Source organism: Pseudoalteromonas sp. PS1M3, from assembly GCF_016865405.1.
Taxonomy (GTDB): Bacteria; Pseudomonadota; Gammaproteobacteria; order Enterobacterales; family Alteromonadaceae; genus Pseudoalteromonas; species Pseudoalteromonas marina.
In genome coordinates this window covers 2,018,499-2,479,871 of record NZ_AP022624.1, presented here as the reverse complement: position 1 = coordinate 2,479,871, position 461,373 = coordinate 2,018,499, and the positions used below count along the sequence as shown (strand labels likewise).

The window sequence follows — 461,373 nt, the reverse complement described above, 5'->3', positions numbered from 1 at the left end:
TGGCAGTGGTAATCGCACTAACCCTATAAACTCAACCACAGCCGATGAGCTTTTTATGATAAGAGATGAAAATACGCTCACAAAATCATTTAAAAGTAACGCTCCTGAAACTATTTTATTTACAGATTTAATGTCGATGAATGAAGATAAGTTTGGTAATGCATTAAGTAATGTTAGTGAGTTTATAAATCTAGAAGTTGAACTGACAAATACATTTAAAGGCTGGCATTATACGTTATCGCCCGGCGAAAAATCGCTTGCTGCGGCAACCGTGGTAGGAGGCGTTGCGTATTTTACTTCATTTAGTCCTGCATCGGATACTGGACTAAACCAATGTTCGTTAACCGGTGGCGGTGGCTCTTTATATGCATTTCATTTGCATTACGGCACTAAAGTATATGATGAGTTAAAATTTGCCACCAGTTATGAAGTCCCTGATACGCCGCAACTTTATTTTGGTGCCTCCTGTGTTGACGGTAATTCAGACGGTAAATGCGACGATGACACAACGGTTGACGTACAAAGCCAATTTTATTTAATTGGCCCAGGCATAAAAGGGGAAAATGCTCAAAACCCAATGAAGCCGGTGGAGATCACAGGTCCTGGTTTAAATGTGGTTGATGGTAAAGTACAGCTTGTGAACCCTGATAACGCATTAGGCTTTGGATTTAGAACGCAACAGACGTATATCTATAAGCGTGAAGAAAACGATGAAGTTGGAAACTAAGGACTAAAAATGAATAAGCAACGTGGATTTACCTTGATTGAGCTGATGATAGCGGTGGCTATTGTTGGCATTATAGCGGCTGTGGCAGTGCCCAATTACACTGAATATGTAAAGCGGGCATCAAGAGCAGAAGCCGCTTCTGCGCTTTTAGATGCCGCAAACAAGCAAGAGCAATACTTTGTGGATAACCGAGCATATTCAACTTCGTTTAGCGACTTAGGTATTCAAAGTAAAACTGAAAACGGTCATTTTGAGCTAACAATTAACGTGGTTAATAGCAATGAATTTACAATCACTGCGAAACCCATTGCTGGTGCTGTGAAAGGGGATGCTGACTGCACGTCATTAACTATTAATGACGTTGGCTTAAAAGGAGCAACGGGTAGTAAAGGCGATACCGACATCAACTATTGCTGGGGCCGTTGAGTTTAATTTTTTTGACACTTATCGGTTGATTTAATTCTTATTCTGCCAGTTTGACTCACTGATAAAGCCAACCCTTCGAGGTTGGCTTTTTCATTTGGGCAGTAAATAAACGTCCCATTTTGAAAACCGTTTAATGAGCCATCAGGGCGAAACGTAATTGCAGTGCGAGGGTATTCAAGCGCATCAGCCTCATTTATTCTTTCAAAGGTACTAAGTAACAATTCATCGTCATCTAATGTTGTTGATTTATCTAGATCGATAAACAAAGACATTTGACCATCCCATTCATCTTTTGAGCATTCGCCTTCGTTTAACGAGCAAAGAGTAACGTAAGTACTATTTTCAATTGCGTAAAGTCGACCATAATTGATAGTTCGATGCAGAAGATTAACGTGGTTCTCTAGCCGGTTTTTTGCTAGAAAATCTGGGTAGTACCACATAGAGATTTGACTGATAATGCTTACAACAGCGAGTGTAAGCATTAGTTCAAGAAGCGTGATCCCTTTACATTTCGATATTGATAACCTCATCCCTGAAGTCCTAAATTAATTATCTTTTAATTTAGTTTAGTAAATGAATAAAATATGACAAGCTAAATTGGTTGTTTTTTAACCGCAAGTTTTTGCACTATCACCTAAATAAAACGCCGTACCAGATTGTGATACGCTGAGTGCTTTATTGTTATCTGTGCCGTTATTAGGACAAAAAATAAACTCTCCTGGGTTTGTTGTAATTCGGCCACTGGTATTAAACCGTAGCCGCCTTGAGTTACCTGTAAATTTAACTTTATCTTCCAGGCTAATTTTTTCCATAACGCGTAATAATGAGTCGGTGGATTTGTTGTAGTGGCCACTGTTATCAGAGTCGATAAAAACAATAATAATTTTATTTATATCCCATTGGTCTTGGCATTGCATATTGTCGTTTTGATTTTTTACTTCACCATGCTCCGCTGCACATATTACAACTATTTCATCGGTACTTGCAGCTTGAGAACGCGCGTAGCTAATGTTTCTTTTCAGCTCAAGTAAAAAGTTTTCAGCACGGTTTTCTTCTAACATGTCGCTACTATTCCAAAAAGCGATAGACGCTATAATGCCAACAATTGCGACGGTTACCATTAATTCTAAAAGTGTGAATCCTGATTGTTTAATTTTCATAACGATCTCATTTACAGCTAATTTTTGTATTGCGATTCTTATATGGCCAAAATTATATCATGGCTGATTAATTTATCACCGTAATTCAATTGCTTTGTTTGCTATGAACCTTATGATTGTCTAAAATCGTGGCATCTAAGGCTTTAAAAAGTAATTAATATGAAAAAAATAGAAGCAATTATAAAACCGTTTAAACTTGATGATGTACGCGAGGCGCTGTCAGAGGTGGGCATTAACGGCATGACCGTGAGTGAAGTAAAAGGTTTTGGTCGTCAAAAAGGGCACACTGAGCTTTATCGTGGTGCTGAATATATGGTTGATTTTCTACCAAAAGTGAAGCTTGATATAGTACTTGCTGACGAAAGTGTTGATCGCGCGATTGAAGTTATTGTTAAAACTGCACAAACCGGAAAAATTGGTGATGGTAAAATATTTGTCACTGAGGTTGAGCGTGTAGTTCGTATTCGTACTGCTGAGGAAGATGAAGACGCAATCTAATTTAAGCTTAAATAGCTTAGTCAGTAAAAAGGCGCTTTAAAGCGCCTTTTTTGTATTTACTGTGTTCTTTTATTCAGCGCTTGTGCTTTTTTAGCGTTTTGACTTAATTCGGTTAAACCTAATTTTTCATAGCTTTTTTGCATCATATCAAGGGCTGCATTTAAATAACTACTTTGAGAGTAGTGTTCAACTACAAATTTACCACGGTTAGCAGCTGCTAAGTACGCTTCGCGCTCATAGTAGTATGTAGCTACTTTTAGCTCGTATCGTGCCATACGGTTTAATAACCATACTAAACGACGTTTTGCTTCTGGTGCGTAACCGCTTTGTGGAAATCGTTTTACAAGTGTTGATAAATCAGTAAAAGCAACGCGGGTTCTGTTCGCATCCCTGTCTGCTCTATCAATACCAAAGTATTCTTGGAACGCGTTTTTGTCTGCTTTAATATTTACCAAACCACGCATGTAATACATGTAATCTAGATCTTTATGATTTGGATTCAAACGAATAAAACGGTCAATGGTTGCTAATGCTTGTTCAGTGTTACCCGACTGGTAATGAGCATACACTAAATCCATTTGCACTTGTTTTGAAAATGGCCCAAATGGGTAGCGCGAATCAATCGCTGATAAAAGCTCAATTGCACGGGCATATAAACCTGAATCTAGTGTTTCTTTTGCATCTTCGTATAAAGCTTGTGCTGATCTATTTGGTACACGTTGAATGTCTTCTTGGTCAGGTGCTGACGAACAGGCACCTAAACTAAGTACCGAAACTGAAAAAACGATGGCAAATGCACGTTTCCCTATTTTATTTATCATTTTATTTGTTACCTTCGATGTCTTCGGCTAGGCCAAGTCGGTAAAACCGAGTAAACTATACGTATTATATTATGCTTTTATTAAAAGCGATTCTAACCCAGTCGAGCAAAGCTTGCACTGGTAAATTGGGTAAAGTTACGAATGACAGAGCAAATTTCTCTTCAAGCCGAGGTTCCAACCGACTTAGGTGGTAAACGTCTAGACCAAGTATTAGCGCAATTGTTCCCTGATTATTCACGTTCACGTATAAAAACTTGGATTTTGGATGATAAAATCACCGTTGATGGCGAAATATTAAACACACCGCGTACAAAACTGTTAGGCGGTGAAGTGTTAAATGTTGAGACAATCATTGAAGCACCGCGTGAATACCTTGCACAAAATATCGACTTAAACATTGTTTATGAAGATGACCATATTTTAGTTATTAATAAACCTATGGGATTAGTGGTTCATCCTGGTGCTGGTAACCCAGATGGCACAGTGCTTAATGCATTATTACACCATTACCCTGACATTATTAATGTGCCACGAGCAGGTATTGTGCACCGCTTAGATAAAGATACAACAGGTTTAATGGTTGTTGCTAAAACAATTCAAGCGCAAACACATCTTGTTAAGGCACTACAAAAGCGTGAAAACTTCACTCGTGAATACGAAGCGCTTTGTAACGGCACTATGACAGCGGGTGGTATGGTCGAAAAACCAATTGGTCGCCATGCAACACAGCGTACTCATATGGCTGTGCATGAAATGGGTAAGCCTGCTATTACTCATTACCGCGTTGCTGAAAAATTTCGTGCGCATACGCGTTTGCGCTTGCGTTTAGAAACAGGCCGTACTCACCAAATTCGTGTACACATGGCTTATTTGAACCACCCATTAATTGGTGACCAGTCATACAACGGTCGTCCGCGTCCACCAAAGGGTGCAACACCGCAATTGTTTGAACTGCTTAGAAGTTTTAAACGTCAAGCGTTACATGCGGTAAAACTAAGTATTGCGCATCCAATTACGGGTGAAATGATGACGTGGCAAGCACCTATCCCAGATGATATGGTAGAAATGACGTTAGCACTTCGTGAAGATACTCAGGCTAACCCAGATATCGATAGATAATGCAGTTGCTATCAGCAACATGGCAAAGCCTTCACAATGTGAGTACCCTCAGCACCACACGTGAAGGCGGCGTATCAAAGGCACCCTATAACAGTTTAAATTTGGGGCTTCATGTTAATGATAGCCAAGCTAACGTTTTAAAAAATCGCTCAGTATTAAATAACTTCCTTCCAAATCCAGCTATCTGGCTAAATCAAATTCACAGCGCAGATGTAATTACAGTTGATCAGCAGTTTGATTTTAATAAATTACATAATGCCGATGCACTCTATACGCGCCTAGTTGATCAACCTTTGGCTATAATGACTGCCGATTGCCTACCTATATTGCTTGCAAGTAATGATGGGACTGAGGTAGCAGCTATTCACGGCGGCTGGCGAGGGCTAAAGCAAGGTATTATTCAAAATGCACTTAAATGCTTTAACGCTAAACCAGAAAATATATATGCTTGGCTTGGTCCGGCAATAGGGCCGGATCAATTTGAGGTTGGTGTAGAGGTTTTTGAAGCATTTAATAATCAATCGCCTTTATTCTCAGATGCATTCAAGCCGCACCTTAATAACAAGTATTATGCTGATATATACGGTATAGCGCGTACTTTATTATCGCAGTTAGGGGTAATAACTATTGCTGGTGGTGAGTACTGTACAGTTTCTCAATCACATTTATTTTTCTCTTATAGAAGAGATGGGCAAACAGGGCGAATGGCTAGTTTGATCTGGCGCAAGTAATTAATCATTTAGCGAATATATTTTCTTTCGTACCTTGAACAAATCGTGCAACATACCCATTTATTAATCAATTAGATTTTTTAATAGGTAACCCCTCATGCGTTTAGATAGATTTACAAGTAAATTTCAATCTGCGCTTTCTGATGCGCAATCACTTGCCCTTGGCCGCGATCATCAATTTATTGAACCCGTTCACCTAATGTATGCACTCCTTCAACAGAGTGGTTCAAGCGTTCGTGCCTTGTTTGCTCAAACAGGTGTAAGTGCAGACGAGCTTAATACAAAGTTATCCCAAGAAATAGAAAAGCTATTCAAAGTTGAAGGCGTTGGGGGCGATGTACAGTTATCTAATAATATGGCTACGCTTATAAATTTATGTGATAAGTACGCTCAAAAGCGCAAAGATAAATTTATTTCTAGTGAGTTATTTGTTCTTGCTGCGTGCGATGACAAAGGCCCGCTTGGGGATATTTTGAGATCGCTTAATATCACTGCAACAAAAATAGAAAGCGCCATAAAAGCAATCCGTGGGGGTCAAAAAGTTGATGATCCGAATGCGGAAGAAACGCGCCAAGCTTTAGAAAAATATACGATTGATTTAACCGAGCGTGCAGAGCAAGGCAAGCTTGACCCCGTTATAGGTCGAGACGACGAAATACGCCGTACTATCCAGGTATTACAGCGCAGAACTAAAAACAACCCGGTACTTATTGGCGAGCCTGGGGTGGGTAAAACCGCCATAGCAGAAGGCTTAGCGCAGCGTATTATTAATGGTGAAGTACCAGAGGGATTAAAAAATAAACGTGTATTGTCACTTGATTTAGGAGCCTTGGTTGCTGGTGCTAAATTTAGAGGTGAATTTGAAGAGCGTTTAAAATCGGTTTTAAACGAGTTGGCTAAAGAAGAAGGCCAAGTCATCTTATTTATTGATGAAATTCATACCATTGTAGGTGCAGGTAAAAGCGATGGCGCAATGGATGCAGGCAATATGCTTAAGCCAGCGCTCGCACGTGGCGAGCTGCATTGTGTAGGGGCAACCACACTAGACGAATACCGTAAATACATAGAAAAAGATGCAGCCCTTGAGCGCCGTTTTCAAAAAGTATTAATCGAAGAGCCTTCAGTTGAAGACACTATTGCAATATTGCGTGGTTTAAAAGAACGTTATGAACTGCACCACTCAGTTGAAATCACCGACCCTGCAATTGTTGCTGCCGCGCAGTTATCGCATCGCTATATTAGCGACCGCCAGCTTCCCGATAAAGCAATAGATTTAATTGATGAAGCAGGTTCTTCTATTCGTTTGCAAATCGATTCGAAGCCTGAATCATTGGACAAGCTTGAGCGCCGCATTATTCAGTTAAAACTTGAAGATAATGCTCTCGCTAAAGAAAAAGATGAGGCGAGTCAAAAACGCCGCAGTGAAATGCAAGAACTTATAACCGATCTTGACGGCCAATACCGCGAACTCGATGAAATTTGGAATGCAGAAAAAGCATCACTGCAAGGTACGCAAGTAATTAAAGCTGAGCTTGAGCAAGCTCGGCTCGACTTAGACGTTGCTCGCAGAGCAAGTGATTTACAGCGCATGTCTGAGTTGCAATATGGTCGTATACCCGAACTTGAACGCAAATTAGACTTAGCGTCACAAGCCGAAATGCAAGACATGACGCTGCTTAAAAACCAAGTAGGCGAAGATGAAATTGCAGAGATACTCTCTCGTTGGACAGGTATTCCAGTGTCACGCATGTTGCAAGGTGAACGTGAAAAACTACTGCAAATGGAAGATAGATTGCACAGTAAAGTAATAGGGCAAGACGAGGCAGTTGTTGCGGTGTCTAACGCTATTCGTCGCTCCCGAGCTGGGCTTGCTGATCCAAACCGACCGATTGGCTCATTTTTGTTTTTAGGGCCAACAGGCGTAGGTAAAACAGAGCTTACTAAAGCCCTTGCTGGGTTTATGTTTGACACAGAAGATGCCATGGTGCGCATTGATATGTCTGAGTTTATGGAAAAACATTCTGTTGCCCGTTTAGTAGGTGCGCCTCCTGGGTACGTAGGGTATGAAGAAGGGGGCTACTTAACAGAAGCTGTTCGCCGTAAGCCATATTCGGTCATATTGCTTGATGAAATAGAAAAAGCACACCCTGACGTGTTTAATATTTTATTACAAGTACTTGATGATGGTAGGTTAACCGACGGACAAGGGCGTACTGTTGATTTTAAAAATACCGTAATCATCATGACCTCAAATTTAGGTTCAGATATTATTCAAGAGCAGGCGGGTAATAATGATTACGCAACACTAAAATCAAAAGTAATGGATGTATTGATCAGTGAATTCAGACCTGAGTTTATAAACCGCATTGACGAAACCGTGGTATTTCATCCGCTAGCGAATCAGCACATTAAAGAGATTGCTGATATTCAGTTAATGAAGTTACGTGAACGTTTAACTGAGATGGGGTACTTACTAGAAATTAGCGATGCGGCGCTCGATACTATTGCTGCAAGTGGGTTTGATCCTGTATACGGCGCACGTCCATTAAAGCGGGCCATTCAACAAACAATTGAAAATCCGTTGGCGCAAAAGTTACTTAATGGTGATTATATTCCGGGATGTGTCATTGTTATTGATGCTGGCAGTGATGGGTTAGTATTTACTAGCCGGTAAATAATTATAAAAACCGCTTAGTTGCCTTTCTCCTAAAACTAAGCGGTTTTTTAACCTATAATGTTTATACTTTAAAAGTTAATAGCAAGTCATTTACTTTTCGTGAGCCTTCAACCAGTTCTGCTGCACCTTTAGCTACTTCAAAGCTTAAACTCAAATTGTTATCGCCAAAGGCTTTAATATCAGTCACATTGTTGCTGATATCGTTACTCACCATTTGTTGCTCTTCTGCTGCAGACGATATTTGAATGGCTAAATGCGATATTTCACTAATTTGAGAAAAGATACCTTCTAGCTCCACTTGCGTTTTTTCTGTGGTACTAACGCAATTATCGGCTTGTTCTTTTGTGTCTTGCATCACTTTTGACCAGCTAAATAAAGTATCTTGTATTTCTTTTATTGAGCTGTGAATTTGTGTTGTAGCACTTTGTGTACGAGACGATAAAGTTCTTACTTCATCGGCAACGACAGCAAACCCTCTGCCATGCTCACCCGCTCTAGCTGCTTCTATTGCTGCGTTAAGTGCAAGTAGGTTTGTTTGATCTGCAATGCCTTCTATTTCACTCATTACCTGACCAATCTTATCAGCTTCTGAGGCCAAGCTACTTGCGGTGGTTGCTGCATGTTCAACTTGCACTGCTAGTTCAGAAATCATATTACTATTATCAGCAATGTGTATTTTGATTTCAGAGCAACTGCTATGCGTTGCGTTTACTTTATCTGCCGTTTCAGCAGTGTTTACTGAAATTTCGCCAATGGTCGATCCCATTTGAGTCATCGCAGATGCAATCTGTTCCAAGCGCTCACCCTGAGAAGCAATTCCTTGCTCTGTAAGTGTTGATTGTTTGTCTAAATTAGTCGCAATACTATTAAAATTAAGAGTTGAATCTTTCATTCGCCCAAGTACAGTACGCAACTTGGCATTTAGCAGTTGTTCTTTGAAGTCACTAACGCTGTGGGCTGTGGTACCGCTGTATATATAGCGAGAAACAGAGTCCGATTTAGCTTTATGCTCGCGCAATATTTTAGGGGTTGCAACAAGCTCATCGTAATTTAGGGCGATTACTAATATACAAACAATAACATTAAGTAAAGCAATGGCTATTGGAGCAAATACTAAAGAGCTTACTAACCAAAGTAACACACACGCTATGGTGATACTCTGCCTAACTCCAGTTTGTTCGCGAATACTGAACAATGATTTATTAGCATTAAGGGTGTTGTATAAGCTTTGCGCTTTATTTTTGAGTGCTTGACTCGGTTTTGTTCTTACTGATTGGTAGCCAACCAGCTGGCCATGTTCAAAAATTGGCGTAACAAAAGCGTCAACCCAATAGTAACGGCCATCTTTACAGCGATTTTTTACCATGCCGCGCCAAGAGTGACCTTGTTTTAATGTTTCCCACATTTCTTTGAACGCTGCTTTAGGCATATCTGGGTGGCGAACTATATTATGGTTTTTGCCAACAAGCTCTTGTATTGAGTAACCAGCAACTGTACAAAATTCTGTATTAGCGTAGGTAATAACACCGCGTAAATCGGTTGTTGAAACAAGCTCTTGTGACTCATCAAAATGAACTTCTTCATTAATTAATGTTTTATTACTGTGCATTGCATTCACTATCATCCTTTTTAATTAACTGAAGTATATTCAGTTATTTACACAAAGCAAAATTAAAGCTCGATTATGTTTATATTGACGATGAATTGAATGCTTTATTGATCTATATCAAGATTTCTGTGGTTAATAACGTCAGCGAAATAAAATTGAATTCTTTAATCGAAATAACAGGTCCCCTATCCGCATTGGTTTAATGCTTCATTGCATACCGTGTTATTAGTAAATACCTTCGTAAAGCAATTGTATAAAGTAAATAGCAATGGCAAGATTACAACATAATTTTACGAAGATAGTTAAATCAAGCGTATGCTCAAATTAGGGATTTTAAGACTAATTGAAAAAACTAAATGGTTCTTAACAATTTAATCTTGAGTAATCGGTAATTAGCCCCCATAACCGTATGATTAAGCCACGTGGCCCGAGGAAATATTTTTGACAACACAAGATCTAACAAATGCGCTTAACGCGTTATCGACTGGTGAACACCAAAACGCAATTAAAGGCATTAAACGTGGCATTGAACGAGAGTCGCTAAGAATACAAAGCAACGGTGCTATATCTCCTACAGGTCATCCTAAAGGGGTAGGGAGTGCACTAACCAATGGCCATATAACGACTGACTTTTCTGAATCTTTACTTGAATTTATTACACCGGTTAGCGAGTCATCAACGCAAACATTAAAGCAACTGCGCGATCTTCAAAAGTTCACGCTTGAAAATATGGGTGACGAACTGCTTTGGCCTATCAGTATGCCGTGCTTCATCAACCACCAAGACGATATCGTACTTGCTCAGTTTGGTAGCTCGAATATAGGCAAAATGAAGACGCTTTACCGTGAAGGGCTAAAAAATCGATACGGCAGTATGATGCAGGCTATTGCTGGCGTGCATTTTAATATCTCTTTTCCAGAGTCACTTTGGAAGTCTCTGCATTCGTTAAAGCAAAGTAATACGAGCTTGCAGGATTTTATATCTGATGGTTATTTATCGCTGATAAGAAACTTCAAACGCGAGCTGTGGCTTATTAGTTATATGTTTGGCGCATCGCCTGCCCTGTGTAACTCATTTTTGCAAGGTCGTAAAACAGATTTACCGTTTAAAAAGTTAGGTAAAGGTACCTTGTACTTAGAGGTCGGCACTGCACTGCGTTTAGGTAACTTAGGTTACACAAACAGCGCACAATCGTCCTTGCGTGTCATGTATAACTCGCTTGATGAATATGTTGCTGGTTTGAAAAAGGCCATCAATACGCCATCAGATATATACAGCGACATTGACGACTACACTAGCGAACAGCCAAAACAGTTAAATAAAAATATTCTGCAAATAGAAAATGAATTTTATTCGCCAATTCGCCCTAAACGTAATGCGAACAGTGGTGAGACGCCAACAGATGCACTATTGAGAGCGGGTATAGAATATGTTGAAATTCGTGCATTAGACGTAAACCCATTTAGTGAAGTGGGTATCGATATAGAGCAAATTCACTTTTTAGATGTATTTTTAACGTATTGCTTATTAAAAGATTCACCAAACATGGATTGGAAAGAACAGGCTCGCAGTACAGAAAATTTAGATGCGGTTGTAAATCAGGGGAGAGAGCAAGGGTTGATGCTCAACGATAATAATACTCCGCGTAGCCTGCAATCTTGGGGGAATCAAATATTTGCTCAATTGACTGATGTTGCAAAGTGGATGGATAAAGCTTACGGCGTAAGTTATTACTCTGAAACAATTGAGCGAATGAGCACGTGGGTTAATGATCCTTCGCTTACTTACTCTGGGCGATATGTAGCAAAACTAAAAGAGTCAGGTTTAGACAATGGTCACTTTGCCTTAGACTTAGCAAACCAGTATAAGCAAAGCCACATAGAAACAGATTACAGTGAGTTTTTAAAGCCGTGGCTCGAGCAGCAAGTTGAGCAGTCAAATGAAGCGCAGCGTAATATAGAAAATGCAGATGCGCAGTCGTTTACAGCGTTTTTAGATGAGTATTTTCATAAAAACTGATAGCCAACATACACGCAAAAAAAACGCAGCCTAATATGGCTGCGTAAATAATATTCAGGGATGAAACAATGCTATACAGCTGCATTAATTATCACGACCAACACTTTTTATAAAAGTTCAGTGAGAACACAAAAAATGAACAAAAAAGCACTTATTTTATCTCTCACTCTCGCTTTTACCCTTGCCGGGTGTGCTACAGCACCACCTAAACAGCCAAATGATCTTTGTAAAATTTTTGAAGAAAAGCCTGACTGGTATTTTGATGCAAAAGACGCGCAAGACAAGTGGGGCTCTCCTAAACATGTACTCATGAGCATGATGTATCAAGAAAGTTCGTTTAAGCACGATGCAGCTCCGCCTATGGAATATTTTTTATGGATTATACCAACAGGTAGAGCAAGCTCAGCCTACGGTTATTCACAAGCTAAAACGCCTACTTGGGCTGATTACGTTCGTGAAACAGGTAACAGCGGGGCAGATAGGGATGACTTTGATGATGCAATCGACTTTATGGCGTGGTTTGTTTATAAAACGCATAAAGTAAACGGCATTTCAAAATGGGATGCTTACGCTCAATATCTTAATTATCATGAAGGCTGGGGCGGGTATAAACGTGGCACATATAAGAAGAAAAAATGGTTAATGAGCGTAGCCAACAAAGTAAAAAATAGAGCAAGTCGTTATGGCACGCAATTAAAGCGATGTGAAGATGAGCTTGATAAAGGTTGGTTGGAGCGGTTATTTACTTAATCGGACAACAGCGTAAATAAGGAGCCTTATGGCTCCTTATTTGTTATTGACGAGTACGTTTTTTAGGTTGTATTTTAACCTGTTTAATCATGTTTTCTTTTACTTCGAGTACTTCTAATGGGTATCCCGCAATACGTAAACTGATATTTGCGTCAGGAATATCTTCTAAATATTCAACAATTAAGCCGCTTAATGTTTTAGGGCCATCAAGAGGAAAGTCCCATTCCATTTCTTTATTTAAGTCACGGACGTTTGCGCCACCATCTACAATAAACGAACCATCAGGTTGTGTTGTCACTTCTTCACTTGGCGTACGTGTTTGAGTGGTCGTGAAATCGCCCACCACCTCTTCTAAAATGTCTTCAAGGGTTACTAGGCCTTGAATATCGCCGTATTCATCAACAACTATACCAATTCGCTCTTTTGATTGTTGAAACTTAAATAGTTGTGTATTTAACGATGTGCCTTCGGGGATAAAGTAAATTTCGCGAACTGCACGCAATAGTGAAGGTTTATCAAATTGCTCTTTTGTTAAAAGTCGCAGCGCATCACGTGAGTGAATAAAACCGACTGCATCATCAATATTATCGCGATACAACAAAACACGTGTATGTTGAGCATGTGTTAGCTGGCGGCTAATTACTTTCCAATCGTCGTTTATATCAATCGCCACAATTTCGTTACGTGGAATCATAATATCTTCAACAGTAACTTGTTCTAGATCTAAGATAGAAGTCAGCATGCTTTGGTGACGAGCAGGTAATAAAGCACCTGATTCGTTCACGACTGTTTTTAATTCTTCTTTGCTCATGCTGTGCTCATCGATTTGAGCTGCACTAATACCAAATAAACGTAATATGCCGTTAGTTAGCCAGTTAACAACTACAACAAACGGAAACATGATTTTCAGCAAGCCTTTAAGTATCACTGAGCTTGGAAAGGCTACTTTTTCAGGGTAAAGGGCTGCGAGTGTTTTAGGCGTAACTTCAGCAAATATAAGCACAACCAAGGTAAGTACACCAGTTGCTATTGCGATACCTAAATCACCGTATAGGCGGATACCTATAATAGTGGCAACTTGAGCTGCGGCTATATTTACTAGGTTGTTACCAATTAAAATGAGGCCAATAAGCCTATCGGGACGGCTAAGTAATTTACTGACTCGTTTAGCTGCACGGTGATCTTGCTTTGCAAGATGTCGCAGGCGTATACGATTGATTGACATAATCCCAGTTTCAGAACCAGAAAAATAAGCAGAAAAAAGTACCAATAATCCTAACGTGATAAACAGGGTACTTGTCGATATGTCGTCCAACGATGGATCCTTTTTTTATAAATCAATGCGTATTAAGCTAGAGTGAGCAACTAGAGTCAAGTTAAAACTTGTTTAGTACGACTTCTTGTACAAAACGGCTGCCAAAATAAGCTAATGTGAGGACAAATGCTGCAACCATGATGGTAATTACCACAGGTTTACCACGCCAGCCTTGTTTAATATGGCCAAGGGCGACTACAACAAAAATAGCCCATGCCACCAACGAAAGTATGGTTTTATGAATAAACTCTTTGGCAAACATGCCATCGAGGAATACAAACCCGCACACGAGTGCAATTGTAAGCAGCGCAGTACCAAGATTAAGCAGTTGATAAAGCTGGCGCTCAACAACCATCAACGGAGGTAAATGGCTATGCACAATGGCGAGATCTTTGCGCTTAAGGCGTTTATCTATAAAGTAAAATTGCACGCCGTATAAGGTTGCAATAATTAAGATGCAGTAAGCGAGTAGGGAAAGTGATATATGGGCAACCAAACCAAGCTCAACATCTATACTTTGCAGCAATATATGATGGGGTATAAATAAGCTTGCAACAGATAAAAGCGCTGCAAAGCCATACACTACGGGCAATAATAAAGTGGCTGGAAATTTTAAGGAGACAGCTGTTACAGACACAACAATAACCCAACAGGTTAGCAGTGCGACATTTACAATGCTCAGATCTTGACCGTCAGAACGAAACACCGAGTTCACCAATAACAACATATGCGCCAATATAGCGACGGTACTCAAGATAACAGTTACTTTTTGGTTTGGGCCTTGTTTATGAAAAAGCCGTGAAAGCACGTGTGACGTTGCTAGCACATAAAATAAACTGGTGATAATAGTTAAACTGATGATCAGCATTTTGCTTGGGCCACTTAATTTGAGTCAAAAAATCCTTGCAAGTACAAACGTATTGTATTTTATAGCAACGCAAATGAATAGACCTTAAAAAAGAAACTTAATTCACTGCACTTGAACACTGTATTGTCCACCACTATTTACGGTATACTGTTTTTAATTCAAATTTAATAATATCAATGTCATTAGTCGAGCTGGTAGCTAAATCGGCTGAGTAATTAAATTGGTATAACGTTTTATCGGAACCGATACATGTTTGAGAATCTCCAAGAACGATTAGGTAAAACCTTAAAAAATATCAGTGGCCGTGGCCGCCTAACAGAAGACAACATTAAAGATACTCTTCGCGAAGTGCGCATGGCCTTTTTGGAAGCCGATGTGGCTTTGCCTGTTGTTCGCGATTTTGTAAAGCAAGTTAAAGAACGTGCAGTGGGTGTTGAGGTAACTAAAAGCTTAACGCCTGGACAAGTGTTTGTAAAAATTGTGCGTGAAGAGCTTGAAAAAGCGATGGGCGAAGCAAACGAAGAGCTGAGCTTAAACGCACAACCGCCAGCAGTTGTTATGATGGCTGGTTTGCAAGGTGCCGGTAAAACGACCAGTGTTGGTAAACTTGCTAAGTTTTTAAAAGAGCGCAAGAAAAAATCAGTGCTTGTTGTTAGTGCCGATGTTTATCGTCCTGCAGCAATAAAACAGCTTGAAACGTTAGCCACAGAAGTTGATGTAGATTTCTTTCCAAGTGATATTTCACAAAAGCCAGTTGATATTGCTACTGCGGCTATTACACACGCTAAAAAGAAATTTATTGATGTTGTATTAGTTGATACAGCGGGTCGCTTACATGTGGATAGCGACATGATGGATGAAATTAAAGATCTTCATTCAGCTATCAACCCGATTGAAACATTATTTGTTGTTGATGCTATGACGGGTCAAGATGCGGCAAATACTGCAAAAGCATTTGATGAAGCTCTGCCACTTACTGGTGTGATATTAACTAAAACAGATGGTGACGCCCGAGGCGGTGCTGCTTTATCTATTCGTCATATTACAGATAAACCCATTAAGTTTATGGGTGTGGGTGAACGTACAGACGCACTTGAACCTTTCCACCCTGACCGAATTGCATCGCGAATTTTAGGCATGGGTGATGTACTTTCATTAATCGAAGAAGTCGAAATGAAAGTCGATAAAGAGCAAGCTGCCAAAGTTGCCGAAAAAGTATTTAAAGGCGCAGGCTTTACGCTAGATGACTTTGCTGACCAGTTAAAGCAAATGAAAAATATGGGCGGCATGATGTCGATGCTTGATAAACTTCCTGGTATGTCTAATTTACCTGACGCGGTAAAAGGTCAGATGGGTGATAAAACCTTCATTCAAATGGAGGCTATCATCAGCTCTATGACAAAACAGGAGCGAGCTCGTCCAGAAATCATTAAAGGGTCGCGTAAAAAACGTATTGCAGCAGGTTCTGGTACACAGGTACAAGACATCAATAAGTTGCTTAAACAATTTACGCAGATGCAAAAAATGATGAAAAAAATGAAAGGCAAAGGCGGGATGCAAAAAATGATGCGCGGTATGAAAGGCATGTTGCCACCGGGCATGATGGGCGGCGGCGGTCCAAAATTTTAGATTTTTAGTAAGCGTTGCACTTTAATTAATCACAACGTATACAAAAAAGGAGCAAATTGCTCCTTTTTTGTTGAATAATTTATGCACTCTGTACTGCATTAACTCTAATTTTTAGCCTAGATCACGGTTTAACCTACTAAACTGGCTTTTTGCTTCACTTCTTACTTGCGTTATTGCTAAAAACTCGTACAATTCACCGGCTCCCCATACTGGGGAGTAAATCTTATTAATGAAAACAGTCAATCTATTTAGAGGACGGTATGGTAACTATTCGTTTGCAACGTGGTGGCGCTAAAAAACGCCCTTTCTATCAAATTGTGGTTGCGGATAGCCGTTTCTCGCGTGACGGTCGCTTCATCGAGAAAGTTGGTTTCTTTAACCCAATCGCTTCGGGTCAGGAAGAAAAACTTCGCTTAGATTTATCTCGTGTAGATCACTGGGTAGGTCAAGGCGCAGGTCTTTCAGATCGTGTAGCTAAATTAGTTAAAGACGCTCGTAAAGCGGCTTAATAGGCGTAAGTGTAACCATGAGTCAAGAGAACACCTCATCAATAATTGTCGTAGGAAAGCTCGGCGCCCCTTATGGTATAAAGGGCTGGCTTAAGGTACATTCATTTACTGATGATCCCGCAGGGATCTTCGATTTCAGCCCGTGGTTGATAGGGCAACAAGGTAAATGGCAGTCCTTAGAAGTGGTCGACTGGCGTCGCCACAACAAAGGCTTTATCGCTAAATTTGCGCAAGTAAACGATCGAGACGAAGCAATGGCTTATACCCATGCAGAAATCTCAATGGATGCAACGCAATTACCAGAACTACCGCAAGGTGAGTTCTATTGGCGAGATCTCATTGGCATGTCGGTTGTAACTGATAAAGGTTATAACTTAGGCACTGTTGATGACTTGATGGAGACAGGGTCAAATGATGTACTGGTTGTGAAAGCAAACAGTAAAGATGCATTTGGTCAATCGGAGCGTTTAATACCTTTTTTAACTGATTCAGTTATCAAAGATGTTAAATACGACGTAAAAGAAATTACAGTAGACTGGGATCCTGGGTTTTAATGACTCAAACTAGTTCATTGTGGGTTGGGGTGATAAGCCTTTTCCCGGACATGTTTGACGCAATTACCCAACAAGGGGTTACTGGTCGCGCAGTAAAAAATGGATTAATTGATTTTAACTGCTGGAATCCACGTGACTATGCTTTAGATAAGCACAGAACTGTAGATGATCGTCCTTACGGGGGCGGACCCGGTATGTTAATGATGGTTAAACCATTGGAAAAAGCTATTCTTGACGCTAAAAAAGCGGCAGGTGATGGTGCTAAAGTAATTTATATGTCCCCACAAGGGCGCAAACTTGATCAGCAAGGGGCTAGCGAACTCGCTAACTCTGATAAACTGATTTTGATTGCCGGTCGATATGAAGGTATAGATGAGAGAATAATAGAGTCATACGTTGACGAAGAATGGTCAATTGGTGATTTTATTTTGAGTGGTGGTGAACTACCTGCCATGACATTAATTGACGCAGTAGCGCGATTGGTGCCAGGCGTGTTAGGTCATAACCAATCAGCAGAGCAAGATTCATTTTCGGATGGCTTGCTAGATTGCCCTCACTACACACGACCAGAAACATTGGACGACAAACAAGTTCCTGCTGTATTACTCAGTGGTAATCACCAAGCAATAGCAAGGTGGCGGCTTAAGCAGTCATTAGGCAGAACTTGGATACGACGTCCTGACTTGTTGCATAACCTAGCTCTGACTGAGGAGCAAGCGGTATTACTCGCAGAATTTCAGCAAGAGTACCAAAAAGCTTGTGGCTAGAAGACAGTTACACCTAGGAAAGTGAGAAACATAATGGCAAAAGTAAACCAAAATATTATTAAAGCGCTTGAAGAAGAGCAGCTTAAAACAGACGTACCTGCATTTGGCCCTGGTGATACAGTGGTTGTACAGGTAAAAGTAAAAGAAGGTGCTAAAGAGCGTCTACAGGCCTTTGAAGGTGTTGTAATCGCTAAGCGTAATCGTGGTCTTCACTCAGCATTCACAGTTCGTAAAATCTCGAACGGTGAAGGTGTTGAGCGTGTATTCCAAACGCACAGCCCTCTTATCGATAGCGTAACAGTTAAGCGTCGCGGTGCAGTTCGCCGTGCTAAGCTTTACTACTTACGTGAGCGTTCTGGTAAATCTGCACGTATTAGAGAAAAACTTAACTAATACGCGCTGTTTATCAACGCAAAAAACGGGTTGCAGTCTTCGGATTGCAACCCGTTTTCGTTTTTAAGCGGTCTAGGTTTTTTATTGTAATGTTGAGTGGCGCAGGCAATATTACATATTTGAAATAAATTGACTTAAAACACGTTTCTCTTTTTATTTACTGCAGCTTAGGTTTAAAACTTTTTTATTGTTTTTACGCAATGGGTTTATCGATATTTAGCTCACTACAAAAAAACTAAAGACTCATTGATCATTCCCTTCAAAAGCTTTTGAAATGTTGCCCATAATCTGACTGATAACATAAATTCACCGTTGGTTTTAACCTTGCTATATGCGATCAGCCCTTTTAACGTCTAACGTATCCTGTTAGTATTTATCGTATTGATTAGTTTACTTTTATGTAAATATAAATTTACGAAATATGATTTTTTCAAGGTGGGATTGGACGTGGCAAATATAAGTGATTTGGCCCAACTAAGACAAGGCATAGATGAATGCGATACGCAGCTTGTTGCCTTATTAGCTAAACGCAATGGTATTACCCAAAAAATTGGTGAAATCAAACAGCAAACAGGTGCGCCTTTACATGCACCAGAGCGTGAAGCTGAATTACTAGCGGCTAGGCGCCAAGAAGCAATTAATCAAAATGTAAGTCCTGATCTAGTTGAAGATATTCTCAGACGGATGATGCGTGAAGCATATCAAAACCAACAGGCTAAGTTAGCGTGTGCAGCGCCATCACTTTCACCTATTGTTATTGTGGGCGGTCAAGGGGCGATGGGGCAGTTATTTGCCCAACAATTTATTCGCTCAGGTTATGACGTCAAAATATTGGACAAAGAGCAGCAAGATGATGCCCAAAGCATTTTAACCGGTGCAAAACTGGTAATGATCAGTGTACCTATTAATGCTTTAGAGTCTGTAGTTGCTAAACTACCAAAACTAGATGATGACTGTTTACTCGTTGATATAACCTCGGTAAAGCAATCGCCAATTAAAGCATTAAAAGCAGCTCATAGTGGTCCAGTTGTTGGTTTACACCCTATGTTTGGGCCTGATATTTCACATTGGGTAAAACAAACGGTAGTTGTATGTGAGGGCAGAGAGCATAAGGCGGCAAAAGGGCTATTAGAGCAGTTACAAGTGTGGGGGTGTCAGCTTGTAGAGCTAGATGCTAAAAAACACGATGAAGCCATGCAAATAATTCAGGTAATGCGACATTTAACAACGTTTGTTTATGGGCAGTTTTTAGCAAAGCAAAGCCATACTTTAGCAGAGTTACGAAGTTGCTCGTCGCCGATATATCAATTAGAGCTAATGATGGTAGGGCGTTTGTTTGCGCAATCGCCTGAGCTTTATTCCGATATAATGTTGGCTCAGTTTGATGACGTTGAAAGTTTGTTAGCTCAATACCAAGATACCTTTGCACAAACGCTTGAAAAGCTTAGGGTAGGTGATAAAGCAGCCTTAATGGAGGCATTTGCAGATGCTAAATCATATTTTTCAGACTCAACTGCGCATTTTTTAACACAAAGCCGCAGTTTACTTAATAAAGCGAATGACGCTAAGGTGCTCGACTAGTTTTACATCAAATAAATGTAAAGGGGGCACATTTTGTGCCCCCTTTTGAATAGCCTATATTTAAGTATTCACACTAACAGCTTGTAATGTTTCACTTTGATAGCAACCTAATATACGCACATATTGGGTATGTTCTTTAAGTTCCTCTAGCGCTTCTTTTACTTGGGTATCAGCCAAGTTTGCCTCTAAATCAACATAAAACACTTCTTCCCATGGGTTGCCTGGGGTAGGGCGTGATTCCAGTTTTACCAAGTTTATTTTGTGTTGCTTGAAAATCATCAGTGCATCAGCAAGTGAGCCGGCTTGTTGTTTGGTCGACATGATCAAGCTAGTCTTCGTAGGTATTTGATTCGACACATGCAAAGGCTTACGCGCTACGACTATAAAGCGGCTGTGGTTTTCGCTTTGATTAGCTAAGTTTGATTTAATAACTTCAAGGCCTACATTTTTACCAGCTTGAGCTGAGCCAATTGCAGCACTATTTGGTGTACTAAGCGCAGATTGAAGCGCTGAAGATGTTGAGTCACATGTTTCATGTTGCAAATCCCCTAACCCTTGTAAAAAGCGGCTACATTGCGCGAAGGGTTGTGGATGAGCAAATACTTTTGTGAGCTGTTCAAGTTGTGTATCAGGTTTAGCTAATAAGCAATGCTCAACACTGTGTGTCACTTCACCAACAATAGATACTTGTGCGTGTTGTAGTAAATCAAATACTTCGTTAATACTGCCTGAGCTGGTATTTTCAATAGGAAGTAATCCAAAGTCTGCTTGCCCGCTTTCTACCTTGGAGGTGATTTCTTCAAACGATGAACACCCAATTTCAACGAGTTTGCCTGGGCGACGGCTAAAGTACTTATGGCAAGCAAGTTGGCTATATGAGCCTTGCCCACCTAAATAAGTAACACGGTGTGTTTCGCTTAATGCATCAGGGTTTAGGTTTTTTTGCAGCATTGCTTGCTGGTGTAATACGGAGTCTTCTAGGATTGTTTGAAAAACATTGTTTACATAATACGCATCTAAGCCAAGTGACTTGCCATAACCAATTAATTTTTCTAGTAGTGCTAGTTCACGGGCTTCATCACGAATAGGCTTGTTATTTGCAATTTTATATTCAACAACACCATGACTAATACGGCGCCGTTTGGCAAGGAGTACAAGCAAGTCAGAGTCTATTTCGTTTATATCATGTCTTAATGTGTTTAATACATCGTTGGTCATTTTGGGGTTCCTCATTCCAAAAGTCATCTGCGTAAATGCAGCATATACAAAAAAGCCTCCCGGTTGGGAGGCTTTACTATTCGATTGATTTATCTCACAAACAGGCCAGCCTCTTTTATATAAAGAAGCTAAAAAAAGAAAAAATAATGCGAGAATAAAATATGTTCATGCAGTTAATGTATGGAGAGTTAGGGGTAATGTCAATAACATACTTTACTAATATAGTGCTTAAGTATTGATTATTTCAACTTTTGTAATTTTTTTATAAAGTTTACAAAAAATTTATAATAATGAATTTGAATCTGGTATATTTCATTAACAGCTAAATAATAACAACTATTAATAATTAAGGTTGGCTTGTGCTATATAGACGCCCTCCATCGCGTTTTGGAATAAACTCTTTAAGTGTGAAATTGTCGTTACTCATATCCTCAATTTGTTTAATTGCGGGTGTTTGTGCTGCCTTTTTTATGCTTAAATCTGAGGAAAAGCAGCTGGTTTTTGAAGAGCACGAAGTACTAAAAAGCTCGACCGATTTATTAGTAAGGCAATTTAAAGAACGAATAGAAACAAAAGTTAACATTGCTAAGCAAGCTAACAACATAGTTAATGAGCAGTTATTTCAAAAAAACTCCCCAATTGATCTAACCAGTAAAGCACAATTACAGTTTAATAGTGATGGTACTATTCGAAGTGCTTCATCGGATGGTTTATCTGCCGCGTTTTTACCACAAGAAAAGTTCACACCTTTTTACAAACAGTTATTTAATAACTCTGAAGCACTATGGGATGTTATCTCACCAACATTAGTTTATGACTTCTACAATTTTTACCTTATAACCAATGATGACTTTATAAGAATATCGCCACCTAATTGGGCGTTAAATGCTCCTGCTGATTTTCGAGTAAGCGGTGGTTCAACTTATAAGTATGTTCGCGAAAGTTTAGGCAACTCTGTAGAACCTGAATGGTCAAAGGTTTACTACGATAGAGTATGGCATGATTGGGTGATCAGTTTACTGGTCCCTATTTATTCGAATAATGAATTTATAGGGGTTACAGGCAGTGATATTACGCTTAATAAACTCGTGTCTTTTCTACCTATAGGAGACAAAGAAAAAAACTTACTTGTTTTTGATAGTAAAGGCCAATTATTAGCCCACCCAGATTTGAGTACTTCATTACTTGCTGAATACGGAAAAAATAATAAAAAAGTGGCTATGGACGAGTTTGTAAACCCTCAGCTCAAGTCAATTATTAGTGAGGCAATTGCGACAAAGCTTCCAGAATATGCAAGTTCTTTTTTACAAAATGACGAGGCTCACTTAATCAATATTCAAAAAATTGATCAGCTAGATTGGTACATAGGGGTTTATAAAAAGCGTTCCTCTACATTGTCTGCTCTGCAAGATTTGAAACTTAAGTTTTTTGGTCTTTTTATTCTTTACGCTATTTTAGTTGCCTTGTTATTGCATCAAGCCTTGCAGCATCTTGTGTTACGCCGATTGCATTCACTTGTTTATGCGGTATCGAGCTTTGGTCAGGGTAAACTAGATACTCAATTCCCAGAAGAGAATAAAGACGAAATTGGTACGCTTAACGGTTCGTTTAAAGATATGTCGGTTGAAATTCGTAAATTAATTGATGGACTTAACCAGCGAATAACTGAAAAAGAAATAGCCGAAAAAGCAGCTAATCGATTATCAAAAGCAGTCGCTTTCTCTGGCACAGGTGTTGTTATAACTGACGAGAACTTTGTTATCGAATACGTTAATCCCAAAATGTTAGAGATGACAGGTTATCCAGAGAGTCATTTCACTCGAGCACCACTTTTAAACATTATTGCGTCTGATATGGCTATTTTGGTTGAAGATATTGATATAGACCTACGTAGTCGTAACTATTGGCGCGGTGATACGTTAATTGAAAGCAAAGATAAACAGCCTATTTGGGTTTCATTGAGCGTTTCACCGATACGAGAGGAAGGCGGTAATATCACAAGTTATGTTGCTTCCGCACAAGATATCTCGTTTGTTAAAGAAAGCCAGCGCAAAATGGAACAGCTCGCTTATTTTGACACGCTAACAGGTTTAGCAAACAGAACCTTCTTCAGAATGCAGTTGCGCAAATCTCTTGCGCTTGCAGAACGTGGTCATTATGCCTTTTCACTTTTTTACTTTGATTTAGATGAATTTAAGCGAATTAATGACACCCTTGGACATGACGCAGGCGATCAATTATTAATACAGGTCGCGAATAGATTGAAGAAGCGCCTAAGATCAGAAGATACGATTGCACGTTTAGGCGGCGATGAGTTTGCAGTATTACTCAGTGGAATCGAAAGCCAAGAGCACGCAACCGATGTAGCAAATACAATACAGCAAACGCTTAATATGCCAATTATGCTAGGAAATAACGAAGTAATTATAAGCGCGAGTATTGGTATTACTATGGCGCCATATGACAGCCTTGAAGAAGATCAGCTTCTGAAACACGCGGATTTAGCAATGTATGAGGCCAAAGAGAAAGGGCGTAATACGTTCCACTTTTATAGCCAAGAGCTAAATGCAGCCGCAAATGAGCGATTATTTATTGAAAACGAGCTGCGTATTGCGTTAAAAGAAGATCAGTTTGTGGTTTATTATCAGCCGCAGATAGATAGCCGTACTCAAAAGGTTGTAGGATACGAGTCATTATTGAGATGGTTCCACCCAACAGAAGGTCTAATACCGCCAGATAAGTTTATTCCTATAGCTGAGGCGACAGGGCTTATTGTTGAATTAGGTGAGTGGGTATTACAGGAGTCATGTAATTTCGTTGTGAGATTAACAGAGCAAAACCGTGAAAATAACGTATCGATTAACTTATCTGCTCGCCAATTTAAAGATTCGAATCTTGTGCCGACCCTAAGTAAGATGATTATTACATCGGGCGTATCGGCTAAACGATTACATTTAGAGTTAACTGAAAGCATGTTGATGGGGAACGTAGAGGCTGCTATTGCTCAACTTCATGAGCTAAAAGCACTAGGTATTTCTATCTCAATTGATGATTTTGGAACGGGGTATTCTTCGCTTAGTTATTTAAAACGCTTCCCGGTAGATATACTCAAAATAGATCGTTCATTTGTGCAAGATATCCCAGAAGATAGCAATGACATGGAGATTACTGCCGCTATTATAGCAATGGCTCAAAAGCTTAATTTAGATGTGGTTGCTGAAGGGGTAGAAACCATAGAGCAAGTTGAGTTTTTACAAAATAACAACTGTTTTATAGTGCAAGGGTACTATTACAGCCGCCCAATTCCTGAGTCTGATTTACCAGATTTATATCTAAAGCTGGGTGAAGTACCATTTAAAAAAGTAATGTAGTTTTATAATTGCGGGTTAACCACCCGCAATTTTCACTTTAAACTTCAAGCTCCCTAAAATTGCTTTTAACTTATCTCGGTCATCGCCTTGGACTTCTATAACGCCTTCTTTTACAGCGCCACCTTGGCCCATTTTACTTTTTATTGTTTTAGCTAACTTTTTTAAGTCATGTTCTTTTGGGTCTATGCCAACAACAAGCATTACGCCTTTACCTTTACGGCCTTTTGTTTGACGCTCAATACGAACAAACCCATCTTTGAAAAGCTTAATATCAAGCTCTTTTTCTGGTTTTGGCTGGTCAATGCGTCCAGTGCTTGTTGAATATACTAAGTGACTATCTGTCATGGTTTACCTTATTCAGTCAAAATGTATTAAGTAATGGCGTAAATGATAGCAAATTTGCTGTTGTGTGTTTTTCTTTTTGCTAAATACTTTTAACAGGTTATATTTAATCAAAGATACATTTAACGGAGAAATCGATGAATTTAACTACCCGTACATCAGCCGATGGAAAAGCGCTAACAATACAAATAAAGGGAAAGTTTGACTTTAATTTAGTGCAGTCTTTTCGCCAAGCCTATGCTCAGATAGACAGTAGCACTAACAAAGTGATTGTAGACTTAAGAGAAACTGACTATATGGATAGTTCTGCACTAGGCATGCTTTTAAATATGAAAAAAACATTAGAAGATAAAGTGACTGTGTTTGAAATCACTAATTGCCAGCCACAGCTGAAAAAAATATTACAAATATCGCGCTTCGATAAGAAATTTGATATTAGCTAATGGCAGCACACGTTCTTATTGTCGATGATCAGGCATTAAACCGTATTTTATTAAGTCAAATGCTCAAAGATGAAGGTTATCAAGTATCGATGGCCTTCAACGGCCAAGAAGCAATTAAAGTCCTTGAGCATGAAGCCATAGACATTGTGTTACTCGATGTAATAATGCCGGTTATGGATGGTTTTGAGACAGCCAAAATAATAAAAAATAAATACAGTGAAGTTTATTTACCTATTATTTTTATTACTTCGTTAGACGACAAAGCAAGTTTTGAAAAATGTTTAGAAGTTGGCGGAGATGACTTTATCCACAAGCCATTTGATAAAGTTATTCTTCACGCAAAAATTAAAGCTCATAGAAGAACTCGTGAGCTAAGCAAAAAAGCCAACCAACAAAAGCAACTGCTCGAGTATCACCACAATCAAATTGAACGTGAACACGAAATAGTTGAGCACATATTTAATAATTCGCTCGAGAATCAAGATGATTTTAAGCAGCATCTCGACTTTAATTTGTCGCCAGCGTCCATGTTTAATGGAGACATGTTTTTAGTTGCGCAAAGTCCAATAGGTAACTTGTATTGTATGCTGGGTGACTTTACCGGGCACGGCCTAGCGGCTGCTATTGGTGCACTCCCTGTATCTCGCGCATTTTATACAATGGTAAATAAAGGTAAAGCCGTTAATGATATTGCCTTTGAACTAAATACACTTCTTTACAACCTGTTACCGGGGCATATGTTTTGCGCAGCTACCATTGTTGAGCTCAGTGCGTCAGGAAAAAGTATATCAGCGTGGCTTGGTGGCTTACCCGATGCATATTTGATCAATACTAAAGGTAATATAGAAAAGACATTAGAGTCTCAACATATGGCATTGGGTATATTAGACAAACATGAATTTGAGTACGATTTAATACATTTTGAAGTAAATAGTGATACACGTTTAGTTTTTGCTACCGACGGCATAACAGAAACCACTAATAAGCAGGACGAGTTTTTTGCTGAAGAACGCTTTATAGCATCATTAAAAAGTAAGCCCATGATCTCTTGTGAAGATATAATTGCTGATGTGAGTGATTTTGCGCAGGGCTTACAACAGCAAGATGATGTAAGCATTGTCTTGCTTAACTGTTTGCCTTTGCAGGTGGAAGAAAAGCCGAGAGAGCCTTTTTCAACGCTTGCCTTCAATTTGTCATTAAGCCTTAATTCAAAGCAAATTAAGCAAACCGATCCTGTCTACGATATTGTCAATATTCTTAGCCGAATTGAGGGATTAAATGATCATCGCTCAAACATTTTTTTACTCCTTTCTGAAGCTTATAACAATTCACTTGATCATGGTGTTTTAGGATTAGACTCCGCAATAAAGCTGCAAGAAGACGGTTTTTTTAAGTTTTATGAAATGCGTGAGAAAGCCATAAATGAGTTAAAAGATGCCATGATCATTATTGATATACGCTACTGCCCAGAAACACTCAGTTTGTATTTTATCATTTGTGATTCGGGAAGGGGATTCAGTAGCCAATCAAATGATGAAATGAGTGGCAATAATGAATTTGGGCGAGGTCTTTCACTGCTTGAAGAAATTGCAGAAAAAGTCACATATAACGCCAGTGGTAACCAAGTTGAAATGTCCTATAAGTTGATCTAGCTCTGTGAAAATATCCATGCTATCATTTCTGGCAACTTAGATGTATGGATGGCCAAATGATTTCTTCTTATTTAACGCAAGCGCAGTTGCGCGTTAATGCAAACTTAATTACAGCTGAGCTTGAAAAGCTTGAGCACTATTTAGCGCATACATCTTTACCAGAAACGCGTTGGCAGTATCAAATACCTGAATTAGGTGAAGGCGGGGCGTGTAGCTTATTTGGTTACTTGCAAGATGAGCCTTTTAACCTTGCTGATTTTATAAATAACAATAGTAATACCAATAGCAAGCTTGCACAGCTGCAAAGTATTGTTAACTATGTTCACACGCAAACGGGTGTTGACTGGTATGGTATTTATCAATCAACAGACACTGACGAAGGTAAACAACTTTTAAAGCTTGCTTATCATGGTGTACCTAGCCGCCCTCTATTTCCGCTTACAGAGGCCTTTGCTGCAGGAAGCAATAATGTTCAAGTGGCGTTATCACAAAAAGGTCGCATTATTAATAATGTAGAGAAGTATTTAGCACAAGGTGGAGAGTATTATACCTGTGACCCTAAAGTTAAATCTGAAGTATGTTTGCCTTTATTTAATGCCCAAAATGAGTGTGTAGGTATTATTGATGCTGAAGCATTTGATAATGACTTTTTTGATGACAAAGTTTTGGCCATTTTAATTGCGTGTTGTATTAAAATTCCTCACTCACTCGTGTAAATAACACTAGTCAACGTGATGTGCTTTTATGTTAAGCTAAGCTTAATTGCTAACCCATAAATATAGATAAGAGATAGCCCATGTTCTCAGTATTAAAACCATTACCAACCGATCCTATTCTTGGCCTTATGGCGGCCTATAAAAAAGATACAAACCCTAATAAAATTGATTTAGGTGTGGGTGTTTATAAAGATGAGCACGGTAATACACCTGTATTAAACGCAGTGAAGAAAGCAGAAGCATTTCGCTTAGAAAATGAAACAAGCAAATCTTATATTGGCTTAGCAGGTAACTTAGACTACTGTCAAAAAATGGAACAGCTATTACTTGGTGAGCACCAAGCATTATTAGCAAATCGCGTGCGTACAGCACAAGCACCAGGTGGTACAGGTGCACTTCGTGTTGCTGCTGAGTTTATTAAGCGTTGTAATACAGATGCAACTGTATGGGTTACTACACCTACTTGGGCAAACCACATTAGTTTATTTGAAGCTGCGGGTTTAACCGTAAAAGAATACCCGTACTACGACTACGAGAATAAAGACCTGCTATTTGATGAGATGATCAATACCCTTAAGCAAGTACCAAAGGGTGATGTAGTGCTATTACACGCATGCTGTCATAACCCAAGTGGCACGGATTTAAACGAAGCTCAGTGGAACACAGTAGCAGAGCTTGCTAAAGAAGTTGGCTTTACGCCATTAGTAGATATAGCTTACCAAGGCTTTGGCTCTTCACTAGAAGAAGATGCACGCGGACTTCGTATTTTAGCTGATGCCGTTGAAGAGTTAATTATTTGCTCATCGTGCTCTAAAAACTTTGGTTTATATCGTGAGCGTATCGGTGCATGTTCATTAATTGCAAAAGACAGTGCGACAGCTGATGTATCAAACTCAGTAATGTTAAGTGTGGTACGTAGCATTTATTCAATGCCTCCGGCACATGGTGCTGATATTGTTAACACTATTTTAAGCAGTACAGAGCTTACGCAAATGTGGCATGCTGAACTTGATGAAATGCGTACGCGTATTAATGGCCTTCGTAGTTTAATTAAAGAAAGCCTAGCATCAAAAGACATAGCGCAAGACTTTTCATTTATTGAACGTCAACACGGTATGTTTTCGTTCTTGGGTATTAATAAAGAGCAAATTGAGCGATTACAAAAAGAGTACGGCATATACATTGTTGGCTCAAGTCGTGTCAACGTAGCCGGTGTTAGCAAAGCAAACCTTGATTACTTTGCAAATGCAGTTGCTGACGTTTGTAAATAAACGTAGCTAATATAAAAAAACCGCACTCCATTAATCATGGTGTGCGGTTTTTTATTAACTAAATTTTGGTGTTACAAAAGCAAGCTTTAACCAATTGCAGGTATAAATCCACTCATTTGCATAAATTGCGCAGTAATTATTAGCACACCACATAACGCTGCAATCAATAGCCCTATACGACCACTGCGCACTTTATAACCAGTGTCGGAACTAGTTGAGGCACGTTGTTTATAAACCATAGCAACAGGTAAAAATACAGCCAGTACAACTAAAGCAATGGCGGCATAGCCAAGGGCCATTATGAAGCCTTGCGGGTAAAAAAGAGCAAATCCCAAAGGCGGAATAAATGTAATAAGCGCTGTCATAACACGGCCTTGGTTGTTATCTCCTTGTTTAAATGCATCAGCAAAAAAATCAAATAAACCTAGGCTTACACCTAAAAATGAAGTCGCTAACGCTAAATCAGCAAATAATTTCACCGCTATAGATACATTTGAATTATGTGCAATACCTGCAACACTGGCTACAAAACCACTTAAGCCCTCACTATTGAGTAAATCGCTTTGGCTCATAATACCTTGGCTTAATAGTTGCCAAAATATGTAAATGACCAAGGGTAATGCTGCGCCTGCAATCATCACTTTACGCAGAACTTTTACGTCAAGACCTACGTATTTAACAATTGATGGGATAGAGCCGTGAAAACCAAAAGATGTAAATACCACAGGAATTGCCGATAATATTAGCCCCTTCTCAACGGGCATTTCGAGCAAGTGCTTTGATTGTACATAGGGTGTAAGCATATAAAATAGGCTAGCTAAAACAATCACCTTGATTGAAAAGAGTATTCTATTAAATTTATCTACCTTGCTAGTCCCTAGTGTAACCACGCTTGCAATAATGACCGCCAAAATAACGGAGCCAAATTGGGGGGCAATTTCTAAGTCAAATCCAAGGTTGATCCGCTCTTGAAGCTGAGCACCACCGCCTGCGATATAAGCTGCACATAAAGCATAAAATAAAAACACCATTGAAAAATTGGCAATGTATTGACCGCGCTTCCCAAGCCAGCGTTTAGCAAGTGTATTTAACGTTGCATCACGAGGGGCAAACTGATGTAGCTCTAGCATCAGCAAGGCGGTGTAAGTCATTAATATCCAGCTTGCAACAATGAGTGCAAGTGCAGTCATAAAACCTAAACCAGCAGAAGCGATAGGTAAAGCAAGCATACCTGCACCAATAGTGGTACCAGCTACAATTAACATGCTGCCTGTTGTTTTATTTTTGAGCACTTAATTACCTTAATTATTATTAATTTACACGCACCATATAACTAGATCAGTAAAACTCAAATAGTTTTGTTATAAATGGCATTAAATAAAATGTAACTTACATTTTACAGCTGTATATTTAAGCATTTTATAATCTTTAATATGATTAAATATCTATCCATAAACCTTTTACAGCGTATAATTCTATTACTAGTTATTGAGCGTTTATATCTTAAGATTAAACTGACCGTTAAGTACGTGTACTGTAACTAGTGCATTAATACGCTTGGCTGGCTTTTTCCCTCAAAACCCACTCGCCTTATTTTTAACTTACAAAGGAATGGTACGTGCCTGTTAAAGTTTCATATTTTTTAATGGTTCTTATATGGTCCACCACACCGCTGGGTATTGTGTGGAGTAGTGAGAGTGTTTCGCCATCACTAGCGGTGTTAATGCGTATGCTCGTTGGGCTATTCATTGGTGCGCTTGTTGTTGCAGTCACTAATGTAAGAGTGCCATGGAGTAAGCAAGCTTGCCTACTCTATGCTTACTCAAGCATTGGTATTTTTGGTGGCATGTTATTGAGTTATATGGCGGCTAGAACAGTGCCTTCTGGCATTATTTCACTTATGTTTGGATTAGCTCCTATTTTATCGGGATTGCTTGCTCAACAGCTATTAAATGAGCCTAAATTTAGTTTAATAAAACTCATTGCTTTAGCAAGTGCGTTAGTCGGACTTTATTTTGTAAGCTATAACCAAGTACAAAACTCACAAACTCAGGGACTTGGGCTTGTATATGTATTTATGGCTGTGTGCTTTTTTAGCTTAAGCGGTGTGATGATAAAGCGGGTGAAAATTGCAATTCACCCTATGGCCACAACATTTGGTGCACTAGTATTTGTAACGCCATTATTTTTTATTGCGTGGTGGGTGCTTGATGGTGAGCTTAATATACAAAACTGGAATTTAAGGTCGCTTTGGGCAATTGGTTATTTAGGACTCTTTGGGTCGTTAATAGGTGCGTTGGCATATTTTCATGTTTTACAAAATTTAAACGCGAGCACCGTTGCATTAACAACACTTATTACACCTAGCTTTGCAATAGGGTTAGGTGCGTGGCTTAATAACGAGCCACTAAGTAAAGAGCTAATAATTGGCGCTGCTATTATTGTAATTAGTTTAGGCTTTTTTCAATTTGGTGATAAATACTTAAAAACTAAAAGTAAGCGCTAGGGCGTGTTTAATTTTGTGACATAAAATGTCTTCAATCGATGGGCGATTAATTAAATCACGGCGCAAAGTCTGTAACCTCGTCAATTAAGTAAACCCCCTACATTTTAGCTATTTGAATGACCAAACGGCGGTTTTTATCGCGGCCTAAAATATTATCGTTGGTGTCTACAAAACGTTTTTCACCAAACCCCGTTGTTTTTACTTTATTTTCATCCACACCTAAGCTCACCATATAATCTTTTATCGCTTTTGCACGCTTACGAGATAGGTCTAAGTTGTTCCAACGACCGCCATAACTGTCGGTATAAGAATCAATACTAATGGACTCAATGGTTGAATCGTTTTTTAGATACTCAGCAATTTTATCAAGGCGCTGCTGAGATGACTTAGTTAACTTACTGCTATTAGATTGATAGTTCATCACTGTAAACGAAATATCCTCAAAGCTGTAAGGTAATAGTTCGTCACGGCATTGCAAAAAGGCCCAATAGGCTTGCTTAAAGTTTACACTTGAAATACCAACGGCAATTTTATCGGCACTATTTTGCCAGTCTTGGTAATAAAAAGTGGGGTAAAACCCTTTTTCAAGTTCTGTAAGCATTTCCCAAGCAGTTTGATTACCGAGTTCACCATCAAACTTTTTTAGTAGCTTCATATTTGCTATGTCGCGTGCTGGCAGCCCAGAGCGCCAAGAAGGAGGAACTGCTTTAAGCCCTGCAATGGCGTAATTTTCAGGGCGAACAACCATATCTAAATTGAAAGTTAGGTTTTTATTTTTACTCGCCGATGCTTTAAAAATAGCCTCGCCATAGTAAGGTACCTCATGGTTCAACTGGCATTGCAAACGTGTTGTTTTAACCACTTCCCAATTTGAACTGTCTTGATTTGCAGAGTAATTACGCATGGCCGCATGTGCACTGACGCTCAATAGCGCAGAGCTAATACTAACGCTCATTAATAATAACTTTAATTTCATCAAAGACTCCCCGTAAACCCGACACGCCAAAAATTTGGCTTTGTTCAGTACTGCCATATTATATAGCAGTTAACACTTAGCTAGTATCACTTAAAGCAAATTGTATGCCTATAATTATAGGCATAAATAATAGGTAAAAGTCCCTAGCCGAACGGCACCTACTTTTGACATAATAGAAGGCTTATACCTACAAACCAAGAATACTATGGCAAATACTGAGCAAACCCTTTTCGCAAAACGCTTTCGTGGCTTTTTTCCTGTTGTTATTGATGTTGAAACTGCTGGTTTTAACAAAGAGACAGATGCATTACTTGAAATTGCAGTCTCTGTTTTAAAAATGGATGATGACGGGTTGCTTAGCATAGATCAAACAGTGCATTTTCACGTTGAGCCGTTTGAAGGCGCAAATATTGAGCAAGCAGCAATTGAGTTTAACGGCATTGACCCATTTTCGCCATTACGAGGTGCAGTCGCAGAAGAAGACGCTATCAAAGAGATTTGTAAGGTCGTGCGTAAAGCGCAAAAGGCAGCAGGGTGCCAGCGTTCTGTTATTGTGGCGCATAACGCCGCGTTTGATCATGGCTTTTTAAATGCGGCTATTGAGCGCAATAATATAAAGCGCACACCGTTTCATCCATTTGTGAGCTTTGATACAACAACGTTAGCAGGGCTTGCTTTAGGCCAAACAGTATTAGCTAAAGCTTGTCGTGCAGCTGGAATTGAATTTGATAACAGTCAAGCACACTCGGCACTTTACGACACAGAACGCACCGCTGAATTATACTGTTTAATTGTAAACCGCTGGCAAGAGTTAGGCGGTTGGCCGCTTGCGCCACTCGATGAAAGTGACGATGATGAAGCCGCCAACGAAGCTAAAACGACTGAGTAATTTTACCCTCAGATAATCTTACGAAGTGGGGGGGATAAATACGCGAAAACTGTTTAGTTTCTTTTGCTATTTTAAGCTCCACACCAGGGTGCATTAACTCGTTCACTTTTAAGCGGCTAGAGGCTAGTAGCTGGGCTATTTTTCTTTTTACGATTGCTTTTTGTTGCTTAACATGACGAGAGCGGACATTCACTTGCTTTTCGTTAGCCGTAATTTTATCAGTAAATTGCTTGCGCTGAGCAGGGTTAGTTATTTTCTCTGCTTTAGTTCGCGCATTTTTTAATTCCAGTAATTTAGTACTTAATACCTTTTCAAAGTCGTTAATTTGGCTTTGCTTATCACGCAGTTCAAACCAATTTTGTGCTAAAAATACACGCGTTTTAGTACCAGCAGGCGCACCTAATTCACCTGTTTCAATACGCATTGCATCAAATATATTACCACCAATAATTTTGCCACGAGGGTTATCGGCTTTGCCAACACGTATTAAACGCTTAGCTGTTAGGTCACAATGTAATACTTGGCGCTCTATGAATAAACTTTGTTCAGTCTTAATGTCACAATATTGAGCATAGCCTATAGAAATTGTACGCTTGGCTGAAATACGGCAAGTAAATGCTTCTTCGTTTTCACGGTTTCGGCCTATGGCACCTAATACAATAGTTACAGCACTTTCGCTCTGCACAATTCCTGATTCAACAAAGCCTAAAACAGTAATGTCACCTTTCGCTTTTACTCGCATTCCGTCTTTTATATCGCCACTAATAATTACACTGCCGTCAAAATCAATGTGGCCTGTACTTACATCTACATTATCGAAACATAAAACGTCGTCAACGCGCATTCCACGTGGCAGCGCAACAGGAACGCCTTTGCAATCTGCAATCAGTAAATTAGGGTTTGTTGGGTCTATTTTTGTCCCTTCAAAGGGTTGTAGTTCAAGTTCTTTTCCTGGCGAAGCAGGGATAATATCGCCAAACACCGTGTATCCGTCTTCACCCTGGGTGGCGGCTATACGTTGCATAAGAGGAGTGCCCGGTTTAACAGTAATGATAGCCCCAAGATCTTTCATATCAACTTTACCGCCAGCGGTTGCTTGCGGGCTTAAAACGCGATCTTGTGCTGTTGAACAAAGGCGAACAAATTTAGCATCGCTACCTTCTTTTGGATTGCGGCCATGGGCTACAATAGCGCTATATGCTACACCTGAAGCTTTTTCAAACTGTTGGCCTAAAAAACTATCAAGCGCACGCGGACTAATCCCTTTTTTTACACCTGCTTGGCTAAGCGCCTCTTGCGCATCTTCCATTGTTAGCAGTGATCCACCTTTAGCTGTAGTAATAGTGGCCTCTGCGACCATATTCTTTTCATCAATATTAATAGCAATAGTGGCATCCACTGCTTTAGCAATCACTAAAGATACTTCTTTGTGGTTTTTAGAAGGCGCAAAAAGTTTCCCGATATTAGCTGTAATAGTTTCATACTCGCCAAATTCAGATTGTTCAAACATTTCAATTAATTGAGTGCTTGTGACCGGAAAACCGCTATCAATAGGATGTTTAATTAAAGAAACACACCCTGTATTTTTATCTAATGAAAAAACCGACATTTTAAATCCCTACTTCTTATGCCTGTTATTATTCTTAACCTTTACAGTTACAACTAAACCTTTAGCACTAGCTGGCTAATCCCGTATTTGAACACAGGTTTACCATATTGTTAAGTAAATGTTTACTGTGGCTAATACATTATTGCTAATTTGGTTGCTAAATATGCAGTTAGCCTGTGTAAATCAAATAAAGCGTTATTAAGCCTTGAGTATCATCACTTTACTCAGTTATACTGCTTGCACGCTCTGAATGAGTTTACTAATTCAGGGGCTGATTAGGATTCGACGGAATTCAAGAAGCCCAAGGTGCATGTCGAGGTGCGGTTTGCCTCGTAAAAAAGCCGCAATCTAAAGTAATCGCAAACGACGATAACTACTCTCTAGCAGCTTAGGCTGGCTAGCGCTCCTTCCATGTATTCTTGTGGACTGGATTTTGGAGTGTCACCCTAACACCTGATCGCGATGGAAACCCTGGCCGGGGTTGAAGCGTTAAAACTAAGCGGCCTCGCCTTTACTTACCGTGTTTGTCCGGGATTTAAAGGTTAATTAAATGACAATACTAAACATGTAGTACCGACGGTCGAGGCTTTTCGGACGGGGGTTCAAATCCCCCCAGCTCCACCAATTCAAAGAACTAAGACGCCAATAGGCGTCTTTTTTTTGCCTTAAATTCCCGATATAGCTCACTTTCCGCCAGGTTGCGATTCCAAGTAGGATTTTTAATGAACAGTGACATCCAGATTTTAAAGTAGTACATTTGGTAGTACTACTTCAGTTTAAGTAAATCGGGTACTACTTTATGGCAAAAACAAAACCACTAACCAATACGGAAGTTAAGCAAGCCAAAGGAAAAGAGAAAGTATATAAACTATCTGATGGCGACGGCTTACAACTTAGAGTTAAACCTAACGGCAATAAATCTTGGTTGCTGGATTATTACAAACCTTACACAAAAAAGCGGACCAGTATTGGTTTAGGAGGTTACCCTGCAATATCTTTAGCGGATGCCCGTAAACTAAAATCAAAGTTTAGAGAGTTACTGGCTAAAGACATCGACCCTAAAGAATACAAAGAAGATCATAACCGCATACAGTTAGAGGCTGTATCAAATACCTTCAAGCATGTTGCTACTAACTGGTTTGAAATAAAGAAGACGCAAGTTAGCGAAAATTACGGAATTGATTTATGGCGCTCGCTAGAAAATCATTTATTTCCAGAGTTAGGAAAGTTACCTATAAGCAAAATAACTGCACCAAAAGTTATTGATGTAATTAAGCCTATAGCCGCTAAAGGGGTTTTGGAAACGGTCAAGCGATTATGCCAGAGGTTAAATGAAATTATGACCTATGCGGTCAATACAGGGCTAATACATGCCAACCCGTTATCTGGCTTAAGAGCGGCTTTTCAAAAGCCGGTTAAAGAAAACATGCCTACTATCCCACCTGAAGAACTCCCTGAGTTAATGAAAGACCTTAGTTATGCGAGTATTAAGCTTGTTACTCGTCTTTTAATCGAGTGGCAGCTTCACACGATGGTTAGACCAAGCGAAGCCGCTGGTGCAACATGGCGAGAAATCAATTTTGACAATAAGTTGTGGGAGATTCCAGCAGACCGAATGAAGATGAAAAGCGGGCATAATGTTCCACTAACCGATCAAACAATAGAGTTACTAAATAGGTTAAAACCAATAAGTGGTCATCGAGAGCATATATTTCCGGGTGATAGAAACCCTCGAACTCATCTTCATGAACAAACTGCTAACATGGCTTTAAAGCGCATGGGGTATGAAAATCGATTAGTTGCTCACGGCATGCGGTCTATTGCCAGTACCGCATTAAATCAACATGGCTTTGAAGGTGATGTAGTTGAGGCGGCACTAGCTCATGTTGATAAAAATGAAGTAAGGCGAGCATACAACCGCGCAGATTATTTAGAACGTAGACGAGTAATGATGATCTGGTGGTCTGAATATATAGAGTTAGCTAAACACGGACAGGTAGGCGGTTCTAACACTACTTTAAAAATAGTGGGTTGAGGTTATTATGGATAATAAAAAAATGAATAAGGAAAATGATTTTAAAAATGACTTTTTTACCAAAGAGCAGTTGCAAGAGTGCATCGATATAAATATAAGATCTATTATTACTAAACTAGATAACTACATTTATTACGATGGGATTTTAACAGATTCAGCGCGTAATGAAGATTTATATGTGACTGGCTTTATTAAAATAAAGCCATTCGTTCTTGATACCTATATTGATGATAGAGGTGAAGAACAGCTTGTTTACTCCTATGTATATAAATGTGGTACTTATTGTTCTAGACCTGAGTTAAGTAACAATGAAGATCTGACTCCCGATTGTTTTTTCAATATAAACTACGCAACTATTTATTATTACTATCAAGACTTTGTCGATTATTGTGCTCAGCTAAGATTACCAATTAAAGATATAGCTGAAAAAGGTGATTTTTGGGATAACACATTAAATGGAACTTTTGATGAGGACATAGGAAATGAAAATCTTGATGGGGAAAACGGTGATATGGATTTTAAAGCGCCTTACCAGCAAGAACCTCAATATCCATTAGAGCTTCAATTAGCAATAGATGCTTATGATAAATTCTGTAAAGATGAAAAGACTTTGCCTAAAAATAAAGTAATTGAAGATTGGTTAATAGGAGAGGCCTTGCATCGAACTATTGTTCAACTGGATGGTTCGGAATATATTCCAGGTTTAAGTCGAAAAAAGGCTGAAGTTATAGCTTCCATAGTAAAATCGAAATAAAAGGTCATATTTTTAGCGGGGGACCTCCATTACCCCTCCATCCCCCCTAAAATTTAGTTGCCGGACCGTATTGCCTTACCCCCATGTTAATGGTTTTTAATATGCCTGAACCATTTCATAACGTACTAAGGCAATTAAAAATGAACATTAAAAGTTTTTCTAAAATTATCCGCAGACCTGAAGTTTTAAATAAAACTGGCTGGTCAAAATCGACACTCTATAACCGCATTAATGATGGCCTATTTCCTACACCCATAAGCTTGGGAGTAAGAGCTGTTGGCTTTGTTGAAAGTGAATGTGACAAAGTAGTCCAAGCAATGATTGCAGGCTACACAGAGCAACAATTAAAAGCATTAGTGCAAAGCATTATTAGTAATCGTGGCATAAAGGAGTTGCAGTTATGATCCGCAGAAATAAATGCTTAGAGCTAGGTTTGCCAGACCCAAACGACTGCCAAAAAGAGTCGAATTATGTGTTGAGTGTGATAAGCCAAGGGCTAACAATAAATGCTAATATGGCTCGCTATATTGGAATTGATGACCTGCAAGATGTGGTATGTGCAATTAAACGAAAAGGCTATTTATTTACAGTAGAAGATAAAGAGGCCGAATGCCCATCAACGGGTCGATTAACACCATTTCCGATAATGGTTTTGTCGATGACGGATGAGCAGCAAGCATTGTATAAAAACGAGGAAAGCCGCAAAGAAAGTTAATTTCAATGCGACTTATCAATGGTGTGCTGGTGGCGCAATGTGGAAGTTAAACCACCAGCACGTTTAAGCATAACGTTAATTACCTAGCTAAACAATGTTAGTACTCGCTTACGCTGAATGCATTGTATGGATTTAAAAAACGCTTATTGGTCGCTATTTATAGGTTTTTGACCCTATAAATTATTAGTAAGGCCATGACGCTTTAAATTCATACTTATTGAATGGCGATAGTAGTGACTAACACGCCACTAGGTAATTAATAATATCTCTTGAGTGTTGTATGTCTTATAAGGTTAAGGTTAGGGCTATTGAGGTAAATGATCAGGTGTTCTGGGTGAACGGTCAGCATAGTGGTATTTACTTAACTATGGCCAAGAAGATGATAAACCAAGTTGATATGATATTAAAGCATCATAGCAAAGTACACCTAATTCGTTTCGATCTCCGCCTTTACGAGTACTCGTCGGATAATCAAATAATTACAAAATTTAATCGAATCCTATTTAGGTGGCTTAAGCGAGCATATAACTTAAAACGGGTAGGTTTTATTTGGTGTCGTGAGATTGAAACCGCTAAGCAACAACATTACCACTACGTTTTGATGCTCGATGGTCATAAAGTACGTCATCCGTATGATATTTTAATTAAGGTAAAAGCTATCTGGGAGTACCAGCTACAAGGTTCACAATATACCCCAAAGCACTGCTACTACAACATTATGCGAGGTGATTACGATTCACTTCAAGAGGCTATATGGCGTATTTCTTATTTGGCTAAAGTGAGAAGTAAGGGAAAGAAACCGCCACAAACAAAACATTATGGAACAAGTCGAATCAATTGAAATGTGTATTATTGTTAACTTTTCACGCGTGCTAAATGTTTGTGAAAGCCTTCAAAGTGTTAAGGTGTGTCTCGGTTTACTATGTATAGCAACCGGAACAATGCGGAACAAACCGGAACAATCTAAAATAACTAAGACTATGATAATAATGGTTTTATATTTTATTTTGGAACATATTAAAGCACATTCAAACGGTTTGTTCCTGTTTTACGATAAGCCCTCTCGTTGCCACAACCCTAATAAAACATTCAGCAATTACCACTCAATAAGGTGCTTATTAGGCTTTGAGCATTGCTCACAAAACGATAAGTTTTCATAACGGGTTAATGTAACGCTATAGCTTTCATGACAGTGGTTACAGCACGTACTAACTTTTAGCGTACTTACAAAACCTGTAAGAATTATTTTCTCTGGTTCTACTGCTTCACTATCATTAAGTTGTTCAAACTCTTTATCTTCACAATCCACATCAGCGTTTTCAATGCCTGTTAACTCATACAAAAAATGTACTGCTTTTTTTGCATCATCTACGGCTTTAAATAAGTAACGAAAATCATCTTTTAAATGCTTTATCCAAGACTTCAAGTAAGCAGCATGGTCCGTTCTTGGCGTTATTGTATTTTCAAGCCGAGTACATATTATTGCAGCACCAAGTTCAGCAACTAGCTCTTCATAAGCATACTGTTCGGTACTATTATTAGCCAAGTCACGTTTCATTCTAGAGTCATGCCCACTCCAATGAATTAACTCATGAATAGCAGTAGCATAATAATTATGCTTTTTACCCCCATGAGAACTATCTACAAAGTTAGTGGGGAATGGCAGGTATATTTTATCTTCGTGTACTCTGTAAAATGCACCGGTATTACCATGAGTAATATTGGCTTTGCATCGGGCTATAAATTTATCAGCACTCGGATCTATCGGCATATCATCTGCAAATAAGTCAGGGTGCGCTGGGTTGTAATTATTTACTTGGTCAGCGTTGAATACCGTATAGGGTTTAAAATAAATAATATAATCTTCATCACTGGGGTTATTTTTTTTAGCGTAAATAGGGCGAAATAAACGTGTCCCTTTTGAGCGAATTTTTACCTTCGCTTTTTTTATATTCCATTGTTTAAGTGTAGCCCACTCATCCGATTGAAAAGTATTCTCAAGGGTAGACGCCCAAAGTAATGTTGCATTCATGCCACTAAAAAGGTGGTGTGTAATGGCATTCTTAGGTTCTAAAAAGCCATTATGCCAAGGTGCAACCCATTCCCCCAAGTTCTCCTGCATTTGCTCAATTAGCTTATCTACAACACTTCTAACATGCGCGTCTACTTCTTCCTTTTTCATAATTTAATTCCGTTTTAAAGCTATGAGTTATTTATAGATTACTATTTTGTTAATTATGAATATTACCTTAATTTGATAAAGCTTCTCTACCATACAACATAATAAAGGTTACAATACCCTTAATAAAAAGTACTGCCTTCAGTGCTGGTAAATAATCCTTAAATCTTGCTTAAAAAATAACATATCTAATGATATGGTAAGTTAAGTTACGGAAAACAAAATAATAAAGGGTCAAAATGACAGATAACAACTTCTCTTCAACCGCTGCTTTTTTATGGTCAGTCGCTGACTTACTTCGCGGTGATTTTAAACAATCTCAGTATGGCCGTATAATCCTACCTTTTACACTGTTAAGGCGTTTAGAGTGTGTGCTTGAAGCCACCAAACCTGCTGTGCTTGAAAAGTACGAAACCGTAAAAGCCATGCCGATTGAAGCGCAAGACAAGCTCCTTACTCATGCAGCGCAGTTAAGTTTTTACAATACCTCAAAAATGGATTTAAACCGCCTTGGCGAAACCGATGTAGCCAGTAATCTTGAGAGTTACATTCAATCGTTTAGCCCCAATGCGCGTGAAATATTTGAACACTTTGATTTTTTTAACACCCTAGATAAGCTGGCAGAAGCCGACCTACTTTATAAAGTAGCTAAACGCTTTGCTACAACCGACCTACACCCAAATGTTATTAATAACTATGGCATGGGTTTAGTGTTTGAAGAGCTAATTAGGCGCTTTGCTGAAAGCTCTAACGAAACCGCGGGTGAGCACTTTACCCCGCGCGACATTGTACGTTTAACCACCTCTTTAGTGTTTACCAATGACGACGACGCGCTTACGCAATCGGGCTTAGTTCGCTCAATTTACGACCCAACAGCGGGTACGGGCGGGTTTTTATCATCAGGTATGGAATACGTATTAGAACTTAACAATAAAGCATCGCTTTCAGCATTTGGCCAAGAGCTAAACCCAGAGTCATACGCTATATGTAAAGCCGATATGCTTATTAAAGGCCAAAAGGTCGATAACATAAAACTCGGTAATACCTTATCAAACGACCAGCTACGCACCGAAAAGTTTGACTACATGTTATCTAATCCGCCATTTGGTGTGGACTGGAAAAAAATACAAAAACAAATTAACGACGAACACACCGAAAAAGGCTTTGAAGGCCGTTTTGGTGCGGGTTTACCGCGTGTATCTGACGGCTCGTTACTATTTTTAATGCACCTAGTCAGCAAAATGCGCCCACAACACGAAGGTGGTTCGCGCATTGGTATTATTTTAAATGGCTCTCCGTTGTTTACCGGTGGTGCCGGTAGTGGTGAGAGTGAAATTCGCCGTTATATTCTTGAAAACGACCTGCTAGAGGCCATTGTTGCCCTACCTACGGATATGTTTTATAACACTGGCATATCAACTTATGTGTGGGTGCTTTCAAGCCATAAACCTGCTAACCGTAAAGGCAAGGTACAACTTATCAATGCGGCAAAAGAGCGCGCTAAAACAGGCGGCAGAGGCCGTAGTGGTGGCGGTGAAGTTGAAGGAAATGATGAGAATGTATTCTATGCAGCTATGCGTAAGTCACTCGGTAGCAAACGTAAAGAACTAACAGAAGATGCAATAGAAACCATTGTAAAAACATACGGCCAATTTGTAGAGAACGACTTTAGTAAAATATTTGATTACCAAGCGTTTGGTTATCGCCGTATTACAGTAGAGCGCCCATTACAACTGGCTGTTTATCCAAAAGATGAGCTACGCATTAGTGCTTTAACAACCGATAAAGCATGGGATAAGCTAAACGAGCATACACAACACACTACACTTGCAGCGCTTGCCTCACTTAACAACGATAAATATTTGTCTCGCGATGTATTTTTAAACGCATTAGCTACTGAGCTTGCAATCGCAACACCAAGCGTTAAGCTAAGCGCTGCCCAGCTTAAACTGATAGTTAAACATTTAAGTGAACACGATGATGAAGCTGCTATCTGTTATCAAGAATCAGGCAAAACCAAAGGTAAAATAGAAGCCAACCCAGACTTGCGTGATAATGAAAACGTACCACTCACAGAATCCATTGATGATTATTTTGCCCGTGAAGTATTACCCCATGTACCAAACGCGTGGATAGATACTAAAAAAACCGACGAGCAAGACGGCGAAGTAGGCGTAGTTGGCTACGAAATACCATTTAATCGCCATTTTTACGAATACGTACCACCAAGATCACTAACCGAAATTGATGCGGATTTAGATAAAGTATCTAGTGAGATTATGCAGCTACTTAACGAGGTGCATTCATAATGACAGGTACAGCCTTGAGCGGTAAAAAGTATAAAGCATACCCTGAATATAAAGAGTCTGGAGTTGAGTGGGTTGGAGAAATACCCTCTGATTGGTGTATGTGGAAATTGGCTCATGCCTTCAATGAAATAGGCTCAGGTACAACACCTCCAACAAATAATGAAAAATGGTTTAAAGGTGATGTACCTTGGATTACTACTGGTGAACTTCGTGAAAAGATAATCACAGACACCAAGAAAAAATTATCTCCCAGCACCTTAAAAGCATTCCCTACATTGAAAAAATACCCCGTGGGGTCTATAGCTATTGCAATGTATGGCGCTACCATTGGTAGGTTAGGTATTTTTGGCGTAGAAGCGGCAACAAACCAAGCTTGTTGTGTAATGACTACTTCGACACAACTTAATAATAAATACCTATTTTATTGGTTATGGGCTTTTAAAGAAGACATCATTCGATTATCTTCAGGAGGAGGTCAACCAAATATTAACCAAGAAAAAGTTGCTTCATTAAGAGTTTCTGCACCAAAATCAAAAGAACAACAAAAAATTGCTAGTTTCCTCGATCACGAAACCGCTAAAATCGACACCTTAATCGCTAAGCAAGAAAAGCTGATTGAGCTGTTAAAAGAAAAGCGCCAAGCGGTGATTTCTCACGCAGTGACTAAAGGGCTAAATCCCAATGCTCCAATGCGCGACTCAGGCGTAGAATGGCTAGGTGAAGTCCCAGAGTATTGGGAGTTAAAAAAGTTCAAATACTTATTTAAAATCAGAAAACGAATTGCGGGTAAAACAGGCTTGGATATTCTTTCAATTACTAAAAAAGGCATTAAGGTTAAAGATATTTCTAGTGGCGAAGGTCAGTTATCTATGGATTATTCTAAGTATCAATTAGTTAATGCAGGTGACTTCGCGATGAATCATATGGATTTATTAACAGGATTTGTAGATATATCAAAATATAATGGAGTCACAAGTCCAGATTACCGTGTATTCACTCTTGAGCACAAATATTCTGACTCAGATTACTACCTTAGAGTTCTACAAATGGGTTATCTTGATAAAGTTTTCTATCCTCTAGGTCAAGGCGCCGCAAATATTGGACGATGGAGGTTGCCTACAGAAGCCTTTAATGAATTTTTAGCTCCTTGCCCTCCATATAAAGAACAGGAACAGATTTCAAGCTTTATAAATAAAACTCACGATAAAATTGACGCTTTATTGGAAAAGGCTGAAAGTGCTATCAACCTTATGAAAGAACGTAAAATTGGCCTTATCTCAGCAGCAGTAACCGGCAAGATTGATGTGCGTGATTGGGAGTCACAAGGAGTTTAAGGATGAGTAACCTAACAAGCCTAGCTCCCTTGAGCCAAGAGCTGAGCGTACTGATCCACAGTGCCAAGCAGCGCGCTGCGGTCGCAGTGAATAGCGAAATTACTTTGTTGTATTGGCAAGTGGGTAATCGCATTAATCAAGAAGTGCTGGGCGGCGAGCGTGCCGATTACGGCAAACGAGTAATTGCCACGCTTTCTAATGAGCTAACAGTGCAATTTGGCAAAGGGTGGAGTAAGCGCAACCTTGCACAAATGGTTAAGTTTGCAGAGGTTTTTTGGGATATAGAGATTGTGCACGCACTGCGTACACAATTGAGCTGGACCCATATTCGCCAGTTAATTGCCATTGATGAGCCCATAAAGCGAGACTTTTACACCACAATGGCCATTCAGGAACGCTGGTCAACCCGCACCTTGGATGAACGTATTGGTGCCTTGCTGTTTGAGCGCACGGCTATCTCTAAAAAGCCAGACGATACCATTGTGGCTGAACTCTCTGAGCTGCGAAATTCAGGCCAGTATAATCAGGAACTGCTGCTTAAAGACCCCTATATTCTCGATTTTTTAGAGCTGAATGACCGCTACTTAGAGAAAGATTTAGAAGATGCCATTCTAAGAGACATTGAGCAGTTTTTATTAGAGCTGGGTGCCGGTTTTAGTTTTGTGGCACGTCAAAAGCGTATCCAAATTGACAACGATGATTTTTATATCGACTTGCTATTTTACAACCGCAAGTTAAAGCGTTTGGTGGCAATCGATTTAAAGCTCGAAAAGTTTAAACACAGCCACAAAAGCCAGATGGAGCTATACCTCAACTGGCTAAAAAAATATGAAACCGAAGAGGGTGAAAACCCACCACTTGGGATCATTTTGTGCTCCAGTAAAAAACAAGAACAAATTGAGTTACTTGAAATGGAAGGCAGCGATATTCATGTTGCAGAATACCTAACGCATTTGATGGATGTTGAACTACTCGAACAAAAATTACAGCACTCTATTGCCAAGGCAAAGCAACGATTAAATCAAAAGGATGAGTAAATGAGCCAAGCAAAAACAGTAAGAGAGTTGCAATTTCAAAATGACATTATTGACCAAATGCTTGCACAGGGCTGGTTACTGGGTGAGTCGAACAAGTACAACAAAGAGCTGGCACTTTACCCTGAAGATGTGATTGCTTTTGTAAAAGGCTCGCAACCTGAGCAATGGGATAAGCTGCAAAAGCATTACCCAGAGACTGACCGAAGCCCTACAGCAACCGCTGATGCTTTACTTAAAAACCTAGAACGTAACTTAAAAAATAAAGGCACGCTTTGGGTGTTACGTAATGTAATTAAAGACCGCGGTGCTAAATTTAGCTTATGTAGTTTTAAGCCTGATCACGATTTAAACCCTGATGCGAGTAAACGCTATAACAAAAATATTTTACGCGTGGTGCCTGAGCTTAAATACTCACCGAACGGTTATGATGGCCGATTAGATTTAACTTTATTTGTAAATGGCTTACCGGTTGCAACTTGTGAGTTAAAGTCTGAATTTAAGCAGTCGCTCAATAATGCCAAAGTGCAGTACATGAAAGACCGCCAGCCAAAAGATCCAATCACTAAAAAGGCAGAGCCATTATTGACCTTTAAACGCGGTGCGTTAGTTCATTTTGCAGTAAGCCAATACAACCTGGCAATGACGACCCGTTTAGCGGGGAATAAAACCTTCTTTTTACCGTTTGACCAAGGTACAGCCGAAGGCGCTGCGGGAAATGATATTCCGGCTGATGGCAGCTATGCGACCTCGTACCTTTGGAACGAGATTTTTCAAAAAGATAACTTGTTACTTATTTTAAGCCGCTATATTCACTTAGAAGTAAAAGACGAAGAACAACTTGATGGCTCAATAAAAGTAAAAGAAACCATGATATTCCCGCGTTATCATCAATGGGCTGTGGTTTCTAAGCTTATAAATACAGTTGATTTTGAAGGTACGGGTAAAAAGTACCTTATTCAACATAGTGCGGGATCGGGTAAGTCGAACTCTATTGCGTGGCTATCGCACCAGCTGGCCTCTAAACATTACTTAACTGAGCACCCAGAATTACAAAAACAAGCGGGCGACAAAGTATTTGACTCAGTAATAGTGATTACTGACAGAACCGTTTTAGACAGCCAACTACAAGATACTATTTATCAGTTTGATCATAACGAAGGGATGATAGCGCGCGTTAACCGCGAAGAGGCACAAGGCAGTAAATCGAGCCAGTTAGCCGGTGAGCTAAAAGCCAGTACCTCAATTATTATTGTGACCATTCAAACCTTTCCCCATGTTTTAGAGGCAATACGTAAAGATTCTACCTTAGCTGGGCGAAGTTTTGCGGTAATAGCCGATGAAGCGCACTCTAGCCAAACGGGAACAACAGCACGTAAGTTGCGTGAAGTGCTAATGGCTGAGCAACTTGAAGGCGATGACGAGCTAGACAGTGAAGATATGCTGCGTTTATCTTTAGAAGCCCGTAAAGGCTCTAACAATATTAGTTATTTTGCCTTTACAGCAACACCTAAAGCGAAAACCTTAGAGCTATTTGGTCGCCCTGAAGATTTAGACGCACCGCTAAGCGATACTAATAAGCCATTACCCTTTCATGTGTATTCAATGCGCCAAGCCATTGAAGAAGGCTTTATTTTAGATGTGCTGCAAAACTACACCAGTTATCGCGTGGCTTATCAATTAGCTCACGATAACCCGCAGTCTGATCAAGAAGTAGATAGCAAAAAAGCGGCGTCTAAAATGGCTAAATGGGTAAGGCTACACCCTTATAATATTGCCCAAAAAGTTGAAACAATTGTTGAGCACTTTAATGCCAAAATTAAACACTTATTAGGCGGAGAAGCCAAAGCAATGGTGGTGACGAGTAGCCGTTTAGAAGCTGTACGTTACAAGCTTGCCTTTGAAAAGTATGTAATGGATAAAGGCTATGAAAACGTCAATGCGATGGTGGCGTTTTCTGGTGAAGTGAACGACCCAGATATTCCTGATCATGCCTTTACTGAAAAAGCGATGAACCCTAATTTACGTGGGCGTGATATGCGCAAAGCCTTTGACACTAACGACTACCAAGTAATGTTAGTAGCGAATAAGTTTCAAACAGGGTTTGACCAACCTAAATTAGTGGCTATGTATGTTGATAAGCCATTAAAGGGTGTTGAATGTATTCAAACGCTCTCTAGGCTAAACCGTACTTGCAAAGGTAAAGATAAAACCTTTGTGCTTGATTTTGTAAACGATCCTGAAGAAATTTTAGAAGAGTTTAAAGTTTACTTTCAAACTGCTGAGCTTTCAGACGTATCTGATCCTAATATTGTTTACGACATAATGGAGAAGCTAGCTGAGGTGGGGATTTACCAATGGTTTGAAGTAGAAACCTTTGTAACCGCTTATAACAGTAAAAATGCCAAGCAAGACAAGCTCACCAATATTATGAAAGCGCCTGTAGAGCGATTTAAGTTGCGCTACAAAGAAGCCACCACGGTACTGCAATCAGCCCAAAAGGAGCTGGCTAAAGCGAAAGATGACAACAACGACAAAGCGATTAAGTACAGTGAAAACAGTGTTAAGCACGCTAAAGAAGCCAGAGATATTTTAGATGTGTTTAGAAAAGATTTAATCTCGTTTTATCGTTACTACGAGTTTAGCTCTCAAATTGTTGACTTTAACGACACTGACTTAGAAAAGCTCAGCGTGTTTGCTAAAAACTTACACCCACTTTTACGCATGGATGTAATAGAAGACGACGTTGACCTAACCGATGTAGTAATGACACATTATCGGCTGCATGAACAACGCGAAGCTGATTTACAGCTAGGCCACAAAGTAGGCGAAGAGCCTAAAAGCTACTTACCACCAAGCAAAGAAGGCTCGGGCGCAGTACCAAAGGATCCTAAAACTGAGCTTTTAAACGAAATCATTGAGCGCATGAACGACCTGTTTGCTGAAGATGGCCTATCTGAAAACGATATGGTTAATTATGCTAATGCAATTATGGGTAAAGTAGCCGAAAACGAAACCGCAATGGATCAGGTTAAGCACAATACAAAAGAGCAAGCCATGCTTGGGCAATTCCCTGAAGCAATCCAAAACGCGATTATAGAAAGCATGGATACCCACAACGTAATGGCTATGAAAGCTCTATCAAGCGATTTAGTTTCTAAAGGTATAGCGAGTTTAGTGTTCGACATGCTAATGAAAGGTGTTGCGGGTAAAGGCGATGAGCAACGCAGTTAAAGTTTATTTTTATAGGTAAGCCGTAATAGCTTACCTTTTTAATTAAATGAAAAGACTCATTGGCAGGCGAGCAATATGGAAGTTAAGCTCAATTCATTACGTGATTTAGTAAAGCTAATTATTGAAGGTACAGTCACATTTAATGATGACAGTAATGCATATAGTTTAGTAGAGACTATGTGCGACACATATTTTGAGGATGAGCAGGTAGCGGATTATAGAGGGCATTGCTCTGCTGATGATGTAGAGCAAGAGCTGGAATGTGATCTTGGTGATTATGAATGGGCAGAAGTAATCTTTTATAATTTTGATATGCACGAAATAAAAAACCAATTAGCGATATCAGACCGTTGCTGTAGGCTTTATACCGACGATGAACTTGAGCATTTTATAAATGAGTATTTAAGCAGTTGGCGTAAAAATGCAATTAATGCTCTTTTAGATAAACTCAAAAATTGATAAAAATATAAAATTAATATTTTAGCCACAAATTTTTAAATCCTAAGTGTTAGGAGTAAAAAGTAACCGTCGGCTAAACCACACCTAAACATTTATTTTATATTCGCTAAGCTCATTTCTTTTTAATAACAGGAGTGAGTTATGCAAACCAATCGAACACAACAATGGCTAGATTTAATTCACCGACAACCAGGCTCTGGTTTAAACATACAAGATTTTTGCCAGCAAAATAACTTAGCAACGTCCACTTTTTATAAGTACCGCAAACAATTAACCGCCCAATCTAGTTTCAGCAAAGTGACCATTCAAACTGAACAAACCCGTTTGCAAGAAATCGTTGAGCCTGCCCATATCACACTGACTTTGCAGGTTGGAGAATTAAAATTGCCAGGTTCAACCTCTGCACAGTATTTGTCTGATTTGATTAGAGGTTTAGTTAAATGAAAATGTTTGTTGAGCCAAGTGACATTTACCTGCACCGCCCAGTGGTGGACTTTCGAAAATCGATTAATGGTTTAGCTAATATTGTTGTCGCTGAAATGAATTTAAATGTGATGTCCGGTGCTTTATTTATCTTCTGCAACAAAAGCAAAGATAAACTCAAAATCCTTTACTGGGATAAAACGGGGTTTGCTTTGTGGCATAAGCGATTAGAAAACAATAAGTTTAAATGGCCGAATGCCGAGCATGAAAACCAGCTTGTTTTATCTGAGCAACAACTGCACTGGCTGCTCGATGGCTTTGATATTGTTGGTCATAAACCGCTGATTTTATCAAACTTGAGCTTATAACTTTAGCTCATACCTGATCAGCTTTTAATCTGAATAACATGCAGATAATCAGCGAGTTACAGGGTAAAATACCCCCTATGACTGAACTAGAGCAGCAACTTCTCAAACGCATTGCCGAACTTGAAAAACAAGTAACGGATAAAGATTCCAGAATCGCGTATTTAGAAGAACAATTCAAATTAGCCCAACAAAAACAATTCGGTAAATCAACCGAAGGCCACCCTGCACAAGGTGATTTATTTAACGAAGCGGAAGACATCGCTGAGTTAGAACGTGAAGTTGAAGCTGAAAACGAAACCGTTACTTACACCCGTAAAAAAGCTAAACGCACTGCGTTACCGGCTGATTTACCACGCGAAGTGATTGTGCACGACATCGAAAATAAAAGCTGTGACTGCTGCGGTGGTGAAATGCATAAAATGGGTGAAGATAAATCTGAAAAACTTGAATTTATTCCAGCTCAAATCAAAGTGATTGAACATGTTAGACCTAAATACAGCTGCCGAGCCTGTGAGCAAAACGAAACACAAGTTCAAATCAAACAAGCCCCGATGCCAGCGAGTCCAATTCCTAAAGGCATTGCAACACCAAGCTTACTCAGCCAAATCATCACCAGTAAATATCAATACGCTCTGCCGCTTTATCGGCAAGAAACCATGTTTAAACAACACGGCATTGAAATCAGTCGACAAACCATGAGTGACTGGATAATCAAATGTGCCAGTTTATTTAAACCACTGTATGACAAATTGCATCAAATCTTATTAGAGCAACATGTCATTCAAGCGGACGAGACCACAGTCAATGTGGTGAGTGATGACAAAACAAAATCCTATATGTGGTTATATTGCACAGGTACTGACACGCCTGTAGCAAATAACCCATTTAAAAATATCGTACTGTATGAATATCAGCCGGGTCGTTCAGGTTGTTATCCTGCGAATTTTTTACTTAATTATACAGGTTACCTTCAAGTGGATGGTTACCAAGGGTATGACCAAACTAAAGCTAAGCTTGCTGGCTGCTGGGCACATGCACGGCGTAAGTTTGATGAAGCTGAAAAAGCGCAACCCAAAGGAAAAACGGGCAAAGCAAATTGGGCGTTGAATCATATTCAAAAACTGTATCGAATTGAAACCAGAATCAAAGATAAAACAGCGCCTGAAAAACAAGCCATCCGGAAAAAAGAGTCGGAGCCATTACTTAACCAATATAAAGCTTGGTTGGAAAAATCTTTGCTCAATACCTTACCTAAATCCAAATTAGGGGAAGCGCTCAACTACAGCCTGAATCAATGGGATAAGTTGGTTCAATATGTTGAAGATGGTCATTTGTCTATCGACAATAATCGCGCTGAGCGGGCGATTAAACCCTTTGTCATTGGCCGCAAAAATTGGCTGTTTAGCCAAACAGCTAATGGGGCCAACGCCAGTGCAATGCTCTACAGCATAGTGGAAACGGCAAAGGCCAACGGACTAATACCTTACGATTATATTAGCTATTATTTAACCCAAATCTGCAAACCGGGTTGCCAAATCGATGATTTACTGCCTTGGAATATCAAAAGCTAGGTGTAGATTGCCGGACGCTTACGAAGTATGGAAGCATGAAGCTTTAGACTTTACTAACTGGTTGGCTAAAGAAGAAAACCTTGAGCTATTAAGCGATGAAGTGGGTATTGATATTAGTCTGCTTCAAACTGAGGCTAGCGTGGGTAAGTTTAATGTTGATATTCTTGCTGAAGAAACAAACACGGATAGAAAAATAGTGATAGAAAACCAGCTAGAAGCCACAGATCATGATCATCTTGGTAAGATAATTACTTACGCTTCTGGCTTTGATGCTGAATTCATAATATGGATTGTAAAAAGTGTTAGAGATGAACATAAACAAGCAATTGATTGGCTTAATGAACATACAGATCAAAAGATAAATATTTTCGCTATTCAAATGGAAGTGTGGCAAATCGGTGATTCATCATGCGCACCGAAATTCAATATTATTGCTCAACCTAATGATTGGGCTAAAGCGGTTAAAAAATCTACATCTACATCGCCTGAGCTATCGGCCACAAAAATGCTTCAATTAGAATTTTGGACGAAATTCAGAGAATATGTTCAAGATAATAAGCACCAGATTAAGCTTAGGAAAGCGAATCCTCAACATTGGTATGATATAAGTTTTGGTTCTTCTAATGCTCATATTGGCTTAACTGTTAATAGCCAAACTATCTAGCGTCAATTAACTTGGCCGGTTCCGCGTCAATTATCTTGGCCGGTTGATACCGAATTTTATTTACTCTTATTGAGCGCTGTTTTGCGTCGGTAGCTGTCACCTTCACAATGAATAATCGTGGCATGATGAACCAAACGATCGATTGCCGCGACTGTCATCGTTGAATCTTCAAATAGTTCATCCCATTGCTCAAATGATTTGTTTGATGTGATGATCATGCTGTGTCGCTCATAGCGATGGGCTATCAATTCAAACAGCACGCTCGTTTCCTGTTCAGTTTTTCGAACGTAACCAACGTCATCAACGATTAATAAGCTGTATTTATCGAGCTTTACAAGTTCGTCTTGCAAGCGTAAATGTCGCTTTGCTTGCTGGAGTTGTTGAACAATCGCTGACGCGGCAACGAACTTAACTTTATGGCCCTGCTCGATAAGGCCATAACCGATGCTACTGGCGATATGCGTTTTACCAAGACCACTGGCGCCAAATAACAATATATTGCCACCGTGCTTCAACCAATCCGGCTGATTTATTAAATCAGCAACAAGGGGCTTACTAACCCCATCAACAAGGGTAAAGTCGAAGCTGCTAAGGTGTTTACCCATTGGCAATTTTGCATCTTTTAAAAGCCGCTGAAGGCGTTTGTCATCGCGTGTCGCAAGTTCAACATGGCACAGCTCAGACAAGTATTGCTGCGGGCTCCATTGTTCTTCCATCGCTTTTTTTCCCAGGGTATTCCACTGTTGAAGCATGGTGCTAAGCTTTAATTGTTTCAGCATTAAAGGTAACGAGGCCGTGAAGTTATCCATGTAGACCTCCCGGTATCATGCTGCTATAAGCGCTCAAGCTGTGTTGCTTTATTTTTATTGTGGGTATGTTTGATGCAATCACTAAAAATTGCGCTTCACATTCTCGGATGGCCGGTAATTGTCGCTGAGTAATTGACACTGCTACAAATCGTCCTAATTGACGTTCACACCCACTTTGTTTTGCTAAATGGAGCAGTTTTACCATGTAATAGCTCGCTTCATCCGCTAAAAGATGAGTATTAACGTATTCCCAAATAGCTTTGTAATTGTCGCTTGGGAGTAAGTCGTCACGTAGTTGTGAGTAGCGAAATGCCAATGGTTTTTTAACCAATGCGTCAATAACATGCAAGTAACTAATATTGCGTGCACGGCACCCTTTAGAAGCATAGACACGCGCTAACGTTTGAACTAAATCGCTGCCATAGCGCAGCTCTAAGCGGTTGTCATATAAACGAACAAGTAATCGGCTACCAATAAGGCGTGACGGGACGCTATAGGTAACACGTTTCAATGAAATAGTACTCGTACGTGACACCGTTAGATAATGCTCGGTGTAATTGACGCTCATCGTCCGTGGTAAAGCGTGTAATTGTCGCTGCTCTACTGCGTACTTATCACTTACACGGCGATTACGGCGAGCAACAATGTCTGCAACAAACGATTCATAGACTTCTCTTGTCTGAAAGTCATAACTACCACGGATTTTTAATGCTTGCTCCAGTTGCGATTTAAGATGCCCATGAGGGCTCTCAATAGCCCCATTTTCATGCGCAATACCGCGGTTATTACGGGTCGCTTTAAAGCCATAATGGATAACTAGCTCATTAAAGCGCTCTGTAAAATCATTATCATTAGTATGATTACGATAGGCGGCACTGAGACTGTCTGTACGCACTTCTTTAGGCACACCGCCGGCTGCTTTAAATGCGTTTTGCACACCATCAGAAAAAGCAGCAAAGCTTTCACCGCCGTAAATCACTTGGGCGTAAGCCCAGCCACTGGCGGGCATACGATAATGAAACAACATATGCTTAAGGGGTTCACTAGCAATGGTAACGGGTGACTTCACATGTGTGAAATCACATATACCTAATAGGCCATACTCGTGTGTTTGCAGGAATACGACCTCTTTGCTTGAGCCATACAGTGCCCGCCATTTATGAATTCGACGCTCTAATGTACGCCGTGAGCTCGGGTTAAATTTGTCGGTGTGAAACTCGCAAAGATGATCAAAAATTCCCACTGGAGTTAACGTAGCATCACCTTGAAGTAGAGGGACAACAATACTGTCCCAGATAGATTCAAGTGGATCTATACGTGTTCGCCATTGGCGTTTATTAGACAATGGCTGCTCATCCAGTTTATCAATGCGCCTTGCTGAACGTTCAGAAATACCTGCTTTCGCAGCCGCGATAACTTGGCTATTACGCTTTCTATGTTTCATATAAATAGTGACCTGCTGATCAGTGATTCGTGTTCCCGGCACAGTGAACTCCTCCGTTCTGCTGTACCGAACCTTATCAGATCAACCGGCCAAGATAATTGTCGCTAGACCGGCCACCGTAATTGTCGCTTAATAGCCAAACTAACCAACTTGGCTGTGAGATATATATTTCTGACTCAAAAGATATTTACTACGGATTAGAAACGAATAAAGATGAAATAGAAAGTAAGTTAAATGAAAAATTAGAGTGGGAAGCGTTACCTGACAAAAAAGCTAGTCGAATTAAGTTATACACTAATGGTGAATTGAAGAAGCAAGATAACTGGGAAGAATATCATCACTGGTTGTGCGAAAAAGCACTAGATTTTCAGAATGTCTTTGGTAAAGCGGTTAAAAATATCAATTAAGATTTAGTATAAATATAAGGATGTAGTGTGAAATTCCAAGAATTAAAAAATAAACAAAGACAAATTCGAAGTGGGTTTTCTGAAAACTTAGCCTTAAGAGTTCATAGGGCGCTAAGCTGGCTTGATAAATCAGAGCAGTGTGCTGATGACAAAGATAGTCAGTTTGTCTTTTTATGGATTGCTTTCAATGCTGCATATGCACAAGATACTGAATGCTTACAGCATACAGAAACTAAAGCATTTTCGTTATTTGTTTCAAAGCTAGTCGAGCTAGATAAAGATAATAAACTGTATAACTTGTTATGGTCTGAATTTACTTCCAGCGTTAGAGTTTTGTTAGATAATAAGTTTGTTTACCAGCCGTTCTGGGATTTCCATAATGGAAAAATATCAGAAACTGAATGGAAAGAGCGATTTTCAAAAGCTAAGGCTTCAGCTAATTATGCTTTAGCGAATAAACATACAGAGCAATTGATAACAATTGTTTTACAGCGAATGTACACCCTCAGAAATCAGATAGTTCATGGTGGTGCAACATGGAATAGTAGTGCTAACCGTACACAAATTCGCGATTCAGTTACATTCTTATCGCAATTAGTACCTTTTATTATTGACATTATTATGGATAGTTCAGACCAAATATGGGGCAGTGCAAACTACCCCGTGGTAATTGGCTGATTATTGAGCACTTGTACTACTTGATTTAATTTATGTCTTGCTATATCAGTTTTAATGTTGTAAAAAAATATTATAGCGGATGTGACTGTGTACATTGGATGTTTAAAGCTCTTCTCCAACCTTTATTATATTCCTAAAGTTTCTCACTATATTTTGCTCACTTTAAACGTAGGTAGATAACCTAGGAGGTATTACGTGGATATAATCCATGAGAACCCATTTCGTATACTTGGATTAAATGCTAATTCGACAGAAAGAGAACTTCAAAAACAAATAGCGAAAGTTAAGCGTTATCTTGATGTCGGAAAAACCGTACATTTCCCTACAGACTATCCCTTCTTAAGAACAATTGAACGCCCCATAGATGCAATTCATCAAGCATCTGGACAAATCGAGCAAAGTTATAAAAAATTTTACTACGCATTGTTTTGGTTTGTAAGTGAAACCTCTTTTGATGAAATAGCTCATAAAAAGCTTGAAGATAATGAAGTATCATCCGCTATTGAAATATGGAATAAAAAATTAAAAGAGGAAGTGAATGATAAGAATTTTTCAGCATATTTAAATCTATCTTCATTGTATTCAGCGCTATCATTTGATGGAACTAGAATTAACCATAAAATGTTAAGTAAAGGACTCTACTTAAAAGGGAAGCTTTTAAGAAGCCAGTCTTTGTCTAAATTAACGGAATTGCTTCATATTAAGTCGGATTGTATAAACTCAGGTGAACTTACTGAGCAATTTGTAGATGAAACATTGCAATGGCTTAGCCCTTATATAGGTAAGTCACATGGAATTAAGGCGAATGATGTTATAGGGTTGTTTAGTTCATTTCCTTCCAATATTCAAAAGTATTTAGCTGATAAATTTACAGAAGAGCCTGTCAGAGAAATAAAAAACAGAATTGATAAGTGCACTCAACGTAGAAAAGAGTTTCCTTTAAAAGCTAACCAGTTTGGGATAGACCTATACAGTAGCTCTAAGGGCTGGCTAGACTCTCTTCGGACTACTTTAGGGAATGATAATGTAAAATATCAATTGTTAGCAAACAACCTTGCAAATGAAATTCTCCAATGCAGCATAGATTTTTATAATGCTCAGGTAGATGATGAAAACTATGATATCCATAGGGATGCATTATTAGTATTAAGCTTTTCCGAAAAAATTGATGTATCTGGTCAAGTAGCTGAACGATTAATGGAGAATAGAGAGACCCTAGAAGGTTTATTAGAAGAAAGGGAAGAAGAAAAAGAAGCAGAAAGATTAATTGAAGGAGTTAAAACGCATGTTTCTAACATTACTCAAGCAATTGAAACTTTTCAAAGCTCTAGTGATTCAATAAGTACAGTAAATAACTTGGTAAATAGATGTAAAGATGATTTAGAGTCTATAGGCAATAAATTAGGTAGAAGTGATGAAACATATATTATGTTTTGTGATGCAGTAGCAAATAATGCGCTCAATATGCTAATAGCTGTTGTAAATAAATTACAGGAAAATCCTAAACAGTATGGCCTTGATAATATGCTTAGTTCGTTTGCTCAGGCCAAGAATATTACTCAAAAATTACTAAACATAAGTGGCTCATATGAAGTCAAAGCAAGAGTTAGGGAAAACTTGCAAACAATATCTGACTTAACAACGACTCTTGAGCAAATTAATAAACAAGTCAGTAGACAAGTTCAAAAGCAAAATAGTGGTGCTTGCTATGTTGCGACAATGGCCTATGGCAGTTATGACCATCCTCAAGTATTAGTACTTAGACAATTTAGAGATAATGTTCTTAGTCAGAGTTGGTACGGAAGGTTATTCATAAAAATCTACTACAAAACATCCCCACATTTGGTTTCTTTGCTTCAGGGATATGAAAAACCAAACTTACTCATAAGAAAACAATTAGACAAATTCATTAGGAAGTTACATAAATGAAAAGAATATCATTTTTAATATTACTAGCTTTTATAGGAAGTGGCCAGGCGGTAGGAAAAGAGTGTGCTGGTGAAGATGAATTTTACCAAAATATAGCACAAAAAGTTAATGAAAACTCATTGTTTGGAAATGATGCATCTATAGAGCAGTTGATTCAAGCTGGCACTATCAGTCGTAACAAAGTAGCCTGCGTAGAAAATAAACTCAAAACTTTAACTGAAAACCTAAATGACCTAAAAGTTATTGAGGAACAAAATAGCTCAAATATTCATATCCATGAAAGCAAAATTGCCAAACTAAACACAATAATTAGCGATATTGATAAAGCTCTCAATCAAAAGTTTGATAAAGTAAATCAACAAACCAAACAATTAAACCGTTTGGTTACTAATAATCAATCAATGATTAAAAGTGACTTGACCTCACTTAAAATAGAATACAAAAAATCGGATGAAGAATTAATTGCAGAGGTTAATAGACTTAATCAGTTGCTTGGTGATGCAACATCTAAATTGAACAATGCCATCAAACAGCTACAAGCATACGCTGATGAAACAGATGGTAACCTTGAGAAGATTTCTACTGATACATCAAACAGTGTGTTAAGGCTTGATGATTATATCTTGTATTTAGTTGCTGCAATCGGCATAACAGCTTTTCTTCTTCTTGTATCATTTTTTGCTTCTAGGTTATTCACTGTTAATAAAGAAAAATCTATTTTAGATACTCTTAACATATTTAAACAAGATGTTGAGTCAAATATTCTAAATGCTGATAAAAAGCTTGCTGAATTATTAGAATTACTTTCAAACAATATTAGTTCTCAAAAGTCTTCAGAAGAAGATCACTCTTTAGCGTTAAAAGTAGCAGATGAAATTGTAAGAATTGAAAAAAACACATCAAGAATGGATGCCAAAACTAAAGGATTAAAGCAATTAATCGCTTCGGTTAAGCGAATACAAGACAACTTTGCTGCTAACGGGTATGAAATATTGAAAATGTTAAATCAACCTTATGATGACAGAATGAAAGCATCTGTTTCTTTCGTTCCTAGTGATGAATTAGAAACAGATGAACAGATCATAACAAAGATAATTAAACCACAAGTAAATTTTAAAGGCACAATGATACAAGCGGCTCAAATTGAAGTCAGTGTAGGGGAATAATAATGGCAAGAAATAAAATTGATTATGGTATCGATCTTGGGACAACAAACTCAGCGATATCAAGAATAGAACAAGGCGAACCCACTATTCTTAAAACGGATACCCTAAAAGATACCATGCCTTCTTGTATTTTCTTTAATAAAAAGAAAGCGATTCAAGTCGGTGATTCAGCCTATAGCGCCTTAAAAAGAGATAAGTTAAAAGCATTAAAGAGTCCAGAGAAAGCTATTAGTAATGCTTTTATTGAGTTTAAACGTACCATGGGTACAGATAAAACTTATTTTTCTCAAATCATGGACCATCAATATAACTCTGAAGAGTTATCCTCAGAAGTTTTGAAAACGATGAGATCTTTTGTGTCAGATGAAAGTGTTAACTCTGTTGTTGTCACTGTTCCGGCAAAATTCACTAGTAACCAGAAAGATGCCACCCTCAGGGCAGCAGAACTTGCAGGTTTTTCTCAATGCGAATTACTTCAAGAGCCTATTGCCGCAGCAATGGCTTATGGAACTACCTCATCGATAAAAGATGGACATATTTTAGTGTTTGATTTCGGTGGAGGAACTTTTGATGCTGCTCTAGTAGAAGTACACGAAGGGATCATGAAAGTTATTGATACCGAGGGAGATAACTATTTAGGAGGTAAGAATTTAGACCTTGCCATTGTAGATAAAATTATTTTTCCTTATTTACAAGAGGAGTATGAATTAGATGATTTACTATCCGATGAGCAAAATAAAATAGCATTGCAAGCCGGAATGAAGTTTTATGCTGAAGAGACAAAGATTCAAATGTCTTTTAACGATACACATAATATTTTATCCGATTTAGGTGATATTCCTTGTGAAGATGATGATGGTGAAGAGTTAGAATTAGATATCACTGTTACCCAACAAATGATGGAGGATGCTGTAGGACCTGTATTTCAAAAATCTATTGATACGTGTAAAGAGTTGTTAGGAAGAATGAATATTCCTGCAACTTCCCTTAAATCATTATTGCTTGTTGGCGGACCAACCTATTCACCTATACTTCGGAGAATGGTTGAAGAACAATTAATAAAGCCAGACCTCAGTGTAGATCCGATGACAGTTGTATCAAAAGGGGCTGCTTTATTTGCGGCAACGGTTGATATTTCAGAAGACGTTCAAGAAGAACAACGAGATAGAGCTAAAATACAATTACAGTTAAGTTATGAATCGACTACGGTTGAAGAAGAAGAGTTCGTTGCTGTAAAAATACTTGAAGAAAAAACAGATGGCGATGTCCCTGAGAAGGTTTTTGTAGAGTTTACTAATAGTGATAAATCATGGTCTACGGGTAAGACGCTGGTAGAAAAAAGTGGTGAAGTGATTGATGTTATTTTAAAGCAAGACACATCAAACTTATTCAGTGTCACTGTGAGTGATGAAAAAGGAAATCTTCTCGATTGCGAGCCTGAATCATTTACAATTTTCCAAGGCTCAAAAATCGGTAGTGCAACCCTGCCATACCATTATGGCGTAGAAATTAAGAGTCGAGAATCAGGTAAAATAATATTTGAACCAATAAAAGGATTGGAAAAAAATCAACCGACCCCTGCTGTGGGAACCAAAAATGGCTTAAAAACACAAAAGGCTATTAGACCTGGGCTTAAAGAGGACTCTTTAAAAATTGCTTTGTACCAAGGTGAACACGGTGCTAAAGGAACAAGAGCAATACATAATGAACATGTTTATGATGTACTTATAACAGGTGAACATTTACCAAAACTTCTTCCTGAAGGCAGTGATGTTGAACTGACTGTAAAAATAGATAAATCGGAAAGAATGACTGTATCTGCATACTTTCCTACTCTAGATTTCACTCATGAAATTGAAGTTCCTAAAGATACAACTCAAAAGGAAATACCAGAAGAGTATTTAGCAACAGAAATAAATAAAAGCATTCAATCTCATCAATTGATCTGTGAAGAAGGTGTTTACCAAGATAAAGCTGAACTTGATTCATTAGAGTCAGAACTAAGTAGTATTAAAGAAGAGTTTGATTTAGGTAAGACTGATTATGATAGAAAAATGGGTATTCTTCATCGATTACGTTCAGCTATTAAGAAGATAGAAACAATTCAAGGTGATAGTGAGTGGCCAAAAGTTGAAGAAGAATTAAAATCAGTTTTTTATCAATTAGAAGAAACAAATGATGAATTTGAAAATGAAAGAGCTAAAACACTGATAAACCAATTTAAAGCTCAAATACCGGAAGTTATCAAGCATAAAGATGTGATAGTAGCGCAAGAGTTAATTGATAATATGCGCCAACTGAATTTTTCTATAGCTGATGAAGGACTTGGCGCTCAAATGGAAATAGCACTGCTTTATAACTTAAATGAAGAATTTGACATGCTGCAATGGTCAGATCGTTATAGTGCAAGATCTTTATTAGATAGAGGCTTGCAAATTGCCGCAGACGCTCCTTCGAAAGAGAGACTTCGCCCTATTGTATCAGAGCTATACAGCATGTTGCCTCAAGCTGACAAAGCTATGCTTAGCGAAGGCGATGGTACAGAGCTTATTGGTTAAGGGAGATTCACTTGGAAAGTACTTTTGATAAACAAGAATATATTGACTCTAAATATAAAATATTATTTTGTTTAGAAAATAATGCTAACTTTGAGCTTTACAGAGCAAAAGACAAATTGGAAAAAACTTGTCTTATTGCTCTGTATAATAGTTCGAAAATTCATAGGCATAGCTTTGCAACTGAAAGCTTACTTGAAGCAGAAATATTAAAACAAGTACACCACGAAAATATTATTACTTATGTTGATAGTGGTGAAATTTTTAAAAATAATTGTAAATATCACTATTTAGTGTCTGAATTTGTTAGTGGAGAAAGCTTAAAGGAAAAGATCGCAAGGGATGGTCCTTTTTCACAATTTTCTGCGGTATCTTTAATACTAAAAATAGCCAAAGCTATTGAAGTATTACATAACCATAATCCTACGATCGTGCACAATAACCTGAATATGCAAAATATTGTGCTTGATTACACAAAAGAAACTGTTCACCCAATAATCACTAACTTCCAGTGTTCGAGATACCTACAGGATGTTAACCAATCAATAAATATTAAGTTATTAAACCCTTTTTATATTGCCCCAGAATTGTATAACGGTGTTTATACAGTTCAGAGCGATATATTCTCTCTAGGGGCAATGCTCTACCATATGATTTTTGGTATTCCTCCTTGGCATTTGGATAATCCGACTAACGAATACTTTCAACCTGAATTTGTTGATGCTTTATTTGAAAAAAGAGAAGAAAGGTTAAGATTTTTACTTCCTTCTGGGGACAAACTTGAGGATGAAAGTTTAAAAGATACTTTAAGTAAAGCCTTGCATCAGGATGTAGACCAACGCTTCAATACTCTAAGTTCATTTTTAGATGCGTTACATAATCCTGTTCGTATCGAAGAAGGAAATGCTAAAGGCTCAATAAGTAACTCTGCTGGTGTAAGGAAAAAACCTAAAAAAGGCGAAGGTTTTTCTGCAATTGCAGGTATGACTGACTTAAAAGACTTATTTGATACTGATGTAATTAGGGCATTAAATGAACCTGAGCTATACAAGAGCTATGGATTAACCATACCTAATGGCATGCTACTGTACGGACCGCCAGGGTGTGGAAAAACATTCATTTCACAACAGTTTGCAGAAGAAGTAGGCTTTAATTTTGTAGAATTGAAGCCTTCAGATATCAAAAGTCAATTTATTAATGCAACTGAAGATAATATTGGAAAAATTTTTAAAGATGCTTCAGATAATGCCCCTTCAATTGTTTTTATAGATGAAATTGATGCTGTTGTTCCTAGCAGGGAAGATAGTAACTTACATCAGATGCATGCAGCGCCAGTAAATGAATTCTTGGCACAAATGTCAAACTGTTCAGAACGAGGCATCTTTGTTATAGCAGCTACAAACAGACCAGAGAGAATAGATCCTGCCATTTTAAGAACGGGACGTTTAGATAAAATAATATACCTACCACCCCCTGATTTTGATGCCAGACTTGAAATGTTCAAGCTTTATTTGAAGGATAGGCCAGTGGAGTTGGATTTTGATTACGAATTAATAGCAACTAAAACTGAAAACTATGTATCAAGTGATCTTAAGTTCTTGATTGATGAATCTTCTAGAGTAGCTTTGGGTGAAAAAGCCAGAATATCTACTGAACATGTTTTAAATACCATAAAAACAAACAAACCTTCAGTTTCTCATTCTGAGTTGAAAAAATATGAAGAATTAAAAAAGAAAATTGAAGATGATAAGGCTGAGCCAGCCAAAAAACCTATGGGTTTTATTCAGTAAACATTTAGGATTAACAATAATGGAAAAAATAGAATTTAAAAAATTATTATTTAAAATTGCTTTTTGCACCATGGGGTGTGATGGAGATATTGATACTCTTGAAATAGAGGAAATGAAAAATATAGATAAATCAACATCATTCTTTAATGATGTTGATTTATCTCTTGAGCTAGAGCAGTTAATAATAGAGTTTAAAGATAAAGGTGTTCTCCTCGTTTCTGAAATGTTTGAAGAGTTAGAGCGTTCTGAATTAAACCCTATTAAGGAATTAATTGTATTGGAAGTTGCATTAAGGCTTATCAATGCTGATGGCAGGCATGATGAGAATGAAAAAAGGTTTATTCAGCATTTACGAGCACATTTAAAGGTACGTGACGAAGAAATTTTCGAAAGATTTGGAGACGTAGATGTTTTACATGTTAATCCATACGTTGGACGAATCAGAGGACCTAGTTCAGAAAAGGTTAAGTTAGATATAAAAATGCCAGATGAAAACAGCCTAAAAAAAATCGATTTTAAATTTGATTAATTTTAATAGACAAGTAATAGAGTTTTAATATGAAAAAAATTGGTATTTGTCTTTTGTGTATCCCCCTTGCATATATTTCTTTTGTAAATGCTCAATCAACTTACAAAATACCTCCAACTTCATCCACTAGCACCAATGTTCCGGTAATATCAGATGAAAAAATGGAAGAGTGTGTTGAGTTATACAATCAAGGAGAATGGCTTGGCAAAAAACTAGCCAATCAAGTGGTTGATAGTTACAGCCAAGAATCTGTTGATACTTATAATAAAGAAGTAAAAAAACATTCTTCTTTAGTCGATAAATTTAATCGTGAGTGTGCTGGAAAACAGTCTCGTTCAGCATGCAAAGCTGCTCAAAAATTAAATAGAGAAAAAGGATTACCAGAGTCTTCTTGCTAGAAACTTTGTTGGTTGTTTGATTTTAATTGATAGGTTTTAAGAGGGAATGTTATGTTGTTCTATGCTTTTATTTTTGTTGGTTTAGGGGCTGTTTTGGGACTGTTTATTAAAAACAAACAAAATGCACTTGTTGCAATAGTTGCTATTTCAGTTGTATGGGGAATTATTTGGGGTCCTTGGGCAATCGCAACGTTGATTGAGTTACTAATTGGCTATGCCCTCGTAGGTGGATTTAAAGAGAAAGCATAGCTTTTTGAGTTTAAAGAATAAAGAAAACCAATTTAGTATTAGGAGGATTTAATGGGATTATTTGATATTTTTAGAAAAAAGAAGCAGAAATCGGCATATGACGAACTCATGGATATACCTGGCATGAAGGAGCAGAAGGAGCTTTTTGAACTTATGTCTGAAATGAACAAAGCCGGATGTACTGAAGATGAAATGCCTAATGGCATCGGTGAATTTGGTTTAGTTCCCAGTAATCCAATTCCAACCAACACAGTTCAAGGAAGCATATTATACTTAGGTGGATTAAGAACGACAGACGGAAAAAGTGTTAACAATACTAGAATAGGGTCGTTTGGGGCTGAAAATATCGATAAACCTATAGACGCATATAAAATCACTCATCAAAATGGTAGTGAAATTGCTACAATCTATATATCTCCATACCAAGCGATAAACTCCAAGAAAGCACCTAAAGGCTTTGAACAGGTATCCCCTTTACTTTAAATTTAAATACTTTCTGTTTTTAAATCAATAGAGGTTTGAATGGTTTAATTTACATATTCAAATGTACCTTTAAACCATTTCAATACTAAAGTTAAAAGGCATGCTTGATTGAAATAGTATTGCTATTTTAATCATTGCTAAAAAAATAATCAGTCACACCCAAAGTACCTCTAACCTCATGCATATTCCGAAAATAATTCGTTGCATAAGCATGCCTGAAACTATTAGAACATCTGATGATTGTTGAAGCATGTAATTATAGTCACCTTCATCTTTATTTACGTTATAAATTACTTCGACTCTGCAATGCGGGTAAGAATCTTCATTTTAAGCTTGTCGATAGTGAAAGTTCACTTTCATAAACCTTTTGCCATTATTCAAATTTTGCAACCAATTATTAAGACAGTCTTCGTTTTTATGGTTAGGGCTACTTCCTTTGTCTGGATCCCTCGAGACTTCTGTTACATGAATTTTATCAGCTAGAATAACAATAAAAATACCTTCAATATGGTGCATTATGTGAAGTGCATACTTAACTGTTTCACTATCAATAATAACTTTTATCAACCTCACCTTGTTATATCGTGCAGTCCTAGGAAGTGACGCTTCTTGATGAAATTGATAACTTACTTGGCTTTTATTTAATACTTTTTTTTCCTCTAATACTTTGCATAATACCTCCAGTAAAAACTGATGGTATTTTCAATTAATTAAATCCACTCTGCTAGGTGTCGTTGCTCGGACGCTTACAGTAAAAATGGCATGAGTTTTAACTTAAGTAGTACTGAAGGTGGTACCTTGCTTTCTGTTTGTTTGGTTTGTGCTTATAATTCAGTGATTTACAATCATGGTTAAGATGACCCCAGCCCACCAATAACGGTTTTTAAATTCGTTTGTTTAAAAACCCAAAAAAACCCGCAACTTGAGCAATCAAGTTGCGGGTTTTTTTATGTGGTTAATAAAAGCTATTATGATTCTCTTATTGTGCGTAGCTTCATTTTTATCACAATGATCATTAATATAAGTAGTGATAAAACACTAATTGATAGCGTTAAGTTAATTACGGCGTTGTTGGGCTGATTAACTTTAGGGTGTGCGTTGCCATTTTGCTGCTGCCTAATATAACGCTGGCTTATCCAGTCTACGGCGTTGATCCATTGTACTTTATTTGGATCTGTATTATTGAGTGTACTCATTGTATGTGCGTCATTATTTAAACTTTTTGCTAAATTAATGAGTTGCAACCAAAACGCATTTTTCTCACCTAAGTCGTCTATTTCTTGCAGGCGAAGGTTTAATTTTTCTCCTCCCATTTTTTCAATATTAGGCTGCTTTACACTGTCGGCATAGCTGTTAATTAATAGAGAAAAACGATTGAACTGCTCGTTATCGTGGCTTTGCTGTGCGTTATTATTGGCACTCAAATTCGTTTTTTGTTGATTACTAACTGCCTTTTGCTCAGTTATGTACTGTTTGTAATCTTGGTAGGTTAAGCCAATTATCGTGTTACTTTGCGATTCACTTATTGTATTTGAAAGCAAATTATAGCTAATAGTAAGGCCCGTAATTGTCATAACTAACAGAGCTATATAGCAAAGATAGAGTAGGCTTTTTAGTGAAGATCGCTGTAGCTTTACTTTGTCGTTTTTGTAACGCGTAATTATAGTTTGTATAGAATTAGTTTTTTTCTGCAGTAGTGTACGTTTTGAATTAGACGTTTTATGTTCTTCTGCATCATCATGTTTTGTTAATTTTTTTAACGCTAAAGGATACTGCTTAGCTGTAAGAGCGGTAGATTGATGCAGTTCAACTCGTGTTATTAAGCCCATTTCTTTTAGTGACGATTCTGCTTTAACGGCTTCAATACTCGTTAGATCTTTTTTAACGGCTTCAATACTCGTTAGATCTTTTTTTAATGCGTAAGATTTACCATCAAACAACTTTATAGCAATAGTGTGGGGAATATTTAAAAATTGGCTAAGTTGTTTTTGTACCAATGAAATATTGGCATGTTGGTGTAGTTGGCCATTAAAAATAATTTTAAATGTAGCGCTCACTTTAATTCCTTTGTTTTCATTTCCCTTAAGGAGCTTTTTTATCTATATACATAACATAAACTTAACAGATTAAGACTCTGTTTTCTATATTCCTCACTAATGATTTTTTATTAATAATTTAATGTGCTTAAACTTAATACAGTAAATGACTTTACGAGAGGAAAATTTGAAAGAAAGAGGGATAGTAGGTTACGTTTAGGTCACAGAACGCTGCTCACTTGAGGCTTATCGTCAAGGGATTCTATTGCTAATTTATTAACTCTCACAGGCACTACTTTGGTTTGCAGTTGTTGGTAGCTAGAGGGTAAATTGTTTGTGGTAGCCATATAGCTGTTGTGGCGCATCTAAATGATTTGTTTTTTTTAGATTTAAATATTAACAGCTTGTTTTGAGTGTTAGCTGTTCAGTTTACTTGCTAATAGTTGAGAGTGTTGCCCCATTAACGCTTTTGTTAATGGAGCACTTTGGCTATTTAACCGCAGATTTAATGGCAGTATCACCGTCAAAAAGTTCAAAAATACGGTTCTTTTCAAACGAATTGGTTGCGATATGCAGCAGTGCATTGGCTACATTTTCACGACTAATTTTAGCCTTATCTTGGTCATCAGGGCGCTGTGTTGTCACTTTCATTGATGCGCTTTCATCAGTGAGCGTGCCCGGACGAACAATGGTGTAATTTAAATTACTAGTGGCAAGGTGTTCATCGGCCATGTGCTTAGCAACTAAGTATGGTTTTAAATCACTTTCTATTGCGTCAGGGTTATCTGCACCTATTGAGCTGACCATAATAAAGTGCTTAACGTTATTGTTTTTTGCGTAATTAGCCGCTTTTGCTGCAGCCCATAGATCAATTAATAGTGTTTTGTCGTCGCCGGTGCTTCCACCAGAACCAGCCGCAAAAATTACTTGATCACAACCTTTAATAGCTTCACTAAAATCACCTTCTAAATCTTGCTCTACAATATTTAAAAACGGGCTTTCTAAATCACTTAGCTTAGTTTTATCACGAACAAGGGCGGTAACATTTTGTTCGTTCTTAAGTAATAACTCCGTTGTCATTTTACCAATTTGACCACTAGCGCCAATAACTAAGGTCTTACTCATAATTAACTCCTTTCACTTGTTAGTAAATGTATTTGCTTACAAGTAGACCTTGGGCTTAAAAATTGTTTTTAAAGGGCAAAAAGAGACATTAACGTATTAATTTTAAAAAACATTTAATATAAAAAGAGTACCTTAACTGAGTATGAAAATGAGTGGTTATATTTGTGTTTTTATAACGTTTTCTCAATCATTATACTCACTTCGGTCACATAGTTACGGTGGTATAAGCTAATACGTACTTTACGATTTTGGTAATTGTAATAAAGGGTGCGGTAGTTTTCACTGCCGGTTATCTTCAATGGGTCACCTAATTGTTGCTGATAAAAGTCTGTAATGGAGGAAATAGACTGCGTTAAATACCCAGTTTTAACAAGTGGGTATTCATCTGTTACTTCCATAGTTGTTACAAACTCATCTGGCACTGCAATATCAATAACATTTATGGCAAGTGTTTTAAACGAGGTAAACAATAACAGCGATAGTATAATTAATTTTTTCATTGTGACTCTTTAAGTTCCTTTTATTGAGAACAGTTTACCCAAATAGTGGGCTTTGTCATTTATATTTTATTACGAATTAAATCTCTTACAATAAAGCGAGCGGGGTGTATAGCTTGGCTTACTCGCTCGCTGAGTGGGCGCGGCTCGTTTGCTAAGCAGCTAATAAAATGTTCAGCACACAGTGGTGCGCTGCACAAGGCACGAGCTCCAAAGCCCGTAAAAATATGTAGCCCTTGTTGAGGATGATTGAGAGGCAAATATTGATAACGCTTACCCAACCTCAGGTTTGCAAATGCATTTGTATAATCGCTTTGTTCACACCATTGCCCAGCCATTGGCAAGTGGTCGATGAATGTGCATCTTACTGCTGCTTTTGCAGAGCTTACTTTTCCTAACGTTGTAGCAAAGTCGCTATGATCGTAAAAGTTTATGAGTTGAGCACGGTTAGTGTGGTTATCCTCATCTGAAACATGGCGGCTTTTAATGTTTTTATCAAATGTAGCGCCCATGCAATGATGGTCTAAATAAGCTGGTGTAAAGTAGCCTTTATGGCAAAGTACCGTTTTAAGCTTTCGAGATTCAGGACTTGCTTGAACATGCGATACTTGCCCGCGCACGCCTACAATAGGAAGTGATTTTGTTTGCTCAAATGTGTCGCTGTGCTCACCAGCGCAAATAATAACATCGCTAAATGGGCCAAACTGTTGATTATTGCTTGTTAAAACCCAGCCGTTTGCTGTTTTTTCTATGTTTACTATATTGCAATTAAAGTGGCTGTTGTGGGGCATTAGCTTATTGGCTGCGCCTAGCATTGCATTAACGAGTTGTGGTGGATTAACCCAACCACCTTGTTCAAAATAAACACCGGGGTACCCAGTTTGAACGCCGGCTATTTCATCGCCTTGCTCTGCGGTTACGTTTTGCATAAGTTGCTTTGGCCAAAGTTGCTTTTGAGCAAGGTTTTTGTGTTTATCAGCAAGGGGCTTTTTTACAGCATGCTGCAAAACACCACACCATTGGTGATCAAAGCTAAATCCATCATTTAATAATTGCTGGTAAACGCGCTTTGCGTATAAAAAACTATGTGCAAAAAGTTCACTATGCGGTGAATCTTTAGCTTGTAAATGAGGGTACACCGCGCCTTGCACATTATGTGACGCGCCCATGGCAGGCTGCGGGTCTTTGCAGAATAATTCAGCGTTTATACCGCGTTTAGCAAGGCTGTATAAAATACAACTACTGGCTATACCGCCGCCAATAATAGCGACGTTATTAAGTTTACTATCGTCTTGATTAAAGTAAGGGGGGGCTGATTGAGCCGTGTTTGCATGTGGTATTTGGCCAATTAGCATGTCTCTTTTTTTGCCAAAGCCTTTGGTTTTAATTGTATCAAACCCGGCTTCTATTAAACCACGGCGAACAAAACCTGCTGCTGTAAACGTAGCTAGAGTTGCCTTTGCTTTTGAAATGTCAGCCATGCTATTAAATAAGCTTTGCTGCCACATTTCAGGGTTTTTGCTTGGGGCAAACCCGTCTAAATACCAGGCATCTACAATCCCTGTTTGTGGGTAGCTCATTGTATTAATAGACGCGAGTGCATCGCCAAAATGTAAGTCGAGGACAACACGTCCGTTGTCAAACTCAAGTCGGTGACACCCTTGTAAATTAATAGGGTAATTGTTGACGAGTTTTTCACTTAATTTTTGTAATGTAGGCCACGCTTGAAGCGCTTTACTTAAATCGTTAACTTTTAATGGGTATTTTTCAAACGAAATGAAGTGAAGGCGCTTTACACCTTTATCTAATTGATTTTGTGATTGTTGACGTGCAATATGATCGTTAAAGTGTTGCCATGTATTTAAAAAATTTAACCCAGTACCAAACCCTGTCTCTGCTATTACAAAATGGGGTTGGTCATGAGTTTGTAATCGAGTTTCTATATTATTTTGCTCATAAAACACATAATGCGATTCGGCAAGACCGTCGTCATTCGAAAAATAAATATCACCAAAGTCATCAGCAAACGGTGTACCTAAATCGTTAAAGTGTATATGTGCGTTTTTAATCATAATTTTTAAATTTACAAAATATATTTTTCATTATTTTACGGGTTTTCTTTGTAATAGTCTGGCGTTATTTATAAGCTAGCAGTTCAGAGTACAAGTGTACGCTAGAAAGCTGACCACTTAAGTGATTAAATTCGCGTAAAATAAAACGCAATTAAGTATTAAGCTAAGGGAATCACCCATGAGAAGAGCCGTAATTACCGGTATCGGTGTTGTATCAAGCATTGGTAACAACAAAGAAGAAGTTTTAGAGTCATTAAAAACAGGTAAAAGTGGTATCGCTTTCAACCAAGAGTTTGCTGACTACAACTTGCGTAGCAACGTATCAGGTAAAATTGATATAAACGTTAAAGACCATGTTGACCGCAAAGCAATGCGCTTTATGGGTGATGCTGCTGCGTACTCTTACATTTCGATGACTCAAGCAATTGAAGACTCAGGGTTATCAGAAGAGCAAGTGTCAAACGAGCGCACGGGTATTATAGTTGGCTCTGGTGGTGGTTCATCTAAATGGCAAGTAGAAGCCGCCGATATTTTGCGTGAAAAAGGCGTAAAGCGTGTAGGCCCTTACATGGTGCCTCGCACTATGGCCAGTACAACTTCAGCATGTTTAGCGACTCCTTTTAAAATAAAAGGTGTTAATTATTCAATTAGTTCTGCATGTGCTACGTCGGCGCATTGTATTGGTAATGCGGTTGAACAAATTCAACTTGGCAAGCAAGACGTTGTGTTTGCTGGTGGCGGTGAAGAACTTCACTGGACGCTTGCTATGGAATTTGACGCAATGGGTGCACTCTCTACTAAATACAACGAAACACCAGAAAAAGCATCGCGTACTTATGATGCTAATCGTGATGGTTTTGTTATTTCTGGCGGTGGTGGCATTGTAGTCGTAGAAGAGCTAGAGCATGCATTAGCACGCGGCGCACATATTTACGCTGAAATAGTCGGGTATGGTGCTACATCTGATGGATACGATATGGTTGCTCCATCGGGCGAGGGTGCTGCACGTTGTATGCGTCAAGCAATGCAAAATGTAGACAGCATTGATTATCTTAACACGCACGGCACATCAACACCTGTGGGTGATGTTAAAGAGCTTGGTGCAATTCAGGACGTATTTGGTGGTAACTCGCCAATGATCAGTGCGACTAAGGCAATGACGGGTCATGCTTTAGGGGCTGCCGGTGTGCATGAAGCTATTTTCTCTTTGTTAATGCTTGAGCATGGTTTTGTAGCACCGTCTATTAATGTTGATGAATTAGACGAGCAAGCTGAAGGTTTAGATATTGTTACTGAACGCAAAGATGTAGAGCTAAATACAGTGATGTCTAACAGCTTTGGCTTTGGTGGTACAAACGCCACTTTGGTAATGAGCAAATACAAAGCTTAATTACCTACATTTGTTTTTTTCGGTTAAAAAAGGTAAGCCACAATGGCTTACCTTTTTATTATAAAGGGAGTTATTCCCCCTTACTTTGTTCTTCGCGAGCTTGCTCAATTTCGTCAGCAATTTCTTGGGCTTTTTGCTTGGTTTTTTCTGTTAATTCACCTGCGGCTTCTTTACTTTTTATCCATGTATCGATAGCAATTTCCTTACCATCGTCGTACATATCTAAGCCCATGGCTTTGCTTTGTTGAAGTAACTCGTTTAACGACTCATCATTTTTAAGATCGTGTGTTGTTTCTTTTACTTCATTCCAGGCATCACCTAGTTTTTCTTGCATTTGAGCGCTTTTTTCTTTTGTTTCTTCTTTTACTTCTTTAGCGTCTTCACAACCGGTTAAAGTAATTAAAGTGCCTAATAATGCTAAACCTGCTAATTTGTTCATATGCTATCTCCTCAAGAGATTAATAGTTAATTCCAGATAATTATAGAGTAATGAAAATGAACGTTCCCGTAACAGAGCGGTTAAAGTTTAAATTAATGAACGAGCATGATTGGCAACAACTATATGAGCTTGATCAAGACCCTGCAGTAATGCAATTTTTAACGCGTGGTGTGCCTACAACTAAAAAACAAATTAGAGAAGAGGGGATACCGCGTATGCTTGCATACCGCAATGCTAAAAAGGGTTGGGGGCTTTGGTCTGTGACAACTAAAGACACCAATACATTTATTGGTTGGGTCCTTTTAAGACCTATGGATTTTTTTAGTGAACAACCAAACTTTAGTGATATTGAAATTGGTTGGCGCTTTAAACAAATAAGCTGGGGGCTGGGGTATGCAACTGAAGCTGCGAGAGCATTATGCGCAGAGCTCACCAAACAGCCCGATGTTAATTATATTAGTGCCAGTGCGTTAGCAGATAATATAAGTTCTATAAAAGTAATGAAAAAGCTTGGACTAACGTTTGTCAAATCTTACACGCATACTGATGAGCAGGGTGACTTACCTGCTGTTTTATATTCTAAGCGCCTAAAGTAAGACTAAAATCTGCACCCACAAGGATTGACCTAGCCATAAATGCTGTGCATAAATATGGGAAGGTTATACTGCTTATTATTTTTAACTTAACTTTTAAGTGAAACTTCCAACAACTAAAACAATAATTTAAGGACGTTATATGGGCTTATTTTTTTCGCCAACCAAGCTAGTGATAACGAGTGTACTTGTGTTTCAATTCAGTGCATTTCATGTAGCAGCCAAGCAAGTTGCGCAAAGTGCTGTTGCTATGCCTGACTCGTACAGTGCTGATACGGCTAAAAATATATTAGAGCTGGGCGGAAATGCCGTAGACGCAGCTATAGCAGCACAGTTTGTATTGGCTGTAACCCTGCCTGAAGCGGGTAACATTGGTGGCGGCGGATTTATGCTGATCCAAAAAGATGGTAAAAGTGATTTTATAGATTACCGAGAAACGGCTCCAAGCGATGCACACCGAGACATGTACTTAGACGAACAAGGCAATGTAATACCTAATAGATCTATTTATGGCATACACGCAAGTGGTGTACCTGGCAGTGTTGCGGGTATGTGGTTAGCTCATAAAAAACACGGTACGGTAGAATGGAAAAAATTAGTACAACCTGCAGTTACTTTAGCTGAGCAAGGTTTTATTGTGCCACCAAAACTGGCGCAAGGGGTTAGTAATTACATAAGCTATTTAAACGAGCAACAAATAGATGTTAACTTCGAAAAATATTTTGCTGGTTTAAAAGCCAATGAAAAATTTGCACAACCTGAGCTGGCAAAAACATTAAAGCGAATTCGCGATGATGGGCAAGCTGGGTTTTATGAAGGCGAAACAGCCAATATTATCGAAAAATTTATGCGTAAGCATGGCGGTATTATTACCAAAGCTGATTTAAAAAACTATACGGCTAAGTCGCGCACACCATTAAAAGCAAGTTGGAACGGGTATGAAGTGCTTACTTCGCCGCCACCCAGTTCAGGCGGTATTGCAATTTTACAATGGCTAAAAATGTATGAACTGCAAAAACTACATAACGAAGTGGCTCATAATTCGTCGTCTTACGTGCATTTGCTTTCTGAAATAGGTAAACGCGTGTTTGCAGACCGAGCAGAGTACTTAGGTGATCCTGACTTTTTTGATGTGCCAGTAAACGCATTAATCAATGAATTATATTTAAAAAAGCGTATGGCTGATATCTCATTAACAGCGATTTCAACAACCGAAAAAATAAAGCCCGGACTGAAAGAAAGCGAACAAACCACACATTTTTCTATTGTTGATAAAATGGGGAATGCCGTAGCAAATACCACAACTATAAACTTAGGGTTTGGTAGTGGGGTTGTAGTTGAAGGCGCCGGGTTTATTTTAAATGATGAAATGGACGACTTTAGCGCAAAACCGGGTGTTATGAATGCGTTTGGTGCGTTAGGTGGTAAAGCTAATGAAATACAGCCACATAAACGTATGCTTAGCTCCATGACACCGACCATTTTATTAAAGGATAACACAGTAAAAATGGTAACCGGCTCACCGGGTGGTACAACGATTATTAGCTCGGTTTACCAGTCAATTTTAAATGCAATAGAGTTTAATATGAGTGCAGAGCAGGTGGTTAACGTGCCTCGCTTTCATCATCAGCTGTGGCCTAAAAACGTTATACGTGTTCACGAAGGGTTAAATGATGCGGTAAAAGTAGAGCTTCAAAAAATGGGTTACACAATTGACGAGCGCCACTTTGGTGACATGCATGTGATTATTAATAGAGATGGTAAATTAGATGCTGCGTCTGAAAATTCAGGAAGAGGTAAATCAATCGTTTTTTAACTAATTAAAATTAGATTTATAAAACCGCTCAGTATGTACTAAGCGGTTTTTTATTTACTATGGCTTAGAGCCAGCGAATTGCGTTGGTTACTCGCTCGTTATAGGTATCTAGTGGTGCACCCACACTGGCAACCAAAATGGTATCAGCCTGCGCCCCGCGATTGATTTGGCCTTCAAAGCGCTCATCTTGGAAATGATCATTTCCCAAACCAAACGATTTATTTTCTGAAGGTACAATAAATACCGTCATTGGACCAAAGTCCGATTCAAAAATTAAATGTAAGCCTCTTTCCCCTTTAAAATCACAAAACATAGCGTAAGTTATATCGCCAGGAAGCTCATCTATGTGACCTCCAAGTACGGCCAGTTTGTCATTAACACTTTGAAGGCTGATAGGGGATTTTTTATCAAGGGCATTTATTTCGTAGTACACATGCGCAAGTGCATGCTCGCCCGCTTCGTGGCCAATATGCTGCTCTGAGCTGAAAAAGAACGCACTCACTGCGACCATGAATGATGCCGCTAAGGCAAGGTGCACACGGTCAAACTTAAAACGCGATTTAGCGTCAACAACGTTGGTGCCAGCAGCTTGCTCTTCTTGTAAGGCTTTTTCTTTTAACGATGTATTTAAAATAATACGATCAGCTAAGTTATCAGGCACAGGTATGTCGAGTGCATCTTGAAGGTGTTTATCAAATTCTTTCATTTCGGTAATAAAACTTTGTCGCTCAGGGTTGCTCTGGGCAAACTCCATAAGTTCATTATCTATATCGTTTGGTTGCGCAATAGTGCGGCGACGAAACTCAAGTTCATCCATTATTTTGATGCCCCTTTAAGTTGTTCATCATCACGGCTTAAAGCCTCTTTAAGTTGGTTTCTAGCACGGTATAAACGTGTCATCACCGTGTTTTTATTTAAATCGAGTATGTCGGCAATTTCCTCGCCAGTGCACCCCATTACGACCTGTAATAATAGTGGCTCTCTGTATTCGTCAGATAGCAATCCAATTTGTCGTTGAATAACGGTTTGCTCCATTTCATCATCAAGCGAATGGCTGGTTTCATCAACTAGCGTATCGTTTTCTACATCACTGTAATCAAACTGTTTACGTTCAAATCGTCGTGCGTTTTCTCTGCGTAAAATAGTCAGTAACCACGGCTTTGCTGCTTTTTGATCGAGTAAAGAATCAAGTGAGCGCCAAGCGCGCAAAAATGTCTCTTGTACTAAATCATCAGCTATGTGCGGATCACGGCACAACCAGTATGCAAAGCGGTAAAGCTCTTTATTATAAACGTGAACTAAGGCCTCATAACGTTTTTGTTTCTCTGCCATATCGATTAAGACCTGATTATTTGATTTTTTATTTCCCAGCATAAGCACTTTTTTACTACTATATTTTTATTTAATGAAAAAAGACTCATACGTAACTTTATTTTAGCTATAAAGGTCTTTTAATACAGTTTGTTGCGAATTTGATGCTTGAGCTTGCTCACTCTCAAGTATTTTTATAATAGCACCAAGGTCACTGTTTTTAGCTTTATTTCCATACAATTGCGCTTGTAATTGAATTACCTCAGTACTCAACTGTGAGTTATTAATCCGTCGGCATAACTCATCAATAGCGCCGGTATCCTGTTTGGTTATTTGTACTGCGTAATTATTTAGCTCATTGTAAAAGGCCTTAACATCACCTGCTTTTTGTATGTTTAACAGCTTTTTTAAACTTGGCTGGCTGAGTGGAGTAGGTAATGGCTTCACTTTTTCAATGGTATTTATATTAGAACGGGTAAACCAATAATAAATTGCAGTGCCAATCCATAAAATATAACCCAGTAAAGCAACAGCAATAAGCCATAGTGGCGTGTAGCTGCGAGCAGTTTGCATTTGGGCTGATGTATTAGCGTCAACTTTAGTTTCATCAACGGGTGTGTTCTCAATACTTTGCTCTGTATTTACAGGGGTATTAACAACGGTGCTGCTTGGCGTTACAGTAATTTTACGCGCTGGGAGCGTGGCAAAACTAATACGGTTAATTTTAGTATTAAACCAAGGTAATTTAATTTCAGGTAAGGTGTAAGTGCCCGGTGTTTGTGGCAATAATGCATACGATGCGGTTTGTTGCGAAACAACACGCCCATTTCTTACTGCGTTGTTGTTATCTTTTTGATCAGGGTAGCTACGGATCCCATTTATTGTTGGCATTTCTATATCTGGGAGTTGCTCTTTGGTGACGCCAAGCGCTGTAAGTGTAATTGTACGAGTTATAGGTGTACCGACTTCAATGGTGTCATCACTTGGTTGCCATTCTTCACCAAGGTTTACCAGCTCACTGGGCAACCATGCTCCTTTGTAATCACTGGGAATGGGTTTAATTTCTATTTGTTGGTCTTCGCCAATTGCAGACACTTCTAACTGGCGATAATTTTGTTGCACTCGGCCCTGAAATACGGGGGCAGCAATAGTATAAGGACCACTTTTTTGGGGTTGAATCAAATACTCTCGAGTAATAACTAGGTAGCGTTTACCATCAACTAATTCGTAACTTTCTGTCTGTTTACCTAGTTGTGTTAGCTGTGCATCTTCCATGCTCGGTGTGCTTAAACTACCATCAAGTAACTCTTTAGCTAAGTATAGTTTTAGTGTGTAAACGCCTGCTTCTTGCACATAGAGTGAATTGCTAGAAAGTGATGTTTTTACAAAAATGTCGTTATTATTGTCAGCATTTGCAGCACGTTTTGTCACGGTTAAATCAATTGGCTGCGAGCTTAATCCACTTACCGTAAATGAGGGGATAGTGTACTGCCCCTCGGTGCGGGTCATTAATTTAACGCTCCACGTAGTTTGTTTATTAATGCTACCGTTTATGATGTTAGTTCGCGTACTTAAACTTGTTGGGCCGACTACAAAATCTTTCAGCAGTACAGACGTATCGGGTTGTTCACCTTTCACGTTATCGTCTACTGATATATTGAGCATAAAAAACTCACCCGCCAAAACAGGGTTTTTATCTACGCTCGCTTGAAGTTTTGTCGCTGCGAACGAGGGGATCGCGCATAGTAGCAATAAACAGCAAAATAATCGCATTACCATGATTTTTCTACTCCTGTAGGGCGGCGTTGATATTGTCTTTTTTGGGCTTCGAGTTGCATTTTATTCCGTAGTAAAATTGCCGGGTCGTCCGGTACTTTTCTGAGTAACTGATTAAGCTGCTGGGCTTTTTCTTTTTCTTCATTTGTAAGCTCACTGGCTTGTGCTTGCATTGCCTGTTGTTGCGCTTTTTGTTTTTGCTCGTCGCTAACGGGTTGCTCACTCATTGCTTGCGATTGGGGCTGTTGCTGGTCAGACTGTTCAGCGTTTTTATTTTCGCTTTGTTCGCTTTGTGGTTGTGCTTGCATATCAGGTTTATTTTGCTCCTCTGATTGCTCACCGGTTTGCCCTTGCTGATCTTCAGAGGGTTCAGACTCTTGCTCTGATTTTTCGCTCGCATCGCTCTGCCTTTGGTTTTCACCTTTTGCCGAGTCGTTTTGCTCATTATTTTGTTGCTCTTGCCCAGATTGTTCGTTATTGGGTTGTTGGTTTTGATCGCCTTGTTGCTGGTTTTCTTGATTTTGAGATTCATCACCACTTTGTTCTTGCTGGTTCTGCTGTTCTTGTTGATTCAACAGCTGCTCAACTAAGGCTTGGTTATCTGCGGCTTGACTAAAATCACTTTGCAGCGTTTGAGCTTGCTTATAAGCGTTTATGGCCTCTTCAAGTTTGCCCGCTTTGGCAAGTGCATTGCCATAGTTATAGTAACCTGTGGCCGACTTATCTTGACCAAATGCATCTAAAGCGGCGTTATAATTGCCTTGTTTGTAAAGCGCTGCGCCTTTTAATTGGTTTGACTTCGCGTTAGCGGCTTTGTCGTATTCTTCATTTTTATAGGCGGTGAGAGCCCGTTGGTCTGTATTTTTTAATAGTGTAGGGAGCTCCAATGCATACGCGTTTTGCTGAGGTAAAAAGGTAAGCAACAAAACCGCGCCTAAGAAGGCAGAGCGCCTGAATAAATACAAACCAAATGGTAACAAGAGCAAAAGCCCGTAAATACCGGCGTCGATACGCCACAGTGCTTGGCTTTGTGTTTCATCTTTTAATAACTCACTATTAGCCATTGGCGAAAACGTATTTATGTCGCTATTACTTGGTTGATAGCGCGCAAATTTCCCGCCACTGCGCGTTGCTAAGCTTTTTAGTTGTGAAATATTTATAGTAGGGATGACAATTTGACCGTACCGGTCTTTTAAAAAACCACCTTCAGGTAACTTTATAGGCGCACCTTGCTCTGACCCTACACCATAAATGTTGAGTCTAAATGTTGTGTTATTTATAAAGCTTGTTACATCGCTTTGTTCTTCTTGTTCTATACCATCGGTTATTAAAATAATATCGCCATCAATATAACCTGCCTGATTTAATAACTCTTTTGCCATATCTAGGCCAGCTAAAACATTAGAGCCTTTGTCGGGCATTATGTCGGGGCTTAAGCTTGGAATTAAATTGCTGAGTGTTGTGGCATCATTGGTTAGTGGCGATATGGTATACGCAGTGCCAGCATAAGCAACTAGCGCGGTGTCACCTTCTTTAAAAAGCTCAATCATATCAAGGGATTTAAAACGAGCTTGCGTTAACCTGTTTGGTAAAATGTCGGTGCTGTACATTGAATAAGACATATCCATAACGATGACACGAGCACTTTTGCTTTGAAAAACGGGTACCTGTTTTTTTTCAAAGCTTGGGCCTGCACTGAATAAAACCCCTAAACTGCAAAATACAGCTATCAGCCAAACTGGTTGGCTGGCTTTTGTGTTGGTATCACTGATGACAAATTGGGCTAAGTGAGGTGCAATTAATTGCACGTCTGTGGTTTTTTTGTGCTTAATTAACGCTACAAAAAATAGGCCAATTGCAGGTATAAGTAGCCATAAAATGGCAGGGCGAATAAATTCAAAATCCATTAGTTTAGCTCCTTTAATGCGCGCAATGTACTTAGCATCACGTTTAAGCTAATTAGTAAAATGGCAATAAGTAGCGGGTAATAAAATAATGAGCTTTGTGGGCGAAAGGTTTTTTCGTCCGCACTAATGGGCTCTAGCTTATCAAGCTCTGCGTAAATCTGTTTGAGGCCCGCTACATCCTTGGCTCTAAAGTAAAGGCCACCGGTATCGTCAGCTATATTTTTTAGTAGGCGCTCATCTAAATTACTTCCGCCTGAGCCACCCATATTAAATAGGCTAAAGCCACGTGGGTTATCAGAGCCGACACCTATGGTATAGACTTTAATGCCCTCTTCCCGGGCTAGTAATAATGCGTCGTCAGGGTTTAAGTTACCCGCGGTATTTTGACCGTCGGTTAATAGCACAACGATTCGGTTACTGTCGTCTTTACTAGCAAAACGTTTCACTGATAAGCCAAGTGCGTCGCCAATAGCTGTCGCGCGTCCAACTAAACCTATTTGTGCTTCGTTAAGCATTTTAGTTACCGTTTTTAAATCGCGCGTTAAAGGTGTTTGTAAAAACGCCGTATCGCCAAACAAAATAAGTCCAAGTCTGTCGCCAGTGCGTTGTTCTATAAAGTCGCTAAGTACTGCTTTTACCATTGTTAAGCGGTCAACATATTGACCATTGTAGGCCATATCCTGTTCGGTCATCGAGCCAGATAAATCCACCGCAAGCATGATATCTCGGCCTTCATTTGGCAACAAAATAGGCTCGTCTAACCACGTGGGGTTAGCAGCTGCGCTGACAAGTAATAACCAAAGTAGCCATTCAAATAACGATAAACGACGTGATCGAGGTTCAATACTTTGATTACTCAAGTTGTGCTGGGCAAACCCCGGAATTCGTAAGCGAGTATTGTTACTGCTTGCTGCTGGCTTTAGTAATAAAAGCAGTAAAGGTAACGGAAGGAGCAAAAAAAGCCATGGCCAACTAAATTCAAACATATAGCGGCTCCTTTACTTTAAAGTTTTTGATTGCTTGTCGAAATTTTTCACTTAAATCGACATTGTTATTTTCGCTACTGTATAAGCTTAAAATTTCTTTCTCAGTAAACGTGAGTCCACTGAGTGTATTAAGCGTTTCACACCACTGCTTTGTAGGTTGTGTGGCAAGGTGCTTACCGTAATATTCAACAACCAGGCGTTTTAAAATAATATGTAAATGCTGAGGGTATTGCTCTTGTTGACTTAATGATACGGCATAACGTTTTGCTTTTTTAAATTGGTACGCTTTATAAATTGCATACACACCGGTTAAAAGTGCAATGCAAAGTAGAGCAATAATAACCCACCAAGCAGGGGCGAGTGGCCACCAATCAACTTGGTTAGGTGCTATTACATCGTGCAGGCCATCGAGTGGATTGGTTTGCATGGTTTATTTTCTCACAAGCTGCAGTTCAAGTGGTTCGGCTGCATTGAACGATATTAAATTAAGACCCGATTTAGTTAAGCGAGTAAGGCGCTTTTTGAATGTATCTTCTGCATTTTTAGCAAAGCGCGCTCTAAAGGTATTATCCATTAGTGGCAAAGCAATATCTTGGCCATTTGTACTAACGCTTACAGTATTTTTATAAGCCGGTAATTGATGTTCAAATGGGTCGCTAATATGACAGCCAATAAGCTCACAATGGCGGCTAAGTATTTCAAGCTGTTTGAAGCTTGCATCGTCAAGAGAACTAAAATCTGATACCAAATACACCAAGCTACCCGGCTTTGCCAAATGATTAAGGCGCTTTAGGTTATCACTAAAGTTATTGTGGGCTTTTGCATCTATTCCCCCAAGGGCTTGCTGGTGGTTAGCACATAAATTGTGACAAAGCTTTAATACGGATTTTTCTCGCGCGCTGGGTTTGAGCTCTAAATGAGCGTGCTGATTAAATACAATGCCGCCAATTCTGTCGCCACGCTGGCAGGCAGACCATGCAACTAAAGCACTAATGTGCGCAGCTTGCACTGACTTAAGCAGGAGCTTTGAGCCAAATAACATCGAGTTTGAAAAATCGGTAAATACAAATACAGGACGTTCTTTTTCTTCTTGAAAAAGTTTTGTATGGGTTTCGCCTGTACGCGCTGTAACTCGCCAGTCAATTGAACGAATGTCGTCACCTTGCTGGTAATGGCGAACTTCGGCAAATTCCATACCACGGCCTTTATGCGGTGCAAGATATTGCCCTGCTAAAGTATTTTTAATTTTAACCTTAGGAGCAAGCTCAAGCAGTTGCGCTTTGGCTTTGTAATACATCAGCTCTTTTAGTGCTAAATTAACACCGTGGCTATGGCTTTGTTTCAGCCATGCCTGAGGGTCTAATTGTTTATGCATAAATTAAGGTACAGCTACCAGTTCTACAATTCGGCTAATTACTTGGTCTTTTGTAATACCATCGGCTTGGGCTTCGTAGCTCAAAATAATGCGATGGCGTAGTACATTATGAACAACCGCTTGTATGTCGTCAGGGGCTACAAAGTCGCGGCCCTGTATCCATGCATGAGCACGTGCACATTTATCGAGCGCGATAGTGGCACGAGGGCTGGCGCCAAATTCAATCCAGCGGCCTAGTTGTTCATCTAATTGCGCGCCTTCTCGCGTAGCAATAATAAGTTGAACCAAATAATGCTCAAGAGGCTCGGCTAAGTACAAACCTAAAATTGCTTGGCGGGCAGCAAATAAATCGCTTTGGCTAATTTTTTGTAAAACAGCTTGTTGCTCTTTTAATGCTTCACCGCGCGTTAGGCGTAAAATGTCTAGCTCGTGCTCGGCGCCCGGATAACCAATACTTAAATGCAGTAAAAAGCGGTCAAGCTGTGCTTCTGGCAGCGGGTAAGTACCTTCTTGCTCTAGCGGATTTTGAGTGGCCATTACTAAAAATAAGTCGCTAAGTGGGTAGGTGTTTTTTCCTACCGTTACTTGGCGCTCAGCCATGGCCTCTAGTAATGCTGATTGTACTTTTGCAGGGGCACGGTTAATTTCATCAGCCAAAATAAGGTTATGAAATAAAGGGCCTTTCTCAAACACAAACTCGCTTGTTTGTTGGCGGTAAATATCGGTGCCAGTTACATCGGCCGGTAATAAATCGGGTGTAAACTGGACACGTTGAAACGAACCTTCAATCCCTTTTGCAAGCGCATTTACAGCGCGTGTTTTTGCAAGCCCTGGTGGGCCTTCAACTAATAAGTGGCCGTCAGCTAAAATAGCAATAAGTAGTGCTTGAGTAAGCTCTGGCTGGCCAATGATTTGTGTATCTAAGTACGTTTTTAATTGTGAAAATGCGTTAGCTGCCATAATAAGTGGACTGTCCTCGTCAGCTGGGTTAGTACCTAAATGGGTTAGGTTGCAAATACTGACCTATTTATAAGGTTTATAATAGGGTAACTCAAGAGTTAGACTGTATTTTTTAAAATAGTTCGTTATTTTTTAACGGTTTTTAGCGTACCACAAATCTTTGTAAATGCGTTTAAAAAAGCCTATTGTGTGATATGTAAACATGACTACTTTGTATAAATTTCAGTTTATCTATTGGCTTTAGCACACGGGTTGTTTAGAATCGAGGAAAACAAACAGGTCAGACCTGTCAGCGGGAGAGCATAAATGTCTGAGCAAAACATACTAAAAACACCAAAGGGTGATCGTATTGCCATTGTAAGTGGCCTTCGTACACCGTTTGCAAAACAAGCAACAGCATTCCACCACGTACCAGCACTTGATATGGGTAAGTTAGTCGTTAACGAAATGCTTGAGCGATTAAATTTCGACAAGTCAGAAATCGATCAACTTGTATTTGGTCAAGTAGTACAAATGCCAGAAGCGCCAAATATTGCGCGTGAAATTGTACTTGGTACAGGCATGCCAGTTGGTGTTGATGCTTATTCTGTGTCACGTGCATGTGCTACCAGCTTTCAGGCAATTGCTAACGTAGCTGAGTCTATTATGGCGGGCTCTGTGAGTGTAGGTATTGCCGGTGGTGCCGATTCGTCGTCTGTATTACCTATTGGCGTAAGTAAAAAATTGGCCGGTAGCTTAGTTGATTTAAACAAAGCGCGTACTTTAGGGCAACGCTTACAAATTTTTTCAAAGCTGCGCTTAAAAGACTTAATGCCAGTACCGCCCGCAGTTGCAGAGTACTCAACAGGCCTTTCAATGGGTCAAACTGCTGAGCAAATGGCTAAAACACATAATATTAGCCGTGAAGACCAAGATGCATTAGCGCATCGTTCACATTCACTTGCTACCCAAGCATGGGCAGATGGCAAGTTAAAAGATGAAGTAATGACGGCACATTTACCGCCATACAAAAGCTTTATTGAAGAAGATAATAATATTCGTAAAAATTCGACAGTTGAAGGTTACGCAAAACTTAAGCCTGTGTTTGACCGTCAACATGGTTCGGTTACAGCCGCAAATGCAACACCACTTACAGATGGTGCCGCTGCGGTATTAATGATGAACGAAAGTAAAGCACGCGCGCTTGGTTACGAAATTTTGGGTTACGTACGTAGCTTTGCGTTTTCTGCCATTGGTGTGGAGCAAGACATGTTAATGGGTCCTGCGCATTCAACACCTATCGCACTAGACAGAGCGGGTATTACCCTTGCTGATTTAGATTTAATTGAAATGCATGAGGCATTTGCATCGCAAGCCCTTGCGAACATGAAGATGTTTGCTTCAGACAAGTTTGCGCAAGAAAAGCTAGGTCGAAGCAAAGCAATTGGCGAAATTAACATGGATAAGTTTAACGTGAATGGCGGCTCGCTTGCATATGGTCACCCATTTGCAGCAACAGGTGCTCGCTTAATTACACAAAGCTTAAACGAGCTTAAACGTCGTGGTGGCGGTTTAGCATTAACAACAGCATGTGCTGCTGGTGGTTTAGGTGCAGCCTTTGTATTGGAGAGCGCGTAATGACAGATTCAGTATTTAATTTAGCGGTAGACGAAAATAAAATTGCCGTTGTAACGATTGACGTGCCGGGTGAAAAAATGAATACCCTGCGTGACTCGTTTGCAGACGATTTAAAAGCCTTACTTACGCAAGCACAAGAACATGCTGTTAAAGGCATGGTTTTTATCAGCGGTAAAAGCGATAACTTTATTGCAGGCGCTGACGTAAAGATGCTTGATAGCGTAGAAAAACGTGAAGATGCACTTGCTATTAGCGAGCTGTGTCATCACGCTTTTTTTGATATGGAAAAACTACCATACACTACAGTAAGTGCCATTCATGGCGCTGCGCTTGGTGGTGGTTTAGAGTTTGCTTTAGCGTGTGATTACCGTGTTGGTACAGATAGTGATTTAACTAAAATTGGCTTACCTGAGGTTCAACTAGGTTTATTACCTGGTGGCGGTGGTACGCAGCGTTTAACTAAAATAGTGGGTATTCAAAAAGCACTTGAATGGATGCTAACTGGTAAGCAAATTCGTCCTAAGCAGGCAAAAAAAGCCGGTGTTTTAGATGATTGCGTACCGCAAAGCGTACTTTTAAAAGTAGCAAAAGAGTTTGCTGCCAAGAAAAAGCCTCAAGCTAAAGAGCCAAAGCTCGATAAAGTAAGCAAGCTACTAGAGTCAAACCCATTTGGTCGTAACTTTATCTTTAAAAAAGCAAAAGAAAACGTACTGAAAAAAACGGGCGGCCATTACCCAGCGCCATTGGCTATTATAAAAGCAGTACGAGCGAGCGTTGAGCTTGATGAGCTTAAAGCATATAAAACCGAAGCAGAAGGGTTTGCAACGCTTGTTATGAGTGAGCAATCTAAAGCGCTTCGTGGTTTATTTTTTGCAACCACCGAAATGAAAAAAGAGTGGCGCAACGATGACGCGCCAGCAGTGACTAAAACTGCCGTGTTAGGTGGCGGGCTTATGGGCGCTGGTATTGCCCATGTAAGTGCTGTAAAAGCGAAAGTGCCTGTTCGTATTAAAGATGTCGCAGAGCAAGGCATTAGCAATGCGATGAACTACACCTACAAAATTCTTGATAAGCGCCTTAAGCGCCGCATTATGTCTAAAGCAGATATGCAGTTAACAATGAACCGTATAACCGGTACAACTGACTACAGTGGCTTTAAACATATTGATTTAGTTATTGAAGCGGTATTTGAAGACTTAGCACTTAAGCAAGGTATGGTTGCAGACGTAGAACAGCAATGCCAAGAGAATACAATTTTTGCGAGTAATACGTCATCGTTGCCTATTTCTCAGATTGCGGCAAATGCTACACGTCCTGAAAACGTAATTGGCTTGCATTATTTCTCTCCAGTAGAAAAAATGCCACTGGTTGAAATTATTCCGCACGAAGGCACGTCTCAAGAGACAATTGCACGTGTTGTTAATTTTGCGCGTAAGCAGGGTAAAACGCCAATTGTTGTTAAAGACATGGCAGGTTTTTACGTAAACCGCATACTTGCACCTTACTTAAATGAAGCGGCTAACTTAATGCTTGCTGGTGAGCCAATTGAAAAAATTGATGCAGCACTTGTAGAGTTTGGTTTCCCAGTAGGTCCGCTTGCATTACTTGACGAAGTAGGTATTGATATTGGCTCTAAGATCGCACCTATTCTTGAAAAAGAATTGGGAGAGCGCTTTAAAGGACCTGATGCCTTTTCACGCATGATTGATTCAAAACGCCTTGGTCGTAAAACGGGTCGTGGTTTTTATGATTACGAGAAAAAAGGCAAAAAAGTTGACGAGTCAGTTTACGAGTTGCTGGGTGTAACGCCTAATTCACGTTTAAACAAAAATGAAATTGCTCAGCGTTGTGTAGCGCAAATGCTTAATGAAGCTGCGCGTTGTTTAGATGAGGGCATTATTGCAAGCCCACGTGATGGTGATATTGGCGCTATTTTTGGTATTGGCTTCCCGCCATTCCTAGGTGGTCCATTTAGCTACATGGATAAACTCGGTACGAGCAAAGTAAGTTCGGATATGTCTACGCTTGCTAATAGCAACGCTATATTTGCACCCTGTGAGTCGTTAGTATCAATGGCTGAGTCAGGTGAAACGTTTTATGGCGAAAAGCCAACACAAAACGAAACTGTTGCTGAAGTAGTAAAGCTAGAAACATCAGAGCAAGAAGCAGACGTTGTGCCTGAAGAGCAATCAGACGTTGCTAAAGATGACACTAAATAACGTTTAGCACGTATTAAAAAACCGCATTTTATGAAGTGACCCCCAATAGTTGGACAATCCAATTACTGGGGGTCTTTTTATGTCCAAGCACAAAAGAATATTTAAGTTAAAGCTCGCACAACTTGCTGAGCAGGAAAACTCTGAAGCATTAAGTAGAAAGTACAATATTAGCGCTCGGCTTATTCGTTATTGGTTTCAGGTCTACCTGCTTAATGGGTCAAAGAGTTTTATCCATAAACAGTTACCTTATTCAGGCGGGTTCAAAATTCATGTGCTCGAGACGATGGAAATTAATGATTGGTCTTTGGGTTATACTAGCGCCTATTTCGACTTATCATCCCCAGGTATTTTATTTCAATGGCAAAAGCTTTATGCTCACGAGGGTATAACCCGACTAAAACCACAGAAAAAAGGTAGGCCTCGCGTGACGAATCATTCTTCATCTCCTAAACCATCAGCAGACATGTCTGAAAAAGAGCTCAGGGAAGAATTGGATTATCTACGTGCAGAGAACGCAGTCTTAAAAAAGTTAGAAGCCTTGGCTCAGGCCAGAAAGAAAAAAGCAAAGACAAAACGATAGTTGTCGAAGAGCTCAAGGCAAAATACAGCTTACAACACTTATTAAAGGTCACAGGGCTTCCCAAGAGTGTGTATTATTACCATCGTAATACACTGTTTCAGCCCTGTTCCAACACTGACTTATGCGAAAGAATACGTGATATCTATCACAAGCACAAAGGACGATACGGCTACCGTAGGGTAACTTGCACGCTAAGAGCAATGGGTTTGATGGTTAATCATAAGCGCGTGCAACGCTTGATGGGCGAACTTGGCTTGAAATCAAAAGTCAGACCTAAACGCTACACCTCTTACAAAGGTGAAGTCGGTAGAATCGCTGAAAATATTCTCAAACGTGAATTTACGGCAAAGAAGCCCAATCAAAAATGGGTGACCGATGTCACTGAATTTAAAGTCAATGGAGAAAAGGTATACCTGTCACCGGTAATAGACCTATTTAACCAAGAAGTGGTCAGCTATGAGGTAAGGACATCTGTCACGCTACCACTAGTGACTGACATGCTTAAAGCCGCAACAGCAAAGCTGTTGAAGCATGAGAGACCACTCATCCACTCAGACCAAGGTTGGCAATATCAAAATAAACGATATCAACAACACCTGAAAAAGCATGGGCTAATTCAAAGTATGTCTCGAAAAGGAAACTGCTTAGACAATGCCGTTGCAGAAAACTTCTTCGGCATATTAAAAACTGAGATGTATCACAATGAGACGTTCAAGGACGCAAATGAACTCATTGAAAACATCAAAGAATACATCGATTATTACAACAACGAACGCATTAAGCTAAAACTAAAAGGCCTGAGTCCGATACAATATCGAAATCAGGCCTTGGTTGCCGCTTAGAAATGAGTCCAACTTATTGGGGTCACTTCATTAGATGCGGTTTTTTTGTGTTCTAACTAGGCCAAGTAACAGGCTTATAAGTAGCTTAATCAGCATTTAAATGTTGCGCTATCATGTTACGGTCTTTTTCAGGCATGTTTTCCACGACTAAATTAAACGAATTATCAATCATGCGTTCAATTTCACCTTGGGGGATTGAGCCGTCTAAAATAACCGTATTCCATAAACGCTTATTCATGTGATAGCCGGGGATAACCGCGGGGAAAATATCGCGTAACGAAAGTGCCTCATCGGGATCACACTTTAAATTAAGCCACCAAATTACTTCACCGTTTTCGTTTGTTTCACCATCGTTACCAACAGCAAGCGTGGCGAACATTTTATGATTCACTTTATAGACATCAACCTCTTGAGCAAATGGTTTTGTAACCAACACAAGCGGCTTTTTGATTAAATACTCATGTACTTTTATTTGATCCATGATCCATTCCTTGAAGTCATACTAGGTAGATACACCATAGCAGTTTTTTAATGAATTGATTATATGTATTTTAGTATAAATATAGATTTTACAAGTCAATACAAGGTATAAGCCGTTTTAGCTCACTTTATTGTTGAACAAAGTTCAGTTCGTGGTATGTTTCTGGCAATTAAAAAAATAATAGGATTTACACATGCCAAAGGCGAGTGAAGTAAAAAAAGGCACAGCTATTGAGTTTAATGGTCGTGTATTAGTAGTAAAAGATATTGTGCGCTCGGTTCCTCAAGGCCGTGCTGGTGGAAGCTTATACCGTATGCGTTTATACGATGTAGTAACCGGTGGAAAGGTTGATGAAACGTTTAAAGACAGCGATATGCTAACGCTTGCTGACTTAATTCGTCGTGAGGCTATGCTGTCGTACATAGATGGCGACGAATACGTGTTTATGGATAGCGAAGACTACACGCCGTATAACTTGAATAAAGATGCCATTAGCGAAGAAATTTTGTTTATCAATGAAGAAACCCAAGGGGTGCACGTTATTGTCATTGATGGAGCGCCAGTAGGGCTTGATTTACCTTCAAGCGTTGAGCTTGTTGTAGAAGAAACTGATCCATCTATTAAGGGCGCTTCAGCCAGTGCTCGTTCAAAACCAGCACGCATGTCTACTGGTTTGAATATATCTGTTCCTGAGCATATTTCAACGGGCGATCGCATTCGTATCAATACGGTTGAAAACAAATTTATGGGGCGTGCTGAAAAGTAGCGCTCATCAAATTATTAATTAAATTAAAAAGCTGCGGTTTAGCTAGGGTCTGTTAATCCTTCAAGGTTAAATTTGCAGCTGTCTGTTTGGTATGTAGGTAAGGCAGAGCCTATGTAGTGTGGTTATTCCCCATAAGCTGGCGATAACGTCGTATTAATACTAAACAGCTGCAGCCCAAAGGGTTCTTCCTAAGGGCTATAGACTCTTTATTACTCAGTTTTTACTTAATCTACTAGGTTACAAACCTCGCGCCGTGATTAAATAGCTGCTGATTTGAACAAAATTTAATCCCAAAGATCAACAGGCCTAAATACGCTGCTTTTTTGTTAAAGGTGTATTGCTTTAAATTTAATCGAAGAAACGCAAAACTGCGCGCCAATTTATTTAGATAAGGTATGTGGTTTTGTGGTTTGTTTTACTTAGCAGTTTGTTTATCCCGCTTATGTACTTAGACACAATACAAAAAGGAATGCCCGTAAAGCGCTGGCTTTTACTCAGTGCGTTGCTTGGCCCATTGGCTTGGTTTTTATTTAACGTTCATTACAGGCGAGCCTGGTTGAGATATGTCGGTGTTAATACCTGCACGTGGCGCGCTTAGCTTATAGACGCCACATTACTTTTTTTAGAGCTAATTAAGCTTGGCGTTGCTTTACTTTGTTGTTGTTTTAAAAACTCAGTAAATTCGTCTTTAGATAACGGCTTTGAGTAATAATAACCTTGTACCGTTTCGCAATTAAGCGTTTTTAAAATGTCTATTTGATGTGCTTGTTCTACGCCTTCGGCAACCACATGTAAGTCAAGGTTGTGAGCAATCGTGACGATTGAATCGACCATATTTCGGCCGCGCTCGTTTTTCATATCATCAATAAATGCCTTGTCTACTTTTAGTGTATTTAGCGGAAACTGTTTTAAATAAGCCAAAGATGAATACCCAGTACCAAAGTCGTCCATGGCTAAATGAATACCTCGGGCGCTTAACGAGCGCATAATATTAATGGCTTCGTTTGGATCATCCATTACTGTGCCTTCAGTGATCTCTAATTCTAAAAAGTACGATGGCAAAGCATTTTTTTGCAAAATAATATCAATACGCGACGTTAAATCAGGAAGGCTAAATTGTTTAGCAGATAAGTTAACAGCAACGCGCCCATTAAACAGTCCATCGTCCAGCCATTTTTTTACATCGCGACAGGCTTTGTTTAGAACAACTTCTCCAATATCTATTATTTGACCTGTTTCTTCAGCAATAGGGATAAATACGCCCGGACTTATTATTCCTTTTTTAGGAGTAATAAAACGGACTAACGCTTCCATGCCTGTTAACTTGCCCGTGCGTATATTCATTTTTGGCTGATAGTAGACTTCAAAGTGATCTTCTTTCAAACCAAAACGCATTAGGTTTTCAATTTGTAAGCGTTTAACTGCTTGGCGGTTCATGGTGTCGTTAAAAAACAGGTAGCTGTTACCTTTCTTTTTAGCATGATACATTGCGGTATCGGCATTTTTAAGTAGTACCTCGGGTGTGTTTCCATCTTCAGGAAACAACACAATACCAACGCTCGAGGTAATAGCCAGCTCGTGCCCTGCCATTTTAAATGGGGTGGAAATAGCCGCTAAAAACTGTTTTGCAGTGCGAGTGATTACATGAAGGTCGTTCGTATTTGACATTACAAGTGCAAATTCATCGCCTCCTAAACGATAAAATACATCGTTTTCGCGGGTGAGTTTATTTAATCGCATAGCAAGCTTTGCCAGTAAACTATCACCTAGTTGATGACCTAATGAGTCGTTTATCTTTTTAAAGTTATCTAAATCAAAAACAAGTAATGCATGGTGAGCGTCTTGTTGAACCAGTTTATGTAAGTTAGTAAAAAATAAATTACGGTTAGGCAGGCTTGTGGTGCGATCTCGATTTGATAAATTATGCAGCTGCGACTCTGCTTTTTTTCGCTCTGTTAAGTCGGAATAAACAACCACGTAGTTAGTGATTTGGTTTTGCTCGTTTTTAATTTCATCAATTGATATTTCTATTGGCAGCAATACACGCTCATTATTGCGCAGTTTAATTTCTTGCTGAATATGCTCAGTTTGGCGCACTACATCGATAATGTTTTCAACGTAACTTGTATCGTATCCAGGCAAATTAAAATCTTTATTTAGGTATTGTTCGCGCATACCACCAAATAACGTTAAAAAACTGGGATTTATGTCGACTAATTTAAAGTTCTTATCGTAAATTGCCAGCGCATCAGTAAACGACTCAACACATTTAGCAAACAGATTTAATCGTTCTTCGGTTGATTTTAACTGTGAAATATCGCGAACAGTGCCTGTCATTCTGAGCGGGGCTAGATTTGCATCTTTTTCGATAACCTTGCCGCGGTCAAGCACCCAATGCCACTTGCCAAATGTATCTTTGACCCGGTATGTGGCCTCAAAAAAAACGCTTTGCTCTGCAAAATGTTTTTTTAGTAGATGCTCAACATGAGGAATATCTTGTGGGTGTATAAGTCCTTTATTTGGTGGGAAACCCATAATAGTGGGGGAGTTCATCATGTATTTATCGTTAATACGAATAACTTCGCCTGTTTTTATATTCCAATCCCACAAGGTGTCACCACTGCCTTCAACGGTACTTTTTAAACGTTTTTCAGAGAGGCGAAGTTGGCGACGAGAGCGCCTAAGCTTGTATATAACAAATAATAGGTATGGCAAAGCGAGCGCAATAATAGCGCTCGACAATAACAGCAGAGTGTCTGAATTGTATTTAAATGAAGACTCAAAGGCGTAAGTATCAAACGAGTAAGCAAGTAATACAGCGAATAGGTTTAGTTTTATTGTTTTTATTATCATTTTTTATTACTACTAATTTACTAATGACAATTTAAAACAAGGACATTCAAGAGTCAAATAGAATGCGAGTAAACCGGTGTTTTTTGAGATTTATTAACTTTAGCGTTACTTAAAAGCTCGTATCTTGGCCTATCTTCATCAAAAAGTACCAGAGCATAATCTTTAATTTCTTGTAGAGTCAGCATGTTAAGTGCACAAAGCAATCGTTTTTGCATATCAAAATTATGATCTCTGTTACCTATGGCAAGCCATAAGCGTTGTGATCGCAAACGTAAGTTTTTATCTTTTTCTGCAATATGCGTTTTTAAACCATGCTTTTGTTGCTGCCAGCTATGCTCGTCTAGCTCATTTATATTACTTAAATATTGATTCACAAAGTGAGTATGGCGATGTAGCAAGGTTTTTGAGTCAAATTTAGGGGACTGTATATAAAAAGCAATGCCTGCCCGGGTGTTAAAAGGCGCGTAACCCGCACCAACCAAATAACCTAATTGTTGTGTTGTGCGCAACTCGTTAAAGTAGTCTTGGTTCATTAAATGATTTAACGCCATCATTTTAACTTTTTCGTTCACGTCATTGGTTTGTGCCTGGTAATACACAACCATGGCATGATCGTTACACGGTAACTCAATTTCATAACGTGTTGCTTTTTTTATTTCAAATAAAGGGCGTCTTAAATCGTCGATAGTTGTGGCATTCTGCAAATGTGCAGCCACCTTTTTTTGAAATTCTAAAGCATGATTTTCTTGCCAGTTACCATGTAAAAAAGACTCCACATGTAACGCCTTAAAAAAGTCTTGTCTAAATTCATTAAATTGCTGAAAACTTGTTGCTTTTAACGCTTCTGCTAAATCGTTAGGTTGTGGATTCCAAGGCATTAGTTTTGCACCTAAAATACTAAACAACTCACTAACAGGTTTGTTTTGGTTGCTGTTACGCCAATGCCTAACAAGTTGTTTTTTATACTCGGCAAAGCGCTTTGCACATATATCTACATTAAATAACGCATCTAAAAGTTCATCGACGAGTTCTAATTGGCTCGATGATAACCCTGCAGTATGTAGTGTAAGTCCCCCTTGGTGGGAGGTTAAATGATAACTTAAACCAGCCAGTTCTGCTGGGTAAAACTGCTCGCCAACACTATCCATAAATAAATCGGTAAATAAGCGTGTTAGCGCCATGTGCTTTACGTCTTTTACCGCAAAGTCAGAGTCCATAGCTAAATAAAAATGACCTTTCGCTACTCTAAATGTGCTGTCTTGTTTAAACCAAAAATCAAACCCCGGTTCTTTTACTAAAAGTGTGGGTTGCTCTTGGGGCTTTTCTATTTCGAAAAGCTCAACCTCTTTAGTGAGATATGGGTTTGCAGTGGGTAGGTACATATCTTTAAGTGGTTTATTGATATCACTAAGGGCATCAAGCCAACTAGGTGATACTTTTTCTACTTTATAGGGTGTGTTGTACCACGCAGTTTTATGCTCGGGTTCTACGTCGGGGTGAATGAGTACAATACGCATATTGTTAGGTTTTAACCATTGCATCGCGATTTCGTGCGTTGCTTTATTAAAGCCTTCCATTAGGTAGTCACCTTGCACATAGTTGCATTCGTCATAATGCTGCATATTGATGCTCAAACTACTTACCCAATCAATAAGTCGTGATTTTTCTTGGTTATCAAACGCAATTTGTAAAAGATTTTTTTTGTCTTGATATAAGCGGGGCAGCTTTTCTGTGTTGGCATTAATTAAACATATGTACTCAAAAAGCATTTCGATAATATCTTCAAAATATTCTATACCCTCATCGGTAAGCGCCATGCTGACATTAAAATCTTTAAAGTTACTGCCGTTAATGCCCCCTCCCGCCGAAAGGGCATTTATCCAACCTTGCTCTTTTAAAATAGAATACAGTGAGCCTTGTCCTTCATAACCGAGTAAATGTGCAATAAAACTTACGGTTTTATGTCGGTAAAAGTCATCAATATTAGGCATTGCAAAACTAACGATTAGTTTTTGCATGTGTTTGTGTGGCTCTATGTGTAAAATTTTCCCTAGGTCTTGTTTTCGATAAAGTGGCTCGCTGATCTCAGGTTTTACAGATGCTTTATTTCCTAAAATTTGGCTAAAGTGAGCTTTTACCCAGGTTTGAAGAGTGTCTAGCTTTTCGTTTGCACATACAACTAATGTCATCCATTGTGCTTGGTAATGCTCATTAAAAAAGTCACAAAGTTCGTCGCTAATACAGCGTTTTCTGTCTGCGAGTGTTTGCAGGTTACCAACAGAAAACTTAGCGAAAGGATGTGCAGGGTTAACCGTTTCTTTATGGGCCTGATAAATGCGACGGGCATCGTCTTTAATTTTTAATTTAAATTCTGCATCAATGGCATTACGTTCTTTTTCTGTTTCATTAGCACTTAACAGAGGGGCAATAAAAAAGCGGCTAAATTGTAATAATGCGTGCTCAAACTCTTGATTGTTTATATCAAAAAAGTAGCAGCTGTGTTCTGTACCGGTCCATGCATTTGTGTTCCCGCCTGCTTGCGAAACAAAATTATTAAAACTTCCAGAGTCTGGAAATTGGTCTGTGCCTAAAAAAAGCATGTGCTCTAAAAAGTGAGCAAGACCTTGTCTATCAGCAGGATCGTCAAAGTGGCCCGCATTTACAGCCATTGATGCTGCAGCCTTTGTTGAATCTTTATCTTGCACAAGCAATACTTTTAGACCATTGTCCAGTGTAAGGGCGCGGTATGCTCTATTATCATTGCGGCTGATATTCAAATGGTGCTCCTGAAACTAAACGTTTACTTGATAACAACAGAGGATAACTTCAGGGCAGCAAGGGTGTGCTAAAAGATTTACCTGAATGTCGTGAAAGAACTATTTTAGAAAAAATAAGTTTATGTTGTTAATATAGCTGACAAGTGAGCAAACTGGCTACTGTTTATATTCTTTAATCGGTTGATTTTTTATGAAAACAATCTTAATAATGCGCCACGGCGAAGCTGCACCTATGCAGGCCGATGATGCGGCAAGAAATTTAACCCAAGTGGGTCATTTAGAAGCAAAAAAAATGGGGCAGTGGCTTGCCAATACGCAAAAACCGGATGCATTGTTAGTTAGCCCTTACGTACGAGCTCAACAAACAGCAAACGGGGTCGCTGAAAGCATCACGTTTAAACATAGCGAAACGTGTGCCGATATTACCCCGGAAGGCAAACCGCATGTTGCAGCTGATTACCTTGAAACACTCATCCAAATGCACCCCGAGTGTAATAGCTGGTTAATTGTAGCGCATATGCCAATAGTGAGCTATTTGGTTGATCAGCTTTGCCCAGGAAACATGCCTATATTTAATACAGGCGCTGTGGCTGTCATTCATTACAACGAAAATACGAATCGTAGCGAATATATAAATATAAACGCTCCTGCCGATTTATAAATTAAGAGACTAATATGACCATTGAACGTCTTCAAACCGGTGCGCGAATGAGCCGCATTGTAAAGCACAACGGCACTGTGTATTTGTGTGGACAAGTATGCGCTGATGCTGAAAAGGGAATTAAAGAGCAAACGCAAACCATGCTCGATAAAGTAGAAGCATTGCTAGATGAGGCAGGTAGCTCAAAAAAGCATATGTTAAGCGCAACAATTTATGTAAAAAGCATGGAATATTTTGCCGATATGAATGCTGTGTGGGATGCATGGGTACCAGAAGGTTATGCACCGGCACGCGCTTGTGTAGAAGCTAAAATGGCGCGCGATGCGCTATTGGTCGAAATTTCGGTAGTGGCAGCGCTAAAGGACTAATTTTGTATGAACAAAGCGCGGGTGGTACTCATAACCGGCTCTAGCCGAGGTATAGGGGCAGCCACCGCTGTTTATTTTGCGCGCCACGGATATGATGTATGTATTAACTATAAGACCCATTTAACTCAAGCAGAATACGTTGCCGATAGAGTAAGAAGTTATGGTGTACGAGCCGAACTAGTTAGGGCCGATGTATCTCAAGAGATCGATGTTAACGATTTATTTTCACGTATAGATAAAGTATTTGGTCGGCTCGACGTGCTTGTAAATAATGCCGGTGTGCTTAAACCTCAAATGCCCCTGCTAAACATGGACGCAAAGCGAATTAACGAATTACTCACTACAAACATTACCAGTACATTTATATGTAGCCGAGAAGCCATTAAGCGTATGTTACCCGGTAGCAGTATTGTTAATGTGTCATCGGTAGCGGCTAAAACAGGTTCACCTAATGAATACATTGATTATGCAGCGACAAAGGGCGCTATTGATACATTAACCATGGGTCTCGCTAAAGAGGTTGCTTGTAAAGGCGTGCGCGTTAATTGTGTTAGGCCTGGCCTTATTTACACTGATATGCACACAGATGGTGGTGAAGAGGGGCGGGTAGAACGGCTTAAAAGTAATCTTCCTCTACGTAGGGGGGGGCAACCTGAAGAAGTGGCTGCTGCAATATACTTTTTAGCCTCACATTCTGCTTCATTTACTACAGGCACTTTTATTGATGTAGCTGGTGGCTTATAAATTAAAGTAAAACCGCTAACCAAAACGTTAAACTCACTACACTTAAAATAGTAGATAGCACCACCGCTCCTGCAAGCGTTGCTTCATGTTGTTTAATTTGACTCGCTATTAAATAGGCGTTTACGCCAACAGGTGAGGCACTTAATAAAACTAGTACGGTTAGTATTTGCGGGTCGAGCTTAAATATATACGACCCAATAAATAGTACGCCTACCGGCAATATAATAATTTTTAAAATCGAGGCAATTAAAGCAGGTTGCCAGTTTGCTGCTATTTTATAAAACGCTAGGTTTGCGCCCAATACAAATAGCGCACAGGCTATTGCAGGGGTTGCTAATAATGCCAAACTGTCCGTTAAGTTTTTAAATAATACAATGCCCGAGACGTTAATGATTAAGCCACAACCAATACTTAAAACAATAGGGTTAAGCACCATGCTTTTGCCAAACTGTGACCACGAGAACGAACTGCTATTGCCCTTTGCCCCAATTAAATAGGTCAGTGCAAATAATAAAGTGCTGTGGAAGGTGATGATCATAAAAGCAATGGCTATTTTCTCTTTGCCCAGCGATGCAATAATGATAGGAATACCTACCAACACCATGTTTGAGTAACTAGCCGCAAGACCAAATACGCCGTGTTTTTGGTAATTTTTACTATTATTTTTATTCAAATAAAATCGGTCGACTAAAATACCTAATCCAAAAATACACAACACCGGGATATAAAAACTTAAAAATGCAGAAAGACTAATGCTTTGCTTTAAGTCTATTTGCGACATATTCAATAATAAAAAAGCCGGCAAACTTATGTAAAAAGTAAATTTACTCAGCCCTGTAATGTGCTGTTTGTTAAAAAAAGAAAGCCGGCAACAGCCATAACCCAATGCGACAATGAATATAAGTGGAAAAATAATAGAAACAATATGCACGTAATTACTTCCTAGTAATATGTTGGGTTAGCGTCTAAATTCATCGCTTTGTGGTAAGTTTATCAAAATAAGTACCGCGCCTTTACCACCGTATTCAAGTGGCGCTTGATGCATTGCAATTACGTCTGGGTGCTGAACTAGGTACTGAGGAATTTTATGTTTAAGTATGCCACCACCAATTCCGTGCACAACACACGCACAATAATAATGTTGTTTTTTACATTCGTGAATGAGTCCTGCTAATTCATCTTTAGCAATTTCTTTGTTTAAGCCATGCAAATCAAGGGTTAAATCAGGTGCAAAGTCGCCTCGTCGTAATTGCTTGGGTAAATAAGTGTCGTGCCCTTCTTTTACATAATGGACAGTGCCGTGGGTGTCTATATCGGGAATATATTCATCTGAGAAATAAAATTCAGATTGAGCCTGCTTTTTTTGCTGGGCAAATTGCTTTGCTTGTGACACCTTAGGCTTTGTATCAAAACGATGAGTATCTTGTTTAAATACTTTAGCGCCTGTGATCGTTTGGCGAAATAAGTCTATGTCGTCATTGCTTAGGGACGATGGTGATGGAGAGTCTTTTTTCATAACAATTACCTAAACAAAAAAACGTAAAAACGCAGCGCAAAAGGCGGTACAATACTTAAATGAGAGGCAATTGTAATTTGCTAAGCCAATATAGGCAATGCAATCGTCTTAAAGACTCAAAACAGTCAGTAAGCTAATACAGGTAAAAATATATGAGCGATTTACAAATTGAAGAAGCAACACTCGAAGAAGCTGTTGCAGAACTGTCAACTTTACATGACTGGTTACGTTGGACTACAAGCCAATTTGCAAGTAGTAGTATATTTTTTGGACACGGAACAGATAACGCGTGGGATGAAGCTGTGAGCCTGCTTTTACCAGCGCTTAGCTTACCCGTTGATGCACCAAAAGAATTAATGCATGCGCGTTTAACAAGTACAGAAAAAAACCGACTAGCGAGTCTTATTGCTGAGCGTATAAACGACTGCACTCCAGTTCCTTATTTAACTAACATTGCATGGTTTGCAGGTATGCCGTTTTACGTAGATGAACGTGTACTAATTCCTCGTTCACCATTTGCAGAACTTATTAGCAATCGTTTTACGCCTTGGCTTGTTGAGCCAAACTCGGTAAATCGTATTTTAGATTTATGTACAGGGTCAGGTTGTATAGCCATCGCACTTGCACAAGCATTTGAGCAAGCGCAAGTAGATGCTGTTGATATTTCGTATGAAGCGCTTGAAGTAACTGATATTAACATTAATGACTACATGTTAAGTGATCGAGTACTGCCTATCCAATCAGATGTATTTAGTGGCGTAGAAGGCCAAAAGTACGACTTAATTGTGGCTAATCCACCGTATGTGGATGCTGAAGACATGGCAGACTTACCGCGCGAATTTCACCATGAGCCAGAGCTAGGCCTTGCATCAGGGCACGATGGTCTTGATGTAACGCGTACTATTTTAAGCGAAGCCAGCAATCATCTAACCGATAACGGTTTGTTATTTGTAGAAGTGGGGAACTCTATGGTACATATGGATGCTTTATATCCAAATGCGCCATTTGAATGGATTGAGTTTGAGCAAGGTGGGTTAGGCGTATTTGTTATTAGCAAAAAACAGCTAGATGAGTATTTTTCAAAATAACACGACTTGCTTTAGGTTAATATGAACTAACTTAAACGCGAGTGAATACATGGCTGGGCATATTAGCCCAGCTAATGGTCGTCATTAGGAATGAGGAAAGTTAATGGCAGGTAATAGCATTGGACAGTTATTTAAAGTGTCCACTTTTGGAGAGAGCCATGGCGTTGCTTTAGGCGGCGTTGTTGACGGCACTCCCGCAGGTCTTGAATTAACAGAGGCCGACTTACAAATAGATTTAGATCGCCGCAAACCAGGCCAAAGCCGATACACTACGCAGCGCCGCGAGAGCGATCAAATAAAAATTTTAGCAGGCGTTTTTGAAGGTAAAACAACGGGTACAAGTATTGGTTTATTAATCGAAAATACCGATCAACGTTCACAAGATTACGGCAAAATTAAAGACGTGTTTCGCCCAGGCCATGGTGATTACAGCTATTGGCACAAATATGGCCTTCGTGATTATCGCGGAGGTGGCCGCTCGTCTGCACGTGAAACCGCTATTCGGGTTGCAGCTGGCGCTATTGCTAAAAAATATCTAAAGCAATTTCATGGTATTGAAGTAAAAGCATGTTTAAGCCAACTAGGTCCTATTAAAGCAGAAAGTTACGATTGGGATGAAGTTGAAAACAACTTGTTCTTTTTTCCTGATGTAAGCAAGCTAGAAGCGCTCGATGAATACATGCGTGACCTAAAAAAACAAGGTGACTCAGTTGGCGCTAAAGTAAAAGTGGTGGCTAGCAACGTACCGGTAGGATTAGGCGAGCCTGTATTTGATAGGTTAGATGCTGAAATTGCGCATTCACTAATGAGTATTAATGCCGTTAAAGGTGTCGAAATTGGTGATGGCTTTGACGTTGTTGAACAAAAAGGCTCAGAGCATCGTGATGAACTAACACCTGAGGGTTTTACATCTAACCATGCTGGTGGTGTGCTTGCAGGTATCTCTACAGGGCAAGACATAGTAGCGTCTATTGCGTTAAAACCGACGTCAAGTATTACTATCCCTGGTAAGAGCATTAATACAAGCAACGAAGCGGTTGAGATGATCACCAAAGGTCGTCACGATCCGTGTGTGGGCATTCGAGCAATACCTATTGCTGAGGCTATGATGGCTATTACATTAATGGACCATTTACTGCGCCAGCGCGGGCAAAACCCGCATGTAAACCACGAACACGGGCCTATTAACGGCTCTGTATAATGGTTTAAATTTAGTCACTATAAAAGCGCGTTTTTCGCGCTTTTTGTTTATGTAAAATAGTTAATGTAGTTTAAGGCGCAGTTCAACTTTACCGTTATATAATTTTCCACAGAGGTAAATTATGCAGAATTCAATTCAAACACACAGTAAATATGCTAAACAAAAAGCAACCCTTGCGCGCCTTGCGCGTTTTAGCCAATTAACCGACAGTAGTATTCGTTTTCCTTTCACAAACTTTAGGTTTGGTATTGAGGCGGTGATTGGTTTTGTGCCCGTTGTAGGGGATGTGATAGGGCTTATTTTATCTAGTTACGTATTATTTGAGGCTCAAAAGTTAGGTATTAGCTGGCATGTTAAACTGCGGATAATTATTAATATGCTGATAGATTTTTTTGTCGGATCTATTCCTATTTTTGGCGATATATTTGATGCGTTTTTTAAAGCTAACACCCGAAATACACACATACTGAAAAAGTATATTACTAAGCAACTAAATAAAAACAGTAACGGGTAATTTTTAGTATTTATTTTGCGATTAATTAATGTACAGTTGGGAAGTTCGTTTTTAACAAGGAATAGGTAATGGAATTATTTATCGGCAATAAAAACTACTCAAGCTGGTCATTGCGCGCATGGTATTTAATGAGTAAATTTGAATTGGAGTTTGATGAAATTCAGCTTGTACTCGATACCCCAGACTTTTACAGCGAGTTAAAAAAACATTTTACAGTTCAAAAGGTACCCGCATTAATTGATGGTGATTTACACGTTTGGGACTCACTTGCTATTTGTGAATACATTAACGATGCGTACCTTTCGCAAGTTGCCTGGCCTAAATACGTAACGCAGCGTGCAACTGCACGAGCTTTAAGCGCTGAAATGCACTCAGGCTTTATGGCGCTTAGAAGTGAAATGCCAATGAATATAAGGGCAAAGCGAAAAATTACACTTTCAGATGATGCTAAAAAAGACATCGCCCGCATCGACGACATATTTGCTAAACAGCAAGAAATTTACCCAAACCAGTGGATGTTTGGCGATTTTAGTATTGTTGATGCTATGTATGCCCCCATTGTACTGCGATTGAAAACTTATCAGGTAACCCTGTCTAAAGCCGCTAATAGTTATTGCCAACATGTATTAGCATGCCCTGTATTACAAAGCTGGATAACTCAAGCACTGCAAGAAACCGATATTGTTAATGCAGATGAAGCCGGGGTTGATGTAAAAATATAGGTCAGTAAGCGACTTTTACTTTAGCTATAAAAGCCCGTACAATTCGTCTCGTTTTTAGTGCGCCAAAAGGCGCTTTAACCGAGACGAATTAGTCGTATTATATGCATCAAATCGCTGATCTTATTTCTATTTTCGAAAACACATTTTACCAAAGCCATAATACAAGGCTGATTAAAGGTGATTGTGAGCCCGTGTACCTTCCCGCAACACAAGACACCCCTTATCATCAAATTGTGTTTGCACATGGTTTTTATGCCAGTGCCTTACATGAAATAGCCCATTGGCTGGTCGCGGGCATTGATCGTCGACAACAAGAAGATTACGGCTATTGGTATTGCCCCGATGGCCGCGATAAACACCAGCAGGCTGAGTTCGAAAGTGTAGAAGTCAAGCCACAAGCCATTGAATGGCTATTAAGCACTGCAGCGGGTTTTCCCTTTAATGTATCGGTAGATAATTTAAATGGTGAGCAAACGTGTCGTTTTGATTTTCAAAAGCGGGTTCACCAGCGCGTGCTTACGTTGATTGAAAGTGGTTTTAATGCACGAACTCAATCATTATTAATCGCGCTTACTCGTTTTTATCACACACCATGGCCAATGACTGCAAATCAGTTTGATTGGCAACACCCTCAGGAGTTTTGTGATGCAGTTTAAATTAGGTTTAATTATAAACCCTGTAGCAGGATTAGGCGGAAGTGTCGCCCTCAAGGGAAGTGATGGGGCGCAAACCGCAGCAAAAGCGATTGAGTTAGGTGCACAACCTAAAGCGAATAGCCGTACTAAAGCCGCACTAGAAATACTGTTACCGTATAAAGAGCAGCTTGTTATTTATACCGTAAATGGCGAAATGGGCGAACAAACAGCAAAAGCTTTAGGTTTTAATGTTGAAGTTGTATACAACACAGACGCAGTAACAACGCCGGATGATACCGAGAGTGCCGCACAGGTGTTAAAAAATGCCGATGTAGATTTAGTTCTATTTGCAGGTGGCGATGGCACCGCACGTAATATTTGCCATGCCATTGAAGATACTGCCCCAGTGCTTGGCATTCCTGCCGGATGTAAAATCCACTCTGGCGTATATGCCATTACACCAAAAGCTGCAGGGCGAGTCGTTGAAATGCTCGTAAAAGGCGAGTTAGTGACGTTAGCTGATGCCGATGTAATGGATATTGACGAAGACGCATTTAGGAAGGGTACAGTAAAAGCTAAACGCTTTGGCGAAATGCAAATACCCAGTGAAGTACGTTATGTGCAAGCTGTAAAAAATGGCGGTAAAGAAACAGACGAATTAGTACTTTCAGATATAGCCGCTTACGTTGTGAGCGAAATGGACGAAGACACACTTTACATTATGGGTAGTGGTTCAACAGTCGAAGCTATAATGGAAGAAATGGGCCTTGAAAATACTTTGTTGGGTGTTGATTTAATAAAAGATCAAACACTTGTAGGCCAAGACCTAACAGCCGCCGACTTACTTGAACTTACCCATAAGAAAAATACCAAACTTGTAATCACTTTAATTGGTGGGCAGGGTCATATTTTTGGTCGCGGAAATCAGCAGCTAAGCCCTGCGCTTATCCGCGCTATTGGCAAAGAGAATATTATTGTTGTTGCAACAAAAACCAAGCTACAGGCATTGAATAACCGCCCGTTAATTTGCGATACAGGCGACAACGAACTAGACGACGAATTAACAGGTTACATAAAAGTAACCACCGGATTTAACGACCATATTATGTATGCAGTAGGGCACCAATACCAAGATGAAACGGGTGCTATACAAAATCAGGAGATAAACAAGTGACCTTAGTAAACTATATTGACGCGGCTCAACAGTATTATGATGATTTAGTTATCAAAGCAACGGATGACGAATTATTTGCAGGCGGCTACTTACGTGGTCATTTTGATCTTGCTGTAGGCTATGCTGAAGTTGAGCAACTTACTATCAGTATTGAGCAGTTAAACGAAACAGTAGAGCAAAGTCTTGTAAAAGCGTACCGTAACGGAGAACTTAACGAAGAAGACAAGGCACTAGTTGTTCGCTTATGGGAAGAAGTTAAAGCGCTAGCTTAGTAACCAAATGAACAAAAAAAGCACGATTATCTTTGGTAATCGTGCTTTTTTTGTTTAACGTTCCTAAAATAGCTTTTTACGTTAATTTACTGTTGCGTATTAATGAGATATTGTTACTTAAATAAATTTTAATGAGCGAAATACAATGAGTAATAATCAAGATGCTTTACCTTCAGGAGTTGTTGCGCGCTTCTTGAATGTAGTTGAGCGGGTTGGTAATAAGCTACCTGATCCAGCAATTATATTTTTATTTGCTATGTTATTAATATGGGGTTTGTCGTGGTGGTTTTCTGGCGTAAGTTTTGATGCGATTGATCCGCGTACAGGCGAAGCAATTATTATAAACAACATGCTTGCAAGCGATTCGTTGGCCACTTTTTTATCTTCAATGGTAAAAACATTTACCGGCTTTGCTCCTTTAGGCGTAGTACTTGTTGCTATGTTAGGTGTTGGTGTAGCTGAGCACTCAGGCTTTATTAATACTGGCCTTAAGCTGATGTTAAAAGTAACGCCTAAAAAGCTGTTAACACCGTCAATTATTTTAGTTGCTATTGTAAGCCATACAGCCACGGACGCAGGTTACGTGCTTGTGATACCTTTAGCTGGCGTAATCTTTTATGCAGCAGGAAGGCACCCATTAGCGGGTATTGCAGCGGCATTTGCCGGTGTAAGTGGTGGCTTTGGCGCCAACTTTATTCCATCTGGAATAGACCCACTACTACAAAGCTTTACACAAAGTGCTGCTCATATTATTAATCCTGATATGTCGATAAATCCATTAAATAATTGGGCGTTTGCATCAGCATCAAGCATGTTTATTGTATTACTGGGTTGGTATATTACCGATAAGATTATTGAACCTCGTTTACAAAATACGCCACTTGATGGAAACAGTGAAGATTTACCTGTTTTTGAAGATGCGCGTAGCGATGAAAAGCGCGCATTCTTCATAGCAAGCAGCGTAATGATTGCAGGCATTGCTTTACTTGCGTATGTCTCTGCACCGGCAGATTCAGCCATGCGCAGTAGCGATGGCTCCTTAACTAACTTCCGTTCACCTTTAATGCAATCTATAGTGCCGTTGATCTTTTTGTTATTTTGGATCCCAGGCGCAGTATATGGCTTTACAGTAGGTACATTTAAAAGCTCTAAAGATATGATAGATGCCATGAGCAAGGCAATGGGCGGTATGGCTTACTACATTGTTATGGCATTCTTTTGTGCGTTATTTATTGCTGCCTTTAGCAAATCTAACTTAGGGGCATTACTTGCAATCGAAGGGGCGCAGTTATTAAAAGCCATGGCCCTTCCAAGTTCGGTAACGGTGGTAGGTATTATATTTTTAACCGCATTTGTTAATTTATTTGTAGGCTCTAGCTCGGCCAAGTGGGCATTACTAGGGCCGGTATTTGTGCCTATGTTAATGCAACTGGGTATTTCACCTGATTTAACGCAAGCGGCTTATCGTGTTGGTGATTCTAGCTCTAATATTATTACACCGCTTATGCCTTACTTCCCATTAGTTGTGGTCTATTGTCAAAAGTACGTTAAAAGTACGGGAATTGGGACGCTAATAGCGATGATGCTGCCATACTCGGTTGCATTTTTAATAGGTTGGAGCTTGTTTCTACTCGGTTATTGGGCATTGGGTATTCCGCTAGGGTTAGATGCAAGTTACGTGTATCCAGCAGTAGCGCCTTAACATAGAGCATTCGGTACAATACAGTAAAAGCCTCACTATTAATAAAATGGTGAGGCTTTTTAGTTTTAATTGAATGATTTACACAGAAGTTTATAGTCGCCGTGCTTAGAAGATAATCATGGCTTGAGGTTGTGAGGTACGCAGAACAGCTTGAACCATTACTTAAATTTCAGACACAAAAAAACCTTGGCACTTTCGTACCAAGGTTTTTTTATTAAAGAACTGTTGCTTACTTAGCGGTAAAGCTAACTGGGCGACGTTCTTTACGAGGTCCGCTACGCTTATCACCGCGTGGGCCATCGTTACGTTTTCTATCACCAGATGGGCGTTCGCCACGTGGTTCAGCTGGGCCTTGATCTTGTGTAATTGTCATACCCATTGGGCGTTTACAAATAAACACTTTTTGGAAATGATCCAGTACATCTTTAGGCATGTTTTGTGGTAACTGAACAGTGCTGTGTTGATCGTGTAAACGAATGTCACCAATAAACTTGCTTGAGATATCAGCTTCGTTAGCAATTGCGCCAACAATGTTCTTAACCTGAACACCATGCTCACGACCTACTTCGATACGGTAAGTATCCATAGGGCCTGCATCACGGCTGTTACGCTCGCGCGGTTTACGTTCAGAACGTTCACCACCACGTTCGTTACGACGTCCGCGATCACCACGGTCATTGCGTGAATTGCGTTCATTACGCTCACGTGGTTGAATCTTAACTTCTTCAACTTTAATTGGCGACTGTTGCTGTGCCAAACACAGTAAAGCACCCGCTAAGTTTTCAAGAGGAAGGTCAAGCTTTTCAGCCATGTTAGTAGCCACTTCGTTAAAGAACGTAATGTCTTTGTTTTCAAGCGCAATACTTAATTTTGCTTGTAACGCAGCGATACGTTTTTCTTCAACAACTTTAGCTGTTGGTAATTCAACCTGAGCAATTTCAGACTTGGTATGACGAATGATATTTTTAAGTAAGTAACGTTCGTTATGCTTAACAAATAAAATTGCTTTACCAGTACGACCTGCACGACCTGTACGACCAATACGGTGAACGTAGGCTTCAGAATCTTGTGGAATGTCGTAGTTGATAACTAAGCTTAAACGGTCTACATCAAGACCACGAGCTGCTACGTCTGTTGCAATAACAACGTTCAGCATGCCACTTTTTAAGCGGTCAACAGTGCGTTCACGTGCTTGCTGGTTCATGTCACCATTAAGCGGAGCTGCCGAGAAACCTTCGCGCTCTAATAATTCAGCAAGTTGAACGGTATCGTTACGTGTACGTACGAAAACAATAGCACCTTCGTATTGCTCAGCTTCTAAAAAGCGAACAATCGCTTTGTTTTTATGTACGCTTGCGTTCCAAAACACTTGCTCAACAGAAGATACTGTCGAGTTACGCGCAGAAATATGAACCTGTTCAGGGTTATTCATATATTTGCTGCTGATGTTTTGAATTTGCTTAGGCATGGTCGCAGAGAAAAGACATGTTTGCTTTTCGCGCGGTGTTTTTTCCATGATGTTTTCAACATCATCGATAAAGCCCATACGTAACATTTCATCGGCTTCATCAAGTACAAGTGCTTGAAGAGCATCAAACTTGATAGTGCCACGATTAATATGATCGATTAATCGACCCGGAGTAGCAACAATGATTTGAGCGCCACGACGAAGTGCGCTTAATTGAATGCTGTAGCTTTGGCCACCGTATAGTGCTAATACTTCAACACCACGAGTACCTTTTGCATATTGTTCAAATGCCTCAGCAACTTGGATCGCAAGCTCACGTGTAGGTGTGAGTACAAGGATCTGTGGCTGTTTCACAGACGGGTCAATATTGTTTAGTAACGGCAGTGCAAATGCTGCGGTTTTACCTGTACCCGTTTGTGCTAGTCCCAGTACGTCCTTTCTTTCTAGCAATAACGGTATACATTGAGCTTGGATTTCAGATGGTGTCTTGTAACCCAACTCTTCAACTGCCTTCAAAATTGCAGGAGAAAGATTTAGAGATTCAAACGTGACTGGTTCTGACATTAATACGCCTCAACGAATTTAAAGAGGCGCGCATTATATAGGATTAGCGAGGCAAATGCTTGTATAAATTAAAACTAATTTGTATGTGCTTGATGTTGGTTGAAATTTAACCAGCCCAGTTGTGGGATTATTGAACTGGTTAACAAATTTAATACACGACTACTTGTACAAGCCTAGGTTTTCTTTTGCATAAGCTTCAAATTCGGTAAAACCGCCAATGTGGTTTTGATCAACAAAAATTTGCGGGACAGTAGGGCAAGGTTTACCTGCTGACTTTTCTAAATCGGCTTTGCTTATGCCTTCTTTTATGATGTCGATGTAACGAAATTTAAAATCATCGCGCTCGTTGGCAAGTTGCTCTGCAACATCTTTGGCACGAACACAAAATGGGCAGCCTTCACGGCCAAAAATTACTGTAAGCATAGTGCTCTCCTTTATTTGATTGAATTTAGTTTAAATGATTAAAAAATATAATAAAGCGCAAAAAAGTGATTGTGCCATTCTATTATTGCGATGAACATTAATTTGACCGAGTCATGGACGGCATAATTCACCACGTCCTTGCCGCTATTCCTAATTGGGTTGAATAGCCCATTGCGTGTGCTGTTATCTGTAAATTTGCATTTATTACGTAGTAAGTTGGAAAAGCGCTTACTTTATAATTTGATTGGGTATATTGATTACCAAGAAGTATGGGCATACTGAGGTTTAAGTCATCAATAAATTGAGTAACTTGTTGCTCATTTTTATAATCAAGGGCAATACCGATTACATTAATGTCTGAGTTTATTAAGGTGCTTTGTAAGTTGGGCATGCTGTAGCGGCATATTGTGCACCAAGGAGCAAAGAAATACACAATGGTTGTTCTCCCTTCAAGCTCTGCAATACTAAATCTTTCGTTATTTTTATTTAAAATAGGCAAGTTAAAATAAGGGGCAGGAGTGTGGCTTGTTTCAAGTAAATTACGCGTTTGGTAGGCACTTGCTAAGTAAAACACGAGTATTGCTAAACTTAAATTTATTAACGTGCTACGTATTAATGCCATTGATTTTATCTGACCTATTTATAATTAAAAGCCAACCCTAACATAAATGGCTAAGCAGCCACTGTTATTTGATAGGCAGAGCTTTAGCGTTTGCTTGTGTATCAAGCCCAGTTGCTAATAAAGCCTATGTTAAAGTTTCACTGCTTTACACAAATCAGGCCTTTAGCTAATAAGGTTTGCTGATTACGTTAGAAATTTCCTGATTACATTTTAATGGTTGAATTTATAACTTTAACCCTAAGCTCTATATTTGAGACGAACATATAGAATATGTTTTTTAACTGCAAAGGAGATCAAGATCATGAGCAATTATTTACAACCAGCAATGAAAATGCCTTCACTTAAAGTTAAAGATAATGAGAACAACCTTGCTGACGTGTCGGCTCGACAGACAGATTTACCCTGGAAAATGATAGTAATCTATCGCGGAAAGCATTGTCCATTATGTACTAAACAACTTAATGCACTTGCTAAAATGAATGATAAATTTAAAGATGCAGGGGTAGAGATTGCCGCTGTTAGTGGTGACAGTCACGCACAATTTACAGAGCATCTAAACGATTTACACGTTAATTTTCCTCTTTATAGTGGGTTATCATTAGCTCAAATGACTGATTTAGGCCTGTATATTAGTGAACCACGCAGTGAAAAAGAAACCGCTCACCCATTTGCTGAACCTGCTATTTTTGTAATTAACGAGCATGATCAAATTCAGATACTAGATAAATCAAATGCACCTTTTTCACGCCCTGATTTAAATGATTTGTTGGCTGGCATTGAATTTATTCGCGAAAACGATTATCCAATTCGTGGCACATTAACACACTAATTAGCGATGAATACTTAGCGCTAATCTACAATACTGGACAACCATTTTGAGGAATTAAAAGCATTTGACTTTTTAATGCCTCAAAATGGGTTACTAATTTCACTAGTTTATAAAATGAGGAATTTTTTTAAATATTTTAATTTATTTACTTGAAAACATTTTTACCGTCCATATATAGTTTAGTAGGACGCCTGATGGGTCCTAAACTAAACTTAAACAATTGAAATTTATATTATTAATTTATATTTGTTAGCGCTTGTTCAAATGAAAAGTGCAGACAAAATATCGCTTAAATATGAGGATATTACTATGCGTACAGTAGACTTATCACCACTTTATCGTTCATTCATTGGATTTGATCATTTAGCGTCTTTAATGGATGCTGCGGCGAATACAGACAAACAGCCGAGCTTTCCTCCTTACAACATTGAAGCACTCGATCAAGACAGATACCAAATCACTATGGCTGTTGCCGGATTTAGCGACAACGAGCTAAGCATTGAGTCAGAAAATAACACATTAAAAGTAGCGGGTATAAAAGCTAATAAAGATGAAAACAAAGAACGTAAGTTTATTCATCAAGGAATTGCAGAACGCAATTTCGAGCGAAAGTTCCAGCTAGGTGACCATGTTAAAGTCCTTGGCGCCGACTTAGCAAACGGCTTACTTACTATAGAGCTTAAGCGCGAAATACCTGAAGCATTAAAACCACGCAAAATTGAGATTGGCCAAGGACGCTTACTAGAAGATAGCTAATCTGGTTATTAACAACATTTTTTTCCCTGATTATTTAGCCGCCTCTTTTGAGGCGGCTTTTTTGTGTCATAAAGACTCAATGTTATTTATGTAGTGTGTAGCTTGATTAAGTGTGTCTTCGCGTAAATCATCGCTTTGCTTATCCCAATTTCTATAAACCATGCCTATTCGTGGGTTTTTCTCTAGTTTTTCGCGGTGTGTTTGCATAAAACGCCAATATAAACTGTTCAGTGGGCAAGCTTTATCCCCCACTTTTTGTTTCACGTCGTATTGACAATTTTTGCAATAGTCGCTCATTTTATTGACGTAATTACCACTTGCAGTATAGGGTTTAGTGGCAATAATTCCATCGTCTGCAAATTGGCTCATTCCACGTGTGTTAGGCATTTCAACCCACTCAATGGCATCTATATAGACACCTAAGTACCAGTTATCAACTTCGTCAGGGTTTATTCCGCTGAGTAAACAAAAGTTACCAATGATCATCAAGCGCTGTATATGATGAGCGTAGGCAGTATCTAAGCTTTGCTTTAATGAGTGGCTCAAACAGTTCATTTTTGTATTACCATCCCAAAAATATTGAGGGAGCTTATTATTGGCTTTTAGTTGATTTTTAGTCGCGTAGTCGGGCATGTTTACCCAATAAACAGCACGAACGTATTCTCGCCAACCGAGTATTTGTCTGGTAAACCCTTCAACTTGTGAAAGAGATATTTCGTCAGGCCGTTGCTCGAATTCAGATATTACACGTTTGATTACATACAAGGGGTGAAGAAGTTTAGTGTTTAGGGCAAAAGAGAGCCTGCTATGGTAAAGACTAGTATTGTCTTTACTTTGGTCTGTCATTGCATCCTGAAACTTACCAAAATTGACAAGTAAATGCTCACAAAAGTATTCAAGAGATTCTTTGGCTTGCTTACGTGACGTAGACCATTCAAGTTTTCCTTCTTTAATTTCTCCAAAGTAAGCGATGTTGTGTTTTTTTAAACGAGCGAGGATATGACTTACATCGTTTTTAAATAATTTAGGCTCTGGGATAGATTTTAAGTCTTGCTTAGAGAATTTATTGCGGTTATTACTGTCGTAGTTCCATTTACCGCCAGCTGGTTTATCGTCCTCCATTAATAAATCATATCGTTTACGCATAGCACGATAAAAGTGCTCCATGGTCACATGCTTATCTTTCTTGAATCGATCTTTAATATCGTTAAAGGGCAGTAAAAAATGCTCTGAGTCATATGCTGATACATTTATTTCGGATGATTGTTCAAAATCAGCTAATTGCGATTTTAACCTAAATTCGTCTGGGTATAAGTATTCTATGCAGGAGCAGTTATATTCCTTAGCAACACGATTTAGTAGTGCGGGTAGGTGTTTATCTTCGTGTGTGTCGTCTAGGGTTAAGTGCAATACATTGAAACCTGCAGATTTTAACGCAGTTGCAAAGTTTTCCATCGCATTAAAAAAAGCACAAAGCTTTTGCACATGGTGTTTAACGTAATTGGTTTCTTGTTTTAATTCTGCGATAAGGTAGAGAACACCGTCCTCTTTACTTTTAAACCAAGAATGAGAAGGATTGAGTTGATCGCCTAAAATGAGTCTTAGGGTTTTGTAAGTCGCCATGATTAAACCAAAATTGAAATTTGTACGAGGGTGTCTGCTTAATCGATCGCTGTAATTTTAATAACAAATTGTATAATTTGAGCTTTATTTAAATATTCGCTAATGAGTGTATAAACACTCATCAAGCATCAAATTTGATATGAGTAGGCTCAATTAAAAGCGCCTTAATTATTATTGCTTTGCTTTTGTTTAGAAAGTTGGGTTAAGCAAACTACGTTAGAAACGTTAAACAGCGTATCATTCGTATAGCGTTCAAAGTAAGTAAGCACTTTGCGCCATGCTAAATGACTTTCTTCATTAAAAAACCGACCTAAATGTTCAACTAATGTTACATAAAATATATCAGTCAGAGGTTTAATATCACTCTGCTGAATATTTAATTTTTTTAAAAACTGTAAGTGATGGCTCAGAAATGGCGCAACAGATGATGGCTTATCAATATTTTTGATTATGCGCTCTAAGGTACAATATAAAATATAACTTTTTTCGTTAAACTGTTCAGCTGTTAGCGTGTTCATCGAAATATCTGACTCTACAAGCTTTCTATGAAAACGCGCGGTAAATGCATGAAAGTTTGGTTTTATGATGCCAATACTTTTTAATAAAACAGATTTATGTGAATTCATCAGAGCCTCACAGAAGATTAAAAACTTATTTTTATTATTTTTATTATTATAGCTCGCGTAACAAAAATTACACGTTTTTTGATATAAAAGTATTAATTCATTGATAACTTTTTGAGTTCTATTGTTTTTTAAATAAAAGTGAGAGTAGTTATTAATTCTATTATTGTGATTTCACTAGGCTTAACTAGCAAATGGTTAGCCGTTTAAAATAGGTTTATACCCATAATAGGTATAATGTTTTATTTCCTTATATCTGATTTGAACTGTATTTCCAAAGTTATTGGTTATTATGGTTGCTAATTATCCCCAACATCCCTATAATAGCGGCCATTGTTTAGTCTGTTTTAAAACAGCTAACAGCGATGTTAAATCAAGGTTTGATATCTATTGGCGCGGGATGGAGCAGCCTGGTAGCTCGTCGGGCTCATAACCCGAAGGTCGTCGGTTCAAATCCGGCTCCCGCAACCAATTCTACTAATAAGTGAAAACTTATTAATTTATATCGCGCATTCTATGTAATGCGCGTTTTGCGTTTAAGCTAATGTAGTTTAATTTGGTCAGTTACTGACTCGCAACCAAGCTCGGCCCTAGGCCACACAGTTTTGTGCTTTATTGGTGTGACGCCCCGCTTGGTTCGGGGCGTTGTTGTATCTGCACCTTTCTTAATTTATGGCTGTTGTCATTAAATTAAAATTTAAACTCAGTATTTTAGGGCTATAAGCCCTTTTTTTGTTTGTATGGAGGATTTTCGTGACAAAACTTGAACAAGATTTAGTAACCATGTTAACGCCTGCGGTAGAAATGTTAGGCTTTGAGTTACATGGTCTTGAATTTGTACAAGCGGGTCGCCATTCTACCTTAAGAGTATATATTGCTCATGAGGATGGGATCTCAGTTGATAACTGTGCGGACGCTAGTCGCCAAATTAGTGCGATTTTAGATGTCGAAGACCCAATTACAAATGAATATGATTTGGAAGTGTCGTCTCCTGGTGTTGATCGTCCATTATTCAAACAAGATCACTACGAGCAGGCGCAAGGAGAGGAAGTACGCGTGCGTACTAAACTTCCACAAGACGGTCGTCGAAATTTTAAAGGCGACTTAATAGCAGTTAGCAGCGATATGATCACACTATCTAGTGATGGTGTAGAGCATTTGATCATGCTTAGTAATATAGAACGTGCGAATTTAATCGCAAAGTTTTAAATTCGAGTGCGAAGGAATAGGGCAAGCGAGGCATTACCCATGGCAAAAGAGATATTATTGGTTGCTGAAGCCGTTTCCAATGAGAAAGCGGTTCCAAAAGAAAAGATTTTTGAAGCATTAGAGTTCGCATTAGCGACTGCGACAAAGAAAAAACACGATGGTGAAATTGAAGTACGTGTATCAATTGACCGTAAAACAGGTGATTACGATACGTTCCGCCGCTGGCAGATTGCTGAAGTATTAGAGGATGGTTCATTAGAAAATCCTTACAGCGAAATAACATTAGAAGCTGCGCAGGTTGAAGAGCCTGACTTACAGCTAGGTGATTTTGTTGAAGAGCAAATTGATTCAATCAAATTTGACCGCATCACAACACAAATGGCTAAACAAGTAATCGTACAAAAAGTACGTGAAGCTGAGCGCGCTTTAGTTGTTGACGCATATAAAGACCAAGTGGGTGAGTTAGTAACAGGTGTTGTTAAAAAAGCAACGCGTGATTCAATTGTACTTGATTTAGGCAACAACGCTGAAGCAGTTATTTACCGTGATGACATGCTACCACGCGAAAACTTCCGTCCAGGCGACCGTATTCGTGGTCTTTTATACGAAGTTAAGCCAGAAGCACGCGGCGCACAGTTATTTGTAACGCGTTCTAAGCCAGAAATGCTGATGGAATTATTCCGCATTGAGGTGCCAGAAATTGGCGAAGAAATGATTGAACTTCGCGCTGCTGCACGTGATCCTGGTTCGCGCGCTAAAATTGCTGTTAAGTCAAACGACAAGCGCATTGATCCAATTGGGGCATGTGTTGGTATGCGTGGAGCTCGTGTTCAAGCTGTTTCGTCTGAACTTGGTGGTGAGCGTGTTGATATTGTTCTTTACGATGACAACCCTGCACAATTTGTTATCAATGCAATGTCGCCAGCTGAGGTTGCTTCAATAGTAGTAGATGAAGACACTCATTCGATGGATATTGCTGTAGAAGCCGATAATCTAGCACAAGCGATTGGTCGTAATGGTCAAAATGTTCGTTTAGCAAGCCAGTTAACTGGTTGGGAACTAAACGTTATGACTGTTGACGAAATGCGTACTAAAAATGAAGCAGAATCAGATAAGTTACTTAACTTATTTACTGAAAATTTAGATATCGATGATGAGTTTGCAACCTTACTTATCAACGAAGGTTTCTCAACACTTGAAGAAGTGGCGTACGTGCCAGCCTCTGAGTTTTTAGAAATTGACGGTCTTGACGAAGAAACGGTGGATGTTTTACGTTCACGCGCTAAAGATGCATTAACAACTAAAGCACTTAAAACGGAAGAAAGCTTAGAAGGCGCAGAGCCAGCTGAAGACTTACTTGCGCTTGAAGGCTTAGAGCGTCATCTAGCATTTGTAATGGCAAGTAAAGGTGTTGTAACACTTGAAGACTTGGCTGAGCAAGGTATTGACGAGCTAGTCGATATCACAGAGCTTTCATCTGAACAAGCAGGTGAGCTGATTATGGCTGCACGAAACATTTGTTGGTTTGCAGACGAGTAATTTATTAACGGAGGTATTACACACTATGGCAGAAGTAAATGTTGAAAAACTAGCCGGCGATATAGGTACAACTGTTGATAAATTGCTACAGCAATTTTCGCAAGCGGGTATCACTAAGCAGGCAACTGATAATGTAACTGAAGCTGAAAAAGCAACGTTACTTGATCATTTAAGCAAATCACATGGCGGCACGGGCTCTGAAGGCCCTGCACGCATGACTTTACAGCGTAAGAGCAAAAGCACATTAAATGTGACTGGCTCTACAGGTAAAGCGAAGGCGGTTCAGGTTGAAGTTCGCAAAACACGTACATACGTGAAGAAAAGCGCGATGGAACAAGAGCAAGAGCAACAACGCTTAGCCGCTGAAGAAAAAGCCCGTCTTGAAGAGCAGCAAAAAGCTGAACAAGCTGCAGCTGAGTTAAAGGCAAAACAAGAGGCAGAACGTAAAGCGAAAGAAGACGCTGATCGTAAAGCCAAAGAAGAAGCTAAACGTAAAGCAGACGCTGAACGTAAAGCGAAACAAAAGCAGATGACCCCAGAGCAAAGTGCTAAGTCTGAGAAAGATCGCATCGAAGCTGAGCGTCTGCAAAAAGAAGCAGAAGAGGCCGCATTGAAGAAAGCTGAAGAAGAAGCGAAACGTCAGGCAGAAGAAGCAAGAAAACTAGCTGAAGAAAACTCGGCTCGTTGGAAGAAAGAAGAGGAAGAGCGTAAGAAGCGTGAAGAAACAGCAGATCACCACCTTACGACTTCAACTTACGCACGTGAAGCAGAAGATGTAGCTGATGCTCGTGAAGAGCAAGGCTCTCGCCGTGCAAAGAAAAAGAAAAAAGCGCCAGCAAAAGATAAGTTTGCAGCGTCTAAGGGTAAAAAAGGTAAGCTAAAAGCACCTGCATCATTGCAACATGGTTTCCAAAAACCAACAGCTGATGTAAAAAATGAAGTACGTATTAGCGAAACAATTACAGTTGCTGAGCTTGCATCACGCATGGCTGTTAAAGGCGCTGAAGTTGTAAAAACAATGATGAAAATGGGTGACATGGTTACAATTAACCAAGTTATTGACCAAGAAACTGCGCAACTTGTAGCAGAAGAAATGGGCCATAAAGTTATCATCGTTAAAGAAAACGAATTAGAGCAAACAGTACTTAACGACCGCCATGAAGATGGTAAGTCAGAGCCTCGTGCGCCAGTTGTTACTGTAATGGGTCACGTTGACCATGGTAAAACATCAACGCTTGATTACATTCGTTCAGCAAAAGTTGCTTCAGGCGAAGCCGGTGGTATTACGCAGCATATTGGTGCATACCATGTTGAAACAAATGGCAACATGATCACATTTTTAGATACTCCGGGTCACGCCGCGTTTACATCAATGCGTGCTCGTGGTGCTAAAGCAACTGATATTGTAATCCTAGTAGTTGCAGCCGATGATGGTGTAATGCCACAGACTAAAGAAGCGGTACAGCATGCTCGCGCAGCGGGTGTTCCTTTAATCATTGCTGTGAACAAAATGGATAAAGAAGGCGCAGATCCAGATCGCGTTAAGAACGAGCTAGCACAGCTTGACGTTATCCCAGAAGAATGGGGCGGCGACACGCAGTACGTTCATATCTCAGCTAAAACAGGCTTGGGTATTGATGAACTACTTGAAGCAGTACTTATGCAATCTGAGCTATTAGAACTAACTGCACCAAGTCAAGGTATGGCTGCAGGTGTTGTAATTGAATCACGTCTTGATAAAGGCCGTGGTCCAGTAGCGTCTATCCTTGTTCAGTCAGGTACACTTAACCAAGGTGACATTGTATTATGTGGTCTTGAGTACGGCCGTGTTCGTGCTATGCGCGATGAAAACGGTAAAGATATCAAGTCTGCAGGTCCTTCTATTCCAGTAGAGATTTTAGGCCTATCTGGTATCCCTGCAGCCGGTGATGAAGCAACGGTAGTTAAAGACGAGCGTAAAGCGCGTGAAGTTGCATTATACCGTCAAGGTAAATTCCGTGATGTTAAATTAGCACGCCAGCAAAAAGCGAAACTTGAAAACATGTTTACTAACATGGCTGAAGGTGACGTTTCTGAAGTTAACGTGGTACTTAAAGCAGACGTTCAAGGTTCTATCGAAGCGATTTCTGATTCACTAACTAAGCTTTCTACTGACGAAGTAAAAGTGAAGATTGTGGGTTCTGGCGTTGGCGGAATCACAGAAACAGATGCAACGCTTGCTGCGGCGTCTAACGCGATTGTTGTTGGCTTTAACGTTCGTGCTGATGCATCTGCACGTAAAGTGATTGATTCTGAGAACCTAGACTTACGCTACTACAGCGTTATTTACGCCTTAATCGAAGAAGTTAAGCAAGCGATGTCAGGTATGCTTGCACCAGAATTTAAGCAAGAAATTATTGGTCTTGCTCAGGTTCGTGACGTATTCAAATCACCAAAAATTGGCGCAATTGCAGGTTGTATGGTGACTGAAGGTGTTATTAAGCGCAGCGCGCCTATCCGTGTACTACGTGATAACGTGGTTATATACGAAGGCGAACTTGAATCGCTTCGTCGCTTTAAAGACGATGTGCAAGAAGTGCGTAATGGTATGGAATGTGGTATCGGTGTTAAGAACTACAATGACGTACGTGTTGGTGACCAAATCGAAGTATTTGAAACAGTTGAAGTACAACGTACTTTATAACTGTTAGCTCACTAAACAAATAAATGGGGGCTTAGCCCCCATTTGTGTATCTATCACTTAATTAGCTTATTATTAAATTTCAATAAGTTACATTTTTAGGACAAGTTTCATGAGAGAATTTTCTCGCACTGATCGTGTTGGCCAGCAAATCCAAAAAGAAATTGCTGTGATTTTACAACGCGAAATTAAAGATCCGCGCTTAGGCATGGTGACAGTGTCTGCGGTAGAAGTATCGCGCGATTTATCTTATGCAAAAATTTTCATCACTGTGTTTAACACAAAAGATGAAGATGCAGCAAAGCAAAGCGCAAAAGTACTTAACGAAGCTACGGGCTATATTCGTTCGCTTTTAGGCAAGCGTATTCGTGCTCGTATTATGCCAGAGCTAAAGTTTGTGGTTGATAATTCATTAATGGAAGGGATGCGTATCTCTAACTTAGTGGACACAATCATCAGAGAAGATAACGCAAAACACGTCAATGAAGACGATAGTAGTGTTGATGATGCGTCGAACTCAGATGACAACATTAAACAAGCAGATGATAAAGATAGCTAAGAAGGCATATAGCGATGGCAAGACGCAGTAAAGGCCGTGCAATAGACGGGATTTTGTTGTTAGATAAACCCAAAGGTATTTCGTCAAACAAGGCATTACAGCAAGCAAAAGGTATCTATTTTGCCCAAAAGGCGGGGCACACAGGTGCACTCGACCCGCTTGCTACCGGTATGCTGCCAATCTGTTTTGGTGAAGCGACTAAGTTTACTCAGTTTTTACTTGATACCGATAAAACCTATGTTGTGCGTGCTAAGTTAGGTGAAAGAACAACAACATCTGACTCTGATGGTGAAATAGTTCAGACACGAGATGTAAACGTAACTGTTGATCAATTAAAGCAAGAAATTTCAGCGTTTTTAGGTGAATCTGATCAGTATCCATCGATGTATTCTGCGCTTAAGTACGAAGGGAAACCTTTGTATAAATATGCGCGTGAAGGGATTGAAGTTCCTCGAAAATGCAGAAAAATAAATGTATTTAGCTTAACGCTTGATGAGTTTGATGAAGCGAATAATGAAGTACAAATGACAGCTCACGTTTCTAAAGGGACTTACATTCGTACTATTGTTGATGACTTAGGTGAAAACTTAGGCTGTGGTGCCCATGTGATCATGCTTCACCGCTCGGCTGTTGGCCATTACCCCGCAGATAAAATGGTATCGATAGAGCAGTTAGAATCGTTATTAGCTAAAGCAAAAGACGAAGAAACCGTTCCGTCAACCTACCTTGACGAACTGCTTTTGCCAATGGACACCGCTCTAGTTGATTTACCGGTTGTGGAAATCACTAAAGAGCAGGGTGTTTCATTTAGCCACGGGCAAGCTGTAGTTCTTGGTAAAGAATTACCTGATGGTGCAATAAAGGTATTAGCCGATGGTGTGTTTATAGGCACAGGCGAGAAAAACCCTGATGGCCATTTAAAATCAAAACGCGGTCTATCAAACCAGCAGGCGGAGTAAAGTTTAACTTGTAGTTATTATTATACTTGGTAGAATACGCCCGCTTAATCGTTTTGGCTGAATTAGTGATCGGCTAAGACACCTTTTAAATTTAATTTTTGGAGTTACTATGTCACTAAGCAATCAAGAAAAAATCGATATCATTGCTAAATTCGCACGTGCTGAAGGCGACACTGGTTCACCTGAAGTACAAGTAGCACTACTTACTTTTGATATCAACAAGCTTCAAGGTCACTTTGCTGATCACAAGCATGACTTCCACTCACGTCGTGGTCTGCTTCGTAAAGTAAGCACTCGCCGTAAATTGCTTGATTACCTTAAAGGTAAAGATATCTCGCGTTATACTGCACTAATCAAAGAACTTGGCCTACGTCGCTAAGAACTTGATTACGAGAAAAGGAGCTTTTTAGCTCCTTTTTTTGTGCCTGAAATTTAACAAATTACATCGCAAAGTCACCTTTAAAGCTATCTGTAGTCGCTCTCATTAATTCGAGCCAGTCAGATGCCAAACACACAAACTAAAACTGTTTGCTGGACTCGCATTTTTACGTGGCTTTGGTATATACTGTGCGCGTAGATAAAAAGGTTTATCTACGGTTATTAACATCATTGCCAATTGTAGTACTTAATTGATTTCCAACTGAATACAATTATGTACTGTAATTGGTACTTTGATGGAACACTTATTTAGATTTAAAGGATATTTTAAGTGCAAGCAATTATAAAAGAATTTCAACTAGGTCAACACACTGTAACCCTAGAAACAGGTGCAATCGCACGTCAAGCAGACGGCGCAGTACTAGCAAGCATTGGCGATACGTCAGTACTAGTAACGGTTGTTGGTAAGCGTGAAGCACAGCCAGGTCAAGACTTCTTCCCACTAACAGTTAACTACCAAGAGCGTATGTACGCTGCAGGTCGTATCCCAGGTGGTTTCCTTAAGCGTGAAGGTCGTCCTAACGATGGCGAAACACTAATTGCACGTCTTATTGACCGTCCAATTCGTCCACTTTTTCCAAATGGTTTCGTAAACGAAGTACAAGTTATTGCAACTGTTGTATCTGTAAACCCTGAAATCCAACCTGATATGGTTGCGATGATTGGTACATCAGCAGCACTTGCTATCTCTGGCATCCCGTTCAGTGGTCCAATTGGTGCAGCTCGTGTTGGTTACATTGGTGGTGAATACGTTCTTAACCCAACGTTAAAAGAACTTGAAGAGAGCCAACTTGATTTAGTTGTTGCTGGTACTGATAACGCAGTACTTATGGTTGAATCAGAAGCAGACGTACTTGCTGAAGACGTAATGCTAGGCGCGGTTGTATACGGTCATGAGCAATCACAGTCTATCATCAATGCTATTAACGAATTTAAAGCAGAAGCAGGCAAGCCTACTTGGGATTGGACTGCACCTGAGAAAAACGTATCGCTTGAAGAGAAAGTAGCTGAACTTGCTGCTGATAAAGTAGGCGAAGCTTACCGTATTACTGATAAAGTAGCGCGTAAAGAAGCACTTGGCGTAGCTAAAGATGCAGTTATCGAAGCACTTTCAAGTGAGCTTGCTGAAGGCGAAACGCTTGATAAGCAAGAAGTGGGTAAAGTATTCGGTTCACTTGAGAAGAAAATTGTTCGTGGCCGTATCGCTGCAGGCGAAAAACGTATCGATGGTCGTGAACCAGATATGATCCGTGCACTAGACGTAATGACTGGCGTATTACCGCGTACTCACGGTTCTGCTATCTTCACACGTGGTGAAACACAAGCATTAGTAACAGCAACGCTTGGTACAGAACGTGATTCACAGTTAATCGACGATTTAACGGGCACGCACAAAAACCACTTTATGCTTAACTACAACTTCCCTCCATTCTGTGTAGGTGAAACTGGTTTTGTTGGTTCTCCTAAGCGTCGTGAAATTGGCCACGGTAACCTAGCTAAGCGTGGTATCCAAGCAGTAATGCCAACATTGACTGACTTCCCATATTCAATCCGTGTTGTATCAGAAATCACTGAATCAAACGGTTCATCTTCAATGGCATCTGTGTGTGGTACATCACTAGCACTTATGAACGCGGGTGTTCCAATTAAAGCTTCTGTTGCAGGTATTGCGATGGGTCTAGTTAAAGAAGACGAGAAATTCGTTGTTCTTTCTGACATCTTAGGTGACGAAGATCACTTAGGTGACATGGACTTTAAAGTAGCAGGTACTACTAACGGTATTACTGCATTGCAAATGGATATCAAGATTGAAGGTATCACACAAGAAATCATGCAAATTGCGCTTAAACAAGCAAAAGCAGCACGTTTACACATATTAAAAGTGATGGACGAAGCGATTTCTGCTCCTTCTGAAGAGCTTTCAATGTTTGCTCCGCGCATTTACACAATGAAAATTCCACAGAAGAAAATTGCTGAAGTTATTGGTAAAGGTGGCGCTACTATTCGTCAACTTACTGAAGAAACAGGCACAACAATTGAAATCGGTGATGACGGTACAATTAAAATTGCCGCTACTGACGGTGAAAGCGCTGCAAATGCAATCAGCCGTATTGAGCAATTAACAGCAGAACTTGAAGTAGGTACTATCTACGAAGGTAAAGTTGTACGTATTGTAGATTTCGGTGCGTTTGTAAATATTCTTCCTGGTAAAGATGGTTTAGTGCATATTTCTCAAATTAGCACAGAGCGCGTTAATAACGTTGCAGATCACCTTAGCGAAGGTCAAGAAGTTAAAGTTAAAGTACTAGAAGTAGACCGTCAAGGTCGTGTACGTCTTAGTATTAAAGAAGCAATGGAATCAGCTGCACCAGCGGCAGATGCGTCAACTGATGCTTAATTGCTAATACTTAATCCAGATATTTTCTGGATAATATAAAAGGGGGCTGTTTAGCCCCTTTTTTTATGCTTTAATGAGGGACTTGAATTTAAACAAAGATTATTCAAGGAAGCTAAATTACTTACGATGATACACAACAGTGTATGTGCAACTATGAACCAAATCATTCGTCGTCAGTCATAAGGCTACCAACCTTGGTATTAAGGATTTTAATGATTTTCAAACACATTGCTTTGGCGTCTTTTGCTATTTTGTCTTTAAGCGCTTGCCAAACAACAACCCAATCAGAATCAGCACCTGTAGTAAACGTGCCTTTCACTGCGCCCTTAGCGTCTGATTTTCGCAGTGAAATAGCTATTGCACGTTATTCAGAATTACTTAATAGAGCTGATTTAACGCCAGAGCAACAAGCAAAGTTATATTACGATCGCGGAGTGCTGTTTGATAGTTTAGGCATGACCACTTTATCGCGCATTGACTTTAACCGTGCGGTAAAACTTAAGCCTGACTTAGCTGAGGTGTATAATTTTTTAGGTATTCAACACACATTAATGCAGCAATATGAAAAAGCATATGAGCTTTTTGATTCTGCGTTAGAGCTAGATGAAGAACACGAATACGCTTACTTGAACCGCGGTATTGCGCTTTATTATGGCGATAGGCCCAGTATTGCAAAAACAGACTTCAGTCAATTTTTAGCGCGTTCTCCTAACGACCCGTATCGCGTTTTGTGGGTGTATTTAGCACAAGCTAAATTAGACAAAGATTCAGCAGTTGCTGAGCTAAAAACTAACTCTAAAGCGCTTGATGACTCGCAATGGGCATATCAGTTAATCTCACTTTTTGCGGGTGATATGAGTGAGCATACATTTTTATCTGGTGTAAGCGATGGCGTTAAGTCAGAGCAAGAATATGCCCAGCGTTTGTGCGAAGCTTATTTTTACTTAGCAAAGCTACACCAAGCAGCGGGTGATACCTATGTTGCCGCTGATTATTTTAGATTGGCACTATCTACTAATGTACATGAGTTCATAGAATACAAATATGCTCGCTTAGAGCTTGAACTTTTAATGGAAGCAGACGCAAGTTAGTGTGTTAAAAACAACATTAGCATTACTTTTTAGCTTGTTGGTTGCAGGGTCGAGCAACAGCTATGGTGGTATTGGCTTTTGGCAGGTATTAAATGCCAAAGCCGAACCGCTACAATTATATTGGCAGTTTCCTCGCTACTTTTTAGCAAATATAAATAAACTGCCTAAAAATACTCTTGGCCTACTTGCTAGGCATCACATACCTTCTGCTCAATACGAGTATTCTTTACACCTGATCAAAAAAGACCAAGCTGAAGCAGCGAAGTTATTTTGGCGACTGAGTTTACCAAAAATAAGTAATTTTCAGCTGGCCAAGTTAGCCCAGCAATTACTTGTTACTAAGCAATGGGACGATCTTAAACTATTAAACACGTTAGGCTACCTAGAGCCTGGTTTTGTATTAAATCACCTTAACTTACACAATGGTGTTATTCACACACAGATCCCCGAACCATTTTTGCACTCATTGGACTTTTTATCGTTAAATTCTACTATTGCCGTAAATAAAAAATGCCAGTTTAATGTTTTAACGATGAGCGATCATCGAAGTGGACTTTATAAGTTATCGGCATTAATCAAAACTTATAATAAAAATCCGGAGCCAAGACAGGACGCTTTTTGCTTTAGTAAGCCAGTGTATGTGGGTGGTGCTTTAAAGTGCAACAATAGCATGAGCAAAGCGGCTAATTGTGATTGGCAATCTTCTTTAATAAATAAACAATTTTTAAGAAAATTCGATTTTGTTGTAATGATGCCCAAATATGGAAGTGCTAATGTTAGCCGCGGCATTATGCAATTAAATTCAGACGCCAATTATGGGATTTTTTTGCATGAGCTAATGCACTTTAATGGCTTTGAAGATGAGTATGTTTTACCCAAAGCTAAGCAGGCTTGGTTGTGTAAAATGAGAGGCTTAGTTGCTCCTAACTTGTATATTGCACAAAAAGATGAAAAATCACCAAAAGGTTGGCATAGAAGTAAAAGCTGCCAGAGTGGCGGTGTAGCCTACAAACCAAGTAAAGACTGGTCAATTCTAGAATATCAACAGATAAAGCTCTCTGATCAATACAGGGCCCTTTGGTTAGCACATATAGATAAAATTAAGCGTTAATATGTCTATAACCATTGGTTTTTAAGTCCCTATTTTCTCACTTAAAATTAACTCAACATGCTTCGCTTTTTATAGACAAAATATCTGTTATTGAGTATAACTATTACCATTAATGTCGTTTAAAAACAGGCAGTAAAAGCATCACTTAATGTATAAAAGTGGCGCCCTGATAAACTTATGATTATAAAAGGCCCTACATTATGACTTTGCTCTGGATACCCTTGTTATCCTTGATTGGCAGTGTTATTTCTGCATTCACAGGCAAACTTTCTCGCAATCAAAGTACATTTGCTACTGTGCTTGCACCGTTAACCGCTTTGGGGATTACTTTATACCATGCACCAGCGGTTCTTGCCGGTGAAACTATCCGCTATTCCTTAGCGTGGATCCCCTCTATTGGTCTAGATTTATCGCTTCGTATAGACGGTTTAAGCCTCTTGTTTATGTTTATGATATTAGGCATTGGTTTGCTTGTTATTGTATATACACGTTATTATCTCAGCGCCAATGACTCAATGGCTAAGCTTTATAGCTACTTAATGTTATTTATGACTGCAATGCTAGGCATTGTTATGTCTAATAACGTTATACAGCTATGGCTATTTTGGGAATTGACCAGTATCAGTTCTTTTTTATTGATAAGTTATTGGTGGCATAAATCTGAAGCGCGTAAGGGCGCGCGAATGGCTTTAGCCGTAACGGGTGCGGGTGGTTTAGCACTACTTGGCGGGTTAATGTTACTAGGTGATATTGTTGGCAGTTATGACTTAGATGTTATTTTGGCAAGTAAAGCCATTATTCAATCCCATGATTTATACGAGTTAGCACTTGTTTTAGTATTGCTGGGTGCATTTACTAAATCGGCTCAGTTTCCGTTTCATTTTTGGTTACCTCATGCAATGGCGGCCCCTACGCCCGTTAGCGCTTACTTGCACTCAGCAACGATGGTTAAAGCCGGTATCTTTTTACTTGCGCGCTTTTATCCAGCTTTAGCTGGAACCGAAATGTGGTTTTTATTAGTTGGTTTAACTGGTTTAGCTACATTGTTATTTGGTGCTTACATAGCGTTATTTAAGCACGATTTAAAGGGGTTACTTGCGTATTCGACAATTAGCCATTTAGGTTTGATCACGCTATTGCTTGGCCTTGATACCGAGCTTGCAACGGTTGCAGCCATATTCCATATAATTAACCACGCAACATTTAAAGCGTCGTTATTTATGGCTACTGGTATTATTGACCATGAAACAGGCACGCGTGATATGCGTAAACTTAATGGTATGTGGCGGTTTATGCCTTATACCGCAACTCTTGCAATGGTTGCTGCTGCAGCTATGGCGGGCGTACCTCTACTCAATGGTTTCTTATCTAAAGAAATGTTTTTTGCCGAAACACTACATCAGCAAGTACTTGGATCTATGTCATGGTTAATACCTGTACTTGCAACGGTGGCAGGTGCATTTGCAGTCGCCTATTCAGCACGCTTTATTCACGATGTATTTTTTAACGGCGACCCAATAGACTTACCTAGAACACCGCATGAACCGCCACGTTATATGCGTGTGCCAATAGAAATACTGGTTGTGCTATGTATTTTGGTGGGTATTTTCCCAAGCTTTACTGTTGATAGTATTTTATCTGCGGCGTCATTAGCGGTGTTAGGGGAGGCGATGCCAGAGTACAAGTTAACAATTTGGCATGGTTTTAATCTACCGTTACTGATGAGTGCAATGGCCGTTGTAGGTGGTTTGTTTATTTACGTGAATCGCAAATATTTATTTCAATTTCAGGCTTCACTGCCCACATTAAATGCTAAAAAAACCTTTGAACGTGCAGTGCTGAGTGTAGTTGCATGGTGTCAGAGTAAGATTAACAGCACTGAAAATGGTTCTTTACAGCGCTATTTGGTTATTATGCTGGGTGTCGTATTACTTTGTGCCGGTTGGCCATTATTTGAAATGCAACAATTAGCTGGCAGTATGCCGCGCACACCTGTTGATGTGCATAATGCGATTGGTGCTGGTTTATTAATAATTGGCGCAATAGCCACCGTTATTTGGCACAGATCGAGAATGGTCGCACTGTTGATGCTGTCTATAGTAGGCTTGATGGTGTCGGTTTTATTCACTCGTTTTTCTGCGCCAGATTTAGCGTTAACTCAGCTTACTGTTGAGGTGGCCACTATTATATTGCTTATGCTTGCGTTGTTCTTTTTACCTCAGCATACGCCTAAAGAGTCTAGCTCGTTGCGAGTACTGCGCGACTTAGGAATCGCCTCTACTATTGGTGTAGTGGTTGCGAGTATTTGTTATGCGATATTAACGCGTCCGTTAAATTCTATTTCTGATTACTTTGTCGCTAATGCCAAAACAGGTGGTGGCGGTACAAACGTGGTTAACGTTATTTTGGTCGACTTTAGGGGATTTGACACCCTAGGTGAAATAACGGTACTGGGTATAGCTGCATTAGGTATATTTAAAGTGCTTTCACGTATCCCATTATTTATGCCTGCCAGTGATAGCGAAGGACGTCCATGGGCGCGTGAGCGTTACCCAATATTACTTGCAAGTATTTCACAAAGCTTATTGCCGTTGGCGTTGTTAGTATCAGCGTATATATTCTTGCGTGGTCACAACTTACCAGGTGGTGGTTTTATTGCTGGTTTGGTTACGTCAATTGCTTTCATATTGCAGTACATGGCACATGGCTCTAACTGGATCACCGAGCGTTTTGACATCAACTACCGTAAAATTATTGCCTCGGGGATTGGTATCGCTATGTTTACCGGTGTAGGTAGCTGGTTCTTCGGTCGGCCATTTTTAACCACGTGGTTTGATTACTTTGATATTCCGTTTGTAGGTAAAACAGAGCTTGCTAGTGCAATTGTGTTTGACCTTGGCGTGTACCTCACCGTAGTAGGTGCAACATTAATGATTTTAGCTAGTTTGGGTAATATGACTTCCGATGCCCCTAAAAAAGAGGTGAATATTTAATGGAGCTATTATACGCATCGTGCGTTGGTGTATTAGTTAGCTGCGGTATATTTTTACTGTTGAGAGCACGGACGTTTCCTGTAGTGCTGGGTCTTACCATGATTTCGTATGCAGTAAACTTATTTTTATTTTCATCGGGGCGTTTAACTATAAATAAAGCAGTGGTACTTGGTACCGGAGCAGATTACGCCGATCCACTTCCTCAAGCCTTGGTTTTAACCGCAATTGTAATTGGTTTTGCAATGACAGCATTTGTGGTTATTTTGGCTATTCGTGGACGTGCTGATTTAGGGAGCGATCATGTTGATGGAAGCCCAGTTAAATCAGCTGCTGTAGTTAAGGAGCAAAAATGATTCAACATTTAGCATCCTTACCTATTTTATTACCTATGCTTGCAGCGGTTATTTTGTTACTTCCACCGTGTGGTAAAAGTGTAAAAATTCGCCGTTACGCATCAAATGCTATGGCGCTTATTACGTTTGCCGTTAGTGTGTTTTTATTAATGCATATTTACAATACGGGTATCAGTGTTTATGCAATTGGTGATTGGTCGGCCCCTTTTGGGATAGTACTTGTGGCCGACAATTTATCAACATTACTCGTAGCGCTAACCTCGTTTTTAGGACTTGGGGCCATTTTATATGGCAGTGCGGGCGATGATGAAAAAGGGAGCTTTTATCACCCCCTAGTTCATTTTTTAGTATTGGGTGTTAACGGTGCTTTTTTAACGGGTGATTTGTTTAACCTGTTTGTATTTTTTGAAGTTTTACTTATTGCATCGTATGCATTACTTATGCACGGTGGCGACAAACAAAACACACGTGCAGCGCTACAGTATGTCATTTTAAATTTAGTGGGCTCAAGTGTATTTTTAATAGGTTTAGGTATTTTATATGGCGTATTAGGTACATTGAATATAGCTGATATGGCGCAAAAGGTATCACAGCTTAATGGTGACGATGTATTTATTGCTAAAGCCGGTGGTTTATTACTACTTATTGTATTTGCTTTAAAAGGCGCATTATTGCCCCTACATTTATGGCTTCCAAATACCTATGCAAGCGCTAAACCTGTTGTTGCAGCCTTATTTGCTATTATGACTAAGGTGGGCGTATATGCCATGCTGCGTGTTTACACCGTTATATTTGGTGAACAGGCGGGTGCACTTGAGCACATGGTACAACCTTGGCTTTGGGGATTAGCAATTGCCACTATTATCGTCGGAGCTATGGGCGCAATAGCCGCGCAAGACTTGCGTAAGTTAACTGCTAATTTAGTGTTAGTGTCGGTAGGTACATTAGTTGCGCTAGTGGCTTTACAAAATGTAAATGCAACGGCTGCATTATTATATTACTTAGTGCATTCAACATTAGTGAGTGCCGCGTTATTTTTATTAGCCGACTTAATTGCTAAGCAACGTGGAAAAGTTGCCGACAGGCTTGTTGGTGGGCGTGCAGTTAAACAGCCGCTTTTACTTGGGGCATGTTTTGTTGTTGCCGCTTTAACAGTAGTAGGTATGCCGCCGTTATCTGGCTTTGTTGGTAAAATATGGATACTAAAATCAACTTTAAATAGTGAGCAGGCCTTAGTATTTTGGCCCGTTTATTTAATAACAAGCTTTGCATTGCTAGTTGCACTTTCTCGTGCGGGTACAAGCTTGTTTTGGGAAAGAAAAGATAAACGCAGCGAAAGCCCAGACTGCGCTGATGCAAACCCATTACAAGTTACGGTAATTATAGGGTTACTCGCATGTTCGCCATTATTAGTTATTTTTGGCGGGCCGATTAGCGAATACATGATAGGTGCTGCTACGCAATTACATGATATTAGCGGTGGCATAAATGCTGTACTAAAAGGAGGCATGTAATGAGACTGCAAGCCCGTTTTCGTTGGTTACCAACACCATTTCGTAGCTTATTTTTGTTTATAGTATGGTTGTTGCTCAATAATAGTGTGTCGGTTGGTCATATTGTACTGGCAACATTTTTTGCTATTTTTATTCCTATTTTAAGCTTCTCGTTTAGAGATCCTCAGCCGCTTATATTAAAGCCAGGGCTAGCTCTAAAACAATTTTTAATTGTACTTTACGATATTATTGTAGCTAACTTACAGGTTGCGTTATTAATTGTTGGGCCTTCCAAAAAATTACGCCCCGCATTTATTAAAGTCCCCTTAGACTTAACACATGATATGCCGATTACAATTTTAGCAAGCAGTGTGTCGTTAACACCCGGTACTGTAAGTGCGGAGGTGTACCCTATTCCTGAATCGTTAGCACAGGGCGAGAAAATGACACAGCGTTATTTGCTCATACATGTACTTGACCTTGATAACGAAGCCGAGCTTATCAAGCATATTAAAAAGCGTTACGAAGCTCCACTAAAGGAGATATTTCAATGTTAGATACCGTATTACTTATCGTTTTTGCCATGATAGGGCTCTCTTTATTACTTAATTTGTGGCGCCTTATTATAGGGCCTTCGATTCCTGATAGAGTTTTAGCCCTTGATACTATGTATATTAATGTTATTGCACTTATTGTTTTATACAGCATAAGTATGGGAACAGGCTTGTATTTTGAGGCTGCATTGTTGATAGCCATGTTAGGGTTTGTAAGCACTGTTGCGGTGTGTAAGTATTTACTACGTGGCGATATAATTGAATAGGGTGGCAAGATGATTAGTGAGTGGGTTGTATCAATTTTATTGTTATTTGGCGGCACGTTTATTTTAATTGGTTCGTTAGGCTTATTAAAACTGCCCGATTTTTTTATGCGTTTACATGGCCCAACAAAGGCCACCACTTTAGGTATGGCAAGTATATTAATTGCCGCCATGGTATTTTTTGCAAACTCTGAAACGGGTTTAAGCGTTAAGGAAATATTGATCACTATATTTCTATTAATTACTGCCCCAATAAGTGGCTATATGTTAATTAAGTCGGCTATTCATCACAAACTCAAGCCAAAAGAGGGAACCAAAGGCCTAGACAATATTGAAGATGATTAAGCTTTATTAATTATTACACTATCTAGGTAGTGCCATAGCAATGATGGTTCTTAAACCGAATAAAGAAATTTATTCGGTTTTTTGTTACTAGAGAAGTCGTTAACGCTTTTATTTAAGAGTGATTAATTGAGCTTGAGAACATGATTGTGCGTATTAAGCCTTACAAATTGACAAGAAACTTTAAATTTTATGAATAACATAAACCCAAAAAAATTACTCAATAGCAAATGGACTGCAACGCCTGCCATTAATAAAGAAAAGCATTTTGTAATTGTGGAGGTAGAGTACGATGAAGATGCTAACGTGATAGCGTGTGTTACTGAGTCTGTGTTTTCTAAAAACCAATACCCCATTAGTTGGCGCGATCTCAAAAACACAGAAAAATGGCGTCAAGGTTGGAAGTAGCTTTAATAAATTTATATAAATTAATGGATTGAAATTTAAACATATAGTTAAAGTAGTTTAAAGCCATCAATTTTAGGGAAGATCAGATTGATAAAAAATAACACCAACAATAAAAAACCAGCATTTAGCTGGTTTAAAAAAGTGTTTAGCTAACAGCTATTTTTCATCTGCGTATTTTACGCGAATCTTACTTTTATCAACGGTTAATTGATTAAGTGCTTTAATAGCGCTTTTGCTTTCAATATCGTTTGGCATTTCTACAAAGGCAAATCCTTTAGATTGGCCAGTTTCTTTATCGAGTACTAAGTTACAGGTAGTCACTTTGCCGTGCGCTGAAAACAATGTACGAAGATCTTGCTCTGATGTAGTGCGAGATAAGTTACGAACTAATAATTTCATATTTAACCTAAATAATGGTATCGGGTAGATTATCTCAAGTAACTTGGTTTTAACCTAATTATATTTTTAGCATTGTTATTGCTGTTAGTTTAAAACACTTAACTAGCCCTGAAAGCGAATAATGAGTTATTGGTAATAAATAACTAGTTATTAAAATTAATAATTGGTAAGTTATATTTTTAAAAGTTTACTTACCATTAATGTGTTGGGCTGGTTTGTTATGTCGATATTTCGTTTGAGTGTATTAAATATCTATACAGTGTGCTTTTTAAGTTTTTCATTATTGGGCTGTGGGAGTTCGAGTTCGAAAAATGAGTTAGTCAGCACTGAGCTGTCGGTACAATCTGCCGCAATTATCAGAAGGGAAATATCAGCAAATATAGAAAGCAATCGTCAAAGTGCAGTCGTGGGTGAGCTTTCTATAACAGATGAGCAAGCTGGTGAGGCGGTGTTTATTACTCAGACGAGCAGTCAAACACGTTATGGTATATTTAATCTTTCAAGCAATGGTAGTTGGTCTTACACCCTGGACCTCGCTGACACAAACGTGACCGCATTAGATATAGGTGACACATTACTTGATGAAATAGTAATTAGCTCTGCGGATGGCACTAAAGCGACAATAAGCATTACCGTTGTTGGCGTAGTACAGCCAGATAATTTTGTAGTAAGCGATGAAACAACCCTAAATGCTGATGGCGTTAATTTAGGCCTCAGCGCTTATACGTTAATAGAAAATGTATTTAGTGAAGGCTCAATTGAATCGCCTGATATGTATAGCGGTAATCATGAAGGTGTTATACATATAGTGGAAGATACAGACGATATTGTAGGTAATCACTTTGTATTTTTAGCTCATCGCGATGAAGACCAAGATAAAGACAAAGGCCCGAGTGATCGTCAGCGTAACGAAATTAAGTCCTATGATAAATCACCCCCGGCAACGCTTGCTTTTGAAAATGAAACCGTACAATACAACTGGAAGTTTAAAGTAAGTAGTGAGCTTGAGTTAACGAGTAAATTCAGTCACTTTTTCCAAATAAAAGCCCGTAACGATACCAACGACAATACCAATGGCAACGACGATCAACCTATCATTACGCTCTCTGGTGCTCAAAAAAACAGTACAGGGAACCAGTTACAATTAAGGTATAGCGCAGGTTTTGATGAAAACGGTAACAGTACAGGGCTTGATAAAAACCTTTTAGAAACAGATTGGTCACTTATAACCGATGAGTGGATACAGGTTTTTGTTCAAGCCACATTTAGCGAGGAGGGGCAATTTGAGATGACCCTTACCCGCTTAAGCGACAATGAAGAGCTATTGAATATAAACGAGCAAAATATAGATATGTGGCGAGGCGTAAGAGATGATGACTTTGCACGCCCTAAATGGGGAATTTACCGCTCAATAGTAGAGACCGATAGCCTTCGCGCTGAAGAAGAGCAGGTACGATTTGCTGATTTTGTGATTAAGAAAGGTTCTTTAATAAAGTAATCGACATAATACAATTATAAAATCCACAAAAAAGCCCTTAGTAATTTAATTACCAAGGGCTTTTTTAATGCATTTTAAAAGTAATTATTTTACTTCTTTACCCGCAGCTTGTTGGTCAGCGTGGTAGCTTGAACGAACGAATGGGCCAGAGGCTGCATGTGTAAAGCCAATTTCATCAGCGTATTCTTTCAACGCGTCAAACTCTGCAGGCGGCACGTAACGTTTAACTGGCAAGTGATGCTTAGAAGGTTGTAAATATTGCCCAACGGTTAGCATGTCAACGTTATGAGCACGTAGATCACGAAGTACTTCTTCTATTTCGCTAATCTCTTCACCCAGACCAACCATTAAGCCAGATTTAGTTTTTACTTCTGGGTGTGCTTCTTTAAAGCGACGAAGTAATTCTAACGACCATTTGTAATCGGCACCTGGGCGCGCAAGCTTGTACAAACGCGGTGCTGTTTCTAGGTTGTGGTTAAACACATCAGGCGGTGTCTCAATTAAAATTTCAAGAGCACGGTCCATACGGCCACGGAAATCGGGTACTAAAATTTCGATGGTAATGGTTGGGTTGTGCTTACGAATTTCACGGATACAATCGGCAAAGTGCTGTGCGCCGCCATCACGAAGATCATCACGGTCAACCGAAGTAATTACAACGTAGCTAAGCTTCATGTCTTTAATTGTTAGTGCAAGCTTTTCAGGCTCTGCTGCATCAGGTTTTAATGGGCGACCATGAGCAACATCACAAAATGGGCAACGACGCGTACAAATAGCACCTAAAATCATAAAGGTTGCTGTACCGTGGTTAAAACACTCTGATAGGTTTGGGCACGATGCCTCTTCACATACTGAGTGTAAGCCGTGCTTACGCATTGCTTGTTTAATACCGTCAATACGCTCTGTTGACTTTGGTAAGCGAATTTTAAGCCACTCTGGCTTACGCAACATTTCAGTTTTTTCTGTTGGCAAAACTTTAACGGGGATCAACGCCATTTTTTCTGCGTCGCGTAGTTTTACACCTGGTTCCATTTTGACTGGTTTATTCATTCGTTTTCAAACCCTTCAGTATGCTTAACCTGTGCTGCATTAAGCTTTTTAATCATGTGTTTTACGAGTCCTTCACCTGCGCTTTGTAGGTTTTGAGGACCCTCTAATTCTTTTGTTTGCACCATATTCATACCGGCATAACCACACGGGTTGATGCGTAAAAATGGACTTAGGTCCATGTTAACATTTAATGCTAAGCCATGAAATGAGCAGCCGCGGCGAACTCTTAAACCTAATGATGCAATTTTGCTGTCGTTAACGTAAACACCAGGGGCGTCGGCTTTAGCGTATGCTTCAATATTGTATTCAGCAAGCGACTCTATAATGCACTCTTCGAGCCAAGTAACAAGTTCACGCACACCTATCTTTAAACGACGTAGGTTAAATAATACGTACATCATTTGTTGGCCAGGGCCGTGGTAGGTAACTTGGCCACCGCGATCAACTTTAATTACTTCAATGTCGCCAGTGGCAAGTAAATGCTCGTCTTTTCCTGCTTGGCCTTGAGTAAATACACTTTCGTGCTCTACAAGCCAAATTTCATCAGGGGTGTTTTCATCACGTGTATCGGTAAAATCTTGCATTTTTTGCCAAATAGGCATGTAACGCTGGCGACCTAATTGGCGTACGATTAAAGTGTTTTCGCTCACATCAAATCTCAACTATGGCTTAAAGCATATGGCGTACGTCATCGATATTACTGATCACGTTGTAAATTTCTTCAATGTGTTTACCACTTGTAACCGTAGCTACTAGCGTAACAGACTCATAATTACCTTTACTGCTTGGTTTTACTTTTGGTGCGTAGTCGCCCGGAGCAATAGGTTGTAATTTTGCTAATATTTGATCTGTTAAATTAACGTTGGCTAAACCCATAATTTTAAATGTAAATGGGCAAGGGTACTCTAAGTACTCATCAAATTTAGTATTTTTAACTGGTTGAACCACGTTAGTGACTCCTCATACAAAAGTGTGAACTCTATGTAAAGCACGAAGCTTAATACAGATAGGCGTTTAGCAGTGATGCATATATGGGGCGCATTCTAGCATTTTTCAAGCAAAAAAAAACGCCCCACAATGGAGGCGCTTAAATTATATATACTTAGTCATTTACAATTTATTGCATGATCTGTAAACGTAAGTAGTCATAAATTTTACTAAAGAAGCTGCCTTCTTCCACTTCTTCAAGTGTCACTAGCGGGTATTGCGCAATGTCTTCCCCTTCTAGTTGCAAGAATAAAGTGCCTACTTTAGTGCCTTTAGCTAATGGCGCTTCAAGGGTGTTGTCTAGCTCAAAGTTAGCTTTTAGGTTTTTATGCTGACCACGTGGAATAGTGATAGGTGTGTCTTCTAAAATACCTAACGATACATTTTCTTTGTTACCCATCCAAATGCGCTGCTCTGCAAAGCTGTCGCCCGCTTTATAAGGTGTAATTGTTTCAAAAAAGCGAAAGCCGTAGTTAAGTAGTTTTTTGCTTTCTACTTTACGTGCACGCTCGCTTGAGGTGCCCATAACAACAGCAATTAAACGCATACCATTTTTAGTGGCTGATGTAACTAAGCTGTAGCCAGCTTCAGATGTGTGGCCTGTTTTTATACCATCTACGTCTAGGCTCTCATCCCATAATAGTGAGTTACGGTTGTATTGCTTAATACCATTGTAGGTGTATGATTTTTCTTTATAAATAGCATACTCTTCAGGTACATCTCTGATAAGTGCGGCGCTTAGCGTGGCCATATCACGTGGTGTAGTATAGTGCTCATCAGTATCAAGGCCATGGCTATTAATAAAGTGGCTGTTAGTCATACCTAATTTAGCAGCGTGAGCATTCATTAAGTCGGCAAAAGCACTTTCACTGCCTGCTATGTGCTCAGACATAGCAACACAGGCGTCATTCCCTGATTGAATAATAATGCCATGATTGAGCTCATCAACACTAATTTGCTTACCCACTTCGATAAACATTTTTGAAGACTCTGGGAAGTTTTTTGCCCATGCTTTTTCGCTAATTGTAACCATGTCGGTAGGGGCTATGTTACCAACTTTAATTTCTGTACCAATTACATAACTGGTCATCATTTTAGTTAAGCTTGCTGGCGCAAGTTTAGTATCGGCTTCGCCTTCAGCAATAACCTTACCTGTTGTAAAGTCTACTAAAAAATAACCCTTTGCATTAACTTGAGGTGGTGCCGGAATAATTTGGGCGCTGGCTGAAAATACGGCGGCTGAACAAACTAAGCCACATACACCTTTGAGGATTTTATGTTTAATTGATTTCATCATACTCATTAATGGTTAAAGTTAAAAATTCGCGTTACGCCATTCTATACCCAAACACCCCCGAGATGCGAGTGTGGTTAGGCTGGTTTGGGTATTTGTCTTACTGAGTGTAAAGCAAGAACGCGTTTTGAAATTGATTTTGTTTTAATTTTTTTAATACTTTTTCTGCATGTTGGGCGTTTTGTATTGGCCCCAAATGCAATCTGTAAATAGTGTCTTTTTTTACAATGTTTGTTGGTAATTTATATTGTTGGCGTAAGCGTTGTGCAAGGGCTTCAATATTTGCCAATGTACTGCCTGCAGCTACTTGAATATAGGTTTTATTAGCAGCAGAATTCGAAAGCGTAACCGCTTCAAGCTTAACCTTTGCTGTACCGTGTGTGTAGTAGCCTAGCTTGTATGCAGCCGCATATGACAGGTCGATAATTCTGTCATCATGAAAAGGCCCACGGTCGTTTACGCGTACAATTACTGACTTGCCATTTTGCGTGTTTGTAACGCGAACAAAACTAGGTAAAGGTAATGTTTTATGCGCCGCGGTCATGGCAAACATATCGTATATTTCACCATTTGAAGTGTGGTAACCGTGAAACTTTCTGCCGTACCACGATGCAATGCCTTCTTCTTTGTAACCCGTTTCGTCAAGCATTGGGGTGTAACGTTTACCTAGCACCTCGTAGGGGCGAGAAGCACTAGCACTTTTTTGCACCTCAGTAACAATAGCATCCTGCATTTCAAGCGCTGTGGGTGCTCTAAGAGGGGCTGAATCATGGCGCATATGGTAACGCCCACTCGAACCACTACTACAGGCACTGACAGTGATAGCGATTAAGATGATTATTAGAGTCTGAGCGTAACGTTGCATTATTTTAAAAGCATCCTTTTGTCTGTCGCAATCGACATAATAATACCAAAGCCGGCCATTAGCGTAATCATCGATGTGCCACCATAACTTATCAGGGGTAAGGGCACACCAACAACAGGTAGTAGTCCCGATACCATGCCAATATTTACAAATATATAAACAAAAAAAGTTAAAGTCAGTGCGCCAGCTAACAGCTTTCCAAATGCGTCTTGTGCATTTACTGCAATATATAAGCTGCGGCCAATTATAAACAAGTACAAACTAAGTAAAACGCAGACACCAAATAAGCCAAACTCCTCACTTAATACCGAAAAAATAAAATCGGTATGCCGTTCAGGTAAAAACTCAAGTTGTGATTGTGTACCTTGCAACCAGCCTTTACCTTCGACACCGCCAGAACCAATGGCTATTTTAGACTGAATAATATGATAACCCGAGCCAAGAGGGTCGCTCTCAGGATCTAAAAATGTTAATACGCGTTGTCGTTGATAAGCATGCATACCGTACTGCCAAAAAGGCCATGCTGCTAAGGCAACCGCTGCACTTAAAAAGCTAATTAATCGCCAGCTCAACCCTGATAAAAAAAGTACAAATATGCCAGAGCTTGCAATCAGTATTGATGTTCCTAAGTCTGGTTGCTCTTTAATTAATAATGTAGGCAGCATCACTATCGCAAAGCCAAAAATTAAGTGTAGTGGTCGTGGTGGTAAATGTTTACGGCCAATATACCAAGCTACCATCATAGGTACTGCTAGCTTCATTAATTCTGAGGGTTGAAAGCGAGTTAACCCTAAATCAAGCCAACGTTGCGCGCCTTTAGAGCTCACACCAAATAACAACACACCAACCAGCATTAATAACCCAACGCAGTACATCGGTATAGTGAGTCTTTTCAGTGTCGCGGGAGGAATTTGTGCAAGTACTACCATGGCAATGATGGCCACACCCATCCGCGTCATGTGTCTTATCATCATCGCTGACTCTTGGCCACTTGCGCTGTACACAACCGTGATGCTTCCAGCCATCATAAGTAAAATGGCAATAAGTAAAGGCAAGTCTAAATGCATGCGCATCCAAATAGAGCGCTTGTCATGCAGGGCGGTCATAGGGTGTTATTCCTTGCCAGTTCAACAGGGTTAGCTGCAAAGTAGTAATCCATTAACTGCCTGGCAATAGGTGCGCCAACCGTGCTGCCACCACCATTATTTTCAACAACAATAGACACAACTATTTGAGGATTATTGTAAGGGGCAAACCCCACATAAATGGCATTATCGCGTTGTCGCTCTTTAAGTGATTCTGCATCGTACTTTTCACCTTGTGCAATGCTCACAACTTGTGCCGTGCCTGTTTTACCTGCAGGGTCGTAGTTTACGCCCTTAAACGCTTTGTGGGCGGTACCTGTGACTTTAGTTACGGTATTGTGCATAGCATCAATGGCTATACGCCAATTGTCAGGATTGTTCAGTACTACAGGTGGTTTTTCTTCATTATTTATTTGCGTCACATCGTCCTCTTTTTTAGCCACTTGCGCTAAGTGAGGAGGGTGGTTAACCCCTTTGTTAACAAGTATGTTAGTTGCATTAGCAATTTGAATCGGTGTTGCGGTCCAATATCCTTGGCCAATGCCTACAGAAATTGTATCGCCACGCCACCATGACTCTTTAAATCTGTTTTCTTTCCATTCTTTTGAAGGCAATATAGCGGTAGTTTCTTCGTGTATATCTATACCCGATAGGTCGCCAAAACCAAAGCGCGCCATAAAATTACTAATTTTTGTAATGCCTAATCGGTACGCGGTATCGTAAAAGTACGTATCGCACGACTCTTCAATGGCTTTGTATACATCCACATGGCCATGCCCCCAACGTTTCCAGTCGCGCCATTTGTGCTCTACGTTTTGAATTTGGAAAAAGCCCGGGTCCCACATGGTTGTCCCTTCCGTCACCATGTTTTCTTCAAGTGCTAAAATAGCCATATGCGGTTTAATGGTGGATGCTGGTGCGTATCGGCCTTGGGTAGCTCTATTAATGAGTGGGCGATCTGGGTTAAGAAGTGCCTTATAATTTTTACTGCTAATACCGTGTACAAATAAATTGGGGTCGTAGCTTGGGTTCGAATATAGCGCAAGTATACCACCATCTTTTGCATCCATTACGACAACCGCACCGCGCATGTTTTTGAGTGCATGTTGGGCTATTTGTTGCAGGCCAATATCGAGCGTTAACACTAAATCACTTCCTGGCTGTGGGGGAAGCATACTCAGGGTGCGGATAACACGACCACGGTTATTAACTTCTACACGTTGCGAACCGACTTGACCATGCAAGAGTTGCTCGTAGTATTTTTCAATACCGAGTTTGCCAATATCGTGGGTTGCACGATAATTTGTTGCTTGGCCTTCTTGGTCGAGCTTGTTTAGCTCTTTTCGGTTTAGCTTTGCAACATAACCTAGGGCATGAGTAAGCGTGTCGCCGAATGGGTAATAACGTGCTAAACGGGCTTCGATACTAAAACCGGGAAATTTATGCTGGTTAACCGAAAAGGTAGCAACATCGGCTTCATCAAGGCGCGCTTTAAGTACTTGTGATTTAAAACGGCGCGTGTTTTTTATATCTTTTAAAAAATCTTGTTTTTCTTGTTCTGTAATCGTGATTAGTTGGCTTACTTGCTCAAGTGATTTTTCAAGGTTATCAACCTCCTCGGGGATCACCTCAAGATTATAAACGGGTTTGTTCTCAGCAAGCAGTACACCGTTTCGGTCGTAAATTAAACCGCGATTAGGTGCAATAGGAATAACTTTAATACGGTTGTCGTTGGAGCGGGTTTGATAATCTTGGTGGTCTTTTACCTGAATGTTGTAAAGATTAGTAATTAAAACAGCTACTAACCCTAATACAAAAACAAAACCCACAAATGCACGCCGTGCAAACAAATTAGCTTCTGCGGAGTGATCGCGAATAGTGGGTCTTTGTTTTAACATAGCAAGGCGTTACTCGCGATGATAGGGATGATTATTATTTAAGCTCCAGCCTCTATATAGGCTTTCTGCAACAATAATTCGCACCAAAGGGTGTGGTAGTGTTAGGTTCGATAACGACCACTTTTGCTCCGATGCAGCAATGCATTCTGGAGCAAGTCCTTCAGGGCCGCCAATAAGTAAACTTACATCGCGGCCATCGAGTTGCCATTTTTCCATGTTTTTAGCAAGTTGGTGAGTATCTAGCGCTTTGCCAGTGACTTCTAGCGTAACGATACGATTGCCTTTAGGAATAGCGGCTAATGTTTTTTCGCCTTCAATATGTAAAATACGCTTTATATCGGCATTTTTGCCACGTTTACCGGCGGGTATTTCAATTAGCTCTAAAGCCATATCCTTGGGAAAACGGCGCTGGTATTCAGCAAATCCCGTTTCTACCCATGCTGGCATTTTTGTACCAACAGCAATCATTTGTATTTTCACGAATAACTTCCAAGCGTTGCTTTTAACAAGTGGGTGGTTAGCCCCACAGTTTTTCTAGATCGTAATAGCTACGTGCTTCAGTTTGCATCACGTGTACAACCACATCGCCTAAATCAACCAGTGCCCATTCGCCGTCATTTTCGCCTTCATAGCCTAATGGCTCTGAATCTGCATGACGTGCTTCTTTTGCTAAGTGGTCGGCGATTGATTGAACGTGGCGTTTAGACGTGCCAGTACAAATTACCATGTAATCGGTAATGTCTGATTTATCAGTTACGTCTATGTCAACGATGTCACGCGCTTTCATATCGTCAATTTTATCCATTGCAAAGGCGAGTAGTTGTTTTGAATCCAAGGTTTTGTCTCAATTTAAAAATTTAATGGCGCGTATTTTAACACGCTAGGAATTTTTAAGCATCAATTTGATATAGCTGATGCATTTGTATGTAATGACTCACGGCATCGGGTAATAGTTCATTCTTTTTGTTACTTTTTTTAAGATCATCACGAATAGAACTAGAAGCTGCATCAAGCATTTTACCCGGTAAAAAGTAAAGTTTACCACCTAAATGCTCTGTAATAAGAGCGGGGTCATCCACGAGGGCATGCTGCATGTAGTGTTTAAGCTCACCTGTTACCTGACAACTCTGCGCTGGTCGTTGATATACCACAATATGGCAAAGCTCAGTAATTGTTTGCCATTCAAACCACTTATCAAGAGAATTAAACGAATCCATTCCAATCAAAAATACTATAGGTGTACTTGGGTACTCTTTACGTAGTTCTTGCAGGCTAAGTAATGAGTATGATGGGCCTGAACGATCTAGCTCTCTTAAATCGAGTGCAAAATGAGGGTACGGTTTAATCGCCGCATTGAGCATATTAACACGATGTTCTGTGCTTATACCTGGTGCCGCTTTGTGGGCAGGTAGTGCGCAGGGCATAAAATACAATGTGCTTAAATTAAATGCGCTTACACATTGCTGAGCCATATTAATATGGCCTAGATGAACGGGGTCGAAGGTGCCACCAAAAATAGCAATCATTTTTTTGTCCAACAGGTTAAGCAACTAATTAAGGCTGTGACACGGCATAGGAATATCGAGCGGTTGACAAAACTTAATACAAATATGTGCAAGTGCCTGATAAGGGGCAATTAAGTTGCCTTGTTTATAGCTTGCATCAAATAAAGCAATGTCACTATTAATTTGCTCAAGTACAGTAATATTTAGGCGATTAACGGCATTTTGCACCGGCCCTTGCTGATTTTTCCAAATGGCATTTTGTTTAAATAAGCTGGCGATTGGCTCACCATTTAACAATCCCAATTGCACATTCATCAAGGTGTTGAGCTCTTTTGTAATCGCCCACAATATACTCACAACTTCAGTGTTGTCACTGGCTAATTTGTTTAAAACTTTAATAGCTTGCTTGGCATGACCATTTAATAAGGCATCGCTTAAATCAAAAATATCAAATTTGGCTTGATTTAATAGCCCTTGCATAACCAATTGCTGGGTAATAAGTGCGTTGCCATGCAGTAAAGAGAGCTTTTCAAGTTCCTGAAAACACGCTAATAAATTACCTTCTGTTGCATTGATAAGGCTTAATTTGGCATCATTTTGCATGTTAAGAGCCAAGCGTTGACATTGCTCATCAAGCCATCGTTTTACGTGCGAGCCAGTCAGTGGATAACAAGCTACAAATACACCTTGTTTGTCGAGTGCTTTAAACCAGGCACCGCGTTGTACTTCTTGGCTCGCTTTTGCACCTTTAATAATTAGTATCGTGTCGGGGTTAACAAGCTCAACGACACGCTTAAAGGTATTACTACCAATTACACCGGGCTTTTGCTGGTTTAGGTCAAACTCAATAATAGTGCGTGCACTAAATAACGACATGCTTTGATATTGCGCTATTATTTCTTGCCAATCAAATCCTTGCATTAAAGTAAATTTAATTACTTCATCAAAGCCTTGTGCTTTGGCGGTATCGCGTATTAGCTGAACACACTGTGCTTCTTGAAAAGGCTCTTCACCAAAAACTAGGTAAAAAGGTTTTAAGCCTTTGTTTAACTCGTTAGGTAATTGATTAGCGTAACAGCGCATTACAGTTGCGACAGCTCTCTAACGATACGGCGACTTGCTTGCTTACGAATTTCGTTAATTAGCAGCTCTAGCTCTTTGGCTTTAGCAAGTGCGTTATCGGGGTCGTCTTGATAATTTCTATAAAGCTCAAAGCGCTTTTCGATAGCATCTTTATTAGGGTGTTTTAGAACATATGAAACGCCATAGGCAAGTTCGTATTCAGCAACCTGGCCATTTTTAGATAACGACAACGTTTGGCGTTCTATGGTTTCTTTACGTAAATACAGCTGCGCTACGTTTTTAGATGAAGAGGTAAGTTCAACTTCACTTGCTAACAGCTCTTTTTGTAGCTGTTCAAATAAAGCTGATTTTTCGTCATCACCAATAAGCGTAATGAGTTTTAGATTATCAGGCAGGCTTGACGCTTGCTTTAAGTGAAACCCACAACTAGATAACAAAAAACAGACTAGCGCTAAGGCTAGTCCGTTTTTAATGGCCTTAAAAACAGCCATATTAGTTAGCAACCACGTTAAGTAGTTTACCTGGCACGTAAATGATCTTACGAATGGTTTTACCATCAGTAAACTTAGTTACGTTTGCTTCTGCAAAAGCAAGTGTTTCTACTTGTTCTTGTGTTGCATCTGCTGCCACAGTTAGCTTAGCGCGAAGTTTACCGTTTACTTGAACGATAATGAGCTTTTCATCTTCAACCAAGGCTGACTCGTCAACTGTTGGCCATGCTGCATCTAAAATATCACCGTCTTTACCAAGCTCTTTCCAAAGCTCATGAGATAAATGCGGCGTAATAGGGGCAAGCATAATAATTAATGCTTCAAGCGCTTCGTTTGCAATGGCAATGTCTTGTGCATCATTAAGCGGCGCTTTAATTAACTTATTAGACAGCTCCATGATGGCAGCAATTGCCGTGTTAAACGTTTGACGGCGTTCAACATCATCACTTACTTTTGCAATGGCTTTGTGTAATTCGCGACGAAGTACTTTTTGTGGGTTAGTAAGCGCAGACTTTTCAAGTGCTTGGTAACCTGCCGCTTTCACGTCTACTGCGTATTTCCATACACGTTTTAAGAATCGGTGTGCGCCTTCAACGCCAGAATCTGACCATTCAAGTGTTTGTTCTGGTGGTGCAGTAAACATCATGAATAAACGCACTGTATCAGCACCGTATTGTGCAATTACTTGTTGTGGGTCTATACCGTTATTTTTAGACTTAGACATTTTGCTCATGCCTGAAGAAAATACTGGTTCGCCATCTTCCTTGTGCCATGCTTTAGTAACTCGACCTTTTTCGTCAGTTTCTGTTTCTACATCGCTTGGTGAAATCCAAATATCACCACCTTTCTCATCTTTACGATAGAACGTTTCAGCCAATACCATGCCTTGACATAGTAAGCGGTCAAATGGCTCGTCTGAATTTACTAAACCAAAGTCACGCAATAGTTTATGGAAAAAACGTGAGTACAATAAGTGTAAAATTGCGTGTTCAATACCACCTATGTATTGGTTTACAGGTAACCAATAGTTAGCGGCTGCTGGGTCTAACATGCCTTCGTCGTAACGTGGGCTACAGTAACGTGCGTAATACCAAGACGATTCCATAAAAGTATCGAAGGTGTCAGTTTCGTGAGAAGCAGGTACGCCGTTTACTGTGGTTTTAGCCCAATCAGGGTCTGCTTTTATTGGTGATGTTACACCATTCATTACCACGTCTTCTGGTAAGCGAACTGGTAACATATCTTCTGTTGCAGCAAGCTCGTTGCCGTTTTCGTCGCTCAGCATTGGAATTGGAGAGCCCCAATAACGTTGGCGGCTAACACCCCAGTCACGTAAACGGAAGTTTACTTTACGCTCACCCACGCCTAGTGCTTCTAGTTTGTCGGCAATCGCATTAAACGCTGCTGAAAAGTCTAATCCGTCAAATTCGCCAGAGTTTACTAATACACCTTTTTCGGTGAATGCTTCTTGCTCTAGGTTTACTTCAAGGTCTGAGCCTTCAACTGGCGCAATAACTTGTTTAATATCTAGGCCGTATGCATTTGCAAACTCAAAGTCACGTTGGTCGTGTGCAGGTACTGCCATTACCGCGCCTGAGCCGTAATGCATAAGTACAAAGTTAGCCACCCAAATAGGCACTTGCTCGCCTGTTAATGGGTGTGTTGCGTAAAAGCCAGTTGCAATGCCTTTTTTCTCCATTGTTGCCATATCTGCTTCGGCTACTTTGGTGTTTTTGCATTCTTCAACAAACATTGCAATCGCATCGCTGTTTTTAGCGGCTTCTTGTGCAATAGGGTGGCCACCGGCAACAGCAAGGTAAGTTACACCCATAAATGTATCTGGACGTGTAGTGTATACGCTAAACTTTTCATTGTTATCGGTACGCGTAAACTCAATGTCTAAACCTTCAGAGCGGCCAATCCAATTGCGCTGCATGGTTTTAACTTGCTCAGGCCAGTCGTCTAATTTGTCTAAATCGTCTAAAAGCTCTTGTGCGTAGTCGGTAATCTTAATAAACCACTGTGGAATTTCTTTTTGCTCAACCACAGCGCCAGAGCGCCATCCGCGGCCATCTATAACTTGCTCGTTAGCAAGTACAGTTTGATCAACTGGATCCCAGTTAACCGTTGACATTTTTTTGTACACTAAGCCTTTTTCGTACAGCTTAGTGAAAAACCATTGTTCCCATTTGTAGTATTCTGGGTGACACGTGGCTATTTCACGATCCCAGTCGTAACCAAAGCCTAATTGCTTAAGTTGGTTACGCATGTAATCAATGTTTTCGTACGTCCACTTAGCTGGCGCTGTTTTGTTTTTGATAGCGGCGTTTTCTGCAGGTAAGCCAAACGCATCCCAACCCATTGGTTGCATAACGTTTTTGCCTTGCAGACGCTGGAAACGAGAAACAACATCACCAATGGTGTAATTACGCACATGACCCATATGCAGTCGGCCACTTGGGTATGGGAACATAGAAAGACAGTAATACTTTTCTTTGCTCTCATCTTCGGTGACTTTAAATACCTGGTTTTCTTCCCAGTAGCTTTGTACTTTTGACTCTATATCTTGCGGGTTATATTGCTCTTGCATCTACGATTCCAGACTTCTTGCAAACTAATAAAAAATTGCCGATAGGATAACCCAAATAAAGCACTATTCACAGCGTCAAAAACACCGTTTTGCTAAATTGTAACCTTCATGTCAGGTTAACCTATACTTATCTATGTTAAACGTCAGGCGTGTTGACCTGTGTAGATTGAAATTTGCTCAGTTTAGGGGTCACTAATCACACTATAAAATGTCACTTAGTGGCCTGAGTAAAGATTCATAAATATTGCGTCAACCCAACTCGTTTATTAGCAATTTTGAAGGAGTACATAATGGCAGATTATAAAGTATGGCTTAGTGATTTAAGCGCGTGGCTAAAAGACATCAAAGATCACGAGGTAAAAGATGCGGTAACTCGTTTTGTTGAATCAGAGCAAGCACTTAAAAATTTAGGTGAGGAAAAGTATCAGCTCTACCGCAACTACTTAAAACGTGATATGCAGCACCTTAGCGAGAACGATTCCCACTATAATTCGCTTGCATGGCAAGAGCTTAAAGAGTCTTTATGGTTTGAACTTTCACATATAGAAGACAAAACTCAGCTGGAATGGCAATCCTTAAACCAAGATTTTAAACATAATGGGGTGTATCACGCAGGTGAATGGATAGCCATGGGCACATTAGTATGTAAGAATTGCACTCATAGTTACGATGTTTATCACGCCACACAAATTTTACCGTGTATTGAGTGTGATGGAATCTATTTTAGTCGTAAGGCATTGCACCCTTAAGCATATGTATTAAGTGGCTGCTGGCCACTTAATACGCCCAAAAGCCAGCGATTATGCTGGTATATAAAGAAGTTAGAATGACGAAAAAACTGCTGCCACTACCTGTATCAACGCTTGCACCTAGTATTTCTACTAATCACGTACTGACGTGCATGAATAATCCCTACCCAGAGCAACTCAATTTTATAGGGCAACAACGTGCACAAAGTGCGCTCGATTTTTCGCTGGGGATGGAATTACCTGGTTATAACGTTTACGTTATGGGCGAAGCCGCACATGGGCGTTACACACTCGTAAAGGACAAACTAAAACAGCATGCCAAAGGCCGAGTAACCCCAAACGAATGGTTGTATGTTAATAACTACGACGACCATCGCGAGCCAATAGCATTGTTTATGCAGGCAGGGCAAAGCAAACAATTGAGTGACGATATAGACTCGTTTTTAGACGAAGTGCTCGACACATTTCCAGCCGCATTTGATAACCCTGCTTATCAGCGTAAGAAAAAATCAATTGATCGTGAATTCAATGATGCTTACGACAGCGCAATTACCGCCGTTGAAGTGGCTGCGCTTGAGCAAAGCGTTGCACTGGTTGAAGAAAAAAGCTCAGTGGGCTTTGCGCCGCTTATAGATGGCAAGCAATTGAGTGATAGCGAGTTTGCAGAACTTGAAGATGATCTTCGCGAAGCGTTTTTTGAGAAAATAGAAAAACTAGAAGATGCGTTAATTGAAGCTCTGATAGAGTTGCCGCGTTGGAAACGTGAATCTAAAGAAAAACTCCGCAACCTTAAAAAGTCGACCGCTGAGCAAGCAACTAAACCACTGTTAAAAGATTTAGAACATAAATACGCCACACATATTGGCGTGCTTCGCTATTTAAAAGACATACGTGTAGAAATTATAGATGCTGTACTGGAATGGCTAGACGATGAAGACGAAAACGAAGAAAATAAGGAAGACTTTGATCGTAAAGGCATGCTCACTGACTTTTTTGCCCCCAATATTTTAGTCGAGTTTAAAGAAGACGATGCAGCCCCCGTGGTGTACGAGCCTAACCCTACCTTTGGTAATTTATTTGGCAAAATAGAGTATGCCACTTCACAAGGTACACTAATCACCAGCTACCGCTCAATTCAGCCCGGTGCATTACACCGTGCAAATGGCGGTTATTTGATAATGGATGCTGAAAAAGTAATGGCTAACCCACAGGTGTGGGATGGGCTAAAGTTATCGCTGAAAATGCACCAAATTAAAAATGACTTACCATATCAAGATAGTACAGTAGGCACGAGCTTTACGCTTCGCCCGCAATTGATCCCACTTGATGTAAAAATTATTTTATTGGGCTCGCGCGATTTGTATTACACCATAGGTGAATACGATGAAGAATTCGCAGAGCTATTCAGAGTACTAGCTGATTTTGATTACTACTTACCAAGCAGTGATAAGTTACAGTATCAGTTTATTACTAAAGTGACAGAGTACTGCGAAAAAACGCTTAAGTGCACTACAACGCAAGCCGCTATGGTGAGATTGCTTAAATTTAGTTATCGCCAAGCTGAGCATCATAATAAGCTGTCAGCGCGTTTTGCTGATGTGTTAGAGCTGGTGGCTGAGGCAAGTTACTACGCAAAACAAGATAAGCTAACGGTTATTGATGCGCATCATATTGATGAAGCCATTGAGGGTAAGCAATACCGCACCGGTCAAATTAGTGAAAATATGCTCAGTGATATCAAAGAAGGTCATACGTTAATTGCTACAACCGGACAAGCCATTGGTAAGGTAAATGGCTTAACGGTACTGCACATTGGTGATACGTCGTTTGGTACACCGGCGCGAATTACTGCCACTGTATACGCCGGCGCTGATGGCGTAATAGACGTGGAACGTGAAGCAGAACTGGGTAAAGCCATTCACTCTAAAGGCGTGATGTTACTTACCGGTTATTTAGGTAATAAATATGCCCAGCAGTTTAGCCTTACGCTCAGCGCAAACATTGCAATAGAACAAAGCTATGGCTACATAGACGGCGATAGTGCCTCGTTGGCTGAGCTTTGCGCGTTAATTTCGGCTATTACAAGCTTACCAATAAGCCAATCAATTGCGCTTACCGGCTCTATAAACCAACATGGTGATGTACAAGCTATTGGTGGTGTAAACGAGAAGATAGAAGGCTTTTTTAAGTTGTGTAAAATGCGCGGCTTAACGGGTGAGCAAGGCGTTATTATTCCTAAGTCAAACCAAGTTAATTTGGTTTTAGACGACGAAATACTCAATGCGGTAGAGCAAGGCAAATTTAATATTTACGCAGTAGAGACGGTCGATCAGGCGCTAAACTTACTGATGGATATTGAAGCGGGCGAACTCATCGACGATGTATACCCTGAAAGTTCAGTAAACGGCATCGCACTTGCGCGTTTAAAAGAGATAGCCGATATTGTTAATGGCGATAACGAAGACGATGCGGATGACGAGCTAGAAAACGATAAACTAGAAGACGAGAAAAACTAATTATGATCAATATTATTTTGGCGGTTGTGATCGCTATTTTGTGCGTTTTAATATTTAAAAATAGTAAAAAAGCCAAACAACAGGCGATTGCTAATGCGCAAATTGAAAGCGACTATTTAGTGGCAAACGCTAAAGTAGATGGTGTATTGGAAACTGCATCTGGCCTGCAATATAAAGTATTGCACAAAGGAGAAAACACCAATACACCTAGCCCAACAAGTATGGTCAATGTGCATTACCACGGTACACTCATCGACGGCACTGTGTTTGATAGCTCAGTAGAGCGCAAGTCACCTATTAGCTTTGGTTTACACCAAGTTATTAAAGGGTGGACCGAGGGGTTACAGTTAATGAGCCCGGGAGACAAATTTCAGTTTTATATACCGCACCAATTGGCTTATGGCGAAAAGCGGGTAGGGAGCATTCCACCAGCATCACTGCTTATTTTTGAAGTAGAATTGCTTGCAATAGAGTCGTAAAGTTACTGTGTTTGCTCACTTTTAACCGATTAAAAGTGAGCATGACGTACTAACCTGAAAATTCAATGTGTGCTATTTCAAGCTTAAATTTTCCCGCCTGTTTTCCTGCAATCATAAAACCAAGTTGTCTAATATCACTAAAATCAATCACTGGTTGCTGGGTTAGCGTACGACCACGAAAAGTAAGCGTAAAATCGCTTGGGGTAAAATTAATGTTAGTCCATTCATTTTCTATTGTTTTAAATGAGTGTGTATACGCAGGTCCATCAAGGTAGTTGGATGTACGCAGCCTTAGTTGATACGTTTGACCGTCACCTTTAACACGTAAATTAATAGTATTTGCGTTTTGGCCCTGTGTGTTGAGCTCAGTGCGGATAGAAGCAAACCCTCCGTTATTTTTAAGCGATACATTACCTTCAAATACCAATGCCTCTTTTGTATGGCTTACTTGGCTATTAGACACGCCCCCCATGACCGAATCGTTTACAATGTACCACCGCTGATTGGCGTTAACCTGTGCACTTAGCAGCAAAGTATTAAATATAAAAAGAGAGGATAATTTTTTAGTAGTCATTGGGGTTGCTCCAAAAGGCTTTGATTAACTAATACGATCACACATATAAATTGTTCACTTAACCTAAAACTAATTTATTAATAACGCGCAGGGCTTGCTGGCTTTTAAGGATAAAAAATTTGTTAAATCGAGGGTTTTTAGTCACTGCGCAAAGTTTGTAACCTAGTGGACTAAATAAAAGTTGAGTAAAGCTTCTGCGTCCCGCTCACCCTTTTACCTTCACCTTGAAGGCAACAAACAGTAAATAGCGCTTGTTTGAATTAGCTTGAGCAAAAAATAAAAAGCGCGTAAGTTAAACGCGTTACCTATTTTAATAACAAGAATTAAAATGAAAGCAAAAGAAATAGAACAATTAGAATTATCTAAAACCGAAACTAGAGAAGTCATTACCCCTTATGCATTTAAGGTTGATAACGCTCTGTTAGGCATACCTCTAGCAACACCTCTTAAACGAGCTTTAGCAATAGTAATAGATGTTGCCCTAATATTTGTAGCTGCAAAGCTTAGCGCCACCTTAATTGCGTTTGTTGCTGCTATGGCTTTTTATAAAGGCACCGCGCAGCAATACCTTCCTAAAATGTCGAGTGTATGGAGAAGAATATTAAAAATAATGGCAGCGAGTATTTTATTTGTAAGCGCTCTTGCTGTGCTTTCAATTGGCATAGACTACTTAGAAGACGATAACAGTGAAATCGCCTCAGTTATTCAAGGTGTAAAAATAGAAGACGAAATACAGCTTACTGAGTCAGAAAAACACCGTGTAAATGCCTATTTAATTGAAGTAGTAGACGAGAGCTGTGAGCAGTCTTGCCAACAAAATGCGCTTGATAATTTGATAGGACAAGTACCCAAGTTAGCAGAAATGGACGACCTTCAAAGCCCACAACTTGCTAGAGCACTTTTACAATTATTAGTGCTCAGTGAAAATAACGAAATAAAGCCTGCACAGTTAATAGAAGAAAAACCTGCGCAAACAACTACAAACAGTATTTTGCAGTGGGGTAAAGGTATTATTCAAGACTTAGGCTTAGGTTTTGGGTGGGCTGCTGTTTATTTTACGCTATTTTCATTACTTTGGCGTGGTCAAACTCCCGGTAAGAAGGTGTGCAATATACGTGTTGTTGCCTTAAATGGCGAACCACTTGGTTTGCTTGATTGCTTTGGCCGCTACGGTGGTTATGGCGCGGGTTTTGCCACTGGGTTGCTAGGCTTTTTACAAGTATATTGGGACCCAAACAGGCAAGCCATTCAAGATAAAATATCAGCGACTGTGGTTATTCAAGGTAGCGTAAAGCAAATTGTGAATATAGAAACAGTAGAAGAAACCGTAAAAGCTAAATAATTAATAGTTATAGGTAATAGGTACGCTAGTGAAGTTTTTAATGTTGACGATTATTACTTTATTTTTTGCAATCAGTGCAAGTGCTTCCGAGTCGGTTGTGTTAGCAAAGAATAACCATATTGAGTCTCGAATTTTAAAAGAGAGGCGATTTTATAGCGTTTACTTACCACCTAGTTATAGCCAAAATACTGATAAAACATACCCTGTAGTTTACTTACTTGATGGTGATAGCACACATTTAAAAGCAGTTGCAGGGCTGGTGGAAGCGTTAAGTACAGAGCGTTTAGAGCAGCAAATACAGCAAGCAATTATTGTAGCTATTCCTAACAGCCAAAACGCAATAAGAGAGCGCGACTTTACTCCAACCAATGTTGACTGGACGTTTAACGGAAAATTATTAGAAAGGTTTGAAAATATCGGCAATGCCGCAAACTACAGTGCATTTTTTGAAAAAGAACTTATTCCACATATTAATAAAAACTACCGAACATCAAATAAGCGGGTATTAATTGGTGAGTCTTTTGGTGGCTTATTTGCAAGTTACGTACTGTTGACTAATCACACATTATTTACAGATTACTTAATAATTGATGCTACCTACATTTGGGATAATAATTATTTAAACCGTTACTTTAAAAATAACCAACTTGAAAACAAAGAGATGGCAGGGGGTGTGTATTTTACGTTTGCGAATAACGCCACAGCATTTGGTGAAATAGGTAAAACAAATTATCAGTGGGGATTAGCGTTTGCAGATAAATTAAGGAATCACCCAAGTAAAAAATTAACAGTAAAACAGCGTTACTTTGAAAACGAAACACACGGTACCGTTGCTGCACTTAGCTGGTATTATGGATTGAGAAAATTACTTCAACAATCAGTTGTAATTGAAAATCGATAAATAACTATAAATTAAAGTCCAATAACTAGCTAAAGTTTTAGTTAATTATTGGGCGATCGAAGACTATTTTACTTTTGTATTTAACAAGACAATAGGAGTTAAAATATGCTTAAGTATTTGCTCATATTTATCGTTATCAGTTAAGTCAGGGGCATGTAGATCTAGGCCAACCTCATGAAAATTATTTTTTTCAACGTCATTATAATATTGTAAGGCGATACTAATTGCAGGCCTGAATTCGACTGAGTCTCTTGACCTTGTCAATACGTGCTGCTCAACACCATCCCAAGTTGCAGTGCCATCTACTATTTTAATTGAATTTTCTTTTGGGTGGATAACCAGCAAATTGCCAATATTTGGATACGTTTGCTTAATGCTGTTAAACGTAAATTGTATAGCTGCTTGCACTCGTTCTGATTCGAGTTTACCTGTTTTTGTGTTAAAAGCACCGCCTTGTTCAATAATAAAGTTATCAAACATGGGTTGAACTTTAGGGTTTAGGTTAGTTAAGTTATATTTTTTTGAAAAATTAATTACGTTATTATCAAATGCTTCTCTATAGAGTGCTTTGTTACCGGTATTGGCTGTTGGTAACCATATATAGGCTAGGTTACTATGTGTTGCCGGTTTAGCGATTGTAATTCCATTCGCTATCACTTTAGGGTCGCTATTGTATTGAAATAGTTTGCAACCGACTAAATTGAGTAAAACGATGATGACAACCATGTGTTTAATCATTTTTTCGTCTTCCAAGTGTCGATTGTTTTTAATGCGAACTGTAATGCACTATCCAATTTTGCAGGGTCTTTAAATAATTTATCGGCATCTTTCACAATAATTTCTTCATCACTGTTAAATTGTGCCACTAACTCAATACCTCCAGAGCCCATAGTTAAGAGTGTGTCTTTCTCATCTCTAATTCTGATATACACTCTGCTTCCTGGCACATAACCTTGTTCGTTTTGAAATAACGATACGAATATATCACCCCCATCGGCACCACCTTCAAGGTAAGACTCTTCTTGGCCATACCACTTGGCTACGTGGCCTAATAAAATACTGTTTGTAAAATGTGCGCGTACAGTATCAACACCTGCAAACACAAAAGCATTTACACCGAGGTTTGTTTTTGTAGTGGCAAGCGCTTCTTTCCAGAGTTCATTACGTAGGTTTTCATTTGCTTGTCCTGTAAGCGGGTCGTATAAGTTCTCAGCGTTATCTAATAATTGATTAAATACCGTATAAACTTCGCTGGCGTCTACTACTTTAAAACCACGCGCTTCAAGTGCTTTTTTTATTGGCGCTTTATAATGGTTTTTTAATTGTTTTTCAAAATAAGTGAGATCTTCTTCAACATAAAAACCGCCAAATCCAAGTACCTGATAATTTGCTTTTAGTTGTCCCGTATTCATGTAGTTTGGTGAGGATTTACATCCACTTAATATGACAAGGATAATAATGGTAAAAATATATCTCATAAAAACTCCTGAAAATTAAAGTAATTTGATACCAATTTTAGCGAACGATGTAAGGGTAAGTTGCCTATATTCACTTCCACCAACTTGTGAGCGCCAATTGATTGTTGTTTTTTTATTATTCAAACTGCTATCAGTATAAAAAATTAAGTATTTGGCTTCCTCTGGTAGAGTAAATTGAGTTTTGTAATATAGGTTACCAGCTAAATCTAATGTTGTTGGTAAGCCATTTTCCCAAGCCTCATAAGGTTTAAGGTGTTTTATAACCTGCTTTGATTTATCTAACAGTATTAACTCAGGGTAAACAAGCGTTGCTGTTTGAACAAATGCGCCATTGGCGTAACTAAAAACTTGAGCGAAGCGACTATTATTTGGTTTTTCAATTGCAATGAATGGGCTTTTGGCTTTATTAAAAATTCTAATAGGCTGCTTCTTTAAATCAAAAGAGGTCAGCTTGTTTATTTGTTGTGATGCAAATGAAATATCGCTTAAGTTGGCACAGCAGACGGGTTTACTTTTTAGTCTTGATAGGTCACTTTTAGCTGAATTAGCGCAGCCAAACAATAATATGACTAAGGTTGCTATGCTTATTACTTTTTTCATAACTATTTTAATTATTATTAGTACATTGATAATAACTAATATGAAATAAGACTAAAACACATAAATTTATAATATGTAACTCAATGTAAATAAAGTTAAATATGAATTGTTCACACAGGTTTATTCTCTAATTTGACTTATAAATATTGAGTACCTTTTAGTTTTTAAATCGCATTAGAGCCCCACCAATCCCCAATAACGCCACAATTCCCCATACAAACACATTGCCATATTGGCTATACACACTATTACCTTGTATCAGTTTTACATCGGCTTTTAATACAGCGGCTTCAAACTGTGGCATGGTTTGTTGTGTGTGGCTTATGGGGTCGTATACGGCGCTTACCCCATTGTTGGTAACACGTACCAGCGGGCGTTGAAGTTCTAGGGCGCGCATGCGGGCAATTTGCATGTGTTGCAAGGGCCCAATTGATTGACCAAACCATGCATCGTTACTTACGGTAAAAAGTAGATCTGAGTCGCTTTTATAGTTACCGCGTACTAAATCGGCAAACACTATTTCGTAGCAAATAGCGGGTAGTAAGTTAAAACCATTAGCGCGTAAGTTGTTTTGTTCTCTATCGCCTCGGGTAAACGACGACATAGGTAAATCAAACAAAGGCGCGATAGGGCGCAGAAAATCTTGAAACGGTACAAACTCACCGATCGGTAGTAACTGGTGTTTTTGATAGCGATTTTTACCCAAGTATTGATAGTGGCCGTGTTCGTCGCCGCGCTCTTTGTTACCCAGCACTATCAGTGTATTAAATATGGTTTTAGTATCGATTTGGTAGTCAACAATGCCCGTAATAAGGGCGGTTTCATTAAATGAGGCTGCGCTATCTAGCCCAGCTAAGTAGCTGTCGGCAAGGGCTTCTATTTCAGGAACTGCGGCTTCAGGCCAAACAATTAAATCAGCATCCCAATGTGGGCGAGTCATATCTTGGTATTTGCTCATGGTGGTCCAAAACTCGCTCGGCTCAAAGCGAAGGTGCTGCTTTATATTGCCTTGTACTAGTAAAGTCGACATTGATTTACCTGAGTACTCAATGGTGTTTGTTGCACGCGAACCAATACACAAAACAGTAAATACAGTGAGCGTAACCAGCGGGGTCTTTATGTCTTTTTGTGTTAATCGGTACAGTGCAAAGCCAGTGGCAATACAAACTAAAGTCAATCCAAATTCACCAATGTATGGGGCCAGTATATTTAATGGTCCATCGGTTTGGGTATACCCAAAACTTAACCACGGAAATCCGGTAAGGACCACACCCCGTAAATATTCACTAAGAGCAAAAAAGCTAATAAGCAGCAACCCAAAGCTATTTTGGCTGGTGGCAAAACGAGTTGTTAAGTAGAACGCTAAGGCGGGATAAAGCGCTAAGTAGCCGCACAATAGTGCCATTAACGAAAAAGAGGCTACAAGCGGCATACCGCCAAAGGTAGCTATAGACACATGTACCCAACTAATACCTGCACCAAACCAGCCTAAACCAAATATAAAACCATATTTAGCGGCACTCTTCGCATGGGTTTTTCCGGTATTGTTTGGATTAATACAAAAAATGACAGCTGCAATACTAATAAATGCAATTGGCCAAATTTCAAAAGGGGAGTAGCTAAAAGTTAAAATAAGGCCCGCAATAAATGCGAGCCATGATTTTATATCTTTTGCTAATAGGGTCAGTCTAGTTAGCAGTTTCTTCACTGTCGGTGTCATCAGCCTTAGGAACGGTGACTTGCAGTTGCAAGATACGACGATTGTCGGCATTGGTTACTTTAAATTGGTAACCATCTATGTCTATTGTTTCACCACGGCTAGGCATATGGCCAAATGCATGTAAAACGGTGCCACCAATAGTGTCGGCTTCTTCTGTGCTATATCCTGTGCTGAAGTGCTCGTTAAAGTCATCTACTGGCGTTAAGGCCTGAACAACATGAACGTGTTTTGCAAGTTGACGAATGTCTTGTTGTTCTTCTTCTTCGTCGTGCTCGTCTTCTATTTCCCCAACAATGGTTTCAAGAATATCTTCAATTGTAACGAGTCCCGATACGCCGCCGTATTCATCAATAACGACAGCCATATGATAGCGTTGCTGACGAAATTCATTAAGCAGAGTGTCAACACGTTTGCTCTCAGGTACGACCATGGCAGGGCGTAAGTAATCGCGTATTGAAGGTAAATGCTCGTCTTTATTTAAGATAAGCGGCAGCAAATCTTTAGCAAGTAAAAAACCTTCCACGTGATCTTTGTCTTCAATCACCACAGGGAAGCGTGAGTGAGTTGAGTCAACCATCATGGGTATTAGCTCTTCAAGCGGGCTGTCGATCTCAAGAGTGACCATTTGTGAGCGCGGGATCATTATGTCTCGCACTTTAAGCTCAGATACACTAAGCACACCTTCAATCATTTCTTTTGTTTCTGGATCGATTACGTCTCGTTCTTGCGCATCGGCAATCACTTCGACCAGCTCTTCTCTATTCTGGGGTTCCCCTTGCAGCATTTGGGTTATTCTACCCAACCACGTTTTGCCAGAAGAACCCTGGCTAGATTGCGAGTTACCGTCGCTCATTGCGTCTAATTGCTCCGTTAATTTAAATTTCGTCCCGGTATGGGTCTGCTATATTTAGCTCTGCAAGTAATTGCTTTTCTATGCTTTCCATTTGCAAAGCGTCTTCACTCTTTATATGGTCAAATCCAAGTAAATGCAAGCACCCATGAATGACCATGTGGGCAAAGTGGTCATGAAATGACTTCTCTTGCTCCACTGCTTCAGCCAATACAATGGCTGGGCAAATAACTAAGTCACCAACAAGGGGAAGCTCTATTCCTGGTGGCGCTTCAAATTCAAACGACAATACGTTAGTAGGTTTGTTTTTACCCCGGTAGTCGTTATTAAGCTGTTGTGATTGCGCTTCGTCGCTAATTACTATGGTGAGTTCTGACTCATCACGATATTGGCTTAACGCTTTATCAGCCCATAATGCAAATTGGGCTTCACTAGGGAGGTTGTCAAACTCACAGGCTATTTGTAAATCAAGTTCGGTTGTCAAAGTATTACTCTTTAGTAGTAGAGTTAAGTTGAGCAGCTAGCTCGTCTTTTGCTTTTTGCTTTTCAATTCGCTTCAAGCGCTCGCTTTCATCGTTACGCTCGTATGCTTCAACAATGCGCGCAACAACAGGGTGGCGCACTACATCGTGTGCTTTGAAGTAGTTAAAACTAATTTCATCTACACTGTCGAGCACTTCAATAGCATGGCGCAGGCCAGAGCGTGTACCGCGCGGTAAATCAACTTGGGTTATATCACCAGTGATCACCGCTTTTGAATTAAACCCTATACGGGTTAAAAACATTTTCATCTGTTCTGCTGTGGTATTTTGACTTTCATCTAAAATAATAAACGCATCGTTTAATGTACGACCACGCATATAGGCAAGGGGTGCAACTTCAATGATGTTTTTTTCTATTAGCTTTTCGACTTTTTCAAAACCGAGCATTTCGAATAGCGCATCGTAAAGCGGGCGCAGGTATGGGTCAATTTTTTGGCTTAAATCACCAGGTAAAAAACCAAGCTTTTCACCAGCTTCTACAGCGGGACGCGTTAACAAAATACGACGAATTTCTTGTCGTTCAAGGGCATCAACTGCGGCAGCTACTGCTAGATAGGTTTTACCTGTACCAGCAGGGCCTATACCAAAAGTAATGTCGTGGTTTAATATATTGGCAACGTAAAGGCCTTGGTTGTCATTTCGGGGCTTAATAACACCACGGCGCGTTTTTATAACCATTTCTTTGCCGTATGCACTGCTTGAAGCATCTTGCTCTAGGGCTTTAGATTCTGTAATTGCCAAGTGAACATTATCGGGTTCTATTTCACCAATAACACCGCGCACAGGTTGAGTATCAACATATAGATTTTTTAAGATTTCGACCGCAGAGGCACTATTGAGTAGCTTTCCCGTTACTTTAAAAAAGTTGTCGCGGTGAATAATTTCAACAGCTAGGCGGCGTTCAATTTGTTTGATGTTTTCGTCAAACGGGCCACATAAAGAAGAAAGGCGTTTGTTATCGGCAGGTTCTAAATAAATCTCTAATGTTTTTAACTGATTACTCAAAATTGCTTCCTATAGAACGGCGCCAGTATTTACTGGCGCTAGGTGTATTGACTAAGGAACGAAAGTAGCTACGCCAATTTCGTTAACAGTCTCTGGTTTTGGCTCACTGCTTGCTGCTTTGGTTAAAATAGCTGATGGAGCGATATCGCGTCGTAAGTTCATTTCTGATTCTGTACGAATTAAGTCACCACGTAAAGAGTTAGGCAGCGCTTCAGTAATACGTACATCAACGAACTGGCCGATCACCGAATGTGGACCAACAAAGTTAACAACACGGTTATTTTCGGTTCGACCGCGTAATTCCATTGGATTCTTTTTCGATGGACCTTCAACCAAAATACGCTGTTCTGTATCGAACATTTGGCGGCTAATATGCTGTGCCATTTGTGTAATACGGTTCTGTAACAGGTATAAGCGTTCTTTTTTCTCTTGCTCAGTTACGTCGTCTGGTAAATCCGCCGCAGGCGTACCAGGGCGTGCGCTATAAATAAAGCTAAAGCTCATATCAAACCCAATATCGTTGATAAGGTTCATAGTGGCTTCAAAATCAGCTTTACTCTCACCTGGGAAACCGATGATGAAATCTGACGACATGCTTAAGTTAGGGCGAATTTTACGCAGCTTTCTAATTGTTGATTTGTATTCAAGTGCTGTATGGCCGCGTTTCATTAGGTTTAGTATACGGTCAGAGCCACTTTGTACCGGTAAGTGTAAGTGATCTACAAGCTCTGGTACGTCAGCATATGCATCGATAATATCTGGTGTAAATTCTACTGGGTGCGATGTTGTATAACGAATACGGTCAATACCATCAATTGCAGCAATTAATCGAATTAAATCTGAGAAGTAGCAAATGTCGCCATCGTGAGTATCACCACGGTATGCGTTTACATTTTGCCCCAATAGATTTACTTCACGCACACCTTGCTCTGCAAGTTGTGCCACTTCAAGGAGCACGTCATCAACTGGGCGGCTAACTTCTTCGCCACGAGTATAAGGTACAACACAAAAGGTACAATACTTAGAACACCCTTCCATTATTGATACAAACGCAGAAGGGCCCTCAGCTTTTGGCTCAGGTAGGCGGTCAAACTTTTCAATTTCTGGGAACGAAATATCAACAACAGACGAACCTTTATTACCTTGCACTTGTTTAATCATTTCAGGTAAACGGTGCAGTGTTTGTGGGCCAAAAATAACATCTACAAATGGAGCTCGCTGGCGAATAGAATCACCTTCTTGAGAGGCAACACAGCCACCTACACCAATAATTAGCTCTGGCTTGTCGTCTTTTAACAACTTCCAACGGCCTAATTGGTGAAATACTTTTTCTTGTGCTTTTTCACGAATTGAACAGGTGTTAAGTAAGATTACGTCGGCATCTGTTGCATCTTCAGTTAGCTGGTAGCCATTGGTGGCATCTAAAAGTTCAGCCATTTTCTGAGAGTCGTATTCGTTCATCTGACAACCCCAGGTTTTGATATGCAGCTTTTTGCTCATTGAAATTTAGCCTCGTGTTCAATTCGATAATGGCACAAATATGTGCTTGAAACAGAATTAAGGAGCAAGCTTGCTCACTTAAAGGACGCGTATTTTAGCTGGATACCCGCCCAGATCCAAGTATAGTTTTCATGTTTGTGATCTCAAATCAAACTCAGACGAGTTTAATAGCTTGATAGTTATATACTCTCGCACTATGGCGGCGAGTTACGGTACAATTAAAATAGATTAACGTATTAACAAAATGATGAAAAACATGACTCAAAATAATGTGATAGTGGTTGGCGGCGGCATGGTTGGTGCGGCAATGGCAATAAAGTTAGCACAACAGGGAAAGTCAGTGCGCATTATCGAAAAACACCTAATTGATCCGCCTCATGTTTTGAGTAATGACAACGTTGATATAAGAGTATCGGCTATTAATCGTTTTTCTGAAAAGTTACTCGATGGTTTAGGGGCTATGCCCATTTTAAGAAATGGCCGGATTGCACCATACCAACAGTTAGAAGCTTTTGAGCGCGGCGACGATAAATTGTTATTTGATTGCGCCGACATTAATACCACGCATTTGGGCCACTTAATCGAAAACAGTTTAATACAAGCTAGTTTATGGATGCAGTTTGAGCAATACGATATTGAAGTCATCGAGCAAAAACAGATTGTTAGTAAAATTGAACAAAATGCCGATTCGATTACCTTGGTATATGGCGAGCAACGCTATACCGCCGGCTTAGTGGTTGCAGCCGATGGCGGACAATCGCAATTACGAACTAAAGCAAATATTGGTGTAACCGGTTGGCAGTACCAGCAGCAATGTATGGGCGTACTTATTAAGTTGGACGCACCTCAACAAATAAAGACATGGCAGCAATTCACGCCATCAGGCCCTTTGGCTTTTTTACCTATGCAAGCACCTTACGCTAATTTAATTTGGTACGACGATGCCAACACATTAAACACATTTAAAGGATTAAATGGAACACAATTAAAAAGTCATATTTTGGCTAAGTTCCCAGGCCTTGCAGGCGATTTTGAAGTGCAAAGTCATGCAGTGTTTCCAATTACTCGTCAACATGCTAATAATTATTCTTATGGTCGTTTGGTGTTAGTAGGCGATGCTGCGCACACTATTAATCCACTGGCTGGGCAGGGCGTTAACTTGGGCTTCCAGGACGTGGTCGCTTTAGCCACTCTATTAAATGATGCAACCGACGTAGGATGTGCGTTAAAGCTGCAAGAGTACGAACGCGCCCGCCGAAAAGCTAACTTATTAATGATGAGTATGATGGATGCCTGCTATTTTGGTTTTTCAAACCAAATAGCGCCACTAAAATGGGCGCGTAGCCAATTTTTAAAAATGGCTAACAATACTGGGGTGGTAAAAAACTGGGTATTAAAGTACGCAATTAGCGGTGAATTTAGCTAAGAATATGCGTTTACATTTAAGATATGCATTTTACTCATTAAACCAATTTGTAATCCTTTGACTATTCAGCCCTTAAAATGAGAGCTTAAAAGTTATTTTAAAGCTCTTAATCCTAATTTTATTTCCCTTTTACGTATATTTGCCATACTCAAGCAATAAGAAGTCTTTAGTTTGAGGGCCTATGGAAAGTTTATTAATTGTAATCTTATTAGGTATTTTGCTTTTAGGTTTTAGCATTCAGCCAATAATAACAATATGCAAAAAGACTAAAAATATGGCATGGAGTTTACTTCTTGCTTTAGTTGTCTTATTTATTTTTGGGTATTGTTGGATATTACATTATTTTGCAAATAACACTTTAGATAACTTGGTCTTAATCAGTATCTCATTCATTTTATTAGGAGGGGGTATTTTTGTATTTCTAATAATGCGCCTTAGCTTAAAAAGTATTTTAGAAATAGAAAAGTCTGAAAATCATCAACGATTCCTAGCAGAGCATGACAGCTTAACAAGCCTCCCTAATCGCAAGTGTTTTTTTAATCTATTGATTCAGCATATTAATAATGAGCAACCATTTAGTTTATTTTTATTTGATTTAAGTAATTTTAAACGTGTAAATGAGCTCTACGGTAATAGCTTAGGAGATGAATTGTTGTGCATATTCTCCAAAACGTTAAATCTAAATTTATTAAACATAGGTGAACTGCACCGAATTGGCGGTGATGAATTTGCGTTAATTTTAGATTCAGCAAATGAGCAAGATATTTATGATTGTATTGAAGTTATAAAGGGCTCTGTTGAAGAGCCTTTTTTCATTAGTGCGCAAAAAGTATGGTTAAAGCTAAAAGTCGGCGTTAGCTCATATCCTCAAGATGCGTTTTATGCCAATGAGTTATTTAAAAATGCAGATTTAGCTTTACTTGAAGCTAAAAGCACACAGCAATTATTTGTTAATTATTTTGAAGGATTGAGTGAAAGGGCTGATAACTTTCTTGATATGACTACAAAAATAAAAAACGCACTTATAAACCATGAGTTTGAGCTTTATTTTCAGCCAATATTTTGCACTCGTTTTGACGAAATACATGGTGCAGAAGTATTAATTAGGTGGCCGCAGAAGGACGGTTCGTTTATTACTCCTGATCAATTTATCAAAGTGGCAGAGCGTACGGGGATGATTCTTAATATCACTCAATGGGTTGTAATTGAAACAATAAAAAATTTACAGCGTCTAAAATCGTTAGGTTTTACTGGCACCATGCACGTAAATTTATCAACACGAGACCTTGAAAGTGAGAGTTTTGTGGAGTTTATAGAAGAGCTCCTTAAAGAAGACCCTACGTTAAGTAACTACATTGTTTTTGAAATTACAGAAGGTGCAATGATGACTGATTTGGAGGCTGCTCGAGCAATGATGTATAAACTTAATAGTCGTGGATTTGAATTTAGTGTAGATGACTTTGGTACTGGGTTTTCTTCCTTATCTTTACTGCGAGAGCTACCTATAAATCAAATTAAAATAGATCGGTCTTTCATTAATAATATGCTTACTAAAATAGCTGATTATGCAATTGTAGAATCGACGTTATTTTTAGCACATAGGCTCAATTGTAATGTGGTTGCAGAAGGAATCGAAACGAAAGAGTTACAAGAAGCACTTAAATCAATGAATTGTGAATTTCTTCAAGGCTATTATTTTAGCAAGCCACTACCTTTAGAGCGCTTTATAGAGAAATACTTAAACAAAGACGCTAAAGCGTAATGTAGTTACAGCAATGCGCCATAAAATTTAAGAGACTAAACTTGATGTTAGTAGTATTGAGATTTTTAATAAAACGACTAAGTAACTCAATTTTCACTATGAATCAGCAGTGTTTTTATTTACAGAATTAAATTATTAAACGTATTATTTTTTCAATCAGCTTCAGTACATTTATATCACGAGGTGTTTAGCGACTGATCTTAAAATATTGAATTAGTTGGATAGATTTTATAGAAGATGATCTATTGAATGATAGAATTTATTTTAGATAGTACAAAGGAGAACGGTTAGAAAATTGGCTGGGATACCAGGATTTGAACCTGGGAATGCCAGGATCAAAACCTGGTGCCTTACCGCTTGGCGATATCCCAACTTTAAATTTGGATGAGTTTTAGTTCTAATTAAGAACGTGGTGCGGAAGGAGAGACTTGAACTCTCACATCCTAAGATACTGGAACCTAAATCCAGCGCGTCTACCAATTCCGCCACTCCCGCAGTTCTATTCTTTAGCAACATTCTTTGGTAGAAGAAGTTGGCTGGGATACCAGGATTTGAACCTGGGAATGCCAGGATCAAAACCTGGTGCCTTACCGCTTGGCGATATCCCAACAAAGAAATATTTGATTGTTTTAGTTCTAATCAAGAACGTGGTGCGGAAGGAGAGACTTGAACTCTCACATCCTAAGATACTGGAACCTAAATCCAGCGCGTCTACCAATTCCGCCACTCCCGCATATAGTTTTATGTTTATACTCATAACAGAGTTATTCTTTAACAACACTCTTTGGTAGAAGAAGTTGGCTGGGATACCAGGATTTGAACCTGGGAATGCCAGGATCAAAACCTGGTGCCTTACCGCTTGGCGATATCCCAACAAAGAATTAGCTGATAATTTTAGTTCTAATCAAGAACATGGTGCGGAAGGAGAGACTTGAACTCTCACATCCTAAGATACTGGAACCTAAATCCAGCGCGTCTACCAATTCCGCCACTCCCGCATTTTTAACTTTGAATAATCAAAGAAAGGTAGTTATTTTAAACTCTTCATTGAGTTGCAATTTAACTCTTGCAGAGCCAATTCTTAAAAAGAAATGGTGGCTAAGACGGGATTTGAACCTGTGACCCCATCATTATGAGTGATGTGCTCTAACCAGCTGAGCTACTTAGCCATTGTTGGCTGGGATACCAGGATTTGAACCTGGGAATGCCAGGATCAAAACCTGGTGCCTTACCGCTTGGCGATATCCCAACAATAAACAATTGATAGTTTTAATTCTTATCAAGAATAATGGTGCGGAAGGAGAGACTTGAACTCTCACATCCTAAGATACTGGAACCTAAATCCAGCGCGTCTACCAATTCCGCCACTCCCGCATCGAGCATACAGGTAATACTGTTTTGGAACCTAAGTACAGGTCTAATTCAAGACAACTGCCAATTCCGCAACTACCGCACACAAGGTAGTTATTTTAAACTCTTCATTGAGCAACAAAAAATAAATGGTGGCTAAGACGGGATTTGAACCTGTGACCCCATCATTATGAGTGATGTGCTCTAACCAGCTGAGCTACTTAGCCATCTTTTTTGTTAGCACTTCATCGCTGAGTGCGGGGCGTATTATGCTGACATGACCCAAATTCGTCAACACCTTTTTTGCAAAAAAACGCTTAACTGTGTTTGTTTGCAGGAAAATTAAGCTAACAGGCTAAATTTTAATAAAAACGCCGTTTTTTTAACACCGATTAAAGAGGAAGTATAACAGGTTACGCTTTTTTAAAATTAACTTAGTGTTATTTATCCTCTAAAAGCTGACAGCGTATATACGTTTAAAAACAAAAAAGGCTCGTAAAAACGAGCCTTTAAAATTTATTTCCCTAAATAGAGGGAATAAATACTTATACGTTAAACAGGAAGTTCATTACATCGCCATCTTTAACAATGTACTCTTTACCTTCTTGGCGCATTTTACCCGCTTCTTTTGCACCACTTTCACCTTTACAGTTAATGTAGTCGTCATAAGCAATGGTTTGTGCACGGATAAATCCACGTTCAAAATCGGTATGAATTTTACCAGCAGCTTGTGGCGCTGTTGCACCTACAGGAATTGTCCAAGCTCGCACTTCTTTTACGCCTGCGGTAAAGTAAGTTTGTAGCTTGAGTAATTCGTAGCCGCCTCGAATTACAAGGTTAAGGCCTGGCTCTTCTAAGCCAAGGTCAGCCATAAATTCGAGTTTGTCTTCATCATCAAGTTCAGATAACTCAGATTCGATTGCTGCGCACACAGGGACAACCACAGCGCCTTCTGATTCAGCTATAGCGCGAACGCGATCAAGTAGAGGGTTATTCTCAAAACCATCCTCTGCTACGTTTGCAATATACATAGTTGGTTTGATAGTTAAGAAGTTGACAGAGCTAATAGCTGCTTTTTCTTCTTTAGTTAATTCTAACGATCGAAGTGTAAGGCCTTCATCAAGGTGTACTTTTACTTTTTCAAGCGCCGCATTTTGTTCTTTTGCGTCTTTATCGCCGCCTTTCGCTTTTTTAGCATTACGGAACATAGCTTTCTCAGCGCTGTCCATATCAGCAAGTACTAACTCAGTATTGATCACGTCAATATCGTCAGCAGGGTCAATCGTACCCGCTACATGTATTACATTTTCGTCCTCAAAACAACGTACTACATGACCAATTGCATCAGTTTCACGAATATTCGCTAAGAACTGATTACCAAGGCCTTCACCTTTTGATGCGCCTTTTACAAGGCCTGCAATATCAACAAACTCCATACTTGTAGTAAGAATACGTTGTGGGTTTACAATTTTAGCAAGCTCGTCCAAGCGAGGATCTGGAACAGGTACCACACCTGTATTAGGCTCAATGGTACAAAAAGGAAAATTAGCGGCTTCAATACCCGCTTTAGTTAATGCATTGAAAAGCGTTGATTTACCTACGTTAGGCAAGCCAACGATGCCACATTTAAAACCCATAGTAAGATACCTTGTTTAGAATTCGTTTAACCGAGCACTTGGACTCAAGTTTATTCGGGTTTAAACGAATGAAGTCTGTTTTGTGCTTTTAGCACGCCGTCTTTTGCAAGTATTTCCATACAACGAACTGCTTCATCTACAGCAGCATCCATTTTTTCTTGGTCAACCTTTGGCGCTTTTCCAAGCACCCAGCCGGTAACCATTTCACGATGTCCTGGATGACCTATGCCAACACGTAAACGCATAAAATCTTTTTGATTTGCCATTTTTGCCATAATGTCTTTTAAGCCATTATGACCACCGTGTCCGCCCCCTTTTTTTAATTTGGCGACACCGGGCTCTAAATCCATCTCGTCATGTGCAACTAAGATATTTTCAACAGGGATTTTGAAAAAGTTGGCTAAACTACTGACCGCTTTACCACTTAAATTCATGTAAGTAGTGGGGATCAATAATTTGAATTCTTGGCCTTGGATTATCACTTTGCCAGTAAGGCCGTGATATTTAGGATCGTGTTTTAGCGTACAGTTGTAGCGTGCTGCGAGTTGCTCGATGAACCAAGCACCTGCATTGTGGCGTGTATTTGCGTATTCGGGGCCTGGATTAGCCAGGCCCACAAGCATTTGAATAGAATTCAAGGTGCGAGACCTTAAATATTATTCTGCAGCGTCTGAAGCTTCTTCGTCTTCAGCTGGAGCTGCTTTGTTTGCTTTGATTGTAACTACTGAAAGGTCATGGCCTTCGCCTTTACCTAATTCAACAGACGCAACGCCTGCAGGTAGTTGTAAATCAGAGATATGGATTGAATCACCAGCTACTAACTCAGAAACATTTACTTCAATGAATTCTGGTAATGCTTTTGGAAGACAAGAAATTTCAACATCAGTTAACTGGTGAACAACAGTTGCGCCAGCTTTAGTTACGATTTCTTCACCGATGAAGTGAAGAGGAACTTTAGTTGTTAATTTATGAGTTGCGTCTACACGTTGGAAATCAAGGTGAGTAAGCTTAGGCTTGAATGGGTGACGTTGAATATCTTTTAAGATAGCTTCAACTTTCTCGCCGCCTACATTAAGTGTAAGAATATGAGTGTAAAAACCTTCGTCTTCTTGTGCTTTGATCATATCTTTATGAGCAAAAGTAAGAGATAAAGCTTCTTTGTCAGCTCCGTAAAGGATTGCAGGAACTTTGTCTTCGCGACGTAGGCGGCGGCTCGCACCAGTACCAGTTTCTACGCGAAGTTCAGCGTCATATGTATAAGTTGTGTTAGACATGATGTCTCCAATTATTTAAAAGTTTAGGGCCTTTGCGACCAAGGTCCCTAGCCAAAAGGCGCGCTATCATACCACTGTGATTCAGTAAAATATACATAGCATACAAAAAAAGCGCCAAAAGGCGCTTTGTTTTCAGCAAATACCTGAGATTAATGCTCAAACATTGCTGAAATAGATTCTTCGTTGCTAATACGACGAATAGTTTCTGCTAACATATCAGCAAGCGTTAGCACTTTTACTTTATCAAGCGCTTTAAGTTCATCAGATAATGGAATTGAGTCGGTTACAATAACTTCGTCAATAACAGAATCACGTAAATTTTCAGCTGCTTTACCTGATAAAATAGGGTGAGTTGCATAAGCAAATACGCGTTTAGCACCATGTTCTTTAAGTGCTTCAGCGGCTTTACATAACGTACCACCAGTATCAATCATGTCATCAACAATGATACAGTCACGGCCTTCTACATCACCAATAATATGCATTACCTGAGAAACATTTGCCTGTGGGCGGCGTTTATCAATAATAGCCAAATCAGTATCGTCTAATAGTTTTGCAATTGCACGTGCGCGCACTACACCACCAATATCTGGAGAAACAATAACAACATCATCAAAATGACGCTCTTTCATATCTTCAAGTAATACAGGGCTACCAAATACATTATCTACTGGTACATCAAAGAAGCCTTGAATTTGCTCTGCATGTAAATCAACCGTAAGTACACGGTCTACACCTACACTCGATAAGAAATCGGCAACAACTTTAGCAGTGATTGGTACGCGGGCAGAACGTACGCGACGGTCTTGGCGGGCATAACCAAAATAAGGAATGACGGCAGTAATACGACCCGCAGATGCGCGACGAAGAGCATCAACCATAACGATAAGTTCCATAAGGTTATCGTTTGTAGGGGCACAGGTTGATTGCAAGATAAAAACATCCGAGCCACGAACATTTTCATTAATTTGAACACTGATCTCACCGTCGCTAAAACGGCCAACAACAGCATCGCCTAATTCAATATATAAACGTTTTGCAACTTTTTGAGCTAACTCAGGTGTTGCGTTACCAGCGAAGAGCTTCATGTCAGGCACGGTAGGGTTCCTCAGGCACTGAAATTTTGGACTAACGAGTAATGATAAAAATCATTACGAGTTAACTTATGATTACTTTTACGTTACTTCATTGATCGAAAATGGCGGTTAACTCCGTATGAGCAGGAGAGATATTAGCATTTGACGCTACAAATCCCTGCCAAGTATGGGGGAGGTTAGCAAGTACATGGTTAGCTTGAGCTTGTGTATCAAACTCTACAAAACAACATGAACCTGTTCCGGTCATCTTCGACGGAGCGTATTTTAGCAACCACTGGAGGGTTTTTTCAACCTCGGGGCATAGCTTTTTAACTAAAGGCTCACAATCGTTGTGCAAAGTTTGCTGTTTCCAATCACCTGAGATTTTTGGTGTATCGCGTTTTAAGTCGGGGTGAGTGAATATTTTAGCGGTGCTTACATGCTGGTTTGGGTGCACAACACAGTACCATTTTTGCGCAAGTTCAATACGGTGTAGTTTTTCCCCAATGCCTTGCGCAATGGCGCTTTCACCACGTATAAAGACAGGCACATCAGCCCCTAATTGTAACCCTAAATTAGCAAGTTTATTAATGTCATAATTAATATTCCACAATTTATTGAGCGCTAATAGTGTTGTTGCCGCATCAGACGACCCCCCTCCAACACCTCCTCCCATAGGCAGTCGTTTTATCAAATTTATTTTTACACCGTGCTTTGTTTTAGTATCAGTTTGTAACATTAAAGCAGCTTTATAGATGAGATTATCTTCAAGTGGTATGTCTTTAGTATCACCAGTGATTGAAATTGATGGTTCATCTGTTAACTCAAAAGAGAGCTCATCGCCGAAGTTTAAGAAAGTAAATAAGGTTTCTAATTCGTGATACCCGTCATCTCGGCGCGCATTGATATGTAAAAATAAATTGAGTTTTGCAGGTGCAATAAGTGAAAAAAAGGTTTTGCTATTCATAGTTAATTAAATTGCCAGTCATATAGTTGAATTTTAATTTTAATTTTTTGGTGTTTGAGCGTCAGTTTTGTAGGCAACCAATAACCAGCGGTTTGTATATAATCTGCATAGTTTATTTGCCATTGTTTACTTTCATTATCCAACCAAAGTACTTGCTTCGAACGGCCAAGTTCATCAACTTGCAACGTTTGTGAATCAATAGTGCCTTTAAGCCAGTTATCAGCATTATTAACAGGTAAAGCAAAGCCAGTTAAGCGCTTAAGCAGCGCAGATGCATTGGTATCTACATAAACTTTATCGTCAAATTCAAGCTCAGCAACATTGCGCGACTGTTTTAGTTGTAAAATGCGTGTGCCAATAAATGAAGTCAGTACTAAATTATTGTTATTTTCTTGTTGCTGCCAATTTAAGTTTGCAGATTGGCGCTCATCGGGACTAATAAAAGCAAGTTTCCCCTCTACATGCCAAGTTTTTTGATTGGCGAGTTTACCTTTCCAGTTGTCGTAAGCTACTGTTTTATGGGTTAATTGTTGCGCACAACCACTTAAAAACATAAAAGTTATAGCTAATATTAAATAATGTCTAATCAAATGTTGTTCCTTACTTTCCATATTCCGCTGATTTTTGGTAAAATTGCCGCCTTTAAAGTAGGGCTCAGCAATATTTGGCAAACATGACCATAATAGCACTAGGTATAAATCACAAAACTGCTTCCGTAGAACTGCGTGAAAAAGTGGCTTTTTCGCCTGAGCAAATGTCAGAGGCGTTGCAGCAATTAAGTGGCCATGCCGACTTTAATGAAGCTGTGATCGTGTCTACCTGTAACCGAACAGAAATCTATTGTAGCCTTGCTCAGCAAAATTCCCAAACACTGTTAGCATGGCTTGCCAGTTTCCATGGTTTAGATGAACAGGAACTGAGTAATAACATTTATTGCCATGAGGGCAATCAAGCAATTAACCATTTAATGCGCGTTGCCTGCGGTTTAGATTCGCTTGTGTTAGGTGAACCGCAAATTTTAGGGCAAATTAAACAAGCCTATAATAGTGCTAAAACTCATGATGCAGTGGGTGTTACGTTTGACCGTTTGTTTCAAAAGACATTTTCGGTTGCTAAAGAGGTCCGAACTGAAACTAACATAGGCGCCAGTGCGGTTTCGGTAGCGTTTGCGGCTGTTAATTTAGCTAAGCATATTTATGGCAAGCTCGATAAAACCAATGTGTTATTAATAGGTGCAGGCGAAACAATAGAACTTGTTGCTAAGCATTTGTATCAAAATGAGCCACAAAATATTACCGTAGCCAATAGAACGATTGAACGAGCCCGCAATTTAGCCGATGAAGTGTCTGCAGATGTCATTGCATTAGCGCAGTTGCCAGAGCGTTTGCATAATGCAGATATTATAATAAGCTCAACGGCCAGTACACTGCCTATTATTGGTAAAGGTGTTGTGGAGCAAGCACTAAAGCAGCGCCGTAACAAACCGATGTTGTTTATTGATATTGCGGTACCGCGCGACATTGAAAGCCAAGTTGGTGAGCTAGATGCGGCTTATTTATACTCGGTTGACGACTTACAAACAATTGTAAGTGAAAATATGGCAGCGCGAGAACAAGCTGCACAGCAGGCACAAATAATTATTACTGAGCGCACTAAAGAGTTTTGTATGTGGATGCGTTCACTCGATTCTGTGGGGTTAATTCGTCACTATCGAAACGATGTTCAAACAATTAAGTCGGAATTAGTAGAAAGAGCAGTTAGCCAGCTTTCTAGTGGTAAAGACGCAGAAAAAGTAATTTTAGAATTGGCCAATAAGTTAACCAACCGCTTAATGCACGCGCCTACCCGTGCCATTCAAGATGCGGCTAAAAAAGGTGAAGTGGCTCAATTAAATCAGTTGAAAAAAATGTTAGGTATTGATCAGGAATAACCGTTAAATGAAAGAGTCTGTTTATAATAAATTAGAAACGCTAGTAGAGCGCTACGAAGAAGTACAAGCACTGTTGAGCGACCCGTCGGTTATTAGCGATCAAAATCGCTTTCGTGGCCTTTCAAAAGAATACTCTGAGCTTGAAGAAATAGTTAAAACTTTTTTAGCATATCAACAAACAAAAGAAGATTTAGCAAGCGCTGAAGAGATGCTTAAAGACTCAGACCCTGATATGCGAGAAATGGCACAGGAAGAGTATAAAGAAGCCAAAGCACAAATATTAAGTCTTGAAGATGAAATTCAGGTATTAATGCTTCCTAAAGATCCAAAAGATAATAACAATGTATTTTTAGAAGTCCGCGCAGGCACAGGGGGTGATGAAGCCGCTATTTTTGCCGGTGATTTATTTAGAATGTACAGCCGTTTTGCTGAAACGCAAAAGTGGAAATTAGAAGTAGTAACTACCAATGAAGGTGAACACGGTGGTTACAAAGAAGTCATTGCTAACATTAGCGGTGAAGGCGTATACGGTAAGCTTAAATTTGAGTCTGGCGTACACCGTGTACAACGTGTACCAGAGACTGAATCGCAAGGTCGTGTTCATACATCGGCGTGCACCGTAGCGGTAATGGCAGAAATTCCAGAAGCTGAAGCAATTGAAATTAACACCGCCGATATAAAAGTAGATACTTTTAGAGCATCGGGTGCAGGTGGCCAGCACGTAAATAAAACTGACTCAGCAATTCGTATTACGCATTTACCTACGGGTGTGGTTGTTGAATGTCAAGATGAGCGTTCGCAGCATAAAAACCGTGCTAAAGCGATGTCAGTACTTGCAGCGCGTTTACAGCAAGCTGAAGATGAGAAGCGTCATGCAGCAGAAGCCTCTGAGCGTCGTAATTTAGTCGGTAGTGGTGACCGTTCTGAACGTATTCGTACTTATAACTATCCGCAGGGACGTATAACCGATCACCGTATTAACTTAACGCTGTACCGCTTAAATGAAGTCGTAGCGGGTGATTTAGGTGCCATTGTAGACCCATTAATGCAAGAGCATCAGGCTGATTTACTTGCCGCAATGGGCGATGAGTAATAGTGAATCAAACTCTCGAGCAAGCTGTTGCTGCTGGCGCTAATTTATTAGCGCAAAGCAGCGAAAGTGCGAAATTAGACGCACAGGTATTACTTCTTCATGTTCTTGATAAACCACGTAGCTATCTTTTTACTTGGCCCGAAAGGTTGCTCAGTACAGAGCAACAACATACCTTTGACACTCTTTGCGCTCGGCGATTAAGCGGCGAACCTGTAGCGCATATTACAGGGCAACGTGAGTTTTGGAGCTTAACCTTAGAAGTCAATGCAACAACGTTAATTCCGCGGCCAGATACTGAAACATTAGTTGAGGCTGCACTTGGTTTAGGAATTTCGGAAAATGCAAAAGTTCTGGACCTGGGAACAGGTACTGGCGCCATTGCATTGGCATTGGGTAGTGAAATGCCTTTGTGGAATATTACAGCGGTAGATAAAGTGACTGACGCTGTAGCGCTTGCAACTCGGAATCAACAGCGTCTAGGACTTGGTAATGTGCGTGTTAAACAAAGCAATTGGTTTAGCTCACTTGATAATGAATATTTTGATCTTATAGTTACCAACCCACCGTACATAGAAAGTAGTGACGAACATTTGGCTCAAGGCGATGTGCGATTTGAACCTTTATCTGCCTTAGTTGCTGAAGATTCAGGAATGTCTGATATTAAACAAATAATTACACAATCACGTGACTATTTGCTATCTAGTGGCTATCTTCTAATAGAGCACGGTTATGACCAAGGTTTTGCTGTTCGTGAATTTTTTAAAACGATGGCCTTTGTTAATATTAAAACGATAAAAGATCTTGGTGAAAATGACCGTGTAACGCTCGCACAGTGGCCATAATAAGCTTAATTATTACTGCATCCGTGTGTTAAATGTGTCATGTAGGAATTCTAATTATGATGGGTGACTTTTTATTTTCAGATGAGCCAGATACACCGGTAGATAACACCGATTTGGGCACCTGGAAAGTACTAATCGTTGATGACGAACCTGAAGTTCATGCAGTTACTAAATTGGCATTGAGTGATTTTGAGTTTCAAAATAAACGTTTAGAATTTATCAGCGCGTATTCTGGCGCTGAGGCTAAAACTTTAATTGATGAGCATAAAGACGCAGCAATTGTTCTACTTGATGTTGTAATGGAAACAGACGATGCAGGCCTGCAAGTTGTAAAATATATTCGTGAAACCGCAAAAAATAACCACATTCGTATTATTTTACGTACCGGCCAACCTGGTCAGGCACCAGAACGCCAAGTAATAGTTAATTTTGATATTAACGACTACAAATCAAAAACAGAACTCACCGCACAAAAATTGTTTACAGTTATCATGTCGAGCCTTCGTTCTTACCGCGACATTATTTCAATAGAGCAGTCGCGAATTGGTCTTGAAAAAATAATAACCGCTTCGCGTAATATATTTTCTGCGCATTCAATTGAGCAATTTATTGAAGGTGTAATGCAACAACTTACATCTTTACTCGGCATTTCAGATCAAGCTATGTATGCCACAACGCTTGTGGCACAAAACCCGGCATCTCAAAATAATAAAATGATTATTTGCTCAGGTACCGGTGAGTTTGAAAAAAGCGAAGGTAAGAACTTAGAAGAGGTTCTTCACGCAGAACAACTAAGTGCATGCCAAGAAGCTTTAGCTAATCAGACTATTATCTACAAAGACAATTATTTATTTGCTTATTGCAGCAGTGAATATAACCATAGTTCGATGTTGTTCATTACTGGCATTCCAAATGCTTTGACAGATACACAACGAAACTTAGTTGAAATTTTTGCCCAAAATGTGCAATTAGCGTTTGAAAATGTTCAGCTACAATGCGAAATAGAAGCCACCCAGCAAGAACTTGTTTACAGATTAAGTGAGGCGGTTGAGCAACGCTCTACTGAAACAGGTAATCATGTAAAACGTGTTGCACATATTTGCCACGCACTTGCTATTGGCTATGGATTATCAAAACAACAAGCCGACTTAATTAGATTGGCTGCGCCCTTGCATGATGTAGGTAAAGTAGGTATACCCGATTCGGTTTTAAATAAACCTGCAAAGCTTGATGCCCCCGAATGGGAAGTAATGAAAACTCACACAGACAAAGGGTACGGGATTTTAAAAGGGTCTGCTCACGAAATTGTGAGTGCAGGGGCTACCATAGCTAAAGAGCATCATGAAAAGTGGGATGGCACAGGCTACCCTCAAGGCTTACAGGGAAGCCGAATTAACATATTTGGTCGTATTGTAGCATTGGCTGATGTGTACGACGCATTAAGGCATAAGCGTTGTTACAAAGACTCATGGACACTTGAACGCGTAGTAGAAGAAATAAACTCGCAAAAAGGCTCGCACTTTGAGCCAAAATTAGTTGACGTTTTTAACGAAAATCTCAATGAACTTGAAACAATTATTAAACGTTACCCAGATTAATTTTATATAAATAGAAGAACAGAGGCATATGGATTATTTAGCAGTAAAGCACTCACACATGGCAATAGCAGCATTGAGTGTAGTTTTATTTTATATTCGATCTTTTTCACGAATGGGCAGTGGCAAAATTGCTCGTAATAAAGTTGTATTTATTGGTAGTCATAGCATTGATACATTACTTTTAATTTCTGCATTTACACTCATGTATATGGGGAAGATAAACCCGTTTGAACAACATTGGTTATTAGAAAAAATTATATTAGTGGTTGCTTATATTGCTATTGGAATTATAAGCGCTAAGCAAACTAATTTTTTGGCTAAAATATCTTACCTTATTGTAAATACGTTTGTTATTTTAGCTATTGGTTATTTGGCAACAGCCAAGTCAGCATTACTACTTTAAGCCTTAAATAAATTTACCGAGCTTTAGTATCTCTAAAGCTCGAATATTCCCTCCATGCATTTGATCAAGTACATTTCGTTATTGGAATATATGGGTAGAATTAGGTAAACTACGCGTTCGTTTTCTAGAAATGTTGCAGTATTGATGACCACTTTTGGGTTTGATGAACACGATGACTCTTATATTGATGATGCTTACGATGACTTTACCCCTGCGGCAATTTATCGTTGTATTAAGGCTGAATCGAAATGGGATCCACAACTAGACTTAACAGCCGCTTTTGATGTTCTTGCTGATTTTGAAAAACAAATTAATGCATTATGTATTGTTGTACCCGACTATCATGAACGCTTAGATAAGTTGCTAGACACCTTTTACAGTACATGGCTATTTAGCGCTTCGAGTTTAAAAGTACCTGAGCATAAATTAAATAGCCTAAGCTACACCCTAACTATGCGTAGCGGCTCGCCAACTACTCTGGCAATTTTACTTTGTCATTTTTTACAACAGGCTAACCTCGATGCCAGTATGAGCCTAAATCAAGGCGATATAGGTGTTCATATTGCTATGAGCGATGAAGAAGGCTATTTGGTTGAGCCAAGTAGCGGTCAGCAAAGTTGGTATATTATTCCTGAAAATGCTGATGAAGCTGAAGGGCAAGAACAAGAGCCCTTAGAACTTATTTTTGACGATGAAGTTTATAAGCTTTTCTTAGCGCAGCAAAAGTGGTCTTTCATTAGTGAAAATAAATTTGGCCACGCATTAACATGCGTTGAAATGTTAATGGAATTAATTGGCGACGACCCATACGAAAGGCGTGACAGAGGGTATTTATTAAATCAGCTCGATTGCCCTAAAATGGCCCGCGATGATCTACAATTTTTTGTAGATGAATGCCCAGATGATCCAGCAATAGAAATCATCCAACACCAAATTGAAGAATTAGAAGATAATAATAAAACTCACCATTAATATTAGGGAATACCATGGTTGAAACACAAAGCGCATTAATCACCAATGATGCAGTTGTGCTTGGTTTACTCGCAGTTATTTTGGGGTTTATATTTAAAACCTCAAACAGCGAGCGCCCAGCATTAAAAACGTTCTATAAATATGTACCGGCTCTATTACTTTGCTACTTTTTACCTTCTTTGCTTAATACGTTTGGTATTGTCGATGGTAATAAATCGAATGTTTATTACGTTGCTTCACGTTATTTATTACCTGCCTGTTTGATACTTTTAACTATTAGCATTGATTTAAAAGCGATTTTAAACTTAGGCCCTAAAGCACTAATTATGTTTTTAGTCGGAACGCTCGGTATTGTTATCGGCGGACCCCTGGCTATATTAGTTGTGAGCGCGGTAGACCCTACAATTGTAGGCGGGCATGGGCCAGATGCTGTATGGCGCGGCATGACCACCGTAGCTGGAAGCTGGATTGGCGGTGGTGCAAACCAAGCCTCAATGAAAGAAATGTTTGAGGTGGGCGGCGATATTTTTTCAGTGATGGTCACCGTTGATGTCATAGTGGCTAATATTTGGATGGCAGTTTTGTTACTAATGGCAGCTAACCATAAGAAAATTGATGCTGCTACAGGAGCAGACACCAGCGCCATTGAAGATTTAAAGCAGCGTGTTGAAAAATACCATGCAGAGCATGCGCGCATGCCAACGCTGAATGACTACATGACATTGCTTGCTATTGCATTTGGTATTACTGGTTTAGCCCATTTTTGCGCAGACTTTTTAGGGCCGTTTTTCGCTAATAATTATGCGTGGGCAAAAGAGTACAGTTTAACCAGTAAGTTTTTCTGGTTAATTGTCATTTCAACTACCATTGGTATTAGTTTGTCTTTTACTAAAGTAAGACAGATTGAAGCATTTGGTGCATCTAAAGTAGCCTCAAGCTTTTTATACATTTTAGTTGCCTCAATTGGCTTACATATGAATGTAACCGCTATTTTTGATAACCCGGGCTTGTTTTTAGTGGGGGCTATTTGGATGCTAGTACATGCTGGTTTAATGTTGCTTGTTGCAAAATTAATTAAAGCACCGCTTTTTTATATGGCAGTAGGCTCGCAAGCTAATGTCGGAGGCGCAGCGTCTGCGCCTGTTGTTGCGTCAGCATTTCACCCTTCGCTTGCGCCTGTCGGTGTTTTACTGGCTGTATTAGGTTACGGAGTGGGTACATACATGGCTTATATTTGTGGATTAATGTTGCAAGCAGTTGCACCTTAAGGAATTAAAATGAAAGATCAAATTATCAAAATTAATGATATTGAATTAGCAAACAACAAACCGTTTGTTTTATTTGGTGGTATGAACGTTTTAGAATCGCGCGACTTAGCCATGCGCATTGCAGAGCATTATGTAGAAGTGACAACTAAACTAAACATACCATATGTGTTTAAAGCATCATTTGATAAAGCTAATCGTTCTTCAATCAACTCGTACCGTGGCCCAGGTATGGAAGAAGGGTTAAAAATATTTGAAGAAATTAAAAACACCTTCAATATTCCTCTTATCACTGACGTTCACGAACCGCATCAAGCGGCGCCGCTTGCTGAAGTGGTTGATGTTATTCAGTTGCCTGCTTTTTTAGCCCGCCAAACAGACTTAGTTGTTGCTATGGCAAAAACAGGTGCGATTATCAATGTTAAAAAGCCGCAATTTTTAGCACCACATGAAATGCGTCATATCATTACTAAATTTAATGAGGCTGGTAATAATAATATTGCACTTTGTGAGCGTGGCTCTAGCTTTGGGTATAATAACCTGGTTGTTGATATGTTAGGTATGGATGACATGAAATCAATGGCACCAGTTATTTTTGATGCAACGCATGCGCTGCAACGCCCAGGTGGTCGTGCAGATTCAGCTGATGGGCGTCGAGCTCAAGCGGCAGAGCTAGCCAGAAGTGGAATGGCTTTGGGGATCGCTGGTTTATTTATAGAAGCACATCCAAACCCTAATGAAGCAAAGTGTGATGGACCATGTGCATTAGCCCTAAGTAAATTAGAAGGCTACCTATCGCAAATGAAAGCAGTAGATGATTTGGTTAAGAGTTTTGCGCCGTTAGATACCAGCGCTAGCGACTTATAAAAAGTGACCACATAATAAAAAGCGACATTAGTCGCTTTTTTTACACCTTAAATATACTCTTTCTCGTCATGGGTATATAATTCATGCATAAGAAAAACTAATTCAAAGCTTGGTTATTATGTCAAGACGAGTCCCCCCATTAAACGCACTCAAAGCATTTGAAGCTGCAGCACGGCATTTGAGTTTTACAAAAGCCGCAGAAGAGCTTTATGTAACGCAAGCAGCTGTCAGTCATCAAATAAAAACACTCGAAGAACATTTAGGTTTAAAGCTATTTTTACGAAAAAATCGCTCTTTATTATTAACGGAAGAAGGCCAAGGTTATTTTTTAGATATTAAAGAAATTTTTACGCAACTGATTGATGCCACAGAAAAGTTACTTGCGCGGGGGGCCAAAGGCTCATTAACGGTAAGTTTAACCCCTAGTTTTGCAATTCAATGGTTAGTGCCTCGTTTAAGTTTATTTAATGAGTTACACCCTGAAATTGACGTAAGAATAAAAGCACAAGACCAAGACGAAAATTCGTTAAGTGACGATGTCGACATTGCCATTTACTACGGGCGTGGCCACTGGAATGGAGTGCAAGCTTATAAGTTACATACAGAGTATTTAGTGCCATTGTGCAGCCCTATGTTATTGAGTGGCCCCAAACCACTTGATCAACCCAGTGATTTAGCACAGCACACCTTATTGCATGACACTACACGTAAAAATTGGAAAACGTGGATGAAAACTGCGGGTGTACGTAACGTACAAGTAAATCAAGGGCCTATATTTAGCCACTCTTCTATGGTGCTGCAAGCTGCCGTTCATGGCCAAGGCGTTGCAATTGGGAATAGTGTGTTAGCCAAACCAGATATTGATGCAGGGCGACTAGTTATTCCGTTTAGCCACAGTCTAGAAAGTAAAAACGCTTATTATTTGGTGCTTCGTGAGTCACAAACTGAACTGGGAAAAATAGTGTCATTTAAAGAATGGATGCTAAGTTTGGTTGAACAAGAGCAAGAGTATTAATCATGATTGAATGGTTCAAAAGTCAAAGTCAACCCGCAATTGCGCAGTTTATTTTTGCCCATGGTGCTGGTGCTGGCAGTGATTCTGATTTTATGCAGCACGTGGCTGCACTGATCAGTGAGCAGGGTGTTGATGTTGGTTTATTTGATTTTGAATATATGCAAATTGCAAAGCAAACCGGCAAGCGACGCCCACCAGAGCGTGCTCCCAAGTTGCTTGCATACTATGAGCAAGTATTAACGCATGCCCAACCTAAATTACCCTTGTTTATTGGCGGTAAATCAATGGGCGGGCGAATGGCGTCAATGCTTGCATGCACAACTAAGCAGCCAATTAAAGGCGTTATTGCATTTGGTTACCCATTTCATCCACCAGGTAAACCAGACAAGCTGCGTACAGAACACTTTGCTGATATTCCTTGTCCATTTTTAGTGTTGCAAGGTGAGCGAGATACATTTGGTACGCGTGAAGAACTAAAAACGCTGGCAATGCCAAAACAGCCCGACTATGTATGGCTGGCTGATGGCGACCATTCGTTAAAACCACGTAAAAAAAGTGGCATTACTGAATTAGAAAACCGCCAAATAGCAGCTTCTAGTGCAGTACAATTTATAAACAAAATGTTGGATGAATAATGACAAAACTATTTTTAATGGCAGGCAGTTTATTTTGTATGCTTTCGGTTATGTTGGGGGCTTTTGCCGCTCACGGACTAAAAAGTCGTCTATCAGAGTATTCGATAGGTGTGTTTAAAACAGCCGCTGAGTATCAAATGGTGCACGGTTTAGCATTAATTGCAGTAGCATTACTCTTAAAATGGGGTATTAACCTAAATTGGGCTGGCCACTTTTTTATAATAGGTACACTGCTTTTTAGTGGCAGCCTATATTTATTAGCACTGACAGGAATGAAGTGGTTAGGGCCAATTACTCCTCTTGGTGGGGTGTGCTTTATTATTGGTTGGATTGTTATTTTAGTGCAAGTTGCACGATTTAAGTTTTAAAAAGTTTAAGGGTTATTATGTCTAGTGTTGTGATTTATTGTCGCAGTGGGTTTGAAAACGATGCAGCTGCTGAAATAACATTTCATGCTGCTGAGCAAGGTTTTGCAGGGTATGTAAAGGCAAAACCTAATACAGGTTACGTTATATATGAATGTTTTGAAGCGCAGCATAGCGACGAGATAATCAAAAAAATCGACTTCAAAAATATGGTGTTTGCTCGCCAGTGGTTTGCCGGCACATTATTAGAAGATATGCCTTTAGAAGACCGTGTAGGCGCAGTTGTGCAAGCAGCTAAAGATTTTCCTTTATGCGCTGAATTACGAGTAGAGACGCCTGATACAAACGAAGGGAAAGAACTGCTTACTTTTTGTAAAAAAATATCCACGCCGCTTAAAAAAGCACTAGAGAAACAAAACACCGTGTTGCGTGAGTCAAAGGCAAATCGGCCTGTGATGCATGTGTTATTTTTGGAAAATAATACCGCATATGTTGGCTATTCATACAGCTATAACAATTCACCCAACTTTATGGGGATTTTACGTTTGCGTATGCCAAGCGATGGTCCTAGCCGTTCTACACTTAAACTTGATGAAGCGTTCAATGTGTTTATACCAGAGCAACAAAGAGAAACACGTGTTGCTGCAGGTATGCGATGTGTTGACCTAGGCGCATGCCCAGGTGGTTGGACATATCAGTTGGTGCGCAGAGGCATGTTTGTTAATGCAATAGATAATGGACCAATGAATGATAACCTAATGGAAACAGGGCAGGTTAAGCATTTTAGAGAGGATGGCTTTAAATATCGTCCAGAGAAAAGAAACATTACTTGGCTTGTATGTGACATGGTAGAAAAACCAACCAAAGTAACCAGCCTAATGATTGACTGGGCAGTCAATGCCTATGCAAAAGAGCTTATTTTTAATCTTAAATTACCAATGAAAAAGCGCTTTGACAGTGTATATGAGTGCTTAGCAATGATAAAAGAAGAGCTCGTTAAGTACGGTATTAGCTACGAATTACAAGCTAAGCATTTATACCATGATAGAGAAGAGATCACGGTACATTTAAATGTGACTAAAGTTCCTCAAAGCTTATACAGCTGATTGAAGACAAAAAATGGGCCGCTAGGCCCATTTTTATATACACACTGTTACTAAAGTAATAACTTCATTTTAGAGTTAGCTTCGGTATTTTGGTCGGTAATTATCTACCCACAGCCTTGTAGCACCGCATACCGCGACAGGCATAACAATTAGGTTAACAAATGGAATGGCTGTTAATAGCATAACAGCAAAGCCAAACCCATAAGAAAGCCCCTGTTTAGACTTTAAGTCGTTTTTCATTTCTTTAAAACTAATTTTATGGTTATCAAACGCATAATCTTTATACTGCACAGCGTACATCCAACAAGTAAATAAAACCCACAGAATTTGCCCTATTACCGGTAATACCCACAGTAATATAAAAAAGCCAATAGCACGTGGTAAGTAATAGCATAGCTTGGTCCACTCACGGGCAAGCATACGTGGTATATCTTTTATTAAGTCAGCAAAGCCATCATCGTTAATTTTTTGACCCGTTAGGTACAATTCTACTTTTTCGCTTAAAAGTGCATTAAATGGGGCTGCAATAAAGTTTGTAATCACGGTAAACACCATACTATAACTAAATAGCACGACTAATACCGCAATTGGCCACATTAACCATTCTAACCAGCTTAGCCATTCGGGAAGCATATTGTTGATATAATTAAAACTGTCACTCAGCCACCCAAATAAGAAAAATAATGAACTACCGAATAATAAAATATTAATCAAAAGCGGAATGAGCACAAAGCGCTTTAATCCTTTTTGGCTTATTAATTTAAACCCTGAAAAAAAATATTCCATACCTTGTATGATCTGCACAACAACCTCAATCAATGTTTACAACTTAAGTTAGTATAAATAGCTTAATAATTTTGAACAGCTATTTTGCGTAACAAAGTGTTTAAAGCAAGGTATACGCATTTTTTATCAGTTCCTTATTTGAAAGTACTGAGTCTGAATCATTTAAAGCGGTAATTGTGTTAAAACACAATGCAGAGGTTGTTCATTTGTTACAATTCGGTATAGTTTCACAACATATAATTAATATAAATTTGAGATACTCAATGCAGTTAGTTGATTTAAAACCGAATGACCAGGATGTGATTAATGTTTTTGCTGATATCGACCGACTTATAAACTCTTTATACCCTGTAGCTACCGCGCAATCACTTACCTTAAGCGAACTAGATAAACCTAACGTTTATGCCATTGGGTTAAAAAATGATGACGGGATTGTTGCTTGTGGGGCAATTGTAATGCAATCAGGGGAACCATCTTACGCAGAAGTAAGACGCCTTTATGTAAACCCTAGTTACCGTGGGAAAGGGTTATCTCGCAGAGTTATGCAAATTCTTTTGCACTACGCAGGCGAAGAAGAAATACCATTAATTAGATTGGAAACCGGCCCTAAACAAATTGAATCGATTAAACTATATGAAAATTTAGGATTTAAACGTTGTGGTTGTTTTGGTTCTTACAAAGATAACCCGCAAAGTGTGTTTATGGAGCTTGGCTTAAGTCAATAACAAGCAGATTTTAAAACACCTATATTTATAGACTAACGCTATGCTGTTTATTATTGTATAAAAAACAGCAATTAACAGTAAAAGTCGTATATTTAAAGCTATACTTTACGTTTACCTAAGCGAATAATTTTATTCGGTACTGAATACGTACTGTTTTTAAAAAACATCTGTAAGCTAAAAACAATTATGAAAGTGTGTGGTGTCAAATGGAAACAGTTAGATTAAATAAGTTGTTATCCCATCAGCAAGATATTTTATCTAAAATAGCGCTTGGACTCCCGTTTGAGGATGTTCTTGACGAAATTTGCTTATCGATAGAAGAACTTATTGATGAAAAATCCGCTAAATGTTCTATTTTGTCACTAAACAAAGGGCAATTGCTGCACTGTGCCGCGCCTAACATTGAGGATGGTTATTGTCAGGCAATCAATGGGGTTCACATAGGTCCAAATGTTGGCTCGTGCGGTACTGCTGCTTATTTAGGCGAGCGCGTTATTGTTGAAGACATTGCTAATTCATCGTTGTGGGCTGATTTTAAAGACGTCGCTTTACAGTTTGGATTGCAGTCGTGTTGGTCTACCCCTGTTATTTCAACTAAATCTAGTATTTTAGGCACGTTTGCCATTTACCACGATAAGCCCAAAAAGCCTTCACTTTTCGAACTTGAATTAATCGACTATTTTGTAAATTTCACAAGTATTGCACTTGAAAAAAATGCAGAGTACATAAAAGCTAACCAGCTCATTACTGATTTAGAAAAAAGTAATGAAAAATTTGCAGCTTTTACAAAGGTTATGCCCGATTTAACACTTATTATTAGTGAAGAGGGTGAGTATATGGATATTTATGGCACCACCGACGCGCTTTTATACAAATCACAATCTGACTTAATAAATAAAAAAATTAATGACGTAATGCCTGCTGAAGATGCCACATCAATAATGGCGGTAATAAATAAAACATTGCTCACAAACGATGTTCAAGTATTTGAATACGAATTAGATATCGACGGCAAAATAATGGTTTTTGAAGGTCGTACATCACCCATTAAAGATTACCAGTCAGATAACCCATCTCAGCGTTATATTGTTTGGGTTGCACGCGATATAACAACAAGAAAAAAAGCAGAGCTAGAAGTAGAAAGGCTTGCCTTTTATGACCCATTAACAGGTTTGCCAAATAGACGAATGCTGAATGACAAATTATCAGCCTATGTTGAGAATATAAAGCAAAGCGATGTGACCGGTGCGTTATTATTTCTAGACTTAGATAACTTTAAACGAATAAACGACTCAGTAGGCCATAGCGCGGGTGATGAAGTTCTTGTAGAGCTTTCAAAACGATTTAATGGTGTTGTTAGTGAAAAAGATACATTAGCGCGTGTTGGTGGCGATGAGTTTATTATATTGCTTGAATATGTTGGTGATAATACAGAAAGTGCAATTTTAGAGTCTGAAAAAATAGCAAAAATAATACAAAGTGTTTTTTATGATAAATTTGAAGTGGGCCGCTTAGCCTTTCAGGTCAGTTGTAGCATTGGTATTTGTTTAATAGATAAAAGCAATCATTTAACCGATAATATTCTTAAATTTGCTGATACGGCTATGTACCGTTCTAAAATGAAAAACGGCAATAGCTGCAGCTTTTATGATCCCGAGTTACAAGCATTGCTTGAAAATCAGGCCGAACTTGAAACCGACATTGTAAGAGCCATTGCACACGATGAGTTTAGTGCGTATTTTCAGCCGCAAATAAATGCAAATGGTAAAATTACTGGGGCTGAGGCTTTAATTAGATGGCATCACCCAAGTAAGGGGCTGATTGCGCCTAATGACTTTATTCCAATCGCTGAGCAAAATGGGGTTATTCAAAAGCTCCAAAACACCGTTCTGCGTGATATTTGTATTTTAATAAATGAGCTTAATAGCAAGCAGCTGATTGATGATTCATTTAAAGTGTCTATCAACATCAGTCAAGTCCAGTTCAATTCAACGACGTTAAAAACTGAATTATTAAATGTTGTTAATGATTATAATGTTAATCCATCGAATATTAAGTTAGAGATCACAGAGTCTATGCTTAGCGGCGATATAGCCAGCGTAATATCGCAAATTGATGAGTTAAAGCAGCAAGGTTTTATTTTCTCAATAGATGACTTTGGTACAGGCTATTCGTGTTTAACGCATTTGAGCTCGTTTTCAGTGAATGAATTAAAAGTAGATAAAAGCTTTATAGATAAAATATTAGATAAAGGCACAGGGTTTAGTATTGTGCAAACCATTATTAATTTAGGTAAAAGCCTTAACTTAACAGTTGTTGCTGAAGGTGTTGAAACCGAAGAACAATTTACCGTACTTAAAACAATGAGCGTTGACATGATTCAAGGCTATTTAATTGCTAAGCCTATGAACTTCGATGATTATTTATGCTGGCATCAGTCTTATTAAAATGTAGACACCCTCAATTTTAAATTAACATGCTTTGGTAATTTGGCTGGAGTCTGTCGTAGTATCAAAACGACTAACAAGAATCCTGTTCTTGTTAATCACATTCGTATAAAATTCACCACCTAACGTCCTATAGTTTTCACAATTAACGCAATACAGAGCGAGACTTCCTTATCTTTTCTAATAAAGACACCAGTTCAGTGACCGATTTAACAGTAGTTACTCATAACGGTAATTTTCATGCCGATGATGTATTTAGCATCGCGGTGCTTAAACATGTCTACCCTTCGTTTAATTTAGTACGTACACGTGATAAAGCGCTTATGGACAGTGCTGATATAGTGATTGATGTAGGTGGGCAATACGATCCAGATGCTGGGCGTTTTGATCACCACCAACGTGGTGGCGCAGGGGAACGTGAAAATGGAATACCGTACTCGTCATTTGGATTGGTGTGGCAAAAGTATGGTTTAGCACTGTGTGACAATAATCAAGCAGTTGCAGACAGAGTTGATGCAGGATTAGTTTCAACCATTGATGCAATTGATTGTGGTCATGTTGAGGGTGTTCAGCAGGGTATAAGTTTAAGTCAAACAATTTCAATGTATAACCCAACATGGGAAGAGAGCCCTGAGTTTGATAAGTGCTTTGATGAAGCTGTCGAATTTGCTTCTCGTATGCTGACTCGATTTATAGCGTCAGCAAGTGGCAGTGTCAATGCAAAAGCAATTGTCGCTAAAGCGATAGAAAGTGCTGAAGATCCTCGCGTTATTGTGCTTGAAAAGTACACGCCATGGAAAAAAACAGTCCATATTTTATCAAGCGAAGCGTTGTACATGGTTTACCCTTCACATTCAGGTCAATGGATACTTCAAACAGTCCCTGTCGAGCCCGGCTCGTTTGAAGATAGAAAGTCGCTTCCTAAAGCATGGGCTGGTTTGTCTGATGAAGATTTCCAAGCAAAAACGGGGTTAGACGACGCTGTTTTTTGTCACAATGGGCTATTTATTGCTGGCACTAAATCATTTGAGAGCACAATGAAGCTTGCCGAAGTGGCGTTAGCTGAATAAATGATTTAGCTTCAATAGTTAATTAGCCTGATTCTGAAATCAAATCTCTAAAGCAGACTTCAGGCTAAGTAATTAATTTGCTCCTACGCAGTTGTTTAAACCACACCTAAAATTCCCCCTCAATATATGAGTGTGTTACCAATCTGAGTTTTTCTTAAAGCTAGGCCATATAAAATAAAGGCTTGTTGGTCATGCTGTTTACTATTTACTGATAATATTAAAAACCACTCGTTACGAGTAAAAATACTTGTTGGACTTAAAGGTCTATTTTTCTTTTAATGCGCGCAATTAGCCGAACCGGCATTCATTAAATAAAAGAGAAAGATAAATGAAAGAGACAACATCACTAGAACAAGCTCGCACGAGTTACAATGTTCGTCATTGGAGCCAAGGTTTTTTTGGTATTAATGATCAAGGTGATGTGTATGTTGCGCCAAAGGCTCACGCCCCAGAGCAAACTATTGCACTAACAGATATCGCAAAACAACTTCAAGAAAATGGCTTAAGCTTACCGGCTTTAGTGCGCTTTCCACAAATTTTACATCATCGTGTGCACAGTTTATGTGGCGCGTTTAATACCGCGATTGAAAACTATGGTTACCCAAAAGACTACTTATTAGTTTACCCAATTAAAGTAAACCAACAACGTGAAGTGGTTGAAGAAATAGTAGCAAGCCAAGCAGAATTAGAAAAAAAACAATTAGGCCTTGAGGCGGGCAGCAAACCAGAGCTTTTAACTGTTTTGGCAATGGCAGAAAAAACCAGTGCAGTGATTGTATGTAATGGCTACAAAGACAAAGAATATGTGCGCTTAGCACTGATTGGCGAAAAGCTAGGCCACAAAGTATACATAGTGCTTGAAAAGCTCTCTGAGCTTGACATGGTACTTAGCCAAGCAAAAGCGCTAAATGTTAAACCGCGTATTGGTATTCGCGTACGTTTAGCATCGCAAGGCAAAGGTAAGTGGCAAGCAAGTGGCGGTGAAAAATCTAAATTTGGTTTATCAGCGTCGCAAGTACTGCATGTAGTAAACCGCTTAAAAGACGCAGGCCAACTTGATTTAATGCAACTTGTGCATTTTCACTTAGGCTCGCAAATGGCAAACATTCGTGATGTGCGTTTGGGTGTGAGCGAAGCCGCGCGTTTTTACTGTGAGCTACGCAAATTAGGTGCAAGCATTGAGTGCTTAGATGTAGGGGGGGGGTTAGCTATTGATTACGATGGTACCCGCAGCCAATCGCATAACTCAATGAATTACAGCTTAGCTGAGTATGCAAATAACATTGTGTACACCATAGGTGATACGTGTAAGCAGTACGCGCAGCCCATGCCGACGATTATTTCTGAGTCGGGGCGTGCACTAACGGCGCATCATGCGGTGCTTATATCAAATGTTATAGGCACAGAAAGCTACGTACCAGAGGAGCTAAAAGCGCCTGCTGGCGATGCACCGCTTTTATTAAATAATATGTGGGCCTCGTTTGTGCAATTAACCGATTTAACGGATGACCGCGCACTGATTGAAATTTATCACGACAGCCAAGGGGATTTAGCAGAGGCGCATAACCAGTTTGCTCTTGGGCTTTTAGATTTAACGCAGCGTGCGTGGGCAGAGCAAGTTAACTTACGTATTTGTTATGAGCTTAACAAACACATGGATAACAAAAACCGTTTTCATCGCCCGATTATTGACGAGTTGAACGCACGTTTAGCCGATAAGTTTTTTGTAAACTTTTCGCTTTTTCAATCATTGCCTGATGCGTGGGGGATTGATCAAGTGTTTCCGGTATTGCCATTAAGTGGCTTAACCGAAGCACCAAAAAAACGTGCTGTATTACTTGATATAACCTGTGATTCAGACGGTGCACTTGAGCACTATGTTGATGGCCAAGGCATTGAAAGCACTTTACCGGTGCCTGAGTACAGTGCAGATAAGCCTTACTTAATGGGCTTTTTCTTAGTGGGTGCGTACCAAGAAATTTTAGGTGATATGCACAATTTATTTGGCGATACGCACAGCGCTATTATCAATATGGATGAGCAAGGCATTGCCAGTATCAGCGAAATAAACCAGGGCGATACCGTAGCCGATATGATGCGATATGTGCATTTAGATGTTGAGAGCTTTCAGCAGTCGTATGCGCAGTTAGTGTCTGCAAAAATAGATAAAAATGAACAGCAAAGCGTTTTAGACGAGTTGCAAAACGGCCTTAATGGCTACACTTATTTAGAAGAGTTATAAGCAATGTCTAGCTTGTTTGGCCATGTTGACCACTCATTGTATTCAAACGGTATGACGTTTTTACGTCGTCCTATGGTGCAAAATATTAATGCCATTGATGCAGATGTCGTTGTACTAGGCTTACCGTTTGACTTAGCAACATCGGGCCGTCCCGGTGCTCGCTTAGGGCCCGATGCCATTCGCAGAGCGTCGGTACATTTAGCCTGGGAGGACACTAAATACCCGTGGACATTTCCTTTGTTTGAGCGTTTAACGGTTGCAGATGCGGGGGACTTTACTTATCCGGTAGGCGATCCTGAATATTTTACGGCACAGCTAGAAATGGCCGCAGAGCAAATACTTCGCCAAGGGGCAACGCTGTTAGGCCTTGGTGGCGATCACTTTGTAACGCTTCCGCTATTGCGCGCACATGCAAAGATACATGGCAAAATGGCGCTGGTTCATTTTGATGCGCACACTGATACATACAGCAATGGCTCGCGTTTTGATCACGGCACTATGTTTTATCATGCACCCATGGAAGGGCTGATTGATGTAGAGCACAGCATACAAATAGGTATTCGTACCGACTTTGACCAATCAAAGCATGAGTTTGCAGTGATTGATGCAATGCAAGCTAACGATTTGCACGCCAATGAAATAGCAGCGCAAATACGCGAGCGGGTAGGCGACTTACCCGTTTACCTAACGTTTGATATAGACTGCCTTGACCCGGCATTTGCACCAGGTACAGGCACACCGGTTTGTGGTGGTTTAACATCAGATAAAGTGCTTAAAATACTGCGCGCGCTTAAAGGTATAAATATGGTGGGAATGGATGTGGTAGAGGTATCACCGTCGTATGACCAAAGTGAGCTTACCGCTATTGCCGCAGCAACAATTGCGAGCGAGTTATTGCATTTGTGGACACATAAAAATAAGTACTCACTCTAAAGTGCCCCAATAATAAAAGAGGATGTAAATCCTCTTTTATTATTTAGAGGTATCGATTACTCAAGAGTTTTATTTCTTTCAGCCATATAAAGCTCAAGGCAATAAGCGCTAAGTTGGTAGTAACTGGATTAAATGCTTCTATTAACAAATTTGGCTGCATGAGCGCAACGGCCCCTAACAGGCCGCATAATAAGAAAATATTTAACCAAACTAGCTGTTTATTTTTATAAAATATAATTAGTAACAGCCCAAAAATAACCTCAGCAATACCGGCACCACGCGTAATCAAATCAGACACTTGTGCAGAATAGCCAGCACTGCCAGTCATTAACTTTTCAAGAGGGGCAACGTGATAAATCTTTGGAAAAAAGCCATGATACATCCAACTCAACCCCACAATATAGCGTGCAATTTGTATATAACCGCGGTTATTTCCTAGCATTATCTATTCGCTCCTGTGAGCTGGGGTGGCTTGATAAGTATTCGAGTAAGTTATTTACCTTTTTAAGGTGTTCGTTTTCAGTGGTATGCGCACTTTGCAAAGCTTCAATTGCATCGGCAAAATCGCTGCTTGAATAGCCTAAGTTTTCTAGTTGAGTTAATGCATAACTGTCGGCTTCTCGTTCCATATCTCGCGAAAAGCCTTGTTGGGAAAACGAGGCACCAGTCCCCAAGGCAACCTCAGCTATTCCCTCTAAATCACCGAATATAACGGCAAGTACAATCGTACTTGCTGCCGATTGTGCTGTTATGCGAACACTATGCTGGTGGACGACATGGCCAATTTCGTGAAGTAATACGGCTTTTAGTGCATTGGGCTTATCGGCCAGTAAATTAGCTAATTCATCTGTGACCACAATTCTGCCATGAGGGAGTGCAAACGCATTAGCACCAAAGCTTTGGGATTTATAAAACGAAAGCCTATACACCGACTTTTCAAGTGCAAGCTCATCAAGTATGGTCTTAAAGTGTCGCTGAACTCTGGCTTGTTGTTCGTCAGGTAACTCTGTTGGGTCGAGTGCTAATTTTTTAATTACAGCAAAACTTTGCTCACCCATTTGTTCAACAACGCTATGCGGTAGAGTATCAACACTGTAAACAGCAATTGCGGGCACAACTTTGTATAGCATTAACCACATAAAAAGAGGTGTGACTACAATTGCTGTAATAATAGCCCACTTATTTTTTTCAAGCCGCTCTAGTGAGTGATGATTTTTAGCGTTAAATGGCCACCTAAAATCTACATCAAGCGGAATAAACCGACCACCATCGTCAAAGCTTAGTTCGTCGGCAAGACCTGCAATCGCCGAACTTAAATTAAGTTCGTTAATTGCATAGCGGACAGGTTCTTCGTTACCGTGATTAATTTCAACGTGTGAGCCGCTAATTTTAGCGACACACAGCTGATAGTTACTCGAAGCGTTTGGAAAATAATGTCCCTGAACGTTCATAATAAACTCTTATGTTAACGACAAATCAATATCAAATACGTTAGCCGCTTCCTCAGCAAAGGATGACTGCTGCTCTTGCGTTGTATCTATTAAGTTTAATGCGCCAGGGTATATATCAACGGTTGTAGCCTCGGCAAGCATTTTTGATGTGCGAATTTGTGTCCAGGGGTAAGCAAGCCCTAATGAAAACACAATAGCTAACATGTTGGTTAAAAGTAAAATGGCGTAAGGAATAGGTTTAAGCTCAGATTTAAACGATGCTACATCTTCAAATTGGCTATTATTAAAAATATGATTTCTAATTGCCGCTTTCCATACCGCGGTTACTATGGCAATCATCACGACGTAGGCAATCATCAATCCACCAAACATAACCCCCATTTTTGCAGGGTCTTGAGCTGCTTGTTGGTTTTCTACATTGAGTAAATCAAGTCCAAATAGTCCTAAAATAGCCATAAATATTACCATGGTGATAGAGCTCACCACAAAGCAAATAAGGGCTGTTAGATAATAAGTTTCACCTTTAAGCTTTACGCTTAATGGCTTATTGCCATAGCTAATATTACTATGAATGTAAGTATCTATGCGCTTTAAAACATAAGGCATTAATAAATAAAGCGTAAAAACACTGGCAATCGGCAATAGAATAAAGTTAATGAAGGCTTCGCCGTAATCCCCTTTAAACGCAAAACGCACATTACGATGACGGGTCATACGCATATTAAAACGTAAGCCTTGGTTAATAATCCACGGCATTAAAAAAATAAAAGCGATGGCAAATAAAAAGCCTATCAGTGGAAAAAAGCTGACAGCAAAGGTGTAAATTAAAAATACAATGACCGCTAAAATACGGCCTTTTAAAATTTGCATTGGAGTAGCTAAGTAGTCAAAGCTGTGGCCATCTATACGAGTATGCCCATAAAAATAGCGCATTGTACGCACTTTTGCCCAGGCAGAATAAATGCCCAATGTTAGTACGCTTAGTAAGATATTAACTATCCAAATACCAAAAAACTCACCGCCTTTGCCACTAAATTGCACTTTAGAGCTAGATAACGGGGTGAGTGGATTCGCGCTCGATTCGTTTGATTGTGAAGGGGTTGAGTGTATTGATTCCATTAAAAGCCATTCCATGTTGTTTTTTTGTTAATTTACCGATTTTAAGTGCAAAACTCAATATTTATCCCTGCAATCGGACTTTTAATTTCTAAGGTGAGTTCAAACTAGGTGATACATTTTTTATAATGAACTCTGTTATACTGGGCGGATAATTTTATGGGGCTGTTATGATTTCAAAAAACCAACTCAAACTTATTCGCCAACTTGGCCAAAAAAAGTACCGAAAGCAATATAATCAATACCTTGTACAAGGCGAAAAAAACGTACTTGAGTTGCTTAATAGCACACTAAACGCAGTTGATGTATTTGCAACTTCGGCGTTTATAAATGCTCATCAAAGCTGTTTTCCAAGCACCCATATCATTGAAGCCGACGAGGACGTTCTTACTAAAGCGAGCACGCTAGTAAGTAATAATGCCGCAATTGCAATTGTTGATATGCCAAAAGCCGACTTACCCAAAATAAAAGGGTTAATATTGGCTCTTGATGGCGTGTCTGATCCTGGCAATTTAGGCACAATAATTAGAGTAGCCGACTGGTATGGTATTAAACACATTGTTACCAGCACAGACAGTGCAGATGCCTATAACCCAAAAACAATTAGCGCCACAATGGGGTCATTTGTAAGAGTTTCAGTTAGTCAGGTCGATTTACCTGCTTATCTACAGACACTCAAGTTACCAATTTACGGTGCGTTTTTAGATGGCCAAAGCGTACACAAAACACAGTTTAATGGCGAGGGTGTATTGTTAATGGGTAGCGAATCTCATGGGATTCGCCAAGCCTGTGCGGGTTTAGTAACCGATAAAATAACAATTCCTGCATTTGGTGAGGCCGAGTCACTTAATGTGGCTATGGCAACAGGGATTATTTTAGATAATTTTAAACGTCAAGCTTAACAAACGTGTGTTCTTTGAGTTAAATTGCCCATGAATAACAACAATAATAAATTGGTAAAACAACCAGATGCGCTTAAGCACTATTAAATTAGCGGGCTTTAAATCGTTTGTAGAGCCCACTAAAATACCGTTTCCAGATCAAATGACCTGCGTTGTTGGGCCAAACGGCTGTGGCAAATCTAATGTGATTGATGCGGTAAGATGGGTGCTTGGAGAAAGCTCAGCTAAAAACCTGCGTGGCGATGCCATGACAGATGTTATTTTTAACGGCTCAACTAATCGAAAAGCCATTTCGCAAGCCTCTGTAGAGCTGATTTTTAATAACTCGTTGGGCGAGCAAGAATTAAAAAATACCTTTGCCGATAGAAACCAAATAGCGATTAAGCGTTTAGTAACACGCGATGGCCAATCGTTATACTTTTTAAATGGCAGCAAATGCCGCAAGCGTGACATAACTGATATATTTTTGGGCACTGGGCTTGGCCCTCGCAGTTATGCGATTATTGAGCAAGGGATGATATCGCGCTTAATTGAAAGTAAACCTCAAGAACTTCGCGTGTTTTTAGAAGAAGCTGCTGGCGTATCTAAATACAAAGAGCGTCGCCGCGAAACGCAAACGCGGATTAAAAGTACCCGAGAAAATTTAGAACGTTTATTAGATGTTCGTAAAGAGTTGCAAAGCCAGCTCGATAAATTGGCTGTTCAGTCACTTGATGCTAAAAAATACCGTGAACTTAAAGCAACAGAGCGCACATTAAAAGGTCAAGTAGCTGTTTTAAAATGGCAAAAGCTGCATCAACAACAATTAGACAAAAGCGAGCAAATCAAAAAGCTTAATGAGCAAATAAGCTTTTTTAAAACGGCTCACTCAGGGCACGATGATGTGCTTGCAACACTTGAAGGAGAGGTACAAGCTCAGCAAGATAAATTAAATGATGCGCAGCACCAGCAACATATTACTCATACCGAGTTAACTCGAGCCGAACAGCAAAAAATTAGTGTTAAACAACAAATACAGTCACTTAAACAAAGCTTAATAAAATTACAACAACGCCAAACAGATAGCCTTGAGCAAAAAGCGCAACAGCAGCACATATGCGAAGAACTTGATGAAGCACTGCAAGAGGCAATAGAAAGCAGTTTAATGTGCGAAGAGCAAGTGAGTGAATTGTCATTTGAGCTTGAGGGGTTGCAGGGTACTAAGCAGCGAAGTTATTCGAATTGGCAAACACTCAACGAACAACAGCAACAACTTACCACTCAGGTGCAGTCGCAAAGTAGTGAAATAAAGCACACGAAACAGCAAATAAATCATGTTAATGAGCAACTTAGCCAATTAAATTCACAGCTTGATGAACTAAAAAATAATAATGTAGAACATCAGCTGGCCGAGCAAAAACAGCAGCGCCAAGCACTCACTGAGGCGCTTGCAAAAAAACAAAGCGCGCTTGCGCAATGTGAAGTTAAATTGACTCAGCAAAATAGGCTGGTTGATGAAACTCAAGACAATCATAAAACACTGACACAGAAAGAAAATGAACTAAACGCCCGTATTGCTGGGCTTAAAAGTGCATTGGGGTTAGATGAAGAGGTCAGTGACTCAACTGGGGTTCTAAGCCAGCTCATAGTGCAAGATGGTTTTGAGCCATTAATAGAGCAAGCACTTAAGTCGCTCACGCATTTAAGTGTAACAGAGCAGCAATCAACTAATAGTATATGGCCAAGCAGTCAGCCTTTACTTAAGGCAAGCTTGGCAGATTATATTACCGCTGGCGTGTACCCTGACTTACTCACGCGAATTGGCTATAGCGAACACGCCGATTTAACTATGCTAAATGATGACTATTACATTGCCATAATGGATAAAAAAGGCGAATTGCATGGTCGTAATTGGCACGTAAACGCAGACAGTAACACCGACAACTCATTGCTAATAAAGCATAAGCAACTTCACGCGCACACCGATGAGGTCATACAGGTTAAAAGTCAGCTTGAACAGGTCAAAAGTGAGCTTGAACAATGCACTGTAATACAAGCAGAGCTTAATACTGAACAAAAAGCACTCAAAGACGTTATTCATCAGCTTGCTCAACAAATTGCTATTTCAAGTACCCGAAGCGATATGCTCACAGAGCAAGTTACTCAATATCAACATCAGCTATCAAAAATAAAAACACAAGAGCAAACAATAAGTGCGTCACTGGTGCAACTCAATAAGCAGCTTGATGAACAAACCGAGCAATATGAACTATTTGTTGAGCAGCAATTAAATTTAACAGATGAAACTGAGACTGCGAATGATGAGCGCATGCTCAGCGATAAAAATTATAGCCAAGCACTCAGCGCATTGGAGCAATACAAAACGCAGGCTCATCAGTTAAGCTTAAGTCAGCAAAAAGCACGTAGTGAATGGCAGTTAAGTCAAACAAAACTGAGCCACGCAGCACAAGCCTATGAAGAGGCAAAACAAGGGGCTGAAGAATTAGTTTTGGAAATAGAGGCGTTACTTATTCCAGAAGAAACACTTAGTGAATCAATTTCAACCTTACTAGAAAAGCATCAGTATGGCGAACAACGATTAGCGCAATTGCAAAACGATTTATCACAAGCTAAAGACGCCTTACATACAAAGCAAGCTAGCCTTAAAAATTCGCAAGGTGAGCTGCAAGGGCTTCAAGAACAACATCAAAAATTAACACTTGAAGAGCAGAGCTTACTAATAAAGGCACAAGCTGCACTTGAGCCATTAGAAGAGCTTAAACAAAGCTTAAAAGCCGTACTTGAAACATTACCTGACGACTTAACCCTAAATGCAGCGCAAAACCAATTAACAGGTATTACAAATCAGCTAAACAAGCTGGGTGCGGTTAACTTAGCAGCTATAGAAGAGTTTGATGTTGCAAAACAGCGCAGTGAGTATTTAGATAATCAGTTAGAGGATTTAACTAAAGCGTTAAATACCCTTGAAGGGGCTATTCGGAAAATAGATACCGAAACAAAAACGCGCTTTAAAGCCACGTTTGATCAAGTTAATGAAGACTTTGCACAGCTGTTTCCTAAAGTTTTTGGTGGAGGGAGTGCGTATTTGGAATTAACCAGTGACGATTTACTTGAAAGTGGTGTTAGTATAATGGCACGGCCGCCAGGTAAGAAAAATTCAACTATTCACTTGTTAAGTGGTGGAGAAAAAGCGCTGACGGCATTATCATTAGTGTTTTCTATATTCAGGCTAAATCCAGCCCCGTTTTGTATGCTGGATGAAGTTGACGCACCATTAGATGACGCAAACGTTGTTCGCTTTTGCCGTTTGGTGGAAGAAATGTCACAATCAGTGCAATTTATTTATATAAGCCATAACAAAATTGCAATGGAGATGGCGGGGCGTTTAACCGGTGTGACTATGGCAGAGCCGGGTGTATCTCGAATGGTTGCAGTAGATATTGAACAAGCGGTGCAACTTGCACACGCATAAATTTTTATAACACGTGTATTAGTTTTTAATTACTATACAGGTTTTAGGCATAACAAATAATAAAAGGTGAGGGGATGGCCGAACAATTAAGATGGGTTTTAATCATTATCAGTGTGATTGTCATTGGTGGCTTATTAGTCCATGGTTTATGGTCTGTAAGAAAAAAAGAGAGCCCAGATACGTCCGTTAATGAACGGGTTGAACCACTCCAAGAAAGCCAAACAGCTTCCTCTCATTCATATAGTCAAAAAGCTGAGCCAAAAGAGCCGGTAATTAGTGAGCGTGACGAACCACAGCTAGGTGAACTTAACTTTGACGCTAATGAGCCTCAAATTGATTCCAGCGCGCCAGAGGTTCCTATTGAAGATGACCTAAGTGTTGTTGACGATATAGAGTCGGTTGAGCAAACTAATGAACAACCAAAAGAGCCAGTACCCGATTTTGTTATTGTACATATACAAATGCCAGAAGGGTTAACTATGCAAGGCAGCAAGTTATTACCTGCTGTGAATACGCTTGGTTTTAAATATTCTGAAGAGGGCTTTTTTAATCGTCATTTAGACCCTGCAGGCCAAGGGCCTGTGTTGTTTAGATTAGTTAATATGTACAACCCAGGTACGTTCGATATAGACAATATGGAACAGTTTAGCACCGCAGGTGTTAGCTTATTTATGACCTTGCCGTGTGACGGTGACGGACTAGCAGCCTTTAATATGTTGCACAGTGCGGCTAAAAAAATAGCCGACGAATTTGGTGCGCACATATTAGACGCAGAACGCGAAGAAATGAGTGTTGAGCGTGTAAGGCAATATGTTGATCAGGTTCGTGCTTTTTCAGCGTAACAATTTGTAATATATAATTTTTACAAGCCACTGGGCGATATCGTCAAAGTGGCTTTTTTATGTTTTTTGAGGTTTAAATGTCTAGCAGCATTAGTGAGCAAATTAATCATCTTCGTACCCTATTAGAGCAGCACAATTATAATTATTATGTGCTTGATACCCCAAGCATTCCCGATGCTGAATACGATAGGCTATTACGCGAACTCAGTGCGCTTGAAACACAAAACCCTGAATTTTTATCTGCTGACTCACCGACTCAAAAAGTAGGTGGCGCAGCGCTTAGCAAGTTTGAGCAAGTTGCTCATCAAGTGCCAATGCTATCGCTTGATAATGCGTTTAGCGAAGATGAATTTACGGGCTTTAATCGCCGAATTAAAGAGCGTTTAATGAGCACCGATGAGCTTACTTTTTGCTGTGAGCCAAAACTTGATGGGTTAGCAGTGTCTATTATTTATCGTGATGGAGTGTTGGTACAAGCTGCAACACGGGGTGATGGCTTTACAGGCGAGAATATTACTCAAAATGTAAAAACAATTCGTAACGTCCCCCTTAAGTTGCGTGGCGACTACCCCAAAGAGCTTGAAGTGCGTGGTGAAGTATTTATGGACAGCGCTGGGTTTGAAAAGCTAAACAATGAAGCGCAAAAGCGTGGCGAAAAAGTATTTGTAAATCCACGTAATGCGGCGGCAGGTAGCCTACGCCAGCTAGACTCTAAAATTACCGCAAAACGCCCACTGATGTTTTATGCATACAGTACTGGTTTGGTTGCTGATGGCTCAATTCCAGAGGATCACTTTCAGCAATTAGAAAAGTTAACTGATTGGGGCTTACCCCTTTGTCCAGAAACAAAGCTGGTGGAAGGGCCACAAGCTGCACTAGATTATTATGATGATATTTTAACGCGTCGCAGTGAGCTTAAATATGAAATTGACGGCGTAGTAATAAAAGTTAATAAAAAAGCCCTACAAGAGCGTTTAGGCTTTGTAGCGCGGGCACCTCGTTGGGCTATTGCCTATAAATTTCCGGCGCAAGAGGAAGTCACTCAACTCCTTGATGTAGAGTTTCAAGTTGGTCGTACAGGTGCAATTACGCCTGTTGCTCGTTTAGAACCTGTGTTTGTAGGCGGTGTAACGGTGTCTAATGCGACGCTTCACAATGGTGATGAAATTGCTCGGTTAGGCGTGAAAGTCGGCGATACGGTGATTATACGCCGTGCTGGTGATGTGATTCCGCAGATAACACAAGTTGTGCTTGAACGCAGGCCCACAGATGCAAGAGACATTGTGTTTCCATCAGCTTGCCCTATTTGTGACTCCCATGTAGAAAAAGTAGAAGGGGAAGCTGTAGCCCGTTGTACTGGTGGCCTAGTATGCCCCGCGCAGCGCAAGCAAGCTATAAAGCACTTTGCCTCGCGTAAGGCACTAGATATAGATGGTCTTGGCGATAAAATTGTTGATCAATTAGTGGACCGTGAGCTTATAAAAACTCCGGCTGATTTATTTATATTAAAGCAAGGTCACTTTGAATCACTTGAGCGCATGGGGCCTAAATCGGCTAAAAACTTAGTTACTGCTTTAAATGAAGCAAAAGCCACTACGCTTGCTAAATTTTTATATTCACTCGGTATTCGAGAAGCCGGTGAGGCTACGGCACAAAATTTAGCGAATCACTTTTTAACGCTAGAGAGTATTATTAGTGCTAGTGTTGAAAGCCTCACACAAGTAAGCGATGTAGGTGATATTGTAGCATCGCATGTACGAGGTTTTTTTGATGAAGAGCACAATTTAGCGGTGGTCAATGCGCTTATCGAGCAAGGTGTTCATTGGCCTGCGCTAAGCGCACCGTCAGAGGATGAACAACCGTTAGCGGGGCTTACTTATGTACTTACAGGTACGCTAAATACGCTTAACCGCAATGATGCTAAAGCGCGCTTACAACAGCTAGGTGCAAAGGTGTCAGGTAGTGTATCTGCTAAAACTGATGCTTTAGTAGCGGGTGAAAAAGCCGGTTCTAAACTCACAAAGGCTCAAGATTTGGGGATAGACGTGCTTACAGAGGATGATTTAATCGAGCTCCTTAAAAAGCATAACGGCTAGGAAAATAGTAATGAGCCAATACGGACCTCAATACTGGGATAAATACGGGAGTTATCGCACGCCTGTTGCGTTTCACTTAAGTGTAGTGGTGTTGCTGCGTGCTTATTTTATTTGGGTTATTGCGGCACTGAGCCGACGACCAGAGCTTGACTTAATGTCGTTATTTTTTAGATCTAAAAGCGACTTTTTTATTGCTATTGCCATTGGCAGTATTGCGATATTACCTACGTTGTTATTTTGCTTGCGCCGCCCTCGCGATTCACATAAAGCCACTGACAGATTAGCGAGTATTTGGCGGCATATGCGCTGGCCATTAATTGTATGCGCGCTAATAGATTTAACGTGGCTAATAGTACAAGCGGCACATAGCCATTACCGGTTTTCACTTTTTTTAGCGGTGCAAATGGTTATTGTTTTTTGGGTGCTTTGGTATTTAGTTAAAAGTCGTTATTTAACCGTGTTTTTTAAAGATTGGCCTGAGCCAACAGAAAAAGCATCAGATGACAAAAAAGATCTTAAAAAGGATTCATAGTGGACTCAGTAAACAAAAAAATAGCATTAATCATTGCACTCATCGGTTTTGTGCTTATTGGTTTAATGTTTGCTTTTGAGTTATTTGAAGTTATGTGGTTTAAAGTGTTGATAGGGGTTTGGGTGTTTGTATTTTGTTCAAGCATGTATAGGCTTACACCATTATTTAAAGCGCGAAACCGTTTAGAGCACTTTGTTCAACGCGATGCGCAGCACTTACTAGTGTTTAGCCTAATGGGCTTTTTTGATAAAAAACATGGTCCAAATTGGTTGGTTATACAAAGTATTGAGCGCGTAGTGAGTAAAGATGACGAGCTAATTATTTGTAGCAATAATGACCGGCAACTAAGTGTTAGCTTACCCGTTAAAAAAGCGGAATTAGAGGCGTTTATGCAGCGTATTTTTACTACTGCAGAAAAGCAAACTATTACCTTTGAACAAGCTTGATCGCGGCGTCATTCATCCACGTAACAATAAAAAGATTTAGCCATATAACCTGATCTTTGTTTTATATAAATTAATTATCTAGAGGCCAGATTATACACCCTATTCGTAATACAGGTTTTCATGAGGTTACTATGTTGAAATGGAAAGATGTGATTAACTTTGCCAATAATGGCAACCCTGCACCCAGTAAAAAAGTCATTAAAATCGATGAACAATGGCGTGAACAATTATCAGAAAACGAATACTACGTAACTCGTATGAAGGGGACAGAGCGTCCTGATATGTCTGGCAGTTGTACATTACTAGAGCCCGGTAAATATGTGTGTGTTTGTTGCGATAATTTATTGTTTGATGCTGACGAAAAATTTGAAAGCGGAACAGGCTGGCCTTCATTCACTCAGCCAGCAACGATAGAAGCAATTGGCTATGTACGCGACGTCAGCCATGGCATGGAGCGTGTAGAGGTTGTATGCAACGTGTGTGATGCGCATTTAGGGCATATATTTCCAGATGGCCCACTACCAACGGGCCTTCGATACTGCGTAAATGGTGCAGCAATGAAAAAGCTTTAGTCTTTGAGGTTTAGCTTCATCTCTTTTGCTTGATTCATAATTTTATCTAAGCGCTGCGCTTGATCTGCTGGCAGGTCAGATTTGTCCAATAAGGCGTAGCATTTTTTAGCAAGTCCTATATTCAATGAGCTGCCACTTTGCTTGGTCGAATCAAACAAGCATTGTAATAAATTAAGTGCAATGCTTTGATTGCGTGGCATAACTCTAAACGCATGCGTAAATGCTTCAAGTGCTGTGTTTAATTGCCCTTTGTTAAATTGGGTTACCGCATGGTTATTAAGTTCTTTTGGCCCCATTTTAATGTCACGTCGTTCGCTTTGTTGTTGCTGTATATAACGTAAGTAGGTGGGTTCGCTGGTATTTGGGTGTCTTTCACAATGATTAATTATTTGCGAAAATAACATTTGCGCCTTTTGATGAAACCCTAGCTCATGAAAGGCTTTTGCTTTATCAAGTGCGCCATCTACTGAGCGTATTATAGAGTCGTCATCTTCTAATTGTTCAATGAGCTTTTTAGCTTTTTGATGCTCATCTTTTAAATAATGAAGCCGCGCATTAAGCACATCAATTTGCGATTGATTCGTACTGTTAGGAAATTGGGTTTTTAAATCGTTTATATACTTATTTGTCTGCCTTGAAATTCGCTGCACTTGATCGGTTTGATCCGTTGTTAACGCAAAATCGATTCCTGCTCGAGCCGCATTTAAGTAAATGTCGGGATGATCGTAAATAGAGTGCTTAGCAAAGTTTGCTATATCTTTTTGTGTGAGGTAGTTTTTTTCGTAGTCGTGATTAATTAACGAGACTGTACTTAACGATTTTTGACGCGATATATTACGTGGCGCAATTGTGGCAGCTTGGCTCAAAAAATCTTGTGCCAATTCAAATTGATTGAGTTTTATTTCTAACCGGCCTAGTAAGTCTAATGCAACAAGGCGGGTTTCTTGACGTTCTAGCATGGTTTTTAACATGCGCTGCGCCAAAATGTGCTCGTTGTTAGCTATAAGCGCTTCAACTAGCCCTACCTTTGCCCAAGCAAACTTTTGAATGTCGAGCACGGATTTAAAAAAATCTTTGGCCTCTTGAGCCCGCTTTAACCGAAGAAGAGCGTCACCTTTCAGGCGAAGTAAGATAGGGCTGTAATTATTGTCTTTTCTTTCAAGTGCGGCATCAATATATTTTACTGCTTTTGAATCATTGCCATCATCAATAAGCGTGTATACGGTTTGAAGATCGTGTTTGCGCTTTAAAATACGTTCAATTCGGGTCTTGAGTTCTTGCCCTGTAAAAGGTTTGACTAAAAAATCATCCGGTTGAAGCTCAAGTACACTGTGTACTAATGAGCCACTTGTTTCAGCTGAAATAAAGATAAAGCCAGTGGAGTTTTTTATAAGTTTTTTTACTCTTAGCTCTTCGTACAATTGGTAACCGTCTTGGTGTTTGTTTAAATTAAACGAACAAACAATTAAATCAAACGATTCACTTAAACATTGCTCTTTGGCTGAATTTGCATGATCGGCAAAACTCAACTGCCGAAAGCCGAGCCTTTCTAACGATTGTTTCATATAGCTTTGAGCAAGCGGTTGCTCTTCGACTATTAGTATTTTGGCTTTTGAAAATATCTTAGTTGGCATTGGCTTAAGCGTTATCACTTTTAACACAGACTATAATCAACAGTTTAGCTGCTTACAAGAGAATTTAAATGCTAGCTGTATTTATTAGGTAATTAGGTTTAACTAATACGTTTATATGGTCATAAAGTGTCATTTTTATCCAGTGCTGTAATAACGGGTTATGTACGTATTTAAATAGGTACTAAATAATAGGGCGTGGTTAATCTGTTATTACTAGTAAAGAAAGGCGATGCTCTTTTTTATAATAAATCTAAATATTCAAATAGGAATTTAATAAAAATAGGAAAGGAATTAAAAATAGATATCGAGGAAGTATTTATATGTGGTGGGTGATACTGGACTTGAACCAGTGACCCTCGCCTTGTAAGGGCGATGCTCTCCCAACTGAGCTAATCACCCACATATAATAGGTATTACTTTTTTAAAATTATCAATTAATCGGTTAGTATAATTTGGTGGGTGATACTGGACTTGAACCAGTGACCCTCGCCTTGTAAGGGCGATGCTCTCCCAACTGAGCTAATCACCCAAATTATATATTTAATATGCACCATTCTAAGAATGGTGGGTCGTACTGGACTTGAACCAGTGACCCTCGCCTTGTAAGGGCGATGCTCTCCCAACTGAGCTAACGACCCATATTAAATTTTAAAACGCGACTATCAATATAATAGATTTATATGTGGTGGGTGATACTGGACTTGAACCAGTGACCCTCGCCTTGTAAGGGCGATGCTCTCCCAACTGAGCTAATCACCCACATATAAATTAAAACGCTACTATTAAAATAAATAGTACTGGACTTTAACCAGTGAACCTCAACGCTACCTTTGAGTAGTGAAGATGCTCTCTTTTTTCTAAACTGAGTAATGACCCATTTAGATTTTTGTAATATGCACCATTCTGAGAATGGTGGGTCGTACTGGACTTGAACCAGTGACCCTCGCCTTGTAAGGGCGATGCTCTCCCAACTGAGCTAACGACCCATATTACATGCTACTACCTGTAGTAAGTAGTACTGGACTTTAACCAGTGAACCTCGCCATCTTTTATAAAAAGCGGTGATGCTCTCATTTCTTGTAACTGAGCTAACGACCCATATTACAATTTAAACTACTATTTTTATAATCGATTTTATATGTGGTGGGTGATACTGGACTTGAACCAGTGACCCTCGCCTTGTAAGGGCGATGCTCTCCCAACTGAGCTAATCACCCACATATCAATTAAAACACGACTATCAAAATAAATAGTACTGGACTTTAACCAGTGAACTTCTCTGTTACATGTAAATAGCAGTGATGCTCGCTTTTTCTAAATGAACATAGAGTCCGAATAGAATTTAGATGCGAACACTTTTAAAAGTGGTGGGTGATACTGGACTTGAACCAGTGACCCTCGCCTTGTAAGGGCGATGCTCTCCCAACTGAGCTAATCACCCGCATCTAAACAACATCACATTGCTGCGTTGTTGTGGGGCGCTATTATAGATAGAGTTGAAAATGTGTCAACACTTGAATGACAAAAATGTACTGAATGAAGGTTTTATAAACAACAAGATATGAAGGGCGTCTATTTTATAGTCAAAACATGTTCGGTAGCGTAATTGCGTGGTGTATTTGTAGTGTTTATAAATCACATTAGTGGCTAATCTAGTTTTTAGAGGGAATATACAAGCGATTACTTTTCATTGTTGAACATTTAAACCTTCTTTAATAAGAATATATTTTGTTACCTCTCTAAAAAGTCATAACAAATAAATTAAACAAAATAGAAAAAGTATTTTAAAGTGTAACTATAAAAAGCATGTGTGTTTTACTACATTTACCCAACTGGCCTGTTTTTATGAAAGTGCGATGTTAGGTCGGTAATTTATAAATTATATTTGCAATGTTTGAATTGCATATAAATGTATACCTTTTGAGGGTAGGGTAGTGAACTACAATTCACTGACTAGCAACGCTACATAAAATAAAAGTGTAGGGGAGTCGCATTAGGGCAATGATTTTAATCAAATTGTGTTTTTTAGCATGCTTGATAGCCAGTTTGTTGAAAATTAAACCATTTAAATAAAGCTGGATAAAAAACTGTTGACTTTATTTTGGGTGGTGCATAGAATGCGCCCCGCACTAAGCAATACACGACGTAGTTATTACGGTGAGTGTTGATTAAGTTGGGGCTATAGCTCAGCTGGGAGAGCGCTTCGCTGGCAGTGAAGAGGTCTGCGGTTCGATCCCGCATAGCTCCACCAATTACTAGTGTTTGTCCTAGGGTAGCAGTTTTCTGCGTCCCCATCGTCTAGAGGCCTAGGACACCGCCCTTTCACGGCGGTAACAGGGGTTCGAATCCCCTTGGGGACGCCATCTAGCTTTAAGCTAGAGGTGGTTTTACCAAGAGAATAGCATAACAATTAAAGCTCGAGTCTTTACTTGTATTACATATGCATTACCTTAGCAACTCATGATGTGAGTCAAACTCATCAAATGTCCTAGTGACACATTTATGTGTCCCCATCGTCTAGAGGCCTAGGACACCGCCCTTTCACGGCGGTAACAGGGGTTCGAATCCCCTTGGGGACGCCACTTACTATTTTAATAGTTAGTGTAGTGTTATTAAGAAAGCTCGCCTGAATCGAGTTAAATTATTCAGTTGTCCTAGTGACACATTTATGTGTCCCCATCGTCTAGAGGCCTAGGACACCGCCCTTTCACGGCGGTAACAGGGGTTCGAATCCCCTTGGGGACGCCACTTACTATTTAATAGTCAGTGTAGTGTTGTTAAGAAAGCTCGCCTGAAACGAGTCAAACCATTCAGTTGTCCTAGTGACACATTTATGTGTCCCCATCGTCTAGAGGCCTAGGACACCGCCCTTTCACGGCGGTAACAGGGGTTCGAATCCCCTTGGGGACGCCACTTACTTATTCAATAGGGAAGTGAAGTGTTGTTAAGATATCCACAGATTTTCTTCTAAAATTAGTTATCATTTTCTCTTAAAGATTAAGTGTTTACACTTAGTTACAAAACCATAGTAATTTCACTTCAATACAACTTGTTGTAACTCTACTTAGTCCTTAAACTCATTGAGTTAATTAAAAATGGACTAAAAAATGAAACTCTCAAAAATAGCACTTGCAGTATTATTAGCATCAGGGTTAGCTGCTTGTAATAGCTCAACCCAAGCAATTGATAAAAATACCGCGGCAGAAGTATCAATTCCAGGCGTTACACTCATAGAATCTGTTCAAGCTAATCCTAACGATATCAACATACCTTATAAAAAATATAAACTTGATAATGGTCTAACAGTTATCGTTCATGAAGATCATTCAGATCCACTAGTGCACGTTGATGTTACCTACCATGTTGGATCTGCTCGCGAAGAACTTGGTAAGTCAGGTTTTGCTCATTTTTTGAGCATATGATGTTTCAAGGATCTGAAAATGTTGCTGACGAAGAGCATTTTAAAATAATCTCAGAGGCAGGTGGTACTTTAAATGGAACTACTAATTCAGATAGAACAAATTATTTTGAAACAGTCCCTGTAAATCAGTTAGAAAAGATGCTGTGGTTAGAGTCTGACAGAATGGGCTTTTTATTAGATGCTGTGACTCAGGAAAAATTTGAAGTACAACGCGAAACTGTAAAAAATGAACGAGGTCAACGAGTCGATAATCGTCCTTATGGTCGTTTAGGTGAGCGCATGGCACAAGCAATGTATCCCGATGGACATCCGTATTCGTGGCCTGTTATTGGATTTATGGACGATCTAAATCGTGTTAATGTTAATGATCTAAAAGCATTCTTTTTGAAATGGTATGGTCCTAATAACGCAACGCTTACCATTGGTGGAGACATCAACGCTAATGAAATATTGCCATTAGTTACTAAATACTTTGCGCCAATCCCAAAAGGCCCTGAAATACCTAAAGTTGAAAAAAAAGCGGTAACACTAAATGCTGATAGATATATATCGATGGAAGATAAAGTTCATTTACCTTTACTGGCAATGAGTTTTCCAACGACTTATGCTCGCTCTGAGGATGAAGCACCACTAGATATACTTGCCGAAATTTTAGGTGGTGGCAATAACTCATTACTTTATAAAAACCTAGTAAAAACTCAACTTGCAGTTCAAGCTAGTGCCAATCACCCATGCCAAGAGTTATCTTGCTCAATTAGTATTTATGCTTTACCAGACCCCACATCAGGTAAAACGTTAGCTGATATGGAAAAAATTGTACGTGATTCATTTACTGAATTTGAAAAGCGCGGTGTTACACAAGACGATTTAGATAAAGTAAAAGCAAAAATAGAATCGGGTGCAATATTTGGCTTACAAAGCGTATCCGGAAAGGTATCTCAACTTGCTGCATCAGAAACATTTACGGGCAATCCAAACTCAACGAAAGCTGAAATTGCACGCTATAACAGTGTGACAAAAGCAGATGTTATGCGTGTATTTAATCAATACATTAAAGGTAAACCTTCAGTTATTATGAGTGTAGTTCCAGAGGGACAAACTCAACTTATAGCCGCTCCAGATAATTTTACTCCTAAAAAGCATGATTTTGGGGGCCCCTCGACAACCTCTGCTGATGATTTAGTCGCCCGAAGAGCTGTTGATACATTTGATCGAAGTGTTCAGCCTGTAGCGGGTGCAAACCCTGCTGTAGACGTACCTGCGCTTTGGCAAACTAAGACCGACAACGGTATTAAAATATTGGGCACTCAAAGCAGTGAAACACCCACTACAGCTGTATTCATTAAAATACCGGGTGGCTTTTATAACGAGCAGACCAGTAAAGTGGGTTTATCGTCGATGACTGCATCGTTAATGAGCGAGTCAACGCAAAACTATACTACAGAGGAAATGAGTAACGCGCTTGAAAAACTGGGTAGCCAAGTAAGCATATACGCTGATAAAACACACACAAATGTATATGTTTCTACCTTGACTAAAAACCTAGACGCAACATTAAAGCTTGTTGAAGAAAAGTTATTTAGACCAGCATTTAATGCCGATGATTTTGAGCGTAATAAAAAGCAAATCATTCAAAATATTCAACATTCAATGAAGGATGCTGGGTATTTAGCATCTAATACATATAGCAAATTACTATATGGCGACAATATAGCTGCACTTCCAAGTTCTGGAACGCTTAATAGTATTGAGGCTATTACATTAGATGACGTTCAAGCTTTTTATAAAGCCAACTTTAAACCACAAGGTGCTCAAGTCATTATAGTGTCAGATTTAAGTGAAGCTGATGTTGAACCAAAAGTTAAATCAGCACTTGCTAATTGGCAAGGGAAAGGCCAAAGTTTTGATGTAGACTTTACCGAGCCTAACGTTCAAACAAACGTAATTTATCTTGTGGATAAACCTGGTGCGCCGCAATCACAAATTCGTATCGGTAAACGCGATATGGTTGAAGATATTACAGGTGAATTTTTTAAAGCTAATTTAATGAACTTTGCGCTTGGTGGTACTTTTAACAGCCGTATCAATCTAAATTTACGAGAGGATAAAGGCTATACATATGGTGCTCGTTCACGTTTTTGGGGTGATAAAACATCAGGTGGTTTTACAGCCTCTGCAGCAGTAAGAGCTGATTCGACTGCTGCGTCTATTACAGAGTTTACTAATGAGCTTAATAACTACGCTCAAAACGGTGTAACAGACGAAGAGCTGATGTTTATGCGTAAGGCAATTAACCAAAAAGATGCGCTTAAATACGAAACCCCTAATGCAAAACTTAGCTTTTTGGCACAAATTTTAGAGTTTGATTTAGAACCTAATTTTGTAAAAGAAAGAAATAAGATTGTTAGCACTATTAGTAAAGAAGAAATTAATGCTTTAGCTAAAAAGCACTTAAATGCTAAAGATATGATTTACCTAGTGGTTGGAGATGCAAAGACATTGCGTCCAGAGCTTGAGAAATTAGGTATGAAGGTTGTTGATTGTAGTCTTTAATATTTAATTGAATAATCGGTATGATAAAGCAGCTTTTTAGCTGCTTTAATTTTATCTCTTCTCTATTCAGGGCTTATAAATATTTTACTTGTTAACCTATATAAAACTTCCAGAAAAAGAGGAGGATTTATGGCAAGTGGATGGGCGCGAGATGGCGCAATTCAAGAGCAAATAGATGCAAGTGTTAACGATGCAGTGCAATACGCAAGAAGTAACCTAATTTCAGGAGCGAGCGCTGAGCTTTGTGATGAGTGTGACGAGAAAATACCACAAGCAAGAAGGCTAGCATTACCAGGTGTGCGCTACTGCATTTCATGCCAAGCGGAATTAGAAGGGCTACCAAGTAATTCTAAGGCGTTTAATCGCCGTGGTAGTAAAGATAGTCAACTACGATAAAGGTGCCAAAGGCACCTTTTTTTATGGGTAAAATACCACACATTATTATTTATGATTTTTTCTGAATAAGCTCAATTGCATACCCATCAGGGTCTTTAACGAATGCAATTTGGGTTGTCCCACCTTTAACTGGGCCGGGTTCTCTACTTATATTTCCACCTGCCGCTTTTATGTCATCGCACGCTTTATATATGTCTTCAAATTCAATGGCGATGTGCCCGTAGGCGTCTCCTAAGCTGTAACTACTTTGATCCCAGTTGTATGTTAGCTCAAGGACGGTTGTATCTTTTTCGTCGCCATAGCCTATAAAGGCCAATGTATATCGGTACTCTTCATTTTCAGAGCGACGTAGCTCTTTCATACCAAGAACATGCGTGTAAAACGCAATGGATTTTTCTAAATCTGTAACGCGAAGCATAGTGTGTAATAAGCGCATTTAAGTAACCCTAAACTTTATTTGAATGTCGTCGGCCTTTCATTCAGACGTTTTGAAACACGTTTTTTAGAAAAGGCGAATTGCTTTGTTAGTTTGAGATTATATGAGGGCAGCACATGTTTATTACAACCAATAAAACGTCCATTTAGTATTTAAGTATGAATAAATAAAACATTTATTATTTATATGTAAGTTAACAAATTAACTTAATAACCAATTTTTAATAAAAATACGACTGGTCAGCCAATTTTTACGCTTATTGGTCAACCTGTTACTAAAAGTTTATTTTAATATTATTTAACAATGCTTTTACACGAAGAGTTAGGTTGTCGGTTTTATCTTGTTGTAATTGTTGGGTGTTTTTATTTCCATTAGCATTTGGTTGTAACTGGCTAATTTACAAAAAGTAACTTATTGGTTGACAATAAACGCATTTGGTCATAATTTTTTAGCGTTTTAACCAGTTGCAAGTAAATAAATTCGTCTTTTCTGCTATACCTGCGGCGCCAAGTTAGGAAATTGGTATATCACTCAGAGTATGTATACTGAGTTTTGGACAAGCACCAATGAATAACATTAAATCCACTTAATAAAGCCTCTTCAGCAATATTTACCATCGACTAAAAATAGAGAGTTAACAACGCGTTTAACGCTTGAATTGAAAAATTTTATTTGAACTTGTGATTTTTTCGCAGTTGCTGCGAATAACTAGGTAATAAATTAAGTAGATATTATTTTAGGCTCGATATGTTTTAAATAGTATTTAAAACATATCGAAGGCATACCCGTAAATAGGGCTAGAGTGCTTTATGCTATTAAATAAACAAACTTTAAAGTCTTAATATTATGAAATTAAGAAAAAGTGATGGATTAACCAGTAAATGACCACAACTAAAAAAACACAATTTGCTCAAGCAATGGAGCAACATAAAGGCATTATTTATAAAATTGTGAATTCTTACTGCCAAAACAAAGATGACCGACAAGACTTAGCCCAAGAAATATTAACAACAATGTGGCTAGCTTATGATAATTACAATAATGCTTATAAATTTTCAACGTGGATGTACCGAATTGCGCTGAATGTAGCTATATCTTATTACCGAAAAGACAGTCGGCGAGAAGATAAAGCAAATGAAGAGTGCATAGTGAAGATTGCTGACTTATCGCAAGAAGATGAGAGCAACGAGGTGGTAAAGCAGTTATATGAGTTTATTGGTCAACTCGATAAATTAAATAAGGCGATTATGCTCCTTTATTTAGAGAGTGAATCTTACGAAAGCATAGCGAATAGCTTAGGGATCAGTAAAACCAATGTTGCTACGCGAATTAGTCGAATTAAACACACATTAAAACTTCAATTTGAAACACGGGATTCTTAACATGAATTTAGATAACTTTAAAAGCGCTTGGCAACAACAAAGCACTGATACACATAGTGCTATTGAAATTAATCAAGCAAAGCTTGCTGAAATAAAAATAAATAAACAAATAAAAGCTCTTAATAAAATGAAATGGGCACGAATAATTGAAAGCTGTGTGTTTCTTATTATTATTGTACTGTTGTGGAAGTATATTGCTGCAGGCTTTACTTTTTCAGCGCCAATAATTTCAGGCTTTGTCCTCAACCTGTTTGCCATCATTGGGCTTGCAGGAAATATTGGCCAAATTGTTTTAATTTCAAACATTGACTATTCAAAACCAGTTAACCAACTACAAAAAGATTTTTACCGTGTTTGTTCTCATAAATTAGAATTGACCAAGTTGCTACTTATGTCAGTTCCCTTTTATCTTGCTTATGTTTTTATTGGGTTTGATCTACTTTTTGGAATTGATTTATATCAGTATTTAGAGCTGCACATGATTTGGTTTTACTCTTTGTCGTCAGTACTGCTTTTTATAGCTACAGCATGGGTATTTGCTAAATTAAATTATAAGAACATTTCTGAGAAATGGGTTAATGCGAGTGTTCAATTTATTGTTGGTAAACGTTTGGTCACTATGGCTGAGTTTTTAAATAGCTCTGAGTTAATAGAAAGTTAGTTATCAAATGCTGTGTTTGTGTAGAAAATAGTTAATGATTTTTTTGCATAAACTCTTTAGATAATTGATTTTTCTGTAATTAAGCTGCCAAGTTTTTTCATCGCTTCTATACTACGTAAAACGCGTAGTTTATGAGTTAGAAGTAGTGCCTGCCAGTAAAAATAATCTAGAGCAAGAAAACACAAAACTAAAGCGAGCGATTGCTGAGCTTACTTATGAACGAGATAAGTACAAAAAAATCTTTGACGCTTCGGCCGACGCGTATTCAGTTATCGATTTAAGCTCAGGTAAGTTTATAGAATGCAACCAAGCAGCTATTGATATGCACGGTGTTAATAGCATGGGCAACTTTTTAAACCTTAGTCCTGCTGACTTGTCACCCGAGTTACAACCCTGTGGTAATCGTTCAGATGTTTTAGCTAAAGCGCATATAAATTGCGCCATAGAACAGGGCTTTCATAGTTTTAAATGGATACATTCACGTTTAGATGGCACAACGTTTAACTGTTTAGTTAACTTGACTGGATTATTCATAGAGGGCACTCAATTAATATTGGCGGTTGGTCGAGACATATCCGATATAGAAATAGCCCAAAAACAAATCAGTACCGAAGCTTCAGAAAAGCAGCGATTTAAACAAGCATTTTTGGGAGAAAAAGAAAAGTTTGAAAAGTTTGTTGATTTGGCACCCGTTGGTATTGCAATTAATTCAATATCTGACGGCAGCTTTGAGTTTGTGAATGAGGAGTTTGGCAGAATCACAGGCTATAGCGTTGATGAGTTAAATCAAATGGACTATTGGCAGCTCACCCCTGAAAAGTATGAGAAGCGAGAACATGAACAGCTAGAATTACTTGCTAAATATGGCCAGTATGGGCCGTATCAAAAAGAATACATACATAAAAATGGGCATGTATATCCCGTATTATTATCGGGTATAAAAATTACAGATAGCAAAGGTGAAACATTTATTTGGTCTGTCGTTCAAGATATATCTCATCAAAAGCAGAGTGAGCAACAAATTAAAACGGCGAAAGAAAAAGTGGATTCCTTTGCTTTACGAATGCAATTAGCCAATGACTCTGCGGGTATTGGTGTTTGGGAGTTAGATTTAAAAACAGAAAAATTAGTATGGGATTCTTGGATGTATAAATTATACGGCATCTCAGAGTTAGAGTTTTCCTGCACATACCAAGCATGGCTTGATAGAGTTCATGTTGATGACGTTGAACATAATGAACGTATGTTGGATGAAGCAATCAACGGGGTAGGCATTTACGACCCAGAGTTTCGCGTTGTACACCCTGATGGAAATATCCGGACAATTAAAGCAAGTGCAGAGATATTGAGAGATTCGCATGGTGCAGCCATAAAAGTAGTTGGTGTAAATTACGATGTAACCGAAAAAGTAGATGCAATAAGAAAATTGTTTGATGCAAAGTTAGCTGCTGAAAATGCTGCACAATCAAAAAGTGACTTTTTGGCTAATATGAGTCATGAAATTCGCACTCCTATGAATGCAATTCTAGGTGGTTTGCAACTGTTAAAAAATATTAATTTACCTGAGGAATTAAGGGCAGTACTTAAAAATGCCTCTTATTCGGGACAAAGCCTTTTAACTATTATTAACGATATTTTAGATTACTCTAAGATAGAGTCCAACCAACTACAGTTAGAAAAAGCATCATTCTCATTAACTGAGGTATTAAATTCTATAACCTATGACTTAGACTCCTTAGTTAGTGAAAAACGTATCGGCTTTACCGTAAATAAAGATGAAAGTTATTACGAATATTGGGTAGGTGATTTAGTTCGAGTTAAGCAAATACTATTAAATTTAAGCTCTAATGCGGTTAAATTTACAGATAAGGGAAGTGTTAAAATAAACGCGAGCAGTAAAGTTTTTGAAGGTAAAGAGGCTATATACCTAGAGGTTGTAGACTCAGGAATAGGTATGAGCAAGGAAGTTACTGAGCACATTTTTGAGCGGTTTACTCAAGCAGACTCATCTACAATCAGAAAATATGGTGGAACAGGACTTGGCATGTCTATCACTATTAGTTTAGTTAAAATGATGGGCGGCGAAATTGATATCCAAAGTAAGCAAGGGCTTGGTACAACTGTCACGATTAAATTACCATTACCTAAAGCAAATAACATAGCAGATAAAGCCCCTAAAAAATCGTTTAAAGCGCCTAATTTACAGGGGAAAAAAATTCTTGTTGCCGAAGATAACAGTATTAATCAAGTGTTGATTAAAGCCATGATGGCTAAAACAAATGCCGATATTACAATTGTCGAAAATGGTTTACTTGCGTTTGAGGCAGTTCAACTAGAGTTGTTTGATTTGGTATTTATGGATATTCATATGCCGGTTATGGATGGGATTGAGGCTAATCAACAGATAAAAACAATACTGCCAAATTTGCCTATTATTGCGTTAACAGCCAATGTAATGGATAAAGACGTAAAACATTACTACCAGCAAGGTTTCATCTTTCATGTACCTAAACCAATCGATATCAACGAGTTATATGGCACACTCAGGCGTTGTTTGTATTTAATCGGTTAATTAATGTTGGCTATATAAAATAAGGCCTGTCCAATAGAAAAGTATTTGGTTTTGAAAATAACATCAGCAGGGTTTAAAAACTGCTGACAAATTTCTCGTAGAATATTGTATGTAATACTAATCCGCAATAATACTTAATCATTTTTCGAGGCTAAACATGTCGCTACCTGCGTTACAAAATGTTCATTTAGAGCAACTAAATAGTGATATTTTTGCCTAGCTATCAACACGTTTTTCCAGCCTCAAAATAGCTCACTTAATTAAGTGAATGGGTAAAATACTGGTTATTTTTCTATTTTACCTTTTAGAACATAAATTTCACCATCAAAGCTACCTTGAATAGTTAACCCTTGACCGGCAAGCTCTTTTAAGTATTCGATATGTTCTTCAGTGATGTGTTGCCCTGGAACTAATAACGGTATACCTGGAGGATAGGGGGTAACTAAACCAGCACAAATACGATTATTGCTTTTAGCAATAGGCACCGACTCGCGTTCGCCATAAAAAGCATCGCCTGGAATACACGCTAAATCGATGGCTGGTAAGCTTTCTGGCAAGCGAGAGCGCCTTGTTGATTTGGCTAGTTTTACTCTCCCACTATCAAGTTTTTTTAATGCATTGTATAAACGAATAATCTTCGAACGAGTACCACCAAGCGTTAATAATACCAAAATTGTACTGTGAGTGTATTTTTCTATTTCTAGGCCAATTTCATCTAATAAAAACTTATGAATGTCTTTTAATGAGTAGGGTAATTCACTAATATCGATAAGGATTTTTAGTGGATCGTGACCCATATTATCTTCACTAAAGTGTGGAAATATTTCCATAAAATCGTCTTTACCCAGCACTTTAATGTATTTTAACGATGCCATTTGTTGTTTAAATTCGTCGACATGGTTTAACAAGGCATTAAGTAATTTATAGCCTTCCATTTCCAATTGTTTTTGGCATACGTCAAGCGAGGCAATAAGCTGATACTTGGGCGATGTACTGGCGTAAATACTGTAAATTTCTCTAAAAAAATCTGCATCGAAGTCTGGATCATTCACATGAATATAAGACGCCTGTGAAAACGCCGATACCACTTTATGTGCTGAATGAGTGACATAATCGGCTCCAGCATGAATGGCTGAGTAGTAACGCAGGCTCGGGTGAAACAAAGAGTAAGCAAACCAGGCTTCGTCAATGAATACTTTAATGCCGTGTTGATGGGCAAAATCCACAACTTGTTTTAAATCGCTTAATAAACCATCGTAAGTACAACCGGTAAGCACCAGTAGTTTTGCATCGGTATTTTGCTCTATTGTTTGTTTTATATCGGCTAACGAAGGTGGCGCAAAAATACCATATTTAGGGTTTAATATACTCGATAAATAAATGGGTAAACTGGCTGATTGCAAAATGCCATAATGAACAGATTTATGACAATTACGGTCAATAATGACCTTATCCCCCTTACGTAACAGGGTTTGTAAAATAATTTTATTTGAAGTAGAAGACCCGTTAGTAACAAAGTAGGTATGCTTTACCTCAAACGTTGCAGCTGCAGATTCTTGAGCACGCCCAATGGTATTGGTGCTATCAGATAAAGAGCCTAACGAATCGACAGATACCGACAGATCGCCAACAAACACATTGCGGCCATAAAACTGATAGAAGTCTTTAATATAAGGCGAGTTTCTAAAGCTAGAGCCACCACTATGGCCCGGTGTGTGCCATGAATCGTTCGACTCGCCAACATAACGGCGATACGCAGTCCAAAACGGGGTTTCTGAACGGTCGTCAAAGTCGTTGATCATATAGCCTAAAATAGCTTCGGGGTCAGAAATAACCTCGTCTTTAAAGAAAAACGATTCAATTTCTTCTGACTCGTTGACTATTTCCAGTCCTTTAGTATCATCGCCAATTACATAAACTGGAAGCTCTAATCGAATGGCTTTTAACTGCTCAATAAAGCGGCTATACGTTCTCTCGCCAACCTTGTTTTGTAAATCCCAACTAAGTACAACAGCCTGAATATCACCATCTTCTTCAACACTTGTTATCGCATCTTTAAGCGTAAAACGCTCAAGAATATCGATATGGATATCGTCTCGCTCAAAATTTGGTATCGCTTTAGAGAGATTTGTAGACAACTCTTTTAAAGTGGCTTGGTCTTGCTCAATTAATAATATACGCAGTAAAGGCAACATAGGGGTTTTCGTAATAAAATCTTATAATACTCAGTAGCATAACCAATGCATTGGCACTTGTGAAATTAATACTTTGTAAATGTGCATTAATTATATTTTATGCACGTCCATGTTTAATGTTTCATTCTCAATAAAAGTTCACGCAAGCGAATGTCCTACAACTGTTTTAAAGTAAAAAGTTGATCACTATGCGTAAACTTATCTTTTACTCTGTTTTATCTTTAAACTCACACAAATCTTCAATAACACAGCTGCCGCATTTAGGGTTACGGGCGGTACGCACATAACGACCATGTAGAATCAACCAATGGTGCAGATCAGCTTTAGCCGAAACTTTAAATCCGCAAATGGTATCAGTTTTAACACTTGGCTAATCAACGCGCGTCTTAACCAGAGTTTGGAATTATTAGAATCAACAAATTTGGCTGTCACTGAGGTATCTGAAAAAGCAGGCTTTAGTTCGGAGCAAATTTATCGTAAACACTTTGTACAAAAGTATGGGATCGCCCCGAAAGCGTGGAAAAAAATGTTTAAGAGCAAAAGTACTAGATAAATGCCATGGGATATTGATGCAAATAAGCCGTTTAATTATCTTTAATTATTCGGTTTTGTCTTTAAACTCACACAAGTCTTCAATAATACAACTACCACACTTAGGCTTACGGGCTGTGCACACGTAGCGGCCATGAAGAATTAACCAATGGTGCACATCAACTTTGAACTCTTTTGGCACTACTTTTTCGAGCTTTTTTTCCACTTCAACAACGTTTTTACCCATAGCGAACTTGGTACGATTCGATACACGATCGATGTGTGTGTCGACAGCGATTGTCGGCCAGCCAAAGGATAATTATACTAGACGATTTTTGATTTTTGAACTACAGTTATTAATAAGTTCAATATGCATATGAAAATGGAGTTCTATATATGCCACTTCCAATGAAGCCGCTGTTATACAGCTATATTCGCTTTTCAACAGCAGAGCAAGCACAGGGTCATTCTCTGAGTCGTCAAATGAGTTATGCAAAAGAAATAGCTCAAGATAAAGGTCTTGAACTAGATGAATCTTTGACTATGAAAGATATGGGCTTAAGCGCCTACCATAAAACAAATATTACCCGCGGTACTTTAGGTGTATTTTTAGAAGCGATTAAACATGACAAGGTGCCAGCAGGCTCAATTCTTGTTATTGAAAGTTTGGATCGAATCTCTCGAGCTGCACCAATGGAAAGCCAAGGTATCATCGCGCAAATTATCAATGCTGATATTACCGTGATTACGGCAGCTGATCGCAAAGAGTACAACAAAGAATCGATTAAAAAAAATCCGATGGACTTGGTTTATATTATTATTACTCTAATAAGGGCTAATGAAGAAAGTGAAATAAAATCACTTCGTGTGCGTGCTGCTTTAACTAAGCAGTGCCAAGATTGGATAGCTGGTAAACGAGGCTTTAGGGTGAAATGTGGTAAACCCCCTAGCTGGGTGACTTGGAATGATGATAAAAAAATATTTGAGTTCGAGCCGCGCAATAAGGCAATTATGTTACGTAAAATTGAGCTGTTTAAAAAAAGCTATGGTGGCATTAAAATAGCTGAGATTATTAATGATGAATTTGGTGCGAGGACTGTTCACCATACTGGAGCTAATGTTTATAAAGAGGTAAAGCGCCGCTCACTTGTTGGTGAACTCAATGTAAAGGTTGGAGACGTTGATTATGTACTTGACGGTTATTATCCACCATTAATGAGCGAAGCTGAGTTTGACTTTTTAATTGCAGATTCAGCTAAACGCGGCGCAACCAAGTACTCACAAGAGTTTGTTGGAATTATTTCTGGCATTGACGTGTTTAAATGTTGTAATTGTGGTAGTTCGGTAGGCGCAAATGTGGGCTACCGTAATAAAAAACTGGCAAATGTGAGTAGTGGTAACAAAAGATATGGTTGCGTGGAGGCAAAGCGAAATAACGGTTGTGACATGAAGGCAACTATTCAAATTGAAGTAATTGAAAACGCAATAGCAAAGTATTGCCAAGATAAAATTAATTTGCAGCGTATTCTACTGAGTGGTTCAGAGGTTGATTCTATTCTCAGAGATAAAGCAGTTTTAAAAGCTAAGTTATCTGAGGTAGATGCAAAGATTGATAAGCTAACAGAAACCATTATGCTGTTGGGTGACGAATCTCCGGTAACTTTTGCAAAAAAGATACGTGAGTTGGAAGTTGAAGCTAGTGACTTAAACGTTAAGCTACAAGCTAACAAAAATATGCAGGCAAAGATCGAAAACTCGTCGCGAGATGATGTCAGTGAACGATGGTTGTCACTTACTTGTAACCTAGCAAATTTAAATGGCGACAAGCGTCTTGAGATTCGTCAATTGGTTAAAGATACATTTAAGTCTATTAGTTTGAATTCGGTTACAGATAGACGACAGGCTGATGGATTGGGAGATCTAATTGAGGCTGAGTTGTTAGGTGGTGTAGTCGATAATTGTTTTGAGTTGACGTTTGAATTCCATAATGGCAAAAAGAGACTGTTAAGACTGGATAAACATTCTGGTGAGCTTGTGGCTGGGGTTGATCTTCTTTAAGATAAATTGCTCTGGCATTTAAAACGCCAGAGATTAATTCTAGGTTCTATAGTCTCGGAACAAAGCGCGTCGCCACTTCGAAAACCCGTTTAATTCATGTTTAGTAAAACCTGTTTTCTGAGCTAGCATTGAGCGTCCTTCACTGTCAAGGAAGCGCGCAAGCGCCAGAGCTTCAAAGTTTGTTTTCACGCCTTCAAAACCATGCATCTTTTGATTAATATAATGATCATCTAAACCTTTTTGCTCTAGGATATCTCGAATGTCTGCAATTATTGATGGTGTCATTTGATCTAGTTCCTTCTAGTCGTTTTATATGAGTAAAAAAGGGAGCCCGCATAGCACCCCCCTTTTCTTTTTGCTTACTTAATATGCTTGAAATCAGCTTCAGTGAAACCTGTAAAATTTTCGCAGAAACGACGCACAACTATATTTGTCATTGCTTCAAAAACGTTTAAGGTAACGTCAGAACCTTCCTGAATCACTTTCCCATTCGTATCAAGAATCGCTAAAGTAAATCCATTAGATAGTACTAATGAATCATCGTTAGCACTAATAAAGCAAGTGTTTGTACTTTCTGCTCCCTTTTCCAAATTTATCTTATCTTTTGAATTTGTCTTCCGTGACATGATTCCTCCTATTTTACTGAACTACCGAAGATAAGAATTATGATAGCAGGTAATAGCTATGTCGTTACTTTAAATATAAAAAATAAATTTACTTTAAAAACAGTGATATACAATTTATTTTCTCAAACATTGGTTATATTAAGTGACATTATCATTGATCGAAAAAACGAGTTACTAAAATGATGCTATATTACTTTTGAAACACCGACATGGAGTCAGTGTATTTGTATAAAAAGGATGTACCTAATGGCACATATCAATACAGTTACTATCACGAAGACTACTCTAGATACAACCACTGGAGAAGTACATGAAATCACAACAGAAGAAAAGAAGCTTGAATCTAAGCGAAAATCGTTTGATTACACAATGTTGCTCGGAAATTTACATTTACTTAATGATCTTACAGCGAGAGAGTTGAGGTTTCTGCTTGCTGTTTCATTAAGAATGGTGATTAATTCAGCAGAGTTAGACTTATCAACAGCGTTAAGAAAGGAACTTGCTAAGGAGCTTAATTTATCTCTTCAATCCGTGCGAACTATTATTTGTAAGCTGGTTAAGAAACAGTTGTTAAAACCTTCAGCGAATGGCAAGCATATGGTTTCTCCATACCTTTTCCATAGAGGGTCACTTACCAAGATTGAGGGTTTTCGCGAACAATTTAAAAAGTGTGCTTGATTTTAAGCTGGGAAGCGGCTTACCGCTTCCCCCTCCTTCCTAATAATACAATAAGGCATGTTTTTTTAAGTATCTAATAAATTTAGATTTTTATAATAATCGCGTATGCATGAAAGATACGATTTATATCTAAAATTATATACGGGGTGTATTAAATCGAATTATTTAAAGGAGTTTTTAATGAGCTATAAAATATCATTCTCAAATAAAATTAACCCTAAAAGCGTCGAGATGCTGAAAAAGTGATAACATCATTTATATCAATGGATTTGATTAAATAGGATGGATTATGACTAATAGCACAATTGATTTTGAAATTACTCCACTTGCTATAGAGAGCGAGCACCAAACCCAGTTCACTTTTTTAGCAAACGCCCCCCTTAGTTTTAAAAGCACTGAGCTAGAGCTTTCAGTTCAACTTATGGCAACGCATACTGCTGTTGCGAACTTTGATCGTGACACTAAAAAGTTAGCTACTTCTTTTACATTTCATGCTAGAGCGACTATTCCATCTGAAGCTGGTATTACACTTGCGGGTTGGGAAGAAGTTACAGGAAGGTTGACTCCTTATCGGGGTGATCTCGGTGACGTATTTATTAAAGCAACACTTAAAGTTATCCGTAGAAAAGGGGTTAGTAATCAATGCGAGCTTGGTAGCGATTGGGTTAGTAAAGCTGTTGAAAGCGCAAATGAAGAGCTTGCATTAGTCAGGAGGCCCAAGTTATGAGTGATCAGCCTCCGCTTACAGTTTTAAATTCTATGAAGTATAAAAGTTGGTCGACTTTAGGAGGGTTAGAAAGGCATTTGTCTAGATCTAATAACCCTCCAAATATAGATCCTTCAAAAACACATCTAAATCGGGTTTTGGTTGGAAGTTACAATATATGTGATGACGCGAAACACTTGCTTAAAGATAAAGGAGTTGTAAAACTTCGCAAAAATGGTGTGTTAGCAATTGAATTTGTGCTGTCTTTTTCACAGTCGTATATTCGTAACTCTGATGGTAGTTATAAAAAGGATGCAAACCAAAGATACAAGGACTGGGTGAAGTCGACTAAAGATTGGCTTTTAAATGAATTTGGAAAGAATTGTATATTTATAGGTACAAATCTTGACGAAATTTGCCCACACATTCATACAGTGATAATTCCTGTGTCACAGAGAACTAATAAATCAGGTAAAAAAACTGTCGGGCTTAACGCTAGAGGTATTACTGGGGGGAAGGAAAAACTCGCTGGCCTTCAAGATCGGTATGCTGCCGCAGTTGAACACTTAGGGATACAGCGCGGCCGCAAAGGAAGCAAAGCCAAAAGAACCACATTGAAGCAATACTACCAAGCTCTTAATGAATCTAAAGCGCTGTGCGACAGGGCAGGGCTGATACCACCAAACACTCACCCAGAATCTTTTAACAGTTGGCAAGCAGTTGTTGGTAAGCTCGCTGACTCTATAGAGTCTCGACGAGAATCCGAAATTAGCAAGCTGAAAGGTATTATTCAAGAGCTTGTTGAAACTAACACACGGCTACGTCAAGAGTTAATGGATAGACGTCAACGAGTGCGTTACACGAGGTAATATGTGTACACGACACCGAGCGGAACAATTTAGCGCAGCGTTAAAAATTGTGTAGTGAGTTACACAAACTAAAATTAATTTTGATAAGTTAACTTGACTATCTGTAATCAAAATATTTTGATGTTTATGAACCCAAATTTATTTACTTAAGTTTGTCGAAAAATTTAATTATGAAGCGCTCTTAATTTAGGCGAGTTATTGAATAATTTAGGCGAGTTATTGAACGCTATTTTTGTATTTTTTAAAGTAACTTATCATATAAAGGTTATGATTATAAAAAACTAGTGTTCAATTAAGGCTCCACAATAAAATTGAATATGAAGTCTAATAACAAGAAGTATTTTTAACTAATACAAGCACGATATTAAATATAAATAGGGTCTGCCTAGTTTCTATTTTAATTAGAGCTATTTAAAGCAATAGCTCCAATTAAAGTAAAAAGATAAATTATAATATTATAACGATAGGGCGTAACCTTTTTTTCTGTAATTAGTAATATTAATGCTGGTATCTTTGAATAAAATGCGTAGATCAGAGATTGCAACATTTAAATTATTGCTTACCACTTTGGAATCTGGCCAAGCATATTTTATTAAATATTCTTTAGACAAAATACTATTGTGATGACGCACTAATGCGCAAGTTAGTCGATACCCATGTGAGCTAACTTTATATTGCTGGCCAAAGATTTGAAGTGTGCGAAGTCCGGTCGTTTTAATTATTCCTTTACTACTAAGTTTGTCGTAGGGGAATAAATCGCATTTATTGCATCTTTTACTGCATAACTCTTCGTTATTATCTAATAAAGAGTCGTTTGAAGAGGTAGCATTGATGACAAAATTTAAACTATTCATTTATAACCTCTATCGATGAATTACTTTTTAAAATGTAAGCGTCCTCAGTATTACTTTTGCAAGGTCTAACAAAATAATGATTTTCGTGAGTTCGCTTTAAAACTTCAACTTTTTCACCATTGATAATCTGAAGTTTAGTGCCGACTGGGTATATACCCATCATCTCAATAAATCGAGCAACAAGGCGAGGATCAAACATAATTCCTGATGATTTCAGAATCTCACTTAGAGCATCAATAGGTTTTAATTGAGGTCTATACCCTCTTAAACGCGTCATTGCTTCGTAAGCACAAGTTAACGAAAGCATTCTGGAATAAAGATTTATTTGTCGCCCTTTGAGACCGTTAGGGTAACCACTACCATTGTAGTTTTCATGATGAGACTCTATTATCTTGCATACAAAGTCAGAAAATTTTGTGTTACTTTTTATGTGCTGTACTGCAAGAACTGTATGAGATTTTATTGCTTCCTTCTCACTAGTATTCAGTCCTTTCTGATTATTGATATCAATTGGTAGATACAACATCCCAATATCATGTAATAAAGCTGCATAGCCTATAATTTTTAATTTATCTTTATTTATTCCGAGGTACTTACAAAATGTCAAATAAATAATCAAAACTCGTAAAGACTTTTTAGCAATTCCTGAGGAATTAAAATGTATATTGTCTAGGTAGACATGTGTTTTATCATCTTTTAAGACTTGAATAACAAGTGAGTTCACGACTAATTTAATTTTATACGAGTTGAGATAGGAGCTAGCCCGATTTTCATTAAGCACAATACCCAACAGTTTAAAAGAACGCTCAATTAACTTAGTACCACTTTGTTCAGGTGAGTGTTTTTTCAAGCCTAGTATGTTTACATCTTTTTTTTCATCAGCAATATAAAGGTTCAAGGAGGCTCTTTTAAGCTCACTTAGCTGTTTATCAGTACTTATCACAAAACGATGTCTAATGAAAGGAGTGCTTAACCAACTTTTATCGATCTTAACAATTTTCATTCCTAGTTTAACTTGGGATGAGTGTATTTTTTTCATTTGAATTTATCTTGGTAGATGCCACAGAGGGGCTTAACAATTTTTTTGTGAGGTACCATCCCATTGGTATCTTAAATCCTCCACAAATTTTGACAGGTATTTAATTTAAGGTCAATTCTTTGGCCGGTGTTTTTTATTTAATAGCCTTTCGAGTAAATAAATTTAAGGATGAAAATTTAGGTAGCTACTATAAGAATAGTTAATAAAAAACTCGTAACTAACCTTGTAGTGGCAAAGTTAATTTGTCCACCCATTAAGAAAGGAATGTTATGCTATTTGCATACAAATTTGAATGGAAAAAATGACGAAATTAAAACGTGCAACGTATTCTGCGGCAATCAAATTAGAAACAGCTCAGCTTATAGTTGATCAAGGCAACACGCAAGAAGATGCAGCTAAGGTTATGGGGGGGGAAATCAACTGTAAGTACGTGGGTAACTCAATTAAAGCAAGAACTGGATGGCCAGACCCCCACAGCATTACCAATGACACCCGAACAACTTGAGATTCATATGCTTAAAAGCAAATCCAACACAGCGAATTAGAGGAGGATATATAAAAAGGCTACCGCTCTCTTGATGTCCGCCCCCCTGAACAATTTTCGTTAATTGAGAGGTTAAATCAACGAGAGCGTTACCCAATTAGCGTGTTGTGTAGCGTATTCAATGCGCATCGCAGCAGCTATAAATATTGGGCCATACAGGATACAACGCCGACACCAGAGCAAATAAGGCTAGAAGCTGATGTCAAGCCATACATGCAATGAGCGGTGATTCAGCTGGGGCGTGAACGATCGCGGCAATTGTAACGAATAACGATTTTGAATTGCGCCGCCAAGCTAATGGTTAAACTAAAACTAGAGGGCTGCCAAGTATCACAGCATCAATATAATTGAGTTGGTATTGAGCATCTTGAAATCCCAACCTGCTTGATAGACAGTTTTATGTTGTTGAGTCTGATACCGTTTGGTGCGGTGATGTGACGTATATTTGGACAGGCAATCGCTGGGCTTATTTAGCCGTCGTTATTGATTTTTTTGCACGCAAAGTGGTTGGACGATGTCGTTGTCACCAGATACTAATTGAACGTTAAAAGCGCTTGAACTCGCGTATAAAAGCGGAAGAAAACCGTCAGGTCTCATTTTCTATTCAGACCAGGATAGTCAATATACAAGTTTGAAATATCGCCAACGTTTATGGCGCTATAAAATCAAACAAGGTATGAGTAGGCGCAGAAATTGTTGGGATAATGCGCCAATGGAAAGATCTTTTAGAAGCTTTAAGACGGAATGGATGCCAAAAGTTGGATATGAAAACTTTAAAGACGCTAAATATAGTGTGAGTGATTATATCAACGGATATTACAATAATGTTAGACCACATGACTATAATGCTGGTTTAGCGCCGAATGAATCTGAGATTAGATACAAGGATTCTAAAGCTGTGGCCAAAATTAGTTGACCACTACACCTTCCACTTTAAAAAAGTAAAATTTGGTACGATAAATCTCAAGTTCATAGTCCAGCAAATTTTATTACTTCTAATATTTAAGCTGATTAGTAAAATAAAATTACTTAGATAAAAACTTACTAGTTTTCAATTGATTAAAAAATGTGTTCTTTTAGCTATTTATTCAACGCTCCCGCTCATACATTTTATGTATTACTTTTGGCCTCCATAGCTAGGGCAAGAGCATGAAAAAAGTCTATGATTTCAATACCTTTTCAAGGTAATCTGTACTGAGCATAGCTTTTTTCTGTTTTGCGGGCATGCCTTTATTAAAGCTTGTTTCTGCTTTTAGCTGATTAAATGCGATGTGTCTCAGCCCCGCAAATACAGGTGCTGCACCTTCACGCCTAATTCGGCAATCATCTTCTTTAAATCCGACATCTAAACGCCAATGTAATCCATTCTCTATTTGCCAATGTTGCCGTGCGGATCTTGCGAGTTCTTCCGCCGATAGATATGCTGAACTGATGTAGTATCTATATCATAACTCATTGCTTACTTTGTTTTTTTCTTTCCTTTCCTATAAGAAACAATAACTCCCACTGTTTTGGCATCTTTCCAATTGCTCGTTTCTGATAAATCACTTACGTTATGACTAACAGCACAACACCTGAATTCTTCTCTGTTTTTATGATAATCGGCTTCATTAAACAAAACTCCTTCGGACGCTTGTCGTGTGACCTCAGGTAATAAAGCATTCTCTACTTGTGACAGCAGTCCTTTATGGTTCGCTTTTACTGCCAGTAGGTAATCGGCTTGTTTATCCACTATTGTCTCTGCAATTGATTTTTGACACCCCATCGCGTCAATCGTGACTAAGCAGCCTTTTATCTCCAGTAATTCAAGAAGCTCTGGTAACGCTGTTATTTCATTCGACTTTTTATCAACAGGGCATCGCGCCTATCTGACTGATTAAATGAACCTTTCAATCGCTTACCATCAATCGCAACTACATCGCCCTGAGTTAATTTAGAACAGTCTTTCATCCAAGAAGAAAAAGAATCTTGAAACTGCGTCATATCAATGCGACTCATCACACGAGCGATTGTGTCATGGCGAGGGATACCTTGCTCAAGAGGAACGTACTTCCTGAGCCAATCTAATCTATCATGGCCAAAATCTTCAATATCTTCCCAGCCTTGGCACCCAGATATGACAGCGCTGACAGCTAAGAATATGATATCAACAAGTTTATGGACAACTTTACCCTGCTGGCGAGGGTCGGCAATTGATTCAAAATATTTAAATAGTTGAATATCAGGCATGGGGGCTCCTTAAAAAGGAGTATAAGATCATACTTTTAAGTCAAGGTAAAGTTCGTGATCTTGCCCTGCCTCCATAGCCACGTTATCTGGATTAATGGTGTATTCCTTAATTATTGAATCTGACTTTAAGATTAATTATAAATTTTATAATTCTTATTGTCGTGAATATTTATGCCAAAATGTAACCAAGATTTGAACCTTATATTCAACAAAGTTTAAAGCTGAGGGAAAAAGCAATGAATTGTATACTTAACACAAGTTGTAGTATTGAAAAAAAGTTCTTTCTGGATTTGGCATTTGATTTATCTGAACAATGCTTAAAACTTTTAGAAAATGATGATCGGATATTCTTTCCAATTTACTTAAATCTTTTAAGGGATATATGCAGCAATTTATCAATTGGATTTTACTTTCCTATTACCTCTAAGTTAGATAAAGAAATGAAGTCTTTATTAATAACACTAAATGGAAGGATATATAATGAAACCATTTATGAATACCATAGTTTACCTTCAAATTTTAAGAGCAATCAGCTAATTTCCAAGTTTGCCATTTGAGAGTCAGTAAATTTTTATAAATAGGTTATAAGTTATCATGCACGCTTCTATAGATTTAATCAAAATTTCAAGTACACAAAGCTGCATCAATTTTTGTAAAAGGTGCCCGTTAAATAATGAGATTAACTATGAAAAAAAAATCCAATTAATCCCAAATAGCCAGAATATATTTATCGATGGTATTAAGGCTGTTTTATCAAATCGGGGGTTTAGGTTGCTTTGCGCATTAATAAATAATATTAACAAGCCTCTTAGTTTCTCATATTTAATTGAATACGGTTGGCCAGATTGTAGCGTCGTTAAGAACAACCTTACAGTAACCATATCAGAAATTAGAACAGCCTTGCGCTTTTCTAGTTTTGAGTTAGTAAATATTAGAGGTGTGGGCTATATGCTTACTGACCATCAAACAGTTTCTTAATATTTGGATAATATTATGCATTACCTAGAAAGTTTTAGTTTTCATTCAGATATTTGGGGGAGTGTAGACCTTCAACCTCGTCTCGAAAAAATATCAGCTTCTTATAGCAGTTATGACAGTGCTGAAATAGTTTGCTCTGTAACTTCACAAAAGGGAAAAATTAATGCTGAAATCTTTTTTTCTAGTATAAGCAATTGCGAACATGTTGAAATTTTTAGGTTGCTATTAAACATTATATTAGCTGACATAAGAAATCTTAAGTACACAATCAGCTTAAATACACCTGATTCGGTAGTTAAGAATCTTAGTCAATTTTTTAAAATTTTTGAATGCAACCCACAGCAAAAGATAGCACTTGAGCTAAATGAAAGAAACATTGACCACCTGACAGAGACTGACTTTAACACATTAAATTCAATTAACAATTTTTCCAATATTTTTTTATGGCTTGATGATTTTGGTACTGGTCAATCAAATTTCGAGATTGTGATTTCTAAAAAAATATCTTTCAGCGCTATTAAAGTATCAAAAGAGTTGTTTTGGGAGTTATTTAGTAGTGATAAGAAGTTTTTGCAAAGTTTATTAATTTATTTAGGGAAGAGGCATAAAGTAGTTGTTGAGGGGGTTTGTTCTACTAAACACTTTGACTTCTTGTCTCAAATTAATAATGTCTTTATGCAAGGATTCATATTCATGCATAAAGATGAGTTTGTGCTTAATGATTAGAATTTATTGACTCTATCAGGTTTATTATGAATAAAAATATCAGAAAAAAAATTATTGCAGAGATTCAGCATCTCATATATGAGATAAATGAACAAGATACTCGTATTAATTTGGAGCAACTGAAAAATTTATTTAATAAAGAAAATGATATCGATTTATGCTATTTAACTGTATGTTTGAATTTATTGAAAGTATTAGTAAATGAGTTAGGTAAAAAAAAGGAACATACTAATTGTAGTGAGATCCTTACTGATGAGGAGAAGTCTTTCTTAAATACGATTTTGCATTGAGCAATACAAAAACTTGTAGCAAATATATTGCAGTAACTTAAAATTAATTGAAGCATAGTAAAGTTAAAAAAGTTTTTAGTGTTATAGTTTTGGTCTTTATTGTTATTTTTAAAATTTTTATACTCTTGTTACAAAGTTGGTATATTCAACCATCTTAATTTTCTATACGGTTTTAAACAATCATAATTTACGGGTGCTAGCTCTGTAATTTAAAAAACATATATGATACCTGATTAATATTCAATCCCACACTAAGCTTACTTTTTTGTTTTTTCTTTAAATTCGCATAAATCTTCGATGATACATGAACCACACTTAGGTTTGCGTGCAGTACAGACGTATCTACCATGAAGGATAAACCAGTGATGCAAGTTAAACATGAACTCTGTCTTATTCGGCGTTTTTTTTATGATGTCTTGTTCTGTTTGATCCACTGTCTTACCTTTAGCATAACCAGTACGATTAGCAAGGCGTTGGATGTGGGTGTCAACTGCTAAGAAGTATCTACCTTCATTATCTTTTAGCCAGCCGAAGGCGGTGTTGAGTACCACATTTGCTGTTTTTCGACCTACGCCGGGTAGGGCTTCTAGGGCTTCGCGGTTTTCAGGTACGATGCTGTCATGTTTATCTACCAATATTTGGCACATTTTATAAACGTTGGCAGCTTTAGAATTAAATAAGCCTATGGTTTTTATATAATCACGGAGTTTATCGTGGCCTATATCTAAAATAGCCTGTGGTGTATTTGCAACAGGGAATAGTTTTCTGGTTGCTTTATTAACACCAACATCAGTGGCTTGCGCTGACAGTGTAACAGCAACAAGTAACTCGAACGGGCTTGAATATTCAAGCTCCGTTTCTGGGTTTGGGTTGTTATCGCGCAAGCGTGTAAGTATTTGGTAGCGTTTTTCTTTATTCATATAACTTAAACGTACTTACATAAAAAGCAGTACGTTTCCCCTTAAGTTAAACTGGTAACACGTGCACGAGGGCCTTTTTCGGCTTCTGGCGGTGCAATTTGTTTTGATTTTATTTGTGCATCAATCACATTTTTAGCGGCTATGAGCAACCCAAGCCCTAAAAATGCGCCAGGTGGTAAAATAGCAAGCAAAAACTGATTGTCAAAGCTAAACACTTCAATGCGTAAACTTTGTGCCCACGGACCCAGTAATAAATCGGCACTGTCGAATAACGTACCTTGGCCAATGAGTTCTCGCATTGCACCCAGTACAACGAGTACAAGCATAAATCCAAGTCCCATCATTAATCCGTCAAAGGCAGATAAATGAATTGGATTTTTTGAGGCGTACGCTTCGGCGCGGCCTATAATTGCGCAGTTAGTTACAATTAGTGGAATAAATATGCCCAGCGATTGATAAAGTCCAAATGTGTAGGCGTTCATCAGTAATTGAACGATGGTTACAAACCCAGCAATGATCATTACAAAAACGGGAATACGTATATCTTTTGGTACCCAGTTTCGTACAATAGATACGCTTACATTTGATCCGATTAATACCAAAAGTGTTGCAAGGCCCAAGCCCAGTGCGTTTGTAACAGTCGATGTCACAGCAAGCAACGGACAAAGCCCTAAAAGTTGAACAAGAGCAGGGTTGTTTACCCACATCCCCTCTTTGTAAAGTGTTTTTAATTCACTCATTGGGTTACCTCTTCACACTGGCTATTTGGGGCTGTAAAAATAGTATCAAACTCATTTTGCGCAAATAATACGGCGTTTTTAACCGAATTTACAACTGCACGAGGCGTAATTGTTGCCCCAGTGAACTGATCAAATTGGCCGCCATCCTTTTTCACAGCCCAGCGGTTATCGTCTTCACTGTGCACCGTTAAGCCTTTAAATGTGGTGATCCATGATGACTTTTTAATTTCTATTTTGTCGCCTAACCCTGGTGTTTCTTCGTGTTTAGTGGTTCGCACACCCGCTACAGTTCCATCGCGTAATATGGCGGTTAAAAGCTTTATATCGCCACTGTAACCGTTTGGTGTTACGTGCCTAACAACAAGGGCGACTGGTTGGTTATTTTTTCGTGCACGGTAGATAACTTGCGAATTATATGGTCCTAGTCGTTCATCTTTAATAACGATACAGTCTTTCGACAAGTCATTGTCGTAGGTGTTAGGGTCAAGTACTTCGTGCAATTGTGATGTTAAGTATAGTTGCTCTTGCTCTGCAATTTTATCAGCCGTTAGTGCATCAATAGTTGCCACTAGCCCAGTAGTTACAAGGGCGAACGCAGTTAAAATAGCGCCGTTTTTTGCCATAGATGAAACAATCATTTTACTGCTCCATGGCCATAAGTTCGTGGCTGTGTGTAGTAGTCAATAAGTGGTACTGCAATATTTAGCAACAGTACTGCAAAGGCAACCGCATCAGGAAAACCACCAAAGGTACGAATTAAATAAACAAATAACCCAATTAGTGCGCCGTAAATTAAGCGACCTTTATTTGTGGTTGAGGCCGACACTGGGTCGGTTGCAATAAAAAATGCGCCCATCATAGTTGCGCCACTTAGCAAGTGGAATACAGTACCCGGCGCTGTGCCCGGTGCCGCTATGTAACCAATAGCACTGCATAATGCTAAGCTACCAATAAAACTAACAGGAATATGCCAGTTAATTACTTTTTCTTTTAGTAAATACAACCCGCCAGCTAAAAAACCAAGGTTAACCCACATCCAACCTTGGCCTGCCCATTCGTTAAAAATAGGCTTTTGCATGCTTTCGCTCACTGTTAAACCATGAGCTACATCTGTTTTAATAGTGTCTAGTGGCGTTGCCATTGTAGTGCCATCAATACCTGCACGTACTTGATCTAAGCTATAACCAGTAGAGGTAAAGTCCGTAAAAATAAGGCGTAATTGTTCTGTAAAGCCAATAGGGTTACTAGCTAGATCTGTAATAGGTAACCACGCAGTCATTTGCACAGGGAACGATACCAGTAGCAAAACATAGGCTGCCATAGCGGGGTTGAATAGGTTAAAACCTAAGCCACCATAAAGCTGCTTTACAATAACTATGGAAAATAAACAACCAATAATAACAATCCACCACGGTGCAAATGGTGGGATGCTCAAGGCAAGTAACACCGCGGTTAACCATGCACTGCCATCACTTAATGCAGGCCAAACAGGGCGCTTACGTATTAGCATTACTGCTGCTTCAAAAGCTGTGACAGCCACAAAAGCAAGGGCGAGTTGAATAAGTACGCCTGTACCAAAAAAGAAAACTTGAGCAATGAGCCCAGGAATACACGCAGCAATAACGGTTAGCATTAATCGTGTTAGCGATTTATGGCTATGATTATGCGGCGAACTGGCCATGGTTAATTTCATGACTGATCATTTCCTTCTTTTTGTAACTTTTTAGCTTTGGCGCGAGCAATAGCGGCGGCCACTGCGGCTTTTTTCTTTTCGGCGGCGGTTTGTTCTGGTGTAGCCTCACTTGGCGTTTCAGGCTCAGTTATCGCCACTTGGTCAGTATCTTCATCGCTTTGTGTTTGCTGCGCCTCTTTGGCCGCTTTTTTAGCTTTAGCGCGGGCAATTGCGGCCGCTACAGCCGCTTTTTTGTTATCTGCTACAGAGTCTGTTTGTGGCTCTTGAGGTTTAACATTATCGGTTTGCGGCTCGTCAATACTTGGCTCAGTCGATTGCTCAGTGTGTTGTGCCTCTTTTGCTGCTTTTTTTGCTTTAGCGCGGGCAATTGCGGCAGCTACAGCCGCCTTTTTGTCATCTGCTGGAGAGTCTGTTTGTGACTCTTCAGATTTAACATTACTGGTTGATTTGTCGATGAGACTTGGCTCATCTGGTTGCTCAGCAGTTTTAGCTGCTTTTTTAGCTTTAGCACGAGCAATCGCGGCGGCTACAGCCGCTTTTTTATTATCAGTAGGCGCTGCTGTATCGGCATCATCTGTATTAGCTTGAGCACCTTGTGCTGCCTTTTTAGCTTTAGCACGAGCAATTGCAGCGGCTACGGCTGATTTTTTATCATCAGCTGGTGCAGTATTGGCATCATCAGGATTAGTTTGAGCACCTTGTGCTTGCGCTGCCTTTTTAGCTTTAGCGCGAGCAATTGCGGCAGCGACTGCGGATTTTTTGTCGTCAGGGGTTGTAGCGTCTTCAGAAAGCTCTTTTTGCTCTTTATATTTGCGAGCTTGCTCTTTGCGCAGTGCACGCTCTTTAGCGACTTCACTATTATCTGGCTCAATCTCTGTATTTTGGCCTTCAAGTTTTTTGGCTTTTGCGCGAGCTATTGCAGCAGCAACGGCTGACTTTTCATTCCCATCGTTCGATTTGTTTTTAACACGGGCAAGGGCATCCGCTACTTTTTGCTTTTCATCATCAGACTTAGCTGGTGCCTTGCGCTTATGACGATTTTTACGCTCTTCTTGTTCACGCTCTAAACGCTCCTTGCGCGCATCAAAGCGTTCTTTTGCTCTATCTGCTTTTATTTTTTCAGCTTGTTGTTCTTTTATTTCAACTTTAGCCACTCGGTAATATTGCACAAGTGGGATTTCGCTTGGGCACACATACGCACAGGCACCACATTCAATACAATCAAACAGGTTATGTTCTTGAAGTTTGTCGTACTCTTTAGATTTTGCAAACCACTGTAATTGTTGCGGTAGTAACGAAGCCGGGCACGCGTCTGCACACGCACTACAGCGTATACAGGCTTTTTCAGGTCCTGGCTCTGCAAGCTCTTTATGATCAGGGGCTAAAATACAGTTAGTTGTTTTAATTACACCAATCCGTACGGTGGGCAATGTAAAGCCCATCATTGGGCCACCCATTACAACACGTTGTTGTGGTACTGGCGAAAACCCTTGGCAGTCGAGCAGGTGTTTGATTTCTGTACCTAATAAAGCCCATACATTACCTGGTTTGTGTATAGTGTTACCCGTTACTGTAACCACTCGCTCTATAAGAGGTTTCCCTTCATAAACAGCTTGTTGTACGGCATAAAGGGTACCTGTATTGTGCATGAGTACACCAATATCAGCAGGAATTCCCATGCTGGGTACTTCACGATTAGTCAGCAATTTTATTAGTTGTTTTTCGCCACCTGAGGGGTAAACTGTTGGCACGGTTTGAACAATAATTTTGTTGTTATGTTCAGCCGCTTTAGTCATTGCAGCAATAGCTTCTGGCTTATTGTCTTCTATGCCCACAATACAAATTGTTGGGTCTAAAAGTTGCTGCATTAATTCGATGCCTTGGATAATTTCAGCAGCGTGCTCACGCATTAGTGTGTCGTCAGCGGTTATATAGGGTTCACATTCCACAGCATTGACAATAAAGAAGTCTATTTTTTGCTTTGTATCGGCCTTGATATAAGTTGGAAAACCAGCGCCACCCATGCCACTGATACCCGCTTGATGAATTATATCAACTAACTGCGTATGGCTTAGTGTTTTTGGCTCACTTATTGGGTTAAGTGTGCACCACTCGTCTTTTCCATCAGGCTCAATAACAACACTTAGCTCTGGCAGTGCAGACGGGTGAGCCGAGGGCTTTGGCGCTATTTCTGTAATAACACCCGAACTAGGAGCATGTACTGGTACAGACCAGTTAGCAACGGGTTTTGTTAAAGCTTGACCTTTAAGTACGCGTTGGCCTTTTTCTACAAGTAATTTACCATTAGCGCCAATGTGTTGTTTTAGCGCAACTACAAGTTTGTCAGGTAGTGGAAGGCGAGCAATATTTGCACCGTTAGAAAGTGATTTTTGCTGTGGAGGATGCACGCCGCCAGGAAATTGCCAAACAGTACCTTTTTGTATTTGTTCAAGTAACTTTTCCACTCAAACCTCTAATCTATTTGTGTTACAGGAATAGCATCTAACTGCCATTTCCAGTTTTGTTTTGTTTCAGCAACCGGTAGCATATCAATACAATCTACAGGGCAGGGCTCAACGCATAAATCACAACCTGTGCATTCGTCTATTAAAACAGTATGCATTTGGCGAGTAGCACCTACAATGGCATCTACAGGGCAGGCTTGAATACATTTGGTACAGCCAATACATTCGTCTTCGCGTATGTATGCAACGGTTTTAATTGGCTCGGCTTGCTCTCCACCGGCAAGGGGTTTCTCATCAACGCCCATCAGGCCAGCAAGCTTTTTCATGGTGGCTTCACCACCAGGCGGGCACTTATTAATTTCATCCCCATTGGCAATTGCTTCTGCATAGGGGCGACAGCCTGGGTAACCACATTGACCACATTGCGTTTGCGGTAAAATGGTATCGATTTGTTCAACAATGGGGTTACTTTCTACGCGAAAGCGTATTGCAGCAAAGCCTAAAATTAACCCAAAAACCAGCGCGAGTGAGCCAAGCGCAATTAAGGCATAAAACAAGGTCATATTAAAATTTCACTAATCCGGTAAAACCCATAAACGCCATAGACATAAGGCCGGCGGTTATCATAGCAATAGAGGCGCCTTTAAAAGGTGTTGGAACATCAGCAGCAGCAAGGCGTTCGCGCAGCGCTGCAAATAGTACGAGCACTAATGAAAAGCCAACCGCAGCACCAAAACCATACACTGCTGATTGTAAAAACGAATGGTCTTCTTTTATATTAAGTAAAGCAACACCCAGTACCGCACAGTTTGTAGTAATAAGTGGTAAAAATATACCCAATAAACGGTAGAGTGTAGGGCTTGTTTTACGTACCACCATTTCTGTAAATTGCACTACAACGGCAATAACTAAAATAAAGCTCATGGTGCGTAAAAATTCTATATCCAAAGGGATTAAAATATACTGATTAACCAGGTAACTAGTTACTGAAGCAAGCGTAAGTACAAAGGTGGTAGCTAATGACATGCCGATTGCTGTATCAAGTTTTCCTGATACACCCATAAACGGACATAAGCCTAAAAATTGTACTAACACAAAGTTATTAACTAGAACGGTTCCAATCAATAACAATACATATTCAGTCATGCGAGCCTCGCGCTTTTAAAGTCCCGTGTATTATCCTTTTTTCTGCTCTGATTAACAACATGTGCAGTGATTATCATTTAAATAAACATTATTAAATTAACTAACAGTAATAATGATGTAATTGACCTATGAGTTAGACATACTTTTTTCTTTAACATGATGACTTTAATCATACTAATTTAAGGGGAGCAGTGATCACCGTAGCGCTAAATAAAGGGGAAGGGCACAAACAAAAAAAGAGCAACGAGTGCTCTTTTTTAAAATAGGGGGTTAAATATCTTTCGGCTTTTCGATGTAGTAGCCTTGAACGCCATCTAAGCACAAGGTTTCTATTATGTGCTTTTCTTCTTGGCTTTCTACACCTTCGGCAAATACACTCACGCCAATTCTGTGTGCTAGGTCTACCATTAGACGCATAAAGTATTGATTATTTTTATCGTCTTCTAAACCGCGAGTGTAACTGGCATCCATTTTTATGAAATCGGGTTTTAAATCACGGAAAAACTTGAATGATGTTAAACCGACGCCAAATCGCTCAACGGTAATACGTGCACCTACTCGGTGAACCATATCAATAAAGCGTTTACTGGCTTTAATATTTTGTTGTAAACCAAATTCACTTACTTCGAAAACGAGTTTAGATGCGATATGGGTATCTTTTAATAGGCGACGCTCTAGCCAAATTACAAACTGATCGTTATGTGCACTTGAGGCCGTTACATTTAAGCCAAAGAATTTCTCGGATAAGTTACGGCTTTTCACTTTTTCAAGCGATGAGTCAATAATAAGGCGGTCAATTTCTATTGCCATATCGAGTTTTTCAGCCATGGCTAAAAACGATGCAGTAGGGAGCATTTGGTTATCTTCGGTTTTAAACCTAACCTGTATCTCGGCGTATGCCTTAATGCTTTTACCCAAAGGCATAATATTTTGCATTACTAAATGCACGCGCTTTGATTCAATAACTTCGTTTATTACTTTACGCCAGTTTTGGTTACCAAAGCCTGCGCTTACATTGTTAACTAAATCGGTTTCGCGTTGTACGTGCCATGCATTAGTTTGCTTAGACTGAGCCATACTCATCGCGTTATCAACCACCGAAAGCAGCTCGCCTAATGGTTTACCTTTTTCGTAACCCACAATGCCGGTATTAGCCACAGAGCTTAATTCTTGGTTTTGTTGATATTGAGTAAAGCGGGACTGTAAGTTTTCACCAAAGCGCTCAGCTTCTTTAAGCGGTGTATGCGGTAAAATAACAGCAAAGTCAGAGCTGTTTAGTCTAAACAATTGGCTGCCAGTATAAGTGCCGCTCAAGTGTTTAATTATATCAGCAACACCCCTTACGTACTCGTCACCTTTTTGGTAGCCACGGCTTTGATTAATTGCTTGTAATTCACTACAGCGCACCATAGCTAACGAGCCAAACGTACTTTGCTCGCAGTTCTCGATATGCTTTTCATAATACTCAACAAACATATTTCGGTTACCTAAAGAAGTGATAACGTCTTTATAGGCTTCTTGTTTAATGCTCATTGCTGCATTTTGTATATCTTGACTTTTAGACTTTAAAAAGTGCGATAACCGGTTAAAGCTTGGAACTAAATCTTTCCCCAGCTTTTTGAGACTAGAACCATCGAGTGCAGTTTGTAGATCGTCATCAACTTGGTTTTGGTTAATATAAATATCAATGATGTCAGATACTGTAGTGCTGATATTTTTGTTCAGCTGGTAAAAAATTGACTTAAGTAAGATGATAGGAATGATCACCAACACCGCAGATATAAGTATTACTATGAAGAGGGCCGTTTGTAGCTGCGAAGCTAGTTGTTGAATGTTGAGCGTAAATTCTACTTTTACATCTGCTGCATCGTTGACAGCAAATTGGGGGCGTATAGAGTTAAATTGAGACTGAATAAACTCGGCGAATGCTGGCAACTCTTCAGACGAATTAACACTGAAAACTTCCGCGCCTTGATAATCTCTAAGCGTGAAGTTTGAAAAGGTATTGCCGTTTGCAATTGATTTTTTTAAATTTTCTGCAGAAATATCGTCTATAGACAGCTCATTTATATACTTACTAACGGTTACTTGAGCACTTTTTTGTGCTTCACTCACCGCGTTATCAAAGCCCACTGAAATGAAGTAGCTTCCTGCTGCAACACACAATAACCAAGATATTATTTGTATTAAAATAAGTTTTTTAAATCCAGCCATTTTTTCAATCTTTTTGATATTACAGAGGAAAGGAATCAAGTCCTTGATTATTTAACTAAATGCAACATTTATTAGTTTTTTTTCAATGTTTTAGTTCTAGAGTAGAAGGGTAGTGGAAATAGTAGTAAATGTCTATGGAATTGTTGAGAATTGGCTCCCCCTCCCCGACTCGAACGGGGGACCTGCGGATTAACAGTCCGTCGCTCTAACCAACTGAGCTAAGGGGGAACTAAATTTTGACTTGTATGATATTGGCTCCCCCTCCCCGACTCGAACGGGGGACCTGCGGATTAACAGTCCGTCGCTCTAACCAACTGAGCTAAGGGGGAACTACATCATATACATAAACTTGGCTCCCCCTCCCCGACTCGAACGGGGGACCTGCGGATTAACAGTCCGTCGCTCTAACCAACTGAGCTAAGGGGGAATCGTTTATGGTTAAAAAGCTTGGCTCCCCCTCCCCGACTCGAACGGGGGACCTGCGGATTAACAGTCCGTCGCTCTAACCAACTGAGCTAAGGGGGAAGCGTCTTGCCTTTCAACGGGGCGAAATATTAATGACCGCGCTGCAAAGTGTCAACATATAAAAGTCATAAATTAAAAAAAGAGGTTTATTCGTTGTTTTTATGTGCAATCTGCGTGTTTTATAGCTTTATTTGAAACCATTTATTGAACTTTCAATAAAACCATTGGTAGTTAATTAGCGCTGAGTGATCGTTTGCTATAGCCAATTGAGTAAATAAAATACGACTTTGAAATGATTTAGTCTGTTTAAAACACAAATTTAAAAAGTACTGACTCTTGGTTTTAGCTATTTATACTCAAAAATCTGACGTTAGGGTATTTTTTAATCCGAAATAATAAAATCTAAAGCGTATGCTTTATAACGTTTGTAATTTTAGCACCTAACCATATACGCAAGTAAAAGCAAAGGTGCTCATAAATAATACAATCAATAACTTGCAATTATAAATGCTGAAAACAGGTTAGCTTAATAACCACATTGCAAATAAAATTTACTAACCTGATGAAATAGGTTTGCAAAGGTTATAAAACAATATAAAAGCAAATCTCATCACTTTTTAAGTTAGTAGTAAAAATGTATCTCTCTTAAACCCTTTATAAATGCGGGGTCCAATGAGTTATCCACGGTTTCTGTGGATAACTCTGTTTATTAAACTTTAAGAACATCAGCAGCACCAGTAATTTAGAGTGCTACAACGATTTCAAGCTTTTAAATTATTATTTTTATTTCATTTAAAAACAATGGCTTAAGGTTTTTGTTTTATTGTGTGTGATACGATGAGTGGAATTTTTCGTTACGATAAATCAAAAAGGAGATTTGTGCAAAAAAGCATCAGGTGGCGCGTGTGTTTTGTAATAAAAGTAACAATTATGTGTCTTAATTGTTTTTTGGCGCGTTAACCCGCTGTTTTAACAAAACCGTTTAAAAAGCAACGTTTACTTCGAGGGCGCATTTTAAGCGGTTTTCTTGCATTAAATCTATTGATAAATCCGTGGCTTGAATTGCCCTGATGCTTTAAAATGATCAACTCAGTAAAAGAGGCTATTTATTTCATGCGCGCAACACAAAATCCCAAGACTCGCCCAGATTTACTAAATGCTCCTATCTTGCCCACGTTGAAAACCATGACTGTTCCAATGATTTTGGGCATGATCATGTTAATGATGTTTAATATTGTTGATACCTTTTTTATTAGCTTGTTAGGTACTGAGCCCCTTGCCGCAGTGAGTTTTACATTCCCTGTTACATTTACTGTAATTAGTTTGGCTATAGGATTAGGAATAGGTACCTCAGCTGTAATTGCAAAAGCATTAGGCAGTAACAAAATAGATGAAGCCCGGTTTGATGCCAGCATCTCTATATTGGTGGCTGTTGCACTGGTGCTTACGTTATCGCTTTTTGGTTATCTACTTATTGACCCTGTATTTACATTATTAGGGGCAGGGCAGCAGGTGCTGCCGTTAATTCATGACTACATGAATATTTGGTTTATTGGCAGTGTATTTTTAATCACACCAATGATTGGTAACTCCGTATTACGTGCCAGTGGCGATACTAAAACGCCCAGTATCGTAATGGGAGGTGCAGGGCTTATAAATGCAATACTCGACCCCATGTTTATATTTGGTTTTGGTCCTATACCCGCTATGGGTATACAAGGGGCTGCAATTGCAAGTGTAATAGCCTGGGCTGTGGCTGTTGTTATTATCTTATATATTTTAATAGCAAAACGGTTACTTAGTTTAAAAGCTGGGTCACAAACAGTTATGGGGTCAATCCGCAAAATATTAAAAATAGGTGTACCTGCCGCAAGTGCTAATATGCTTACACCAATTGCAATGGCAGTAATGACGGCACTTGTTGCTAATCATGGTCCTGAGGCTGTTGCCGCGTTTGGTGTTGGTAGCAGAATAGAGTCTATTGCAAGTATTTTAGTTCTTGCCTTATCAATGACACTCCCTCCATTTGTTAGTCAAAATTTTGGGGCTGGAAAGTTATGTAGAGTGAAGGATGCATACATAGGGACTTTGAAGTTTGTCATGGTTTGGCAGTTCATAATTTATATTTTGCTGATTATTTTTTCTGGCGTTATAAGTCAGTTATTTGGTAAAGAGCAAGCGGTAATAGATGTTATTAAACTTTTTATTTATATCATTCCACTTAGTTATGGTCTGCAAGGTGTGATCATATTATCAAACTCATCGTTTAATGCTTTGCATAAACCAATGAACGCGCTGTTTTTAAGTGTTATTCGGTTGTTTATTTTTTATGTTCCGTTTGCTTATTTAGGTAGTCATTTTGCAGGGTTAACGGGATTATTTATAGGCGCTGCTGTCGGTAATTTATTTACCGCATTGGTAGCGTATAAATGGTTTATAAAAGAGCTTGAATCTTTGAGCAGTCAGTCGTTACAGGAGTGCAATAGTTGAGTGATCATTTTCAGTTAAAATCACAGTTTAAACCAGCAGGGGATCAACCCACCGCAATAAAGCAATTATGTGAAGGTTTAGAAGCCGGGCTTGCTCATCAAACATTGTTAGGGGCTACAGGTACGGGTAAAACCTTCACCATGGCTAATATTATTAGCGACTTAAATCGCCCAACAATTATTATGGCCCACAATAAAACGTTGGCTGCGCAGCTTTATGGTGAAATGAAAGAGTTTTTTCCTAAAAATGCCGTTGAATATTTTGTTTCTTATTACGACTATTACCAACCAGAGGCCTATGTTGTATCGAGTGATACGTTTATCGAAAAAGATGCTTCAATAAATGAGCACATAGAACAAATGCGTTTAAGTGCTACTAAAGCACTTCTTGAACGCCGCGATACCATTATTGTTGCATCGGTTTCGGCTATTTATGGTTTGGGTGACCCCCAGTCATACATGAAAATGATGTTGCTTTTAAAAGTAGGCGAAAAAGTTGACCAGCGTGACATGCTTCGCCGCTTAGCCGAAATACAATATACCCGTAACGACATAGAGTTTAGCCGAGGTACTTACCGAGTTCGCGGCGAAGTGGTCGACATATTCCCGGCAGAGTCAGAAACATACGCAGTGCGGGTAGAAATGTTTGACGACGAAATAGAGCGCTTGAGTATTTTTGATCCGCTGACAGGTGCTGTTGAAAAACATATTGTGCGTGCCACTATTTATCCTAAAACGCACTATGTAACTCCGCGAGAAAAAATTCTTGGCGCAATCGAAAATATTAAAATAGAACTAAAAGATAGAAGAGCTCAATTACTCAGTGCCAATAAATTGGTAGAAGAGCAGCGTATTGCGCAGCGCACTCAGTACGACATAGAAATGATGACCGAGTTGGGTTATTGCTCGGGAATAGAAAACTACAGTCGATATTTATCAGGGCGAACCCCTGGCGATCCGCCACCAACATTACTTGATTACCTGCCTGATGACGCATTAATGATTATTGATGAATCCCATGTAACGGTGTCGCAAATTGGCGCTATGTATAAAGGCGACAGAAGCCGTAAAGAAAACCTTGTAGAATATGGTTTTAGAATGCCCTCAGCCATGGATAATCGCCCACTTAGGTTTGAAGAGTTTGAAGCCATTGCTCCGCAAACCATTTATGTATCGGCAACGCCTGGCGACTTTGAAATGGAGCGCAGTGGCGGGGAAGTTGCAGAGCAAATTATTCGCCCAACAGGGCTTTTAGACCCGCTTATAGAAGTAAGGCCTGTTGGCGACCAAGTTGATGATTTATTGTCAGAAATATACCAATGTGTTGAAAAAGGTGAGCGCGTATTAGTGACTACGCTTACTAAACGTATGTCTGAAGATTTAACCGACTACCTAAGTGAACACGGCGTAAAAGTACGTTATTTGCATTCAGACATAGATACTGTAGAGCGCGTAGAGATAATTCGTGATTTACGCGCAGGGGTGTTTGACGTGCTAGTAGGCATTAACTTACTAAGAGAAGGTTTGGATATGCCTGAAGTGGCGCTGGTTGCGATACTGGATGCCGACAAAGAAGGCTTTTTACGTTCAACGCGCTCGCTTATTCAAACTATTGGTCGTGCCGCGCGTCACCTAGATGGCCGTGCTATTTTATATGGCGATAAAGTGACTAAATCTATGGCAAAAGCGATAGATGAAACAAGCCGCAGGCGCGAAATTCAACATCAATACAATATAGATAACGGCATAGAGCCACGTGCTTTAGCCAAAAAGATTCTTGATGTGATGGATGTAGGCGAAGAAGCTGGACCTAAAGATAACCTACAACTTATTCGTAAAGAGTCTAAAAAGGTGCTTAGCGCGAAAGAAATTGCAACGCAAATCAAGCAGCTTGAAACTAAAATGCACGCGTATGCGAGTAATTTAGAATTTGAAAAGGCGGGCTCTGTGCGCGACGAAATACACGAACTACAACAACAGTTGATTAATTAAAAAATGACTATAAATTTTACGCCTCTTATCACGGCACTTGAGAGTGCCCCTATTTTAAATAACGAACTGTGTCGTGTTTTTCACGGGCGAGGCCATAGTATTGAGGCATTAAGCCACTTAAATTTAGATTTTTATCCGCCAAGCTTATTTTTAGTCTCTTACGATGAAATAGACGACAACACGCTTAATCAGCTAACCGAAACACTTTGGCAATGGGCGCAAGCGCATTACCCAGAGTTAATTACCTCGCTTGTTTATCAGCAGCGCGCAGGTGTACAAAGCCAAAATACCGTTATGTTTGGATCGCTTCCTAATCCGCATACAGTAACCGAAAACGGAATTCGCTTTTTAGTTGATTTGCAAAGCCGCCAAAACACGGGGATTTTTCCAGATATGCGAAGCGGCCGTGAGTTTGTAATGGCGAATAGTAAGCATGGCAAAGTACTTAATTTATTTTCGTACACGTGCGGCTTTTCGTTAGCAGCAATGCAGGGCGGCGCTGATCACGTAATGAATATGGATATGAGCAAAGGAGTACTCAAAGTAGGTAAGCAAAACCATCAGTTAAATGGCTTTGACAAAGGCGTGAGTTACTTACCTCACGATATTTTAAAGTCGTTTGGTAAATTAAAAAAAGCGGCTCCGTTTGATCTGATTATTGTTGACCCACCAAGTTTTCAAAAAGGCAGCTTTATTTTAACTAAAGATTACCAAAAAGTGCTTCGTAGGCTCCCTGAGTTACTTAATCAAACAACTAAATTGCTCTTATGCGCCAATAGCCCCGAGCTAACTGAGGATGCATTTAAAGCACTTATTGCTGAGCACACACAAGGTGCGATTGAATTTGTAGCGCGCCTTGCACCTACCGCACGCTTTATTGAAATAGACAGTGATAAAAGTTTAAAAGCGCTTGTCTATAAAATGTCACATTCGCCTGATTAAATGAAGCTCAGTAAACGACTGGCTGCGATTGATGCGCTGATCACTCGCCAGCAAAACACTATTTGGGATTGCTGCTGCGATCATGGCTATTTGGGAATGGCTTTGTTAAAGCGCTCAGCTGCGGATAAGGTCATGTTTGTTGATATTTTATCCAATGTCATGTCTGACCTTGAGGCAACGCTTACACGTAACAAAAAATTAAGGACGCCTGGTGATAAAAAGCCTGAATGGCAGGTCTTGTGTCAGGACGTTGGAAGTATAAAGCTTGATGATGTAACAAATCAGGTAGTGGTTATAGCGGGTATAGGTGGTGAATTAGCGCTGCGTTTAGTGCAGCAAATAATAGCTAACAACTCGCCAGAGTCTGTAAAGCATGTGCGATTTATTTTATGCCCAATTCACCACACCTATTTACTGCGCAGTGGTTTACACAAGCTTAATTTGGGTTTGCATAGTGAGCACATCATAAGCGATAAAAACCGTATATACGAACTCATAGAGGTTAGCTTTAAAAGCAACCAAACGGTAAGTAAAACAGGTGATGCCATGTGGGACTTAAATAATAAACAGCATACGGCTTACATTCAACGACTGTTAAATCATTATAATAAAATGCTCAATAAAGATGAGCTTTATTATCAAAAAGTTATAAGCGACTATCAAAGTCTATACGATAGTTAAAAAAGCCCAATTTTGTCGGGCGGCTGTGATCTAATTACATAACAAAACACGTAATGTAAGCACAGTTAATATCTTGCCCAGTGCGAGTTTATTTGGTTTATTTATGTCAGATAAAAATAGTCACCTAAATACGTTACTCAGTAACGACAAAAAATGGCAACATAGCTACGAGCAGCCAATTCCCTATGCGCCGCTTGTGCAATTAGCTAATAATAATTGGGTCGTTCCACAGCATTTTTTACGTTACAAGCATACACTTGAAAGTGTAAATGAAGTACTCGAAAGCATAGAATTTTCGGCCCACTTTAGGGTCCTAGCTGCACAAAAAGGCGATGAAATATACCTACAAGTTGCAGTACTAAGCCCTGACAACTACAAAAAAAGTGGCCATCAAAATGCCGATAAAGCAAAAAAATTGCTATTTGGTAGACGCTGGATAGTAGAAGAAAACTTACCCACTTCAGAACTTATTCAAACTGCTTTTTTAGCTTTAAAAGTAGCGCGTGAGCACGAAGTTAGAGAGTTATTTCAATTAAAACAAAATGGTGCAATTAGCACACCATTTAATAACCATCACGATTTACCTGTCATGTCGCAAAACCCAGAGTTAGTTTTACAAACGCACCATAGCGATAATATTAGCGATTTGGTTAGTCGCATTGTGTTTGCTGATTCGATTGTTGAACTGACCGACTATCAAGCCATTACTGACGAGCAGCATTTGTATACAGTAAAGCTGCATTGCGATGGCGCTCAGTTAAGCGAGTTCAACAATAAATCAATTGCGTTTTTGACTACGGGGTCGTCAAGTAATCACTTTTTACATGGTTTTATCACAGCCTTGGTTAACACTAGCAACGACTACGTAAATGAGCAGTTTAAGTATCAAGGTTTTGCCCGCTTTAGTAAAAGTGTGGCGGTAGAAAGTATTGGTAAGTTAAGCATTGCAATGCGCTCACCAAATACAGTTGATTTGTGCTCAATGGGTAAGCAAGAAGCTAATCAATTAAACTTCGAAATAGACAGCGGGCGAGCACCTCAGGGGTGTGGACAAGCTATAGGTGGGTTTCTAGCAGCCCATGGAATAGAGCAACCAGAAAATGCCCATTTATACCCAAACTACCTTTAAGGGCCTTAGTGAACAAGTAAGCGTTTAACAACGCTTACAGTTTGTTTATTTCTTGCTTAACGTTAAAGCTTGAGTCGGTCACAATAGCTTCGAGTGTTTGTACACGTTCTTTTAGTGCAACCACTTCTGCTTTTGTTTCAGCAAGTTGTTTATGAGCATCGCTATTGTTATTTTGCATTTTATGTTTAAACTCTAAATGCTTTTTATACATATCGTAAACCACACCCGAACCCACAGATATAAGCACGATAAGTACAATCATCGTAGTACCAGACATAACTATATTCCTTTTATATTTTTATTTTTAAAGTATACGCTTTCTTCAATTTAGATAAAGCTGACAATTGTAACTTTATTTGTAAAGGGCGATGATTTGAAATCAATCAATTAACACTGTGGCTATATACATGTAAATCAGTGCTTTTTGTCTGGTGTTCATACTTTATACAGTAACAGGGTTGTTTAATGTCAAATCAATCGCCATATAGTTACTAACACACTATTTTATAAACTAATTTTATCAGAGAGTTATTATGCTAAATAATAAAATACCTCCCGTTATAGTTGTTCTATTTTTTGCAGGCATTATGGCGCTTATAGCGCATTACAGTGTTATTGACTTTACTGTATTTGTTGCCTACTTGGCGGCAAGTTTAGTTATTATTGGTTGTGCAAGCTGTGTTGCGGGGGTTGTGAGCTTTAAGCTAGCCAAAACCACAGTAAACCCCAATAAACCAGAACAGGCATCAAAATTAGTTACCAGCGGTATTTACCGAATTTCACGTAATCCCATGTATTTAGGATTTGCATTTATTTTAGCTGGGTGGGGTGTGTGGTTAAGCTCTGTTTGGGCAATGTTAGGTGTTATTGGGTTTATTGGCTATTTAACGTTGTTTCAAATAATGCCAGAAGAACGTGCGCTTACTAAATTATTTGGTGATGAATTTACTATCTATAAAGCTCGCGTAAGGCGCTGGCTATAGAGTCTGAAATGCCGTGTAATTAATTTACTATGCAATAAAAAAGGCTATGTAACATAGCCTTTCTCTTTTATTTATGTGTTGCTTATTCGTATTCTAACGGATCTGTAATATTGTTTAGTGCAAATGCTTCTAAACGTTCTTGGCACGCACCACACTTACCACAGGCCTTTTCACGGCCGTTGTAACATGTCCATGTTTGGCTGTAATCTAAACCCATTTTAATACCGTCAGTTAAAATATCAATTTTGGTGTTATTAAGATATGGGCTAAAAATTTCTACTGCATCGTAGTTTGCAATACGACATACATCATCCATTTTTTGCACAAATTCAGGACGGCAATCGGGGTAAATAGCATGATCCCCAGAATGAGCACCGTAATAAACTTGGCTTGCTTTAAGTGATACTGCGTAACCAACTGCAAGCGAGAGCAAAATCATATTACGATTTGGCACTATTGTGCTTTTCATGCTTTCTTCTTCGTAATGGCCTTCTGGTACATCAATGTTATCGGTTAATGATGAGCCACCAATAAGCTGATTAATAGCTGAAATATCAACTATTTTGTGTGGAACATTAAGCTTTTCACATACTTGCGCAGCAACTTTAAGCTCTTTTACATGACGCTGACCATAGTCAAATGAGAGGGCATATACATCATGGCCTTGTTGCAGGGCTTTATTTAATACGGTAAATGAGTCCATACCGCCGGAATAAATAACAACTACTTTTTGCGTCATATCTGTTTTGCTCTTAGTTTTAATAGAGGTTTATATCAGGGCGCGATATACTACACGGCCGCAGCTTAAATAACAATTTTTGCACAGCGCTTTTTCGTCTTTAATAGTAGCAATTTGGCTACTAGGTAGTAAGTGAGATCTCTTTTGTACAAAATTAATGAAGTGTTTGAAACCATTCAAGGTGAAGCAAGCTTTACTGGCACACCCTCAATATTTTTACGCCTGCAAGGTTGCCCTGTAGGGTGTTCGTGGTGCGACACAAAACAAACATGGGATGTAGACAACGTATACAAAGTGTCTCTTGACGAAACCGTAGAGAAAAAAGCCGACTCAGATCATTGGGCCGATGCCAGCGCCGAGCAAGTACTTGAGCTGTTTAAATCACGTGGCTATACCGCAAAGCATGTTGTAATTACCGGCGGCGAGCCATGCATGTTCGATTTAAACCCAGTATGTAACTTATTACATGCACAAGGCTTTACTACACAAATAGAAACCAGCGGCACGTTTGAAATACTCGCCCCTGAGCAAACATGGGTTACTGTATCGCCTAAAATAAACATGCGCGGCGGTTATGAAGTACTTACCAGCGCCATGAAACGCGCCAACGAGATAAAGCACCCAGTAGCGATGCAAAAGCACGTAGAAGAGCTTGAAGAATTATTTGCTAAAACAGGTGTTAACCCAAAGCTTGTTTACTTACAGCCAATTAGCCAAAAAGTATCAGCAACCAAATTAGCAATCGACACCTGTATTGCCAAAAACTGGCGCCTATCAATACAAGTACACAAGTATTTAGGAATTAGTTAAAACGCAAAGGCGGCTTTAAGTGGTTAGCTGTAAGCGATAAGCTGCTCTGCGTTAAGTTATATTCTGTAGATAAAAGGTTGGGTTGAGTGAAACGAAACCCAACACAGCAACTTCAATGCTCACTCTTTCCAAGCACTCTTTATATCAAACTCTAACAAGTTTATTTAAACACGTAGGTCGGATAAGCAAAGCGCCATCCGACAATGTTAGTTAATTTCTTCCCTGCAGTGATAGCAATTATTTGTTGGCAGGCGATAGCTAGTAGCTGATTGCATTACCTGGTTTTTCTTACACTTTGGGCAGAAGTAATTAATAACATTCACAATTAGTACGATTGCAAAAATAATACCGCCAACATAAAACGGGTTTGCATAAAACTGATTACTTGCCGGCGAAAACTGAAACCCAATAATACATGTGATTAAAGCCACTAAATACGCTTTAAACCTAACTGCCTTTTTCAAATTTAAATCCTTATATTTAGTTTTTTATGCTCAATATATCAATAGACTATACCGTGAAAGATGGTGAGTACTAGATTAAAGTGCACTTTAAGGGGAGTTTTTGACTAAGTATTTTTTATCCAGCCAATACTTAGTATATATCGGTTACCTTTTTCTACCTTTGATACTTGGTGCCTGCTGATATCAGGGCGAAATAACTTGATCCTTTCTGTTTCAAATATGAGGCTAGAGCAGATAAACTCTCCGCCTATATCCGCTTTTTTTAACACAATATTTAGTCTGTAATGCTGACCATCCTTAACAAGATCAGTGTGCGGTGGTATTTCACTTCCTTTTGGGAACTTTAATAAATACACATCAAACTTTATGGGCCAAAATGCACCACAAATCAGCATTTTATCATAGCCTGATTTTTGCCTGCCTCGTGACCATCGAAATAGCTTTTTTACAAAATACATACACTCCTTGATTTAGAGACTTTAAATCGCGCTTTTAATTGTTGCTTAAAGCATTATGCACATCGAATATGAGCACTTGGGGGCTTATAAATTATTCAGCACCATTTGTTTTATTTTATGAGCTTTTACAAAGTGATCTAATTGATGGGTTTGAATCCACCAAGTAGCAGCTTCCATTAAAAGTTCTGGGTTGTTGTTTTTATTAGCAAAAAAAGCATAGAAAGACAGGCCTACATTATCACCTTTACTGGCAATTTTTTTATCACACACTTCAATGATTTTAGTTCTTAATTCTTGTCTCATATATGAGTAACCTAATAAAGCTTATTGTTGAAAACAAAAAGGAACAAACTTTAACTTTAAATTCAAAACGAGCAGTTGTTTATTTATTTTTCGAAGATGCTTTATTTAACCACGTTATTTAGTAAATAACATAAAAAAGCGCTGCTCTAGGGCAACGCTTTATGTATTTTTTTTGGTCGTAGTTAGCGAGCTTATTCTGCCGCCAAATAATCAAGCACCACTTGGTGATGATCTTTGGTTTTGAATTTATCAAATAAGTGTTTAATTTTACCGTCTTGGCCTACTAAAAATGTAAGGCGGTGAATACCGTCATATTCTTTACCCATGAACTTTTTGTAGCCCCATACACCAAATGCTTCTGCAATGGCGTGATCTTCATCGGCGAGTAAATCAAAGTTAAGCTCTTTTTTAGTTTCAAAGTTTTTAAGGCGCTTAATTGGATCTGGGCTGATGCCTACAACACGGGTGTTAAGCTTAGCAAGCTCGGCTTGTTGGTCGCGCAGGTTTTCTGCTTGAACGGTACAGCCTGGTGTAGACGCTTTAGGGTAAAAGTACACAAGTACTTGTTGCTCTTTTAACAATTCACTTAATGTGATTGTTTCGTCGTTTTGGTTTTGTAAGCTAAAAGCGGGTGCTGTATCACCAGCTTGTAATGGACTAATTGTGTTCATGCTATTTCCTTAACGAATGCGTTTAAAAATATAATCTACGTTTAGGGTATGAGAAAGGCTCTCAAAACTAATTTTAAATTTATCTATGTCTACATCTATGGGGATATTAAATTCTACTTCACAGCGCATTTTAGTGTCAGTTTCTTCATTAAACGTATCTGACTTTAAAGAACAAATGCTGATGTGGTTATCGGCAAAAAAGCGTGTCACTTTGCTTAGTGTGCCCGGGGTATCTATACCTGTGTATTCGAGCGTGTAGCCGGCACAAAACTCGCCAGGGGTATGGCTTGTAGTGCGTTTCATCATGGTTAGCAGGCCAAGTTCCATTGCTTTGGTTGGTAACACATGTTCAATTCTGCTTATGGCCGACATGTCACCATGCAATAACATTATAAAGGTAAACTCACAGCCTAAAATGGCAATGCGGCTGTCTATAATATTACAGTGGCAGTCGCTAACCAATTGCGTAAGCTCACTGACAATACCCGGCCTGTCTTCGCCGATAGCGGTTAACACAATTTGATGATTTGAAAATGCAGTCATGGGTTAAAATACCTAAGTTACAAGGGTTATAACAACGCAATGGATAACACTACTAAATACACTCGAGGACGTGCTCGGCGGCGAAGTTTAACACAAAACGGTGTCTAAACTATAATGCGGGCTAATTAAGCGCGTTTAAAGTACGGTGTTTCTTGTTTTTACTGGCACAGGAAAGTACCATAGCTAAAATTTGCTTATTTGCCCTTAGTTTTTTTCTAAGTTGAGGTGCTGAACTTTATTGCAATTAAGTAGCCAAATAAAAATGTAAAGTTAATATTGATTTTACACTGAACCAAATCGGCATAACCCACTCATATATTTGTTAAAACAATTAAAGGGTATGCTAAGGAGAATTATCTGTGCAGTATTGGATCCCAAAAGCACTTGCAGTAAGTGCATTGGTAAGTTTATCAGGGTGTAGTGTATTTGTTAACGATGCGCATAATGAACGTAATTACCGCGCGCATGAGCCAGTAAAAGCACCAGCGTCTTTATCTCAGCCGGCTCAAGATCCAGTTTATAAAATGGAAGTAGGTCAATATAACAATAATCCAGACGCAACCAATTATCGCCCACCCGCTCAAGTACTCACTGTAGCAAAAGGCAGTTGGGTCGAAGAGGCTGATAATTTAGCACGCGTATATTTTGATAAAAACGATGGCATTGTTGATTTAGATGACTTTATTTGGGATTCAATTAAAGCTGTTTTAGCTGAAAATAACACCGCTACAACCAAAGAAGACAAGTTACTTGGTCTTATTGAAACCGATTGGTACACAATTATTAAAACCGAAGAAAGCTGGTTGTGGGGCGATGAAAAGAACGATGACCTGCAACGTTTTAGATTTTCTATTGAAAAAAAATCGCATGAACGTACAGCTTCTTTACGTGCTGAATTGATAGATTTTAAAGGTGATACAACACTTACAGACTTGCTTAAACAGCAATTAGAAGTGCGTGCACTTAACCAAGTTATTACGGAATTTGATTACCGCTATCGCCAACTTGAAGTTGATATGCGCAAGCGCCAAGGTATTATTTCTTTAGAAATGGGCTTTGACAATAAAGGCAATGCAGCGTTGGTTACTGAGCAATCTTACGATGCGGTATTTGATCGTTTTTCAGGCTTTTTAGAGCGTTTGTCGTTTACTATTGTTGAAATAAACCAAGATACAGGTTTAATTACAGCTGACTATAAAGCTCCTGAGAGCAGTATGTGGGATTCGATTTGGGGCGACGATGTTGCGCAATTACCAATTGATGAAGGCCAATACCAAATTTTAGTGAGTAAGACCAAGCAAGGTGGCACAAGCTTAACCTGGATGGACGATAAGGGCGAAACGCTTGAGCCAGGTACCATGAATGGTTTACAGCAAGCACTAGAAGCAGCACTTATTAAGCGCGGCATTAAAATATAAATAATAATACGTCTTACCACAAAAAGAGCGCTTAGCTCTTTTTGTGGTTTTTATAGGTTAAAAATATGTCTCAATTATCAACTTCACCTCAGTACGATTGGCGTACTTGGTTTGCGTTCCTTGTGCCTTCGCTAATTGGTGTGTTTTTGTTTATGACGCCGGTGTCGAGCGGTGAAGCAATGACGATTCCTATTGCAATGATGGCCAAAGCCATGCAAGTATTTTTTGCAGATACAGCACAAGCCATTATTACTGCCATAATTTGTATAACGGGTGCGTTTTCACTCATTGTAAGTGTTTTTAAGCCTCAAGTGATTTGTAAAATACCGCTTTTAAATCATTTGTTTAACGTTAGTTGGATTTGGTTAGTTACGCGTTTATTTGGTACAGCATTTGTATTAATGACCTTCTTAGGCGTGGGGCCGCATGCGATCACGTCTGAAAATACAGGGGCACTCGTGTTAAACGACTTACTTCCTGTGTTGTTTTCGGTATTTATACTAGCAGGGCTTTTGCTCCCTTTGTTACTTAATTTTGGGTTGCTTGAGTTGGTAGGTACATTATTAACTAAAGTGATGCGCCCGTTATTTGGCGTTCCAGGGCGAAGTGCCGTTAACTGTGTGGCATCTTGGTTAGGTGATGGCAGTGTGGGAATATTAATGACTGCGCGCCAGTACGAAGATAAATACTACACACAACGCGAAGCCGCTATTATTGGTACTACATTTTCTGCTGTTTCCATTACGTTTTGTTTAGTGGTTATTGGCCAAGTAAAGCTTGAGTATTTATTTGCTCCGTTTTATTTAACGGTGTGCTTGGCAGGTATTACTGCTGCTATTATTGTGCCGCGCTTGCCACCGCTTAGGTTTAAAAAAGATTTACTTATTGATGGCTCAGAGCCTGATGCAAACGCAGAGCTGGTGCCCGAAGGTAAATCATTAGTGGGTCATTCTTTAGATATAGCGCTGGCCAAGGCAGATAAATCGCCGGGTGTAGTGGGCACATTAAAAGAAGGCGTACACAACGCACTTGATATGGTATTTGCTGTATTACCTGTTGTTATGGCCGTAGGTACATTTGCATTAATCATTGCAGAATATACGCCGCTATTTCAATATTTAGGTATGCCGTTTATTCCATTCTTAGAATTGTTGCAAGTGCCTGAAGCTGAGGCTGCAGCACAAACAATCATGGTTGGTTTTGCCGATATGTTTATCCCTTCAATCCTTGCAGCTGGGACTATTGAGAGCGATGTAACACGCTTTATCATTGCTGCGATGAGTGTGACTCAGCTTATTTATATGTCTGAAGTGGGGGCGCTGCTGTTAGGAAGCAAAATTCCAGTTAACATTGTTGAGCTGTTCGTAATATTTATTCTCAGAACACTTATAACATTGCCGATTATTTCGTTAATGGCACATTGGCTTGTTGGTTAATCTTATTTTTAAATTGAAAGCCCTGATTTATCAGGGCTTTTTTGTGTCTTGTTTGTTTTTTAAGTGCAAGTCTGACTTTTTAAATTCCATATTAGCACTGTGTTTTATTAAGGCAATATTTCCTATTACAACACCAAATACTATCACTACAATGAGGACTACTTGCCATGTTTGCATTTTAATTTCTCAGTTTTTGTTTGCTGATTATTTTACGTTTTTAAATAGTAATTACCAGCAAACAAATCAATAGGGTATTAAAATCGCTTGGCAACCGATAAGGTCATAAAATCAAGGCCTGGATTGGGCTTTTGAAACCCCGCATTAGAATAATGAATAATTCGCAAAGCAATGTTTGTATCGCCTAAGTCGGCAACGAGTCCAATACGATCTTCAAATTGATAATGGCTACTTAAATTTTTACCACCAAACTGTGTTTCGTCAACAAGTGAAACACCAATGCCTGCTTCAACATAAAACGGGGTGTTATTAAAACTAAACGCTGGAAACTGCAATACAGGCGATACCGCTAATACCAAGTTGGATTGTGAGTGGTGGTTATGCGCAAATTCCCACAGATTTACACTGGTTTCGATATAAAAGCGAGTATCTCCAACTAAGTTTTGCATTTTTGGCATATGGTATTGATAAGCTAATTTTATTCCATTTATATTACCCGTGCCTTTAAGTACGTCGACAGCGTAGCCATGGTTTGATTGCGCTAATGCTGTGGTATTAATAAAAAGTGAGGCGATTAATAAAATAAGTATTTTAAAAAAGGATTTCATAGCTGCTCGCTGATAGTTGATTTATCGAAAAAACAAATGATGAGGGTGGGGAGGTTATAAATTCAAGGCGAGAGAAAATGGGGATGTATACGGTGTGTTAATAGGTTTTATTAACTTATTGAAATTTAATTACTTAATCTATTGGTGCTTATTGGGCATTAATAAGTTGCTTATTTGTGCCTTTTTTATTGCGTATTAATAACGTAAATTAGCCTTAACTTAATCACACAAACAAAAAATATTATGAAACTTATTAAACTATTTTTAATTGCTACCGCATTTTTAAGTACATCGCTTTATGCACAAGCTCAGCAATCACCAGATATACTTTTAGAGTCTGTTGCAGACACCCTTTTTGCTGATATAGGTAAAGTGAACAGTAAAGGTAATGCCAGTAAAATTGAAATGTCGGGAATTGTTGAAAAACGTTTAATGCCACACATTGATATTAAGTTTGTGTCTTTTAAACTATTAGGTAAACACATTAAAGGTATTGAGCGCCAACAAGCTGTTGATTTTATTGACGCGGTTGAGCATTACTTAACTGGTACATATGCCGGTGCATTAATGAAATACACAGGCCAAAAAGTGGTTTTTGAGCACAATAATGCACAAAGCGATTCAGAATATGCCACGGTTAATACGCAAATTATAGAGCCTAACGCCCCCACAATTGATTTAAGCTTTAAGTTACGCCTAGGTAAAGATAACCAATGGAAGGTGTATGATATTGTAGCCGAGGGTATTTCGCTTTTAAGTGCTAAGCAAAAAGAGATAATTCAGCGCATTTCAGATGTAGGCATTGACCAAGTAATTAGCGAGTTAAAGAATAAATAATTAATCTTTTTGTGTGGAAGAGATTAAGCCCAACTCCAACCAAAAAAGCAGCCATGTAATTACTTACTTGGCTGCTTTTATATTTTTCATTATTCATCTACTTTGTTCTAGCGTGGCGATCTGGGTGTGCTAGAATATCGCCTCTTTGATTAAGCGTGGTGTCAGCTGAAAGCTGTTATAACCTGACCACTTACCCAAGCTACACTGGAGTTGTGTTGTTTTAATGGAAAATGTACTGATTTGGCCAAAGGAATATCCGTTACTCATTAAAGGCCTTGTAGAGCAAAACGGTGCCTTTATTTTAGATGCTTTAGAAGCTTGGCCAGCTTGTCGTTCTACCAATGAAGACGATGGTGTGTGCACCACTGTTTTGCCCCCGATTTATTATTTGGCGTGGTTAACACCGCTTGAACCTTTTGAAGAATGCTATTTTCAACATATTTGTGAATACGACGAAGATGCACAGGCATACGTAGGCGCAATGAAAACCCACTTTTACGATAACGAATATACTCCAGAGAGCTTAGTGCTATTGTTGTGTCAGCGTTTAGAGAAATACGCAAGTGTTGCCGCACAAAATGCAGTTGAAACACCGCTTTCATTATTTAATTTATTTTTTAGCAAACGCTATTTTACACTCATTGAACATGCTTTAAATAATGGCAGTAAGCTTAGTGCTGTTGATGCGTTATCGCTATGGAAAGAAGTTGATTTTAGAGATCGCTTAAGTCACTTTATACCTGAGTCAATTGCTGACTTAGAAGTGTTAAGTGGGCTTGCAAGTGACAAAGTAGCAATGGGTAAAGACTATTTTACTTTATTGAAACAAGTATCGCCTGATGTTGATTCTGTGGTTTTACTTGAGCAAGCGCTCCTAACACATTTACGTAAAAAAACGGCCAAGCAAACAATGGCTATGCGCTTTATTGAGCAAGGTGCAACAGGCACATTAGCTGATGATAACGGTAAAACGGCATTTATGTGGGCGGCAGAGCGTGGTTTTGTAAACGTTGTGCAAACCTTACTACCTAAGCAAGATAAAAAAGCCCTTGATAGCCTTGGTAATACTGCATTGCATTATGCTGTGCTCTCAAAAAATGAATCGTTAATGGTGATGCTAATAAAAGCAGGCTTTGATTTTAGAGCGCGTAATAACGAGGGCCTAAGTTGCTACCGATTGGCTGTGAGCATTAAAGCGCAAAACCTAGTTAAATGCCTAGAGCGTGATTTTGGAATTAAAGAGCTATCCCCAGAAGGGCAATTTGATCGTATTAAAAAAGTGCATGTTTTACATGCTATTGTGACTTTATTATTGCCATTACAGTTATTTTTCTTTTTTGATGAAGCGCTGACCATAAAAAGTGAACTGACGCTTGGTTTAACTATAGTTACGGTGATTTGTTTTTTCTTTGCTATGAGCTTAAAGCGCTGCGCTTTGTATCCACATATAAAACATCCTTGGGGGTTATTTGTATTGAGGGGCTTTTCGTTATTGAGCTTATTAGCTCAGCTATGTTTAGCGGGTATAGTGACGTTGGCTGCACTAAGTGAATTGGTTTAAATAGTTAATACGTACTTAAAATGTATAAAAGCGCGTTTGCCCAATAGTAAACGCGCTTTTTTTATTTTACTTGTGAAGCTCGTTAGCGGCTTTTTCGTCAGCTAAATCTTCTTTTAGTTTGCGAATTTTTAAGCCTAACTCTTGCCCGCGGTGTCTTGCATAATAAGTACACCCAATAAACATGAAAGATGCAAATAACAACTCAAGTAACACCCAAATCAGCTCGTCAGGTGCAACCCAAAGCATAGTTAAGCCATGAATAAAATAAAGCATAACAACAAAGTTTGCCCAAGCGTAGGTATAAGTACTGTCTTTTATAATACCTCTAAGCGGTAGTAATAGAGGAATTATAGGTACAAATAGCGACATAACATCGAGCGGGCCTTCTTGAGGCGGCACAAAGTACATCCATAATGGCATTAAAACGAGCAGGCCAATATAGCCAATTAATGCAATGCGTTGAAATTTTACGGTTATTGGCTTTTTAGCAGGGGGTTGCGCTGTGTTCATTGAAGTTTACTCGCAATTTTTGTCAGGCGTATACCTACGCTTTGGCATATTTTAATTTCGTCTTTACTTAACTGGGCACTATTGTTGCTACCGGCAACGTGCGTAGCGCCATAGGGGGTCCCGCCAGTTTGAGTGCCTAATAATTCGGGCACATCGTAAGGTACACCAAGTAGCATCATTCCGTGGTGTAGTAAGGGCAATGATAAATTAAGCAGTGTGGCCTCATTACCGCCGTGCATACTGCTTGACGATGAAAACACACATGCGGGCTTATCAATTAGTTGGCCTTTAAGCCATAGCTCGCTGGTGGTTTCCCAAAATGCTTTGGCTTGAGAAGCCATCATACCAAATCGGGTAGGTGTACCAAAAGCCAAGCCATCACACTCTATAAGGTCATCTTTACTAATAACAATGTCGTGCGGGTTTTTAGCTACAAACGTTCTCAGTAGGGCTGTTGCGCCTTGTTGCTCTATTGACTCAGCTATTTCATGGGCCATTGCTTCAACGGAGCCATGGCTCGAGTGGTAAAGTACCACGATGGTTGTACTCATTATAAAACGCTTAAAACGTTTTCTGGTGGGCGACCAATTGCGGCTTTACCATTGTGTTCAACAATAGGGCGTTCAATTAATTTTGGATGCTGAACCATGGCGTTTATAAGCGTGGTTTCGTTTGTTTCGTCTTTTAAATTTAGCGTTTTGTACTCGGTTTCTTTTGTACGCATTAAATCACGAGCAGAGCTAAAACCAAGTTGTTCTATAAGTGTAGTAATTTGATCAGATGTTAAAGGCGTTTTTAAATACTCAACAACGGTGGGCTCAATTGATTTACTTTGTAAAAGGGCAAGTGTTTCACGCGATTTAGAACAACGCGGATTATGATAAATAGTAACAGACATAAAAGTTTCCATAGTGTTAATTGCCTCTATTTTAGGGCAACAGCTTGCAGACTTAAAGCCTTGCAAGCTCTTTTTGTAAACGGCGGTACTGAGTAAGTAATGCTTTTAATCGCTGCTGTTTTATTAACTCTGTTGATTCTACGAAGTTAAGCGCTTTTTGGATTTCATCAGCGGCTTTCATGTAAGCACCGTATTGAGATAGCACGTCAGCGTTTGCCTCGTGATAGGCCGCCAATTTGTCTTGTTTTTTGTACGCGTCAGCCAGTAGCTCTTTACCTAAACTATGCTCTGGTTTTTCTAATAAAAAACCTTTAAGCACGTTTTCAGCAAGTTCGTATTGCTTAGCTTCTAATGCTGCATTTGCATAATTGAGCGTAATTACTTGATTGTTAGGGCGGTAATTATGTAGTTCAGCTAAAAATGAAACGGCTTCGTCGGCTTTTTCTTGCGCTATGAGTAAATCAGTTTGCGTATCAATATAAAATAAATTCTTAGGGTCACTTTTTAATAGCTTGCTTAAAATAGTGTCTGCTTCATCCAGTTTTTCTTGATCAAGTAAACTTAACGCTAAACCGTAATTAAGTGCTGTATTGCTGTAGCTGTTTTCACGAAGGAGTTTTCTAAATAAGGCTTCAGCATTTTCTGGTTTGTTGTCGTAACGTGCAAGTACTCGGCTTTTAGCAAGGTTAAATTCGAGGCTTGCAGGTAAGCGACGCTTTGGGTACTGCTCAGCACGAAGACGTACATCAGACACTCGGCTTTCAGGCAGTGGGTGAGTAAGCAAAAATGCAGGTGGTTTATACTTATAACGAATTTGTGCAGCCAGTTTAGTTAAAAAGTCGCTAGATGCACGCGCATCAAACCCTGCATTATTAAGTGTTTGCATGCCTATTCGATCAGCTTCTTGTTCAGCAGAGCGACTGTGCGTTAATTGGCTAAAAGCAGATTGTGTTTGGCTTGCTGATATTATGGCAATACCAGCGTCAGGGGCAACAATAGTTGCTAAAATACCGGCAATCATCCCCGCTATGGTCATTGCGCTGTTATCTTGTTGTTGCTGGATTCTGCGTGCTAAATGGCGCTGAGTGACGTGAGCGATTTCGTGACCGAGTACAGATGCAAACTGACTTTCGCTATCGGCTTGCGCAATGAGGCCTGTGTGCACACCGACATGTCCGCCGTAAAAAGCAAAAGCGTTAATGTCAGAGTTATTGATCCAAAAAAATGAAAACGGGAAACGTACATCGTTTGCGTTTGCAACAAGCTTTCTACCAATGGTAGTTAGGTATTCATCTAATACGGGGTCGTTAATAATCGGTGAACCACCACGTATTTGCATCATCATTACTTCCCCAATCGCTTGTTCTTTTTCGAGGGGGAGTACTTGTAATGCAGAAGTTCCCAAATCAGGAAGATTAAAGTTAGTTTGCGCCTTTAATGGCTCACTTACTAGAAGGCTAAATGTAAGTACGGCACTGCATAAAGAGATAAAGGCTGATTTTAGCTGCATCTTATTCCTTGTTTATTGGCTCGCCAATGGCAATTTTGGCTATGTCTATTTCGTCACTGCTTGCACGGCTGTCTTTTTCGCACAACTGGTAGAGTTCTTTTATTGAGACTCCATCTATCTTTATTACGTTCAACTCTCGCTGCAAAAAAGTAATAATTTTATGAACCACTTTGTGTGAGTGCAAAATGAGGGCTTTATCGGCTTTATCACCGCGCTCAAAGTAAAAACCAATAAACTTATGTAATTGATTTAACCTTAATAGTACTTTCATTGAATGCGGATCCCACACTCTAAATTCCATAAAGCGGTTATCTTTTATGTATTGGTCAATAACAATATCTTTTGCATAAGGCAGTGCCCACAGCTCAAAGCCTCGGTCTGTAAATACCTGATGTAACGCAATTCGCGGTTTATGTTTGGTATGGATTTCACCTAAATCGTCCTCAAAGCCGTCGAGTATGTCTAGATTCCAGTTACGTCTGTCGATAAGTTGCTTTACGGCGTTATCAAATCCATGCTCTAAAACACCCTCAGACTCGCTAACCGAAGAGGCAACTAAATGATAAAAAGGAGGAAGCTCCCCCCAATTTATTTGTTTTTTAAACCAATTAATCTCTTTGAGTGTTGGATTACTTGGTAGATGCGCTTTATTATGCGTGCGAGACATTAACCTGTCCTTACTGCTAACTATGTATTACAGAATAAACCATTGCAGGCGTTGTTTTAAGAAAAAGTTACATTTGTTGATGTTTTATAGACTATTAACACACAGCAATGCGACTTATTATTCATTTTAATAAATCGGTAAAGCGAGTATGTTACACCAAGATTTACGAAGTTATAGATGTCCTCAACAGTTTATTCAGTTTAAATTAGGGCTACGTGAAGCATTATCTACACGGCAAGCCATCACTTTTAGTGTAAATAGTGATGAGAGCATGGATGATATTGAGCGATATTTAAAAAAATATGCTTACAGTTACAACTTAGATAAACAACAAGGTTTATTATTAGTGGAGCCATTACGTGTTTGAATATATAAAAACATGGTACGAAAGAAAATTTTCTGATCCTCATTCGGTCACCTTATTATTTTTACTACTTGTTTCTGTTGCCTTACTGTACTTTTTTGGCTCGTTAATTGTGCCGGTTTTAGTGGCATTAGTTATTGCTTATTTACTTGATTGGCCAGTTGTTCACTTAGAGCGTCTTGGTTTACGCCGTTTTACAGCAACCGTGTTCGTAATGCTTATATTTACAGGCATTATGCTTACTTTAATTTTAGTGATTGGTCCTGTTCTTTGGAAACAAACCAGTAACTTAGTGCAAGAAACCCCTCATATGTTAGAGCAAGGTAAGTCGTATTTAGTTGCCTTACCCGAGCAATACCCAAGTTTAATAAATGCCGACCAAGTACAAGGCATTGTTGCTACTGTCGAGGCTAAAGTCATTGAGTTTGGGCAAGTGGTTTTATCGTTTTCATTAACGTCGTTAAAAGATTTAGTGGCGTGGTTAATTTACTTAGTGCTTGTGCCGTTGCTCGTGTTTTTTATGCTTAAGGATAAGCTAGAGTTAACGGGTAGTGTGGCTAAATTAATTCCGCAACAGCGTCGTTTAATTTTGCAAGTATGGAACGAAATGAACCAACAAATTATGAATTACATTCGCGGGAAAGTGTTTGAAATTTTAATTGTAGGTGGCGTTTCGTTTATTGCGTTTACATTTTTAGATTTACGCTACGCAGCCTTATTAGGTGTGTTAGTTGGTTTTTCTGTGTTAATTCCGTTTGTGGGTGCTGCGCTGGTGACTATTCCGGTCGCTGCTGTGGCGTTATTTCAATTTGGATTAGAAACTCAGTTTTGGACTATTTTGATTATTTACGGAATTATTCAGGCCCTTGATGGCAACGTACTCGTGCCATTGTTATTTTCAGAAGCGGTTGACTTAAATCCTGTATTTATAATTGTCGCAGTTTTGTTTTTTGGTGGTCTTTGGGGCTTTTGGGGGGTGTTTTTTGCCATTCCTTTGGCTTCGCTTGTTAAGGCATTGATTACTGCTTGGTCTTCAACGCAAGAAGAGCTGAATAATAAACTGACAGAGGGTTAGTTCAAAAAGGCATAGAAAACGCACCGTCAGTACTAATTGATTATTACTCAATACGTCTAAAGTTATGTAATATTAGTAATAAGATATATCTTTTAGTAATAAGGTGCGTTTTTAGATGTCTGACTCTTTATTAAGCTCTGAGCAAATTTACCTCGATGCAAATGCAACAACGCCGGTGTTGCCATGCATTGCTCAGGTGGTCTCTCATACAATGCAAATTTGTTTTGGTAATCCATCAAGCCCACACATTACAGGTATTCAAGCTAAGCATTTGTTAGAGCAAACCCGTGAAAACGCACGAACAGTGATAGGCGCAAAAGAGGGAAATATTTTGTTTACCTCAGGCGCGACTGAAGGCATTCAAACCGCTGTCGTATCCACACTCATTAATGCTAAAACTCATAAAATAGATAATCCAGTATTATTGTATGGTGCAACTGAACACAAAGCGGTACCTAATACCTTAAAGCATTGGAATGATGTATTGGGCATTAATGCCAAAATATTGGCAATTCCGGTAGATAGTAAGGGTATTCTAGACCTTACTTTTATTGCAAAACACATTCCTAATGCGCTTATGATATGCACTATGGCGGTTAACAATGAAACCGGCGTGTATCAAGATTTAGATGCTATAGAACAAACGGTCCGTTTTTTAAACCCTGACGTGTCGTGGATGGTCGATTGTGTTCAAGCATTGGGCAAAAAGCAACTTAATCTGAGCGCGACCACAATAGATTACGCTCCCTTTTCAGGCCATAAACTTTACGCACCCAAAGGCATCGGTTTTTTATATATACGTGCTGGCAGCGCCTATACACCGTTTATAGCAGGGGGCGGGCAAGAGAGCGGTATGCGTTCGGGTACCGAGAACTTACCCGGTATTGCCGGGTTAAATAAACTATTTAGCTTACTGCTAGACAGGTCAGGTACCACGTTTAAACCAATCGATGTGCTTAATAGCTACCGCGCGCAAATTAAATGCGCGATTGAAGATACTTTTGGTGAGGTTACGTTTAATCATAGTTTTGAGCATTCGGTACCAACAACGCTCAACTTTGCGGTAAATGAACTAACAAGCAAAGAAGTGATTGATTTATTTGATGCTGCTGGTATTCGTGTCAGTGGAGGGTCTGCATGTAGCACGGGTTCTTCAACGAGCTTTGTGCTTGATGCTATGGGCGTTAAGCAATGGCAGAGTGAAAATGCAATTAGGCTATCGTTTGGTCCCGCAGCTACAGCCGAAGAAATAGCAAATGCGTGTGAATCTATACGTGCATTAAAAGTCATTTTGCAGGCTAACTGTTTAATAGTATCTGATAGCGCAACCCCTCACCAAGATGTGTGCGCGCTTGGTTTAACGCAGTTTAGGCACCAAGGAGCCTGTTGCTGGTTATATGTAAGTGAGAATAAACAGGCAATTATTATAGATCCTATTGTAGAGCTCATACCGCGTTTAGAAAAAATAGCTAATACACAAAACCTCACTATTAAGGCAGTGCTTAATACACACACTCACCAAGAGCGCCATTGCGGCGTTACTTTATTACGCAGTGTATTAGGGAGTCGATGCGATGACATTGAAATAGATAAACTGGGGTGGCCAATACATGCAGCGTATATTGACCTTAATAACCAACGATTAGAAAAAATAGCCACACCAGGGCACAGTGAAGATAGCGTAAGTTATGTTCTAAAAAATGGGGATAATCACATTAATTATTGCTTTTGTGGTGACCTAATATTACCCGCAGGCTTGGGGAACACGTCTCTAGCTGGTGGCAATACAAAGGCCATGGCTCATTCTATTTTAGCGCTTGCTGAGCAGCTAGATGAAACAAGTGTGATTTGTTCAGGACATGATTATTTACAATGTTTTGCGATGAACTGGGAGGCCGAGCAACAACAAACACCTTTATTAAAGGGATTAATAAACGGCCAAATGAGTATTGATGAATTTGTTATTAAAAAACAGCTTGATGATCAGGCTAAAGAAAAATCGAGGTCACAATTGTGTGGTTATGTCACCGCGTTACCCGAATCATCTATTCAGCAATTAAATTTTGATAGTGCAAAGGCAATGCTTACTAAAAACGATGCGTATTTGATTGATACCAGAGAGCCATACGAGCATGGTGCCAATAATGTATCGCAATTGTTTCGCACCAAAGAAATAAAAACACTTAATATACCGCTTAGTAGAATGGCTAATGCGTTGATGGAAGGTCAGCTTAGTAAGAGCGGTAAATATATATTGTTGTGTCGTAGCGGTAACCGATCAAAGCTTGCGGCTGCTAACCTAACACAACTAGGGTATCAAACAGTGTATAACTTAGAGGGTGGTTTGGCATTGAGCCTCTAATTATACGACACTAATAGGATTCAAATTAAATCGGCTCTGGTAGCCGATTTTTATTTATTCACATAAATGTCATAACTATTAAAAAAGTACTGAACGTTTAGTAAAATTCACGAACATAACAACTTAATCGATTAAGCTTTGTGGGTGCCTTTGAAATTGCGGGTAAAATAATTTGCAAAATATTTATGATACCGGTGTCAAATGACAAAAATTGCGTTATCATCTGCGTATAAAATAGTAAAAGCAGCGCTTTTTTTACGTTTTTAACTATACTATCAGCGTTTTATTTTAGTGTGTTTAGCGCGGATTAAAGACTTTTACATTATAAAAAGAAACTATAAATCAACCGGTTAAAATTTTTAGAGGATATTTAAATGTCGAACCGAACGCAATTAGCAAGTTGGCAAGCCCTTGAACAAAGTGCTGCTAAGATGAAACAAACACATCTTGAAACGTTATTTGCACAAGACGGTACCCGCTTTTCTAAGTTTTCAACTCAGATCCCAGGTGTATTATTCGACTACTCTAAACAATTAATTGATAACGATGTTTTTGCTAATTTAGTGTCGCTTGCTAAAGAGTGCGATATTGTCTCTTGGCGAGATAAAATGTTTAGCGGTGAAAAAATCAACATCACCGAAGAACGCTCTGTACTACATACTGCATTACGTAATCGTGCACATACTCCATTAATTGTTGATGGAGAAAATGTAACGCAAGCGGTTGATAATGAGCTTGCCAAAATTAAAGTATTTGTTGAAAAAGTGCGAAGCGGCCAATGGCTTGGTTATACGGGCAAAGCGGTGAAAGACGTTGTTAGCATTGGGGTAGGCGGGTCGAATCTAGGTCCTCAAATGGCAACTGAGGCGTTAAAAGCACTCGCAGACAACACGTTAAATGTGCACTACGTGTCAAATGCTGATGGTGTACAAATTGCTTCTGTACTTAAAAATATTGATCCCGAAACAACATTATTTGTTATTTCGTCAAAAACATTTACTACATCAGAAACCATGACGAACGCTAAAACAGCGGTAGATTGGTTTTTAGAAACAACAAAAGATGAAAGCACAATTGCTAAACATTTTGTTGCAGTAAGTACAAATTTAGAAAAAACAGCTGCCTTTGGTATTGCTGATGAAAACGTATTCACTATGTGGGATTGGGTAGGTGGTCGCTTTTCATTATGGAGTGCGATAGGCTTACCGATTGCGCTGTATTTAGGTTATGACGCATTTGAAGAAATACTAACAGGTGCTTTTGAAGTTGATGAACACTTTAAAAATGCGCCGCTTGAGCAGAATATTCCTTTAATAATGGCTTTGTTAAGTGTTTGGAATACCAGCTTTTTAGGGTATACGTCGCAAGCAATTTTACCTTACGACCAATCTCTTCACATGTTACCTGCGTATTTACAACAAGGTGAGATGGAAAGTAACGGTAAGCATGTTAACTTTGCAGGCAAAGTAGTACCGTACACCACGGTACCAATCATTTGGGGTATGACTGGTATTAACGGTCAGCACGCGTTTTATCAATGCCTGCACCAAGGCAACGTGATTGTGCCAGCAGATTTTATTGCATCTGTTAAACCACAAATTAATGTTGATAAGCATCATGACATTTTATTATCAAACTTTTTTGCTCAAACAGAAGCAATGATGAGTGGCGTTGATGCAGAACAAGTTACAGCCGACTTAACAGCTAAAGGTAAATCGCAGGCGCAGATTGATGAACTATTAAATCACAAAATTCATCAAGGAAATCGTCCAACAACATCAATGCTGCTAGACACTGTTGATGCTAAAACGGTAGGGCGTTTAATTGCGTTATACGAACACAAAATCTTTTGCCAAGGCATAATTTTAGACATTTGTTCATTTGATCAATGGGGTGTTGAACTGGGTAAAGGCTTGGCATCTAAAATTGAAAGTGAGCTGACAGATGATAGTGTAAATCACGATCACGATAGCTCTACAAGTGGACTGATGGCGTACTATAAGCAACACCGTACGCAGTAACAATTTAACCTGCTTAAAAGTAGGTAAACCGAGTACCTTTGAACGGGTAGCGCTGGAGTGCTTAGGGTCTGTATTTTTGTGAGAGGAGATACAGAATCCTAAGGCTCATTTAATAAAGCGTAGATGATAAAAAAATAATAATACATCATCAATTAAGAACAATTCAGCAGGCTTTTAACACATTATAAAAGCTACCATCATCCAAGTTATAAACAGGCATACCCGCGAACTTATTTTAGGACGGGGTATCACAACGTAGAGAGTAACTATGCTTAATCCTTTTGATATCATAATTTTTGGGGGCGGTGGTGATCTTGCGTTACGCAAATTACTACCTGCAATGTACAGAGCATATCAAGAAGGTAACTTACCTGAAGGCTCACGCATCCTGCCAACAGTTCGTGAAGAAAGCAAACGTGCCGAATACATTGAAACAGCGCACAAAGCACTGCAAGAGTTTTTAAGTAAAGGTGAATTTAACGCCAAAGATTGGAAAGCATTTTCTACTTATTTAGTGCCAGTGGTGAGTAATGTTACTGAAGCTGACGATAACTGGGATGTGCTTAAAGAGATCTTAGATGAGCACGATAGCACTAAATCTCGCGTGTTTTACTTATCTTTACCACCAGCCGTTTATGGCAAGTGTTGTGAAATTCTTTCTACAAAAGATTTGATTACGCCAACATCGCGTGTAGTCGTAGAAAAACCAATCGGTTACTGTGGTGAATCTGCAGAAGCAATAAACGCTAAAATTGCTGAATTTTTTGAAGAAGACCAAATTTTCCGTATAGACCATTACTTAGGTAAAGAAACAGTACAAAACCTAATGGCACTGCGTTTTTCAAATTCATTATTTGAAAACATGTGGGATGCTAAATCGATTGATAATATTCAAATTAGTCTTTCTGAAACCGTAGGCCTTGAGAGCAGAGCTGGGTTTTACGACAAAGCCGGTGCACTTCGTGATATGGTTCAAAATCACTTATTACAGCTTTTGTGCCTTGTTGCAATGGAAGCTCCTAATAAGCTTAATGCTAATAGTATTCGTAACGAAAAACTAAAAGTACTTGAAGCGCTTCGCCCACTTTTTGATTCAGATGTTGATAGCAACATAGTACGCGGCCAATATGTACCGGGCGATTTAAACGGAAAAATAGTTCCTGGCTACCTAGAAGAGCTAAACGAAGGCGCTAGTAAAACAGAAACCTTTGTTGCTATTCGTGCACACATTGATAATTGGCGCTGGGCTGGCGTACCATTTTACCTTCGTACAGGTAAACGCATGGCAAAACGTTGTGCTGAAATAGTGGTTGAGTACAAAAAAGTATCGCACAATATTTATGAAGAAAATGTTGGCAACATTGAACCAAACCGCTTAGTTATTCGCCTTCAGCCTGAAGAAACGATTCAGCTAACGCTTATGTCAAAGCGTTTGGATAACCTTGAAATGCAATTAGAGCCGGTAACGATGAACATTGAGTTATCACAAGCTTACAGTAACGGTTTCCATTCTGATGCATATAAACGTTTAATGCTTGATGCGGCTGCAAATAATCCATCATTGTTTATTCATCGTGATGAAGTTCGTCAAGCATGGAAATGGATTGACCCGATTGTTGAGCGTTGGCAAGAAAAAGGTAAGCCTGCACTTTACCGCGCCGGTACGTGGGGGCCTGATGATGCCGATGAACTATTAGCAGAAAACAACCATGTGTGGTTTAACACAGGTGATAAGGCATAATTATGGCGACTTTAGTTGAAAAATTTTTTGATGACAAAGATGCACTAACAAAAGAGTTATCGGCAACCTTAGAGCAATCATTAATAGATGGTATTAAAGATGATGGGCGCGCGGTACTAATGGTATCAGGCGGGTCATCACCCGCTGCAGCATATAAGCATTTATCAACCCTTGATTTAGATTGGCAGAACGTTGACGTAGCCATGGTTGATGAACGCTGGGTTGAGCCAAATCACGAGAAAAGTAATGAAGCATTTATTAAAAGTACGTTGTTGCAAAATTTTGGTAATGCAGCCAACTTTATAACAATGAAAAACGATGCTTCTACTGCACAACAAGGTGCTGAAAAATGTGAAGCCGCGTATGGTGCACTTAAAACGCCTTATGATGTAACTATTTTAGGTATGGGGCCTGATGGTCACACTGCGTCTTTATTCCCACATGCAGATGGGTTAGAGCATGGTTTAACCACCACTCAAACGGTTTGTGCGATTAACGCAATACAAAGCGACGTGACGGGGAGTATTACCGAGCGTATGACGCTTACCTTGCATGCAATAGCAAATTCTAAAGTGGTAAAACTACTTATTAGCGGTGAAGAAAAGCTCGCTGTTTATAAGCAAGCTAAGGCAGGGGGCGATGTTAACGATATGCCTCTGCGTGCTGTGCTAAACCATCCTGATATAAATATTGAAGTTTATTGGGCTCCATAATTTAATCAAATTTGCAGTACTCACTCAATTTTATAAAGGCAGCTAAATTAGCTGCCTTTTTGTTTGTTTAAATATTCTTCAATATGAGTAAGTTTATAGGTGAAAATCTGTTAACTATTGTAAATGGGTTGCTTAGTCTTGTATGCTAAATAGCCGCGTAACGCTTTATTTTTAAGCGTATTTTAAAATTATTACGTGTATGTTTTTTGGCAACGTGCAGATTTATTTAAATTTTATTTTTAGATGGCTTATGTCATAAAACTTTCCCTTCCTTTTTCGCCTCAAAAGCATTAGCCTTAGTGCATTAACAATGAAACTTATAAAATTAAAAACGGAGCAGTAACATGGCGGAGCAACAAGTACAGCCTTTACACAATGAAAAACATGCCAACATTAAAATTCAAAACGGCATCAATGTAGAATTTATGAAAACTCAACATTTAGTGCCTGTAGTAGCACATGAGTTTGCGCGTGTAGCAAATGAGTTTCCTATGTCGTTTGTTAAAAATAACGAAGCAGGTACTTTCCAAGCAGTTGCAATGTTTGGCCTAGAGCCAGGCGAAAACTTATTTGTTGAAGGCGACAAATGGACAGCTTCTTTTGCACCAATGGCGTCTACACGTTACCCACTAGGTTTAGTTAAACACCCAGAGCAAGACCAATTTGGTATCGTTATTGATGAAGCAAGCCCACTTGTAAGCGAAACAGACGGTAATGCGTTATTTGAAAACGGTGAAGAAACAGATTACCTAAAACGTCGCAAAGAGTCGCTAGTGTCTTTTATTGAGTTTTCTCAAGTAACAGATGCGTTCACTAAATTCCTTGCTGATAAAGAGCTACTAATAGCACAAACGTTAACAGTAGACATCAAAGGCGAGAAAAAAGACATTAACGGTATTTACCTTATCGACGAGAAAAAACTAAATGAGCTAAGCGATGCAGACTTCTTAGAGCTTCGTAAGCGCGGCTATTTAGCACCAATTTACTCTTTCTTAACGTCTACTCACCAAGTAGCACGTTTAGCGCGTTTAAAAGCCAAACAAGCTTAATTTAAACACGTTAACTATAAAAAGCGCCTCAAGGCGCTTTTTTTATGCCTTTAAACTTACTTTAGTTGAAATTTACGTTTTAACCGTTCACATTGGTTTTAATACTTTTTTGATAAGGGCCAGTCATGAAAAAAATAATCTTATTATCTATTTTAGCCAGTGCGAGCATAGGGTTTAGTCACAGTGTACTAAGTGAAGAATCTCCGCTTGCCATTGCCATTCATGGTGGCGCAGGAACAATAGATAAAGCAAAATTTTCCCCTGAGCAAGAAAAAGCCTACCGTGCTAAATTATCCGAAGCTGTTGAAGCAGGTTACAGCGTACTTGAAAAAGGCGGGGAAAGCTTAGATGCGGTGACTGCTGCAATTACAGTATTAGAACAGTCTGAGTTTTTTAATGCAGGGCGGGGTGCAGTATATACATACGACGGTGGGCATGAACTCGACGCATCAATTATGGACGGGCGTAACCGCCAAGCTGGGGCTGTTGCAGGTGTAAAACATGTAGAGAGCCCAATTAAACTTGCTCGTTTAGTTATGGATAACTCAGTGCACGTTATGCTCAGTGGACAAGGTGCTGAGGAATTTGCAAAAGAGCAAGGTATTGAACTTATCGAAAATAACATATTTGATACTAAACATCGTTACGATGCTCTGCTTAAAGCAAAAGATAAGCTTGATAAAGCCAAAGCAACAACTAAGTCATATCAGGCTGCACACAATGCACTACCAGATAACTTTAAAATGGGCACTGTTGGCGCTGTTGCCCTTGATAAAAATGGTAATTTAGCTGCAGGCACATCAACCGGTGGAATGACGGCAAAGCGCTACGGCCGTGTTGGAGATGCTCCTGTTATAGGTGCTGGTACGTTTGCTGAGAATGAGTCATGTGCGGTATCAGCAACCGGCCATGGTGAATATTTTATTCGCTACAACGTGGCAAGTGATATTTGCGCTCGTGTTAAATACCAAGGCAGTACAATCGCCCAAGCCGGTGATGAAGTAATAAACAAGGTATTAAAGCCAATAGGTGGTACAGGCGGTGTTATTATTATCGACACGCAGGGCAATATTAGTTTACCGTTTAACACGTCGGGGATGTATCGCGCGAGTAAATCGAATACGCAAGCAACTTATGTAGGCATTTTTAAAGGCGAATAGGAATACAGGCTGATACATGTGTTTAAATGTCAAACAACTGAGTGTTTAATGATTTGTAGGATTAACCCGAGCCGTTAACTTTGATACAATTATGGCTCTTTTACATATTTTATAAGGTATGCGGGTGGTTAACCTAGGTCAGTTGTTTGGCGAGCTAAAAACGTGCTTAAAAAAAGATCAATTCATATTCAAAAAACGCCTTCATGGTGTTAAAAAAATAGCCGACGAAACTAAACAAGCCAATGCGCTTGAAAAAATAGCCGCAGATATAACCCGCAGCCAACAATCAAAAGAAAAACGATTAGCTAACTTGCCACAGGTAACATACCCTGAGCAGCTGCCTGTAAGTCAAAAAAAACAAGCCATTAAAGACGCAATAGCAAATAACCAAGTTGTTATTATTGCCGGTGAAACGGGCTCGGGGAAAACGACGCAAATACCTAAAATGTGTCTAGAGCTTGGCCGTGGAGTTGATGGGTTTATTGGCCATACACAACCACGTAGGTTAGCCGCACGCACCGTTGCAAACCGTATTGCTGATGAGATGAAGTGTGAACTTGGCCAACAAGTGGGATTTAAAATCCGCTTTAGTGATCAGGTTTCTAACAGCACATACATCAAACTGATGACAGACGGTATTTTACTGGCCGAAATTCAGCAAGATCGCTTTTTAAATCAATACGACACCATAATTATTGATGAAGCCCACGAGCGTAGCCTAAACATTGACTTTATTTTAGGGTACTTAAAAAACTTACTGCCTAAGCGTCCAGATTTAAAAGTTATAATTACCTCAGCAACGATTGACCCTGAGCGTTTTTCTAAGCATTTTAACGATGCGCCAATTATTGAGGTATCAGGTCGTACTTTCCCTGTTGATGTTCGTTACAACCCAATTAGCGATATTAAAAAAGAGGGTATGGAAGCAGAAGGTGACCAGTTACAAGGTATTTTTGATGCCGTTGACGAGCTGTGCGCAGAAGGCCCTGGCGACATACTTATATTTTTAAATGGTGAGCGTGAAATTCGTGACACTGCCGACGCGTTGAGTAAGCGAAATTTAAAACACACTGATGTACTCCCATTGTATTCGCGTTTATCAAATGCAGAGCAAAATCGAATATTTGCGCCGCATTCGCGCCGTCACATTATTTTATCGACTAACGTGGCTGAAACGTCATTGACCGTGCCAGGTATTCGCTATGTTATAGATCCAGGTACTGCGCGCATAAGTCGCTACAGCTACCGTACAAAAGTACAGCGTTTACCAATCGAGCCTATTTCACAAGCAAGTGCTAATCAGCGTATGGGCCGTTGTGGGCGTGTTGAAGCGGGTATTTGTATTCGCTTGTATTCTGAGGATGACTTTTTATCTCGCCCCGAGTTTACTGACCCGGAAATTCTACGTACAAACTTAGCCTCTGTTATTTTACAAATGCTAGCTTTGGGCTTGGGTGACATGGCGCAATTTCCATTTGTGCAAGCGCCAGATAGCAGAAATATCAATGATGGTTTGACTCTGCTTGAGGAGTTACAAGCAGTAAAGTCGTCTAAACGAGATAATAAAACTGCTTTAACGCAATCTGGTAGGGAGCTGAGCCGATTACCCGTTGATCCGCGTTTGGCTAAAATGGTGTTAACAGCGCATAAGTTAGGTGCACTTCGTGAAGTTATTATCATTGTGGCTGCTTTATCTATTCAAGACCCACGTGAACGACCTCAGGAAAAACGCGCAGCAGCGAATGAAAAACACGGCCGCTTTGATGATCCTGATTCAGACTTTATTGCCTTTTTAAATTTGTGGAATTACTTAGAAGAGCAACAAAGCGAACTGACAAACAGTCAGTTTAGAAAATTATGCCAAAAAGACTTCCTAGCCTATATGCGCCTGCGTGAATGGCAAGATATTGTATATCAAATAAGTACTGTGTGTAACGAAATGGGCATGAAGGCAACAAGTGATGTTGCTGATAGTGAAGCCGTACACAAAGCCTTACTAAGCGGTATGCTTAGCCATATTGGTTTTAAGGACGAAAAACAAGCTTACAAAGGTGCGCGTAATAGTCAGTTTCATATTTTTCCGGGGTCAGGTTTATTTAAAAAAGCGCCTAAATGGATTATGTCAGCAGAGCTTGTTGAAACGAGTAAATTGTATGCGCGCACTAATGCAAAAATCGATATCAGTTGGGTTGAACCTTTAGCCCAACATTTGGTAAAACGCAGCTACTCTGAGCCCCACTGGGAGAAAAAACCTGGGGCTGTTATTGCCTTTGAGCAACAAACTTTATATGGGTTGTTAGTTGTTAATAAGCGCCGCTGTGTGTATAGCAATATAGACTCTAAAGTTAGTCGTGAGCTGTTTGTACGCACCGCACTGGTTGAACAAGAGCTAGGTTTAAACGAGCGTTTTTTACAGTTTAACCGTGAGCTAATCGAAGATATACAAGTTCTTGAAAATAAGTCGCGCCGACGTGATATTTTAGTTGATGAACAAACCTTATTTGAGTTTTACGATAAAAAAATACCAAAAGAAATTAATAATCGAGCCGCTTTTTTTAAGTGGTATAAAACTCAAAAACAACAAAATAAACACTATCTACATATGACTCGCGATGAGTTAATGCGCCATGGCGCAAACAGTATTACAGAGTTTGATTACCCAGATACATGGCAGCAAGATAATTTAATATTACCGCTTACGTATCACTTTGATCCAGGTCAAGCGGTTGATGGTGTTGCGGTGCAAATACCCGTTGCCTTATTAAATCAATTGCAAGAAACCGGCTTTGATTGGCATATCCCTGCGTTTAGGCACGAACTTGTTAGTGGCTTGATTAAATCGCTACCAAAATCACTTCGACGTAACTTTGTGCCCGCTCCTAATTATGCCGATGCTGTTATTGCGGCGGTAGAGCCGATGCAAGGCACGTTGCTTGACGCACTTACCACACGTTTGTTGAGAATGACCGGTGTACGCGTTGATCCTGAAGCGTGGGATTTAACATCACTTGCTTCTCATTTACGCTTACATTTTGAAGTACGCGATGAGCACAATAAATTACTGGCTCGCGGTCTAGACCTTGCGAAGCTCAAAGCAGAGCTTCAAGGAGAGGTAACCGAAACACTTTCTAAAGTTGCGGATGACGGTATAGAAAAAGCAGACTTAACACAATGGAACTTTGGTGAACTACCTAAGTCTTACGTTAAAAAGCAAGGCCAGTACGAAATAAAAGCGTATCCAGCGCTGGTGGATAAAAAATCAAGTGCTGCGGTTGAGCTATTTGATAACGAAATAAAGGCACAGATTGCACACCAGCAAGGCCTTCGCCGATTGGTATTATTAAATGTGCCTTCACCTATTAAATATTTACAGCAAAATCTGCCTAATAAGGCTAAGTTGGGATTGTACTTTAATCCTTTTGGAAAAATAGCCGATTTAATTAATGATTGTATTGCCGCGGGTGTTGATAGCTTATTACTCAAATATGGCGATATTAGAACGAGCAGTGAGTTTGAAAGTGTAAAAGAAGAAATACGTGGCGAGCTAGGTGACGCTGTAGTCGATATAGCTATTCACGTTGAACAAGTTCTTAGCATTGCGCATGCGCTACATAAAAAAATGAAAGGGCGGGTTGATTTGACCATGATCACTGCGCATGGCGATATTAAGTCTCAGCTTGAGTCGTTAATTTTTAAAGGGTTTGTTAGTCAACATGGTGCGACTAAGCTGACTGATTTAATTCGTTATTTGAAAGCGATTCAAAAGCGATTAGAAAAGCTCCCTGTTGACCCAAACAGAGACAGAGTGTGTGTACTTGAGCTTGATAAAGTGGCAGCTGAGTATAAAAAGCTGACTAATAAAATACCCAAAGGTATGCCAATACCCAGCGAGATAGAAGCTATATTTTGGATGCAACAAGAGCTAAGAGTTTCATTATTTGCACAAACGCTAGGAACGCCTTACCCTATTTCGTCTAAACGAATTTTAAATGCTATAAAAGAAGTTGAATAATGCTTGCATTTATCAAGAAGGTTAGTACCTTAAAGGTAGGATTTATTTTTGTTTTGAGAAGGAAACGACATAAGCATGTCCTCGGTGATTGAACCTAAAACAAAACGACTATTAGTTGTAGATGATGAGTATTTTAATTACGAAATGCTTAAACCTGCACTAGAGTCTAAATTTGACGTTAGTTATGCTGACTCTGGTCAGAATTGTCTTGCGTCTGCAATTGCCAATCCTCCTGACATTATTTTACTCGATGTATGTATGCCAGGCCTTGATGGCTATGATACATGCAGAATGCTAAAACATACGCCAGAAACTAAAAACATTCCTGTGGTTATGGTGTCAGGCCTTGAGTCTGAGCTTGAGAAGAAAACAGGTTTTGACGCCGGTTGTGATGCTTATGTAGTCAAACCGTTTGCCATAAGTGCACTGTTAGAGCAAATAAACACAATAGTTTAGAGGGAATTATGTTCACAGAAGATAAACGAAACTATAGACGCATGCAGGTGAACGCTACTGCAATGCTTACAACTATCGAGCCGGTTGCCGGCTTAACTTACACTGCTGAATGCGTAGACTTAAGTGCAACGGGATTGTCGCTGCATTTAGATGATTTATTAGAACCAAATACACTTTTGTCTGTTGATATTGCATCAACTCATCCAAGTATTGCCCCTTTAAAAGCGACTGCTAAGGTAATACGTGCCAGCAAAGAAGATGATGGCACGATTACGGCAGGGCTTGAGATAATAGAGTTTAATTAATAAACTTTACAGATAAGCCCTTTTAAGTAAAAGCCTTCAGGGTAGCTGCCCGCAATTGGGTGGTCAGCTGCTTGGTTTAAACGTTCCATTATTAACAAGTCTTTACCCGCGTCTAGTGCTGCGTCTGCAACTACTTTCTGAAATAAGTTTTGTTCCATTAAGCCCGAGCAAGAGAATGTTAATAGTGTGCCGCCTGGCTTTAATATTTGCATAGCTATCATATTGATATCTTTATAGCCCCTGCATGCACCTGTTAGCTGTGCCTTGTTGTCGGCAAATTTAGGCGGGTCCATAACAATGGTGTCGAACTGTTTACCTTCGTCTCTGTACTGGCGTAAAAGTTTAAAAACATCTTGCTTAACAAAATCGACTTTATTTAAATCTAAATTATTATGCTCAACATTACGTTTTGCGGTATCGAGTGCCGGTTGTGATACGTCAACGTTGGTTACATGTGTACAGCCACCACGAAGCGCATAAAGTGAGAATGTCCCTGTGTAGCTAAAGCAGTTAAGAACAGTTTTATCTTTTGAAAAACGCTCAAGTGCTGCACGGCTATCGCGTTGATCTAGGTAAAACCCGGTTTTATGACCTTCTAAAATATCTACCTCAAGCTTTAAACCATTTTCTTCAATAAGCACTGGCTGCGTTGGTTCAGAGCCCCAAAGTACCCCTTTAATTGGCTCTAACCCTTCTTTTGTTCGTACGTCTACGTCTGAACGTTCGTAAATGCTGCTGCCTGGAAATATAGCCATCAGTGCGCCTACAATTTCACCTTTGTGGCGCTCTGCACCTGCGCTTAGTAGTTGGCATACAAGTACATTATCAAACTTATCGATTGTAACACCCGGTAAGTAATCAGACTCAGCGGCACATAATCGGTAACCAGTTAATCCGCCTTCTTCAATTACTTGGCTACGAGCTTCAAGTGCTCGGCGTAAGCGTCTCTCAAAAAAGTGTTTATCTATAATTTCTTTTTCGTCAAAGCTCCAAACACGCGCTCGAATCTGAGAATGCGGGCTATAGGCTGCTGTTGCTAAATATTTACCTTCACTGTCGTGAATAGTTACCGTGTCGCCCAGTCCCGGTTTACCTTTGATCTTTTTAATGGCTTTTGAAAATAACCATGGGTGTTTTCTTTTTAATGATTTATCGCGACCAGCTTGGAGATAAACGGCAGATGACATAAGGCTTCTCGGTTGTATTAAATAAGCGCTGTATTTTAGTCAAGGCAGGGGCAACATACAATGAATGTTTTGCATGAAGCCTATAAAGCGCGGTAAAGTATGACTAATTCAATATGTTAATAAATTTTTGGAAACTACCTTGGCAGAAACCACGTTATCTCCCGCATTACAAATACTCTCTGGGCAATGTCGTGACTTTATTACATCGCTTAAACATGCTGATGTTGCTCATGATATTACCCATATAGAACGTGTGGTTAGAGTGGCAATACAACTTTGTGAAGCTGAAAATGCCAATATGGCGATTGTTTTGCCTGCAGCATGGTTACACGACTGTGTCGCAGTGGCTAAAAATCACCCTGACAGAGCCAAAGCATCGACTATGGCAGCCGATAAAGCGATTGGGTTTTTAAAAGGCTTAGGTTATGACGCAAACTTGTTTGAAGAAATTCATCATGCAATAGCGGCACATAGCTTTAGTGCTAACATTAAAATTAAAACGCTTGAGGCGCAAATAGTACAAGATGCAGATAGAATGGATGCTCTTGGTGCCATTGGTGTTAGCCGTTGCATGAAAGTAGGGGGTTCTATAGGGCGCTTACTTTACAGCCCTGACGACCCTTTTTGTACAACTAGAGAGCCTGACGATAAAAAATTTACTTTAGATCATTTTTTTATAAAACTTTTAAATATTGCTAAGAGTATGAACACGCCATCAGCTAAAGCTGAAGCGCAAAGACGCACTCACTATATGGATGCGTTTTTAGAGCAGTTAAAGTCAGAGATTGGTGAGTAATATGAGCAACAAAACAATGCCTTTATTATCGGGGGTTGATCACTGCCACATAAACGTAAATAATCTTTCGAATGCAGTGACTTGGTATGAAAAAGTACTTGGTTTTAAAGTAGTTGAGGAGCTTGCGTTTTGGGACGAGACAGGCAAAGGTCCTTTAACACTCCAAGACCAAAATACCACAACACGCTTAGCATTGTTTGAAGGTGAAGTTCGCAGCAAAGGAATTGCGTTTGGTGCTACTGGAGAACAATTTATAGCGTGGCTTGCGCACTTCAAATCAATGGACATAAAAACAGTATTAGCCGACCACGGTGTTACGTTCTCAATATATTTTAAAGATGAAAGCGGTAATAGCCATGAAATAACATCTCATGATTATGAACATATCAAGATGTTTTACCCATCTGTTGAGCAGGGCTCGCACAGTGCTAAAAAGAGTTAACGTTCTTGATTGCTTTGCTTGATATTGAGTATTTCGTCTAGTTTATTAACTAATAAATCAATAATAGCTGGGTCAAAGTGGCTACCTGCTTGGTCTTTCATATGAGCAACTGCTTTTTCTACACTCCACGCGTCTTTATATGGTCGCTTAGATGTGAGTGCATCAAATACATCTGCAACAGCAACAATTCTACCTTCGATTGAAATTTCATCGCCTTTTAAACCGTAAGGGTAACCTGTTCCATCCCATTTTTCGTGATGCTCTATTGCCAATGTGTGCGCGAGTTGAAGCAATGGAGAAGATGAATTAGCTAAGATTTTTGCGCCAATTAAGGCATGCTCTTTCATGTGTTCAAATTCTTGCTCTGATAACTTTCCGGGCTTTAATAAAATTGCATCGGGAATACCTATTTTTCCAACATCATGCATAGGCGCTGCCTGATGCAGAAGCTCTGCTTGATTTTCTGACATGCCAATACCTAGCGCAAGAACTTTACTGTACTGGCTCATACGAACTATGTGCTCACCCGTATCGGTATCTTTATACTCTGCGGCACGCCCCAAGCGCTGAACTAAATCTATATGTGCTTGCTTTAATTGCTCTGCTTGTACCAAAGAAAGGTGTGTTTTAACACGCGCTCTTACAATAGCAGGGCTTATTGGCTTGGTTATGTAGTCGACCGCACCTAATTCAAACCCTTTATACTCATCGCTCTCGTCACCAAGGGCTGTGACAAAAATAATGGGGATGTGTGCGGTTTTTGGATTACGTTTAACGTGTTCACATACTTCAAACCCATTCATATGTGGCATCATTATGTCGAGTAAAATGAGTTTGGGTAATTCTTTTTCAAGTAATGTTAAGGCTGCTTCTCCCGATTTTGCAAAGGACAATCGGTACTGATTGCCCAGTATTTCCCGCATAACCTTAAGGTTCGCAGGCTCATCATCAACAATTAAAACCCGAGGCCTGTGTGTAGCAAAAATCATCTATATACTCATATATCGTTTAGTTTGTTTATCAATGTGTCTAATTTGAGAATCGCATTTTCAAAATCAAATTCATCAAATGCATCAGCTATTGCGGCAATGTCATCTGAAAAGGGTTCACCTGAAAACGTTTGCAGGTTCGTCAATGCATTATCGTTTAATTCAGCGTTTTGTGCTGAGTCATAAAGTGCTTCACACAGCTGTGTTAATTCATCAATTGACACTACATTGTTTTTACTTTCAGGTTTATCAGTTTGATCACATTCTTTTGTCGTTAACAATTGTGAAATAACAGACAGTTCAGCTTTTATTGATTGTAAAATATTATCAACGTCCTCGCCTTGTTTAATAGCTTGCTCTAGATTGGATAAAAGTCTCATTAGTGCAATAAGACCAAGGTTTCCAGCAATCCCTTTTAAAGTGTGTATTAAACTATAGCTATTTTGAGTGTTTAGCTGAGGCTCGTTTATAAGTGTGTCGAAGCGTTTGTCATTGTCTTTAATAAATTTAGTGATTTCAGTCAGCTGTTTACACTTCGATCCCCATAACGCTAATCCTTTTTTAAAATCGATGTGTTTTGCATTTGGATCTGTTTGTGCTATTTCGATTTCTTTCGAAACACCTAAACCAAGTACTTGTGCAATTTCTTGATTTAATTGATTAATGTCAATTGGCTTGTTTGCAAACCCATTCATGCCTGCTTTTTTAGCTAATAGTTTATCTTGCTGTAAAACGCTGGCGGTTAAAGCAATAATAGGAATATTTTTTAACTGTTGTTGTTTTTCTATCTCGCGTATTTTTATCGAAGCTTCAATACCGTCACATTCTGGCATGTGAATATCCATTAAAATGACATCAAAATCGTGTTGTTTGAAGGTGTCAATTGCCTCAAGACCATTACTCGCTTTTGTAACCGCATGGTGATCCCTGGAAAGTAATAACGAGAGAAGCTCAGTATTTTGTTCTATGTCGTCAACGACCAAAATTCTTAGGGCAGGTAACTGTGTATGAAGGCCATCAAAATAGTCAATTTTTTCTTCATCACCCACTTTAAGAGGAAGCGAAAAATAAAAGCAGGTGCCTTTATTTATTTCACTGACTAAATTTATAGTTCCCCCCATCAGCTCAACAAGTTGTTTGCTGATAGTTGTTCCAAGCCCTGTACCACCAAAGCGGCGGGTAGTCGTTCCGTCAGCTTGGACAAAAGGTTGAAAAATAGCGCTCACTCTATCCTTTTCAATCCCAATGCCGGTGTCTTGTACTTCAAAAAATAAATGCCCATTTTGTGTGGTGCTTACGGTAATGGTCACAGAGCCATGCTCTGTAAACTTAATCGCATTGCCAATAAGGTTAGTTAAAATCTGTCTTAACCTGTCTGGATCACCGTAATAGGTATTTTGCACTGATTCTTTAATAATAAGATGAAGTAAAAGATCTTTCTTTTTTGCTTCTAACCAAAACGTTGAAATGATGCTGTCTATAACGGGTTTAAGGCTAAAGTGAACTGCCTCAATGGTCAACTTACCACGTTCTAATTTAGCTGAATCGAGTACCTCGTTAAGCAAGCGAAGAAGCGAACGGGCTGCGTTATTAACGGTAACAAGGTGCTTTTGCTGCTCATTATTGAGTGGTGTATCCATGAGCAGGTCGCTAAAGCCGATAATAGAGTTCATAGGGGTGCGTATTTCGTGGCTCATATTAGCCATAAACGACTGTTTTGCTTGTGCGGCTTCTTCAGCGATGAGTTTCGCTTTTTCGAGCTTCTCTTCGTACTCTTTACGCTCGGTGATATCAACAAACACGCCATCTATCCACTGAGCTTCGTCTTTATTATTAAAGTAAAAACTACCTTGGTCTAATAACCATAAAACTTTACCATTTCTATGACGAATTCTATATTCGATAGAATATTGGCGCTTTTCTTTAACTGCTGAAGTTACTGCATCTATTACTGCCTGTTGGTCAGTTTTTAAAATAAGGTCGTTAAATTCTAAGCAATGCTCAGTAAATTCATCTGATTGATAACCTGTTAACTCTAAAATACTTGGGCTTATGAATAACATACTCCAATTATCATCTAGCCTACATCTAAATACAGCACCCGGCATATTGTTTATTAAAGAACGGTATTTTTGCTCTTTTTCAACAAGGCTGCGTTGTAATTCACGTTGTTCGGTTAAATCAGTGATATAACCAACATAAAGTGGGGTTTGTCCTGGCTGGTTAACTTCACCAATGCCTATTCTAATAGGAAAAAGATGGCCTTCTTTGTGTTTTGCAAAAATTTCACGGTTTACACCGAGCACCTTGTTTGAGTTAACATCTTTTGCATTAGAGAGGTATTCATCGTGATGCTTAGCGAGCTTTTCATCCATTAACATTTTTATATTTTTGTTTTTTACTTCATGTTCTTGCCAGCCAAAAATATGTGTGGCTGAGGCATTAAAACTTAAAATATGCCCTCTGTGATCAATCGTTACTATGGCATCGATGGCTGTTTCGAGTATGGCATTCAGGCGAGACTCATCGGCAGACTTTTCTTCTAGCAACATTTTATAACGAACCATTCCGTTAATAACCGCCACGACGCTTGTAATAGCAACCGTTGCTGTAGCAACAGCAATTGCGACAAATGTAAGACCGGCGGATGCGTTAATATCATCGAATAGCAGTGGCGAAGTTGCAACAAAACGGGTTGCTGCCATGCCCATATAGTGCATTCCTGCAACAGCAAGGCCCAAAATAATTGCGCTTATGGTGCGGCTTTGTAGAGGCGTTAATGTAGGGAAAAATTTATCTAAGTTAAATCGACTATAAAGAGCAATAAAAGAAAGTGCTATTGCAACAAATATTGATAAAACAAACATAAGTGGGTCGTAGCGTAATAAAGGAGCCAACTCCATAGCGGCCATGCCGCTATAATGCATTGTGCCAATGCCTGCGCCTAATAATACAGAACATAAACCAAGTATTTTGAAGCTCGCTTTATTGTTAATTAAAATAGAAATTGCAAATAGGCAAGCAAAAAAAGCAGGAAGAAAAGACAATATAGTTATTGTTGGGTCGTATTTAATATTTGTGCAGAGCGAGAAGGCCAGCATACCGATAAAGTGCATACTCCAAATACCGGCTGAAAATATAGCAGCGGCAGTAAATTTTGCTAGGCGTTCATAATTATGAAATTTTGTTTCTTTGGCTAAATCAATCAATCGGGTTGTAAAAAAAGAAGCGAATATTGCTATTAAAACAGATATAGATACTAAAAGAGGGTCGTAAACGCCGTTAACTACTAGGCTAGGGTCGTGGTCTGTAATAAAAAATGCAGATAGCATATTGGCTCAAAAATTAGTCTTTAGGTAGCCAGTTTAATATATTCATCATATAAATAAATACTTAATTAACTAGAGCGGTATAAAAAATGAGTTTGTTTCAATTTTTTAACGTATAGTTTTCAAGTTATTATTTTTTATATTTATTTTATGCAAACTGATAGAAAAATATTTTGCTATTATATGAATGACACAGATGATAACCAACATGGGGTTACATCAAATTAGCATATAAATATTTGTAGTGAATACTTAAAATTAGGTTAATGAGAAAAAGTAGTGTTTGATTACCAGCTAAAAAAAAGTAAACGAAGAAAAACAGTCGCTATAAAGGTACATGATCAAGCTGTTACTGTATATGCTCCCCATTATGTTGCCCAAAAACAAATCGATAGTTGGTTACTTGAAAAGCAGCCCTGGATTGAAGCACAATTAAAAAAGCAGCTTAATGCAGTCGATATTAAGCAGTATCCCCTTATCCATAATAAAATTAAGATATTTTCTGACTGGGTTAAATTAAGTTTTTTAGAAAGCTCATTATCTGATATTCAAGAACACAATAATGTTTTGTTAGTAACACACTCTACTAGAGTAAAAAATTACAATGGTAAATACGAAAGTTTGATTAAACAGTATTTAGAAGAGAAGTTGGCGGCGTATATTGAAATGCGTATTAACTATTATTGCAAAATAATGAAAGAAGAATTGCCTCAAAAATTAAGTATTGCCATATATAAGCGCCGTTGGGGGAGTTGCAACAGCAGGCGAGAACTAACTTTTAATTTACACCTAATAGGGGCTCCTCATGCCGTGATTGATTATGTAATTGTGCATGAACTTGCTCATTTGCAGTATTTAAACCACAGTAAGGACTTTTGGGCTAGAGTAGAGGCATTTTTTCCTGATCATAAAATTGCATCAGATTGGCTAAAAGCAAACGGAACAAGTTTACAGTGGGTGTTTTAAGCTAATTTGAATATAGGAATATAGGAATATAGGAATATAGGAATATAGGAATATAGAAATATAGAAATATAGAAATATAGAAGAAGTGGTGGAGGGAGCTGGATTCGAACCAGCGAAGGCTGAGCCGTCAGATTTACAGTCTGATCCCTTTGGCCGCTCGGGAACCCCTCCACACTATTTTTGTTACATTTGGCCCCACTTAACTTAGCGGTAAGAAAAGTGGTGGAGGGAGCTGGATTCGAACCAGCGAAGGCTGAGCCGTCAGATTTACAGTCTGATCCCTTTGGCCGCTCGGGAACCCCTCCAATGCAACGGCGCTGATAATAGCAAAATGTGCCTTTAAGTAAAGAAAAAAGCTAAAGAAAATTTAAATAAAGCCGATAAATATTCATTACTCATTCCAATCGGCTAAAGTCTATGCAAATCGATGATTTGTTAATCACAGAGCAGCAATTAAGTACTCGGTTAAACCAAAGTGTACATGCAGACCGCCGTGGTGAATTTTCATTGCTGTTAGCAATGCTTTCACAAGATGCTTTAGATTTTAGTCAATTTCATTTACCTAAAAGTGAAATTGAAGATAACACAACTCAAGAAGCGCAGTTAAGAGAGCAATTAGGAGCAGGACCAAAGCAGCCATTAGCACCCAGTGAATTTAATATGCTAATTGGGCAGTTTAATGCACAGCGTTTGTCTTTGGTTGGTGAAAATAAAGGCATGGCCGATATAAAGTTAAATCAGTGTTTAAACCCTGAGCCCTTTTCGATTAGAGATGATGTAAACCACATACCCCTACCCATTATAGATAATTGTGAACTTGCTGTGCGAAGACGTTTACAAAAAGACGAAATAGAAATAGATAATCCAAAAATGGATGTCGCAGGCTTTTATGACGTTCTAACAGACGTAAATCAGCGTGAACCATTACATTTGACGATGGCATAATTTATGATTTCATCAAATAGTGTCTAGTTACACTACCCATCACTGATTAAATTTTACGACTGCACCAAACCCCAATTGACTAAAAATTGATTTAATGTAAAAAAAGCATCCAAAAATTAAATGCAATTGCTATAATGGCTACAAATGGTATGACATGAATGCCGTTATCATTAAACCAAGGTAATTAGGAACGTAATGAAGAAAACATTCACGCTAAATCACGAGAAAATCAAATACCCTCGTATGGTTGATGCTGCAAAGCATGAAGTGAAAAAATATTTGAAAAGAGAGCGCAACAAAACTCTACCAGAAGATGCAGATTATTGGGCATTTGACTGTAAGTTTGGTAAAACGGTTGAAGATGCGCAAGTGGTTCATGTAGCTGAAATCAGCAACTGTATTAGCGATATTGAAAAGCAAGAATTGATGTCTTTTTACTTAGAAATATTGGCAAAACCTGCACAGCGTCAACAGCTAGACCTTGATAACGACGAGTAATAATTAGCGTTTGTGCATATCAAATTATTTAAATGGGCCATTGGCCCATTTTTTATGCCTATAGATTACCTTCAAGCTTTTTTCTTTTGAGCTAGCTCAAAGTATTTTACATCGTTTTAGGGCTTCAACTGTTGAATTGTTATTAACACTACTTTTTCCTTCAATATTAACCACTTAATTAATAGTGGTAGTACTAAACCTAAAAGGTTATAAAGGGAGTTGTGTTTAATAAATTTACGAAGCTATGCATTAAATGTGAGTATTTAATTAGCAACGGAGTGAAATAAATAATGTACTTCACTTAAAAAGAGGGGATTACGCGCTATGGCATTTTTTGTATTTTTTTGCGCTGCCACAAGGGCAATCATCATTCCTGCCAACTTTTATATCAGCGACCGGAAATATAATACCATCGAGATATCGCCACTGGTGTTGCTCTTTTATAAATTGAGAGCGCTCATGTAACACACAATATAGGTTTTGATAAAAATAGGTAGCTTTAAACTCAACGACCCCTTTATTTTCATCGCTGTTTGTTTCAATAACAGATAAGCTTACAAATCGACAACTGGTCGCAAATTCTTTAATTTCATTTACAGGGTTTTCAGCTTGCTTTTCACTTGCATATGTTTGGTATACGTATTTAGCATTTTTTTGTACGTAAGCTGTATACCTAGAGCGCATTAACTGCTCGGGTGTTTCTGCTTGTTTATCACCTAATAGCAGTGGTTCACAGCAATCTTCGTAATTTTTTTGGTTTCCACAAAAGCAAGTGTTGTTATTTAAATAATTCATAATTGTTACATAAGATTTAAAACATCATTTTAGCAAGCTTGCTGTATGTAAGGTATATCAAGTACGTCAGAATTTTTAATAAAACAGTATAACTTTGTTTTTGTGTTACTTAAGTTAAGCGATAAGTTGCTCAATAACTGATTGTTTAACATATCAGTCCATGTAATGACCGCTGCAAAGTTACCATTATGCAGTGCGCTACGCAGTACATATTCTAAATTTACTAAATGTTTTTGCCTAATGACTAATAGTTTACTTGTGTCTATTGAACATGAATCAAGCAAAGCTTTACTAGGAACATGATCTGGTGCGATTAATAAAGTCCAAGCATTTAAACTATTATACTGGTGTAGCACCTTTAACAGCTCAAACGTTGCCGATATATCATCTTCAATTTGAATCACGTTAACACAATCAGATAGTTCGTCTTGTTGATAGCTTTTTACTGTTCTTACGGTTATTGGCTGTAACATATCATCTCGCTCACTGGGTTTATATACAGTACATGTATACAGTAGTTTATACAGTGTTATGGCGCAAGTGTTTTTTTGCTATTTTTTTATACAAATTTATATTCTATTTTTAAGGATGTGTATTTTAATGTTTATACTGTTGATATTTATCGCTTTTATTTAAATTGGAATGTTAGTGGGTGAGTGTTTTTTATATAGGTTGAAAAGGTTTGCTTACGTTTTTTATAAATTTAAATTATAGCTCTGTACTGTATACAGTACTTTTACGAGCTAAGTTTCGGGCTTTTACTAAGGGGCAGGGGGGATTAAATGGGCATATTGTAATTGATGAATTTGTTCATATAAACTGGCTGCATAACATTGGGCATCCTTAAAACGCTTTGTTTCTATATATTTTCTTAAATCAGCAAGCGCAACTGTAGCTGGCTCATGACCCTGGCTACTCGATAAGCTAAGCCAAGCAACTCCATGAAATACACTTTGTGGAACACCTTGGCCTTTTACAAAAAACAAGCCTAAATAAAATTGCCCTCGGTGATCACCAGACATTGCCGATAAACGCATCCACTTTGCAGCTAAAGCAGGCTGGTTATTTTTTAAATAATATAGCGCCTTATTCAGCGTACTTTGTTGAGAGCTATCATTTTCAGGTGACGAATTAGTATCGCCTGGTTGTGTCACAAAAGACAAAATATTGTCTAATTGTTGTTCTAAATCATAACCTGTTGGTGTGGTTTTTATCATATGCTGTCATTCGGTATAGTTAACTACTTCAATAGTTTAGTATATCGCAAGGTAAAATGTCCTGAAAAATATACTTTTTATGATAAAATCTCGCTACTTTTTATTGTTGTAAGTTCATTATGTTAGAAGCTTTATTTAAAATTAACGAAAATGGGTCCACGGTTCGTCGAGAATGCATCGCCGGAATGACTACTTTTATCACAATGGTTTACATTGTATTTGTGAACCCTGCGATGTTAGCAGAAGCGGGAATGGATCAAGGGGCTGCTTTTGTTGCTACTTGTATTGCTGCTGCAATAGGTTGTTTTATTATGGGGTTATGGGCCAATTACCCATTAGCTTTAGCACCTGGCATGGGGTTAAACGCCTTCTTTACGTATGGCGTTGTATTAGGTATGGGATACACCTGGGAAGCTGCGTTGGGCGCAGTATTTATGTCGGGTTGTATATTTTTATTATTGAGTTTATTTAAGGTTAGAGAGTGGATAATAAATGCCATTCCATTAGTTTTAAAACGGGCTATTGCGACAGGCATTGGCGCGTTTTTAGCCCTAATAGCACTTAAAAATGCAGGCATTATTGTGGCAAGCCCCGCTACATTTGTGCAGTTGGGTGACATAACATCTGAGGGACCGTTACTGGCTATATTTAGCTTTTTTATTATTGCGGCATTGTTATATCGCGATTTTAAAAGTGGAGTGTTGATCAGTATTTTATTGGTTACTGCTATCTCACTTGGTTTAGGTTTAGTTGAATACCAGGGAATTATTGCTGCACCGCCTTCAATTTTACCTACTTTTATGCAGTTGGATTTTGCTGCTGCTTTAGAACTTTCAATGCTTAGTGTTATTTTTGCATTTTTGTTTGTCGATTTGTTTGACACGTCAGGTACTCTTGTAGCTGTAACGCAAAAGGCTGGTCTTGCAGATGAAAAAGGAAACATGCCACGCTTAGGACGTGCACTCAGTGCCGATAGCTCAGCCACCATTGCAGGTGCAATGTTAGGTACCTCAACAACCACATCTTATATAGAGTCAGTGGCGGGTGTATCTGTTGGTGGGCGTACAGGTTTAACTGCAGTGGTAGTTGGTTGCTGCTTTTTGCTAATGATGTTCTTTGCACCGTTAGCTAATATGGTACCAGCTTATGCAACAGCGGGCGCAATCTTATATGTTGCTGTACTTATGCTACAAAACCTAAAGTTTGTGGACTGGGACGATATGACTGACGCTATTCCAGTAGCCGTTGTGCTGTTAATGACGCCGCTTACGTTTTCAATTGCGCATGGTATTGCGCTTGGTTTTATTTCATATACGGCGGTTAAGTTGCTTTGTGGTAAACGCAGTGAAATAACAATTAGTGTATGGATATTAACCGTGTTATTTATTGTTAAATTCGCGTTTTTATCATAAATAACAAAGTTTTGTTTTGATATATAACTACCAGCGACGTTATGTGATTTATCCCTGTTGGGGAAGCTAAACTCTCGGTTATAAAATTTAATGCTAAAAAAGCCCATACACAGTATGGGCTTTTTTTATTATTCAGTGGAAAGCTGCTATTACCATTTCTTTTTTGGAGCAAACAGCACATCTAAATCGTCTTGTTCTTGCTCGTTTTTCTTTTTTAGGGCGCTTGCGTTAGATGCTTTTAGCTCGACGCTAATTTCCTCTAAGTAACGTTCCACTTCTTGACGTTTAGCATTTACATATTCGTCTGAATAAGGCACTGCACTAAGCGTTGCGTAGGCTTTTTCAAAATATTGTCTAGCAGAGCCAACCATACTCGCAGAACGTGCGGAAATACCGCGTTTAATTTGGCTTTCTATATTTATTTTAAGCTGCAATTTCTCAAGCAGTTTGTCTTCGCCTGTAAATACTTGGCTATTAACACGGCCCTTAGTGTGTTCAGAACGTAGGATCACACGTAATTTTTTTATCCCTTGAATTAGCGCAACAAGCTGTTTGTCGTTACTTGGTAATGCTAATGACTCACTGCTGGTTCCTTGCACCGGGTTAGATAGATGCTGTTTCATTTCTTCTAAACGGCTCTTTAGCGCTTTTGAGGTTGGCGAATGCGTAACCATTGTTTTGAGTGCTTCGGCAATTCGGCTTTGTAGAACCCTAATAACGTTTTCAGATAGCGGAATATTAGCCTGGTTCATTAATGCTTCTTCAGTTTCTTCAATGATCGCCTTTTGTTTTGTGAGTTCTTTTCGGCGCTCATTTTCTTGTTTTTCTTTGTGTTGCTGAACAGCACTTACCCAAAGTGCAATCACAACCAAAGCAACTATAAGGACAATTATAATAGACACGATCATGGTGTAATTCTCGGATTCATAACCTAATTTTTTAATATTACATTAAATATAAGCCATCGGGGTAGTTTTGCGCGAATTAACTTCAAATTAGGTAAATTAACTGTCGTTAAATATAAGGACTATGAGATTAATTCGTCTAATCTTGGCTACCTCAAGTATATTTATTATGCTAGCCTTGAGCACCACTTCGATAAATGCACGCTATAAGCTTAATCAATGCTACCAGTAAAACTGATCTAGCTTTATAGAATTGCCTTTATTTATAATAAATTACAACGTAAAAATGCAACCATGAAATTACAACAACTCAGATACATAGTAGAAGTACAAAATCATAAATTAAATGTTTCAGCAACGGCTGAGAGTTTATTTACTTCACAGCCTGGTATTTCTAAACAAGTACGTATGTTAGAAGATGAGTTAGGTGTTCAAATTTTTGGGCGAAGTGGCAAGCATTTAACGCATGTAACTAGTGCCGGTGAAGATATTATAAATATCTCGCGTGAGATACTTTCAAAGGTAGAAGGTATAAAAGCAGTAGCTAACGAGCACACATTACCAGACCAAGGTAAGCTCAATATAGCAACAACGCACACTCAAGCACGTTATGCTTTACCTAGTGTGATTCAGGGGTTTATGAAAAAATACCCTGCAGTATCACTACATATGCACCAAGGTACACCGCAACAAATATCTGATGCCGCAGCAAGGGGCGATGCCGATTTTGCCATTGCAACTGAAGCGCTTCATTTATACTCTGATTTAGTTATGTTGCCTTGTTATCATTGGAATCGCAGTATTGTTGTTGCAAAGGATCATCCACTTGCTAAAAAAGCCAATAGTTTAACGGTAGCAGATATTGCCGAATACCCGCTAATTACTTATGTATTTGGTTTTACGGGTCGCTCTGAATTAGACAAAGCATTTAGCGCCCATGGGTTAGAGCCGCATATTGTATTTACGGCGACTGATGCCGATGTAATTAAAACCTATGTTCGTTTAGGGCTTGGCGTAGGGGTAGTGGCTTCAATGGCGATTGATGAAATCACTGATACTGATTTAGTCTGCATTGATGCAAGTCACTTATTTGAAGCTAGCACAACAAAAATTGGCTTTAGAAAAGGCAGCTTTTTACGTACTTATATGTATGACTTTATAGAACGATTTGCGCCGCATTTAACTAAAGAGCGTGTGGAGCGCGCGAGTTTATTACGTAATCAAGATGATGTAGATAAGTTATTTGAAGATATAGAGTTACCTGTAAAGTAGCACTGGGTCTGATAACAAAAACCGACTATTTATTGATAGTCGGTTTTTTTGTTTAAGGTTAGCCTAACACTCAATAATGTTAACGGCTAAACCACCGCGCGCGGTTTCTTTGTATTTTGTTTTCATATCATTACCTGTTTCAAGCATGGTTTTTATTACTTTATCAAGTGATACTTTTTGCTCGCCACTACCACGAATTGCCAATCGAGAAGCATTGATGGCTTTTATAGCCCCCATCGCATTACGTTCAATACAAGGAACTTGCACTAAGCCGCCAACAGGGTCGCACGTTAAACCTAAATTATGCTCCATGCCTATTTCAGCTGCGTTTTCAACTTGTACAACATTACCACCCACAATTTCAGTTAATGCTCCGGCGGCCATTGAACACGCTACACCCACTTCGCCTTGGCAGCCCACTTCGGCACCCGAAATAGACGCATTTTTTTTATATAAAATACCAATTGCAGCGGCTGTTAGTAAATAACGCGTGGCAATGTCGCGGTCTACTTCTTTTACAAATGTATGATAGTACATAAGCACAGCGGGTAGAATGCCTGCAGCACCATTAGTGGGGGCTGTTACCACTCGTCCACCGGCGGCATTTTCTTCATTAACGGCAAGTGCAAATAGATCGACCCAATCCATTGCTCTGAGTGGATCGTTGCTCACTTCGATATTCAGTTTTAAGTATAGGCTGGGGGCACGTCGTTTTACTTTTAAACCGCCAGGTAAAATTCCTTCAGTACGCATTCCGCGCTCAATACAGGCTTTCATTACTTGCCAAATATGAAATAACTCATCTTTTATAGCGTCTTCGGTTCGAAGTGTGCGTTCGTTTTTCATCATCAAGCTAGATACACTCAGGCCTGAGTCTTTACACATTTCAAGTAGCTCTTTTGCGCTACTAAAAGGGTATGGCGCTGGGTTCTCTTCTCTAATATCGAGCGCTGCTTGCTTTTCGTTTTCAAATTCTTCGTCGGTAACAATAAAGCCGCCGCCGATAGAGTAGTACACTTTGCTATAAAGCTTTTCACCATTATTTGAAGCAATAATCTCCATTGCATTAGAGTGCTTTGGGAGCGTTTTACGACGATGAAAAACAATAGCACCTTGCTTAGGAAAGTTGGCTTTGTGTGTTTGGTTTAAATAAATAACTTGTTCTTGCTCGATAGTTAATAAAATATCATCGACTAAATCGGCATCGATTGTTTCTGGGTCATAGCCTGCTAAGCCAAGTACAACAGCTTTGCCAGAACCATGACCTATACCTGTTTGACCTAACGATCCATATAACTCTACTTTTATATCGGTAACACTTTTTAATAGCTGTTTTTCATGGAGTTCATTAACAAATAAGCGTGATGCGCGCATTGGGCCAACGGTGTGTGATGACGAAGGGCCAATACCAATGCTAAACATATCAAATGCACTGATCATAGTGTGTGTCTCTTATTAATTTACTCAGCCCGAGGCTGCTCTTTGAACGGTCGAGCATAATAACGCGGAATTGTTAGCATGTAACTATTATTAACGAAGATTTAAACTGGTAAGGCTAGTTGTTTTGTAAAGTTTTTTATAATGCTAGCAGTTGCTCCCCAAAGTAACCCATGGGGGGTGACAAACCCCTGCAGAGTAATTTCTTTACCAAAACGTTGAAATGGCAAAGGTTGCCAGTTAGCTTCAGTACTTAATTCATTTAAGGATAGTAAAAAGCTGGCTTGTACTTCATTGTGATCGTTTTCCCACTGCGTATTTTTATTTAAAACACATACGTAGGGACGAATACTAAACCCTGTTAAAGTGGAGTACTCTGGTAAATTGCCAAGGATACTTACATCTTTGTGCGCAATGTTTAATTCTTCTTTCAATTCACGTAGTGCCGTTGTGCGAAGCGTTTTGTCACTTGCCTCAAATTTACCACCGGGTAAGCAAATTTCACCTGGGTGATGATGCAAATAAGTAGGGCGCTTACACAGTAAAATATGTGCATGTCCGGCTACATCTATAATGGGCAACATAACGGCACTGGCGCGTTTATTTCGAGAGTCTTTTATTTGATTTGGCGCAGCGGTTGGGCTTAATTGAAAGCGCGTTTTAATAAAGTCACTATTCAAGATCACCTACTCTTTAATAAAGGTAAAATTTTATTTACCTTATCGTAAGTCTCTTGGTATTCCAATTCGACTTTAGAATCAGCGACAATTCCGCCTCCGGCCCAACAGTAAATATGCTGCTTATAGCAAACTAAAGTACGAATAGTAATACTGGTATCCATATTACCGCAGGCACTTAAATAACCTATAGAGCCACAGTAAACGCTGCGCTGATGAGGTTCTAGTTCTTCTATAATTTCCATCGCGCGTATTTTGGGGGCCCCAGTAATAGACCCACCAGGAAAAGCGGCCTCGAGTTGATCAACGGCTGTTTTATTAATATCAAGTTCGGCGGTCACTGTACTTACTAAATGGTGTACGGCCGGAAAACTTTCAATTGCAAATAAAGAAGGCACTTTAACGCTGCCGGGTTTGGCTACTTTACCTAAGTCGTTACGAAGTAAATCTACAATCATCACGTTTTCTGCGCGATCTTTGGATGAGTTTGCAAGTTTTAACGCTTGCGCACTATCTTCGTGGGCGTCAGCTTTACGTGCAAGTGTCCCTTTTATTGGTTTAGTTTCTACAATATTGTTTTGGATCGATATAAAGCGCTCAGGCGAAATTGACAAAATAGCGCCTGCAGGATGATTAATAAAACTTGAAAAAGGCGCTTTATTAGCTTCGCGTAATTTAACATACGCTGACCAAGGGTCACCGCTATATTGGGCTTTAAAGCGCTGCGCTAGATTAATTTGATAACAATCACCGCTTTTTAAATAGTCTTCAATTACAGCAAACTTTTTGGCGTATTGGGTTTGGCTCATATTAGAAAACCACTCAGACGTTAACTCAAACTTTGCGTCAATCAGAGTTGATGCTAAATATTTCTCGTAAAGCGCGCGTCTTTCAACATTTGGCTGTGAAACATAAAACCACGCATTTTGCTTTCTATCAAAAATGAGTGCATCTAAATAAAGGCCTACAGCCATTTGCGGTAAGTGTATGTCTTGCTCTGCTATAGTTGGCATTTTTTCAATTATACGACCCAAGTCATAGCCGAAATAACCTAACCAACCTCCATTAAAGGGCAAGTCAAAAGGTGCTTTTGTGTTACTGAGTTTGCGCAAATGGGTATTCATTATCTCAAAACAGCTTAGCTCACTTTGCTCGCCATTGAATAATGTTTTGTTATCGCTCACTTCAAGCAAGTGTTCAGGTTCTATAGAAATTATGTCGTAGCGACTATTTACATGGTCGCTATTAGCAGAGTCGAGCAGTATGGCATGAGGCAGATGAGAAAAATGCGAAAATACATCAATACAATTTTGTGTTATTGATAATTTTATACAATTATTTTTATTGTTTAGCATTTACTACCCCTATAAGAACTGGCTCCAAACGGGCTGGGAGGGTATCATAAGTCAAATTTTTTTGGCAGCGTTTAGTATAAAATCAACGTTGTAATTAAAACAGTACAAACCACCGTCACCGGTTTGGTATAGATTACGCTTAAGCGTAAAGCTAACTTAAGGAACCATTATGAGTACAATCCGTCAGCAAGACTTTATTGATAGCATTGAAGATGCATTGCAATATATTTCGTTCTACCATCCACTTGATTTTGTTCAAGCATTAGAAAAAGCATATAACAAAGAACAAAGTAAAGCTGCTAAAGATGCTATTGCGCAAATTTTAATTAACTCGCGTATGTCGGCTGAAGGCAAGCGTCCGCTTTGTCAAGATACAGGTATTATTACGTGTTTTGTAAAAGTGGGTATGGATGTTAAGTGGGATAAAACAGACTTAACAGTTCAACAAATGGTTGATGAAGGTACTCGCCGTGCGTATTTGAATCCAGACAACCCGCTTCGTGCTTCTATTGTTGCAGACCCTGCTGGTACTCGTAAAAACACAAAAGATAATACCCCTTCGGTTGTTCACATCGATTTGGTAGCTGGTGGCGAAGTAGAAGTCATGGTTGCAGCAAAAGGTGGCGGCTCTGAAAACAAAAGTAAAATGGTTATGTTAAACCCTTCAGACGATGTTGCTGCCTGGGTAGAAAAAACACTGCCTACAATGGGTGCTGGCTGGTGTCCGCCAGGCATGCTGGGTATAGGTATTGGTGGTACTGCAGAAAAAGCTGCAGTAATGGCTAAAGAGTCATTGATGGATCCGGTTGATATCCATGAGCTTATGGAGCGTGGGGCGGAAACTACAGAAGAAAAGCTTCGCCTAGAAATATTCGAACGTGCAAACAAACTAGGTATTGGTGCACAAGGCCTGGGCGGGTTAACAACGGTTGTTGATATTAAAATTAAAACCGCTCCTACCCATGCAGCATCAAAACCAGTGGTGATGATCCCTAACTGTGCAGCAACTCGTCACGTGCACTTTACTTTGGATGGTTCAGGTCCTGCTGATTTAAAAGCGCCAAAGCTTGAGGATTGGCCTGAAGTGACCTTTGAAGTAGGTGAGGGGACACGTCGTGTAAATTTAGACACGCTGACCAAAGATGATGTTCAAGAATGGAAAATGGGTGAAACCGTTTTACTTTCAGGCACCATTTTAACTGGCCGTGATGCAGCGCATAAACGTTTGCAAGACATGATCAACTCTGGTGAAGGCTTACCTGAAGGCGTTGATTTTGATAATAAATTTATATACTACGTTGGCCCTGTAGACGCTGTTGGTGATGAAGCGGTGGGCCCAGCAGGCCCAACTACAGCAACACGTATGGATAAATTTACCGATATGATGCTAGAAAAAACTGGCATTGTAGGCATGATTGGTAAAGCAGAGCGCGGCCCTGCAACGGTTGAATCAATCAAGGAGCATAAATCTGTTTACTTGATGGCGGTAGGTGGTGCTGCGTATTTAGTATCTAAAGCGATTAAAAAAGCGCGTGTAGTTGCGTTTGAAGATTTAGGTATGGAAGCGATTTACGAGTTTGAAGTTGAAGACATGCCTGTAACGGTTGCAGTAGATAGCGAAGGTGCCAATGCACATACGCAAGGTCCTGCGATTTGGAAGGCAAAAATTGCTGAGCTTGATAGCAAATTAAAGTAATTGTTATCTTTGTTTATGAAGCGAGCCATGTGCTCGCTTTTTTATTTTAAAATCATCAATATTGAGTGAAAACTGATCTTACCAGTTGTGTGGTAATTGTTTATATAAATATAAATCATTAAATAACAATTGCTTGCGTGTTAATGGTGGATGTATTAAAAACTTTACGGAAAAATCAATGGTTACGCTAACGTAAACGTAAAGAGGTGTACCCTTGTGTTATTTTAGTTTTAATGTCTATTTTTGTAATTTATTTTAAATTTTTTATTTGTTAATAAGTTATAAGTTGATTATTTAATTTAATCACTTGGTGTTTGTTAGCTTTATCATCTTGATGTGTGGCGAACACTATCTTGAAGTGGTAAAGTCTCGACAATTTCCAGCGCGTACACCCTCTCACGGGTCAATTTTTCGGAGTATTTTAAGTGGCTGTGTTTAATCAAGTTGAATTTGATAACCATGAACAAGTAGTCTTTTGTTCTGACAAAGAGTCAGGTTTAAAAGCAATTATTGCTGTGCATAGTACCAAGTTGGGGCCTGCTGTTGGTGGGTGTAGAATGTGGGATTACGCTAAAGATGAAGACGCAGTGTATGATGTTTTGCGTTTGTCAAAAGGGATGACTTACAAAAATGCGGTTGCGCGCCTTCCTTTTGGTGGTGGAAAATCTGTCATTATTGGTAACGCCAAAGAAATTAAATCGGAACAACTTTTTCGTGCATTTGGTCGCCAATTAGAGCGTTTAAATGGTAGCTATTACTCAGCAGAAGACGTCAATATTACGTGTGCCGACGTTGCTTTAATGAACAAAGAAACAAATTACGTTCTTGGCCTTGAAGGCAAAAGTGGAAACCCATCTCCTTTTACTGCATACGGTACTTTTTTAGGTATTAAAGCTGCACTGCAGCATCAACGCGGCCACCAAGACTTCTCGGGCATAAAAGTAGCTGTACAAGGTTTAGGGGCTGTTGCTTACGGCTTGTGTCAGCACTTAGCTGATGCAGGTGCTAAGTTGTTTGTGACAGATATAAACCAGGTTGCAATTGATCGTGTTGTTAACGATTTTGGTGCAACAGCTGTTGGTATTGATGACATTTATGACTTAGATGTAGATGTGTATGCACCCTGTGCATTAGGCGCAACCATAAACGATGACACTATACCTCGTATTAAAGCAACCATTATTGCTGGTTGTGCTAATAATCAGTTAGCACAATCACGCCATGGTGAAATTATTCGTGAAAAAGGCATTTTGTATGCGCCAGATTACGTTATAAACGCAGGGGGTATTATTAATGTTTATTACGAAACTGCGCCAGAAGGTTATACCGTTGAGGCCTCTAATAAACACGTTGAGGGTATTTTTAATACGCTAACAGAAATTTTTGCTCGCAGCGAAAAAGAGCAAAAATCGACGCACTTAATTGCAGATGAGCTTGCTCAAGAAATAATACAAAATGGCCTTTAGATTTATATTTAGGTCTTGAAGAAAGGGGATGCATTTGCGTCCCCTTTTTTGTTATTAATGCTATTTTTATGAAACAACGTTACACTTTATTTTTAATTAAGTGTGGTATGTACAATGACGTCAACTTCGAATATGCAGCCTATCGACTTTGATAGCTGGCCTCGTAAACAACATTTTGAACTATTTAAAAATTTTACCCAGCCATACTTTAATGTGTGTGTTCAGCTAAACGCACAAACACTGTTTGATTACTGTAAGGCTCAAAATATATCGTTTTTTCAAGCCTATGTTTATTGCACACTAAAAGCTTGCTTCGCTTATGAACCAATTATGTTACGAATTATAGAATCCAAGCCCTGGTTACTTACAAGCATCCGTGCAAGTGTTGTTGAACTTGATGAAGACGAGTGCTTTGTATTTAGTTATTTTGATTATTTGGGCTCTTTCAAAGAGTTCTCAGCCAATAGCGACAAAGTAAGTAAACAATCTAAGTCAAACTCACTATTTAGCGACGCATTTGCCAATACAGAGGGGCAAGCTGATTTAATTCATATATCTGTTTTACCATGGCTTAATTTTAGCGCTTTTTCACATGCATTTAGCGAAGGGCAAAGTTTAGGGATCCCTAAGTTTGTATTCGGTCAATACGATAAACAAGCTGGCACGATGCCACTATCTGTTGACGTACATCACTCTTTAATGGATGGCCTACACGTTGCGCGCTTTGTGAAGGTGTTACAAGCTGAGTGTGATCATTTTAAATGTAAATGACGGTGATAAAAAAGTATTTTAAAATCTATAGTAACCACAGCAGTTGAAAATTCATCCCGGTGAACATATTTATAAAGGCATATATATGTTAAGGGTATTGCCATGATAAATGGACTGTTAATTGGGGTTTTAGTGTTATTTGTGGCGATACTTTGGCAATGGCCTTCTATTCAAGCCTCCCTTTGGCGCAATAAGTATCAACGTATGGGTTTAAGCTCTCAGCAAAAAGATATCTTACTTCGCTGTATGCCTATTTACCGAAAGATGACGGATGCTGATAGAGCCAAACTTGAGAGACATATTGTTTGGTTTTTAAATGAAAAGCGCTTTATTGGCTGCGATGGATTAAAACTCACACCTGCCATGAAACTTATTGTTGCTGCTGATGCCTGCGTACTCGTGCTTAACAAACCGTGGCCACTTTATACCAATGTTAAAGAAATACTATTGTACCCAAGTGCTTATTACGCACCGCAAACCACGCGCGATAGTGCTGGTATAGTCAGTTATCATAATACGGTGAGACAAGGTGAATCGTGGCCTGGGGGAACATTGGTACTCAGTTGGCATGATGTATTAGAAGGAAGCCGCTTACCCAGTGATGGGCATAACTTGGTGTTTCACGAATTTGCTCATCAGTTAGACCAGGAAACAGGTAAAACAACAGGTACGCCACTTTTAAAAAGCTCGGCTGATTATAAGGAGTGGGCAAGGGTATTTAGTCGTGCCTTTACGCAGCTTAAAAGTCATGTGGCGTATAGTATGCCTCACGTTATTCATAGTTATGGTGCAACAAACGAGGCCGAATTTTTTGCGGTGATCACCGAAACCTTTATTGAAAAACCAGCAGAGTTACGACGCTACGATCCAGAAATATATAGAATGCTGGTTAACTACTATCAATTTGACCCCATTTCTTGGCATTAAACGTAATAAACTGCGCTTTATCAAATAACGCTGGTAACTTTTGGTTGTTTTTGTTGCAATCGGTTAAAACACACAGCAACAATAATAAGCGAGAAAGTTATGAAGAAATTGCTGCATACGGCGTTGGCTTTGTCAGTGTCATTAGCTCTTGGCCAAGCAAATGCTGAATCAACTGATAAAAAAGATGAACAAAAATGGCAAGTAGATTCTCCTAAAGGGCAATTTGTTGACGCTAAAATTAGCGTAGAACAAGGCACATGGATGAACATTGATATTAGCCCAGATGGCAAAACCATTGTATTTGACTTACTAGGCGATATTTACACAATGCCAATGAGTGGCGGTACTGCAACACAATTAACCTCTGATATAGCATGGCAAATGCAACCTCGTTTTAGCCCCGATGGTAAACACATTGCGTTTACTTCTGACCAAGGTGGCGGCGACAATATTTGGGTTATGGATTTAAACGGTGAAAACCAAAGTGCAGTAACCAACGAAACGTTTAGATTATTAAATAGTCCAGCGTGGAGCCCTGATGGCGATTTTTTAGTGGCGCGTAAACACTTTACGGCTAGTCGTTCACTAGGTGCTGGTGAAGTATGGCTATACCATAAAGCTGGTGGTAAAGGGGTTCAGCTGACTCAACGCGAGAACGACCAAAAAGATTTAGGTGAGCCAATGTTTTCACCTGATGGGCGTTATGTGTATTTTTCTCATGATGCAACACCAGGCAAAACGTTTCACTATTCGAAGGATTCTGTAGCGGGTATATATAAAATTAAGCGCTACGATCGTGAAACAGGTGAAATAGAAACAATTATTGATGGTATGGGTGGCGCAATTAGACCAACTCCATCGCCAGATGGAAAAACGCTTGCTTACATTAAGCGAGACGACTTTCAAACTAGTTTGTATCTTTATGATTTAAGCACGGGTGAGCACACTCAGGTATACGATAAGTTAGAGCGTGACATGCAAGAAACGTGGGCTATTCACGGTGTTTATCCTACAATTGCTTGGACACCCGATAATAAAGAATTGGTATTTTGGGCGGGTGGTAAAATTCAATCTGTTGACGTGACTGACAAATCAGTTACCCCGATTGCATTTAAAGTAGAAACCACTAAAAAGATTCAACCAGCGCTTCGTTTTACTCAAAATTTAGACACTGATGAATTTGACGTAAAAATGCTGCGTAATGTACAAGTAAGCCCCGACGGTGAAACCGCTATTTTTGAAGCGTTAGGTTATATTTATAAACGCGATTTAGAATCTGGAAAAATTAAGCGTTTAACAAAACAAACAGATCATTTTGAATTATTTCCGCAGTATTCTCGCGATGGTAAAAAAATAGTTTACACCACGTGGAACGATAACAAGCAAGGGCAAGTGCGCGTTGTATCTTCTCGCAATGGTCGAGGCGACACAATTACACAAGAGCCAGGCAAGTATGTAGAACCAACGTTTAGCCCAAATGGTAAAACGGTTGTTTATCGTAAAGCCAGCGGTGGCAGTATTTTAAATCCTAAATGGTCATTGAACCCAGGTATTTATAGCGTTAGCGCAAAAGGCGGTGAAAGTGAACTGATTTCTAAAAGTGGATATCAGCCACAATTTGGGGCTGACAACGACCGTGTATTTGTAATGAGTCCATGGCCAAAACCGTCGCTGAGTGTTGTAGAGCTAGAGAGCAAAAAAGTATCTAAACTTTATGAATCTGAGCATGCTACTGAATTTAGAGTATCTCCAGATGGGGAGTATCTTGCTTTTGCTGAGCGATTTAAAGTGTATGTAACGCCATTAGTTGAAAGTGGGAAGGCCATAAATATTGGACCTAAAGACAGTAAATTCCCTATAGAGCAGCTATCTGTGCGTGCTGGTGAAAGTATTAGCTGGAGTGCCGATAGCAGCAAACTTTATTGGACACTAGGGCCTGAGCTTTACCATGCAAATTTAAACGGTGTATTTGCGATTAACAGTAAAAGCGACGCTGATTTTAAAGTTAAAAATGGCGAAAACATCGGGTTTAGTAAGAAGGTGAATGAGCCAAAAGGCATGATTGCTTTAACTGGCGGTAAAATTATTACGATGAATGGTGATAAAGTCATTGAAAACGGAGTAATAATTACTGATGGCAAGCATATAAAAGCTGTAGGCCCAGCTTCTGAATTAAGCATACCAAAAGATGCAGACGTTATAGACGTTACAGGTAAAACCATCATGCCAGGTATTGTTGACGCCCATGCTCATGGTTCTCAAGGGAGCAATGAAATAATTCCTCAGCAAAATTGGAAAAACTTTGCAGGTTTAGCTTTAGGTGTTACGACTATTCATGATCCCTCTAACGACACCACCGAAATATTCACTGCAAGCGAAATGCAAAAAGCAGGCATGATTGTTGGTCCGCGTATTTTCTCTACAGGAACTATTTTGTATGGGGCTAATATGCCGGGTTATACCTCGCATATTGATTCGTTAGAAGATGCTAAATTTCACTTAGAGCGCTTAAAGAAAGTCGGTGCTTTTAGTGTTAAATCATACAATCAACCCCGTCGTGAGCAGCGCCAACAAGTCGTTGAAGCAGGTCGCGAACTTGAAATGATGGTTGTGCCAGAAGGCGGTTCGCTACTGCAACATAATTTGAGCATGGTGGTTGATGGGCATACAGGTATTGAGCATTCCATTCCTGTAGAAAACATATACGATGATATAAAACAATTATGGTCACAAAGTGATGTGGGTTACACACCAACGCTTGTTGTTGCCTATGGTGGTATATGGGGTGAAAACTATTGGTATGATAAAACTGACGTGTGGAATCACCCTCGTTTAAGTAAGTTTGTGCCTCAAAATCAGTTGCTGCCGCGTTCTATGCGTCGTGTTAAAGCACCCGATCATCACTATAATCATTTTAACAACGCACGTGTGTCGGCTGAGCTACAAGACTTAGGTGTTTTAGTTAACTTAGGAGCGCATGGTCAACGTGAGGGGTTAGGTGCACATTGGGAAATGTGGATGTTTGCCCAAGGTGGCATGACGCCACTAGAAGCCATACGCGCATCAACACTCGATCCAGCTAAATACTTAGGGCTTGATAAAAACGTAGGCTCGCTTGAAGTGGGTAAACTGGCTGATTTAATGGTGATTGATGGCGATCCGTTAATTGATATTCGCAGCTCTGATAAGGTTGATTATACAATGATTAATGGTCGTTTATTTAATGCAGAAACGATGAATGAGGTTGGCAAAAAAGCACGCCAGCCGCTTTATTTTGAAAAGTAAGAATTTTAATTAACGTCTTTAAAAAGCGGCTTTTATGCCGCTTTTTTATTTTACAAATTATAAACAGCAGGCATAAAAAAACCGCTTAACGCGGTTTCTTTTAAAATCATTAATGTTGATTAAACAACACCGCGCGGTAGGCGACAGTCATGATCTTTACGCGCTAGGATTACAATCCACAATTCTTCTGCGGTGTAACCATCTTCACTTTGTGTAACCACAGTGAATGGCGCTTTTTTCTGAGCAGTAACAGGCGCAGCTTTTTTGGTTTTAGTTTTTTTAGCTGGCGCTTTTTCAGCAGGTGCCGGTGTTGCTTTACCACTGCTTAATTCTTTAGTTAGCTCAGCTACGTCAGCTAGGCGTAAGTTTTTTCCGCCATCGATGCTGTACCAGCCTGGTTTAGTTGTAATTTCAGGTTTTTTACCATTAGCAGCTTCATACGCTGCTTCAAAGGCAGATAGTACTTCTGTTTTGTCTAGTTTGCTCATCAGAGACCCTATACGTTGTGAACACAGATAAAGAGAAGCTATTTATACCTATTTTGAATCAGTTTTTCAATTTTTTGCGATTTTCCTTCCATTTTAAAGCAATAAACGCCAAAATTTGCACAAAATTCAGTGCAAAGTAAGGTTACGCGTATGCAACGTCAAGAATTTAACCAATTATTAAATGATATTTTAAAGCCTCACAATATTAAGGATTTTTGCCCAAATGGATTACAAGTTGAGGGTAAAAATGAAATAAAAAAAATTGTTACCGGAGTAACAGCGAGCCAAGCTTTAATTGACGCTGCAATTGATGAGCAAGCAGACGCTATCTTGGTCCATCATGGTTATTTTTGGAAAGGCGAGTCTCAACCTATCACCGGGATGAAAAAGCGAAGAATAGCCGCCTTATTGGCTAACGACATTAATTTATTTGCTTATCACCTCCCTTTAGATATTCACCCAGAGATTGGTAATAACGCGCAGCTTGCAAAATTATTAGATATTGAAATTCAAGAAGGGCTTGAACCTGTTGCTAACAGTGTTGCAGTGAAAGGGCGCCTTAAAACAGCGCTAAGTGGAGATGAATTTGCATCAAAAATAGCTAAGGTACTTAATCGAGCCCCCCTCACAAGCTTAGTTCGTTCAAGTAAAATACAAACTATTGCGCTGTGCACTGGTGGAGGTCAAGGTTATATTGATTTAGCTGCTGAGCAAGGTATTGACGCTTATTTAACAGGTGAAGCGTCTGAGCAAACTATTCATAGTTCTCGGGAACAAAATATTGATTTTTTTGCAGCAGGCCATCATGCAACCGAACGCTACGGTATAAAAGCTCTGGGTGAGCTACTTGCTCTGGAGTATGGTTTTGAAGTTAGCTTTATTGATATTGATAATCCTGTTTAAGGTACTGTGATATTTAAGATTATTAATTTTAGTACTCGTTATATTTTAAAATTTAAAGCCTTGAATTTAACGCCAGTTAAATAGGGGCGACAACGGATAGTGTACAAGCTCTGCTCTAATAGACTTTATTTACTTATATTGAAGTGAGGGCGTGTTTAAATTTGTTGTCTAGTGAGTTGAGTATAAATTGAGAGTGTTCAGAGCGTGGGAAGTAGACACGCTTTCTTTATATACACTGCTTAAATGAAAGCGAATAAAATAAACCGGTTGTAAAAGTAAGGTAAGTGGTTTGGTCTCTCATAAAGATCTTTTAATTTACTTAATTCGTTATGTATTTCTAGTTTTATTAAAAATGACCTTATAAGGACCGCAATGGAAGGTGTTTTAGCTCTACTTGAGCAGTACGGCTTATTTGTTTACCTATTTCTATTTGGCTATTGTGCATTGAAAAGCGGCTGGTTACCTTTATTTGCAGGTTATGCTGCTCAAACCGGCGCGCTTGATATTAAATTAGTTATTTTAGCTACTTTTATGGGAGGGTATATTGGCGATGAGATACGGTTTGCTCTTGCAAGAGCTTATGGCACTTCATGGCTTGAAAAACCTAATAAAATTGGTCAACTATTTAAAACATCGAGTGCGCTTGCTAACCGTTACGGCATGGCTTACATTTTTTTATATCGATACCCCAAAGGTATGCGCACAATTGGAGCGCTCCCTGTAGGGCTAACCGATATATCTTGGCCCCTATTTAGCACCTTAAATGCCTGTTCAGCTACTTTATGGGTCATTATTTTAGTTGGCGGAGGCTATACTTTTGGAGCTACATTTGAGTCTATAGGTGTAGAGAGCTTAACCGCACTGAGTATATTATTGTTAGGGATATTTTTAGTTATACTCTATCGGCTATGGACAAAACACCCACCTACAAAACAACGACAGTAAAGTGACGTTATTGTTTAACAAAAAATCTAGTGAAGAGCTTTACCCACATATCTTAAAGTATTGATATTTTATTTTTTTGCTCGACAAACATTCATTGTAAACAAATCAAATTTACGAGTTAGCAGGTGGCTTTTTGCAAGTTGTTTAAAGTGCCTCAGGGTCTAGCCATCGACGGACTTTTATCCACGTTGTTCCTACAACTTCATGGCTGTATTGCGTTACGGCTAGTAGTGCTTGCGCATTTGGAACGAGCTGTTTATGAAAAGGAAGCGCTGAAAAATTATGAAAGTCAGTTGCTGCAGGAATGCTTGTTACACCTTGGGCTAAAAACAAGTCCTGGGCTCTTGGCATATGCAATACCGAAGTTACTAACGCTACTTTAAAATCAACTAGCTTAGGCGCCAGTAGCGCCGCTTCTTGCGCTGTATCCATTGCCTTTGGGTTTTGCAAAAGCCTATTTTTATTAATGCCTAGTTCAATGGCGGTTTGATACATCAAGCTGCTGTTAGTAATATTCTCATAACCGCCGCCAGAAACAATAAGCTGTGATTTTGGGTAGTACTTAGCGAGTTTGACTCCTTCAACTAGTCGGGTTAGCGCGCAATTACCTAATTGGTTATTGGCACTTAAGACAGGGTTAGGATTTATATCGCACCCAAGCACTACTATTTTGTCTAATTCTGGGTGTTTTGAAGGGTGAAAAGAAAGGCTTGTTGGCTCGTTGTTTTTTAAAATCAGGTTAGCAACAAACGGTGTACTGATTGCCAACAATGTTGAAAGTCCAAAAAATGCAATTACTAAAGAAAACTTGCGACCCTTAAATGCCAAAAACAAAGCTATAAATGTAAAAAGACCAAGTAAAGGGAGCGGCATAAGCAAGCCGCCAAGTAACTTTTTCAAAGCGAACATAATGAGCAACATAAAATCAATAATGTAAGTTATGTTACTCATTAACGAGTAGTTTATCGACCGTTATTTAACTTACACGTATTTAAAAAGTGGCGATATACAGGGTTATCTTTCATATCTTTTTTCATCGCTAAGTACATTGGTCGAGTTAAACCTAGTGCACCTAGTGGAATCGATTTGATGAGTCCTTGGCTTTCGTATGGTGTAACCAACCAATCAGGTAATGCAGCTACACCCATTCCAGCACTGACTAGCTGAAAAATTAGTAGTCCTTGATCTACGTTTTTTAACGTTCCGTCAAAACGTGCATTTTGAATGAAATGTTTAAATATATCTTGGCGTTCGCGCGGAATAGGGTAAGAAATAATGGTTTCATTCTTTAAGTCTAACGCTGTAACGTATGCTTTTTTAGCAAGATCGTGATCAGGTGCAACAATTAGTTTTAACTTAAAGTCGAATAAATGGGCATACTCTAGCTTATCGGGTTCACGAATGTCTGATGTGAGTACTAAGTCTAATTCATCGTTGAGTAAGTCTGGAATTGCGTCATAACTAAAACCACGTTCATAATCAATTTTTATATCTGGCCAAAAGCTATTAAAATCTTTAATTGTTGGAAGTAGCCAGTGAAAACAAGCATGGCATTCAACACTTAAGCGTAATTGTGAAATTGGCTGATTAAGGCTCTCTTTTAAACGACATTTAGTTGCTTCAATTTTCGGCAGTATTTCGTGGGCTAACTCAAGCAATAACATGCCTTGCGGGGTAAAACGCACAGGCTGCGTTTTGCGTTCAAACAGCTGGCAGTCTAACTTGTTTTCCAAGTCTTTAATTTGATGTGATAAAGCCGACTGAGTTAAGAATAATTCGCGGGCAGTATTCACTAATGAACCAGTTTCTTTAAGGGTTGCAATAGTTTTTAAGTGTTTTATACCAATCATCTTTAATAATTCTCATGGAAAATTTGAGTAGTGCTCATTATTTTTCAATACTACGCTTATATAAAAAACGTTTCAACGTCTAGACGTCTAAATTAAGCTAATAAATATAGTTTTACTGATTAATATTTTTATAGTTTAGCGTAAGTAACTAGATTAAAGCCGATTTTTTACTGCTTGTATTAATTTACTTCATGTTTAAAGGTAAAGGGGCTGGTATAAAAAATTTTTAACTCGCTTAGTTAACTAACGCTAATAGATAGAAAAGTAGTGACCTTTGTAGAAAATAAAAATACTTTGGAGTATAGGAAGGTTAATTTTTGGTGAATGATTTTACAGCTGTCAGTTTGTCATGCAGGCAAACATAATTTATGTATTGTGGTCATTCCTAATAAATAACCAATAACGAACAACAAACCCAAACGCATGCTGCCCTTTGGAGTATTTTTGGGGCTATTTGCTCTTTGTTGCTGGGTATTTATTTACCCCACTAGGTTATATACCTCGCGCCGCGCTCTAAGTGCCCCAAGCCTTAACTTTACAGATGTGGGGCTAAAGTGGTTGATTAATTAGTAATATAGCTTCTTTTGCTGGAACTGGTTTTGACATTAAATAACCTTGTCCGTATTCACAATGCGTAGTTTGCAAAGTCTCTAGCTGTCCGGTGGTTTCAATTCCTTCAGCAACAACTTCAAGTTTTAACGACTTAGCAAGTGACAAAATAGCCTCAACCAAGGGATTTGTTGAATCTTGTACATGATCGATGAAGCTTTTATCGATCTTCAGAATATGAATGGGCAGCTGGTGTAAGTAGCCTAGTGCAGAGTAACCTGTTCCAAAATCATCAAGACATAGTTTTACTTTTAGAGGTGAGAGCCCTTCGATAATTTGTGTGGCGAGCTCTAAGTTTTCTATTAATCCAGATTCGGTTATTTCTAAGCACAAAGAACCTAAAGGCAATTGGTATTTGTTATAGATAGCGTGGACCTGAGCTACAAAATCTAGGCTTGCAAAATGGCGCGATGATACATTTACTGTCACTTTTAAGAAACGATGACCTTGTTGGTGCCACTTTGAAATATGCTGTGCAGCTAAGTCGAGTAGATGTAAATCCAGGTTGATTATTTGGCCTGTTTTTTCAGCAATAGGAATAAAGTCATTAGGTGAAACAAACCCTTTTTTAGGGTGGTGCCAACGCACAAGTGCTTCAAAGCCAATAACGTGGTTATCTAAAATAGTAAAAATTGGCTGAAAGTAGAGTTCAAATTCGTTGTGTTCAATACCGTGCTGTAGGTCGTTTTCTATGTCGGCGTGTGTTTTAAGCTTTTTTCTCATTGTGTTGTTAAAAAACTTAACTTGTCCGCGGCCTGTTGATTTAGCCTCGTACATAGCGGCGTCTGCTTGTTGCAGTAACAGGTATGCTTTATCGTCAACATTATCAGTATAAGCAATACCTATGCTGGTAGAGGCTTGCAATAAATGGCCATCAACATTTATTGGTTTAGAAAGTGCTTCTTTTATACGCCCTAGTGCCTCTTTAACTTGATTACGATGAGTAATGTTTTCCATTAAAATAGCAAACTCGTCGCCACCCAAGCGTGAAAAAGTGTCAGTGTTACGAACTGTACCTTTGATCAACTCACAAATCTTAATTAAAAAGTGATCGCCAACTTCGTGGCCGAGCGCATCATTGATACTTTTAAAGCGGTCAAAATCTAAATAAAGTAGGGCATGAACAGTGCCTTTTTTTACACGCGTTAAGCGTAAAATTGCATGCTTTATTCGTTCAATAAGTAATGAACGATTAGCAAGCCCAGTTAATCCATCATGTAAAGCTTTGTGTTCAAGCTCCTGCCTAGCTAACTGCCTATCTATTGCCATACTTATTTGCCTGCTTACATAGGTAAGCAAAGCACTATCGTGCTCATTATAATGATGTGCCTCATGATAACTTTGCACAACAATGACACCACTCATACGTTCATTGGCTTTAAATGGTACACCTAGCCAAGATTCGGCTTGACGACCAATTAATTTAAAATGACCTTGCTCTATATGATCAATGTAGTCTTGTTTTGTTAATAACATCGCTTGGTCAGTTTGCAATAAAAAGTAAGACGCGGTGTCTTTAAGTTGTTCTTTAGAGATTTTTTGATGTGTGTTTGTTTGAATTCCAGCTTCAACAATGTAAACGATATCTAGAATGTCGATTTGTTTATCGTAAAGGCCAATAAAGAAGTTATCAGCCCTTAATAAGCTATTAATAATAGTGTGTAAAGATTCGAAAAATGTATCTAAGTCACTGGCTTTATAGGTTAAGTTGGCTATTTGAAGAAGACTATTTTCAAGCTTTTGCGCGTCATTTAACTGCTCAACAGTCGATTGCAGGCTATTTACCATGTTAACTTGGTTTATTTTAGCGCTTAAAAGGTGTGCCACTGTTGTTAATATTTCAAGGTGTGCATTAGTAAAGTAATTCATGGCGGGGTGTTCACAATCAATAACACCTAGAATACGGTCTTTGTATACAAGAGGCACGCAAAGCTCTGATTGAGCAGGGCGTTCGTCTGCAATATAGCGGCTATCTTTTGTGACATCGCCTAAAATTATTGCCTTTTTTGTTGTTGCAACAAAACCTGATATACCTTCATTAAAATCAATTACTTTTCGTTGGGCTTTATATTCATATCTTTGGCGATCGATTCCCATAGAAGCAACAAGATTGAGTTTAGAGGCTGATTCATCAGCAAGATAAATAACACAGTCAACAAATCCAAGACGATTTACAACTTGAGTTGTTACATATTCAAATAGCTCATCTAAGGTGTCTAGTTGTAATAGGCTTGATGAAAACTGATTTATGATACTTAGCTGATCTGTTTTTACTTCAAGCGCTTTAGAGGTATCGATACTGTTCGACATAGGCAAAATTTATTATTCTTTTTTTATAAACACCACATTAAGTTAACCTAATATCAACTGTTCTACAAAATAAAACGATAAACGTTTTAACAAAGCTGTAAATAAAATAGGGCAAATTAGTAACCGATTATTTTAATAAAATCTTTACTCGAAAAACATCATATGCCTATGATCACATAAATTCAGCTGTGGAATGAAGTGATGACCAGTAATAATACAAACTCTGTAAAAACGTTAACAATTACCCGACCTGACGATTGGCATGTGCATTTACGCGATGGTGATCAGCTTAAAGACACTGTGCGCGATATTAGCCGCTATATGGGGCGTGCTATTATAATGCCAAATTTGGTTCCTCCAGCGACCTGCACTGATACCGCTTTAGCTTACAGAGAGCGTATAATGGCTGCTAAGCCACAAGGTAACTTTGAGCCCTTGATGGTGCTATACCTTACTGATAAGACAACACCTGAAGAAATAATTAAGGCTAAGGCATCAGGCAAAGTATTTGCTGCTAAACTATATCCTGCCGGCGCGACAACCAACTCTGATTCTGGTGTAACGTCCGTCAAAAATATATATTCAGTGCTTAGCGCTATGCAAGATGTTGGTATGCTTTTGCTTGTACATGGTGAAGTGACTGATTCTTCAATTGATATTTTTGACAGAGAAAAAGTATTTTTAGATACGATTCTAGGTGATGTAGTTAACGACTTTCCAGAGCTTAAAATAGTACTTGAGCATATAACGACAAAAGATGCGGTTGATTTTGTCAATAATGCGCCAAGTAATGTTGCGGCAACGATTACTGCCCACCATTTACTGTATAATCGAAACCACATGTTAGCAGGCGGGATTCGCCCCCATTATTACTGTCTGCCTATACTTAAACGTAATATTCACCAGCAAGCACTAATGGCTGCAGCTACGAGTGGCAGTAAAAAGTTCTTTTTAGGTACTGACTCAGCGCCTCATTATAAAGATAAAAAAGAAGCTGCGTGCGGTTGTGCAGGGGCTTACACGGCTCATGCTGCTATTGAGCTTTACGCAGAAGCATTTGAAGAAGCTGGTGCATTAGATAAGCTAGAGGGCTTTGCAAGCCACTTTGGGCCAGACTTTTATGGTTTAGCGCGTAATAGCGATACAATTACACTGCAAAAGACTCCTTGGACTGTGCCTGCAAGTTATACGCTTGGCGATTCTGAAGTCGTACCGATAAAAGCTGAATCTGTAATTGATTGGGCTGTTTTAAAGTAAAATTAAGTATTTGAAATCAAAGCCGCTTACTTAAGCGGTTTTTTTGTATGTAAATATTTAGGCTCAAGGCTTGTATGAAAAGGAATAAATTGGCTTGTTACTTAATCATTATTTCTTGTTTGTTTTAGTATGAACAGAGATTAGCCTGTGAAGGGTTAACAATCGTTGTATTTTTATTAGGGTTTCATAATAAATATTACAATAATATTTTATTTTTATTTATTTTAATCAATGTCTTATCTGTTTTTAATCACAGAGTAAGTTTTTTTAGAAATTATTTTCAATTAATAGAGCGAAAAAAAATAGAATGTGTTAATCTTACTTTGCTTTGAGTTTTTATGAATTGAATTTACGGATATTGTGCTGCGTTTAAGGTTACCAGTTAGGTTATTACTTGTTCCTGTACTATACCTCTATTTTATGAGCATTGACTCAAGGAGGCTATTGCCACAATAACGTGGCAGAATTTTTAATTATTGACTTACAGGAAAATTTAGTATGTCGGTTTCTGGTAAAGTAAAGTTTTTCAACGAAGCTAAAGGCTTTGGTTTCATTGAACAAGAAAACGGTCCTGACGTGTTTGTACACTTCAGCGCAATCTCTGGTTCTGGTTTTCGCACTCTTAGCGAAGGTCAAGCAGTGACATTCAGCATCAAACAAGGTCAAAAAGGCCCTGAAGCTGAGAACGTTGAAGCAGCATAATTTTAATTATGTGAACTCATGTTCATCTTGGTGAAGCAGGTCTCTGTTTCACCATTATTCCTTAAAACTTCTCACATACTCAGAAAGTTCCTCATATACCTATAAACCATAATAGCTCCAATCATTAATAGCGCTCATTTATTATATCTAAACTCCAAAAGACCATAATATGGTTTAATTTTTCTAGAAACCTAATTCCAATTAAATATGCTAAACAGAATTCTATGTATTATTAATTTTGTGCCTCCTATAAAGTTCTAATATTTTTATTACCTTCCTAGATTAACTTGCAAGTTTTAGAAGTATTAATATTTACAAAACTCAGCTTCAAACTGGATTATATGGGTAGTCGCCAAAATCTTGAGTTTGGATAGTGAGCAAATAAGTAATATAAAGTGAACTTAGACAAAGACTCTGTTTAAGCATCATGAAAATAATTAACTAAAGAAAGCCTGGTTTAATTTTGATTGAGCCGAAGCCATTAATGAGACTTTATTTCGTCTATCAGTTTAGAACGCAGCTTATAGTTTTTGAGTGTCAAAAAACCTTCACAAATTCAATATTGAAATCCTTCTATTAGCTTTACAACTTTCAATATGTGTAACGTTTGATTTTTGTGCGTTAAACCGTTCCTTTTTTGAGTTAAAGTGCTTAAAAATGATAAAAAACCGTCAAATAGAGCCCCTAAAAGAGTTTTTTTTTAAATGTTTTTATTTTTTTTTTATATACATCAAGTTTGAACTAAATGTTGCATTTATGTTGTTTGTTTAGAGGTCTATCCAGTTAAACATCAACCTTATTGGGGTTTGCTAGGATTGTTGATAATACAGTTGGTTGCAATAATGTTAACATTTTATTGGTGCTACTTTAATGTAGTCCATCGGCAGGTGATTTATTTGCTAATTACACCTAACATCAAGTTGACAGCGCTTATTGCATTTAGCATTATTGAAAGGTTGATATCTATTAAAAGATATCAGGGTTGTTCTCCTCGGAGGATAATTAAATTATAAAAGTAACATTACTTAATTGGTTGGGAACTATGTCTGTTAAAATCAGAAAGAGTCTTGTAGCAACAGCGTTGGTTGGCGCTTTTGCATTTGCAAGCAGCAATGTGATTGCAGATCCTTTGAATGACGTGCAAAAAGCAGGTCAACAAATTCAAAAGGCTGCTGTTAAGTCTCAAACTAAAATTGACAATGTATATGGTCAAACTCAAGAGCTAATCGCTGAGTACCGTAGCATCGTTGATGAGACTGAACTTATGAAAGTGTATAACGATCACGTTGCACGTTTGGTCGCTGACCAAAATGCATCGATTGAGTCGTTCGATCGTCAAATTGCGACTATCGATAACACTAAACAAAACGTTGTGCCTTTGATGTATCGCATGATCGATACGCTTGAGCAATTCATCAAAGCGGACGTTCCATTTAATCTTGAAACGCGTCTAGGCCGTGTTGAAAGACTTCGTGACATCATGGCATCTGCCTCTGTTACTACGTCTGAAAAATTCCGTCAAGTTCTTGAAGCATACACAGTTGAAACAGCTTACAGCTCTGCAGTAACTGCTTCTCAAGGTACGCTTGAAATTGATGGCAAAAATATCAACGTAGATATCGGTCGTTTAGGTCGTATTACTTATGTTGCTCAGTCTTTTGACTTGAAACATGCTTGGGTGTGGGATAACAACACTAAACAGTGGAAAGAATTAGGTGAAGAATACCTAAAACCTGTTAAAGAAGTGATCCGCATGGCACGTAAGCAAGCGACACTAGAACTTGTTAAACTACCAATCTTTGGCGCGGAGTAATCAATAATGAAGAAACTATTTAAAGGTTTTGCTGTTGCAGCAGTACTATCTGTTTCTGCAGGTACCGCGCTTAACGCACACGCAAACACTGACGCTTTAGACAAAATTCTTGAGCAAGTTAAGCAAGAGCGTATCTCAGAAGGTAAGATCAATAAGCAACGTGAGCAAGAGTTCTTATCAGAACGTGCTGACAAGCAATCTTTACTTAATAAAGCTAAAAGCCAGCTAGCTGCTGAAAAAGCACGTGGTGAATCTTTAGCTAAGCAATACGCACAAAACGAAAACACTTTAGCGGAAAAAGAGCAAGCTCTTCAAAATGCTCAAGGTACTCTAGGTGAGATGTTTGGTGTTGTACGTCGTGCAGCGCAAGACGCTATCGGTTCTATCGAAGCATCTTTAGTAAGTGCTGAAAAGCCAGGTCGTGCTGAAGTACTTCGTTCATTAGCAGCAGCTAAAGAACTTCCAACAGTTCGTGAGTTAGAAGAGCTTTGGATTTCACTTCAAACAGAAATGACAGAATCAGCAAAAGTATCTACTTTTGAATCTGAAGTTGCTGGCCTTGACGGAAACACTGCGGTTAAGAAAATCACTCGTATTGGTAACTTTAACTTAGTTGCTGACGAAGGTTACTTAATCTACTCGCCAGAAACAAAGTCTATCCAGCCTTTAGGTAAACAACCTGATAGCTACATTTTAGATGGCATTTCAAACCTAGAAGCAACATCTTCTGATAGCTACGCGGGCGTTTACATTGACCCTACACGCGGCGCAATCTTACGTATTAATACGCAGAAGAAAACGCTAATGGAATACTACGAGCAAGGTGCTGAAGTTGGTTATATCATCACTGTACTACTTGCTGTAGGTCTATTAATCTTCTTAGTTCGTTTCATTGACTTAGCGCTTACTACTTCTAAGATCAAATCACAACTTAAGAACTTGTCTACACCGAATACAAACAACCCACTGGGTCGTATTCTTAAAGTGTACCATGACAACAAATCTCAAGATGTTGAAAACCTTGAACTTAAACTTGATGAAGCTATTTTACGTGAAACTCCACGTGTTGAAGCTGGTATCAACATCATCAAGATCCTTGCTGCTATCGCACCATTACTAGGTCTACTAGGTACAGTAATCGGTATGATTTTAACGTTCCAAACAATCACATTGTTCGGTACGGGCGATCCGAAGATCATGGCTGGTAACATCTCTCTAGCACTTGTAACTACAGCGCTAGGTCTAATTGCAGCACTACCACTTATTCTACTTCACTCTATTGTTGCAGGTCGTAGTAAGTCGGTATTACATATCCTTGATGAGCAAAGCGCTGGTATCATCGCTACTCACGCGGAGAAGGAGAAAGCCTAATGCTAGTCCTGATGGAGATATGGGAATCTATCAGGGATTTTGTTGGCACAGGCGGCCAGGTTTTATACGTGGTCGCGATAGCACTCTTTCTGATGTGGGTTTTAATGATTGAGCGCTATTGGTTCTTACTTGCAGAGTTTCCTCGTTTAACGAAGGATATTGTTGCTAAGTGGGATGCCCGCCAAGACACTACGTCTTGGTACGCACACAGAATCCGTGAAGCATGGATTTCTGAAGCGTCTGAAAAATTAGATCAGCGTATGTTGTTGATTAAAACATTAGTAGCTGTTTGTCCTTTAATAGGCTTACTTGGAACTGTAACGGGTATGATCGCGGTTTTTGAAACCATGGCAACTCAAGGTACTGGTAATGCACGTTTAATGGCATCAGGTATTTCAATGGCAACAATCCCAACAATGGCTGGAATGGTTGCGGCACTATCTGGAGTTTTCTTTAGCTCACGCCTTGAGGCAAGAGCGAGAATGGTGAAAGCCAAACTTGTAGATAGCATGCCTCATCACTAGAGAGAGAATTAAATATGGCACGTAAACAACGTTTTCGTGAAGAAGAAGAAGCAGCGGTAGATATGACACCAATGCTTGACATCGTATTTATCATGCTTATTTTCTTTATCGTAACTACATCGTTCGTTAAAGAGGCTGGTATCGAGGTCAATAAACCTAAAGCTGCCCAAGCTACGAAGCAAAAAAATGCAAACATTTTTATTGCTATACGCAGTGATGGCGCAATCTGGATTGATAAGCAGCAAGTTGACGTTGAACGTGTTTCAGCGAAAATTGAAAGCTTACTAGCAGAACAACCTACTGACGTTGTAATTTTGCAAGCTGATAAAGAAGCAAAACACGGCACAGTGGTTAAAGTTATGGACCAGATTAAAGCAACGGGCGATAACCTAAGAATTTCAATAGCTGGAGATCAGTAATGATTCGTTTTCTGTTTTCACTGATTGCAGGTGGGGCAGTTACTTTCGGCTTGTTCTACTTCATGGCTTACCTCATCTCTGGTGGGGCTGACCGTAATACGGAACAAAAAGAGCAGATCATAGTCGAAATTATGACGAATCCGCCTGAATCTAAGGTGCAGGAGAGGAAGCGTGTACCGCCTCCGCCTCCACCACCGCCAAAGCAGCCGCCTAAACCGCAGCCGCCACAGCCGGATACTAATCCTAACCCAGGTGCAATGTCATTTAATATGCCAAGCATCGACGTAGGGAGTTCTGCTGGTGGACTAAGTGGTCCGGGTGCATTTGGACGAGATGGTGATGCGACACCTATCGTTCGTATTGAACCAAAATATCCAACGCAAGCAGCACGTGATGGTAAAGAAGGTTGGGTACAACTTTCGTTCACAATTGATGAGTTAGGTGGGGTTATTGACGTTGATGTAATCGACGCTGAGCCTAAACGTATCTTTGACCGTGAAGCTAAACGTGCACTTCGTAAGTGGAAATACCGTCCGAAAATTATTGACGGTAAGCCACAAAAACAAGTTGGTTTACAAGTTCAACTAGACTTTAAACTTAACCAAGGCTAAGGAGGCGAGTAATGAGAAATTTATCTAAAGTAACTGCTCTTGCAATTCTTATGCCTGTGTCAGGTGCAACTTTAAGTTCATCTGTATTAGCGGCGCCAGATTACGCAAAAATTGAAGAGCGTAAGAAAGCAAAAACTAAGATCATGGGCGAGCGTACTGGTAAAAAAGTAATTAAAGCATTTGACTTGTATAACGAAGAAAAAGTTGACGAAGCAATTGTATTGCTGAGAGAGATTGACCCTTCAGATGAGTTTGATAAAGCGACTGTAAATCGTTACTTAGGTAGCATGTACGCGCAGAAAGAAAACTACGCTGATGCAATCAAATACAGCAAGCTAGCAGTAGCGCCTGATATTTTGAACTTTGCAGACCATGAACAAACACTTAAGTTATTAGGTGATTTGTACGCGGGTACTGAGAAATACAAAGAAGCAAAAAAAGCATACACAGCTTGGATGGACTTCACAGGTGAGGAAGATCCAACTGTATATACTCGTATTGCGCAAGCTAACTTTCAGCTAGAGCAATTCAGTGATGTTTTTGAGCCTGCTAACAAAGCAATAGCTCTTCAAAAAGAGCCTAATAAAGGCCCTTACCAGCTTAAACTTGGCGCATACTTTGAAACTAAAGATTATGCAAACATGGTTAAAGTGGGTGAAGAAATTGTTAGAGTTTGGCCTGATGATAAAAAAGCTTGGGTTGGTTTAGGTAAATATTACCTACAAACCGAAGAATATCAGAAAGGTCTTGCAACAATGGAAGTGGCTTTCAAAAACGGTTACTTTGAAAACGAAGTTGAATACAAAGTACTTGCTAACTTTTACTCTTTAAATGAAATTCCTTACAAAGCAGCAGTAACGCTTGAAAAGGCAATTAAAGAAGAAAAAGTTAAACGTACTAAACAAAATGTCAACGCTGTTGCAAGTAACTATCATCGCTCTAAAGATATAGAGAAAGCTGCTAAGTATTATGAAGAAGCTGCTAAATTTGATGACGACGCTGAGCTTTACCGCAAAGCAGGTTCATTACTTTTACAATCTGAGAAATTCAGTGCTGCCGTTGTTCGCTTGAACAAGGCGTTAGAGCTTGGCTCTGACAAAAAAGGTACAATTTATTCAGATTTAGCTGAGGCGTATTACTACCAAGGCAAGTATAAGCAAGCTTATGCTGCTATTGTTAAAGCTATGGACGACCCACGCACACGTAAGTTTGCAAAAGGTTGGTCTACTTACATTAAAGATAAAGCCGCTCGCAACGGTGTTAAAATTTAATATTAGCTAACATTAGCAATTTTTAAAAAGCCCCTCTGGGGCTTTTTTTATTAGGATCACTATGTATAAAACGTTTTTTGTATCATTGTTATTGTGTTTAAATCTTGTTGGTTGTACTGATAAGAGTGATAGTTTTAGTTCTTTTGATGAGGCACGCAGCGCTTTAAAGTCTTTAAATACTGTGTTGATATTAGGTCAGGAAACAAATAATAAAAAAGTTACAGAAGAAAACATTGTTTACTCGAACGAATATCTTGATAAACGTCACGCTATTTATCAGCAATTGATGACGATGAAGTTAACACCTAATCAAATTACCCAAGTTAATTATTTGGTTATTGCAGAACGATTTCCTGAGCGTTTTTTTCCTTGGCCAGCCCAAGTAGACGTTCTACATAATATGAGTTTATTTAACCGTTCAGCTAGCACCGTTGAGCAAACTATTAGTTGGCTTAAATTTACACAAGCTAAGTTAGACATTGCAAAGCAAAGTAATCTAAAACTAAACAAGTTAGAGTATTCTTTATTACAGGAATATGTAGCGCAAGCTATCGAAAACAAGGCTACACAAGGTGCAATTAAAAGCCATATCAGAGCTTTTTCTAATTATTTGGATAATTATAAGCCTAGAGGGAGTGTTGGTTTAAGAGGGCTTTCTAATGGTTCAGAGTGGTATCAGAGTAAACTCAATTATTATGGCAACGCGGTTAACTCGCCTTTAGAGTGGGTTGTTATTATTAACGAACAAATTAAAGCGCTTGAAAGTGCAGTTATTAATGTCAAATTTAAACAAAATCACACCAAATCATTTGTTGTGCAATATTTATCTAAAGAGCCATTGATTAATGGACTTGACTGGCAAACACATTACTTAGACTTGCCTGCTATGGCCAGCAATACAAAATTGTCTAATAAGGACAAGTTGCTCATGCTTACAATGATGGAAACAGATATAGGTATTCATTACCACGCATGGACAATTGATCAGGCTAAAGTTAATTTGTCAAAGCGTCTTAAAGTGTCAGAACAAACCGCGCAATATTTAGTTGAAGATATTATTCTTTATCCAGGACAATCGTTTAGTTTTTGTGGTCAGATTTGTTATTAACCCAGGGGTTGTTTATCTTCCTAAATGTATGGCAAGGCAAAACTTTAAGGTGTAGATGCTTATTTTTTAATACGCAATTACGTAAAGTATATTCTAAACATACCCTGTTACTTTTTTAAGTTCCTTTTGGGGAAGTTTATGTTTAGCTGTTTCTAGTCAATATAGGTAATGGGGATAAATCATGAGTAAGGCGCAGAGGTTTTGCTCTGTTTTTACTTGTCTACTGCCTCATAAACTTTGCACCTCAGTTAAACCAATTTCAAAACTAATACGTTTTCAGGCATTAGCTATAGAAACTTATAACTAAGACTTTATAAAGTTAGTTAGATGCCCGCTTAATTGCGCATTTTGTACAGCGCTGTGTTGCAGGGTCTTTTTGAAGTAATGCGGTTGCAATTTTTTCTTCACAATCACAACAATAGCCGTATTGACCTATATCAATTTGACTCACTGCGGCCTCTAACATAGTCATACGATTAATTAAGTTGGCATACTCAGGGCCGAGCCTTTTTGCAGCAAGATCTAACCATTCATTATTTGCTGTATGCTTTAATGTGGTGATCAAGCCTTGATGGGCGGGGTGGGGCGATTTAGAAAGCATAACAAGTATGTTTGATTTAACTTGTGTTAGTTCATCATGTAAGCGCTTTTGGTGGTTCATTATCAGTATAACCCTTTTACATTAACTGCTCGTTATACTGATATTATCTAATTGCTTTTAATTATCTGTCATGATTTGAATCAAGTTGTGGTGCTTTTGCATATTTTTTTAAAACGGCAGATACGTCTTCTTTGGTTTTTAACCTACGAATTTCATCAAACAATGTTATCGCCTGCGGATATTGACGCTTTAAATAACCTAGCCATTGTTTAGTTCTAGATGCAAAATATTTTTCATCTTTAGCTGGGTCATGATGAATAGCTGAGTGTATTAAGTGATAAAGAACATGCTCCCATTCTAAACCCTCATAGTACTCATTGTTGACATGTGCTTTTATTTTTTTAGCTAAATCAGGATGAGATAGGGCGCCTCTGCCAAGCATTAAGTCACTGCAACCGCTTCTTTTTTGGCATAGCATTGCGTCTTCAACTTGCCATATTTCACCATTAGCAACTACAGCAATATTTTTACCTTTTATTATAGGAGGTATCTTTTCCCAATATGCAGGCGGGTTGTATCCATCGCGCTTTGTTCTTGCATGAATTGCTACGCTATTAGCGCCAGCACTTACAACCGCATCAATAATTTCTTGGCTGTTACTGTCGTCATCAAATCCTAAACGTATTTTTGCACTGACTTCATGTTTTGAATCTACCGCATCTCTAACCGCTTTAATTATGGTATACATATGCTCGGGATCTTTAAGCAAAACGGCACCACCGCGGCTACGGTTAACTGTTTTCGCAGGACACCCAAAATTAAGGTCAACACCATGAGAACCCAAATCAATCGCTCTCACTGCGTTTTCAGCTAATGGATTAGCTTCTTGTCCAAGCAATTGTATACGCACCGGCGTGCCTGCTCGGGTATAGCCATTATTATTTAGTTCAGGGCAGTATCGATAAAATACTTTTTCAGGTAAACGTGCTTGAACAACTCTTACAAATTCGGTCACGCATAAATCAAACCCGCCAAGGTCAGTTAGTAATTGGCGCATTTTAAAATCTACAACACCTTCCATAGGTGCTAAAACAAGTTTCATAAAGCGATTATATTATTAAAAATAAGGTCGCTAGTTTACCTGTAAATTGCATATTGATAAATCTGTAATTGTTACTCATAGTTAAAGTGAGAGCGCAGGGGGCAAATTTTTTCGATTAAATAAAAATAAAAATGAAAGTTTTTATTTCATCACAGGTCTACTTAAACATACACGCAATTTAAAACGATATTTACATTGCAACGACTTACACATTGAGTATAGAGAGCAAAGATAATGAATACAGTAAAAAATAATACAATCGCATTAACATTAGGTGCAGTAGTAGTGGGTTCTGCGAGTTTAGTATCTGCTGATGTACAAGCAAACCCGTTTGAATTTCAGCAGCTTGTTTCAGGTTATCAATTAGATGCTGCCGAAGGCAAGTGCGGTGAAGGCAAATGTGGCGGTGACGCAAAAGGTAAAAAAGAAGGCAAGTGTGGCGAAGGTAAATGTGGCGGCGACGCAAAAGGTAAAAAAGAAGGCAAGTGCGGCGAAGGTAAATGTGGCGGCGACGCAAAAGGTAAAAAAGAAGGCAAGTGCGGCGAAGGTAAATGTGGCGGTGACGCAAAAGGTAAAAAAGAAGGCAAGTGCGGCGAAGGTAAATGTGGCGGCGATGCAAAAGGTAAAAAAGAAGGCAAGTGCGGCGAAGGCAAATGTGGCGGCGATGCAAAAGGTAAAAAAGAAGGCAAGTGCGGCGAAGGTAAATGTGGTGGCCGTTAATTTCTTAATTTAATTAAGTTATGCTAAAGGGCCACGGGCCCTTTTTTGTTAATAGTAGAGGCAGTTATGACACAAATGCACAGTTCGGAATTTGGAATGGTTGGCTTAGGTTTGCGCCGTGAAATGCTAGATGAGTTATTAGAACACGTTCCAAAGCAAATTGATTTTTTAGAAGTTGCGCCTGAGAATTGGTTAAAACTGGGCGGCCGATTTAAAAAGCAGTTTAAAACATTAACCGATGCTAATGATTTTGTATGTCATGGCTTGTCTTTATCAATAGGTTCGCCAGAGCCGCTTGATATTGAATTTATTAAATCGCTAAAAGTCTTTTTTGATCAGCACAACATTAAAATGTTTAGTGAGCATTTGAGTTATTGCTCTGGTCAAGGCCATATGTATGATTTAATGCCCATCCCTTTTACCGAAGAGGCAATAGCGCATGTTGTCCCCCGAATTAAGCAAGTGCAAGACATTCTTGAACGACCTATTGCGATGGAAAATGTATCTTACTACGGTGCGCCAGGCCAAGAGTTATCTGAACTTGAATTTACAACTGAAATTTTAGAGCAAGCAGATTGTAAATTGTTGCTTGATGTAAATAATATTTATGTTAATTCGATAAACCATGGTTATGACGCAAATACTTTCTTAGCTGGCTTACCTACAAAACGTATCGCTTATGGGCATGTTGCGGGACATTATAATGAGGCTAATGATTTAATAGTCGATACTCATGGCGCCGATGTTATTGATCCAGTCTGGGAGTTGCTTGATAAAGCTTATAAGTTACATGGTGTATTTCCAACGCTTCTTGAGCGAGATTTTAATATTCCAGAGATAAATGTACTCACTAAAGAGCTTGATATTATTATTCAGTTGCAACAAAAGTATCTAAATCCTGAGCTTTCAAAACAACGAGCTTGAAGTTAACGCGAATCAGACAGTAATGAGTATCCAGCTATGAGTTTTATAGATGTTCAAAATGAATTTATGGCGCACATACGTGAACCAAAAAAAAATAAAAAGCCAACTGATATTGAAGATAGACGCATGGCTATATATCGCGACCTATTCTTTAATAACATAGAGGGATTCATTTCTTCCGGTTATCCAGTGTTAAAAACGCTTTATAGTGACAAACAATGGAACAAATTGATCAGACAGTTTTTTAGTGAATATGATTGTCAATCACCATACTTTTTAGATATAGCAGGGGAGTTTATTAATTACTTATCCAGTAGTTATAAAATGAAAAAAGATGACCCTGCTTTTATGTTAGAACTTGCGCATTATGAATGGATAGAGCTTGACGTTTCAATAGCTAACGAAGATCCTAATGAGAGAAAACTACAACAAACAGCGTTAACTAAAAGTCCATTATTTCTATCAAGCGTAGCGAGAAATTTGAGTTACCAATATCCAGTGCAAACTATAAGTGACCAAGTCCGGCCAAAAGAACCATCGACTGTACCTAACTATTTTGTTGTTTATAGAGATGAAGAAGATGAAGTACAGTTTTTAGCAACTAATTCAATGACGGCTTTATTACTCTCTATCATTGAAAGCGTTGAGGGCATTACATTTGATAACCTCTGCCAACAGGTGATTATGCAGGCTCCTCAGTTTAACGAAGAGCAAATAACACAAGGGGCGCTTGTGACACTCAATGCGCTGATTGAACGCGGTGTAATCGTGACAAAAAATCAAGATTAAGGCCTTTATTGATGTTTTTACATCGTCTATCATGGCAGCCTTATTTATCGTGCTTAATAAAAGGTTGTACTATGTCAGATGATAAAGATTTTAAAGATCCGTTTAACGCTACTTATTTTATTGCTTTTCTAGCGGTATTTGCAGGTATTGGTTGTTTAAATGCAATTTTAGGTTGGATCACTAGCTTAACCTAAAACGTATTTATAGTTTAAGGCTGTTGTCAGCATCAGCCTTAATGCTTTGCTTTTCTATCCTCTATAACTGTTCAATATTTTCGTTAAAGTCACAGCAAACTCGCAATTAAAGTTCACTTAAGGTTATAATCACCTGCTTTGTAATATCAACCATTGAGCAGTAAAACTTATGACTCAAGTAACACCAGCAATTATTAAAAACAGCATTGCAACAATTGCTGATTATCCTAAAGCGGGCATTATGTTTCGCGATGTAACTACATTAATGGCCAACCCTGAAGCGTTCAAGGCTACTATTGATGCGTTTATAACCGAATATAAAGACCAAGGTTTTACAAAAATTATTGGCACAGAATCACGTGGCTTTATTTTTGGTGCGCCTTTATCTTATGCTTTAGGTATTCCTTTTATTCCAGTGCGTAAGCCTGGCAAATTACCGCGCGAAGTTATTCGCCAAGATTACCTACTAGAATACGGTGAAGACACGCTAGAACTTCATGTTGATGCAATTGTACCCGGTGACAAAGTACTTCTTGTTGATGACCTTCTAGCAACTGGCGGTACTATCGAAGCGACTGCTAAACTAGTTAATAAGTTAGGCGGTGAGGCTACTGATGCAGCATTTGTTGTATCATTGCCTGAATTAGGTGGCGAACAACGCATAGAAAAAATGGGTATCAAAATCTTAAAGTTGGTTGAATTCGAAGGCGAATAATCGATGAGTTATCAGGTTCTAGCGAGAAAATGGCGTCCACAAACCTTTCATGAATTGGTTGGGCAGTCTCATGTTAAACAAGCGCTTGTTAATGCGCTTACACAAAATAGACTGCACCACGCGTATTTATTCACTGGAACCCGAGGTGTTGGTAAAACAACTATTGCGCGTATTTTTGCAAAAAGCTTAAATTGCGACGAAGGTATTTCGGCATCTCCTTGTGGGCAATGTAGTAGCTGTACAGATATTGAAGCAGGGCGCTACATTGACTTGCTAGAAATTGATGCTGCCTCTCGTACTAAAGTAGAAGATACGCGTGAAATACTTGATAACGTTCAATACGCACCTACGCGCGGGCGTTACAAAGTATACCTAATAGATGAAGTTCACATGCTTTCAAAGCATAGCTTTAATGCGCTTTTAAAAACGCTTGAAGAACCGCCAGAGCATGTGAAATTTTTACTCGCAACCACCGATCCTCAAAAGTTACCCGTTACTATTTTATCGCGATGTTTACAGTTTAATTTAAACGCCTTATCGCAAAGTGAAATTAAAACACAGCTTCAACACGTTTTGACTCAAGAACAACTGCGCTTTGATAACGATGCACTTAGCGTTATTGCAAAAGCTGCAGATGGCAGTATGCGCGATGCGCTTAGCTTAACCGATCAAGCTATAGCACAAACGAATGGTGATATTAATAATCAAGCGGTTCAAGCTATGCTTGGTTTAATGGATACACACTACAGCCAAAGTTTATTAGCAGCATTACTAAGTCAAGATGGCGCTGCGCTCATGAGCGAAATAGCAAATGTAGCGAGCAAAAACCCAAATTATATAGCGTTACTTGATGATTTAATTTCATTAACGCACTTAACCCAGCTTACCCAATTAGTGCCTCAAGCTGCTGGGCTTGATGAGACCAATGCTGATTACATAAAGCACGTTGCAGAGCACACAAGTGCACAGCAAGTGCAGGTTTATTACCAGTTACTTTTAAACGGTAAAAAAGATTTACAATGGGCCCCTGAGCCACGTTTAGGGTTCGAAATGATTTTGCTGAGGTTACTTGCATTTCAGCCTGCAGGAAACGAAAACCAGCAGGACGAGATAAGCACGCCTCAATTGCCGGCAGGTAATACTGAAAGCCGAGCCAATGCACTGCGTGATATTTTAAGTAAAAATAAGCCTGAAAGTACTAATAACGCAGCTAAACACAGCGACATAAGCGCTGTACAGCAACCAGCTGAAAAATCGATTATAAGTGCAGAACAGCATGAGCAAGTAACCCCCACTGTTACTGACACGCCTGTTGATTCTGATCACGTAGCCCATTTACAGGTTAAAAACGAAGAGGCTCAAACTGAAACGAGCCAAAATACACCTGCGAAGCAAATAAGTGATGAGCAAGCACAGCGTAACAGCGAAAATGAAGCGTACATGCAGCACAATGATGTAGAGCAAACATTAGCTGCACAATTCGATGATGTAATGAGTAGCGCGCTAGATCAAGGCTTTAATCCTCAAACTCAAAGTACAACGCAACAGGCTGAAACTCCAAGCGCTCCAGTCTCTTTGGATGCACCTTCACTGCATGATAAAGAGTCTCAGGCACAATCGGCCATTGCACGCATCTTACGTGACAGAAATATATCAGGTTCAGGCAGGTTATCAGGTAATAATACAGCTCAGCCGCCAGTGTCTGAAAAGCCTGAAGCTGATAATAATGAGCAAAGTAACAGGCTGGTTGGTTCGCCAATTGTAGAGCAAAGTGAATCCACTAATACAGATATACACACTCATTCTGAAAACACAGAACACCCACACGCGGCTTCTGTGCAATCGACTAACCCACCGCCGTGGGATGACTATAATACAGGCGAGCATGAAAAAAAGTCTGAGCTCCCTGTTAGCGGGAGCCAAGCAAAACGCCCCAGTGTAGTCGCTACAAAAGCACAAAAAGTTGATTTTAAAGCTAAGCATCAAACAATCACTGAAAATTTAGCGCCTGAGTTACTAGAACAAATTAATCCTCAAAGTGTGCCTGCTCCAGCTCCACAAGAGGAAAGTATTCCGGTTCCAGATGATTTTCAAAGCCCAATAAGTGAAATAAAGTTTGCTCATCAGCAAGACGAGTGGGCTTATTTGATAAAACGTATGGGGCTGGGTGGACGAATGCGCCAATTTGCGCTGCATTCAATTTTTACGAAGCAGGGAAGTAACTTACATATAGATGTTGATGAATCGCAAAAACACCTAGATACGCCAATGCTTCGTCAAAAACTTGATGCCGCATTATCGAGTATTTACGATCACAATGTGTCGCTGAGTATAAAATTTGCTCAAGGGGTTATCGATTCGCCTTATTTAATTCAACAAAAAATAGATGCAGGGCGCCATCAGCAAGCAATAGATGTGATCACAAGTGACGAAAACATAGTACAATTTCAACAGTTATTTAGCGCCGAAATTGACGAAAACAGTATTCAGGCATTGTAATTACATACAATCGCCCTTATCTTCATGACAATTAAAGATTAAAAGAAAGAGAGAAAATTATGTTTAAAGGTGGAATGGGTAACATGATGAAGCAAGCGCAGCAAATGCAAGAGCGCATGCAAAAAGCCCAAGACGAAATTGCAACAATGGAAGTTGTTGGTGAAGCGGGTGCAGGCTTAGTTAAAGTAACCATGCTTGGTAACCACAATGTTCGTCGCGTAGAGCTTGATGAAAGCCTTATGGAAGACGACAAAGACATGATTGAAGACTTACTTGCAGCGGCATGTAACGATGCTGTGCGCCGTGTAGCTGAAGAAACGCAAGAACGAATGAGCAAAGTAACTGGCGGTATGCAATTACCACCAGGTATGAAAATGCCGTTTTAACAAACAATGCAACTTTCAGATAGTTTAAATCAGCTTATTGAAGCATTGCGGTGTCAACCGGGTATTGGCCCAAAGTCTGCACAGCGTATTGCATTCCATTTGCTTGAACGTGATCGCAAAGGTGGTACACAACTAGGTAGCGCGCTTACTAAGGCAATGACAGCAATAGGTCATTGCCAAACGTGCCGAACTTTTTGTGAGCAACCTCAGTGTGACATTTGCTTGAGCACAAAACGCCAAGACAGCGGTACGTTATGTGTTGTTGAGTCGCCTACTGATGTACTTGCCATTGAGCAAACGGGTCAGTATTTAGGTTTATATTTTGTCCTTATGGGGCATTTATCACCCATTGATGGTATTGGCCCTAAAGAAATAGGCTTAGATGTTTTAGAGCAAAAACTTTCTCAAGGCGGCATTAACGAAGTAATACTAGCAACTAATCCTAGTGTTGAGGGTGAGACGACTGCGCATTATATTGCCCAGCTTTGCCACAAAAATAATGTGGGCGCCTCGCGAATAGCGCACGGTATTCCGGTTGGAGGCGAACTTGATTTAGTTGATGGTAGAACCCTAATGCATGCATTTAGTGGTCGCCGCGTGGTTACACAAGAATAGTTCATTAAAGCGACTGTTTGAAAAGATATGTAAAAGCCTACGTAATTAATTTATGTAGGCTTTTTTGTTTTTAAGGTAAGCTAGCTAAAAATAGTATGCAGTTAATTTGACGGCTAAGTAATCAAAGCCCTTTTTGAGATAGGTTTATTTAGAGTTAAAACGTAAGGATCACAATGAAAACGCATTCAACAAATCAAAGCGGCTTACTTAATAGTAAGCGATTTTTACCTTTGTTTATTACCCAGTTTTTTTCTGCCGTTAACGATAATGTCTATAAGCAGTCGGTGCTTATTTTACTGGTTTTTCAAGCTGCAACATTGGCCGATGGTGCGCTCTATTCAAACATAGCAGCAGGCTTATTTATTTTACCGTTTTTTTTATTTTCGGGTATGGCAGGGCAGCTTGCTGAGAAAACAGAAAAATCAAAATTAATCAGGTTTGTAAAACTTTGCGAAATTCCTATTATGGTTGTAGGGGCACTATCTATTTATACCCAGTCTATTTGGCTTATGCTCACCACTATATTTTTCATGGGGTTTCAAAGTACATTTTTTGGTCCGTTAAAATATTCTATTTTACCGCAGCACGTTGCCCCGAACGAATTAACAAAAGCGAATGGGTTAGTTGAATCGGGTACCTTTGTTGCCATTTTACTAGGGACTATTTTTGGGACTTATTACATTACGCAAAACGTAGGCCCCGAAATTATTAGCATTGCTGTATTCGTGCTCGCAGTATTAGGTTATGTGAGTAGCCGCTTTATACCAATAAGTGCAGCGAATGAACCTAACTTAGCGTTTACCTACAATATTTATACCTCTACAAAAAATGTGTTTTCAGCACTTAATTCGCAAACAGAGTCTGTTGGAAAATCAGTCTTAGGTATAAGCTGGTTTTGGTTAATAGGCGCCATTGTGCTAACTACATTACCAAACTATGTTAAGCACGTAATGGGCGGTAACGAATTAGTAGTAACCAGTGCGCTGGTGGTATTTTCGTTAAGTATTGCTATTGGTTCTTTATTATGTGAAAAGCTTTCGCGTTCGCGTATTGAGTTAGGCATTGTGCCCTTTGGTGCCATCTTAATTACCCTATTTTTATACTTGCTCAGTACAGAGCCCGCTATTTTAAGTTATGGTGTGCAAATCGATGAATTATTAACCTTAAAGCAGGTATTAAATACTGGCGATATGCGCTGGCACTTTGTGTGGATGGCCGGTATTGGTATAGCATCAGGTTTTTATACTGTTCCTTTGTATGCTTTGATACAACAAAGAACAGAAGAGGCGTGTCGGTCTCGTGTTATTGCCGCTAACAACGTACTTAATGCACTGTTTATGGTGTGCAGTGCCATTTTAAGTATTGTGACATTGTCTATTTTAGAGTGGAGTATCTCAGAATTATTGCTTTTACTTTCAGGGTTAAACTTACTGATTTCATTGTATATTTATACCAAAGTACCTGAGTTTTTCTTGCGTTTTATTATCTATATTTTAGCTATTTGCATGTATCGCGTGAAAACCAGAGGCGAAATAAATATACCAGAGGAAGGTGCAGCGGTTATCGTTGCCAATCATGTCAGCTTTGTTGATTGGATGTTTATTTTAGCAGCGTCACCAAGACCAATTCGTTTCATGGTTTTTGCGCCAATTTATTATTCTCCTGCTCTGCACTGGTTATTTAAAATGGCTAAAGCAATACCGATTGATAGCGAAAAATCAAACCCTGAAGCTTTTAAAAAGGCGTTTGACGATGTTGCAGAGGCACTTGAACGCGGCGAGCTTGTGGGTATTTTCCCTGAGGGTAAATTAACAGGTGATGGCTGTGTTGATATGTTTAGAAGAGGTATAGAGAGAATAATTGAGCGAACGCCTGTTGCTGTTGTGCCTGTGCATTTAGGTGGGCTTTGGGGCAGTATGTTTAGCCGAAAAACAAAGTGGCAATTACCTCGTTTAAAGTGGTCGTTAGTCTCTGTATCTGTTGGTGAGCCTGTTGCGGCAAATAAAGCAAAAGCGGATAACCTGCGTGAACGAGTGTTAGATTTAAAACTACTTTACTCTAAAGATAATGACTAATAGGCATGAAAAGCAGCCAATCAAACCCTATTGTCGATAATTTTATAGCGCCAAAATGCATAGATACGTTTAGTATTTTGTATCAAGATAACGATATTTTAGTCATTAATAAACCCAGTGGCTTGCTGAGTTTATCAGGGAAAAATCCAGAAAACTGGGACTCAGTACATTATCGTCTAGTAAATGGGCAAAAAGGGTTAACGCCGTCCTTTTTAAACGCTAAATTAGTTCATCGATTAGATTTAGGCACATCGGGAATAATGCTTGTAAGCCTAAACGATGTGAGCTCAAAGCGTTTAAATAAGCAGTTTCAATTACGCAGTGTAAAAAAGCATTATGTAGCAATGTTGCAGGGGTGTATAAGCGAAGATAGAGGGCAAATTGATGCGCCCATTGCTAAAGACACACAGTTATTTCCGCGAGTAAAAATTTGTAAACTAGAGGGGAAGCCAGCTGTTACCGAGTTTAACGTTATAAAGCGCCTTGCTAGCCCTGTTAGAACTTATGTACGCTTTTCTCCTTTGACTGGGCGTACTCATCAGCTACGCATACATAGTCATTTTATAGGCCACCCTATTTTAGGGTGCGACCTGTATAAGAGTGCACACAGTGAAAAGCTATCAAAACGTCTACAGTTGCATGCAAGCGATCTGTTTTTTGAACATCCCACTACAAATCAAGCAATTCACATCCATTGCCCAAGCCCATTTTAGTGTGAATTAACATTACATTTTTTAATTTTTTCCCTTGAAGTTCTATTAGCTCCCCCCATATTAAGTGCATAACGCAGACACTTTGCTAATTGGAGATATATAAATGACTGCAGCACAAAAAGAAACATTAGGCTTTCAAACAGAAGTAAAACAACTATTAAACTTAATGATTCATTGCCTTTAGTTATCCCCTGCTATTAATTTCTATCCCTTCTTAAGTCTCTTTATTTAATATAAAACAACACCTTACAGTAATTATAACGCCATCTATTAGCGACTATTGCCGACTAAGCCTAACTATTATCCGTGACAACTGAGTACCAAGGTGTGTACCATTTTAGAGTTGACCGTGTTTTTGGTCACATTTGGTCACAGAGTCGGAGTATCAATGAACATAACAGCAGCTAAAATAAAGAGCTTGAACGGTAAAGAGTATGCCGGTAAGCCCGAGATAACAGATGGAGATAATTTATCTCTTAGGATTTCACCAAAAGGAAAGATCACGTTTCAAATTCGATACAGAATAAATGGAAGGCAAGCGCGGTATAAAATTGGATCATATCCAGCTATGACATTAGCAAAAGCGAGAGAGGAATGTGCAAGGCAAATGGATCTGGTTAATAAAAATTTAGATCCTCGTAATATGGAAGGTGTGAGCGCTGTTGAATTAAGCCACATAGAGAACCCAACAATCTTAGATTGCGTTGAGTATTGGTATGTGAATTATTGCCTACCCAAGCGAGATAACCCGGAGGGTATTAAGACCAGGATAACATCATGCCTTAATGAAACATGGGGCAATCAATATATATGGCTTATGGATAAATCGCACTTTACGGCCTTTTTTAAGTCGATGGGTGATGTGTCAATTGAGAAGGGCAGAGGCAAAGGGTTTGCCTTTAACGCGATAATAGAAGTTAGATCAATGCTTCGCTTTTGTATTCGCCAGGGCTTTATTAGTAACACGCAGTTTGAAGCGTTAAGGCCAAGCGATTTTGCTACAGACTACGACAGTAGGGAGCATTATTTAACGTTAAAAGAGTGCCAGTTAATTTGGTCACACATTGACGAGCTCAATATAACAGACAGAAACAAGGTGCTTTTACGTTGCGCAATGGTGTTTGGTTGTCGCATAAGCGAGCTATGCAAGGCCAAGAAGGTTGATTTTGATTTAGATAACCAGCTTTTTACAACGCAAAGAGAAAATACAAAAGGCGCGTTACACTCTATCGTTCGACCAATACCTAACGAACTGGTAGATGATCTTAAGTATATAAAATCGCAATCGCCTTCTTATTTATATATGTTTCCTAACCGTGATGGTGATCATCCGGCTAGCGGCTCTAGCGTAAGTCAAATATCTAAGTCGTGCTACGAATCTATTGAAGGGGTGAACAAATTTAGGATGCACGATTTTAGGCGGACGATCTCAACGCACTTAACAGATGCGGGATGCCCTTTGCAATTTACAGAAAAATTACTAGGGCATAAGATGAAAGGGGTATTGGCGATATACAATAAATCGCCAATGCTTGAGGGGCTAACAGAGTGGATCAATCGGTGGGTTATCATGCTGAAAGGCGGCTAGCCTGTGCGTTGAGTTCAGCATAATAATTATCTATTGACGACTTAAGCCAGCGGTTAGGTTTGCCGTAATGCGCTGGCGGTATAAACTTGCCCTGACTTACTTGCTCTAATAAGTAACCAGGCGTTACGCGTTCCATTGCGGCCACTTCTTTTGTCGTGTAATACATGCTTGTTGGTAAACTCATAAATCACCTCGTTCATAACTATTTAAACGTAAACTTTCTTTGCTTGCTATTTCAATGCGCGGCTTTAATAGCGCCTTGTTTGCTTTTCCTATAGTGCTATCAGTTAGATCAAGACCTTTAAATACTTTGGTCTTGTTATTTTCCTCTTGAATAATTTGGTTGCGCTCAAAGTTGCGCATTTCAATTACTTCATCAAAGTGTTCTTCACAAGAAAAAGCGCCTCGATATTCGTATGCTTCACTTGCTCTTAGCTTAGATTTGCATTTTTGGCATGTGTAATTGCTCATAAATCACCTTTACCTTTTATTTTGCCTTGCTTTTTCAAGCTGCATGCCATTTCAGTAATGGCTTTGTAAGTTCTGCCGAGTGACAAGCACAACTCCGACACTGGCACTTTGCCGTAAAACTCAATTAAGTATTTTTGATCCGTGGTGGTCATTGGCTTTTTGTGATTAAAGTGAACCTGCGGATCGTATTTGCACATTAGTTCTTTCATAAGTCACATATAGGTTTAATCAAAAACAAAAGACTCTAAATGCTCGTCTAGCCCGCAGTTTAAAGATTCGCCTACTTCTTCTGCGCTCATCCCTGAAATTTTACCAAGCGCAAGAGTTGCTTTACTTTTTGCTGTTTCTGCATGAAGTAACTGGCTGCTCTTTCTTGCAAGGAATGATTTTAGGGCAAGCTGCTTATCTTCATTGCAATAAGTTCTTAAAGCTCCTTTCACAACTCTTTTTACAGTTATAAACTTATCACCACACTTTGATAGCTTTTCAAAATCCCATCGTTGCATTAGCTTAAAGTTCCACTCATCTACAACATAATGGCAACTCTCAGTTTCTCTTACTGAGTAAAATTTATTTAAACTAACAATTAAACCATTTTCATCGTGGTGATCACGGTATCTAAAGTGTGTTTCTTTTTCTGGAAGTTTTATTTTGCTTATATGTAATCTCATAAATCACCTATGCTAACTTTTTGGCATAATCAGGGTTCATAGCTCTATAACAAGCCGACTTCATACAGCCTTTGGCGTTGTTAAGGCGCTTGTTTAAATCTTCGCGGGTGTCGGGTACTTCGCACTCAAACGTGTCTGAATGAACGCCGTTGTAGAAATTCCACTTTAGGCGCGGGTTATTTGCGCATACATCATTTGCGTATATCTCGACGCGGTAGCCTGCGTGTTTTTCGGGTAAACAGCCTGCAGCATCTTTTAATAAATCGGCTAAGTAGTCTTTGTGAGACACGTTAGGCTTGCCGCTTTGAAGTAGAGCCCAGGCGAATGAGGCTATATTGCTGTCAAAATTTAAACCATGCTGTAGGGCTAGGGCTTTGATTTTTTCGTTGTTCATGGGTTCACCTTTGCATCTTTCTCTACTCTAACTTTATGCTCACACTTGGCATTGCCATGAGCGCCACAACCACCTCCAATTTTTGACTTGCCACATATGGCGCTGTACTTACCAACTCGACCTAAAGCGCCATCAACTTTGCATTGATATATAACCTTGCTTCTTTTATTCATGCTCAATAACTCCGACTTAGGGGTTAGCGCATACCAGGTATGCGCTCTGCGTTTAGTGCGTGGTTTCATTAGGCTGCTTTTGCCTTCTTTAATTCTGCTTCATGCTTTGCTTTACACGATTTACTAAAGTATTTACCCCACCCACGATCAGCGTCCGCTTTTCTGACTTCTTTACTTTGACCGCACCCGCACTCACAAACGATTTGCACTTTTGCGCCATACGCTCTTTTAATCGGCTGCGCTTTTGATTTTTTATTTAGCTTGCCTACTTCATTACCCCAAACCGACCAGTCTTTAACGCGCTTGCGTGAAAACAACTCGATACGCGGTACATCGCCGGCCAATTCAACACATGCCTCTCTAAACTCGTTTGGCTTTTCGCTGTGCTGACCGACAGGGTATGCGCCTGAAAACACGCCGCGACCAAGTATTTCGTCTAGGCTTTCTGTGTCGTAGTTGCCAACCGCACGCACTGAACGGCTCGCCACCTTTGGCTTACCTTTAACCGCAATGATTGCCGACTCACTACCGGCGCGGGTCCAAAACCCCATGCCAAAAATGGGATTATTGTTTATGGTTAGCTTGTTCCAAACAAAGCCATTCATATTTTTAAGGGTAAAGCCCCATGCTTTCACAACGTCCAGGGCTTCTTGTGGCATTGAGCCCACGTACCACATAACCAGTATGCAATCGTCCGCTGCAATATCATCAATAGGCATAGCTTTTAGCTCGTCTACGCTCATGGTTGATTTGTAGTGATGTGCTGCACCGCTTTTCATGCTACCGCCGGTCTTTTTATTGCTAAACTGCCAAGCTGGGTCTGAGTAAATAAGGTTAAATTTTTGGCCGTTAAATTGTTCAAACATGGGGCGCTCCTTACATGCACATTAAGAGTGCTGGGTATTGCAGGCCAATTGGCGCGAACGGGATGTCATCATCAAAATCAATGGTTGGACCGCCTTGTTGTCCGCCATTCATGTATTGATTGTTTGACACGTTACTTTGCTGCTGTGCTTGGTTGTTGCTTTGGCGCCGGCCTTGCTGCTGGCCCTGGTTGTTACCTTGGCGCTGCGCTTGATTGTTGCCTTGGTTATTATTACTGTTGCCGTAAGAATTATTACCTTGCGCCTGGCCTTGGTTATTGCCTTGTGCCTGGCTGTTTTGCTGCCCTTGGTAATTATTATTACCTTGGCCGCCTTGATCTTGACCACCTTGGCGCGCGCCTAGCATTTGCATTTGGCCTGTGAAGCCATCAACAACAATTTCTGTGGTGTATTTTTCTTGACCTTGTTGGTCGGTCCACTTGCGAGGTTGCAGTTTACCTTCAACGTAAATCTGTGAACCTTTGCGGCAGTATTCGCCAACAACTTCGGCTAACTTTCCAAAAAACACAACACGGTGCCATTCGGTTTTATCAACCATTTGGCCGCTGTTTTTGTCTTTGTAGCTGTCGCTAGTAGCTAGCGTGATGTTTGCTACAGCATTGCCGTTAGGCATGTATCGAACCTCTGGATCTTGGCCTAAGTTGCCTACCAAAATTACTTTATTAACGCCTCTAGCCATGATTGACTCCTTTTTAAAGCCCACCAAGTAAGGCGGGCTTTAGATGAATTAAATTAAAAACTACCTATGAACGTTTTAATTTCTGTGCTTTCTAAGCCTTCAATTACCAAAGACTTAAATTCTTCTGCCATTTCTTCAATGTGCTGTTCGTGCTTTATTATGCGTAAATTGAATATGGGCTTTTCGTAACCAGTCATAATGCTAACTCGCACAATAAATTCACGACTTAATAGGCCAGAGTAGGGAGTGCAGCTAAATCGAATATAAGCAGGCAAAGAGTCTTTATTTTTAGCTCCAATGCTGTGTAGATCTTCTTGCGACTCGTCAAAGTCACCAACTACGCTGCTGCTTTTCTTTATCTGCTCAATGGTTACGCTTTTAACTGCCTGTGCTGCCTGCGCTATAGTCATTGCTGACTCTGTAGTGCTGTTAATAGCCATGTAGTCACCTAGATCCTCAATAAAGTCCGAAAGGTCTTTTTGCGACATGCGCGAACCTACATTTGAAAGCAACTCTTTATATGCGCTCATTTTTTTAAGCGTTAATATAGATTTATGCTTCATGTGTTTTGGTGCAGACTCAGTGCCCATATCGAAAATAGTTACCGCCGCCATGCTGTCGTCTACAAAGCACTTAGAGCCTTCTTCTGCGTAATCTTTACAGTAGGAAAAGAAGTCAGCTACGCTATTTGTTTCCATAGTGCCGCGATAACTTGTTCTGTTTGGCATAAACTGTTCTAGGCTTTGTAATTCAAAGCTACTAGGCAAAACCGCAAGGGGGTTTTTTGTACCTTTAACTTGTTCTATTAAGTCAGGGATGTTTGCCGACTCTGCTATGTGTTCTAGTGCTTTTTTATCTAACATTTTTTATCCTAATATTTGTTTGTGGTTTGTTTAAAAGTTACTTGTTTTGTTGCACAAGCTGAAACTGCCCGGTGTAGTCCTCTTTCGGTCGCTCGATAGTAAGCTCGCCACCTCGACCAACGTAGAATACAGACTCGCTAACAGAGGATTCGCTTTTGATTCCTGTTGGTGTAAGCGCCTTATAATCAAGTTTTGAGGCTATTAATACTTGCCCTCCTTCTCCAAAATTAGTTAGGGATAATTCAACTGTTACTTTTGCCTTTCTATTAGCTTTTCCGTGGGTTACTTGGCTAGCTGCTATAGTGTTTAATATGTGTGCTAGTTTAGGCTTGAATGTTCCGGCCTCTAACTCAGCAATAAAGTTATCTACATCGGTTTTTTTACTTGGTACGCTTTGTTTATTTGACATATTTGCTTCACTTAGTTGTTAATAAAACGATGATGGCAACCACTAGAACGCGAACGCTGTTAACCGCTGCCATTTTTAAAAAGTCTCTGCGCTTTTGTTTTTGCTGTGCGCTTGAGCTATTGCCTTTGATTGCCATGTAATCGTGCATGGTTACGCTGCTTTTCTTAAATTAGCGAATGGCTTAATGCCGCCGTTCGCTTGGATTAAGCGGTTAACTTCTTTGCACACATGCTCAGCTTCTTTGCGATTGCGCGTAAATTTACACCCTGGCAAGGTCCAGCCTTCTTGCCCTTGATGCTTTGATGCTTTGATTGTTGCCAGGCCAACGCGCAGATCTTCAGTGCGCAAGTGCGAGTCCATTCTTAGCTGTGGTACTCTTAAATCTTTCATATAAACCTCTTTAAAAAGAGCTCGCGCCCGTAGGCGCTTGCTCGGTTGGAGTTGGAAACTTACGCTGCGTGCGCTTTGTTTAGGCGCTGCTCTAAATCTTTTATAAGAACGTCCTGCGCTTCGATGTAGCTCTCTGCTACGTCCAGTTGGTCGCAAATGCGATCTAGCTCGTCATTGTCTGCGCGGTCCTGGCTGCTAGGCCATAACGAAAGAGGCGTGTAACCTGTCGGTGCGCTTGTGCTTTCAAACACTGGTGATTTAAAGTTATTATCAAGTAAAGGCTCGCTTTGTTCCTGCGCGCTGATAGCTTCAGCTTGTGCTTCATGTACTTGCTGCTCTGCTTGCTCTGTCGCTGCGTCTTGCTCTGCCGATTGCGTAACCTCTGCTTGCAATTGCTCTATTTGGCGCGCTTCAACTGCGGCTTGCGCTTCTGCTTGGCGCTGTTGCTTTTCTTCTTTGAATTGCGCCATTTCTAAGCGGTCTTGTAGCTCGGCAATTACATCAGCTTTAAGCGCGATAACTTCATCAACACGCTCGCCAAAATCGCTTGCGGGTGGCGTGTAGTTCTCAAGCTGCGTAATGCGCGCGGCTATAATGTTGCTAGGGCTGTCTTTGTAGTTCATAGGATCGCGGCGTAAGTTATCAATGCGTTGTTCAATAACTCGCGCTTGCTCTTGTTTTTGCTGCTCTTGCTTAATCGCCTCTTGCTGGATGCGTAATTGCTCGCGCTCTGCTTCTACTGCTTCGGCTGCTTTGGCGGTTTGGTACATGGTGTTAAGCGCTTCAAGAATACTTTTCTTGGTGTCGATTGCTTCGTGAATGAGCTCTTTATCAAATGATTCAGTGTCGATAAGATCCACCGCTTCAATTGTGTCCGCAATAAACTGTGAGCCCTGGCCTTGGCACTGCTGAGTAAAATCATTCATTTGTGCGATTTCATCGCGCTGCTTGTTTAAAAGTTCTTCGCGCTCTTTAGCGATGCGTGCGGCTTCGTCTTTGCGGCGTTTATCTTCAAGTTCAAAAGCATTAATGATTGGATCGTAAATCACATCAATTTTTGATATTAATTCATCGCCATAGGCTTTAAGCTCGTTAGTAAATCCAATGCGGCGATCGTTAATTGATTTAACCAGCTTGTTGCGCTCAGTGCGTATTTTACGGCCTTGCTTAAACTCGTCCTCGTCAGACATATCAAGCGAAAACGACTTAGGGTACTGCTTGCGTAAATCGGCAAGCCCTTTCTTGGTTAAATCTTCCTGGTAAACAACTTCTACCAAGTTGGTTGCTGTGCTTTGATTAGTAGTCATGGTTATACTCCGTTTTTAAGGTTGTTTAGCGCCTCTGTATGCGCTTGGTTGACTTGAGCTACAAAGTCACTGCTATCTACTTTGTTTGCTCGACAATGCCCCTTAAGCTCTTGTAATAAGTGCTTATGGTTCATTGTTAAAACTGATTCGTTTTCCGCTGTAGTGATGCGGTCTTTAATGGCCGTATTTAGCCAGGTATGAAACTTTTTATTAGCGTTTAAGCTGTCCTCTTGCTCTTTAGCTTCAAGCTCGGCTTTTTTGCGATCTTTTACTTCAATCGCGCTATCGCGTATATCTATACGGTTAACAGCCATTGCAAACTTATAAGCTTGCTCGTAATGCTCGCGCAATGCTGATAGGCTGGTCGCTTGATCGATAGCATTTAGGTACTTGTCAAACTTAGCTTTTGGTAGCGCCCAATCAGGCAAAATTGGTGGGAACCATTCTGCGCTAATATCTACACCGCTCTTATTTTGCTTTTTGCTTTTTGCTATAAATATATATTCGCCGTTCGCTTGGAACCTGCTTTCTACAAGAGAGCATGTAGCAAATTCAGTTTCTAAAGAGTAAAGATAACGACCAATGCCAAATTGAACGGCAGTTCGCTTCATAGCGCCAGACAAAGCGCCTTTAAGTGCTTCTATATCTGAATACTCTGAACCATCCCATTTAGTGATCCACTCATCACCAAACCGAATACTTAACCCACACAAGTAACCTTTGCCGCTGGCGGCTTCTTTAAATTCGTTTTTCCACCCATCAATGCCTATTACATCATCAAGACGCTGCTGAATTGCGCGGTTAGTAATATAAGGAATAACCATTACCCATGGGTTGCTTGAGCTAGATACGCCGCTTTGTTGCACGCGCCATTCAATGTCGTGCGCTTCAAAAGGGTCTGATAATAAGCGTTGAATTTGTTTGGTATCCATCGTATTAACTCGCTAACTTAAGGTTTAAATTGAATGTGCCGGTGCGCTTAAATCTGCGTACTTCAGCAAGCGCCAGGGTAAGTTTTTCTGTGGCATCTTTATCGCCAAGTAGGATCAGGTATGACTTTTCAGCTTTGCCATCAACATAAACAAACAACGAAATAGAACCCTCAACCGCGTTAGTCACTACGTTTACATGTGAGCGACTTCTAAATAAAAACGACTCAACAGCAAGTGACGCTACTAGCGTTTTAGTTTCTAGCGAAAGGGTAGGGAATGATTGTGTATTGTTATCCATATAAACACCTAATTTGTTTAATTCGTTAAACATTGATAGGAAGTATAGCTGTTTATACAGAATGGTCAACAGGTTTGTTTAATTAATTATACAAAATAGACAAAAAAATAGCGCCGCTAATGGACGCTATCTTTTTCTTGGTGGTTTTATTGCCGACTATTGCCGACTATTACTTATTGCAGTTATACGCATTTGCAGAAACGCTTGGTGAAAATCCGCCGTTAATTGCTTGCCACACAATATGTGTAGCGCCGGCGGAAAAAGCTTGCTCTTTTGCTTGCTCTTTTGCGTTTTCAATTCCTACCGATGCGGCTAAACCTCCCCACCCGCTAGTGCCGGATACATTTTTTACAAATTGGCATTTCTCAACTTCGCTTAATACGCTTTCTTTAATCATGCCAACACCAATGCCTTTAGAGGCGCAACCTGTAAGACAAAAGCATAGAATGGCTGTTATTGTTGCTTTTTTCATTGTAACCCCCTAAAAATCTTGAATAACCTGCTTTACTACACCGATGATGGTGCAGTTACCATTTATAGCAATTGTTGGATAGCTGCTATTAAACGGCTTTAAGTATTTACTGCCTCCATCCTCTACTAATTGTTTTAAGGTTGCTTCATCACTATTATCGAGCCTTGCAACAACAACTTTACCATGTTCTGCTGAAATATTTGGGTCCACTATAATAACTGATCCCTCCGGGATGGACTTTCCACCGCTCAAGCTTGTCATGCTATCGCCTTTAACACGTAGGGCAAATGACTCGTCACTTACATTTGCTGTGTGCTGGTAGAATGTTACGTCCGACTCTTGTCTAAGGCTTTCCAAATCGATCTCTCTCCATTTTCCGGCTTGGACCCATGACAATAAAGGAGCTTTCCCTCGTAAATCCGGGCCAAGCTCTAGCTCAATATTACCATCAATACTCCCCACGCCCGATGCTAACCATCTTGCATTGCATCTAAGCGCCTTGGATAGCTTTAAAAGATTTTCACCAGAGGGGATCGCTTGCCCTGTTCTCCAATGGCTAACGGACGCACGCCCTGTGCCTAACTGCCGAGCTAGGTCACTGCCCTTTAGTTTTAGTTGAGTCATTCTTGAAATTAACCGTTCTGAAAAGCTCATAAAGCCTCGATAGTGTTTAGTAATCTATACATTATATTTAAAGTTTGTTTGTTTGTGTTGAACAAACGATGCGTATAATCTATTATACAAAATAACAAACCAAGGAGCGCTTATGAAAACACAAGACGCAATTAACTATTATAAAACCGAATCTGCCCTTGCTAGAGCGTTCACGCCAGAGCTCACGCGAGGTGCCGTTAATCAGTGGCCTAAAGATGGCCTTATGCCAATTGGTCGCGCGCTGTATTTAGAAAAAATAACTGGCGGCAAACTAAGTGTTGATCTTGCTGATTACGGCATACCAACCGAAGCCCAAACTGCAGCATAGGGAAACTATAAATGCTCTTATCTAAAAAAAGTACGAGAAACTCGACACCAAGCACTCGATGCCCAATTGAAGCAGCGGGAAGTATTGCGTGTGACTACAACGTGTCTGATATTGCGCGCGCGATGGCTAAGTCGCCAACAACGCTTAGCAATAAGCTTAATGCAAACATTGATTCGCACGTTCTAACACTTCAAGAAGCGATTGCTATTCAGCATATCACTAATGACTACCGCATTATGAACGCCTGGGCTTACAGCGAAGGCAAAACAATTATTGATTTGCCAGAAGTGGGCTTGTCGGACGAAGAATTGGCCGATCAAGTTTTACACCTTCAAGAAACAGCCGGCGGGTTTGCTAAGTCTGTGAGATTGGCAAGAGAAGATGGCGTGATAACCGAAGGTGAATTTAACGATATACATAAGCACGCGCTTGAAACAATCAGTGCTGTTTTGCATATCACGGCAGAGCTTGAGCAAATGGTTCGCCCTAGCCCAATAAATCCACCAAAAGCAACGTTAAAGGTGGCTTCATAATGGCAGATCCAGCAGACGCAGCGCAGTTAGAAATAGAGCGTACAGAAGCGCGCTTAATTGCCAACTTAAAGAAAGCAGACGTTACGCCAACTGACGAGTGTATTGAGTGTGGTAATGAGATACAAGAAGCGCGAAAGAAGGCGATTAAAACTAATTTGTGCATTGGTTGTGCAGAAATGAACGAGCTACGCAGTCGAAACTACGCAACTCGCAAGTAAAACAAAACCCGCATCAGCTTTGGCGGCACGATAGCGGGTTTCAATTCAACGGAGATATTATGGCTAATTTAGCTGAAGTTTACAAGTTCCCTGACAAGCAGGGAGGACTTAACGAAAAAGAACGGCGGCAGCTTATGAGTGAAAAAGGCGGCTTTGCTAGTACGTACAGAAGTATTGATCAGCAGCCGTGGAGTAATGATGGTGTGTGTATGCTTATAGCTCAGTATTTGATACGTAACTCGGCGTTTAAGGCGCTAAGCATCGAATACCGAAGCAACAGGCTTAAATTAAGCGCTGGGCAGTTTGTAACAACTGTGAGAGAGCTTGCGGCAAAGGCAGCTATAAACTCATTGTATAAAACTGAGGACTCGGCTTATACAGCGACAAAAAGAGCGTTAGTTAAACTTGAGAAAGATGGGTTTTTAACGCGCAAAGCAATTGGCAAAACTGTGACCCAATGCACTGTAATTACCATGCCAAACTACTCAAAATTTAACCAAAAAAGCGACCCACGCAATGACCCGCGAAGTGAATCACGTAATGACCCAAGCGAAAGCCACGTAAGTAAAGGCGTTGCTACTAGTTGTGACCCACGCAATGACCCACGCAATGACCCGCGAAGTGACCCACTAAATAAGAATGATATTAATAATAAAGATCTAATAACCCCCCTAACCCCCCAAGGGGTAACCGCGTTATTTGATGCGTTTTGGAAATCGTACCCAAGCAAAAAAAGCAAGCCAACTGGCCGCAAAGCGTTTGAAAAAATCGCAGCAAAATTCAAAGCCAAGCCTGATGAATTTAAAGCCTTGATTGGCGAAATTATTAGCCATGTTGAAAAGCGCAAGCTTGACGATCCGCAGTGGACCAAAGACAGCGGGCAATTTATTCCAATGCCTTCAACTTTTTTGAACCAAGAGCGCTGGAACGATGAATACACAACAGGGGGAAACCATGAAAGCAGTCAGCACAATCTTACAAACCAATCACATCGACAATTGCGGTCGAATCCTAATACCCGATACTCAGACGCACAAGCGTACTTGGAATCACGCGGACTCGCCGGACCTAGAAAAAGCACTGGTAGCCCTGTGGACTCGGCTGGATCAAATGTTTACGGGTCGATGGACTCGGGAACATGGGGGCCTGGGGAGTGATGACTTTAAATATCTGCTTGGTTTGCTCAATGACAAACTCAAGGACCCCGATGATGTTGCCGCCGCCAGTGTTGAACTGCTCGAAAGTGGCGCAGAGCATCCGCCGTCAATCCCTAAACTTCTTGCGTTGTGCAAAAAGCCAAAGCAGCACGCAGCGCACAAAGAGATTGGCCGTGATTTTTTGCTGCCGCTGCATAGCAAAGGGCCGCGCAGCGAAGGCACTGAAAGTAAACTTACAGAGTTGCGCAAGCAGTTGAGGCGAAGGGCAGGAAGATGAAGTCATACGAGCAAGACCAAAAAGAGTTTATTCGCGCACTAAAAGAGATTTTAGGCAGTGATTACCAAAACGCGCTAGTCGCAGCAAAAGCAGCAAAAGCCGCAGCCCTTGCCGGGATCAAAAGCCCAACACCAAAGCAGATAGGGTTTGCGACAGCCGAGGCTAACCGCGCGATGGCAAAGCACGCTAAAGAGCATGGCGTTGATAGCGTACCGCAGTATATCAAAGACCAAAAAGAAGCCGCAAAAAATAAACATGCAAACCGTAACAAGGCGCATAGCCAAAACAGGCAAGCGGCCACCCGTATGCAAGACGTTAAAGCGAGCCCTGGCAACTTCACATCAAAGAAGGTGCCGGCCAATCAAGGTTTCTCACTTAACGAGCAACTAGAAAAAACATTCAACAACGCAAGAAAAACAGCTTAGGAGAAAACAATGCCAGCAATTAAGAAAAGTACGATGCAACAATTATCACCGACCGGCGAGTTGATCAGCGATGGTTTTATAGCGTCCGCCAAGCATCACGCAACAAAGTCAATTAATGATGGTAAGCAGCCGGATATGGATAAGGCAACTCAGATACTTGTTAAAGCAACAACTGTGATCACTGAACGCTACAACTTACCGCGAGACTTACGGGATTCGTTAATTGCTGTTGCCGCAGAGGTGCTAATGATCGCGCATAAAGAAGAAGTCCAAAACCAAGAAAAAGTGAAGGCCGCTTAATGGTTGCCGAGGTAGCGCTAGTTAAGCGCGAAGATGGCGCGCTTATACCCGCTGCAAACATTGACATTGAAACGCTTGCTAACTGGAAAGTTGGCAGCGCTTACAAAGTCAAAGCAATAAAGATGAACCCAAGAGCGTTAGATTTTCACCGCCTGTATTGGGCGGGCCTAATAGGTTTAACGCTTGACTATTGGGAGCCGGCGGGCGGGCTAATTGGGCCAAGTGAAAAAAAAGTGCTTAACGGCCTAATTGCATACGGCAGAACAACGGGCATTAATTCCGATGGACTAGGGCAGTTTATAAAGCATTACGTTAATGACTTGAAAAGAAGCAGAGCGGGGAAAGTAGAAGTACCGCACAAGTCTAAAGAGTCATTGCATGAATGGATAAAAGAAGAAGTAGGGCTTTATGACCTGGTGTTAACACCAAGGGGAACAAAGCGAGTAACGAAATCAATAAACTTTAACGCAATGAGTGAGGAACAGTTCAGAGCGTTTTATAAAAAAGCTTTTTCAGTGTGCTGGAATTTCATTCTAACAAAGACGTTTGATGATGAAGCGCAAGCTGAACAAGCAATAAATCAACTCATAGCAATGGGGTAGCATAAATGTCTCTAACAAAAACACCACCAATCAAGAGTAAAAAAATACGAGAAAGCGCAAAAGGCAAAGATTGCCAAGTGCGCATACCTGGCGTTTGCAACTTTAATCCTGAAACGACCGTTCTAGCGCATGTGGGACGAGGGTCAGGCGTAGCGCAAAAGTGTGATGATATTCACTCAGCTTATGCTTGTTCAGACTGTCACGATGTAATTGATGGGCGAGTGCGTGAAGGGAACGCAGATGAAATAATAATTTACGCTTACGAGGGCATGGTTAGAACGCAAAAGCTTTTACTCGAGCAAGAATTAATGCAGGTGGCTAAATGAATTTAACGATTGGTATTGATCCCGACTTTGTAAAAAGCGGTGTTGCTGTCGTCCAGGGCAAGACAATCATTCATCTTGAATCGCTAAGCTTTGTCGATATGTTCGAGTACATAGCGGCGGCGGGTCCAAAAGAAGAAGTATTGATAAAGCTCGAAAACCCAAGCGCGATAAAGCCTCTTTTTGGCGAAAAGGTAAAAAATAAACGCGCCATTCGTGAAAAAATTTGCCAAGACGTAGGTAAGTGCAAAGCGACCGGCACGCTAATACAGCAAGTGCTAGAAAGCCAGGGCTATAAAGTGAAGCTGGTAACACCGCTTAAAGGACCAGTAAAGCGAGAAGCTAAAAGAAGCGATAAGTATTTCAATCAAATTACAGGCTGGAAGGGCCGAAGTAATGAAGATAAGCGCGATGCTGCTTTGGTGGCGCTTTATGGATGACAAGCCGTTAAAGCTAAGAATGACACATGAGCAGCGCATTTACGGCTGGAGGATTAAACAGGGCTTGATTGAAACGTTTGATTTATCTTGGCCGTGTTTGGCGCTCGAAGGTTTAATTGCTAAGCCCGCAGATTTCAAGGCCCACAGAGAAGTTACAGCTATCTTTAAACGCATGGGAGTGAGATAATATGCAACCGATTAAGCTACTTGCAAAGCTTACAACTAAAACACTAAATCTCACTGGTACGTTTGGGGGAAGTGGTCAAGACGTTATTGATTGGCGAACGGCGGCGCACGCACTGGCCGGTTTAGCGCAGTGTCAAACTAATTGGGCTTACTTTCGTTATGTGGGTGAAGAAACAAGGCTTAATCGTGTTGTACGCTCACTAACTATGCACGCAACATTGTTTGTAAAGATACGCCAATACAAGATAAAGCCCGAAACATTAAACGGCTTGGTTATGTCAGCTATTTACGAGCATGTTCAGCCTGTATGCAATGATTGCGAAGGTAGCGGTTTAGCACCAGGGCAAAAGGCCACTAACTTAGAAGCTGATACATGCGTTAAGTGTCACGGACGAGGACGCAAGCCAATTTCAAACCGTAGTCGATGTAAAATTATCGGTATCGGACATAAAAGCTATACCAGCGCACACGATGAAGTAACAAAGGAGCTGCTTAGGCTTATAGCTGAGTGGGAGCGCGATATATTTAAAAATATACACGTAAAAATGGGTGACGTAGCATGATAACAGCCGCCGAACTTGCAAACGCAACCACACGACTACCAGACCCCGAAACGTTTAGATATAACAGCATTCAAATAATGCTTCATAACGTGCTTGAGCCAACAGCAAGCTACAAGGGCAAAACCACTTACTTAGAGCAAAGCACTGTAACGTTTGTTAAGCGCAGTATATTTGGCATTGATACGTGGATTGTAGAAAGTATGGATATAAACAACGCACACAGATAAGTATATTTAAAGCAAGAGCGAGATAAGCATGAATAAGATAACAATAAACGGCAATATTATGAGAGGCCGATAGCATGCTAATAAAGCCCAACAGGATACTAACAGAGATAATGATTAAGTATCCAATACTCATAGGCAAGTACCTAACTGAACATTAAAGAACATAACGGAACAACACCGGAACAAAATAACGCTCTTAATCTAATTAAGGGCGTTTTTTATTGTTTATTGATAAATTTAGGGTGAACAACGCGGAACAAATGGCGGAACAATTGAAAATGTAAGTTGTTGATATTTAATTGATGTTCGCTTTAAGCGGAACAATTGAAGGGGAAATATAACGATTTGTCCTGTTTATCGACTTGATGATCCTTTTTACGCTATGAAATTTCACACTTGACAGGTGCGACAGGGGTGCGATATATTTAACGGGTCAATCAAATAAACCTTTCAAGGAAATAGCATGAGCAAACGAGTTTTACTATGGCTTGCAGATATAACACCGTTAGTAAGTTCAACAAGCGTCCTCTTTGAAGATGATGGGCCAAAGGTTGAGTTACGGCTCAAGGACGGCAACGTTGTAAAGCTAGATGAAAGCTATGTAACCATCACCAACGAGCCAAGAAGTAGTATCGAGCCACTTACAGTTGATGTTTGTAAGCAGTTTGGGAGAAAGATATTACTTCATGGTGTTGATGTAACCAGGTTGGTGAGCAGCGTTTACCTTTCAACGACAGAGGACGACATAACACTTACTTACGTTGATGGCCTTGAATCAACGTACAGAAATGAAGATGTTAAAATTATAGATGTTACGGAGGGTGGCAATGCCAGCAATTAAAAAGTCAGTGCGTATTATTGAGCAGGCGCAAGAGGTGATTGATGTTTTTGGCTTTGGGATTATTGATGGAGATATTAATTGGTCGGGCTGTATTAACGAAATAACAAGGCAGTTTGAGGTCATGGCAAGGGAAAATGAGCCATCTTTACCGGATGCTATGTGGATAGCACTTAAAGATTATTATTTAGAATACAAAGATAAAAATGGATCAGGACATAGTATTGATACGCTTTTGCTTGGCGCAGCAAAATTAAACAAAGACTTTCCTGGCTTGTTTTTGACAGTTGAGGAATGGAGCGAGACGCAAAAGCTAGCCGCAATACATAGTATCAAGCAAATTATATCTGAAACAATATACAAGTAAGGAGCCTAACAATGATTAAATACAGCAAGGCAGAGCTTATTGATATGATAAGCAACTATGACGACACCATGGCTATAAGCAAAATGCTGGGTGATACTGTGGATATGCTTGAAGAATTAGATATAGAAGGCGAGCACGCTTACTTTTTGAAAGAGGCTCGATGTAATTTGGAAGGAATGTACGGGCTACTTATGGACCTTAAAAAAGATCACTTAATGAGCGAGCAAGATAATGGCAAATAAAATAGATCTTTTAAAAATCACAGAGCCTACTATCGTTTCTAGTGACACCGATGTTTTTTATATCCGCAAGATAGGTGAAAATGATGAAGGCTTTGAAAGCAATGAAATGCTTATAGCCATTATTAACAATTTGAACATGCAAAAAACCCCCATAAACACCAGGGTTGCTTTGTACGGCGATCGCAAGGGCTGTTTTGTGGGCGAGAGGCGTTCTGTTATGTATAACGGTGTCGTTTTGTCAGATATTTTAGAAGGTGACCACCAAATAGTGCAAGAATACTTTAAAGAGACGCACTTTTATGATGTTACAGAGTCATACTTGGCGTTTAAGTTTGGTTATTTGAATAACATAGAGCAGGTTGATGCTTTGTGGAGTCTAGCTGCTAGGTATGGCTATGAAACAATACAAGATGAGCGCAGAATGTTCGATGAAAAATCATTAAGGGCCTTTCAAACTACGGGCAGTAAGATTGTATTTGCTGATTATTTAATGCCAGAAGAAATGCTGGGTCGTCAACAAATCAATTTCCCAGCAATGAAATATGCAAACGAAGATATTAAGTGAGCTTGCAAACCCCCCAAGATTGATATATCTTTTCACATGTTGAAGAAATCCGCTTAGTTTATGACTGAGCGGATTTTTTTTGCTCTATGCTACTTGCTTGCCCGGTTTAACAGCCGGGCTTTTTTATGCGCGAAACAAAAGGCTTTGCTATGAAACTTTTATTAAAACGCTTCCCAACACCAAAGGGTATTTTTGGCACGTTTGGCGAGCTATACGCAAAAGGCGAGTTAGTTTGTTTTACTGTCGAACGTGAGTGGAATAACAATAAACCGTCTATTTCTTGCGTTCCTTGTGGAATCTACGAGTTAGTACCCCACGAAAGTCCAAAGCATGGAACGTGCTACGCGCTACAGCAACAAAATTTAGGCGTAACTGTCTATGGACCATCATTACGAACACATATTCTTATACATATTGCGAACAAAGCAACGGAATTAGCCGGTTGTATTGCGCCAGGTAAGTCGCTTGGTGTTGTCGGTAATGAGTGGGCGGTTTTGAATAGCGGCGGCGCATTCAATGAGCTAATGATTTTGCTTGATGGTAAGCCTGCAACATTGGAGATAGTAAACGCATGAAAAGTTTATTAACGAAAGCGGTTGATTTTTTTAGTGGCGGTTTGGGTTCTTCAGTCGTCCAGGCGGTTAAAGAATATTATCCACCAAGCATGAGTGAGCAAGAAAAGGCTGAATTAGATTTTCGCATTCAATCTGCTGTTGACCAGAAAACGCTAGAAGCGCAGAAGCTAGCGAATGAAGCGCAAGCAGAGTTCAATAATCGCATTGCTGAAATGGAAGGTACTGCAAAAGATTTAAAGACCATTCCTTTGCTTGGTCCGATTATGCTGTTTTTACGCGGTTGCCAACGTCCAATTTGGGGTTATTCAACGCTCTACATTGATTTTAAAGTGTTTAGCGGTAGCTGGGCCAGTTTGACAGAGGCACAGGAAAGCGCGCTTTGGGTTATCAACCTGTTAGTGCTTGGTTTTCTCTTTGGCGAGCGAGCAGTTAAAAATGTCACACCCATGATTGAGCGCATGATAAAAGCAAAAACAGGTAATTCATAATGACACCGTTAGATCAGGCTAACATTTTAAAACAGCTTATTGACGCTGGGCTTGGTTATGTATGGTTCGTTCTTCTCGCTATTTGGGGCGGAACAGTTAATTACATATCAAGACGAAAAAAAGACAAAGCGCCTTTTAGCGTTGTTGAACTGATCGGTGAATGGTCCATTAGCGGCTTTGCAGGCGTGATAACAGTCCTTATATGTCAAGAAATGGGCATGTCAGTTATGTTAACTGCTGCCGGTGCGGGCATTGCTGGTCATATGGGTGGCCGCTCTATATTTATTGTCGAGCAATTATTTCAAAAAAAGCTTGGCGTTAAGGGCGATAGCGGTGGCAAGTAGTGTCAAAATGGGGCGATTTAAACGAGCTATTCCAAAAAGAGCATAGCGAAACAAAAATATCGCTGCGTGATTTTTGCGACAACAACAATTTAAACTACAGCACTGCGCGAAAGCATATAAGAACATCAAGAGCAGCACCGCGCAAGGTTGTAAAGGATGAAGGCCAAAAGCTCACAAGAGCGCCCAACTTTAAACACGGCGGGTATTCAAAGTATTTTAAAGGCGATGTTAACGAGTTAGTTGAAGCGACAACGCTAGACGATGAACTTGATTTGTGTCGAGCTCGCATCCACATGATCATGGATGCTATACCGGGCATACAAGCGCTATTAGATGATCCTGACACCGACAATGATGCAAGAACGCGGCTTTATGAGTCGATGTTCAAAGCTGAAAACGCACTTGATAGAAATATCACACGCGCAGAGTCGATAACTAAAACGCTATCAAGCATTAAAACGGACTCACTTGCACGCGGCAAACTGGTCGCAGAAACGGCGCGCATAGCACAGCAAACAAAATCACTGGTTCACGCTACCAAGCGGGGCAAACATCAAGCGGAAATTGCAGAGCATGAAGCAGCTAAAGCACGCAAAGAAGCTGGCGGCACTAGTAAGCTTGATGATTTCATTGATAAACGCACAGGCGGTTTAGATACCGTGGTTAGTCAGTAATGCAACCCAAACTAGCTAAATACCCTAAAAGCACCTGGTTAACACCAGAAGAACGCTTTGAATTAGACGAAGTTGAGCTATTAGAGCGTTGCGAGCCATACCTTGATTGTTGGTGGTGGCGAATAAACAACTTATACATTATTGCGGACGAGAAAGGCCGCGAGGTTTTATTTCGTTGTCGTATAGCGCAAACCGTGTTGTTTGTATCGATGTGGTTTTTAAACATCATTTTAAAAGCGCGTCAGTTGGGATTTAGCACAGCAATACAAATTTTTATCCTGGACCATGCCATGTTTAACGACAATAGGCAGTGCGGGGTAATCGCCCAGGGCAAGGACGAAGCGAGCGCTATATTTTCCTCAAAGATACTTTATCCCTACGAGCGACTACCAAGCTGGTTAAAAACAGGTAAGCGCTCAGTTAAAAGTAAAACGGGTACCGGGATTAAGTTCAATAACGATTCTTGGGTTCGAGTTGCCGTGTCGTTTCGTTCGGGAACACTACAAGTATTACACGTATCAGAATACGGCAAGATATGCGCTAACTACCCGTTACGAGCAGACGAGGTTCAATCGGGCTCACTGAACGCGGTACATGAAGGCTCTTATATTTTTATAGAGTCAACGGCGGAAGGCGCAAGCGGTAACTTCTTTGATATGTCAGTCGATGCGATGGAGTTGTTAGCAACGGGATTAGCACTAGGCCCGCAAGACTTTAAGTTTCATTTTTACCCTTGGTTTGATGATCCTAAGTATGTTGCCCCGGTGCCGCCAGGTGGCTTAAAACTATCAAAGGAAAAGGCAAAGTATTTTAAAGCCGTTGAAAAAGCAAACGGCGCAAAGCTCACAGACGAGCAAATAAGCTGGTACATAGGCAAGGAACGCAACCAAAAAGGCAAGATGAAGCAGGAATATCCATCTACACCGATGGAGGCTTTCTTAACGTCAGGCCGCAAAGTATTTGATAGCGATGATTTGATGCGTGTCGAAGGTCGATGTATTAAGCCGTTGATTGTTTATGATCTTGAGCCGTACACCGGCACAATGAAAAAAATGAACGGTAAGATTGATTTAAACGCTAAAGCGAGCGATAAGCTGGCCCAATCAACGCTTGGTTACTTACTTATTTGGGAATTACCAGACAAAGACGAAGATTATGCGATCGGCAGCGATGTTGCAGAAGGACTTGAACATGGCGATCGCAGCTCATTAGACGTTGTTGCTAAATCGGATGGGCGACAGGTAGCACATTGGTTCGGTCATATAGACCCTAAGCGGTTTGCACATATAAACAAGCATATCGGACTTATGTATAACAAGGCTTATATTGGCGTTGAGCGAAACAACCACGGTCATGCAACACTTCAAGAGCTTGTTGAAATTTACCCAACGAGCCGGATTTACACGGAAGAACACATTGATCGTGAAGATACGGACGAAGAAACACGCAAGGTAGGCTGGCACACAAGCGCACAATCAAAGCCCATTCTTACAAGTGGGCTAGACGCATTACTTTCTAGCGACACAGACGGCATTGTTTGGCGCGGCACCTCAAGCGAGCTCAGCACCTTTGTTTACGATAAAAAGGGGCGTATGGGCGCACAGCCTGGCGGATTTGACGACCAGGTAATGAGCTATGCAATTGCCCAAGAAATGCGAGTGCGTATGCCTAAACGACTAGTAAAAGATAATTCACCCGCACCTCACAACCCTAATCATTGGATGGCAATATAAGAATGGCTGATCACGTAAAATCAAATAAAGACGGCTTTACGCTCGATAAGCTGTTAACGCTATTGGGCGACATAGACAGCCAACCAGATTGGCGAACGCCAGCGGCTAAAGCGTGCGCTTATTATGATGGCGACCAGTTGAGTGAGGCAGTAAGAAAAGTATTGAGCGATCGCGGGCAACCAGAAATAGTGCACAACATGATTGGGCCTACTATTGATGGCGTACTTGGTTTAGAAGCGCGCTCACGCTCTGACTTAATGATTGTGGCCGATGATGAAAACGGCGAAGAACTGGCAAAAGGCTTAAACGAGAAGTTTAAGGACGCATGGCGCTTATCTCATGCTGATCGTGCTTGTTCAGATGCTTACGCAAGCCAGTTAAAGGCTGGCATTGGATGGGTAGAAGTTACGAAAAACCCTATTCCTTTTGCTGCGCCTTATCGTGTTAAGTTTATTCACCGCCGCGAAGTGTGGTGGGATTGGAACGCACAAGAGGCAGACAAGAGCGATGCACGTTGGATGCTACGCAAAAAATGGATGGACCTTGACGAAGCGCTTGCAACTTTCCCTGATCACAAAGAGATTTTAAAAAACTCAGTTAATTTGTGGGAAGATTTTTACAACACAGTTGAAAAAGAGCATGTAGAAGAACACGCATTACATTCAGCATGGCACGACAGTCAAAGTTGGACACGCGGGCAAAGCGAGTGGCTAGACCAAACTCGTAACCGCGTATTGCTCCAAGTTATCTACTACAAAGTATGGAAACGCGCTCACGTTATTAAAATGAGTGATGGTAGCGTCATTGAATACGATAAAACAAATCAGATACACCAAGCGGCAGTGCAAAGCGGTAGAGTACAGCTAGAATACGCCTCTTTTCCTAACGTTCGTGAAGCGTGGTTTGTTGGTCCTCACCGTATTATCGACAGACCTAGCGAAGCGCCTGGCGGTATGTATAACTTAGTGCCTTTTATTGGCTATCAAAAAGATGCAAGCGGCGAACCTTACGGCCTTATTAGCCGCATGGTGCCTGCGCAAGATGGTATTAATGCGCGTGTTATACGCCTTAACTACTTACTGCAAGCACGTAGAATTGTTGCTGACAATGATGCTACACAGCTAAGTGACGACAGATTAAAAGAAGAAGTTGAAAAGCCGGATGGTTACATACCGTTAAACCCGGAGCGCAAGAACAAGCTTAAAGCGTCCGATGCGCTAAGTATTCAAAACGATGTTGGCATAGCAGCGCAACAATTTAACCTCATGCAAAACGATATGAAGTTAATCCAGGACACGGCCGGCGTTTATAATTCAATGTTAGGGCAAGACAGTAACGCGACAAGTGGTGTTGCTATTTCTAACTTGGTTGAGCAAGGCACAACAACACTTGCTGAATTAAACGATAACTTTCACTTTTCACGCAACAGAGTTGGCGACTTGCTACTTGCTTACATTATCGAATCGTTAAAGCCTCAAAACAACATACCGGTAACTGTTAACCGTAATGACAAGGCTAAGCGCAAGCAAATTGTACTTAATGAGCCTAACGAAGATGGTAAACGCAATAACGATGTGGCCCGCTGGAAAGGCCATCTAGCATTAGCGCCGGTTAAAGCAACACCAACGTATCGCCAGCAACAGGCAACGCTATTAAGCAACGTAATGTCGCAAATACCACCTGAAGCACAAGCAGCAACAATGCCTATGTTTGTTGAGCTAATGGACCTACCGAACAAAGAGGAATTTTTAGCTACTCTACGCCAGGCGTTAAACATTCCTAAGTCTAAAGAAGATATGAGCGAAGAAGAACTTGCACAAGCACAAGCCCAGGCTGAAAAGGCACAGGCAATGGAGCAAATGCAAATGCAAGAGATACAAGGCAATCTTGAAAGGCTAACACTTGAGCGCGAACAGCTAAAAGCCAAAATCATCGAGCTACAAAAGAAAACTGAAACAGAAGAAGTGAAAGACGACAAGTTGATAGCTGAAACTGAAAAGATTTTAAGTGAAGTGCGCAAAAGCAATGCTGAAATAGTCGCAATGAAGTCAAACGTACAAGCCAACATTCAACAACAACTAGACGCAATACAGGTGTAGCAATGAAGCAGATAGAGAGCATAGATCACATACCAGACGAACACATGGAGCAAGTTAAAGCCATTGCTAAAATGTGTCACGAAGTTAACCAAGCTTACACTGCGGTAATTCGAGAGCCATTAAAACATTGGCATGAGCTAGAGCAGCCAGAAAAAGACGGTGTTATTGAGCATGTAGCGTTTTTAATTATCAACATTGATGCTGACGCTAAAGCATGGCATGACGCTTGGGTTGCAAAAATGATTGTTGCCGGCTGGAAGTATGGCCCTAAGCGCTCAATCAAAAACAAAACGCATGAGTTCCTAAAGCCGTTCCACCACTTGCCAGAAAAACAACAAGTCAAAGATGCGCTATTTCATAGTGTAGTTAAGCAAGCCATTCACGCGGGGTAAGCATGAACGTACTCAAGCACTGGTTTTTAAAATACATAATGCCAGCGTTTGAGCCGGCTAAGATAGAAAAATCAAATGACGCGGTACGGCCTGCGCCTTATTTAAAAAATGGCCGGCGAGTAACAGCAATTAACTGGGGAGGTTTCAATGTAACACTCCGCAAACCATACAGATAAAGAAACACGTACTACGCAGAAATAAAGCCGCTTTGTTAACTCAAGGCGGCTTTTTTGTGCGATGCACAAACTCGCAGGGGCAGCGATAAGCCTAAATTTTAATTTTCGTAACCATACGTTAAATGGTCGATGGGGTAATAAAGTGGACGAACTAGACGAGATATTAGCAAATGGCACTGACGAAGAAATCGAGGCAGCACTAGCCGGTCTTGATATTGATGGTGACACGTTGTTTGGTGGCGAAGATGGCGAAAAAGAGCCTGTAGTAGAAACCAAGCAAGAAACACCAGCGGTAGAGCCAGCAGCGGAAGTAAGCGAAACACCAGCTAAAGCAGACGTAAACGGGGAGTCGTCAACCAAAGAAGGTGAAACACCAGAGGGCTATGTCGAAATTGATGGTAAATTTTACGTAGAAGCAACGGATATAAGCAGCAAGAACGGTCAGCACAGTTTACCGTATGACGTACTTGTGCAAACGCGAGAGCGCGCAGCAGCAGCCGAAGCCGAACGCGAAAGACTAGCCACCGAAAAGGCAGAGCTTGAAAGTCAGTTTGAAGAATCTAAACGTGTAGCCGAGCTACATAGCAGCCAGTTAAAAGAGGCTGGAATAGATCCGCGCAAACTACCAGGTGAAATGCTTAAAGATCCTGAGCTAATGGAACGTATTAAGGATGAATACCCGGAACTAGGCGAATTAGTTGGTGAACTTGCCAATCAAATTCAAAAGTACGGGAAAAGTGACCAGCCCGCAAAGCAACCCGCACCAGAACAAGATGAAGTACAAACTGCTTTTTCTTCTTCTACACATCTAAAAAACTGGATGGAAAATGATGCGGACAAGTGGGATATGGCAAAAGTCATAGACGACAAGCTTAGAAACGACCCATCGTTTGCAAACAAACCTGTAGCCGAGCGGTTTAAAGAAGTTGAAAAGCGCGTACAAAGCGCGTTTGGCGAGCAACATAAGCCTAAACCAACAAATACCGACTCAGCACCCATACCCAATACACCCTCTGATATAGGCACTCAAGCAAGCGACTTAAGCGCAAGCGCAGGATTACTTGAAAAAGACGCGGCCACAATCGCCGCTGAAATGGAAGGTATGAGCGAAGCGCAAATAGAAGCAATGCTTGAAAGTGCGTCAGATTTTCTCTAGGAAATTAAAATGAGCACAATTACAAAAGCACAAGCGGCCAAAGCGTTTGGCGCTGCCCTGTTTACACATACACGCCGTCAAAATACGTTCGTGAACATGTTAACCGGCGCAGCACCAAAAGCGGCTAAAGCTGATATGGCACACGGCAAAAAGCAAACTGAAAAGGGCGCGCCGGTGGTTATGATCAACGACTTACAAAGCCAGGCCGGTGATTCGGTTGAAATGGATTTATTCCACAACCTAAGCGGTTTACCAACAATGGGCGATAAAAAACTGGAAGGCCGAGGCGAGAGCTTAAGCAAGACAGTATTTGAATTGCGCATTGACCAAGGCCGTAAGATGGTTGATAGCGGCGGTAAAATGTCGCAAAAGCGTACTAAGCACAACTTGCTTAGCACTGCTAAAACGCTATTAGGTAACTACTACAACGATCTTAAAGATGAAGTTGCTATGTACCACTTAGCCGGTGCGCGTGGCTCTTTTGCGCCAAGCGATATTATTATCCCACTTGAAGATCATGAAGAATTTAAAGAAATCATGGTTAACGATGTGATGGCACCAACGTATGACCGTCACCAGTTTGGTGGTGATGCGACAAGCTTTGAAGCAATTGATGCTGCGGATATTATGACGCTTGAAAAGCTGGACGACTTAGCGCTTATTTTGGAAGAACAAGCCAATCCAATGAAGCACATTAGCTTTGAAGCTGACCAAATGGCGAATGAGTCGCCTTTCTTCTTATTATTCGTGACCCCGCGCCAATGGCGTGACCTTTGGGCCTCTGCGACTGATAAAAAGTTACAAGAGCTTCAATCTCGCGCAATTAAACGCGGACAAGGTTTCAATCACCCTGTATTCAAAGGTGATGTGATCATGTGGCGCAACATTCTTGTGCGTCAATATCGCAAGCCAGTGCGCTTCTTCGCGGGCGATACGGTAACAGTATCTAACAACGACAAGTTAGCAACAACCAAGCAAGTAACAGCCGGTACAACCATTGACCGCGCTATCTTACTTGGTGGTCAAGCGCTTGCGAATGCTTACGGTAAGTCTGATTCAGGCTCGCACTTCTCTATGACTACAGAGAAAACCGACCACGGCAACGCAAATGAAACCGCTATCGTATGGATGAATGGCTGTAAGAAAGTACGCTTCTCTGATAAGACAGGCCGCGTAAACGATTACGGCACAATGGCCCTTGATACTGCGGTATCGCTACAGTAAGCCCCTTTTAGCCGGAGCAATCCGGCTTTTTTTTATTTTAACTTTTAGTAATTGGATAAAATTATGAAAGAAACATTTTATAAAGGTGCTGCCGGTAATCTATCGCTACACCTGGTAACCATTTCACTTGCTGCTTTAGCTACTGAGGCGACAAAGGTTGTCACTGAGTCTTTACCTATTGGTACGCAAATCACAGGCGTTCGCATTGTGAATGAAGCGCTAGGCGCTGATACCAAGCTAACAGCACAGGTTGTAACCCATAGCGGCGACTCTGCCGACTTAGTTGAGTTTGACACTGCATCGGCGGGTAATAGCGGCGTATTTATTAAGCCGGTTTACATTGGTGATGAAGGCCCAAGCGATTTAGTTGTTAAAAATACGGGTACTGCTAGTGCCTCTGGTGAAGTCGTACTTCAATTAGAGTACCGATACAAAGGTTACTAAGCCTTTTCGATACACGTTTAAATCAAGCCCTGCTATTGCGGGGCTTTTTTATTGGGGAATATCCATGAGCAATACAACGAATATCGTTTATATCGGTAAGAAGCCTTTTAAAAAAGACACCGTATGTAATACCCGTACTATTTTCAAGCAAGGCGAGCCAACGGCTGTACCGTCTGAGCTTGCTCAACGATTCTTAGACTTTAACCAAGTTTGGGTTGCTGAAAAAGATGCTAAAGCTTTTGTCGAGCGTCAAAAGTTCTTAGAAGAACAGGCCGAAAAAGAACGCATTGCACGCGAAGAAGCTGAAAAGCAAGAAGCGCTTGATGCAAGCATGTTAATCATCGTTGATGGCGAAGAAATCGACTTAGGCAAGTACAGCTCAAATCAACTTAGTACATTCGTTGAAGCGCACGACTTAACTATTGAAGGTGCTAAAAAGCCAGTGCCAGCATACTGCAAAAAAGTACGTGATGCGTTCCGCGCTTCTGTTTCTGACGAAGATACAGGCCAGGGCGAATAATTATGGCGCAATTATCTAGCCTGATCCCGTTAGTTCGTGAGCGCTGCGGGGGCGTTCTTGATCAAATGGCGAAAGACCAGCTAGGTCGCGCCTATCAAAAGTTTTGCTATGAGTCTCGATTCTTAGCACGAACACAAGAAATTGAAAAAGGACAAAGCGGCGAGCTCACTATCGACGCGCAACATATTTTTGTTGATGTTGATTTTGTTCTTGATGCGAACGGCCAAGAGTTAAAGAGTACAACTGATTATGTTGTATCGTCTACTGGCAACGTTACCGTATTAAGCACAACGCCAAAGGTCCGAGTTTTCTACCATATCGCCCCGCAAGTAATAATCCCTAATGACCCAGAAGCAGACAATACCATTATTAACCGTTGGGCTGATGCGCTGGCAGATGGCGCCGCATCTACGTTATTAAAGATGCCTAACACGCAATGGACTGACTTATCTATGTCTAGTTATTACAAACGCCTCTTTACTGACGGCTATCGCGACGCTTTTAGAGTGGCAATTGAAGCCCTAGACGAGCAAAGACCAACACAACCAAGAGTATTTATCTAATGGCTATTATCACATCGAATGAAATTTTACTGCGAGTAAATAAGCTCTTAAACGATCCGGGCTTTACGCGCTGGCCTAAAGACGAGCTATTAAACTATTTAAACGATGCGCAACGCGCCATTGTATTGCGCCGCCCGGATTCTTACACCGTTGACATTGACGACTTTGCGTGTGTTAAAGGCGTTAAGCAAGCATTGCCAGCCGATGCGTTAAAGCTTATTGATATACCGCGTAACGCAATGGGTAAAGCCATTCGTGGACCATACAACCGCCAAGTGTTAGATGATAATTACGATGAATGGTACGCAGGCAACACGGCTCAAAAAGTAGAGCTTTATATCTATGACGAGCGTAACCCTAAAACGTTCTACGTTTACCCTGGTGTTGTTTCTGGTGTCGAGTTAACACTTGTTTATTCAAAAGCGCCGCCGGCTATTGATGTTGCTTCTAACGATTCAGGCGAAGTTATTGCGCTTGATGATGTATACGTAAACGCGATCATTGAATGGATTTTATACCGCTCATACATGAAAGATGCTGAATATGCGGCAAACCCAAATAAGAGCCAAATGCACATGAACGCATTTAGAAGTCAGTTAGGCGAAAAAAGCCAAGCAGACGTTGCAATGATGGGTCAAGAGAAGGGGCAGTAATATGGCGGCTAGCGCAGGCGCGTGGTATCGCGTAGGTAAAGTAAACGTCACTAATGATAACCAATCAGTCGTTGGCGTTGATACAAATTGGCAAAGCGATGTAATTGCTATCGCTATTGGTGATATTTTCACGCTAGATGCAAAGACCTGGTACGAAGTCACTGCAGTTAATAGCGATGCAAGCATTACCCTTGATCGTGGCTTTGAGGGCAGCACAGGCACAAATAAGTCATACGCAATTTTGCGCAACACTTCCGGCACGATACTTACGCGCATTGCAGGCCAAGTATCTGTTCAGTTTAACCAAAAGCAATTGTTCTTAGATGAATTACGAACCTGGCTTAATTCGGATAACGCAAGCGAAGAATTAACCGACAGCCATGGATTGAAACAATCACTTAAAACACCTTCTCAGATGGTGCGTGATCATGATAATAAGCTTGCTGAACTTGACGCTATACATCCATATCCATACGCAATGCGTAAAGTTGAGTTTGAAGCACGCAGAGCGGCTAACAATGAAAAGTTTGCGGCCAGTGGGTTTGTGCACTTTGGTAAATCATTTTCACCCCAGACAACATATTATGTAAATGAAGGTCTTTGGTGTAAAGCGGATAACACTGCCTATACAGATAAAATGATGATGGGGTGGGGTGTTGAAGGCCAGTTGAAAGGTGATTCAAAAACAAATTTTCCTGAGATAAATATAGCAGGTGTTAAATTTAAACTCCTAAAGATTAGTAATAATATCCTTAATGGAGATACTAGCGTAATAAAACTACCACCCGCAGAAGATGGCACGCGCACTTACGATAGCGAAACAGGAATTAGCGTAACACACTCAACACCAGCTATTGCGTTTGCTAGTGAAACCGACACAAATAAGGTAGTAACTGATCGTGTTGATATGTGGGGCTTTGAGGCGTTCTTACGTGAAATACATGATGGTGATCCATTTGTCTATAAAAACGGATTAATTCAAAACCTATCAGCGAATATTGATGGTGTAACAACAGTTACAGACAATGTTCGCCCTGATACATACTTTGCATGGTATGAAGGCGATACCACAAGTACAGGTAAAGGTGTTAACTGGCAAACTGCTACTGAAGCACAACGCATGGCAATAGCAAGCAATCCTGAAAACAACATTTACTTTGATGACGAAACAGGCAAGTTTTACCAATGGTGTATTCGTGGCCGTAGCTTTGCTGGTGCGGGTAATGGTGATTGGGAAAGTTTAAGGCCTTTGGGAACTAGGTTTTTAAGCTTTGATGATGCCAAATACGTAGAGTGTCAAGGTCATGTTAATCAGCCAAGAGCCAATAGAGCGTTTGTTGGTAATGACACTACATCTAGTGCAAAGGCTAATCTCTCAGACAATGGCACTGTCTCCAACAGTAATTTAGATTTAAGTGTTGATGGTCAGTGCTACTTCCTAGTATGCGGCACAGTTAATAGGCTTAACAAGGGTGCTTATCATCCTAGCCATAACCCACAAGGTACGGCAGGCTTTGAAGGTGCAACGTCAGCTTGTGACTACTGGTATTCGATAAACACACCTTCAATCACAAATACTTTTGATTGCTTCGATAAAAAGGCAACTACCTATGTTCCCTCTGGTGCTTTATCTAGGCCCGACTTAGCTAGGCGACCAGATGGACGTTTCTACAATGCCATCTACGCCAGTGGTCAAGGTGGTGTATGTCGTGATATGCGTTATTCAGCTTGGGGTCTAACTCCAAATGATTTTGCAGAAGCGGATTTAAGGGTTAAGAGTGGCGGCTTTAGGGGGCGTGAGACTCTTGAAAAAGTAGAGGATCTTGTAAAAATTCAAGCTGGTTCAGATGGTGTTGTTGGTTACATTCGTTTAACAGCCACCCCCGAATTAGAGGTATTCTTAGGAAGTTCAGCTGATGGAGCAGCAGGAGGTAGGGGTTTATGGTCAGACAAGGATACAGAGAGTGTTGAAATCCATGATGTAACAACAGGTGCTAGTTTCTATGCTTCTCACTACTGGTCGCAGACTCAAGGGACATTTAACATAGGTATAAGTCTGACAGGAAAAGATACCCAAACCCCACTACCTACAGAATTGTTAAGCGCATCAGGCAATCAATTGGTTCTTGTAAAGAAGAAAAAAATATCTGTATCAGTATCTGGTGAATACACTCACACTGAAGTCATTGGTGATCCCGCAAACATCCTACAGTGTGATGATTTAAAAGATGGATGGGTAGGAAGTTGGAACCCAAAAATACCAGATGGTACAGGGGATAGATTTCCACTCACTAGAAAAGTAACAAATACATCGGATGATATTTGTCTTTACAGTGATGATCTTGGAGATAGTTGGCTTTCAACAGTGTCATCATTTAACTTGATAGAGTCTAGCAATTCAGTTGCTCACTCTACTATCTTTAACACTGGAAACATTGTTGTTTACCAGTTTAGATCCAGAGCCAAACTTACTAAAGACAGTGACAACAGTAAGGTTTACGGTGGAGAGAAGGGTATTGGGAATGTTTCTGTGGAAAAACAGCATAATTTAGCTGATCTAGGGTACTCTTTACTAGGGAAGATTTTGGTATCAGAAGGATACAGCGGAGAAACAATGCAAACACTTAATTTGTTATCTTCACCCCTTAGCACTCCTTCTGTGACTTCAGTTAACGTAGGTAAACTCCCTGTGGTAGGTTCTAGCATAACACATAATAGTATAATTATGTCTGCTCCCTCTAACAATAGCCCTGCATTTAAAGCCCTTAACTACAACGTAGAAGAAAACCAACAAGGCTTTATTAACTACGCCTACACAGAGCTTAAGTATGATACTGATTGGGGTGATGATGGCAAAATTCATATTGCAGACAACCAAACAACACGATTAGATGACAACGGCAATACTGTTTTGTATGGCACCGCCCGTATTGTTGAGCCTTTAGGATGGATTAAAAATGACAAGTAATTTTTTAAACTTTATCGTCCTGGACGAAAACAACGCCCCGGTTTTAAATGAGCAAGGTTTGCCACAACTATTGCCACGGCCCGCAACGAAAACCACAAAAGATATTGAGCGCTTAATTGCGCTCAATAAGCCGGTAGAGGTGATCAATAAGTTTGCTGAGTTAGTTTGCTTGGGTGAGCAGTGGGATTGGGCGCAGAGCTACCAAAACTACCTAGTTGAAAAATACGAAGTAGAGCAATACAACGCTAACCTTCCCGAGCCCATAGAAAATGATGAAGGCGAGCTCGTAGAGCCGACTAAAATGGAAATGCCTGCAGAGCCAGGCGACTTGCAAGAGGTGAGCGTAAATGATGTTTTAGCGCCATACCAAAGCAAGATAAACAAAGCGATTGGCATTGGATTTAAGGGTATAAACGTATCGTTAACAGAAGCTAATCAAAATGGTTTGTCTGCTTTAAAGTCGGCGCTTGATCTGGCTATTGAGTTTGGTGTTAAAGATCAGTTCTTCCCTATTAACTTTAACGCAGACACCCCCAAAGGCACGCAAATAGTTAAGCTGCTAGATGAAGATGAATTTAAACAATTTGGCTTTAACTTCATTCTTGCTCGCAAGTCTTTATTTGAAAGTAAGGCGGAGTCATGATCACAATATTGAAAACACTAAGAACGTTAACGGGCTACATTTTATGTGGCCTTTTGTTTGTTGGGCCTTTCGTTATTTTATCGGCGTTCGCGCTGTTTGGTAGTCGATGGGCTTTCAATAGCCTATACAGTATAGACATTGCTATTTGCAGTATTTGCCATGGCACCAAGCTTGAGTCTATTTCGGCGCGCAGCTACAGGCTAAGAAATGACAAAAGGTATTATTACCAGATGACTATAATTGACTTGCTCGCTAGACCTTTCGATGGTCACGAACACTGCCGGCGTGCTTACAAATGGGAAAATAAAGTTATTTCAAACTTCTAGCCTTCTTAGCAACACGCCTTAATTCTAATTAACAATAAGCGAATCCTATGCCTGCAATATCCGTTAAAACTTTTGCCGGTGAACGGCCTAAAGTCGATCCGCGTTTACTTCCAAACGAATCATCATCAAAAGCGTATGGTTGCCATTTTGACAATGGCAACCTTTCACCTTTAAAGCGCCCATCACTTACCGGCATAGCTGTTATTCCAAATGCAAAAACAATTTACCAGTATCTAAATGAATACTGGTTTGCATGGGATAAACCAGTTAACGCCGTTGCGAGCCCGATTGCTAACGATCCTTGGCAGCGAGTTTACTTTACCGGCGATGGCTACCCTAAAGTAACGAACAACGTTATTTTTAGCGGTTCAAATATGCCTGCAAGCGCCTACCGTTTAGGTATTCAATCACCAGAGACAGCTATCATTGCCGTTGTATCAGAAGATGCAAATGATGAAGTGGACCCTAACGATGATGAAACCAGGTACTACACTCACACGTTTGTTACTGAGCAAGGCGAAGAAGGGCCACCGGGCGAAGCGTCTGCGCGGATAGATATTAGATACCCTGACGAAGAAGGCACTTACGTGTCGCTTGCTTTATCACCGCCAAATGTAAATGCGTCAAACATTACTCACCGCAGAATATATCGCACAGCAACCGGCGGCGGCATTGCTGATTATTTATTTGTTGCTGAAATTCCTATTTCTCAAAATCAATTTGTTGATGATATTCCAACGGACGAACTAGGATCATCACTTGATACATACGACTATGAAATGCCGAACGAAAACATGAAAGGCTTAACGTCGATGGCAAACGGTATTTTTGCCGGCTTTTTTGATAGCACTGTTTGTTTTAGCGAGTCTTACTTACCTTATGCCTGGCCTACTGGCTACCAGCAGACAACAGAGCATGACATTGTAACAATTGCGGCTTTGGGTAATACGCTTGCGGTACTAACAGAGGGCTACCCGTATTTATTTAGCGGCATAAATCCCGACTCAATGGCAGGGCAAAAGCTTGAGTCTAACCAGGCGTGCACAAGCGCGCGATCTGCAGTGATAGTAAATGGCTCGCTTATATACGCAAGCCCGGATGGTCTAGTAGGTTTAACCAGTGGCGGTTTAACGTCACTAACAAGACAGGTGATCACGCGCGAGCAATGGCAGCAGTACCAGCCTGAAACGATAGAGGCTTACCACCAGGAAGGGCGGTACTTAGCTTTTTACGGTCCTGAATTAGACAAGGCATTTATCTTTGATCCTAGCACTGGCGACTTTAGACACTTTACAGCAACAGCAAATTGCGGTTTTAACAGCTTAGTTGATGACGCGCTTTATATATGCCAAGGGGCAAACTTGAGCAAGTGGGAGTCTAGCCCTTCTTACATGGCGTATGAATGGCGTTCTAAAGACTTTTCAGCAAACGATTTAAGCTTTGCTTGCGCGATGGTTAAAGGTGTTAACTTAAACCTAGCAGGGTTGCGTATATTCGCAGATGAAGCGGAAGTTTTACACCTTGCTCCTGGTGAAGTGCCGCTATCGGCATTTAGATTGCCAAACACGCGCGGTGACTCATGGTCTTTTGAAGTTTACGGCCAAGCAACAATTCACAGTGTTTCTATTGCTACAACAATGCGCGAGGTCGCCGCTTAATGGCTAAGTTAAAAAAGGGTGTTTTTCCTGGTATCGCAAGGCAAGGCAAGCAAACCGCTGAGAAAAGCGCGGTTACTGAAAGCATTGAAATTTTAACGGGTCAGCGAGGTAGCGGTAACAATCGCGCCTTACTTGTTAGCGATTTAGTCAACCTGGATGATATGAAACGCAACGCGCTAATCAATAGCGCTAAAGGTGGCGGCACCAATGATGGCGGGCTACCCATTACAACCGGGGGCGTTGAAAATCCACACGCACCAATAAACCTTACCGCAACCGGCGGGTTCACGTTTGTTGCGGTTAGATGGGATAGCCCAACATACAGAGGCCATGCTTACGCAGAGGTATGGCGAAGTGAAACCAACTCATTTAGTGAGGCATCACTTATAGCTACCGAAGTTGCGGATATATTTAGCGACTCGGTTAGCATGGGGGCTGAGTTTTACTATTGGGTCCGCTTTGTAAATGTGGCTGATGTAAGAGGGCCAACGCAAGGCGCAAATGGTGTCTTTGCAAAAACGGTGGAGTCTGCCGCAGCAATATTATCTGAAATAGGCGGTAAAATTGAGAACTCGCATCTAGGGGATTTTTTAACGTCTGAAATAGGCAAGATCCCTGCTTTTGACTTTCTGCTTAGTAACATTATAGAAACCGAAATACCCGCACTTAAAGTGAACATAGATGACTTTTCCGTTGATATTCAGTCTTTACGAGCGGGCGTTAATCAATCACTTGAAGATATACCGATTATTCAAGATGCAATTCAAGGCTTAAGTGATGAACTGCCGGAAATAAAGCAAGAGCTAACCGATTTATCGAACGATACAGAGTCAGCAAGGCAAATAGCAGACAATGCCAAGCAAAGAGTTGAATCAGTAGAGGTAGGTAGTGACTCGCTAGCAAGGCAGCTAATAGAGAGTGCACTAACTAGCGATATTAATTGGCAAAACAACACGACAAAGCTTATTGAATTTGAAAGCTCGCTTGGTGATGTTACCGCTCGAATAGAGTCTGAGGTTTTTACCAAAGCAGAAGCAAACGAGGTGATCGCAGCCGCAGCAGAAACGATACGTGTTGAAATAGAGGCAACAGGGCTTGCTTTATCTGGCGACATTGAAAGTACGTACTACACGAAAGCAACAACAGATCAGGCAATCGCAACGGCATCGCAACAAATAAAGTCACAGATAGAGGATGTAAACGGCGACAGTATAGGCGCATTGCTTGACTCCCAATACTACACAGTAGTAGAGGCGGATAGCGCAATAAGCCTTTCAGCAGAGCAAGTAAAGTCGGAGATAGAGAGCCCAACTGGTAATAGCCTGGGCGCTTTAATTAACAATGACTACTACAGCAGCGTTGATACTGACACCGCTATCGCAGCATACGGGCAGCAGCTTAAAAGTGAAATTGAAAACCCCAATGGCAACAGTATTGGCGCAACACTAAAAACAGATCACTACACGCGAACCGAAGCCGATAACGCAATTAGTGAGGCAACGACACAACTAGGCGCAGAGGTAACGCAAGAAATAGATGGTGCAATAAATACGGTAAACAGCAACCTAACTAACAACTATTACACCAGCGCCGCAACGGACCAGGCTATTGCCATTTCTTCACAGTTTTTAAAGTCTCAAATAGAGAACCCCGAAGGCGTAAGCTTGGGGGCTACTTTATTCAATGACTACTCAACAAAAGTTGACACCGAAGAAGCCGTATCACGCGCGATATTTGAGTTAGACAGTCGGTTTGATCCAATATCAGAGGCGCTTATAGATAATGCCCTGGCTTATGACGAGGCGAACGATCGACAGCTTGAAATAACGGCGAACATTCTTAGAACGCAAGAAGCAATAACGAACGAGGCCCAGGCTCAAGCCCTTTCAATTGAGAATATAGAAACTCAATTTAATGAAAGTAGCGCACGTATTACCCAATTGACCGATGCGTTATCGAGTGAAATTTCATCCAGCGCACAAAGCATTTTTCAGCTAGACACAAAAATAGAGGATAATTTTTCTTACTTAGAGGTAAATTATCTTACACAGGTTGATACTGAAACAGCGATAAGCGAAGCGACAACCGCTTTAAAATCTCAAGTCGAGGATGGGTTTAACGCGGTACTAAATAGCACGTATTACACGCAAGCGGAAACCGACAACGCGATAGCGCAAGTAAGTACGCAGCTACAAACTGATATAGATAATTTAAGTTCCGGCCTATCGCTAAACTATTACACGAAAGTCGAGGCGGACGAAGCAACAAGCCAGGCTATAACTATATTGAAAAGCGATATAGAAGATCCTGAAGGTGCGAGCATTGGCGCAGACCTTTATCAAAACTATCTAACCAGCACGCAAACGGGCCTAGCAATTTCGCAAGCGACAGAGCAGCTTCAAAGTGCGATTGAAGATCCCAACGGCTCAAGCTTAGCCGCTGACATATACGCTAACTTCTCAACTAAAACTGACACCAGCAGCGCAATAAGCGAAGCGACAACCGCACTGCAAAGCGCGATTGAAGATCCTAACGGGAACAGTCTAGGCGCAACGCTATTCAATGAATATGAAACCAAGGCTGACGCGGACGAATCAAGTGCGCAATCAACGCAGTTATTAAGAGCAGAGTTTGAGCCAACAGCGCAGGCGCTTATTGAGGGGGCGCTAGATAATGACTTACTCTATGAAAGAAGGGTTGTTGTAGAGGCTGAAATAATAAACCAACAAAATGTTTTCGCTGACGAGCAGCAGGCGTTATCTGAATCAATTTTCGCCTTAAACTCTGCTATAGGGCAAAGCAACGCTAGCATTGAGCAGTTACAAACTACATTCTCTACAAGTGCGCAATCTCAAGCTCAAAACTTTATAAAGCTAGACAGTGATCTTGGCGATGTAAAATCAGACTTAGTTAACAACTACTTTACTAGCGCAGACGTTAACGAAGCGATCGCCAGTGCCGACACTGCTTTAAGGTCTGCCATAGAGGATCCAAACGGCAATAGTGTTGGCGCAGATTTGCAGCTTAATTACTACACGAAAACCGCAACTGATAGCGCAGTAAGTGAAGCAACAACGCAACTTAAAAGTGAGATAGAGGATCCTGAAGGGAATAGTGTTGGCGCAGATTTGCATGTTAATTACTTAACAACCGTTGAAGTAAACCAAGCAATATCAATCGCTCAAACTCAGTTAAGCTCAGAAATTGAGGGCGTTGAATCTACGCTGCAATCAGATTACTTAACCTCTGCCGAAGTCGGGCAGGCTATAACGGTATCTAATCAGCTATTAAAATCCGAGATTGAGGACGAGCAAGGCAATAGTGTTGGCGCATCTTTACAGGTGCTAGGCCAAACAGTTGCGACTAACGAAGGTGTATTCTCTGCTTTATGGGGCGTTAAGACTAGCGTTAACGGCCTGCAATCTAGTGTTGGCCTAGTAAATGATGGGGTGGACCCTATATTTGCGGTTAAAGGTGCTAAGTTCTCAATTATAACGGATCAAGATCCTACCAACTTAACGCCTGTTTTTGCTGTCTCAGATGGTAAAACGGTTATAAATACTGCCATTATTGACGAGGCATTTATTAAAAGCCTGGTGACTGACGACTTACTTGCTAACAGGGTAATAGTTGGATCTCGCTTTACTTCACCTTCTATAAACTATAACCCAAGCAACGGCGCAAGAAGCAATAACTTTTCGATTGATCCGAACGGTAACATGCTCGCAAAAAGCGCAACGCTAGAGTCTGTAACCATTAAAGACAGTAGCGGCAACATTGTTATGTCATCAACCGGCGCAATACCTTCATCGAAAATTACAGGGCTTGGAAGTTTTGCAACTAAGAGTTCACTTTCGTTTAATGAAGTCACAGGAAAGCCAAATTTTGGCAATCTAGCTTACTTAAACTCAATTGCCTATGACGATGTAACCGGCAAGCCTTCTCTTGGTCCATTTGCAGGACTTAGTAAAATATTGAGTTCGAACGTAACTACATACATTGCTAATGGCGCGATTGGTTCTGCGCAAATAGACCAGGCGTATATCAATGAATTGTTTGGTAATAACGCAAGCTTTTTTGGCACCGTGTACGCGGAAAATATGCAAGGCGACATTACTGATACAGCAATAAAGCCGTTTCAACATATAACCATGGATGCAAACGATGAAACAGAAATAACCACATTAGGCATTGGTAGCGCATCTTTCGATAGAACGCTTTACATTAGAAAGGCAGAGTTCACAGTAACTTACGGCGACAGCCAAAGTACGAATTTTTACTTTAGAATATACAAAGGTTCTACTCGCATTTTCAATAAACTTGTAGATAGAACCACTGGACTAATTGAAGATGTACTTATTGATATGCCACCATCAATAAGCGGTACGCTATCATTGCGAATGGAAACAAATAGAGGTGTTGAAACTAATAGCTCCGGCGGTTTTAGTCAAACTGTTTATCCCGGCACGCCATTGTTAACGCAAAACGTCCTGGTTCAAATATTTAAAAAGGCTTCTTCACTGTCTTAATGGATAAACCCCCCAATATAGGTTAGTATTTCTACATAATGGATAAGTCTGACTTGCAATGCGTGTCATGGTTCAAACACCGTGACCGGCTTAAAGAGCCAATAACTCGAATAGGTAATATTGCAAACGACCCACACCTATACCAAAAATTAAACGAAGCCTGCTCAAATGAGTGGGCTTTTTTGTTTTTGGCTCCCGATGGTTTCTTTATTTTGTGGCCCCGCCACATTGAAAACCAAACATATATTGAGATCACTGTCGCGTCTTGCCATGGCGGGAACGCAATGATCCGCTATCAACCACACATTATTGAGCTTGCTAAGCGTGGCAATGCTTCATTCATCGAATTTTTAACAGCTAGAAAGGGCTTTAATAAAGCAGCTCCCCGTCATGGGTGGCGGCTCGCTTGTGAGCGTAAAGGTCTAAAAGTATGGCGCAATTATATTAGAGGTTAAGCATGGGCGGTTCTACTGACGTTAAAGAAACCGAATATGAAAAAGAGCTAGCAAAAGTATATGCCGAGGAATGGGGCTACTACCAAGAGAACATTGTTCCATTTGAAAATCAGGTTATTGAAGATGCTAAGCAGGCCAATGACGAAAGTGTTTATGATGATATATCCGAGAATACCAATCTTGGCTATAAAAAGTCGTTTTCAGAAGCCAGCGAGGGCGGACTTTCAAACATGAAGGCAAGCGGTATAAACCCTAACAGTGGGAAGTTTAAAGATGCTGTTAGCGATATGTCTGACACCGAAGCGTCTGTTACCAGTGATGCTAAGTCACGATCTCAGGTGGCCGGCCAAGAACGGTACGTAGGAAAAATGAGTAATGTTATGGCTATGGGGCAAGGGCAGTCTCAAGAGGCTACCGCAACACTTAGCGATATAGCCACCAGTTCACAGCGTAAGGCGTTTAATGATGCAAGCAATAGCAGACAACAAACGGATTCTGTTTTAGGCGCAGCGGGCGCAATAGCGGGCGCAGCCGGTAGTTACTACAAAAACTTACCAGACACAAAAAGCCTGGCTGATATGGATAATGTTATAGCGGGCAATCCAAACGCTTATGGTGATGGGTTGGCTACATAGGAGTAGATTATGAGTGATGATTTTGAATATGACATTTACGGTATTGATAACTCAGAGATCAGAGTTGATAAGTACCAAAACGCACTTGCTGATTTAACACGCCAGCAATTTGAAGATTATAAGAACCGATTTTTACCCGTGCAAGAGGAATTGTTTGGCCTAGCAACAAGCGACAAGCTACTTAACGAGCAAATGGCCCGCAATGAACAGAATATATCTACATCCTTTGCGCAATCCAAGGTGTCTGAATCTCAACGCCTGGGCCGTTACGGGTTAACACCAGACGACACAAAGCAAAGCAAAGCAAATACCGGCCTATTAAAAGGGCTAACAACCGCGTCTGTAAATAACGAAACGCGCGAGTCTGTAGACGATTTGCAAAATAAAATTTTAACCGGGCAAGGCGGCGCGCCTAAATCCCTAGCCGACATAGGTGGTAAATAATGGCTTATTCAATTATGCAAGCGGGCCAAAGCACGAAAAATAAAGCTTTGGGCTCACTAAAAACATTGTCAGATATGGAACAAAACCGCGAAATGACTAACGAAAACCTAAAGCAGCAGCAAAAAAGCGCACAAATGAGCGGGTTTGGTACAGGCGTAATGGCTGGCGCAATGTTGGGCGGTCCTGTTGGGGCTGCGATTGGTGGTGTAATTGGTTTTGCTGCGGGTTCACTTTAAGGGGTAATGTATGGCAGGCGCATTTTTAGACGGGGCGTTAAAGGGCTTTGAAATGATGGAACGCTATCAAGCACGCAAGGACAATAAAGCTCGCCTTGCTGATATGGATGAACGCAACGACCAACGCTATCAAGATAGTTTAGATCGACAAGCGAAGTTAGATGAAGAACGAAAAGACAATCGCGAGCAGGACGTTACTTATCGTAAAGATCAGGCTAAAGCAACCGCGGATTACCGCAAAAGCACGCTTGAAGCGAACCAGCTGCAAAGGCAGTGGCAGCAAAACTACCAAACACAACAGGCGCAGTGGCAGAAAGATCAGCAGGCAATACCTGTAGCGTGGCAGTCATTCAGAGAAACAGGCCAAGTACCCGAAGATTTAAACGATGTACTTTCACGAAACAAAGGGATGGACCCGCGAACTTACCTTAAGCCCGAGTATCGCGAAGCCGTAAAAGGGCTAAGCACAAAGCTTGATACTGTTATCAAAAGCGGAAACATGGCCGAAGCTAACTCGCCGGAGACAATCAAACTGTTCGATCAAGTGTTTGGCGATAAAATAAAATCCTCTGTTGGTCAGTATGACGAAACAGTTAAGTCGAAAATTGCCAGCGTTAACTTTGCCGGCTTTGTACCGGCAGAGCGTGAAGATGGAAGTGTTGCCCTGGCGTTACAGGTTACGTATGAAAATGGCTCAAAAGAAATAAAGCCAATGACCAAGGGCCGAACCGCTGAAGGTGACGACCCGGTAATGACTTACACACCTAAAGAATTGGTTGGCACCATTAAAGCGCGCGCCGTTATGACAGACGTTATAGAGCGCCCGGAGTATTGGGATAAAATGGGCGCAGAGGTTGCGGCTAACTTTGGTCGTGGCACAAAAGCGAGCGCAAGCCGTGGCGGTAACGACTATCAAAAACAACTTAACTCTATTCAAGATGAAATGACTAAAGCCCTTGCCAAGATTGAGAGTGCGGGAGTTATGGAATATTCAAGCGATGAAGAACGAGTAGCAGCTAAGCAGCGCGTATCAGCACTTTATGAAAGCAGAGTTAACCAGTTGAAAAAAGCGTATGGCGTAGAGTCTAGCGAAGGCGAAAAAGGCACCGGCACTGGCAAAGGTGTCAACCTTGATGGGCTTAGCGATGACGAATTAATACAGCAACTTACTGGTGCGTTAGGAGCGCAATAAACATGGCAGATAAATTACAATTATTAGTTGAAGCAAACGAACGCGGCCTATTAAAAGGCAACCACAAAGCCATGTATGACGAAGCGGTAAGCCGTGGGCTTATAAAGCCAAGCCAGCCAGAAGCCGAGGGCGGTTTATCTGCAGCATTTGGCGCAGGCGTAGATAAGGTGCAAGAGCTAGGTTATCGCGCGGTTAAAGGTTTTACTGACGTTGGTGTACCAGAAGAAGAACAAACGGACGCAATAGGTAAAGCTATTGGTCAAGGCGGCTCTTTATCTCAGTGGGCGCAAAAAGGTATTGATCGCAACGTAGAAGAACAGAAAGCCTATAAGCCTACTGTTGGTTCGTATAAAGATATTAGCGGGCTTAGCGACTTAGGCAGCTACACAGGTGAACTTGTGGCGGGCTCATTGCCTTATATGGCGGGTGCGGCTACAGGTGTCGGCGCGTTTGGTATGGCAGGCGGTTTATCTAACGAAGCTTATGAAAAACAACCCGAAGGTGAAAAAGACGAAGTCAAAGCGGTTGCGTCCGGCGCAGGGCAAATGCTACTTGAGCGTTTAGGTATCAAGGTGAGCATGGGCCAACTTGGTAAAGACATTCTTAAAGATGGCGTTGTTGAAACTGCTAAACGCATGGGGCGTGGCGAACTGGTTGAAGCAGTGCGCGATCCAAGCTTTGCTAAGCGCATACTAAAAGGCGCAGGCATGGAGGGCTTAACCGAAACAGGGCAAGAAGCGTTAGCGCAATGGGGCGCAGGCAAGAGCATTGATGAATTTGAAGGCTTAGACGAGGCGTTTGTTGGTGGCGTTTTGGTGGGTGGCGTGATGCGTACCGGCTCAGAAACGGCACAAAAGGCTATGGGCTATCAACAAAAATCAGCAGAAGCAGTTAAAAATGGTGCCGATCAGCTTGTTGAAGCAGGCGCAACGCCAGAAGAAGCGATTGAAACTGTTAAAAAGCAGCAGTACGACTCTGCAATTAAGCAAGGCTTTACAGAGGCCGAAGCCGCAGCAATTGTTGCCCGTACAATGAAAGAAAAATTTGGTATTGATGATCCTGTGTTTGCAGCCGCAGCAGAGCCGGTGACAGCACCAGAAGCAGAGCAAGCGCAAACGATACCAGAAGATACCGAAACGCCTGTATTTAAAAATGATGATGTTAACTACGATGCGCCAACAGCCGCAAGGCAAGCAGGCTTTGATCAGACAGCAAAAGCGGCAGGCCAGTACGGTGATATGCTTACAAGTCCGGCGCAGCAGTCGTTAAGAGATTTAGAGGCAGGAAATAACGCGCCTACTGTAGACGAGCGCGTAAAAGCGGCGGCTTTTGACAAGTCACCAACACCAGAAGATCGTTTTAGCCCAATTAAATACACGTACAACGGCGAGCTCTTAAGTGGCGACGATCAAGCAAGCGCAAACCCAGACAGGCCTGCGCTTGATACCGCAGTAATTGACGGCCAAACAGTGCCAGAGCAAGACAAGTTACCATCAAGAGAGCAGCCTATAGGCATTGAACAAAAAGATATTATTTTTGCAGGCAATGACGGCCGCGCTGATGAAAGTAATGAGGTTTATCTTAACGAAGAAATTGAGAGTGGAGTTACCGTTGATATTAACGGTAAACCATTTAAAACAAGGCGTGACGCACTATTAAGTAACGAGGCACGCGCAGCGCGAAGAGCAGGCCAAAAAACAAAAGCGGTTAGACTTAGTAATGGCAATGGTTATGGCTGGACGATTAAAGGGGATGATGGCGCTAAGCAAGATTCAGAGCAGGCAGCAGCGGAGCAAAGTCCTGAAACTGATACGGTTGCGCAAAATGAACAGGATGAGCAAGCGCAACCAGACCCGCAAGGGGGCGAGGCTTTATCTTTAAACGTTGACGCATCAAGACCAGATGAAGAAGATAAGAAGATTGCTGTTAATGATAAAGTTAATGGCGTTCAAGTTATTGACACGCCGGTAAGTGAGCTATCATTATCTAAAGATATACCGCAATTTAAGTCGGGCTCAAATACTGACGGTGTTGTCGAGCCGCTAACAGGTAAGTTTGATCCAGTGGGTATGTCACCGGTTCAAGTGTGGGTGCGCAATAATGGCAACAAAGAAATAATAACAGGCCGTCACCGCTTTGACTTAGCAAAACGTGATGGTGTTGAAAACATACCGGCGCAGTATCACTATGAGTCAGACGGCTTTACCGCAGACGATGGTAAACGCTTGGACGCAATATTAAACATTCGAGAAGATAAAGGGCAGGTAGAAGATTATGTCGAACTATTTAAACAAGATGGGATCACCGAGTCAGAAGCAAAACAGTATGGGTTACTCGACAGAGCAACAGGGCGAACAGCGTTCAAAATCGCAAATAGTGCGACTAATGAAACAATTGAAGCGCAGAGGACAGGGCGGATCAGCGCCCAAGCAGCCGAAGCAATAGCCGATGCCGCACCAGGTAATGAGCGTTTACAAGTATTAGGTATCAAATCAATTGCCGATGATCAGCGTTCAATTACGTTTGCAAAAAACTTAATTCACGCCGTATCGGCATTAGATGCAAATCAAGACCAAGGCGGACAGAGCGGCGACTTATTTGGCTTTGATGACTCAGCTATGCAAGAAGCCGAGCAAATGGCGAAAGTGGCCGCAACAAAGCAGCGCGAAATTAGAAACCGTTTGTCTGCTATCCGTGGCGCAGCCAAAAAGCCAGAAATAGCAGCCGCAGAGGGCGTTAATGTAAAAGACCCTAAAGCATTGAAAGAGCGAACAAACGAGCTGGCAAACGAAGTTAAAGCGTGGGATAGTTGGCACACCAATCCTTCAATGGTCCAACAAATACGCGACTCAATATCCGCACCTAATACGGAAACGTCCGCACCTAATACCGCACCTATTACAGAAACAGTCGCAGAGCCAGAAGCTACAGAGCAAGACAGCGGCCCTGATCTGTTTGGTGATAGCGAACCGCCACTGATTGAACAAGATTCTGCAATTGAAGATAGTTCAACCAACACAAAAAAACGCAAAGTGTACGGATGGGATCGTGTAGAGCTTTCAAAAAACTATACAGCTAACGAGCTAGACGAATGGATTAAGGAGCTAAGCAACGATCCTGACAATCAAGTTAAAGATGGCATATACCAGCTAGACGCTAAGACGCGCAAAAAAATAGACGAGCTAACATGGGCCGTTTATTACATACAGAAAGAGCAAAAAGGGGAAGAAAGGCAGGGAAATGACACATCAAGCAGCGGTCAAGCAGCGGTCAAGCAAACACCACCAGAAGTATTAAATGATACTACTGATGCAGTTGAAGATACTCCTCCATGGGATACAGAGGAAGATGTAAGTAAACCGGTTAAAAGTGAAAAATCATTACCTCACTTTACTAGAAAAGATAAAAAAGGTAATACATATACTTACTATGAAAACACTGAAACAAAAGATGGGGTTGAAGTAACTTCATTTACGTTTAATAAAAGTAATAAAAATAAAGATGCAAGAAGTAATACAAGTTTAGATAGTAATATCATATTTAATGAAAAAGGTTATGAAGTAGATCCTGATAGTATTCCTGATGATATGGAAGTAACTAAAGTTTATGAAATTCGTAAAAAAGGAAATAAAATAGGTGCTACTGTTAAAATGGAAAATAAATCAGAAAAAAATTGGATTGAAGCAGATGTTATATTAATTGAAGTTAAACAAAATGCTAAACAAGTACTACAAGAAGCTATAGATAATGGTTTATATGCAGGTATAGAGTCCGGCCTTGATGCCTATGATGCAATGGCTAAGTCTATAAGTGATGGCGAACTAAATAGCGCAGAGCAGATTAAAAATGTGCTTAATTACTTGGCTGATAATCAAGAGTCAGTAAAAGGCGAGCTTAAAAAATTAAACAAAAAACAATTAACTAGATTGGTTAGCGGTCATGTTTGGTCTGATACTAAAAAAGCAGACTTAGTTGATAGCGCTTATAGAGATATGTTTTCTCGCTTTATGTTTATTGGCAATAAAAGCGACATAATATCAACAACGTCTTACAAGCTTGAGGATAAAATAAAAGATGCTAAAAAGCATGTTGACTCGCTAACCGACCAACAGGTCGCAGAATATTCACAAGAGCAAAAAGCAAAAATAGACGCACAAAAAGAAAGGCTTGATCAGTACCTCGATAAACTGAAAAACCCTCAAACACTGGATGACTACAAGGCGAAGATCAAAGCACAAGGGCAAGACAGTCTAACCACCGAGCAACAAGCAGAATACGACAAGCTAATTGCGGGTGAAACCATCGCTAGCAAAAACGAAAAGCCAACTGAAAAAGAAGGGCTTAAAACAGGTGGGGATGTTGAACTTGGAGAGCCTATTGAGGGCGTTCACGGAAAAACCGGCGATAAGATATTTAACGTTCAAGTGATCAGTCGTCTTGGTAAAGATGCGTTTAAGGAGGCTGCAAATTTTGCCCGCTCAATGGGTGGTGGCTATTACAAAGGTAACTTTTATTTTAAATCAATAGAAGATGCCGAGCTATTTAGCGGGTGGGTTAACGGTGAAACTGTAGACACCACAGAGAAGCAGGCTGAAAGGCAGAAGGCGAAAAGCCAGAAAAATGCGGACAAGCTAAAAGCCATGGCAGAAAAAGCCGAGCAGCGAGCAAGCGAGGCTTTAAACGCTGATAGAAAAACAAACACCATTAAACGCCTTGGCGAAGCTGAAGCGGCAACGGCAAAAGCAGAAAAGGAAATTGAGCTATCCAAGATAATGCGAGAGCTACCCGGTTCAGACACGATAGTGTTAAAAAATGCGACTCAAAAAGTACAGGTTGAGCTATTAAACTCACTAGCAAGAGGCCTAGTTAATAGCGCGCCAGAAAGCCAAGTAGATAAAGACGGAAACAGCAGAAGAACATTTAAAGCCGAAGTATCAAAGGCCGAAAGAGCGAAGCACGCAAGAATGCCTTTAAAAACCACAAAGGTATTTAGGCTAAAAGAAATTGCTCGCGATATGGCTGATACTAAAGGCTTTGTGTTGCTGGGTCGCAAGATGAACGCGCTAGTCAAAGGCAAGAGCGATCAAGACTATATTGATATTGATGATAGCCTGATCCCTAAATATATTGATTACATAGAAAACAATCTTAGCCAATACGACATGCTACGTGATGCCGCTGCAAACTATAAGCGCCTAGATAGAATGGGTATTACTAATGTGCCGACACTTAGAACTGCATTAATTGAGTACATGAATTTAAGCGAAAATAGCTCTGCAGGTAAAGCACCAAGCAAGTTGAGCAAAATGGAAAGAGACTTGCAACGAACAATGTTAGGAAATAGAAACGCATTTAATGATTTCTTTCCAACGCCTGAAAGTCTTGCTGGCGACATTGCTGAAATGGCAGATATTGAGCCGGGAATGAAGGTGCTAGAGCCATCGGCAGGAAACGGGTTGCTTGCGGACGCTGCAAAAGAAAAAGGCGCAAGCGTTGATGTTGTTGAAATGGGCGGGCAGCTTAGAGAAATACTACAAGAAAAGGGGCATAACCTAGTTGGTAGTGACTTTTTAGAGTATTCGCCTAAAGCTGATTATGACCGCATAATAATGAACCCTCCATTTAGCAACGATCAAGACATAGCGCATGTTGAACACGCTTATAAAATGCTTAAGCCTGGCGGCAAACTTGTAGCTATTACATCGAGCATGGCGGGCGATCGCAGCAACAAAACCAACAAGTCATTCAAAGAATGGTTGGATTCGCTAGATGCTGAGCAGCAGCAGTTGCCGGCCAACGCATTTAAAAGCTCACTAAATCCAACCGGCGTAAATACAAAAGTCATAGTGCTTGAAAAGCCAGCAGAGAGCATAAATAGCAGTGAAAAACCTTCCGCAAAAGAGCCTGCAAATATAGGCGGCGAAATTGACCAGCTTGGCGCAGATCTTAAAGATTCACTGAACAGTTACACCAAGCGCAGCGCGTTAGAAAAGCGAGTGTTAAAGCTTGTTGATGATGTTAAGGATGCAAACGGAAACTGGTACTTGGTTCAGAAGAAATTATTTGATGGTGAATACGAAAGCGACATTGAAGCTGGCATCGCAGAGGCAAAGGGGGTGCTTGTTAAATCAGAGCCTACCAAGCCTAATAATTCAAATACCAATAAGCCAGACCGCCCACAGCAAAGCATTAATGATTTTGGTGAAAAGCTAGGCGGTGCACGCAAAGATGCGTGGGCTGGGTTTAGTGAGGCAATAATTGAGCAGCAAGACGCGGCTGAATTGCCACTAAGCAAATCTTGGCCTGAACCTAATTACAAAGAGCTTGCAGAAAAAGGCGCAAGCCCGGAATCAATAGCGCTAATGGCCGCGATGCGTAGTGAAATACCAGCAAAGCCGAGAGTAGCTAGAAAGGTTGCTAGATGGGCCAAAACAGTAAGTGACTTAAAGAACTTTGCAAAACAAATCGTAACAGGGGAGCGAGATCTTAACGCTGTAATGGAAAAAATGAGAGATCATAGCCCCGCCTTAGCGTCCATAGTCAACGCAGTGCCGGCGATTGCAAAGGCCGAAGTTGAAGCGGTTAAAAGTGTTGCTGACTATCGAATTTCTTCTGGCAGCTTTTCAGTATTTGGCGGTAAGAAATACTCGCCAAGCAAGACGTTTTATTTTGTAGAGCGAAATTCAAAGCCAATATACGAAGGTGCCAGCGAAAGCTTAAGTGATGTTCAAACTCTATTATCAAAGCAAGTTGTATCGGAACAGGCGAAAGGTGGCAAGAGCAATAACGGCAAGCAAAGCAATATTGGCGTTTATGTAGATAGGTACACTAAGCAATCTTACTTAGGCTGGAAAGGAGCTAGCGGCGTATTAAAAATAAAAGAATTTAAGAGTACCACTGACGCAAGGCAGTACCTTAATGAAAACAGGGCTGAAGTAGAAAAAACACTGAAGCAAATGAAAGAAACGCCGAAAATGCGTAAGCCTGTTAACGAGGAACGCGCAGGGCCGGAGCGATATGCTGGCAACGTAACTCCCGAAATATTCACCGCTGAGTTTGGCTTTAGGGGTGTAGAGTTTGGTAATTGGGTTGAACAAAGCAAAAGACAAAAAGATTTAAACCAGGCTTATGATGGGCTTATTGATTTAGCCGAAGCATTGGATATTCAACCAAAAGCACTTAGCCTCAACGGTCAACTAGGCTTGGCGTTTGGTGCGCGTGGCAAGGGCGGGAAAGAGCCCGCAGCGGCACACTATGAGCCTGACACAGTTGTTATTAACCTTACCAAAAAGGCCGGAGCCGGATCATTGGCGCACGAATGGTGGCACGCACTTGATAATTATTTTGGAAAGCAAAAATCAAGAGGTGAGTTTATAACTGATATGCCTTATTCGATGCCTACCGATCAAATACGGCCCGAAATGGCAAATGCGTTTAAACATGTAAGAAATGCGGTTATACAAAGTGGATTACCCGAGAGATCAAGAGAGCTAGACACAAGACGTTCTAAAGCTTATTGGGCTACAAATGTAGAGATGACAGCGAGGTCATTTGAAACTTACATTATTGATAAGTTATCACAGCAGGGCGTAGCGAACGACTATCTTGCGAACGTTGTTAGCGATGAAGCATGGAGCGCAGCAGAGGCGCTAGGGTTTGAGGGTGGCAACACATATCCTTATCCTAACAAGTCTGAGCAGAAGCAAATAAACACGGCCTACCAATCGCTATTTGATGCGATGGAAAGTGAAAATACAAGTGAAGGAATACGTTTATTTTCTAAATCGAAAGCAAGAAACAAAGCTAAAGGCGTAAAGCTAGATATTGCTCAAGAAATTGCTAACGACTTTATCGAGAGCTTGAACGGGGCCAATGGGATTACCGTTAATATTATTGAGACAATAGCCGAAGCAGAAAAGATGTGGCGCATGAGCCTGGATGGTTCAACCGTTAAAGGTGCTTATAGCGAAATGTCCAATACTGTTTATGTTATTGCAGAAAACATTGATAGCGTAACAGACTTAAAGCAAACGCTAGCGCATGAAACTATCGCGCATGGTGGGCTTGATACCGTTATTGGTAAAGAGGCTAAGAAAGCATTTATTGATCGCATTAAAAAAACCAAAGGCCGTAAAGCGTTTGAGAAATACTGGAAAGATGCGAACAAAGACTATTGGGATTCAAGCGAGGACGTTAAAGCAGAAGAAATATTTGCACGCTTTGTAGAAAATGAACCAAGCAAAGGCGAGGTAAAATATTGGTGGCAAGCGCTTAAGCGTTTTATTCGCAAGCAGCTAGACAAGCTTGGTATTGTTTATCGTGAAGATGATGAAATAACCGTTATGCGTGATATGCTCGAAAGTATCGTTGAAGGGTTTAAGTCGCAACGAAATCCGGCAGGCAAAAATGAAAGCAGCTTAGTCTACAGTCAATCAGGCAAAAAACTTAGTCGAACAACTGGTAAAAATGCCAGCTTTAACGGCGAGATTGATAAGCCTATCAACATTAATAAAGTCAAAAAGCCTATAGAGTGGGTTGTAAATAATATAGATAACTTTGGGCAGTCAGATATTGAGTCTGTTTTAAATCAACTTGATCCTAACGGGTTTTGGGAGGGTACGGACTCTTTTACAGCTAAGAAGTCTATAAAATCATTAACGGCAGACTATTCACCACTTGAAAAACAAGTTGTTAAAAATGGCTTAACGGTTAGGGATATAAGCCCTGTCTCAGCAGAGCTTGACGCTAAATCAAATAACTTTTACAGCAGCGACTTCTCTGATTTATCGCCTCAACTTAAAGATGACATTATCGGTTATCTTGAGAAGGATGGTATTAGCGATTATGAAGCTCATAAACTATCAGGAAGTACAGAGCCATTTAAGTTTAGCCGGACCGCCGAAGAAGATACCCGCACAGCAAAACAAAAGCTTGGTCTTGAAGAACAAGCAGCAAAAACGTTTTCAGATATGGCTAAAGATAAAGTTAACAAAACAGTTGATACATTAAAGAGCTCGCCATTTTGGAACCGATTAAACGAAGGGATATTTGATGGCTTATCAGGCATTAAAAACGCAGAAATAGCAGCCGGCGTAACAGACCCAAATAGACAAGGCTATGTTAGTGCGCGCCTTGCGTCAGGTTTGGCCGATGTTCTACACGGTGTATTTAACTACGGTGCACCGCAATGGCGTAATGGAATAGTACAACGTAAAGCGGGAACTAAAGGTTTACTCGAAGTGTTTGGCATGGTTGGTGATGATCTTAACAACTGGCTTGCATGGATGGGCGCGCACAGGGCTGAACAGTTAAAAGCCCAGGGCAGAGAAAACAACTTAACCGATAGTGATATTGCTGAACTTAAAGCGCTTGCCAATGGTAAAGAGCGCCTATTCGAGCAAACGCGCTTAGAATACAACAAGATTAACTCAGCTATTCTTGATATGGCTCAGCAAGCAGGCTTATTAAGTGATGCGCAGCGTTCAGGCTTTGACGAAGAATACTATGTGCCATTTTTCCGTGATATGGGTGAAACAGATCCAGAAATGGACGACATAAAGCGCATGATAGTCGAGCCGCACACGCGCAAAGGTATTGCGGGCCAGTCAGCGCAAGTCAAATCCCTTAAAGGTGGCGTGCAATCAACCAAAGACTTACTTGAGAATATCATTGGACGACAAAGCACGCTAATTGATGCGTCATTGAAAAACAAGGCTATGCAAGAGGTTGTTAATAACCTTGATGGCACTGATTATTTAAAATCTGAAACAAGTGAAGATATTGCAAGCTTAAGTCAGCAAGACTTAAATAAACTTGGCAAAGTCAAAGTGATGGTTAACGGCAAGCCTCAAGCCTATGTTGTGAGCGACCCTGCTTTACTAAGAGCACTAATTCAAGTTAATGACATTGGTAGTCGAAGCCTTTTTAACAAAATAGGACGAAGCGCTAAACGCTTTTTGACTGCAGGCATAACACTGTCGCCAGATTTTATATTTAAAAACTTTGTACGTGATGCGGCCCATGCCTGGATGATCAATAAGGATGGTTTTACATTTGGCTCTGATAGCGTGAAAGGACTTAAAAAAGCATTCAAAGAAGATGAATCGTACCGCAACTTAATATTCAGCGGCGCAGCGTTCCAGGGTGGTTACATTCATGGTGCCGATCCAGAGGCCGGCGCACAGCAAATGCGCCGAGCGCTTAGATCCAAAGGCTTGAGTAGCAATGAAGTTGAGGGGTACATGGCGACCATTGTTACCAGTGGCGCTACTTTATTAGAGAAGTATCGCGGTATTAGTGACAAAGTTGAAAATGCTAACCGATTAAGCACCTATGAAGCTGCGATCGCCGCAGGCAAAAGCAAGCGCCAAGCAGCGTATGAAGCAAAAGATTTAATGGACTACAGCTTAAAAGGTAATTTTGCACTAATCGGCACAATGATTGATATGCTCCCATTCTTTAACGCGCGCCTGCAAGGTATGAGCAAGCTTGTTAGAGCAGCTAAAGCAAGTAATGACGATAGAGCATTGCGCGTACTAAGTGCGAATCTAGCAATGAAAGGCATTAAAGTCGCAGGAATTAGCATGGCCCTGGCTTGGGCTAATGATGACGATGAAGAATACCAGCAATTGCCTGATTGGGATAAGGATATGAACTGGCATATTTTCGCAGATGGTCAACATATAAGAGTGCCAAAACCGTTTGAGCTTGGCATTATTTTCGGCACGCTACCAGAGCGACTTTTTCATTACGGAACGGGAACGCAAACAGATAAGGATTTAGGGAAGTCGGTTGCCAATGCCGTATTCAATACAATGGCGTTAAACCCAATACCTCAAATGGTCTTGCCTGCAGCGGAAGTTATGATAAATAAATCATTCTTTAAAGGCTCGCCAATTGAGGGGATGGCCGATCAGAACAAGCAAGCAGAGGACCGTTATAACGCTTACACAAGCGACACGGCCAAAGCGATTGCTCAGCAGTTTGGCGTATCACCTAAGAAAGTAGAGCATTTGATAAAAGGCTACACTGGTACAATTGGCGGTTACGTGTTGGGCGCAAGTGATATATTAGCGCGCATGATGACAGGTAAGGTATCACCAGATACGCCAGTGAGCCGCTACCCTGTAGTAAAAGCGTTTTATCAAGGTAGCGGGCCAAAAACTAACACTAAATTCTCTACTGATTTTTATGAAGCCCTGGACGCAGCAAACCAAGCTTACGGAAGTTATAAACGCGCAATGGAATTGGGCGACACTACAAGACAAAAAGAGCTTATAGAAAAGGATGGTAAAAAGTTACGTTCTAAAGCAACGCTGGCTAAAGTTCAGCGCATGATCTCTAAGTTGCGAAAAATGCAAAAAGCGATAAATGATAATGACAAATTAGATGGCAAACAAAAGCGCGAAAAGCTGGACGATATTCAGCGCAAAATAAACGCCATTTATCACAAAGCTTATGTAACGTTGAATTTAGGGGAGTGGTAGAAATAAAAAGCCCTCAATAAAGAGGGCTTTTAACAGAGTATCGGATCAATCAACCTACCATATTAAATTAGAGACAAAGATAAGTGCGCCACAGCATAAGCCAAAAAACAATGCGAAGGCTTCTTGTCTTTCACGCCAGGCCGCAGTTCCCACATTTAAAAAAAGCAGACTAAGCAACATCACAGGAAAACCGATTAACCAAGTTACATTGGTGCCGAGTGACAAACCTATGATCAAACCTAATAGCATTAATAATATGTGCATCTTAAAATTGCCTTTATTAATATCGCGTAAATAAGCTATATTAGGTCAAGCCTTAAGTCTACGAGAAATTTGAAGTAAAACACTTGAATTACTCACCTCAAATCACAATATTCTAGTCCATGTTAGTTAATTAACATTTCATGTAAAATCGTAACGAGTACCAAAGTGTGTACCAAAATACAAAAAGGCACTATCATGGCAGAAGAAAAAAACATTACAAAACATCAGTTTGGCTCTGATACGGGCAAGCTATTAAACTTAATGATTCATTCTCTTTATTCAAACAAAGAGATTTTTTTACGTGAGCTTGTATCAAACGCATCAGATGCAGCCGACAAGCTACGTTTTTTAGCGCTTTCAAATGGTGATCTTTACCAAGGTGATGCAGACCTTCGCGTTCGTATCAGCGCAGATAAAGAGGCCAATACCGTTACTATTTCAGATAACGGCATCGGTATGACGCGTGAAGAAGTGATTAACTCTTTAGGCACTATTGCAAAATCGGGCACTGCTGAGTTTTTCAAAAACTTAACGGGCGATCAGAGCAAAGATTCACAACTTATTGGTCAGTTTGGTGTTGGTTTTTACTCTGCATTTATTGTTGCTGATTTAGTGACTGTTCGCACACGTAAAGCGGGTGAAACAACTGCTTATGAGTGGGAGTCTAAAGGTGAAGGCGAGTACACGCTGCAAGAAATTGAAAAAGAAGGCCGTGGTACCGAAATTACTTTACACCTTCGCGAAGACGAAAAAGAATTTGCAGACGAATTCCGTTTACGTAGCATTGTGACTAAATACTCAGATCATATTTCTACGCCTGTTCAAATGTACAAAGCAGAAGTACCAGAATCTGAAGGCGAAGATGGCGAAAAGATTCCAGCAGTACCGGGTGAGTGGGAAAGCATTAACCGCGCCACGGCATTGTGGACGCGTGATAAATCAGAGCTTTCTGATGAAGAATACAAAGAGTTTTACAAGCATGTGAGCCATGACTGGGAAGATCCGCTAAGCTGGGCACATAATAAAGTTGAAGGTAAAACTGAGTACACTAGCCTTTTATATATCCCTAAAAAGGCACCTTTCGATTTATGGAACCGTGAGCGTCAAAGTGGTTTAAAACTATACGTTCAACGTGTGTTTGTAATGGATGATGCTGAGCAGTTTATGCCAAGCTACTTACGTTTTGTTAAGGGTTTATTAGATTCAAACGATTTACCATTAAATGTATCGCGTGAAATTTTACAAGATAACAAAGTAACCCAAGCGATTCGTAAAGGGTGTACCTCGCGTATCATTAAAATGCTTGAGCGTATGGCTAAAAACAAAGCTGACGATTACCAAGTATTTTGGAATGAGTTTGGTCAGGTGATGAAAGAAGGCCCAGCGGAAGACGCTGCAAATAAAGAAGCGATTTGCAAGTTACTTCGTTTTTCTTCTACTCATACAGATTCACAGACGCAAGATGTGTCGCTTGAGCAATATGTTGAGCGCATGAACGAAGGGCAAGATAAAATATATTACGTGGTAGCCGATACCTTTACCGCTGCTAAAAACTCGCCGCATTTAGAGATTTTCCGCAAAAAAGGCATTGAGGTATTATTACTAAGCGACCGTGTTGACGAGTGGATGATGAGCCACCTAACTGAGTTTGCAGATAAGCCACTTCAGTCAATCACACGTGGTGACTTAGACCTAGGCAAGCTTGATGATGAAGAGACAAAGAAAGCGCAAGAAGAGTCTGAAAAAGAGATGGCCGGCTTAGTAGAGCGCATTAAAACAGCCTTAGGAGAAGATGTTAAAGAAGTGCGTTTCACACACCGTTTAACTGACTCTCCAGCATGTGTTGTAAGTGATGACAACGACATGAGCTCGCAAATGCAAAAGCTAATGGAGTCTGTTGGTCAAGCGGCGCCAGAGGCTAAGCCTGTGTTTGAGCTAAACCCAGAGCATCAACTTGTGAAACATTTAAATGACGAACAAGATGAAGATAAATTTGCACAATGGTCACATGTCCTATTAGACCAAGCATTACTTGCAGAGCGCGGAACATTAAAAGACCCAACAGGGTTTGTTACACGCCTAAATAAATTAATGTTAGAGCTAAGCAAATAAATTTATATTAAGTTATTAAAAGTACAAATATTGTACATATTAAATAAGGAAGCCTAGGCTTCCTTTTTTTATGCGCTATAAACTAGGCAATTAGTATAAGTTGCTTGAGTATCAGCGGCGCTTATGGAAGAATTCAGGCTTTAAAAATAAACTCTCATACTAGGGGACAATGATATGCGCATTATTCTTTTGGGCGCGCCGGGTGCAGGTAAAGGTACTCAAGCTCAGTTTTTAATGGACAAGTACGGTATTCCACAAATTTCGACTGGCGATATGCTACGTGCTGCAATTAAAGAAGGCACTCCACTTGGCTTAGAAGCAAAAAAAGTAATGGACGCAGGTCAGCTAATTTCTGACGATATCATTATTGGTTTAGTTAAAGAGCGTATTGCTAAAGCTGATTGCGAAAAAGGTTTTTTACTAGATGGCTTTCCACGTACCATTCCACAAGCAGATGCAATGAAAGAAAATGGCGTAGTAGTTGATCACGTTATTGAATTTGATGTTGCTGATGAAGTAATTGTAGAGCGTATGGGCGGACGTCGTGTTCATCCTGGCTCGGGTCGTGTTTACCATGTTGTTTACAATCCTCCAAAAGTGGAAGGTAAAGACGATGAAACAGGTGAAGAGTTAATTGTGCGCGCTGACGACACAGAAGAGACTGTGCGTAAACGTCTAGGTATTTACCATGAGCAAACTATGCCGTTGGTTGATTACTACCAAGCTGAAGCCGCTGCAGGCAACACGCAGTACCATAAACTTGACGGTACACAAGCCGTAGAAGTTGTAAGTGCACAGTTAGGTGAGCTTTTAGGTTAATTTAAAGCGCACAAAAAAACCGCCAGCTGGCGGTTTTTTTGTTTTACAGAAAGACCTATAAGGTTTTAAGCTTTTCTATTACGCTGTCATATTCTGGCTCGGTAGAGAGGTTACTCACTAATTGCTTATAAATCACTTTGTGGCTCTTATCGAGTATAAAAATAGAGCGCGTTAGAAGCCCCATATCTTTTATAATCACACCATATTTTTGGCCAAAATCACGCCATACCGAATCAGATAATGTGATGACTTTATCTATGTTCTCTGCTTTACAAAATCGTTTTTGGGCAAACGGTAAATCAGCGCTTACAGTCAATATTTCAATACTTGGAAATTCTAGCGCCACTTTTTCGTTAAAGTGCTTAGTTTGTAAACTACACACACCGGTATCTAAACTTGGTACTACGCTTATTAGTAATGCTTGCCCTTTGTAGTTTTTGAGCGTTACAGGCGTAAAGTTACCATCAACTACTTTAAAGTCAGGCGCACTTTCACCTACTGAGACACCTTCGCCCATTAAAGTAATTGGTTTGCCCTGTACTGACACTTTTCCTGCATCAAGCGTGTTTTCTGGATAATCGGCTGCCATAGCAACGGAGCAAAATGCACTCAGTACAAACGCGAACGTACGATACATAAGGTATTTCCTTTTAAATTAACGCAATAAGCGACAGTGTATTATACTGCGTATGAGTAACCAAGCGATTATGCGTTCTTGCTTGATAAGAATTAGTTATGAGATTTATAAATTGTAAACCGCTGAAACTTTGATTAACATATAGTTACAAAAAATATCTTAAATAATAAAAATAAAAGCCACTATCATTTTGTGATGTTAATACTTGGTTTAAAAATAGAGAGATAGTATGCCAACATCAGTATTAGTATGTGATGATTCCAAATTAGCGAGGCGCCAGTTAGCTCGCTCATTGCCGGAAGACTGGGACATAAAGGTTGAGTTTGCAATTAACGGTGTTGATTGCATAAAGCAAATAAAAGCGGTTGAACCAGAAATTCTATTCCTTGATTTAAACATGCCTGAAATGGACGGGTATGAAGTGTTGATGGCAATGAAAGAGTTAGGCTTAAATGTGCTTACTGTTGTGGTATCTGGCGACATACAACCTAATGCCCACCAACGAGTGCTTGATTTAGGCGCTATCGATTTTATTCAAAAACCCTGCTCACCAGAAAAGCTTGCCGAAATAATAGAGCATCATGGAATTAAAGACAAAGCTATGCGTGAACGCTTGTCCCATGCATTAGGTGAGCAAGTTGACCCTGACGTTCGAGACATCTACCAAGAACTGACGAATGTCGCAATGGGGCAGGCTGGTGACTTACTAGCAAGGTTACTCAATGTATTTGTCGAATTACCAATCCCTAATGTAAATATTCTCGAGGTGAGTGAGCTAGATATGGCACTTCGCTCCATAGATAATAATGCGTCTACTTCTGGTGTGTGCCAGGGCTTTATAGGTGGTGGTGTATCTGGCGAAGCATTATTATTACTCAACGATTCTAGTTTTAAAGAAATTGCGTCTTTAATGAATTATGACGGTGTACTCACCGATAACGTTGAGCTTGAGCTACTAATGGATATTAGTAATATCCTTATTGGTGCAATTCTTACGGGTCTTTCTAAGCAGCTCGACATGTCATTCAGCCAAGGACACCCAATTGTGTTAGGTCAGCATAGAGATGTGTCTGAACTGGTAAAAGCAAACAAGTCTCGTTGGCAACGCACTCTTGCAATTGAAATTAGCTATGGCATTGAAAATCACAACATAAACTGTGATTTAATGTTGTTATTTACCGAAGACTCACTAAAAACTTTGAAATACAAAGTTGCTTACCTATTAGAAGATTAAGTTATGGCTGCTGATTTAGATATGAATGAGATCCATTGGTTAATGGATATGTTTAATACCGTTGATGTGGGTCTTGTTGTACTTGATAGAGATTACCGAGTGTGTGTTTGGAATGGGTTCATGGAAAACCATTCCGGCTTATTACCAAGTGCGGTAAAGCATAAAGATTTATTTGATTTGTTTCCTGCAATAGACGAAAAATGGTTTAGAAGTAAATCTGAATCCGTATTTGTTTTAAAAAATCGCTCATTCACAATATGGGAACAGCAACCTTATATATTTAGGTTTAAAAATTACCGTCCTATCACTGGTAAAGCCGAGTATATGTATCAAAATGCAACTTTTATACCTTTAACTAATATTCGTGCAGAAGTCAGTCATATATGTATTATCTTATATGATGTAACTGATATTGCGGTAAATAAAAAAGAATTAGAGGATTTAAATGCCCGCCTAGAGCAAGTAAGCCAAACAGATAGCCTCACTCAATTGTATAACCGTGGTCATTGGGAGAGTACGCTCAAGCAAGAGTTTTTGCGTACTAAGCGCAATGGCGGTTCTAGTGCATTGCTGATGTTTGATATCGATCGATTTAAAGTCGTAAATGATGAATATGGCCACACGTGTGGTGATGAAGCACTACGCCACTTGTCAAAACTTTTAAAAACGACACTACGCGAAACGGACATCGCAGGAAGGTACGGTGGTGAGGAGTTTGTAGTTACTTTATTAGATACCGATGAAAAGGGGGCTGAAATTTTTGCTGAACGCTTAAGGGTATTAATTGAGCAAAGTCCTGTTATGTATAAACAACTTGAAGTTAAAGTAACAGTGAGTATTGGTTTTGCCTGTTTTAGTAATGAGTTTAAAGACCATGAGCGCTGGATAGAAGCTGCAGATAAAGCTATGTATCAATCTAAAAAGAATGGACGAAATAAAGTAACTGCCTATGCCGATATAAAAAATGACGCTTAACCGTCATTTTTTATTAATTATTTTTAGTCTGCCGCTCTGAGTTTAATCACTCGGTTGTATGTCGAGAGTCATCTTTAGGGCATTGTCCGATAGTCGTTATTTTTTCATTATTATCTACTTGTTCAAGTTTTACTTTAAACCCCCATAATCTATAAAGATGCTTAAGTACTTCCTCATGTGTATTTGCTAAAGGTATATTATTGTGCGGCACATACCTAAGCGTAAGCGCTCTATCCCCTCTGATATCAACATCGTACACTTGTATGTTAGGTTCATGATTACTTAAGTTATATTGAGCCGAAAGCGCTTCCCTTACCGCTTTATATCCATTGTCGTTGTGAATTGCGCCTATTTCTAAATGCGGAGCGCTCGCGTTATCAATAAGTGTAAATAGCTTAAAGTCGCGAATTAATTTAGGGGATAAAAACTGGCTTATAAAGCTTTCATCTTTAAAGTTTTGCATAGCAAAATGAAGGGTATCAAGCCAATTACTTCCGGCATATTCAGGAAACCACTTTTTATCTTCTTCCGTTGGGTGTTCGCATAGTCGCCTAATATCAACCATCATATTGAAGCCTAAAGCATATGGGTTGATACCTGAATAATACTGACTATTGTAAGGTGGTTGATAAACAACATTTGTATGGCTTTGTAAAAATTCCAGCATAAATGAGTCGGTAAGTTTACCTTCATCATATAGGTGATTTAAAATGGTGTAATGCCAAAAGGTGGCCCAGCCTTCATTCATTACTTGTGTTTGTTTTTGTGGGTAAAAATATTGTGATATTTTACGCACTATACGAATAACTTCACGTTGCCAAGGTTCTAAAAGTGGTGCGTTTTTTTCTATAAAATACAAGATATTTTCTTGCGGCTCTTGAGGAAAGTGACGTTCTTTCTTTTTTGCTTCTTGGTGATGTTCGGGGATTGTTCGCCATAATTCGTTCACTTGAGATTGCAAATAAGCCTCGCGTTCTTCTTGGCGCTTTTGCTCTTCGAATAACGAAATTTGTTGCGGGCGTTTATAACGATCAACGCCATAGTTCATGAGTGCGTGGCATGAGTCTAGTAAGGTTTCTACTGCTGTTACACCGTATTTTTCTTCGCAGCGACGTATATAATTTTTAGAAAATACTAGGTAATCAATGATAGAGCTGGCATCAGTCCATGTTTTAAATAAATAATTACCTTTAAAAAAAGAGTTGTGGCCATAACATGCGTGCGCCATAACTAGTGCTTGCATCGGTAACGTATTTTCTTCCATTAAATATGCAATACAGGGGTCTGAATTAATCACTATTTCATACGCGAGGCCCATTTGTCCGCGTTTATAGTTTTGCTCAGTTTGAATGAATTTTTTCCCGTAAGACCAATGGTTGTAACCAATAGGCATCCCAACACTTGAGTACGCATCCATCATTTGTTCGGCGGTGATCACCTCTATCTGATTAGGGTAAATGTCTAACCGGTAAAAGTCTGCAACGCGGGCTATTTCTGTTTGATACTCAGTTAACAAATCAAAAGTCCAGTCAGGGCCGCCACTCATTCGTTTAGTATTCATATTAATACCTCGCTTGGTTATGCAGCCCCTTGTTGTTGCCGACCTTTTTTAAAAAACTCCCTAAATATAGGGTAAATGTCTTCAACACTTTGAATGTGCTGTATGGCAAAGTTGGAATGTGTTTGCGTAATATTTAAATATTCTCGCCATAGGCTTTGATGAGCACGTGTTGTGATTTCAATGTAGGCAAAATAGCGAACAGCATCTAAAATGCTATTACGTAATATTTGTCCGCAATGAGGAGTATCGTCAGCCCAGTTATCACCATCAGATGCTTGTGCTGCATATACATTCCATTCGTCTGCGTTGTAACGCTCTTTAATTATTTTATCCATCAGTTTAAGTGCGCTCGATACGATAGTTCCCCCAGTTTCTTGAGAGTAAAAAAATGTTTGTTCGTCTACTTCAGTAGCTTGCGTATGATGACGGATATAGACCACTTCAATGTTTTTATAACTGCGCGTTAAAAATTGATATAGTAAAATATAAAACCGTTTTGCCATATCTTTTGTGGCTTGGTCCATAGAGCCTGACACATCCATAATACAAAACATAACCGCTTTGCTGGTGGGGTGGGGGCGCTTCTCGTAATTTCTAAAACGCAAGTCATAGTTATCAATAAATGGCACAGCTTTAATTTGCTGTTTGAGTAGGTTTATTTCTTTTTGTAAAAGTGCAACAGCGGCTTTATCGCTATGAGGTTCTTGTATTAATATTTTTAGCTGAGCTTCTAAATCGGCTAAGCGGCGCTTTTTTCCAGCGCTCATCGCAACACGTCGGGCAAGCGATCCTTGTAACGAACGAACAATATCAATATTACTTGGCATACCTTCACTGCAAAAACTGGCTCGGTGGGTTTTCATTTGTACAAGTTTATCAAGTTGATTTTCTTGAAGATTAGGAAGTTCTAAATCTTCAAAAAGTAAATCGAGGTACTCATCTTTTGAGATAGAGAACACAAATTCATCTTGCCCTTCGCCAGAGTCGCTTGCCTCACCTTGTCCAGAACCATCACCTTGACCACCTTTTGGTCGCTCTATTTTATCACCTGTTGCAAACTGATCGTTACCTGGGTGTATTTGTTTTTTATTCCCACCTTTACCTTGATGAAAGGTAGGCTCGCTGATATCACGTTGCGGAATAGATATACTTTCCCCCGATGTAGAGTCGGTTACACTGCGTTTATTTATTGCATCTGACACCGCTTCTTTTATCTGTTTTTTATAACGCCTAATGAAGCGTTGACGATTTACGGTGCTTTTATTTTTACCGTTTAAACGTCTGTCTATAAAATGTGCCATAATGACCTCCTAAAACTACAACTATGAAGGTTATTGTGATTTTCTAACACGTAGGTACCACTCAGATAACAATCTGACTTGCTTTTGTGTATAGCCTTTCTCGACCATGCGATTAACAAAGTCTTCGTGTTTTTGCTGATCTTCAGCTGAGGTTTTAGTATTAAACGAAATAACAGGCAACAGATCTTCTGTGTTTGAAAACATTTTTTTCTCAATGACAGTGCGTAATTTTTCATAACTCGTCCACAGCGGGTTTTTGCCATTGTTATGAGCCCGTGCGCGTAGTACAAAATTGACTATTTCGTTACGAAAATCTTTAGGGTTAGAAATGCCCGCTGGTTTTTCAATTTTCTCAAGCTCTGCATTGAGTGCAGCTCGGTCAAATAATTGGCCTGTATCAGGGTCACGATATTCTTGATCTTGAATCCAAAAATCGGCATAAATAACATAGCGATCAAATATGTTTTGCCCATATTCTGAGTATGATTCCAAATACGCAGTTTGAAGTTCCTTACCAATAAATTCAACATACTGAGGGATTAAATAGCCTTTTAAAAAGCTCAAGTAGCGTTCTTCAACATCGCTGCTGAATTGTTCACGTTCTATTTGTTGTTCAAGTACATAAAATAAGTGAACAGGGTTTGCGGCCACTTCTGTGTTGTCAAAATTAAATACCCGAGATAAAATTTTAAATGCAAAGCGAGTAGAAAGACCCGTCATGCCTTCATCCACTCCTGCGTAATCGCGATACTCTTGATACGACTTTGCTTTTGGATCAGTGTCTTTGAGTGTTTCACCATCGTACACTCGCATTTTAGAATACAAGCTTGAGTTTTCAGGCTCTTTTAATCGTGAAAGAGTTGTAAATTGTGCCAAAGCTTTTAAGGTGCCAGGCGCGCAAGGGGCGCTATGAAGTTCACTATGCTGAAGAAGTTTGTCGTAAATTTTAATTTCTTCAGTGACACGCAAACAATAAGGTACCTTGACTATGTATACACGGTCTAAAAAGGCTTCATTATTTTTGTTATTTTTAAAGGTTTGCCATTCAGATTCGTTTGAATGAGCGAGGATCATGCCATTAAAAGGAAGAACGCTAATACCTTCAGTCCCATTGTAATTACCTTCTTGCGTGGCCGTTAGTAGTGGATGGAGTACTTTGATAGGGGCTTTAAACATCTCTACAAATTCCATCAAGCCTTGATTTGCCATACAAAGTGAACCCGAGTAAGCATAAGCATCGGGGTCATTTTGCGCAAAATGTTCAAGCTGACGTATATCTACTTTACCTACTAATGCAGATATATCTTGGTTGTTTTCATCGCCAGGCTCTGTTTTAGCGATGCCTATTTGATTCAGAATAGATGGATAACGTTTTACCACTCTAAACTTACTTATATCGCCATTAAACTCTTTCAGTCGTTTGCCTGCCCACGGTGACATAATTGTTTTTAAATAACGTGGCTTAATACCGTACTCTTGCTCTAGCACATTAGCGTCTTCAATGGGATCAAACAGAGATAATGGGTGATCGTTTACCGGTGACCCTTTAATTGAATAGATGGGTACTTGTTGCATGAGGTACTTTAGCTTTTCAGCAATAGATGATTTGCCACCGCCGACTGGGCCTAATAGGTAGAGAACCTGTTTACACTCTTCAAGCCCTTGAGCGGCGTGTTTTAAATAAGAAACAATTTGTTCAATGGCATCCTCCATACCATAAAAATCGGTAAAGGCAGGGTAGCGTGCAACTACTCTATTTGAAAATAACCGACTGAGGCGTGCATCCGTTGCGGTATCTACCATTGTGGGTTCACCTATGGCCATTAAAAGGCGTTCTGGTGCACTCGCGTAGGCAGATTTGTCGGTTTTACATATCTCAAGAAACTCGGCGATACTGTACTCTTCTTCTTGTGCCGCTTCGTAACGTGCTTGGTAATGCTCAAAAATCGTCATAATAACCTCCGAAACCCGCTGTAAAAGGTGCTTACATTTTAAAGTTTAGTCGCGAAAGTCTATGTTTGTGGAATAAAATTAAAAATTTAAGTGAAAAAAGATCATGTTGAAGAAGGCTATTTTGTCAAATGACAGAGTTTAAAAGTATAAATAATAGGCATAAAAAAAGACGCTTTAGCGTCTTTTTTAAATTAGCGATAAGTGCTAATTAAGCGAAGTTTGCGTTTGCAAATTCCCAGTTAACAAGTGACCAAAAACCTTTAAGGTAATCTGGACGCACGTTACGGTAATCAATGTAGTATGCGTGTTCCCATAAATCTACAGTAAGAACAGGTGTAACGCCTTCGTCAGTAAGTGGTGTAGCAGCGTTAGATGTGTTAACGATGTCTAAAGAGCCATCGGCAAGTTTTACTAACCAAGTCCAGCTTGAACCGAAGTTATTTACTGCTTTGTCGTTTAATGCATCTTTAAACGCATCAAAAGAACCCCATTTAGCGTTAATTGCATCTGCAATTGCGCCAGTAGGCTCGCCGCCGCCATTTGGAGATAGGCTGTTCCAGTAAAACGTGTGGTTCCAGATTTGCGCTGCGTTGTTAAATACACCGCCCTCTGATGAACATACGATTTCTTCTAGAGATTTGTTTTCAAACTCTGTACCAGGGATCAAACCGTTAAGCTTAACAACATACGTGTTGTGGTGCTTACCGTGGTGAAACTCTAATGTTTCTTTTGAAATATGTGGCTCAAGTGCGTCGATTGCATATGGTAGTGACGGTAGTTCAAATGCCATTTTTTATCTCCATCTTTTTTAGTTGATAGTCCATTTGGTGATACGTAATGCCTGTTGAAACAGACCACTTACCTATACCAAGTGGGAATATAGTGTTACTATAATTGTTGAGTATTTTACTCAAGTTTAAGCAAACAGCAATGCTATTGCGAAAGACTATTTCAATTGTGGCTTTATTTGCCCATTTTAAGTTATATATTTATGGTCACGATGAGTTATTTTCAAGACCTAAGTATATTTAGCTATCGTTACTTTGAGGTTGTAGATGGAAACCATTGATAAAATTAAACAGCAAATTTCAGAAAACCCAATTATCCTTTTCATGAAAGGGTCACCTAAGTTACCAAACTGTGGTTTTTCTTCACAAGCTTCACAAGCACTTATGTCGTGTGGCGAACCGTTTGCATACGTTGATATTTTACTAAACCCAGACATTCGTGCTGAGCTTCCTGCGTACGCAAATTGGCCTACATTCCCACAACTTTGGGTTGAGGGTGAGCTAATTGGTGGTTGTGATATCATCATCGAAATGTTCCAACGTGGTGAATTACAACCGTTAATCACAGAAACAGCGGCTAAGTACAAAGAAGCTGACGCTGAGTAATCTTATTTTGTGAGCGCTATTTCTATAGTGCTGTGATAATAAAAGCCACGTTAAGTGGCTTTATTGTTTTTAGTATTTTTACAACATCACTCATCTGCACGGCAGGGTAACTTGCACGTTTAGACCACCACTTAATTTATTATGTAAGCTTATTTGTCCTTTATGTGCTTCAGCAATCTCTCTGCACAAAGCTAACCCCAAACCACTTTCTGTACTTTTTGTAGAGTAAAAAGGTACAAGGGCATTAGCCATAACCTGCTCACTCATGCCTTTTCCGCCATCGCTCACATCTACTATGCAAGTATTACTAAAGAACGTTACATCTATGTTTATTTTAGACGGATTTGAGCCTGACTCGTGTGCATTTTTGAGTAAGTTGATAAGCAACTGCTCAAGTTGTGCCTGATCTGCATATAATATGCTTTTGGCGCTGCTCATTTTGTAGCTAAACTGCCATTGGCTATTCAGATCATTTAATGTGTTTTGCCAATTTATCGCTGATTTTTGTGGTGTAGGGAGCTTTGCAAATTTGCCGTAGCCTTGAACAAACTCAGTCAAGTGACTTATTCTTTCATCGATTGTTGAAAACACTCTTGCAAGGCGAGGCTCATCTACGCGGCTAGCTAAAAGCTGAGCGCTGTGCAGCATTGATGACATAGGGCCAAGAGAGTTATTAAGCTCGTGGCTTATTATTCGAATAACTTTTTTCCATACTGCTACTTCTTGGCGGCTGAGTTCACGGGTAAGTTGTTTAAATATGTATAAGTGATGTTTTTGATTATTAAGCAAAAACTCGCCAGTCGATAAATGCCAAGTTTGAGAATCGTGACTATCTACTTCAATATTAAACAAGCCATCCACGCCTTGTTCAATAGCATTAGTAAGCTGAATAGGTGCATCAGACAATAATTCGTGAAGTTGCGTGCCTTCTAGTTGTGTTTTGCTATTAAATAAAGTGCGGCTGACTAAGTTACTAAATACAACAGTTTTGTTATCGTTAACAAGTAAAAGTGCTTGTGGAGAGCTCTGTAATACTTTATCTAACATTAACTCTCGTTGATAAATCCACTGTTTTTCTTGCCGAAGTTGTTTTGCCGTTTGATTATAAAGCAGACATAGCTTTCCTAACTCATCGTTGTTTTTATAGGCTAATAAACTAGAAAGCTCACCATCTTTAAAATTAAGTAAGCCGGTTTCTAGCGATTGCAACCCTAGCTTAATAGGCTTTGTTAAGGCTCTAGCAAGCAAAAGACTTGTTAACATAGCTGCTATGACCAACAACACAGAGTAATACAGCGGATGTTGTGCAATTATTGTAATGCTAACAACAGGAAAAACGCTGCATAAAACACATATAGCCATTATTTTTTGAGTTAACGATAAGCCACTAATAAAATTAAACATTAGTAATCAATACCCATTTTTTGTAAGCGCCTATACAGTGCTTGGCGGCTTAAACCAAACTCTCGTGCTACTTTGGCTATAACCCCCTGATTAGCGCGTATTGATTGTTCAATTTCGAATTTTGTTGGTTCTTTTTTTACGTCGTTATTTTTTATTGGCGACGACGGGGTTAGGCCAAAATCTTCAGCGCTAAGCAAACCGTTAGGCTTTATTACACCAACACGTTTACAGGCGTTTTCAAGTTCTCTTACATTACCTGGCCATTGGTATCGATTAAGGGCTTGCTCTGCATCAATACTTAGCTCTCTATGTGGTAAAAAGTGATTAATGAGTGGCGCAATATCATCAACGCGCTCACAAAGCGCAGGTACGTTTAACTCAATAACGTTAAGGCGATAGTACAAATCTTCTCTAAAACGCCCTTCGGTTATTGCTTGTAATAAATTTTCGTTGGTGGCTGATATAACACGTACAGTTACTTTGCGCGTTTGTGTGGACCCTAACCGTTCAAATTCACCTGTTTGTAACACTCTTAGCAACTTCATTTGCCCAGAAAGTGGCAAGTTGCCAATTTCATCTAAAAATAATGTTCCACCATCGGCTGCCTCAAAACGACCTATACGTTGCTTGCTTATACCAGTATAAGCACCTGCTTCAGCACCAAACAATTCAGCCTCCAAAAGCTCTTGGGGAAGGGCGCCGGCATTGACCCTTTATGAAGGGCTGATTTATTAGTGAAGAGTTTTTTTGAATAATAGTGGCAATACACTCTTTACCACTGCCATTAGGACCTGTTATGAGTGCAGAAATATCAGATTTAGCCACTTGCAATGCCATTGTGACTAATCGCTCCATTGCGGTACTTTTAAAAATAAGGCCTGCTAAGTTAGCAGTGCTATATTTATCATCTCGCTCTTTTTGTTGGCGGTTGTGCGTGGCTACAAGTTGCTTAGTGCGCCCCAGCTCTATTAAATTATTAATGCACGTAAGAAGCTTGTGGTCATCCCATGGCTTTGGAAGGTAATCGGCAGCGCCTGCTTTAACAAGTTAAATCGCCGTTGAAAGTTCAGTCCAAGCGGTTATTAATATAATAGGGAGGTGTGGGTTCTCTTCACGCAGCGCATAAAACAAAGTTTTACCTTCTTCGCCTGAGGTGGTATCGCTGGTAAAATTCATATCTTGAATAACGAGAGCAATGCGTTGGTATTGCACAATTTGAATGGCTTCAAAAGGCATTGACGCGGTAACTACATTAAAGTGATGTATCTCTAGTAGTAATGATAATGCCTCTAAAACGGCCGGATTATCATCAACGATAAGTATTTTTTCCATGAGAATTTAATCGCTGTTTATTATTATTTAAATATTGAAAATGCTACACCGTGTTTAGCCAGTGTAGCATAGGTTGGGAGCTGCGTTATATGGTTCGGGTTGCGATACTGGGCGAAATATTTGCAGCACGTTTAGCTGGGCCAAATACAGCTAGAAGGCTCATGATAAAAACCATAACGGCAGTTGCTGCGACATAGCCTAAGGGTAATGCAGCTATTGAAAAGTGTTGCATTAGCAATTGCCCAAGTATGAGGGCAGCAATAACGCCTAAAACTAATCCAGCAATGCAAATCAATGCATTTTCAACTAAAAAATAATTAACAATTGCAGATTTACGAGCGCCCAAAGCACGACGGGTTCCAATTTGTTTGGTGCGCTTACTTATATTGAATAGCGTTAAACCAAAAATGCCCACCGCTGTAACCAGAACTAAGATAGTGATGAGTACAATGAGCATACGCATCATCAATGTGTCTTCAGCCATATATTGCGTTTTGTCTTGATCTAAACCACGAATTCGAATAATCACACGCTTGTTATAATTTTTAAGCATTGCGTCTTCAATCTGTTTAGCTATGTCTGCTCGCTCATTGGACGCAGTGCGAACTAAAAAGTTGCCAGATATATTGGGGTTAATGTAAGGAATTAATGCGATATTATTTGGGCGGCTGTCTTTTAACCAAGGCCCTTTTGCATGCTTAATTACACCAACAACTTTCAGTGGGATATCACCAAGAAAAATCGTTTTTCCTAAGCCCTCTTCATCAGGAAAAAGCTCATTGAGTAATGCTTGAGTGACAATTGTCACATTGGCTCGTTGATCATTATCGTTGGTAACAACAATCTCATCTTGAGTAAAGTTTCGTCCTGCAACAAGCTCAATGCCAAGTGTATTAATTGCATGATCATCCGTAAAAAAGTAAGCCGTTCTTGCTGAAAGCCCTGGCTCTGGTGCAGAGTTAATACTGAAGTCAGATGAGCTGCCACTACCTGATAACGGTATGTTGTTAATATATATGGCGTCTTTAACGCCGGGTAAAGCTCGAAGCATGGCTTCATCAAGTTCAAATTGCTGATGGCTTTGAACATCTTTACCAAAATGCATGACATGAAAAGCAAGTATTTCATCTTCCGGGTAGCCAGTTTCTTGGTTAAGGTAGGTTACTCTGTCTTGAATTATAAATGCTGCGTTACTAACAATTGCAGTGGTAATTGCTATTTGTATAAGTAGCAAAATTGCACCCACTTTAGATCGACACAGCGCATGAAAAATAGGTTTAATTTCTAATATCATTGTGTTCGTCCTTATTGGCTTTTTAGATAAATGGCAGGGTTGGTTTTACACACCAGCCAAGCAGGATAAAGCCCGGCAATTACACAAGTACTGATTGCAATAAGTGGGGCGCTTAGTAACATACTTAAATCCATAGTCGCTAAGCTTTCGTAATAACTGTAGCTCTGAGGAACACCTAATAGACCAAACTGCGCAAATACAATCCCAAGTAGCCCGCCCAAAAGCCCTAACATAGCGACTTCAATGATATGTTGCATAAAAATCTGCCGTTTATTAGCACCAAGAGCACGACGTACTCCAACCTCTGGCGCTCGACGTAAAAATTTGGCAAGTAATAAGCCAAGTATATTAGCCAAACACACAGCCAAAAACATAAAACTCAGAGCCACTAAAATTTTGTTATCTTCACTAACCACATTATTGTAAGCCATCCATTGGTTAACATCTCGAAGCCCAAAAGCGAGCTCTTTACGATTAAATCGACCGAGCTTTTGCTGCTCTTGCATATAAGCTAATAAGTAATTTTCGTAATCATTTTTTTGTTGCTCGGTTGTTAACTCAACCCAGAATTGAATCCAAACCATTTCTGACTGTAATTTGGCAGTAAAACTTCGAACATCTTCATGCTTCCAACCATTAGTATTTCCCCAATTACCAAGTTGCTTTGCCTCAAGAATGCTAAATGGCATAAAAAGTTGTTCGGGTTGGTTAAACGCACCATTGTTTAAGTCGTAATATTTGATGGTTAGTGGCCAGTTTTTTGTAACGCCAATCACTTCGTAACTAGCATCGTCAAGGTAAATAACCTGACCCACTGAATTTTTGCCAGCAAATAACTTATCGTTTAACTCCTCGCTAATGACAACAACGGGCGCTGCATTGTCTTCTTGTTGCTGTGACCACTTGCTACCATGTAAAAATTCGAGGTCAAACATATTAAAAAATTCAGGAGTGGTAAGTCTTGCACTTTGACTAAACGGTTTTACTTTGTCAGAGTCTATGTAAACAGAAAAACCACTTCGTACCATTTTTAAACGTTGAGCACCTACTTGAGATTGATAAAGATTTGCAGCATCTTGATAAGTTAGTTGAAGAGGCTGGTTATCTGACGTCCACCATGTGCTTCCATCGTCCATTATCTGTAACTGCACACTAAAAAGCTGACTGCTCTTGTGCGGGATTGGATCGGCCGACATCATGTGATACACACTCAAACTAGTCATGGTGATGCCAATACCAATTGCGATGGCAAGTACCATTAAAAAGCTTACGAGTGGTGTGCGTTTAAAGCTACGCCAACTCAGATCAATATAATGAACCAGCATGAATTATACTCCTTGTGCGACTTTTATTGGCTGTGTACCTTGGTACAAAGTAAAGTCAGCAAGTTGTCCATCAACTACTTGAATGTTGCGCGGTGCGCGGCGGGCTAATTCACTGTCATGTGTCACCATTATAATGGTGGCGCCATCGCGATTTATTTGCTCAAGTAATTCCATCACTTGGCGAGCCATTAGGCTGTCTAAGTTACCGGTTGGCTCATCGGCAAGTAAAAAACGTGGTTCGCCGGCAAGTGCGCGGGCTATAGCGACGCGTTGTTGCTGGCCGCCAGAAAGTTGCTGAGGTAAATGTTTAGCGCGGGAGGCTAAGCCTACTTGTTCTAAACATTGCTCTATTCTACGTTTACGTTCTTTTGCTTTAATACCTCTATAACGAAGAGGTACTTCAATATTTTCATAGAGGTTTAAATCTGGTATTAAATTAAAACCTTGAAAGATAAAACCAATTTTTTGATTTCGGCAATCGGCACGTTGGTTGTCGTTTAGGTTACCCACATTTACACCATCTAAAATATAATCACCTTCACTAAAGGGTTCTAACATACCGGCAATATTTAAAAAGGTAGTTTTCCCAGAGCCGCTAGGGCCTGTGACAGCTATAAATTCGCCTTCATTTACATTTAAATTAAAGTCTCTTAATGCGTGAGTTTGAACCATTTCAGTTTGGTATACTTTACTTATGTTTTTCATTTGTAACATGGTTTTTCCTTAAATTGGCGCTGGTTGAGAGCGCTTCTAATTTAATAAAAGCGTGTCTACTTGGTTAAATTGGTTGTAGCTAGAAATTATTATTTCGTCGTTTTCATTTAAGCCGCTTAAAATTTCTACCGCGTTAATGCTGGTGGCACCTACGGATATAGGTATACGTCTTGCAAAATTTCCGTCTATTTTATATGCAACAATGCCGCCTTGTTGCATAAAAGCGCCTCGCTTTACCTGCAGCACATTTTGGCGATTGTCGAGTAAAATACGCGCGGTTAAACGTTGATTTTGGCGAATGTTATTGCTGTTGCTTGTAAAGCGAACACGTGTGGTTACTTCGCGATTATTAACTTCGGGTGATATAGCCGAGAGCACTCCCATTATTGTTTCGTTCCCTAATTTAAGCTCTACGTCCATACCTAACCCGAGTTCGTTTGCGTAACTTTCTGGCACCTGCAACTGTGCTTCAAAATGACTTAAATCAACGAGTGTCATCAGAGGCTGACTTTGCGTGACGGCTGCTTTTTGTTGCACAAGCAGATTACCAACAATGCCTGTCACTGTGGCCCGAATTGACAGCTCATTCACTTTTCTATGTAAGTCATCAACGATCAACTGCTGACGCTCTACATCACTTTTAGCTGCTTGCAATTCAAATGCGAGTGTATCTTTAGCAAGTGCCACCTCTTGCTGTGCGTGTTTATAGGTAAGCTGTGCACGTGATAAGTCGTCTATTGCTTTTTCAAGGTCTATTTGGCTTATTAAATGCTTTTTAATTGATAGTTTTGCGCGACGATCTTCTCTTTGTGCTGCGTTTAATTCTACACTTGCCATATCGAGTGTTTTTGTAAGGGTTAAAGTGTCTCTTCTTGATTGTAGGTGTTGCCTTTTAAGTTCACCTTCTAAGCGTTGTAATACGGATTGTTGTTGTTTTAATTCATTGGTAAGTTCAGGGCTATGAAGTACAGCAAGCTCGTCGCCTTTGGTAACTGTATCGCCAGCTTTTACGTGCAAGCTTACAAAGCCTCTCTCTGGGCTGTAGATATGTGGTGCATTGGCGGCAACAATTTTTCCACTTGCGGCTACATCGCGAATAAGCGTTTTAATTTCTACTTTTGCTATTTGCATCTTTTCTTGGCTAAATGATTTAGTTGCATCCGAGCCTGACATAACTCCATAAGTAGCAGCAATAACAAGTAACAACACAGCGATAATTAAAAGAAAACGTTTTTTATGGTTTGCGGGTGTTTTAACTTGTATGTCTTGAGCACTGGTATCTTTAATCATTATTCAACCTTAACTAAATGAATTTATATTTTTTTCAAACATGACATAAAGTAGTGCTGCAAAAATAGCGGCTAGTGGCGAGAGTAAAAATAAGCTTAAAGTGAACATAATTCTTCCAAATAATAATTACTAAATTACACTATACGATTAGCATGCCAAAATTTAACCTATTGATATTATTATACTTAATAATTTATTTATTAAAGTAATATGTCCGTGGACACTTTATGTGTCCGCTCCGGACACATACAAAGCAATATATAAAGAGTAAATACAGCGTTGCGGGTACAAGAAAACCAATAACGTCGCAACTTCAGTGAATTCAAAAGTGTAAGTGTATTTTAAAGCTAAGCTACTCAGGCGATTAAATAGCGGGGTGACATTTAAACTTTGACTGGTTTTATTTTTCTATTTACGAATAATTAATCAAAGTAATGAGTGGTTAAATTATAGCTTTTAAGCTGAATGAAGAATAAGGAACATAATTCTACCTTTATTTATCCCTTTTATAATTTGTTAATGAAAAGGGGTAATATTATTTGCATAATCCCAACATTTTACGAATCTCTTCAATTGAATATTTATTCACTAATATCTAAGCTTACGTTTACGTAAACTGCTTTTTAAGTTGGAGGTGTTTTTACAAAATGTTAAACTTGACACCAGTGTCATGAAAAAATAACGGTGAAAATACCGCTAAATGTTAATAAAAATGATAAAAAAGAAATCTTGCTATGAAGTGAGAAATATTCAAGAATGTGAATATGTATTCAAATTACTGTTGACTCTATTTGATATAGAGGCTAGTTTTGACCGGCTGTTAGCAAATCGTCGAGCAGTTCATTAACGCTAACAGTGAAGCAAGGGGAGGGGTCTATGTTATACGACTCGAAATTAGAGAAAGAAAATTGTGGCTTTGGCTTAATTGCCCAAGTTAATGGTCAGGCTAGTCACCGGCTTATTCGTACTGCTATTACTGGGTTGGATCGTATGCAACACCGGGGCGGTATTTCTGCTGATGGTAAAACAGGCGATGGCTGTGGTTTGCTTTTGCAAAAACCAGATAGTTTTTTCCGTGCTATTGCAAGTGAGCATAATTGGCACCTTGGTAAAAACTATGCAGTAGGCATGATCTTTTTAAATTCAGATCCTGTTTTAGCACAAGCTGCAAAGGAAATTCTGAGCGAAGAATTAGAAAAAGAAACGCTAAATATTTTAGGCTGGCGCGAAGTGCCTACCGACCCATCAATGCTAGGTCCAATTGCTGTGCAGCAATTACCGGGCTTTGAGCAAATTTTTGTAAGCGCACCTGAAGGTTGGCGTTCAAAAGATTTAGAACGTCGCTTATACGTAGCGCGCCGTCGTGCTGAAAAACGTTTAGCAGACGATGAATCATTTTACATTGCAAGTTTATCTGGATTAGTGACTATCTATAAAGGCCTTATGATGCCTGCAGATTTACCTAATTTTTATTTAGACTTAGCTGACATTCGTATGACCAGCGCAATTTGTGTTTTTCATCAGCGCTTTTCAACAAACACACAGCCTCGTTGGCCACTTGCTCAACCTTTCCGCTATTTAGCGCACAATGGTGAAATTAACACCATTGAGGGTAACCGTCAGTGGGCTCGTGCTCGCTCGTATAAATTTTCGTCTCCACTTATTCCAGATTTACAAAGCGCAGCGCCGTTTGTTAATGAAACAGGCTCAGATTCGTCAAGCCTTGATAACATGCTAGAACTATTTTTAGCCGGTGGCATGGATTTATTCCGTGCTATGCGCATGCTGGTGCCGCCTGCATGGCAAAAAAACCGCGCTATGGATGACGATTTACGTGCATTTTATGACTTTAACTCCATGCACATGGAGCCATGGGACGGTCCTGCGGGGATTGTTATGTCAGATGGCCGTTTTGCAGCCTGTAACTTAGACCGAAATGGTCTTCGTCCTGCGCGTTATGTAATCACACAAGATGGTTTTATAACCCTTGCTTCTGAAGTCGGTATTTGGGATTACACCGCCGATGAAGTGGTTGAAAAAGGCCGAGTGGGCCCGGGTGAGCTTTTAGTAATTGATACCAAATTGGGGAAAATTTGGCATTCAGATGAAATAGATCAAGATTTAAAATCTCGCCATCCTTATAAGTCGTGGCTTGAAGAAAATGTTAAGCGCTTGACTCCTTTTGAAGAATTAAAAGAGCAAGATGCAGGCAATCGTTCATTTGACGATGAAACGTTAGCTAAATATCAAAAAATGTTTGGTTATACCAATGAAGAGTTGGATAGCGTTATTCGTGTAATGGGTGAAAACGGGCAAGAAGCAACAGGCTCAATGGGTGATGACACTCCGTTTGCTGTGTTAAGCGAAGGGCATCGTTCACTATACGATTATTTCCGTCAAAAGTTTGCACAAGTCACTAACCCGCCAATTGATCCTCTTCGCGAAAACCATGTTATGTCTTTGGCTACGTGTATTGGTAGCGAACAAAATGTGTTTAACGAAACAACAGGGCACGCTAAGCGCTTACAGTTCGATACACCTATTTTAATGTATGCAGACATGCAGCAGCTACTAAATGCAGATGAAGCGCATTACAGCTATTGTAAAATTGATATTACTTACACTGTTGAAGAAGGCTTAGAAAACGCAGTTAAACGCATTTGCGATAAAGCAAAAGAGAAAGCAGCTGCTGGCTCTATCATGCTTATTTTAACTGACCGTAATTTTGACGATGTAAACCTACCTATCCCTGCGGCTATGGCTGTAGGTGCAGTGCAAAAGTGTTTGGTTGATAACAATTTACGTTGTGAATCAAACATTATTATCGAAACGGGTAGCGTAAGAGACCCTCATCAATTTGCAGTGTTACTTGGTTTTGGCGCAACAGCTATTTACCCATACCTAGCGTATGAATCGTTAGTCGCGATGAGCGACAGTAAAATCATCGATAAATCTTATTGCGAGGTAACCCTTGCTTATCGTAAAGCAGTAAACAAAGGCTTATACAAAATAATGTCGAAAATGGGCATTAGTACAGTCGCTTCTTACCGTTGCTCAATGTTATTTGAGGCGGTGGGTTTATCAGATGCTGTTGTTGATATGTGTTTTAAAGGTGTGGCTAGCCGCATTAAAGGCGCATGTTTTACAGACTTTGATGACGATCAACAAAGCTTACACAAGCTTGCTTTAAGTAAACGTAAGTTACTTAGCCATGGCGGTTTGTTTAAATACGTACATGGTGGTGAATACCATGCATACAACCCAGATGTGATCCAAACACTGCAGGTAGCAGTTCGCTCTGGTGAATACAGAGATTACAACGAGTATGCAAAGCTTGTTAATAATCGCCCTATTTCAACATTACGCGATATGCTGGCACTTAAATTACCAGAAAATGGAATTAGTATTGATGATGTAGAGCCTGCAGAAGCGCTTTACAAACGTTTTGACTCAGCTGCAATGAGTATTGGTGCTTTATCGCCAGAGGCTCATGAAGCACTCGCAATTGCGATGAACCGCCTAGGTGGTTGTTCAAATTCAGGTGAAGGTGGTGAAGATAAACTTCGTTACGGCACAGAGAAAAACTCACGTATTAAGCAAGTAGCTTCAGGTCGATTTGGTGTTACACCGCATTATTTACGTAGCGCAGATGTAATTCAAATTAAAGTAGCGCAGGGTGCAAAACCAGGTGAAGGCGGGCAACTTCCAGGTGAAAAAGTAACACCTTACATTGCTAAGCTTCGCTATTCGGTACCTGGCGTGACGTTAATTTCACCGCCACCGCATCATGATATTTATTCTATTGAGGATCTTGCTCAGCTAATTTTCGATTTAAAGCAAGTAAATCCAAAAGCACTTGTATCAGTAAAACTAGTGTCGGAACCAGGTGTTGGCACCATAGCAACAGGTGTAGCTAAAGCATATGCTGATTTAATTACTATATCTGGCTACGACGGCGGCACAGGCGCAAGTCCGCTTACGTCTGTAAAATATGCAGGTAGCCCATGGGAATTAGGCTTGGCTGAAACACAACAAGCCCTTGTAGAAAATGGCCTTCGTCATCGTATTCGTTTGCAAACAGATGGTGGTTTAAAAACAGGTTTAGATATTATTAAAGCCGCTATTTTAGGTGCTGAAAGCTTTGGTTTTGGTACAGGCCCTATGGTGGCATTAGGGTGTAAATACTTACGTATTTGTCATCTAAATAACTGTGCAACCGGTGTTGCAACGCAAGACGAAACACTTCGTCAAAAGCATTACCATGGCTTACCTGAAATGGCGATGAACTACTTTAAGTTTATTGCACAAGAAGCGCGTGAAATCATGGCAAGCTTAGGTGTTGCAAACTTAACAGACTTAATTGGCCGTCTTGATTTACTTGAAGCAATTGAGGGCAAAACAGCCAAACAGAAAAAGATAGATTTATCTTCTGTTATTGCGCAGCCAAACAATCCAACAGGCGAAACGTTATTTTGTAGCGCGCCAAATAGCTCACATTATTTAGGCAAGCTTAACGAAAGCCTATTAGGAAAAGCGCAAGAAGCGATAGATGCTTCAAGTGGTATTTCACTTGTTAGCCGAATTTGTAATACAGACCGATCAGTTGGTGCTATGTTATCTGGCTACATTGCTGATAAACATGGAAATCAGGGTATGGCGGCTGATCCGGTAGCCATTGAGCTCCATGGCACGGCTGGTCAATCGTTTGGTGTTTGGAACGCAGGTGGCCTTGAAATGACCCTCGTTGGTGACGCTAATGACTACGTTGGTAAAGGCATGGCTGGTGGTAAGCTAGTTATTCGTCCGCCAGTGGGTTCATCATTTGAAAGTCATAAAGCAACGATTGTTGGTAATACCTGTTTATACGGTGCAACGGGCGGTAAATTGTTTGCTGCAGGGTGCGCAGGTGAGCGTTTCGCAGTTCGTAATTCAGGCGTGCAAGCAGTTGTTGAAGGCGTTGGCGATAATGGCTGTGAATACATGACCGGTGGTGTTGTGTGTGTGCTTGGTAATGTAGGTGTTAACTTTGGGGCGGGTATGACCGGTGGTTTTGCCTATGTTTTAGATGAGCGAAACGACTTTGAAAAACGCATAAACCCTGAGCTTGTTGAAGTTGTGACATTAGAAGCATTAACATCACACCAAGAGCATTTACGTGGATTAATTGCTGAGCATTTAGAGCTAACAGGCTCATGCAGAGCAGAAAGTATTTTAGCTAATTTTGAGCTCTACTTACCTATGTTTAAATTAGTAAAACCTAAATCAAGTGACGTAAAAAGTTTACTCGGGCACCGCGCCCGTAGTAGTGCCGAACTACGTGTTCAGGCGCAATAAGGGGGCAGTATGAGCGAAAATGTATATCAATTTATAGACGTGCAGCGTGTAGATCCACGCAAAAAGCCAATTTCGTCACGTAAAAAATCATTTGTAGAAATTTACGAACCCTTTTCAGAGAATCAGGTTAACTCTCAAGCGGATCGTTGCTTGGATTGTGGTAACCCATACTGTGAATGGAAATGTCCGGTACATAATTACATTCCACAGTGGCTTAAACTAATTCGCACAGGGCGTATATTAGAAGCTGCGGAGCTTTCTCATCGAACAAACAGTTTGCCTGAAGTATGTGGCCGTGTTTGTCCTCAAGATCGGTTGTGTGAAGGCTCATGTACGCTCGATGAAGAGTTTGGCGCGGTAACGATAGGTAACATTGAAAAATATATTACCGATACCGCGTTTAAAATGGGCTGGAAGCCAGACATGTCTTACGTAACATGGACTGACAAAAAAGTAGCTATCATTGGTGCAGGGCCCGCGGGCTTGGGTTGTGCGGATATTTTAGTTCGAAATGGTGTTAAGCCTGTTGTGTTTGACCGTCACCCAGAAATTGGTGGATTACTCACATTTGGTATTCCTTCTTTCAAACTAGAGAAAGAAGTGATGCAAAAGCGCCGTGAGATTTTCACTGAAATGGGCGTAGAATTTAAGCTGAATGTTGAAGTAGGTGTAGATATCACTATGGATGATATTTTAGCCGACTATGATGCAGTATTTTTGGGCGTGGGTACGTATCAGAGTATGCGTGCTGGGCTTGAAAATGAAGATGCACCGGGTGTTCACGATGCGCTGCCGTTTTTAATCGGTAACACTAACCGAGTTATGGGTTATGACGAAGCGAATCAAGCTTATATTGATATGGCGAATCAGAAGGTCGTTGTATTAGGTGGTGGTGATACTGCGATGGACTGTGTAAGAACGTCTATACGACAGGGTGCTGCAAAAGTAACGTGTGCGTACCGCCGTGATGAAGAAAATATGCCAGGCTCTAAGCGTGAAGTAAAAAATGCCAAAGAAGAAGGGGTTATATTTACATATAACGTTCAACCTAAAGGCATTGTGCTAGACGCTAACGGCCATGTTGCAGGCGTAAAAATGGTTAAAACTAAGCTGGGTGAGCCAGATGCGAATGGTCGTAGCCGCGCAGAAGAGGTCGCCGGTTCAGAGCATGTTATTGAAGCAACACAAGTAATTATGGCGTTTGGTTTCAAGCCACACAAAATGGACTGGTTAGAAAAGTATGATGTAGAAATAAACCACTGGGGCGGTATTAACGCACCAGAGCAAGGTGAATTTACACATCAAACAACTAACCCTAAAATATTTGCTGGTGGCGATATAGTGCGTGGTTCGGATTTAGTAGTAACCGCTATTTTTGAAGGCCGTAACGCAGCTGAAGGTATTATGGATTATTTAAAAGTTTAATTTAATATTTTCAGAAATCGACAATTTAAAAGCAAGCCAAGTGGCTTGCTTTTTTGTGCTTGAAACGAATTAGGTACCATTTATTTTTAACCATTTTAATTTCGATGATAATTTGGTTGAATGACCAAGCTATTCTCATGAATAGTTTTAAGATTCATAAACTTATAATTTGTTAAAAAAGGTACTAGTATTAATTTTACATCAGTAATACTTTAATCTTGATTTAACTGCTGAAAAAGGGGAGTATTGAGTGTTACTCAGAAAAATTGGTGATAACTTTGCTGAAAATTAACTCAATAATATAAGAAAAATAGCGCTTATTATGCATGAACATTCAAATAATCCAGAAAGAAAACTAATAGTTAGAATTTTCTCATCAATAGGCTTTATAGCAACCTTGGTGATGGGCTGGATTGCATTGACCAACAGCGATTATTTTTTATTTTTTACCTTAATATGTTCTTCGCTAATTTACGCATGGGCGCTTAGTGTATATAAGAACGTTGAAAAGTCAGCTAGTGCTATCCTTTATAACCTTTATGCATTGATGATTTACCTTGTTTTAACTGGAGGCGCGCAGGGAACTGGTCCGATTTGGATATTCATAGTTTCGCCAGTCACATTTTCAATTAGAGGCTTAAAGCGCGGTATCGTTGATATTGTTTTGTTTTTATTAGCGGTTATATTAGCTTTTTATTGCGCGCATACCTTTAGTATTTATAACTATCAACCGGATCAATTTCCCTATCGAGTTATATTTTCATTTATTATTGTCGCAATGTTGAGTGGCTTTTATGAAAACTCAAGGGAAAAATACAATCAAAAAATATTAGCACTGAGTAAAAAAAATGAACTGTTGGCGACTATTGACCCTTTAACGGGGTTACCAAACAGACGCTTTACAATGAATAAGCTTAGTGAATTTAAATTAGCGCTCACGAAGGAGCAAAGACCGTTTGTACTTATTTTGTGCGATGTAGACAACTTTAAAAAAGTTAACGACGAGTACGGGCATAGTTTTGGTGATGAAGCGCTCATACACTTAGCTAATATTTTAAAGCAACATATTCCTAATAATGCCGTTGCATCACGCTGGGGCGGGGAAGAGTTTTTGATTGCAATTCCTAATGTATTTAACGCAAAGGGCGTAGAAATCTCAAATAAAATACATGCTGCGCTAAAACAATTTCCGGTTAATACATCTTTTGCGAGCTTAAGCTTAACGATTAGTATGGGGGTTGTTCAATCCCATGAAAGCGATTCTATAGACATTGATATCAAGCGCGCAGATGAATTGCTTTATAAAGCTAAAGAGCAAGGTAAAAATAGGACTTGCTCAGAGTAGTTTTATTATTCCATTGAGAACGAATCAAGTGTTGACTTAACTTTAGCAATACGTCTTTTTAAACTCATGTAACAAACTACATTAAACAGTATTTGGGTGAGCAAAACACATGTATAACTAAAAATTAAATTATTCGAATTACCACCCTGGTAACTCATTAAATTGTAAACACTAAGAATCAGCTGAACGAATAACGTTACATTTAAAAAGCTCATTAAGTGTTTCTTAAATTGTGTGTGTTTATATCGGCTAAATAAAGTTAGCAATATACTAATTAAAACCAGTAGCCAGCTTACAATAATAAGAATTAAAGCAGTATTAGTAATCATATAAAGGCCTTGCTGAAAATTGAAACCCTAGTTGGTTATTAATTAAACCTAAATTACACATGCGCTTTTTATTAACTCTTTTGCGTTTGCTTTTGCTGTTTTACTAACATTGTCGCCGCCAAGCAACCTTGCTATTTCGTCTACTCTACCATCTTTTGTTAGTGCCAGCATATTGGTAAAGGTTTCACCTTTAGCAATTTCTTTTGCTACAAAAAATTGCTGATGCGCACTACTTGCAACCTGCGGCAAATGGGTAACACAGATCACCTGAGTCGATTTACCAAGTTGCCTTAATAACTTTCCAACAGCAGAGGCTGTAGGTCCAGAAATACCTACGTCTACTTCATCAAATATCAATGTTGGTGTTGTTACTTTTTGGGCAATAATAACCTGAATGGCTAAGCTAATACGCGAAAGCTCACCACCAGACGCCACCTTAGCCAAAGGCTGAAGGGGCTGACCTGGGTTGGTCGATACTAAAAACGAAACGCTATCATGCCCTAAAAGATTGGGGGCGCGCTCAGGATCTTCAGTAAGCGATATTTCAAATACACCATTTTCCATGGATAAATTTGCCATACTTTCGCTTATTAAGGTGTTTAAGGTATTAGCATAACTTCTGCGGCTAATACTTAGCGCTTCACTTGCTTGCTTGTAGTCAAGCAATGCATCGTTTATTTCAGAGTCAAGTTGCTCCAAACGCGAACTATTATTACTAATTGACTCGAGTTCTTTTGAAATTGACTGATGAAATTCAACTAATCCTTGCGGTTTTATATGGTGCTTACGAGCTAAGTCCATTGCGCCACTTAACCTATTTTCTATCTCTGTTAAACGGGCTGGGTCTAAATCAACTTGTTCCGTATAATTGCGAATTTCTCGGCTAGCTTCTTCTACTTGAACAGCAGCTTCTTCTAGCATTGCTGCCACACTTGCTAAGCTCTCATCATATTGTGCTAAATCTGCAAATTGTTGTGCGCTGTGCTGTAAAACAGAACACGCGCTTTGTTCTTCACCTTCATATAGGTATTGCAGCTCTTTTTGACATGACTCTAAAATGGTTTGGCTATTACTTAGCTTGTAATGTTCGACTTCAATTTGTTCAAACTCACCGTCTTGTAACGCAAACTCGTCAAGTTCTGCCACTTGGTATTCTAGTAGCTGTTTTTGAGCGGCTTGTTGTAATTGCTGTTGCTCAAGCTGTTTAAATTCTTTTTGAAGGTTGGCGAATTGTTTATAACTTTCAGTTACTTTTACAACCAAGTCTTGATGGCCAGCATATGCATCAAGTAGTTGTAATTGATGTTCAGCTTTTAAAAGGTGTTGATGAGCATGTTGTCCATGTATAGAAATTAAATACTGGCCAATTTCTTTGAGCTGAGATGCAGTTACTGAGCTGCCATTAATATAGCTTTTACTGCGACCATTTTTGCAAACAACGCGTCTAAGTAAGCAATCATTATCAGTACTGGTCAGAAAATGTTGCTCTAAAAAAGCCTGAGCGAGCGGGAGTGCGCTTATATCAAATTGAGCACATACTTCAGCTTTGTCTGCAGAAGGTCGCACAGCAGAGGCTTCAGCGCGCTCGCCTAAACACAATGAAAGTGCATCAATGGCAATCGATTTACCCGCGCCGGTTTCACCCGTGATCGCCGTCATGCCGTTATGCCATTCAGTGCTTAAGTTACTTACAATTGCAAAGTTTTTAATTTCTAAACCAACTAACATACTGTTTATCCATCCAGTTAATTAACTGGTAATTTATACAGTGTTTAGCTTTTTTGCAAATTAATTTTTTATTATTTAGGCAATATTAACATGTTGATTGAGTTGGTTGTTTGGGTCTTGATTTTCTGGGATGTATTCATTTTCTTCATTATCAAGGGGTTGTAGCAAGTCGTTGGTTTTAATTAATTCGATAAGGTTTGGTAACGCTTCTGAGTAAAACGTTTTGTTATACGAGATACCTTGCTGTGGAAGTTCAGACACAAAATACTGGATATTTTCTTCCAAACTTTGGCCATTGCCCGTTTGGTTCGCTTTAGTCAGTTCGTTAGATAAAGTATTGATTAATAGATCAGATACATCTTCAAGGGTTTGCAAATTTTCGTCGGTATGCTTTTGAACTACAAAAAAGTTAGAAACGATTGCTTGAATTCGAGGTGCGTATTTAGGGCGAAGAATTTTCGCTTCTACTAGCTCATTTAATTTTGACTTTAAACGGGCGCCAACTTGTGATACACGTTCGTTAAATTGCTTTTTTTGAGCTTCAATTGCTTTGCGACGATTGCTTTCTATTTTTAAGTAGGTTGCTAGAAGTGTAATTAACAGTAGCAAGGCAAAAAAAACGACATATGTCATTGCTATTTGTTCCTAAAAATTGGTGTATTATTGTTGTAATCTGCATTTTGCGCTAAAGACAACGCTTTAGCAATAAAATTAGTATAAACGACTGCCCCAATTTAATTTCGTACGTAAAACGTTGTAGTAAGAGTAGTTTTTTGGATGAATTAACCGCAATTTTTTATCTGCTTTTTTAATGACGACTTCATCACCAGGTAAAACGGCAAGCACAACGTGGCTGTCGCAGCTGACTTGCAAGCTGTCAGTATTGTCTAAACTAAGTTTTAGCCTCACTTCGTTATCGGCATCTACCACTAATGGCCTGCTTGATAACGTGTGCGGAAACATAGGCACCAAAGATATTGCATTTAGTTCAGGCGTTAATATTGGACCGCCACCAGAGAGTGAGTAAGCAGTTGATCCTGTTGGCGTAGATACAATTAGCCCATCAGAGCGCTGAGAGAATACAAAGTCGCTATTTATAAATGCCTCAAACTCAATCATATGAGCCACTTTATCTGCATGCAATACGGCTTCGTTTACCGCTAAATTGGCACTTTTTAGTTCATTGTGACGATAAACTTCTACTTCCAATAAAAAGCGATTTTCTTCAATATACTCACCACTTAAAACATGCTCTAGGCTAGCTTCAAAACCTTCAGGGTTTAAGTCGGTTAAAAAACCAAGGTTACCTCGGTTAACGCCAATTACAGCAATGTTAAAACGAGCAAGCACGCGCGCAGCTCCTAACATGTTTCCGTCACCGCCAACCACAATTGCAAGGTCGGCTTGCTCTCCTAAATCAACCAGTTTAACAAGGTTTTCTTTGGGTACATCGACTAACTGTCCGCCAGTGCGCTTTTCAACAATCACTTCAAAACCAAGTGCCAGTAGAAATGTATGCAAACGCTGCAAAGTGGCAGCCGCTTTTGGGTGGTTTGGTTTGCCAATAAGGCCAATAGTATTGAAAGGAGAGTTCATAATCTGCACACTAAAAATTTTGATGTTTGTAGAGTAACTCAAAAGCAAAGTGTTTGAAAATACAGATTTTACCTAAATGAGTATGATTCAATTTAGTTTAAAATAAATTTGTTTTATATTGTTCAACAAAGGGGAAATGACTTGAAATAGCAGCAAATGCCCCGATATACCTTTCATGCAACAAGATGTAGATATCATGAAATTAAATCCGCGCGATCAGCAAATATTTTCAGCTGTAATGAACATGTACTGTAACGGTGAGGGATTGCCCGTTCCATCAACAAAAATTGCCAAGCTAAAAAGCATGGCTGTGTGTTCAGCAACCGTTCGTAATGCAATGGCCCGTCTTGAAAAAGTAGGTTTATTGTATTCCCCCCACACTTCTGCAGGACGAGTACCTACAGATGAAGGGTTTAATTATTGGTTTGATGAGTTTTTTCCATTAGCAGATATTGCTAGTTACTGGGAGCCAGAGCAAGCACAGCTAGTTGAATTGGCACATGGCTTGAGTCAAAAGTATCAGGTATGCTGTTGTGTTGGTTTACCGCAAGTGAGCTCACAGCATGTATTTAGGGTTGAAGTACTTGATTTTGATTCTACCGATTGGCTTATTTTATTGATCGATCGAGCAGGCCAAAGCCATAATATTTGCATTGATAAACCACATGATGCTTCAGATACGGTTCGTTACCAGTTTGCAACGTGGTTAAATACAGTATTTAGTCAACAAACATTGATGGAAGGCTTGTATAGAATGCAAGCAATGGCAAACACAGCGCCTAAAAACTGTCATGACTCACTTACTCAATGGACACGGCAGCTAAGTCAAAAGTTAGGTTCAGACAATAGTATTGTTGTGGGTGAAAACTACCTTTATAAAAAAATAAATTGTGAGCAAAGCCTAAATATAGGCGTGTCATTTCTAAATTTTGTTGAAGATGCACTGGCATTTAAAAATGGTGTTTCGGTGATCAGCGGTAAAAAACTTCCGTTTAGTGAATGTAACGATCTAATAACCATCAGCGTTCCTTACTTTCAAAACCAAGAATATCAAAGCCGCTTTTGTATAATCTGCCCAAAATCAGCGCAAATAGAACAAATAATCCAAGAATTTAAATTAATTGAGTCATCGAACTCTTGAATCTTTTTATTCAATCCCCATAATTACCGCAATTGAAAAGAATTGGAGCATGTATTTTATGTCTGAGCAGACACAAAACCCAGAGCAAGAAGTAGAACTAAACGAAGAAATTGAACAAATGCAAGCAGATGTAGAAGCAGCCGTGGATGCCGCTGAACAACATGCAGAAGAACAAAGTCCTGAAGCTGAAATTGCGATGCTTTACGCAGAGCTAGAAGCTGCTAAGCAAACTATTGCAGACCAAAAAGACGGTGTGATCCGTGCCGCTGCTGACGTTGACAACATTCGCCGTCGTGCTGCACAAGATGTAGAAAAAGCACACAAATTTGCACTTGAAAAGTTTGCTAACGAATTACTTCCTGTGATTGATAATCTTGAGCGCGCTATTGAGTTTTCTGATAAAGAAAACGAAACGTTAAAGCCGTTGCTTGAAGGTATTGATATGACGGTTAAAAGCTTTAACGATGCTGTTGCTAAATTCGGTGTTGAAATTGTTAACCCACAAGGCGAGCAATTTAACCCAGAGTTCCATCAAGCTATGTCAATTCAGCCAAGCAACGATGTAACACCAAACACTGTGCTTGCTGTTATGCAAAAAGGCTACACATTAAATGGACGTTTATTACGCCCGGCAATGGTTATGGTTTCAAAAGCGGCTGACGCTTAATTTAGCCGTTTAACACTTTAAAAATGCCTCAAATTGAGGCATTTTTTTTGTCTTTTTTAAAATGAATTATTTGCACTAATATGGTCAGTAGTACCGCGCTAAACATGAGGCTCGAAAACGGCACAGAGCTTTGAGCATGCATAACAGCAAGAATGGGGCCTACCAAGGCACCGCTGCCAAACCTAAGCGTACCAATAACGGCAGTAGCCGTGCCGGTGTTTTTTTCAAACTTCATGAGTATTAACGAATCTGCATTACTGGCAGTGACCCCTAAACTCATCATTAATGGTGCAATTGCTGCCACTATATAATAAAGCGATAAATGTAAAATACTAAAAGTTAAAAGGCAAAATCCTGAAATAAAACCGCATACCAATCCAATATATAACATTTTGCGTGAACCAATACGCGGCACAATTCGTGTGTTTAAAAAGTTACCAAACATTAATGCCATCACATTAAAGGCAAATAATATCCCAAACAGTTGCTCCGACACTTTGTATAAGTCTAAATAAATAAAAGGCACTGAGGTTAAAAAGCAAAAAAAGCCAAACGATACAAACATTGAGCTTAAAATATCGGCGCGTGCATCGGTATTACTCAAAACAGTTTTATAACTATCAAAAAATAAGGCTAACCCTTTTTTTTCGCTGGTATGAATAGGTATATCAATTAAATATACTTGCACAAACACAAGTATTATAAAACTGTAAGCTGCTAATACTAAAAATATGGTAGACCAAACAGAAAACCCTAAAATAAAAGAGCCTACAGACGGCGCTATTAATGGTGCAACCATCATGATCATCGATACATACGACATACCTTTTGCCGTATTTTGCTGATAAATATGCCTAATGATTCCTGGCACGACCACCGTAGCAGCAGCACCAGTGAACGCTTGTATTGCCCTTAGTGCCCAAAAAGTATGAATTTCTGTTGTGAATGCTAACGCAGTAGAGGTTAAACCAAATAATGTTAAACCAATTTTAGCCAGTTTTCGGCGGCCAATTTGATCCGCTATAGGGCCAAAAAATAACATGCCCAATGAGTAACCTGCTAAATAAATACTTAGCGATATTTGTACATTTGGCATACTTGTTTGTAAATTGTTCGCAATAACCAACATTGCGGGCAAATACATATCAATTGCAAGGGGTGTAATAGCGACAATACTTGCTAATAAAGGTAATAAAATACGGGTATTAAAAGACGTAGACGAGGCGCCCATACATAAACTCAAGGTAACTAAAACAAGGGCTATAGTGTAGCAGGGCATTGTATATGTATAAACGTAGTTTAGCCGGAACGTTACTTACTTCACCGCAAAGTACTTACCTTAAACCAATGATTTTAAACTGGCACTGTGTTTGCTATCCTACTTGCAGTATAAATGACTTAAGGTAATACAATGAAAAAATTGGTATTGGCACTAGTAGCAACGGCTGTTTTAGCAGGGTGTAAAACATCGCCAACAGGGCGTACTCAAATAGCGCTTTATTCGGATCAGCAAATGAGCGAAATGGGTACAGCTAGCTTTGCTGACATGAAAAAAAATCAGCCAATTAATAAAGATTCAAAAACCAATACATATGTAAATTGTATTGCTGAAAAAGTAATTGCCGTTTTACCTAATGAGTATGCATCTCAAAACTGGGAAGTGGTGGTATTTGAAGATGATTCAGCAAATGCATTTGCTTTGCCTGGCGGTTATATTGGTGTTCATACCGGATTACTAAAAATAGCGACTAACCAAGATCAAGTTGCCACCGTTTTAGGGCATGAAGTAGGACACGTAATTGCAGAACACTCTAATGAACGTGTATCACAAAGCTCGTTGTTAAGTACGGGAATGCAATTGGGTAGTGTTGCGCTTGAAATGGGTAACGTGCAGTACCGTAATGAAATTATGCAAGGGCTCGGATTAGGCGCTCAATATGGTGTGGTTTTACCGTTTAGCCGTTCTCATGAATCTGAGGCCGATACCATTGGTCTTGATTTAATGGCAAAAGCGGGTTTTAACCCAAAAGAGTCGGTTACGCTTTGGGAAAACATGAGTAAAGCGGGAAGCGGTGCAACGCCTGAATTTTTGTCTACTCACCCAGCACCGACGAGTCGTATTAATAATTTGCAGTCGCAAATGACAAAAGCACTAAGTGAGCAAAGTACTGCAAACTCACAAGGAAAAAGGCCACAGTGCTCACTTTAGTTGAGCTCTTAACAGTATAAAGCAGTGGCGTATAGTGTTGATGCGCTAATAAAATAAAACCCCTGAATGTAAATACTTTCAGGGGTTTTATTTTATCGGTTATGTGTGTTATTCAGCAGCGAGTGCTTCTTTAAATACAGTTTTAAAACGTTCAAAGTCTTCTATATGTGGTAAGTGGCCTAAATTATCGAGTTCATATAATTTAGCATTGGGGATAAGCGAAACGGCATTTTTGCCTAACTTATCGTATCGACCAAGCTCGTAATCTACACCGGTTTTTTTCCAGTTGCGGCCTGGTCCTGTTCTATCACGGGTACCAATAATTAACTCAACTGGCACGGCAAAGTCTTTAAATTCAGTAATAACCGGTTGAGTGAAAATCATATCGTATGTTTTAGCATTAACCCACGCCATGTGAGCTTTATCCGGCCCTTGTATTTGCCCTGTAATAAAGTTCGTTAATGCTGAATATGTAGCGTTCCATTTACCATCGTAATAGTTTTTTTGCTGATATTTTTTTACGCCCTTGGGCGTTTTAGCAAGCTCATTTTTATAAAAGAAGTTGGTGTCTTTGTATTCAACATAATGTAAGTAGTTTTCAAGCCCTATAGGGTTAAGCAAAACCAATTTAGTTGTTGTATTGGGATACATTAAAGCAAAGCGACTTGCCAACATGCCGCCCATAGAATGGCCAACTACAATTGTTTGTTTTAAGTTAAGGGAGTCAATTAACGCATGTGTATGGTGGGCAAGCGATGCAAACGAATACTGATAATTAGTGGGTTTAGATGATTTACCAAAGCCAATTTGATCCGGAATTAATACACCAAAGCCAAGCGATTGTAAGTACTGCGCTGTAGTCGTCCAATAATCAGCATTAAAATTTTTGCCGTGCATGAGTGTCACGGTAGGCATCTTTTCTTTGGTAGGCTTTAGGTAAATATACGCCATCTTTAAAGACTGCTTTTGTGATTCAACGCTAAAGTAATTTACTTTAAAGTCATATTGATAACTGCTTAAAAGGGCATCGTAAGATAGGGACTCTGTATTTACTTCACTACTTGCTAAAGCATTATTAGTGAAAGCTAACAAGGCAGTAAAACACATCACTTTAATTGACATCATTTCATTATTCCTTCAAAGGTAAAGCATGAGGCTTAAAAGAAATACGACAATAACTAAGTATTTACAGCCATTCAATTAAATACTTTTATGGCATAAAAAAAGGAGCGCTTAATAGGGCTCCAATTTATGTGATTTTAACGCAGTGTAATTGCTTAAAAGGTCCACTCTACATGTATTTGCGGAACTGACTCTGTCACTTCAGTTCCTAGCTTGTTATGCCAGTATTGAAGCTCCATGCCGAGTAGCAACGTATTTTCTTTCATTTCAAAGGCATGGCCCATGTCCCATACTAAAATAGGTTGTGCGAGTATCCATGCCTCTACATCGTTTCCAAATTCGTCTTCACGTTCTGCAATGTATTCTGCGTGCCCTTTAAAGCTGAACTTTTGTGAGCCAATAGTAAAAGGGTATTCAAAAGCTACATCAAACATCCAACTATTTGTTTCTATGGGGGCGCCGCCTTTAGCAACACCTTCGCTGTCGTCAATATAGGCTGTTACTATCGTTTGAAAGAAGTTAAAACCTGGTACATCCCAGCTTAATTTAACACCCGGCAGGTATTTCACCATTTTAGCATCGCCAGCAATATTTATACCGCCAGTAAGGCCAACATCTAATAACGCACCGGTGCCAATTTTTTCACCGCTGAGCGCCGATAAGCTAACAGTTGAATACCATTCGCCGTAAAAATCGCTATCTTGATAGCCGTCAGCTTTATCGTCTTTACTGTAATCAATGAAAAAGAAGTTGTCGCCGTAATCGTAACCCGATGCATGTTGAACTGAGTAAACCGTGGTATCTGACTCTTGCTCAGTAAAAGGGTTTTTTTGGTCGCCATTGTTAATGTGTAATGCTGTGCTGCTCCAATTAGCGGCAAAAGCAGAAGACGATAAAGCAATGGATGTAAGGGTAAAAAAGGAGAGTGTTTTATTTAATTTCATAATTTGTATTTAACTATAACTTGAGTGACACGCGAAAGCGCGCATTATAGCAAAAGTGATTAATATGTAGAGAAATATGTTGCAGCTTGTTTTTAAGCTGCAACAGTGGGGCAAAGGTTTTAAGCTTTATTACGACGCAAACAAATTATTGCTATAGCGGTAAATGCTAAAATGAAACAATAATAAGACGATGTTGAGACTTCCCAAGGGCTAATTTTAAACGTAGCGCCAAGTAAAAGAGCTTGTGCTCCATAAGGTAAAGAGCCCTGAGTTACACAAGCAAAAATATCAAGTAGGCTTGCAGAGCGTTTGCCACTAATTTCACCATCGTCAGCGAGTTTTTTAGCAATAGGACCCGCCACAATAATTGAAACGGTATTATTAGCAATACAAATGTTGCTTGTCATGACTAGGGCTGCAATGCCAAGTTGGTCAGCTACTTTTCGGTGCCATTTAGCAATTACTTTAGTAATGGCTTGAATTTTTTGGGCAATGTAATCAAGGCCACCGTTAATGCGAATAAATTCAGAAAGACCACCAATAAACATAGAAAGTAAAAATATTTCCTGCATATCGGTAAAGCCTTGATAAATATCTTTAACAAAGCTAGACCCTTCGTAGCTACCGGTAAAGCCCATTAATGCAGCAAATATAATACCGCTAAATAACACAACAAATACATTTAGACCTGCTACGGCGAGAACTAAAATAAAGGCATAAGGTAGCACTAACCAAATATCGTAATCTTGGGTTTCGACCACTTGCGCTGCAGGCGTAAGGTAAAACAATAAACCGATTGTTAAAATTGCGGCTGGTACTGCAATTTTAAGGTTTTCTTTAAATTTATCTTTCATTTCACAACCTTGCGTACGTGTAGCCGCAATCGTGGTATCTGAAATAATTGATAAGTTATCGCCAAACATAGCGCCAGACACAATAGTACCCGCCATAAGGGCTGGGTCTATGCCTGTTTTGATCGACACCGCATAAGCAATTGGGCCAATCGCCCCAATAGTACCCATTGATGTGCCCATGGCTGTAGATACAACCGCGGCAATTAAAAATAAACCAGGAAGTAATAGAGCGGGCGGTATCAGTGATAAACCCGCATTAACTACGGCGTCAACACCCCCTGTTGCACTGGCCACTGCAGAAAAAGCACCAGCAAGCAGGTAAATTAAACACATCGTAATAATGTTGTTATGCCCAGCGCCTTTTATAAAGGTTTCAACACATTGATTAACAGTGCCTTTATTAAGTATAAAGGCAAGCATAATGGCGGGTAATATTGCCACCGGTGCTGGGAGTTGATAAAAAGCGTAATCAACCCCTTGAGATTGCAGGTATAAACCAGAACCTAAAAATAGGGCTACAAATGTTAGTAGGGGTAGTAAAGAAAGTATTGCTTTGTTTTTATTAAATGATGGCTGCATCATAATCCTCGAAACCAATTAATTACCACAGCCAAAAATTCCTCTTTTAGCTGAATTTAGCAAGTCTATCTACGTTGTTAAAAGCTAACAAATAGTAGAACAATGCAGCGCCCGCAAGCCAAAGACCAAATCGACGCGAAAAGGAAGTTTAAATGTATAGATGGCTAAAGTAAACTGGTATTGTTATTATTCTTTTATTAAAGGGTTGACTGACTATTACATGACTTTTAGATAAAATCTACTAAGTACGTTACTTTCAGTGATTGATGTTAACTGGGCGATATATACACTCAATATATACAAAACGATCGGTTTACGGTTTAAACAAAAATAAATTAAGGCATAGTGATGATTCGAATAGGTGTTTTTGGTGCTAATGGCAGAATGGGTTTAGCTTTATTGGAAGCCGCAACAATAAAAGAGCAAACACAACTAACAGGCGCCTATGTTCGCAGTGGGTCATCGTTAATTGGAGTTAATGTAAACCAAATAAATAGCGCTGCCGATAAGAGCGTATGTTTTAGCGACGAAAACACGCTCGAAAGTGTTGATGTTTTAATTGATTTCACCCTGCCAGACGGTATGCGTAGCCACTTAAAGCGTGCTGTTGAACAATCTCTCCCTTTAGTTATTGGCACAACAGGTTTAACGGCCGATGACATGGCATTATTAGAAAATGCTGCTAAACATATACCTATTGTATTTGCTCGTAACTACAGTGTTGGTGTAAATGTGTTACTAAATTTAGTTCAAACGGCTGCCACTAAGTTCGGTGACGATTTAGATATTGAGATATTTGAAGCGCATCACCGTCATAAAATCGATGCGCCATCGGGCACGGCTCTGGCAATTGGTGAGTCAATTGCAGATGCAAAAGGATGGAACCACGAAGAGGTTGCTGTATACGATCGAAGCCAAATTGAAACTGAAAAATCTCAAAACGAAATTGGTTATTCAGTCCTAAGAGGAGGTGACATAGTAGGTGAACATACCGCATATTTTGCCACAATGGGGGAAAGGCTTGAATTAACGCACAAAGCAAGTTCGAGAATGACCTTTGCGCTAGGCGCTATAAGAGCTGCAAGCTGGTTGCAAAATAAACCGGTAGGACTTTATGACATGCAAGATGTGCTCGATTTAAAGTAGTTTAGTATCTATTTTGGGTGTTTGGGTCTAATTTTAGCTAAAAGCACTTATTTGTTATGATTTACCAAATAATGTTAGACCTAAAACTCAACATCATGTAGTATACAGCCAATTTGCCAAAAATTACTAAATGCGTGTTTCCAATTATACCCAAGTGGCTAGTAAAATCAGGGGTTCAGTGGGAATGATAAGAGTTTTAGGCAAGAAAAAATGTTGAAGATTTAGCGGTTATATCGGCCTCATTTAAGACTGCGTAAAACAATTTAATCTCATACAAAATCTGGTTTTGACGATCCCTCTGGGTATTGGCGGGGTGATAAGCAATTTGCTTACTCCCGTTTTTTACTGTTAGGAGGTTTAACTTGACTAAATCCGCTCTGTTAGTCCTAGAAGACGGCACAGTGTTTCGCGGTACTGCAATCGGCGCTGACGGCATGTCAGTCGGTGAAGTGGTATTCAATACGTCTATGACTGGTTATCAAGAAATTTTGACTGACCCTTCGTACGCGGAACAAATCGTAACTTTGACGTACCCACATATCGGTAATACGGGTACCAACAGCGAAGACGAAGAAGCGAATCAAATATGGGCTAAAGGCCTAGTGATCCGTGATTTGCCACTGCTAGCAAGTAACTTTCGTAACGAGCAATCGTTAGATGATTACTTGAAAGAACGTAATATTTTAGGTGTTGCGGACATCGACACCAGAAAGCTAACACGTATTTTGCGTGACAAAGGCGCTCAAAATGGTTGTATTATTGCTGGTGACGAACTAGACGAACAAAAAGCGCTACAAGCCGCGCAAGCCTTCCCAGGCTTAAAAGGTATGGATTTAGCAAAAGTTGTCTCAACCAAGGAAAATTTTGAGTGGCGCGAATCAAGCTGGACATTAGGCGAGGGGTTTAAAACCTTAGATACCGCCGATGAAAAGTTTCATGTTGTAGCCTATGACTTCGGTGTTAAGCGTAATATATTACGTATGCTTGTTGACCGTGGTTGTAAACTTACCGTAGTACCTGCACAAACTAGTGCTGCTGACGTACTCGCATTAAACCCCGATGGTATTTTCTTATCTAATGGCCCTGGTGATCCTGAGCCATGTACATACGCAATTGACGCGATAAAATCATTTTTAGAAACCGACACACCCATTTTTGGTATTTGTTTAGGTCACCAGTTATTAGCGCTTGCTTCAGGTGCTAAAACAGAAAAAATGAAATTTGGCCATCATGGTGGTAACCACCCAGTTAAAGATCTAGACCGCGATGTAGTGATGATCACAGCGCAAAACCATGGTTTTGCAGCCCAAGAATCAAGCCTACCAAGCACGCTTCGTGCAACACACAAATCACTGTTTGACGGTACGCTTCAGGGTATTCATCGTACAGATAAGCCAGCATTTAGTTTTCAGGGGCACCCTGAGGCAAGTCCTGGCCCGCATGATGCAGCCCCATTATTTGACCACTTCATCGATTTGATGCAAGCGCGTAAACACTAATTTAACTGGAGTAATAATGCCAAAACGTACCGACATAAAAAGCATTCTTATCTTAGGCGCAGGCCCAATTGTTATTGGTCAAGCTTGTGAATTTGACTACTCTGGTGCACAAGCGTGTAAAGCACTTAGAGAAGAAGGCTATAGAGTTATACTTGTTAACTCAAACCCAGCAACGATTATGACCGACCCAGAAATGGCTGATGCAACATACATCGAACCAATTCACTGGGAAGTAGTAGAAAAAATTATTGAAAAAGAAAAGCCAGATGCAGTTCTGCCTACAATGGGCGGCCAAACAGCATTAAACTGTGCACTTGATTTAGATAAGCACGGTGTATTGGCTAAGCATGGCGTAGAGTTAATTGGCGCAACAGCTGATGCAATAGACAAAGCCGAAAACCGCGAACGCTTTGACACTGCAATGAAAAATATTGGTCTTGAGTGTCCTCGTGCAGAGATAGCACACTCAATGGAAGAAGCTAAAGATACAATGAGCCGCATAGGCTTACCGTGTATCATTCGTCCTTCTTTCACCATGGGTGGCACCGGTGGCGGTGTTGCTTACAACATGGAAGAGTTTGAAGAAATTTGTGAGCGTGGTTTAGACCTGTCACCTACTAACGAATTACTAATTGATGAATCACTGATTGGTTGGAAAGAATACGAAACAGAAGTTGTTCGTGACAAAAAAGACAACTGTATTATTGTTTGTACTATTGAAAACTTTGACCCAATGGGCGTGCACACAGGTGATTCAATCACTGTTGCACCAGCGCAAACGTTAACCGACAAAGAATACCAAATTATGCGTAATGCCTCTATGGCAGTACTGCGTGAAATTGGTGTTGAAACCGGTGGCTCTAACGTACAATTTGGTATTAACCCTAAAGATGGCCGTATGGTTATCATTGAGATGAACCCACGTGTATCGCGCTCATCGGCACTAGCCTCTAAAGCAACGGGTTTCCCAATTGCTAAAATTGCAGCAAAACTTGCAGTAGGCTACACGCTTGACGAACTTCAAAACGATATCACTGGCGGTAAAACACCAGCGTCATTTGAGCCTTCAATTGATTACGTTGTAACTAAAATACCTCGCTTTAACTTTGAGAAATTTGCCGGTGCTAACGACCGTTTAACCACGCAAATGAAATCAGTAGGCGAAGTAATGGCAATTGGTCGTAACCAACAAGAGTCATTACACAAAGCATTACGTGGTCTTGAAGTTGGCGCAACGGGTTTTAACCCAATTGTTGCACTTGATGACCCTAAGGCAAAAGAAAAAATCATCCGTGAATTACGTGAGCCAGGTGCTGAGCGTATTTGGTACATTGCAGATGCAATGCGACACGGTATGAGCGTTGAAGATGTTTACGAGCTGACTAAAGTTAACCGCTGGTTCTTGGTTCAAATTGAAGACATTTTAAAAGATGAGGCAAGAATCGCTGAAGGCGGAATGGCTGGCCTTAATGCAGATTTTTTACGCAAGCTTAAGCGTAAAGGCTTTGCCGACCCGCGTATTGCTGAAATTGCCGGTGTGTCAGAAGCTGAAATTCGTAAAAAACGTCATCAGCTAAACATTGTGCCAGTGTACAAGCGTGTAGATACGTGTGCTGCAGAATTTAGTTCAGACACCGCTTACATGTACTCATCGTATGATGAAGAGTGTGAAGCAAATCCAACAGACAAAGATAAAATCATGGTTATTGGTGGCGGTCCTAACCGTATCGGCCAAGGTATTGAATTTGATTACTGTTGTGTACATGCTGCGCTTGCACTTCGTGACGACGGTTACGAAACCATCATGGTTAACTGTAACCCTGAAACTGTATCTACCGATTACGATACATCTGACCGACTTTACTTTGAGCCAATTACCCTTGAAGACGTACTAGAAATTGTACGTGTTGAAAAGCCAAAAGGTGTTATTGTTCAATACGGTGGACAAACACCACTTAAACTAGCACGTGAGTTAGAAGCCAATGGCGTGCCAGTAATTGGTACTTCACCAGACGCAATTGACCGTGCAGAAGACCGTGAGCGTTTCCAACAGTTAGTAGAGCGTTTAGACCTACTACAGCCAGAAAACGCAACGGTTACATCAACTGAAGAAGCTATTTTAAAATCAGCTGAAATTGGTTTCCCGCTGGTTGTTCGCCCATCTTATGTATTAGGTGGCCGTGCAATGGAAATTGTATACGACGAAGACGATTTACGCCGTTACATGACCGAAGCAGTTCAAGCCTCAAATGAAGCGCCTGTTTTATTAGACCATTTCCTAGATAACGCAATTGAAGTTGACGTTGACGCAATATGTGACGGCGAGCAAGTAATCATTGGCGGTATTATGGAACACATTGAACAAGCTGGTGTTCACTCTGGTGACTCTGCCTGTTCATTACCAGCACATTCTTTATCGCAAGAAGTGCAAGATGTAATGCGCAAGCAAGTAACCGATATGGCTCTTGAACTAGGTGTTGTAGGCTTAATGAATACACAGTTTGCAGTAAAAGATGGCAAAGTGTATTTAATTGAAGTTAACCCACGTGCTGCGCGTACGGTTCCATTTGTATCTAAAGCCACCGGCGTTGCACTTGCAAAAGTAGCTGCACGTTGTATGGCGGGCCAATCTTTAGCGAGCCAAGGCATTACTAAAGAAATTATCCCTCCTTACTACAGCGTTAAAGAAGTAGTTTTACCGTTTGCTAAGTTCCAAGGTGTAGACCCTATCCGTGGCCCAGAAATGCGCTCAACAGGTGAAGTAATGGGTGTTGGTGATACTTTCGCCGAAGCATTCGCAAAAGCACAATTAGGTGCAAGCAATACTTTACCACGCGGTGGTCGCGCGTTATTATCTGTTCGTAATAGCGATAAGTCACGTATTGTTGAATTAGCTAAAATCATGACTGAGTTAGGTTTTGAATTAGACGCAACAGGTGGCACAGCCAAAGCGCTTGAAGAAGCGGGTATTAACGTTCGTCGCGTAAATAAAGTTTACGAAGGTCGTCCACATATTCTTGATTATATTAAGAATAAAGAATACAGCTATATCGTTAATACCACCGAAGGTCGCCAAGCGATCGAAGATTCGAAGGTGTTACGTCGTGGTGCATTGCAAAATAAAACCAACTATACGACTACCTTGAACGCGGCATTCGCTAACTGTACTGCTAACAAAGCAGATGACCGCAGTAAAGTGGCGTCAGTTCAAGAGCTACACCTGCGATTGAACTAAGGAAATGTACCAAGGCCTAATTAGGCCTTGGTGTTAAGTGAGAAAATATGCAAACAATTCCGATGACAGTTCGTGGCGCAGATTTACTGCGTAAAGAGCTTAACGAATTAAAAACAGTTACCCGTCCTAAAATCATCGCTGATATTGCTGATGCGCGTGAACACGGTGACTTAAAAGAAAACGCTGAGTACCACGCTGCGCGTGAGCAACAGGGTTTTTGTGAAGGTCGTATTCAAGAAATTGAAGCTAAACTTTCAAATGTTCAAATAATCGACGTAACTAAAATGCCTAACACAGGTAAGGTTATTTTTGGTACCACAGTAACTATTGTTAATGTAGAGACTGATGCCGAAGTGAAATACCAAATAGTTGGCGATGATGAGGCAGATATTAAAAATAACTTAATCTCTGTTAACTCACCTATAGCTCGTGGTTTGATTGGTAAGCAAATGGATGATGCAGTCACCATTAAAACACCAAAGGGCGACGTTGAATACGAAATCATTGAAGTTGAGTACCTTTAATATATCCTCACTTTAGCGTTTACATAAAAGCCGATGTGATTACATCGGTTTTTTTATGCCTTTAATAATCTCGACTTTGTTTACTTTATTGGGTACGTTAGGTTGACTATATCCTAATGATTGAGAGTACTGATGTCCTTAATTAATTTTCCTGAGCCACTTAAGCCTAATGATAATATTGCAATTTGTGCGTTTTCTTCAGGTGTTGATAATCACTTTCAAACACGATTAGACACTGTGCTAAATGGTTTAAAGTCGCAAGGGTATAAAGTAATTGAAGGTGACAGTGTAAGGCAAAATATCAGCGCTAAAGATCGAGCTTTAGAGCTAATGCACTTTCTTACCGACGATAATATAGCGGCAATTATGCCCCCATGGGGTGGAGAGCTTGCCCTAGACGTTTTGCAATATATTGACTTTAACATAGTGAAAACGGCTCAACCTAAGTGGTTAGTGGGGTTCTCTGATGTTAGTACATTAGCATGTGTGCTCACTTCTCGATGTGGTTGGGCAACCCTTCATACTGCTAATTTAATGCAGCTACATCCAAATGAAACTGATCATAATTGTGTAAATGTTTTTCACGTTTTAGCGCTCACCAAAGGCGAGCAATTTGAACAATTACCTTCAACTTCATACCAAACTAAATTAATTAATTATGAGAGCGACCCTGATGCGTTGTTTGAACTTACTGAGCCAACGCAATGGCAATGTTTAAATTACAACGATGCGCGTAAATTAGAAATAACAGGCCGGCTTTTTGGCGGTTGTTTAGACACGCTTAACTTGTTGCTTGGCTCGCCTTACCTCGATTTACATCGCTTTAAACAAGAGTATGCACCAGAGGGCCTTGTGCTATTTCTAGAAAACGCGGAGTTAAGCCCAACAGCCGTAGCACGAAGTCTCATTGCGTTAAAACTAAATGGCGTACTTACTGATGTAAACGGCATTATACTTGGTCGCAGTGCCGTTATTGATAGCCCCCATAAGCAGATTGATTATTACCAAGCAATAGAATTAGCACTTGGTAAATGTATATTCCCCGTACTGTTTGATGCTGATATTGGGCATGTTGCACCTAATTTAAACTTAATTAATGGTGCAAGCTGTACGATTAACGCAGACATAAATGAAGGCAAAGTGATTAAGGCATCGCTAAGCACTAAGCTGTGTTAATTATAAAGTCGCTCTTATTGGTGGCTAATCATATAAAAGTAATGGATAAATTAAGCTCTTTAATTTATTTTAGTTAATCATTAGTTTTTATACGTATTGTATATTTGAAAAGGAATCGCTAAGTTGAAAATTACGGACGCTCATTATAAAAACGGCTTTGCTTTTATTGCCGTTGTTATGTTTATCGTTTTTTTTATAATTTGGTATATAAACAATGAAATTGAAGCTTCTTTTTTGCTGTTATTTTTTGCATGCTTATCGTTTAGGTATCGATTTACCGATGAATATAAAGCTAAACATTCCCCACATAATCTAATCAAGAGAAGCGCCGGCACTATAAAAATCACAAAGCCAAATTTGAGTCGCTTTAAGTTTATATCAGATCAAGAGTCGATCGAGGTTAAGCGAATTTCTATTGTTAATATAAGTGATAATTGGTTATCAATAATTATTGACGGAAACGGCAATGGTTACGATTTTCAACTTTTAGGCTCAAAAGATGAAATTTATCAACAATTTAACTCACTGCTAAATTCAGATGAAAAAGAGAACATTGATATTAACTACGTGTAATTTATTGAGCGCTTAATACCGCGCTTGATGGTAAAAGCGATAGGGCATATTGACCTTAGTGGCTTGAGTTTATTTAATTTAGTGGACGTGGAATAACTGCGCTATGTGTGCAGCCGAGCGGGCTAAGCAAAAGTCGAGCAATGCCTATGCGTCCAGCTTACGCCTTTAGCCTAATTTATACAGACAACAAATAGTAAATGGCTCTTAGCAAGGACAACCCTTAACCCTGAAAGTTTATTAGTCTCTAAAGTCGCTTTTAAAAGTAAGTTAATAAGCTCTGCTGCACCTAAATAACAACAGGAAAACAATGAAAATAGATGACATCAGAGTGTTTGTGCCATGTAAAAACTATCAACAATCGTGTGCATTTTATCAGGCGCTGGGCTTTAATGTTGAGCAGGCATCAGCTGATTTAAGTATTGCAACATCAGGTGAATGCAGCCTCTTTTTACAGCGTTACTACAACCAAGAATTTTCTGAAAATTTAATGCTGCAAGTGTGCGTATTAAACATAAACGAAGCTTTTAACACTATTAGTAAGTTAACTCACTTTGATATTCGCTTTGAAGGGATAAAACAAGAGCCGTGGGGTAAAGTGATTTATTTATGGGGACCATCAGGCGAGCTTTTAAACATAACTGAATTTAATTAAAAAGGAATAATAATGAAAAAAAATACGTTTTTTGTCATGTTGATGGTTTTTGTACTGACCTCATGTAGTGCGCTTGTGAGTAATAATGCAGGTAAAAATACGCGTTCTAGCAGTTTGGTTGACTTTCTTTATCCAAACGAAGATAGCCGTGCTACGTATAAACCAGAAATTCCAGTGTTAAAATTACGTGTTACAGTGGGCATTTCATTTGTGCCTTCTAAAGATTGGCGAGCAAACGCAATTGAAAGTCAAAATGAGGTAGAGTTGCTCGAAAGAGTTAAAAAATCTTTTTTGCAGTACGATTACATTGACCGCATAGAAGTAATTCCAAGTACGTACCTTAAAGGTGGGGAAGGGTTTTCAGCGATTGAACAAGTAGGGCGACTATACGATGTAGACGTAATGGCATTGGTTTCTTACGATCAAGTAACGCAAACCTATGAAAATAACGCCGCATTATTGTATTGGACCATTGTAGGTATGTACGTTATTCCCGGTAACGAAAATACTATTCAAACCTTTGTCGACACTGCTGTTTTTGATATAAAAAGTAAAAAAATGCTTTTTAGAGCACCAGGCATCAGCAAGCTTGAAAAAAGAACCACCGCTATTGGTATTGACGAAACGCTCAATGAAAAGTCACTTGAGGGGTTTAATTTAGCGGTTACCGATATGAGCCTAAATTTAGATGCGGAATTGGCACGCTTTAAAACGCGGGTTAAAGAAGAAAAAATAGCAAAAATAGAGAATAAAGATGGCTCAAGCAGTGCTGGGGCGTTTAGTGTGTTTATTCTGGTTTTTATATCGCTACTTGTTTTAAAGCGCAGATATGTAAATAACTAAACATCTACATAGTTAAGTCGCTAAATACTTAAATTTAAAACGCCACATTATTCATCTTATGCGGCGTTTTTTTTATGGTGTTTAGCTTAATTTTTCATTAAAAAACGCTAAGGTACGCTGCCAAGCAAGCTCTGCTTTTTGCTCATCATAACGCCCAGTAGAGTCGTTATGAAAACCATGATTAGCACCTTCGTACATGTGCATAGTGTACTCAACATTGTTAGCTTTTAAGCTTTTTTCATACTCAGGCCATGTGGCGTTAACGCGTTTATCAAGTTCACCTAATTGAATCATTAAAGGGGCTTTAATATTTTTGTGTAAGCTTTCACTTGCAGGTGTGCCATAAAAGGGCACGCCCGCGCTGAGTAAGTCACTATCAACTGCGGCTAAGTAGTTAACAATATAACCCCCAAAACAAAAGCCTACGGCGCCTAATTTGCCGTTGCTGCTAGGGTGGGCTTTTAAAAAGTGAGCGGCGGCTACAAAGTCGTTTTGAATTTTAGCTCTGTCCATCGTGCGTTGCATTGCACGGCCCTCATCGTCATTGCCCGGATAGCCACCAAGCGGGAAAAGTGCGTCGGGGGCAAAAGCAATAAAGCCTTTTTTGGCTAAGCGTCTTGCTACGTCTTTTATGTAAGGGTTTAAACCACGGTTTTCGTGAATAACTAACACAACCGGCAGTTTACCTTCAATTTTGCTAGGCACCGCTAAATAACCTTTACCCTTACCATGCCCGTTTGGCGAATCAAATTCTTCGTAGGTGGCTTTAATATCGTCATCGTTAAACGAAACTTGCTCTGCAAGTGCGTAGTTAGGTAAAAGCGCGCTGGTGAGCACACTCATTGAAATTCCCAGTGCTGCAAGGCCACCTAGTTTTTTCATAAAAGTGCGACGGTCCATTAAACCATGGGCATATTCGTCATACCAATCAAACGCTTCTTGAGGAATGTGATCTATTTGAGATGAATTCATGGTTTTCCTTAATTGTTATGCTTTTTAATATTAAGTACCTAAACGTATCGGGTATAAAAAACGAGCACTAATTTTACTATTTAGTGTATTTTTGCCGTTAACTATTAATAAGCAGACAGGCTATGATCAACCCCCATCATAAAATCTAATCCTATAAAGGCAAACGCTACAACAATGGCACCCAATAACATTAAATTACGGTTATTTTTTCTGTATCCAACAATGGTTAGTACTGCAAATATGATAAATAAAATAAGTTGAAATGTACCCATGGTTAATCCTTTAAGAAAGTAAACTGAGAGTTAAAATACCAGTGAAAAGGGGAAGTTAGCAAATAATTGAAGGTTATTTTTAACGATAAATAAAAAGCTCGGCATGTTGCCGAGCTTTTTCTTGGTTGGGGGTTTTACTTAATTAGCTATTGGTCGTTGTTGGTTGGCCATCGACAATAGGGTTTTTACCACGCCACTTACGAATCATTCGTTTTGTATCTTCAAGTGCGACATACTGACACGGTATAAGAATAAGCGTAATTACGGTGGCAAATAGCACACCAAAGGCGAGTGATACTGCCATAGGTATTACAATTTGTGCCTGTAAACTCGTTTCCATAATAATAGGTAACACGCCAATAAAGGTGGTCACTGAGGTTAGCAATATAGCTCTAAAACGACGAGCTCCCGCTTGCATAACCGCTTCTTTTATAGGTACACCTTCAGCACGCGCTTTATTTACAAAGTCAACCATAACTAACGAATCGTTAACTACAATACCGGCTACTGCAATGATGCCAAACATTGAAAGGCCGCTCATGGTCATACCTAATACCATATGGCCAAACATTGCACCGACCACACCAAATGGAATAACCGACATAATGATCAATGGTTGTGAGTATGAGCGAAGCGGAATAGCTAATAATGCAAATATAATCATTAGTGAAATTGCAAAGTCACGTAATTGCTCATCAGCACTTTCCATTTCCTCTTGCACTCGACCAGCGACATTACTGGTAACACCTGGGTAATTTTGTAAAAGGGTTGGTAAATACTCGTCAGTGATTTCTTTTACAATGGCAAAAGGTTCAACTTTATCAGTATTAATGGCTGCCCATACATTAACTGTTCTGTTTGCGTTTTCACGGCGGATTCTGTTTACACCATCTACAATGTTGATTTGTGCAACTTCACTTAACGGCACTTCAACACCTGTTGGCGTGATAATACGTGTGCTGTGTATGTTACTAATAGAGTTACGTTCGTTTTCAGGGTAGCGGATCATCACTCTGATCTCTTCGCCTTCACGTAAAATACGTTGTGCCTCTAATCCGTAATAACTAAAGCTAACTTGCGATGCAACGTCTGCAAGGGTCAATCCCATGCTGTATGCAAGTGGTTTTAAATCAAGTTGTACTTCATCGGTAGCGCTTTGTAGTGAGTCGTTAACATCGCCTACGCCTTCCATGCTTTGTAATTTAGTTTTTAATAACGAAGCAACTTCTTTTAGTTTGTCGGTATCTTTACCTTGCAGTCTAAAACTTACGTCGCCGTCATCTCGTCCGCCGCCAAATAAGTTATCTTCAATAGTCAACGTTTTAACGCCCGGCAATGGTGGCATTTTTTCACGCCATAATGAGCTAAGGGTGAAGGTATCAATAGGGCGTTTATCAGGTTCAATGAGCACAGCCATTAATTGTGCAGTGGTACGGCCACGAAGGCTTACCGAGAGGTCACGAATCATTTTTTGACCGTATTGCGCTTCAAGCTCTTCATCTACACTAAGAAGTACCGCTTCAATTTTTTTAGCTGTTTCAAGTGTTGCTTGCTCTGATGATTCAAGATTCATTTCTACAACCACACGCGGAAAGTCATGTTGTATTTTAGGGTTTGGTACAAATTTAACTAAACCGCCTGCAAACATGCCTGCGCTCATAATTAAAATACATATAAACCCAATAATTACGGTATAGCGATAATGAATACAGTGCCCTATGAAAGGCGTGTAGTAATTTTGAACAAACGATTTAAGGCCTTTATCAACAACCATACGCACCTTGTGCAATGGGTTTTTAGGATTAGGTTTACGTGGGTTCATTGCGGCAATATGAGCCGGTAAAATAAGTTTTGATTCAATTAACGAAAAAATCAAACACAGGATAATAACGACACCAATCGCTTTAGAAAATGCTGCGCCGGGCCCTGATGCCATAGCTTGCGGTAAAAAAGCAGCAATGGTGGTGAGTACGCCAAATGTAGCGGGCATTGCAACACGTTTAACACCACGGATTACGTTATCGAGTGAGTGGCCGTGTTTTTCTATTTCGGCACTTGCCGATTCGCCCACAACAATTGCATCGTCCACCACAATACCGAGTACAATAATAAAGGCAAACAGCGACACCATATTAATGGTGATATCTAAAAAGCCTATTGGCATGAACAAAAAGGCACCCAAAAAAGAAACCGGTAAACCCATCATTACCCAAAATGCTAATCTAAGCGGTAAAAACAATGCCAATACCAGCATAACTAAAACACCACCCCATACCATGTTATCGATCATCATATCGAGACGACCTTGCAGGTAGTAGGTTAAATCAACCATAGGGGTTAGTTTTACGCCTTGTGGTAATTTAGATTCTTTTTCGGCCATGTAATTTTTAAGTACTTTGGCAACGTCGGTAATGTCTTGATCTTTAGATGCTACAATATCAAACATTAACGAATTTTTACCATTGTACTTTGAATATAATAAGCCTTCTTCAAAACCATCGTTAATGGTGGCTACATCGCCTAAATATATTTGTGCGCCATCAGCAAGGGTAATTAAAGGCAACTGCTCAAACTCATTGCCTTTATATGCTTGTTTTTCAACACGCATAGAAATATACCCGTTATCTGAACGGATTTGGCCAGCCGACATATTAGTTGAAAAGTTTCTTACAGCGTTTGATACATCTCTAAAAGTAAGCCCGTATTCACGCAGTTTGTCGGGGCTAATCTCAATGCCTATTTCATAATTTAAGCCGCTAAAAAAACTGACTAAATTAACACCAGGTAAAGCGAGTAATTCATCTTCTAAATCGGTACCTAGTTCTTTTAGTTGGGCATAGGTCATATCCCCATATAGCGCGATAAACATCACTTCTTGTTGAAACTTATCGCGCTGAATAATTGGCCTTTCCATACCTGCTGGAAACGAGTTTATAGAATCTACTTGGGCTTTTATCTCGTCTAAAGCTTCTTGAAGGTCGTATTTTTCTTCAATTTCAATCCATGCTTGTGCGTAGCCGCGATTAGAGTAAGTTATAAAGCGTTTAATGCCCTCTAATCCCTCTAGGTTTTCTTCAATTTTTATTGTAATGCCTTCTTCAACCTCTTGCGGTGCGGCGCCAGGGTAAACGGCTTGAACACTCACCCAGTTACTTTCAAATTGCGGAAATGCTTGCTTACGAATCGTTAAGGCTGTTAATAAACCGCCAACAAGAATAAAAATCATGATTAAATTTGCTGCAACAGGGTTACGAGCAAACCAGGCAATTAGGCCCTTTTCAGAGGTACTCATAGGGTATCCTCTTTAAGAGCAAGCTGTGTTACTTCACCTTGTTTGTCATCTTCATCCGTTTTAACAGCCATTCCTTCGCTTGGGTATTCTAGTGCTGAGGTAATTAACTGTTCGCCAAGTTGTAATCCTTGATCGGCTATTACCATGCCATCTTGTTCACGTACAATATTCAGTGTTTTAAAGCTTAGAGTATTGTTCGCGTTTAAAATGGCAATTTGTTTATCTTTAACAAGGTGATGCGGGACAATAATTGCGTTATCAAGGGCTCTGCCCTCAATGGTTGCATTAATATATGAACCAAAACGTAGTGGCTTAGTGTTATCGACGTATGGCGTTGGCAGTTGCGCAACTAAATAGCTCATGCGGCTTACTTGATCTATTACGCCTTCGCTGCGCACAACTTCGGCCTGCCAAGACGTTTGCTTGCCGGCAAATTCAGCATTAAGGGTAACGGTTGCACCAATGCCTCCATTGGCTAGGTATTGCATTTCGCTATCTGCTACAGGTAATCGTACTTCTGCCACCGATATGGCACTTAATGCGCCAAAGCTACTGCCCGGGTTTACTACAGAGCCTAAGCTTATTGTGCGTGCGTTAATAATAGCGTCGTATGGGGCTTTTATATATGTGCGTTCAAGGTTACGTTTTGCACGTTTAACACTGGCTTGGGCAGAGCGGTAACGCGCTAGCTTTTCGGCTAATTGCGGTTTACGTAAATAAAGCTCTGATGCAGTTGAGTCACTTGAGTCTGATTTAATACGTTCCCATTCAGCTTTTGCTACATGCGCTTGGGCGCGTTCTATTTCAAGGGCTGAACTTGCTTGTGCAAGACCGGCTTGTGCTTCAATAAAATCGGCTTCGTAATCATTTGGATCAATTCGTGCTAAAATGTCGCCTTGTTTTACAAATGCACCTTCAACAAATTCATCTGCTACGGAAATAACTTGGCCACTAACTTGTGCAATTAGCTCGGTACGGTCTTTAGGTTTTACAACTCCGTACGATTTTACGTCGAGTGTTATTGCATCAATGTTGACTGTTTGCGCAGCAACCAGTGGACGAGTATCTTGCGCTGGTTTTTCTTCAGGCGGGGTTTTCATATTTGAAAAGCCAATTGCCAGTGCAATTCCGGCAGCTAAAACTGCGATTGGAAGAACAATTTGTTTTTTAGTAGCCACAAGGCATTCCTTCATAAAAGTGGTGATAGGGCAATAATACGCAATAAAGTGTTTACAAGGCGTTTGAAGATGTAACAAAGCATTACATATGTGTATTACAAATAAATATTTGGCTCTAAAAAGGAGTCTGTATTGTTAAATATATGGTTAATTTAAACTGAGGGTGTTATGAAAACAGAGCCAATGGCGTGTCGATTAGGCTGCGGTGCATGTTGTATTGCGCCAAGTATTAGCTCGGCAATACCGGGTATGCCAAATGGCAAAAAGGCCGGAGAACGTTGTATTCAGCTAGATGAGCGCAATTTATGTAAGTTATTTGGTGATGAGTCTCGACCAAAAGTATGCAGTGACTTTAGTGCCACAGTTGATGTGTGTGGGTCAACTAATGCAGAGGCTCTAGCGCTTATCACCGAGCTTGAGCAATTAACTTAGTTGGTGTGTTCAATACACACATAGTTACATTTAACTACTACCGAGTAACTTTTTTTAAATTATTAAAAGCTGCGCTTTTCACGCGAGCGAGCTCTGCGTCTACTACAAATGTGCAGTTATACGGCTATTTTATAGACGTAAAGCATGCTTTTGTTACTGGCAAAGACTGTACAAGTAATTTATTCACAAAGAGGGTAGTGACGCTGCGCTTTTAGAGAAAGTGACAAACATAAAAGTTGATCATGAGTTTAGGTTTACTCATTTACTCCTCATTCATTTCTCTTTGTGCAGTGATTTTTTCTTTGCCATAATAAAAAACGAATACTTTCAACTTGATGGGTGAGGCCAATTATAGTGAACGATTCACAAAGAGGGTAAGAGGCGCTGCGCTTTTAGAGCAAAGATTAATTGAATAAATCTTAACTATTCTTTCAGGTTTGATTTTTAGATTTTGCTCAAATCGGATATTCGCATATGTGGTATGAGCAGACATCGAAGGTTTTTAATGTCTGAAGTCAAGATTTGCCCCCCCTTCATTTCGCATTCACTTCATTTGATGAACACAAGGCTTCTTCTTAACGACCATAAAACGAATTAGGTTAACGTGTTGAGTTAAAGACGGGGTTGGTAAAACCATCAGATTTGATTGAGCCTGCACGTTAACCGCTCTTATTTAAATGTTGGGTAACCCGTCTATATTCGTCTACCTATTAGCGGTAATATATTTTGCTAAGTGTTCCACTGCCTCATTCGAATTTATTACTTCGTTCGACACATAAACATCTGGTTCGATAGGTTGCTGACAATGCTCTTTTCCTGATGGGCGAGTAAAGATAAGTGTCGGCATGGTTAGTTCTAAATTAGAACCAGACAATACATGAGTTTCTATACGCCCAGTAGTGCAAGACCTTACATTTGAATGACCCGCGATGACAGCCTGACGAGAGTCCTGTAGTGAGGTTAAAAACAAAATAGTGGATGAATAACTGAGCGGCCCCATTAGTAAATATGCCCGTCCAGGTATCTTTAAACCCTTATGCGCGTCGACAGGCACTAATTGATTAAATGTGCCTTCAATAACCTCACCTTGATTACCTTTAATAGGTCCTAGTTTGATATTTCGTTCCGTCATACGAATTTTAAAGTTTGACAGAAATGGAAATGGCTTGCTCGTAATGTAAGGTGCAATACCTTGCTGCCAATAGTGATCGGTCCCCCCAGGATTATGGCGAACGTCGATAATCACATCTTTGACGTTCGCATCTTTAAACGCCTGCCACGTTTCATCTAGAAATGTGAAAAAAGGTTGTTCTTGTTCTTGAGAATAAAAAAAGCGTTCGACACGCAAATACCCTATGTCATTGTCTAGTATTCGACTTTGGACAAATTCCCTCACATCAGCATTGTGATTTTCCGGCTCATCAGTGACACCCATTATAGAAAATTGCTTGCGCTTATTTTTATGCATAAACTCAATTTGATAATCTTTGATACTACCAAACAGTAACCAGTACATTTTGTTAAATCGACTGGCAGTAAAAGCAGCCCTAAACTCTGAAGAGTCGCCATACATTCTTGCCAACATAGTTTCAATTATTTTTGATGCCCTAACTCCGTTGACTGAGATAATCTCATCACCGATTTTAATATCTGAATGGCCCTCAATAGTTTCCGCCACAAGCAAACGTTGGGATGCATCTATCATTACGTCAAATGGAAATAGCCGACCACCGTTCTGAATGTGGTTCTTAAATTGATCATCAAGCTGTGGCGAAGCAATTAGCATGTGTCCATCTTTAAAGTAAGGATTCAGCTGAGAGAAGTATTTCCATGCTTCATAATGTGTCATGGGTGAAGTTATACCTTCTGACAAGGACTCTATCTGCGATTTAACTTCAGATACATCCATAGTAAAGCCCGGGTCTGGGTGGATCGTATCAAGGCGTTGACTTAGCTCAGTCAGGTTGCTTTTTAATGCCTTAATGCTCACTACCTTGCCAGATGAAGGCAGGTTAGTATGAGTATTCCATTCTTGCGTTTTTGTGTTTTTTGTAATTGACTTTGGTTCATTCAGGCTAGTGCAGCCAATTACAAACGCAATAAAAAAAGTTAAAATTATAGTCTTCAATTTTTGTCCTTAATTCTATTTTCCACTAATTAAATCGTCTGATGAATATTGTTATCCACGGCGATTAGAAGCTGCATTAAAGAGGAGTCAAAGAGAAAAATCGTCCGATTTGGACGAGTTGGACGTGCGATTCGGTCGATTCGCACTCATTCGCTATCGAGTTTCAGCTGTTTCCTATACTGGCTTGGGGTCATTCTTTTGAATTGCTTGAAAACGGCATTAAAGGTACTTTTTGAGGAAAACCCAGCAGATAGAGCTAGATCAAAAAGTCTCTCGTTGGGATTAGAAGAAATTTGAGAACAGACTGTTTTTATTCTGTATTCGTTGACAAATTGATAGAAGTTCTTATTTGCTTGTTGATTGAGGATTTCAGATAAGTGATGACTACTTAGGTTGGTATACTTTGCTAGCACGTCTAAGGTAAGTTCACTTTCTAAATAAGGTTGCTCATCTTCCATATACTGAACGATGTTTTCTAATAATTTGGTTTTAGTTTGAGAGTCAAAGTATTGTGGTTTGGTTGTCGAGTTGAGAACTTTCGTTGAAGTTTCACTCAAGTTATCAATCGCAAATAAGTTTGGCTTACGCCATTGAGCCATCGAAACGCTATATATCAATGTAAAGGCTATGAGATCACTTACAATACCCAAAGAATAATTTGCGCCGATTATTATGCTGACAGTTTCTGTCAAGAACATCCCTGCGTACAAACTTAATACTATCCATAACCAAGTAAATATTTTGGGATTAAAGTTGGAAAGCGTGTCACGTGCATGGCGTCCACTTTTGGTTATCAGTTTGACACTCAATGCTAAATAAAAAAATGCCTGTACGAACATAATAATCTGAGTCAGCAGTAGAATGTTTTCTTTATGTAAGGCGTTATTGGCGATGTTGATTTTTTCGGCAGGGGTAGAAAATAAAAAATCTATATTTAAGAGAATACAAAGTAATAACGGCGTAGCATGAATACAATCCTTTATATGGAATGACTTTTTAATTATCGATGACCGAAAATATAAATATAAAAATGCACCAAAACTGGCGGGAACAAAGTAGCCCCATCCAATTAAATTGGCAAAAAAAGTATCATTAGCATGCACTACAATCAAAGGGCTGCAGAAATAAAATGCTTGAAAAAGACACCAAACGCCCATTATGCGCCCAGCATTGTTAACACCAGCACTAAACAAGAGCATTGCTGCTAATAAAGCCCCTTGGAATGTTCCGATGGCATGAAGATATTGCATTGGCAAGGAAATAAACAGCATTGGGATAGTTGTAAATAGAAATCAGATATATATTTAATGTTCCTAGATTAGCAGATTGCTAAACTTATTGTTAGCTGTGTCTGACATATTATTCAGTTTGAGCTGTAGAGGTAATTCCAGCGAACAGAGCAAACGAGGCTCACCCATTAGAAAGTTCCTGTCAAGCAGACATTTGTGTTTACTTGGTCTTTCATTTAAAAAACCAAATGTTCTTACTTTTTGAACTCACTTTAAATATGGATATATCTAGTAATGGCGTCGATTTGTGTGAATATGCACCAGTCACTCATATGAATTAAGGCCAATGGCTTTCGCCTCAGTCATCGTTGAGTACCAATGTCAGTGCACTTTTGGGCTGAAAAGCCGAGGATCAAACCTTGACTTCAGCATCAAAGCTTTTGATTGACTGCTTCTCGCTCATGGCTGTCTGTCAAATGAAGTCTAAACTTATTCTCTTAAATTGTAAGATCAGATATGAGCTAGTAAAGGTTAATTTGTTAACACCAAGCGACTTTGTCGTATCTTAATTACCAAGCAATTCTGTCGTAATTGCTAATTACCAAGGGAAACTGTCGGTCTCTTTTTTACATGTTTGTTAGTGTTCTTGTTTTTGAATACTAGAAGGCATGTTGAGGATGATTGTGATGGATTCTAAAGCTCAACTAACCGTTGATATAATTGCCAAAGTGGTTGAAGGCAGAATAACAATTACCAATGCTGCTAAGTTACTCAGTAAGTCTAGACGTTCAATAGAACGCTATGTGAAGAGATATCAGAAAGTCGGTATTCAGTTTGTTGTGCATGGTAACAGTGGCAAAGCCCCATCCAACAAAACGCCGGTATCAATAAAAAAAGCGGTTCAAAAATTGATTCAGGAAAAATATTACGATTTGAATCTGTTGCACTTGGCTGAACAATTAGCTACGAATGAGAACATTGTTATTAAGCGTGAAACCCTTCGCGGTTGGGCACATGATATTCATCACGTTAAACGAGCCAAACGAAGACGTAGCAATGTTCGAAAACGCAGAGAGCGTATGGCAGCGCCGGGCTTAATGATGCAGATGGATGGTAGTCCCCATCGTTGGTTTGGCGATAAGAAGCATTGTTTGATTGCGATGATTGATGATGCCACCAGTGAAGTACATGCAGAGTTCTTCCCATCTGAAACCACCGCTGGTTGTATGAAAGTCATGCGAGATTGCATCGAAACTAAGGGCGTGTTTAAAACGCTGTACGTGGATAGAGCGGGTATCTTCGGCGGCCCTAAGCGTTGCAACTTCTCACAAATGCAGCGTGCATGTGAAGAATTGGGTATTGAGATTATCTTCGCCAATTCGCCTCAAGGTAAAGGCCGTGTTGAACGTGCCTTTGATACATTTCAAGACCGTCTTGTACCTGAGCTAAGGCTTAACAATATTAAAGATATAGCCAGTGCTAATGCATACCTGAAACATGTATTCATCCCACAATTCTGGCAGTCTAGAATTCAAGTGAAATCAAAGCAAGCGCCTGAATTTACACCATTATCGAAACACACCAACCTTGATGATATCTGCGTCATTAAAGACCATCGTAAGATCCGCAATGACCACACCTTCAGCTACGGTAACAAGTTCTATTTGATTGATTCACCGCTAAAACATTCCATAGCTAATCAGAAAATTGAGATCCGAAACACCAGCAAGAAAGGCTTCACCGCACACTTCGCAGGGCGGCAACTCAAGGTATCTGAAGTAAATGAGCCAAGTAAGCTTGAATCAGAAGACTTAGCAGTACAAAAGAAACTAGAGGTGTTGGCATTAATCGAAAAGCTTGGAAGTATCAGTGCAGCTTCACGACAAAGTGGCGTCTCACGAGACACTATTCACCGACACTTAAGACTGGTTAAGCAAGGCGGTCCTGATGCCTTAAAACGCCAAGAAACTCCCGATATAAGACATAAAAACTGTGTAGATAAAGCCATCGAAGATGCAGTCGTAAAATTCTCCGTTGAGCATCCCCACCTTGGTCAACAGAAAGTGGCCATCAAGCTGACTGAAGCCCTCGGTATTGATATTAGCGCAGGCGGTGTGCGTAGCATGTGGTTAAGAAACAATTTGAATACCACTGCACTGAGAGTTGCAAGGTCGCAAGCGTTGTAAGAATAGGCATAAATCATAGCCAGTTTAACAACTGGCTGATATGCTATTTACGACAAAGTCGCTCGGTAATTAGACCGACACAATCCCTTGGTAATCACACTAGTAAAGGTTAATTTAAAGCAATAGTTGGTTTACGTTTATTTCATTTACTCTTAATTCATTTCTCTTTGTGCAATATGTTTTGTCTTTGCCAGAATAAAACGAATACTTTCAACTTGATGGGTGAGGCCAATTATAGTGAACGATTCACAAAGAGGGTATGATGCGCTGCGCTTTTAGAGCAAAGGCTAATTGAATAAGTCTTAACTAACCTGTCAGATTTATTTTTTTTATTATGATCAAATCTGACAGTCGCATACGTGCCACTTGTGGACACTCATAACTTTAGTCACTTGTTATAAGCCATCTTTAGCACCATGCGTAAACAGTAAAAATTTGGGGGCATAACCTGTAAATACAATATGCCCAGATATATATGACATGCCAAACGTCACAACACCTAAAAGCCAAATAATATGATCATATGGTTCTGCGAACGCAAAAGTTACAGTAGCTAAAATAGCAAACAATGAAAGTACAAAGATGAAACCCGATAGAACCCTAAACGGAGTTCTAACTTTTGCTAATTGTTCCCTTGGTAAACTCATATCTTCCCTCGTCTTATAACGCTTACAATAACGCGAAAAACCGAGTGCTTTGGCACGAGGTGCCAGCGAGGATTTTTTCCAATGAGCGAAGCGAATTCTGTTAATTGTTTTGTTAGTTTCCATTTTCAACAAACTTATTCAACAACTTTTCAGTTAGCATTTGCGCCTGTTCAATATCTTGAAATTCCATATTTTGATGAATACGCTGCTTGATAAAATCTAATTTCAAATAAATATCGTTATCCTCTACTATTTTTAACCCAAAGTCTGCATATGCTATGACTTTTAAATAGTTTGGGTTTCCAGTGTCAGGATCGTAATTTTGATACTCTTTTACCAGCCTTAATATTGACTGCTCTCCACCAGTCAAAGCAACACTTTCGGAAAGGCGGTATTTCAATTTATTAAATTTAACTCTTTGCTTTATTGTGTCTTCTCTGCTTAATTCATCTAAGCCTTTACTTTGAAAATATTCTCTATCCGAAACAGCCCATAACTCTGCTACGGCATTATCGGAACCTAATTCAATTGCTTTAAAAAGTAATTCAACAAAATCATCAGATATAAAATTAAATTGTGAACAGCGCTCAAAACGAGACAAAACCTCTTCGATATACTCGTAGGGCTCACCCACCTCATTTACTTTGCTCATCCATTTATCAAGTTCATCTTGAGTTTTGGGTATTGCGCTGCAACGACGTATTTCTTTTGCTTCAAGTAAGTATTCTTCTGCCGATGCAAGTTCACTAACACCTATATCAGTTTCAATCGTTGATTTTTCTTTGCGCTTTAAGTCTTTAGAAACAGCGTTTTCACTATCATTTTTATCGCTAAACTTTTCAATTTCACTATGTTCTTTTGTAATAAAATAGAAAACAACTAAGGCCAAAATTGATATAGCAAGAGCAAATTTTTTCACGAAACCTCGACAGGAAACTAACGCCCTAATAATGGGCAAAAAATTGTTGGCTAAAATGTTGAGGAACGAAAACAGCCAACTGTTTTTTTCCTTATTAATTAGCTTGTTATCAAGCTATTTAACCACAAGTTTAACGGATTTACCTACATTAAGTCTGTGTGATACCAGAAATATATCTAATGTTAAATTTAATGGCTCTATCTTTGATTTTTGAGGCTCTAGCCAAGGGAATACCAATTTCATTACTCCATTATCTATACGTCCAGTCATGGGCGTATCCGGAAATATTAAATCAGGTTGTTTTCCTTCGGTGAGTCTAACGTAAACACCAAAATCTGAAATTTTATATGAACTGCTTTCTGGAAGAGATACGCTTAACTCTATAATTCCGAAATCAGAACAAGCTGAACTTCGTTTGCTTGATCCCCGAGACAAACTACCTAATTCTACTACTGGCTCTGGCACTAGCTCCCAAAAGTAACCGTTTTCGGGTTGTTCAAGGGTAACCGCATTCCAACTATCGGGAATTGGGGTAAACATTCTCCAACCAGCAATTGAACAGGCAAGACTGTTGAATGAGACCAGATTACAAAGTAGTAAAAATAATAGTGAGTATTTCACCGAGCTTTCCTTGCTTGCTAACGCCGCAATAAACGGCGCATAGGTTGGCGCTGTTTTTGCTAGCTTTTTGTTTTTAGCAAAAACCGCGACAGCCGTATTGCGTCCGATTTAATTGCCTTGATACTCATTGAGCCTCCTCCCCAGCATCGCGATTATTCGCTACGCTGAAAAGGCAACCAACCTTACAGGAGAAAGCTCAATGAACTTTTACAATAACATGCATCCATATTATTGTGGAATCGATTTACACGCGCGATTACTTTACGTCTGTATCATTGATAATACAGGACTTATACTTGTTCACAAGAAAATTAAAGATGACCCAGAAGCACTATTAAAACTACTAAAACCGTATATCGGTGATATTGTGGTTGGCGTAGAATGCATGCATTGCTGGTATTGGGTCGCTGACTTTTGTAAAGAACACACTATCGACTTTATTCTCGGTCATGCGTTATATATGAAGGCGATTCATGGCGGTAAAGCCAAAAACGATAAAATAGATTCATATAAAATTGCCAAACTCATCCGTGGGGGGAACTTTCCACTTGCTTATGTGTATGACAAAGATATGCGTGCTACGCGCGACTTATTACGCCGAAGAACTAAAATTGTTCGCCACGGAGCTGATTTAAAAGCCCATGTCGCCAATACCGCCAGCCAGTACAATTTACCTGCCCACAACGTGAATTTAAAGAACGTCTGCGACAGAGAAAAGATGCGCTACTACTTCCCTGACCCCGTTGTGCAACGATCCATTAATTTAAATATGGCCATACTCGATTGCTATCACAGCGAGCTTAAGCCTTTAGAGCATTATATTGAACAAATGGCCAAGCAACACAATCCTGTTCACCTTAATATCTTGCAAACAATAAATGGTATAGGCCGCATTCTCGCACTTACCATTATTTATGAGATTGGTGACATTAATCGCTTTTCAAGCGTACAAAAGTTCGCTTCATATAGTCGGTTAGTCAAATGTAAAGCAGAGTCTGCCGGCAAAACCTATGGCACCCAAGGCAACAAAATTGGCAATGCACATCTAAAATGGGCGTTCTCCGAAGCCGCTGTATTGCTGCTGCGTCACAATCACAACGCCAACAAATACCTCGAAAAACTACAAAAACGAATGAGTAAAGCCAAAGCACTGTCAGCGCTTGCGCATAAGCTTGGTCGCTGTGTTTATTATATGCTTAAAAAAGAGACGGTATTCGATGAAGCAAAATTCTTAAAGAGTTAGTCACGGTATTGAGTGAGCTGAACATCTAACTGGATATAAGGCTGAGCATCAATCAATTGGGTGAGTTAATAACCAACAAGGTTTAACCTGATTATATGCCTACAGACCTAAGCCACTTGTCTTGATTAGACGCTCAGTACGCGTGCATTAATACAATAAACAAAGTCGCTTACACCTGACTTGAGCCTGAAACTAACTGGATCATAATGATGAAACCAGCCGCCTTGAATAGTGCCATGATGAGGTTAACCGATGAATGTCTAGTGCCCCAGCAACCCCAAAAGGATATGGGAAAAAGCTGGCTGCGATGAGATCGCAATAAGAGAGCCTCTATATGTGTTTGCCGTAAGCTACTTGCTTAACAGCCGCATCGACATACGAAGTAAACGAATTTGTTTATTGATTTAGAATTGACCGTCAATTTATAAAAACGGTCAAAAAGAAAACTAATGCCTATTGACAGAGTTAAGGCTCATATGTGTTACATTTCTTTACGCTGAATAAATGTAGGGCAATTATAATGCTCACCTATGCAAAAGCCTTGCAATTGCCTCAACACTTTTTTCATGTCTGGATTTTCTTCTACTTCGTTTTGCTCACAATCAGCTTCGCAAATAAAAATAAAATTATTAGCTGTATTTATTAGGCTGTTTAACGCGTTGCTAAACTCTTCATATTTAGGAAAAAGTAAATACTCATTTTTAGTTACAACGGGAGTAAGCTTTATTACTACATGCCCAACATAAGAAATATTTAACCCTTCATAATATATTTTAGACTGTCCAGCATCTCCTGAAATCTCTCCGATAAGAATATTGTTGAAGTAACAATATTCTTCCTTACCTTCCCCAAACGGGTACTCAATTCGCCTGATAGAAAGCTTATCTAGAAAGCCCTTACTAACGACTAGTTCAAGTACATCTGGTTTATTAGTATACGTTTGCATGCTCTCTCTAGGAAATGTAACATGTTTATAGCGAGCGAATCGCGCGTTCTTCTACCACAGCGTCGCTCGTTTGTCTGAATTACTCATTTGTAACAAACTTCTTAACTATTTGCCAGCACTAGCAAAATATAGTAGTTCTGGTTTGTACTTAAGGACAAAAACGAGCGATTAGGTCGTTTTCCTGACTATGGAAGCAATATACTTTGACGAAATTAAAAAGTAACTGTTAACGACCGCTTATCGCTGTCTGTCAGATGAAGTCTAAATCTATTCCATTAAACTTTAAGATAAGATATGAGCTAGTGCAGATTAATTAAAAGCATTGGCTGATTACGTTTATCTCATTTACTCCTCATTCGCTTCTCTTTGTGCGTTTTTTAGCTTTGCGTTATATAAAACGCGCTACTTTTATTGGTTGAAGCTCATAAAGTGAATAATTCACAAAAAGGGTAAGAGGCGCTGCGCCTTTAGAGGAAAGATTAATTTACAGCATTGGCTGATTTACGTTTATCTAATTTACTCCTCACTCATTTCTATTTGTGCAATAGTTTGCCTAAAAGACGTTTTTATATAAACAAACACAGCGTTTACAAACCAAAATATACATTGAGTTTGTAAACGCCGGCTTTATTTATTACCAACTATACGTTGCACTTAACGTATATTGCTCACCGCGCCCGGGTGTGCCGGGTATTTCTTCAAACGATTCATCCCACACATTGTCTGCAGCTAACGTAATAAATAAATTATTAATAACGGTTGGCGTAATTTTTAGCGACAATTGCGTAAATAATGCGGTGTCTTTACCATTGCGTAGTGCGTTTTCGTGCTGTTTTCGCCACTCGTTATCAACCCTCATTTCTATTAGGTCGTTTGGTGTCCAAATTGCACCTAAGGTAACACGGTGATCAGGAAAATTTAACGCGTAAAAACTGGCGTCGATGTCTGCATCACCATAGTTTTCTGACTTATTTAAGTAGGTGTAGCTTGCAATGAGCTCGGTTGTATCAAAATACTTATTCGCAAAAAATTCAACGCCGGTGGCGTCTATGTCTACCGGATTAGCAAAGCGGGCAGAGCTAGAGTCAAAACTAAAAGTCCAATCGGTTAGGTTGTTATCCTCTCGGTAAAAAACTGCTGAATTAAGCTGCCAGGTTTGCTCTTGTATTAAATAGCCAAGCTCTAGATTTTTAGTTGTTTCGCGCTCAAGGTTGTAATTACTTCTAAATAACCCGCCTTGATCACTGCCACCAATAGCGGTGTAGCCTGCAACTTGGCTCGCTTGCGCATACGATAAGTAAACGGTTTGCTCAGAGCCATCACTGTTTTGAGTGTTTAGTGAAATATCGCCAATGAGCGATAACTCAGAGTCATCTCGGTTTGTGTCGTCAAAAGCTGCACCTAGGCGAAGTGTTAATAGCTGGTTTTGTTTAAGGTCGATTTTATACTCAGGTAATACGCTCAGTTTGTAATAAGTGCGTGAGGTAAAATTATTCTCAAGTGTGGTCGATTCTATTTCATCTTCAATATATTGCGCTGAATAATTTACTGCAAACGAGGTGTTTTGTGCATGGCTTCCTGATACCGCAATCGATTTTACTTTAGTTTCATGAAATGCTTCAAAGGCGCTTGGGTTCTCACGAGAAAATACATAATGGTCGTTGTGTTTTCTGTAATATGCCGACACCTCAAAATGGCTATTGTCAGCGTAATTTTGCTGGTGGTTAAGCATGAGTAAGCGGGTTTCTAGTTCTTCTGTTTCGTTTACGCCAAATGGTGTGTACATATTTGGCCAACCAAAAAACTTTTCTTGTGAGCCATACAGCACATCGGTTTGCGAATCCGTACCTATTAACTGTATACGCGCAGAGGCGCGGTTAAAATCGTGATCGCCGTTTTCTATTGAACCGTCACTTTGTGAATGAGAATATTCGCCCTCAAAGCCCAGCTGCCAATTTTTAGCATCGTCGACATCGGTGCTTATTCCTGCGTAAATACTTTGTAAGTTAAAGTCGTTTGTACCGGTACCTACAGAGACATTGCCGCCAGTTTTGATGGGTTTAAAACCAAACGAAATCGATCCCACAGAGCTGTTCATACCGTTTAAGGCATTGTCGGCCCCAGTTAAAACGTAAGGTCCAGTTAGCATTTGCGGTGCAATTGGGAGCTCAGCAACGTAATGACCTGTTTGAGGGTCGAGTAGGGTAGCACTGCCGACTCTAAACCCTGTGTTTTCGAAAATACCGCCACGAATTGTTACATCAGCCTGGGCTTCTGCCATATTACGTGATTGTAAATCAACACGAGGGTCGTATTCTAAATTAGAGACGGGGGAGTCAAAGGTACCAACGGGTAATTTATTTGCCGTGGCCGATGCCTCAACAGTAATTTGTTCTATTGCTGTTTCGGTGTTGCTTGTAGCTTGCGCATAAGAAAAAGGTGTAACGCTGCACAGCAGTGCAGAAAATATAAAATGCTCAGTGCGATTCATGGTGTATCTCATAATGTGTTTAGGCACTAATAAAAACTATATAAAGCGGGTGGGCTAGCTTAACTTAGTCAGTACAATTTTGTGCGCTATTGTACAGTAATTATAAAAATCTGCATTTGATAATCATTTGTATAATTAACGCGTTACAATACATATGTATTTTAATTAACTTTATTGAGTTAGATAAACGATGACAGTTCAGCAACACAATACACTTTATTTTGCCGGCGGCTGCTTATGGGGCGTGCAAGAATTTATGAAACATTTACCCGGCGTTATAACAACCCAAGCTGGGCGTGCTAACGGCGCAAGTAATACCACGCAAGGAGAATACGATGGTTATGCCGAGTGTGTGAAGGTAACGTTTGACTCAAGTGTTGTTTCACTAAATCAACTGTTTGACTATTTTTTTGAAATTATTGACCCCTATAGTATTAATAAGCAAGGGGAAGATGTAGGCCCAAAATACCGTACAGGCATTTACAGCAAAAACCTAAGTCATCTAGACGCAGCTAGCAATTATATAAATAAGCGCAGCGATGCCGATAAAATTGCTGTAAAGGTGGAGCAGTTAACCAATTACGTACCAAGCGATCCAGAGCATCAAGACCGATTAACTAACCATCCCGATGATTACTGCCATATACCGCTAGATTTATTGTATAAGTATAAATTGTAAACTTGATACTTAACGCTATGTAAGTAATTAGAAGCTATTGCTTCTCGCGCAAGCAAGCTTAGCGCCTACAAAATAACACCCACAAAAAAGCTCACATTTTGTGAGCTTTTTAAAAACTAACTTTAAACTTACTGCTGCTTTTGCGGCGGGAAGTTACTTAAAATATTTGCGACTGTTTTTTTAATTGAGGCTTCGCGTTGCTCAGGTGTTTGTTTTTTCTTCAATCGGCCTTCTTTAGCACCGCGCCATATTAGTTGATTAGATGCACTGTCTACAATATCGATAACCAATGTACCCACTTCGTATTCACGCGCTGTTGTGTCTCGTTGAAAACCAGTACCCCAGTAACCCCAACGGTTACTGTAACCAGTATTAAATGTATCTACTTCTAATTCTTTATCTACCGATGCATGATAGTTAACTAGTACGTCAGCTTGGGCTGCATTTACTAATGTCATACCAAGGGTGTTTGTAAGCTCATTATTTACCGCAGTACGCACGCGTTTTTCCATTAAACCGTTAATTTGGTAGTTGTTGGTGTCTTTAGTTAAACTCGCGTTTTCTACCCAAGCAAATGTTTTAAAATTACTAAAGTTAGCTGATTTATCGTAATCCCAATCAGGGGTTTGAGTACAAGCGCTAAGTAGTGCTAGTGCTGCAACAATAAGTATATTTTTCATTACGTTTGCTCCAATAAAATGCATTACCTTAAAATAACACACCTTATATAAATGTGTATTATTAAAAGGTTCTAAAAATTAGTTTAGTGTGATGAATATGAATGACTAATTAATACTAATTAATACTAATTAATACTAATTAGCCACTCAAAAATTTAATGCTCTACTTCTATCCAATCTTTTTCATCTACCCAGTTTTGTGCGCCATCTTTTACCGAACGAATCGGCACAATGTAGTCACAACTTATTTGCGGCTTAACTGAGGCAAATATAGGCACAAAGCCAAAGCTCAATGCGGTTTCTATAATTGCTTTTTGGTTTTGCGGGTCAATGTCGGCCGCTTCATCAATATAAATAGGTATACGGTACAGGTTTTGTTCCTGATCGCTTAATAAGTAACGAATAAACAACATGCCACACAATAACTTAATAGTAATACGTGTGCCATTTGAGCCGGCTGAGTCTATTTTTTCAAAGTGTTCGGTTTCGCCAGCGCGGTTTACCACTTCAAAACGAATATCGAACAAGTCAGTTAATGTAAGGCCTGCTTTGTCTGAGGCGAGTTTTATTAAGTGATCTTTTGCTTCGTTTACTGCGCTTTCGCTGTAAGGTTCTTGGCTTAATAAATCAAGCGTGTCGCCTTGCTCAAACTGATGCGACGTACTGATAATGGTATCAATACTATCAACCAGCATTTTGCGTGGTATCACGTTAATTTTAAACGCTTGCAAGTTAGAAATACGGTGCTGGCTTATGCCTTTATTAAAGCTATTCATTTCGCGGCGAAGGCGGTCTAAGTCTTCACGCAAGCCCTTAATCGTGGCGGCTACTTCGGTTAGGGCTACACGGCCTTGGCGCTCAACGGCATCGCGTTCGTTATCAAGGTTATGAAATGCGCTAATAAGCTTTTGGTATTTAGTAAATTCGTCGGTTTCGTTGTCGAACTTAGTAATGCCTGCGTTATACACATGCAAATAGGTATTACGCACGTTTATGTCAAAGTTGCGAAGCTCTTGGCAGTCTTTATTAAAGTGATGTACTAAGTCACTTAAGTTATCAAAGTCGACTGTTATATCAATCATGTATGGGGTCACTTTACCGCTGTATAAATCAAGCGTGTGATCAATTCGCTCACTTTTAACTTGGCGAAGGCGTTCGGTTTGGCGATTAATTTGTTCTTGCTTAGATTTAATTAACGAGCGTCTGTCTGCAATTGAGCCACTATTTTTTTGAATGTCTTGCAGGTAATCGTCAACTTGTTCGCGCTCTGCTAATAATTGCTCTTTTAGCATGGCTTGCGCGTCTACCGACTGCTGCATTACTTCAAATTGCTCTAAACGTTTTAGTGCTCCCTCAAGACTCATTAACTCGTCGTAAAGTGCGTCTTTTTCTTTTTGTTTATCGGCAACATTGGCTGCCACTTCGCGCTGTTGTTTAAACTCTTTTAACGCGTGTTCAAGCGCACTTAACTGCGCGGTTAATTGCTCTTTGTTTTCGCCGCTTTGCATGTGTACTGGCGAAAGCTTTTTAAGTTTAATACTTGCACCTGGCAAAGTAAGCACACCGCCTTTAACGTTATCGCTTAATAATGATAAAAATTCCCCAAAGGCATCCTCGTCATCAATGGTTATATCGCCATTAGTGGTTGTTGCAAACGAGAGTAGGTCGGGGTTTAAGAGTCGCGATATTTCTTCTACTTCTTTAAGCGATAGGTCTTCGCGCATACGGGTGAACAAATTAAACTCCAGGTTTTTAAGCTGCAGTTTTAAGCTTTTAATTTGTTTTTGCGTTTCGCTAATGCGGTAATCAAGCGTGTGCAAGCTTTGCCCTTGTGCGCTGGTAATAGAGTGCGAAAGCGACTCGTAGTCTTGCTTAAGTTGGCCAAGGTTGGTTTTAATTGTGGCTTTATTTACCAGTTCAAACTCGCTTTTAAGGGCGCTGTAATCTAAAAACCATTGCTCAATTTGAGTTTGTTTGCGCTCTATATCGCGCGATTGCTGTACGTATAGGCTTTGCTTTTGCTCAAATTCATGCTTTTCGTGTTCAATGTCTTCAAGTGCTATACCAAGTTCACTAAGCTGCTCTTCTTGGTAGGTGTCAAAGTCAATGAGTGCTTGGTCAATTTTAGGCGCGTACGCTGCTAATTTACCTTTAAGCACGGTTTGATTTTCAAGCATTGATTCAAGTGCGCTTATTGGCTCTTGCATTGATTCAAGGGCTTTTAATTCGCGCTTAGCCCGGTTTACTTTGTCAAACGAGCGACGCCATACTTCGTAAAAATCAACCTTTGAGTTTGACATATGGCGCTCAAACACTCGCAGCATAAAGCGTTTAACATCGCTTGCGCCCAATTTGTGTAAGTTAAGAATACGCCTAAAAATTTCTTTATAAATAGCGGAGTCTTGCACGTTATTAAGCGGGATCATTTTTAAATTAATGTCGCCGTCAAAGGGCGTTGCGCCGCCGGTAAGCAGGGCGTTTAGCTCTTGTGCTTTTAACTCAATAGGATTGTAATTAAGCGACTTTAAATGATTAAACAGCTTGGTAAATTTAATTATGGTATTACCTTGCGTGTACTGTTCTAAGTCGAGCTTGCCCTGATAACAAAAGTACTGGTGCGCGTAACCGGCTATTTTACCCAGACCCGCTACACCAATAACCACCGAGCCATGGGGGAGGTTGGCTTCAAGTAAAATGTACGACTGAACCGATGAAAAATAAAACTTACGGGTTTCATCTAAATCGTGCCCGTCCCATTCGGTAAGGCGTAAATCGTTTATAAGCGGAAATTGTAGGGCGTTAATAACCGAGCTTTTACCGGTATTATTTGGCGCACAAATAGAGCTGCTTTTATCAAGCGGGATCACACACTTTGCATAACCTGCGGTATTAAGCAGGGCGAGTTTACTCAGTCCGTATAAGTTGTTCATTCCTCGTCCTCCGTAATGTAGGTTTCTTCGTTTACTTCCATTAATGCATCAATGTAGCGGTGAATAGGGGCTTGTAGCATAAAGCCGCCTTCTACTTCACGGGCAAGGCCTAGACGAACCATACGTAGGTAAACATCTTTTCGTAAATCTGAGCCCGAAAATATCTCAAGCTGATCAAACAAGTGCTTGTTTATTTGCACTAAGGTTTGCATCAGTTCTAAATCGTTTACTTCATCAAACAGGGCGCGCATTGGGTCTTTACCTGTATTGGCAAAGTGCTCAATTAAAATGTAAATAGTGAGTGCGATAGCGCGAGATATTTTACCCATATTTGGCGTACTTTCGTCGCTGGCAAAATAGTAAAAGCCACGGCTATCGTGTTTTATGTCATGGCCTAATGCGGTAAATAGTGCGCTGTAAGATTCAATGTGTTGGTCGAGTTCTTGCCACATTACGTTGTCTTGTTCGCAAATGTGATAACCCGCAGTTAATTTTTTATTGATTGCTTGCAGGTGAGTGAGTTCTTCTAGGTTTATATGTGTCATGGTAATTACTTATCTGCCTTAGTATTAGGCTGAGTTGCTGAATCTGATGCCTGAGAATTAAATGGGTAAAGTGAAAAGTGTTGGCCGGCAATTTTAACTCGGGCTTTTTCATCGCTTTGGCTAATTTCAATGTCGCTATCACTGACTAATTTTTGATATAAAAAGAGCATTTCGTCGGCGTCTAAGTCGGGGTAGCTTTCATCTAAAAACTGCAGCAGCGGCTGTGGTTTTTTACGTTTTTTGTTAAAGCGTTTAGCAAAGCTTGTTTTTACATCGTTGTAGTCAGGAATGTTAGGCGTTACAAATGCGGGTACGTCTTGTTGTTCGGGAAGTTGATATTCTTCATGTTCAAATTCTACCAAGCTTGCCATGTACGCGATAATATGGCGTTGTTGCCCAAGCGAATAACGCTGAGAGTCGGTTACAAAATTAGGTTGTACAGCGCTTAGCATGTTATCTACGCCATTTTTACGCACAAGGCCGAGCACTTTGGCCGCTTGGCGTGTAACTAAGTTATTTCGGCGTAGCTCTTCGCGCAGGGGCATGAGCATATCGGCACTTTTACGCAAACTCTCTCGGCCCATTAGGTTCATTTCGAGTATGCGAGTTCGTAGCTGTTCTAGCATGCGTTTGTCGATGTATGCTTTACCAGAGCGTTCAATAAATTCGATTTGTTTACTGATTTGCTGCTCTATTATTGTAAAGCAGGCATGAAAATCGCCCCTAATATCGACCATTTCAAGCATGGGCTCTATATATTCGTCAAAGGCTTCAATTACTGCTTTGTAGCGTTTTTGTAGTGATTGCACCGCATTGTTTGATTTAGCTTGTTCAACAATATTTAAAATGGCGTTTTCGTTGTGCGCGTAAAGTTTCATTATTTTACGTACCCGATCATCCATAATACGGCTAAATCGGCGTAAATCGTCAAAGTCTTCCATGCTACCAGCGTTATCTAAACGATTACCTAAACGGGCAAGATCGTCTACTAACACGCTAATTTCTTGTGCTAAGCCCAAATGCTCTTCTTGCAGTAAAAAAGTAGCAAAGTCAGCAATTGCACGGTTAATTTCAAGCTGTGATGATTTAGCCAGTGGAATTAAAATATCTTGATTGAGCAAACGGTTTGTTTCTTTGTAAATGCGCTCGTTGTTCCACGTGGGTTGTTTTTGCTTTATCGCATTTTGCACGTCTTTTAGGCTAAAGTCGGCCATTTTAAAACGTTTAAATAATAGCTCTAAAACTCCCCAATGTTCGCTAAGGGTATTTAGTCGCTTTTTAGCTGGGATCATAAGGTGTTACAACATCCTAGTAATTTATTATTGAGAATTTAGAAGCGTCTCATTATTACGTATTCTAATTAATCTAGCCTGTATATGGTATTCGTTTTTAAGACTATTTAATAATAGTTTTTGTATAGCCGCAGTGCTAACATTCGCGCCGAAAATAGGCACGTCGAGAGGGACTTTGCGTGTGTTCTTTAAAACAATATCAAAGGTTATTTAATACCCATGGTTTCCACGATTATTCTAACCCTGATAGCGATCGGATTTTTATTGATTGTTATAGAAGATATCATCCATGTAAATAAAGCTAAAACCACGCTTTTTTTTGGCACGCTTTGCTGGATCCTCCTGTTTATTTTCCCTTTGCATGGGCAAAGCCCAGAGCAAGTACAAGAACTCCTTAACGAAAATATTTTAGAGATAGCATCGCTGTGGTTGTTTTTAATGGCCGCCATGACCTTTGTTGCTTATTTAAATTCAAAAGGGTTTATCGAAAATATTGTGCACAGAGTAATGCCAACAAGTATTAGCGAACGCAAGCTGATGTTTTTGGTTGGGGTATTTGCGTTTTTGTTTTCGTCGGTTTCAGACAACGTAACGGCTACGTTAATATCGCTTGCTGTAGTTATGTCGTTAAAACTACCGCCTAAAAAGCTTATAAAATATGCCACACTTATTGTGTTTGGTGTTAACTCCGGTGGTGTGTCGTTAATTACCGGTGACGTAACAACCTTAATGATATTTTTAGATGGCAAGGTAACCATTGCTAACTTATTACTGCTTATTGCGCCTGCATTTATTAGCGTTATGCTGTTAGCAGCAATGCTAAGTGTTGGCATGAAAGGGGATGTAACCTTTTCAAAGTCTGGAAAAAAACGCATAGAAAAAACCGATATCACCATTGCAGTTATTTTTGTATCTACAGTTATAAGCATACTTGCGCTGAGTGTAATTTACAGTGTACCGCCTTTATTAACTTTTTTATGTGGCCTATCAATCATGTTTTTAGTGGCGCAATTTTTAATGCGCAAAAAAGACATAAACAAAAATATTATCGACTACGTACGCGACATAGAATACGACACCTTACTGTTTTTCGTCGGGGTTTTATTATTGGTAGGTGCATTAAAAGAGATTGGAATGCTAAGTAAGTTTACCGACCTTTACACCGTTATGGCGCCACAGTACGCTAACTACTTAATGGGTATTTTGTCGGCCGGGGTTGATAACGTACCGCTCACTGCTGCTTTACTAAAAGCTAATATAGTAATGAGCCAGCAAGATTGGTTATCGTTTACTTATGCAACTGGTGTTGGTGGATCTATGTTAATTATTGGATCGGCTGCGGGTATTATTGCTATGAGTAAAGTAAAAGAGCTAACTTTTATGAGTTACTTACGTTTGTCGCTCTATTTGTTAGTAAGTTATACCGTGGGTTATGCGGGCGCTTATTACATGGGCGGGTTTGTTTAAGTTTTGCTTAACAAACCGCATTAAAACGCTTGACAGCTAGACGTCTAAACGTTAACTTTCAAACCCCACTTTATAGTGGGGTTTTGTTTTATTAGCCATTGGTTAATACAACATTCAGAAGAGGTGCGATACTTAGGTATTTAATGGTAGGTGACGAACGCCCATAACCATTAAAGAGGGAAGTACTCGCCGAGAAAACCAACGTTACGTCGATGTTGTTTTTCGGTTTATGGGGCTGAATCCTCAAAACTGTCACCAATCTAGGTGGAGAGCTTCTGGCAGTGGATTTACCTTCAAGCATTCACTTGCCAAGTTCTTCTTGTTTTATCGCGGTTTGGATACCGCAAAAGGAGACTAAATGACTACCCAATCAGTGCCGCAAACAGTATCGGACGTTAAATCAGATTACATCGTTGCCAAATTTGGCGGAACCAGTGTGGCTAACTTTGATGCGATGAGTCGTTGTAGCGAAATTATTGTTGCCGATAAAAGCGTACGTATTGTTGCTGTGAGCGCCAGTGCCGGCGTAACTAATCATTTGGTTGCACTGTGTAAATCAAGCATCACCCCACAGCAGCGCCAAGAACACATTGACGGTGTGCTAGCCATTCAACAGGCTATTTTAGATGAGTTATCGCTTGATGCCGATTTAGCAGTAGGTTTTAACGAAACTTTAAAAGCATTTCAAACGCTAGCGCTTGAAACACTGACAACTGATCAGCAGCACGATGAGTTACTTAGCTTTGGTGAACGTTTATCGTCGTATTTATTTGCGCAAGTGCTGCGTTTAAAAGGCTTAAATGCCGATCGCTTTGATGTACGTAAAGTACTTAAAACAGATAGTCAGTTTGGAAAAGCAACGCCAAATGTAAGCGCAACAGCACAAGCTGCTAAAGAATATTTGATCCCACTGTTAGATGACCAAGTTATTGTAACCCAAGGTTTTGTTGGTAGTGACGAATTTGGACAAACAACAACGCTTGGCCGTGGTGGGTCTGACTACAGTGCCGCTTTACTTGCTGAGGCAATAAACGCCAAAAGCGTACATATTTGGACTGATGTTGTGGGTATTTTTAGTACCGATCCGCGATTATGTGTAAAGGCATCGCCCATTGCTCGCTTAAGCTTTGATGAAGCCGCTGAAATGGCTACCTTTGGTGCAAAGGTATTGCATCCTGCTACTATTTTACCCGCTAGCCGTAGTCATATTAATGTGTTTGTTGGTTCAAGCCGCGAGCCTGAACGTGGTGGTACGTGGATAGAGCGTGAAAAATCGCAGCAGCCAGGAATTCGCGCGGTAACCCAACGTAAAAATCAAATTTTGCTCACCCTTAAAAGCCCTGAAATGTTATTGGCTAGTGGCTTTTTAGCCCGTGTATTTACTATTTTAAGCGAGTTTAATATATCGGTTGATTTGGTAACTACGTCTGAAATTAGTGTAGCAATAACGCTTGATAATGCGCCTAACGCGTCGCGCCCAGAGCTCGACCAAGCGTGTTTAGATAAGCTTGCTGAATTTTGCCATGTATCGGTTGAAAACAACTTAACACTGGTGGCACTTATTGGCTCTGAGATTCAACTTCGCCAACACGAAATGAACTTAATGCAGGTATTAAGTGACTTTAATATTCGCTTAATTTGTCATGGAGCAAGTAAGCACAATCTATGCTTTTTAGTCGAACAAAGTGAATCTGATAATGTGGTTCAGGCTATTCATAGTCGTTTGTTAGAAGCTTAACTAGCAATACCAATTCGCAATAATACTTAATCATTTTTAGGGGCTAAAAGTGTCGCTATCTGCATTAAAAAATTCTCATTTAGAACAACTAAATAACGAATTTTTTGCCTAGCTATCAACACGTTTATCTATCCTCGAAATAGATCACTTAATTTAGCGGGTTGGTATAAGCGAGACATCGGTTAACAAAAAGCACCGCCAGCCGGTGCTTTTTTTATGCACTAAGGTTAAATCAAACGTCTCCGTTTGCATGTTTACTACTTGGCTGCTTGCGGTCAAGCTTACTAAGGTTAATTCGTTAAATACGTTGGGGCTAAGTAATTTGGCAATAGGGCGACTAGTTGCTTTAGCTAATGACTCTTTTAATGTCCAAATTCTAAAAAAGGTATTGGCTTGGCTTTGCGTATTAGGTTGAGACGTAATTAATGTAACTTCGTCTGTGTGGTAAAAATGCTTGGCTAGTTTTTCAAACGGGCGCGTTAAGCTAATTTTTTCAAGGTCGAAGCCAAACGTCTCGCTTTCTAAATTTAAAGCAACCCCAACAAAACCATGAGAGTGCGATATACACGTATTAATAACGCACTCGTTAATATGCAGCTCTAATTTAGCTGTGGATTGGTTAAAACTTGTGTTAATGGCATTTAATGGCACATTTGAAAATTCAGGGAAGGTGGATTTTACAAGCAATTTTAAAAGTAAGCGGCTTGCTACATATTCTTTTTTAGCTATTTGGTTTTTACGGCGGTTAATAACGGTTAATTCAAATTCGCTGAGTAAGCTCGCCAAGTTGTAATTAGCCAAACTAAGTGTATTAGCGTCGAACAAAAAAACGGTACTTTTGCTTTTAGGTAAATTGGCAAAATCTGTTGGCGTTATGGTTAAGGCGTTATTAAAAAAATGTGCGGTCATATCAGCTCAAAAAGTAAAAAGTCGTTGTTATTGTGAGCAGTTAACGCGACAAACAAAGGCTGAATACAATTTTATTACTCAGCTGGCATTAAATATGGTTTAATTCACAACAATCAAAATAATAACAGATTTGTAGATGTATGGCACAAATGCGTGATGGGTTTCAAAGCCGACTTGGTTTTGTTTTAGCCGCTGCTGGCGCGGCAGTGGGTTTGGGTAATATTTGGGGATTTCCTACACAAGCTGCTAATCATGGCGGTGGAGCATTTTTACTCGTCTATTTTCTGGTTATCTTTTTATTGGCGTTACCGGCGCTATATACCGAGCTTTATTTAGGCCATAACGCACAAGCAAACCCGGTAAAAGCGCTGGGTAACGCATGGCAAGATAGCAACCGTAAAATAGGTGCAGCTGCGGGCTATATTGGCCTTGCGGGTGCTGTGGTCATGTTGAGTTTTTATTCAATTGTTGCAGGGTGGATGCTGTCGTACGCAATTGAGCCTGTTACAACGTTTGTTGGTTTACACAGTGTGAGCGAGTTTTTACACAGTGACTCGCAAGCCCGTAATTTTGTATTTACACCATTAATGCTTATTTTAACGGCCTGCATTATTTTAGAGGGTGTTAAATCGGGTATTGAAACCTGGTCGCGCCGACTTATGCCTATGCTATTGGTGTTACTTGTCGCGCTAATTGCTTATATAGCCACTTTGGATGGCGCAAGCGAAGGTTTTGCAGCGTATTTAATGCCTAACTTTAGCCAAATACTCGATCCAAATTTAATTATTGCCGCTATGGGACAAGCGTTCTTTTCGTTGTCGTTAGGGGTGGGGTGTATGATGATTTACGGCTCGTATTTACAGCCTGATGCCAATTTACCAAAACTAACGGCAAGTGTTGCATTACTTGATACGAGCGTTGCATTTTTAGCTGGTTTACTTATTATTCCGGCTATTTATGTTGCACAGCATAATGGTGTTGAGGTGTTTAGTGGCGGTAAATTAATAGGTGAAGGGCAGCTTATATTTGCCATTTTACCTGAGCTATTTAATACCATGGGAGAAATAGGGTTACTGGTTGGTTTATTGTTTTTTGTTTTGATGTCGATAGCGTCTGTGACCTCGACTATTTCGTCTACTGAAATTCCGGTTGCGTTTTTAGTTGAAAACCACAATGTAAACCGAACTAAAGCCACGTGGTTGGTAAGCTTAGTGGTTTTAATATGTGCGAGTGCAATTATAGTAAACTTCGATTGGTTATTTGGTTTAGTTATTATGGTGTTTACTCAGTACCAACTCCCGTTAATGGGGTTGTTTTATTTTATAACGGTTGGCTGGATGTTCAAACGAGGTAATAAGTTACACCAAGCTAGCACCGGCGCGCATTTTTGGTTTGCCCAGTATATTCGTTTTGTATGCCCAATATTAATGACCTTGGTGTTTGCAAACGTCGCGTTTGGTTAATAACTTAATGCAACGAGA

At 39.8% G+C, this 461,373-nt stretch carries 416 protein-coding genes, 29 tRNA genes, 1 other RNA gene, 6 pseudogenes and 1 riboswitch (2 of these 453 running past the window's edge); of the genes and pseudogenes, 259 read left to right on the top strand and 193 right to left on the bottom strand.

Annotated elements, in window-relative coordinates:
* Both PS1M3_RS11510 and PS1M3_RS11505 read left to right on the top strand, forming a co-directional pair.
* Positions 1-727 carry the end of a pilus assembly protein gene (locus PS1M3_RS11510; protein WP_203984360.1) on the top strand. The gene continues 2,483 nt to the left of window position 1, outside the view, so only the last 727 of its 3,210 coding nucleotides appear in the window; its start codon lies off the left edge, out of view; the stop codon is at positions 725-727.
* Positions 728-736: 9 nt separating this feature from the next.
* Complete coding sequence (locus PS1M3_RS11505; RefSeq protein ID WP_203984358.1) at positions 737-1,153, top strand: type IV pilin protein; 417 nt, start codon at positions 737-739, stop codon at positions 1,151-1,153.
* A 2-nt stretch (positions 1,154-1,155) separates the two neighbouring features.
* On the opposite strand, the gene PS1M3_RS11500 is transcribed toward PS1M3_RS11505, so the two are convergent.
* Both PS1M3_RS11500 and PS1M3_RS11495 read right to left on the bottom strand, forming a co-directional pair.
* Positions 1,156-1,683, bottom strand: a complete 528-nt coding sequence (locus PS1M3_RS11500; protein WP_008132543.1) for a GspH/FimT family pseudopilin — start codon at positions 1,681-1,683, stop codon at positions 1,156-1,158.
* 78 nt (positions 1,684-1,761) lie between these two features.
* Positions 1,762-2,313, bottom strand: coding sequence for a GspH/FimT family pseudopilin (locus PS1M3_RS11495; protein WP_203984356.1), 552 nt, complete (start codon positions 2,311-2,313; stop codon positions 1,762-1,764).
* A gap of 159 nt (positions 2,314-2,472) precedes the next feature.
* On the opposite strand from PS1M3_RS11495, the gene glnB reads away from it, so the two are divergent.
* Positions 2,473-2,811, top strand: a complete 339-nt coding sequence (gene glnB / locus PS1M3_RS11490) for a nitrogen regulatory protein P-II (RefSeq protein ID WP_006792790.1) — start codon at positions 2,473-2,475, stop codon at positions 2,809-2,811.
* A gap of 56 nt (positions 2,812-2,867) precedes the next feature.
* Here the strand turns inward: glnB and PS1M3_RS11485 are convergent, their stop codons facing one another.
* Complete coding sequence (locus PS1M3_RS11485; protein ID WP_006792791.1) at positions 2,868-3,632, bottom strand: outer membrane protein assembly factor BamD; 765 nt, start codon at positions 3,630-3,632, stop codon at positions 2,868-2,870.
* 141 nt (positions 3,633-3,773) lie between these two features.
* Here PS1M3_RS11485 and rluD point away from each other — a divergent pair, with 141 nt between their 5' ends.
* The 3 genes from rluD to clpB all read left to right on the top strand — a co-directional run bounded on the left by rluD (position 3,774) and on the right by clpB (position 8,156).
* Positions 3,774-4,751 carry a 23S rRNA pseudouridine(1911/1915/1917) synthase RluD gene (gene rluD / locus PS1M3_RS11480; RefSeq protein WP_008132540.1) on the top strand — a complete coding sequence of 326 codons (978 nt, stop codon included), beginning with the start codon at positions 3,774-3,776 and terminating at the stop codon, positions 4,749-4,751.
* A complete protein-coding gene (gene pgeF / locus PS1M3_RS11475; protein ID WP_010555939.1) occupies positions 4,751-5,482 on the top strand; it encodes a peptidoglycan editing factor PgeF in 732 nt (243 codons plus the stop codon). Before rluD ends, pgeF begins: the two co-directional genes overlap by 1 nt.
* Positions 5,483-5,579: 97 nt before the next feature.
* Complete coding sequence (gene clpB / locus PS1M3_RS11470; RefSeq protein WP_006792794.1) at positions 5,580-8,156, top strand: ATP-dependent chaperone ClpB; 2,577 nt, start codon at positions 5,580-5,582, stop codon at positions 8,154-8,156.
* 64 nt (positions 8,157-8,220) lie between these two features.
* Here the strand turns inward: clpB and PS1M3_RS11465 are convergent, their stop codons facing one another.
* Entirely contained in the window at positions 8,221-9,768 is a 1,548-nt protein-coding gene (locus PS1M3_RS11465) for a PAS domain-containing methyl-accepting chemotaxis protein (protein ID WP_203987313.1), read from the bottom strand.
* Positions 9,769-10,209: 441 nt separating this feature from the next.
* Here PS1M3_RS11465 and gshA point away from each other — a divergent pair, with 441 nt between their 5' ends.
* Entirely contained in the window at positions 10,210-11,787 is a 1,578-nt protein-coding gene (gene gshA, locus PS1M3_RS11460) for a glutamate--cysteine ligase (RefSeq protein ID WP_203984354.1), read from the top strand.
* Positions 11,788-11,922: 135 nt separating this feature from the next.
* Entirely contained in the window at positions 11,923-12,537 is a 615-nt protein-coding gene (locus tag PS1M3_RS11455; RefSeq protein WP_039036803.1) for a transglycosylase SLT domain-containing protein, read from the top strand.
* A gap of 43 nt (positions 12,538-12,580) precedes the next feature.
* On the opposite strand, the gene PS1M3_RS11450 is transcribed toward PS1M3_RS11455, so the two are convergent.
* Positions 12,581-13,852 carry an HlyC/CorC family transporter gene (locus PS1M3_RS11450; RefSeq protein ID WP_008132535.1) on the bottom strand — a complete coding sequence of 424 codons (1,272 nt, stop codon included), beginning with the start codon at positions 13,850-13,852 and terminating at the stop codon, positions 12,581-12,583.
* A 61-nt stretch (positions 13,853-13,913) separates the two neighbouring features.
* Positions 13,914-14,720: an inner membrane protein YpjD gene (locus tag PS1M3_RS11445; protein WP_006792799.1), complete on the bottom strand. Its 807-nt coding sequence runs from the start codon at positions 14,718-14,720 to the stop codon at positions 13,914-13,916.
* A 249-nt stretch (positions 14,721-14,969) separates the two neighbouring features.
* On the opposite strand from PS1M3_RS11445, the gene ffh reads away from it, so the two are divergent.
* From ffh to tyrA, 6 genes are all read left to right on the top strand, one after another.
* Positions 14,970-16,349, top strand: a complete 1,380-nt coding sequence (ffh, locus tag PS1M3_RS11440) for a signal recognition particle protein (protein WP_203984352.1) — start codon at positions 14,970-14,972, stop codon at positions 16,347-16,349.
* A gap of 260 nt (positions 16,350-16,609) precedes the next feature.
* Complete coding sequence (gene rpsP, locus PS1M3_RS11435; RefSeq protein WP_006792801.1) at positions 16,610-16,858, top strand: 30S ribosomal protein S16; 249 nt, start codon at positions 16,610-16,612, stop codon at positions 16,856-16,858.
* Between the two features lie 17 nt (positions 16,859-16,875).
* The gene (gene rimM, locus PS1M3_RS11430) at positions 16,876-17,412 is read left to right on the top strand and encodes a ribosome maturation factor RimM (protein ID WP_006792802.1); all 537 of its coding nucleotides are present in this window, start codon (positions 16,876-16,878) and stop codon (positions 17,410-17,412) included.
* Positions 17,412-18,179, top strand: a complete 768-nt coding sequence (gene trmD, locus PS1M3_RS11425) for a tRNA (guanosine(37)-N1)-methyltransferase TrmD (RefSeq protein ID WP_203984344.1) — start codon at positions 17,412-17,414, stop codon at positions 18,177-18,179. The genes rimM and trmD overlap by 1 nt, the downstream gene beginning before the upstream one ends.
* A 33-nt stretch (positions 18,180-18,212) precedes the next feature.
* Positions 18,213-18,572 carry a 50S ribosomal protein L19 gene (gene rplS, locus PS1M3_RS11420; protein ID WP_008132530.1) on the top strand — a complete coding sequence of 120 codons (360 nt, stop codon included), beginning with the start codon at positions 18,213-18,215 and terminating at the stop codon, positions 18,570-18,572.
* 447 nt (positions 18,573-19,019) lie between these two features.
* Positions 19,020-20,153 carry a bifunctional chorismate mutase/prephenate dehydrogenase gene (gene tyrA, locus PS1M3_RS11415; RefSeq protein WP_203984336.1) on the top strand — a complete coding sequence of 378 codons (1,134 nt, stop codon included), beginning with the start codon at positions 19,020-19,022 and terminating at the stop codon, positions 20,151-20,153.
* A gap of 60 nt (positions 20,154-20,213) precedes the next feature.
* On the opposite strand, the gene PS1M3_RS11410 is transcribed toward tyrA, so the two are convergent.
* Complete coding sequence (locus PS1M3_RS11410; RefSeq protein ID WP_008132528.1) at positions 20,214-21,371, bottom strand: chorismate mutase; 1,158 nt, start codon at positions 21,369-21,371, stop codon at positions 20,214-20,216.
* A 359-nt stretch (positions 21,372-21,730) separates the two neighbouring features.
* Between PS1M3_RS11410 and PS1M3_RS11405 the strand changes: the two genes are divergently transcribed.
* A complete protein-coding gene (locus PS1M3_RS11405) occupies positions 21,731-24,742 on the top strand; it encodes an EAL domain-containing protein (RefSeq protein WP_203984329.1) in 3,012 nt (1,003 codons plus the stop codon).
* 15 nt (positions 24,743-24,757) lie between these two features.
* On the opposite strand, the gene PS1M3_RS11400 is transcribed toward PS1M3_RS11405, so the two are convergent.
* Positions 24,758-25,087, bottom strand: coding sequence for a stress response translation initiation inhibitor YciH (locus PS1M3_RS11400; RefSeq protein WP_138740350.1), 330 nt, complete (start codon positions 25,085-25,087; stop codon positions 24,758-24,760).
* Positions 25,088-25,221: 134 nt separating this feature from the next.
* Between PS1M3_RS11400 and PS1M3_RS11395 the strand changes: the two genes are divergently transcribed.
* The 4 genes from PS1M3_RS11395 to PS1M3_RS11380 all read left to right on the top strand — a co-directional run bounded on the left by PS1M3_RS11395 (position 25,222) and on the right by PS1M3_RS11380 (position 29,166).
* Positions 25,222-25,527 carry an STAS domain-containing protein gene (locus PS1M3_RS11395; protein WP_006794681.1) on the top strand — a complete coding sequence of 102 codons (306 nt, stop codon included), beginning with the start codon at positions 25,222-25,224 and terminating at the stop codon, positions 25,525-25,527.
* Entirely contained in the window at positions 25,527-27,179 is a 1,653-nt protein-coding gene (locus PS1M3_RS11390; RefSeq protein WP_203984327.1) for a fused response regulator/phosphatase, read from the top strand. Before PS1M3_RS11395 ends, PS1M3_RS11390 begins: the two co-directional genes overlap by 1 nt.
* A gap of 56 nt (positions 27,180-27,235) precedes the next feature.
* Entirely contained in the window at positions 27,236-27,895 is a 660-nt protein-coding gene (locus PS1M3_RS11385; RefSeq protein ID WP_203984325.1) for a GAF domain-containing protein, read from the top strand.
* A gap of 80 nt (positions 27,896-27,975) precedes the next feature.
* Positions 27,976-29,166 (top strand): amino acid aminotransferase, encoded by a 1,191-nt coding sequence (locus PS1M3_RS11380; RefSeq protein WP_203984323.1) that lies wholly within the window; start codon positions 27,976-27,978, stop codon positions 29,164-29,166.
* 86 nt (positions 29,167-29,252) lie between these two features.
* On the opposite strand, the gene PS1M3_RS11375 is transcribed toward PS1M3_RS11380, so the two are convergent.
* Positions 29,253-30,458: an aromatic amino acid transport family protein gene (locus tag PS1M3_RS11375; protein WP_203984320.1), complete on the bottom strand. Its 1,206-nt coding sequence runs from the start codon at positions 30,456-30,458 to the stop codon at positions 29,253-29,255.
* 326 nt (positions 30,459-30,784) lie between these two features.
* Between PS1M3_RS11375 and PS1M3_RS11370 the strand changes: the two genes are divergently transcribed.
* Positions 30,785-31,672 carry a DMT family transporter gene (locus PS1M3_RS11370; protein ID WP_006794686.1) on the top strand — a complete coding sequence of 296 codons (888 nt, stop codon included), beginning with the start codon at positions 30,785-30,787 and terminating at the stop codon, positions 31,670-31,672.
* Between the two features lie 97 nt (positions 31,673-31,769).
* Here PS1M3_RS11370 and PS1M3_RS11365 read toward each other — a convergent pair whose 3' ends face one another.
* Positions 31,770-32,648, bottom strand: coding sequence for an OmpA family protein (locus PS1M3_RS11365; protein ID WP_006794687.1), 879 nt, complete (start codon positions 32,646-32,648; stop codon positions 31,770-31,772).
* 205 nt (positions 32,649-32,853) lie between these two features.
* On the opposite strand from PS1M3_RS11365, the gene rnt reads away from it, so the two are divergent.
* Positions 32,854-33,537, top strand: coding sequence for a ribonuclease T (gene rnt, locus PS1M3_RS11360; RefSeq protein WP_138740454.1), 684 nt, complete (start codon positions 32,854-32,856; stop codon positions 33,535-33,537).
* Here the strand turns inward: rnt and PS1M3_RS11355 are convergent.
* Positions 33,521-35,146: a DUF342 domain-containing protein gene (locus PS1M3_RS11355; protein WP_138740453.1), complete on the bottom strand. Its 1,626-nt coding sequence runs from the start codon at positions 35,144-35,146 to the stop codon at positions 33,521-33,523. The genes rnt and PS1M3_RS11355 overlap by 17 nt on opposite strands.
* A 267-nt stretch (positions 35,147-35,413) precedes the next feature.
* Between PS1M3_RS11355 and ssrA the strand changes: the two genes are divergently transcribed.
* The 6 genes from ssrA (at position 35,414) to PS1M3_RS11325 (ending at position 39,491) form a co-directional block, all read left to right on the top strand.
* Positions 35,414-35,770, top strand: a transfer-messenger RNA (tmRNA) gene (gene ssrA / locus PS1M3_RS11350).
* 175 nt (positions 35,771-35,945) lie between these two features.
* Positions 35,946-37,181: an integrase domain-containing protein gene (locus PS1M3_RS11345; RefSeq protein WP_203984318.1), complete on the top strand. Its 1,236-nt coding sequence runs from the start codon at positions 35,946-35,948 to the stop codon at positions 37,179-37,181.
* Positions 37,182-37,188: 7 nt separating this feature from the next.
* Positions 37,189-37,935, top strand: coding sequence for a hypothetical protein (locus PS1M3_RS11340; RefSeq protein WP_203984309.1), 747 nt, complete (start codon positions 37,189-37,191; stop codon positions 37,933-37,935).
* Between the two features lie 140 nt (positions 37,936-38,075).
* Entirely contained in the window at positions 38,076-38,339 is a 264-nt protein-coding gene (locus PS1M3_RS11335) for an AlpA family transcriptional regulator (RefSeq protein ID WP_008111294.1), read from the top strand.
* Positions 38,336-38,650, top strand: a complete 315-nt coding sequence (locus PS1M3_RS11330; RefSeq protein WP_203984307.1) for a hypothetical protein — start codon at positions 38,336-38,338, stop codon at positions 38,648-38,650. The genes PS1M3_RS11335 and PS1M3_RS11330 overlap by 4 nt, the downstream gene beginning before the upstream one ends.
* A 280-nt stretch (positions 38,651-38,930) precedes the next feature.
* The gene (locus PS1M3_RS11325) at positions 38,931-39,491 is read left to right on the top strand and encodes an inovirus-type Gp2 protein (RefSeq protein WP_008132492.1); all 561 of its coding nucleotides are present in this window, start codon (positions 38,931-38,933) and stop codon (positions 39,489-39,491) included.
* Between the two features lie 255 nt (positions 39,492-39,746).
* Here PS1M3_RS11325 and PS1M3_RS11320 read toward each other — a convergent pair whose 3' ends face one another.
* On the bottom strand, positions 39,747-40,832 hold the full coding sequence (locus PS1M3_RS11320) for an ArdC family protein (RefSeq protein ID WP_203984305.1): 1,086 nt from the start codon (positions 40,830-40,832) through the stop codon (positions 39,747-39,749).
* Between the two features lie 236 nt (positions 40,833-41,068).
* Here PS1M3_RS11320 and PS1M3_RS11315 point away from each other — a divergent pair, with 236 nt between their 5' ends.
* From PS1M3_RS11315 to PS1M3_RS11275, 9 genes are all read left to right on the top strand, one after another.
* Positions 41,069-43,138, top strand: a complete 2,070-nt coding sequence (locus PS1M3_RS11315) for a class I SAM-dependent DNA methyltransferase (RefSeq protein WP_203984303.1) — start codon at positions 41,069-41,071, stop codon at positions 43,136-43,138.
* Positions 43,138-44,472 (top strand): restriction endonuclease subunit S, encoded by a 1,335-nt coding sequence (locus PS1M3_RS11310; RefSeq protein ID WP_203984301.1) that lies wholly within the window; start codon positions 43,138-43,140, stop codon positions 44,470-44,472. The genes PS1M3_RS11315 and PS1M3_RS11310 overlap by 1 nt, the downstream gene beginning before the upstream one ends.
* Before the next feature lie 2 nt (positions 44,473-44,474).
* Positions 44,475-45,509 (top strand): YhcG family protein, encoded by a 1,035-nt coding sequence (locus PS1M3_RS11305; protein WP_203984293.1) that lies wholly within the window; start codon positions 44,475-44,477, stop codon positions 45,507-45,509.
* Complete coding sequence (locus PS1M3_RS11300) at positions 45,510-48,740, top strand: type I restriction endonuclease subunit R (protein WP_203984286.1); 3,231 nt, start codon at positions 45,510-45,512, stop codon at positions 48,738-48,740. It begins immediately after the preceding gene.
* A gap of 75 nt (positions 48,741-48,815) precedes the next feature.
* Entirely contained in the window at positions 48,816-49,199 is a 384-nt protein-coding gene (locus PS1M3_RS11295) for a hypothetical protein (protein ID WP_203984284.1), read from the top strand.
* Between the two features lie 141 nt (positions 49,200-49,340).
* On the top strand, positions 49,341-49,643 hold the full coding sequence (locus tag PS1M3_RS11290) for an IS66 family insertion sequence element accessory protein TnpB (protein WP_138741057.1): 303 nt from the start codon (positions 49,341-49,343) through the stop codon (positions 49,641-49,643).
* A complete protein-coding gene (gene tnpB, locus PS1M3_RS11285) occupies positions 49,640-49,990 on the top strand; it encodes an IS66 family insertion sequence element accessory protein TnpB (protein WP_036956871.1) in 351 nt (116 codons plus the stop codon). The genes PS1M3_RS11290 and tnpB overlap by 4 nt, the downstream gene beginning before the upstream one ends.
* 77 nt (positions 49,991-50,067) lie before the next feature.
* Positions 50,068-51,561 carry an IS66 family transposase gene (locus tag PS1M3_RS11280; protein ID WP_203987272.1) on the top strand — a complete coding sequence of 498 codons (1,494 nt, stop codon included), beginning with the start codon at positions 50,068-50,070 and terminating at the stop codon, positions 51,559-51,561.
* A gap of 7 nt (positions 51,562-51,568) precedes the next feature.
* Positions 51,569-52,225: a DUF4268 domain-containing protein gene (locus PS1M3_RS11275; RefSeq protein WP_203984282.1), complete on the top strand. Its 657-nt coding sequence runs from the start codon at positions 51,569-51,571 to the stop codon at positions 52,223-52,225.
* A 56-nt stretch (positions 52,226-52,281) separates the two neighbouring features.
* Here PS1M3_RS11275 and istB read toward each other — a convergent pair whose 3' ends face one another.
* The gene (istB, locus tag PS1M3_RS11270) at positions 52,282-53,034 is read right to left on the bottom strand and encodes an IS21-like element helper ATPase IstB (RefSeq protein WP_008108712.1); all 753 of its coding nucleotides are present in this window, start codon (positions 53,032-53,034) and stop codon (positions 52,282-52,284) included.
* Entirely contained in the window at positions 53,027-54,520 is a 1,494-nt protein-coding gene (gene istA, locus PS1M3_RS11265) for an IS21 family transposase (RefSeq protein WP_203984280.1), read from the bottom strand. Before istA ends, istB begins: the two co-directional genes overlap by 8 nt.
* A gap of 80 nt (positions 54,521-54,600) precedes the next feature.
* Between istA and PS1M3_RS11260 the strand changes: the two genes are divergently transcribed.
* The 10 genes from PS1M3_RS11260 to PS1M3_RS11215 all read left to right on the top strand — a co-directional run bounded on the left by PS1M3_RS11260 (position 54,601) and on the right by PS1M3_RS11215 (position 64,662).
* Positions 54,601-54,885, top strand: coding sequence for a DUF4268 domain-containing protein (locus tag PS1M3_RS11260; RefSeq protein ID WP_203984277.1), 285 nt, complete (start codon positions 54,601-54,603; stop codon positions 54,883-54,885).
* Between the two features lie 27 nt (positions 54,886-54,912).
* On the top strand, positions 54,913-55,563 hold the full coding sequence (locus PS1M3_RS11255; RefSeq protein WP_203984275.1) for a HEPN domain-containing protein: 651 nt from the start codon (positions 54,913-54,915) through the stop codon (positions 55,561-55,563).
* Positions 55,564-55,758: 195 nt separating this feature from the next.
* Positions 55,759-57,492, top strand: coding sequence for a CFI-box-CTERM domain-containing protein (locus tag PS1M3_RS11250; RefSeq protein WP_138741013.1), 1,734 nt, complete (start codon positions 55,759-55,761; stop codon positions 57,490-57,492).
* Positions 57,489-58,658 carry a hypothetical protein gene (locus PS1M3_RS11245; protein ID WP_203984273.1) on the top strand — a complete coding sequence of 390 codons (1,170 nt, stop codon included), beginning with the start codon at positions 57,489-57,491 and terminating at the stop codon, positions 58,656-58,658. Before PS1M3_RS11250 ends, PS1M3_RS11245 begins: the two co-directional genes overlap by 4 nt.
* Before the next feature lie 2 nt (positions 58,659-58,660).
* Positions 58,661-61,216 (top strand): Hsp70 family protein, encoded by a 2,556-nt coding sequence (locus tag PS1M3_RS11240; RefSeq protein ID WP_138741014.1) that lies wholly within the window; start codon positions 58,661-58,663, stop codon positions 61,214-61,216.
* Between the two features lie 11 nt (positions 61,217-61,227).
* Complete coding sequence (locus PS1M3_RS11235) at positions 61,228-63,003, top strand: AAA family ATPase (protein WP_138741015.1); 1,776 nt, start codon at positions 61,228-61,230, stop codon at positions 63,001-63,003.
* Between the two features lie 19 nt (positions 63,004-63,022).
* Positions 63,023-63,532 carry a hypothetical protein gene (locus PS1M3_RS11230; RefSeq protein WP_138741016.1) on the top strand — a complete coding sequence of 170 codons (510 nt, stop codon included), beginning with the start codon at positions 63,023-63,025 and terminating at the stop codon, positions 63,530-63,532.
* A gap of 29 nt (positions 63,533-63,561) precedes the next feature.
* On the top strand, positions 63,562-63,930 hold the full coding sequence (locus tag PS1M3_RS11225; protein WP_138741017.1) for a hypothetical protein: 369 nt from the start codon (positions 63,562-63,564) through the stop codon (positions 63,928-63,930).
* 51 nt (positions 63,931-63,981) lie between these two features.
* Entirely contained in the window at positions 63,982-64,179 is a 198-nt protein-coding gene (locus PS1M3_RS11220) for a hypothetical protein (protein WP_138741018.1), read from the top strand.
* A 51-nt stretch (positions 64,180-64,230) separates the two neighbouring features.
* On the top strand, positions 64,231-64,662 hold the full coding sequence (locus PS1M3_RS11215) for a hypothetical protein (protein WP_138741019.1): 432 nt from the start codon (positions 64,231-64,233) through the stop codon (positions 64,660-64,662).
* Positions 64,663-65,630: 968 nt separating this feature from the next.
* On the opposite strand, the gene PS1M3_RS11210 is transcribed toward PS1M3_RS11215, so the two are convergent.
* From PS1M3_RS11210 to mnmC, 4 genes are all read right to left on the bottom strand, one after another.
* On the bottom strand, positions 65,631-66,719 hold the full coding sequence (locus PS1M3_RS11210) for a hypothetical protein (RefSeq protein WP_203984265.1): 1,089 nt from the start codon (positions 66,717-66,719) through the stop codon (positions 65,631-65,633).
* A 468-nt stretch (positions 66,720-67,187) separates the two neighbouring features.
* Positions 67,188-67,823, bottom strand: a complete 636-nt coding sequence (locus tag PS1M3_RS11205; protein WP_203984263.1) for an SDR family oxidoreductase — start codon at positions 67,821-67,823, stop codon at positions 67,188-67,190.
* A 170-nt stretch (positions 67,824-67,993) separates the two neighbouring features.
* A complete protein-coding gene (locus PS1M3_RS11200; RefSeq protein WP_203984261.1) occupies positions 67,994-68,323 on the bottom strand; it encodes a hypothetical protein in 330 nt (109 codons plus the stop codon).
* 59 nt (positions 68,324-68,382) lie between these two features.
* Positions 68,383-70,392, bottom strand: a complete 2,010-nt coding sequence (gene mnmC / locus PS1M3_RS11195; protein ID WP_203984259.1) for a bifunctional tRNA (5-methylaminomethyl-2-thiouridine)(34)-methyltransferase MnmD/FAD-dependent 5-carboxymethylaminomethyl-2-thiouridine(34) oxidoreductase MnmC — start codon at positions 70,390-70,392, stop codon at positions 68,383-68,385.
* Between the two features lie 178 nt (positions 70,393-70,570).
* Between mnmC and fabB the strand changes: the two genes are divergently transcribed.
* Positions 70,571-71,782 carry a beta-ketoacyl-ACP synthase I gene (fabB, locus tag PS1M3_RS11190; RefSeq protein ID WP_008126923.1) on the top strand — a complete coding sequence of 404 codons (1,212 nt, stop codon included), beginning with the start codon at positions 70,571-70,573 and terminating at the stop codon, positions 71,780-71,782.
* Between the two features lie 70 nt (positions 71,783-71,852).
* Here the strand turns inward: fabB and PS1M3_RS11185 are convergent, their stop codons facing one another.
* The gene (locus PS1M3_RS11185; RefSeq protein WP_203984257.1) at positions 71,853-72,221 is read right to left on the bottom strand and encodes a hypothetical protein; all 369 of its coding nucleotides are present in this window, start codon (positions 72,219-72,221) and stop codon (positions 71,853-71,855) included.
* Positions 72,222-72,271: 50 nt separating this feature from the next.
* Between PS1M3_RS11185 and PS1M3_RS11180 the strand changes: the two genes are divergently transcribed.
* Both PS1M3_RS11180 and ggt read left to right on the top strand, forming a co-directional pair.
* On the top strand, positions 72,272-72,817 hold the full coding sequence (locus tag PS1M3_RS11180; protein WP_203984254.1) for a GNAT family N-acetyltransferase: 546 nt from the start codon (positions 72,272-72,274) through the stop codon (positions 72,815-72,817).
* A 139-nt stretch (positions 72,818-72,956) separates the two neighbouring features.
* Positions 72,957-74,630 (top strand): gamma-glutamyltransferase, encoded by a 1,674-nt coding sequence (ggt, locus tag PS1M3_RS11175; RefSeq protein WP_203984252.1) that lies wholly within the window; start codon positions 72,957-72,959, stop codon positions 74,628-74,630.
* A gap of 64 nt (positions 74,631-74,694) precedes the next feature.
* Here the strand turns inward: ggt and PS1M3_RS11170 are convergent, their stop codons facing one another.
* Genes PS1M3_RS11170 through PS1M3_RS11135 form a run of 8 tightly spaced genes read right to left on the bottom strand, consistent with a single transcriptional unit; the run spans position 74,695 to position 82,945 of the window.
* Entirely contained in the window at positions 74,695-75,447 is a 753-nt protein-coding gene (locus tag PS1M3_RS11170; protein WP_203984250.1) for a DUF3379 family protein, read from the bottom strand.
* The gene (locus PS1M3_RS11165; RefSeq protein ID WP_021032391.1) at positions 75,447-76,004 is read right to left on the bottom strand and encodes a sigma-70 family RNA polymerase sigma factor; all 558 of its coding nucleotides are present in this window, start codon (positions 76,002-76,004) and stop codon (positions 75,447-75,449) included. The genes PS1M3_RS11170 and PS1M3_RS11165 overlap by 1 nt, the downstream gene beginning before the upstream one ends.
* A 60-nt stretch (positions 76,005-76,064) precedes the next feature.
* A complete protein-coding gene (locus PS1M3_RS11160; RefSeq protein WP_203984248.1) occupies positions 76,065-77,720 on the bottom strand; it encodes a BatD family protein in 1,656 nt (551 codons plus the stop codon).
* On the bottom strand, positions 77,714-79,624 hold the full coding sequence (locus tag PS1M3_RS11155) for a VWA domain-containing protein (RefSeq protein WP_203984246.1): 1,911 nt from the start codon (positions 79,622-79,624) through the stop codon (positions 77,714-77,716). The genes PS1M3_RS11160 and PS1M3_RS11155 overlap by 7 nt, the downstream gene beginning before the upstream one ends.
* Entirely contained in the window at positions 79,624-80,610 is a 987-nt protein-coding gene (locus tag PS1M3_RS11150) for a VWA domain-containing protein (RefSeq protein ID WP_203984244.1), read from the bottom strand. Before PS1M3_RS11150 ends, PS1M3_RS11155 begins: the two co-directional genes overlap by 1 nt.
* Positions 80,603-81,037 (bottom strand): DUF4381 domain-containing protein, encoded by a 435-nt coding sequence (locus PS1M3_RS11145; RefSeq protein WP_008126932.1) that lies wholly within the window; start codon positions 81,035-81,037, stop codon positions 80,603-80,605. Before PS1M3_RS11145 ends, PS1M3_RS11150 begins: the two co-directional genes overlap by 8 nt.
* 3 nt (positions 81,038-81,040) lie before the next feature.
* A complete protein-coding gene (locus tag PS1M3_RS11140) occupies positions 81,041-81,985 on the bottom strand; it encodes a DUF58 domain-containing protein (RefSeq protein ID WP_203984242.1) in 945 nt (314 codons plus the stop codon).
* Positions 81,986-81,988: 3 nt separating this feature from the next.
* Positions 81,989-82,945, bottom strand: coding sequence for a MoxR family ATPase (locus tag PS1M3_RS11135; RefSeq protein WP_203984240.1), 957 nt, complete (start codon positions 82,943-82,945; stop codon positions 81,989-81,991).
* 306 nt (positions 82,946-83,251) lie between these two features.
* Between PS1M3_RS11135 and fadI the strand changes: the two genes are divergently transcribed.
* From fadI to PS1M3_RS11115, 4 genes are all read left to right on the top strand, one after another.
* A complete protein-coding gene (fadI, locus tag PS1M3_RS11130; protein ID WP_006793342.1) occupies positions 83,252-84,562 on the top strand; it encodes an acetyl-CoA C-acyltransferase FadI in 1,311 nt (436 codons plus the stop codon).
* Complete coding sequence (gene fadJ / locus PS1M3_RS11125) at positions 84,562-86,781, top strand: fatty acid oxidation complex subunit alpha FadJ (protein ID WP_203984238.1); 2,220 nt, start codon at positions 84,562-84,564, stop codon at positions 86,779-86,781. The genes fadI and fadJ overlap by 1 nt, the downstream gene beginning before the upstream one ends.
* Before the next feature lie 79 nt (positions 86,782-86,860).
* Positions 86,861-87,361 carry a transposase gene (locus tag PS1M3_RS11120; protein ID WP_203984230.1) on the top strand — a complete coding sequence of 167 codons (501 nt, stop codon included), beginning with the start codon at positions 86,861-86,863 and terminating at the stop codon, positions 87,359-87,361.
* Positions 87,271-88,203, top strand: coding sequence for an IS3 family transposase (locus tag PS1M3_RS11115; RefSeq protein WP_203987283.1), 933 nt, complete (start codon positions 87,271-87,273; stop codon positions 88,201-88,203). Before PS1M3_RS11120 ends, PS1M3_RS11115 begins: the two co-directional genes overlap by 91 nt.
* Before the next feature lie 85 nt (positions 88,204-88,288).
* Here the strand turns inward: PS1M3_RS11115 and PS1M3_RS11110 are convergent, their stop codons facing one another.
* The gene (locus PS1M3_RS11110) at positions 88,289-88,684 is read right to left on the bottom strand and encodes an MmcQ/YjbR family DNA-binding protein (RefSeq protein ID WP_006793344.1); all 396 of its coding nucleotides are present in this window, start codon (positions 88,682-88,684) and stop codon (positions 88,289-88,291) included.
* 193 nt (positions 88,685-88,877) lie between these two features.
* On the opposite strand from PS1M3_RS11110, the gene yeiP reads away from it, so the two are divergent.
* Together yeiP and PS1M3_RS20060 are read left to right on the top strand one after the other, a co-directional pair.
* Complete coding sequence (gene yeiP / locus PS1M3_RS11105) at positions 88,878-89,450, top strand: elongation factor P-like protein YeiP (protein ID WP_006793345.1); 573 nt, start codon at positions 88,878-88,880, stop codon at positions 89,448-89,450.
* 403 nt (positions 89,451-89,853) lie between these two features.
* The gene (locus PS1M3_RS20060; protein ID WP_239104449.1) at positions 89,854-90,048 is read left to right on the top strand and encodes a hypothetical protein; all 195 of its coding nucleotides are present in this window, start codon (positions 89,854-89,856) and stop codon (positions 90,046-90,048) included.
* On the opposite strand, the gene PS1M3_RS11100 is transcribed toward PS1M3_RS20060, so the two are convergent.
* The gene (locus PS1M3_RS11100; RefSeq protein ID WP_006793347.1) at positions 90,045-92,303 is read right to left on the bottom strand and encodes a bifunctional diguanylate cyclase/phosphodiesterase; all 2,259 of its coding nucleotides are present in this window, start codon (positions 92,301-92,303) and stop codon (positions 90,045-90,047) included. The genes PS1M3_RS20060 and PS1M3_RS11100 overlap by 4 nt on opposite strands.
* 53 nt (positions 92,304-92,356) lie before the next feature.
* Positions 92,357-95,080 (bottom strand): insulinase family protein, encoded by a 2,724-nt coding sequence (locus tag PS1M3_RS11095; protein ID WP_203984228.1) that lies wholly within the window; start codon positions 95,078-95,080, stop codon positions 92,357-92,359.
* 190 nt (positions 95,081-95,270) lie between these two features.
* On the opposite strand from PS1M3_RS11095, the gene sixA reads away from it, so the two are divergent.
* From sixA to PS1M3_RS11080, 3 genes are read left to right on the top strand one after another with little or no spacing between them, the layout of a single operon-like run.
* Positions 95,271-95,741, top strand: coding sequence for a phosphohistidine phosphatase SixA (gene sixA, locus PS1M3_RS11090; protein ID WP_203984226.1), 471 nt, complete (start codon positions 95,271-95,273; stop codon positions 95,739-95,741).
* 14 nt (positions 95,742-95,755) lie between these two features.
* Positions 95,756-96,109, top strand: a complete 354-nt coding sequence (locus PS1M3_RS11085) for a RidA family protein (protein WP_203984224.1) — start codon at positions 95,756-95,758, stop codon at positions 96,107-96,109.
* A 6-nt stretch (positions 96,110-96,115) separates the two neighbouring features.
* Positions 96,116-96,853, top strand: coding sequence for an SDR family oxidoreductase (locus PS1M3_RS11080; protein WP_203984221.1), 738 nt, complete (start codon positions 96,116-96,118; stop codon positions 96,851-96,853).
* Position 96,854: 1 nt separating this feature from the next.
* On the opposite strand, the gene PS1M3_RS11075 is transcribed toward PS1M3_RS11080, so the two are convergent.
* The gene (locus PS1M3_RS11075; protein ID WP_203984219.1) at positions 96,855-97,784 is read right to left on the bottom strand and encodes an AEC family transporter; all 930 of its coding nucleotides are present in this window, start codon (positions 97,782-97,784) and stop codon (positions 96,855-96,857) included.
* 27 nt (positions 97,785-97,811) lie between these two features.
* Positions 97,812-98,369: an endonuclease SmrB gene (gene smrB, locus PS1M3_RS11070; protein WP_006793353.1), complete on the bottom strand. Its 558-nt coding sequence runs from the start codon at positions 98,367-98,369 to the stop codon at positions 97,812-97,814.
* A gap of 152 nt (positions 98,370-98,521) precedes the next feature.
* Between smrB and prmB the strand changes: the two genes are divergently transcribed.
* The 8 genes from prmB (at position 98,522) to PS1M3_RS11030 (ending at position 105,677) form a co-directional block, all read left to right on the top strand.
* On the top strand, positions 98,522-99,457 hold the full coding sequence (gene prmB, locus PS1M3_RS11065) for a 50S ribosomal protein L3 N(5)-glutamine methyltransferase (protein WP_006793354.1): 936 nt from the start codon (positions 98,522-98,524) through the stop codon (positions 99,455-99,457).
* Positions 99,458-99,560: 103 nt separating this feature from the next.
* Positions 99,561-100,658 carry a chorismate synthase gene (aroC, locus tag PS1M3_RS11060; protein ID WP_006793355.1) on the top strand — a complete coding sequence of 366 codons (1,098 nt, stop codon included), beginning with the start codon at positions 99,561-99,563 and terminating at the stop codon, positions 100,656-100,658.
* Positions 100,659-100,779: 121 nt separating this feature from the next.
* On the top strand, positions 100,780-101,172 hold the full coding sequence (locus tag PS1M3_RS11055) for a DUF4112 domain-containing protein (RefSeq protein WP_203984217.1): 393 nt from the start codon (positions 100,780-100,782) through the stop codon (positions 101,170-101,172).
* A 68-nt stretch (positions 101,173-101,240) separates the two neighbouring features.
* Positions 101,241-101,894, top strand: a complete 654-nt coding sequence (locus tag PS1M3_RS11050; RefSeq protein ID WP_203984215.1) for a glutathione S-transferase family protein — start codon at positions 101,241-101,243, stop codon at positions 101,892-101,894.
* A 101-nt stretch (positions 101,895-101,995) separates the two neighbouring features.
* A complete protein-coding gene (locus tag PS1M3_RS11045; protein WP_006793360.1) occupies positions 101,996-102,550 on the top strand; it encodes an elongation factor P hydroxylase in 555 nt (184 codons plus the stop codon).
* Entirely contained in the window at positions 102,540-103,703 is a 1,164-nt protein-coding gene (locus PS1M3_RS11040) for an ATP-NAD kinase family protein (protein WP_138740441.1), read from the top strand. The genes PS1M3_RS11045 and PS1M3_RS11040 overlap by 11 nt, the downstream gene beginning before the upstream one ends.
* A complete protein-coding gene (locus tag PS1M3_RS11035; protein WP_006793362.1) occupies positions 103,700-103,975 on the top strand; it encodes a YfcL family protein in 276 nt (91 codons plus the stop codon). Before PS1M3_RS11040 ends, PS1M3_RS11035 begins: the two co-directional genes overlap by 4 nt.
* Positions 103,976-104,120: 145 nt before the next feature.
* Positions 104,121-105,677 carry an AbgT family transporter gene (locus PS1M3_RS11030; protein WP_138740440.1) on the top strand — a complete coding sequence of 519 codons (1,557 nt, stop codon included), beginning with the start codon at positions 104,121-104,123 and terminating at the stop codon, positions 105,675-105,677.
* 229 nt (positions 105,678-105,906) lie between these two features.
* On the opposite strand, the gene PS1M3_RS11025 is transcribed toward PS1M3_RS11030, so the two are convergent.
* The 3 genes from PS1M3_RS11025 to PS1M3_RS11015 all read right to left on the bottom strand — a co-directional run bounded on the left by PS1M3_RS11025 (position 105,907) and on the right by PS1M3_RS11015 (position 108,754).
* Positions 105,907-107,709 carry a DEAD/DEAH box helicase gene (locus tag PS1M3_RS11025; protein ID WP_006793364.1) on the bottom strand — a complete coding sequence of 601 codons (1,803 nt, stop codon included), beginning with the start codon at positions 107,707-107,709 and terminating at the stop codon, positions 105,907-105,909.
* Positions 107,710-107,868: 159 nt separating this feature from the next.
* On the bottom strand, positions 107,869-108,132 hold the full coding sequence (locus tag PS1M3_RS11020; protein WP_006793365.1) for a GrxA family glutaredoxin: 264 nt from the start codon (positions 108,130-108,132) through the stop codon (positions 107,869-107,871).
* A gap of 127 nt (positions 108,133-108,259) precedes the next feature.
* Positions 108,260-108,754, bottom strand: a complete 495-nt coding sequence (locus PS1M3_RS11015; RefSeq protein WP_006793366.1) for a TlpA disulfide reductase family protein — start codon at positions 108,752-108,754, stop codon at positions 108,260-108,262.
* A gap of 301 nt (positions 108,755-109,055) precedes the next feature.
* Here PS1M3_RS11015 and PS1M3_RS11010 point away from each other — a divergent pair, with 301 nt between their 5' ends.
* Complete coding sequence (locus PS1M3_RS11010; protein WP_008128082.1) at positions 109,056-109,583, top strand: redoxin family protein; 528 nt, start codon at positions 109,056-109,058, stop codon at positions 109,581-109,583.
* A 309-nt stretch (positions 109,584-109,892) separates the two neighbouring features.
* On the top strand, positions 109,893-110,339 hold the full coding sequence (locus PS1M3_RS11005; RefSeq protein ID WP_010555978.1) for an Hsp20 family protein: 447 nt from the start codon (positions 109,893-109,895) through the stop codon (positions 110,337-110,339).
* Between the two features lie 66 nt (positions 110,340-110,405).
* On the opposite strand, the gene PS1M3_RS11000 is transcribed toward PS1M3_RS11005, so the two are convergent.
* Together PS1M3_RS11000 and PS1M3_RS10995 are read right to left on the bottom strand one after the other, a co-directional pair.
* Positions 110,406-111,962, bottom strand: a complete 1,557-nt coding sequence (locus PS1M3_RS11000; RefSeq protein ID WP_008128086.1) for a cryptochrome/photolyase family protein — start codon at positions 111,960-111,962, stop codon at positions 110,406-110,408.
* Positions 111,963-112,126: 164 nt separating this feature from the next.
* A complete protein-coding gene (locus tag PS1M3_RS10995; protein ID WP_138740439.1) occupies positions 112,127-112,588 on the bottom strand; it encodes a globin in 462 nt (153 codons plus the stop codon).
* Between the two features lie 391 nt (positions 112,589-112,979).
* On the opposite strand from PS1M3_RS10995, the gene PS1M3_RS10990 reads away from it, so the two are divergent.
* From PS1M3_RS10990 to PS1M3_RS10910, 17 genes are all read left to right on the top strand, one after another.
* A tRNA-Met gene (locus tag PS1M3_RS10990) sits at positions 112,980-113,056 on the top strand.
* Positions 113,057-113,338: 282 nt separating this feature from the next.
* A complete protein-coding gene (rimP, locus tag PS1M3_RS10985) occupies positions 113,339-113,794 on the top strand; it encodes a ribosome maturation factor RimP (RefSeq protein WP_006793371.1) in 456 nt (151 codons plus the stop codon).
* A 39-nt stretch (positions 113,795-113,833) separates the two neighbouring features.
* A complete protein-coding gene (nusA, locus tag PS1M3_RS10980; protein WP_008128091.1) occupies positions 113,834-115,333 on the top strand; it encodes a transcription termination factor NusA in 1,500 nt (499 codons plus the stop codon).
* A gap of 25 nt (positions 115,334-115,358) precedes the next feature.
* Positions 115,359-118,016, top strand: a complete 2,658-nt coding sequence (gene infB / locus PS1M3_RS10975; protein WP_006793373.1) for a translation initiation factor IF-2 — start codon at positions 115,359-115,361, stop codon at positions 118,014-118,016.
* A gap of 109 nt (positions 118,017-118,125) precedes the next feature.
* Positions 118,126-118,572, top strand: a complete 447-nt coding sequence (gene rbfA / locus PS1M3_RS10970) for a 30S ribosome-binding factor RbfA (protein ID WP_008128093.1) — start codon at positions 118,126-118,128, stop codon at positions 118,570-118,572.
* A 14-nt stretch (positions 118,573-118,586) separates the two neighbouring features.
* Positions 118,587-119,531: a tRNA pseudouridine(55) synthase TruB gene (truB, locus tag PS1M3_RS10965; RefSeq protein ID WP_006793375.1), complete on the top strand. Its 945-nt coding sequence runs from the start codon at positions 118,587-118,589 to the stop codon at positions 119,529-119,531.
* Between the two features lie 109 nt (positions 119,532-119,640).
* Positions 119,641-119,910, top strand: a complete 270-nt coding sequence (gene rpsO, locus PS1M3_RS10960; RefSeq protein WP_006793376.1) for a 30S ribosomal protein S15 — start codon at positions 119,641-119,643, stop codon at positions 119,908-119,910.
* 330 nt (positions 119,911-120,240) lie between these two features.
* On the top strand, positions 120,241-122,367 hold the full coding sequence (gene pnp, locus PS1M3_RS10955; protein WP_008128098.1) for a polyribonucleotide nucleotidyltransferase: 2,127 nt from the start codon (positions 120,241-120,243) through the stop codon (positions 122,365-122,367).
* 212 nt (positions 122,368-122,579) lie between these two features.
* The gene (nlpI, locus tag PS1M3_RS10950) at positions 122,580-123,458 is read left to right on the top strand and encodes a lipoprotein NlpI (protein WP_010555983.1); all 879 of its coding nucleotides are present in this window, start codon (positions 122,580-122,582) and stop codon (positions 123,456-123,458) included.
* Position 123,459: 1 nt separating this feature from the next.
* A complete protein-coding gene (locus PS1M3_RS10945; protein ID WP_138740438.1) occupies positions 123,460-124,569 on the top strand; it encodes a hypothetical protein in 1,110 nt (369 codons plus the stop codon).
* 200 nt (positions 124,570-124,769) lie between these two features.
* Positions 124,770-127,562 (top strand): monovalent cation/H+ antiporter subunit A, encoded by a 2,793-nt coding sequence (locus tag PS1M3_RS10940; protein ID WP_033025209.1) that lies wholly within the window; start codon positions 124,770-124,772, stop codon positions 127,560-127,562.
* Positions 127,562-127,915 (top strand): Na+/H+ antiporter subunit C, encoded by a 354-nt coding sequence (locus PS1M3_RS10935; protein ID WP_006793383.1) that lies wholly within the window; start codon positions 127,562-127,564, stop codon positions 127,913-127,915. The genes PS1M3_RS10940 and PS1M3_RS10935 overlap by 1 nt, the downstream gene beginning before the upstream one ends.
* A complete protein-coding gene (locus PS1M3_RS10930) occupies positions 127,912-129,429 on the top strand; it encodes a monovalent cation/H+ antiporter subunit D (RefSeq protein ID WP_008128112.1) in 1,518 nt (505 codons plus the stop codon). The genes PS1M3_RS10935 and PS1M3_RS10930 overlap by 4 nt, the downstream gene beginning before the upstream one ends.
* Positions 129,429-129,965 (top strand): Na+/H+ antiporter subunit E, encoded by a 537-nt coding sequence (locus PS1M3_RS10925; RefSeq protein WP_008128114.1) that lies wholly within the window; start codon positions 129,429-129,431, stop codon positions 129,963-129,965. Before PS1M3_RS10930 ends, PS1M3_RS10925 begins: the two co-directional genes overlap by 1 nt.
* A complete protein-coding gene (locus tag PS1M3_RS10920; RefSeq protein WP_006793386.1) occupies positions 129,959-130,228 on the top strand; it encodes a K+/H+ antiporter subunit F in 270 nt (89 codons plus the stop codon). Before PS1M3_RS10925 ends, PS1M3_RS10920 begins: the two co-directional genes overlap by 7 nt.
* Positions 130,229-130,237: 9 nt before the next feature.
* The gene (locus tag PS1M3_RS10915; RefSeq protein WP_006793387.1) at positions 130,238-130,570 is read left to right on the top strand and encodes a Na+/H+ antiporter subunit G; all 333 of its coding nucleotides are present in this window, start codon (positions 130,238-130,240) and stop codon (positions 130,568-130,570) included.
* A 189-nt stretch (positions 130,571-130,759) separates the two neighbouring features.
* Entirely contained in the window at positions 130,760-130,975 is a 216-nt protein-coding gene (locus PS1M3_RS10910; RefSeq protein WP_008128120.1) for a TIGR02450 family Trp-rich protein, read from the top strand.
* A 156-nt stretch (positions 130,976-131,131) separates the two neighbouring features.
* Here PS1M3_RS10910 and PS1M3_RS10905 read toward each other — a convergent pair whose 3' ends face one another.
* Positions 131,132-131,374, bottom strand: coding sequence for a hypothetical protein (locus PS1M3_RS10905; RefSeq protein ID WP_006793389.1), 243 nt, complete (start codon positions 131,372-131,374; stop codon positions 131,132-131,134).
* A 220-nt stretch (positions 131,375-131,594) separates the two neighbouring features.
* On the opposite strand from PS1M3_RS10905, the gene PS1M3_RS10900 reads away from it, so the two are divergent.
* Positions 131,595-132,872 (top strand): VCBS domain-containing protein, encoded by a 1,278-nt coding sequence (locus PS1M3_RS10900; protein WP_033025217.1) that lies wholly within the window; start codon positions 131,595-131,597, stop codon positions 132,870-132,872.
* Positions 132,873-132,956: 84 nt separating this feature from the next.
* Here PS1M3_RS10900 and lipA read toward each other — a convergent pair whose 3' ends face one another.
* The 13 genes from lipA to leuS form a co-directional block, all read right to left on the bottom strand.
* Positions 132,957-133,922 (bottom strand): lipoyl synthase, encoded by a 966-nt coding sequence (gene lipA / locus PS1M3_RS10895; protein ID WP_004585911.1) that lies wholly within the window; start codon positions 133,920-133,922, stop codon positions 132,957-132,959.
* Positions 133,919-134,572, bottom strand: a complete 654-nt coding sequence (gene lipB, locus PS1M3_RS10890; protein WP_203984213.1) for a lipoyl(octanoyl) transferase LipB — start codon at positions 134,570-134,572, stop codon at positions 133,919-133,921. Before lipB ends, lipA begins: the two co-directional genes overlap by 4 nt.
* A 19-nt stretch (positions 134,573-134,591) precedes the next feature.
* A complete protein-coding gene (gene ybeD, locus PS1M3_RS10885; RefSeq protein WP_006793392.1) occupies positions 134,592-134,870 on the bottom strand; it encodes a DUF493 family protein YbeD in 279 nt (92 codons plus the stop codon).
* A gap of 169 nt (positions 134,871-135,039) precedes the next feature.
* On the bottom strand, positions 135,040-136,203 hold the full coding sequence (locus PS1M3_RS10880; protein WP_008128128.1) for a serine hydrolase: 1,164 nt from the start codon (positions 136,201-136,203) through the stop codon (positions 135,040-135,042).
* 100 nt (positions 136,204-136,303) lie between these two features.
* Positions 136,304-137,068, bottom strand: a complete 765-nt coding sequence (locus PS1M3_RS10875) for a septal ring lytic transglycosylase RlpA family protein (RefSeq protein WP_039036646.1) — start codon at positions 137,066-137,068, stop codon at positions 136,304-136,306.
* The gene (gene rodA, locus PS1M3_RS10870; RefSeq protein WP_006793395.1) at positions 137,068-138,174 is read right to left on the bottom strand and encodes a rod shape-determining protein RodA; all 1,107 of its coding nucleotides are present in this window, start codon (positions 138,172-138,174) and stop codon (positions 137,068-137,070) included. The genes PS1M3_RS10875 and rodA overlap by 1 nt, the downstream gene beginning before the upstream one ends.
* On the bottom strand, positions 138,171-140,051 hold the full coding sequence (gene mrdA / locus PS1M3_RS10865; RefSeq protein ID WP_203984205.1) for a penicillin-binding protein 2: 1,881 nt from the start codon (positions 140,049-140,051) through the stop codon (positions 138,171-138,173). Before mrdA ends, rodA begins: the two co-directional genes overlap by 4 nt.
* Before the next feature lie 9 nt (positions 140,052-140,060).
* Positions 140,061-140,531, bottom strand: coding sequence for a 23S rRNA (pseudouridine(1915)-N(3))-methyltransferase RlmH (gene rlmH / locus PS1M3_RS10860; protein WP_002958522.1), 471 nt, complete (start codon positions 140,529-140,531; stop codon positions 140,061-140,063).
* 37 nt (positions 140,532-140,568) lie between these two features.
* A complete protein-coding gene (gene rsfS / locus PS1M3_RS10855; protein WP_006793397.1) occupies positions 140,569-140,886 on the bottom strand; it encodes a ribosome silencing factor in 318 nt (105 codons plus the stop codon).
* 55 nt (positions 140,887-140,941) lie between these two features.
* Positions 140,942-141,577: a nicotinate-nucleotide adenylyltransferase gene (gene nadD, locus PS1M3_RS10850; RefSeq protein WP_203984198.1), complete on the bottom strand. Its 636-nt coding sequence runs from the start codon at positions 141,575-141,577 to the stop codon at positions 140,942-140,944.
* A 24-nt stretch (positions 141,578-141,601) separates the two neighbouring features.
* On the bottom strand, positions 141,602-142,639 hold the full coding sequence (gene holA, locus PS1M3_RS10845; protein ID WP_203984196.1) for a DNA polymerase III subunit delta: 1,038 nt from the start codon (positions 142,637-142,639) through the stop codon (positions 141,602-141,604).
* Entirely contained in the window at positions 142,639-143,130 is a 492-nt protein-coding gene (gene lptE / locus PS1M3_RS10840; RefSeq protein WP_203984189.1) for an LPS assembly lipoprotein LptE, read from the bottom strand. The genes holA and lptE overlap by 1 nt, the downstream gene beginning before the upstream one ends.
* A gap of 1 nt (position 143,131) precedes the next feature.
* The gene (gene leuS / locus PS1M3_RS10835; protein ID WP_203984187.1) at positions 143,132-145,720 is read right to left on the bottom strand and encodes a leucine--tRNA ligase; all 2,589 of its coding nucleotides are present in this window, start codon (positions 145,718-145,720) and stop codon (positions 143,132-143,134) included.
* A 290-nt stretch (positions 145,721-146,010) separates the two neighbouring features.
* Between leuS and PS1M3_RS10830 the strand changes: the two genes are divergently transcribed.
* The 3 genes from PS1M3_RS10830 (at position 146,011) to PS1M3_RS10820 (ending at position 149,464) form a co-directional block, all read left to right on the top strand.
* Positions 146,011-146,469 (top strand): hypothetical protein, encoded by a 459-nt coding sequence (locus PS1M3_RS10830; protein WP_203984185.1) that lies wholly within the window; start codon positions 146,011-146,013, stop codon positions 146,467-146,469.
* A gap of 77 nt (positions 146,470-146,546) precedes the next feature.
* Positions 146,547-148,985, top strand: coding sequence for a Lon protease family protein (locus PS1M3_RS10825; RefSeq protein ID WP_239104448.1), 2,439 nt, complete (start codon positions 146,547-146,549; stop codon positions 148,983-148,985).
* A 2-nt stretch (positions 148,986-148,987) separates the two neighbouring features.
* Positions 148,988-149,464: an FKBP-type peptidyl-prolyl cis-trans isomerase gene (locus tag PS1M3_RS10820; RefSeq protein WP_203984181.1), complete on the top strand. Its 477-nt coding sequence runs from the start codon at positions 148,988-148,990 to the stop codon at positions 149,462-149,464.
* A 49-nt stretch (positions 149,465-149,513) separates the two neighbouring features.
* Here the strand turns inward: PS1M3_RS10820 and PS1M3_RS10815 are convergent, their stop codons facing one another.
* Positions 149,514-150,038 carry a CIA30 family protein gene (locus PS1M3_RS10815; RefSeq protein ID WP_203984180.1) on the bottom strand — a complete coding sequence of 175 codons (525 nt, stop codon included), beginning with the start codon at positions 150,036-150,038 and terminating at the stop codon, positions 149,514-149,516.
* A 328-nt stretch (positions 150,039-150,366) separates the two neighbouring features.
* Between PS1M3_RS10815 and PS1M3_RS10810 the strand changes: the two genes are divergently transcribed.
* The gene (locus PS1M3_RS10810) at positions 150,367-151,380 is read left to right on the top strand and encodes an RDD family protein (RefSeq protein ID WP_058428618.1); all 1,014 of its coding nucleotides are present in this window, start codon (positions 150,367-150,369) and stop codon (positions 151,378-151,380) included.
* 40 nt (positions 151,381-151,420) lie between these two features.
* Positions 151,421-152,281, top strand: coding sequence for an alpha/beta hydrolase (locus tag PS1M3_RS10805; RefSeq protein ID WP_006793407.1), 861 nt, complete (start codon positions 151,421-151,423; stop codon positions 152,279-152,281).
* 63 nt (positions 152,282-152,344) lie between these two features.
* On the opposite strand, the gene PS1M3_RS10800 is transcribed toward PS1M3_RS10805, so the two are convergent.
* From PS1M3_RS10800 to miaB, 8 genes are all read right to left on the bottom strand, one after another.
* Positions 152,345-153,019: a hypothetical protein gene (locus PS1M3_RS10800; protein ID WP_203984178.1), complete on the bottom strand. Its 675-nt coding sequence runs from the start codon at positions 153,017-153,019 to the stop codon at positions 152,345-152,347.
* Positions 153,016-153,759, bottom strand: coding sequence for a hypothetical protein (locus tag PS1M3_RS10795; protein ID WP_235420593.1), 744 nt, complete (start codon positions 153,757-153,759; stop codon positions 153,016-153,018). The genes PS1M3_RS10800 and PS1M3_RS10795 overlap by 4 nt, the downstream gene beginning before the upstream one ends.
* A 15-nt stretch (positions 153,760-153,774) precedes the next feature.
* Positions 153,775-154,359 carry a MalM family protein gene (locus PS1M3_RS10790; protein WP_203984176.1) on the bottom strand — a complete coding sequence of 195 codons (585 nt, stop codon included), beginning with the start codon at positions 154,357-154,359 and terminating at the stop codon, positions 153,775-153,777.
* A 157-nt stretch (positions 154,360-154,516) separates the two neighbouring features.
* Positions 154,517-156,067 carry an apolipoprotein N-acyltransferase gene (lnt, locus tag PS1M3_RS10785; RefSeq protein WP_203984169.1) on the bottom strand — a complete coding sequence of 517 codons (1,551 nt, stop codon included), beginning with the start codon at positions 156,065-156,067 and terminating at the stop codon, positions 154,517-154,519.
* Positions 156,048-156,932, bottom strand: coding sequence for a CNNM family magnesium/cobalt transport protein CorC (gene corC / locus PS1M3_RS10780; protein WP_006793412.1), 885 nt, complete (start codon positions 156,930-156,932; stop codon positions 156,048-156,050). The genes lnt and corC overlap by 20 nt, the downstream gene beginning before the upstream one ends.
* A gap of 22 nt (positions 156,933-156,954) precedes the next feature.
* On the bottom strand, positions 156,955-157,413 hold the full coding sequence (gene ybeY, locus PS1M3_RS10775) for an rRNA maturation RNase YbeY (RefSeq protein ID WP_006793413.1): 459 nt from the start codon (positions 157,411-157,413) through the stop codon (positions 156,955-156,957).
* 4 nt (positions 157,414-157,417) lie between these two features.
* A complete protein-coding gene (locus tag PS1M3_RS10770; protein WP_006793414.1) occupies positions 157,418-158,476 on the bottom strand; it encodes a PhoH family protein in 1,059 nt (352 codons plus the stop codon).
* 51 nt (positions 158,477-158,527) lie between these two features.
* Positions 158,528-159,976: a tRNA (N6-isopentenyl adenosine(37)-C2)-methylthiotransferase MiaB gene (gene miaB, locus PS1M3_RS10765; RefSeq protein WP_010556002.1), complete on the bottom strand. Its 1,449-nt coding sequence runs from the start codon at positions 159,974-159,976 to the stop codon at positions 158,528-158,530.
* Positions 159,977-160,220: 244 nt separating this feature from the next.
* Here miaB and PS1M3_RS10760 point away from each other — a divergent pair, with 244 nt between their 5' ends.
* Positions 160,221-161,402, top strand: a complete 1,182-nt coding sequence (locus tag PS1M3_RS10760; RefSeq protein WP_203984167.1) for an FAD-dependent monooxygenase — start codon at positions 160,221-160,223, stop codon at positions 161,400-161,402.
* 427 nt (positions 161,403-161,829) lie between these two features.
* Positions 161,830-163,164, top strand: coding sequence for a bifunctional diguanylate cyclase/phosphodiesterase (locus PS1M3_RS10755; protein ID WP_239104447.1), 1,335 nt, complete (start codon positions 161,830-161,832; stop codon positions 163,162-163,164).
* A gap of 296 nt (positions 163,165-163,460) precedes the next feature.
* On the opposite strand, the gene PS1M3_RS10750 is transcribed toward PS1M3_RS10755, so the two are convergent.
* The 16 genes from PS1M3_RS10750 to lolB form a co-directional block, all read right to left on the bottom strand.
* A tRNA-Gln gene (locus tag PS1M3_RS10750) sits at positions 163,461-163,535 on the bottom strand.
* A 39-nt stretch (positions 163,536-163,574) separates the two neighbouring features.
* A tRNA-Leu gene (locus PS1M3_RS10745) sits at positions 163,575-163,659 on the bottom strand.
* A 38-nt stretch (positions 163,660-163,697) separates the two neighbouring features.
* Positions 163,698-163,772, bottom strand: a tRNA-Gln gene (locus tag PS1M3_RS10740).
* Positions 163,773-163,812: 40 nt separating this feature from the next.
* Positions 163,813-163,897: transfer RNA gene (locus PS1M3_RS10735), tRNA-Leu, on the bottom strand.
* A 65-nt stretch (positions 163,898-163,962) separates the two neighbouring features.
* Positions 163,963-164,037, bottom strand: a tRNA-Gln gene (locus tag PS1M3_RS10730).
* 40 nt (positions 164,038-164,077) lie between these two features.
* A tRNA-Leu gene (locus tag PS1M3_RS10725) sits at positions 164,078-164,162 on the bottom strand.
* Between the two features lie 94 nt (positions 164,163-164,256).
* Positions 164,257-164,333, bottom strand: a tRNA-Met gene (locus PS1M3_RS10720).
* Between the two features lie 5 nt (positions 164,334-164,338).
* Positions 164,339-164,413 (bottom strand) — tRNA-Gln (locus tag PS1M3_RS10715).
* 40 nt (positions 164,414-164,453) lie between these two features.
* Positions 164,454-164,538 (bottom strand) — tRNA-Leu (locus PS1M3_RS10710).
* Between the two features lie 126 nt (positions 164,539-164,664).
* Positions 164,665-164,741 (bottom strand) — tRNA-Met (locus PS1M3_RS10705).
* 318 nt (positions 164,742-165,059) lie between these two features.
* Positions 165,060-166,151, bottom strand: coding sequence for a redox-regulated ATPase YchF (gene ychF, locus PS1M3_RS10700; protein ID WP_203984163.1), 1,092 nt, complete (start codon positions 166,149-166,151; stop codon positions 165,060-165,062).
* Between the two features lie 50 nt (positions 166,152-166,201).
* On the bottom strand, positions 166,202-166,789 hold the full coding sequence (gene pth, locus PS1M3_RS10695; RefSeq protein ID WP_371816578.1) for an aminoacyl-tRNA hydrolase: 588 nt from the start codon (positions 166,787-166,789) through the stop codon (positions 166,202-166,204).
* Positions 166,790-166,807: 18 nt separating this feature from the next.
* Positions 166,808-167,425 carry a 50S ribosomal protein L25/general stress protein Ctc gene (locus PS1M3_RS10690; protein WP_008133144.1) on the bottom strand — a complete coding sequence of 206 codons (618 nt, stop codon included), beginning with the start codon at positions 167,423-167,425 and terminating at the stop codon, positions 166,808-166,810.
* A 149-nt stretch (positions 167,426-167,574) separates the two neighbouring features.
* Positions 167,575-168,522, bottom strand: coding sequence for a ribose-phosphate pyrophosphokinase (locus tag PS1M3_RS10685; RefSeq protein ID WP_008133143.1), 948 nt, complete (start codon positions 168,520-168,522; stop codon positions 167,575-167,577).
* A gap of 88 nt (positions 168,523-168,610) precedes the next feature.
* Entirely contained in the window at positions 168,611-169,468 is an 858-nt protein-coding gene (gene ispE / locus PS1M3_RS10680; RefSeq protein ID WP_203984161.1) for a 4-(cytidine 5'-diphospho)-2-C-methyl-D-erythritol kinase, read from the bottom strand.
* Positions 169,469-169,470: 2 nt separating this feature from the next.
* The gene (lolB, locus tag PS1M3_RS10675; RefSeq protein WP_203984159.1) at positions 169,471-170,058 is read right to left on the bottom strand and encodes a lipoprotein insertase outer membrane protein LolB; all 588 of its coding nucleotides are present in this window, start codon (positions 170,056-170,058) and stop codon (positions 169,471-169,473) included.
* Between the two features lie 83 nt (positions 170,059-170,141).
* On the opposite strand from lolB, the gene hemA reads away from it, so the two are divergent.
* From hemA to rlmM, 12 genes are all read left to right on the top strand, one after another.
* Complete coding sequence (hemA, locus tag PS1M3_RS10670) at positions 170,142-171,398, top strand: glutamyl-tRNA reductase (RefSeq protein ID WP_170865573.1); 1,257 nt, start codon at positions 170,142-170,144, stop codon at positions 171,396-171,398.
* A 7-nt stretch (positions 171,399-171,405) separates the two neighbouring features.
* Complete coding sequence (prfA, locus tag PS1M3_RS10665; protein ID WP_006794503.1) at positions 171,406-172,491, top strand: peptide chain release factor 1; 1,086 nt, start codon at positions 171,406-171,408, stop codon at positions 172,489-172,491.
* A 2-nt stretch (positions 172,492-172,493) separates the two neighbouring features.
* The gene (gene prmC, locus PS1M3_RS10660) at positions 172,494-173,333 is read left to right on the top strand and encodes a peptide chain release factor N(5)-glutamine methyltransferase (protein WP_203984150.1); all 840 of its coding nucleotides are present in this window, start codon (positions 172,494-172,496) and stop codon (positions 173,331-173,333) included.
* 56 nt (positions 173,334-173,389) lie between these two features.
* On the top strand, positions 173,390-174,931 hold the full coding sequence (locus PS1M3_RS10655) for a DUF3369 domain-containing protein (RefSeq protein WP_203984148.1): 1,542 nt from the start codon (positions 173,390-173,392) through the stop codon (positions 174,929-174,931).
* Positions 174,932-174,959: 28 nt separating this feature from the next.
* The gene (locus PS1M3_RS10650; protein ID WP_203984146.1) at positions 174,960-175,334 is read left to right on the top strand and encodes a SirB2 family protein; all 375 of its coding nucleotides are present in this window, start codon (positions 174,960-174,962) and stop codon (positions 175,332-175,334) included.
* A gap of 144 nt (positions 175,335-175,478) precedes the next feature.
* Positions 175,479-176,306: a tetratricopeptide repeat protein gene (locus PS1M3_RS10645; RefSeq protein ID WP_203987309.1), complete on the top strand. Its 828-nt coding sequence runs from the start codon at positions 175,479-175,481 to the stop codon at positions 176,304-176,306.
* Between the two features lie 14 nt (positions 176,307-176,320).
* Positions 176,321-177,574 (top strand): DUF819 domain-containing protein, encoded by a 1,254-nt coding sequence (locus PS1M3_RS10640; RefSeq protein WP_058428627.1) that lies wholly within the window; start codon positions 176,321-176,323, stop codon positions 177,572-177,574.
* A gap of 9 nt (positions 177,575-177,583) precedes the next feature.
* A complete protein-coding gene (gene kdsA / locus PS1M3_RS10635) occupies positions 177,584-178,438 on the top strand; it encodes a 3-deoxy-8-phosphooctulonate synthase (protein ID WP_203984144.1) in 855 nt (284 codons plus the stop codon).
* 118 nt (positions 178,439-178,556) lie between these two features.
* On the top strand, positions 178,557-179,453 hold the full coding sequence (locus PS1M3_RS10630; RefSeq protein WP_006794510.1) for a transcriptional regulator GcvA: 897 nt from the start codon (positions 178,557-178,559) through the stop codon (positions 179,451-179,453).
* 2 nt (positions 179,454-179,455) lie between these two features.
* Positions 179,456-180,088, top strand: coding sequence for an alpha/beta family hydrolase (locus PS1M3_RS10625; RefSeq protein ID WP_203984142.1), 633 nt, complete (start codon positions 179,456-179,458; stop codon positions 180,086-180,088).
* On the top strand, positions 180,088-180,456 hold the full coding sequence (locus tag PS1M3_RS10620) for a DUF423 domain-containing protein (protein ID WP_006794512.1): 369 nt from the start codon (positions 180,088-180,090) through the stop codon (positions 180,454-180,456). Before PS1M3_RS10625 ends, PS1M3_RS10620 begins: the two co-directional genes overlap by 1 nt.
* A gap of 17 nt (positions 180,457-180,473) precedes the next feature.
* Positions 180,474-181,559, top strand: a complete 1,086-nt coding sequence (rlmM, locus tag PS1M3_RS10615) for a 23S rRNA (cytidine(2498)-2'-O)-methyltransferase RlmM (protein ID WP_203984140.1) — start codon at positions 180,474-180,476, stop codon at positions 181,557-181,559.
* A gap of 75 nt (positions 181,560-181,634) precedes the next feature.
* Here the strand turns inward: rlmM and cysZ are convergent, their stop codons facing one another.
* Positions 181,635-182,345 carry a sulfate transporter CysZ gene (gene cysZ, locus PS1M3_RS10610; protein WP_200888040.1) on the bottom strand — a complete coding sequence of 237 codons (711 nt, stop codon included), beginning with the start codon at positions 182,343-182,345 and terminating at the stop codon, positions 181,635-181,637.
* Positions 182,346-182,608: 263 nt separating this feature from the next.
* Here cysZ and PS1M3_RS10605 point away from each other — a divergent pair, with 263 nt between their 5' ends.
* The 5 genes from PS1M3_RS10605 (at position 182,609) to speB (ending at position 189,762) form a co-directional block, all read left to right on the top strand.
* A complete protein-coding gene (locus PS1M3_RS10605; RefSeq protein WP_010556018.1) occupies positions 182,609-183,070 on the top strand; it encodes a GNAT family N-acetyltransferase in 462 nt (153 codons plus the stop codon).
* 206 nt (positions 183,071-183,276) lie between these two features.
* Positions 183,277-185,517: an EAL domain-containing protein gene (locus PS1M3_RS10600; protein WP_203984138.1), complete on the top strand. Its 2,241-nt coding sequence runs from the start codon at positions 183,277-183,279 to the stop codon at positions 185,515-185,517.
* Between the two features lie 200 nt (positions 185,518-185,717).
* Positions 185,718-186,587 (top strand): MYG1 family protein, encoded by an 870-nt coding sequence (locus PS1M3_RS10595; RefSeq protein ID WP_006794517.1) that lies wholly within the window; start codon positions 185,718-185,720, stop codon positions 186,585-186,587.
* A gap of 328 nt (positions 186,588-186,915) precedes the next feature.
* Positions 186,916-188,829, top strand: a complete 1,914-nt coding sequence (gene speA / locus PS1M3_RS10590) for a biosynthetic arginine decarboxylase (RefSeq protein ID WP_138741040.1) — start codon at positions 186,916-186,918, stop codon at positions 188,827-188,829.
* Positions 188,830-188,832: 3 nt separating this feature from the next.
* Positions 188,833-189,762: an agmatinase gene (gene speB, locus PS1M3_RS10585; RefSeq protein ID WP_006794519.1), complete on the top strand. Its 930-nt coding sequence runs from the start codon at positions 188,833-188,835 to the stop codon at positions 189,760-189,762.
* 43 nt (positions 189,763-189,805) lie between these two features.
* Here speB and PS1M3_RS10580 read toward each other — a convergent pair whose 3' ends face one another.
* Genes PS1M3_RS10580 through PS1M3_RS10570 form a run of 3 tightly spaced genes read right to left on the bottom strand, consistent with a single transcriptional unit; the run spans position 189,806 to position 192,332 of the window.
* Positions 189,806-190,204 (bottom strand): DoxX-like family protein, encoded by a 399-nt coding sequence (locus PS1M3_RS10580; RefSeq protein ID WP_138741038.1) that lies wholly within the window; start codon positions 190,202-190,204, stop codon positions 189,806-189,808.
* On the bottom strand, positions 190,191-191,213 hold the full coding sequence (locus PS1M3_RS10575; protein ID WP_138741037.1) for a M48 family metallopeptidase: 1,023 nt from the start codon (positions 191,211-191,213) through the stop codon (positions 190,191-190,193). The genes PS1M3_RS10580 and PS1M3_RS10575 overlap by 14 nt, the downstream gene beginning before the upstream one ends.
* A 9-nt stretch (positions 191,214-191,222) precedes the next feature.
* Positions 191,223-192,332 (bottom strand): YjgN family protein, encoded by a 1,110-nt coding sequence (locus tag PS1M3_RS10570; RefSeq protein ID WP_203984131.1) that lies wholly within the window; start codon positions 192,330-192,332, stop codon positions 191,223-191,225.
* A gap of 167 nt (positions 192,333-192,499) precedes the next feature.
* Here PS1M3_RS10570 and PS1M3_RS10565 point away from each other — a divergent pair, with 167 nt between their 5' ends.
* The 7 genes from PS1M3_RS10565 to msrB all read left to right on the top strand — a co-directional run bounded on the left by PS1M3_RS10565 (position 192,500) and on the right by msrB (position 201,191).
* On the top strand, positions 192,500-193,231 hold the full coding sequence (locus PS1M3_RS10565) for an RNA methyltransferase (protein WP_203984129.1): 732 nt from the start codon (positions 192,500-192,502) through the stop codon (positions 193,229-193,231).
* Between the two features lie 67 nt (positions 193,232-193,298).
* On the top strand, positions 193,299-196,703 hold the full coding sequence (locus PS1M3_RS10560; RefSeq protein WP_203984127.1) for a chromosome segregation SMC family protein: 3,405 nt from the start codon (positions 193,299-193,301) through the stop codon (positions 196,701-196,703).
* Between the two features lie 74 nt (positions 196,704-196,777).
* On the top strand, positions 196,778-197,545 hold the full coding sequence (gene zipA, locus PS1M3_RS10555; RefSeq protein ID WP_203984120.1) for a cell division protein ZipA: 768 nt from the start codon (positions 196,778-196,780) through the stop codon (positions 197,543-197,545).
* Between the two features lie 77 nt (positions 197,546-197,622).
* A complete protein-coding gene (gene ligA / locus PS1M3_RS10550) occupies positions 197,623-199,641 on the top strand; it encodes an NAD-dependent DNA ligase LigA (protein WP_203984118.1) in 2,019 nt (672 codons plus the stop codon).
* Between the two features lie 10 nt (positions 199,642-199,651).
* A complete protein-coding gene (locus PS1M3_RS10545; protein WP_138741031.1) occupies positions 199,652-200,173 on the top strand; it encodes a DUF2919 domain-containing protein in 522 nt (173 codons plus the stop codon).
* On the top strand, positions 200,173-200,619 hold the full coding sequence (locus PS1M3_RS10540) for a hypothetical protein (protein WP_138741030.1): 447 nt from the start codon (positions 200,173-200,175) through the stop codon (positions 200,617-200,619). Before PS1M3_RS10545 ends, PS1M3_RS10540 begins: the two co-directional genes overlap by 1 nt.
* Before the next feature lie 131 nt (positions 200,620-200,750).
* Positions 200,751-201,191 carry a peptide-methionine (R)-S-oxide reductase MsrB gene (gene msrB / locus PS1M3_RS10535; RefSeq protein ID WP_203984116.1) on the top strand — a complete coding sequence of 147 codons (441 nt, stop codon included), beginning with the start codon at positions 200,751-200,753 and terminating at the stop codon, positions 201,189-201,191.
* On the opposite strand, the gene PS1M3_RS10530 is transcribed toward msrB, so the two are convergent.
* The 8 genes from PS1M3_RS10530 to PS1M3_RS10495 all read right to left on the bottom strand — a co-directional run bounded on the left by PS1M3_RS10530 (position 201,188) and on the right by PS1M3_RS10495 (position 204,266).
* Complete coding sequence (locus PS1M3_RS10530) at positions 201,188-202,825, bottom strand: response regulator (RefSeq protein ID WP_006794530.1); 1,638 nt, start codon at positions 202,823-202,825, stop codon at positions 201,188-201,190. The two genes, msrB and PS1M3_RS10530, sit on opposite strands and share 4 nt — an antisense overlap.
* Positions 202,826-203,148: 323 nt before the next feature.
* Positions 203,149-203,224, bottom strand: a tRNA-Val gene (locus PS1M3_RS10525).
* A 54-nt stretch (positions 203,225-203,278) separates the two neighbouring features.
* Positions 203,279-203,354, bottom strand: a tRNA-Val gene (locus tag PS1M3_RS10520).
* A gap of 33 nt (positions 203,355-203,387) precedes the next feature.
* Positions 203,388-203,463 (bottom strand) — tRNA-Val (locus tag PS1M3_RS10515).
* Between the two features lie 45 nt (positions 203,464-203,508).
* A tRNA-Val gene (locus PS1M3_RS10510) sits at positions 203,509-203,584 on the bottom strand.
* Between the two features lie 151 nt (positions 203,585-203,735).
* Positions 203,736-203,811: transfer RNA gene (locus tag PS1M3_RS10505), tRNA-Val, on the bottom strand.
* 155 nt (positions 203,812-203,966) lie between these two features.
* Positions 203,967-204,042: transfer RNA gene (locus tag PS1M3_RS10500), tRNA-Val, on the bottom strand.
* Between the two features lie 148 nt (positions 204,043-204,190).
* Positions 204,191-204,266: transfer RNA gene (locus PS1M3_RS10495), tRNA-Val, on the bottom strand.
* Between the two features lie 734 nt (positions 204,267-205,000).
* On the opposite strand from PS1M3_RS10495, the gene PS1M3_RS10490 reads away from it, so the two are divergent.
* From PS1M3_RS10490 to PS1M3_RS10460, 7 genes and pseudogenes are all read left to right on the top strand, one after another.
* Positions 205,001-205,076, top strand: a tRNA-Ala gene (locus PS1M3_RS10490).
* Between the two features lie 36 nt (positions 205,077-205,112).
* Positions 205,113-205,188 (top strand) — tRNA-Glu (locus PS1M3_RS10485).
* 143 nt (positions 205,189-205,331) lie between these two features.
* Positions 205,332-205,407, top strand: a tRNA-Glu gene (locus tag PS1M3_RS10480).
* A gap of 90 nt (positions 205,408-205,497) precedes the next feature.
* Positions 205,498-205,573 (top strand) — tRNA-Glu (locus PS1M3_RS10475).
* Positions 205,574-205,662: 89 nt separating this feature from the next.
* Positions 205,663-205,738: transfer RNA gene (locus PS1M3_RS10470), tRNA-Glu, on the top strand.
* Between the two features lie 194 nt (positions 205,739-205,932).
* Positions 205,933-208,799 (top strand): annotated as a pseudogene (locus PS1M3_RS10465) (M16 family metallopeptidase).
* Between the two features lie 129 nt (positions 208,800-208,928).
* Positions 208,929-209,195: a DksA/TraR family C4-type zinc finger protein gene (locus PS1M3_RS10460; RefSeq protein WP_203984114.1), complete on the top strand. Its 267-nt coding sequence runs from the start codon at positions 208,929-208,931 to the stop codon at positions 209,193-209,195.
* A 49-nt stretch (positions 209,196-209,244) separates the two neighbouring features.
* Here PS1M3_RS10460 and gloA read toward each other — a convergent pair whose 3' ends face one another.
* Positions 209,245-209,631: a lactoylglutathione lyase gene (gene gloA / locus PS1M3_RS10455; RefSeq protein ID WP_010558060.1), complete on the bottom strand. Its 387-nt coding sequence runs from the start codon at positions 209,629-209,631 to the stop codon at positions 209,245-209,247.
* 881 nt (positions 209,632-210,512) lie between these two features.
* On the opposite strand from gloA, the gene PS1M3_RS10450 reads away from it, so the two are divergent.
* The 3 genes from PS1M3_RS10450 (at position 210,513) to PS1M3_RS10440 (ending at position 214,246) form a co-directional block, all read left to right on the top strand.
* The gene (locus PS1M3_RS10450) at positions 210,513-211,013 is read left to right on the top strand and encodes an RNA polymerase sigma factor (protein WP_203984112.1); all 501 of its coding nucleotides are present in this window, start codon (positions 210,513-210,515) and stop codon (positions 211,011-211,013) included.
* Position 211,014: 1 nt separating this feature from the next.
* Positions 211,015-211,674 (top strand): hypothetical protein, encoded by a 660-nt coding sequence (locus PS1M3_RS10445; RefSeq protein WP_203984110.1) that lies wholly within the window; start codon positions 211,015-211,017, stop codon positions 211,672-211,674.
* Positions 211,675-211,819: 145 nt separating this feature from the next.
* Complete coding sequence (locus tag PS1M3_RS10440) at positions 211,820-214,246, top strand: PAS domain-containing hybrid sensor histidine kinase/response regulator (protein ID WP_203984107.1); 2,427 nt, start codon at positions 211,820-211,822, stop codon at positions 214,244-214,246.
* A gap of 284 nt (positions 214,247-214,530) precedes the next feature.
* Here the strand turns inward: PS1M3_RS10440 and PS1M3_RS10435 are convergent, their stop codons facing one another.
* Together PS1M3_RS10435 and PS1M3_RS20055 are read right to left on the bottom strand one after the other, a co-directional pair.
* The gene (locus PS1M3_RS10435; protein WP_008131420.1) at positions 214,531-216,441 is read right to left on the bottom strand and encodes an aminotransferase class V-fold PLP-dependent enzyme; all 1,911 of its coding nucleotides are present in this window, start codon (positions 216,439-216,441) and stop codon (positions 214,531-214,533) included.
* A 205-nt stretch (positions 216,442-216,646) separates the two neighbouring features.
* Positions 216,647-216,766 (bottom strand): annotated as a pseudogene (locus PS1M3_RS20055) (endonuclease III); the annotation flags it as partial.
* Between PS1M3_RS20055 and PS1M3_RS20165 the strand changes: the two are divergent.
* Positions 216,749-216,994: a helix-turn-helix transcriptional regulator gene (locus tag PS1M3_RS20165; RefSeq protein WP_203984105.1), complete on the top strand. Its 246-nt coding sequence runs from the start codon at positions 216,749-216,751 to the stop codon at positions 216,992-216,994. The pseudogene PS1M3_RS20055 and the gene PS1M3_RS20165 sit on opposite strands and share 18 nt — an antisense overlap.
* A gap of 45 nt (positions 216,995-217,039) precedes the next feature.
* On the opposite strand, the pseudogene PS1M3_RS10420 reads toward PS1M3_RS20165, so the two are convergent.
* A pseudogene (locus PS1M3_RS10420) lies at positions 217,040-217,288 on the bottom strand (endonuclease III); the annotation flags it as partial.
* An 80-nt stretch (positions 217,289-217,368) separates the two neighbouring features.
* On the opposite strand from PS1M3_RS10420, the gene PS1M3_RS10415 reads away from it, so the two are divergent.
* A complete protein-coding gene (locus PS1M3_RS10415; protein WP_203984103.1) occupies positions 217,369-219,030 on the top strand; it encodes a recombinase family protein in 1,662 nt (553 codons plus the stop codon).
* A 39-nt stretch (positions 219,031-219,069) separates the two neighbouring features.
* Here the strand turns inward: PS1M3_RS10415 and PS1M3_RS10410 are convergent, their stop codons facing one another.
* Both PS1M3_RS10410 and PS1M3_RS10405 read right to left on the bottom strand, forming a co-directional pair.
* Positions 219,070-219,315 (bottom strand): hypothetical protein, encoded by a 246-nt coding sequence (locus tag PS1M3_RS10410; RefSeq protein WP_203984101.1) that lies wholly within the window; start codon positions 219,313-219,315, stop codon positions 219,070-219,072.
* A 74-nt stretch (positions 219,316-219,389) separates the two neighbouring features.
* Complete coding sequence (locus tag PS1M3_RS10405) at positions 219,390-219,656, bottom strand: hypothetical protein (protein ID WP_203984093.1); 267 nt, start codon at positions 219,654-219,656, stop codon at positions 219,390-219,392.
* 246 nt (positions 219,657-219,902) lie between these two features.
* Between PS1M3_RS10405 and PS1M3_RS10400 the strand changes: the two genes are divergently transcribed.
* The 3 genes from PS1M3_RS10400 (at position 219,903) to mobV (ending at position 221,909) form a co-directional block, all read left to right on the top strand.
* Positions 219,903-220,334, top strand: coding sequence for a replication/maintenance protein RepL (locus PS1M3_RS10400; protein ID WP_203984091.1), 432 nt, complete (start codon positions 219,903-219,905; stop codon positions 220,332-220,334).
* Positions 220,335-220,623: 289 nt separating this feature from the next.
* The gene (locus PS1M3_RS10395) at positions 220,624-221,061 is read left to right on the top strand and encodes a hypothetical protein (protein ID WP_203984084.1); all 438 of its coding nucleotides are present in this window, start codon (positions 220,624-220,626) and stop codon (positions 221,059-221,061) included.
* A complete protein-coding gene (mobV, locus tag PS1M3_RS10390; protein WP_203984082.1) occupies positions 221,058-221,909 on the top strand; it encodes a MobV family relaxase in 852 nt (283 codons plus the stop codon). The genes PS1M3_RS10395 and mobV overlap by 4 nt, the downstream gene beginning before the upstream one ends.
* A gap of 455 nt (positions 221,910-222,364) precedes the next feature.
* On the opposite strand, the gene PS1M3_RS10385 is transcribed toward mobV, so the two are convergent.
* The gene (locus PS1M3_RS10385; protein WP_203984074.1) at positions 222,365-222,763 is read right to left on the bottom strand and encodes a winged helix-turn-helix domain-containing protein; all 399 of its coding nucleotides are present in this window, start codon (positions 222,761-222,763) and stop codon (positions 222,365-222,367) included.
* Positions 222,756-223,802, bottom strand: a complete 1,047-nt coding sequence (locus PS1M3_RS10380; RefSeq protein ID WP_203984072.1) for an HD-GYP domain-containing protein — start codon at positions 223,800-223,802, stop codon at positions 222,756-222,758. Before PS1M3_RS10380 ends, PS1M3_RS10385 begins: the two co-directional genes overlap by 8 nt.
* Before the next feature lie 301 nt (positions 223,803-224,103).
* Between PS1M3_RS10380 and PS1M3_RS10375 the strand changes: the two are divergent.
* Positions 224,104-225,262: pseudogene (locus PS1M3_RS10375) on the top strand (IS3 family transposase).
* A gap of 244 nt (positions 225,263-225,506) precedes the next feature.
* Here PS1M3_RS10375 and PS1M3_RS20160 read toward each other — a convergent pair.
* Both PS1M3_RS20160 and PS1M3_RS20050 read right to left on the bottom strand, forming a co-directional pair.
* On the bottom strand, positions 225,507-225,779 hold the full coding sequence (locus PS1M3_RS20160) for an ISAs1 family transposase (protein WP_203987306.1): 273 nt from the start codon (positions 225,777-225,779) through the stop codon (positions 225,507-225,509).
* A gap of 26 nt (positions 225,780-225,805) precedes the next feature.
* Positions 225,806-226,575 (bottom strand): annotated as a pseudogene (locus PS1M3_RS20050) (ISAs1 family transposase).
* A 594-nt stretch (positions 226,576-227,169) separates the two neighbouring features.
* Here PS1M3_RS20050 and PS1M3_RS10355 point away from each other — a divergent pair.
* From PS1M3_RS10355 to PS1M3_RS10345, 3 genes are read left to right on the top strand one after another with little or no spacing between them, the layout of a single operon-like run.
* Entirely contained in the window at positions 227,170-227,553 is a 384-nt protein-coding gene (locus PS1M3_RS10355) for a helix-turn-helix domain-containing protein (RefSeq protein ID WP_203984068.1), read from the top strand.
* A 15-nt stretch (positions 227,554-227,568) separates the two neighbouring features.
* Complete coding sequence (locus tag PS1M3_RS10350; RefSeq protein ID WP_203984066.1) at positions 227,569-228,279, top strand: EAL domain-containing protein; 711 nt, start codon at positions 227,569-227,571, stop codon at positions 228,277-228,279.
* Between the two features lie 26 nt (positions 228,280-228,305).
* Positions 228,306-228,569 carry a hypothetical protein gene (locus PS1M3_RS10345; protein WP_203984057.1) on the top strand — a complete coding sequence of 88 codons (264 nt, stop codon included), beginning with the start codon at positions 228,306-228,308 and terminating at the stop codon, positions 228,567-228,569.
* 257 nt (positions 228,570-228,826) lie between these two features.
* On the opposite strand, the gene nth is transcribed toward PS1M3_RS10345, so the two are convergent.
* The 12 genes from nth to PS1M3_RS10285 all read right to left on the bottom strand — a co-directional run bounded on the left by nth (position 228,827) and on the right by PS1M3_RS10285 (position 238,272).
* Positions 228,827-229,489, bottom strand: a complete 663-nt coding sequence (gene nth / locus PS1M3_RS10340) for an endonuclease III (protein WP_203984055.1) — start codon at positions 229,487-229,489, stop codon at positions 228,827-228,829.
* 41 nt (positions 229,490-229,530) lie between these two features.
* Positions 229,531-230,229: an electron transport complex subunit E gene (locus tag PS1M3_RS10335; RefSeq protein ID WP_008131414.1), complete on the bottom strand. Its 699-nt coding sequence runs from the start codon at positions 230,227-230,229 to the stop codon at positions 229,531-229,533.
* Positions 230,226-230,867, bottom strand: a complete 642-nt coding sequence (gene rsxG, locus PS1M3_RS10330; RefSeq protein WP_006794771.1) for an electron transport complex subunit RsxG — start codon at positions 230,865-230,867, stop codon at positions 230,226-230,228. Before rsxG ends, PS1M3_RS10335 begins: the two co-directional genes overlap by 4 nt.
* Positions 230,864-231,922 (bottom strand): electron transport complex subunit RsxD, encoded by a 1,059-nt coding sequence (gene rsxD / locus PS1M3_RS10325; RefSeq protein ID WP_203984053.1) that lies wholly within the window; start codon positions 231,920-231,922, stop codon positions 230,864-230,866. The genes rsxG and rsxD overlap by 4 nt, the downstream gene beginning before the upstream one ends.
* Positions 231,919-234,387, bottom strand: a complete 2,469-nt coding sequence (gene rsxC, locus PS1M3_RS10320) for an electron transport complex subunit RsxC (RefSeq protein ID WP_203984042.1) — start codon at positions 234,385-234,387, stop codon at positions 231,919-231,921. Before rsxC ends, rsxD begins: the two co-directional genes overlap by 4 nt.
* 8 nt (positions 234,388-234,395) lie before the next feature.
* Positions 234,396-234,950 (bottom strand): electron transport complex subunit RsxB, encoded by a 555-nt coding sequence (gene rsxB / locus PS1M3_RS10315; protein ID WP_006794774.1) that lies wholly within the window; start codon positions 234,948-234,950, stop codon positions 234,396-234,398.
* A 1-nt stretch (position 234,951) separates the two neighbouring features.
* The gene (gene rsxA, locus PS1M3_RS10310; protein ID WP_008134172.1) at positions 234,952-235,533 is read right to left on the bottom strand and encodes an electron transport complex subunit RsxA; all 582 of its coding nucleotides are present in this window, start codon (positions 235,531-235,533) and stop codon (positions 234,952-234,954) included.
* Between the two features lie 270 nt (positions 235,534-235,803).
* Complete coding sequence (locus tag PS1M3_RS10305; protein WP_138741164.1) at positions 235,804-237,747, bottom strand: EAL domain-containing protein; 1,944 nt, start codon at positions 237,745-237,747, stop codon at positions 235,804-235,806.
* Positions 237,748-237,898: 151 nt separating this feature from the next.
* Positions 237,899-237,975: transfer RNA gene (locus PS1M3_RS10300), tRNA-Asn, on the bottom strand.
* 24 nt (positions 237,976-237,999) lie between these two features.
* Positions 238,000-238,076, bottom strand: a tRNA-Asn gene (locus PS1M3_RS10295).
* A gap of 21 nt (positions 238,077-238,097) precedes the next feature.
* Positions 238,098-238,174, bottom strand: a tRNA-Asn gene (locus PS1M3_RS10290).
* Between the two features lie 21 nt (positions 238,175-238,195).
* Positions 238,196-238,272, bottom strand: a tRNA-Asn gene (locus PS1M3_RS10285).
* Positions 238,273-239,325: 1,053 nt separating this feature from the next.
* On the opposite strand from PS1M3_RS10285, the gene PS1M3_RS10280 reads away from it, so the two are divergent.
* From PS1M3_RS10280 to PS1M3_RS10260, 5 genes are all read left to right on the top strand, one after another.
* Positions 239,326-240,702, top strand: a complete 1,377-nt coding sequence (locus PS1M3_RS10280) for an MATE family efflux transporter (protein WP_203987302.1) — start codon at positions 239,326-239,328, stop codon at positions 240,700-240,702.
* The gene (gene uvrB, locus PS1M3_RS10275) at positions 240,699-242,693 is read left to right on the top strand and encodes an excinuclease ABC subunit UvrB (protein ID WP_138740311.1); all 1,995 of its coding nucleotides are present in this window, start codon (positions 240,699-240,701) and stop codon (positions 242,691-242,693) included. Before PS1M3_RS10280 ends, uvrB begins: the two co-directional genes overlap by 4 nt.
* A gap of 3 nt (positions 242,694-242,696) precedes the next feature.
* Positions 242,697-243,635 carry a class I SAM-dependent methyltransferase gene (locus PS1M3_RS10270; protein ID WP_203984035.1) on the top strand — a complete coding sequence of 313 codons (939 nt, stop codon included), beginning with the start codon at positions 242,697-242,699 and terminating at the stop codon, positions 243,633-243,635.
* The gene (locus tag PS1M3_RS10265; RefSeq protein ID WP_203984022.1) at positions 243,636-244,316 is read left to right on the top strand and encodes a tRNA (adenine(22)-N(1))-methyltransferase TrmK; all 681 of its coding nucleotides are present in this window, start codon (positions 243,636-243,638) and stop codon (positions 244,314-244,316) included. It begins immediately after the preceding gene.
* A 103-nt stretch (positions 244,317-244,419) separates the two neighbouring features.
* Positions 244,420-245,445 carry a hypothetical protein gene (locus PS1M3_RS10260; RefSeq protein ID WP_203984014.1) on the top strand — a complete coding sequence of 342 codons (1,026 nt, stop codon included), beginning with the start codon at positions 244,420-244,422 and terminating at the stop codon, positions 245,443-245,445.
* A gap of 34 nt (positions 245,446-245,479) precedes the next feature.
* Here the strand turns inward: PS1M3_RS10260 and PS1M3_RS10255 are convergent, their stop codons facing one another.
* Positions 245,480-245,722, bottom strand: a complete 243-nt coding sequence (locus PS1M3_RS10255) for a hypothetical protein (RefSeq protein WP_008129811.1) — start codon at positions 245,720-245,722, stop codon at positions 245,480-245,482.
* Positions 245,723-245,978: 256 nt separating this feature from the next.
* On the opposite strand from PS1M3_RS10255, the gene PS1M3_RS10250 reads away from it, so the two are divergent.
* A complete protein-coding gene (locus tag PS1M3_RS10250; protein ID WP_006792319.1) occupies positions 245,979-246,428 on the top strand; it encodes an isoprenylcysteine carboxylmethyltransferase family protein in 450 nt (149 codons plus the stop codon).
* 82 nt (positions 246,429-246,510) lie between these two features.
* Here PS1M3_RS10250 and queC read toward each other — a convergent pair whose 3' ends face one another.
* Positions 246,511-247,167 carry a 7-cyano-7-deazaguanine synthase QueC gene (gene queC / locus PS1M3_RS10245; protein WP_006792320.1) on the bottom strand — a complete coding sequence of 219 codons (657 nt, stop codon included), beginning with the start codon at positions 247,165-247,167 and terminating at the stop codon, positions 246,511-246,513.
* Positions 247,168-247,311: 144 nt separating this feature from the next.
* On the opposite strand from queC, the gene queE reads away from it, so the two are divergent.
* A complete protein-coding gene (gene queE, locus PS1M3_RS10240) occupies positions 247,312-247,977 on the top strand; it encodes a 7-carboxy-7-deazaguanine synthase QueE (protein ID WP_039036702.1) in 666 nt (221 codons plus the stop codon).
* A 568-nt stretch (positions 247,978-248,545) separates the two neighbouring features.
* Here the strand turns inward: queE and PS1M3_RS10235 are convergent.
* From PS1M3_RS10235 to PS1M3_RS10220, 4 genes are all read right to left on the bottom strand, one after another.
* Positions 248,546-248,899: a 2OG-Fe(II) oxygenase gene (locus PS1M3_RS10235; protein WP_203984012.1), complete on the bottom strand. Its 354-nt coding sequence runs from the start codon at positions 248,897-248,899 to the stop codon at positions 248,546-248,548.
* A gap of 84 nt (positions 248,900-248,983) precedes the next feature.
* A complete protein-coding gene (locus tag PS1M3_RS10230) occupies positions 248,984-249,202 on the bottom strand; it encodes a DUF6500 family protein (RefSeq protein WP_058404143.1) in 219 nt (72 codons plus the stop codon).
* A 191-nt stretch (positions 249,203-249,393) separates the two neighbouring features.
* On the bottom strand, positions 249,394-249,873 hold the full coding sequence (gene bcp, locus PS1M3_RS10225; protein WP_039036704.1) for a thioredoxin-dependent thiol peroxidase: 480 nt from the start codon (positions 249,871-249,873) through the stop codon (positions 249,394-249,396).
* Between the two features lie 9 nt (positions 249,874-249,882).
* Complete coding sequence (locus PS1M3_RS10220; protein ID WP_058404145.1) at positions 249,883-250,416, bottom strand: glycine cleavage system protein R; 534 nt, start codon at positions 250,414-250,416, stop codon at positions 249,883-249,885.
* Between the two features lie 359 nt (positions 250,417-250,775).
* Here PS1M3_RS10220 and bamC point away from each other — a divergent pair, with 359 nt between their 5' ends.
* Both bamC and PS1M3_RS10210 read left to right on the top strand, forming a co-directional pair.
* A complete protein-coding gene (gene bamC, locus PS1M3_RS10215; protein ID WP_203984010.1) occupies positions 250,776-251,834 on the top strand; it encodes an outer membrane protein assembly factor BamC in 1,059 nt (352 codons plus the stop codon).
* A 65-nt stretch (positions 251,835-251,899) separates the two neighbouring features.
* The gene (locus PS1M3_RS10210) at positions 251,900-253,270 is read left to right on the top strand and encodes a YjiH family protein (protein WP_203984003.1); all 1,371 of its coding nucleotides are present in this window, start codon (positions 251,900-251,902) and stop codon (positions 253,268-253,270) included.
* Between the two features lie 30 nt (positions 253,271-253,300).
* On the opposite strand, the gene PS1M3_RS10205 is transcribed toward PS1M3_RS10210, so the two are convergent.
* Both PS1M3_RS10205 and PS1M3_RS10200 read right to left on the bottom strand, forming a co-directional pair.
* Positions 253,301-253,447 carry a DUF2897 family protein gene (locus PS1M3_RS10205; RefSeq protein WP_203984001.1) on the bottom strand — a complete coding sequence of 49 codons (147 nt, stop codon included), beginning with the start codon at positions 253,445-253,447 and terminating at the stop codon, positions 253,301-253,303.
* 77 nt (positions 253,448-253,524) lie between these two features.
* Positions 253,525-254,055 (bottom strand): acyloxyacyl hydrolase, encoded by a 531-nt coding sequence (locus PS1M3_RS10200; protein WP_203983999.1) that lies wholly within the window; start codon positions 254,053-254,055, stop codon positions 253,525-253,527.
* Between the two features lie 243 nt (positions 254,056-254,298).
* Here PS1M3_RS10200 and PS1M3_RS10195 point away from each other — a divergent pair, with 243 nt between their 5' ends.
* Both PS1M3_RS10195 and PS1M3_RS10190 read left to right on the top strand, forming a co-directional pair.
* Entirely contained in the window at positions 254,299-254,892 is a 594-nt protein-coding gene (locus PS1M3_RS10195) for a phospholipid-binding protein MlaC (protein WP_203983997.1), read from the top strand.
* 223 nt (positions 254,893-255,115) lie between these two features.
* A complete protein-coding gene (locus PS1M3_RS10190; RefSeq protein WP_203983995.1) occupies positions 255,116-256,453 on the top strand; it encodes an ankyrin repeat domain-containing protein in 1,338 nt (445 codons plus the stop codon).
* Positions 256,454-256,519: 66 nt separating this feature from the next.
* Here PS1M3_RS10190 and PS1M3_RS10185 read toward each other — a convergent pair whose 3' ends face one another.
* From PS1M3_RS10185 to PS1M3_RS10165, 5 genes are read right to left on the bottom strand one after another with little or no spacing between them, the layout of a single operon-like run.
* A complete protein-coding gene (locus tag PS1M3_RS10185; protein ID WP_058428672.1) occupies positions 256,520-256,963 on the bottom strand; it encodes a DUF2069 domain-containing protein in 444 nt (147 codons plus the stop codon).
* A complete protein-coding gene (gene wrbA / locus PS1M3_RS10180; RefSeq protein ID WP_203983993.1) occupies positions 256,960-257,514 on the bottom strand; it encodes an NAD(P)H:quinone oxidoreductase in 555 nt (184 codons plus the stop codon). The genes PS1M3_RS10185 and wrbA overlap by 4 nt, the downstream gene beginning before the upstream one ends.
* On the bottom strand, positions 257,514-257,861 hold the full coding sequence (gene arsC, locus PS1M3_RS10175) for an arsenate reductase (glutaredoxin) (RefSeq protein WP_033019120.1): 348 nt from the start codon (positions 257,859-257,861) through the stop codon (positions 257,514-257,516). The genes wrbA and arsC overlap by 1 nt, the downstream gene beginning before the upstream one ends.
* Before the next feature lie 52 nt (positions 257,862-257,913).
* Entirely contained in the window at positions 257,914-259,371 is a 1,458-nt protein-coding gene (locus PS1M3_RS10170) for a M48 family metalloprotease (RefSeq protein WP_203983986.1), read from the bottom strand.
* A gap of 1 nt (position 259,372) precedes the next feature.
* Entirely contained in the window at positions 259,373-260,038 is a 666-nt protein-coding gene (locus PS1M3_RS10165) for a hypothetical protein (protein ID WP_010557553.1), read from the bottom strand.
* A gap of 148 nt (positions 260,039-260,186) precedes the next feature.
* On the opposite strand from PS1M3_RS10165, the gene PS1M3_RS10160 reads away from it, so the two are divergent.
* The 11 genes from PS1M3_RS10160 (at position 260,187) to PS1M3_RS10110 (ending at position 275,296) form a co-directional block, all read left to right on the top strand.
* A complete protein-coding gene (locus PS1M3_RS10160) occupies positions 260,187-260,405 on the top strand; it encodes a hypothetical protein (RefSeq protein WP_008129787.1) in 219 nt (72 codons plus the stop codon).
* On the top strand, positions 260,398-261,477 hold the full coding sequence (locus PS1M3_RS10155; protein WP_203983984.1) for an AI-2E family transporter: 1,080 nt from the start codon (positions 260,398-260,400) through the stop codon (positions 261,475-261,477). Before PS1M3_RS10160 ends, PS1M3_RS10155 begins: the two co-directional genes overlap by 8 nt.
* A gap of 115 nt (positions 261,478-261,592) precedes the next feature.
* Positions 261,593-263,839: an aminotransferase class V-fold PLP-dependent enzyme gene (locus tag PS1M3_RS10150; protein WP_203983982.1), complete on the top strand. Its 2,247-nt coding sequence runs from the start codon at positions 261,593-261,595 to the stop codon at positions 263,837-263,839.
* A gap of 374 nt (positions 263,840-264,213) precedes the next feature.
* Positions 264,214-265,860, top strand: a complete 1,647-nt coding sequence (pgi, locus tag PS1M3_RS10145) for a glucose-6-phosphate isomerase (protein ID WP_203983975.1) — start codon at positions 264,214-264,216, stop codon at positions 265,858-265,860.
* A 268-nt stretch (positions 265,861-266,128) separates the two neighbouring features.
* A complete protein-coding gene (gene zwf, locus PS1M3_RS10140; RefSeq protein WP_138740327.1) occupies positions 266,129-267,601 on the top strand; it encodes a glucose-6-phosphate dehydrogenase in 1,473 nt (490 codons plus the stop codon).
* A 2-nt stretch (positions 267,602-267,603) separates the two neighbouring features.
* Positions 267,604-268,314, top strand: coding sequence for a 6-phosphogluconolactonase (pgl, locus tag PS1M3_RS10135; RefSeq protein WP_203983973.1), 711 nt, complete (start codon positions 267,604-267,606; stop codon positions 268,312-268,314).
* 344 nt (positions 268,315-268,658) lie between these two features.
* Positions 268,659-269,363 carry a SapC family protein gene (locus PS1M3_RS10130; protein WP_006792343.1) on the top strand — a complete coding sequence of 235 codons (705 nt, stop codon included), beginning with the start codon at positions 268,659-268,661 and terminating at the stop codon, positions 269,361-269,363.
* Positions 269,364-269,488: 125 nt separating this feature from the next.
* Entirely contained in the window at positions 269,489-270,523 is a 1,035-nt protein-coding gene (locus tag PS1M3_RS10125; RefSeq protein ID WP_008129776.1) for an isoaspartyl peptidase/L-asparaginase family protein, read from the top strand.
* A 124-nt stretch (positions 270,524-270,647) separates the two neighbouring features.
* Complete coding sequence (gene hrpA, locus PS1M3_RS10120) at positions 270,648-274,535, top strand: ATP-dependent RNA helicase HrpA (RefSeq protein ID WP_203983971.1); 3,888 nt, start codon at positions 270,648-270,650, stop codon at positions 274,533-274,535.
* A gap of 75 nt (positions 274,536-274,610) precedes the next feature.
* Positions 274,611-274,991, top strand: a complete 381-nt coding sequence (locus tag PS1M3_RS10115; RefSeq protein WP_008129771.1) for a response regulator transcription factor — start codon at positions 274,611-274,613, stop codon at positions 274,989-274,991.
* 8 nt (positions 274,992-274,999) lie between these two features.
* Positions 275,000-275,296, top strand: coding sequence for a PilZ domain-containing protein (locus PS1M3_RS10110; RefSeq protein WP_006792347.1), 297 nt, complete (start codon positions 275,000-275,002; stop codon positions 275,294-275,296).
* Here the strand turns inward: PS1M3_RS10110 and PS1M3_RS10105 are convergent.
* Positions 275,293-276,483: a class I SAM-dependent methyltransferase gene (locus tag PS1M3_RS10105; protein WP_203983969.1), complete on the bottom strand. Its 1,191-nt coding sequence runs from the start codon at positions 276,481-276,483 to the stop codon at positions 275,293-275,295. The two genes, PS1M3_RS10110 and PS1M3_RS10105, sit on opposite strands and share 4 nt — an antisense overlap.
* 106 nt (positions 276,484-276,589) lie before the next feature.
* Between PS1M3_RS10105 and PS1M3_RS10100 the strand changes: the two genes are divergently transcribed.
* Complete coding sequence (locus PS1M3_RS10100; protein WP_371816613.1) at positions 276,590-277,279, top strand: HD domain-containing protein; 690 nt, start codon at positions 276,590-276,592, stop codon at positions 277,277-277,279.
* Position 277,280: 1 nt separating this feature from the next.
* Entirely contained in the window at positions 277,281-277,721 is a 441-nt protein-coding gene (locus PS1M3_RS10095) for a VOC family protein (protein WP_203983967.1), read from the top strand.
* On the opposite strand, the gene PS1M3_RS10090 is transcribed toward PS1M3_RS10095, so the two are convergent.
* Positions 277,718-278,710 carry a two-component system response regulator gene (locus tag PS1M3_RS10090; RefSeq protein ID WP_008129762.1) on the bottom strand — a complete coding sequence of 331 codons (993 nt, stop codon included), beginning with the start codon at positions 278,708-278,710 and terminating at the stop codon, positions 277,718-277,720. The genes PS1M3_RS10095 and PS1M3_RS10090 overlap by 4 nt on opposite strands.
* An 8-nt stretch (positions 278,711-278,718) precedes the next feature.
* A complete protein-coding gene (locus tag PS1M3_RS10085; RefSeq protein WP_203983965.1) occupies positions 278,719-282,042 on the bottom strand; it encodes an MHYT domain-containing protein in 3,324 nt (1,107 codons plus the stop codon).
* 276 nt (positions 282,043-282,318) lie between these two features.
* Here PS1M3_RS10085 and PS1M3_RS10080 point away from each other — a divergent pair, with 276 nt between their 5' ends.
* Positions 282,319-283,005: a M48 family metallopeptidase gene (locus PS1M3_RS10080; RefSeq protein ID WP_138740333.1), complete on the top strand. Its 687-nt coding sequence runs from the start codon at positions 282,319-282,321 to the stop codon at positions 283,003-283,005.
* A gap of 86 nt (positions 283,006-283,091) precedes the next feature.
* Here the strand turns inward: PS1M3_RS10080 and PS1M3_RS10075 are convergent.
* Together PS1M3_RS10075 and PS1M3_RS10070 are read right to left on the bottom strand one after the other, a co-directional pair.
* Positions 283,092-283,176: transfer RNA gene (locus PS1M3_RS10075), tRNA-Tyr, on the bottom strand.
* A 49-nt stretch (positions 283,177-283,225) separates the two neighbouring features.
* Positions 283,226-283,310, bottom strand: a tRNA-Tyr gene (locus PS1M3_RS10070).
* Positions 283,311-283,422: 112 nt separating this feature from the next.
* Here PS1M3_RS10070 and PS1M3_RS10065 point away from each other — a divergent pair.
* Positions 283,423-283,950, top strand: a complete 528-nt coding sequence (locus PS1M3_RS10065; RefSeq protein ID WP_006792355.1) for a VC2046/SO_2500 family protein — start codon at positions 283,423-283,425, stop codon at positions 283,948-283,950.
* 195 nt (positions 283,951-284,145) lie between these two features.
* Positions 284,146-284,448 (top strand): DUF6172 family protein, encoded by a 303-nt coding sequence (locus tag PS1M3_RS10060; RefSeq protein ID WP_006792356.1) that lies wholly within the window; start codon positions 284,146-284,148, stop codon positions 284,446-284,448.
* A 315-nt stretch (positions 284,449-284,763) separates the two neighbouring features.
* Here PS1M3_RS10060 and PS1M3_RS10055 read toward each other — a convergent pair whose 3' ends face one another.
* From PS1M3_RS10055 to PS1M3_RS10045, 3 genes are all read right to left on the bottom strand, one after another.
* A complete protein-coding gene (locus PS1M3_RS10055; protein WP_138740335.1) occupies positions 284,764-285,243 on the bottom strand; it encodes a YchJ family protein in 480 nt (159 codons plus the stop codon).
* Positions 285,244-285,272: 29 nt separating this feature from the next.
* A complete protein-coding gene (locus PS1M3_RS10050; protein WP_138740336.1) occupies positions 285,273-285,716 on the bottom strand; it encodes a SulA-like leucine-rich domain-containing protein in 444 nt (147 codons plus the stop codon).
* Positions 285,717-286,004: 288 nt separating this feature from the next.
* Entirely contained in the window at positions 286,005-286,460 is a 456-nt protein-coding gene (locus PS1M3_RS10045; RefSeq protein WP_008128067.1) for a tetratricopeptide repeat protein, read from the bottom strand.
* A gap of 119 nt (positions 286,461-286,579) precedes the next feature.
* Between PS1M3_RS10045 and PS1M3_RS10040 the strand changes: the two genes are divergently transcribed.
* Entirely contained in the window at positions 286,580-287,872 is a 1,293-nt protein-coding gene (locus PS1M3_RS10040; protein WP_203983963.1) for an NCS2 family permease, read from the top strand.
* Between the two features lie 149 nt (positions 287,873-288,021).
* On the opposite strand, the gene PS1M3_RS10035 is transcribed toward PS1M3_RS10040, so the two are convergent.
* Entirely contained in the window at positions 288,022-288,780 is a 759-nt protein-coding gene (locus PS1M3_RS10035; protein WP_006792361.1) for a hypothetical protein, read from the bottom strand.
* A 291-nt stretch (positions 288,781-289,071) separates the two neighbouring features.
* Here PS1M3_RS10035 and cysB point away from each other — a divergent pair, with 291 nt between their 5' ends.
* Positions 289,072-290,049 carry an HTH-type transcriptional regulator CysB gene (gene cysB / locus PS1M3_RS10030; RefSeq protein WP_006792362.1) on the top strand — a complete coding sequence of 326 codons (978 nt, stop codon included), beginning with the start codon at positions 289,072-289,074 and terminating at the stop codon, positions 290,047-290,049.
* 63 nt (positions 290,050-290,112) lie between these two features.
* Here cysB and PS1M3_RS10025 read toward each other — a convergent pair whose 3' ends face one another.
* The 3 genes from PS1M3_RS10025 to pabB all read right to left on the bottom strand — a co-directional run bounded on the left by PS1M3_RS10025 (position 290,113) and on the right by pabB (position 293,518).
* Positions 290,113-291,489, bottom strand: coding sequence for an L-serine ammonia-lyase (locus PS1M3_RS10025; protein WP_008127692.1), 1,377 nt, complete (start codon positions 291,487-291,489; stop codon positions 290,113-290,115).
* A gap of 101 nt (positions 291,490-291,590) precedes the next feature.
* Positions 291,591-292,166 (bottom strand): CoA pyrophosphatase, encoded by a 576-nt coding sequence (locus PS1M3_RS10020; protein ID WP_008127693.1) that lies wholly within the window; start codon positions 292,164-292,166, stop codon positions 291,591-291,593.
* 2 nt (positions 292,167-292,168) lie between these two features.
* Positions 292,169-293,518 (bottom strand): aminodeoxychorismate synthase component I, encoded by a 1,350-nt coding sequence (gene pabB / locus PS1M3_RS10015; RefSeq protein ID WP_203983961.1) that lies wholly within the window; start codon positions 293,516-293,518, stop codon positions 292,169-292,171.
* A gap of 169 nt (positions 293,519-293,687) precedes the next feature.
* On the opposite strand from pabB, the gene PS1M3_RS10010 reads away from it, so the two are divergent.
* From PS1M3_RS10010 to PS1M3_RS09990, 5 genes are all read left to right on the top strand, one after another.
* Positions 293,688-295,214 carry a fumarate hydratase gene (locus tag PS1M3_RS10010; protein WP_006792366.1) on the top strand — a complete coding sequence of 509 codons (1,527 nt, stop codon included), beginning with the start codon at positions 293,688-293,690 and terminating at the stop codon, positions 295,212-295,214.
* Between the two features lie 425 nt (positions 295,215-295,639).
* Entirely contained in the window at positions 295,640-296,680 is a 1,041-nt protein-coding gene (locus PS1M3_RS10005; protein ID WP_006792367.1) for a Glu/Leu/Phe/Val dehydrogenase, read from the top strand.
* A gap of 132 nt (positions 296,681-296,812) precedes the next feature.
* Positions 296,813-297,451, top strand: a complete 639-nt coding sequence (locus PS1M3_RS10000; RefSeq protein WP_008127695.1) for a CatA-like O-acetyltransferase — start codon at positions 296,813-296,815, stop codon at positions 297,449-297,451.
* A gap of 102 nt (positions 297,452-297,553) precedes the next feature.
* Positions 297,554-298,378 carry a M90 family metallopeptidase gene (locus tag PS1M3_RS09995; protein ID WP_203983959.1) on the top strand — a complete coding sequence of 275 codons (825 nt, stop codon included), beginning with the start codon at positions 297,554-297,556 and terminating at the stop codon, positions 298,376-298,378.
* A 99-nt stretch (positions 298,379-298,477) separates the two neighbouring features.
* Positions 298,478-301,663: an amidohydrolase family protein gene (locus tag PS1M3_RS09990; protein WP_203983953.1), complete on the top strand. Its 3,186-nt coding sequence runs from the start codon at positions 298,478-298,480 to the stop codon at positions 301,661-301,663.
* Positions 301,664-301,782: 119 nt separating this feature from the next.
* Here the strand turns inward: PS1M3_RS09990 and PS1M3_RS09985 are convergent, their stop codons facing one another.
* Positions 301,783-302,151, bottom strand: coding sequence for a hypothetical protein (locus PS1M3_RS09985; RefSeq protein ID WP_008127699.1), 369 nt, complete (start codon positions 302,149-302,151; stop codon positions 301,783-301,785).
* A gap of 150 nt (positions 302,152-302,301) precedes the next feature.
* On the opposite strand from PS1M3_RS09985, the gene PS1M3_RS09980 reads away from it, so the two are divergent.
* Together PS1M3_RS09980 and PS1M3_RS09975 are read left to right on the top strand one after the other, a co-directional pair.
* On the top strand, positions 302,302-303,054 hold the full coding sequence (locus PS1M3_RS09980) for a Nif3-like dinuclear metal center hexameric protein (protein WP_203983952.1): 753 nt from the start codon (positions 302,302-302,304) through the stop codon (positions 303,052-303,054).
* A gap of 372 nt (positions 303,055-303,426) precedes the next feature.
* Complete coding sequence (locus PS1M3_RS09975) at positions 303,427-303,999, top strand: DedA family protein (protein ID WP_203983951.1); 573 nt, start codon at positions 303,427-303,429, stop codon at positions 303,997-303,999.
* Between the two features lie 144 nt (positions 304,000-304,143).
* On the opposite strand, the gene PS1M3_RS09970 is transcribed toward PS1M3_RS09975, so the two are convergent.
* From PS1M3_RS09970 to PS1M3_RS09960, 3 genes are all read right to left on the bottom strand, one after another.
* Entirely contained in the window at positions 304,144-304,920 is a 777-nt protein-coding gene (locus PS1M3_RS09970; RefSeq protein WP_203987300.1) for a YdcF family protein, read from the bottom strand.
* A gap of 41 nt (positions 304,921-304,961) precedes the next feature.
* Positions 304,962-305,849, bottom strand: a complete 888-nt coding sequence (locus tag PS1M3_RS09965) for a LysR substrate-binding domain-containing protein (protein WP_203983950.1) — start codon at positions 305,847-305,849, stop codon at positions 304,962-304,964.
* Between the two features lie 549 nt (positions 305,850-306,398).
* Positions 306,399-308,768: an EAL domain-containing protein gene (locus PS1M3_RS09960; RefSeq protein ID WP_033025172.1), complete on the bottom strand. Its 2,370-nt coding sequence runs from the start codon at positions 308,766-308,768 to the stop codon at positions 306,399-306,401.
* A 201-nt stretch (positions 308,769-308,969) separates the two neighbouring features.
* Between PS1M3_RS09960 and pyrC the strand changes: the two genes are divergently transcribed.
* The 9 genes from pyrC to PS1M3_RS09915 all read left to right on the top strand — a co-directional run bounded on the left by pyrC (position 308,970) and on the right by PS1M3_RS09915 (position 317,844).
* Entirely contained in the window at positions 308,970-310,025 is a 1,056-nt protein-coding gene (gene pyrC, locus PS1M3_RS09955; protein ID WP_008127987.1) for a dihydroorotase, read from the top strand.
* 498 nt (positions 310,026-310,523) lie between these two features.
* Positions 310,524-310,727: a cold-shock protein gene (locus PS1M3_RS09950; protein ID WP_006792379.1), complete on the top strand. Its 204-nt coding sequence runs from the start codon at positions 310,524-310,526 to the stop codon at positions 310,725-310,727.
* 1,042 nt (positions 310,728-311,769) lie between these two features.
* Positions 311,770-312,540, top strand: coding sequence for a DUF3450 domain-containing protein (locus PS1M3_RS09945; RefSeq protein ID WP_010557582.1), 771 nt, complete (start codon positions 311,770-311,772; stop codon positions 312,538-312,540).
* A 6-nt stretch (positions 312,541-312,546) separates the two neighbouring features.
* Positions 312,547-313,911, top strand: a complete 1,365-nt coding sequence (locus PS1M3_RS09940; protein WP_008131371.1) for a MotA/TolQ/ExbB proton channel family protein — start codon at positions 312,547-312,549, stop codon at positions 313,909-313,911.
* Positions 313,911-314,435, top strand: a complete 525-nt coding sequence (locus PS1M3_RS09935) for a MotA/TolQ/ExbB proton channel family protein (RefSeq protein ID WP_004588135.1) — start codon at positions 313,911-313,913, stop codon at positions 314,433-314,435. Before PS1M3_RS09940 ends, PS1M3_RS09935 begins: the two co-directional genes overlap by 1 nt.
* A 14-nt stretch (positions 314,436-314,449) precedes the next feature.
* On the top strand, positions 314,450-314,854 hold the full coding sequence (locus tag PS1M3_RS09930; protein ID WP_006792384.1) for a biopolymer transporter ExbD: 405 nt from the start codon (positions 314,450-314,452) through the stop codon (positions 314,852-314,854).
* Entirely contained in the window at positions 314,854-315,465 is a 612-nt protein-coding gene (locus tag PS1M3_RS09925; protein WP_010557583.1) for an energy transducer TonB, read from the top strand. Before PS1M3_RS09930 ends, PS1M3_RS09925 begins: the two co-directional genes overlap by 1 nt.
* 11 nt (positions 315,466-315,476) lie before the next feature.
* Positions 315,477-316,736 (top strand): tetratricopeptide repeat protein, encoded by a 1,260-nt coding sequence (locus tag PS1M3_RS09920; RefSeq protein WP_203983949.1) that lies wholly within the window; start codon positions 315,477-315,479, stop codon positions 316,734-316,736.
* A gap of 61 nt (positions 316,737-316,797) precedes the next feature.
* Positions 316,798-317,844, top strand: a complete 1,047-nt coding sequence (locus PS1M3_RS09915) for a hypothetical protein (RefSeq protein ID WP_138740346.1) — start codon at positions 316,798-316,800, stop codon at positions 317,842-317,844.
* 319 nt (positions 317,845-318,163) lie between these two features.
* On the opposite strand, the gene PS1M3_RS09910 is transcribed toward PS1M3_RS09915, so the two are convergent.
* Entirely contained in the window at positions 318,164-318,505 is a 342-nt protein-coding gene (locus PS1M3_RS09910) for a TraR/DksA C4-type zinc finger protein (protein ID WP_006792388.1), read from the bottom strand.
* A 61-nt stretch (positions 318,506-318,566) separates the two neighbouring features.
* The gene (locus PS1M3_RS09905; protein WP_138740347.1) at positions 318,567-319,547 is read right to left on the bottom strand and encodes a tRNA-dihydrouridine synthase; all 981 of its coding nucleotides are present in this window, start codon (positions 319,545-319,547) and stop codon (positions 318,567-318,569) included.
* A gap of 234 nt (positions 319,548-319,781) precedes the next feature.
* Between PS1M3_RS09905 and PS1M3_RS09900 the strand changes: the two genes are divergently transcribed.
* The 11 genes from PS1M3_RS09900 (at position 319,782) to PS1M3_RS09855 (ending at position 330,765) form a co-directional block, all read left to right on the top strand.
* Positions 319,782-320,267, top strand: coding sequence for a hypothetical protein (locus tag PS1M3_RS09900; protein ID WP_010557588.1), 486 nt, complete (start codon positions 319,782-319,784; stop codon positions 320,265-320,267).
* Between the two features lie 96 nt (positions 320,268-320,363).
* Positions 320,364-321,191 carry a DUF692 domain-containing protein gene (locus PS1M3_RS09895; RefSeq protein ID WP_138740056.1) on the top strand — a complete coding sequence of 276 codons (828 nt, stop codon included), beginning with the start codon at positions 320,364-320,366 and terminating at the stop codon, positions 321,189-321,191.
* Between the two features lie 36 nt (positions 321,192-321,227).
* A complete protein-coding gene (locus tag PS1M3_RS09890; protein WP_138740054.1) occupies positions 321,228-321,980 on the top strand; it encodes a DUF2063 domain-containing protein in 753 nt (250 codons plus the stop codon).
* A gap of 71 nt (positions 321,981-322,051) precedes the next feature.
* Entirely contained in the window at positions 322,052-322,174 is a 123-nt protein-coding gene (locus PS1M3_RS20130) for a hypothetical protein (RefSeq protein ID WP_008132255.1), read from the top strand.
* A 169-nt stretch (positions 322,175-322,343) separates the two neighbouring features.
* Positions 322,344-322,889: an adenine phosphoribosyltransferase gene (gene apt / locus PS1M3_RS09885; RefSeq protein WP_006792394.1), complete on the top strand. Its 546-nt coding sequence runs from the start codon at positions 322,344-322,346 to the stop codon at positions 322,887-322,889.
* A 3-nt stretch (positions 322,890-322,892) separates the two neighbouring features.
* Entirely contained in the window at positions 322,893-325,388 is a 2,496-nt protein-coding gene (dnaX, locus tag PS1M3_RS09880; RefSeq protein ID WP_138740053.1) for a DNA polymerase III subunit gamma/tau, read from the top strand.
* A 59-nt stretch (positions 325,389-325,447) separates the two neighbouring features.
* Positions 325,448-325,774: a YbaB/EbfC family nucleoid-associated protein gene (locus PS1M3_RS09875; protein ID WP_006792396.1), complete on the top strand. Its 327-nt coding sequence runs from the start codon at positions 325,448-325,450 to the stop codon at positions 325,772-325,774.
* A gap of 6 nt (positions 325,775-325,780) precedes the next feature.
* Complete coding sequence (gene recR, locus PS1M3_RS09870) at positions 325,781-326,389, top strand: recombination mediator RecR (protein WP_008132248.1); 609 nt, start codon at positions 325,781-325,783, stop codon at positions 326,387-326,389.
* A 173-nt stretch (positions 326,390-326,562) separates the two neighbouring features.
* The gene (locus tag PS1M3_RS09865) at positions 326,563-328,464 is read left to right on the top strand and encodes an MFS transporter (protein WP_138740052.1); all 1,902 of its coding nucleotides are present in this window, start codon (positions 326,563-326,565) and stop codon (positions 328,462-328,464) included.
* Positions 328,465-328,469: 5 nt separating this feature from the next.
* Positions 328,470-329,177 (top strand): RluA family pseudouridine synthase, encoded by a 708-nt coding sequence (locus tag PS1M3_RS09860; RefSeq protein WP_138740051.1) that lies wholly within the window; start codon positions 328,470-328,472, stop codon positions 329,175-329,177.
* 388 nt (positions 329,178-329,565) lie between these two features.
* Positions 329,566-330,765, top strand: coding sequence for an integrase family protein (locus PS1M3_RS09855; RefSeq protein ID WP_203983948.1), 1,200 nt, complete (start codon positions 329,566-329,568; stop codon positions 330,763-330,765).
* On the opposite strand, the gene PS1M3_RS09850 is transcribed toward PS1M3_RS09855, so the two are convergent.
* The 17 genes from PS1M3_RS09850 to PS1M3_RS09770 form a co-directional block, all read right to left on the bottom strand.
* Positions 330,746-330,949, bottom strand: coding sequence for a helix-turn-helix domain-containing protein (locus tag PS1M3_RS09850; protein WP_203983947.1), 204 nt, complete (start codon positions 330,947-330,949; stop codon positions 330,746-330,748). The genes PS1M3_RS09855 and PS1M3_RS09850 overlap by 20 nt on opposite strands.
* Positions 330,946-331,236, bottom strand: coding sequence for a hypothetical protein (locus tag PS1M3_RS09845; protein WP_203983946.1), 291 nt, complete (start codon positions 331,234-331,236; stop codon positions 330,946-330,948). The genes PS1M3_RS09850 and PS1M3_RS09845 overlap by 4 nt, the downstream gene beginning before the upstream one ends.
* Entirely contained in the window at positions 331,233-331,445 is a 213-nt protein-coding gene (locus PS1M3_RS09840; protein WP_203983945.1) for a hypothetical protein, read from the bottom strand. Before PS1M3_RS09840 ends, PS1M3_RS09845 begins: the two co-directional genes overlap by 4 nt.
* A 15-nt stretch (positions 331,446-331,460) precedes the next feature.
* Positions 331,461-331,907: a hypothetical protein gene (locus PS1M3_RS09835; RefSeq protein WP_203983943.1), complete on the bottom strand. Its 447-nt coding sequence runs from the start codon at positions 331,905-331,907 to the stop codon at positions 331,461-331,463.
* A gap of 7 nt (positions 331,908-331,914) precedes the next feature.
* Positions 331,915-332,301, bottom strand: a complete 387-nt coding sequence (locus PS1M3_RS09830) for a hypothetical protein (protein ID WP_203983941.1) — start codon at positions 332,299-332,301, stop codon at positions 331,915-331,917.
* Entirely contained in the window at positions 332,298-332,543 is a 246-nt protein-coding gene (locus PS1M3_RS09825; RefSeq protein WP_203983939.1) for a hypothetical protein, read from the bottom strand. Before PS1M3_RS09825 ends, PS1M3_RS09830 begins: the two co-directional genes overlap by 4 nt.
* Positions 332,543-333,340: an MT-A70 family methyltransferase gene (locus PS1M3_RS09820; RefSeq protein ID WP_203983937.1), complete on the bottom strand. Its 798-nt coding sequence runs from the start codon at positions 333,338-333,340 to the stop codon at positions 332,543-332,545. The genes PS1M3_RS09825 and PS1M3_RS09820 overlap by 1 nt, the downstream gene beginning before the upstream one ends.
* A 10-nt stretch (positions 333,341-333,350) precedes the next feature.
* Positions 333,351-334,037 (bottom strand): single-stranded DNA-binding protein, encoded by a 687-nt coding sequence (gene ssb / locus PS1M3_RS09815; protein WP_239104446.1) that lies wholly within the window; start codon positions 334,035-334,037, stop codon positions 333,351-333,353.
* Positions 334,038-334,090: 53 nt separating this feature from the next.
* A complete protein-coding gene (locus PS1M3_RS09810) occupies positions 334,091-334,900 on the bottom strand; it encodes a DUF2303 family protein (RefSeq protein ID WP_203983935.1) in 810 nt (269 codons plus the stop codon).
* A 37-nt stretch (positions 334,901-334,937) separates the two neighbouring features.
* A complete protein-coding gene (locus PS1M3_RS09805) occupies positions 334,938-335,309 on the bottom strand; it encodes a hypothetical protein (RefSeq protein ID WP_203983933.1) in 372 nt (123 codons plus the stop codon).
* A gap of 7 nt (positions 335,310-335,316) precedes the next feature.
* The gene (locus PS1M3_RS09800) at positions 335,317-335,457 is read right to left on the bottom strand and encodes a hypothetical protein (protein ID WP_171047570.1); all 141 of its coding nucleotides are present in this window, start codon (positions 335,455-335,457) and stop codon (positions 335,317-335,319) included.
* 2 nt (positions 335,458-335,459) lie between these two features.
* Positions 335,460-335,699: a hypothetical protein gene (locus PS1M3_RS09795; RefSeq protein ID WP_138740038.1), complete on the bottom strand. Its 240-nt coding sequence runs from the start codon at positions 335,697-335,699 to the stop codon at positions 335,460-335,462.
* Positions 335,700-335,758: 59 nt separating this feature from the next.
* The gene (locus PS1M3_RS09790) at positions 335,759-337,006 is read right to left on the bottom strand and encodes a hypothetical protein (protein ID WP_203983931.1); all 1,248 of its coding nucleotides are present in this window, start codon (positions 337,004-337,006) and stop codon (positions 335,759-335,761) included.
* 2 nt (positions 337,007-337,008) lie between these two features.
* Positions 337,009-337,938: a Rad52/Rad22 family DNA repair protein gene (locus tag PS1M3_RS09785; protein WP_203983929.1), complete on the bottom strand. Its 930-nt coding sequence runs from the start codon at positions 337,936-337,938 to the stop codon at positions 337,009-337,011.
* A gap of 4 nt (positions 337,939-337,942) precedes the next feature.
* Positions 337,943-338,236, bottom strand: a complete 294-nt coding sequence (locus PS1M3_RS09780; protein ID WP_138740035.1) for a hypothetical protein — start codon at positions 338,234-338,236, stop codon at positions 337,943-337,945.
* Between the two features lie 169 nt (positions 338,237-338,405).
* On the bottom strand, positions 338,406-338,708 hold the full coding sequence (locus PS1M3_RS09775) for a hypothetical protein (protein ID WP_138740034.1): 303 nt from the start codon (positions 338,706-338,708) through the stop codon (positions 338,406-338,408).
* Between the two features lie 9 nt (positions 338,709-338,717).
* Positions 338,718-339,362 (bottom strand): LexA family transcriptional regulator, encoded by a 645-nt coding sequence (locus PS1M3_RS09770; RefSeq protein ID WP_203983927.1) that lies wholly within the window; start codon positions 339,360-339,362, stop codon positions 338,718-338,720.
* 112 nt (positions 339,363-339,474) lie between these two features.
* On the opposite strand from PS1M3_RS09770, the gene PS1M3_RS09765 reads away from it, so the two are divergent.
* The 43 genes from PS1M3_RS09765 (at position 339,475) to adk (ending at position 385,761) form a co-directional block, all read left to right on the top strand.
* On the top strand, positions 339,475-339,690 hold the full coding sequence (locus PS1M3_RS09765) for a Cro/CI family transcriptional regulator (protein WP_138740033.1): 216 nt from the start codon (positions 339,475-339,477) through the stop codon (positions 339,688-339,690).
* 11 nt (positions 339,691-339,701) lie between these two features.
* Positions 339,702-340,223 carry a phage regulatory CII family protein gene (locus PS1M3_RS09760; protein WP_203983925.1) on the top strand — a complete coding sequence of 174 codons (522 nt, stop codon included), beginning with the start codon at positions 339,702-339,704 and terminating at the stop codon, positions 340,221-340,223.
* Positions 340,223-340,441 carry a hypothetical protein gene (locus PS1M3_RS09755; protein ID WP_203983911.1) on the top strand — a complete coding sequence of 73 codons (219 nt, stop codon included), beginning with the start codon at positions 340,223-340,225 and terminating at the stop codon, positions 340,439-340,441. The genes PS1M3_RS09760 and PS1M3_RS09755 overlap by 1 nt, the downstream gene beginning before the upstream one ends.
* 59 nt (positions 340,442-340,500) lie before the next feature.
* Entirely contained in the window at positions 340,501-341,598 is a 1,098-nt protein-coding gene (locus PS1M3_RS09750; RefSeq protein ID WP_203983909.1) for a hypothetical protein, read from the top strand.
* Positions 341,552-341,875: a hypothetical protein gene (locus PS1M3_RS09745; protein ID WP_203983907.1), complete on the top strand. Its 324-nt coding sequence runs from the start codon at positions 341,552-341,554 to the stop codon at positions 341,873-341,875. The genes PS1M3_RS09750 and PS1M3_RS09745 overlap by 47 nt, the downstream gene beginning before the upstream one ends.
* On the top strand, positions 341,872-342,300 hold the full coding sequence (locus PS1M3_RS09740; RefSeq protein ID WP_203983905.1) for a hypothetical protein: 429 nt from the start codon (positions 341,872-341,874) through the stop codon (positions 342,298-342,300). The genes PS1M3_RS09745 and PS1M3_RS09740 overlap by 4 nt, the downstream gene beginning before the upstream one ends.
* Positions 342,301-342,309: 9 nt before the next feature.
* Positions 342,310-342,600 carry a hypothetical protein gene (locus tag PS1M3_RS09735; protein ID WP_203983903.1) on the top strand — a complete coding sequence of 97 codons (291 nt, stop codon included), beginning with the start codon at positions 342,310-342,312 and terminating at the stop codon, positions 342,598-342,600.
* Positions 342,600-343,202, top strand: coding sequence for a DUF1367 family protein (locus tag PS1M3_RS09730; protein ID WP_138740025.1), 603 nt, complete (start codon positions 342,600-342,602; stop codon positions 343,200-343,202). Before PS1M3_RS09735 ends, PS1M3_RS09730 begins: the two co-directional genes overlap by 1 nt.
* Positions 343,203-343,207: 5 nt before the next feature.
* Complete coding sequence (locus PS1M3_RS09725) at positions 343,208-343,528, top strand: DUF1364 domain-containing protein (protein ID WP_203983901.1); 321 nt, start codon at positions 343,208-343,210, stop codon at positions 343,526-343,528.
* Positions 343,525-343,965 carry a hypothetical protein gene (locus PS1M3_RS09720; RefSeq protein WP_203983899.1) on the top strand — a complete coding sequence of 147 codons (441 nt, stop codon included), beginning with the start codon at positions 343,525-343,527 and terminating at the stop codon, positions 343,963-343,965. The genes PS1M3_RS09725 and PS1M3_RS09720 overlap by 4 nt, the downstream gene beginning before the upstream one ends.
* Complete coding sequence (locus PS1M3_RS09715; protein WP_203983897.1) at positions 343,958-344,152, top strand: hypothetical protein; 195 nt, start codon at positions 343,958-343,960, stop codon at positions 344,150-344,152. The genes PS1M3_RS09720 and PS1M3_RS09715 overlap by 8 nt, the downstream gene beginning before the upstream one ends.
* A 1-nt stretch (position 344,153) precedes the next feature.
* Complete coding sequence (locus PS1M3_RS09710) at positions 344,154-344,714, top strand: zinc finger-like domain-containing protein (protein ID WP_203983895.1); 561 nt, start codon at positions 344,154-344,156, stop codon at positions 344,712-344,714.
* On the top strand, positions 344,711-344,941 hold the full coding sequence (locus tag PS1M3_RS09705; RefSeq protein ID WP_203983893.1) for a hypothetical protein: 231 nt from the start codon (positions 344,711-344,713) through the stop codon (positions 344,939-344,941). The genes PS1M3_RS09710 and PS1M3_RS09705 overlap by 4 nt, the downstream gene beginning before the upstream one ends.
* Before the next feature lie 463 nt (positions 344,942-345,404).
* Positions 345,405-345,782 (top strand): hypothetical protein, encoded by a 378-nt coding sequence (locus PS1M3_RS09700; RefSeq protein ID WP_138740472.1) that lies wholly within the window; start codon positions 345,405-345,407, stop codon positions 345,780-345,782.
* Entirely contained in the window at positions 345,769-346,146 is a 378-nt protein-coding gene (locus PS1M3_RS09695) for a hypothetical protein (protein ID WP_138740473.1), read from the top strand. The genes PS1M3_RS09700 and PS1M3_RS09695 overlap by 14 nt, the downstream gene beginning before the upstream one ends.
* Positions 346,147-346,157: 11 nt before the next feature.
* Entirely contained in the window at positions 346,158-346,388 is a 231-nt protein-coding gene (locus tag PS1M3_RS09690) for a hypothetical protein (protein WP_203983886.1), read from the top strand.
* Positions 346,378-346,953, top strand: a complete 576-nt coding sequence (locus tag PS1M3_RS09685) for a hypothetical protein (RefSeq protein WP_203983884.1) — start codon at positions 346,378-346,380, stop codon at positions 346,951-346,953. The genes PS1M3_RS09690 and PS1M3_RS09685 overlap by 11 nt, the downstream gene beginning before the upstream one ends.
* 149 nt (positions 346,954-347,102) lie before the next feature.
* Positions 347,103-347,528 carry a DUF5675 family protein gene (locus tag PS1M3_RS09680; RefSeq protein ID WP_203983882.1) on the top strand — a complete coding sequence of 142 codons (426 nt, stop codon included), beginning with the start codon at positions 347,103-347,105 and terminating at the stop codon, positions 347,526-347,528.
* The gene (locus PS1M3_RS09675) at positions 347,525-348,016 is read left to right on the top strand and encodes a hypothetical protein (RefSeq protein ID WP_203983880.1); all 492 of its coding nucleotides are present in this window, start codon (positions 347,525-347,527) and stop codon (positions 348,014-348,016) included. The genes PS1M3_RS09680 and PS1M3_RS09675 overlap by 4 nt, the downstream gene beginning before the upstream one ends.
* A complete protein-coding gene (locus tag PS1M3_RS09670; RefSeq protein WP_138740478.1) occupies positions 348,016-348,360 on the top strand; it encodes a phage holin family protein in 345 nt (114 codons plus the stop codon). The genes PS1M3_RS09675 and PS1M3_RS09670 overlap by 1 nt, the downstream gene beginning before the upstream one ends.
* Complete coding sequence (locus PS1M3_RS09665) at positions 348,360-349,034, top strand: hypothetical protein (RefSeq protein WP_203983878.1); 675 nt, start codon at positions 348,360-348,362, stop codon at positions 349,032-349,034. Before PS1M3_RS09670 ends, PS1M3_RS09665 begins: the two co-directional genes overlap by 1 nt.
* Complete coding sequence (locus tag PS1M3_RS09660) at positions 349,034-350,767, top strand: terminase (RefSeq protein ID WP_203983876.1); 1,734 nt, start codon at positions 349,034-349,036, stop codon at positions 350,765-350,767. Before PS1M3_RS09665 ends, PS1M3_RS09660 begins: the two co-directional genes overlap by 1 nt.
* A 2-nt stretch (positions 350,768-350,769) precedes the next feature.
* A complete protein-coding gene (locus PS1M3_RS09655; RefSeq protein WP_203983874.1) occupies positions 350,770-352,866 on the top strand; it encodes a hypothetical protein in 2,097 nt (698 codons plus the stop codon).
* Between the two features lie 2 nt (positions 352,867-352,868).
* Positions 352,869-353,258, top strand: a complete 390-nt coding sequence (locus PS1M3_RS09650) for a RyR domain-containing protein (RefSeq protein WP_138740481.1) — start codon at positions 352,869-352,871, stop codon at positions 353,256-353,258.
* Positions 353,259-353,495: 237 nt separating this feature from the next.
* Positions 353,496-354,590: a hypothetical protein gene (locus PS1M3_RS09645; RefSeq protein WP_203983870.1), complete on the top strand. Its 1,095-nt coding sequence runs from the start codon at positions 353,496-353,498 to the stop codon at positions 354,588-354,590.
* Positions 354,591-354,599: 9 nt separating this feature from the next.
* On the top strand, positions 354,600-355,814 hold the full coding sequence (locus PS1M3_RS09640) for a N4-gp56 family major capsid protein (protein WP_203983869.1): 1,215 nt from the start codon (positions 354,600-354,602) through the stop codon (positions 355,812-355,814).
* Positions 355,815-355,877: 63 nt separating this feature from the next.
* Complete coding sequence (locus PS1M3_RS09635) at positions 355,878-356,258, top strand: hypothetical protein (protein ID WP_203983862.1); 381 nt, start codon at positions 355,878-355,880, stop codon at positions 356,256-356,258.
* Positions 356,259-356,322: 64 nt separating this feature from the next.
* Complete coding sequence (locus tag PS1M3_RS09630; protein WP_203983860.1) at positions 356,323-356,778, top strand: hypothetical protein; 456 nt, start codon at positions 356,323-356,325, stop codon at positions 356,776-356,778.
* Positions 356,779-356,780: 2 nt separating this feature from the next.
* The gene (locus PS1M3_RS09625; protein ID WP_203983859.1) at positions 356,781-357,341 is read left to right on the top strand and encodes a hypothetical protein; all 561 of its coding nucleotides are present in this window, start codon (positions 356,781-356,783) and stop codon (positions 357,339-357,341) included.
* Entirely contained in the window at positions 357,341-357,994 is a 654-nt protein-coding gene (locus tag PS1M3_RS09620) for a DUF6682 family protein (RefSeq protein WP_203983857.1), read from the top strand. The genes PS1M3_RS09625 and PS1M3_RS09620 overlap by 1 nt, the downstream gene beginning before the upstream one ends.
* 1 nt (position 357,995) lies before the next feature.
* Positions 357,996-360,962 carry a hypothetical protein gene (locus PS1M3_RS09615; RefSeq protein ID WP_203983855.1) on the top strand — a complete coding sequence of 989 codons (2,967 nt, stop codon included), beginning with the start codon at positions 357,996-357,998 and terminating at the stop codon, positions 360,960-360,962.
* The gene (locus PS1M3_RS09610; protein ID WP_203983853.1) at positions 360,952-361,605 is read left to right on the top strand and encodes a hypothetical protein; all 654 of its coding nucleotides are present in this window, start codon (positions 360,952-360,954) and stop codon (positions 361,603-361,605) included. The genes PS1M3_RS09615 and PS1M3_RS09610 overlap by 11 nt, the downstream gene beginning before the upstream one ends.
* The gene (locus PS1M3_RS09605; RefSeq protein ID WP_203983851.1) at positions 361,602-361,931 is read left to right on the top strand and encodes a hypothetical protein; all 330 of its coding nucleotides are present in this window, start codon (positions 361,602-361,604) and stop codon (positions 361,929-361,931) included. Before PS1M3_RS09610 ends, PS1M3_RS09605 begins: the two co-directional genes overlap by 4 nt.
* Before the next feature lie 47 nt (positions 361,932-361,978).
* Positions 361,979-363,589, top strand: a complete 1,611-nt coding sequence (locus PS1M3_RS09600) for a hypothetical protein (protein WP_203983849.1) — start codon at positions 361,979-361,981, stop codon at positions 363,587-363,589.
* A complete protein-coding gene (locus tag PS1M3_RS09595; RefSeq protein WP_203983847.1) occupies positions 363,589-368,118 on the top strand; it encodes a hypothetical protein in 4,530 nt (1,509 codons plus the stop codon). The genes PS1M3_RS09600 and PS1M3_RS09595 overlap by 1 nt, the downstream gene beginning before the upstream one ends.
* Before the next feature lie 38 nt (positions 368,119-368,156).
* The gene (locus PS1M3_RS09590; RefSeq protein ID WP_203983845.1) at positions 368,157-368,573 is read left to right on the top strand and encodes a hypothetical protein; all 417 of its coding nucleotides are present in this window, start codon (positions 368,157-368,159) and stop codon (positions 368,571-368,573) included.
* Positions 368,574-368,575: 2 nt separating this feature from the next.
* Positions 368,576-369,208 carry a hypothetical protein gene (locus tag PS1M3_RS09585; protein ID WP_203983837.1) on the top strand — a complete coding sequence of 211 codons (633 nt, stop codon included), beginning with the start codon at positions 368,576-368,578 and terminating at the stop codon, positions 369,206-369,208.
* A gap of 9 nt (positions 369,209-369,217) precedes the next feature.
* Positions 369,218-369,652: a hypothetical protein gene (locus tag PS1M3_RS09580; RefSeq protein ID WP_203983835.1), complete on the top strand. Its 435-nt coding sequence runs from the start codon at positions 369,218-369,220 to the stop codon at positions 369,650-369,652.
* On the top strand, positions 369,652-369,888 hold the full coding sequence (locus PS1M3_RS09575) for a hypothetical protein (RefSeq protein WP_203983833.1): 237 nt from the start codon (positions 369,652-369,654) through the stop codon (positions 369,886-369,888). Before PS1M3_RS09580 ends, PS1M3_RS09575 begins: the two co-directional genes overlap by 1 nt.
* A 10-nt stretch (positions 369,889-369,898) precedes the next feature.
* Complete coding sequence (locus PS1M3_RS09570; RefSeq protein ID WP_203983831.1) at positions 369,899-371,080, top strand: hypothetical protein; 1,182 nt, start codon at positions 369,899-369,901, stop codon at positions 371,078-371,080.
* 2 nt (positions 371,081-371,082) lie between these two features.
* Complete coding sequence (locus tag PS1M3_RS09565) at positions 371,083-382,566, top strand: LPD38 domain-containing protein (RefSeq protein WP_203983829.1); 11,484 nt, start codon at positions 371,083-371,085, stop codon at positions 382,564-382,566.
* Between the two features lie 459 nt (positions 382,567-383,025).
* A complete protein-coding gene (htpG, locus tag PS1M3_RS09560; protein ID WP_138740615.1) occupies positions 383,026-384,942 on the top strand; it encodes a molecular chaperone HtpG in 1,917 nt (638 codons plus the stop codon).
* A 174-nt stretch (positions 384,943-385,116) separates the two neighbouring features.
* Positions 385,117-385,761 carry an adenylate kinase gene (gene adk, locus PS1M3_RS09555; protein WP_006792401.1) on the top strand — a complete coding sequence of 215 codons (645 nt, stop codon included), beginning with the start codon at positions 385,117-385,119 and terminating at the stop codon, positions 385,759-385,761.
* A gap of 55 nt (positions 385,762-385,816) precedes the next feature.
* Here the strand turns inward: adk and tpx are convergent, their stop codons facing one another.
* The gene (tpx, locus tag PS1M3_RS09550) at positions 385,817-386,398 is read right to left on the bottom strand and encodes a thiol peroxidase (RefSeq protein ID WP_008129835.1); all 582 of its coding nucleotides are present in this window, start codon (positions 386,396-386,398) and stop codon (positions 385,817-385,819) included.
* Positions 386,399-386,627: 229 nt separating this feature from the next.
* Between tpx and PS1M3_RS09545 the strand changes: the two genes are divergently transcribed.
* Positions 386,628-387,632: a response regulator gene (locus tag PS1M3_RS09545; protein ID WP_138740614.1), complete on the top strand. Its 1,005-nt coding sequence runs from the start codon at positions 386,628-386,630 to the stop codon at positions 387,630-387,632.
* 3 nt (positions 387,633-387,635) lie between these two features.
* Positions 387,636-388,607, top strand: a complete 972-nt coding sequence (locus tag PS1M3_RS09540) for a diguanylate cyclase (protein WP_006792404.1) — start codon at positions 387,636-387,638, stop codon at positions 388,605-388,607.
* A 46-nt stretch (positions 388,608-388,653) separates the two neighbouring features.
* Here the strand turns inward: PS1M3_RS09540 and PS1M3_RS09535 are convergent, their stop codons facing one another.
* The 4 genes from PS1M3_RS09535 to PS1M3_RS09520 form a co-directional block, all read right to left on the bottom strand.
* Positions 388,654-390,168 carry a SpoVR family protein gene (locus PS1M3_RS09535; RefSeq protein ID WP_203983827.1) on the bottom strand — a complete coding sequence of 505 codons (1,515 nt, stop codon included), beginning with the start codon at positions 390,166-390,168 and terminating at the stop codon, positions 388,654-388,656.
* A gap of 17 nt (positions 390,169-390,185) precedes the next feature.
* Positions 390,186-391,469, bottom strand: coding sequence for a YeaH/YhbH family protein (locus PS1M3_RS09530; RefSeq protein WP_203983825.1), 1,284 nt, complete (start codon positions 391,467-391,469; stop codon positions 390,186-390,188).
* Between the two features lie 30 nt (positions 391,470-391,499).
* A complete protein-coding gene (locus PS1M3_RS09525; protein WP_203983823.1) occupies positions 391,500-393,422 on the bottom strand; it encodes a PrkA family serine protein kinase in 1,923 nt (640 codons plus the stop codon).
* Between the two features lie 208 nt (positions 393,423-393,630).
* The gene (locus tag PS1M3_RS09520) at positions 393,631-394,212 is read right to left on the bottom strand and encodes a superoxide dismutase (protein WP_006792408.1); all 582 of its coding nucleotides are present in this window, start codon (positions 394,210-394,212) and stop codon (positions 393,631-393,633) included.
* A gap of 265 nt (positions 394,213-394,477) precedes the next feature.
* Between PS1M3_RS09520 and PS1M3_RS09515 the strand changes: the two genes are divergently transcribed.
* Positions 394,478-394,816, top strand: coding sequence for a Grx4 family monothiol glutaredoxin (locus PS1M3_RS09515; RefSeq protein WP_006792409.1), 339 nt, complete (start codon positions 394,478-394,480; stop codon positions 394,814-394,816).
* 90 nt (positions 394,817-394,906) lie between these two features.
* Here the strand turns inward: PS1M3_RS09515 and PS1M3_RS09510 are convergent, their stop codons facing one another.
* The 6 genes and pseudogenes from PS1M3_RS09510 to PS1M3_RS09485 form a co-directional block, all read right to left on the bottom strand.
* Positions 394,907-396,220 carry a PAS domain-containing sensor histidine kinase gene (locus PS1M3_RS09510; RefSeq protein WP_203983805.1) on the bottom strand — a complete coding sequence of 438 codons (1,314 nt, stop codon included), beginning with the start codon at positions 396,218-396,220 and terminating at the stop codon, positions 394,907-394,909.
* Positions 396,220-397,552, bottom strand: a pseudogene (locus PS1M3_RS09505) (sigma-54-dependent transcriptional regulator). Before PS1M3_RS09505 ends, PS1M3_RS09510 begins: the two are co-directional and overlap by 1 nt.
* Before the next feature lie 85 nt (positions 397,553-397,637).
* On the bottom strand, positions 397,638-398,846 hold the full coding sequence (locus PS1M3_RS09500) for an ABC transporter permease (RefSeq protein ID WP_138740070.1): 1,209 nt from the start codon (positions 398,844-398,846) through the stop codon (positions 397,638-397,640).
* 11 nt (positions 398,847-398,857) lie between these two features.
* Positions 398,858-400,171, bottom strand: a complete 1,314-nt coding sequence (locus PS1M3_RS09495) for an ABC transporter permease (RefSeq protein ID WP_138740069.1) — start codon at positions 400,169-400,171, stop codon at positions 398,858-398,860.
* A gap of 3 nt (positions 400,172-400,174) precedes the next feature.
* Positions 400,175-400,885 carry an ABC transporter ATP-binding protein gene (locus PS1M3_RS09490; RefSeq protein WP_058428712.1) on the bottom strand — a complete coding sequence of 237 codons (711 nt, stop codon included), beginning with the start codon at positions 400,883-400,885 and terminating at the stop codon, positions 400,175-400,177.
* Positions 400,886-400,921: 36 nt separating this feature from the next.
* A complete protein-coding gene (locus tag PS1M3_RS09485; protein WP_138740068.1) occupies positions 400,922-402,175 on the bottom strand; it encodes an efflux RND transporter periplasmic adaptor subunit in 1,254 nt (417 codons plus the stop codon).
* A gap of 876 nt (positions 402,176-403,051) precedes the next feature.
* On the opposite strand from PS1M3_RS09485, the gene gltB reads away from it, so the two are divergent.
* The 3 genes from gltB (at position 403,052) to PS1M3_RS09470 (ending at position 410,279) form a co-directional block, all read left to right on the top strand.
* Positions 403,052-407,509 (top strand): glutamate synthase large subunit, encoded by a 4,458-nt coding sequence (gene gltB, locus PS1M3_RS09480; RefSeq protein WP_138740067.1) that lies wholly within the window; start codon positions 403,052-403,054, stop codon positions 407,507-407,509.
* A 9-nt stretch (positions 407,510-407,518) separates the two neighbouring features.
* Positions 407,519-408,934 carry an FAD-dependent oxidoreductase gene (locus PS1M3_RS09475; protein WP_006792417.1) on the top strand — a complete coding sequence of 472 codons (1,416 nt, stop codon included), beginning with the start codon at positions 407,519-407,521 and terminating at the stop codon, positions 408,932-408,934.
* 322 nt (positions 408,935-409,256) lie between these two features.
* On the top strand, positions 409,257-410,279 hold the full coding sequence (locus PS1M3_RS09470; RefSeq protein ID WP_239104445.1) for a GGDEF domain-containing protein: 1,023 nt from the start codon (positions 409,257-409,259) through the stop codon (positions 410,277-410,279).
* A 377-nt stretch (positions 410,280-410,656) separates the two neighbouring features.
* On the opposite strand, the gene recN is transcribed toward PS1M3_RS09470, so the two are convergent.
* The 3 genes from recN to nadK all read right to left on the bottom strand — a co-directional run bounded on the left by recN (position 410,657) and on the right by nadK (position 413,932).
* Entirely contained in the window at positions 410,657-412,336 is a 1,680-nt protein-coding gene (gene recN / locus PS1M3_RS09465; protein ID WP_203983803.1) for a DNA repair protein RecN, read from the bottom strand.
* 75 nt (positions 412,337-412,411) lie between these two features.
* A complete protein-coding gene (locus PS1M3_RS09460; protein WP_010557610.1) occupies positions 412,412-412,969 on the bottom strand; it encodes a hypothetical protein in 558 nt (185 codons plus the stop codon).
* A gap of 78 nt (positions 412,970-413,047) precedes the next feature.
* Positions 413,048-413,932, bottom strand: a complete 885-nt coding sequence (nadK, locus tag PS1M3_RS09455) for an NAD(+) kinase (protein WP_010557611.1) — start codon at positions 413,930-413,932, stop codon at positions 413,048-413,050.
* Between the two features lie 175 nt (positions 413,933-414,107).
* Between nadK and PS1M3_RS09450 the strand changes: the two genes are divergently transcribed.
* Both PS1M3_RS09450 and grpE read left to right on the top strand, forming a co-directional pair.
* Complete coding sequence (locus tag PS1M3_RS09450) at positions 414,108-415,073, top strand: HrcA family transcriptional regulator (RefSeq protein WP_203983801.1); 966 nt, start codon at positions 414,108-414,110, stop codon at positions 415,071-415,073.
* 58 nt (positions 415,074-415,131) lie between these two features.
* The gene (gene grpE / locus PS1M3_RS09445; RefSeq protein ID WP_008132071.1) at positions 415,132-415,740 is read left to right on the top strand and encodes a nucleotide exchange factor GrpE; all 609 of its coding nucleotides are present in this window, start codon (positions 415,132-415,134) and stop codon (positions 415,738-415,740) included.
* A gap of 28 nt (positions 415,741-415,768) precedes the next feature.
* On the opposite strand, the gene PS1M3_RS09440 is transcribed toward grpE, so the two are convergent.
* A complete protein-coding gene (locus PS1M3_RS09440) occupies positions 415,769-416,971 on the bottom strand; it encodes a multidrug effflux MFS transporter (RefSeq protein WP_203983799.1) in 1,203 nt (400 codons plus the stop codon).
* 180 nt (positions 416,972-417,151) lie between these two features.
* Here PS1M3_RS09440 and PS1M3_RS09435 point away from each other — a divergent pair, with 180 nt between their 5' ends.
* A complete protein-coding gene (locus PS1M3_RS09435; protein WP_203983791.1) occupies positions 417,152-417,949 on the top strand; it encodes a M48 family metallopeptidase in 798 nt (265 codons plus the stop codon).
* Positions 417,950-418,057: 108 nt separating this feature from the next.
* Here PS1M3_RS09435 and PS1M3_RS09430 read toward each other — a convergent pair whose 3' ends face one another.
* The 3 genes from PS1M3_RS09430 to PS1M3_RS09420 form a co-directional block, all read right to left on the bottom strand.
* Positions 418,058-419,074, bottom strand: a complete 1,017-nt coding sequence (locus PS1M3_RS09430; RefSeq protein WP_203983782.1) for an alpha/beta fold hydrolase — start codon at positions 419,072-419,074, stop codon at positions 418,058-418,060.
* A gap of 152 nt (positions 419,075-419,226) precedes the next feature.
* Positions 419,227-420,015: a nucleoside-binding protein gene (locus PS1M3_RS09425; RefSeq protein WP_203983779.1), complete on the bottom strand. Its 789-nt coding sequence runs from the start codon at positions 420,013-420,015 to the stop codon at positions 419,227-419,229.
* A 119-nt stretch (positions 420,016-420,134) separates the two neighbouring features.
* Positions 420,135-421,448 carry a Na+/H+ antiporter NhaC family protein gene (locus PS1M3_RS09420; RefSeq protein ID WP_021032455.1) on the bottom strand — a complete coding sequence of 438 codons (1,314 nt, stop codon included), beginning with the start codon at positions 421,446-421,448 and terminating at the stop codon, positions 420,135-420,137.
* 348 nt (positions 421,449-421,796) lie between these two features.
* Here PS1M3_RS09420 and dapB point away from each other — a divergent pair, with 348 nt between their 5' ends.
* The 8 genes from dapB to rhlP all read left to right on the top strand — a co-directional run bounded on the left by dapB (position 421,797) and on the right by rhlP (position 431,096).
* Positions 421,797-422,594, top strand: coding sequence for a 4-hydroxy-tetrahydrodipicolinate reductase (dapB, locus tag PS1M3_RS09415; RefSeq protein ID WP_008132076.1), 798 nt, complete (start codon positions 421,797-421,799; stop codon positions 422,592-422,594).
* A gap of 362 nt (positions 422,595-422,956) precedes the next feature.
* Positions 422,957-424,093, top strand: a complete 1,137-nt coding sequence (carA, locus tag PS1M3_RS09410; protein WP_203983777.1) for a glutamine-hydrolyzing carbamoyl-phosphate synthase small subunit — start codon at positions 422,957-422,959, stop codon at positions 424,091-424,093.
* Between the two features lie 16 nt (positions 424,094-424,109).
* Positions 424,110-427,328: a carbamoyl-phosphate synthase large subunit gene (gene carB, locus PS1M3_RS09405; RefSeq protein WP_006792432.1), complete on the top strand. Its 3,219-nt coding sequence runs from the start codon at positions 424,110-424,112 to the stop codon at positions 427,326-427,328.
* Between the two features lie 47 nt (positions 427,329-427,375).
* The gene (gene greA / locus PS1M3_RS09400) at positions 427,376-427,852 is read left to right on the top strand and encodes a transcription elongation factor GreA (RefSeq protein ID WP_006792433.1); all 477 of its coding nucleotides are present in this window, start codon (positions 427,376-427,378) and stop codon (positions 427,850-427,852) included.
* Between the two features lie 132 nt (positions 427,853-427,984).
* Positions 427,985-429,028 carry a S66 peptidase family protein gene (locus PS1M3_RS09395; protein ID WP_203983768.1) on the top strand — a complete coding sequence of 348 codons (1,044 nt, stop codon included), beginning with the start codon at positions 427,985-427,987 and terminating at the stop codon, positions 429,026-429,028.
* Between the two features lie 123 nt (positions 429,029-429,151).
* Positions 429,152-429,601, top strand: a complete 450-nt coding sequence (locus tag PS1M3_RS09390) for a hypothetical protein (protein ID WP_203983766.1) — start codon at positions 429,152-429,154, stop codon at positions 429,599-429,601.
* Between the two features lie 307 nt (positions 429,602-429,908).
* A complete protein-coding gene (locus PS1M3_RS09385; protein WP_203983764.1) occupies positions 429,909-430,253 on the top strand; it encodes a lactoylglutathione lyase in 345 nt (114 codons plus the stop codon).
* Between the two features lie 12 nt (positions 430,254-430,265).
* Positions 430,266-431,096: a rhombotarget lipoprotein gene (rhlP, locus tag PS1M3_RS09380; protein WP_203983762.1), complete on the top strand. Its 831-nt coding sequence runs from the start codon at positions 430,266-430,268 to the stop codon at positions 431,094-431,096.
* Between the two features lie 81 nt (positions 431,097-431,177).
* Here the strand turns inward: rhlP and PS1M3_RS09375 are convergent, their stop codons facing one another.
* The 4 genes from PS1M3_RS09375 to PS1M3_RS09360 all read right to left on the bottom strand — a co-directional run bounded on the left by PS1M3_RS09375 (position 431,178) and on the right by PS1M3_RS09360 (position 436,810).
* A complete protein-coding gene (locus PS1M3_RS09375) occupies positions 431,178-432,068 on the bottom strand; it encodes a dienelactone hydrolase family protein (RefSeq protein ID WP_008132090.1) in 891 nt (296 codons plus the stop codon).
* Positions 432,069-432,172: 104 nt separating this feature from the next.
* Entirely contained in the window at positions 432,173-432,340 is a 168-nt protein-coding gene (locus PS1M3_RS09370; protein WP_008132091.1) for a hypothetical protein, read from the bottom strand.
* A 142-nt stretch (positions 432,341-432,482) separates the two neighbouring features.
* Positions 432,483-435,632, bottom strand: a complete 3,150-nt coding sequence (locus PS1M3_RS09365; RefSeq protein ID WP_203983760.1) for an efflux RND transporter permease subunit — start codon at positions 435,630-435,632, stop codon at positions 432,483-432,485.
* On the bottom strand, positions 435,629-436,810 hold the full coding sequence (locus tag PS1M3_RS09360) for an efflux RND transporter periplasmic adaptor subunit (RefSeq protein ID WP_138740062.1): 1,182 nt from the start codon (positions 436,808-436,810) through the stop codon (positions 435,629-435,631). The genes PS1M3_RS09365 and PS1M3_RS09360 overlap by 4 nt, the downstream gene beginning before the upstream one ends.
* A gap of 168 nt (positions 436,811-436,978) precedes the next feature.
* Here PS1M3_RS09360 and PS1M3_RS09355 point away from each other — a divergent pair, with 168 nt between their 5' ends.
* Positions 436,979-437,242, top strand: coding sequence for a YkgJ family cysteine cluster protein (locus tag PS1M3_RS09355; RefSeq protein WP_138740061.1), 264 nt, complete (start codon positions 436,979-436,981; stop codon positions 437,240-437,242).
* Positions 437,243-437,945: 703 nt separating this feature from the next.
* Here PS1M3_RS09355 and PS1M3_RS09350 read toward each other — a convergent pair.
* Complete coding sequence (locus PS1M3_RS09350) at positions 437,946-439,370, bottom strand: S41 family peptidase (protein WP_203983758.1); 1,425 nt, start codon at positions 439,368-439,370, stop codon at positions 437,946-437,948.
* Between the two features lie 146 nt (positions 439,371-439,516).
* The gene (locus PS1M3_RS09345; RefSeq protein WP_138740059.1) at positions 439,517-440,641 is read right to left on the bottom strand and encodes a helix-turn-helix domain-containing protein; all 1,125 of its coding nucleotides are present in this window, start codon (positions 440,639-440,641) and stop codon (positions 439,517-439,519) included.
* Positions 440,642-441,276: 635 nt separating this feature from the next.
* Here PS1M3_RS09345 and PS1M3_RS09340 point away from each other — a divergent pair.
* On the top strand, positions 441,277-442,785 hold the full coding sequence (locus tag PS1M3_RS09340; RefSeq protein WP_203983756.1) for an ISNCY family transposase: 1,509 nt from the start codon (positions 441,277-441,279) through the stop codon (positions 442,783-442,785).
* A 395-nt stretch (positions 442,786-443,180) separates the two neighbouring features.
* Here the strand turns inward: PS1M3_RS09340 and PS1M3_RS09335 are convergent, their stop codons facing one another.
* The 3 genes from PS1M3_RS09335 to PS1M3_RS09325 all read right to left on the bottom strand — a co-directional run bounded on the left by PS1M3_RS09335 (position 443,181) and on the right by PS1M3_RS09325 (position 444,972).
* The gene (locus PS1M3_RS09335; RefSeq protein ID WP_138740058.1) at positions 443,181-443,555 is read right to left on the bottom strand and encodes a hypothetical protein; all 375 of its coding nucleotides are present in this window, start codon (positions 443,553-443,555) and stop codon (positions 443,181-443,183) included.
* Entirely contained in the window at positions 443,545-444,351 is an 807-nt protein-coding gene (locus PS1M3_RS09330; RefSeq protein ID WP_138740057.1) for a hypothetical protein, read from the bottom strand. Before PS1M3_RS09330 ends, PS1M3_RS09335 begins: the two co-directional genes overlap by 11 nt.
* Before the next feature lie 114 nt (positions 444,352-444,465).
* Positions 444,466-444,972 (bottom strand): hypothetical protein, encoded by a 507-nt coding sequence (locus PS1M3_RS09325; protein ID WP_203983754.1) that lies wholly within the window; start codon positions 444,970-444,972, stop codon positions 444,466-444,468.
* 199 nt (positions 444,973-445,171) lie between these two features.
* Between PS1M3_RS09325 and PS1M3_RS09320 the strand changes: the two genes are divergently transcribed.
* Positions 445,172-446,215: an IS110 family transposase gene (locus tag PS1M3_RS09320; protein ID WP_203983636.1), complete on the top strand. Its 1,044-nt coding sequence runs from the start codon at positions 445,172-445,174 to the stop codon at positions 446,213-446,215.
* Between the two features lie 481 nt (positions 446,216-446,696).
* Here the strand turns inward: PS1M3_RS09320 and PS1M3_RS09315 are convergent, their stop codons facing one another.
* Complete coding sequence (locus PS1M3_RS09315; protein WP_138739814.1) at positions 446,697-447,161, bottom strand: hypothetical protein; 465 nt, start codon at positions 447,159-447,161, stop codon at positions 446,697-446,699.
* Between the two features lie 634 nt (positions 447,162-447,795).
* On the bottom strand, positions 447,796-449,652 hold the full coding sequence (locus PS1M3_RS09310; protein ID WP_138739813.1) for a TonB-dependent siderophore receptor: 1,857 nt from the start codon (positions 449,650-449,652) through the stop codon (positions 447,796-447,798).
* A 190-nt stretch (positions 449,653-449,842) separates the two neighbouring features.
* On the opposite strand from PS1M3_RS09310, the gene PS1M3_RS09305 reads away from it, so the two are divergent.
* Positions 449,843-450,331 carry a peptide-methionine (S)-S-oxide reductase gene (locus tag PS1M3_RS09305; RefSeq protein WP_203983752.1) on the top strand — a complete coding sequence of 163 codons (489 nt, stop codon included), beginning with the start codon at positions 449,843-449,845 and terminating at the stop codon, positions 450,329-450,331.
* Between the two features lie 128 nt (positions 450,332-450,459).
* Here the strand turns inward: PS1M3_RS09305 and PS1M3_RS09300 are convergent, their stop codons facing one another.
* The 4 genes from PS1M3_RS09300 to PS1M3_RS09285 all read right to left on the bottom strand — a co-directional run bounded on the left by PS1M3_RS09300 (position 450,460) and on the right by PS1M3_RS09285 (position 455,778).
* Positions 450,460-451,011, bottom strand: a complete 552-nt coding sequence (locus PS1M3_RS09300) for a DUF4136 domain-containing protein (protein WP_203983750.1) — start codon at positions 451,009-451,011, stop codon at positions 450,460-450,462.
* A 155-nt stretch (positions 451,012-451,166) separates the two neighbouring features.
* Positions 451,167-453,941: an ATPase gene (locus PS1M3_RS09295; protein ID WP_203983748.1), complete on the bottom strand. Its 2,775-nt coding sequence runs from the start codon at positions 453,939-453,941 to the stop codon at positions 451,167-451,169.
* Positions 453,938-454,486 (bottom strand): hypothetical protein, encoded by a 549-nt coding sequence (locus PS1M3_RS09290; protein WP_203983746.1) that lies wholly within the window; start codon positions 454,484-454,486, stop codon positions 453,938-453,940. The genes PS1M3_RS09295 and PS1M3_RS09290 overlap by 4 nt, the downstream gene beginning before the upstream one ends.
* A gap of 5 nt (positions 454,487-454,491) precedes the next feature.
* A complete protein-coding gene (locus PS1M3_RS09285; protein WP_203983744.1) occupies positions 454,492-455,778 on the bottom strand; it encodes a hypothetical protein in 1,287 nt (428 codons plus the stop codon).
* Between the two features lie 219 nt (positions 455,779-455,997).
* On the opposite strand from PS1M3_RS09285, the gene nhaD reads away from it, so the two are divergent.
* Positions 455,998-457,245 (top strand): sodium:proton antiporter NhaD, encoded by a 1,248-nt coding sequence (gene nhaD, locus PS1M3_RS09280; protein WP_203983742.1) that lies wholly within the window; start codon positions 455,998-456,000, stop codon positions 457,243-457,245.
* A gap of 110 nt (positions 457,246-457,355) precedes the next feature.
* Positions 457,356-457,528: riboswitch (Lysine riboswitch) on the top strand.
* 75 nt (positions 457,529-457,603) lie between these two features.
* On the top strand, positions 457,604-458,983 hold the full coding sequence (gene lysC, locus PS1M3_RS09275; protein WP_203983733.1) for a lysine-sensitive aspartokinase 3: 1,380 nt from the start codon (positions 457,604-457,606) through the stop codon (positions 458,981-458,983).
* Positions 458,984-459,136: 153 nt separating this feature from the next.
* Here the strand turns inward: lysC and PS1M3_RS09270 are convergent, their stop codons facing one another.
* Positions 459,137-459,892: a 4'-phosphopantetheinyl transferase superfamily protein gene (locus tag PS1M3_RS09270; protein WP_203983731.1), complete on the bottom strand. Its 756-nt coding sequence runs from the start codon at positions 459,890-459,892 to the stop codon at positions 459,137-459,139.
* Positions 459,893-460,032: 140 nt separating this feature from the next.
* Between PS1M3_RS09270 and PS1M3_RS09265 the strand changes: the two genes are divergently transcribed.
* Positions 460,033-461,355: a sodium-dependent transporter gene (locus PS1M3_RS09265; RefSeq protein ID WP_203983723.1), complete on the top strand. Its 1,323-nt coding sequence runs from the start codon at positions 460,033-460,035 to the stop codon at positions 461,353-461,355.
* A gap of 4 nt (positions 461,356-461,359) precedes the next feature.
* Here the strand turns inward: PS1M3_RS09265 and PS1M3_RS09260 are convergent, their stop codons facing one another.
* A protein-coding gene (locus PS1M3_RS09260) for an NYN domain-containing protein (RefSeq protein ID WP_203983721.1) crosses the window boundary here: on the bottom strand, positions 461,360-461,373 show its 3' portion. It continues 661 nt past the right edge of the window; the window shows 14 of its 675 coding nt (coding positions 662-675); the start codon falls outside the window, past its right edge; it ends in the stop codon at positions 461,360-461,362.

Coding starts and splice junctions, on each gene's coding strand:
- PS1M3_RS09950 (WP_006792379.1), top strand. CDS start 310,524: ATGTCGGTTTCTGGTAAAGTAAAGTTTTTCAACGAAGCTAAAGGCTTT.
- PS1M3_RS09780 (WP_138740035.1), bottom strand. CDS start 338,236: ATGGATAACAATACACAATCATTCCCTACCCTTTCGCTAGAAACTAAA.
- PS1M3_RS09535 (WP_203983827.1), bottom strand. CDS start 390,168: ATGAATACTAAACGAATGAGTGGCGGCCCTGACTGGACTTTTGATTTG.
- PS1M3_RS09590 (WP_203983845.1), top strand. CDS start 368,157: ATGGATAAGTCTGACTTGCAATGCGTGTCATGGTTCAAACACCGTGAC.
- PS1M3_RS09585 (WP_203983837.1), top strand. CDS start 368,576: ATGGGCGGTTCTACTGACGTTAAAGAAACCGAATATGAAAAAGAGCTA.
- pgeF (WP_010555939.1), top strand. CDS start 4,751: ATGCAGTTGCTATCAGCAACATGGCAAAGCCTTCACAATGTGAGTACC.
- kdsA (WP_203984144.1), top strand. CDS start 177,584: ATGAAAGATCAAATTATCAAAATTAATGATATTGAATTAGCAAACAAC.
- PS1M3_RS09800 (WP_171047570.1), bottom strand. CDS start 335,457: ATGCACGATTACATGGCAATCAAAGGCAATAGCTCAAGCGCACAGCAA.
- PS1M3_RS11020 (WP_006793365.1), bottom strand. CDS start 108,132: ATGCTTACAGTAATTTTTGGCCGTGAAGGCTGCCCATTTTGTGTTCGT.
- nlpI (WP_010555983.1), top strand. CDS start 122,580: ATGATTTTCAAACACATTGCTTTGGCGTCTTTTGCTATTTTGTCTTTA.
- PS1M3_RS11335 (WP_008111294.1), top strand. CDS start 38,076: ATGAACATTAAAAGTTTTTCTAAAATTATCCGCAGACCTGAAGTTTTA.
- PS1M3_RS09460 (WP_010557610.1), bottom strand. CDS start 412,969: ATGACATATGTCGTTTTTTTTGCCTTGCTACTGTTAATTACACTTCTA.
- PS1M3_RS09930 (WP_006792384.1), top strand. CDS start 314,450: ATGGCACGTAAACAACGTTTTCGTGAAGAAGAAGAAGCAGCGGTAGAT.
- PS1M3_RS10400 (WP_203984091.1), top strand. CDS start 219,903: ATGGCACATATCAATACAGTTACTATCACGAAGACTACTCTAGATACA.
- PS1M3_RS10115 (WP_008129771.1), top strand. CDS start 274,611: ATGTCCTCGGTGATTGAACCTAAAACAAAACGACTATTAGTTGTAGAT.
- PS1M3_RS10035 (WP_006792361.1), bottom strand. CDS start 288,780: ATGATCGTGTCTATTATAATTGTCCTTATAGTTGCTTTGGTTGTGATT.
- PS1M3_RS10055 (WP_138740335.1), bottom strand. CDS start 285,243: ATGAATTATTTAAATAACAACACTTGCTTTTGTGGAAACCAAAAAAAT.
- PS1M3_RS10010 (WP_006792366.1), top strand. CDS start 293,688: ATGAGTACAATCCGTCAGCAAGACTTTATTGATAGCATTGAAGATGCA.
- PS1M3_RS10545 (WP_138741031.1), top strand. CDS start 199,652: ATGAGCCAATACGGACCTCAATACTGGGATAAATACGGGAGTTATCGC.
- PS1M3_RS09630 (WP_203983860.1), top strand. CDS start 356,323: ATGAGCAATACAACGAATATCGTTTATATCGGTAAGAAGCCTTTTAAA.
- PS1M3_RS09345 (WP_138740059.1), bottom strand. CDS start 440,641: ATGCTGTTTATTTCCTTGCCAATGCAATATCTTCATGCCATCGGAACA.
- PS1M3_RS09980 (WP_203983952.1), top strand. CDS start 302,302: ATGCAACGTCAAGAATTTAACCAATTATTAAATGATATTTTAAAGCCT.
- PS1M3_RS11140 (WP_203984242.1), bottom strand. CDS start 81,985: ATGCATAAACAATTAGACCCTCAGGCATGGCTGAAACAAAGCCATAGC.
- PS1M3_RS09975 (WP_203983951.1), top strand. CDS start 303,427: ATGGAAGGTGTTTTAGCTCTACTTGAGCAGTACGGCTTATTTGTTTAC.
- PS1M3_RS09795 (WP_138740038.1), bottom strand. CDS start 335,699: ATGAAAGATTTAAGAGTACCACAGCTAAGAATGGACTCGCACTTGCGC.
- PS1M3_RS10125 (WP_008129776.1), top strand. CDS start 269,489: ATGAAAAAAATAATCTTATTATCTATTTTAGCCAGTGCGAGCATAGGG.
- PS1M3_RS10130 (WP_006792343.1), top strand. CDS start 268,659: ATGGCGGAGCAACAAGTACAGCCTTTACACAATGAAAAACATGCCAAC.
- tpx (WP_008129835.1), bottom strand. CDS start 386,398: ATGTATCGTACGTTCGCGTTTGTACTGAGTGCATTTTGCTCCGTTGCT.
- PS1M3_RS10605 (WP_010556018.1), top strand. CDS start 182,609: ATGCAGTTAGTTGATTTAAAACCGAATGACCAGGATGTGATTAATGTT.
- PS1M3_RS09510 (WP_203983805.1), bottom strand. CDS start 396,220: ATGTTTAATTTTATTAGTGGCTTATCGTTAACTCAAAAAATAATGGCT.
- PS1M3_RS09735 (WP_203983903.1), top strand. CDS start 342,310: ATGCCAGCAATTAAGAAAAGTACGATGCAACAATTATCACCGACCGGC.
- PS1M3_RS10345 (WP_203984057.1), top strand. CDS start 228,306: ATGAATAAAAATATCAGAAAAAAAATTATTGCAGAGATTCAGCATCTC.
- arsC (WP_033019120.1), bottom strand. CDS start 257,861: ATGTCTGTTACTATTTATCATAATCCGCGTTGTTCTAAATCGCGTGAA.
- htpG (WP_138740615.1), top strand. CDS start 383,026: ATGGCAGAAGAAAAAAACATTACAAAACATCAGTTTGGCTCTGATACG.
- recR (WP_008132248.1), top strand. CDS start 325,781: ATGCAACTTTCAGATAGTTTAAATCAGCTTATTGAAGCATTGCGGTGT.
- PS1M3_RS09865 (WP_138740052.1), top strand. CDS start 326,563: ATGAAAACGCATTCAACAAATCAAAGCGGCTTACTTAATAGTAAGCGA.
- PS1M3_RS10445 (WP_203984110.1), top strand. CDS start 211,015: ATGAATTTAGATAACTTTAAAAGCGCTTGGCAACAACAAAGCACTGAT.
- PS1M3_RS10045 (WP_008128067.1), bottom strand. CDS start 286,460: ATGATAAAAACCACACCAACAGGTTATGATTTAGAACAACAATTAGAC.
- PS1M3_RS11000 (WP_008128086.1), bottom strand. CDS start 111,962: ATGGCGACTTACAAAACCCTAAGACTCATTTTAGGCGATCAACTCAAT.
- PS1M3_RS09715 (WP_203983897.1), top strand. CDS start 343,958: ATGGATGACAAGCCGTTAAAGCTAAGAATGACACATGAGCAGCGCATT.
- PS1M3_RS10235 (WP_203984012.1), bottom strand. CDS start 248,899: ATGTATTTTGTAAAAAAGCTATTTCGATGGTCACGAGGCAGGCAAAAA.
- speA (WP_138741040.1), top strand. CDS start 186,916: ATGAAAGAGACAACATCACTAGAACAAGCTCGCACGAGTTACAATGTT.
- PS1M3_RS11245 (WP_203984273.1), top strand. CDS start 57,489: ATGAAAAGAATATCATTTTTAATATTACTAGCTTTTATAGGAAGTGGC.
- PS1M3_RS09755 (WP_203983911.1), top strand. CDS start 340,223: ATGGCAGATCCAGCAGACGCAGCGCAGTTAGAAATAGAGCGTACAGAA.
- PS1M3_RS09940 (WP_008131371.1), top strand. CDS start 312,547: ATGAAGAAACTATTTAAAGGTTTTGCTGTTGCAGCAGTACTATCTGTT.
- PS1M3_RS10825 (WP_239104448.1), top strand. CDS start 146,547: ATGACGAAAAAACTGCTGCCACTACCTGTATCAACGCTTGCACCTAGT.
- PS1M3_RS09575 (WP_203983833.1), top strand. CDS start 369,652: ATGGCTTATTCAATTATGCAAGCGGGCCAAAGCACGAAAAATAAAGCT.
- PS1M3_RS11295 (WP_203984284.1), top strand. CDS start 48,816: ATGGAAGTTAAGCTCAATTCATTACGTGATTTAGTAAAGCTAATTATT.
- PS1M3_RS10805 (WP_006793407.1), top strand. CDS start 151,421: ATGTTGACGATTATTACTTTATTTTTTGCAATCAGTGCAAGTGCTTCC.
- nadD (WP_203984198.1), bottom strand. CDS start 141,577: ATGATTGCTATTTTTGGTGGCACCTTCGACCCCGTTCATCTAGGCCAT.
- PS1M3_RS11445 (WP_006792799.1), bottom strand. CDS start 14,720: ATGCTGATCATCAGTTTAACTATTATCACCAGTTTATTTTATGTGCTA.
- gloA (WP_010558060.1), bottom strand. CDS start 209,631: ATGCGCTTATTACACACTATGCTTCGCGTTACAGATTTAGAAAAATCC.
- ispE (WP_203984161.1), bottom strand. CDS start 169,468: ATGAATAGCAAAACCTTTTTTTCACTTATTGCACCTGCAAAACTCAAT.
- lptE (WP_203984189.1), bottom strand. CDS start 143,130: ATGGCTGTTTTTAAGGCCATTAAAAACGGACTAGCCTTAGCGCTAGTC.
- queC (WP_006792320.1), bottom strand. CDS start 247,167: ATGACGCAAAAAGTAGTTGTTATTTATTCCGGCGGTATGGACTCATTT.
- prmB (WP_006793354.1), top strand. CDS start 98,522: ATGAGCGATTTACAAATTGAAGAAGCAACACTCGAAGAAGCTGTTGCA.
- rpsP (WP_006792801.1), top strand. CDS start 16,610: ATGGTAACTATTCGTTTGCAACGTGGTGGCGCTAAAAAACGCCCTTTC.
- PS1M3_RS09285 (WP_203983744.1), bottom strand. CDS start 455,778: ATGATCCCAGCTAAAAAGCGACTAAATACCCTTAGCGAACATTGGGGA.
- PS1M3_RS11495 (WP_203984356.1), bottom strand. CDS start 2,313: ATGAAAATTAAACAATCAGGATTCACACTTTTAGAATTAATGGTAACC.
- truB (WP_006793375.1), top strand. CDS start 118,587: ATGGCAAGACGCAGTAAAGGCCGTGCAATAGACGGGATTTTGTTGTTA.
- PS1M3_RS11200 (WP_203984261.1), bottom strand. CDS start 68,323: ATGAAAAAATTAATTATACTATCGCTGTTATTGTTTACCTCGTTTAAA.
- PS1M3_RS11185 (WP_203984257.1), bottom strand. CDS start 72,221: ATGAACAAATTAGCAGGTTTAGCATTATTAGGCACTTTAATTACTTTA.
- PS1M3_RS09655 (WP_203983874.1), top strand. CDS start 350,770: ATGGCTGATCACGTAAAATCAAATAAAGACGGCTTTACGCTCGATAAG.
- PS1M3_RS09690 (WP_203983886.1), top strand. CDS start 346,158: ATGATTAAATACAGCAAGGCAGAGCTTATTGATATGATAAGCAACTAT.
- PS1M3_RS09720 (WP_203983899.1), top strand. CDS start 343,525: ATGAATTTAACGATTGGTATTGATCCCGACTTTGTAAAAAGCGGTGTT.
- PS1M3_RS11395 (WP_006794681.1), top strand. CDS start 25,222: ATGAATTTAACTACCCGTACATCAGCCGATGGAAAAGCGCTAACAATA.
- PS1M3_RS10270 (WP_203984035.1), top strand. CDS start 242,697: ATGACTATAAATTTTACGCCTCTTATCACGGCACTTGAGAGTGCCCCT.
- PS1M3_RS11225 (WP_138741017.1), top strand. CDS start 63,562: ATGAAAAAAATTGGTATTTGTCTTTTGTGTATCCCCCTTGCATATATT.
- PS1M3_RS09945 (WP_010557582.1), top strand. CDS start 311,770: ATGTCTGTTAAAATCAGAAAGAGTCTTGTAGCAACAGCGTTGGTTGGC.
- PS1M3_RS09845 (WP_203983946.1), bottom strand. CDS start 331,236: ATGAGCAATTACACATGCCAAAAATGCAAATCTAAGCTAAGAGCAAGT.
- prfA (WP_006794503.1), top strand. CDS start 171,406: ATGAAAGAGTCTGTTTATAATAAATTAGAAACGCTAGTAGAGCGCTAC.
- PS1M3_RS09540 (WP_006792404.1), top strand. CDS start 387,636: ATGGCTGCTGATTTAGATATGAATGAGATCCATTGGTTAATGGATATG.
- PS1M3_RS09935 (WP_004588135.1), top strand. CDS start 313,911: ATGCTAGTCCTGATGGAGATATGGGAATCTATCAGGGATTTTGTTGGC.
- PS1M3_RS09355 (WP_138740061.1), top strand. CDS start 436,979: ATGAAAACAGAGCCAATGGCGTGTCGATTAGGCTGCGGTGCATGTTGT.
- PS1M3_RS11345 (WP_203984318.1), top strand. CDS start 35,946: ATGGCAAAAACAAAACCACTAACCAATACGGAAGTTAAGCAAGCCAAA.
- PS1M3_RS10165 (WP_010557553.1), bottom strand. CDS start 260,038: ATGTCTCGCACGCATAATAAAGCGCATCTACCAAGTAATCCAACACTC.
- tnpB (WP_036956871.1), top strand. CDS start 49,640: ATGAAAATGTTTGTTGAGCCAAGTGACATTTACCTGCACCGCCCAGTG.
- PS1M3_RS10305 (WP_138741164.1), bottom strand. CDS start 237,747: ATGGCTGGATTTAAAAAACTTATTTTAATACAAATAATATCTTGGTTA.
- PS1M3_RS10560 (WP_203984127.1), top strand. CDS start 193,299: ATGCGCTTAAGCACTATTAAATTAGCGGGCTTTAAATCGTTTGTAGAG.
- PS1M3_RS10935 (WP_006793383.1), top strand. CDS start 127,562: ATGGAGCTATTATACGCATCGTGCGTTGGTGTATTAGTTAGCTGCGGT.
- PS1M3_RS09430 (WP_203983782.1), bottom strand. CDS start 419,074: ATGATGTCAATTAAAGTGATGTGTTTTACTGCCTTGTTAGCTTTCACT.
- rnt (WP_138740454.1), top strand. CDS start 32,854: ATGGCAAATACTGAGCAAACCCTTTTCGCAAAACGCTTTCGTGGCTTT.
- PS1M3_RS11240 (WP_138741014.1), top strand. CDS start 58,661: ATGGCAAGAAATAAAATTGATTATGGTATCGATCTTGGGACAACAAAC.
- nadK (WP_010557611.1), bottom strand. CDS start 413,932: ATGAACTCTCCTTTCAATACTATTGGCCTTATTGGCAAACCAAACCAC.
- PS1M3_RS10065 (WP_006792355.1), top strand. CDS start 283,423: ATGCAAATCGATGATTTGTTAATCACAGAGCAGCAATTAAGTACTCGG.
- rhlP (WP_203983762.1), top strand. CDS start 430,266: ATGAAAAAAAATACGTTTTTTGTCATGTTGATGGTTTTTGTACTGACC.
- PS1M3_RS10205 (WP_203984001.1), bottom strand. CDS start 253,447: ATGCAAACATGGCAAGTAGTCCTCATTGTAGTGATAGTATTTGGTGTT.
- PS1M3_RS10640 (WP_058428627.1), top strand. CDS start 176,321: ATGGTTGAAACACAAAGCGCATTAATCACCAATGATGCAGTTGTGCTT.
- PS1M3_RS09920 (WP_203983949.1), top strand. CDS start 315,477: ATGAGAAATTTATCTAAAGTAACTGCTCTTGCAATTCTTATGCCTGTG.
- PS1M3_RS10160 (WP_008129787.1), top strand. CDS start 260,187: ATGTTACACCAAGATTTACGAAGTTATAGATGTCCTCAACAGTTTATT.
- PS1M3_RS09495 (WP_138740069.1), bottom strand. CDS start 400,171: ATGCTGGTTCATTATATTGATCTGAGTTGGCGTAGCTTTAAACGCACA.
- PS1M3_RS10565 (WP_203984129.1), top strand. CDS start 192,500: ATGATTTCAAAAAACCAACTCAAACTTATTCGCCAACTTGGCCAAAAA.
- holA (WP_203984196.1), bottom strand. CDS start 142,639: ATGCGCTGTTACGCTAATCAATTACCTAACGAGTTAAACAAAGGCTTA.
- PS1M3_RS09615 (WP_203983855.1), top strand. CDS start 357,996: ATGGCGGCTAGCGCAGGCGCGTGGTATCGCGTAGGTAAAGTAAACGTC.
- gltB (WP_138740067.1), top strand. CDS start 403,052: ATGTTATACGACTCGAAATTAGAGAAAGAAAATTGTGGCTTTGGCTTA.
- PS1M3_RS11500 (WP_008132543.1), bottom strand. CDS start 1,683: ATGAGGTTATCAATATCGAAATGTAAAGGGATCACGCTTCTTGAACTA.
- PS1M3_RS11280 (WP_203987272.1), top strand. CDS start 50,068: ATGACTGAACTAGAGCAGCAACTTCTCAAACGCATTGCCGAACTTGAA.
- PS1M3_RS09640 (WP_203983869.1), top strand. CDS start 354,600: ATGAGCACAATTACAAAAGCACAAGCGGCCAAAGCGTTTGGCGCTGCC.
- PS1M3_RS10630 (WP_006794510.1), top strand. CDS start 178,557: ATGTCAAGACGAGTCCCCCCATTAAACGCACTCAAAGCATTTGAAGCT.
- rsxA (WP_008134172.1), bottom strand. CDS start 235,533: ATGACTGAATATGTATTGTTATTGATTGGAACCGTTCTAGTTAATAAC.
- rplS (WP_008132530.1), top strand. CDS start 18,213: ATGGCAAAAGTAAACCAAAATATTATTAAAGCGCTTGAAGAAGAGCAG.
- PS1M3_RS11290 (WP_138741057.1), top strand. CDS start 49,341: ATGCAAACCAATCGAACACAACAATGGCTAGATTTAATTCACCGACAA.
- PS1M3_RS10095 (WP_203983967.1), top strand. CDS start 277,281: ATGAGCAACAAAACAATGCCTTTATTATCGGGGGTTGATCACTGCCAC.
- PS1M3_RS09545 (WP_138740614.1), top strand. CDS start 386,628: ATGCCAACATCAGTATTAGTATGTGATGATTCCAAATTAGCGAGGCGC.
- PS1M3_RS10250 (WP_006792319.1), top strand. CDS start 245,979: ATGCTAAATAATAAAATACCTCCCGTTATAGTTGTTCTATTTTTTGCA.
- ligA (WP_203984118.1), top strand. CDS start 197,623: ATGTCTAGCAGCATTAGTGAGCAAATTAATCATCTTCGTACCCTATTA.
- rodA (WP_006793395.1), bottom strand. CDS start 138,174: ATGACCGCCCTGCATGACAAGCGCTCTATTTGGATGCGCATGCATTTA.
- mobV (WP_203984082.1), top strand. CDS start 221,058: ATGAGTGATCAGCCTCCGCTTACAGTTTTAAATTCTATGAAGTATAAA.
- PS1M3_RS10025 (WP_008127692.1), bottom strand. CDS start 291,489: ATGATCAGTGCATTTGATATGTTTAGCATTGGTATTGGCCCTTCGTCA.
- PS1M3_RS09420 (WP_021032455.1), bottom strand. CDS start 421,448: ATGCAGCCATCATTTAATAAAAACAAAGCAATACTTTCTTTACTACCC.
- PS1M3_RS11465 (WP_203987313.1), bottom strand. CDS start 9,768: ATGCACAGTAATAAAACATTAATTAATGAAGAAGTTCATTTTGATGAG.
- PS1M3_RS09970 (WP_203987300.1), bottom strand. CDS start 304,920: ATGTTGCTCATTATGTTCGCTTTGAAAAAGTTACTTGGCGGCTTGCTT.
- PS1M3_RS11380 (WP_203984323.1), top strand. CDS start 27,976: ATGTTCTCAGTATTAAAACCATTACCAACCGATCCTATTCTTGGCCTT.
- PS1M3_RS09700 (WP_138740472.1), top strand. CDS start 345,405: ATGAGCAAACGAGTTTTACTATGGCTTGCAGATATAACACCGTTAGTA.
- PS1M3_RS10690 (WP_008133144.1), bottom strand. CDS start 167,425: ATGTCTAACACAACTTATACATATGACGCTGAACTTCGCGTAGAAACT.
- PS1M3_RS11505 (WP_203984358.1), top strand. CDS start 737: ATGAATAAGCAACGTGGATTTACCTTGATTGAGCTGATGATAGCGGTG.
- PS1M3_RS10810 (WP_058428618.1), top strand. CDS start 150,367: ATGAAAGCAAAAGAAATAGAACAATTAGAATTATCTAAAACCGAAACT.
- PS1M3_RS09565 (WP_203983829.1), top strand. CDS start 371,083: ATGGCAGATAAATTACAATTATTAGTTGAAGCAAACGAACGCGGCCTA.
- PS1M3_RS09825 (WP_203983939.1), bottom strand. CDS start 332,543: ATGAAACCACGCACTAAACGCAGAGCGCATACCTGGTATGCGCTAACC.
- rimM (WP_006792802.1), top strand. CDS start 16,876: ATGAGTCAAGAGAACACCTCATCAATAATTGTCGTAGGAAAGCTCGGC.
- PS1M3_RS10600 (WP_203984138.1), top strand. CDS start 183,277: ATGGAAACAGTTAGATTAAATAAGTTGTTATCCCATCAGCAAGATATT.
- PS1M3_RS09365 (WP_203983760.1), bottom strand. CDS start 435,632: ATGAGTACCTCTGAAAAGGGCCTAATTGCCTGGTTTGCTCGTAACCCT.
- PS1M3_RS09695 (WP_138740473.1), top strand. CDS start 345,769: ATGCCAGCAATTAAAAAGTCAGTGCGTATTATTGAGCAGGCGCAAGAG.
- PS1M3_RS11410 (WP_008132528.1), bottom strand. CDS start 21,371: ATGACCAACGATGTATTAAACACATTAAGACATGATATAAACGAAATA.
- PS1M3_RS09520 (WP_006792408.1), bottom strand. CDS start 394,212: ATGGCATTTGAACTACCGTCACTACCATATGCAATCGACGCACTTGAG.
- PS1M3_RS11325 (WP_008132492.1), top strand. CDS start 38,931: ATGTCTTATAAGGTTAAGGTTAGGGCTATTGAGGTAAATGATCAGGTG.
- PS1M3_RS11365 (WP_006794687.1), bottom strand. CDS start 32,648: ATGAAATTAAAGTTATTATTAATGAGCGTTAGTATTAGCTCTGCGCTA.
- fabB (WP_008126923.1), top strand. CDS start 70,571: ATGAGAAGAGCCGTAATTACCGGTATCGGTGTTGTATCAAGCATTGGT.
- zipA (WP_203984120.1), top strand. CDS start 196,778: ATGGCCGAACAATTAAGATGGGTTTTAATCATTATCAGTGTGATTGTC.
- PS1M3_RS09600 (WP_203983849.1), top strand. CDS start 361,979: ATGCCTGCAATATCCGTTAAAACTTTTGCCGGTGAACGGCCTAAAGTC.
- PS1M3_RS11005 (WP_010555978.1), top strand. CDS start 109,893: ATGCGTACAGTAGACTTATCACCACTTTATCGTTCATTCATTGGATTT.
- PS1M3_RS11215 (WP_138741019.1), top strand. CDS start 64,231: ATGGGATTATTTGATATTTTTAGAAAAAAGAAGCAGAAATCGGCATAT.
- cysZ (WP_200888040.1), bottom strand. CDS start 182,345: ATGGAATATTTTTTTTCAGGGTTTAAATTAATAAGCCAAAAAGGATTA.
- cysB (WP_006792362.1), top strand. CDS start 289,072: ATGAAATTACAACAACTCAGATACATAGTAGAAGTACAAAATCATAAA.
- PS1M3_RS11320 (WP_203984305.1), bottom strand. CDS start 40,832: ATGAAAAAGGAAGAAGTAGACGCGCATGTTAGAAGTGTTGTAGATAAG.
- PS1M3_RS09670 (WP_138740478.1), top strand. CDS start 348,016: ATGACACCGTTAGATCAGGCTAACATTTTAAAACAGCTTATTGACGCT.
- PS1M3_RS11055 (WP_203984217.1), top strand. CDS start 100,780: ATGCAGAATTCAATTCAAACACACAGTAAATATGCTAAACAAAAAGCA.
- PS1M3_RS09425 (WP_203983779.1), bottom strand. CDS start 420,015: ATGAAATTAAATAAAACACTCTCCTTTTTTACCCTTACATCCATTGCT.
- PS1M3_RS10645 (WP_203987309.1), top strand. CDS start 175,479: ATGACCACTTTTGGGTTTGATGAACACGATGACTCTTATATTGATGAT.
- PS1M3_RS10910 (WP_008128120.1), top strand. CDS start 130,760: ATGAATAACATAAACCCAAAAAAATTACTCAATAGCAAATGGACTGCA.
- PS1M3_RS11385 (WP_203984325.1), top strand. CDS start 27,236: ATGATTTCTTCTTATTTAACGCAAGCGCAGTTGCGCGTTAATGCAAAC.
- PS1M3_RS10655 (WP_203984148.1), top strand. CDS start 173,390: ATGATGGGTGACTTTTTATTTTCAGATGAGCCAGATACACCGGTAGAT.
- PS1M3_RS10110 (WP_006792347.1), top strand. CDS start 275,000: ATGTTCACAGAAGATAAACGAAACTATAGACGCATGCAGGTGAACGCT.
- PS1M3_RS09305 (WP_203983752.1), top strand. CDS start 449,843: ATGACAGTTCAGCAACACAATACACTTTATTTTGCCGGCGGCTGCTTA.
- PS1M3_RS11050 (WP_203984215.1), top strand. CDS start 101,241: ATGGAATTATTTATCGGCAATAAAAACTACTCAAGCTGGTCATTGCGC.
- PS1M3_RS10255 (WP_008129811.1), bottom strand. CDS start 245,722: ATGTCTGGTACTACGATGATTGTACTTATCGTGCTTATATCTGTGGGT.
- PS1M3_RS10000 (WP_008127695.1), top strand. CDS start 296,813: ATGCAGCCTATCGACTTTGATAGCTGGCCTCGTAAACAACATTTTGAA.
- PS1M3_RS11045 (WP_006793360.1), top strand. CDS start 101,996: ATGCATCAAATCGCTGATCTTATTTCTATTTTCGAAAACACATTTTAC.
- speB (WP_006794519.1), top strand. CDS start 188,833: ATGTCTAGCTTGTTTGGCCATGTTGACCACTCATTGTATTCAAACGGT.
- PS1M3_RS09995 (WP_203983959.1), top strand. CDS start 297,554: ATGATAAATGGACTGTTAATTGGGGTTTTAGTGTTATTTGTGGCGATA.
- PS1M3_RS09675 (WP_203983880.1), top strand. CDS start 347,525: ATGAAAAGTTTATTAACGAAAGCGGTTGATTTTTTTAGTGGCGGTTTG.
- PS1M3_RS09810 (WP_203983935.1), bottom strand. CDS start 334,900: ATGTTAGATAAAAAAGCACTAGAACACATAGCAGAGTCGGCAAACATC.
- PS1M3_RS09960 (WP_033025172.1), bottom strand. CDS start 308,768: ATGTCGAACAGTATCGATACCTCTAAAGCGCTTGAAGTAAAAACAGAT.
- PS1M3_RS10580 (WP_138741038.1), bottom strand. CDS start 190,204: ATGCTAGGAAATAACCGCGGTTATATACAAATTGCACGCTATATTGTG.
- PS1M3_RS11025 (WP_006793364.1), bottom strand. CDS start 107,709: ATGTCAGAACCAGTCACGTTTGAATCTCTAAATCTTTCTCCTGCAATT.
- PS1M3_RS09820 (WP_203983937.1), bottom strand. CDS start 333,340: ATGTTTGAACAATTTAACGGCCAAAAATTTAACCTTATTTACTCAGAC.
- trmD (WP_203984344.1), top strand. CDS start 17,412: ATGACTCAAACTAGTTCATTGTGGGTTGGGGTGATAAGCCTTTTCCCG.
- glnB (WP_006792790.1), top strand. CDS start 2,473: ATGAAAAAAATAGAAGCAATTATAAAACCGTTTAAACTTGATGATGTA.
- PS1M3_RS09835 (WP_203983943.1), bottom strand. CDS start 331,907: ATGAGATTACATATAAGCAAAATAAAACTTCCAGAAAAAGAAACACAC.
- PS1M3_RS09925 (WP_010557583.1), top strand. CDS start 314,854: ATGATTCGTTTTCTGTTTTCACTGATTGCAGGTGGGGCAGTTACTTTC.
- PS1M3_RS11110 (WP_006793344.1), bottom strand. CDS start 88,684: ATGGATCAAATAAAAGTACATGAGTATTTAATCAAAAAGCCGCTTGTG.
- PS1M3_RS10230 (WP_058404143.1), bottom strand. CDS start 249,202: ATGAGACAAGAATTAAGAACTAAAATCATTGAAGTGTGTGATAAAAAA.
- PS1M3_RS09855 (WP_203983948.1), top strand. CDS start 329,566: ATGAACATAACAGCAGCTAAAATAAAGAGCTTGAACGGTAAAGAGTAT.
- PS1M3_RS10880 (WP_008128128.1), bottom strand. CDS start 136,203: ATGAAATCAATTAAACATAAAATCCTCAAAGGTGTATGTGGCTTAGTT.
- PS1M3_RS10350 (WP_203984066.1), top strand. CDS start 227,569: ATGCATTACCTAGAAAGTTTTAGTTTTCATTCAGATATTTGGGGGAGT.
- PS1M3_RS11015 (WP_006793366.1), bottom strand. CDS start 108,754: ATGGCATTAATACGTAGCACGTTAATAAATTTAAGTTTAGCAATACTC.
- PS1M3_RS09875 (WP_006792396.1), top strand. CDS start 325,448: ATGTTTAAAGGTGGAATGGGTAACATGATGAAGCAAGCGCAGCAAATG.
- PS1M3_RS10265 (WP_203984022.1), top strand. CDS start 243,636: ATGAAGCTCAGTAAACGACTGGCTGCGATTGATGCGCTGATCACTCGC.
- PS1M3_RS10900 (WP_033025217.1), top strand. CDS start 131,595: ATGTCGATATTTCGTTTGAGTGTATTAAATATCTATACAGTGTGCTTT.
- PS1M3_RS09725 (WP_203983901.1), top strand. CDS start 343,208: ATGTCTCTAACAAAAACACCACCAATCAAGAGTAAAAAAATACGAGAA.
- PS1M3_RS10355 (WP_203984068.1), top strand. CDS start 227,170: ATGCACGCTTCTATAGATTTAATCAAAATTTCAAGTACACAAAGCTGC.
- PS1M3_RS10260 (WP_203984014.1), top strand. CDS start 244,420: ATGTCAGATAAAAATAGTCACCTAAATACGTTACTCAGTAACGACAAA.
- PS1M3_RS09785 (WP_203983929.1), bottom strand. CDS start 337,938: ATGGATACCAAACAAATTCAACGCTTATTATCAGACCCTTTTGAAGCG.
- PS1M3_RS10190 (WP_203983995.1), top strand. CDS start 255,116: ATGGAAAATGTACTGATTTGGCCAAAGGAATATCCGTTACTCATTAAA.
- PS1M3_RS09915 (WP_138740346.1), top strand. CDS start 316,798: ATGTATAAAACGTTTTTTGTATCATTGTTATTGTGTTTAAATCTTGTT.
- PS1M3_RS10195 (WP_203983997.1), top strand. CDS start 254,299: ATGAAACTTATTAAACTATTTTTAATTGCTACCGCATTTTTAAGTACA.
- PS1M3_RS09500 (WP_138740070.1), bottom strand. CDS start 398,846: ATGATATTAGAAATTAAACCTATTTTTCATGCGCTGTGTCGATCTAAA.
- PS1M3_RS10915 (WP_006793387.1), top strand. CDS start 130,238: ATGATTAGTGAGTGGGTTGTATCAATTTTATTGTTATTTGGCGGCACG.
- PS1M3_RS09295 (WP_203983748.1), bottom strand. CDS start 453,941: ATGAACAACTTATACGGACTGAGTAAACTCGCCCTGCTTAATACCGCA.
- PS1M3_RS09595 (WP_203983847.1), top strand. CDS start 363,589: ATGGCTAAGTTAAAAAAGGGTGTTTTTCCTGGTATCGCAAGGCAAGGC.
- PS1M3_RS20165 (WP_203984105.1), top strand. CDS start 216,749: ATGGTGCAGATCAGCTTTAGCCGAAACTTTAAATCCGCAAATGGTATC.
- pgl (WP_203983973.1), top strand. CDS start 267,604: ATGGCGACTTTAGTTGAAAAATTTTTTGATGACAAAGATGCACTAACA.
- PS1M3_RS10795 (WP_235420593.1), bottom strand. CDS start 153,759: ATGAGATATATTTTTACCATTATTATCCTTGTCATATTAAGTGGATGT.
- PS1M3_RS11080 (WP_203984221.1), top strand. CDS start 96,116: ATGAACAAAGCGCGGGTGGTACTCATAACCGGCTCTAGCCGAGGTATA.
- PS1M3_RS10820 (WP_203984181.1), top strand. CDS start 148,988: ATGATCAATATTATTTTGGCGGTTGTGATCGCTATTTTGTGCGTTTTA.
- PS1M3_RS09965 (WP_203983950.1), bottom strand. CDS start 305,849: ATGATTGGTATAAAACACTTAAAAACTATTGCAACCCTTAAAGAAACT.
- PS1M3_RS10395 (WP_203984084.1), top strand. CDS start 220,624: ATGACTAATAGCACAATTGATTTTGAAATTACTCCACTTGCTATAGAG.
- dapB (WP_008132076.1), top strand. CDS start 421,797: ATGATTCGAATAGGTGTTTTTGGTGCTAATGGCAGAATGGGTTTAGCT.
- ychF (WP_203984163.1), bottom strand. CDS start 166,151: ATGGGTTTTAAATGTGGCATCGTTGGCTTGCCTAACGTAGGTAAATCA.
- PS1M3_RS09375 (WP_008132090.1), bottom strand. CDS start 432,068: ATGAATTCATCTCAAATAGATCACATTCCTCAAGAAGCGTTTGATTGG.
- clpB (WP_006792794.1), top strand. CDS start 5,580: ATGCGTTTAGATAGATTTACAAGTAAATTTCAATCTGCGCTTTCTGAT.
- PS1M3_RS11340 (WP_203984309.1), top strand. CDS start 37,189: ATGGATAATAAAAAAATGAATAAGGAAAATGATTTTAAAAATGACTTT.
- PS1M3_RS11205 (WP_203984263.1), bottom strand. CDS start 67,823: ATGAGTAAGACCTTAGTTATTGGCGCTAGTGGTCAAATTGGTAAAATG.
- PS1M3_RS09760 (WP_203983925.1), top strand. CDS start 339,702: ATGCTCTTATCTAAAAAAAGTACGAGAAACTCGACACCAAGCACTCGA.
- PS1M3_RS10105 (WP_203983969.1), bottom strand. CDS start 276,483: ATGTCATCTGCCGTTTATCTCCAAGCTGGTCGCGATAAATCATTAAAA.
- PS1M3_RS09515 (WP_006792409.1), top strand. CDS start 394,478: ATGGAAACCATTGATAAAATTAAACAGCAAATTTCAGAAAACCCAATT.
- yeiP (WP_006793345.1), top strand. CDS start 88,878: ATGCCAAAGGCGAGTGAAGTAAAAAAAGGCACAGCTATTGAGTTTAAT.
- PS1M3_RS10405 (WP_203984093.1), bottom strand. CDS start 219,656: ATGTCACGGAAGACAAATTCAAAAGATAAGATAAATTTGGAAAAGGGA.
- ffh (WP_203984352.1), top strand. CDS start 14,970: ATGTTTGAGAATCTCCAAGAACGATTAGGTAAAACCTTAAAAAATATC.
- PS1M3_RS09315 (WP_138739814.1), bottom strand. CDS start 447,161: ATGCAAACGTATACTAATAAACCAGATGTACTTGAACTAGTCGTTAGT.
- PS1M3_RS11165 (WP_021032391.1), bottom strand. CDS start 76,004: ATGCTGGGAAATAAAAAATCAAATAATCAGGTCTTAATCGATATGGCA.
- PS1M3_RS10060 (WP_006792356.1), top strand. CDS start 284,146: ATGAAGAAAACATTCACGCTAAATCACGAGAAAATCAAATACCCTCGT.
- PS1M3_RS09635 (WP_203983862.1), top strand. CDS start 355,878: ATGAAAGAAACATTTTATAAAGGTGCTGCCGGTAATCTATCGCTACAC.
- PS1M3_RS09830 (WP_203983941.1), bottom strand. CDS start 332,301: ATGAACAACGAAAAAATCAAAGCCCTAGCCCTACAGCATGGTTTAAAT.
- grpE (WP_008132071.1), top strand. CDS start 415,132: ATGTCTGAGCAGACACAAAACCCAGAGCAAGAAGTAGAACTAAACGAA.
- PS1M3_RS10625 (WP_203984142.1), top strand. CDS start 179,456: ATGATTGAATGGTTCAAAAGTCAAAGTCAACCCGCAATTGCGCAGTTT.
- PS1M3_RS09620 (WP_203983857.1), top strand. CDS start 357,341: ATGGCTATTATCACATCGAATGAAATTTTACTGCGAGTAAATAAGCTC.
- PS1M3_RS10200 (WP_203983999.1), bottom strand. CDS start 254,055: ATGAAATCCTTTTTTAAAATACTTATTTTATTAATCGCCTCACTTTTT.
- PS1M3_RS09740 (WP_203983905.1), top strand. CDS start 341,872: ATGAAGTCATACGAGCAAGACCAAAAAGAGTTTATTCGCGCACTAAAA.
- PS1M3_RS10280 (WP_203987302.1), top strand. CDS start 239,326: ATGCGCGCAACACAAAATCCCAAGACTCGCCCAGATTTACTAAATGCT.
- mrdA (WP_203984205.1), bottom strand. CDS start 140,051: ATGTTAAAACAAAGACCCACTATTCGCGATCACTCCGCAGAAGCTAAT.
- PS1M3_RS11400 (WP_138740350.1), bottom strand. CDS start 25,087: ATGACAGATAGTCACTTAGTATATTCAACAAGCACTGGACGCATTGAC.
- PS1M3_RS10920 (WP_006793386.1), top strand. CDS start 129,959: ATGTTAGATACCGTATTACTTATCGTTTTTGCCATGATAGGGCTCTCT.
- PS1M3_RS10815 (WP_203984180.1), bottom strand. CDS start 150,038: ATGACTACTAAAAAATTATCCTCTCTTTTTATATTTAATACTTTGCTG.
- apt (WP_006792394.1), top strand. CDS start 322,344: ATGACTCAAGTAACACCAGCAATTATTAAAAACAGCATTGCAACAATT.
- PS1M3_RS10570 (WP_203984131.1), bottom strand. CDS start 192,332: ATGGAATCAATACACTCAACCCCTTCACAATCAAACGAATCGAGCGCG.
- pyrC (WP_008127987.1), top strand. CDS start 308,970: ATGACCAGTAATAATACAAACTCTGTAAAAACGTTAACAATTACCCGA.
- PS1M3_RS09490 (WP_058428712.1), bottom strand. CDS start 400,885: ATGTTACAAATGAAAAACATAAGTAAAGTATACCAAACTGAAATGGTT.
- PS1M3_RS11100 (WP_006793347.1), bottom strand. CDS start 92,303: ATGATAATAAAAACAATAAAACTAAACCTATTCGCTGTATTACTTGCT.
- PS1M3_RS10435 (WP_008131420.1), bottom strand. CDS start 216,441: ATGTTGCCTTTACTGCGTATATTATTAATTGAGCAAGACCAAGCCACT.
- PS1M3_RS09910 (WP_006792388.1), bottom strand. CDS start 318,505: ATGAACCACCAAAAGCGCTTACATGATGAACTAACACAAGTTAAATCA.
- fadJ (WP_203984238.1), top strand. CDS start 84,562: ATGACAGATTCAGTATTTAATTTAGCGGTAGACGAAAATAAAATTGCC.
- rsxB (WP_006794774.1), bottom strand. CDS start 234,950: ATGACCTTGTTTTATGCCTTAATTGCGCTTGGCTCACTCGCGCTGGTT.
- PS1M3_RS11305 (WP_203984293.1), top strand. CDS start 44,475: ATGAGTAACCTAACAAGCCTAGCTCCCTTGAGCCAAGAGCTGAGCGTA.
- PS1M3_RS10650 (WP_203984146.1), top strand. CDS start 174,960: ATGGATTATTTAGCAGTAAAGCACTCACACATGGCAATAGCAGCATTG.
- PS1M3_RS10790 (WP_203984176.1), bottom strand. CDS start 154,359: ATGAAAAAAGTAATAAGCATAGCAACCTTAGTCATATTATTGTTTGGC.
- nth (WP_203984055.1), bottom strand. CDS start 229,489: ATGAATAAAGAAAAACGCTACCAAATACTTACACGCTTGCGCGATAAC.
- PS1M3_RS10995 (WP_138740439.1), bottom strand. CDS start 112,588: ATGAATTCACATAAATCTGTTTTATTAAAAAGTATTGGCATCATAAAA.
- PS1M3_RS09895 (WP_138740056.1), top strand. CDS start 320,364: ATGGTTGGCTTAGGTTTGCGCCGTGAAATGCTAGATGAGTTATTAGAA.
- PS1M3_RS11145 (WP_008126932.1), bottom strand. CDS start 81,037: ATGCAAACCAATCCACTCGATGGCCTGCACGATGTAATAGCACCTAAC.
- PS1M3_RS09750 (WP_203983909.1), top strand. CDS start 340,501: ATGGCTAATTTAGCTGAAGTTTACAAGTTCCCTGACAAGCAGGGAGGA.
- PS1M3_RS11160 (WP_203984248.1), bottom strand. CDS start 77,720: ATGGTAATGCGATTATTTTGCTGTTTATTGCTACTATGCGCGATCCCC.
- PS1M3_RS09605 (WP_203983851.1), top strand. CDS start 361,602: ATGATCACAATATTGAAAACACTAAGAACGTTAACGGGCTACATTTTA.
- PS1M3_RS09840 (WP_203983945.1), bottom strand. CDS start 331,445: ATGAAAGAACTAATGTGCAAATACGATCCGCAGGTTCACTTTAATCAC.
- PS1M3_RS10925 (WP_008128114.1), top strand. CDS start 129,429: ATGAGACTGCAAGCCCGTTTTCGTTGGTTACCAACACCATTTCGTAGC.
- PS1M3_RS10940 (WP_033025209.1), top strand. CDS start 124,770: ATGACTTTGCTCTGGATACCCTTGTTATCCTTGATTGGCAGTGTTATT.
- miaB (WP_010556002.1), bottom strand. CDS start 159,976: ATGAGCAAAAAGCTGCATATCAAAACCTGGGGTTGTCAGATGAACGAA.
- PS1M3_RS10460 (WP_203984114.1), top strand. CDS start 208,929: ATGGCAAGTGGATGGGCGCGAGATGGCGCAATTCAAGAGCAAATAGAT.
- PS1M3_RS10085 (WP_203983965.1), bottom strand. CDS start 282,042: ATGCTATCTGCATTTTTTATTACAGACCACGACCCTAGCCTAGTAGTT.
- PS1M3_RS10410 (WP_203984101.1), bottom strand. CDS start 219,315: ATGACACCATCAATAATTGCAGACATTCGAGATATCCTAGAGCAAAAA.
- PS1M3_RS09440 (WP_203983799.1), bottom strand. CDS start 416,971: ATGGGCGCCTCGTCTACGTCTTTTAATACCCGTATTTTATTACCTTTA.
- PS1M3_RS10050 (WP_138740336.1), bottom strand. CDS start 285,716: ATGTTACAGCCAATAACCGTAAGAACAGTAAAAAGCTATCAACAAGAC.
- lipA (WP_004585911.1), bottom strand. CDS start 133,922: ATGAATAAACCAGTCAAAATGGAACCAGGTGTAAAACTACGCGACGCA.
- PS1M3_RS11355 (WP_138740453.1), bottom strand. CDS start 35,146: ATGTCGGTTTTTTCATTAGATAAAAATACAGGGTGTGTTTCTTTAATT.
- PS1M3_RS11230 (WP_138741016.1), top strand. CDS start 63,023: ATGGAAAAAATAGAATTTAAAAAATTATTATTTAAAATTGCTTTTTGC.
- PS1M3_RS09645 (WP_203983870.1), top strand. CDS start 353,496: ATGCACAAACTCGCAGGGGCAGCGATAAGCCTAAATTTTAATTTTCGT.
- PS1M3_RS10415 (WP_203984103.1), top strand. CDS start 217,369: ATGCCACTTCCAATGAAGCCGCTGTTATACAGCTATATTCGCTTTTCA.
- rsxG (WP_006794771.1), bottom strand. CDS start 230,867: ATGATTGTTTCATCTATGGCAAAAAACGGCGCTATTTTAACTGCGTTC.
- PS1M3_RS09570 (WP_203983831.1), top strand. CDS start 369,899: ATGGCAGGCGCATTTTTAGACGGGGCGTTAAAGGGCTTTGAAATGATG.
- PS1M3_RS10040 (WP_203983963.1), top strand. CDS start 286,580: ATGTTAGAAGCTTTATTTAAAATTAACGAAAATGGGTCCACGGTTCGT.
- PS1M3_RS11300 (WP_203984286.1), top strand. CDS start 45,510: ATGAGCCAAGCAAAAACAGTAAGAGAGTTGCAATTTCAAAATGACATT.
- PS1M3_RS09580 (WP_203983835.1), top strand. CDS start 369,218: ATGAGTGATGATTTTGAATATGACATTTACGGTATTGATAACTCAGAG.
- hemA (WP_170865573.1), top strand. CDS start 170,142: ATGACCATAATAGCACTAGGTATAAATCACAAAACTGCTTCCGTAGAA.
- pgi (WP_203983975.1), top strand. CDS start 264,214: ATGTCGAACCGAACGCAATTAGCAAGTTGGCAAGCCCTTGAACAAAGT.
- PS1M3_RS11150 (WP_203984244.1), bottom strand. CDS start 80,610: ATGTTTGAATTTAGTTGGCCATGGCTTTTTTTGCTCCTTCCGTTACCT.
- aroC (WP_006793355.1), top strand. CDS start 99,561: ATGGCAGGTAATAGCATTGGACAGTTATTTAAAGTGTCCACTTTTGGA.
- PS1M3_RS09370 (WP_008132091.1), bottom strand. CDS start 432,340: ATGGGTACATTTCAACTTATTTTATTTATCATATTTGCAGTACTAACC.
- PS1M3_RS10830 (WP_203984185.1), top strand. CDS start 146,011: ATGGCAGATTATAAAGTATGGCTTAGTGATTTAAGCGCGTGGCTAAAA.
- PS1M3_RS09470 (WP_239104445.1), top strand. CDS start 409,257: ATGCATGAACATTCAAATAATCCAGAAAGAAAACTAATAGTTAGAATT.
- PS1M3_RS09610 (WP_203983853.1), top strand. CDS start 360,952: ATGACAAGTAATTTTTTAAACTTTATCGTCCTGGACGAAAACAACGCC.
- pabB (WP_203983961.1), bottom strand. CDS start 293,518: ATGCTAAACAATAAAAATAATTGTATAAAATTATCAATAACACAAAAT.
- PS1M3_RS09730 (WP_138740025.1), top strand. CDS start 342,600: ATGGTTGCCGAGGTAGCGCTAGTTAAGCGCGAAGATGGCGCGCTTATA.
- PS1M3_RS10760 (WP_203984167.1), top strand. CDS start 160,221: ATGATGAAAAACATGACTCAAAATAATGTGATAGTGGTTGGCGGCGGC.
- PS1M3_RS11155 (WP_203984246.1), bottom strand. CDS start 79,624: ATGGATTTTGAATTTATTCGCCCTGCCATTTTATGGCTACTTATACCT.
- PS1M3_RS09525 (WP_203983823.1), bottom strand. CDS start 393,422: ATGACGATTTTTGAGCATTACCAAGCACGTTACGAAGCGGCACAAGAA.
- PS1M3_RS10380 (WP_203984072.1), bottom strand. CDS start 223,802: ATGAAAAAAATACACTCATCCCAAGTTAAACTAGGAATGAAAATTGTT.
- adk (WP_006792401.1), top strand. CDS start 385,117: ATGCGCATTATTCTTTTGGGCGCGCCGGGTGCAGGTAAAGGTACTCAA.
- rlmM (WP_203984140.1), top strand. CDS start 180,474: ATGTCTAGTGTTGTGATTTATTGTCGCAGTGGGTTTGAAAACGATGCA.
- PS1M3_RS09320 (WP_203983636.1), top strand. CDS start 445,172: ATGAACTTTTACAATAACATGCATCCATATTATTGTGGAATCGATTTA.
- PS1M3_RS09775 (WP_138740034.1), bottom strand. CDS start 338,708: ATGAAAAAAGCAACAATAACAGCCATTCTATGCTTTTGTCTTACAGGT.
- PS1M3_RS10385 (WP_203984074.1), bottom strand. CDS start 222,763: ATGAATAGTTTAAATTTTGTCATCAATGCTACCTCTTCAAACGACTCT.
- PS1M3_RS10170 (WP_203983986.1), bottom strand. CDS start 259,371: ATGCAGCTAAAATCAGCCTTTATCTCTTTATGCAGTGCCGTACTTACA.
- rbfA (WP_008128093.1), top strand. CDS start 118,126: ATGAGAGAATTTTCTCGCACTGATCGTGTTGGCCAGCAAATCCAAAAA.
- PS1M3_RS10620 (WP_006794512.1), top strand. CDS start 180,088: ATGACAAAACTATTTTTAATGGCAGGCAGTTTATTTTGTATGCTTTCG.
- PS1M3_RS09790 (WP_203983931.1), bottom strand. CDS start 337,006: ATGACTACTAATCAAAGCACAGCAACCAACTTGGTAGAAGTTGTTTAC.
- PS1M3_RS10090 (WP_008129762.1), bottom strand. CDS start 278,710: ATGATTTTTGCTACACACAGGCCTCGGGTTTTAATTGTTGATGATGAG.
- rluD (WP_008132540.1), top strand. CDS start 3,774: ATGACAGAGCAAATTTCTCTTCAAGCCGAGGTTCCAACCGACTTAGGT.
- dnaX (WP_138740053.1), top strand. CDS start 322,893: ATGAGTTATCAGGTTCTAGCGAGAAAATGGCGTCCACAAACCTTTCAT.
- msrB (WP_203984116.1), top strand. CDS start 200,751: ATGTTGAAATGGAAAGATGTGATTAACTTTGCCAATAATGGCAACCCT.
- ggt (WP_203984252.1), top strand. CDS start 72,957: ATGGGCTTATTTTTTTCGCCAACCAAGCTAGTGATAACGAGTGTACTT.
- lysC (WP_203983733.1), top strand. CDS start 457,604: ATGACTACCCAATCAGTGCCGCAAACAGTATCGGACGTTAAATCAGAT.
- wrbA (WP_203983993.1), bottom strand. CDS start 257,514: ATGAGTACAACCATCGTGGTACTTTACCACTCGAGCCATGGCTCCGTT.
- PS1M3_RS09765 (WP_138740033.1), top strand. CDS start 339,475: ATGAAAACACAAGACGCAATTAACTATTATAAAACCGAATCTGCCCTT.
- carB (WP_006792432.1), top strand. CDS start 424,110: ATGCCAAAACGTACCGACATAAAAAGCATTCTTATCTTAGGCGCAGGC.
- PS1M3_RS09705 (WP_203983893.1), top strand. CDS start 344,711: ATGATAACAGCCGCCGAACTTGCAAACGCAACCACACGACTACCAGAC.
- PS1M3_RS10575 (WP_138741037.1), bottom strand. CDS start 191,213: ATGAACGTTCAGGGACATTATTTTCCAAACGCTTCGAGTAACTATCAG.
- smrB (WP_006793353.1), bottom strand. CDS start 98,369: ATGAAAAAAGACTCTCCATCACCATCGTCCCTAAGCAATGACGACATA.
- PS1M3_RS10930 (WP_008128112.1), top strand. CDS start 127,912: ATGATTCAACATTTAGCATCCTTACCTATTTTATTACCTATGCTTGCA.
- PS1M3_RS11010 (WP_008128082.1), top strand. CDS start 109,056: ATGAGCAATTATTTACAACCAGCAATGAAAATGCCTTCACTTAAAGTT.
- PS1M3_RS09625 (WP_203983859.1), top strand. CDS start 356,781: ATGGCGCAATTATCTAGCCTGATCCCGTTAGTTCGTGAGCGCTGCGGG.
- PS1M3_RS11310 (WP_203984301.1), top strand. CDS start 43,138: ATGACAGGTACAGCCTTGAGCGGTAAAAAGTATAAAGCATACCCTGAA.
- PS1M3_RS11085 (WP_203984224.1), top strand. CDS start 95,756: ATGACCATTGAACGTCTTCAAACCGGTGCGCGAATGAGCCGCATTGTA.
- PS1M3_RS09850 (WP_203983947.1), bottom strand. CDS start 330,949: ATGAGTTTACCAACAAGCATGTATTACACGACAAAAGAAGTGGCCGCA.
- bcp (WP_039036704.1), bottom strand. CDS start 249,873: ATGAACACAATTAGTCCATTACAAGCTGGTGATACAGCACCCGCTTTT.
- PS1M3_RS10220 (WP_058404145.1), bottom strand. CDS start 250,416: ATGACTGCATTTTCAAATCATCAAATTGTGTTAACCGCTATCGGCGAA.
- PS1M3_RS10335 (WP_008131414.1), bottom strand. CDS start 230,229: ATGAGTGAATTAAAAACACTTTACAAAGAGGGGATGTGGGTAAACAAC.
- rpsO (WP_006793376.1), top strand. CDS start 119,641: ATGTCACTAAGCAATCAAGAAAAAATCGATATCATTGCTAAATTCGCA.
- PS1M3_RS09265 (WP_203983723.1), top strand. CDS start 460,033: ATGGCACAAATGCGTGATGGGTTTCAAAGCCGACTTGGTTTTGTTTTA.
- PS1M3_RS10905 (WP_006793389.1), bottom strand. CDS start 131,374: ATGAAATTATTAGTTCGTAACTTATCTCGCACTACATCAGAGCAAGAT.
- PS1M3_RS09340 (WP_203983756.1), top strand. CDS start 441,277: ATGATTGTGATGGATTCTAAAGCTCAACTAACCGTTGATATAATTGCC.
- PS1M3_RS09485 (WP_138740068.1), bottom strand. CDS start 402,175: ATGATTAAAGATACCAGTGCTCAAGACATACAAGTTAAAACACCCGCA.
- PS1M3_RS09685 (WP_203983884.1), top strand. CDS start 346,378: ATGGCAAATAAAATAGATCTTTTAAAAATCACAGAGCCTACTATCGTT.
- greA (WP_006792433.1), top strand. CDS start 427,376: ATGCAAACAATTCCGATGACAGTTCGTGGCGCAGATTTACTGCGTAAA.
- infB (WP_006793373.1), top strand. CDS start 115,359: ATGGCAGAAGTAAATGTTGAAAAACTAGCCGGCGATATAGGTACAACT.
- ssb (WP_239104446.1), bottom strand. CDS start 334,037: ATGGCTAGAGGCGTTAATAAAGTAATTTTGGTAGGCAACTTAGGCCAA.
- nhaD (WP_203983742.1), top strand. CDS start 455,998: ATGGTTTCCACGATTATTCTAACCCTGATAGCGATCGGATTTTTATTG.
- PS1M3_RS09270 (WP_203983731.1), bottom strand. CDS start 459,892: ATGACCGCACATTTTTTTAATAACGCCTTAACCATAACGCCAACAGAT.
- PS1M3_RS09990 (WP_203983953.1), top strand. CDS start 298,478: ATGAAGAAATTGCTGCATACGGCGTTGGCTTTGTCAGTGTCATTAGCT.
- PS1M3_RS10875 (WP_039036646.1), bottom strand. CDS start 137,068: ATGCAACGTTACGCTCAGACTCTAATAATCATCTTAATCGCTATCACT.
- PS1M3_RS09300 (WP_203983750.1), bottom strand. CDS start 451,011: ATGAAAAATATACTTATTGTTGCAGCACTAGCACTACTTAGCGCTTGT.
- PS1M3_RS09770 (WP_203983927.1), bottom strand. CDS start 339,362: ATGAGCTTTTCAGAACGGTTAATTTCAAGAATGACTCAACTAAAACTA.
- PS1M3_RS09680 (WP_203983882.1), top strand. CDS start 347,103: ATGAAACTTTTATTAAAACGCTTCCCAACACCAAAGGGTATTTTTGGC.
- PS1M3_RS10210 (WP_203984003.1), top strand. CDS start 251,900: ATGTCTCAATTATCAACTTCACCTCAGTACGATTGGCGTACTTGGTTT.
- PS1M3_RS11455 (WP_039036803.1), top strand. CDS start 11,923: ATGAACAAAAAAGCACTTATTTTATCTCTCACTCTCGCTTTTACCCTT.
- PS1M3_RS09905 (WP_138740347.1), bottom strand. CDS start 319,547: ATGAAACTTGTTTTAGCACCTATGGAAGGTGTTGTAGATTTTAAAATG.
- PS1M3_RS09900 (WP_010557588.1), top strand. CDS start 319,782: ATGAATACAGTAAAAAATAATACAATCGCATTAACATTAGGTGCAGTA.
- PS1M3_RS11330 (WP_203984307.1), top strand. CDS start 38,336: ATGATCCGCAGAAATAAATGCTTAGAGCTAGGTTTGCCAGACCCAAAC.
- PS1M3_RS09435 (WP_203983791.1), top strand. CDS start 417,152: ATGAAAAAATTGGTATTGGCACTAGTAGCAACGGCTGTTTTAGCAGGG.
- PS1M3_RS11040 (WP_138740441.1), top strand. CDS start 102,540: ATGCAGTTTAAATTAGGTTTAATTATAAACCCTGTAGCAGGATTAGGC.
- PS1M3_RS10150 (WP_203983982.1), top strand. CDS start 261,593: ATGTCTGACTCTTTATTAAGCTCTGAGCAAATTTACCTCGATGCAAAT.
- fadI (WP_006793342.1), top strand. CDS start 83,252: ATGTCTGAGCAAAACATACTAAAAACACCAAAGGGTGATCGTATTGCC.
- PS1M3_RS09335 (WP_138740058.1), bottom strand. CDS start 443,555: ATGGAAACTAACAAAACAATTAACAGAATTCGCTTCGCTCATTGGAAA.
- PS1M3_RS09860 (WP_138740051.1), top strand. CDS start 328,470: ATGAAAAGCAGCCAATCAAACCCTATTGTCGATAATTTTATAGCGCCA.
- PS1M3_RS11120 (WP_203984230.1), top strand. CDS start 86,861: ATGTCCAAGCACAAAAGAATATTTAAGTTAAAGCTCGCACAACTTGCT.
- PS1M3_RS10800 (WP_203984178.1), bottom strand. CDS start 153,019: ATGATTAAACACATGGTTGTCATCATCGTTTTACTCAATTTAGTCGGT.
- PS1M3_RS09450 (WP_203983801.1), top strand. CDS start 414,108: ATGCAACAAGATGTAGATATCATGAAATTAAATCCGCGCGATCAGCAA.
- PS1M3_RS09530 (WP_203983825.1), bottom strand. CDS start 391,469: ATGGCACATTTTATAGACAGACGTTTAAACGGTAAAAATAAAAGCACC.
- PS1M3_RS11485 (WP_006792791.1), bottom strand. CDS start 3,632: ATGATAAATAAAATAGGGAAACGTGCATTTGCCATCGTTTTTTCAGTT.
- PS1M3_RS11135 (WP_203984240.1), bottom strand. CDS start 82,945: ATGGCAGCTAACGCATTTTCACAATTAAAAACGTACTTAGATACACAA.
- zwf (WP_138740327.1), top strand. CDS start 266,129: ATGCTTAATCCTTTTGATATCATAATTTTTGGGGGCGGTGGTGATCTT.
- PS1M3_RS09710 (WP_203983895.1), top strand. CDS start 344,154: ATGCAACCGATTAAGCTACTTGCAAAGCTTACAACTAAAACACTAAAT.
- istB (WP_008108712.1), bottom strand. CDS start 53,034: ATGGATAACTTCACGGCCTCGTTACCTTTAATGCTGAAACAATTAAAG.
- mnmC (WP_203984259.1), bottom strand. CDS start 70,392: ATGATTAAAAACGCACATATACACTTTAACGATTTAGGTACACCGTTT.
- recN (WP_203983803.1), bottom strand. CDS start 412,336: ATGTTAGTTGGTTTAGAAATTAAAAACTTTGCAATTGTAAGTAACTTA.
- PS1M3_RS10185 (WP_058428672.1), bottom strand. CDS start 256,963: ATGAACACAGCGCAACCCCCTGCTAAAAAGCCAATAACCGTAAAATTT.
- PS1M3_RS09395 (WP_203983768.1), top strand. CDS start 427,985: ATGTCCTTAATTAATTTTCCTGAGCCACTTAAGCCTAATGATAATATT.
- PS1M3_RS09475 (WP_006792417.1), top strand. CDS start 407,519: ATGAGCGAAAATGTATATCAATTTATAGACGTGCAGCGTGTAGATCCA.
- PS1M3_RS09745 (WP_203983907.1), top strand. CDS start 341,552: ATGTTTACGGGTCGATGGACTCGGGAACATGGGGGCCTGGGGAGTGAT.
- PS1M3_RS10530 (WP_006794530.1), bottom strand. CDS start 202,825: ATGCCAACTAAGATATTTTCAAAAGCCAAAATACTAATAGTCGAAGAG.
- leuS (WP_203984187.1), bottom strand. CDS start 145,720: ATGCAAGAGCAATATAACCCGCAAGATATAGAGTCAAAAGTACAAAGC.
- PS1M3_RS11030 (WP_138740440.1), top strand. CDS start 104,121: ATGAGTAATAATCAAGATGCTTTACCTTCAGGAGTTGTTGCGCGCTTC.
- corC (WP_006793412.1), bottom strand. CDS start 156,932: ATGAGCGACGGTAACTCGCAATCTAGCCAGGGTTCTTCTGGCAAAACG.
- sixA (WP_203984226.1), top strand. CDS start 95,271: ATGAAAACAATCTTAATAATGCGCCACGGCGAAGCTGCACCTATGCAG.
- PS1M3_RS09310 (WP_138739813.1), bottom strand. CDS start 449,652: ATGAATCGCACTGAGCATTTTATATTTTCTGCACTGCTGTGCAGCGTT.
- rsxD (WP_203984053.1), bottom strand. CDS start 231,922: ATGAAATTAACCATGGCCAGTTCGCCGCATAATCATAGCCATAAATCG.
- PS1M3_RS09650 (WP_138740481.1), top strand. CDS start 352,869: ATGAAGCAGATAGAGAGCATAGATCACATACCAGACGAACACATGGAG.
- PS1M3_RS10755 (WP_239104447.1), top strand. CDS start 161,830: ATGCGCCTTAGCTTAAAAAGTATTTTAGAAATAGAAAAGTCTGAAAAT.
- PS1M3_RS11170 (WP_203984250.1), bottom strand. CDS start 75,447: ATGGATGAACTTGAGTTTCGTCGCCGCACTATTGCGCAACCAAACGAT.
- PS1M3_RS09385 (WP_203983764.1), top strand. CDS start 429,909: ATGAAAATAGATGACATCAGAGTGTTTGTGCCATGTAAAAACTATCAA.
- PS1M3_RS11315 (WP_203984303.1), top strand. CDS start 41,069: ATGACAGATAACAACTTCTCTTCAACCGCTGCTTTTTTATGGTCAGTC.
- PS1M3_RS09660 (WP_203983876.1), top strand. CDS start 349,034: ATGCAACCCAAACTAGCTAAATACCCTAAAAGCACCTGGTTAACACCA.
- nusA (WP_008128091.1), top strand. CDS start 113,834: ATGGCAAAAGAGATATTATTGGTTGCTGAAGCCGTTTCCAATGAGAAA.
- PS1M3_RS09805 (WP_203983933.1), bottom strand. CDS start 335,309: ATGTCAAATAAACAAAGCGTACCAAGTAAAAAAACCGATGTAGATAAC.
- PS1M3_RS11390 (WP_203984327.1), top strand. CDS start 25,527: ATGGCAGCACACGTTCTTATTGTCGATGATCAGGCATTAAACCGTATT.
- PS1M3_RS09290 (WP_203983746.1), bottom strand. CDS start 454,486: ATGACACATATAAACCTAGAAGAACTCACTCACCTGCAAGCAATCAAT.
- PS1M3_RS09985 (WP_008127699.1), bottom strand. CDS start 302,151: ATGAGCAAACTAGACAAAACAGAAGTACTATCTGCCTTTGAAGCAGCG.
- PS1M3_RS10450 (WP_203984112.1), top strand. CDS start 210,513: ATGACCACAACTAAAAAAACACAATTTGCTCAAGCAATGGAGCAACAT.
- PS1M3_RS20130 (WP_008132255.1), top strand. CDS start 322,052: ATGTCAGATGATAAAGATTTTAAAGATCCGTTTAACGCTACTTATTTT.
- PS1M3_RS09890 (WP_138740054.1), top strand. CDS start 321,228: ATGAGTTTTATAGATGTTCAAAATGAATTTATGGCGCACATACGTGAA.
- PS1M3_RS11180 (WP_203984254.1), top strand. CDS start 72,272: ATGAAAATGAACGTTCCCGTAACAGAGCGGTTAAAGTTTAAATTAATG.
- PS1M3_RS11220 (WP_138741018.1), top strand. CDS start 63,982: ATGTTGTTCTATGCTTTTATTTTTGTTGGTTTAGGGGCTGTTTTGGGA.